Source organism: Brevibacterium casei CIP 102111, assembly GCF_900169275.1.
Taxonomy (GTDB): Bacteria; Actinomycetota; Actinomycetes; order Actinomycetales; family Brevibacteriaceae; genus Brevibacterium; species Brevibacterium casei.
The window spans coordinates 112,789-564,442 of record NZ_FXZC01000003.1 but is presented as its reverse complement, the minus strand read 5'-3'; the positions used below and the strand labels follow the sequence as shown (position 1 = coordinate 564,442).

Annotated in this window: 426 protein-coding genes, 9 tRNA genes, 1 other RNA gene, 3 pseudogenes and 1 riboswitch (2 of these 440 running past the window's edge); of the genes and pseudogenes, 285 read left to right on the top strand and 154 right to left on the bottom strand. The window is 68.1% G+C overall.

Annotation, left to right across the window (positions count from 1 at the left end; genetic code table 11):
- The 5 genes and pseudogenes from BC102111_RS09650 to BC102111_RS09625 form a co-directional block, all read left to right on the top strand.
- Positions 1 to 905, top strand: the 3' portion of a protein-coding gene (locus tag BC102111_RS09650) for an AraC-like ligand-binding domain-containing protein (protein WP_063250333.1). 43 nt of this gene lie to the left of the window's left edge; only the last 905 of its 948 coding nucleotides appear in the window; its start codon lies off the left edge, out of view; it ends in the stop codon at positions 903 to 905.
- A 125-nt stretch (positions 906 to 1,030) separates the two neighbouring features.
- A pseudogene (locus tag BC102111_RS18200) lies at positions 1,031 to 2,500 on the top strand (APC family permease).
- A 140-nt stretch (positions 2,501 to 2,640) separates the two neighbouring features.
- Positions 2,641 to 4,107 carry an aldehyde dehydrogenase family protein gene (locus BC102111_RS09640; RefSeq protein WP_232252560.1) on the top strand — a complete coding sequence of 489 codons (1,467 nt, stop codon included), beginning with the start codon at positions 2,641 to 2,643 and terminating at the stop codon, positions 4,105 to 4,107.
- A gap of 90 nt (positions 4,108 to 4,197) precedes the next feature.
- Entirely contained in the window at positions 4,198 to 6,141 is a 1,944-nt protein-coding gene (locus BC102111_RS18030) for an ABC transporter transmembrane domain-containing protein (RefSeq protein WP_009377672.1), read from the top strand.
- A complete protein-coding gene (locus BC102111_RS09625; RefSeq protein ID WP_009377673.1) occupies positions 6,138 to 7,997 on the top strand; it encodes an ABC transporter ATP-binding protein in 1,860 nt (619 codons plus the stop codon). Before BC102111_RS18030 ends, BC102111_RS09625 begins: the two co-directional genes overlap by 4 nt.
- An 81-nt stretch (positions 7,998 to 8,078) precedes the next feature.
- Here BC102111_RS09625 and BC102111_RS09620 read toward each other — a convergent pair whose 3' ends face one another.
- From BC102111_RS09620 to BC102111_RS09605, 4 genes are all read right to left on the bottom strand, one after another.
- Complete coding sequence (locus tag BC102111_RS09620) at positions 8,079 to 10,319, bottom strand: HNH endonuclease signature motif containing protein (protein WP_009377674.1); 2,241 nt, start codon at positions 10,317 to 10,319, stop codon at positions 8,079 to 8,081.
- 355 nt (positions 10,320 to 10,674) lie between these two features.
- Positions 10,675 to 11,187 (bottom strand): hypothetical protein, encoded by a 513-nt coding sequence (locus tag BC102111_RS09615; protein ID WP_009377676.1) that lies wholly within the window; start codon positions 11,185 to 11,187, stop codon positions 10,675 to 10,677.
- Positions 11,184 to 11,906, bottom strand: a complete 723-nt coding sequence (locus tag BC102111_RS09610) for a GNAT family N-acetyltransferase (protein WP_101624186.1) — start codon at positions 11,904 to 11,906, stop codon at positions 11,184 to 11,186. The genes BC102111_RS09615 and BC102111_RS09610 overlap by 4 nt, the downstream gene beginning before the upstream one ends.
- A gap of 241 nt (positions 11,907 to 12,147) precedes the next feature.
- Entirely contained in the window at positions 12,148 to 14,082 is a 1,935-nt protein-coding gene (locus BC102111_RS09605; RefSeq protein WP_101624185.1) for an FAD-dependent monooxygenase, read from the bottom strand.
- Between the two features lie 176 nt (positions 14,083 to 14,258).
- On the opposite strand from BC102111_RS09605, the gene BC102111_RS09600 reads away from it, so the two are divergent.
- Complete coding sequence (locus BC102111_RS09600) at positions 14,259 to 14,939, top strand: GntR family transcriptional regulator (protein ID WP_101624184.1); 681 nt, start codon at positions 14,259 to 14,261, stop codon at positions 14,937 to 14,939.
- A gap of 112 nt (positions 14,940 to 15,051) precedes the next feature.
- On the opposite strand, the gene BC102111_RS09595 is transcribed toward BC102111_RS09600, so the two are convergent.
- The 3 genes from BC102111_RS09595 to BC102111_RS09585 form a co-directional block, all read right to left on the bottom strand.
- Positions 15,052 to 15,127, bottom strand: a tRNA-Phe gene (locus BC102111_RS09595).
- A gap of 69 nt (positions 15,128 to 15,196) precedes the next feature.
- Positions 15,197 to 15,270 (bottom strand) — tRNA-Asp (locus tag BC102111_RS09590).
- A 37-nt stretch (positions 15,271 to 15,307) separates the two neighbouring features.
- Positions 15,308 to 15,380 (bottom strand) — tRNA-Glu (locus BC102111_RS09585).
- 326 nt (positions 15,381 to 15,706) lie between these two features.
- Here BC102111_RS09585 and BC102111_RS09580 point away from each other — a divergent pair.
- Together BC102111_RS09580 and ybaK are read left to right on the top strand one after the other, a co-directional pair.
- Complete coding sequence (locus BC102111_RS09580) at positions 15,707 to 16,054, top strand: metallopeptidase family protein (protein ID WP_101624183.1); 348 nt, start codon at positions 15,707 to 15,709, stop codon at positions 16,052 to 16,054.
- 231 nt (positions 16,055 to 16,285) lie between these two features.
- On the top strand, positions 16,286 to 16,786 hold the full coding sequence (ybaK, locus tag BC102111_RS09575; RefSeq protein WP_009377682.1) for a Cys-tRNA(Pro) deacylase: 501 nt from the start codon (positions 16,286 to 16,288) through the stop codon (positions 16,784 to 16,786).
- A 34-nt stretch (positions 16,787 to 16,820) separates the two neighbouring features.
- Here the strand turns inward: ybaK and BC102111_RS09570 are convergent, their stop codons facing one another.
- Positions 16,821 to 17,432: an IMPACT family protein gene (locus BC102111_RS09570; protein ID WP_063249978.1), complete on the bottom strand. Its 612-nt coding sequence runs from the start codon at positions 17,430 to 17,432 to the stop codon at positions 16,821 to 16,823.
- A gap of 121 nt (positions 17,433 to 17,553) precedes the next feature.
- On the opposite strand from BC102111_RS09570, the gene BC102111_RS09565 reads away from it, so the two are divergent.
- A complete protein-coding gene (locus BC102111_RS09565; RefSeq protein ID WP_101624182.1) occupies positions 17,554 to 18,915 on the top strand; it encodes an aspartate aminotransferase family protein in 1,362 nt (453 codons plus the stop codon).
- Positions 18,916 to 18,920: 5 nt separating this feature from the next.
- Here BC102111_RS09565 and BC102111_RS09560 read toward each other — a convergent pair whose 3' ends face one another.
- Together BC102111_RS09560 and BC102111_RS09555 are read right to left on the bottom strand one after the other, a co-directional pair.
- On the bottom strand, positions 18,921 to 20,552 hold the full coding sequence (locus BC102111_RS09560; protein WP_063249976.1) for an amidohydrolase: 1,632 nt from the start codon (positions 20,550 to 20,552) through the stop codon (positions 18,921 to 18,923).
- A gap of 22 nt (positions 20,553 to 20,574) precedes the next feature.
- The gene (locus BC102111_RS09555; RefSeq protein WP_101624181.1) at positions 20,575 to 22,374 is read right to left on the bottom strand and encodes a thiamine pyrophosphate-dependent enzyme; all 1,800 of its coding nucleotides are present in this window, start codon (positions 22,372 to 22,374) and stop codon (positions 20,575 to 20,577) included.
- A gap of 125 nt (positions 22,375 to 22,499) precedes the next feature.
- Here BC102111_RS09555 and BC102111_RS09550 point away from each other — a divergent pair, with 125 nt between their 5' ends.
- From BC102111_RS09550 to BC102111_RS09530, 5 genes are all read left to right on the top strand, one after another.
- Positions 22,500 to 25,352: an aminotransferase class I/II-fold pyridoxal phosphate-dependent enzyme gene (locus tag BC102111_RS09550; RefSeq protein WP_101624180.1), complete on the top strand. Its 2,853-nt coding sequence runs from the start codon at positions 22,500 to 22,502 to the stop codon at positions 25,350 to 25,352.
- A 35-nt stretch (positions 25,353 to 25,387) separates the two neighbouring features.
- Entirely contained in the window at positions 25,388 to 25,747 is a 360-nt protein-coding gene (locus tag BC102111_RS09545) for a UBP-type zinc finger domain-containing protein (RefSeq protein ID WP_095376141.1), read from the top strand.
- A gap of 27 nt (positions 25,748 to 25,774) precedes the next feature.
- A complete protein-coding gene (locus BC102111_RS09540) occupies positions 25,775 to 26,023 on the top strand; it encodes a DUF2630 family protein (RefSeq protein WP_101624179.1) in 249 nt (82 codons plus the stop codon).
- Positions 26,020 to 27,894: a GMC family oxidoreductase gene (locus BC102111_RS09535; RefSeq protein WP_101624178.1), complete on the top strand. Its 1,875-nt coding sequence runs from the start codon at positions 26,020 to 26,022 to the stop codon at positions 27,892 to 27,894. Before BC102111_RS09540 ends, BC102111_RS09535 begins: the two co-directional genes overlap by 4 nt.
- Positions 27,895 to 28,045: 151 nt before the next feature.
- Complete coding sequence (locus tag BC102111_RS09530; RefSeq protein WP_223290014.1) at positions 28,046 to 29,029, top strand: hypothetical protein; 984 nt, start codon at positions 28,046 to 28,048, stop codon at positions 29,027 to 29,029.
- Positions 29,030 to 29,065: 36 nt separating this feature from the next.
- Here BC102111_RS09530 and BC102111_RS18025 read toward each other — a convergent pair whose 3' ends face one another.
- The 6 genes from BC102111_RS18025 to BC102111_RS09500 form a co-directional block, all read right to left on the bottom strand.
- Entirely contained in the window at positions 29,066 to 29,569 is a 504-nt protein-coding gene (locus BC102111_RS18025) for a protein-tyrosine phosphatase family protein (RefSeq protein ID WP_101624177.1), read from the bottom strand.
- Positions 29,570 to 29,660: 91 nt separating this feature from the next.
- On the bottom strand, positions 29,661 to 30,443 hold the full coding sequence (locus tag BC102111_RS09520) for an amino acid ABC transporter ATP-binding protein (RefSeq protein WP_063249988.1): 783 nt from the start codon (positions 30,441 to 30,443) through the stop codon (positions 29,661 to 29,663).
- 6 nt (positions 30,444 to 30,449) lie between these two features.
- Positions 30,450 to 31,241, bottom strand: a complete 792-nt coding sequence (locus BC102111_RS09515) for an amino acid ABC transporter permease (RefSeq protein ID WP_095376139.1) — start codon at positions 31,239 to 31,241, stop codon at positions 30,450 to 30,452.
- Between the two features lie 145 nt (positions 31,242 to 31,386).
- Positions 31,387 to 32,223: an ABC transporter substrate-binding protein gene (locus BC102111_RS09510; protein ID WP_101624176.1), complete on the bottom strand. Its 837-nt coding sequence runs from the start codon at positions 32,221 to 32,223 to the stop codon at positions 31,387 to 31,389.
- A gap of 176 nt (positions 32,224 to 32,399) precedes the next feature.
- Complete coding sequence (locus tag BC102111_RS09505) at positions 32,400 to 33,827, bottom strand: MFS transporter (protein WP_009377701.1); 1,428 nt, start codon at positions 33,825 to 33,827, stop codon at positions 32,400 to 32,402.
- A gap of 209 nt (positions 33,828 to 34,036) precedes the next feature.
- Positions 34,037 to 35,245, bottom strand: a complete 1,209-nt coding sequence (locus tag BC102111_RS09500; protein ID WP_101624175.1) for an MFS transporter — start codon at positions 35,243 to 35,245, stop codon at positions 34,037 to 34,039.
- 224 nt (positions 35,246 to 35,469) lie between these two features.
- Here BC102111_RS09500 and BC102111_RS09495 point away from each other — a divergent pair, with 224 nt between their 5' ends.
- A complete protein-coding gene (locus BC102111_RS09495) occupies positions 35,470 to 36,888 on the top strand; it encodes an MFS transporter (RefSeq protein ID WP_101624174.1) in 1,419 nt (472 codons plus the stop codon).
- A 4-nt stretch (positions 36,889 to 36,892) separates the two neighbouring features.
- Here the strand turns inward: BC102111_RS09495 and pcaDC are convergent, their stop codons facing one another.
- Genes pcaDC through BC102111_RS09470 form a run of 5 tightly spaced genes read right to left on the bottom strand, consistent with a single transcriptional unit; the run spans position 36,893 to position 42,263 of the window.
- Complete coding sequence (pcaDC, locus tag BC102111_RS18195) at positions 36,893 to 38,188, bottom strand: bifunctional 3-oxoadipate enol-lactonase/4-carboxymuconolactone decarboxylase PcaDC (protein ID WP_101624173.1); 1,296 nt, start codon at positions 38,186 to 38,188, stop codon at positions 36,893 to 36,895.
- A 49-nt stretch (positions 38,189 to 38,237) separates the two neighbouring features.
- Positions 38,238 to 39,626 (bottom strand): lyase family protein, encoded by a 1,389-nt coding sequence (locus BC102111_RS09485; RefSeq protein ID WP_101624172.1) that lies wholly within the window; start codon positions 39,624 to 39,626, stop codon positions 38,238 to 38,240.
- Positions 39,627 to 39,657: 31 nt separating this feature from the next.
- The gene (gene pcaG / locus BC102111_RS09480; RefSeq protein WP_101624171.1) at positions 39,658 to 40,233 is read right to left on the bottom strand and encodes a protocatechuate 3,4-dioxygenase subunit alpha; all 576 of its coding nucleotides are present in this window, start codon (positions 40,231 to 40,233) and stop codon (positions 39,658 to 39,660) included.
- Entirely contained in the window at positions 40,226 to 41,026 is an 801-nt protein-coding gene (gene pcaH, locus BC102111_RS09475; protein WP_101624170.1) for a protocatechuate 3,4-dioxygenase subunit beta, read from the bottom strand. The genes pcaG and pcaH overlap by 8 nt, the downstream gene beginning before the upstream one ends.
- Before the next feature lie 52 nt (positions 41,027 to 41,078).
- The gene (locus BC102111_RS09470; protein ID WP_101624169.1) at positions 41,079 to 42,263 is read right to left on the bottom strand and encodes a 4-hydroxybenzoate 3-monooxygenase; all 1,185 of its coding nucleotides are present in this window, start codon (positions 42,261 to 42,263) and stop codon (positions 41,079 to 41,081) included.
- 245 nt (positions 42,264 to 42,508) lie between these two features.
- On the opposite strand from BC102111_RS09470, the gene BC102111_RS09465 reads away from it, so the two are divergent.
- From BC102111_RS09465 to BC102111_RS09445, 5 genes are read left to right on the top strand one after another with little or no spacing between them, the layout of a single operon-like run.
- Positions 42,509 to 43,564 (top strand): YeeE/YedE family protein, encoded by a 1,056-nt coding sequence (locus BC102111_RS09465; protein WP_009377717.1) that lies wholly within the window; start codon positions 42,509 to 42,511, stop codon positions 43,562 to 43,564.
- Positions 43,561 to 43,785, top strand: coding sequence for a sulfurtransferase TusA family protein (locus tag BC102111_RS09460; RefSeq protein WP_009377718.1), 225 nt, complete (start codon positions 43,561 to 43,563; stop codon positions 43,783 to 43,785). Before BC102111_RS09465 ends, BC102111_RS09460 begins: the two co-directional genes overlap by 4 nt.
- A gap of 20 nt (positions 43,786 to 43,805) precedes the next feature.
- On the top strand, positions 43,806 to 44,339 hold the full coding sequence (locus BC102111_RS09455; RefSeq protein WP_009377720.1) for an O-acetyl-ADP-ribose deacetylase: 534 nt from the start codon (positions 43,806 to 43,808) through the stop codon (positions 44,337 to 44,339).
- 9 nt (positions 44,340 to 44,348) lie between these two features.
- Positions 44,349 to 44,702 (top strand): VOC family protein, encoded by a 354-nt coding sequence (locus BC102111_RS09450; protein WP_009377722.1) that lies wholly within the window; start codon positions 44,349 to 44,351, stop codon positions 44,700 to 44,702.
- A 19-nt stretch (positions 44,703 to 44,721) separates the two neighbouring features.
- Positions 44,722 to 45,387 carry an SDR family oxidoreductase gene (locus tag BC102111_RS09445; RefSeq protein WP_101624168.1) on the top strand — a complete coding sequence of 222 codons (666 nt, stop codon included), beginning with the start codon at positions 44,722 to 44,724 and terminating at the stop codon, positions 45,385 to 45,387.
- 17 nt (positions 45,388 to 45,404) lie between these two features.
- Here the strand turns inward: BC102111_RS09445 and BC102111_RS09440 are convergent, their stop codons facing one another.
- A complete protein-coding gene (locus BC102111_RS09440) occupies positions 45,405 to 46,133 on the bottom strand; it encodes a GTP pyrophosphokinase (protein ID WP_101624167.1) in 729 nt (242 codons plus the stop codon).
- Positions 46,134 to 46,250: 117 nt separating this feature from the next.
- Between BC102111_RS09440 and BC102111_RS09435 the strand changes: the two genes are divergently transcribed.
- Entirely contained in the window at positions 46,251 to 46,826 is a 576-nt protein-coding gene (locus tag BC102111_RS09435) for a dihydrofolate reductase family protein (RefSeq protein ID WP_040341662.1), read from the top strand.
- A 3-nt stretch (positions 46,827 to 46,829) separates the two neighbouring features.
- On the top strand, positions 46,830 to 47,093 hold the full coding sequence (locus tag BC102111_RS09430) for a DUF2277 domain-containing protein (protein ID WP_063249955.1): 264 nt from the start codon (positions 46,830 to 46,832) through the stop codon (positions 47,091 to 47,093).
- 2 nt (positions 47,094 to 47,095) lie between these two features.
- Here the strand turns inward: BC102111_RS09430 and BC102111_RS09425 are convergent, their stop codons facing one another.
- The gene (locus BC102111_RS09425) at positions 47,096 to 47,869 is read right to left on the bottom strand and encodes an IclR family transcriptional regulator (protein ID WP_101624166.1); all 774 of its coding nucleotides are present in this window, start codon (positions 47,867 to 47,869) and stop codon (positions 47,096 to 47,098) included.
- A 162-nt stretch (positions 47,870 to 48,031) separates the two neighbouring features.
- On the opposite strand from BC102111_RS09425, the gene mdlC reads away from it, so the two are divergent.
- The 4 genes from mdlC to BC102111_RS09405 are packed head-to-tail and all read left to right on the top strand — an operon-like array spanning position 48,032 to position 53,599.
- Complete coding sequence (mdlC, locus tag BC102111_RS09420; RefSeq protein ID WP_101624165.1) at positions 48,032 to 49,615, top strand: benzoylformate decarboxylase; 1,584 nt, start codon at positions 48,032 to 48,034, stop codon at positions 49,613 to 49,615.
- A 12-nt stretch (positions 49,616 to 49,627) separates the two neighbouring features.
- Complete coding sequence (locus BC102111_RS09415; RefSeq protein ID WP_063249952.1) at positions 49,628 to 51,091, top strand: benzaldehyde dehydrogenase; 1,464 nt, start codon at positions 49,628 to 49,630, stop codon at positions 51,089 to 51,091.
- Positions 51,092 to 51,149: 58 nt separating this feature from the next.
- A complete protein-coding gene (locus BC102111_RS09410; protein ID WP_063249951.1) occupies positions 51,150 to 52,427 on the top strand; it encodes an MFS transporter in 1,278 nt (425 codons plus the stop codon).
- Positions 52,424 to 53,599 (top strand): PrpF domain-containing protein, encoded by a 1,176-nt coding sequence (locus BC102111_RS09405; protein WP_063249950.1) that lies wholly within the window; start codon positions 52,424 to 52,426, stop codon positions 53,597 to 53,599. Before BC102111_RS09410 ends, BC102111_RS09405 begins: the two co-directional genes overlap by 4 nt.
- 162 nt (positions 53,600 to 53,761) lie before the next feature.
- Here BC102111_RS09405 and BC102111_RS09400 read toward each other — a convergent pair whose 3' ends face one another.
- The 3 genes from BC102111_RS09400 to BC102111_RS09390 all read right to left on the bottom strand — a co-directional run bounded on the left by BC102111_RS09400 (position 53,762) and on the right by BC102111_RS09390 (position 61,026).
- Complete coding sequence (locus BC102111_RS09400) at positions 53,762 to 56,632, bottom strand: ExeM/NucH family extracellular endonuclease (RefSeq protein WP_101624164.1); 2,871 nt, start codon at positions 56,630 to 56,632, stop codon at positions 53,762 to 53,764.
- A gap of 186 nt (positions 56,633 to 56,818) precedes the next feature.
- Positions 56,819 to 57,499 carry an HAD family hydrolase gene (locus tag BC102111_RS09395; RefSeq protein WP_101624163.1) on the bottom strand — a complete coding sequence of 227 codons (681 nt, stop codon included), beginning with the start codon at positions 57,497 to 57,499 and terminating at the stop codon, positions 56,819 to 56,821.
- A gap of 95 nt (positions 57,500 to 57,594) precedes the next feature.
- Positions 57,595 to 61,026 (bottom strand): bifunctional proline dehydrogenase/L-glutamate gamma-semialdehyde dehydrogenase, encoded by a 3,432-nt coding sequence (locus BC102111_RS09390; RefSeq protein WP_101624162.1) that lies wholly within the window; start codon positions 61,024 to 61,026, stop codon positions 57,595 to 57,597.
- Positions 61,027 to 61,211: 185 nt separating this feature from the next.
- On the opposite strand from BC102111_RS09390, the gene BC102111_RS09385 reads away from it, so the two are divergent.
- Positions 61,212 to 62,792 carry an FCD domain-containing protein gene (locus tag BC102111_RS09385; RefSeq protein WP_101624161.1) on the top strand — a complete coding sequence of 527 codons (1,581 nt, stop codon included), beginning with the start codon at positions 61,212 to 61,214 and terminating at the stop codon, positions 62,790 to 62,792.
- A 9-nt stretch (positions 62,793 to 62,801) separates the two neighbouring features.
- Here the strand turns inward: BC102111_RS09385 and mgtE are convergent, their stop codons facing one another.
- Positions 62,802 to 64,133, bottom strand: coding sequence for a magnesium transporter (mgtE, locus tag BC102111_RS09380; RefSeq protein WP_101624160.1), 1,332 nt, complete (start codon positions 64,131 to 64,133; stop codon positions 62,802 to 62,804).
- Between the two features lie 305 nt (positions 64,134 to 64,438).
- Here mgtE and udk point away from each other — a divergent pair, with 305 nt between their 5' ends.
- The 3 genes from udk to BC102111_RS09365 all read left to right on the top strand — a co-directional run bounded on the left by udk (position 64,439) and on the right by BC102111_RS09365 (position 67,485).
- Entirely contained in the window at positions 64,439 to 65,047 is a 609-nt protein-coding gene (gene udk / locus BC102111_RS09375) for a uridine kinase (protein ID WP_101624159.1), read from the top strand.
- A gap of 66 nt (positions 65,048 to 65,113) precedes the next feature.
- Positions 65,114 to 66,850 carry an HNH endonuclease gene (locus BC102111_RS09370; RefSeq protein ID WP_101624158.1) on the top strand — a complete coding sequence of 579 codons (1,737 nt, stop codon included), beginning with the start codon at positions 65,114 to 65,116 and terminating at the stop codon, positions 66,848 to 66,850.
- An 80-nt stretch (positions 66,851 to 66,930) separates the two neighbouring features.
- Positions 66,931 to 67,485 carry a hypothetical protein gene (locus BC102111_RS09365; protein WP_101624157.1) on the top strand — a complete coding sequence of 185 codons (555 nt, stop codon included), beginning with the start codon at positions 66,931 to 66,933 and terminating at the stop codon, positions 67,483 to 67,485.
- A 52-nt stretch (positions 67,486 to 67,537) separates the two neighbouring features.
- On the opposite strand, the gene BC102111_RS09360 is transcribed toward BC102111_RS09365, so the two are convergent.
- A complete protein-coding gene (locus BC102111_RS09360) occupies positions 67,538 to 68,008 on the bottom strand; it encodes an SRPBCC family protein (RefSeq protein WP_063249942.1) in 471 nt (156 codons plus the stop codon).
- A gap of 120 nt (positions 68,009 to 68,128) precedes the next feature.
- Positions 68,129 to 70,069 (bottom strand): FAD-binding monooxygenase, encoded by a 1,941-nt coding sequence (locus BC102111_RS09355; protein WP_101624156.1) that lies wholly within the window; start codon positions 70,067 to 70,069, stop codon positions 68,129 to 68,131.
- 204 nt (positions 70,070 to 70,273) lie between these two features.
- Between BC102111_RS09355 and BC102111_RS09350 the strand changes: the two genes are divergently transcribed.
- The 6 genes from BC102111_RS09350 to BC102111_RS09325 are packed head-to-tail and all read left to right on the top strand — an operon-like array spanning position 70,274 to position 76,679.
- The gene (locus BC102111_RS09350; RefSeq protein WP_101624155.1) at positions 70,274 to 71,767 is read left to right on the top strand and encodes a fumarylacetoacetate hydrolase family protein; all 1,494 of its coding nucleotides are present in this window, start codon (positions 70,274 to 70,276) and stop codon (positions 71,765 to 71,767) included.
- Positions 71,764 to 72,453 carry a GntR family transcriptional regulator gene (locus tag BC102111_RS09345; protein ID WP_040341697.1) on the top strand — a complete coding sequence of 230 codons (690 nt, stop codon included), beginning with the start codon at positions 71,764 to 71,766 and terminating at the stop codon, positions 72,451 to 72,453. Before BC102111_RS09350 ends, BC102111_RS09345 begins: the two co-directional genes overlap by 4 nt.
- On the top strand, positions 72,450 to 73,955 hold the full coding sequence (gene hpaE, locus BC102111_RS09340) for a 5-carboxymethyl-2-hydroxymuconate semialdehyde dehydrogenase (RefSeq protein WP_101624154.1): 1,506 nt from the start codon (positions 72,450 to 72,452) through the stop codon (positions 73,953 to 73,955). Before BC102111_RS09345 ends, hpaE begins: the two co-directional genes overlap by 4 nt.
- A 13-nt stretch (positions 73,956 to 73,968) precedes the next feature.
- Positions 73,969 to 75,081: a 3,4-dihydroxyphenylacetate 2,3-dioxygenase gene (gene hpaD, locus BC102111_RS09335; protein ID WP_009377961.1), complete on the top strand. Its 1,113-nt coding sequence runs from the start codon at positions 73,969 to 73,971 to the stop codon at positions 75,079 to 75,081.
- A 36-nt stretch (positions 75,082 to 75,117) separates the two neighbouring features.
- Positions 75,118 to 75,903, top strand: a complete 786-nt coding sequence (locus tag BC102111_RS09330) for a fumarylacetoacetate hydrolase family protein (RefSeq protein ID WP_101624153.1) — start codon at positions 75,118 to 75,120, stop codon at positions 75,901 to 75,903.
- On the top strand, positions 75,888 to 76,679 hold the full coding sequence (locus tag BC102111_RS09325) for an HpcH/HpaI aldolase family protein (protein WP_101624152.1): 792 nt from the start codon (positions 75,888 to 75,890) through the stop codon (positions 76,677 to 76,679). The genes BC102111_RS09330 and BC102111_RS09325 overlap by 16 nt, the downstream gene beginning before the upstream one ends.
- Positions 76,680 to 76,686: 7 nt before the next feature.
- Here BC102111_RS09325 and BC102111_RS09320 read toward each other — a convergent pair whose 3' ends face one another.
- Complete coding sequence (locus BC102111_RS09320; RefSeq protein ID WP_101624151.1) at positions 76,687 to 77,148, bottom strand: DUF6194 family protein; 462 nt, start codon at positions 77,146 to 77,148, stop codon at positions 76,687 to 76,689.
- Positions 77,149 to 77,196: 48 nt separating this feature from the next.
- Here BC102111_RS09320 and BC102111_RS09315 point away from each other — a divergent pair, with 48 nt between their 5' ends.
- Positions 77,197 to 77,874, top strand: coding sequence for a MerR family transcriptional regulator (locus tag BC102111_RS09315; RefSeq protein ID WP_101624150.1), 678 nt, complete (start codon positions 77,197 to 77,199; stop codon positions 77,872 to 77,874).
- A 16-nt stretch (positions 77,875 to 77,890) separates the two neighbouring features.
- Here BC102111_RS09315 and BC102111_RS09310 read toward each other — a convergent pair whose 3' ends face one another.
- Positions 77,891 to 79,786, bottom strand: coding sequence for an LPXTG cell wall anchor domain-containing protein (locus tag BC102111_RS09310; protein WP_101624149.1), 1,896 nt, complete (start codon positions 79,784 to 79,786; stop codon positions 77,891 to 77,893).
- A 366-nt stretch (positions 79,787 to 80,152) separates the two neighbouring features.
- On the opposite strand from BC102111_RS09310, the gene BC102111_RS09305 reads away from it, so the two are divergent.
- The gene (locus BC102111_RS09305) at positions 80,153 to 81,673 is read left to right on the top strand and encodes a PrsW family intramembrane metalloprotease (protein WP_101624148.1); all 1,521 of its coding nucleotides are present in this window, start codon (positions 80,153 to 80,155) and stop codon (positions 81,671 to 81,673) included.
- Entirely contained in the window at positions 81,670 to 82,857 is a 1,188-nt protein-coding gene (locus tag BC102111_RS09300; protein ID WP_009377975.1) for a MarP family serine protease, read from the top strand. Before BC102111_RS09305 ends, BC102111_RS09300 begins: the two co-directional genes overlap by 4 nt.
- 9 nt (positions 82,858 to 82,866) lie before the next feature.
- Here BC102111_RS09300 and BC102111_RS09295 read toward each other — a convergent pair whose 3' ends face one another.
- The 3 genes from BC102111_RS09295 to upp form a co-directional block, all read right to left on the bottom strand.
- Positions 82,867 to 83,808 (bottom strand): endonuclease/exonuclease/phosphatase family protein, encoded by a 942-nt coding sequence (locus BC102111_RS09295; RefSeq protein ID WP_009377976.1) that lies wholly within the window; start codon positions 83,806 to 83,808, stop codon positions 82,867 to 82,869.
- A 59-nt stretch (positions 83,809 to 83,867) separates the two neighbouring features.
- The gene (locus tag BC102111_RS09290) at positions 83,868 to 84,671 is read right to left on the bottom strand and encodes a winged helix-turn-helix transcriptional regulator (RefSeq protein ID WP_101624147.1); all 804 of its coding nucleotides are present in this window, start codon (positions 84,669 to 84,671) and stop codon (positions 83,868 to 83,870) included.
- A gap of 237 nt (positions 84,672 to 84,908) precedes the next feature.
- Complete coding sequence (gene upp, locus BC102111_RS09285) at positions 84,909 to 85,547, bottom strand: uracil phosphoribosyltransferase (protein ID WP_009377978.1); 639 nt, start codon at positions 85,545 to 85,547, stop codon at positions 84,909 to 84,911.
- An 82-nt stretch (positions 85,548 to 85,629) separates the two neighbouring features.
- On the opposite strand from upp, the gene BC102111_RS09280 reads away from it, so the two are divergent.
- The 13 genes and pseudogenes from BC102111_RS09280 (at position 85,630) to allB (ending at position 99,979) form a co-directional block, all read left to right on the top strand.
- The gene (locus BC102111_RS09280; protein ID WP_101624146.1) at positions 85,630 to 86,190 is read left to right on the top strand and encodes a tRNA adenosine deaminase-associated protein; all 561 of its coding nucleotides are present in this window, start codon (positions 85,630 to 85,632) and stop codon (positions 86,188 to 86,190) included.
- 17 nt (positions 86,191 to 86,207) lie between these two features.
- Complete coding sequence (locus BC102111_RS09275; protein ID WP_101624145.1) at positions 86,208 to 86,642, top strand: nucleoside deaminase; 435 nt, start codon at positions 86,208 to 86,210, stop codon at positions 86,640 to 86,642.
- Between the two features lie 75 nt (positions 86,643 to 86,717).
- Positions 86,718 to 86,808, top strand: a tRNA-Ser gene (locus BC102111_RS09270).
- 299 nt (positions 86,809 to 87,107) lie between these two features.
- Positions 87,108 to 88,577: an NCS2 family permease gene (locus BC102111_RS09265; protein WP_063249933.1), complete on the top strand. Its 1,470-nt coding sequence runs from the start codon at positions 87,108 to 87,110 to the stop codon at positions 88,575 to 88,577.
- Between the two features lie 206 nt (positions 88,578 to 88,783).
- Positions 88,784 to 90,268: a xanthine dehydrogenase small subunit gene (locus BC102111_RS09260; protein WP_063249985.1), complete on the top strand. Its 1,485-nt coding sequence runs from the start codon at positions 88,784 to 88,786 to the stop codon at positions 90,266 to 90,268.
- Positions 90,265 to 92,622 (top strand): xanthine dehydrogenase molybdopterin binding subunit, encoded by a 2,358-nt coding sequence (xdhB, locus tag BC102111_RS09255; protein ID WP_101624144.1) that lies wholly within the window; start codon positions 90,265 to 90,267, stop codon positions 92,620 to 92,622. The genes BC102111_RS09260 and xdhB overlap by 4 nt, the downstream gene beginning before the upstream one ends.
- Positions 92,619 to 92,717: pseudogene (locus BC102111_RS18010) on the top strand (xanthine dehydrogenase accessory protein XdhC); the annotation flags it as partial. The gene xdhB and the pseudogene BC102111_RS18010, both read left to right, overlap by 4 nt.
- Positions 92,718 to 92,751: 34 nt before the next feature.
- A complete protein-coding gene (gene xdhC, locus BC102111_RS09250; protein ID WP_257957710.1) occupies positions 92,752 to 93,426 on the top strand; it encodes a xanthine dehydrogenase accessory protein XdhC in 675 nt (224 codons plus the stop codon).
- A 34-nt stretch (positions 93,427 to 93,460) separates the two neighbouring features.
- Positions 93,461 to 94,747, top strand: a complete 1,287-nt coding sequence (guaD, locus tag BC102111_RS09245; protein WP_101624143.1) for a guanine deaminase — start codon at positions 93,461 to 93,463, stop codon at positions 94,745 to 94,747.
- A 211-nt stretch (positions 94,748 to 94,958) separates the two neighbouring features.
- Positions 94,959 to 95,771 carry a hydroxypyruvate isomerase family protein gene (locus BC102111_RS09240; RefSeq protein WP_063249930.1) on the top strand — a complete coding sequence of 271 codons (813 nt, stop codon included), beginning with the start codon at positions 94,959 to 94,961 and terminating at the stop codon, positions 95,769 to 95,771.
- Between the two features lie 51 nt (positions 95,772 to 95,822).
- Positions 95,823 to 96,737, top strand: a complete 915-nt coding sequence (locus tag BC102111_RS09235; protein ID WP_101624142.1) for a 2-hydroxy-3-oxopropionate reductase — start codon at positions 95,823 to 95,825, stop codon at positions 96,735 to 96,737.
- A complete protein-coding gene (gene gcl / locus BC102111_RS09230; protein ID WP_095376101.1) occupies positions 96,737 to 98,533 on the top strand; it encodes a glyoxylate carboligase in 1,797 nt (598 codons plus the stop codon). The genes BC102111_RS09235 and gcl overlap by 1 nt, the downstream gene beginning before the upstream one ends.
- Positions 98,534 to 98,602: 69 nt before the next feature.
- Positions 98,603 to 99,979 carry an allantoinase AllB gene (allB, locus tag BC102111_RS09225; RefSeq protein WP_101624141.1) on the top strand — a complete coding sequence of 459 codons (1,377 nt, stop codon included), beginning with the start codon at positions 98,603 to 98,605 and terminating at the stop codon, positions 99,977 to 99,979.
- 81 nt (positions 99,980 to 100,060) lie between these two features.
- Here allB and BC102111_RS09220 read toward each other — a convergent pair whose 3' ends face one another.
- Positions 100,061 to 100,528 carry a peroxiredoxin gene (locus BC102111_RS09220; protein WP_101624140.1) on the bottom strand — a complete coding sequence of 156 codons (468 nt, stop codon included), beginning with the start codon at positions 100,526 to 100,528 and terminating at the stop codon, positions 100,061 to 100,063.
- A 2-nt stretch (positions 100,529 to 100,530) separates the two neighbouring features.
- A complete protein-coding gene (locus BC102111_RS09215; RefSeq protein ID WP_101624139.1) occupies positions 100,531 to 101,712 on the bottom strand; it encodes a glycerate kinase in 1,182 nt (393 codons plus the stop codon).
- Positions 101,713 to 101,918: 206 nt separating this feature from the next.
- On the opposite strand from BC102111_RS09215, the gene uraD reads away from it, so the two are divergent.
- From uraD to aceE, 4 genes are all read left to right on the top strand, one after another.
- The gene (gene uraD, locus BC102111_RS09210) at positions 101,919 to 102,413 is read left to right on the top strand and encodes a 2-oxo-4-hydroxy-4-carboxy-5-ureidoimidazoline decarboxylase (RefSeq protein ID WP_180960608.1); all 495 of its coding nucleotides are present in this window, start codon (positions 101,919 to 101,921) and stop codon (positions 102,411 to 102,413) included.
- On the top strand, positions 102,410 to 102,733 hold the full coding sequence (gene uraH / locus BC102111_RS09205) for a hydroxyisourate hydrolase (RefSeq protein ID WP_009378005.1): 324 nt from the start codon (positions 102,410 to 102,412) through the stop codon (positions 102,731 to 102,733). The genes uraD and uraH overlap by 4 nt, the downstream gene beginning before the upstream one ends.
- 149 nt (positions 102,734 to 102,882) lie before the next feature.
- Positions 102,883 to 103,767 (top strand): factor-independent urate hydroxylase, encoded by an 885-nt coding sequence (gene pucL, locus BC102111_RS09200; protein WP_009378007.1) that lies wholly within the window; start codon positions 102,883 to 102,885, stop codon positions 103,765 to 103,767.
- Positions 103,768 to 103,879: 112 nt separating this feature from the next.
- Entirely contained in the window at positions 103,880 to 106,636 is a 2,757-nt protein-coding gene (gene aceE, locus BC102111_RS09195; RefSeq protein ID WP_101624137.1) for a pyruvate dehydrogenase (acetyl-transferring), homodimeric type, read from the top strand.
- Between the two features lie 6 nt (positions 106,637 to 106,642).
- On the opposite strand, the gene BC102111_RS09190 is transcribed toward aceE, so the two are convergent.
- Positions 106,643 to 107,428, bottom strand: a complete 786-nt coding sequence (locus BC102111_RS09190; RefSeq protein ID WP_009378011.1) for an IclR family transcriptional regulator — start codon at positions 107,426 to 107,428, stop codon at positions 106,643 to 106,645.
- A 155-nt stretch (positions 107,429 to 107,583) separates the two neighbouring features.
- Between BC102111_RS09190 and BC102111_RS09185 the strand changes: the two genes are divergently transcribed.
- The 3 genes from BC102111_RS09185 to BC102111_RS09175 all read left to right on the top strand — a co-directional run bounded on the left by BC102111_RS09185 (position 107,584) and on the right by BC102111_RS09175 (position 111,186).
- Positions 107,584 to 108,963, top strand: coding sequence for an NAD-dependent malic enzyme (locus BC102111_RS09185; RefSeq protein WP_009378013.1), 1,380 nt, complete (start codon positions 107,584 to 107,586; stop codon positions 108,961 to 108,963).
- A 70-nt stretch (positions 108,964 to 109,033) separates the two neighbouring features.
- On the top strand, positions 109,034 to 110,362 hold the full coding sequence (locus BC102111_RS09180) for a DUF6986 family protein (RefSeq protein ID WP_095376095.1): 1,329 nt from the start codon (positions 109,034 to 109,036) through the stop codon (positions 110,360 to 110,362).
- On the top strand, positions 110,359 to 111,186 hold the full coding sequence (locus tag BC102111_RS09175) for a bifunctional allantoicase/(S)-ureidoglycine aminohydrolase (RefSeq protein WP_009378019.1): 828 nt from the start codon (positions 110,359 to 110,361) through the stop codon (positions 111,184 to 111,186). Before BC102111_RS09180 ends, BC102111_RS09175 begins: the two co-directional genes overlap by 4 nt.
- A gap of 58 nt (positions 111,187 to 111,244) precedes the next feature.
- Here the strand turns inward: BC102111_RS09175 and mqo are convergent, their stop codons facing one another.
- Complete coding sequence (mqo, locus tag BC102111_RS09170) at positions 111,245 to 112,720, bottom strand: malate dehydrogenase (quinone) (RefSeq protein ID WP_009378021.1); 1,476 nt, start codon at positions 112,718 to 112,720, stop codon at positions 111,245 to 111,247.
- A gap of 105 nt (positions 112,721 to 112,825) precedes the next feature.
- Positions 112,826 to 114,439, bottom strand: a complete 1,614-nt coding sequence (locus BC102111_RS09165; RefSeq protein WP_176472466.1) for an RNA polymerase sigma factor — start codon at positions 114,437 to 114,439, stop codon at positions 112,826 to 112,828.
- Positions 114,440 to 114,887: 448 nt separating this feature from the next.
- Here BC102111_RS09165 and BC102111_RS09160 point away from each other — a divergent pair, with 448 nt between their 5' ends.
- Positions 114,888 to 115,964: a histidinol-phosphate transaminase gene (locus tag BC102111_RS09160; RefSeq protein WP_095376093.1), complete on the top strand. Its 1,077-nt coding sequence runs from the start codon at positions 114,888 to 114,890 to the stop codon at positions 115,962 to 115,964.
- Complete coding sequence (locus tag BC102111_RS09155; protein WP_095376092.1) at positions 115,964 to 117,364, top strand: FAD-binding oxidoreductase; 1,401 nt, start codon at positions 115,964 to 115,966, stop codon at positions 117,362 to 117,364. The genes BC102111_RS09160 and BC102111_RS09155 overlap by 1 nt, the downstream gene beginning before the upstream one ends.
- Here BC102111_RS09155 and mmuM read toward each other — a convergent pair.
- Complete coding sequence (mmuM, locus tag BC102111_RS09150) at positions 117,342 to 118,313, bottom strand: homocysteine S-methyltransferase (RefSeq protein ID WP_095376091.1); 972 nt, start codon at positions 118,311 to 118,313, stop codon at positions 117,342 to 117,344. The genes BC102111_RS09155 and mmuM overlap by 23 nt on opposite strands.
- 21 nt (positions 118,314 to 118,334) lie before the next feature.
- Here mmuM and tgt point away from each other — a divergent pair, with 21 nt between their 5' ends.
- Positions 118,335 to 119,591, top strand: coding sequence for a tRNA guanosine(34) transglycosylase Tgt (gene tgt / locus BC102111_RS09145; RefSeq protein WP_197907833.1), 1,257 nt, complete (start codon positions 118,335 to 118,337; stop codon positions 119,589 to 119,591).
- Between the two features lie 17 nt (positions 119,592 to 119,608).
- Here tgt and BC102111_RS09140 read toward each other — a convergent pair whose 3' ends face one another.
- Entirely contained in the window at positions 119,609 to 120,349 is a 741-nt protein-coding gene (locus tag BC102111_RS09140) for a queuosine precursor transporter (RefSeq protein WP_197907834.1), read from the bottom strand.
- Positions 120,330 to 122,954: a M3 family metallopeptidase gene (locus BC102111_RS09135; protein ID WP_232252561.1), complete on the bottom strand. Its 2,625-nt coding sequence runs from the start codon at positions 122,952 to 122,954 to the stop codon at positions 120,330 to 120,332. Before BC102111_RS09135 ends, BC102111_RS09140 begins: the two co-directional genes overlap by 20 nt.
- A gap of 63 nt (positions 122,955 to 123,017) precedes the next feature.
- Between BC102111_RS09135 and BC102111_RS09130 the strand changes: the two genes are divergently transcribed.
- A complete protein-coding gene (locus tag BC102111_RS09130; protein ID WP_095376089.1) occupies positions 123,018 to 124,079 on the top strand; it encodes an AI-2E family transporter in 1,062 nt (353 codons plus the stop codon).
- A gap of 63 nt (positions 124,080 to 124,142) precedes the next feature.
- On the opposite strand, the gene BC102111_RS09125 is transcribed toward BC102111_RS09130, so the two are convergent.
- Positions 124,143 to 124,424 (bottom strand): hypothetical protein, encoded by a 282-nt coding sequence (locus BC102111_RS09125; RefSeq protein ID WP_095376088.1) that lies wholly within the window; start codon positions 124,422 to 124,424, stop codon positions 124,143 to 124,145.
- A gap of 264 nt (positions 124,425 to 124,688) precedes the next feature.
- Entirely contained in the window at positions 124,689 to 125,681 is a 993-nt protein-coding gene (locus tag BC102111_RS09120; protein ID WP_095376087.1) for an alpha/beta hydrolase, read from the bottom strand.
- Positions 125,682 to 125,801: 120 nt separating this feature from the next.
- On the opposite strand from BC102111_RS09120, the gene BC102111_RS09115 reads away from it, so the two are divergent.
- Complete coding sequence (locus BC102111_RS09115) at positions 125,802 to 126,908, top strand: GlxA family transcriptional regulator (protein ID WP_101624136.1); 1,107 nt, start codon at positions 125,802 to 125,804, stop codon at positions 126,906 to 126,908.
- Positions 126,909 to 126,977: 69 nt separating this feature from the next.
- Here the strand turns inward: BC102111_RS09115 and BC102111_RS09110 are convergent, their stop codons facing one another.
- Positions 126,978 to 129,251: an HNH endonuclease signature motif containing protein gene (locus BC102111_RS09110; protein ID WP_101624135.1), complete on the bottom strand. Its 2,274-nt coding sequence runs from the start codon at positions 129,249 to 129,251 to the stop codon at positions 126,978 to 126,980.
- A gap of 579 nt (positions 129,252 to 129,830) precedes the next feature.
- On the opposite strand from BC102111_RS09110, the gene BC102111_RS09105 reads away from it, so the two are divergent.
- Positions 129,831 to 130,190: a DUF779 domain-containing protein gene (locus BC102111_RS09105; RefSeq protein ID WP_227007106.1), complete on the top strand. Its 360-nt coding sequence runs from the start codon at positions 129,831 to 129,833 to the stop codon at positions 130,188 to 130,190.
- A gap of 83 nt (positions 130,191 to 130,273) precedes the next feature.
- On the opposite strand, the gene BC102111_RS09100 is transcribed toward BC102111_RS09105, so the two are convergent.
- Genes BC102111_RS09100 through BC102111_RS09075 form a run of 6 tightly spaced genes read right to left on the bottom strand, consistent with a single transcriptional unit; the run spans position 130,274 to position 138,460 of the window.
- Positions 130,274 to 131,656, bottom strand: a complete 1,383-nt coding sequence (locus BC102111_RS09100) for an alkylhydroperoxidase domain protein (protein WP_063249981.1) — start codon at positions 131,654 to 131,656, stop codon at positions 130,274 to 130,276.
- Between the two features lies 1 nt (position 131,657).
- Positions 131,658 to 132,797, bottom strand: a complete 1,140-nt coding sequence (locus BC102111_RS09095) for a putative FMN-dependent luciferase-like monooxygenase (protein ID WP_101624134.1) — start codon at positions 132,795 to 132,797, stop codon at positions 131,658 to 131,660.
- Positions 132,794 to 134,629 carry a dipeptide ABC transporter ATP-binding protein gene (locus tag BC102111_RS09090; protein WP_101624133.1) on the bottom strand — a complete coding sequence of 612 codons (1,836 nt, stop codon included), beginning with the start codon at positions 134,627 to 134,629 and terminating at the stop codon, positions 132,794 to 132,796. Before BC102111_RS09090 ends, BC102111_RS09095 begins: the two co-directional genes overlap by 4 nt.
- Positions 134,626 to 135,528 carry an ABC transporter permease gene (locus BC102111_RS09085; protein WP_095376081.1) on the bottom strand — a complete coding sequence of 301 codons (903 nt, stop codon included), beginning with the start codon at positions 135,526 to 135,528 and terminating at the stop codon, positions 134,626 to 134,628. The genes BC102111_RS09090 and BC102111_RS09085 overlap by 4 nt, the downstream gene beginning before the upstream one ends.
- Positions 135,525 to 136,754, bottom strand: coding sequence for an ABC transporter permease (locus BC102111_RS09080; RefSeq protein ID WP_095376080.1), 1,230 nt, complete (start codon positions 136,752 to 136,754; stop codon positions 135,525 to 135,527). The genes BC102111_RS09085 and BC102111_RS09080 overlap by 4 nt, the downstream gene beginning before the upstream one ends.
- Positions 136,754 to 138,460, bottom strand: coding sequence for a TIGR04028 family ABC transporter substrate-binding protein (locus BC102111_RS09075; protein WP_095376079.1), 1,707 nt, complete (start codon positions 138,458 to 138,460; stop codon positions 136,754 to 136,756). The genes BC102111_RS09080 and BC102111_RS09075 overlap by 1 nt, the downstream gene beginning before the upstream one ends.
- A 235-nt stretch (positions 138,461 to 138,695) precedes the next feature.
- On the opposite strand from BC102111_RS09075, the gene BC102111_RS09070 reads away from it, so the two are divergent.
- Genes BC102111_RS09070 through BC102111_RS09060 form a run of 3 tightly spaced genes read left to right on the top strand, consistent with a single transcriptional unit; the run spans position 138,696 to position 140,776 of the window.
- Positions 138,696 to 139,346, top strand: a complete 651-nt coding sequence (locus BC102111_RS09070) for a VOC family protein (RefSeq protein WP_095376078.1) — start codon at positions 138,696 to 138,698, stop codon at positions 139,344 to 139,346.
- Positions 139,343 to 139,996 (top strand): VOC family protein, encoded by a 654-nt coding sequence (locus tag BC102111_RS09065; protein WP_223290019.1) that lies wholly within the window; start codon positions 139,343 to 139,345, stop codon positions 139,994 to 139,996. Before BC102111_RS09070 ends, BC102111_RS09065 begins: the two co-directional genes overlap by 4 nt.
- A gap of 33 nt (positions 139,997 to 140,029) precedes the next feature.
- The gene (locus tag BC102111_RS09060; protein WP_095376076.1) at positions 140,030 to 140,776 is read left to right on the top strand and encodes a DUF3152 domain-containing protein; all 747 of its coding nucleotides are present in this window, start codon (positions 140,030 to 140,032) and stop codon (positions 140,774 to 140,776) included.
- A 39-nt stretch (positions 140,777 to 140,815) separates the two neighbouring features.
- Here BC102111_RS09060 and BC102111_RS09055 read toward each other — a convergent pair whose 3' ends face one another.
- Positions 140,816 to 141,442, bottom strand: a complete 627-nt coding sequence (locus BC102111_RS09055; RefSeq protein WP_101624132.1) for a MerR family transcriptional regulator — start codon at positions 141,440 to 141,442, stop codon at positions 140,816 to 140,818.
- Positions 141,443 to 141,552: 110 nt separating this feature from the next.
- Between BC102111_RS09055 and BC102111_RS09050 the strand changes: the two genes are divergently transcribed.
- Together BC102111_RS09050 and BC102111_RS09045 are read left to right on the top strand one after the other, a co-directional pair.
- The gene (locus BC102111_RS09050; protein ID WP_197907835.1) at positions 141,553 to 142,104 is read left to right on the top strand and encodes a DUF4188 domain-containing protein; all 552 of its coding nucleotides are present in this window, start codon (positions 141,553 to 141,555) and stop codon (positions 142,102 to 142,104) included.
- 138 nt (positions 142,105 to 142,242) lie between these two features.
- Entirely contained in the window at positions 142,243 to 144,789 is a 2,547-nt protein-coding gene (locus BC102111_RS09045; protein ID WP_101624131.1) for an ATP-dependent Clp protease ATP-binding subunit, read from the top strand.
- A 434-nt stretch (positions 144,790 to 145,223) separates the two neighbouring features.
- Here BC102111_RS09045 and BC102111_RS09040 read toward each other — a convergent pair whose 3' ends face one another.
- From BC102111_RS09040 to BC102111_RS09030, 3 genes are all read right to left on the bottom strand, one after another.
- Complete coding sequence (locus tag BC102111_RS09040) at positions 145,224 to 146,264, bottom strand: metallophosphoesterase family protein (RefSeq protein WP_101624130.1); 1,041 nt, start codon at positions 146,262 to 146,264, stop codon at positions 145,224 to 145,226.
- 104 nt (positions 146,265 to 146,368) lie between these two features.
- Entirely contained in the window at positions 146,369 to 147,184 is an 816-nt protein-coding gene (locus tag BC102111_RS09035; RefSeq protein ID WP_101624129.1) for a YidC/Oxa1 family membrane protein insertase, read from the bottom strand.
- Between the two features lie 384 nt (positions 147,185 to 147,568).
- On the bottom strand, positions 147,569 to 147,871 hold the full coding sequence (locus BC102111_RS09030) for a hypothetical protein (protein WP_009378058.1): 303 nt from the start codon (positions 147,869 to 147,871) through the stop codon (positions 147,569 to 147,571).
- A gap of 177 nt (positions 147,872 to 148,048) precedes the next feature.
- Here BC102111_RS09030 and BC102111_RS09025 point away from each other — a divergent pair, with 177 nt between their 5' ends.
- Positions 148,049 to 148,708 carry a ClpP family protease gene (locus BC102111_RS09025; protein WP_101624128.1) on the top strand — a complete coding sequence of 220 codons (660 nt, stop codon included), beginning with the start codon at positions 148,049 to 148,051 and terminating at the stop codon, positions 148,706 to 148,708.
- Complete coding sequence (locus BC102111_RS09020; RefSeq protein ID WP_101624127.1) at positions 148,705 to 149,286, top strand: ClpP family protease; 582 nt, start codon at positions 148,705 to 148,707, stop codon at positions 149,284 to 149,286. Before BC102111_RS09025 ends, BC102111_RS09020 begins: the two co-directional genes overlap by 4 nt.
- Positions 149,287 to 149,331: 45 nt before the next feature.
- On the opposite strand, the gene BC102111_RS09015 is transcribed toward BC102111_RS09020, so the two are convergent.
- A complete protein-coding gene (locus tag BC102111_RS09015) occupies positions 149,332 to 149,703 on the bottom strand; it encodes a helix-turn-helix domain-containing protein (protein WP_101624126.1) in 372 nt (123 codons plus the stop codon).
- A gap of 145 nt (positions 149,704 to 149,848) precedes the next feature.
- On the opposite strand from BC102111_RS09015, the gene BC102111_RS09010 reads away from it, so the two are divergent.
- Positions 149,849 to 150,877: an iron-siderophore ABC transporter substrate-binding protein gene (locus tag BC102111_RS09010; RefSeq protein WP_095376068.1), complete on the top strand. Its 1,029-nt coding sequence runs from the start codon at positions 149,849 to 149,851 to the stop codon at positions 150,875 to 150,877.
- 8 nt (positions 150,878 to 150,885) lie between these two features.
- Here BC102111_RS09010 and BC102111_RS09005 read toward each other — a convergent pair whose 3' ends face one another.
- The 5 genes from BC102111_RS09005 to BC102111_RS08985 form a co-directional block, all read right to left on the bottom strand.
- The gene (locus BC102111_RS09005; RefSeq protein WP_101624125.1) at positions 150,886 to 151,377 is read right to left on the bottom strand and encodes a GbsR/MarR family transcriptional regulator; all 492 of its coding nucleotides are present in this window, start codon (positions 151,375 to 151,377) and stop codon (positions 150,886 to 150,888) included.
- A complete protein-coding gene (locus BC102111_RS09000; protein WP_101624124.1) occupies positions 151,377 to 152,747 on the bottom strand; it encodes a L,D-transpeptidase in 1,371 nt (456 codons plus the stop codon). Before BC102111_RS09000 ends, BC102111_RS09005 begins: the two co-directional genes overlap by 1 nt.
- 167 nt (positions 152,748 to 152,914) lie before the next feature.
- An RNA gene (gene ffs, locus BC102111_RS08995) (signal recognition particle sRNA small type) lies at positions 152,915 to 153,010 on the bottom strand.
- An 80-nt stretch (positions 153,011 to 153,090) separates the two neighbouring features.
- On the bottom strand, positions 153,091 to 154,440 hold the full coding sequence (locus BC102111_RS08990) for an RNA polymerase sigma factor (protein ID WP_095376065.1): 1,350 nt from the start codon (positions 154,438 to 154,440) through the stop codon (positions 153,091 to 153,093).
- On the bottom strand, positions 154,404 to 154,832 hold the full coding sequence (locus BC102111_RS08985; protein ID WP_063249865.1) for a YciI family protein: 429 nt from the start codon (positions 154,830 to 154,832) through the stop codon (positions 154,404 to 154,406). The genes BC102111_RS08990 and BC102111_RS08985 overlap by 37 nt, the downstream gene beginning before the upstream one ends.
- A gap of 329 nt (positions 154,833 to 155,161) precedes the next feature.
- Between BC102111_RS08985 and BC102111_RS08980 the strand changes: the two genes are divergently transcribed.
- The 3 genes from BC102111_RS08980 to BC102111_RS08970 are packed head-to-tail and all read left to right on the top strand — an operon-like array spanning position 155,162 to position 158,171.
- Complete coding sequence (locus BC102111_RS08980; RefSeq protein ID WP_095376064.1) at positions 155,162 to 156,247, top strand: efflux RND transporter periplasmic adaptor subunit; 1,086 nt, start codon at positions 155,162 to 155,164, stop codon at positions 156,245 to 156,247.
- Positions 156,247 to 156,978 carry an ABC transporter ATP-binding protein gene (locus tag BC102111_RS08975; RefSeq protein ID WP_176472465.1) on the top strand — a complete coding sequence of 244 codons (732 nt, stop codon included), beginning with the start codon at positions 156,247 to 156,249 and terminating at the stop codon, positions 156,976 to 156,978. The genes BC102111_RS08980 and BC102111_RS08975 overlap by 1 nt, the downstream gene beginning before the upstream one ends.
- A complete protein-coding gene (locus BC102111_RS08970; protein ID WP_095376063.1) occupies positions 156,975 to 158,171 on the top strand; it encodes an ABC transporter permease in 1,197 nt (398 codons plus the stop codon). Before BC102111_RS08975 ends, BC102111_RS08970 begins: the two co-directional genes overlap by 4 nt.
- A 92-nt stretch (positions 158,172 to 158,263) precedes the next feature.
- On the opposite strand, the gene BC102111_RS08965 is transcribed toward BC102111_RS08970, so the two are convergent.
- Together BC102111_RS08965 and BC102111_RS18005 are read right to left on the bottom strand one after the other, a co-directional pair.
- Positions 158,264 to 159,037, bottom strand: a complete 774-nt coding sequence (locus BC102111_RS08965) for an MFS transporter (protein WP_232252562.1) — start codon at positions 159,035 to 159,037, stop codon at positions 158,264 to 158,266.
- An 80-nt stretch (positions 159,038 to 159,117) separates the two neighbouring features.
- Positions 159,118 to 159,714, bottom strand: a pseudogene (locus tag BC102111_RS18005) (MFS transporter); the annotation flags it as partial.
- Between the two features lie 102 nt (positions 159,715 to 159,816).
- Between BC102111_RS18005 and BC102111_RS08955 the strand changes: the two are divergent.
- Positions 159,817 to 160,803, top strand: coding sequence for a helix-turn-helix transcriptional regulator (locus BC102111_RS08955; RefSeq protein WP_176472464.1), 987 nt, complete (start codon positions 159,817 to 159,819; stop codon positions 160,801 to 160,803).
- 169 nt (positions 160,804 to 160,972) lie between these two features.
- A tRNA-Ser gene (locus tag BC102111_RS08950) sits at positions 160,973 to 161,060 on the top strand.
- 189 nt (positions 161,061 to 161,249) lie between these two features.
- Here the strand turns inward: BC102111_RS08950 and BC102111_RS08945 are convergent.
- From BC102111_RS08945 to BC102111_RS08935, 3 genes are all read right to left on the bottom strand, one after another.
- On the bottom strand, positions 161,250 to 162,827 hold the full coding sequence (locus tag BC102111_RS08945; protein ID WP_101624121.1) for a SpoIID/LytB domain-containing protein: 1,578 nt from the start codon (positions 162,825 to 162,827) through the stop codon (positions 161,250 to 161,252).
- A 118-nt stretch (positions 162,828 to 162,945) separates the two neighbouring features.
- Positions 162,946 to 163,479, bottom strand: coding sequence for a type 1 glutamine amidotransferase domain-containing protein (locus tag BC102111_RS08940; protein ID WP_101624120.1), 534 nt, complete (start codon positions 163,477 to 163,479; stop codon positions 162,946 to 162,948).
- 146 nt (positions 163,480 to 163,625) lie between these two features.
- On the bottom strand, positions 163,626 to 164,222 hold the full coding sequence (locus BC102111_RS08935; protein ID WP_101624119.1) for a TetR/AcrR family transcriptional regulator: 597 nt from the start codon (positions 164,220 to 164,222) through the stop codon (positions 163,626 to 163,628).
- Between the two features lie 61 nt (positions 164,223 to 164,283).
- On the opposite strand from BC102111_RS08935, the gene BC102111_RS08930 reads away from it, so the two are divergent.
- Positions 164,284 to 164,850: a hypothetical protein gene (locus BC102111_RS08930; protein ID WP_101624118.1), complete on the top strand. Its 567-nt coding sequence runs from the start codon at positions 164,284 to 164,286 to the stop codon at positions 164,848 to 164,850.
- Positions 164,851 to 164,860: 10 nt separating this feature from the next.
- Here the strand turns inward: BC102111_RS08930 and BC102111_RS08925 are convergent, their stop codons facing one another.
- Entirely contained in the window at positions 164,861 to 165,820 is a 960-nt protein-coding gene (locus BC102111_RS08925) for an NADP-dependent oxidoreductase (protein WP_101624117.1), read from the bottom strand.
- 301 nt (positions 165,821 to 166,121) lie between these two features.
- On the opposite strand from BC102111_RS08925, the gene BC102111_RS08920 reads away from it, so the two are divergent.
- Together BC102111_RS08920 and BC102111_RS08915 are read left to right on the top strand one after the other, a co-directional pair.
- Positions 166,122 to 166,547, top strand: a complete 426-nt coding sequence (locus tag BC102111_RS08920; RefSeq protein ID WP_101624116.1) for a YciI family protein — start codon at positions 166,122 to 166,124, stop codon at positions 166,545 to 166,547.
- 159 nt (positions 166,548 to 166,706) lie between these two features.
- Positions 166,707 to 167,378, top strand: coding sequence for a DNA alkylation repair protein (locus BC102111_RS08915; protein ID WP_101624115.1), 672 nt, complete (start codon positions 166,707 to 166,709; stop codon positions 167,376 to 167,378).
- A gap of 72 nt (positions 167,379 to 167,450) precedes the next feature.
- Here BC102111_RS08915 and BC102111_RS08910 read toward each other — a convergent pair whose 3' ends face one another.
- From BC102111_RS08910 to BC102111_RS08900, 3 genes are all read right to left on the bottom strand, one after another.
- Positions 167,451 to 167,798 carry a winged helix-turn-helix domain-containing protein gene (locus BC102111_RS08910; protein ID WP_095376187.1) on the bottom strand — a complete coding sequence of 116 codons (348 nt, stop codon included), beginning with the start codon at positions 167,796 to 167,798 and terminating at the stop codon, positions 167,451 to 167,453.
- Positions 167,799 to 167,824: 26 nt separating this feature from the next.
- Positions 167,825 to 168,244: a hypothetical protein gene (locus BC102111_RS08905; RefSeq protein ID WP_101624114.1), complete on the bottom strand. Its 420-nt coding sequence runs from the start codon at positions 168,242 to 168,244 to the stop codon at positions 167,825 to 167,827.
- A gap of 102 nt (positions 168,245 to 168,346) precedes the next feature.
- Complete coding sequence (locus tag BC102111_RS08900) at positions 168,347 to 168,796, bottom strand: flavodoxin family protein (protein ID WP_101624113.1); 450 nt, start codon at positions 168,794 to 168,796, stop codon at positions 168,347 to 168,349.
- Positions 168,797 to 168,844: 48 nt separating this feature from the next.
- Here BC102111_RS08900 and BC102111_RS08895 point away from each other — a divergent pair, with 48 nt between their 5' ends.
- From BC102111_RS08895 to BC102111_RS08885, 3 genes are all read left to right on the top strand, one after another.
- A complete protein-coding gene (locus BC102111_RS08895; RefSeq protein WP_101624112.1) occupies positions 168,845 to 169,783 on the top strand; it encodes a Sir2 family NAD-dependent protein deacetylase in 939 nt (312 codons plus the stop codon).
- Positions 169,780 to 170,358 (top strand): TIGR03085 family metal-binding protein, encoded by a 579-nt coding sequence (locus BC102111_RS08890; RefSeq protein ID WP_009380749.1) that lies wholly within the window; start codon positions 169,780 to 169,782, stop codon positions 170,356 to 170,358. The genes BC102111_RS08895 and BC102111_RS08890 overlap by 4 nt, the downstream gene beginning before the upstream one ends.
- A gap of 125 nt (positions 170,359 to 170,483) precedes the next feature.
- The gene (locus tag BC102111_RS08885) at positions 170,484 to 170,840 is read left to right on the top strand and encodes a DUF4190 domain-containing protein (RefSeq protein WP_101624111.1); all 357 of its coding nucleotides are present in this window, start codon (positions 170,484 to 170,486) and stop codon (positions 170,838 to 170,840) included.
- Between the two features lie 52 nt (positions 170,841 to 170,892).
- Here the strand turns inward: BC102111_RS08885 and BC102111_RS08880 are convergent, their stop codons facing one another.
- From BC102111_RS08880 to BC102111_RS08845, 8 genes are all read right to left on the bottom strand, one after another.
- Positions 170,893 to 172,500, bottom strand: a complete 1,608-nt coding sequence (locus tag BC102111_RS08880; RefSeq protein ID WP_101624110.1) for a polyamine aminopropyltransferase — start codon at positions 172,498 to 172,500, stop codon at positions 170,893 to 170,895.
- 40 nt (positions 172,501 to 172,540) lie between these two features.
- The gene (locus BC102111_RS08875; RefSeq protein WP_095376049.1) at positions 172,541 to 172,969 is read right to left on the bottom strand and encodes a DUF350 domain-containing protein; all 429 of its coding nucleotides are present in this window, start codon (positions 172,967 to 172,969) and stop codon (positions 172,541 to 172,543) included.
- A gap of 40 nt (positions 172,970 to 173,009) precedes the next feature.
- On the bottom strand, positions 173,010 to 173,546 hold the full coding sequence (locus tag BC102111_RS17870; RefSeq protein ID WP_197907836.1) for a hypothetical protein: 537 nt from the start codon (positions 173,544 to 173,546) through the stop codon (positions 173,010 to 173,012).
- On the bottom strand, positions 173,543 to 174,178 hold the full coding sequence (locus BC102111_RS08865; protein WP_101624109.1) for a DUF2617 family protein: 636 nt from the start codon (positions 174,176 to 174,178) through the stop codon (positions 173,543 to 173,545). The genes BC102111_RS17870 and BC102111_RS08865 overlap by 4 nt, the downstream gene beginning before the upstream one ends.
- The gene (locus BC102111_RS08860) at positions 174,178 to 174,798 is read right to left on the bottom strand and encodes a DUF4178 domain-containing protein (protein WP_101624108.1); all 621 of its coding nucleotides are present in this window, start codon (positions 174,796 to 174,798) and stop codon (positions 174,178 to 174,180) included. The genes BC102111_RS08865 and BC102111_RS08860 overlap by 1 nt, the downstream gene beginning before the upstream one ends.
- Positions 174,799 to 174,829: 31 nt before the next feature.
- Positions 174,830 to 175,915, bottom strand: coding sequence for a GNAT family N-acetyltransferase (locus BC102111_RS08855; protein WP_101624107.1), 1,086 nt, complete (start codon positions 175,913 to 175,915; stop codon positions 174,830 to 174,832).
- A gap of 77 nt (positions 175,916 to 175,992) precedes the next feature.
- Positions 175,993 to 176,271, bottom strand: a complete 279-nt coding sequence (locus tag BC102111_RS08850; RefSeq protein ID WP_101624106.1) for a hypothetical protein — start codon at positions 176,269 to 176,271, stop codon at positions 175,993 to 175,995.
- Complete coding sequence (locus tag BC102111_RS08845; protein ID WP_009380763.1) at positions 176,271 to 176,933, bottom strand: DUF1707 SHOCT-like domain-containing protein; 663 nt, start codon at positions 176,931 to 176,933, stop codon at positions 176,271 to 176,273. The genes BC102111_RS08850 and BC102111_RS08845 overlap by 1 nt, the downstream gene beginning before the upstream one ends.
- 90 nt (positions 176,934 to 177,023) lie before the next feature.
- Here BC102111_RS08845 and BC102111_RS08840 point away from each other — a divergent pair, with 90 nt between their 5' ends.
- The 15 genes from BC102111_RS08840 to BC102111_RS08775 all read left to right on the top strand — a co-directional run bounded on the left by BC102111_RS08840 (position 177,024) and on the right by BC102111_RS08775 (position 194,374).
- Complete coding sequence (locus BC102111_RS08840) at positions 177,024 to 180,803, top strand: DNA polymerase III subunit gamma and tau (protein WP_101624105.1); 3,780 nt, start codon at positions 177,024 to 177,026, stop codon at positions 180,801 to 180,803.
- Positions 180,804 to 180,808: 5 nt separating this feature from the next.
- Entirely contained in the window at positions 180,809 to 181,405 is a 597-nt protein-coding gene (gene recR / locus BC102111_RS08835) for a recombination mediator RecR (RefSeq protein WP_063250836.1), read from the top strand.
- Between the two features lie 354 nt (positions 181,406 to 181,759).
- Positions 181,760 to 182,389 (top strand): DUF2975 domain-containing protein, encoded by a 630-nt coding sequence (locus tag BC102111_RS08830; RefSeq protein WP_101624104.1) that lies wholly within the window; start codon positions 181,760 to 181,762, stop codon positions 182,387 to 182,389.
- On the top strand, positions 182,389 to 182,622 hold the full coding sequence (locus BC102111_RS08825; RefSeq protein WP_009380776.1) for a helix-turn-helix domain-containing protein: 234 nt from the start codon (positions 182,389 to 182,391) through the stop codon (positions 182,620 to 182,622). The genes BC102111_RS08830 and BC102111_RS08825 overlap by 1 nt, the downstream gene beginning before the upstream one ends.
- Positions 182,623 to 183,017: 395 nt before the next feature.
- A complete protein-coding gene (locus BC102111_RS08820; RefSeq protein WP_009380780.1) occupies positions 183,018 to 184,337 on the top strand; it encodes an aspartate kinase in 1,320 nt (439 codons plus the stop codon).
- On the top strand, positions 184,334 to 185,386 hold the full coding sequence (locus tag BC102111_RS08815; protein WP_101624103.1) for an aspartate-semialdehyde dehydrogenase: 1,053 nt from the start codon (positions 184,334 to 184,336) through the stop codon (positions 185,384 to 185,386). The genes BC102111_RS08820 and BC102111_RS08815 overlap by 4 nt, the downstream gene beginning before the upstream one ends.
- A 136-nt stretch (positions 185,387 to 185,522) precedes the next feature.
- Positions 185,523 to 186,563: a metal ABC transporter solute-binding protein, Zn/Mn family gene (locus tag BC102111_RS08810; RefSeq protein WP_101624102.1), complete on the top strand. Its 1,041-nt coding sequence runs from the start codon at positions 185,523 to 185,525 to the stop codon at positions 186,561 to 186,563.
- Entirely contained in the window at positions 186,563 to 187,498 is a 936-nt protein-coding gene (locus BC102111_RS08805) for a metal ABC transporter ATP-binding protein (protein WP_009380786.1), read from the top strand. Before BC102111_RS08810 ends, BC102111_RS08805 begins: the two co-directional genes overlap by 1 nt.
- Positions 187,498 to 188,403: a metal ABC transporter permease gene (locus BC102111_RS08800; RefSeq protein ID WP_101624101.1), complete on the top strand. Its 906-nt coding sequence runs from the start codon at positions 187,498 to 187,500 to the stop codon at positions 188,401 to 188,403. The genes BC102111_RS08805 and BC102111_RS08800 overlap by 1 nt, the downstream gene beginning before the upstream one ends.
- Before the next feature lie 50 nt (positions 188,404 to 188,453).
- Entirely contained in the window at positions 188,454 to 189,356 is a 903-nt protein-coding gene (locus BC102111_RS08795; RefSeq protein WP_095376036.1) for a metallophosphoesterase, read from the top strand.
- A gap of 55 nt (positions 189,357 to 189,411) precedes the next feature.
- Entirely contained in the window at positions 189,412 to 191,766 is a 2,355-nt protein-coding gene (locus BC102111_RS08790) for a transglycosylase domain-containing protein (protein WP_176472463.1), read from the top strand.
- 207 nt (positions 191,767 to 191,973) lie between these two features.
- Positions 191,974 to 192,129 carry a Sp36 family protein gene (sp36, locus tag BC102111_RS17775; protein ID WP_009380800.1) on the top strand — a complete coding sequence of 52 codons (156 nt, stop codon included), beginning with the start codon at positions 191,974 to 191,976 and terminating at the stop codon, positions 192,127 to 192,129.
- A gap of 43 nt (positions 192,130 to 192,172) precedes the next feature.
- Positions 192,173 to 192,646, top strand: a complete 474-nt coding sequence (locus BC102111_RS08785) for a RidA family protein (protein WP_063250822.1) — start codon at positions 192,173 to 192,175, stop codon at positions 192,644 to 192,646.
- Positions 192,636 to 193,613, top strand: a complete 978-nt coding sequence (locus tag BC102111_RS08780; protein ID WP_095376034.1) for an NUDIX hydrolase — start codon at positions 192,636 to 192,638, stop codon at positions 193,611 to 193,613. The genes BC102111_RS08785 and BC102111_RS08780 overlap by 11 nt, the downstream gene beginning before the upstream one ends.
- Positions 193,610 to 194,374, top strand: coding sequence for an MBL fold metallo-hydrolase (locus BC102111_RS08775; RefSeq protein WP_095376033.1), 765 nt, complete (start codon positions 193,610 to 193,612; stop codon positions 194,372 to 194,374). The genes BC102111_RS08780 and BC102111_RS08775 overlap by 4 nt, the downstream gene beginning before the upstream one ends.
- A 170-nt stretch (positions 194,375 to 194,544) precedes the next feature.
- Here the strand turns inward: BC102111_RS08775 and BC102111_RS08770 are convergent, their stop codons facing one another.
- The 4 genes from BC102111_RS08770 to BC102111_RS08755 form a co-directional block, all read right to left on the bottom strand.
- On the bottom strand, positions 194,545 to 195,864 hold the full coding sequence (locus BC102111_RS08770) for an MFS transporter (protein WP_095376786.1): 1,320 nt from the start codon (positions 195,862 to 195,864) through the stop codon (positions 194,545 to 194,547).
- Positions 195,864 to 196,211, bottom strand: a complete 348-nt coding sequence (locus tag BC102111_RS08765) for a VOC family protein (protein WP_095376787.1) — start codon at positions 196,209 to 196,211, stop codon at positions 195,864 to 195,866. Before BC102111_RS08765 ends, BC102111_RS08770 begins: the two co-directional genes overlap by 1 nt.
- A complete protein-coding gene (locus tag BC102111_RS08760; protein WP_095376788.1) occupies positions 196,208 to 196,375 on the bottom strand; it encodes a ribbon-helix-helix domain-containing protein in 168 nt (55 codons plus the stop codon). The genes BC102111_RS08765 and BC102111_RS08760 overlap by 4 nt, the downstream gene beginning before the upstream one ends.
- Positions 196,376 to 196,642: 267 nt before the next feature.
- On the bottom strand, positions 196,643 to 197,320 hold the full coding sequence (locus BC102111_RS08755) for a Crp/Fnr family transcriptional regulator (protein WP_040342444.1): 678 nt from the start codon (positions 197,318 to 197,320) through the stop codon (positions 196,643 to 196,645).
- Between the two features lie 199 nt (positions 197,321 to 197,519).
- Between BC102111_RS08755 and nth the strand changes: the two genes are divergently transcribed.
- Positions 197,520 to 198,260 carry an endonuclease III gene (gene nth / locus BC102111_RS08750; protein ID WP_180960607.1) on the top strand — a complete coding sequence of 247 codons (741 nt, stop codon included), beginning with the start codon at positions 197,520 to 197,522 and terminating at the stop codon, positions 198,258 to 198,260.
- Positions 198,257 to 199,078 (top strand): NUDIX hydrolase, encoded by an 822-nt coding sequence (locus BC102111_RS08745; protein ID WP_101624099.1) that lies wholly within the window; start codon positions 198,257 to 198,259, stop codon positions 199,076 to 199,078. Before nth ends, BC102111_RS08745 begins: the two co-directional genes overlap by 4 nt.
- A 151-nt stretch (positions 199,079 to 199,229) precedes the next feature.
- Here the strand turns inward: BC102111_RS08745 and BC102111_RS08740 are convergent, their stop codons facing one another.
- Entirely contained in the window at positions 199,230 to 199,637 is a 408-nt protein-coding gene (locus BC102111_RS08740; protein WP_009380816.1) for a phage holin family protein, read from the bottom strand.
- Positions 199,638 to 199,730: 93 nt separating this feature from the next.
- Entirely contained in the window at positions 199,731 to 201,665 is a 1,935-nt protein-coding gene (acs, locus tag BC102111_RS08735; RefSeq protein WP_101624098.1) for an acetate--CoA ligase, read from the bottom strand.
- A 277-nt stretch (positions 201,666 to 201,942) separates the two neighbouring features.
- On the opposite strand from acs, the gene BC102111_RS08730 reads away from it, so the two are divergent.
- The 5 genes from BC102111_RS08730 to BC102111_RS08710 all read left to right on the top strand — a co-directional run bounded on the left by BC102111_RS08730 (position 201,943) and on the right by BC102111_RS08710 (position 208,517).
- The gene (locus BC102111_RS08730; RefSeq protein WP_101624097.1) at positions 201,943 to 204,828 is read left to right on the top strand and encodes a hypothetical protein; all 2,886 of its coding nucleotides are present in this window, start codon (positions 201,943 to 201,945) and stop codon (positions 204,826 to 204,828) included.
- Positions 204,829 to 205,057: 229 nt separating this feature from the next.
- Positions 205,058 to 206,065 carry a septum site-determining protein Ssd gene (ssd, locus tag BC102111_RS08725; protein ID WP_009380819.1) on the top strand — a complete coding sequence of 336 codons (1,008 nt, stop codon included), beginning with the start codon at positions 205,058 to 205,060 and terminating at the stop codon, positions 206,063 to 206,065.
- Entirely contained in the window at positions 206,062 to 207,231 is a 1,170-nt protein-coding gene (locus tag BC102111_RS08720) for a TadA family conjugal transfer-associated ATPase (protein WP_009380820.1), read from the top strand. Before ssd ends, BC102111_RS08720 begins: the two co-directional genes overlap by 4 nt.
- Positions 207,228 to 207,911, top strand: a complete 684-nt coding sequence (locus BC102111_RS08715) for a type II secretion system F family protein (RefSeq protein ID WP_009380821.1) — start codon at positions 207,228 to 207,230, stop codon at positions 207,909 to 207,911. Before BC102111_RS08720 ends, BC102111_RS08715 begins: the two co-directional genes overlap by 4 nt.
- 6 nt (positions 207,912 to 207,917) lie before the next feature.
- Positions 207,918 to 208,517 (top strand): type II secretion system F family protein, encoded by a 600-nt coding sequence (locus BC102111_RS08710; RefSeq protein ID WP_101624096.1) that lies wholly within the window; start codon positions 207,918 to 207,920, stop codon positions 208,515 to 208,517.
- 37 nt (positions 208,518 to 208,554) lie between these two features.
- On the opposite strand, the gene BC102111_RS08705 is transcribed toward BC102111_RS08710, so the two are convergent.
- A complete protein-coding gene (locus BC102111_RS08705; protein ID WP_095376797.1) occupies positions 208,555 to 209,928 on the bottom strand; it encodes an MFS transporter in 1,374 nt (457 codons plus the stop codon).
- A gap of 130 nt (positions 209,929 to 210,058) precedes the next feature.
- Positions 210,059 to 211,111, bottom strand: a complete 1,053-nt coding sequence (locus BC102111_RS08700) for an MBL fold metallo-hydrolase (protein WP_095376798.1) — start codon at positions 211,109 to 211,111, stop codon at positions 210,059 to 210,061.
- 132 nt (positions 211,112 to 211,243) lie between these two features.
- Between BC102111_RS08700 and BC102111_RS08695 the strand changes: the two genes are divergently transcribed.
- A complete protein-coding gene (locus BC102111_RS08695) occupies positions 211,244 to 212,161 on the top strand; it encodes a LysR family transcriptional regulator (protein ID WP_009380827.1) in 918 nt (305 codons plus the stop codon).
- Here BC102111_RS08695 and dsdA read toward each other — a convergent pair whose 3' ends face one another.
- Positions 212,162 to 213,505, bottom strand: coding sequence for a D-serine ammonia-lyase (dsdA, locus tag BC102111_RS08690; RefSeq protein ID WP_101624095.1), 1,344 nt, complete (start codon positions 213,503 to 213,505; stop codon positions 212,162 to 212,164). It abuts the gene before it with no gap.
- Positions 213,506 to 213,655: 150 nt separating this feature from the next.
- On the opposite strand from dsdA, the gene BC102111_RS08685 reads away from it, so the two are divergent.
- From BC102111_RS08685 to BC102111_RS08670, 4 genes are all read left to right on the top strand, one after another.
- On the top strand, positions 213,656 to 214,267 hold the full coding sequence (locus tag BC102111_RS08685; protein ID WP_100227540.1) for a GNAT family N-acetyltransferase: 612 nt from the start codon (positions 213,656 to 213,658) through the stop codon (positions 214,265 to 214,267).
- Positions 214,268 to 214,534: 267 nt separating this feature from the next.
- Complete coding sequence (locus tag BC102111_RS08680) at positions 214,535 to 214,798, top strand: DUF4244 domain-containing protein (RefSeq protein WP_101624217.1); 264 nt, start codon at positions 214,535 to 214,537, stop codon at positions 214,796 to 214,798.
- Between the two features lies 1 nt (position 214,799).
- On the top strand, positions 214,800 to 215,186 hold the full coding sequence (locus BC102111_RS08675; RefSeq protein WP_101624094.1) for a TadE family type IV pilus minor pilin: 387 nt from the start codon (positions 214,800 to 214,802) through the stop codon (positions 215,184 to 215,186).
- The gene (locus tag BC102111_RS08670; protein ID WP_095376802.1) at positions 215,183 to 215,500 is read left to right on the top strand and encodes an Rv3654c family TadE-like protein; all 318 of its coding nucleotides are present in this window, start codon (positions 215,183 to 215,185) and stop codon (positions 215,498 to 215,500) included. Before BC102111_RS08675 ends, BC102111_RS08670 begins: the two co-directional genes overlap by 4 nt.
- Position 215,501: 1 nt before the next feature.
- Here BC102111_RS08670 and sftH read toward each other — a convergent pair whose 3' ends face one another.
- On the bottom strand, positions 215,502 to 217,775 hold the full coding sequence (sftH, locus tag BC102111_RS08665; RefSeq protein WP_101624093.1) for a DEAD/DEAH box helicase: 2,274 nt from the start codon (positions 217,773 to 217,775) through the stop codon (positions 215,502 to 215,504).
- Between the two features lie 41 nt (positions 217,776 to 217,816).
- Between sftH and BC102111_RS08660 the strand changes: the two genes are divergently transcribed.
- Together BC102111_RS08660 and topA are read left to right on the top strand one after the other, a co-directional pair.
- Entirely contained in the window at positions 217,817 to 219,598 is a 1,782-nt protein-coding gene (locus BC102111_RS08660; protein ID WP_095376804.1) for a methyltransferase, read from the top strand.
- Between the two features lie 160 nt (positions 219,599 to 219,758).
- Positions 219,759 to 222,575 carry a type I DNA topoisomerase gene (topA, locus tag BC102111_RS08655; RefSeq protein WP_101624092.1) on the top strand — a complete coding sequence of 939 codons (2,817 nt, stop codon included), beginning with the start codon at positions 219,759 to 219,761 and terminating at the stop codon, positions 222,573 to 222,575.
- Between the two features lie 73 nt (positions 222,576 to 222,648).
- Here the strand turns inward: topA and BC102111_RS08650 are convergent, their stop codons facing one another.
- Positions 222,649 to 223,383, bottom strand: a complete 735-nt coding sequence (locus tag BC102111_RS08650; protein ID WP_223290036.1) for a lipoate--protein ligase family protein — start codon at positions 223,381 to 223,383, stop codon at positions 222,649 to 222,651.
- A 185-nt stretch (positions 223,384 to 223,568) separates the two neighbouring features.
- On the opposite strand from BC102111_RS08650, the gene tmk reads away from it, so the two are divergent.
- Together tmk and BC102111_RS08640 are read left to right on the top strand one after the other, a co-directional pair.
- Positions 223,569 to 226,406 carry a dTMP kinase gene (gene tmk, locus BC102111_RS08645; RefSeq protein WP_223290020.1) on the top strand — a complete coding sequence of 946 codons (2,838 nt, stop codon included), beginning with the start codon at positions 223,569 to 223,571 and terminating at the stop codon, positions 226,404 to 226,406.
- On the top strand, positions 226,403 to 227,560 hold the full coding sequence (locus BC102111_RS08640) for a DNA polymerase III subunit delta' (protein WP_095376808.1): 1,158 nt from the start codon (positions 226,403 to 226,405) through the stop codon (positions 227,558 to 227,560). The genes tmk and BC102111_RS08640 overlap by 4 nt, the downstream gene beginning before the upstream one ends.
- A gap of 50 nt (positions 227,561 to 227,610) precedes the next feature.
- On the opposite strand, the gene BC102111_RS08635 is transcribed toward BC102111_RS08640, so the two are convergent.
- Positions 227,611 to 228,702 carry a M20/M25/M40 family metallo-hydrolase gene (locus BC102111_RS08635; RefSeq protein WP_227007125.1) on the bottom strand — a complete coding sequence of 364 codons (1,092 nt, stop codon included), beginning with the start codon at positions 228,700 to 228,702 and terminating at the stop codon, positions 227,611 to 227,613.
- 292 nt (positions 228,703 to 228,994) lie between these two features.
- On the opposite strand from BC102111_RS08635, the gene BC102111_RS08630 reads away from it, so the two are divergent.
- Positions 228,995 to 229,067: transfer RNA gene (locus BC102111_RS08630), tRNA-Thr, on the top strand.
- Positions 229,068 to 229,144: 77 nt separating this feature from the next.
- Here BC102111_RS08630 and BC102111_RS08625 read toward each other — a convergent pair.
- From BC102111_RS08625 to BC102111_RS08605, 5 genes are all read right to left on the bottom strand, one after another.
- Positions 229,145 to 230,323: a site-specific integrase gene (locus BC102111_RS08625; protein ID WP_101624091.1), complete on the bottom strand. Its 1,179-nt coding sequence runs from the start codon at positions 230,321 to 230,323 to the stop codon at positions 229,145 to 229,147.
- A 4-nt stretch (positions 230,324 to 230,327) separates the two neighbouring features.
- On the bottom strand, positions 230,328 to 230,486 hold the full coding sequence (locus BC102111_RS08620; protein ID WP_101624090.1) for a DUF3263 domain-containing protein: 159 nt from the start codon (positions 230,484 to 230,486) through the stop codon (positions 230,328 to 230,330).
- The gene (locus BC102111_RS08615; RefSeq protein ID WP_101624089.1) at positions 230,479 to 230,898 is read right to left on the bottom strand and encodes an ImmA/IrrE family metallo-endopeptidase; all 420 of its coding nucleotides are present in this window, start codon (positions 230,896 to 230,898) and stop codon (positions 230,479 to 230,481) included. Before BC102111_RS08615 ends, BC102111_RS08620 begins: the two co-directional genes overlap by 8 nt.
- Positions 230,899 to 230,971: 73 nt before the next feature.
- On the bottom strand, positions 230,972 to 231,565 hold the full coding sequence (locus BC102111_RS17540; RefSeq protein ID WP_146001415.1) for a DUF2335 domain-containing protein: 594 nt from the start codon (positions 231,563 to 231,565) through the stop codon (positions 230,972 to 230,974).
- A gap of 41 nt (positions 231,566 to 231,606) precedes the next feature.
- Positions 231,607 to 232,197, bottom strand: coding sequence for a helix-turn-helix domain-containing protein (locus tag BC102111_RS08605; protein ID WP_180960606.1), 591 nt, complete (start codon positions 232,195 to 232,197; stop codon positions 231,607 to 231,609).
- Between the two features lie 483 nt (positions 232,198 to 232,680).
- Here BC102111_RS08605 and BC102111_RS17535 point away from each other — a divergent pair, with 483 nt between their 5' ends.
- The 56 genes from BC102111_RS17535 (at position 232,681) to BC102111_RS17740 (ending at position 261,523) form a co-directional block, all read left to right on the top strand.
- Entirely contained in the window at positions 232,681 to 232,995 is a 315-nt protein-coding gene (locus BC102111_RS17535) for a hypothetical protein (protein WP_146001413.1), read from the top strand.
- 57 nt (positions 232,996 to 233,052) lie between these two features.
- On the top strand, positions 233,053 to 233,325 hold the full coding sequence (locus BC102111_RS08595) for a hypothetical protein (RefSeq protein ID WP_101624085.1): 273 nt from the start codon (positions 233,053 to 233,055) through the stop codon (positions 233,323 to 233,325).
- 11 nt (positions 233,326 to 233,336) lie between these two features.
- The gene (locus BC102111_RS08590; protein WP_101624084.1) at positions 233,337 to 233,594 is read left to right on the top strand and encodes a helix-turn-helix transcriptional regulator; all 258 of its coding nucleotides are present in this window, start codon (positions 233,337 to 233,339) and stop codon (positions 233,592 to 233,594) included.
- A 55-nt stretch (positions 233,595 to 233,649) separates the two neighbouring features.
- Positions 233,650 to 234,402 carry a phage regulatory protein/antirepressor Ant gene (locus tag BC102111_RS08585; protein ID WP_063250084.1) on the top strand — a complete coding sequence of 251 codons (753 nt, stop codon included), beginning with the start codon at positions 233,650 to 233,652 and terminating at the stop codon, positions 234,400 to 234,402.
- Positions 234,402 to 234,608 carry a hypothetical protein gene (locus BC102111_RS08580; protein WP_101624083.1) on the top strand — a complete coding sequence of 69 codons (207 nt, stop codon included), beginning with the start codon at positions 234,402 to 234,404 and terminating at the stop codon, positions 234,606 to 234,608. Before BC102111_RS08585 ends, BC102111_RS08580 begins: the two co-directional genes overlap by 1 nt.
- The gene (locus BC102111_RS08575) at positions 234,605 to 234,790 is read left to right on the top strand and encodes a helix-turn-helix domain-containing protein (protein WP_180960605.1); all 186 of its coding nucleotides are present in this window, start codon (positions 234,605 to 234,607) and stop codon (positions 234,788 to 234,790) included. Before BC102111_RS08580 ends, BC102111_RS08575 begins: the two co-directional genes overlap by 4 nt.
- Positions 234,787 to 235,002 carry a hypothetical protein gene (locus BC102111_RS08570; protein ID WP_101624081.1) on the top strand — a complete coding sequence of 72 codons (216 nt, stop codon included), beginning with the start codon at positions 234,787 to 234,789 and terminating at the stop codon, positions 235,000 to 235,002. The genes BC102111_RS08575 and BC102111_RS08570 overlap by 4 nt, the downstream gene beginning before the upstream one ends.
- Positions 234,999 to 235,187, top strand: coding sequence for a hypothetical protein (locus tag BC102111_RS08565; protein ID WP_101624080.1), 189 nt, complete (start codon positions 234,999 to 235,001; stop codon positions 235,185 to 235,187). The genes BC102111_RS08570 and BC102111_RS08565 overlap by 4 nt, the downstream gene beginning before the upstream one ends.
- The gene (locus BC102111_RS08560) at positions 235,184 to 236,209 is read left to right on the top strand and encodes a YqaJ viral recombinase family nuclease (protein WP_101624079.1); all 1,026 of its coding nucleotides are present in this window, start codon (positions 235,184 to 235,186) and stop codon (positions 236,207 to 236,209) included. Before BC102111_RS08565 ends, BC102111_RS08560 begins: the two co-directional genes overlap by 4 nt.
- A complete protein-coding gene (locus tag BC102111_RS08555; RefSeq protein ID WP_101624078.1) occupies positions 236,206 to 236,442 on the top strand; it encodes a helix-turn-helix domain-containing protein in 237 nt (78 codons plus the stop codon). The genes BC102111_RS08560 and BC102111_RS08555 overlap by 4 nt, the downstream gene beginning before the upstream one ends.
- Positions 236,439 to 237,275, top strand: a complete 837-nt coding sequence (locus BC102111_RS08550; RefSeq protein WP_101624077.1) for a recombinase RecT — start codon at positions 236,439 to 236,441, stop codon at positions 237,273 to 237,275. Before BC102111_RS08555 ends, BC102111_RS08550 begins: the two co-directional genes overlap by 4 nt.
- A 1-nt stretch (position 237,276) precedes the next feature.
- Positions 237,277 to 237,930 (top strand): HNH endonuclease, encoded by a 654-nt coding sequence (locus tag BC102111_RS18145; protein ID WP_101624076.1) that lies wholly within the window; start codon positions 237,277 to 237,279, stop codon positions 237,928 to 237,930.
- 2 nt (positions 237,931 to 237,932) lie between these two features.
- Complete coding sequence (locus tag BC102111_RS08540; RefSeq protein ID WP_101624075.1) at positions 237,933 to 238,445, top strand: single-stranded DNA-binding protein; 513 nt, start codon at positions 237,933 to 237,935, stop codon at positions 238,443 to 238,445.
- Positions 238,423 to 239,157 carry an HNH endonuclease signature motif containing protein gene (locus BC102111_RS08535; RefSeq protein ID WP_101624074.1) on the top strand — a complete coding sequence of 245 codons (735 nt, stop codon included), beginning with the start codon at positions 238,423 to 238,425 and terminating at the stop codon, positions 239,155 to 239,157. The genes BC102111_RS08540 and BC102111_RS08535 overlap by 23 nt, the downstream gene beginning before the upstream one ends.
- On the top strand, positions 239,154 to 239,534 hold the full coding sequence (locus BC102111_RS08530) for a WhiB family transcriptional regulator (RefSeq protein WP_101624073.1): 381 nt from the start codon (positions 239,154 to 239,156) through the stop codon (positions 239,532 to 239,534). The genes BC102111_RS08535 and BC102111_RS08530 overlap by 4 nt, the downstream gene beginning before the upstream one ends.
- On the top strand, positions 239,531 to 239,704 hold the full coding sequence (locus tag BC102111_RS17765) for a hypothetical protein (protein WP_180960603.1): 174 nt from the start codon (positions 239,531 to 239,533) through the stop codon (positions 239,702 to 239,704). The genes BC102111_RS08530 and BC102111_RS17765 overlap by 4 nt, the downstream gene beginning before the upstream one ends.
- A 31-nt stretch (positions 239,705 to 239,735) precedes the next feature.
- A complete protein-coding gene (locus tag BC102111_RS08525; RefSeq protein WP_101624072.1) occupies positions 239,736 to 240,044 on the top strand; it encodes a hypothetical protein in 309 nt (102 codons plus the stop codon).
- Positions 240,041 to 240,775: a DNA-methyltransferase gene (locus BC102111_RS08520; RefSeq protein WP_101624071.1), complete on the top strand. Its 735-nt coding sequence runs from the start codon at positions 240,041 to 240,043 to the stop codon at positions 240,773 to 240,775. The genes BC102111_RS08525 and BC102111_RS08520 overlap by 4 nt, the downstream gene beginning before the upstream one ends.
- Positions 240,772 to 241,143, top strand: coding sequence for a hypothetical protein (locus BC102111_RS08515; protein WP_101624070.1), 372 nt, complete (start codon positions 240,772 to 240,774; stop codon positions 241,141 to 241,143). The genes BC102111_RS08520 and BC102111_RS08515 overlap by 4 nt, the downstream gene beginning before the upstream one ends.
- Positions 241,140 to 241,325, top strand: coding sequence for a hypothetical protein (locus BC102111_RS08510; protein WP_101624069.1), 186 nt, complete (start codon positions 241,140 to 241,142; stop codon positions 241,323 to 241,325). Before BC102111_RS08515 ends, BC102111_RS08510 begins: the two co-directional genes overlap by 4 nt.
- 1 nt (position 241,326) lies before the next feature.
- Positions 241,327 to 241,494, top strand: a complete 168-nt coding sequence (locus tag BC102111_RS17760; RefSeq protein WP_180960602.1) for a hypothetical protein — start codon at positions 241,327 to 241,329, stop codon at positions 241,492 to 241,494.
- Positions 241,495 to 242,385, top strand: a complete 891-nt coding sequence (locus BC102111_RS08505) for a hypothetical protein (protein ID WP_101624068.1) — start codon at positions 241,495 to 241,497, stop codon at positions 242,383 to 242,385. It begins immediately after the preceding gene.
- Positions 242,385 to 243,665: a replicative DNA helicase gene (locus BC102111_RS08500; protein ID WP_101624067.1), complete on the top strand. Its 1,281-nt coding sequence runs from the start codon at positions 242,385 to 242,387 to the stop codon at positions 243,663 to 243,665. Before BC102111_RS08505 ends, BC102111_RS08500 begins: the two co-directional genes overlap by 1 nt.
- 168 nt (positions 243,666 to 243,833) lie before the next feature.
- Complete coding sequence (locus BC102111_RS08495) at positions 243,834 to 244,106, top strand: hypothetical protein (RefSeq protein ID WP_101624066.1); 273 nt, start codon at positions 243,834 to 243,836, stop codon at positions 244,104 to 244,106.
- Positions 244,099 to 244,758, top strand: coding sequence for a hypothetical protein (locus tag BC102111_RS08490; RefSeq protein WP_101624065.1), 660 nt, complete (start codon positions 244,099 to 244,101; stop codon positions 244,756 to 244,758). The genes BC102111_RS08495 and BC102111_RS08490 overlap by 8 nt, the downstream gene beginning before the upstream one ends.
- Positions 244,751 to 245,236 (top strand): hypothetical protein, encoded by a 486-nt coding sequence (locus BC102111_RS08485; protein WP_101624064.1) that lies wholly within the window; start codon positions 244,751 to 244,753, stop codon positions 245,234 to 245,236. Before BC102111_RS08490 ends, BC102111_RS08485 begins: the two co-directional genes overlap by 8 nt.
- Complete coding sequence (locus BC102111_RS08480; protein ID WP_101624063.1) at positions 245,229 to 245,507, top strand: hypothetical protein; 279 nt, start codon at positions 245,229 to 245,231, stop codon at positions 245,505 to 245,507. Before BC102111_RS08485 ends, BC102111_RS08480 begins: the two co-directional genes overlap by 8 nt.
- The gene (locus BC102111_RS17755) at positions 245,500 to 245,655 is read left to right on the top strand and encodes a hypothetical protein (protein ID WP_180960601.1); all 156 of its coding nucleotides are present in this window, start codon (positions 245,500 to 245,502) and stop codon (positions 245,653 to 245,655) included. The genes BC102111_RS08480 and BC102111_RS17755 overlap by 8 nt, the downstream gene beginning before the upstream one ends.
- Positions 245,648 to 245,899 (top strand): hypothetical protein, encoded by a 252-nt coding sequence (locus BC102111_RS08475; RefSeq protein ID WP_146001412.1) that lies wholly within the window; start codon positions 245,648 to 245,650, stop codon positions 245,897 to 245,899. The genes BC102111_RS17755 and BC102111_RS08475 overlap by 8 nt, the downstream gene beginning before the upstream one ends.
- A complete protein-coding gene (locus tag BC102111_RS08470) occupies positions 245,896 to 246,156 on the top strand; it encodes a hypothetical protein (RefSeq protein ID WP_101624061.1) in 261 nt (86 codons plus the stop codon). The genes BC102111_RS08475 and BC102111_RS08470 overlap by 4 nt, the downstream gene beginning before the upstream one ends.
- A complete protein-coding gene (locus BC102111_RS08465; protein WP_101624060.1) occupies positions 246,146 to 246,394 on the top strand; it encodes a hypothetical protein in 249 nt (82 codons plus the stop codon). The genes BC102111_RS08470 and BC102111_RS08465 overlap by 11 nt, the downstream gene beginning before the upstream one ends.
- A 180-nt stretch (positions 246,395 to 246,574) precedes the next feature.
- The gene (locus BC102111_RS08460) at positions 246,575 to 246,796 is read left to right on the top strand and encodes a hypothetical protein (RefSeq protein ID WP_101624059.1); all 222 of its coding nucleotides are present in this window, start codon (positions 246,575 to 246,577) and stop codon (positions 246,794 to 246,796) included.
- Between the two features lie 194 nt (positions 246,797 to 246,990).
- Positions 246,991 to 247,200 carry a hypothetical protein gene (locus BC102111_RS08455; RefSeq protein WP_063250107.1) on the top strand — a complete coding sequence of 70 codons (210 nt, stop codon included), beginning with the start codon at positions 246,991 to 246,993 and terminating at the stop codon, positions 247,198 to 247,200.
- Positions 247,200 to 247,844, top strand: a complete 645-nt coding sequence (locus tag BC102111_RS08450) for a hypothetical protein (protein ID WP_101624058.1) — start codon at positions 247,200 to 247,202, stop codon at positions 247,842 to 247,844. The genes BC102111_RS08455 and BC102111_RS08450 overlap by 1 nt, the downstream gene beginning before the upstream one ends.
- On the top strand, positions 247,841 to 248,107 hold the full coding sequence (locus BC102111_RS08445) for a hypothetical protein (protein ID WP_101624057.1): 267 nt from the start codon (positions 247,841 to 247,843) through the stop codon (positions 248,105 to 248,107). Before BC102111_RS08450 ends, BC102111_RS08445 begins: the two co-directional genes overlap by 4 nt.
- Entirely contained in the window at positions 248,104 to 248,328 is a 225-nt protein-coding gene (locus tag BC102111_RS08440; protein ID WP_101624056.1) for a hypothetical protein, read from the top strand. The genes BC102111_RS08445 and BC102111_RS08440 overlap by 4 nt, the downstream gene beginning before the upstream one ends.
- Positions 248,325 to 248,531 (top strand): hypothetical protein, encoded by a 207-nt coding sequence (locus BC102111_RS08435; RefSeq protein ID WP_101624055.1) that lies wholly within the window; start codon positions 248,325 to 248,327, stop codon positions 248,529 to 248,531. The genes BC102111_RS08440 and BC102111_RS08435 overlap by 4 nt, the downstream gene beginning before the upstream one ends.
- Before the next feature lie 237 nt (positions 248,532 to 248,768).
- Positions 248,769 to 249,026, top strand: a complete 258-nt coding sequence (locus BC102111_RS08425) for a hypothetical protein (RefSeq protein WP_101624053.1) — start codon at positions 248,769 to 248,771, stop codon at positions 249,024 to 249,026.
- The gene (locus BC102111_RS08420) at positions 249,023 to 249,721 is read left to right on the top strand and encodes a hypothetical protein (protein WP_146001410.1); all 699 of its coding nucleotides are present in this window, start codon (positions 249,023 to 249,025) and stop codon (positions 249,719 to 249,721) included. Before BC102111_RS08425 ends, BC102111_RS08420 begins: the two co-directional genes overlap by 4 nt.
- Before the next feature lie 214 nt (positions 249,722 to 249,935).
- Positions 249,936 to 250,529, top strand: coding sequence for an HNH endonuclease signature motif containing protein (locus BC102111_RS08415; protein ID WP_101624051.1), 594 nt, complete (start codon positions 249,936 to 249,938; stop codon positions 250,527 to 250,529).
- Between the two features lie 9 nt (positions 250,530 to 250,538).
- A complete protein-coding gene (locus tag BC102111_RS17745; protein WP_180960600.1) occupies positions 250,539 to 250,790 on the top strand; it encodes a hypothetical protein in 252 nt (83 codons plus the stop codon).
- On the top strand, positions 250,697 to 252,034 hold the full coding sequence (gene terL, locus BC102111_RS08410; protein ID WP_257957712.1) for a phage terminase large subunit: 1,338 nt from the start codon (positions 250,697 to 250,699) through the stop codon (positions 252,032 to 252,034). Before BC102111_RS17745 ends, terL begins: the two co-directional genes overlap by 94 nt.
- An 11-nt stretch (positions 252,035 to 252,045) precedes the next feature.
- Positions 252,046 to 253,602 (top strand): hypothetical protein, encoded by a 1,557-nt coding sequence (locus tag BC102111_RS08405; protein ID WP_101624049.1) that lies wholly within the window; start codon positions 252,046 to 252,048, stop codon positions 253,600 to 253,602.
- Positions 253,603 to 253,663: 61 nt separating this feature from the next.
- The gene (locus tag BC102111_RS08400; RefSeq protein WP_180960598.1) at positions 253,664 to 254,671 is read left to right on the top strand and encodes a phage minor head protein; all 1,008 of its coding nucleotides are present in this window, start codon (positions 253,664 to 253,666) and stop codon (positions 254,669 to 254,671) included.
- Positions 254,668 to 255,861 (top strand): FtsB/FtsL family cell division protein, encoded by a 1,194-nt coding sequence (locus tag BC102111_RS08395; RefSeq protein ID WP_101624047.1) that lies wholly within the window; start codon positions 254,668 to 254,670, stop codon positions 255,859 to 255,861. The genes BC102111_RS08400 and BC102111_RS08395 overlap by 4 nt, the downstream gene beginning before the upstream one ends.
- 1 nt (position 255,862) lies before the next feature.
- Positions 255,863 to 256,207 (top strand): DUF2190 family protein, encoded by a 345-nt coding sequence (locus BC102111_RS08390; protein ID WP_101624046.1) that lies wholly within the window; start codon positions 255,863 to 255,865, stop codon positions 256,205 to 256,207.
- Positions 256,208 to 256,241: 34 nt separating this feature from the next.
- On the top strand, positions 256,242 to 257,333 hold the full coding sequence (locus BC102111_RS08385; protein WP_101624045.1) for a phage major capsid protein: 1,092 nt from the start codon (positions 256,242 to 256,244) through the stop codon (positions 257,331 to 257,333).
- A gap of 78 nt (positions 257,334 to 257,411) precedes the next feature.
- Positions 257,412 to 257,777, top strand: coding sequence for a hypothetical protein (locus BC102111_RS08380; RefSeq protein ID WP_063250120.1), 366 nt, complete (start codon positions 257,412 to 257,414; stop codon positions 257,775 to 257,777).
- On the top strand, positions 257,774 to 258,220 hold the full coding sequence (locus BC102111_RS08375) for a DUF6093 family protein (protein ID WP_101624044.1): 447 nt from the start codon (positions 257,774 to 257,776) through the stop codon (positions 258,218 to 258,220). The genes BC102111_RS08380 and BC102111_RS08375 overlap by 4 nt, the downstream gene beginning before the upstream one ends.
- Positions 258,217 to 258,576, top strand: coding sequence for an HK97-gp10 family putative phage morphogenesis protein (locus BC102111_RS08370; protein ID WP_101624043.1), 360 nt, complete (start codon positions 258,217 to 258,219; stop codon positions 258,574 to 258,576). The genes BC102111_RS08375 and BC102111_RS08370 overlap by 4 nt, the downstream gene beginning before the upstream one ends.
- 60 nt (positions 258,577 to 258,636) lie before the next feature.
- Positions 258,637 to 258,984 carry a hypothetical protein gene (locus BC102111_RS08365; protein ID WP_063250122.1) on the top strand — a complete coding sequence of 116 codons (348 nt, stop codon included), beginning with the start codon at positions 258,637 to 258,639 and terminating at the stop codon, positions 258,982 to 258,984.
- 121 nt (positions 258,985 to 259,105) lie between these two features.
- Entirely contained in the window at positions 259,106 to 259,669 is a 564-nt protein-coding gene (locus BC102111_RS08360) for an HNH endonuclease signature motif containing protein (RefSeq protein WP_101624042.1), read from the top strand.
- 68 nt (positions 259,670 to 259,737) lie between these two features.
- Positions 259,738 to 259,941 (top strand): hypothetical protein, encoded by a 204-nt coding sequence (locus BC102111_RS08355; protein WP_101624041.1) that lies wholly within the window; start codon positions 259,738 to 259,740, stop codon positions 259,939 to 259,941.
- Positions 259,942 to 259,943: 2 nt separating this feature from the next.
- Positions 259,944 to 260,465, top strand: coding sequence for a phage tail tube protein (locus BC102111_RS08350; protein ID WP_101624040.1), 522 nt, complete (start codon positions 259,944 to 259,946; stop codon positions 260,463 to 260,465).
- 156 nt (positions 260,466 to 260,621) lie between these two features.
- Positions 260,622 to 261,218 carry a hypothetical protein gene (locus BC102111_RS08345; RefSeq protein WP_146001409.1) on the top strand — a complete coding sequence of 199 codons (597 nt, stop codon included), beginning with the start codon at positions 260,622 to 260,624 and terminating at the stop codon, positions 261,216 to 261,218.
- A 161-nt stretch (positions 261,219 to 261,379) separates the two neighbouring features.
- Entirely contained in the window at positions 261,380 to 261,523 is a 144-nt protein-coding gene (locus tag BC102111_RS17740; RefSeq protein WP_156491161.1) for a hypothetical protein, read from the top strand.
- Here the strand turns inward: BC102111_RS17740 and BC102111_RS08335 are convergent, their stop codons facing one another.
- Entirely contained in the window at positions 261,524 to 261,847 is a 324-nt protein-coding gene (locus BC102111_RS08335) for a hypothetical protein (RefSeq protein ID WP_101624038.1), read from the bottom strand. It lies immediately after the preceding gene.
- Positions 261,848 to 261,893: 46 nt separating this feature from the next.
- Between BC102111_RS08335 and BC102111_RS08330 the strand changes: the two genes are divergently transcribed.
- From BC102111_RS08330 to BC102111_RS08280, 11 genes are all read left to right on the top strand, one after another.
- Entirely contained in the window at positions 261,894 to 268,334 is a 6,441-nt protein-coding gene (locus BC102111_RS08330) for a phage tail tape measure protein (protein WP_101624037.1), read from the top strand.
- The gene (locus tag BC102111_RS08325; RefSeq protein WP_101624036.1) at positions 268,334 to 269,215 is read left to right on the top strand and encodes a hypothetical protein; all 882 of its coding nucleotides are present in this window, start codon (positions 268,334 to 268,336) and stop codon (positions 269,213 to 269,215) included. Before BC102111_RS08330 ends, BC102111_RS08325 begins: the two co-directional genes overlap by 1 nt.
- A 1-nt stretch (position 269,216) precedes the next feature.
- A complete protein-coding gene (locus BC102111_RS08320) occupies positions 269,217 to 270,242 on the top strand; it encodes a hypothetical protein (RefSeq protein WP_101624035.1) in 1,026 nt (341 codons plus the stop codon).
- Between the two features lie 33 nt (positions 270,243 to 270,275).
- Positions 270,276 to 271,337, top strand: a complete 1,062-nt coding sequence (locus BC102111_RS08315) for a hypothetical protein (RefSeq protein WP_180960597.1) — start codon at positions 270,276 to 270,278, stop codon at positions 271,335 to 271,337.
- Positions 271,334 to 274,801, top strand: coding sequence for an ATP synthase subunit B family protein (locus BC102111_RS08310; RefSeq protein WP_146001408.1), 3,468 nt, complete (start codon positions 271,334 to 271,336; stop codon positions 274,799 to 274,801). Before BC102111_RS08315 ends, BC102111_RS08310 begins: the two co-directional genes overlap by 4 nt.
- 183 nt (positions 274,802 to 274,984) lie before the next feature.
- The gene (locus tag BC102111_RS08305) at positions 274,985 to 275,437 is read left to right on the top strand and encodes a hypothetical protein (protein ID WP_101624032.1); all 453 of its coding nucleotides are present in this window, start codon (positions 274,985 to 274,987) and stop codon (positions 275,435 to 275,437) included.
- Positions 275,434 to 275,787, top strand: coding sequence for a hypothetical protein (locus BC102111_RS08300; protein ID WP_101624031.1), 354 nt, complete (start codon positions 275,434 to 275,436; stop codon positions 275,785 to 275,787). Before BC102111_RS08305 ends, BC102111_RS08300 begins: the two co-directional genes overlap by 4 nt.
- Before the next feature lie 72 nt (positions 275,788 to 275,859).
- Complete coding sequence (locus tag BC102111_RS08295) at positions 275,860 to 276,858, top strand: peptidoglycan recognition protein family protein (protein ID WP_101624030.1); 999 nt, start codon at positions 275,860 to 275,862, stop codon at positions 276,856 to 276,858.
- 12 nt (positions 276,859 to 276,870) lie between these two features.
- Positions 276,871 to 277,344, top strand: coding sequence for a hypothetical protein (locus BC102111_RS17735; RefSeq protein WP_180960596.1), 474 nt, complete (start codon positions 276,871 to 276,873; stop codon positions 277,342 to 277,344).
- A gap of 74 nt (positions 277,345 to 277,418) precedes the next feature.
- Positions 277,419 to 277,772 (top strand): hypothetical protein, encoded by a 354-nt coding sequence (locus BC102111_RS08285; protein WP_101624029.1) that lies wholly within the window; start codon positions 277,419 to 277,421, stop codon positions 277,770 to 277,772.
- A gap of 485 nt (positions 277,773 to 278,257) precedes the next feature.
- Positions 278,258 to 279,907 (top strand): PA0049 C-terminal domain-containing protein, encoded by a 1,650-nt coding sequence (locus BC102111_RS08280; RefSeq protein ID WP_141236370.1) that lies wholly within the window; start codon positions 278,258 to 278,260, stop codon positions 279,905 to 279,907.
- Positions 279,908 to 279,948: 41 nt separating this feature from the next.
- On the opposite strand, the gene BC102111_RS08275 is transcribed toward BC102111_RS08280, so the two are convergent.
- From BC102111_RS08275 to BC102111_RS08260, 4 genes are all read right to left on the bottom strand, one after another.
- Positions 279,949 to 281,496 (bottom strand): hypothetical protein, encoded by a 1,548-nt coding sequence (locus BC102111_RS08275; protein ID WP_101624028.1) that lies wholly within the window; start codon positions 281,494 to 281,496, stop codon positions 279,949 to 279,951.
- A 29-nt stretch (positions 281,497 to 281,525) separates the two neighbouring features.
- Complete coding sequence (locus tag BC102111_RS08270) at positions 281,526 to 282,392, bottom strand: M48 family metallopeptidase (protein WP_101624027.1); 867 nt, start codon at positions 282,390 to 282,392, stop codon at positions 281,526 to 281,528.
- Between the two features lie 61 nt (positions 282,393 to 282,453).
- Positions 282,454 to 282,921, bottom strand: a complete 468-nt coding sequence (locus tag BC102111_RS08265; protein ID WP_095376812.1) for an HD domain-containing protein — start codon at positions 282,919 to 282,921, stop codon at positions 282,454 to 282,456.
- Entirely contained in the window at positions 282,918 to 284,246 is a 1,329-nt protein-coding gene (locus BC102111_RS08260; RefSeq protein ID WP_101624026.1) for a C45 family autoproteolytic acyltransferase/hydrolase, read from the bottom strand. Before BC102111_RS08260 ends, BC102111_RS08265 begins: the two co-directional genes overlap by 4 nt.
- Positions 284,247 to 284,371: 125 nt before the next feature.
- On the opposite strand from BC102111_RS08260, the gene BC102111_RS08255 reads away from it, so the two are divergent.
- Positions 284,372 to 285,088: an SA1002 family membrane protein gene (locus BC102111_RS08255; protein ID WP_101624025.1), complete on the top strand. Its 717-nt coding sequence runs from the start codon at positions 284,372 to 284,374 to the stop codon at positions 285,086 to 285,088.
- Between the two features lie 33 nt (positions 285,089 to 285,121).
- On the opposite strand, the gene BC102111_RS08250 is transcribed toward BC102111_RS08255, so the two are convergent.
- The gene (locus BC102111_RS08250) at positions 285,122 to 285,514 is read right to left on the bottom strand and encodes a hypothetical protein (protein WP_101624024.1); all 393 of its coding nucleotides are present in this window, start codon (positions 285,512 to 285,514) and stop codon (positions 285,122 to 285,124) included.
- Between the two features lie 359 nt (positions 285,515 to 285,873).
- Between BC102111_RS08250 and BC102111_RS08245 the strand changes: the two genes are divergently transcribed.
- A complete protein-coding gene (locus tag BC102111_RS08245; RefSeq protein WP_101624023.1) occupies positions 285,874 to 287,082 on the top strand; it encodes an acetyl-CoA C-acetyltransferase in 1,209 nt (402 codons plus the stop codon).
- A gap of 1 nt (position 287,083) precedes the next feature.
- Positions 287,084 to 289,246, top strand: coding sequence for a 3-hydroxyacyl-CoA dehydrogenase NAD-binding domain-containing protein (locus BC102111_RS08240; RefSeq protein ID WP_101624022.1), 2,163 nt, complete (start codon positions 287,084 to 287,086; stop codon positions 289,244 to 289,246).
- Positions 289,247 to 289,354: 108 nt separating this feature from the next.
- Here BC102111_RS08240 and BC102111_RS08235 read toward each other — a convergent pair whose 3' ends face one another.
- Entirely contained in the window at positions 289,355 to 290,500 is a 1,146-nt protein-coding gene (locus BC102111_RS08235) for a putative glycolipid-binding domain-containing protein (RefSeq protein ID WP_101624021.1), read from the bottom strand.
- A 201-nt stretch (positions 290,501 to 290,701) separates the two neighbouring features.
- Here BC102111_RS08235 and BC102111_RS08230 point away from each other — a divergent pair, with 201 nt between their 5' ends.
- The gene (locus BC102111_RS08230; RefSeq protein WP_101624020.1) at positions 290,702 to 291,622 is read left to right on the top strand and encodes an NADP-dependent oxidoreductase; all 921 of its coding nucleotides are present in this window, start codon (positions 290,702 to 290,704) and stop codon (positions 291,620 to 291,622) included.
- On the opposite strand, the gene BC102111_RS08225 is transcribed toward BC102111_RS08230, so the two are convergent.
- Positions 291,609 to 292,265: a TetR/AcrR family transcriptional regulator gene (locus BC102111_RS08225; RefSeq protein WP_101624019.1), complete on the bottom strand. Its 657-nt coding sequence runs from the start codon at positions 292,263 to 292,265 to the stop codon at positions 291,609 to 291,611. The genes BC102111_RS08230 and BC102111_RS08225 overlap by 14 nt on opposite strands.
- Before the next feature lie 106 nt (positions 292,266 to 292,371).
- Between BC102111_RS08225 and BC102111_RS08220 the strand changes: the two genes are divergently transcribed.
- The 4 genes from BC102111_RS08220 (at position 292,372) to cls (ending at position 298,876) form a co-directional block, all read left to right on the top strand.
- Positions 292,372 to 293,985, top strand: a complete 1,614-nt coding sequence (locus BC102111_RS08220) for a carboxyl transferase domain-containing protein (protein ID WP_101624018.1) — start codon at positions 292,372 to 292,374, stop codon at positions 293,983 to 293,985.
- A 7-nt stretch (positions 293,986 to 293,992) separates the two neighbouring features.
- Positions 293,993 to 296,026, top strand: a complete 2,034-nt coding sequence (locus BC102111_RS08215; RefSeq protein WP_095376651.1) for an acetyl-CoA carboxylase biotin carboxylase subunit — start codon at positions 293,993 to 293,995, stop codon at positions 296,024 to 296,026.
- Positions 296,027 to 296,052: 26 nt separating this feature from the next.
- Positions 296,053 to 297,228 carry an acyl-CoA dehydrogenase family protein gene (locus BC102111_RS08210; RefSeq protein WP_095376652.1) on the top strand — a complete coding sequence of 392 codons (1,176 nt, stop codon included), beginning with the start codon at positions 296,053 to 296,055 and terminating at the stop codon, positions 297,226 to 297,228.
- A gap of 160 nt (positions 297,229 to 297,388) precedes the next feature.
- The gene (cls, locus tag BC102111_RS08205) at positions 297,389 to 298,876 is read left to right on the top strand and encodes a cardiolipin synthase (protein WP_095376653.1); all 1,488 of its coding nucleotides are present in this window, start codon (positions 297,389 to 297,391) and stop codon (positions 298,874 to 298,876) included.
- Between the two features lie 56 nt (positions 298,877 to 298,932).
- On the opposite strand, the gene BC102111_RS08200 is transcribed toward cls, so the two are convergent.
- Positions 298,933 to 300,315, bottom strand: a complete 1,383-nt coding sequence (locus BC102111_RS08200; protein ID WP_095376654.1) for a DUF2254 domain-containing protein — start codon at positions 300,313 to 300,315, stop codon at positions 298,933 to 298,935.
- A gap of 105 nt (positions 300,316 to 300,420) precedes the next feature.
- Complete coding sequence (locus BC102111_RS08195) at positions 300,421 to 301,182, bottom strand: DUF899 domain-containing protein (protein WP_101624017.1); 762 nt, start codon at positions 301,180 to 301,182, stop codon at positions 300,421 to 300,423.
- Positions 301,183 to 301,272: 90 nt separating this feature from the next.
- Here BC102111_RS08195 and BC102111_RS08190 point away from each other — a divergent pair, with 90 nt between their 5' ends.
- Positions 301,273 to 301,761 carry a winged helix-turn-helix transcriptional regulator gene (locus BC102111_RS08190; RefSeq protein ID WP_063249287.1) on the top strand — a complete coding sequence of 163 codons (489 nt, stop codon included), beginning with the start codon at positions 301,273 to 301,275 and terminating at the stop codon, positions 301,759 to 301,761.
- Positions 301,762 to 301,876: 115 nt separating this feature from the next.
- Here BC102111_RS08190 and BC102111_RS08185 read toward each other — a convergent pair whose 3' ends face one another.
- The 4 genes from BC102111_RS08185 to BC102111_RS08170 form a co-directional block, all read right to left on the bottom strand.
- Positions 301,877 to 302,698, bottom strand: coding sequence for an HAD-IIA family hydrolase (locus tag BC102111_RS08185; RefSeq protein WP_101624016.1), 822 nt, complete (start codon positions 302,696 to 302,698; stop codon positions 301,877 to 301,879).
- Positions 302,699 to 302,763: 65 nt separating this feature from the next.
- Complete coding sequence (locus BC102111_RS08180; RefSeq protein ID WP_101624015.1) at positions 302,764 to 304,206, bottom strand: purine-cytosine permease family protein; 1,443 nt, start codon at positions 304,204 to 304,206, stop codon at positions 302,764 to 302,766.
- A complete protein-coding gene (locus BC102111_RS17730) occupies positions 304,203 to 304,370 on the bottom strand; it encodes a hypothetical protein (protein ID WP_180960595.1) in 168 nt (55 codons plus the stop codon). Before BC102111_RS17730 ends, BC102111_RS08180 begins: the two co-directional genes overlap by 4 nt.
- A gap of 126 nt (positions 304,371 to 304,496) precedes the next feature.
- Positions 304,497 to 305,081: a TetR/AcrR family transcriptional regulator gene (locus tag BC102111_RS08170; RefSeq protein ID WP_101624014.1), complete on the bottom strand. Its 585-nt coding sequence runs from the start codon at positions 305,079 to 305,081 to the stop codon at positions 304,497 to 304,499.
- 187 nt (positions 305,082 to 305,268) lie between these two features.
- Here BC102111_RS08170 and BC102111_RS08165 point away from each other — a divergent pair, with 187 nt between their 5' ends.
- From BC102111_RS08165 to BC102111_RS08115, 11 genes are all read left to right on the top strand, one after another.
- A complete protein-coding gene (locus BC102111_RS08165; protein WP_101624013.1) occupies positions 305,269 to 306,456 on the top strand; it encodes an MFS transporter in 1,188 nt (395 codons plus the stop codon).
- Positions 306,457 to 306,540: 84 nt separating this feature from the next.
- Positions 306,541 to 307,125, top strand: coding sequence for a MaoC family dehydratase (locus tag BC102111_RS08160; RefSeq protein ID WP_101624012.1), 585 nt, complete (start codon positions 306,541 to 306,543; stop codon positions 307,123 to 307,125).
- 11 nt (positions 307,126 to 307,136) lie between these two features.
- Positions 307,137 to 307,940 carry an HpcH/HpaI aldolase/citrate lyase family protein gene (locus BC102111_RS08155; protein WP_101624011.1) on the top strand — a complete coding sequence of 268 codons (804 nt, stop codon included), beginning with the start codon at positions 307,137 to 307,139 and terminating at the stop codon, positions 307,938 to 307,940.
- A 25-nt stretch (positions 307,941 to 307,965) separates the two neighbouring features.
- A complete protein-coding gene (locus BC102111_RS08150; protein ID WP_101624010.1) occupies positions 307,966 to 308,631 on the top strand; it encodes a peptide deformylase in 666 nt (221 codons plus the stop codon).
- A 115-nt stretch (positions 308,632 to 308,746) separates the two neighbouring features.
- Positions 308,747 to 309,937 carry a hypothetical protein gene (locus tag BC102111_RS08145; RefSeq protein WP_101624009.1) on the top strand — a complete coding sequence of 397 codons (1,191 nt, stop codon included), beginning with the start codon at positions 308,747 to 308,749 and terminating at the stop codon, positions 309,935 to 309,937.
- 42 nt (positions 309,938 to 309,979) lie between these two features.
- The gene (gene msrA / locus BC102111_RS08140; protein ID WP_101624008.1) at positions 309,980 to 310,510 is read left to right on the top strand and encodes a peptide-methionine (S)-S-oxide reductase MsrA; all 531 of its coding nucleotides are present in this window, start codon (positions 309,980 to 309,982) and stop codon (positions 310,508 to 310,510) included.
- On the top strand, positions 310,511 to 311,452 hold the full coding sequence (locus tag BC102111_RS18000) for a nitroreductase family protein (RefSeq protein WP_223290023.1): 942 nt from the start codon (positions 310,511 to 310,513) through the stop codon (positions 311,450 to 311,452).
- Positions 311,449 to 312,702, top strand: coding sequence for an MFS transporter (locus BC102111_RS08130; RefSeq protein WP_101624007.1), 1,254 nt, complete (start codon positions 311,449 to 311,451; stop codon positions 312,700 to 312,702). Before BC102111_RS18000 ends, BC102111_RS08130 begins: the two co-directional genes overlap by 4 nt.
- Before the next feature lie 195 nt (positions 312,703 to 312,897).
- Positions 312,898 to 316,467 (top strand): efflux RND transporter permease subunit, encoded by a 3,570-nt coding sequence (locus BC102111_RS08125; RefSeq protein ID WP_101624006.1) that lies wholly within the window; start codon positions 312,898 to 312,900, stop codon positions 316,465 to 316,467.
- A 21-nt stretch (positions 316,468 to 316,488) separates the two neighbouring features.
- Positions 316,489 to 317,256: a CPBP family intramembrane glutamic endopeptidase gene (locus tag BC102111_RS08120; protein ID WP_095376664.1), complete on the top strand. Its 768-nt coding sequence runs from the start codon at positions 316,489 to 316,491 to the stop codon at positions 317,254 to 317,256.
- A gap of 235 nt (positions 317,257 to 317,491) precedes the next feature.
- Positions 317,492 to 319,999, top strand: coding sequence for a PhoX family protein (locus tag BC102111_RS08115; RefSeq protein WP_373270480.1), 2,508 nt, complete (start codon positions 317,492 to 317,494; stop codon positions 319,997 to 319,999).
- 114 nt (positions 320,000 to 320,113) lie between these two features.
- On the opposite strand, the gene BC102111_RS08110 is transcribed toward BC102111_RS08115, so the two are convergent.
- Complete coding sequence (locus tag BC102111_RS08110) at positions 320,114 to 320,758, bottom strand: VOC family protein (protein ID WP_009380913.1); 645 nt, start codon at positions 320,756 to 320,758, stop codon at positions 320,114 to 320,116.
- A 209-nt stretch (positions 320,759 to 320,967) separates the two neighbouring features.
- Here BC102111_RS08110 and lysX point away from each other — a divergent pair, with 209 nt between their 5' ends.
- The 3 genes from lysX to BC102111_RS08095 are packed head-to-tail and all read left to right on the top strand — an operon-like array spanning position 320,968 to position 325,761.
- Positions 320,968 to 324,177: a bifunctional lysylphosphatidylglycerol synthetase/lysine--tRNA ligase LysX gene (gene lysX / locus BC102111_RS08105; RefSeq protein ID WP_101624004.1), complete on the top strand. Its 3,210-nt coding sequence runs from the start codon at positions 320,968 to 320,970 to the stop codon at positions 324,175 to 324,177.
- 50 nt (positions 324,178 to 324,227) lie between these two features.
- Positions 324,228 to 324,926 carry a DUF998 domain-containing protein gene (locus BC102111_RS08100; protein ID WP_101624003.1) on the top strand — a complete coding sequence of 233 codons (699 nt, stop codon included), beginning with the start codon at positions 324,228 to 324,230 and terminating at the stop codon, positions 324,924 to 324,926.
- The gene (locus BC102111_RS08095) at positions 324,916 to 325,761 is read left to right on the top strand and encodes an alpha/beta fold hydrolase (protein ID WP_063249273.1); all 846 of its coding nucleotides are present in this window, start codon (positions 324,916 to 324,918) and stop codon (positions 325,759 to 325,761) included. Before BC102111_RS08100 ends, BC102111_RS08095 begins: the two co-directional genes overlap by 11 nt.
- A gap of 32 nt (positions 325,762 to 325,793) precedes the next feature.
- Here the strand turns inward: BC102111_RS08095 and BC102111_RS08090 are convergent, their stop codons facing one another.
- A complete protein-coding gene (locus BC102111_RS08090; RefSeq protein ID WP_009380916.1) occupies positions 325,794 to 326,282 on the bottom strand; it encodes an inorganic diphosphatase in 489 nt (162 codons plus the stop codon).
- Positions 326,283 to 326,405: 123 nt separating this feature from the next.
- Here BC102111_RS08090 and BC102111_RS08085 point away from each other — a divergent pair, with 123 nt between their 5' ends.
- The 3 genes from BC102111_RS08085 to tilS are packed head-to-tail and all read left to right on the top strand — an operon-like array spanning position 326,406 to position 329,985.
- Positions 326,406 to 327,926 (top strand): D-alanyl-D-alanine carboxypeptidase/D-alanyl-D-alanine-endopeptidase, encoded by a 1,521-nt coding sequence (locus BC102111_RS08085; RefSeq protein ID WP_223290024.1) that lies wholly within the window; start codon positions 326,406 to 326,408, stop codon positions 327,924 to 327,926.
- Positions 327,923 to 328,939 (top strand): Rv3626c family coenzyme F420 biosynthesis-associated protein, encoded by a 1,017-nt coding sequence (locus tag BC102111_RS08080; RefSeq protein WP_101624001.1) that lies wholly within the window; start codon positions 327,923 to 327,925, stop codon positions 328,937 to 328,939. The genes BC102111_RS08085 and BC102111_RS08080 overlap by 4 nt, the downstream gene beginning before the upstream one ends.
- Before the next feature lie 8 nt (positions 328,940 to 328,947).
- Positions 328,948 to 329,985, top strand: coding sequence for a tRNA lysidine(34) synthetase TilS (gene tilS / locus BC102111_RS08075; protein ID WP_101624000.1), 1,038 nt, complete (start codon positions 328,948 to 328,950; stop codon positions 329,983 to 329,985).
- Positions 329,986 to 330,270: 285 nt separating this feature from the next.
- Here tilS and BC102111_RS08070 read toward each other — a convergent pair whose 3' ends face one another.
- Positions 330,271 to 331,644 (bottom strand): amidohydrolase family protein, encoded by a 1,374-nt coding sequence (locus BC102111_RS08070; RefSeq protein WP_197907837.1) that lies wholly within the window; start codon positions 331,642 to 331,644, stop codon positions 330,271 to 330,273.
- 202 nt (positions 331,645 to 331,846) lie between these two features.
- On the opposite strand from BC102111_RS08070, the gene BC102111_RS08065 reads away from it, so the two are divergent.
- The 15 genes from BC102111_RS08065 to BC102111_RS07995 all read left to right on the top strand — a co-directional run bounded on the left by BC102111_RS08065 (position 331,847) and on the right by BC102111_RS07995 (position 348,036).
- The gene (locus tag BC102111_RS08065) at positions 331,847 to 333,091 is read left to right on the top strand and encodes an MFS transporter (RefSeq protein ID WP_009380921.1); all 1,245 of its coding nucleotides are present in this window, start codon (positions 331,847 to 331,849) and stop codon (positions 333,089 to 333,091) included.
- A 69-nt stretch (positions 333,092 to 333,160) separates the two neighbouring features.
- On the top strand, positions 333,161 to 333,712 hold the full coding sequence (gene hpt, locus BC102111_RS08060) for a hypoxanthine phosphoribosyltransferase (protein ID WP_009380922.1): 552 nt from the start codon (positions 333,161 to 333,163) through the stop codon (positions 333,710 to 333,712).
- Between the two features lie 189 nt (positions 333,713 to 333,901).
- Positions 333,902 to 336,061, top strand: coding sequence for an ATP-dependent zinc metalloprotease FtsH (ftsH, locus tag BC102111_RS08055; protein WP_009380924.1), 2,160 nt, complete (start codon positions 333,902 to 333,904; stop codon positions 336,059 to 336,061).
- Entirely contained in the window at positions 336,061 to 336,675 is a 615-nt protein-coding gene (gene folE / locus BC102111_RS08050) for a GTP cyclohydrolase I FolE (protein WP_009380926.1), read from the top strand. Before ftsH ends, folE begins: the two co-directional genes overlap by 1 nt.
- A 3-nt stretch (positions 336,676 to 336,678) precedes the next feature.
- Positions 336,679 to 337,512, top strand: a complete 834-nt coding sequence (gene folP / locus BC102111_RS08045) for a dihydropteroate synthase (protein WP_009380928.1) — start codon at positions 336,679 to 336,681, stop codon at positions 337,510 to 337,512.
- Entirely contained in the window at positions 337,509 to 338,408 is a 900-nt protein-coding gene (folK, locus tag BC102111_RS08040) for a 2-amino-4-hydroxy-6-hydroxymethyldihydropteridine diphosphokinase (protein WP_197464167.1), read from the top strand. The genes folP and folK overlap by 4 nt, the downstream gene beginning before the upstream one ends.
- Before the next feature lie 18 nt (positions 338,409 to 338,426).
- Positions 338,427 to 338,888, top strand: coding sequence for a DUF3180 domain-containing protein (locus tag BC102111_RS08035; RefSeq protein ID WP_009380683.1), 462 nt, complete (start codon positions 338,427 to 338,429; stop codon positions 338,886 to 338,888).
- Positions 338,885 to 339,367: a PH domain-containing protein gene (locus BC102111_RS08030; RefSeq protein ID WP_009380682.1), complete on the top strand. Its 483-nt coding sequence runs from the start codon at positions 338,885 to 338,887 to the stop codon at positions 339,365 to 339,367. The genes BC102111_RS08035 and BC102111_RS08030 overlap by 4 nt, the downstream gene beginning before the upstream one ends.
- 2 nt (positions 339,368 to 339,369) lie before the next feature.
- Positions 339,370 to 341,127, top strand: coding sequence for a PH domain-containing protein (locus tag BC102111_RS08025; protein ID WP_063249270.1), 1,758 nt, complete (start codon positions 339,370 to 339,372; stop codon positions 341,125 to 341,127).
- Entirely contained in the window at positions 341,124 to 342,014 is an 891-nt protein-coding gene (locus BC102111_RS08020; RefSeq protein ID WP_101623999.1) for a Rossmann-like and DUF2520 domain-containing protein, read from the top strand. The genes BC102111_RS08025 and BC102111_RS08020 overlap by 4 nt, the downstream gene beginning before the upstream one ends.
- A gap of 65 nt (positions 342,015 to 342,079) precedes the next feature.
- Positions 342,080 to 343,639 carry a lysine--tRNA ligase gene (lysS, locus tag BC102111_RS08015; RefSeq protein ID WP_101623998.1) on the top strand — a complete coding sequence of 520 codons (1,560 nt, stop codon included), beginning with the start codon at positions 342,080 to 342,082 and terminating at the stop codon, positions 343,637 to 343,639.
- A gap of 3 nt (positions 343,640 to 343,642) precedes the next feature.
- The gene (locus BC102111_RS08010; RefSeq protein WP_095376677.1) at positions 343,643 to 343,888 is read left to right on the top strand and encodes a hypothetical protein; all 246 of its coding nucleotides are present in this window, start codon (positions 343,643 to 343,645) and stop codon (positions 343,886 to 343,888) included.
- Positions 343,854 to 344,189, top strand: a complete 336-nt coding sequence (locus tag BC102111_RS08005; protein ID WP_009380677.1) for a histone-like nucleoid-structuring protein Lsr2 — start codon at positions 343,854 to 343,856, stop codon at positions 344,187 to 344,189. The genes BC102111_RS08010 and BC102111_RS08005 overlap by 35 nt, the downstream gene beginning before the upstream one ends.
- A 547-nt stretch (positions 344,190 to 344,736) precedes the next feature.
- Positions 344,737 to 347,274, top strand: coding sequence for an ATP-dependent Clp protease ATP-binding subunit (locus BC102111_RS08000; RefSeq protein ID WP_063249268.1), 2,538 nt, complete (start codon positions 344,737 to 344,739; stop codon positions 347,272 to 347,274).
- 183 nt (positions 347,275 to 347,457) lie between these two features.
- Positions 347,458 to 348,036, top strand: coding sequence for an amino-acid N-acetyltransferase (locus BC102111_RS07995; protein WP_009380675.1), 579 nt, complete (start codon positions 347,458 to 347,460; stop codon positions 348,034 to 348,036).
- 25 nt (positions 348,037 to 348,061) lie between these two features.
- On the opposite strand, the gene BC102111_RS07990 is transcribed toward BC102111_RS07995, so the two are convergent.
- Positions 348,062 to 348,937 (bottom strand): alpha/beta fold hydrolase, encoded by an 876-nt coding sequence (locus BC102111_RS07990; RefSeq protein WP_063249267.1) that lies wholly within the window; start codon positions 348,935 to 348,937, stop codon positions 348,062 to 348,064.
- A 125-nt stretch (positions 348,938 to 349,062) separates the two neighbouring features.
- A complete protein-coding gene (locus BC102111_RS07985; protein WP_063249266.1) occupies positions 349,063 to 350,109 on the bottom strand; it encodes an iron-sulfur binding domain-containing protein in 1,047 nt (348 codons plus the stop codon).
- 36 nt (positions 350,110 to 350,145) lie between these two features.
- Between BC102111_RS07985 and BC102111_RS07980 the strand changes: the two genes are divergently transcribed.
- Entirely contained in the window at positions 350,146 to 350,922 is a 777-nt protein-coding gene (locus tag BC102111_RS07980; protein WP_223290025.1) for a hypothetical protein, read from the top strand.
- Between the two features lie 56 nt (positions 350,923 to 350,978).
- On the opposite strand, the gene BC102111_RS07975 is transcribed toward BC102111_RS07980, so the two are convergent.
- The 3 genes from BC102111_RS07975 to map all read right to left on the bottom strand — a co-directional run bounded on the left by BC102111_RS07975 (position 350,979) and on the right by map (position 353,612).
- A complete protein-coding gene (locus BC102111_RS07975; RefSeq protein ID WP_223290026.1) occupies positions 350,979 to 351,371 on the bottom strand; it encodes a VOC family protein in 393 nt (130 codons plus the stop codon).
- A 61-nt stretch (positions 351,372 to 351,432) separates the two neighbouring features.
- Positions 351,433 to 352,809, bottom strand: a complete 1,377-nt coding sequence (gene radA, locus BC102111_RS07970; protein WP_101623997.1) for a DNA repair protein RadA — start codon at positions 352,807 to 352,809, stop codon at positions 351,433 to 351,435.
- 35 nt (positions 352,810 to 352,844) lie between these two features.
- Entirely contained in the window at positions 352,845 to 353,612 is a 768-nt protein-coding gene (map, locus tag BC102111_RS07965; protein WP_063249262.1) for a type I methionyl aminopeptidase, read from the bottom strand.
- A gap of 138 nt (positions 353,613 to 353,750) precedes the next feature.
- Here map and BC102111_RS07960 point away from each other — a divergent pair, with 138 nt between their 5' ends.
- Entirely contained in the window at positions 353,751 to 353,975 is a 225-nt protein-coding gene (locus BC102111_RS07960; RefSeq protein ID WP_131248340.1) for a hypothetical protein, read from the top strand.
- Between the two features lie 66 nt (positions 353,976 to 354,041).
- On the opposite strand, the gene BC102111_RS07955 is transcribed toward BC102111_RS07960, so the two are convergent.
- The 3 genes from BC102111_RS07955 to BC102111_RS07945 form a co-directional block, all read right to left on the bottom strand.
- On the bottom strand, positions 354,042 to 354,263 hold the full coding sequence (locus BC102111_RS07955; protein ID WP_063249302.1) for a PLD nuclease N-terminal domain-containing protein: 222 nt from the start codon (positions 354,261 to 354,263) through the stop codon (positions 354,042 to 354,044).
- A gap of 41 nt (positions 354,264 to 354,304) precedes the next feature.
- Positions 354,305 to 355,864, bottom strand: coding sequence for an L-piperidine-6-carboxylate dehydrogenase (gene amaB, locus BC102111_RS07950; RefSeq protein WP_063249261.1), 1,560 nt, complete (start codon positions 355,862 to 355,864; stop codon positions 354,305 to 354,307).
- A gap of 118 nt (positions 355,865 to 355,982) precedes the next feature.
- The gene (locus BC102111_RS07945; protein ID WP_223290027.1) at positions 355,983 to 357,134 is read right to left on the bottom strand and encodes an NAD(P)/FAD-dependent oxidoreductase; all 1,152 of its coding nucleotides are present in this window, start codon (positions 357,132 to 357,134) and stop codon (positions 355,983 to 355,985) included.
- A gap of 133 nt (positions 357,135 to 357,267) precedes the next feature.
- Here BC102111_RS07945 and BC102111_RS07940 point away from each other — a divergent pair, with 133 nt between their 5' ends.
- Together BC102111_RS07940 and BC102111_RS07935 are read left to right on the top strand one after the other, a co-directional pair.
- The gene (locus tag BC102111_RS07940; protein ID WP_009380650.1) at positions 357,268 to 358,143 is read left to right on the top strand and encodes a LysR family transcriptional regulator; all 876 of its coding nucleotides are present in this window, start codon (positions 357,268 to 357,270) and stop codon (positions 358,141 to 358,143) included.
- A gap of 46 nt (positions 358,144 to 358,189) precedes the next feature.
- Entirely contained in the window at positions 358,190 to 358,792 is a 603-nt protein-coding gene (locus BC102111_RS07935; protein ID WP_009380648.1) for a class I SAM-dependent methyltransferase, read from the top strand.
- A 110-nt stretch (positions 358,793 to 358,902) separates the two neighbouring features.
- On the opposite strand, the gene BC102111_RS07930 is transcribed toward BC102111_RS07935, so the two are convergent.
- Positions 358,903 to 360,315 carry an MFS transporter gene (locus tag BC102111_RS07930; RefSeq protein WP_101623995.1) on the bottom strand — a complete coding sequence of 471 codons (1,413 nt, stop codon included), beginning with the start codon at positions 360,313 to 360,315 and terminating at the stop codon, positions 358,903 to 358,905.
- 101 nt (positions 360,316 to 360,416) lie between these two features.
- Here BC102111_RS07930 and BC102111_RS07925 point away from each other — a divergent pair, with 101 nt between their 5' ends.
- Both BC102111_RS07925 and BC102111_RS07920 read left to right on the top strand, forming a co-directional pair.
- Positions 360,417 to 360,839 carry a MarR family winged helix-turn-helix transcriptional regulator gene (locus tag BC102111_RS07925; RefSeq protein ID WP_101623994.1) on the top strand — a complete coding sequence of 141 codons (423 nt, stop codon included), beginning with the start codon at positions 360,417 to 360,419 and terminating at the stop codon, positions 360,837 to 360,839.
- 222 nt (positions 360,840 to 361,061) lie between these two features.
- Positions 361,062 to 361,382 (top strand): putative quinol monooxygenase, encoded by a 321-nt coding sequence (locus tag BC102111_RS07920; protein ID WP_101623993.1) that lies wholly within the window; start codon positions 361,062 to 361,064, stop codon positions 361,380 to 361,382.
- 27 nt (positions 361,383 to 361,409) lie between these two features.
- On the opposite strand, the gene BC102111_RS07915 is transcribed toward BC102111_RS07920, so the two are convergent.
- Positions 361,410 to 361,715, bottom strand: a complete 306-nt coding sequence (locus BC102111_RS07915) for a biopolymer transporter Tol (RefSeq protein ID WP_101623992.1) — start codon at positions 361,713 to 361,715, stop codon at positions 361,410 to 361,412.
- A gap of 71 nt (positions 361,716 to 361,786) precedes the next feature.
- On the opposite strand from BC102111_RS07915, the gene BC102111_RS07910 reads away from it, so the two are divergent.
- Positions 361,787 to 362,329: a hypothetical protein gene (locus tag BC102111_RS07910; protein WP_101623991.1), complete on the top strand. Its 543-nt coding sequence runs from the start codon at positions 361,787 to 361,789 to the stop codon at positions 362,327 to 362,329.
- A gap of 7 nt (positions 362,330 to 362,336) precedes the next feature.
- Here the strand turns inward: BC102111_RS07910 and BC102111_RS07905 are convergent, their stop codons facing one another.
- The 5 genes from BC102111_RS07905 to BC102111_RS07885 form a co-directional block, all read right to left on the bottom strand.
- On the bottom strand, positions 362,337 to 363,182 hold the full coding sequence (locus BC102111_RS07905; RefSeq protein WP_231882182.1) for an energy-coupling factor transporter transmembrane component T family protein: 846 nt from the start codon (positions 363,180 to 363,182) through the stop codon (positions 362,337 to 362,339).
- On the bottom strand, positions 363,166 to 364,656 hold the full coding sequence (locus tag BC102111_RS07900; protein ID WP_101623990.1) for an ABC transporter ATP-binding protein: 1,491 nt from the start codon (positions 364,654 to 364,656) through the stop codon (positions 363,166 to 363,168). Before BC102111_RS07900 ends, BC102111_RS07905 begins: the two co-directional genes overlap by 17 nt.
- Entirely contained in the window at positions 364,656 to 365,285 is a 630-nt protein-coding gene (locus BC102111_RS07895) for an ECF transporter S component (RefSeq protein ID WP_101623989.1), read from the bottom strand. Before BC102111_RS07895 ends, BC102111_RS07900 begins: the two co-directional genes overlap by 1 nt.
- 25 nt (positions 365,286 to 365,310) lie before the next feature.
- Positions 365,311 to 365,419: riboswitch (TPP riboswitch) on the bottom strand.
- A 90-nt stretch (positions 365,420 to 365,509) separates the two neighbouring features.
- Positions 365,510 to 366,487: a universal stress protein gene (locus BC102111_RS07890; RefSeq protein ID WP_101623988.1), complete on the bottom strand. Its 978-nt coding sequence runs from the start codon at positions 366,485 to 366,487 to the stop codon at positions 365,510 to 365,512.
- A 338-nt stretch (positions 366,488 to 366,825) separates the two neighbouring features.
- Positions 366,826 to 367,365, bottom strand: a complete 540-nt coding sequence (locus tag BC102111_RS07885) for a DUF4916 domain-containing protein (protein WP_009380619.1) — start codon at positions 367,363 to 367,365, stop codon at positions 366,826 to 366,828.
- A gap of 216 nt (positions 367,366 to 367,581) precedes the next feature.
- Here BC102111_RS07885 and BC102111_RS07880 point away from each other — a divergent pair, with 216 nt between their 5' ends.
- The 8 genes from BC102111_RS07880 to glpK all read left to right on the top strand — a co-directional run bounded on the left by BC102111_RS07880 (position 367,582) and on the right by glpK (position 377,214).
- Positions 367,582 to 369,078: an MmgE/PrpD family protein gene (locus BC102111_RS07880; RefSeq protein ID WP_101623987.1), complete on the top strand. Its 1,497-nt coding sequence runs from the start codon at positions 367,582 to 367,584 to the stop codon at positions 369,076 to 369,078.
- Entirely contained in the window at positions 369,078 to 369,983 is a 906-nt protein-coding gene (gene prpB / locus BC102111_RS07875; RefSeq protein WP_009380615.1) for a methylisocitrate lyase, read from the top strand. Before BC102111_RS07880 ends, prpB begins: the two co-directional genes overlap by 1 nt.
- The gene (locus BC102111_RS07870) at positions 369,980 to 371,101 is read left to right on the top strand and encodes a bifunctional 2-methylcitrate synthase/citrate synthase (RefSeq protein ID WP_101623986.1); all 1,122 of its coding nucleotides are present in this window, start codon (positions 369,980 to 369,982) and stop codon (positions 371,099 to 371,101) included. The genes prpB and BC102111_RS07870 overlap by 4 nt, the downstream gene beginning before the upstream one ends.
- A gap of 2 nt (positions 371,102 to 371,103) precedes the next feature.
- Positions 371,104 to 371,907: an enoyl-CoA hydratase/isomerase family protein gene (locus tag BC102111_RS07865; protein WP_101623985.1), complete on the top strand. Its 804-nt coding sequence runs from the start codon at positions 371,104 to 371,106 to the stop codon at positions 371,905 to 371,907.
- Positions 371,908 to 371,937: 30 nt separating this feature from the next.
- A complete protein-coding gene (locus BC102111_RS07860; RefSeq protein WP_009380609.1) occupies positions 371,938 to 372,903 on the top strand; it encodes a Ppx/GppA phosphatase family protein in 966 nt (321 codons plus the stop codon).
- 122 nt (positions 372,904 to 373,025) lie between these two features.
- Complete coding sequence (locus BC102111_RS07855; protein WP_180960594.1) at positions 373,026 to 374,759, top strand: glycerol-3-phosphate dehydrogenase/oxidase; 1,734 nt, start codon at positions 373,026 to 373,028, stop codon at positions 374,757 to 374,759.
- A 130-nt stretch (positions 374,760 to 374,889) separates the two neighbouring features.
- Positions 374,890 to 375,612, top strand: coding sequence for an MIP/aquaporin family protein (locus BC102111_RS07850; protein ID WP_180960611.1), 723 nt, complete (start codon positions 374,890 to 374,892; stop codon positions 375,610 to 375,612).
- A 69-nt stretch (positions 375,613 to 375,681) separates the two neighbouring features.
- A complete protein-coding gene (gene glpK, locus BC102111_RS07845) occupies positions 375,682 to 377,214 on the top strand; it encodes a glycerol kinase GlpK (RefSeq protein WP_009380606.1) in 1,533 nt (510 codons plus the stop codon).
- A 178-nt stretch (positions 377,215 to 377,392) separates the two neighbouring features.
- Here the strand turns inward: glpK and BC102111_RS07840 are convergent, their stop codons facing one another.
- Positions 377,393 to 377,932: a GNAT family N-acetyltransferase gene (locus BC102111_RS07840; RefSeq protein WP_101623982.1), complete on the bottom strand. Its 540-nt coding sequence runs from the start codon at positions 377,930 to 377,932 to the stop codon at positions 377,393 to 377,395.
- Between the two features lie 138 nt (positions 377,933 to 378,070).
- Here BC102111_RS07840 and BC102111_RS07835 point away from each other — a divergent pair, with 138 nt between their 5' ends.
- Both BC102111_RS07835 and proC read left to right on the top strand, forming a co-directional pair.
- Positions 378,071 to 379,180, top strand: a complete 1,110-nt coding sequence (locus BC102111_RS07835; protein ID WP_180960593.1) for a sugar phosphate isomerase/epimerase family protein — start codon at positions 378,071 to 378,073, stop codon at positions 379,178 to 379,180.
- Positions 379,181 to 379,346: 166 nt separating this feature from the next.
- A complete protein-coding gene (gene proC, locus BC102111_RS07830) occupies positions 379,347 to 380,183 on the top strand; it encodes a pyrroline-5-carboxylate reductase (protein ID WP_101623980.1) in 837 nt (278 codons plus the stop codon).
- An 83-nt stretch (positions 380,184 to 380,266) separates the two neighbouring features.
- Here the strand turns inward: proC and BC102111_RS07825 are convergent, their stop codons facing one another.
- Positions 380,267 to 381,145: a LuxR C-terminal-related transcriptional regulator gene (locus tag BC102111_RS07825; protein WP_009380593.1), complete on the bottom strand. Its 879-nt coding sequence runs from the start codon at positions 381,143 to 381,145 to the stop codon at positions 380,267 to 380,269.
- Positions 381,146 to 381,255: 110 nt separating this feature from the next.
- On the opposite strand from BC102111_RS07825, the gene BC102111_RS07820 reads away from it, so the two are divergent.
- From BC102111_RS07820 to BC102111_RS07810, 3 genes are all read left to right on the top strand, one after another.
- Entirely contained in the window at positions 381,256 to 381,597 is a 342-nt protein-coding gene (locus BC102111_RS07820) for a DUF485 domain-containing protein (protein ID WP_009380586.1), read from the top strand.
- Complete coding sequence (locus tag BC102111_RS07815) at positions 381,594 to 383,210, top strand: monocarboxylic acid transporter (RefSeq protein ID WP_101623979.1); 1,617 nt, start codon at positions 381,594 to 381,596, stop codon at positions 383,208 to 383,210. Before BC102111_RS07820 ends, BC102111_RS07815 begins: the two co-directional genes overlap by 4 nt.
- Before the next feature lie 759 nt (positions 383,211 to 383,969).
- Positions 383,970 to 384,752 (top strand): hypothetical protein, encoded by a 783-nt coding sequence (locus BC102111_RS07810; protein ID WP_146001406.1) that lies wholly within the window; start codon positions 383,970 to 383,972, stop codon positions 384,750 to 384,752.
- A 74-nt stretch (positions 384,753 to 384,826) separates the two neighbouring features.
- Here the strand turns inward: BC102111_RS07810 and BC102111_RS07805 are convergent, their stop codons facing one another.
- Both BC102111_RS07805 and BC102111_RS07800 read right to left on the bottom strand, forming a co-directional pair.
- Complete coding sequence (locus tag BC102111_RS07805) at positions 384,827 to 385,489, bottom strand: potassium channel family protein (RefSeq protein ID WP_009380573.1); 663 nt, start codon at positions 385,487 to 385,489, stop codon at positions 384,827 to 384,829.
- A complete protein-coding gene (locus BC102111_RS07800) occupies positions 385,482 to 386,900 on the bottom strand; it encodes a TrkH family potassium uptake protein (RefSeq protein ID WP_051995634.1) in 1,419 nt (472 codons plus the stop codon). The genes BC102111_RS07805 and BC102111_RS07800 overlap by 8 nt, the downstream gene beginning before the upstream one ends.
- Positions 386,901 to 386,958: 58 nt before the next feature.
- Here BC102111_RS07800 and BC102111_RS07795 point away from each other — a divergent pair, with 58 nt between their 5' ends.
- The 14 genes from BC102111_RS07795 to ccsB all read left to right on the top strand — a co-directional run bounded on the left by BC102111_RS07795 (position 386,959) and on the right by ccsB (position 401,157).
- Positions 386,959 to 388,155 carry an acetoin utilization protein AcuC gene (locus tag BC102111_RS07795; RefSeq protein WP_101623977.1) on the top strand — a complete coding sequence of 399 codons (1,197 nt, stop codon included), beginning with the start codon at positions 386,959 to 386,961 and terminating at the stop codon, positions 388,153 to 388,155.
- A gap of 138 nt (positions 388,156 to 388,293) precedes the next feature.
- On the top strand, positions 388,294 to 388,392 hold the full coding sequence (locus BC102111_RS07790; protein ID WP_005504750.1) for a 30S ribosomal protein bS22: 99 nt from the start codon (positions 388,294 to 388,296) through the stop codon (positions 388,390 to 388,392).
- A 78-nt stretch (positions 388,393 to 388,470) separates the two neighbouring features.
- Complete coding sequence (locus tag BC102111_RS07785) at positions 388,471 to 388,716, top strand: glutaredoxin family protein (RefSeq protein WP_009380568.1); 246 nt, start codon at positions 388,471 to 388,473, stop codon at positions 388,714 to 388,716.
- Positions 388,717 to 388,774: 58 nt separating this feature from the next.
- Positions 388,775 to 389,467, top strand: coding sequence for a redox-sensing transcriptional repressor Rex (locus BC102111_RS07780; protein ID WP_101623976.1), 693 nt, complete (start codon positions 388,775 to 388,777; stop codon positions 389,465 to 389,467).
- Positions 389,464 to 391,956 (top strand): glutamyl-tRNA reductase, encoded by a 2,493-nt coding sequence (gene hemA, locus BC102111_RS07775; RefSeq protein ID WP_223290028.1) that lies wholly within the window; start codon positions 389,464 to 389,466, stop codon positions 391,954 to 391,956. The genes BC102111_RS07780 and hemA overlap by 4 nt, the downstream gene beginning before the upstream one ends.
- A complete protein-coding gene (locus tag BC102111_RS07770) occupies positions 391,953 to 393,572 on the top strand; it encodes a bifunctional uroporphyrinogen-III C-methyltransferase/uroporphyrinogen-III synthase (RefSeq protein WP_223290029.1) in 1,620 nt (539 codons plus the stop codon). Before hemA ends, BC102111_RS07770 begins: the two co-directional genes overlap by 4 nt.
- A 1-nt stretch (position 393,573) precedes the next feature.
- Positions 393,574 to 394,557 carry a porphobilinogen synthase gene (gene hemB, locus BC102111_RS07765; RefSeq protein ID WP_101623973.1) on the top strand — a complete coding sequence of 328 codons (984 nt, stop codon included), beginning with the start codon at positions 393,574 to 393,576 and terminating at the stop codon, positions 394,555 to 394,557.
- Positions 394,554 to 395,021 carry a MarR family winged helix-turn-helix transcriptional regulator gene (locus BC102111_RS07760; protein WP_101623972.1) on the top strand — a complete coding sequence of 156 codons (468 nt, stop codon included), beginning with the start codon at positions 394,554 to 394,556 and terminating at the stop codon, positions 395,019 to 395,021. The genes hemB and BC102111_RS07760 overlap by 4 nt, the downstream gene beginning before the upstream one ends.
- Complete coding sequence (hemL, locus tag BC102111_RS07755; protein ID WP_101623971.1) at positions 395,018 to 396,385, top strand: glutamate-1-semialdehyde 2,1-aminomutase; 1,368 nt, start codon at positions 395,018 to 395,020, stop codon at positions 396,383 to 396,385. The genes BC102111_RS07760 and hemL overlap by 4 nt, the downstream gene beginning before the upstream one ends.
- Positions 396,385 to 397,026, top strand: a complete 642-nt coding sequence (locus BC102111_RS07750) for a histidine phosphatase family protein (protein ID WP_101623970.1) — start codon at positions 396,385 to 396,387, stop codon at positions 397,024 to 397,026. Before hemL ends, BC102111_RS07750 begins: the two co-directional genes overlap by 1 nt.
- Entirely contained in the window at positions 397,023 to 397,619 is a 597-nt protein-coding gene (locus tag BC102111_RS07745; RefSeq protein WP_063249234.1) for a TlpA family protein disulfide reductase, read from the top strand. The genes BC102111_RS07750 and BC102111_RS07745 overlap by 4 nt, the downstream gene beginning before the upstream one ends.
- A gap of 5 nt (positions 397,620 to 397,624) precedes the next feature.
- Complete coding sequence (locus BC102111_RS07740; protein WP_040342424.1) at positions 397,625 to 398,380, top strand: cytochrome c biogenesis CcdA family protein; 756 nt, start codon at positions 397,625 to 397,627, stop codon at positions 398,378 to 398,380.
- Complete coding sequence (gene resB / locus BC102111_RS07735; protein ID WP_009380549.1) at positions 398,380 to 400,032, top strand: cytochrome c biogenesis protein ResB; 1,653 nt, start codon at positions 398,380 to 398,382, stop codon at positions 400,030 to 400,032. The genes BC102111_RS07740 and resB overlap by 1 nt, the downstream gene beginning before the upstream one ends.
- 105 nt (positions 400,033 to 400,137) lie before the next feature.
- Positions 400,138 to 401,157 carry a c-type cytochrome biogenesis protein CcsB gene (ccsB, locus tag BC102111_RS07730; RefSeq protein ID WP_009380547.1) on the top strand — a complete coding sequence of 340 codons (1,020 nt, stop codon included), beginning with the start codon at positions 400,138 to 400,140 and terminating at the stop codon, positions 401,155 to 401,157.
- Positions 401,158 to 401,513: 356 nt separating this feature from the next.
- Here the strand turns inward: ccsB and BC102111_RS07725 are convergent, their stop codons facing one another.
- Complete coding sequence (locus BC102111_RS07725; RefSeq protein WP_009380546.1) at positions 401,514 to 402,236, bottom strand: SDR family NAD(P)-dependent oxidoreductase; 723 nt, start codon at positions 402,234 to 402,236, stop codon at positions 401,514 to 401,516.
- 57 nt (positions 402,237 to 402,293) lie between these two features.
- Here BC102111_RS07725 and BC102111_RS07720 point away from each other — a divergent pair, with 57 nt between their 5' ends.
- The gene (locus BC102111_RS07720) at positions 402,294 to 402,845 is read left to right on the top strand and encodes a MarR family winged helix-turn-helix transcriptional regulator (RefSeq protein WP_040342412.1); all 552 of its coding nucleotides are present in this window, start codon (positions 402,294 to 402,296) and stop codon (positions 402,843 to 402,845) included.
- A gap of 8 nt (positions 402,846 to 402,853) precedes the next feature.
- Here BC102111_RS07720 and BC102111_RS07715 read toward each other — a convergent pair whose 3' ends face one another.
- Positions 402,854 to 403,285, bottom strand: a complete 432-nt coding sequence (locus tag BC102111_RS07715; protein WP_009380543.1) for a PLDc N-terminal domain-containing protein — start codon at positions 403,283 to 403,285, stop codon at positions 402,854 to 402,856.
- A gap of 157 nt (positions 403,286 to 403,442) precedes the next feature.
- On the opposite strand from BC102111_RS07715, the gene BC102111_RS07710 reads away from it, so the two are divergent.
- Positions 403,443 to 403,769: a DUF4229 domain-containing protein gene (locus tag BC102111_RS07710; RefSeq protein WP_009380541.1), complete on the top strand. Its 327-nt coding sequence runs from the start codon at positions 403,443 to 403,445 to the stop codon at positions 403,767 to 403,769.
- A gap of 82 nt (positions 403,770 to 403,851) precedes the next feature.
- Here the strand turns inward: BC102111_RS07710 and BC102111_RS07705 are convergent, their stop codons facing one another.
- The 3 genes from BC102111_RS07705 to BC102111_RS07695 form a co-directional block, all read right to left on the bottom strand.
- Positions 403,852 to 404,784 (bottom strand): 1,4-dihydroxy-2-naphthoate polyprenyltransferase, encoded by a 933-nt coding sequence (locus BC102111_RS07705; RefSeq protein WP_101623969.1) that lies wholly within the window; start codon positions 404,782 to 404,784, stop codon positions 403,852 to 403,854.
- Between the two features lie 91 nt (positions 404,785 to 404,875).
- The gene (locus tag BC102111_RS07700; RefSeq protein ID WP_101623968.1) at positions 404,876 to 406,090 is read right to left on the bottom strand and encodes an AMP-binding protein; all 1,215 of its coding nucleotides are present in this window, start codon (positions 406,088 to 406,090) and stop codon (positions 404,876 to 404,878) included.
- Between the two features lie 4 nt (positions 406,091 to 406,094).
- Positions 406,095 to 407,012 (bottom strand): 1,4-dihydroxy-2-naphthoyl-CoA synthase, encoded by a 918-nt coding sequence (locus tag BC102111_RS07695; protein ID WP_101623967.1) that lies wholly within the window; start codon positions 407,010 to 407,012, stop codon positions 406,095 to 406,097.
- A 103-nt stretch (positions 407,013 to 407,115) separates the two neighbouring features.
- Here BC102111_RS07695 and BC102111_RS07690 point away from each other — a divergent pair, with 103 nt between their 5' ends.
- A complete protein-coding gene (locus BC102111_RS07690) occupies positions 407,116 to 408,249 on the top strand; it encodes an o-succinylbenzoate synthase (protein ID WP_101623966.1) in 1,134 nt (377 codons plus the stop codon).
- A gap of 9 nt (positions 408,250 to 408,258) precedes the next feature.
- Here the strand turns inward: BC102111_RS07690 and BC102111_RS07685 are convergent, their stop codons facing one another.
- Both BC102111_RS07685 and BC102111_RS07680 read right to left on the bottom strand, forming a co-directional pair.
- On the bottom strand, positions 408,259 to 408,972 hold the full coding sequence (locus tag BC102111_RS07685; protein WP_101623965.1) for a sensor domain-containing protein: 714 nt from the start codon (positions 408,970 to 408,972) through the stop codon (positions 408,259 to 408,261).
- A gap of 117 nt (positions 408,973 to 409,089) precedes the next feature.
- Positions 409,090 to 410,625 carry an alpha/beta hydrolase gene (locus BC102111_RS07680; RefSeq protein WP_101623964.1) on the bottom strand — a complete coding sequence of 512 codons (1,536 nt, stop codon included), beginning with the start codon at positions 410,623 to 410,625 and terminating at the stop codon, positions 409,090 to 409,092.
- A 59-nt stretch (positions 410,626 to 410,684) separates the two neighbouring features.
- On the opposite strand from BC102111_RS07680, the gene menD reads away from it, so the two are divergent.
- Positions 410,685 to 412,331: a 2-succinyl-5-enolpyruvyl-6-hydroxy-3-cyclohexene-1-carboxylic-acid synthase gene (menD, locus tag BC102111_RS07675; protein ID WP_223290030.1), complete on the top strand. Its 1,647-nt coding sequence runs from the start codon at positions 410,685 to 410,687 to the stop codon at positions 412,329 to 412,331.
- On the opposite strand, the gene BC102111_RS07670 is transcribed toward menD, so the two are convergent.
- Positions 412,324 to 413,688 carry an isochorismate synthase gene (locus tag BC102111_RS07670; protein WP_101623963.1) on the bottom strand — a complete coding sequence of 455 codons (1,365 nt, stop codon included), beginning with the start codon at positions 413,686 to 413,688 and terminating at the stop codon, positions 412,324 to 412,326. The genes menD and BC102111_RS07670 overlap by 8 nt on opposite strands.
- 149 nt (positions 413,689 to 413,837) lie before the next feature.
- Between BC102111_RS07670 and BC102111_RS07665 the strand changes: the two genes are divergently transcribed.
- The 3 genes from BC102111_RS07665 to BC102111_RS07655 are packed head-to-tail and all read left to right on the top strand — an operon-like array spanning position 413,838 to position 416,864.
- On the top strand, positions 413,838 to 414,530 hold the full coding sequence (locus BC102111_RS07665) for a demethylmenaquinone methyltransferase (RefSeq protein ID WP_009379052.1): 693 nt from the start codon (positions 413,838 to 413,840) through the stop codon (positions 414,528 to 414,530).
- Positions 414,527 to 415,828, top strand: a complete 1,302-nt coding sequence (locus BC102111_RS07660; protein WP_009379053.1) for a geranylgeranyl reductase family protein — start codon at positions 414,527 to 414,529, stop codon at positions 415,826 to 415,828. Before BC102111_RS07665 ends, BC102111_RS07660 begins: the two co-directional genes overlap by 4 nt.
- Positions 415,829 to 415,853: 25 nt before the next feature.
- A complete protein-coding gene (locus BC102111_RS07655) occupies positions 415,854 to 416,864 on the top strand; it encodes a polyprenyl synthetase family protein (protein WP_101624212.1) in 1,011 nt (336 codons plus the stop codon).
- 8 nt (positions 416,865 to 416,872) lie between these two features.
- Here BC102111_RS07655 and BC102111_RS07650 read toward each other — a convergent pair whose 3' ends face one another.
- The 4 genes from BC102111_RS07650 to rarD all read right to left on the bottom strand — a co-directional run bounded on the left by BC102111_RS07650 (position 416,873) and on the right by rarD (position 419,940).
- The gene (locus BC102111_RS07650; protein ID WP_101623962.1) at positions 416,873 to 417,613 is read right to left on the bottom strand and encodes a hypothetical protein; all 741 of its coding nucleotides are present in this window, start codon (positions 417,611 to 417,613) and stop codon (positions 416,873 to 416,875) included.
- Entirely contained in the window at positions 417,610 to 418,527 is a 918-nt protein-coding gene (locus BC102111_RS07645) for an ABC transporter ATP-binding protein (RefSeq protein WP_101623961.1), read from the bottom strand. Before BC102111_RS07645 ends, BC102111_RS07650 begins: the two co-directional genes overlap by 4 nt.
- A gap of 39 nt (positions 418,528 to 418,566) precedes the next feature.
- Entirely contained in the window at positions 418,567 to 418,947 is a 381-nt protein-coding gene (locus BC102111_RS07640) for a GntR family transcriptional regulator (RefSeq protein WP_101623960.1), read from the bottom strand.
- A 69-nt stretch (positions 418,948 to 419,016) separates the two neighbouring features.
- Positions 419,017 to 419,940 carry an EamA family transporter RarD gene (rarD, locus tag BC102111_RS07635; protein WP_009379055.1) on the bottom strand — a complete coding sequence of 308 codons (924 nt, stop codon included), beginning with the start codon at positions 419,938 to 419,940 and terminating at the stop codon, positions 419,017 to 419,019.
- 164 nt (positions 419,941 to 420,104) lie between these two features.
- On the opposite strand from rarD, the gene BC102111_RS07630 reads away from it, so the two are divergent.
- Positions 420,105 to 421,517 (top strand): FAD-dependent oxidoreductase, encoded by a 1,413-nt coding sequence (locus BC102111_RS07630; protein ID WP_101623959.1) that lies wholly within the window; start codon positions 420,105 to 420,107, stop codon positions 421,515 to 421,517.
- Positions 421,518 to 421,528: 11 nt separating this feature from the next.
- Complete coding sequence (locus BC102111_RS07625) at positions 421,529 to 422,476, top strand: GTP pyrophosphokinase (RefSeq protein ID WP_101623958.1); 948 nt, start codon at positions 421,529 to 421,531, stop codon at positions 422,474 to 422,476.
- Between the two features lie 3 nt (positions 422,477 to 422,479).
- Here the strand turns inward: BC102111_RS07625 and BC102111_RS07620 are convergent, their stop codons facing one another.
- Entirely contained in the window at positions 422,480 to 423,274 is a 795-nt protein-coding gene (locus BC102111_RS07620) for an alpha/beta fold hydrolase (RefSeq protein WP_223290031.1), read from the bottom strand.
- Between the two features lie 45 nt (positions 423,275 to 423,319).
- On the opposite strand from BC102111_RS07620, the gene BC102111_RS07615 reads away from it, so the two are divergent.
- Positions 423,320 to 423,928, top strand: coding sequence for a TetR/AcrR family transcriptional regulator (locus tag BC102111_RS07615; protein ID WP_101623957.1), 609 nt, complete (start codon positions 423,320 to 423,322; stop codon positions 423,926 to 423,928).
- Here BC102111_RS07615 and metE read toward each other — a convergent pair.
- From metE to BC102111_RS07600, 3 genes are all read right to left on the bottom strand, one after another.
- Positions 423,910 to 426,234, bottom strand: coding sequence for a 5-methyltetrahydropteroyltriglutamate--homocysteine S-methyltransferase (metE, locus tag BC102111_RS07610; protein WP_101623956.1), 2,325 nt, complete (start codon positions 426,232 to 426,234; stop codon positions 423,910 to 423,912). The two genes, BC102111_RS07615 and metE, sit on opposite strands and share 19 nt — an antisense overlap.
- A 38-nt stretch (positions 426,235 to 426,272) precedes the next feature.
- Positions 426,273 to 427,355 carry a methylenetetrahydrofolate reductase gene (locus tag BC102111_RS07605; protein WP_180960592.1) on the bottom strand — a complete coding sequence of 361 codons (1,083 nt, stop codon included), beginning with the start codon at positions 427,353 to 427,355 and terminating at the stop codon, positions 426,273 to 426,275.
- A 203-nt stretch (positions 427,356 to 427,558) separates the two neighbouring features.
- Positions 427,559 to 428,050: a YajQ family cyclic di-GMP-binding protein gene (locus BC102111_RS07600; protein ID WP_101623955.1), complete on the bottom strand. Its 492-nt coding sequence runs from the start codon at positions 428,048 to 428,050 to the stop codon at positions 427,559 to 427,561.
- A 146-nt stretch (positions 428,051 to 428,196) separates the two neighbouring features.
- On the opposite strand from BC102111_RS07600, the gene BC102111_RS07595 reads away from it, so the two are divergent.
- Together BC102111_RS07595 and BC102111_RS07590 are read left to right on the top strand one after the other, a co-directional pair.
- Positions 428,197 to 428,278 (top strand) — tRNA-Tyr (locus BC102111_RS07595).
- Between the two features lie 117 nt (positions 428,279 to 428,395).
- Positions 428,396 to 428,920 carry a DnaJ family domain-containing protein gene (locus BC102111_RS07590; protein ID WP_063249204.1) on the top strand — a complete coding sequence of 175 codons (525 nt, stop codon included), beginning with the start codon at positions 428,396 to 428,398 and terminating at the stop codon, positions 428,918 to 428,920.
- Between the two features lie 28 nt (positions 428,921 to 428,948).
- On the opposite strand, the gene BC102111_RS07585 is transcribed toward BC102111_RS07590, so the two are convergent.
- A complete protein-coding gene (locus tag BC102111_RS07585) occupies positions 428,949 to 430,160 on the bottom strand; it encodes a M20 metallopeptidase family protein (protein WP_101623954.1) in 1,212 nt (403 codons plus the stop codon).
- Complete coding sequence (locus BC102111_RS07580; RefSeq protein WP_101623953.1) at positions 430,157 to 431,329, bottom strand: hypothetical protein; 1,173 nt, start codon at positions 431,327 to 431,329, stop codon at positions 430,157 to 430,159. Before BC102111_RS07580 ends, BC102111_RS07585 begins: the two co-directional genes overlap by 4 nt.
- A gap of 190 nt (positions 431,330 to 431,519) precedes the next feature.
- Between BC102111_RS07580 and BC102111_RS07575 the strand changes: the two genes are divergently transcribed.
- The 3 genes from BC102111_RS07575 (at position 431,520) to BC102111_RS07565 (ending at position 432,594) form a co-directional block, all read left to right on the top strand.
- On the top strand, positions 431,520 to 432,320 hold the full coding sequence (locus tag BC102111_RS07575; RefSeq protein ID WP_101623952.1) for a glycerophosphodiester phosphodiesterase: 801 nt from the start codon (positions 431,520 to 431,522) through the stop codon (positions 432,318 to 432,320).
- A gap of 92 nt (positions 432,321 to 432,412) precedes the next feature.
- Positions 432,413 to 432,485 (top strand) — tRNA-Thr (locus tag BC102111_RS07570).
- A gap of 35 nt (positions 432,486 to 432,520) precedes the next feature.
- A tRNA-Met gene (locus BC102111_RS07565) sits at positions 432,521 to 432,594 on the top strand.
- 56 nt (positions 432,595 to 432,650) lie between these two features.
- Here BC102111_RS07565 and BC102111_RS07560 read toward each other — a convergent pair.
- The 3 genes from BC102111_RS07560 to BC102111_RS07550 form a co-directional block, all read right to left on the bottom strand.
- Positions 432,651 to 433,079 (bottom strand): YkvA family protein, encoded by a 429-nt coding sequence (locus BC102111_RS07560; RefSeq protein ID WP_095376747.1) that lies wholly within the window; start codon positions 433,077 to 433,079, stop codon positions 432,651 to 432,653.
- A gap of 268 nt (positions 433,080 to 433,347) precedes the next feature.
- The gene (locus BC102111_RS07555) at positions 433,348 to 434,469 is read right to left on the bottom strand and encodes a DUF998 domain-containing protein (RefSeq protein ID WP_101623951.1); all 1,122 of its coding nucleotides are present in this window, start codon (positions 434,467 to 434,469) and stop codon (positions 433,348 to 433,350) included.
- Entirely contained in the window at positions 434,462 to 436,201 is a 1,740-nt protein-coding gene (locus BC102111_RS07550) for a condensation domain-containing protein (RefSeq protein WP_063249200.1), read from the bottom strand. The genes BC102111_RS07555 and BC102111_RS07550 overlap by 8 nt, the downstream gene beginning before the upstream one ends.
- 53 nt (positions 436,202 to 436,254) lie before the next feature.
- Between BC102111_RS07550 and BC102111_RS07545 the strand changes: the two genes are divergently transcribed.
- Positions 436,255 to 437,034, top strand: coding sequence for an alpha/beta fold hydrolase (locus BC102111_RS07545; RefSeq protein ID WP_101623950.1), 780 nt, complete (start codon positions 436,255 to 436,257; stop codon positions 437,032 to 437,034).
- Positions 437,035 to 437,074: 40 nt separating this feature from the next.
- On the opposite strand, the gene BC102111_RS07540 is transcribed toward BC102111_RS07545, so the two are convergent.
- A complete protein-coding gene (locus BC102111_RS07540) occupies positions 437,075 to 438,139 on the bottom strand; it encodes a LacI family DNA-binding transcriptional regulator (RefSeq protein ID WP_180960591.1) in 1,065 nt (354 codons plus the stop codon).
- Positions 438,140 to 438,346: 207 nt separating this feature from the next.
- Between BC102111_RS07540 and BC102111_RS07535 the strand changes: the two genes are divergently transcribed.
- From BC102111_RS07535 to BC102111_RS07485, 11 genes are all read left to right on the top strand, one after another.
- Positions 438,347 to 439,816 (top strand): aldehyde dehydrogenase family protein, encoded by a 1,470-nt coding sequence (locus tag BC102111_RS07535; RefSeq protein WP_257957709.1) that lies wholly within the window; start codon positions 438,347 to 438,349, stop codon positions 439,814 to 439,816.
- A gap of 97 nt (positions 439,817 to 439,913) precedes the next feature.
- Complete coding sequence (gene iolD, locus BC102111_RS07530) at positions 439,914 to 441,845, top strand: 3D-(3,5/4)-trihydroxycyclohexane-1,2-dione acylhydrolase (decyclizing) (RefSeq protein ID WP_101623948.1); 1,932 nt, start codon at positions 439,914 to 439,916, stop codon at positions 441,843 to 441,845.
- Entirely contained in the window at positions 441,833 to 442,621 is a 789-nt protein-coding gene (locus tag BC102111_RS07525) for an HpcH/HpaI aldolase family protein (protein WP_101623947.1), read from the top strand. Before iolD ends, BC102111_RS07525 begins: the two co-directional genes overlap by 13 nt.
- Before the next feature lie 43 nt (positions 442,622 to 442,664).
- Entirely contained in the window at positions 442,665 to 443,924 is a 1,260-nt protein-coding gene (locus BC102111_RS07520) for a Gfo/Idh/MocA family protein (RefSeq protein ID WP_101623946.1), read from the top strand.
- Complete coding sequence (locus BC102111_RS07515) at positions 443,917 to 444,885, top strand: NAD(P)-dependent oxidoreductase (protein WP_101623945.1); 969 nt, start codon at positions 443,917 to 443,919, stop codon at positions 444,883 to 444,885. The genes BC102111_RS07520 and BC102111_RS07515 overlap by 8 nt, the downstream gene beginning before the upstream one ends.
- Complete coding sequence (locus tag BC102111_RS07510) at positions 444,885 to 445,769, top strand: TIM barrel protein (protein ID WP_101623944.1); 885 nt, start codon at positions 444,885 to 444,887, stop codon at positions 445,767 to 445,769. Before BC102111_RS07515 ends, BC102111_RS07510 begins: the two co-directional genes overlap by 1 nt.
- A complete protein-coding gene (locus BC102111_RS07505) occupies positions 445,766 to 446,800 on the top strand; it encodes a Gfo/Idh/MocA family protein (protein WP_101623943.1) in 1,035 nt (344 codons plus the stop codon). Before BC102111_RS07510 ends, BC102111_RS07505 begins: the two co-directional genes overlap by 4 nt.
- A 64-nt stretch (positions 446,801 to 446,864) precedes the next feature.
- A complete protein-coding gene (iolG, locus tag BC102111_RS07500) occupies positions 446,865 to 447,878 on the top strand; it encodes an inositol 2-dehydrogenase (RefSeq protein WP_101623942.1) in 1,014 nt (337 codons plus the stop codon).
- A gap of 68 nt (positions 447,879 to 447,946) precedes the next feature.
- The gene (locus BC102111_RS07495; RefSeq protein ID WP_101623941.1) at positions 447,947 to 449,413 is read left to right on the top strand and encodes a sugar porter family MFS transporter; all 1,467 of its coding nucleotides are present in this window, start codon (positions 447,947 to 447,949) and stop codon (positions 449,411 to 449,413) included.
- Positions 449,410 to 450,255: a sugar phosphate isomerase/epimerase family protein gene (locus BC102111_RS07490; protein WP_101623940.1), complete on the top strand. Its 846-nt coding sequence runs from the start codon at positions 449,410 to 449,412 to the stop codon at positions 450,253 to 450,255. Before BC102111_RS07495 ends, BC102111_RS07490 begins: the two co-directional genes overlap by 4 nt.
- Before the next feature lie 79 nt (positions 450,256 to 450,334).
- On the top strand, positions 450,335 to 451,300 hold the full coding sequence (locus BC102111_RS07485) for a squalene cyclase (RefSeq protein WP_101623939.1): 966 nt from the start codon (positions 450,335 to 450,337) through the stop codon (positions 451,298 to 451,300).
- A 27-nt stretch (positions 451,301 to 451,327) separates the two neighbouring features.
- Here the strand turns inward: BC102111_RS07485 and BC102111_RS07480 are convergent, their stop codons facing one another.
- Positions 451,328 to 451,654: the 3' portion of a hypothetical protein gene (locus tag BC102111_RS07480; protein ID WP_232252563.1), read on the bottom strand. 192 nt of this gene lie beyond the right edge of the window; the window shows 327 of its 519 coding nt (coding positions 193-519); the start codon falls outside the window, past its right edge; its stop codon occupies positions 451,328 to 451,330.

The following is a 451,654-nucleotide window of genomic DNA, read 5'->3' as shown; positions in this document are numbered from 1 at the left end:
GCAGCCTCGTCTCGGACTCCTTCGTCCCGCTCGAGACCGAACCCCAGCGCCGGGGCGGCTTCACGGGCAGGATCAGCGCCCGCGACTACGATGCCGTCGTCATGTCCCACATCGCCGCCGACCCGCACGCGGTGCTCCGCACCCCGGAGCTCATCGGGCGCGGCGACCGTGACTACTACAAGGTGTCCCTCCAGCTCAGCGGGCACGGGCTCCTCATCCAGGACGGTCGCGAGGTCGCGCTCGCGCCGGGCACGCTCGCGATCTATGACACCTCCCGGCCGTACACGCTCAGCTTCGACGCGGACTTCTCCTCCTACGTCATGATGTTCCCGCAGGCCCGGGTCACCCTCCCCGCCGACACCGTCGCCCAGCTCACGGCGACCCCGATCGGAGCCGACCACGACCTCGGCGAGGTCGTCACCGGGGTCATCGCCCGGGCCGGGACGATGCTGCCGACGCTCACCCGGTCGGTCGGGGTGCGGTTGGCCGGCAACGTCGTCGACCTGCTCACGACAGTCATGGCCGATGAGCTCGACACCGGCGCCGAGGCAGCGGATGAGCGATCGCGACTGTGGGCTGAGGTCATCGCCCACATCGACGCGCACCTGGCCGATCCGCAGCTGAGTCCGGGGTCGATCGCGGCCGCGCACTTCATGTCGGTCCGCGCCCTCCACCAGCTCTTCGAGGGCGGTCAGAGCGTGGCCGGCGAGATCCGCCGACGCCGGATCGAACGGTGCCGCACCGACCTCGCCGACCCCCTGCTCGCGCATGTGCCGGTCGCCGCGATCGGGGCCAGGTGGGGCCTGAGCGATCCCGCGCACTTCTCCCGCCTCTTCCGCCGGGTCGTCGGCGAACCACCCGCGCTCTACCGGCGGACCGCGCTCGGCGGGGCTGCGGCGCACTGAGTCATCGGCTGAGCCCTGCGCTCACGGTCAAGGGATCTGCTCCCAAAGCCAAGACGCCGGGGACGGGCCTGGGGCATCCTGGCTGGGACATCGTCGTCTGTCAGGGGGATCACATGAGCGCAGATATGGGGCAGCGTACGGAAACGACCCCCACCTCGGCGAGCCTGGAAGGGCGACGGATCGGGACCGCCTCCCTCGTCTTCATGATCATCGCCGCCTCGGCGCCGCTGACCGTCGTCGCCGGGGGAGTGCCGAGCAACTTCGCGGTCACGGGGCTGCTCGGGATCCCGCTGTCGTTCCTCGTCCTCGGCGTCGTCCTCATCCTCTTCGCGATCGGGTATGCCGCGATGAGCAGGCACGTCCACAACGCGGGGGCGTTCTTCGCCTACATCGCGAAGGGGCTCGGGAAGCCGGCGGGCGTCGGGGCCGCGCTCACCGCGCTCGTGGCCTACAACGCGATGCAGATCGGGATCGTCGGGATGTTCGGCTTCGTCCTCTCCTCGATCCTCGATGCGCTCTTCGGGCTCACGGTGCCGTGGGCGGTGTGCGCGCTCATCGCGTGGGCGGTCGTCGGGCTCATGGGCATCGCCCGGGTCGACTTCTCCGCGAAGGTCCTCGGGGCCATCGTCACCGCAGAGTTCCTCGTCGTCATCGTCTTCGACCTCATCGGACTCGTCCAGAGCCCCGAGGGCGTCACCGCCGACGGACTGCTGCCCGATTAGCTCTTCGCTCCCGGGATCGGGGCGGCGCTCGCCTTCTCGATCGCGGCGTTCATGGGCTTCGAATCGGGGGCGATCTACAACGAGGAGGTCACGGATCCGACGCGGACGGCGGGGCGGGCGACGATCATCGCCGTCAGCCTCATCGCCGGGTTCTATGCGCTCTCGGCGTGGGCGATGGTCGTCGGCGTCGGGCCTTCTCAGGTCATCGGGCAGTCGCAGGAGCTCGGTCCCGACCTCATGTTCGCCTTCCTCGCCGACCATGCGCCGGTCTGGTTCGTCGACCTCGCGAACCTCCTCTTCCTCACCTCGCTGCTCGCGGCCCTCGTCGCCTTCCACAACATCGTCGCCCGGTACTTCTTCGCACTCGGCCGGGACCGGGTGCTCCCGACCTTCCTCGCCCGTACCTCGCGGCGCTCGGGTGCGCCGGTCGCCGGCTCGCTCACGCAGTCGGGACTCGCCCTCGTCGTCCTCCTCGTCTTCGCGATCGCCGGAATCGGGAGCACGGATCCGCTCTTCCCCGTCGTCACGCTCTTCACGTGGCTGACGAACATGGGGGCGTTCGGACTCGTCCTCCTCATGGGACTGACGGCGCTCGCGGTCATCGGCTTCCTCCGCACCCGCAGGGACGAGTACTCGACGTGGACGCGGATCATCGCGCCCGGCATCGCCGCGCTCGGACTCTTCGCCCTCTTCGTCGCCATCGTTGCCAACTTCGACGTCCTCATCGGGGCGCGCGAGCCGACCGTGCTCTCGTGGCTGCTGCCGGCGATCGTCCTCGTCCCCGGCCTCGCCGGCACCCTGTGGGCGCTCACCCTGCGCCGCCGAGACCCGCACCTCTATGCAGGAATCGGTTCCGGTGGAAGTCTGGGATGAGAAGGACATACCCCCTGACCCCAACTTGCCGCCCACAGCAATCCGCCGGCCGCCACAACCCGCCTCCCACCGCAACCTGCCTGCCACTGCAGCCCGCCACCTGTCACCCGCGGCAACCCGCCACCACATCAAGGAGAATCATGACCACCCACGAGACCACTGCTCCGGCCGACGCTTCCCAGTCCTCCGGCCCGGCCGCTGACCTCACGACCTTCGGCGGACTGCTCGCCGCGGTCACCGACCCGACCGGGCGGGAGATCCTCGATCCGGCGACCGGCGCGGTCGTCGGCCGCACCCGCGAAGGCAGCCCTGCCGACATCGACGCCGCTGTCCTCGCCGCTGCCGCCGCGCAGCCGGCGTGGGCCTCGCGTCCCGTCGAGGAGCGCAACGACCTCCTCAACAAGGCGGCCGATGCCATCGAGGCGTCTGCCGAGGCGCTGGCCGAGCTGCTCTCCCGTGAGCAGGGCAAACCGCTCAACGGACCGAACGCCCGCTTCGAGGTCGGTGCGTGCGCGGCGTGGCTGCGCGCGAACGCCGCCTTCGCCCTCGAGCCCGAGGTCCTCGTCGACGAGGACGGCACCCATGCGGAGCTCCACTACGCACCGGTCGGCGTCGTCGGGGCGGTGGGGCCGTGGAACTGGCCGATGATGATCTCCGTCTGGCAGTTCGCACCGTCGCTGAAGATGGGCAACACCGTCGTCCTCAAGCCCTCCGAGTACACGCCGCTGTCGGTCCAGGCCCTCGTCGCCGTCGTCAACGAGGTGCTCCCTGCCGATGTGCTCACCGTCGTCCCCGGTGACGGGAAGGTGGGTGCGGCGCTGACCGACCACGACGGCGTCGACAAGGTGATGTTCACCGGCTCGACGGCGACGGGCCAGTCGATCATGCGTGCGGCGGCCGACAATCTGGCCAGGCTCACCCTCGAGCTCGGCGGCAACGATGCGGGCATTGTCCTCGAGGACGCCGACCCCAAGGCGATCGCCGCCGACCTGTTCTGGGGTGCCTTCATCAACACCGGTCAGACGTGTGCGGCGATGAAGCGCCTCTATGTCCCCGATTCGCTCTACGACCAGGTCTGCGAGGCGCTCGTCGAGGTCGCCGGGCAGATGCCGATGGGTGTGGGGCTGGAGGAGGAGAACGTCCTCGGGCCTCTGCAGAACCGGCAGCAGTACGACATCGTCGCTGGCCTCGTCCAGGCGGCGAAGGACGGCGGGGCGACGATCCTCCTCGGCGGGGATCCGGATGAGGATCAGCCCGGGTACTTCTACCCGACGACGCTCGTGGCTGACATCGACAACGACAATGCGCTCGTCGCCGAGGAGCAGTTCGGTCCGGTGCTCCCGATCGTGAGGTACTCCGATCTCAACCAGGCGATCGTCTGGGCGAACGAGCTCGAAGTCGGCCTCGGCTCCTCGGTGTGGGGGACCGACCTTGAGGAGTGCAAGAAGGTCGCGTCACGCCTCGAAGCGGGCTCGACGTGGATCAACAAACACGGCGCGGTCGACCCCCGCGTCCCCTTCGGCGGCGTGAAGAAGTCCGGCTACGGCCTCGAGTTCGGCCTCGAGGGCCTCAAGCAGGTGAGCGTCCCCCACGTCATCAGCTGGTAGGAGCGCGCGATGGCTGCGGTCTGCAGATGAGCCTGCCGCCGGTGAGCCGCCCGCCGAGGCGGTGTAACAGAAGATGTTAGGGTAACCTATGTGCCGCTGACTCCCTCCTCCGGCGCGGCGCTCCTGCGACGCGCGGCCCGCCGCCGTCTCCGCCTCCTCGTTCCCGGGGTCATCGCGATGTCGCTGTGGCAGGTGTGCGAGGCGCTCGTACCGGTGGCCATCGGCATCGTCGTCGACGTCGCGATCATCCCGCGCTCGATCCCGATGCTCAGCGTCTCCATCGCCGGTCTCCTGCTCCTCTTCACCGTCCTCAGCTACGGCTACCGCTTCGGCGCGCGGTGGTGCAACGCCGCCCGCGAGCATGAGGCGCATGCGCTGCGGGTCGAGATCACCCACGCGGCGCTCACCTCGGCGAACCTGCCCGCCGACCGCGCCTCGGGGGAGGTCCTCTCGATCGCGTCGGCCGACGCCGACACCGCCGCGCAGTCGTTCTCGCAACTCGGTCGCGGCATCGCCGCGGTCCTCGGGATGATCACGGCAGCCGTCTTCCTCCTCGTCGCCGATCCCGTCACCGGCCTCGTCGTCCTCATCGCCGTCCCGATCGGCTTGGCCATCGTCTCGCTGCCCGGCCGGTCAGTCTCGGCGAAGGCGAGTGCCCAGCTCGAGGCCGTCGCGCAGGCCGGCCGCTCGGCCGCCGACCTCATGAGCGGGCTGCGCGTCATCAAGGCCCTCGGCGGCGAACGGTGGGCCGCCGAACGCTACCGCGCCACCTCGGATGCCGCCGCCGAGGCGGGTGTCGCCACCGGTGAGCGCACCGGACGCCTGGCCGGCCTCGGCGCGCTTGTCATGTCCGTCGTCCTCGCGATCGTCCTCGTCGTCGCCGGGCTGCGCCTCATCGACGGCCAGCTGAGCATAGGGGCGCTCATCGGCATCCTCGGCATGACGGCCTTCCTCACCGAGCCCATGCGCGCGCTCGCCGACATCGTCGGCCTTTTCGCCCAGTCTCACGGCGCCGCAGCCCGGATCTCCCGCTTCCTCACCGACATCGAACACGTCGACCAGAACGGCACCCCACCGAATCGCGCCGGTGCCGCCCACATCGACCACGCCGGTGCCGCCCAGGTCGACCGCGCCGGCGATGCTGCCGCCGACCGCGACCCCGCCCACGTCGACCCGGCCGACCGCGACCCCAACGCCGTTACCTCCACCAAGGCGACCGGCCCCACACCGACCGACGATCCGGCCCATCCCACAGGCCAACTGGGTCCCGCAGACGTACAGCGTCCTGCGGACCCCCAGCGTCCTGCAGGCCCACAGAGTCCCCGACACCCACAGCGCCCTGCAGGACTACAGCGTCCCGCGGAACCCGAGGTCCACCTCGGCGAGGCCGGTCTGACGGTGCGGAACTGGACGGTGGGAGAGAAGGGGACGTGTGCGTTCAACGCGCCGGTCGCTACGTTCACGTGCCTCGTCGTCGAGGACCACGCGCACGCGTCCGCGTTGGTGACCGCGCTGGTGACCCACGCGCGGGGGCGCACGACCGAGGACATCGTCGTCGCCCCGCACGCGGTCGACCTGTTCGAGGGGACGATCCGCTCGAACATCACCATGCTCCCCGGTGAGCGCGCCGCTGAGGTCGATGTCGAGGTGCTCACCGCCTCGGGCACCGACGAACTCCTCGACCTCGTCGAGGACGGGCTCGACCATCGGATCCTCGAGCTCGGCGGCAACCTCTCGGGCGGTCAGCGCCAGCGCATCGCTCTGGCCCGCGCGCTCCACGCGGGGCCGCAGCTGCTCGTCCTCGACGAACCGACGACCGCGGTCGATGCCGTCACCGAGGCGCGCATCTGTGCGGGACTGACCCGCCTGCGCCGCTCGTCCGAGACGACCGCGACACTCCTGTTCACGAGCTCCCCGGCCTTCCTCGCCGCCGCCGACACCGTCGTCTTCGTCCCGGCCTCCGGCCGTGTCCGCGTGGGCGCGCACGCGGATCTGCTCGACGTTGACGCCTACCGGACGGCGGTGACCCGATGAGCGCGACCGCGACCCCGACCACCCTGCCGATCGCGACGAGACGCGAGGCCTTTGCCCGCCTGGGTCCGCTGCTGCGTGCCCGCGGCTGGTTGATCGTCCTCCTCGTCGTCGCCGGGACCGCGAATGCGGCGGCCGGACTCGTCGGACCGTGGGCGATCGGTCGCCTCGTCGACGAGCTTCCCCGCGGTGCCGGCGCCGAGGTGGTGTGGCAGAGTGCGATCGCGGTGGCGATCGCCGGTGTGGTCATGGCGTTGGGGACGTGGATCGGGGCATGGGCGCTCGCCCGGATCGCGATGCCCGTCGTCGCCGAGCTGCGCACCGAGGTCGTCGATTCGGCGCTGTCCCTCGAGGCGCAGAAGGTCGAACGGACGGGCACCGGCGACCTCGTCTCCCGAGTCGCCGACGACTCCCGGATGATCAGCGAGGCCGCCGCGCTGGTGCTGCCGATCATCGTCGAATCGCTTCTCGTCGTCATCGTCTCGGCCGTCGGCATGGCCGCCATCGACTGGCGGCTGGGGATCGTCGGGCTCATCGCGCTGCCGATGTACTGGCTCACGCTGCGCTGGTATCTGCCCAGGTCGGAGCCCATCTACCGGGAGCAGAGGGCCGCGTTCGGCAGGCGAGCCGGGCGCCTCCTCGGCGGGTTGACCGGAGCGGGGACGCTGCGTGCCTTTCGCGCCGAGGCGGGGGAGCTGCGCCGCATCGATGCGGCCTCCGGTGAGGCGCGGGACCTGTCGATCGGCGTGTTCCGCTTCCTCACCCGGGCGTTCAGTCGGAACAACCGCGCCGAGGCGGTCGTGCTTTCCCTCATCCTCATCGCCGGTTTCGCGCTCGTGTGGTTCGGGGAGTCGACCGCGGGTGCGGTGACGACGGCGGCGCTCGTCTTCCACCGTCTGTTCAACCCGATCGGGGCGCTCGTCGGCCTCTTCGACCAGGTGCAGTCCGCCGGTGCGTCCCTGACCCGGATGGTCGGTGTCATCATCGAAGCCGAATCCTCGCCGAGGCGGGAGGCCGGGGTCGATCGTGCTGCCGGTGGCGCGGACGGCCTCAGTGTCTCCTCGGGCTCTTCGGTCCGACCCGGCCCGACACTCGTGCTCGAGGACCTCTGGTTCACCTATGACAAGGATCCCGCCTCGGCCCATCAGGTGGTCAGAGGAGTGAGCCTGCGCATCGAACCCGGTGAGGTCGTCGCCGTCGTCGGCACGACCGGAGCCGGGAAGTCGACGCTGGCGCGGACCGCCGCCGGCTTGTCGGTGCCGACGCGGGGCCGAGCCGAACTCGTCGTGTCGGGCGGCGATCCCGGCGCAGGTGAGACATCCGAATTCCGCGTCTCCTTCGACACGCTTCCCGAACCGGTGCTGCGCTCGCACATCGCGATGGTCGCGCAGGAAGTCCACACCTTCGCCGGAACCGTGCGTGACAATGTCGCCCTGCCGGTGCCCGGCGCCGGGGAGGACGAGATCGCCTCGGCTCTGCGGGCAGTCGGTGCGACGTGGGCGTTCGAGCTGCCCGACGGGCTCGAGACCGAGGTCGGCGACGGAGGGACACGGCTGAGCCCGGTCCAGGAGCAGTCGTTGGCGCTGGCGAGGCTGGTGCTCGCCGATCCTGATTTCGCGATCCTCGATGAAGCGACTGCCGAGGCCGGGTCCGCCGGAGCCCATGTCCTCGAACAGTCGGCCAGTGCTGCACTTGAAGGCCGCGGTGCCCTCGTCGTCGCTCATCGTCTCAGCCAGGCCGAAACGGCCGATCGGGTTCTCGTCATGGAACATGGCCACATCGTCGAAGAGGGCACGCATGCCGACCTGGTGGCGTCGGGTGGTCGGTACGCCCGTCTGTGGGAGGCGTGGTCGGGTTAGGTTGCTCGTGCGGATCACATGGACGTGTGCAGATCACGTGGACGTGTGCAGATCACTTCGCAGATCGCATGAGGAAGGGAATCAGAACGGCGGTGGTCCGCCGGGATCCCAGACCCAGCGCTTCTTCCGCGGCTTCTTGTAGATGATGTTGCCCTCCGCGGGGACCCATCCGGCCGCTCCGTCTCCGCCTGCGGGCTCCGGGCATTCATCGGCGAATCGTTCGTCGCCCGGTGACGGCGGCGGTTCCTGCCCATCATCCGAGTCGATCGGATCTGTGACGATGGCCTGCATGAGGCGGGCCTGCTCGACGTCGACAGGGTTGTCCCCTGGAGAGAAGATCGCTTCCACACCGTGGGCGAACCGGTATTCGAGCACACCGGGACAGTCCATGCGCACCGCGTATCTGCAGTCGGTCTTCGCCTGGTGGTGGAGTTTGCACAGCGGGTGGAGGTTGCCGAAGACGGTCAGTCCTCCCGAGGCCGGATTATCGTGGTCGAACGGGATGATGTGGTCGACTTCCGACGTCTCTGCTCGACGCCGGCATCCGGGCACACTGCACCATTGCCATTGGGCGACGAGCGTCTGCCTCACCTGAGCGGGAATGTAATAGGACATCGCCTTCGCATCGATCGGGGTGCCGGTCGCAGGATCGGTGAGGATCCGCGTCCACGTCGAACATTGGCCGGCGATCGCCCGAGCCATCTCCGGCGGGATGGGCGAACCGTCGGAAAACGTGCCGGGCAGATCAGCGAGGCCGGCGAGCGAGATGAAGGGCACCGTGGTGATCATCTTCGACTGGCCGCCGAGCCAGAACGGCGTCGTCGGCATCGTCAGACCCAGGTAGAACGCGTATCGGCCCTGTTCGTCTGGATCGGAATCCTCGATCCGGGTCATTTCCCCCTGCCTTGCGTCCGGAGAGCGAACGGAACCATCCGGTCCATCGTCATCCGTCGATCGAGCACCTCCGACCGTCCGGTTCTCCGTGTCGGGACCAGTGCAGTCGACTACGGGCGCACCGCCGACGGGTACTGCGTCGTCGACAGGAATGACATTGCCGAACGAATCGGTGGCTGCTGCCTGGGCAGGAGCAGCTGTCGGTGCGTCGTTGAGACTGCCGGCCGTCGGGGCGACGGGATCACCTTCGTCGACATGGACGCCGCCGAGGCTGCTGGGGTCGATTCCGACGGATCCGACGGCAGTGCCGATCGCCTCGGCGATGTCATGGACGGTGCGGGCATTCTCCAGGTCGAGAGGGATGTCGCGGCTCGAGTTCTGCCCGGTGTCGGTGTCGTGTGCGCGGATGTGGATGCGAGCCTGCGGGATGGTGCGGGTGATGATGTCGAACATCAGGGCGTCGATGCTGCGGTCGTCGTCGATGATCGCTCCTGCGGGCATCTGGTCGGTGAACGCCGCAGTGTTGCCGTTGCGGATGGCTCTCGCGAAGGCCTCGATGCGCAGGTAGCACGCTTGAAGTTCGGCTGACGGTCCGGTGAGCGTCAGGCACGCGGTGCCGTCGGGGAAGGTGGTGATGCCGACTCGACGACGCTCATGGGCCGCCTCGGTGCGCTCTTCCTCGGGCTGGACGATCGAGACCTTGAGAGACAGCGACTTCCTGAAGGTCTCGACTGTGATGTCGGCTCGCCGCTCCTCGAGGTAGCAGTCGATGACGGGGAGGCGCTGGAGCTGGAGGTCCTGGCACATGCGGGTCGCGGCGATCGCATGCTCGATGGTGAACTCGCCGGCGAGGCAGCGAGCGTAGAACTTGGGCAGCCCGTGAACGAGGGTCATCGCCGCAGTGACGTGAGCGTAGGTCGCGGGGATCGTCGAGCCGCGGATCGCCGAGAGCTCGGCGATGTCCTCGGCATGGGAGAGGGAATGGACCCACCCGTAGATGGTCTGGGTCTCCCGGAACTTCGGAAACCCAGGGAGGGGTGCCGGGACAGTGAAATCAGACGCCGAGGTGGGGGCGGCTTCGGGATCCCCGGCAGCGGGTGAAGGAGCCGGGTCGGGATCGACCTCGGAGACCCAGTCGGCCTCGGAGCCGTGTGCCCGGGCGTGACGGCGGGCGGTCTCGGTCAGCGATGCGTGCCGGTACGGGGATTCCGGAGAGGGGTTGAGGAGATCGAGGTGAGCGATGACATCGTGGAGGAAGAGGGATGCGGTCGTCTCCCACGCGGCCAGCTGCGCGCGATCGCAGGCGCTGTAGACGGAGAGCGCATCAGCATAAGGGGAGTCAGGATCTATGCGGAGGCGGCGAGGATCGGGAGGCTCGTCATCGGCGGCACCGCAACCGGCCCCTAGGGGGTCCGAAGGATCCTTCATCGCCGTTCACCTGCCTTTCCACGTCAGTGTGGATCGTTACCCTTAGTGTAGACCGCATCACAAATCGTGTCAATACATATTTCGAAACTGATCCGAACGAAAATTTGGTTGAACTCATTATGCTCATCGAAAATCGCAGGCTGACTCTCGTGAGATCGGGCTGCGTTTGGGACCGCGATCGAGGGCTGCGTTCGGGGCCTCGATCGGGGGCTGCGATCGGGCGCGCCGGACGTTCGGCCACGCCAGAACCGCTCGGCACGGGCGCACGAGTACGCTCGGCACGCGCGCACGAGAACGCCCTCCCACCTCGGCGAGCGAGGGGAGAGGGCGGTGGAACCGGCCGCAGGGGAGGCGGTCAGTCCTCCTGGTAGGCGTTGTCGATGGTCTCGGGCATGCCGTCGATGACGTCGACCTCTTCGACGCCGTCGTCAGCGAGGGCGTCGACGTCGAGGTCGTCGCCGCTGAGTTCGGCGACCTCGGAGTCGTCGTCGCCGTAGGAGACCATCTCGTCGCCGTCGCGATTGCCCTGCTCTGCGGCGGTGATCGGGTCGGTGTCGAGGTCGCCGTCGAGCGCGGGGGCGTCCTGTTCGTCGTCCCAACCCGCATCGTCGATGAGCGCATCGTCGGCACCTTCGATGCCGGTGCCCTCGGGACCTTCGGCGCCGGGTTCGATGTAGGGCTCGTCCTCTTCTTCGGAGTCGGCTTCGAAGTCGGGATCCTCGGCGTCGGCCTCGGCCGCGTCCGCGGTCTCTTCGAGTCCGTCGAGGTCGACGCCGGTGGGCTCGGCGTTGTCCTCTTCCGTCTCCTCCGCATCGAATTCGTCGTCCTGCGTGAGGAAGTCGGCGTCGTCGGTGGGATTCTCGCTCATGGTCGCTCCTTGGATCGGGTCGGTTTCACCTCATTGTCGCACTGTTCCCCGCACTTGCACATGGGTGCTCTCGCCGGTCGCAGCGGTCGGCGCGATGGCAGACCATCGGCAGTGTGGGTTGCCGTTCGCAGCGGCCCGGGCTGCCGTTCGCGGTCGCTCGGCTGACTTTCCCCCGTCCGCGATTGCCTGGGCCGTCGTCCGCGCTGGCTGGGCTGCCGTCCGCGATTGCCCGGGCCGTCGTCCGCGCGGCCTGGGCTGTCGTCCGTGTGAGCCCGGCTCGTCGAACAGCGCAGCCGCATGAGTCCCGCGTTCGTCGGTGCGAAGCCGCACGCGTCGAAATAGAACTCGCGGAGGTGATCGTCGAAGTCGACGTGGAGCCACTCGCAGCCGGCCGCGGTCGAGTGCTCGCGCGCGATCTCGATGAGTCGGCGTCCGATGCCTCGGCGACGGGCGCGCACGGCGACCGCTGTGTCCTCGATGAACGCGTGGACGCCGCCGTCCCAGATGATATTGACGAAGCCGACGAGCCCGACGGCGTCGCGGGCCGTCACCCAGCCGAGGCTGAGCGCCTCGAGGTGGGTGAGCCAGTCGTCGTCGAGGACCCGGTGCTCGAACGCCTCGGCGTGGAGGATGTTGATCTCGTCGTTGGTCACCTCGCCGCGCCACTCGAAGGCGAGAGACCGATCTGTGACAGGGGCAGAGCCGTCAGGAGTGGTCATTGCATGGGCCCTTCTCGATCGGTGCGTTCATGAGCGCATGCTAGCGCCACTGCGCGAAGTCCGGGACAGCGTTGAGCGAAGTCCGGGATTGTGCAGCGCAGATCGCGGCACTGCGCAGCACACGTCCGCGAACCCCGGCGAGTCAGCATCGGCATGATTCCCGCGGCATGCGGCGAGCCCCGCGAGGATCCGCGGGGCTCGCCGTCGGTGGCAGTGAGGCTGGTTCAGGCGCTCAGCCCACTCACACCACCGCCCGGTCTGATTCGATCGTCGCCCGCTCCGGCGCGTCGGTCGCCCGCTCCGATGCGGCGGCTGCCTGGTTCGGTGCAGCGGCAGCGCCGCTCCGCGCGGCCGACGTGTTCTGCGCGGCCGACCCGCTCTGCGCGGCCGACTGCGGTGAGGCGAGGATCGCATCGAAGACGCGGTTGAGCTCGTCGGCGGCGTCGGCCACGGAATCGATCGACCGGTAGGCGACGTAGCGGTCCGGGCGCACGATGACGACGCCCTCCGCGCTGATCCCGCGGTTCTTCATCCATGCCATCCGCACATCGACGTAGTCGCTGCCTTCGAGCCCGACGGTATGAGCCCTGATCCGCAGGCCGCGGTCAGCGGCGATCTGCTCGGCGGCGGCGACCCAGTCGTGACCGTCTTCGCCGGCAAGGACGAGGAAGTGTCCGCCGTCGACGAGACTGCTGAGGGCGAAGCGCTCGTTCGACTTCTCGACGAAGGCATGGGGGAGCGGATGACCCGGTTTCGTCGACGGTTCGTAGAGTCGGACCGCGTCGATGGGCACATAGTCGGGAGAGCCGTCCGATACGACTGCGGTGGAATCGTAGCGGTACCCGAACTCGACGTTGTGGTGGCGGAACTCCATGGTCTGCGTGCCGATCGCGCGGTTGAGCGCGTGGCGCTTCTCTGCGGCGTTGGGCTTCGAGTCGTCCCAGATGGGTTCGAGCTCCGCCCAGTTCTCAGCCGCGGAGGCCTCCGGAGAGAGGTTGAGGGCTCGGTCGATCGTGAAGTGATTCATCGCCGAGGCGACCGCAGCGTTGACGTTGTCCTGATCGACCGGCTTGCGTTCGGCTTCGTAGGAGTCGAGCAGTGCATCGCCGGCTCTGCCCTCGAGCACGAGAGCGAGCTTCCATGCGAGGTTATAGCCGTCGTGGATCGCAGAGTTGAGTCCGAGGCCTCCGGTCGGCGGGTGCCGGTGGGCTGCGTCCCCGATGATGAAGACGTCCCCGGCGCGGAACCTCTCCGCGACGACGCCTTCCATGATCCACGGTGACACCTTGTGGATCTCGAGCGCCGAGCGATCGACGCCGAGCACCGTGCAGAGGCGGGCGATGACCTGGTCGTCCGTGAGCGCCTCGGCATCATGGGTCGCATAGTCGAGGTGGACGACCCACTCCTCGGACTTCGTGCCCCAGTGCTCCGGGCCCATGGCCACGAGGACTCCTGAGGACCATGATCCCCCGAACTCAGGGTTGACGAGCCAGCGGATGAGCACATCGTCGTCGAGGGCCCATTCCGAGAGGTCGGCGGAGAAGTGGACCGAGACCATCATCATCAGGTCCGTCGGTCCGGTCATCCCGACTCCGAGGGCCGGACCCACCGTGCGGCCCCGGTCCGCGGCGATCGCATACCGGGCGCGCACCGTGTATTCGGAGCCGGAGTCCTTGTCGAGCACTGTCGCGAGGACTCCCTCGTCGAGGAGCTCGACAGCGGTGACCTCGTGATTGAACCGAACGCCGTCGGGACGTCGGTGCAGTCTGCGCGCGTGGTCGAGGAGCAGAGGCTCGAGTCGGATCTGCGGAAGGTTGCATGTGCGCTTCGCACTCGCCGCGATGTAGTCGGGGTCGGTGTAGCCGCCTCCCCAGACCTCGAGGTGGCCGAGGCGACGACCGGAGTATTCGTGATCGCCGACGAGACCGGCGTACCACCCAGTGCTCTTCATGTTCTCCGCTGGGGTGCTGCGCTCCTCGATCGCCGGCGCCACCCCGAGCTCCTCGAAGATCTCCATCGTGCGCTGATTGAGCACGTGGGCCTTCGGCAGCTTCGACGTGTAGGGGAGTGAACTCACCAGGAGGTGATCGACTCCGAGTTTCGACAGGTTCATCGACGCGGACAGTCCTGCGCCTCCGCCTCCGATGATGAGCACGGGTACTTCGATGTCAGCCATGGTGCCTCCTTGCATCCTGGCGCCGGTGCTTCTGTGGCACCGACGGTGGTCCGACGGGAGCGACGAAGTGGACCGCCGCGTGACCTCCACGGTATGAGCTGAATCACTATATTGCAATAGAAAAAAGATATTTTGGCAGGGTCTCGTCGAAATACGCATATGTCTATACTGGCGACATGGCTGCATCTCGGGTCGGAAGCACTCTGTCCGCCGAAGCGTATGACCGTCTGCGGGCGGAGCTTCTGCGGGGATGCTTCACGCCCGGCTCCAAGCTGCGCATCGGCGAGATCGCCGACCGGTTCTCCGTCAGCCCGTCCGTGCTTCGTGAGGCGATGACGAGACTGGCTCAGGACGGACTGCTCAGCGCCAGCCCCCAGCGAGGGTTCTCGGTTCCCGAGCTCACTGCGGGTCTGCTCGAAGATCTCACGCGTGCGCGCCGGATCATCGAAGCCGCCGCGCTGCGGGAGTCGATCGCCGACGGCGATCTGGCGTGGGAGTCCCTGGTGCTGGCGGCCCATCACACGCTTGAGAAGACGCGCTTCACCGACGAGGGCGGGCACATCACCGGGGAGTGGGATCGCGCTCACAGGGCGTTTCATGCCGCCATCCTCGCCGGTGGACGGAGTGAGACCCTGGCGAAGGTCGCGACGGATCTGCGTGCCCGCTCCGAACTCTTCGTCCATTGGTCCCGCGAGCTCGTCGCCGATGAGACCCGCGACGTGCCCGAGGAGCATCGGCGGATCGCCGAGCTCTCGGTCGCCCGTGATGTCGCCGGCGCTGTGGAGGCGCTCGAATGCCATATCCAGCGGTCCGCCGACGTGCTCATCGCGAGTGCGGGCTCTCAGATCAGCGCGTGACCGTTCCACTGGGGGCGTGATCGATCCACCGGGGGAGTGCCCTGATTATGCCCGTGAACGTTCTGCCGGCGAATGCGAAGAACCCCGCGGAATCCGCGGGGTTCTCGTTCTGTGGTGGCTCCGACCGGCGTCGATCCGGTGACCTTTCGATTTTCAGTCGAACGCTCTACCAACTGAGCTACAGAGCCTGGTCGCCGACATACGTGATGCATGCCGAGAGAAACAAAGGCTCTTCCGAAGAAGAGCCTTATGCTCCGCGACCCTGACGGGACTCGAACCCGCGACCTCCGCCGTGACAGGGCGGCGCGCTAACCAACTGCGCCACAGGGCCTTGCTGTTGTGGTGCGCGACCTTTCGATCTTACACCGTACCCCCAACGGGATTCGAACCCGTGTCGCCGCCGTGAAAGGGCGGTGTCCTAGGCCTCTAGACGATGGGGGCCTAGTTTGCTCTCGGATTCCCCGTGGGCAACGACGTTAAGCTTATCCCAACCATTTCCGAGAATGCAAAACAGATCCCGGTGTCCTCCGTCACAGATTTCCGGGCCCCGAAATCGGCTTCCGCAGGAGCCCTCGACCCCTCCTTCTCACCCCATCGCCGAGGCGCTCGCACCGCCCCGTCCGACCCCGCCGAGGCGGTCGTGCGGTGCCCACCCCGCCGAGGCGGCCGTGCGCATCCGTGACCGCCCCACCCCACCTCGGCGAGGGGATGACGACGAGGTGAACGGGGAAGGATCCCGTGTCACGGGTGCCCGATAGGATCGGGCCATGGAGTACCTGAGCGAGGAGGAATTCGAGGCGATCCTCGACAAGGCGATCGAGGACCTGCCTGCCGGGGTCACCGACGAGCTCGACAACGTCGCCCTCTTCGTCGAGGACGCGCCCGAGGACGGGAGCCCGACGCTGCTCGGCCTCTACGACGGCACTCCGATCGGCGAGCGCGGGCAGCGTGGCCTCGAGATGCCCGACACGATCTTCCTCTACCGCAACAACCTCATCGCCTACGCCGAGGACCGTGACCACCTCCGCGAGGAGATCGTCGTGACGATCGTCCACGAGATCGCCCACTTCTACGGCATCGACGACGACCGCCTCCACGAAATCGGTTGGGGGTGACAAGGCACCTGACCTCAATCTCCCCGCGTGAACAGGAGGGAAACAGGCTACCGGCGAGTTCGCGGACGCGCCATTGATTGGCATTGGACTTGACGCTTCGCCTATTGTGGGCGGGTACGGAAACAGCAATCGAGAACAACATTCCGTCCGTATCGACGCGGGACATCTCGGGGCCGCCGGGCCTTGGAGGGTGTCCCGTTCGGTCCACGGGCAGGAGGCACGATCCCCCCTATGACAGTTGCATCCAAACCGGCAAGCGCGGCGACCCCGGCCGTCCGAGTCCTCAATCTCGCAGGAATCGACTACAGCCTGCACAGCTTCGACCACGATCCCGCCACCCGACGCTACGGCTCGGAGGCCGCCGACAAGCTCGGCGTCGGATCCGACCAGGTGTTCAAGACCCTGATGATCCAGGTCGACGGCTCGCCCGTCACCGCCCTCGTCCCCGTCTCCGGACAGCTCGACCTCAAGGCGCTGGCCTCGGCGCGGGGAGCGAAGAAGGCCCAGCTCGCCGGCGTCGCCGAGACCGAGCGCCGCACCGGCTACCCCGTCGGCGGGGTCTCCCCGTTCGGGCAGCGCCACGCCGTGCCCGTCGTCATCGACCGCACCGCCCTCGAGCACGCCTCCGTCTTCGTCTCCGCCGGCCGCCGCGGACTCGAGATCGAGATCCGACCCGAGGACCTCGTCATGCTCACGAACGCGCAGGTCGCGAAGATCGCCGCTCTCGACTGAGCGATCCGCCGGCAGGCTCAGCGCACGCGCACCCTCAGGCCCATTCGACGTCACCGACGTTCGGATGGGCCTGACCTGCTGTGAGGTCGGCGAACATCGCCAGTGCCGGGTCCACCTCGGCGACGGGGACGAGGACGGTCAGCCCCACCTCGGCGCCGTAGCTGGCCCGCACCGACCATCCCCGCACCTCGGCGGCTCGTTCGAGGGCGTTCGCCCGGGCATAGTCGACGCTGGCACGCACCGGGACGAGTTCCCGTCTGACCACGACGGGGGCGCGATCGACCGCCGCCGAGGCGGCCTGACCGTACGCGCGCACGAGTCCCCCCGCACCGAGCAGGGTCCCGCCGAAGTACCTGGTGACGACCGCGACGACAAAGGTGAGCTCGTGGCCGAGGACGACGTCGAGGATCGGAGCGCCCGCGGTCCCGGCCGGTTCGCCGTCGTCGCTGAACCGCTGGGTGCGGGAGTCGGGATCGAGGACGAACGCGGTGCAGTGGTGACGGGCCTTGGGGTGGAGGGCGCGCTGCTCGGCGATGACCTCGCGGGCCTCGGCCTCATCGGCGACCGGGGCGACGAGGCCTAAGAACTTCGAGCGCTTGATCTCGATCTCGGCCTCGGCGCGGTCGGTGATCGTCCGGTAGGGCATGCGGCCCACTCTAGCGAAATGCCACCGGCACGCCCTGACCTGCCCTGCGCAGTCCCGACCTCCTCTACCATGGCCGTAGGCGGCGCCGCCGCACCGAACCCCACGGCGAAAGGCCATCGACATGGAGAAGTTCAGCGACGCGGAGCTCGAGGCGATCCGAGCCGAGTCGGCCCGTGCCTACGATCTCGACCGGGCCCACGTCTTCCACTCGTGGTCAGCGCAGAGGACGCTCGACCCGATGACCGTCTCCCGGACCCAGGGCTCCTACATCTATGACGGCGAGGGCCGGCCGCTGCTCGACTTCTCCTCCCAGCTCGTCAACACGAACATCGGTCACCAGCACCCGAAGGTCGTCGCCGCGATCAAGGAGCAGGCCGACCTCATCTGCACGATCAGCCCCGCCCACGTCAACGCCGCCCGCTCCGAGGCCGCCCGCCTCATCACCGAACGCACCCCGGCAGGCCTCGACCACGTCTTCTTCACCAACGGCGGCGCCGACGCGAACGAGCACGCGATCCGCATGGCCCGCCTCCACACCGGCAAGCACAAGGTCCTTTCCCGCTACCGGTCCTACCACGGCGGCACCCAGACGGCGATCAACGTCACCGGGGATCCGCGGCGGTGGAGGAACGACCTCGGCGACTCCGGCGTCGTCCACTTCTTCGGTCCCTTCCTCTACCGCAGCGAGTTCGACTCGACCACCGAGGCCGAGGAGACCGAGCGCGCCCTGCGCCACCTGCGGCGCACGATCGAACTCGAAGGCCCCTCGACGATCGCGGCGATCGTCCTCGAGTCCATCCCCGGCACCGCCGGCATCATGATCCCGACCCCCGAATACATGCAGGGTGTGCGCGCACTCGCCGACGAGCACGGCATCGTCCTCATCGCCGACGAGGTCATGGCCGGGTTCGGCCGCACCGGGAAGTGGTTCGCCTTCGAGCACTTCGACATCGTCCCCGACATCATCACCTTCGCCAAGGGCGTCAATTCCGGGTATGTGCCGCTGGGTGGGGTGATCATGAGCAACGACATCTACGACTCCTTCGCCGAGGTGGCCTACCCCGGAGGGCTGACGTACTCCGGTCATCCGCTCGCGTGCGCCGCCGCGGTCGCGACGATCGATGCGATGGAGAACGAGGGGATGGTCGAGCACGCGGCCCGCATCGGCGAGGAGATCATCGGACCCCGCCTGCGCCAGATCGCCGAGTCCTCGAAGCACGTCGGCGAGGTCCGCGGCACGGGTGCGTTCTGGGCGATCGAACTCGTCTGGGACAAGGAGACGAAGGAACCGCTCGCCCCCTACGGCGCAGGCTCGCCCGAGGTCGCCTCGGTGCTCGCGTCTCTCAAGGAGTACGGTCTCGTCGCGTTCACCAACTACCACCGCATCCACGTCGTCCCGCCGATCAACATCAGCGAGGACGACCTCGAGAAGGGCCTCGGGATCCTCGACAAGGTCCTCACCGACCTCGATTTCGCCCGCTGAGGCAGCTACCTCGCGTCGTGGGTGAATGCGCCGCCGAGGACGGTGGCGCGCACGGGGATGTCGGCGATGTCGGCCGGGGCCACCTCGGCGGGGTGGGCGTCGAGGGCGACGAAGTCGGCGAGCTTCCCACGGCTCAGCGTCCCCTTCTCCGCCCCCTGCCCCGAGGCGATCGCGGCGACCGAGGTGTAGGCGGCGACCGCCTCGGCGGGGGAGAGCCTCTCGGAGGCCGCCCCCATGACGTCGCCCTCCCGGGTGGCGCGGGTGACGAAGGCGCCGATCCCGCGCAGGGCGGTGCCGTCGGCACACGGTCGATCCGAGCTGCCCGGCAGCAGGACCCCGGCGTCGACGAAGGACTTCGCACGGTAGAGCAGCCTCCGACGCTCGGGCCCGAGCGAGCGGTTCATCCCATCCCCGATCGCCTCGGCGAACGCGGCCTGCGGGGTCACGGCGATGCCGTGGGAGGCCAGGGTCTCAAGGTGCTCGTCGTGGACGAGGCCCGCATGCTCGATCCGGTTGGGCACGGCCCGTCTGCCGAAGCGGGTCTGGGCTTCGACGATGTTCGCGATCGCCGCATCGACGGCGGCGTCGCCGATCGCGTGGACGGCGAGTGACCATCCGGAGGCGTAGGTGTCGAGGATGCGCTGCCGCAGCTCCTCGGCATCGGCCTGGAGGTAGCCGGGATGGTCGCGCCCCTCGTAGTTCTCCCGCAGCGCCGCGGTCTCCCCGGACATCGCCCCGTCCATGAAGAACTTCACAGGCCCGATGCTGATCATGTCGTCGCCGAGGCCGGTGCGGAGCCCCGCGTCGAGGCCGATGCCGAACCCGTCGGCGGAGTTCGCAGCGATCGGGTGGAGGCCGTCGGCCTGCGGCATGAGCTGGGCTCGGGCGCGCAGCTTGCCTTCTTCGCGGGCGCGCAGGTACGCGGAGATCTCGATGGGGGAGTGGCCGATCCACCCGTAGGCGATGCCGCACTCCCCGAACGAGGTGATGCCCTCCCTCGCGTACTGCGCGGTGGCGAGGTCGAGGGCGTCGACGATCGTGTCCAACGAGTACGGGCGGATGAGGTCCTGAACAAGTCCCTGCGCGGTCTCCTCGACAAGGCCCGTCGGGTGCCCGGCGGCGTCGCGGACGACCTTCCCGCCGATGGGGTCGGCGAAGTCGGCATCGAGGATGCCGGCGAGCTTCATCGCCGCGGTGTTGACGATCGCCGCGTGCCCGGAGGTCTGGCGCATGAACAGGGGGCGGTCTCCGGTGATCTCGTCGAGGCGGCTCAGTTCCGGGTACTGTCCGTCGTAGTCGCGGTGGGCGAAGCCGGTCGCCTCGATCCACTCCCCGGCAGGGGTGACTGCGGCCGCCTTCTCAAGGGCCGCGTAGACGTCGGGCAACCCGCCCGGCATCGCCGTGACGTCGACCGAGGCAAGCGTGAGGCCGTACCACGTCGTGTGACAGTGGACGTCGTTGAAGCCGGGCAGCACGGTCGCCCCGCCGAGCGACTCGACGCGGTCGGCGCTGATCCCGTCGAGCTCCTCGTCGAAGCCGATGATCCGCCCGGAGCTCACGCCGATCTTCGTCGCCCGGGCGCGGGCGGGGTCGAGGGTGTGCGCGTCGAGATCGGTGAAGATCGCGTCGATTCTCACGGAGTGCCTTTCGCGTGTGCGTTCAGAGTCTCGGCCCGCGGATCGCGGGATCGGTGATGCAGTGGACGATGGCCGGTCCCCGGTGGGCCAGTGCCGCGGCGAAGGCCTCCCGGAAGTGCTCGGTCCGCTCGACCCGGATCCCGAGTCCCCCGAACGCCGTGGCCATCGCCGCGAAGTCCGGGTTCTCAAGCGTCGTTCCGGTCGCCCGACCCGGGTAGTCGCGGTCCTGATGACCGCGGATCGTGCCGTAGACCGAGTTGTCGTTGATGACGATCGTGACATCGACCCCGTACTGGACGGCCGTCGCGAGCTCCTGCCCGGTCATGAGGAAGTCCCCGTCGCCGGCGATGCAGAACACCGTCCGGTCGGGGGCGACGAGTCCCGCGGCGACCGCGGCGGGCAGACCGAAGCCCATCGACCCGTTCCGCGGCCCCAGCGCCGAGGGGAATCCGTGCGTGGGCAGGAACCGTGTCGCCCACCCGGAGAAGTTCCCCGCCCCGAACGTGATGATCGCGTCCGCCGGCAGCAGCTCCCTGACGTGGACGAACGCCTCGTCCATGTCGACGAAGGTGTTCCCCGCCGAGGCGGCCGTGGCCACCTCGTCTGCCCCTCCCGGCTCCTTCGCCGAGGCGGCTCCTGCCGAGATCGCCCCCGCCGGGACCGGGACCGGCTTCGGCTGCCGCCAGTCCGACAGCTCAGCGCGGGCCTCCTGGATCCAGGAGGGCAGGGTCGTGTCGTCGGAGCCGGCGTCGTCGGCCGCCCCGCCTCTCGTCCCACCGTCTGCCACCTCGGCGATGCTGCCGTCGGCGGAGATCGTGTACGCGGGGGTCCCGTCCTCGGTGAAGAGCCGTTCGGCGAACCGGTTCACCGAGGTGACGATGTGCTCGTCGAGACGCCCGAAGTGCCCGTGCGCGTCCGGATCGGGACCGATGATGATCGTGCGCTGATCCGTGCCGATCGTGAACCCGTCGGTGGCGACATCGGTGCGCACGCAGCCGAGGAAGATGTGGAGGTCGGACTCGGCGAACACCCGCTTGGCCACGGGAGCGGCACCGTAGCCGAGGATCCCGAGGAAGTTCGGCGCATCGTGGTCGATGCCGTCGTAGGCGCGGAACGTGGCGATGACGCCGAGCTCGCGGTCGCGCGACCACCGGGCGATGCGCTCGGCGGTGGCCGGGTCCCAGTCCTCGCCGCCGATGACGAGCACGGGACGTTCGGCCTGGTCGATGCGGGCGCGCAGCTCGGTGAGGTCCCCGTCGGCCGGGGCCGGGACTCCGAGCGCCCGCGGGGCCAGCACCGGCGCGGATGTCCGCTCGGTGAGCACCTCCTCGGGCAGGCCGATGACGACGGGACCCGGCCGGCCGGACACGGCGGTGTGGAGGGCATCGACGACCACCTCGGCGGCCTTGTCGGGATCGTCGAGGACGAGGACCTTCTTCGCCGTCGTTCCGAACCACGCGGAAAGGTCGAACTCCTGGAACGCCTCACGCCCGCGCGCGGCGGTGGGGATGAGGCCGACGAAGACGACGAGCGGGGTCGCATCCTGGTAGGCGGTGTGGACGGCGGCCATGACGTTCGCCGCCCCCGGCCCGCGGGTGACCATGGCGATGCCGGGGATCCCGGTCATCCTCCCCTCGGCCACGGCCATGTAGCCGGCACCGCTCTCCTGCCGGCACACGATGGTCTCGATCGGGGAGTCGTGGAGGCCGTCGAGGACGTCGAGGTACGACTCCCCGGGCACGAGATACGCCCGCCTCACTCCGTGGGCCTCGAGCTCCTGGACGATGAGATGGCCGGCGGTCTGTGACTCGGTGACATCCATGATTCATGCTTATCACTCTTTCGTCTCAAGTGGGCACCGCGGTGTCCACGCGTTCGAGGGGAGGCCGTATGATCGTCAGCACAACGGATTCCGCACCAGCGCACCACCAGCCAGGAGGCTCCAGCATGACCGGCATCGATTCCGACGATTTCCCGGGAGGCGCCCCCTTCGCCTCCGGCCTGTCCTCGGACAGGGGCGGCAAGCCGGTGTCGACGCGCCAGGGCTTCCTCACTCGGCCGGAGAAGGCCAGGCTCGAACGTGACCCGGGGATGCCTGCGAGCACGTGGCGGCTGCGCTCGGACGCATGGGAGTACCTCAAGTACGCGATCAAGCGCCTCGTGATGAGCGGCGGAGACTTCTCGATGATCGCCGCCGACGGTGAGGTCTGGCGGTCCCTGCGGTCGCTGAAGACGATCGAGCTCTACTGGGGCGGGTTCGGTCAGCGCTACGTCGAGGAGATCGCCCAACTCCTCTCCGACGGCGAATTCGACAAGGCCCATGACCTCATCACCCGCGCGGTCAACCGGCTGCGGGGAACGACGGTGCCGGACACGATCGACGAGGAGCTCACCGAGGAGGAGCGTGCGGAGATCCGCGACCGGCAGGACCCGCGGCCCCGCTTCGAGGTCCTCATCGTCGACGAGACGACCGAGGGTGGGCGCGACGAACTCCACGCCGACCTGCTCAAGCTCCGCAGCGCCTCCGACCAGTTCATCTACGACTACGTCATCGTCCCCACCGCCGATGACGCCGTCGTCGCCGCGCTGACGAACCCCAACCTCCTCGCGTGCGTCATCCGCCCCGGTTTCACCGACCGCACCCGCGAGGTCCTCAGCCGCGACCTCCGCAACGCCGTGGCGCTCGCCCACGAGGGCACGACCTCGTCGCCGACGGGTCCGATGAGCCCGCTCAACTCGGTTCGCCGGGTGCTGCGGCTGGCCGACACGCTCGCGGGCCTGCGCCCCGAACTCGACCTCTACCTCATGGCCGGAGCTCACATCGAGAGCCTCGCCGGGGCGCTCACCCACCGCTTCCGCCGGGTGTTCCGGCGCGAGGACCAGTTCGAACTCCACCTCTCCCTGCTCCGCCGTGTCCAGCACCTCTACGACACCCCGTTCTTCGCCGCCATCCAGGAGCACGCGAGGCGGCCGGCCGGCGTCTTCCACGCTCTGCCCGTCTCCCGCGGCGGTTCGGTCGTCGGATCGAAGTGGATCTCCGACTTCGTCGACTTCTACGGCCTCAACCTCCTGCTCGCCGAGACGAGCGCGACCTCCGGTGAGCTCGACTCGCTCCTCGCCCCCGTGCGCACCCTGAAGAAGGCACAGTCGCTGGCGGCCCGCGCGTTCGGGGCGAAGCGGACGTACTTCGTCACCAACGGCACGTCGACGGCGAACAAGATCGTCCACCAGGCCGTCGTCGCCCCGGGCGAGATCGTCATGGTCGACCGCAACTGCCACAAGTCCCACCACCATGCGCTCATGCTCACCGGCGCCCGCCCCGCCTACCTCGAGGCGTACCCGCTCAACGACTTCGCGTTCTACGGCGCGGTGCCCCTGCACCGGATCAAGCAGCTCCTCCTCGACTATCGGGCCGCCGGCCGCCTCGACGAGGTGCGGATGATCACGCTGACGAACTGCACGTTCGACGGCATCGTCTACGACCCCGAGCGCGTTATGGCCGAGTGCCTCGCGATCAAGCCCGACCTCGTCTTCCTCTGGGACGAAGCGTGGTTCGCCTTCGCCCGCTTCCACCCCGTCACCCGCAAGCGCACCGCGATGGTCGCGGCCGAACGCCTCGATGAGACCCTGCGGACGAACTCGCACGACGCGGCCTACCGGGAGCAGCGGAAGCGCCTGTTCGATCCCGTCACCGGGGAGCCGGCCCCCGACGAGGTGTGGCTGAACGAGACCCTGCTCGCCCCGCCGGATGCGACGATCCGCGTCTACGCGACCCAGTCGACGCACAAGACGCTCACCGCGCTGCGGCAGGGCTCGATGATCCACGTCTACGACCAGGAGTTCGGCGCCGGCGCCGAGGAGGCCTTCCACGAGGCGTACATGACGCACACCTCGACGTCGCCGAACTACCAGATCCTCGCCTCCCTCGACCTCGGCCGCCGGCAAGTCGAGATGGAGGGCTTCGCGCTCGTGCAGAAGCAGCTCGACCTCGCCGTCAGCCTCGCCTCGGCGGTGGCCAGGCACCCGCTGCTGAAGAAGACGTTCCGCGTGCTCACCGCCAAGGACCTCATCCCGGCCGAGTACCGGGAGACGACCCGCTCGATGCCGCTGCGCGACGGACTCGCGACGTTCTGGGACGCGTGGACGACGGACGAGTTCGTCGTCGACCCCAGCCGGATCACCGTCGAGATCACCGGCACCGGCGTCGACGGGGACACGTTCAAGCACGAGTACCTCATGGACCGCTACGGCATCCAGGTGAACAAGACGAGCCGGAACACCGTGCTCTTCATGACGAACATCGGCACCTCCCGGTCCGCCGTCGCCTACCTCATCGAGGTCCTCGTCAAGCTCGCCGAGCGGTTCACCGACCCGTACAAGGTCGGCCCCTCCGACGCGTCGACCGAGCCGAGCGCGGTGATGCCGCCCCTGCCCGACTTCAGCGCCTTCGCCCCCGAGTACGCCGCCGAGGTGCCCGCCGACGACCCCGCGGCGCAGCTGCCCGACGGCGATCTCAGGTCGGCCTACTACGCGGGCCTGCGGCAGAAGTCCGTCGAGTACGTCCTCCCGCACGAACTGCGGCGGCGCGTCGAGAACGGGGTTGCCCCGGTCTCGGCCGGGTTCGTCACCCCGTACCCGCCAGGGTTCCCCGTGCTCGTGCCCGGTCAGGTCATCACCGCCGAGGTGCTCGACTTCATGTCCGCCCTCGACACCCGGGAGATCCACGGCTACGACGCCCGCCTGGGCTACCGCGTCATCCTCGCCGAGGTGGCCGGAGAGGCAGAGGTCACCGACGTCTAGGTTACGGACAGTGTGACCTGTGCCATACTCGGTGCATGGACATCCGACTCGAACCCGGAGACATCGATCCCTCAGTCCCGCCCTCAGGGCCCGGCTGCGTCGAGTGCGAGGAGACCGGCGGGTGGTGGGTCCACCTGCGCCGGTGCGCGGCATGTGGGCACATCGGCTGCTGTGACACCTCGCCCTCACAGCACGCGAGCAGGCACGTCAAGGAGACAGGACACCCGGTCACCCGCAGCTACGAGCCCGGGGAGGAGTGGTTCTTTGACTTCCGCACCGAGCAGGCCTTCGAGGGCCCGGAGCTCGCGCCGCCCCTGGCCCACCCCGAATCCCAGTCCGTGCCCGGGCCCGCCGACCGCGTGCCCGAGGACTGGATGGACAAGATCCACCGCTGAGGCCCACCCCCTGAGAGAGGAATCCCCATGACCACCGAGAAATCGATCCACAAGCAGATCAATGCCGCCGTCGAGGAGGAGCGCGAGCTGCGCCGCCGCCTCGGGCAGGGAGAGATCACCGAGGAGCACGAGCATCAGCGCATCGCACAGCTCGAGGGCGAGCTCGACCAGCTCTGGGACCTGCTGCGCCAGCGCCAGGGAGAGCGCGACGCCGGACGCGATCCCAACCTCGCCAAGGAGCGTCCCGTGAGCGAAGTCGAGGGCTACCTCCAGTGACCGAGGCCGTCCGAGGCTCAGGGGACTCCGTCGAGGACGCACCCGAGTACGACTTCGTCATCGTCGGCTCGGGGGCAGGCGGGGGTCCGCTCGCGGCCAACCTCGCCGAGGCGGGGTTCACCGTCGCCGTCCTCGAGGCCGGCGGGAACCACGAGTGCGGGTACTACGACATCCCCGTCATGCAGGCCTATGCGAGCGAAGACCCCGACATGGTGTGGAACTTCGCCGTCTCCCACTACGACGATCCCGCCCAGGGGCGGGAGGACTCGAAATGGGACGATGACCTCGGCGGGATCCTCTATCCCCGCGGATCGACGCTCGGTGGCAGCACCGCGGTGAGCGCGATGGTCCACATCGCCCCGCAGCCCCGGGACTGGGACGGACTCGCGGAGCTCACCGGCGATGAGAGCTGGGGGCACGGGCCGATGCGGGAGATCTTCGAGCGCATCGAGGACTGGCAGGGCGTCGACGCCCGGCCGCTGCCCGGTGACAGCGAGGCCGACCGGGACGAGAAGGCCCGCCACGGGCACGACGGGTGGCTGCAGACGACACGGGCGGACCCCGCGATCGCCGGCCGGGAACCCCGCTTCCTCGACATCATCAACGCCACCGAGACGACGAGTCGGCAGCTCTTCGGCATCCCCGAGGACATCTCCCTGCCGCGCGACATCAACGCCGCCGACACCCCGCCGAGCTATCAGGGGATGTCCTTCGTCCCCGTCGCCGCCGGCGGGGGTCGGCGCAACGGCAGCCGGGAGCGCCTGCTCGCCGCGCGCGCCGCACATCCGGATCGGCTGACGATCATCGAGGATGCGCTCGCCACCCGGGTGCTCTTCGACGGCACCCGTGCGATCGGCGTCGAATACCTGGCCGGGGCCGGACTCTACGCTGCGACCCCGCCGGAGCGACGCTCCGATGATCCCTCGCCGAGGCGGTCGACCGTCCGTGCCCGCAACGAAGTCATCGTCGCGGCAGGGGCCTTCAACACCCCGCAGCTGCTCAAGCTCTCGGGCATCGGACCGGCGGCGGAGCTTGAGGAGTTCGGGATCCCCGTCCTCGTCGACGCGCCTGGGGTGGGGGAGAATCTCCACGACCGCTACGAGGTCTCCGTCGTCAACGAGCTCGACGCCGACTTCCCGATCTTCGACGACTCGACGCTCGACCTGCCGGCGCCGGGTGAGCCCGATGATCATCTGCTGCGTGAGTGGAAGGACGATCGCGGCGGGCCGTACTCGACGAACGGGTCGCTCGCGGCGATGGTCGCGCACACGAGCGCCGGGGGCGGGGACAACGCCGACGTCATCATCTTCTCGCTGGCGGCGGACTTCCACGGGTACTACCCGAACTACGCCTACGATGCGAAGCCGCACCACGATCGGATGAGCATGCTCGTCCTCAAGGGGTGGACGCGGGACCGAGCGGGCTCTGTGCGACTGCGCTCGGCAGACCCGCGCGATGTGCCCGACATCCGCATGCGGTACTTCGACGAGGGGTCGGACGGGTGGGAGCGCGACCTCGACGGGGTCGTCGACGGCCTCGAGATGGCGCGGACGATCGTCGGCAGCATCGAGAACACGAAGGTTGTGCGCGAACTCGTGCCCGGTGCCGAAGTCGCCAGTCGCGAGGAGCTGCGCAAGTTCGTCAAGCGCGAGGCGTGGGGCCACCATGCCTGCGGAACGGCGAAGATCGGCACGGACGACGACCCGATGGCAGTGCTCGACGGGGACCTGCGCGTGCGCGGGGTCGAGGGTCTGCGCGTCGTCGATGCGAGCGTGTTCCCCGACATCCCGGGCTTCTTCATCGCCAGCGCCGTCTACATGGTCAGCGAGAAGGCCTCGGACCAGATCATCGCGGAGTATCGCGACCGCTGAGTGCCGCTGGTACCGAGGGGACCACTGCGCGGCGAGGGGACTGCCTAGAGCTCGTCCCCTCGCCGCGGAGCAGTCCGCTCGGCGTACAACAGCAATGAAGTGTCACCACTCTCTGGACCGTTTGATGTTGTTTGCTGTAGATTAATGACTTATGGTCACAGTCTTCAGTTCGAAGGAACTGCGGGATCTCGGGTTCGCCGACTCCCGTCTGCGCGAACTCCTGGACTGCTGTGCGAAACAGGTGAGACGAGGCCACTTCGTGCTGTGGGAGGAGTGCGCGAATGATGAGCACGCTGTGCTCCATGACCTCCACGTGGAGACCGGCCGGCCCTACCCCCAGCAGTTCGATGACATCCGCGACAACACTGAGCAGCTGAAGATCCTCGTGCGCTCATACGCAGGGGAGCTCCTTCCCGATGCCGTCTTCTCGCACATCTCCGCTGCCATCATCCACGGGCTCGATCCCGCCTTCCCGGCAGCGAGCGCAATGGAGATCATTCGACCCAACTTCCACCGGGTCACGACCAGGTGCATCTGCCACCAGCGGACACTGCGGGATGACGAGAAGGACCGTGTCGGGGATCTGCCGGTGACGGCTATGCGACGCACGCTGCTCGACCTCGCTCACGACTATCCGCTGGAGACTTCGGTGCCTCTGATCTCTCAGGCTCTGCGTGAAGGGAGAATCGACAGGAGCTCCCTGCAGAGCGGGATCCGGCCGCGCACGCGCGGCTGCGCGGTTGCACGGAGGGCAGTCGAGCTCGCGAGTCCCTTGTACGAGTCTGCAGGTGAGTCACTGTGCGCGGTGAAGTTCCACCGCTTAGGGATCACCGGCATGGTTCCGCAGGTCGACTCGTACGATGCCAACGGCTCCTGGATCGCCCGCAACGACTTCCGCCACGAGACTCTGCCGCTCGCCGTCGAGTTCCACGGGCTGGGCAAGTACTTCCTCAACGAGGGCGGGCCTGATCAGGCGAGTGCGAAGAACCATGAACGGCACATGAAGCTGCTCAACTCCGGGCTGCGGGTGTTCAACCTCGTGTGGGGAGACCTCTTCCGCGCCCAGCCGTTCCGGCAGATCAGAGAGGAACTTGATGCACTTGCAAGCCTCAGTGTCACTCAGCGGACCGGTTAGCGGCGAGCGGACCGCTTCCTGCTCGTCCCCTCGCCGCTAACAGGTACTCTCGGGGCTGAAGCGCTCGACGTAGCGGCGCTGCCACAGCGTCTCGACCGCGCGGGGGTCGTAGTGCTCGCGGACGAAGGCGACCGCCTCGGCGGGCGGGACCCCGTCGAGGATCGCGATGCACGCCAGCGCGGTGCCTGTCCGACCGCGGCCGCCGAGGCACGCGCCGCCGACGCGCTCGGACAGCGACCGGGTCCACGCCTCGGTGAAAGCGGCAGCGGCTTCTCCATGGTCGCGCGGCAGGCGGAAGTCAGGCCACCTCACCCAGCGGTACTCCGTCAACGCTCGACCTCCGTCCACCGCACCGCCGACCCCTCCGCTCGTCCGCGCCTCGAACTCCCGGCGCGTGCCGAGCAGGATGAGCTCGAAGTCCGCCGGCCCTGAGCCGCCTGAGCCTCCGACGCCACCAGAGCGTGCGAGCGAGCGCCCGCGAACCAGGCGACCCGACGGCAGCTCGAGGACGCCCGGCTGCGTGGCCTCCCAGGTGGTCACAGCGTCCCTTGAGCGGACTGCTTCGAGGCGAGGGGACCGCTCCGGGCCGGTCCCCTCGCCCGCAACAGGTCCGCTCGGCGACACCGACGCCTCACTCCAACTGCCCCGGGTGGAGGACTCGGGAGAGGAAGTGCTTCGTGCGCTCGTGCTGGGGGTTGCCGATGACCTCGCGCGCGGGACCCTCCTCGACGACGACGCCGCCGTCCATGAAGACGACGCGGTCGGCGACCTGCCGGGCGAACTCCATCTCGTGGGTGACGACGACCATCGTCATCCCCGCCTCGGCGAGGCTGCGCATGACGAGGAGGACATCGCCCACGGTCTCCGGATCAAGCGCCGAGGTGGGCTCGTCGAAGAGCATGAGGTTCGGGTCCATTGCGAGCGCCCGGGCGATCGCGACGCGCTGCTGCTGACCGCCGGAGAGCTGGTCGGGGTAGCGGTCGGCGAGTTCGGCGAGACCGACCTGCGTGAGCTTCTCACGCGCCACCTTCTCCGCCTCCGCCTTGCCGCGCCGCAGCACTCGGCGCTGCGAGATCGTGCAGTTGTCCACAACGGTGAGGTGGGGGAAGAGGTTGAACGCCTGGAAGACCATGCCGACGTGGCGGCGGAGGCTGTTGATCTCGACGTCGGGGTCCGTTGCGTCGTAGCCGGCGACGGTGATCGTGCCCGCATTGGGCTGTTCGAGGAGGTTGACGCAGCGCAGCAGCGTCGACTTGCCCGACCCTGAGGGGCCGATGAGGCAGACGACCTGTCCGGGCTCGACCTCGAGGTCGATGCCCTTGAGCACCTCGACGTCGCCGTAGGACTTGTGGAGGCCGGTGATCGTGCAGCCCTCGGCATGGATGTTCTCTGCCGGATTCGATGTGGTCGACATGTCCACCTACTTCTTGATCTTCGCGGTGCGGGATTCGAACCGTCTGGCCAGCAGCCCGAGCGGAACGGTGATGACGAGGTAGCAGACGCCGGCGACGACGAGCGGGGTGAGGCCCGCCTCGGGATTCGAGATCGCCTCCCGGCCGAACTTCGTCAGTTCGTACTGCGACGCGGTGAGCCCGAGGATGTAGATGAGCGAGGAGTCCTTCGTCATGAGGATGATTTCGTTCGTCAGCGGCGGCAGGATGATCCGGAACGCCTGCGGGATGACGATCGTGACCATCGCCCTCGTATGCGACATGCCCAGTGATCGGGCGGCCTCGTACTGACCTTTCGGCACCGCCTGGAGTCCGGCGCGGATCGTCTCGGCGATGTAGGCGGACTCGACGATGCCGAGCGCGAGCATGACCGTGACGTACGTGTCCATGCGGATGCCGAACGCGTAGGGCACCGCGTAGCCGAAGGCGAGGAAGACGAGGAGGGCGGGAACGCCGCGGAAGAGCTCGATGTAGGCTGTCGCGATCCACCGGTACGGGGCGACCGAGGAGATCTTCATGAGCGCGAGCAGGATGCCGAGCGAGAGCGCGAGGACGAACCCGAGCGCGGTGTAGATGAGGGTGTTGACCAGTGCCGTGGTGATGACCGCGGGGAATTGCGCGGCAATGACCTCGGGGTTGAAGAATTTGAGGTAGATCGTCTGCCAGTCGGCGAAGAACGCCGCGGCGAGGACCGCGATGATGAGGATGGCGTATTGGATGCCGCGCGATGTCCGTTCGCGCTGGCGCACGCTGAGAGCCAAGGTGTCTCCAAGGATCAGGGCTCGGCCTGAGATCGGTCAGGGCTCGAGCCGAAGGCGGGTCGGGTGCGTCGGGCGACGCCGGTGGTCCGCACACGGCTGGGGTCCGAGCGGCGAACGATCGCCGGTCGGACCCCAGGTGGGTGCATCAGCCCTGTGAGGCTCCGCGGTCGGCTTCCGGAATCCGGGCCGCGTCGGCGACATCGCCGAACCACTTGTCGACCGACTGATCGTAGGACCCGTCCTCGTACAGGCGCTGCATCGTGTTCTCGAACGCGTCGAGCATCGGCTTGTTGCCCTTCTTCACGGCGGCGCCGAGGACCTCTCCCGTGTCGAACTCCTCGACGAAGACGAGCTTGTCATCGGCGGCGACCGCCGTCGAGATGATCGAGATGTTGCCGATGACCGAATCGACCTGCCCGGTTTGGATCGCCTGGGTCATCAGTCCCGAGTCCTCGAACTGGACGGGGGTCGCGCCGTTGTCCTTCGCGTACGTCTCACCCGTCGTCGCCTGCTGGACGCCGACCTCCTTGCCCTTGACGTCGGCGATGCCCTTGATGCCGGACTCCTTCGTCGCCATGAGCCCGAGGTTGTCCTTGAGATAGGGGGCCGAGAAGTCCATCTTCGTCTTCCGGTCCTCCGTGATCGACATGCCGGAGATCGCGATGTCGCACTGCGAGGTGTCGAGTGCGGAGCCGGACTGGATGGCCTCGAAGGCCGTGGTGATGACGTTGAGCTCGACACCGAGGTCGTCGGCGAGGCCCTGCGCGAGGTCGATGTCGAAGCCGACGTTCTCCCCGTTCTCGACGAACTCGAACGGTTCGTAGGGGATGTCGGAGCAGACGGTGAGCTGTCCTTCGCTGACGACGGGGACTCCGCCCTCAGCCGTCGGCCCCGCATCCGACTCCGAGCCGCCCCCGCCGCAGGCGGAGAGCGCGAAGAGGGCACCGGCGGCCACGGCGGCCATGGTCAAGCGTCGTTTCATGGATCCTCCCAGATCATCCGTGACGTCGGCGTCACGCGGGTGTGCGCCGCCCAGACTCTCAAACCTGGGCGGCATCTGTGAAGAATCGTACCGTGTCCTGTGTCACACCCATGTTTCCCCGGCCCTCGCCGAGGTGGTCGTTGCCGAATCGTATCCTTGCCGGGCCCCAGCCCGGCTCAGCTCAGTTCGGCCTCGATGTCGAGGTCCGCGGTCTCCTTCGCAAAATAGAGCGCGACGAGGGTGAGGATCGCGGCGCCGACGATGTAGAGGCCGCACCAGAGGATCGTTCCGCCCTCGGCCTGCCAGAGGGCGACCATCGCGAACGGCGCGGGCCCGGCACCGATGACACCGGCCATGTTGTAGCTCACCGCCGAGCCCGTGTAGCGGACGTTGGCGGGGAAGAGTTCGGGCAGGTATGCGGCCATCGGTCCGAAGGTCAGGCCCATGAGGGTGAAGCCGATGATGAGGGCGGCGACGACGCCGACGGTGCCGGCGTTGAAGAGCGCATTGACGCTCAACCCGTAGGCGGCGATGAGGACGGTGACCCCCATGAGCATCTTCCGGCGTCCGAGCCGCTCGGCGAGCGGACCGGAGACGACGGTGAAGATGCCGAAGAACACGACGCCGATGATGAGATAGGTGAGGAACTCGTTCTTCGCATACCCCAGCCCCGCGACGAAGCCCGCGGGATCGAAGGGCTTCCCGGCCGCCTCGGCGGCTGCCTCTGCCTGACCCACGGTCGCGGGCGAGGTGCCGTACGTGAGCGTGAACGCGGTCATGAAGTAGAAGATGACGTAGGTCGCGAGCATGATGAACGTGCCGAGCAGCAGCGGCAGCCAGCTGCCGGTGAAGACGCGGCCGATCGGGGCGCGCGAGATCTGCTGGCGCGCCTCGACGAGCTGGAACGCCGGGGTCTCCATGAGGGTGAGGCGGACATAGAGGCCGACGGCGACGAGGAGGGCGGAGAGCAGGAACGGGATGCGCCAACCCCACGACAGGAACGCCTCGGGTGAGATCCACGTGCTCAGCCCGACGAAGAGGAGGTTCGCGAGGATGAAGCCGACGGGGGCACCGAGCTGCGGGAATGTCCCCCAGATCGCGCGCTTGCCCGGAGGCGCGTTCTCCGTGGCGAGGAGTGCTGCACCCGACCATTCGCCGCCGAGTCCGACACCCTGGCTGAAGCGCAGAAGGACGAGGAAGAGCGGGGCGAGGACGACCCAGCCCGGCGTCGAGGCCGTGGGCAGGAGGCCGATGAGGAACGTGCCGATGCCCATGATGAGCAGGGACGCGATGAGCGTCTTCTTCCGCCCCACCCGGTCGCCGAAGTGGCCGAAGATGATCGACCCGACGGGGCGGGCGACGAAGGCGACGCCGAAGATCGCGAACGAGCTGAGCATCTGCGTCGTCGACGTCTGATTGGGGAAGAAGAGGGCGGGGAAGACGAGCGATGAGGCGGTCGCGTACGCGTAGAAATCGAAGAACTCGATCGTCGTGCCGACCATCGAGGCCGAGAGGACCTTGCCTCGGGTGTTGTTCTTCCGGGTCGCAGCGATCCGGTCGGACTCCGCTGCCGACTCCGCGCCGGGCTGTGTTTCAGTGGACATGTTCTCGTGTGCTCCGCGGTGGTGATGAGAGGAAGGCACGGGCGGTGGTGCTCGTGTCGGACGGACCGACAGTACGCCCGTCTCAGGGAGTGCACAGTAATCGTCCCGGAAAATGAGATTGTTCTGATGTCCGAGTATTTCGGGTCAGAATCCTTCCCTCGCCGAGGTGGTCGTCCCCTCCCTCGCCGAGGCGGGGGTCCGGGTCCGCCTCAGACGTCGAGCTTCGTCCGGTGGGAGGTGTCGGTGCCGCCTCGGCGCAGGGCGATCGCGATGCCGAGGACGATGAGTCCGGCGAGGCAGAGGCCGACCCCCACCCAGGCCGGCGCCCGGTAGCCGAGGCCCGCGGTGATGACGATGCCGCCGAGCCACGCGCCGAGGGCGTTGGCGAGGTTGAACGCGGCATGGTTCATCGCCGCCGCCAGGCTCGGGGCATCGGTCGAGTCGCGGAGCAGTCGCATCTGCAGGGCCGTGGTGATCATCGAACCGGCGATGCCGATGAAGAAGAGGGCGACGATCGCGATCGCCGCGATCTGCGTGAACGCACCGAAGATCGAGAGCACGATCGCCGAGAGGACCATGCCGGCGACCCCGGAGCGCTCGATCGACTTGTCGACGAGTGGCCCGGCGATGAGGGAGCCCGCAGTCATCCCGAGGCCGTAGACGGCGAGCACCCAGGGGATCGCGGTGCTGGGGACGTGGGCGACCTCGGTCATCGTCGGGGTGATGTAGGTGTAGACGGCGAACATGCCGCCGAAGCCGACGGAGCCGGCGACGAGGGTGAGGATGATCTGCGGCCTCGCCAGGGCCTTCATCTCCCCGCGGGCAGACGGCGCCTGGCTCAGCCGCACCTTCGGCACGGCGATGGCGACCATGATGACGGTGAGGACGCCGAGGGCGGCGACGAGGGCGTAGGCGCTGCGCCAGCCGAAGGCGTTGCCGAGCGCCGCGGCGACGGGGACGCCGACGATGTTCGCGATCGTCAGGCCGAGCATGACGCGCGCCATCGCCCGTCCGCGCCGACCCGCGGGCACGAGAGAGGCGGCGACGATCGCACCGATGCCGAGGTAGGCGCCGTGGGGCAGGCCGCTGACGAAGCGGGCGATGTTGAACGTCGCCGCGTTCGGCGCGAGCATCGAGGCGACGTTGCCGAAAGCGAAGAGGCCCATGAGGCAGAGCAGGAGCGTCTTTCGGTCCATGTGGGCGGCGATCGTCGTGATGAGCGGTGCCCCGACGACGACGCCGAGGGCGTAGAGCGAGACAGCGTGCCCCGCCTCGGGGACGGTGATGTCGAGTTCCGCGGCGATGTGCGGCAGCAGACCCATCGTCGCGAACTCGGTGACGCCGATGCCGAAGGCGCCGATCGCGAGCGCGAAGACGGCGAACTTGTACGTGCTGCGGGGCACAGGGGCATCGCTCATGGCTGTCCTCTGGACTGGGGTGCGGGTGAGGTCGTGGGCGGCAGGGGCGCTCGCCGCAACCGGACCAGCCTAGTGGCCAGGGCTCGGCGCGGGAAGTCCCGGTCGTCACAATGTGAGCGGTCGAACAGGCGCCGCTGTGTCAGTGCACCGGGCTGCCGTGTCAGCGGTCGGGTCTACGCTGAGGGTGGTCGCAGCAGTCGAGGCAGTCTCGAGAGGAGTGTGCCATGGGCGAGAGCGTTGCCGCGGATCCGCACGCCGCGGACCCCGAACCGCCGCCGGGCGGGCAGCGGACGTTCCTCCATGTCCTCGTCAACACGGCGATCGCGAACGTGACGACGAGCTTCCTCTGGTTCGCGCTCACCTTCTGGGTCTATGTCGAGACCCGCTCGGTGCTCGCCACCGGCGTCATCGGAGGGGCGTACATGCTCCTCGTCGCCGTCTTCTCGATGTTCTTCGGCACCGTCGTCGACCGATTCCGCAAACGCCGGGTCATGGTCACCGCGACCGCGGGCACCCTCGTCCTCTTCGCGCTCACCGGGCTCATCTACCTCTCCGTGCCCGACGCCGTCCTCCTCGACGTGGCCGGGCCGTGGTTCTGGGTCTTCAGCCTCGTCATGCTCGCCGGCGCCGTCGTCGAACAGCTGCGCGGCATCGCCCTGTCGACGACCGTGTCCCTGCTCGTGCCCGGGCCGAGGCGGGCCAACGCGAACGGCCTCGTCGGCACCGTCCAGGGTCTCGGCTTCCTCGTCACCTCGGTGTTCAGCGGGCTGGCGATCGGGTACCTCGGGATGGGCTGGTCGATCCTCATCGCCGTCGTGTGCATCGGGCTCTCGCTTGCCCACCTGCTCACCCTCCGGATCCCCGAACCGGTCATCGTCCCCGCCGAGGGACAGCCCGGCTGGATCGACATCCGCGGCGGACTGACTGCGGTTCTCGCCGCTCCTGGGCTCTTCGCTCTCGTCCTCTTCACGACGCTGAACAACCTCGTCGGTGGCGTCTACATGGCGCTCATGGACCCCTACGGCATCGAGGTCTTCGGCACCGTCCAGACCTGGGGCATCGCGCTCGCGGTCGTCTCGACGGGCTTCATGGTCGGCGGCGCCCTGGTCGCGAAGTTCGGGCTCGGGCGCAACCCGATCCGCACCATGCTTCTGCTCTGCTGCCTCATCGGCGCCCTCGGAGCGGTCTTCGCGATCCGGGAGGCGTGGCTGCTCTACGGGCTGGGCATGCTCGGGTTCTTCATCGTCCTGCCCGCCGTCGAAGCCGCCGAACAGACCGTCATCCAGCGGGTCGTGCCCTACCGCCAGCAGGGGAGGGTGTTCGGCTTCGCAATGACCTTCGAGGCCGCGGCAGCCCCGATCACCGCATTCCTCATCGCCCCGCTCGCGGAGTTCTGGATCATCCCCTACATGGACTCACCCGCAGGTGAGGACCGCTGGGGCTGGCTGCTCGGAACCGGAGAGGTCCGCGGGATCGCGCTCGTCTTCGTGTGGTCGGGAGTGATCTCGATCCTCCTCGCTCTCGCGGCCTTCGGCACCCGCGCCTACCGGATGCTCTCGACCCAGTACCGGGAGGTCGCGGCGAACGATGAGAAGGACGTCGCCGAGGACAGCGACCCAGCCACCGGCGACCGGACCGCCTGAGTCCTCAGTCGAGTCCCTCGGCGTCGACTTCGGCCAGCGCCTCGGAGGCGACGGCGAAGGCGGTGTTGGCAGCGGGCACGGAGCAGTAGATTGCCGACTGGAGGAGGACCTCCTTGATCTCGTCACGGCTGAGCCCGTTGCGCAGGGCGGCTTTGACGTGCATCTTCAGCTCGGCCTCGTGGCCGCCGGCGACCATCGCGGTGAGCGTGATCGCCGAGCGCATCCGGCGGTCGAGTCCCGGCCGGGTCCAGATCTCTCCCCACGCGAAGCGGGTGATGAGGTCCTGGAAGTCGGCGGTGAAGTCGGTGACCGCCGCGTTCGCACGGTCGACGCGGGTGTCGGAGAGGACCTCGCGGCGCACCCGCATGCCCGCGGCCCACACCTCGTCTCGGTCGGCATCGCGGGGGCCCGACTCGGTCGGCAGTCCCGCCGCATCGTCCGCCTCGCCGCCGACCGACGCCGCATCGGAGAACCGGCCTGAGAGGAAGTCGGCGAGCAGCGTCGCGGTGAGCGCGGGCGCCTCGATGGGCACGAGGTGGGCTGCGCCTTCGATGACCTCGAGATGGGACTCGCGCACGCCCGAGGCGATCTCGGCGAGCTTCGGCGGCGGCGTCGGCTTGTCCTCGGATCCGGCGACGGCGAGGACGGGGAGAGCGATCTCCGCCAGCCAATCGCGGATGTCGAAGTCGGCGAGGGTGAAGCACAGGGCGGCGTAGGAGAACCGGTCGGCGTCCTGGAGGGAGTGGAGGAGTGCGGCCGAGGCCTCCGGCTCACGCTCCATGAACCCGGGAGCGAACCAGCGCTCGGCCGAGCCGATGACCTGGGTCGGGGTGCCCGAGATCGCGACGGTCTCCGCTCGCTCCTCCCAGCCCTCGCGTTCGCCGATCTTCGCCCCGGTGCAGAACGCCGCGACACGCTCGAAGCGCGTCGGGTGGTCGAGGGCGAGCTGGAGGGAGAGGGCCCCGCCGATCGAATCCCCGGCGAGCGAGACGCGAGCCTCGGGGGCGGCGACGTCGGGCAGGACGCGGTCGAGGGTTGCGAGCACCGCCTCGGCGAGGTCGGTCATCGTCACCGTCGGCACCTCCGCGCGGACGGTCCCCGCGGGGACGTCGGGAGCGGGGGAGCGGCCGTGGCCGGGCAGGTCGATGCCGACGACGGCGGTGTCCGGGGTGAGCCGTGCGAACTCCTCGGCCGCCGTCTGCCACAGCGCGCCCACGGAGGTGCCGAGGGAGGGGAGGACGACGAGCACCGAGGCGGCGGGGGTCGTCGGGGCGGTGAGGACAGAGGCGGTGAGTTCCACGGTGGTCGCTTTCGTCAGGTCAGTGCTGGTCGGGTGAGAGCTGGTCGGGTCAGTGCTGATCAGGTCGGGGGTCGCGCTCGGCGATCGCCGCGATGATCGTCCGCCGGATGTCCTCGGCCTCGCCGAGGCAGTTCTCCGGGGCGAAGAATCCCTCGACATCCGGTGGGGTCGGGTCGTCCGACGACCCGGACGACTGCGCGAGAGCGTCTCGCAGTCGCTGCTCCGGGTCACCACCCGGGGTGGTGATCTCCGCGACCTGGGCCTTCGACAGGCGGTCGCCGAAGACGGTCGTCACCTTCTCCGCGAAGATGCCGGGACTTGCGGCGTCGAGGTTGGTCCGCATCCGCGCCGCGTCCGCGCTCAGCCCGGCCACCGTCTCCTCGAGGAGGGTGAGCGAGGACAGGGCGAGCGTCATGAGCTCGGCCAGTGTCGGCCATTCGGCGTGCCAGGCTCCGTCGGAGCGCTCCTCGACCGCCTCGGCGGCCGTCGTCACCAGGGTCGCCATCGCGCCGGGCACGCGCATCCCGTTGCGGTGGAGGAGGACCGCCGAGGTGGGGTTGGTCTTCTGCGGCATCGCCGAGGATCCGCCGGTCGCCGCCAGGCGCAGCTCCCCGACCTCGGGGCGGGTGCCGATGAGGACGTCGCGGGCGATCGAGGCGCCGACGGTCACGCACTGCGTGAAGTGGGTCCCCCACGTCAGCACGCGGACCCGGTCGGTGTGCCACGGCACCGGCACCGCGGCCAGGGCAGCATCGGGTCCGCGCAGCTGGACCTGGAACTCCCGGAGGAGGACCTCGGTGCGCTCCCCGGCGAACTCCCGGATCGCCGCCCGGGTCCCCGCCGCGCCTCCAACCTGGACGTAGTCGATGACAGGCGTCAGCCGCCTGACTTCGTCGATCTCGGCCGCCCATGTCGCGACCCGCAGCCCGAAGGTCGTCGGCAGGGCCGGCTGGGTGAGCGTCCGGGCGAGGCAGAGGGTCTCGGCGTAGGTGTCGGAGAGCGCGACGAGGCGGGCGGTGATCCCCTCGAGCGCGGCCTGCGTCTGCCGGACGGCTCGGGAGACGAGGACACCGAGGGCGGAGTCGATGACGTCCTGGCTCGTCAGCCCCCGATGGACGATGCGACCGGTCGCGGGGACGAGGCGGGAGCGGACTGCGGTGAGGAACGGGATGACGGGGTTGCCGCCGGCCTCGGCGTCGGCGGCGAGGGTTTCCAGTGCGCCCGAATCGGCTGCCAGCGACCACGCGCTCGCCTCGATGGCCTCGACCACCTCGGTCCGCTGGTCGGCGGAGATGAGGCCGGCGGCCGACTGCGCGTTCACCCATGCCGCCTCGACGTCGCCGATGGCCGTGATGAGTGCCGCGTCGTCGATGCTCTCAGCCCCCCGGAGGTCGCCGGGGGCGAAGAGGAGGCGGGTGTGGGCCACCGGGTCGCTCATGCGGTCTCCCTCGTCGATGCTCGGTGCTGCCTCAGTCGTCGTGGCTGGGGAAGCGGAGGAACGGGGTCTCGTCCTCACCCTGCAACCGTATGTCGAAACGGAGGGATCCGTCAGCCTCCCGGACGGCGATGAGACGCTGCCGCTCCGCAGACTCCAGTGAGCTGAGGAGCGGATCGGTCGCGTGCGCCTCGGTGTCCTCGGGGAGGTAGACGCGGGTGAAGAGCCGGTTGAGCAGGCCCCGGGCGAAGACGACGACGCTGATGAACCGGGCCCGTCCCGCCTCGGTGGGGCCGGGTTCGACGGTCGAGAAGCTGAAGCGTCCTTCGGGCTCGGCCGCACACCGGCCGAAGCCGGTGAAGGTGAACTCGTCGCGGCGCAGGGACCCGGTCCTGAGCACGACGGTCCCGGTCTCGTCAGGCTGCCAGATCTCGAGGATCGCGTCGGGCACGGGGTCTCCGGCCCCGTCGTAGACGACGCCGTGGAGCTCCACGGCCCGGCTGGAACCCGGCGGGACGAGTTCTCGGTCGCCGGGGTAGGGCAGGGCGTAGCCGTAGAAGGGCCCGACGGTCTGGCCGGGGGTGGGGGTGAGGCGCGTCTGCTCAGTCATGGTCTTCCTCTTCCATCCAGGTGCGGTTCGACCCGGTGAGCACGATGTCCCACTGGTAGCCCATGAGGTACTCGTGTTCGGTGAGGTCGTGGTCGTAGGTCGCGATGAGGCGCTGCCGGGCCTTCTCGTCGGTGATCGACTGATAGATCGGATCGAGGGCGAAGAGCGGGTCACCCGGGAAGTACATCTGCGTGACCATCCGCTGCGTGAACTCCGAGCCGAAGAGCGAGAAGTGGATGTGGGCCGGCCGCCACGCATTGTGGTGGTTCTTCCACGGGTAGGGGCCCGGCTTGATCGTGAGGAACGAGTACGACCCGTCGGGGCCGGTGAGCGTGCGGCCGACACCGGTGAAGTTCGGGTCGATCGGTGCCGGATGCTGGTCGCGCTTGTGGATGTAGCGTCCCGCCGAGTTCGCCTGCCAGATCTCGACGAGCTGACCGGCCACGGGGCGGCCGTCGCCGTCGAGGACCCTGCCGGTTACGCGGATGCGCTCGCCGATCGGCTCCCCGCCGTGCTGGACGGTGAGGTCGGATTCGAGGATGCCGATGTCGCGGTGGCCGAAGGCAGGGGAGTGGAGTTCGATCGTCTCCGGGTCGGCGTGGCGCAGGTCCTTCGTCGGGTGGCGCAGGAGGGATGACCGGTAGGGCAGGTAGTCGAGTCGCGGCTGCGTTTCGGCCGGGGCTCCGCCGGCAACGGCGTCACGGTATTCGGTGCCGATCGCATCGATCTCGGCGCTCAGGGTCGCCTGCGACTCCGCGGCATCGTCGGGACCGGGGACTCTCGTCGCACTCATGATCGGGCCTCTCTTCTCTCGTGGTCAGGTCTCTCGTGGTTTAGGGAACTGGTCAGCCGTGCGGCCATCCGGTGTAGCACTCGGCGAGGTAGCGTCGGCCGTGCTCGGAGTCGAGCAGGGAGGTGAGCTCGCCGAGGCTGCGCTTCGTCTCGAAGGCATCCGCGGTCGGGTCGGTGTGGAGCATCCGCGTCATCTGGTAGGAGAAGTTCTGCGCCTTCCACACCCGCTTCGTCGCCGTCGTCGAGTACCGGGCGAGCGCCTCGGCGTCGGAGTCGCGCAGCGCCGCGACCAGCGCGGGGGCGAGGACGGCGACGTCGGCGAAGGCGAGGTTGAGTCCCTTCGCCCCGGTCGGGGGCACGGTGTGGGCGCTGTCGCCGGCGAGGAAGAGGGAGCCGTGCTGCATCGGTTCGGTGACGGCCGAGCGGAAGGGGAGGACGACCTTGTCCGTGATCGGTCCTGTCTTGAGTTCGAACCCGTCGGGGCCTTCGACTCGGGCCTGGAGTTCGGTCCAGATGCGGTCGTCGGACCAGTCGTCGGGATCCGTTCCCGGGTCGGCCTGGAAGTACATGCGCTGGACGTCGGCACTACGCTGGGAGATGAGCGCGAAGCCGCGGTCCGAGCGGGAGTAGATGAGGACCTCGTGGCTCGGCGGGGCCTGGCAGAGGATCCCGAACCAGGCGAACGGGTACTCGTGGAAGAAGCGTTGCCTCGAGGCCTCGGGGATCGACGCGCGCGACGGGCTGCGGGAGCCGTCGGCGCCGACGACATAGCGGGCGGAGATGCTCAGCTGCTCACCGTCCTCGGTGACCGCGCGGACGGACGGGGAGGTCGAGTCGATGTCGGCGAGGCGAGTGTCGGTGACCGAGTAGAAGGTCGGGCTGCCGGTCCGGGCACGGGCGGCGGCGAGGTCGACGAAGGCCTCGTTCTGCGGGTAGAGCCACACGGACTCCCCGACGAGGGAGGGGAAGTCGAGAGGGTGGCTGATCCCGTCGACGCGGACGTCGATGCCGTCGTGGCGATGGCCTGCGGAGTGGACACGGGAGTCGATGCCCGGAGTCTCGAGCATCCGGACCGAGGCGGCTTCGAGGATGCCGGCACGATGGGTGGCGGCGATGTCGTCACGGCTGCGGTTGTCGATGACGACCGAGTCGATGCCCGCGGCGTGGAGCAGGTGGGCGAGCATGAGCCCCGCGGGTCCTGCGCCGACGATCGCGACGTCGGTGTGGAGATCTGGCACCGTGGCCTCCTTGCCTGTGTGGGTGATCCCAGTGTGCTCTGGGCCACTCCGCTGCCGCGAGGGCGTTCCCATTGAACGGAAAAGAGATCCTTGACGTCGTCGTGCAGATTGCTCAACAATGGAGGGCGTTGTCCATCGAATCCGTATCTCGTTACCAGACTGTATGAACGATCGGTGCGGAGGCGATGCTCAACAGTCTCCGCCTCCCGGTGTGTGCCGGGAGGCCTCCCACAGAAGGACCACTCATGATCATCACCGGACTCGTCGTCGGTCTGCTCCTCGGTTTCGTCCTCCAGCGAGGGCGCTTCTGCGTCACCGGCGCGTTCCGCGACCTCACTTTGACGGGGAACACGCGATGGTTCTCCGCCCTCATCGTCATCATCGCCGTCCATGCGGTCGGACTCGCGCTGCTCACCTCTCTCGGCATCATCGCCCCGGAGGCGACGGCCTTCCCGTGGCTCGCATCGATCCTCGGCGGGCTGATCTTCGGGTTCTCGATGATCCTCGCCGGCGGCTGCGCGACGGGGACCTACTACCGGGTCGGTGAGGGCCTCGTCGGCAGCTGGATGGCGCTCATCTTCTTCGCCCTCACCGCCGCCGTGATGAAGACCGGTCCTGCGGCCGGGCTGACCGACGGGCTGCGGTCGATCACGGTCGCCGACGGGTCGCTGCCGGCGACGACCGGTCTGAGTCCGTGGGTGTTCGCCGTCGTCCTCTCCGGTATCGCGGTGTGGCTGACGATCCGCCACAATCGGAAGCTCGGAACGCCGGTGGCGACTCTGCCTCCGCGGAAGACGGGGCTGGCGCATCTGCTCACCGAGAAGCGCTGGAATCCGTTCGCGACAGCGGTCGTCATCGGCATCATCGCCACGGTCGCGTGGCCTCTGTCGGCGGCGACGGGACAGAACTCGGGGCTGGGCATCACGACTCCATCGGCGAATCTCGTCGCGTTCTTCGCGACGGGCGACCTCACCCTCGTCGACTGGGGAGTCATGCTCGTCATCGGCATCCTCGTCGGCTCCTTCATCGCGGCGAAGGCCTCCGGGGAGTTCCGGGTGCGCGTGCCCGATCGGGACACGCTCCTCAAGGCCATCGTCGGCGGAGTCGGCATGGGCATCGGCGCGGCGATCGCCGGGGGATGCACCGTCGGCAACGCGATGGTCTCGACCGCACAGTTCGAATACCAGGGATGGGTGGCGACGTTCTTCATGATCGTCGGCGCAGGAATCGCTGCGAAGGCCACCATCAGTCCACGAAGCACAGCGGGAGCTCCGGTGCCCGCGGAAAGCAGGACAGCATGAAGCAGATCCTCGAGACCAACGGGCTCGTCTGCCCCTTCCCTCTCGTCGAGGCCAAGGACGCGATCGGGCAGCTGAGCGCAGGCGACGAACTCGTCATCAACTTCGACTGCACCCAGGCCACCGAGGCGATCCCGCAGTGGGCAGCCGAGAACGGCTACCCGGTCACCCACTTCGACCGCACCGGCGACGCCTCGTGGACGATCACCGTCCAAAAGGCGTAGCCCCTGACTAGACTCGCCGTATGAGGATCACGGTACTCGAAGGCGACATCACCACGGTCCACGCCGACGCGATCGTCAACGCGGCGAACTCGAGCCTCCTCGGCGGAGGCGGCGTCGACGGGGCGATCCACCGCGCTGCGGGGCCGAGCCTGCTCGAGGAGGCCCGCGAGATCCGGCGGACGACGCATCCGCGGGGACTGCCTCCCGGTCAGGCCGTCGCGACCGGGGCCGGCGACCTCCCCGCGCGCTGGGTCATCCACACGGTCGGCCCCAACCGCAATGCCGGGGAGGCCGACCCCGAGGTGCTCGAGTCGTGCTTCGAGTCGAGCCTCAACCTCGCCGAGGAGCTCGGGGCGACCACGATTGCGTTCCCCGCGATCGGCGGCGGGGTCTACGGGTGGTCGCCCCGGGACGTCGCCGAGGCGGCGGCCTCCGTCATCGTCGACGGCCGGGCCCGCGGGCGCTGGGACTCGATCGCCGAAGTCCAGTTCGTCCTCTTCTCCGACACGATGACGAGCGTGTTCTGCCAGGTCTTCGACCACGACCAGTGGTGAGGGGGAGTCATGAAGGTCCACAGCATCATCGCCGATCTGCCGGTGCCCGACATCGACGGTGCCAAGGAGTTCTATGCCGACTACCTCGGACTGTCGACGGAGGAGTTCAACCTCGGCTGGGTCGCCCGGTTCACCTCCCCGGAGACCGGCGCGCACCTCCAGGTCGTGACCAAGGATGCGACGTCCCCGGTCGATGCCGTCGTCTCGGTCAAGGTCGACGATGTCGGCGCCGCCTTCGCCGAGGCGGTCGACCGCGGGTATGAGATCGTCCACCCGCTCACCGACGAGGAATGGGGAGTCCGCCGCTTCTTCGTCCGCGCCCCCGACGGCAACGTCCTCAACATCGTCGCCCACCGGGAGTAGGGGGCGCTAGGCTCAGGACATGCCCCTTGCCCTCATCACCGGTGCCGCCCGGGAGAACAGCATCGCCGCCGGCATCGTGCCCCGGCTGCGCGTCGACGGCTGGACCGTCGTCACGAGCGACCTCGAGAATGCCGACTATGCGTGCGACCTCGCGACTCCGACCGGACCCGAGGAGCTCATCGCGGCGGTGAGGGCCGAGCACGGCACGATCGACGCGCTCGTCCTCTCCCACGCCCACGACGTCGAATCCGGAATCCTCGACACGAGTGCCGAGAGCTTCGACGCCCACCTCGCCGTCAACGCGCGGGCGAGCCTCCTCCTCATCGCCGACTTCGCCCGTCAGGTCTCCGATGACGGCGGGGCGATCGTCGCCTTCACCAGTGACCACACCACGGGCAACCTCCCCTACGGGGCGTCGAAGGGCGCGCTCGACCGCATCGTCATCTCCGCGGCCCGCGAGCTCGGCCCCAAGGGGATCTCGGCGAACGTCGTCAATCCCGGTCCCATCGACACGGGGTGGATGGACGAGGAGCTGCGGTCGTCGCTGCGCCCGCACCAGCCGCTCGGGCGCCTCGGCACTCCAGGCGACATCGCCGGCGTCGTCGCCTTCCTCCTCTCACCCGAGGGGCGGTGGGTCTCCGGTCAGCTGTTCGGCGCCGACGGTGGGTTCTCGGCCCGGTACTGAGCGCCGCCTCGGCGGGCTTACCCCTCGTCGCGGGTGAGTCTGAGGAGGAGGCGGAGGAGTTCGCCGTCGGAGTCGTCGTCCTCCGCGGGACTGTCGACGTCGTGGACCTCGGCGTGGAGCTGCTCCATCTCCCGGTCGAGTTCCCCGGCGGCGTTCGCTGCCCTGGTGAGCTCCTCGACGAGGCGGTCGGGCACGTCACCTTGGTACTTGTAGTGGATCTTGTGCTCGAGGCTCGCCCAGAAGTCCATCGCGATCGTGCGCACCTGCACCTCGCAGACGATCGGCACCGGACCGGCCGAGAGGAAGACGGGGATCTCGAGGATCGCGTGCAGACTCTTGTACCCGTTCGGCTTGGGGTGGGCGATGTAGTCCTTGATCTCGATGATCCGCACGTCGTTCTGCGAGGTGAGCGTCTCGAGCACGCGGTACGTATCGGCGATGAAGCTGCACGTGATGCGGATGCCGGCGATGTCGGTGATGTTCGCCGTGATCGCGTCGATCTCGAGCGGCAGACCCCGCCGGGTGATCTTCTCGATGAGGCTGCGCGGGGACTTCACCCGCGAGCTGATGTGCTCGATGGGGTTGTAGCGGTGGAGGTGGAGGAACTCCTCGCGGAGGATCGAGACCTTCGTGAGCATCTCATCGATCGCGAACTGGTGGTGCATGAGCATGCGCGAGAAGTCGGTGCGCAGGCGCCGGACCCGCTCGGCTTGGCCTGGGGTGAACGGGTCTGCGGGGGTGGCCATCGACGCTCCTGGGGTTCTCATTCCTCACCGGGTGCGAGGACGCTGTCAGTCTACGACGGCCGGTGCGGGGGTTCCCGTGGGGACGCAGATGTGATTGAGTCAGCTCAAGGAGGAGTGATGGGAAAAGTGGCATGGGGCTTCTCGTGCTCGCTCGACGGGTTCATCGCCGGACCCGGCCACGACATGTCGTGGCTTTCGGCAGCCGAACCGCTCGTCGACGGCACCACCGAGGCGATGGCCGCGCAGGTCGCCGTCATCATCTCCGGCCGCCGCGGCTACGACGCGGCCAAGTCCCAGGCCGAGATCCGCGACGAGATGACCGCGGAGGCCTACGGCGGCGCGTGGTCGGGCACCGAGTTCGTCCTCACCCACCGGCCCGAGGAGCTCGCCGATGACCCGTCGGTCATCCCCCTCGACTGCTCCATCGCCGAGGCGGTCGAGCGTGCCCAGGTCATCGCGGGTGAGCGGGACATTCAGATCATCAGCGCCGACATCGCCCGGCAGGCGCTCGAGGCCGACCTCATCGACGAACTCCAGTACTTCTCCGTGCCCGTCTTCCTCGGCGACGGGGTCCGGATCTTCGATGTCCCCGGCGGTCGGCGCCTCGACTGGGAGCTCGTCGACATCGACGAGGCGAATCCGCGCAGCTTCGGCAGAACCTACCGCCCCAAGGGCCGTGCGGCGTACCGTTGAGGCATGTGCCGGAACATCCGAACCCTCCACAACTTCGAACCCGCCGCCACCTCGGACGAGGTCCACGCCGCGGCCCTGCAGTACGTGCGCAAGATCGCGGGGACGACGAAGCCCTCGCAGGCCAACGCCGAGGCCTTCGATGCGGCCGTCGAGGAGATCGCCTACGCCACCCAGCACCTCCTCGATGCGCTCGTGACGAATGCCCCGCCGAAGAACCGTGAGGTCGAGGCCGAGAAGCGCCGGGCGAGGTACGCCGCCCGCACGTGAGCTCACTCGCCCGCCCGGGTCCCCTGGGCGATGAGGTCCTGCGTGATCTCCGCCGAGGCGGTCCGCAGTGCCTGCATGATCGCAGGCATCCCGACATTGCGCTCGGAGTCGACGACGACGCCGAGGCCGGCGATCGTCAGCCCGCTGCCGTCGAAGACGGGCACCGCGATCCCCGTGGTGCCCTCGTCGATGTGTCCGACGAGCTCGGCCCGATGGTAGGTCCTGATCGTCTGGAGCATCCGGCGCAGGATCGTCGGATCCGTCGTCGTGTGCTCGGTGAAGGCCGAGAGCGGACCGCGCAGGTACGCCTCACGGACGTGACGGGGAGCGTGGGCGAGGAGGACGAGACCGCACGACGAGGCATGGGCGGGCAGACGTCCCGCGGTGCGCGAGCGGTGGACGACCGCGCTTGGCTTCGACATCCGTTCGACGAAGAGGACCTCGCGTTCGCGGAGGATCCCCAGCTGCGTGTTCTCCCCGACGAAATCGTGGAGGTTGGTCATGTGCGGGCGGGCCAGGGAGGCGAGCTCGACGGCGTCGGAGGCGCGGTTCGACAGCTCCCACATCCCCACCCCGATGCGGATCCTCCCCGACGGATCCCGCTGCAGGAGGTCGTGGCGCATCATGTCGTTGATGAGGCGATAGGCCGTCGACTTCGGCAGCTGCGCCCGCGCCGAGAGCTCGTCGGTGCTCAGCGACGGGTGGTCCGGATCGAAGGAGCTGAGGACGCGGACGAGCCGATCGATCATCGAATCGCCCGATGGTGAGTTCGCCATGTCAGCCATCGTAGCTGCGCAGCGGTCCGCTTCCCAATGAATGAAACACTTCTCGCTCTCGGTGGTGCGCGTCACTATCGTGGCAAGCAGTGCGGTGCGCACCGCGGATCCGCGGTGCGCACCGCAGCCATCCTGGTCCCGCCTCAAAGGAGAGCAGCGTCGATGACGACGGTCTCGGTCCGACACGCAGTCCACGAACTCATGGCCTTCCACGGCATGTCCACGATCTTCGGCAACCCCGGTTCGAACGAGCTGCCGTTCCTCAAGGACCTGCCGGCCCACTACGTCCTCGGACTCGGCGAGAGCTCCGTCGTCGCCATGGCCGACGGCTACTCGCAGATCACCGACCGACCCACCCTCGTCAACCTCCACGCTGCATCCGGGACCGGCAACGGACTCGGTGCGCTGACGAATGCGACCATCTCCCGGTCGAAGCTCGTCCTCACCGCCGGCCAGCAGGTCCGGGACATGGTCGGCCCCGAGGTCATGCTCGCCAATGTCCGGGCCACCGCCCTGGCCGCGCCGCTCGTCCACCAGTCCCTCGAACCGCTCTCGGCCGCCGATGTGCCCCGCGCGTTCTCCCAGTCCGTCTTCGCCGCTGAGGCCGGACCCGTCTACCTCTCCGTGCCCTACGACGACTGGGACGCCGAGGTGCCCGCTGCCGTCATCGACCAGCTCTCCCGAACCGTCACCGCAGGTGAGACCGTCGATGCGCAGACCGTTGCCGAGCTGCACTCCCGTCTGCTCGAGGCGAACGACCCCGTCCTCGTCCTCGGTCCCGACGTCGACGACCCCCGCGCCTGGGAGTCCTCCATCGCACTCGCCGAGGCGCTCGATACTCCTGTCTGGGCCGCGCCCTCCCTTCCCCGGCTGCCCTTCCCCAACCAGCATCCGCTCTTCCGCGGGGTCCTGCCAGCATCCATCGCCGGCATCGGGGAGATCCTCGGAGCCCACGACCTCGCGCTCGTCATCGGTGCCCCCGTCTTCCGCTATCACCAGTGGCAGCCCGGCGAGTACCTGCCCGAGTCGACGACGCTCATCCAGATCGGCGATGACCCGGCCGCGGCGGCCCGCGCCCCGTTCGGCGACGCCGTCCTCGCCGATCCCGTGGCCCTCGTCCGCGCCCTCGCCGAGGCGGTCGCCCCCGCACCCCAAACCGTGAGCGAGTGGACGGCCGAGATCGACCCGCCGGTCACCTCGGCGAGTGAGGGAACCCTCCACCCGGAGGAGGTCTTCGCGACCCTGCGGGAGGAGCTGCCGAAGGACACCCGGTTCGTCGTCGAATCGACATCGACGAACGCCGCCTTCTGGGCGCAGATGGACCTGCGCGAGCCCGGCTCCTACTTCTTCCCCGCCTCGGGAGGCCTCGGCTGGGGTCTGCCCGCCTCCATGGGCATCGCGCTCGCCGACCCCGATCGCCCGGTCGTCGCGATCATCGGCGACGGATCGGCCCACTACTCGATCGCCGCCCTGCGCACCGCCGTCGACGAGGGCATCGAGCTGACCATCGTGGTGCTGCGCAACCGTTCGTACGCGGCACTGGACTGGTTCGCAGGCATGCTCGGCGTCGACAAGGCACCGGGACTCGACCTCGGCGAGGTCGACTTCGTCTCGATCGCCCGCGGCTACGGAATGACCGCCCACCACGCCGACGACAGCTCTGACCTCGCCCGACTCCTGGGTGAGGCGTCCGGACCCACGCTCATCGAGGTGAGCACCGAGAAGACCCGACCCGAGAAGAAGTAAGAGGAGACCACGATGAGCACGGACACGTTCCTCGGCACCGACTGGCACGGATCGATCTTCACCGGGGCGTGGAGCCCAGGCGGAGGCGAGACCTACCCTGTCGTCGAACCCGCGACAGGTCAGACCCTGGCCGAGATCGGTGCGGCGAGCGCCGACGACGTCTACGCGGCGGCCGCCCGTGCCGCCTCCGCCCAGAAGCAGTGGGCGAGGACGACCCCGGCGGAGAAGGCGGCGGTGCTGCGCCGGGCCGGTGACCTCTGGGCCGAGCACGCCGCGGAGATCGGCGAGTGGATCGTCCGCGAATCCGGGGCGATCCAGCCCAAGGCCGACCTCGAGACGACGATGGCCGCGCAGATCTGCTACGAATCGGCGAGCCTGCCCAGCCACCCGAAGGGCGAGGTGCTGCCCTCGAACGAACCGCGCTGGTCGTTCTCCAGGCGCCTGCCCGCCGGAGTCGTCTCGGTCATCGCACCGTTCAACTTCCCGCTCATCCTCTCCATCCGCTCGGTCGCGCCTGCGCTCGCCCTCGGCAACGCCGTCCTCCTCAAACCCGATCCGCGCACCGCGGTCTCCGGTGGCGTGACCCTGGCCCGGATCTTCGCCGAGGCGGGACTCCCTGAGGGGCTCCTCCAGGTTCTGCCCGGAGGCCGGGACGTCGGCGAAGCCGTCGTCGACGCCCCCGAGGTCTCGGTCATCTCCTTCACCGGGTCGACCGCGGCGGGGCGGAAGGTCGGTGAGGCGGCCGGTCGCCTCCTCAAGCGCTGCCACCTCGAACTCGGCGGGAACAATGCGCTCATCGTCCTGCCCGGTGCCGATCTGGCGGCGGCCACCTCGGCGGGGGCCTTCGGATCCTGGATGCACCAGGGGCAGATCTGCATGACGACGGGCCGTCACCTCGTCCACGACAGCCTCTACGACGACTACGTCGGCGCCCTGTCCGAGCGCGCCCGGAACCTGCCGGTCGGCAACCCCGCCGCCGAGGAGGTGGCGCTCGGGCCGATCATCGACGAAGGGCAGCGGAGACGGGTTCGGGACATCATCGACAAAGCCCAGGCCGACGGCGCACGCCTGGCCGCGGGAGGGGCGGGGGAGGGCGCGTTCGTGCCGCCGACCGTGCTCGCCGACCTCACGCCGACGAACCCGGCGTGGACGCAGGAGATCTTCGGCCCGGTCGCCCCGGTCGGACGCTTCTCGACGCTCGAGGAGGCGGCCGAACTCGTCAACGCGAGCGAATACGGGCTCTCGCTCGGCATCCTCGGCGATGTCGGGATGGCCCTCGAACTCGCCGACCTCGTCGACACGGGCAAGGTCCACATCAACGAGCAGACCGTCTCCGATGAGGCCAACGTCCCCTTCGGCGGGATGAAGGACTCCGGCAACGGATCCCGCTTCGGCGGGGCGCAGGCGAACATCGAGGCCTTCACCGAGACCCAGTGGGTGACGATGCGCCCGGAGATCGCTGCGTACCCGTTCTGATCCCTGCCCCGCCTCACCCCTGCCACCGCCTGGCCCGACCACACGACCGGAGACACCGATGTCCGCACCCGCCGCTCCCTCCCTGCGCCCTGCCGGGGAGACCCGCTGGCCCGCCGTTCTGTGCTGGCTCGCCGTCGCCCTCGAGGGCTTCGACCTCGTCGTCCTCGGCGCCGTCATTCCCCAGCTGCTCGCCACCGGCGCGCTCGGATTCACCCCGGAGGGGGCGACCCTCGCGGCGACGATGAGCCTCGTCGGCGTCGGCCTCGGGGCCGCAGGCGTCGGACCGATCGTCGACCGGGTGGGCAGGCGCTGGACGATCATCGTCTGCGTGATCGTCTTCTCCGTGTTCACCCTCCTCGTCGCGTTCGCCCCGAACGTCGCCCTCTTCACGCTCTTCCGGTTCATCGCCGGGCTCGCTCTGGGCGCGGTCATGCCGAGCTGCCTCGCCTACATCAGCGAGCACAACCGCTCCGGCAGGACGGGGAAGGCGACGACCCTGACGATGACCGGGTACCACGCGGGTGCCGTCGCGATCTCCCTGCTCGCCGTCTTCTACTCCCACAACTGGCATCTGCTCTTCATCGCCGGCGGCCTCGCGGGGCTCCTCCTCGTGCCGCTGCTGTGGTGGAAGCTGCCGGAGTCGAGCGAGTTCCTCGCCGCGAAGGCGGCTGTCGGTGCCGGTGCGTCGACCCCCGCCGAGGCGGTCCCGAAGCCGGGCATGGCCTCGCTGTTCACCGGCCGGTTCGCCCTCGTGACGATCGGCGTGTGGCTCGGCAGCTTCATGGGCCTCCTCCTCGTCTACGGGCTCAACACGTGGCTGCCGAAGATCATGGCCGATGCCGGCTACGAGGTCTCCGATTCCCTCGTCATGCTCCTCGTCCTCAACCTCGGCGCCGTCGTCGGCCTCGTCATCGCCGGCTGGCTCGCCGATAGACACGGCACGAAGCGCATCGTCCTCCTGTGGTTCGTCCTCGCAGCGGTCTTCCTCGCGGTGCTGAGCATCCCGATGACGAGCCAGGTGCTGCTCAACCTCATCGTCTTCATCACCGGAGTCTTCGTCTTCTCCGCGCAGGTCCTCATCTACGCGTTCGTCTCCGGGATCTACCCGGCGACCGTGCGCGGCACGGCACTCGGCATGGCGTCAGCGATCGGTCGACTCGGCGCGATCACCGGGCCCTTCATCACCGGCACCCTGGTGGCAGCGGGCATCGCCTACCCGTGGGGGTTCTACCTCTTCGCCGTCGTCGCCGTCCTCGGCTTCGCCGCGATGGCGATCGTGCCGAAGTCAGTCGCTCCCGCGGCAGGGGAGGGGCGTTCGACTACCCTGGCCTCATGACGCGATGGATCGACGCCGCCTTCGTCCGCGGCGGGACGAGCAAGGGCGTGTTCTTCCGCGCCGACGACCTCCCGCCGCTCGCGGACGACACGGGTGGAGATGATCCCTCCGCGGGCCGAGACCGCTCCGCGTGGGATGCGATCTTCACGGCCGTGATGGGCTCGCCGGACGCCTTCGGCCGTCAGCTCGACGGCATGGGCGGCGGGATCTCGTCCCTGTCGAAGGTCATGGTCGTCTCCGCCTCCGAGCGTCCCGGCGTCGACCTCGACTACACGTTTGCGCAGGTCGAGATCACTGAGGCGACCGTCGACTACTCCGGCAACTGCGGCAACCTCTCCTCCGGAGTCGTCCCTTTCGGCCTGCTCGCCGGGCTCATCGACGCCGGCGACGGATGGCACGTCTTCCGCCTCTTCAACACGAACACGGGCAAGCTCGTCGACGTCGGACTCACCGTCGAGGGCGGTCAGGCCGCCGTCGACGGCGACTTCACCCTCCCGGGAGTACGCGGCACAGGCGCGCCGATCGAGCTCATCTACCCTGACCCTGCAGGCAGCAGGACCGGTGCGCTCCTGCCGACCGGGAAGGCGAGCGAATCGATCGATGCCGATGGGATCATGTTCGATGCCACCCTCATCGATGCGACGCTTCCGCTCGTCATCGTCCCCGCCGCGGCTGTCGGCCTGAACGGAGACGAGCTGCCCGAGAGGATCGACGCCGACGGACCTGCGATGCGCGTCATCGACGACCTCCGGCGGAACGCGGCCGTGCGCATGGGGCTGAGCGAGACCCGGGAGACCGCTCCGCAGGTCGTGCCCAAGGTCGCCGTCGTCACCCCTCCGACGCCGACGCGTCTCCTCGACGAGACGACGCTCGCCGCGGAGGACGCCGACATCGTCGTCCGGGTGATCTCGATGGGGCAGGCGCACAGGGCCGTTCCCGGCACCGCAGCGATGTGCCTGGCGGCCGCGGCCCTCGTGCCCGACACGATCGTCAATCTCATCCTCACCCGCTCCGAACGCCCTCCGGCAGGACCCGAACTGAGGATCGGCACGCCCTCCGGTGTCGTCACGGCCGCCGCTGTGCGCGATGAGAACACCGGGTCGGTCACCGCGGCGTCCCTCTTCCGCACCGCGCGCGTGCTCATGCGCGGACAGGTCGCTGTCCCGGACTGAGACTCGCCGTCCCGGACTGAGAATGCTGCTGTCGTGGGCTGTGGCTCGGAGATGACACGGGCCGAGACAGGCGTGAGCCCCGGACCGAGCGGTCCGGGGCTCACAGTCTGCTCGGGGCTGCGACTGGGTCAGTGCTGTGGCTGCATCAGCGCGTCGGCGAGATCAGTGCTCGGCACTCGCCTTGCGACGCCGAGCGATTGCCACGGCTGCGGCTCCGACGAGCAAGAGGCCCGCCGCGATCGACACCGGCGCGGTGAGCTCGGAACCGGTCCGCGGGAGGTTCCCGCCGCGGCCTGCATCGCTCGCGGAGGTCCCATTCGCCGAGGTCCCATTCGCGGTGCTGCCGGAGTTCGCGCCGGCTGAAGAGCCCTGCCTGCCGCCGTCCTCGTCAGCATCGTTCTGCGAACCGTCGGAGTCGGCACTGCCCTGATCGCCGTCGGAATCGTCCTGTCCGCCGTCGGCGTTCCCATTGTCCTGCGAGCCGTCGGCCTCGGCATCGTTCTCCGCGCCGTTGTCGTCCGCCGTGGCGTTCGCCTGGGCGCCGTCGGCGTCATCACCTCCGCCGCTGCTGTCCTCGTCGAAGAGACCGACGAGAACGGGATCGTGGTCAGAGGCGCGGAACTGATTCGGCTCGTAGAGGTCGCTGATGTTGTAGTTGAAGCGGCTGTACTCGAAGGCGAGCGGTTCGACGGAGTTGATGCTCCAGATGTCGGCTCCGGTGACCGCGTCGAACGCGCTCGTCGGCAGGTCCGCCTGGCTGCCGGTGCCTGCGGTCCCGGAGGTGTCGAGGGCGAGGATATGGTCGAGGCTGCCCGTCCGACCCTTGAAGACGTACGTCGACTTGTCCGTCATCTCCGAACCGACGTCCTTGTACCCGGACTCGTAGAGGACCTGCATCGGGTCCTCCTGCGTGTACGAGTTGAAGTCGCCGAGGAGGTAGACGTAGTCGGAGTCCGCTGCTTTCTGCTGTTCGCCGGCGAAGTCGACGAGCGATTTCGCCTGCTTGACGCGGTCGGCGTTCGAGAAGCCCTGCCCGTCACCGGTGTCCTCGTTGCCTGGGCCCTCGCCCGAGCCCTTCGACTTGAAGTGGTTCGACACGGTGACGAAGGTCTTCTCGGCCTCCGGGGTGCCGGAGGCATCCTTCGGGGCGTAGGCCTGGGCGAGCGGTTCGCGCGCATTGGAGAAGGCGTCTTGGTCGTCGAGGATGACGGACTCACCCTGCGGGGCCACCTCGGCGGGCTGATAGATCTGCGCAGTGCGGATGACGTCCTCGTCGGCGGGAACCTTCTCCGGGGAGGGGACGAAGGCCCACTTCTCCGACCCGGCCGCCTCGTTGAGGCGGTCGACGAGCGTCTTCAGCGCGGCGTCGCGGTCGTCGCCGAACCTCGCTGAGTTCTCGATCTCCATGAGCGAGACGACGGAGGCGTCGAGGGTGTTGATCGCGGTGACGATCTTCGTCTCCTGGCGCTCGAGGCTCTCAGCGGTCGCCGCACCGCGGGCATCGCAGCCCCCGCGGACCGTGATCGGGTTGCCCTCGCGGTCCTCGTAGAACGTGCAGCCGGGGACCTGGTCACCGGTCGTCGTGAAGTAGTTGAGGACGTTGAATGCCGCGAGACTGACCTGGCCGCCGACCGCCTCAGGCGTGTCCTGTCGGGTGTTCGTGAACGTCGCCGGCTGGACCGCCTCGGCGTTGGCCCCGGTCAGACGCGTCAACGGCTGGAACCGCCACTTGCTGTGGTCGAAGCCGAGGACGACGGGCGAGGTGAACGTCGCGCTCGCCCCGACGCGGACGGGAGCATCCTCGGTGAGGTAGGGCAGCGGGACGTCCTTGTCGCTCTTGAGGTAGTCGACCGTCGCACCGTCGTCGAGGACAACCTCGCGGGCGAGGTTCTCCTCCTCGATGGCCTTCGCCTCGGCGCTGCCGGGACGGGCGACATCGGTGGGCTGGCGCAGGACCCCGTCGCCGGTGGCGAGCGTGACCTCGCCGTAGGTGTTCGTGTTGTAGTTGTCGGTCACGGTGAGCTCACCGCTCGGCTGGAGGAGCATGCCCTCAAGCGCCTCGCGCTCGGCATCGCCGGTGGGGAACGCCTCCTCGACGGGCTTGACCGCCTCGGCGGGTTCGTCGAGGGTCGTCGCACCGGAGGCGGCGACGCTCATCTGGGTCTGGCCGTAGCGTTCGGACACGGTGCCGGTGAGTTCGAGGTGGTCGCCGATGCTGATGTCGCCCACGGTGTCGGGGGAGTAGACGAAGATGCCGTCGGAGGCCCCCGGGGTCGCGTCCTCGGCGCCCCCGGTGCCGGGCGTCTGCACGTAGTAGCCGCCGAGCCCACCGCTCGGGTAGGCGGCGGTGACGACGCCGCGGGTCCTCACCGTCTGGCCCTGCAGCGGACTCTCCGCGCCGGTGCCCTGGATGTCGGCGATCGGGGTGATCTCCCTGGGCTCGGGGTTCTCCCCGCCGTTACCGTCGGGCAGCACGTTCGGGGTCGGGGGAGCCGAGGTCCACGAGCCGTCGACGAATTGGATCGACTGCCCGCCTGCCGCGACGGCACCAGTCGGCTCGGCCTCCTGGTCGACGACGGGATCCGGGGTGTACGTCCCTGACTTCCCCGTCACACCCCTGCCGCCTGTGACTCCGCCGATCTGGTCGAAGTCGATGAGGCTGCCCGAGTCGTCGATCGCGAACGCCGAGGAGCCGTACTCGCCGTCAGCGGCGGAACCGGACTTCACGGAGTTCGTGATCGGCACCTCGATCGCCAGCGCCCCGGAGTCGCCGACGGTTGTGCCGTCGGGAACCGTGACGGCGTTCTCGGCGGCCTGGACGCTGCCGCCACGGGTGACCGAGCCGATCGTCCACCCGGAGAGATCGGTGCCCGGATCAGCGGCGATCTCGATGAAGTCGGCATCGAGGGTGTAGCCGATCTCGCTGATGTGCGGGCTGACGGCTGCTGCGGCCGGGCCGGTCGGCGCGACGAGACCGATACCGGCGACGAGGCCGAGGACAGCTGCGGAGGAGAGGGTGGTCGAGACTTTCATGGAGGCCTTTCGGGTCACGATGGCACACGGAGTCACAGAGGCAGGAACCCTTGCACACTATCGGGCCCCATGGAGGCGACGACGGCAACCATGTGAACGCGATGTGAACACTCGGGAAGTCCACTGAATGCTGGAAGTGTGACCGAGCCTACATGGAGGTCAGGACATGGGCGGGGAGCCGCGCTGTCAGCCCTGCGGATCGACGATCACGGCTTTCTCCGCTGCGTCGAATCGCACCTTCCCCATGTCGGAGAGCCGCACCTCGGCGGCTAGGGGGATCTGCGGGTCGGCGTTGATGCCGATGACCGTGCAGCCGGCGGCGGTGGCTGCCTGTGATCCGACGGGGGAGTCCTCGAAGGCGACCGCCGTCGCGGCGGCGAGCCCCAACTTCTCAGCCGCACGGAGATAGACGTCGGGTGCCGGCTTCCCCTGCTCGACGTCGTCGATCGTGACGATCGCATCGAAGAACCCGAGCAGTCCCGCTCGGTCGAGGAGTCCGCGGACATCGTCGCCGCGGCCGTTGCTCGCGACAGCGATGGGGACGGTGCCCGAGAGCGCCCGGTCGAGTTCCGGTGCCCCCGGCATGGGGGAGAACACCTCGGCGAGGGCGGCCGTGTAGTCACGGTCGACCTCGGCCGCCGTCGGCGCAGTCCCACTGCCGGCCTCGACTTCGGAGCTCACGCGCCGCAGCTGCTCCGCCGCCTCGGCGCCGGTCAACCCCCGGAACGACTCCGCGGGAACCCCACCGGCACCGAGGCGGTCGAGGTAGGCGGCCATGAGGTCGATCCACGGCTGCTCGGAGTCGACGAGGATGCCGTCGCAGTCGAAGATCGCACCGCCGAGAGGAATGGTCTGTCGAAGAGTCACAGCGTAACTCTAGCGGCAACCCGAAGGGCGCTCAGCCACCTCTCGCAAGGTGGCTGAGCGCCCTTTGGGTCGCTGGGGTGATCAGGCTCGGGTGATCACGCCTTGAGTTCGGCGGCGAGCTCGTGGAAGTCACGGCTCGGGTTGCCGAAGCGGTGCAGCGTCATCGACACGGCCTGCTCCTGCACGTAGTAGCGCAGCTCGACCCGACCCGAGGAGGTGACGGGCTCGTCGATGACGGCGACCTCGGGACGCTTCGCCGCAGCGGCGAGCAGCTCCGGCTCAAAGTCGCCGAGCACGCGGATGCGGGCACCGACGGTGTCGTCGTACCTGCCGTCGGCGACCATCGTCGCGAAGACCCCGGCCGATTCGGTGCGGGAGGGCACCCCCGCCTCGGTGACGGCGATCTTCACATCGGCCGAGACGTCCTCGGCGACGCTCAGCTGCACCGTCGACCCGACGGTCGCGGCTGCCGAGAGCGAGCGCTTGAAGTCGAAGACGGTCGCGGCCGAGGTTACGCGCAGGGTGACGGGACGCGGACGGTAGCGGAAGATGTTCGCCTCCGAGCGCAGACCCGTGTGGTCCTTGGCCGCACCGAACTCGGCCTCGAACCAGCGCTTGTCATCGGCCTGGGCCCGCTCGAGGCTCTGCCCGCCGCCGACCGAACCCGGCAGGGTCGCCGGATCGTCGGTGTAGTGGCCGAAGAGCATGAGGTAGTTCGGACCGCCGGCCTTCGAACCGAGCCCGACCGAGGACTGCTTCCAGCCGCCGAAGGACTGGCGCTGGACGATCGCTCCGGTGATGCCGCGGTTGATGTAGGCGTTGCCGACCTCGACGCGGTCGATCCACTCACGGACCTCCTCGGGGTCGAGGGAGTGGATGCCTCCGGTGAGACCGAAGTCGACGGCGTTCTGGAACTCGATCGCCTCGTCGAGGTCCTTCGCATGCATGAGGCCGAGCACGGGACCGAACACCTCGGTGAGGTGGAAGAACGATCCCGGCTTGACGCCCTCCTTGATGCCCGGGCTCCACAGGCGACCGGTGTCGTCGAGCTGCTTGGGCTCGAGCAGCCACGACTCGCCGGGCTCGAGCGTCGTCAGCGCACGGCGCAGCTTGTCCGAGGGATCCTCGGTCAGCGGGCCCATCGTCGCCGAGAGGTTGACCGGCCAGTCGACGACCATCGAGGACGCGGCGTCGACGAGCTGCTTGCGGTAGCGCTCCGAGTCGTACGTCGACCCGACCATGATGCCCAGAGAGGCGGCCGAGCACTTCTGTCCGGCATGGCCGAACGCCGAGTAGACGAGGTCGGCGACCGCGAGGTCGCGGTCGGCGGCCGGGGTGACGACGAGCGCGTTCTTGCCCGAGGTCTCCGCGTTGACGTGGAGTTCGGGACGGAACGACTTGAACAGCGACGCGGTCTCCGAGGCACCGGTGAGGATGACGCGGTCGACATCCGGGTGCGAGACGAGGTGCTGGCCGAGCTCCCGCTCGATCGGGGCGCACAGCTGGAGGACGTCCCGGGGGACACCGGCCTCCCACAGGCATTCGACGATGAGCGCCGAGCAGTACGGCGTCGGCTTCGAAGGCTTGTGGATGACGGCCGAACCCGCGGCGAGCGCTGCGACGGTGCCGCCGGTCGGGATCGCGATGGGGAAGTTCCACGGCGGGGTGACGACGACCATCTCGTCCGGGTGGAACGTCGCTCCCTCGAGCTTCTCGAGCTCGAGTGCGTGGAGTGCGTAGTAGCGGATGAAGTCGATGGCCTCGGAGATCTCCGGATCCGACTGTGACGGCATCTTGCCGACCTCAGCGGCCTCGACGGCGATGAACTCGCCGCGGCGGGCGGCGAAGACCTCGGCGGCGCGGTGGAGGATCTCCCCGCGGGCTGCAGCGCCCATCTCACGCCAGTCCTTGGCGGCGGCGCGGCCCTTGGCGATCATCGCATCGAGTTCGTCGGTGGTGTCGATGCGCGGCGCCTGCGGGCGGGTCTCGAGGTAGCCGGGAGCGGTCGCCTCGGCGATGATCTCCTTGACCCACTTCTGGTTCGCCGGCAGGGAGGGATCGGTGTCGGGTTCGTTGGCGAAGACGACCTGGGCGGGACCGGGAACGTGCGGGGCCGAACGGTCCTGCGTGCGATTGGGCGCGGGAGCGGCCTCACCGTCGGCGGCGAGCTCGGCCTCGAGCTGGGCGACCGAGGCGCGGAAGCGGTCGGCTTCGCGGTCGAAGATCTCGTTGCCGTTGGCGAGCTCGAAGATGCCGGACATGAAGTTCTCCGTCGCGGAGTTCTCCTCGAGGCGGCGCACGAGGTAGGAGATCGCGACATCGAACTCCTTCGGGTGCACGGCCGGGACGTAGAGGAGGAGGTCGCCGACGTCCTCGGTCACGGCTGCGGCCTGCTCGGTCGCCATGCCCTGGAGCATCTCGAACTCGACGCGGGAGGTGACGTCGCGCTCGACGGAGAGGTGGTGGGCGAAGGCGATGTCGAAGAGGTTGTGCCCGGCCACGCCGATGCGCAGGCCTTCCATCCGCTCGGGGGTGAAGAGCCAGTGGAGGACGCGCTTGTAGTTGGCGTCGGTCGACTGCTTCGAGTCGCACGTCGTCGTCGGCCAGCCGGCGACCTCGGCGTGGACGGTCTCCATCGCGAGGTTCGCGCCCTTGACGAGGCGGACCTTGATCCCCGCACCCCCGGCGGCCACCCGCTGGCTGGCGAACTCGCTCAGGCGCTGGATCGCTCCGAGCGCGTCGGGCTGGTAGGCCTGGATGACGATGCCGGCCTCGAGGTCCTTGAACTCCGGTTCGGAGAGCAGGCGGGTGAACACGGCGAGCGTGAGCTCGAGGTCGCGGTACTCCTCCATGTCGAGGTTGACGAACTTCGCGCCCGTCGGGGCCTTCGCGGCCTGCGCGTAGAGGGGGCGGAGGCGGTTGACGACGTACTCGACGGTGTCGTCGAAGGCCCACATCGACAGCTGCGAGGCGACCGAGGAGACCTTGACGGAGACGTAGTCGACGTCGTCGCGGGCGAGCAGACGGTGCGTCTCCTCGAGGTGGTGGTCGGCTTCCGCGTCACCGAGGACCGCCTCGCCGAGGAGGTTGATGTTGAGTCGGTGGCCCTCGCCGGTGAGCTTGGCGACGGTCGAGCCGAACTGCTTGTCGCGGGCGTCGACGACCATGTGCCCGACCATCTGGCGCAGGCGGGTGCGGGCGGCGGGCACGACGACCTGCGGCATCACCTTCGCCAGTGCTGCACCGGCCTTGATCTGCGCACGGTCGAGAGCCGACATCGTCGCCGGCGCGAGCTTGCCGACCTCGTTCAGCGCGTCGGCGGCGGCGTGGACGTCATCGGTGCGCACGACGCGGTCGACGAAGCCGACGGTGAAGTCGAGCCCGTTGGGATCGGAGAGGACCGCCGAGAGGCGCTCCGCGGCGGGGTTCTTCGCCGCCGTCTTGTTCGTCGCGACCCGCAGCCATTTGCGGACCGTGTCGACCGAGCGGGTCGTCAGCGCTTCGAGATCGGTGTCAGTGTGCAGCACCTGCTATCCGTCCTTACTTCTAGTGGTTGTCCCCGGTGTTCGGGAGTCCACGTGGTCGTCGTCGGCCGCCTGCCCCCGCCGTTGTCCCCTCAGTATGCGCCGGGCCCAACCGGGGGTGAATGGTCGGCGACCGCCCGCCGAAACCTTTGAGTCAGAAGGCGTGAGAGCGAGCGTAGAATGAGGGAATGTTCACCCCGGAGTTCCGTCGCAGTGTGGTCGTCCGTGCGGCTGCGACGTCGATCGCCGAGGCGGCCGCCGAGGCGGGGGTGTCCGAGTCGAGTCTGCGCCGCTGGGCCCGTCGCTCGGACCTGGCCGACCGTCCCCGCAGCGGTCGCCCGCAGATCCAGAGCACGGCGACCCAGGTCGTCGAAGCCCTCGTCGGGACCGCCGGGGCGCGGATCTCGGGCAAGGACTATTCGACCCGGGCGATCGCCGAGGCGACGGGTCTGAGTCAGAGCATCGTCTCGCGCGCGGTGCGGGAGATGACGGTGCCGCTGAGCGACCTCCACACGATCCGCGAGGACGGGGCCGGCGGCGACGAGGTCGTCGTCGCGGCGAGCGGCTTCCCGCTCATCGTCGTCGGATTCCGCCTCGGGGCCGGTGGCGCCGATCCCTCGCCGGTGCCGGCCCGGCGCATCCAGCGGCGCATCGCCGGGGTCGTCGCCGGCCTGCGCTCGGCCGGCGTCACCCGCTGGCCGCAGCGCTTCGGCAGCGAGCACCGGCAGACCGATGAGGCGGCGATGGGCATTCTCCTCGACGGGGTCGCGGGGATCGACCCGGTGCGGCTGCGCCTCGTCGTCTACGATCCCCTCGGCGAGGCCGCCGAACTCGTCGCCGACCCCGATGCGGGTCTTCCCGCCTTCGATGTCCTCTCCCTCCACCACGGGCCCGAGGACTTCATCGCCGCGCTCAAGGCCGGCCTTGCGCACTGCCAGGACATCCCCGGGTCGCTGCTCGACCTCGTCGCCGGTCGCGTCCGCCACGGTCTCGAGGGCGTGAGCTGGCAGGCGGGGCGGCAGGCGGACGTCCCGAAAACTTCCACGAATTCTGACTCAATGGAGATCTCGTCGTGGCTGCCGAGCTCGACCAGGTCGATCACCGAGCATCTCGCGATCGCCCTGCGCGAGGAGATCATCGACTCCGGCTACCAGCCCGGTGACCGGATCAATCCGCGCCTGCTCTCCCGCCGCATGGACGTCCCCCGATCGTCGGTCGATGCGGCGCTGCGCCGGATGGTCGACGACGGACTCCTCGACGGCACCCGGGGCGGGGCGAGGATCCCGCTCATCACGACCCTTGACGTCCTCGACCTCTACGCCGCGCGCATGGCCGTCGGCGAGGTGGTGCTGCGCTCGCTCGCTCTGCGTCCGCAGCGGTTCCTCGTCCCCGTCCAGCTCGCGCTGCGCCAGGTGGAGGCCTCGGCGGCGACCCGCAGCGGCATCGACGTCGAGGACGCCGACCTCCACTACCAGCAGGAGCTCGCCCGCGCCTCGGGTCTGCGGCAGAGCGCGCGGGCCTTCGAATCGCTCACCCTTCGCCTGCGCCTCTTCATCTCCGTCCTCCGCCTCGACTATTCACCGGCGGCCGACCGCATCCTCGGCGACGACCGAGGGATGTACCGGGCGCTGTCCCGCGGGGATGCGGAGACGGCGATCGACGTATGGCGCGGCAAGGTCGACAACGCCGTCCGCCACATGTCCGGTCTGCTCGCCCGCCGCCGCTTCGATCAGGAGCTGTGGGACCAGCTCACCCGCAGCCTGCGGTGAAGTCTGCCCTCACAGCCCCATGATCGAGATCGCGATCGTGAAGTAGACGAGCAGGCCGCTGGCATCGCAGAACGTCGAGATGAACGGCGTCGAGACGACCGCGGGATCGACCCGGCACGCCTTCGCGACGATGGGGATCGACCCGCCGACGAAGGCGGCGACGGGGCAGTTGACGATGAGGGTGAGTGCGATGATCGCACCGATCTCGAGACCGTAGAGCGGCGAGGCGATCGCGAACGCGGGAATCGCGAGGAGGAGACCGAGGAGGAGTCCGGTGGAGAACTCCTTGCCGGCGACCCGGAACCAGTCGCGCAGCCCCACCTCGTCCATCGCCAGCGCCCGGGTCACCGTCGTCGCCGCCTGCGATCCCGTGTTCCCGCCGATCCCGGTGAGCAGGGGGATGAAGAGGGCGAGGGCGACCACCTCGGCGAGGGTCGACTCGAAGATCTCGAGGACATGGACGGTGAGGACGGCGGAGACCGCGAGGACGAGCAGCCAGACGATGCGGCTGCGGGCGAGGTGGGTGATCGGCGTCGGCAGGTACCGGCGGTAGAGCGGCTGGGTGCCCCCGGAGAGCGCGAAGTCGGCCTCGTCGGCCTCGGCGATGATGCGGGCGGCGTCGTCGATGGGCACGATCCCGACGAGGCGGTCCTCGCTGTCGCACACGGGCAGGACCGTGATGCCGCCGGTCAGGGCCGCGCGGGCCGCGGTCTCCTGGTCGTCGCTCGTGTGGGTGATCTCCTCGATCGGGTCCATCACCTCGGCGACCGGAGCATCCGGCGGGCAGCGGAGCAGCTCGAGGGGATCGAGCGTGCCGAGCAGGGTCCGGTCGGGGGCGAGGACGGGGACGAGGCGGACGTCGGCGAGATCGACGTCGGTGTCGCGGATGCGGGCGGCCACCTCGGCGACGGTGTCGGCATCCCACGCGACGACGGCGGTCGGGGACATCCGGCGGGCGATCGAGTTCCGGTCGTAGCCGGCGATGGCCATGACGGCGTCGAGGTCGGACCGGGAGACCGCGGAGAGCAGCTTCGTCGCGACCCCGGCGGGGAGTTCGTCGACGAGGCGGGACTGGTCCTCGGGATCGAGGTCGGCGAAGATCGCGGTGAGCTCCTCGGTGCCGAGGGCCGCGATGAGATCGGAGCGGGTGCCGCGGTCGAGGCGGTCGAAGACGTCGACGGACTCGTGCTTGGGCAGGAGGCGGAAGACGACGGCCGCCTCGGTGGCGGGGAGCTCGGCGATGAGGTCGATCGTCGCGGACTCGCCGAGGTCGCGCACGGCGGCGGCCAGCCGCGTGAGGTCACGGTCGTCGGTCAGCGATCGGATGGTGGTGGCGTCCATGATGATTCTCCAGGCAGTCGTCGGGAGGACGCCTGGGCCGTTCGATGTCGGCAGGGCAGGGCGCGGCGGTGCCGGAGCGCAGGCGTCAGTGAATGGGGGAGGCGGTGCACAATCGAGAGTCGGAATCCATCGACGACCACCTCCTTCGACGAGCTGCGGGCATCACGCACTGAGGTGCGGATGCGGTTTCCTCCACCCTATCCGAGGGCGGGGCCGAGCGGGGAATCGGGTAGATTTGGGGAGATCATTGTCCGCAGCCGTCGGCGGCTGCGGCGGCACCCGTGGGCGAGTGGGAAAGTGCGAACGTGGAGATTCTGACAGTGGGCGTGGCCGGGGGGACCGGCAGCGGGAAGACGACGCTGACGCAGGCGCTGCTGGCCAAATGCGCAGGCGTGTCCTCGGTGCTCTACCACGACAACTACTACAAGCGGCAGGACGAGCTCACCTTCGCGGAGCGGGAGAAGGTCAACTACGACGACCTCGACGCCTTCGACAACGACCTCTTCGTCGACCACCTCGAAGCCCTGCGCTCAGGCGTCGCCGTCGAGAGCCCGATCTACGACTTCGCCGACCACAACCGCGCCGCAGAGACGACCGTCGTCGAACCCGCGCCGGTGATCATCGTCGAAGGCATCCTCATCTTCGCCGAACCGCGCATCTGCAGCCTCCTCGACATCAAGCTCTTCGTCGACACCGACGCCGACGTCCGCCTGCTGCGGCGGATCAAACGCGACGTCGTCGACCGGGGGCGCACCCTCGAATCCGTCGAGGAGCAGTACCTCGGCACGGTCAAGCCGATGCACGAGCTCTACGTCGAGCCCTCGAAGCGCAACGCCGACCTCATCATCCCCGAGGGTGGGCACAACATCGTCGCGATGGACATGATCATGCGGAGGATCCAGGCCGGGGCGTAGGGGGGTCGGCTCTCGTGTCAGGGTCGGCGCGATTCTCGTGTCAGTGGCGAGGTCTACGGTGGTCTCATGGACGTCGATCCCGTCCGGGAGCCGATGGAGGTTCCCGATCTCCTCGCCGAGGTGGCCCGGCTGCGCGCAGTCCTGCGCGGTGCCGCGCCGGCGAAGACCGAGGATGAGGCGCTCGCGCGGATCACCGCGCTCGAAGAGCTGACCGGGACGATCGTCGCCGCCCAATCCGCCGAGGCCGTCGCCTTCGCAGAGCTGCGCCGCGAGCGGGACAGGCTCAACGGCCTGCCCGTGCATGAGTGGGCGCTGCGTGCCGGCGACGAGGTGGGGCTGGCCAAACGCGTCTCACCCGGGTCGGGGCGGAAGTTCCTCTCCGGTGCCCGCGCGATCGTCACCGAGATGCCCGAGACCTTCAAGGCGCTGAGCTCGGGTGAGATCTCCGCCGAGAAGGCGAAGATCATGGTCGACGAGACGGCGACGCTCGCTTCGCCTGATCGCCGCCGTGTCGATACGCGGATGCGGGAGAGTCTGGGCCAGTCGGGTCCGCGGAGTCTGCGCGCCGAGGTGCGGGCGATGGCGATGCAGGTCGACGGTGAGGATGCCGATCGGAAGGCGCGGGAGGCCGCGAAGCATCGGAGGGTCACGCTGACGACGCTCGCCGACGGCATGGGGCGGGTGAGCGCGATTCTTCCGCTGACCGAAGCCGTCGCCGTCTGGACGGGGCTCAAGGAGACCGCCGATTCGCTCATCGCCGCCGGTGACGCGGGCGGGCGTCGGCAGCCGCAGGTCATGGCCGACACGTTCGTCGAAAGGCTCACGGGCCAGGAGTCCGCGGCCGCGGTGCCGACCGAGGTCCATGTCGTCATCGACGCCGAGTCGCTGTTCTCCGACGGCATGGTGCCCGCGTGGATGCCCGGCTTCGGGCCGCTGCCGGCGGCGACCGCGCGCAGCTTTCTCGCCGCGAACGAGGCCGAGGTCTTCATCCGGCGCATGTTCACGACCGTGTCCGAGGGTCAGCTCGTCGGCACCGAGGCGAGGGGTCGGGCCTTCACCGGACGGCTGCGGGAGATGGTGATCTTCCGTGACGACCGGTGCCGGACCCCGTGGTGCGATGCGCCGATCAAGCACGCCGACCATGCTCGGCCCTTCGCCGAGGGAGGGGCGACTTCGTGGGAGAACGGGTCGGGACTGTGTGCGTCGTGCAACTTCGCGAAAGAGCATCCCGGGTGGTCGCATGAGGCGAGTGCCGAGGGACTGACCGTGACGACTCCGGCGGGCCGCTCGTACACCTCGATGACACCACCGTTCGTCAGGCGGATGAAGTACCCGCGCCCGCCGGTTCGGGCCGGAGATGAGGCGGTGCAGGCCGGCGATGAGGCGGCACCGCCGCCGGGACCGGATTGGCGCCGGCAGCTCTCAGGCCTGCTCGAGGTGAGCACCCTGCCCCCGCGGGGGAGTCCGCCGTCGGGTGCCTCGTCGCCCCCTCGCGATCCGATGCTCGGCGATGATCCGATGCTCGGCGATGATCCGGAGTCCGGCGTTGAGCGACCGAGGGGGACCGTGGTGAACTCGCCAGGCGCGGAGGAGTCAGCACCGCCCCGCGCGGAGAACCGCCTGAGCACTGCAGTCGAGCGGAGCGACCCCGAGACCGTGCCCATCCCTCCGGGTCTCCGAGTGGTCATCGCCCCGACCGGTGGATTGATTCGTCCGGCACCCGCTCCCGCCTTGCTCAAGCGGACCGGCAGTGTTTCCGATGCCGAGGAGCTCCTGCGGACACGGATCCTCGCCGCCGGGTGAGGGCGCCTGACGCGAGCCGGTGACAGTTCTGCAACATCGCTGTCACCGGCCCGGTCGGGCAGCGCCGAAGAATGATGGTCATGAACACCGTGGACCGTCCCGACGCGATCGGCACGCAGCTGCTCCCCCAGGGCAGGCGCGCACGCTGGATCGCCCGGTGGTTGCCGCTGATCACGGTGGCCGCGTGGATCGCGATGATCTGGGTCCCGGTCCTCGACAGCGGCAACGACAGAGGTCCACGCCTGCTCATCACCTCACTCGGTGAGCACCCGATCAGCCCCGAGAACTTCGACGTCGCCTTCGTCCTGCCCTGGGCGGCGATCCTCGTCTGCGCGGTCACCGCGTGGCTCTCCCGATCGCTCACTCTCTGGTCCCCGGCCGCCGTCATCGTCGGCCTCGTCCTCCTCGTCGCCCTCGTGGCGATGATCATGGACCCGCCGTTCTTCATGTGGGACGGCCAGGACGAGCAGGGGCGCTGGATCGGCGGCATGGAGATCGGCTACCCGGCTCCCGGCGCCGCACTCTGGGCGCTCGGCAGTGCCGCCCTCATCGTCGGGGGCATTTTCGGGCTCGCTGGCAGCCGCCACTGCCGCCACCGCAGGCACGCGGAGCGCTTCTCCGGCTCGCGGTTCTGAGGCGGCGGCGGTCGAACGGCCGCGTCAGCCACCAACGGTGGCCGCCGCGACGTCAGCGATCGGAGACGGCGGCCGCGAGCTTGTTGAGCGACTCGTCGAGCTGCTCCTCGCTGACGACGGGGAAGAGCGGCAGCAGCTTCGGGTCGTCGACCTTCGACCAGTCGTAGGTGAGCGTCACCTCGGTGGAGTCGGGTCCGGCCGCGTTGAGCTCGTACAGCCATTCCCAGCCGCCCGGCTCCTTCGGGTCGTCGGCCTGCGCCGGCTGCCAGCCGACCATCTTGTTCTCGTCGTACGCGGTGACATGGTTGTGCATCTGGTAGTCGCCGCCCATCGCCTCGGCGTACATGTTCATGACGAACACGTCGCCGACACCCTGGATGCGCTGGGACTTCTCCGCCGACTGCACCATGCCCGAACCGTCGAACTGCGTGTGGTTGTCGGGCAGGGTGAGGACGTCGAAGATCTCCTTCGTCGGGTGGTCGATGGTCCGTGTGACTGTGATGCTCTTCTCATTCGTAGCCATACGTTCACCCTGCCACAGGCAAGCTGACTTTCCGATACCTCGGCGCAGGTCGTCAGTCAGCTCTCAGCTCGCCCGCACTCCACGGGAAGCGGGTGCAGCCGCTCCCAGGAAACCCGCGCCTCACTCCTCGGGGAGGAAGACCCCGGCGAAGAACTTCCCGATCTCCTCGCGCGCATCGAGCGGGAAGACACCGGAGACGTACTGGTCGGGGCGGACGATGACGACGGCGCCGTCCCGGCTGATGCCGCGGGTCTCGAAGATGTCGTCGTCGGGCAGGGCGGCGTAGATCTTCTCGAGGTACTCGAGACCGAACTTCCCGATGTAGGGGCGGAAGACCTGCGGCACGTCGGTGAAGTCGAACTCCGTGTGCGGCTGCTGGTAGATGACGTTGAGTTCGACGAGGGCGTCGATGTCCTCGCCCGTGCGGCGGTACGCGACGAGCGGAGACGCCGGATCGGATTCGAACCACTCCGCCAGTGCGGGCACACCCGTCACCGCCGCCTCGTCGACGCCGGCCGCGGCTTCCACGGCCGGTGCAGGTGCCGCCCTATCAGCGAAGACGTAGACCCGCCAGCGTCCGTCGGCCTTGGCCTCATGCCCGAGGTGAAGGGGGTAGGCGTCGCAGACGCGGTTGACCATGGCCGACTTGAACCGCTTGCCCACGGGGAATCCGGTCGCGAGCTCCTGGTTCTCCGTCGTCGCCGTGATCATCGACTCCGTGTACTCGGTCATGAAGCCGGCGGGGAATTCGGCGGTCTTGACGTAGAACTCCTCGAGGTACGCCTTGTCCGGGAGCTCGTCCTGCGGGGTGGCCATGAGCGTCGACCACTCCTTGTCGAAGTCGATGAGGTTCTTCGCCGTCACCTGCCGCTCGGCCGAGTACGTCCGCAGCAGCTCCTCCGAGGAGCGTCCCGAAGCGACCTGCCCGAGCTTCCACGCGATGTTGAACCCGTCCTGCATCGAGACGTTCATGCCCTGTCCGGCCTTCGCCGAGTGCGTGTGGCAGGCGTCGCCGGTGATGAAGACGCGCGGGCAGGGGGAGCCGGGGGTGGTGTCGTCGGTGTCGTCGAAGGCGTCGGTGAGCCGGTGCCCGACCTCGTAGACGCTGTGCCACGCGACGTTCTTCACGTCGAGCGAGTACGGGGTGAGGATCGCATTGGCCTTCGCGATGATCTCCTCGATGCTCGTCTGGCGCACCTTCCTGGCATCGTCGGCAGGCACCTCGCCGAGGTCGACGTACATGCGGAAGAGGTGACCGCCCTCGCGGGGGATGAGGAGGATGTTGCCGTGCTTCGACGAGATCGCGCACTTCGTCCGGATGTCGGGGAAGTCGGTGTTCGCGAGCACGTCCATGACGCCCCACGCATGGTTGGCCTGGTCGCCGGACATCTTCCGCCCGATCGCCGAGCGCACGCCCGAGCGGGCGCCGTCGCTGCCGATGACGAAGCCCGCGCGGATCGTCCGCTGCTGACCGGCGCGTTCGCCCGCGGTGTAGCGCACGATGACGGAGACCGGGTGCTTCGGGTCGGCCGCCGTCGCCGGGTCCTCGACGGTGAGGTCGACGAACTCGATGCCGTAGTCGGGTTCGATCCGCGCCGGGGACTGCCGGGCGAACTGGGCGAAGTAGTCGAGGACGCGGGCCTGGTTGACGATGAGGTGGGGGAATTCGCTCACCCCGGTCTCGTCGTCCTTGGGTCGGCCGGTGCGGATGATGTGCCCGGGATTGTCCGGGTCGGGGTTCCAGAACGCCATCTCGGTGATGTGGTAGCCCTCGCGCATGATCTCCTCGGCGAACCCGAAGGCCTGGAACGTCTCGACCGATCGGGCCTGGATGCCGTCGGCCTGACCGATGACGAGCCGGCCGTCGCGCTTCTCGATGATGCGGGTGTTGACGTCGGGATACTGCGCGAGCTGGGCGGCGGCGACCATGCCGGCGGGACCGCTGCCGACGATGAGCACGTCGACGACGTCGGGCAGGGACTCAGGTCGATCGATGCCGTAGCCCGCTGCGTCCTCGATCCGCGGGTCCGCGGACACGTACCCGTCCTGGTGGAAGTGCATTTCAGCCTCCGGTTCCTCACACGCCTTTGTGCGCCGTGGTGATCGTCTGTGATCCGGCGCGCACCTTGTGATCCAGATCGTATCAGTTCATATACGATCACGCCGAGGCGGGGGTGCGTTCCGACAAAATTCGGTCGTACCCTTGTCGACTGCTTCTGCATCGTATACGATCCAAGAAGTCAAGGACGAGAGAACGAGGTTTCGATGACGAACGCAGCAGTCCCCACCCGGCCCGGCAAGATCATCGCCGTCCACGTGGCCTACGAGTCCCGTGCCGCCCAGCGCGGCCGCCGTCCCGCCGCTCCCTCGTACTTCCTCAAGGCGACGAGCTCGCTCGCGGACAGCGGTGAGACGATCGCCCGTCCCGCCGGCACCGAACTGCTCGCCTTCGAAGGCGAGGTCGCCGTCGTCATCGGCACCCCCGCCCACCGCATCCCCGCCGAGGCCGCATGGGACCACGTCTCAGGCGTCACCGCGGCCAACGACTTCGGCCTCTATGACCTCAAGGCCCCCGACAAGGGCTCGAACGTGAGGTCGAAGAGCCGTGACGGCTACACCCCCCTCGGACCCGAACTCATCCCCGCCGCCGAGGTGGACCCCGAGGCCCTGCGCATCCGCACCTGGGTCAACGGCTCCCTCGTCCAAGACGACGGCACCGGTCCCGAGCAGCTGATCTTCCCGCTCACCCGGATCATCGCCGACCTCAGCCAGCACTTCACCCTCGAACCCGGTGACGTCATCCTCACCGGCACCCCGTCGGGCTCGAGCGTCGTCGTCCCCGGCGACGTCGTCGAGGTCGAGGTGAGCACCGCCTCGGCGAGGACGGGGCAGGAGCTGAGCTCCGGTCGCCTGCGCACCGAGGTCGTCGAGGGACCCGGCGACTTCGACGCCGACCTCGGCAGCACTCCTGCCGTCAACGACGACCTGCGCATCGACGCGTGGGGCTCGGCGGAGGCCGCCGGCCTGCCGGCCGAGGGCGGCACGGACAGCGCCGCTGCCGGCACAGCCCTCCCCGCAGAGCTGCGGGCGAAGCTCGCCGAGGCCCCGACGGCGGGACTCTCGGCCCAGCTGCGGGCCCGTGGGCTCAACAACGTCGTCATCGAGGGCGTCGCCCCGCTGACCCCGGGCAGCCGGATCGTCGGCGTCGCGAAGACCCTGCGCTTCGTGCCCAACCGTGAGGACCTCTTCACATCCCACGGCGGCGGCTACAACGCGCAGAAGCGCGCCTTCGACAGCCTGGGGGAGGGCGAGGTCATCGTCATCGAGGCCCGCGGTGAGTCCGGATCGGGCACCCTCGGCGACGTCCTCGCGCTGCGGGCCAAGGCTCTCGGCGCCGCCGGGGTCGTCACCGACGGAGGGGTTCGCGACTCCGCCGAGGTGGCCGGCATCCTCCCGGTGTTCGCGACCTCCCGCAACCCTGCGGTGCTCGGCCGCAAGCACGTCCCGTGGGAGTCCGATGTGGCCGTGGCCTGCGGGAACGCGACCGTCCTTCCCGGCGATGTCATCGTCGGCGACGACGACGGCGTCATCGTCATCCCCCGGAACCTCGCCGAGGAGGTCGTCGACGCCGCCCTGGCCAAAGAGGTCGAGGACGGCTGGGTCGCCGAGCAGGTCGCCGCCGGCAACCCGATCGAAGAGCTCTTCCCGCCCAAGGGCGAATGGAAGGCGAAGTTCGAGGAATGGAAGTCCGCGCGATGAGTGCGCAGCCGGTGTCGCCGAGCCAGCCTCTGAGCAAGGCCGAGCACGCGTACCAGTGGATCCGTGAGCGCATCGGCGATCACACCTTCGACGCCGGCGACAAACTTGTGCTCTCCCAGATCGCCGTCGAGCTCGACACCTCGGTCGTCCCCGTCAGGGAGGCGATCCGCCGGCTCGAGGCCGACGGGCTCGTCACCTTCGAACGCAACGTCGGGGCCCGGGTGGCGATGGTCGACCACGGATCCTACGTCCAGTCGATGGAGGCCGTCGCCGTGCTCGAAGGCGCGGCGACCGCACAGGCCCTGACCCACATCACCGCGGCCGACCTCGCCGCGGCGGAGGACCTCAACGAGCAGATGCGGGCACTGCTCACCGACTTCGACGCCGTCGAATTCACCCGCCTCAACCACGAGTTCCACGCCGCGCTCTTCGCCCGCTGCCCCAACGACCGGCTGCGCACGCTCGTCGGCCTCGAATGGGATCGGCTCGCGCACCTGCGGAACTCGACGTTCGCGTTCGTGCCCGGACGGGCACGCGACTCCGTCGACGAGCACTCCCGGATCATCGCACTCATCCGGGCGGCCGCCTCGGCGGACGAGGTCGAACGGGTCGTCCGCGCCCACCGCACCGCCACACTGCACAGCTACCAGGAAGCCACCACCGCACCAGAGAGGGACAAGTCATGACCGAGTCCACCACTGCACCTGCGAACCTGCCGGAGAAGATCCGCCACTACATCGGCGGGGAGTTCGTCGACTCCCTCGACGGCGACGAGTTCGACGTCATCAACCCGGTGACCAACGAGCCCTACATCAAGGCCGCCTCCGGCAAGAAGGCCGACATCGACCGGGCCGTGGCGGCAGCGAAGAAGGCCTTCGAGGAGGGGCCGTGGCCGACGATGCTCCCGCGTGAGCGCGCTCGGGTGCTCAACAGGATCGCCGACATCGTCGAGAGCCGCGAGCACGAGCTCGCCGAGATGGAGTCGTACGATTCCGGTCTGCCGATCACCCAGGCCAAGGGGCAGGCGCGTCGGGCGGCGGAGAACTTCCGCTTCTTCGCCGACCTCATCGTCGCCCAGGTCGACGACGCCTACAAGGTTCCCGGCCGTCAGGCCAACTACGTCAACCGCAAGCCGATCGGCGTCGCCGGCCTCATCACCCCGTGGAACACCCCGTTCATGCTCGAGTCGTGGAAGCTCGCCCCGGCGATCGCGACCGGCAACACCGTCGTGCTCAAGCCCGCCGAGTTCACCCCGCTCTCGGCGTCGCTGTGGCCGGGCATCTTCGAAGAGGCGGGCCTGCCCACCGGCGTGTTCAACATGGTCAACGGCTTCGGGGAGGAGGGCTTCGCCGGGGACTCGCTCGTCAAGCACCCCGACGTCCCGCTCATCTCCTTCACCGGTGAGTCGAAGACGGGACAGACGATCTTCGCCAACGCCGCCCCCTGGCTCAAGGGCCTCTCGATGGAGCTCGGCGGCAAGTCCCCGGCCGTCGTCTTCGCCGATGCCGACCTCGACGCAGCGATCAACGCGACGATCTTCGGTGTCTTCTCCCTCAACGGGGAGCGCTGCACCGCCGGTTCGCGCATCCTCGTCGAGGAGTCGATCTATGACGAGTTCGTCGAGCGCTACGCCGCGCAGGCCAAGCGCGTCAAGGTCGGCCTGCCCTCGGACCCCGCCACCGAGGTCGCAGCCCTCGTCCACCCCGAGCACTACGAGAAGGTCATGTCGTACGTCGAGATCGGCAAGGGCGAGGCGCGCCTCGTCGCCGGCGGCGGCCGACCCGAGGGATTCGAGACCGGCAACTTCGTCGAACCCACCGTCTTCGCCGACGTCATGCCCGACGCCCGGATCTTCCAGGAGGAGATCTTCGGACCCGTCGTCGCGATCACCCCCTTCTCCACCGACGAGGAGGCGCTCGCGCTGGCCAATGACACGAAGTACGGGCTCGCCGCCTACATCTGGACTTCAGATCTCAAGCGGGCGCACAACTTCTCGCAGGCCGTCGAGTCCGGAATGGTGTGGCTGAACTCGAACAACGTCCGAGACCTGCGCACCCCGTTCGGCGGCGTCAAGGCCTCGGGTCTCGGCCACGAGGGCGGATACCGCTCGATCGACTTCTACACGGACCAGCAGGCCGTGCACATCAACCTCGGCGAGGTCCACAACCCCGTCTTCGGGAAGCAGTGAGAGGAACACCATCATGACCGAATCGATCACCACCCCCACCGTCGCCGCGCCCGATGTCGTGCGCTGCGCGTACATGGAACTCGTCGTCACCGACCTGCAGAAGTCCCGGGACTTCTACGTCGACGTCCTCGACCTCCAGGTCACGTGGGAGGACGAGAACACCGTCTACCTCCGGTCGATGGAGGAGTTCATCCACCACAACCTCGTCCTCCGGAAGGGCCCGGAGGCCGCCGTGGCCGCGTTCTCGTTCCGGGTCCGCACCCCCGAGGACGTCGATGCCGCCGAGGCGTTCTACCGTGAGCTCGGATGTCCCGTTGAGCGGCGGTCCGAGGGCTTCGTCCGCGGCATCGGCGACTCCGTGCGCGTGCAGGATCCGCTCGGCTTCCCGTACGAGTTCTTCTACGACGTCGACCACGTCGAGCGCCTCGCCTGGCGCTACGACCTCTACTCCCCCGGTGCACTCGTCCGCCTCGACCACTTCAACCAGGTCACCCCGGACGTCCCGAAGGCCGTGGGCTACATGGAGGACCTCGGCTTCCGCGTCACCGAGGACATCCAGGACGACGAGGGCACCGTGTACGCAGCGTGGATGCGGCGCAAGCCCACCGTCCACGACACCGCGATGACCGGCGGCGACGGACCGCGCATGCACCACGTCGCATTCGCCACGCATGAGAAGCACAACATCTTGGCGATCTGCGACAAGCTCGGAGCGCTGCGCCTCTCCGACATGATCGAGCGCGGACCCGGCCGCCACGGTGTGTCCAACGCCTTCTACCTCTACCTGCGCGACCCCGATGGCCACCGCATCGAGATCTACACGCAGGACTACTACACCGGCGACCCGGACAATCCGCGGGTGACCTGGGACGTCCACGACAACCAGCGCCGTGACTGGTGGGGAAACCCGGTTGTGCCCTCGTGGTACACCGATGCCTCGACCGTCCTCGACCTCGAGGGCAACCCGGTGCCGCTGACGAAGCGCACCGACGACTCCGAGATGGAGGTGACCATCGGCGCCGACGGATTCTCCTACACCCGCCGCGAGGACGCCGAGAGCGACACCGCCGCCCACTCGGGTGCCGATGACGGCGAAGAGGAATTCAAGCTCGGCCACCAGCTCTGAGCCGACCGCGGGGAAGAGCCCAGAAGGAGGATCACCATGCTCGATGAGACGGTCATCGCCGGCATCGCCGACGATCTCGCCGCCGCCGAGAGGTCACGGGAGAAGATCGGGCTGCTCACCGCCGCCCACCCGGACATGACGGTCGAGGACTCGTACGCGGTGCAGGCGGAATGGCGGCGCCGCGGCGAGGCCGAGGGACGGCGCGTCGTCGGTCACAAGATCGGGCTGACGTCGAAGCCGATGCAGCAGGCGACCGGCATCACCGAACCCGATTACGGGACGATCTTCTCAGACCAGGTCTATGAGACCGGGGCGGTCATCGACCACTCGCAGTACTCCGGGGTGCGCGTCGAGGTCGAGCTCGCCTTCGTCCTCGGCGAGGACCTCACGGGTCCCGGCGTCGGTCTCGTCGACGTGCTCAGGGCCACCGAGTACGTCGTGCCCGCCCTCGAGATCCTCTCCTCCCGGATCGAGATGGAGGGACGGACGATCGTCGATACGATCTCCGACAATGCAGCCCTGGGCGCGATGGTGCTCGGCGGTCGTCCCGTGACCGTCGACTCAGTCGACCTCCGCTGGGTCGCAGCCCTGCTCTACCGCAACGAGACGATCGAGGACTCCGGCGTCGCCGCCGCCGTCCTCGACCATCCCGGGCGGGGCATCGCGTGGCTGGCGAACAAGCTCGCCGACCACGGGGAGACCCTGCGGGCGGGCGAGACCGTGCTCGCCGGCTCGTTCACCCGCCCGATGTGGGTGCATCCGGGCGACACCGTCCACGCCGACTACGGAGACCTGGGAGTCATCACATGTCGTTTCGCCTAGACCTGCCCCCGACCTTCGCCGACCGCCTCGCCGAGCTCGAGGACGGCGGTCATCTCGCGGGGATGTGGGTGAGCTCCGGCTCGCCGGTGTCCGCGGAGATCGCCGCCGGATCCGGTCTCGACTGGGTGCTCCTCGACGCCGAGCACTCGCCGTTGGGTCTGGAGACGACGACCCGTCTCCTCCAGGCGATGAACGGCTACCCGGCGACCCCCGTGGTCCGGGTGCCCGCGTGCGACCGCGTGCTCATCAAGCAGCACCTCGACCTCGGTGCGCAGAACATCATCGTGCCCATGGTCGACACCGCAGCCGACGCCGAGGAGGCGGCCCGGTCCGTGCGCTACCCGCCGCACGGGGTGCGCGGGGTCGGCTCCGCCCTCGCCCGTGCGTCGAGGTGGAACACCGTGCCCGATTACCTGGGGAGGGCCGACAAGCTTGTCTCCCTCACCATCCAGATCGAGTCGGTGACGGCGGTGGAGAACGCCGAGGCGATCGCCTCCGTCGAGGGCATCGACGCGGTCTTCGTCGGTCCCTCCGATCTCGCCGCCTCGATGGGACTGCTCGGACAGCAGACGCACGAGCGGGTGACCGCGGCGGTGCTCGAGACCTTCGACGCCGTCCGTGCCGCCGGCAAACCGGTCGGCGTCAACGCCTTCGACCCCGTCCAGGCGAGGAGGTACCTCGACGCGGGTGCCTCCTTCGTCCTCGTCGGCGCCGACGTCGGACTCCTTGCCAACGGCTCCCGGGCGTGGGCGAAGGAGTGGGCCTCGGGAGTCTGAGGTCGACTCAGCGCCGATGCCACCGGCGTGCGGCATCGGCGTGCGCAGCGGCGAGGAGGTCGAGCGCGAGCCCCATCGTGTTCGGTCCCGGTGCGACGATCGCGACCCACCCCTGCGTGCGGTAGAGAGGATGGGGGAGGAGCGTGTCCGCGGCGGCGAAGTCCCAGCCCGTCCCGGCGCCCGGCGCGGTGGGCTCCTCGCCGAGGAGGTCGGCGAAGCGATGCCGCCCGACATGGATGTTCACCCGCCACCGCCCTGTCTCGCTCAGTCGTGACAGGGTGTCGTCGGGGTAGTCCTTCGTGATGATCGTCGCGTAGGGCTGGACCCGCTGCGGGACCTCGCCGTCGGGGGCGAAGTAGAGGAAGTGATCGCCCCACGCGACCTCGGGATACTCACTGCCCGGAGTCGGAGCGAGCTCGAGGACCCCGTCGAAGCGGCGGACGGCGTCTAGGATGTCGTTCATGCTCATGCTTCGAGTGTGCACTTCAAGTGCTTATGTCGGATCGCGCCCGTGGGCATGACGACGGCCGAGGCGGCACTGGCGGCCGACTGCTCGGTGCAGCAGGTGCGCAGGCTCGAGACCCTCGGAGCGATACCGGCCGCCGAGCGCCTGCCGAACGGCCATCGCCGGTTCACCGAGACCCATGTCCGCGCACTCATCGCCTATCGGCGCCTCGCCTCGGCGATCGGTCCCGTGGCCGCCCTCGATACCTTCATCTCGCGGTCGAAGCGCTCGCCTGCCGACACGGCAGCGGTCCTCGGCGGATTCGCCGCCGGTCTCGACGCGGAGCGGACCCGGGCGCTCGCGGTGCGGGAGATGCTGGTCGGCCTCGATGCGGAGACCGACGACGGCGCCGAGTCGATGACGATCAGTCAGCTCACGCACGCCCTCGGCGTCCCGGCCTCGACCCTGCGGTTCTGGGAGGACGAAAGCCTGGTCTCGCCCGACCGGGTGGCCCGCGGCGCAACGCGCGCACGGATCTACCGGCCGGCCGCGATCCGGGAGGCGAGGATCACCGCGGAGCTGAGGGCAGCCGGGTATCGGATCCCGGCGGTCCGCGAGTTCCTCGATGCGCTGCGTGTCCACGGCGAGGTCGATCAGGCCCGCGCCGCCCTCGAATCCCGCATCGAGGCTCTCACCGGACGGCTCCTCGACCTCTTCCGCGCAGCGGCGACGATCGTCGAGAGCCCATGACCCGTGAGCGGGCCGATCACTCATCGCGGTTCCGGCGTCCGGTGACGAAGAGGATCGCGCCTCCGAGGCCGATGAGGACGATGCCGACCCCGATGAGCATCGTGTGCCCCTGGGCTCCCGTCCGCGGCAGTTCGTCCGGGGCGCGCGGAGCCTCCGGCTCCTCGGCGACCGGTTCGACCGGCGGGGGAGTGCTCGGTTGCTCGGGTGCCGGCGGCGGACTTGGCTGCTCCGGTGCGGGCGGGGTCGACGGCTGCTCGGGTGCGGGCGGGGTCGACGTCGGCGGCGCCGGAGGCGTGCTCGGCGTCTCGGCCGGCGGACGGCTGACGGTCTCCGACGGGATGCCCCAGTCGCTCGTCCACCCGCGGTGGACGTCGTCGGCGTGGATCGTCGTCACGAACGTCACCCACCCGACGGGCATGTCGATCGGCTCCGTGCTCACCGTGGCCGTGCCCTCCTGGTCGGCGACGACGGTGATGTCCTGGGAGGCGAGCTCCGTGCCCGACGCCTCCGTCGACTGCTGGGGTTCGGAGTCGGTGCGGTACGCGGTGACGGTGAGCTTCGCCTCGGCGCCGGGACGCAGGCCGGTGACGGCGACCTCGTCGGTGACCTGGGATCCCTCGATCTCGGCGCGGGTGTCAGCCGTCGGCGTCCATGGGACGAATCCCGTCTCCTTCGGCTGGCCGTGGATGCCCTTCCACTCCGACGTCTTCTCGTCGGCGGCGATCGTCTCCGTGAAGTAGACCCAGCCGCGCACATCCTCAGGGATCCGGATGCCCGCCGAGGTGTGTGTGCCGTTGCCGATGTCCTTCGAGGTCACGGTGCCGATGACTTCGGCATCGTCATTGCGGGTGCCGATCGCGGGCTTCGACGAGGTGGTCCACAGCTCGTGGACGACATCGACCCGGTGATCGCCGATGAGACCGGAGACCGTGAACGCATCGGTGACGGTGTCTCCCGGCTGCGGGCGCTCCTCGGAGATCTCTGTGGTCACGCGCGGCTGCGAGTCGACGTCGAGTGAGACCTCGTCGGTGACGGTCACGGGTTCGTCGGCGGTGATGACGCGTTGGACGCGGGTGCCGGAGGTCGGCTCGTAGAGGCGCACGGTCTCCGGGGCCACGGTCGCCGTGGCGGTGACGCTCACTGTCCCCGGCTCGGTGGCCCTGAGCATTTCGGTGATCTCTGCCGTCCCGCTCGTCACTCTCGTCGGACCTTCGGCTCCCTTGATGGTGAGTTCGATGGGGACGTCGGGGACGAACGCTCCGGAGGCGCTGGTCAGGGAGACGGTGAGGGTGACCGCGCCCGAGGTCGGAGGGACGTCGGCCGTCGACGGCGCGGCATCCTCCTCGGTGCTGCCGTAGGGTTCGAGGACGGGCATGTCGAGGGAGCGCTCAAGGGAGACGTCGAGCGTGTACGGGCCGGCGAGCCTCTTCGCCTCCTTCGTGATCGCCGCATACTGCTGTGCGGCCCCGGCGAAGTCCGCGCCGAGTTCGCCCGGCTCCTGCGGCGGCACCGCATGGTCGTGGTCGATCCGTTCGTCGAGTCGCGCCATCGTGCTCAGTGCCGCCTGGATGTCGGCGGAATCCGAGGTCCCGTACGTGTGCAGCGCCCACGCGGTCTGCGCCGAGGTGACCGTGCGCGGTTGCGCACCGTCGAAGTTCTCCGGCTGCGGGGACTGCCGTCCGGCGTCGATGCAGTAGGCGTACCTGTCCTCGAACGTGCGGTAGGCGCCGTACCAGGTCCTGCCCTCGGCGGCCTCATGCCAGAGGCCGGGACCGTAGAGTCCGGAGCCCGCTGAGAGCGGGACCTCACCGAGGTTCGACCTCCCCGCTGCCGGGGACGATCCCAAGGAGAGGAGGAGAGCGAGGACGACGAGGAGGACGGATGGACATGTGAGAGGTCTGTGAGTGCTCATGGCACGATTGCACGCCCGACAGGCCGCGGTGACCAGAGGCGATTCTGCGCCTGTGGACAGCGGATCGAGCCTCCACAGGCGAACGAGCACGAGTGGCAGCGGCTGGGGAGACGAGTGGGGGACGGCACACCACCGGGGTCGGCGCGGGACGGACCGACCGCCTCGGCGAGGACGAGGGGATTCGGCAGGGCGACGAGACGCGAACGCGGGAAGGGGATCCACACCCGCTGGGACACGAGTGGGTGGGAGACGGATGGCCAGGCGGGTTGTTGCCGAACAGACACGAACCGCACGGCCCGGTGTCAGCGATCAACCGTAGACTGGACGAGCAGTCAACGCCCTGCATCCGATCGAGAAGGACGGTGTATGTCGGAACATGCAGGCCCTCCGCACGGCCCGGGCCCGAACCACGGTGGTCAGCATCCTGGCCCCGTCGTCGATCCCCGCCGCAGCGATGACCGCTTCCGCCCGCGACCGCAGAACCCCCAGCGCACCGCGGCCCCGCCGCCGATGCGGCGGCAGGCCCCCGGACCGGGTCCCGACCTCGGCCTGCGCATCCCGCCGCCGGGGCAGATGACCCGTCCCGGCCACCAGTCCCATCCCGGCCAGCCGATGCAGTCCCGCGTCTACGAGCAGCCGCGGTTCGCGCCGACGGTGACGCAGGAGATGCGGGTGCGCGCACAGATGCAGCCCCCGCAGCACCGGGTCGCCGAGACTCCGTGGACAGGGGCCGTGCGGCGCACGCCGGAACCGGCCGAGCCGGGATCGCCGGGCAACGTCGTCCGCCTCGTCCTCGCGATCCTCGCCGTCTGCGCCCTCGTCTTCGGTCTCCTCGTCATGGCGATCTTCGGCGGCTTCAGCTTCGGTGCCCGCCTCTTCGGGCTCATCGGACTCTCGGCCATCCCCCTCATCGGAATCATCGCCTACGTGCTGTGGCTCGATCGGTGGAAGCCCCAGCCGAAGCTCCTCCTCGGCCTCTGCCTCCTCTGGGGAGCGGTCGCCTCCGTCGTCCTCACCCTCTTCGTCTCCCTCGTCGGGGAGGTCGCCCTCTACTTCGCCGGTGTCGGCGCGGTGCCCGACGTGTTCAAGACCGTCGTCGAAGCCCCCGTCGTCGAGGAGACGACGAAGACCGCCCTCCTCGTCGTCATCGTCCTCCTCGCCCGACGTCATTTCGAGGGGCCCCTCGACGGCCTCGTCTACGGCGCGCTCATCGGGGCCGGGTTCGCGTTCACGGAGAACGTCCTCTACCTCGGCGCCGCGTGGGAGGAGAGCGCGTCCGGCCTGTGGGTGACCTTCGTGCTCCGCTGCCTCTGCTCACCCCTGCTCCACACGGCTTTCTCGTCCTGGGCCGGGGTGACGATCGGATTCGCCGCCCGCAAATGGCCGTGGTGGGCGGTCATCCTCATGTGGCTTCCCGGGCTCTTCGTCGGCATGTGCCTCCACGCGATCTGGAACGGGTCGATGACCGGTCTCCAGCTCATCAGCCCCATCGCGCAGATCGTCGGCCTCATCGTCCTCAGCTTCATCCTCACCACCTGCTGGGTCGTCGCCGGCCTCATCCTCCGCCGCAGCGAGCGCCTGCACACCCGCAACATGCTCGGCGACTACGCGAACTCCGGGTGGCTCTCCCACGCCGAGGTCGACATGCTCGGAACGTGGAAGGGCCGCAAGCAGGGCAAACGCTGGGCGAAGACCTTCCCCGGGGGCAAGCAGGAGATGCGGACGATGATCCGCCTCGCCGGGCAGCTCGCGACGACGCGGATGCGTCTGCTCGCCGGTCTCGGCGGACCCAAGGAGCGCACCATCGAGAACTACGAACTGCGTGAGTTCGCCGGAGCCCGTGACCGTCTGCTCTCAGCCTCCCGGGGAGAGACGAGGTCGGCGTGATCGTCGACGTCATCATCGTCCTCCTCGGCATCGCTGCGCTCTTCCTCGGCTTCCGGCAGGGCTTCATCATCGGCCTGTGCACGGTCGTCGGCTTCGTCGTCGGCTGGATCGCCGGGCGGCTGACCTCCCCGCTGGTCGAGAACATCTCCGCGGGCACCCAGGCGATGGAGAACCCCGGGGTCATCGCCCTGCTCGCGGCGATGCCGCTCGTCCTCAGCGTGCTCTTCGCGTTCGCCGGCAACGGCATCGGCATCGCGATCCGGCGGGCCATGGACTCTGAGCTCGGGCAGGGCATCGACTCGATCGGCGGGACGGTGACCGCGGGCATCGTCTACGTCCTCGTCCTCTGGCTCGCCGCCGGATTCGTCCGTGCCTCCCCGCTCGTCGAACCCAACCGGTGGGTCGCCGACTCCGCGGTCATCGCCGCGATCGACCGGACGATCCCGTACTCCTCGCAGGTCGCCCTCGGCGACCTCGCCTCGACACTGCGCGCCACGGGCTTCCCACAGGTCTTCTCCGGCCAGACCGAGGAGATCCGCGGTGTCGGCGAACCCGACTCCGGCATGGTCGAGGTCGGCCGCAGCGTCGAGGAGTCCGTCGTCAAGGTGACGACGACGACCACCCGATGCGCCGCCGGATCCGAGGGCACCGGGTTCGTCTACAGCGACGGCCTCGTCGCCACCAACGCCCACGTCGTCGCCGGGTCGACGAGCCTCGCCGTCCAGGTCGGAGGGACGGGGCGCCCCTACTCCGCCGAGGTGGTCGAATTCGATCCCGAAGCCGATGTCGCCGTCCTCAGGGTCCCCGAACTCGATGCTCCCGCGCTCGAGTTCGGCTCACCGGCCGGTCCCGGTGACGACTCTGTCGTCGTCGGCTTTCCCGCCAACGGTCCGTACACGATCTCTCCGTCGCGAGTGCGCGAGAAGATCAACGCCCGCGGGCTCGACATCTACGACGAGTCGAGCGTCGTCCGCGAGGTCTACTCGGTGCGCGGAATCGTCCGGGAGGGCAATTCGGGCGGACCCCTCCTCGACTCCGACGGCAACGTCATCGGCATGGTCTTCGCCCGCTCCGCCACCGATGAGGAGACCGGCTATGCGCTCACCCGGGCCGAGATCCGCGACGAGCTGCAGGCGGGAGCGAGCAGCAGCACCCCGCAGCCGACGGGCCAGTGCACGAAGTGAGTGTGCTCCTCAGCTGAGGTCGAGTCCGGCGATGACGGCGCGGTGGTCGCTCGTGCCCCGTCCGAGCACGCGGTCCGAGGTCGCATCGAAACCGCGGTAGAGGATGTGGTCGAGACGGGTCACCGGGAACACCGACGGCCACGTGAAGCCGAAGCCGCCGTGGGCCTCGACCCGGGAGTCCTCGAGCGGGGGCACGAGTTCGGAGAAGTTGCGGTCCGTCGTCGCGGTGTTGAAGTCGCCGGCGACGATGACCCGCTCGGCCTCGTCGGCGGAGACGATTGTCGCGAGGCGACGCAGGGCGGCATTGCGCATCGCCTCATGCCCGGGCCGGACCGAGGGCATGTGCACGGCGTAGAAGCGGACATCGCCGTGGTCGGTCGACACCGTCGTTGCGAAGGCCCGCTCCCACGGCAGACCGAGGTCGACCGCCTCAGGGGCGGACATCGGCCACTTCGACCACACCCCGACAGTGCCGACGACCTGTGAGTTCTCGAACGCCGAGTCGAGCTCCTTGCGGATGATCTGGCCTGAGAGCGACTCGAGTTCCTGGATCGTGAGGATGTCGGGCTCTGCGTCGATGAGGTTCTTCGCCGTGGCGGTGGGCTGCGGCAGGCGGGCTCCGACGTTCTGGGTGGCGACCGTGAGGTCGGCCGTGCCCGCGTCCTTGCCCGGCAGGAGTGCTGTGCCGAACATCGTCAGCCACACGATGGAGGGCACGAGCACGCCGATGACCGAGAGCACGGAGAAGCGGAAGAGCGCCATGAGGGCGACGAGGCCGACGATCACTCCCGTCCACGGCAGGATGCTCTCGACGAGCAGGGCGATGCCTGCTCGGGAGGGGAGGAGGTGGTGGAGGAGAAGGAACGCGGCATAGAGGATGCCGAAGACGAGTGCGGTGACTCCCTTCGCGGACCTCCGCGCGGAACGGGTTCGGGGATATGCCTGATTCATCGATCAACGAGCATAACCGCGAAGTCTGTCCCCCTCCTGGGTGGGTGGTGCGACCCGGATCACCGGTGCGCGGTCGCCGACCACACGGTGACGTCGGGGTGCGTGTCGTACCGGTAGCCGGCACCCCTCATCGTGCGGATGACCGAGGAGTGCTCGCCGAGGCGGCGCCGGAGCCGGCGGATGTGGACGTCGACGGTGCGCTCGTCCGGTTCCTCCGAGCCCGACCACACGGCGGCGATGAGGGCGTCGCGCGGCAGGGTCTCGTCCGGGTGCGAGACGAGGGTGGCGAGCAGGTCGAACTCCTTCGTCGTGACGTCGACGAGGTCGCCGTCGATGCGCACCTCCCGACGGGGGATGTCGATGCGCAGACGCTCGGCCGCCTTCTCGCCGAAGACTTCGCCCGGGTGGGCGCCGTAGCCGCCTGCAGCGGCGTCGTCGCGCAGCGCAGGCGGGTGGATGCGGTTGGGAATGCGGGAGCGCACGGGTCCGTGGGTGCCTGCGGGGGTGCCGCTGGCGGCCGGCGAGCCGTTGGCGACGGCGCGGACGGCATCGATGTCGCTGCCGCGGCCCTCCGGGGCCAGGGCGATGACGGCCTGCGTCTCGGCCTGCGAGGCGAGCTCCTTCGCGTACGCCTGGAGTTCACCGGCGATCGCGGAGAGGTTCGTGCCGTCGGCGGCGGCCTTCGATTCGTCGAGGCCGATGTAGACGATGATCCCGCGGGCGGCCTTCGGGGAGGGGACGACACCGCTGGGTCCGTACGTGTGCGGAGGGTTCTGCGGATCGACGGCGCTCAACCTGGCTCCTGCCCTCCGGACGGCGACGGCACTGCGGGGGTGGACGTAGTTCGGCTCTGGATTCGGCATGGCTGTCCTCTGAGTGAGTCGTGGGGGTCCGCTGCGTGGCTGACGTGCACTCGTTCGCGGTCGGACAGCGGAAGGACGATCACCGACGACGAACGCAGGGCATACACATGGCTGCCGCGCACATTCGTGGCTGATACGTCACAGAGGTCATGACTTCATTATTCGTCACAGTCTGACGCGCCTGCAAAGGATTCGCCGTTTTTGAGACGAGTGTGACGAACTATGACGCCGAGGCTCTCAGTCGACGATGCCGTACATCCGGTCCCCGGCGTCGCCGAGCCCGGGGACGATGTACCCCTGCTCGTTGAGGCGTTCGTCGAGGGCCGCGGTGTAGATCTCGACGTGCGCCGACTCCCCGTACGACTGTTCGATGCGCTTGACGCCTTCGGGGGCGGAGACGAGGCAGACGGCGGTGACGTCGCGGGCACCGCGGGCCAGGAGGAAGTCGATGGCCATGGCCAGGGTGCCGCCGGTGGCGAGCATCGGATCGACGACGAAGATCTGACGACCGCTGAGGTCATCGGGCAGCCGGTCGGCGTAGGCGGTGGGTTCGAACGTCGTCTCGTCGCGGACCATGCCGAGGAATCCCACCTCGGCGGTGGGGAGGATGCGCAGCATTCCGTCGAGCATGCCGAGGCCCGCGCGGAGGATGGGGACGACGACGGGACGGGGTTCGGCCAGGCGGGTGCCGGTGAACGTCGAGACCGGGGTGGACACCTCGCGGTCCTCGACGGCGACCGAGCGCGTGGCCTCGTAGGCGAGAAGCATGACGAGCTCCTCGGTGAGCTGCCGGAACCGCGCGGAATCGGTGCTCTCGTCACGGAGGACGCTGAGCTTGTGGGCGATGAGCGGGTGATCGGCTACGTGTAGGCGCATACAGGAAATGGTACGTCGAAACACAGGCGGAGAAAGAGCGGATCCTGTGGTGAAAGGACTGAGAAGAGTCCACAATGGAGACATGTCCTACTTCAGTGAGATCCTTGCCGAGTCCAGCGACGGCTTCCGCGCCCTCGACGTCGACGTCCGTGACGCCGCGGACCTCGACGGCCTGGTCGACATGATGCGCACCGCAGGCTCCGACGACGGCGAGGCGATCGCCGTCATCGAGCACGAGGACGAGTGGTTCGGCCTCGTGCGGCTGTGCCGGGACAACGAGGTCAAGGTCTTCCTCTCCGATCTCCGGGCCGTCGAGCTCAGTCCCTTCGCTGCGATCTTCGCCGACTACCTCGACTCCCGCCCCGATGCGTACGAGGCCGAGCCGGAAGAGGAGTTCGGCCTCGACGAGGAGACGCAGACCTCCGAAGACGAGGACGAGGACGACAACGACGACGAGATCGAGATGCTCGACTTCGACGGCGACGCCGAATGGGGCGGGGACGCCGACATCTACGCCGACCGGGGGCTCCCGGCGGCCGACCTCATCGAGCAGGTCGAGCAGCACCGGTCCGACCCGGCCCGCGTCGTCGCCCACGTCGGCGAGACCGTCGGCTTCGCCGATCAGCTCGAGGCCGCACGCTGAACCGCTTCCCCGAGTGGATGGATCTCGCCCTCGCCGAGGCGGCCCGGGCGACCGCACATGACGACGTCCCCGTCGGCGCCGTCGTCGTCGATGAGGACGGCCGGGTCATCGGCAGCGGCCACAACCGGCGCGAGGTCGACGAGGATCCGCTCGGCCATGCCGAGCTCATCGCCCTGCGCGCCGCCGCCGAGGCGACCGGACGCTGGCGCCTCGACGGCTGCACCCTCGTCGTCACCCTCGAACCGTGCGTGATGTGCGCGGGCGCACTCGTCGGCTCCCGCATCGCCCGCCTCGTCTACGGCGCCTTCGACGAGAAGGCCGGAGCCGTCGGCTCGATCTGGGACATCCCGCGCGACCGTGCGGCTCTCCACCACCCTGAGGTCTACGCGGGCGTGCGCGCGGAGGAGAGTGCGGCGCTGTTGCGCGAGTTCTTCACCGCCCGCCGAGGGTGAGGTGCCGACAGAGGTGACCGCTCTCACGGTGCGATGATTTGGCCCTCCTGTGGCACCGACTGTATTGTTGTCGGCGGTGGCGTGTCCGAGCGGCCGAAGGTGCAACACTCGAAATGTTGTGTACGGTAACCCCGTACCGTGGGTTCAAATCCCACCGCCACCGCCACATGAACCCCCTGGTCAGCCAGGGGGTTCTCTGCTGTCCGGAGTCGTCACGGCGACCCGGAGACTACACTGGTGTCAGTTGTGTCTCGATTCCCCTCACGGCCCTGTGACGATTGACACACCCCTGGGTGTGACGCGAGACTGTCCAAATGAAATAGAAATAGTTTTCCGTATCGTGGAAGTCCTGGCGGGGCCTCCCGTGCGCTGACTGTCTCGTTTCAATGCGCACGTTCAAGGCGCAGGGCCGCGACGACGATGTCGCGGCCGACCAAATCGAACAGTTTGAGGTGGTCCATGAAAATGGCTGACAACGATTCAGGGCGGGACACGGCACCCGTCGAGCACGGCAGTCCCAGTGCACTGGACAGATTCTTCGAGATAACCCAGCGCGGATCCTCGGTGCGCCAGGAGATCCGCGGCGGCATCGTCGCCTTCGTGGCGATGGCCTACATCGTCGTGCTCAACCCGCTCATCCTCGGCGGCTCCGCCGACGTCACCGGCGGCACGCTCGACTTCGCGCAGCTCACGGCCGTCACCGGCCTCGTCGCGGGTCTCATCACGATCCTCTTCGGCGTCGTCGCCCGGCTCCCGTTCGCGCTCGCCGCCGGCCTGGGGATGAACAGCTTCCTCGCCGTCTCCGTCGTCCAGGAGGTCACATGGGCCGAGGCGATGGGGCTCGTCATCATCAACGGCGTCATCATCGTCGTCCTCGGCGCCACGGGCATCCGCACGGCGATCTTCAATGCCGTTCCCCACGCCCTCAAGGTCGCGATCACGGTGGGCATCGGCCTCTTCATCGCGTTCATCGGCTTCGTCAACTCCGGCTTCGTCACCCGCACGCCCGCCGGTCCGCCCGTCCAGCTCGGGCAGGACGGATCGATCGCCTCCCTGCCGACCGTGGTCTTCATCGGCGCGCTCATCCTCATCGGTGTGCTCGTGGCCCGGAAGATCCCCGGCGGCATCCTCATCGGGATGATCGTCGCGACGATCGCCGCGATCATCATCCAGGCGTTCGCGAAGCTCGGCACCGTCGGCGACCCGGTCAACCCGGACCCGCAGGGCTGGAACCTCAGCGCTCCGCAGCTGCCGAGCCAGATCGTCGCTCTGCCCGACTTCTCCCTCATCGGCGCCTTCGACCTCTTCGGCTCGTTCGAGCGCATCGGAGTCCTCGCCGCGACGATGCTCGTCTTCACCCTCGTGTTCACGAACTTCTTCGACGCGATGGGCACGATGACGGGTCTCGCCCGCAGCGCTGGCCTGCAGACGAAGGACGGCATGTTCCCCCGCATCCGCGGCGCCTTCATCATCGAGGGTCTCGGCGCGGTCGCCGGCGGCGGCGCCTCGGCGTCGTCGAACACGGTCTTCGTCGATTCCGCCGCAGGCATCGCCGAGGGTGCACGCACCGGTCTCGCCGCGTGCGTGACCGGCGTCCTCTTCCTCCTCTCGATGTTCTTCGCTCCGCTCATCGGGGTCATCCCGATGGAGGCCGGCGCGGCAGCCCTCGTCGTCGTCGGCGCGATGATGGTCTCCCAGATCCGGGAGATCGACTTGAGCGACTTCCGCACCTCGCTGCCGGTCTTCCTCACCATGGTGACGATGCCCCTGACCTACTCGATCGCCAACGGCATCGGCGTCGGATTCATCTCCTGGGCGCTCATCCACGCGTTCAGCCGTCGCGGACAGCACGTCCACTGGCTGCTCTGGGTCGTCTCCGTCGGATTCGTCCTCTACTTCGTTCGCGGTCCCATTTCGGCTATCTTGGGAGGGTGAGCATTGTGACGGAGCAGACAGCTTGGACGAAGGGGCAGATCGCCCACGGCGACTGACGCACGCCGGTCCGTCGGTGGCCTGTGCCCCGACGCCCTCACTGCTCTCCGCTGCTGTTCGCATGGATAACCAGAAGTCCGGGAGAGCGAAGGCATCTGTTCCAACCATGCACTGTGCGCCTCACCGACGAGGCGCAGGAGGTGAGTGCGATGTCCGCGTCGACCACGGAACGCTCGAGCTGTCGGATCTCGGTCAACGGCACCGATCACGACTTCGACGGCCCCACACATACCAACGCCCTTGACTTCCTCCGCGGTCAGGGGCTCACGGCAGCCAAGGAAGGCTGCGCGGAAGGCGAATGCGGAGCCTGTGCCATCCTCATCGCCCGACCCGATGGCGAGAACGGCACCCGCTGGACCTCGGTGAATGCGTGTCTGCTGCCGGCAGCGGCCCTCGACGGCCAGGAGGTCATCACCGCCGAAGGCCTCGGCTCGGTCGACGACGTCCACCCCGTCCAGGAGGAGATGGCCGTGCGCGGCGGCTCCCAGTGCGGCTACTGCACCCCGGGCTTCATCTGTTCGATGGCCGCGGAGTACTACCGCCCCGAGCGCCCCACCGACTCCGACCACGGTCCCAACGGATTCGACATCCACGCCCTCTCCGGCAATCTCTGCCGCTGCACCGGTTACCGCCCGATCAGGGACGCAGCCTACGCCCTCGGCGACCCCACCGACGATGATGCCCTGGCCGCGCGCCGCAGCGACCCGGCGCCGGCCTCGGCGGCCACGGACCTCCACCGACCCGACACCCCCACCGGTGAGCTGGGACGGTACCGTCGTCCCACCCGCCTCGCCGAGGCGGTCGAGATCCTCAGCCTCGAACCCGACGTCCTCGTCGTCGCCGGCGCCACCGACTGGGGTGTCGAGGTCAACATCAAGGGCGCCCGGGCGAAGTCGCTGCTCGCGATCGACCGGCTGCCCGAGCTCCGCGGCGTCCGCTGGACGGAGACCCATGTCGAGATCGGGGCGGCGAACACCCTGAGCGAGATCGAACGCGAACTCGCCGGATCCGTCCCGCTGCTCGGCAAGCTCTTCCCGCAGTTCGCCTCGCGCCTTATCCGCAACGGTGCGACGATCGGCGGCAACCTCGGCACCGGCTCGCCGATCGGCGACACCCCGCCGGCCCTCCTCGCCCTCGAGGCCGAGCTCGTGCTCACCTCGGCGGGCGGGGAGCGGGTCGTGCCGCTGGCCGACTACTTCACCGGCTACCGGCAGACCGTGCGCGAGCCCGGCGAGCTCATCACAGCGATCCGGATCCCGCTGCCGCTCTCCCCGCTCACCTCGTTCCAGAAGATCACCAAGCGCCGCTTCGACGACATCTCGTCGGTCGCCATCGGCTACGCCGTCGACGTCTCCGACGGCATCGTGGACAAAGCCCGCATCGGCCTCGGCGGCGTCGCGGCGACCCCGCTGCGCGCCCTCGCCACGGAAGCGGCGATCGAAGGCAGGCCGTGGACGCTCGAGACCGTCCACGACGCGGCCGAGACCCTCGCGGCCGAAGGCACCCCGATGGACGACCACCGGGCGAGCTCCCGGTACCGCACTGCGATGCTGCGCTCCTCACTCGAGCGCTTCTTCGCCGAACAGCTGGGCGCGAGCGGGCCCGGCATGATCCGAACGGAGGCAGGACGATGAGCCATCTCTCCCAGCGCCCCGCCGACCCTGTCGTCGGCGAATCCCACCACCACGAGAGCGCCTTCGGTCACGTCACCGGTGCCGCGCTCTACACCGACGACCTCGTCGGACGACTCACCGGCGTCCTCCACGCCTACCCCGTCCAGTCCGAGCACGCCCACGCGAGCCTCGACCGCGTCGACGCGGCGCCTGCGTACGAGGTGCCCGGAGTCGTGCGGGTCATCACCGCCGCCGACGTGCCCGGGGTCAACGACCAGGGCGTCAAGCACGACGAGCCGATGCTGCCCACCGACGAGGTGATGTTCTACGGCCAACCGGTCGCCTGGGTCCTCGGCGAGGACCTCGAGGCGGCGAAGGCCGGCGCCGCCGCGGTCGTCGTCGACGCCACCCCGCTGCCCTCGCTCATCACCGTGCGCGATGCGATCGCCGCCGGCAGCTACCACGGGGTCCAGCCGGTCATCGACAAGGGCGACGTCGACGGCGCCTTCGCCGACGCCGCGCACGTCTTCTCCGGCGAATTCGAATTCGCCGGGCAGGAACACTTCTACCTCGAGACCCAGGCCTCGCTCGCCCACGTCGACGAGTCCGGCCAGGTCTTCATCCAGTGCTCGACCCAGCACCCCACGGAGACCCAGGACATCGTCTCCCACGTCCTCGGGATCCCCGCCAACGAGGTCACCGTCCAGTGCCTGCGGATGGGCGGAGGCTTCGGCGGCAAGGAGATGCAGCCCCACGGGTACGCAGCGCTCGCCGCCCTCGGTGCGAAGCTCACCGGTCGGCCCGTCCGGCTGCGGCTGAGCCGCACTCAGGACATGACGATGACCGGAAAGCGCCACGGCTTCCATTCGACGTGGCGGATCGGCCTGACCGAGGACGGGCGGATCCTCGCCCTCGACGCCACGCTCACCGCCGACGGCGGGTGGAGCCTCGACCTCTCCGAACCCGTGCTCACCCGCGCGATGTGCCACATCGACAACGCGTACTGGGTGCCCAACATCCGCGTCCACGGCCGCGTCGCGAAGTGCCACAAGACCTCGCAGACGGCGTTCCGCGGCTTCGGCGGCCCGCAGGGGATGCTCGTCATGGAGGACATCCTCGGCCGCATCGCCCCGCAGCTGGGGCTGAGCGCCCGTGAGCTGCGCCGCCGCAACTTCTACCAGGCCGGACAGGACACCCCCTACTACCAGCCCGTGCGCCATCCCGACCGGATGGAGGCCTGCTGGGATGAGGTCGTCACCTCCGCCGAGGTGGCCAAGCGGGAAGCGGAGATCGCCCGGTTCAACGCCACCCACGACCACGTCAAACGGGGGATTGCGATCACCCCGGTGAAGTTCGGGATCTCGTTCAACCTCACCGCCTTCAACCAGGGCGGCGCGCTCGTCCTCGTCTACAAGGACGGCTCGGTCCTCGTCACCCACGGCGGCACCGAGATGGGTCAGGGCCTGCACATGAAGATGCTCCAGGTCGCGGCGACCACGCTCGGGGTTCCCCTCTCAACCGTGCGGCTCGCCCCCACGCGCACGGACAAGGTCCCCAACACCTCGGCGACGGCGGCGAGCTCCGGCTCCGACCTCAACGGCGGGGCCGTCAAAGATGCGTGCGAGCAGATCCTCGGCCGTCTCCGGCAGGTCGCGGCAGGACTCCTCGGGGCCCCGGCGCACGAGGTCGAGATCAGCCGCGGGATCGTCAGCGCACTGTCCTCGCCGAAGACGATCACGTGGGAAGAGCTCATCAACACCGCGTACTTCCAGCGGATCCAGCTCTCGGCCTCCGGCTTCTACCGCACGGAGGGACTCCACTGGGACCTCTCGACGATGCGGGGTGAGCCGTTCAAGTACTTCGCCTACGGGGCGGCCGCCTCCGAGGTCGAGGTCAATCGCTTCGACGGGTCGTATGTGCTCCGCCGGGTCGACATCGTCCACGACGTCGGCGACTCGCTCTCCCCGCTCATCGACATCGGCCAGATCGAGGGCGGCTTCGTCCAGGGCGCCGGATGGCTCACGCTCGAGGACCTGCGCTGGGACACGAGCGACAAGCCCAGTCGCGGTCGGCTCGCCACTCAGGCGGCGAGCACGTACAAGCTCCCGAGCTTCTCCGAGATGCCCGAGGTCTTCAACATCGCCCTCCTCGACAAGGCCCACGAGGAGGGGGCGGTCTACGGTTCGAAGGCCGTCGGCGAACCCCCGCTCATGCTCGCCTTCTCCGTCCGCGAGGCTCTGCGGGAGGCGATCGCCGGCTTCGGACCGGCAGGCACCTCGGTCGAACTCGCCTCCCCGGCGACCCCGGAGGCCGTGTTCTGGGCGCTCGAAGCCGTCCGTGATGCGACCCCCGATCGGCAGCCTGTGCCGTCATGACCTGGATGGACGCAGCAGCCGAGCTCCGCAGCGCTCGGGTGCCGGCGGTCCTCATCACCCTCGCCTCCGTCCGCGGGCACGCACCGCGGGAGGCGGGAGCGAAGATGATCGTCACCGCCGATGACCTCTATGGGACCATCGGCGGGGGGAAACTCCGGAGATGCCCCCATCCCCCCGCCCCGGGAGATCCTCCCGGGGCACCCGGGCGATGCGGGCGACCGCCTCTTCGAACCGGAGATGCTCACCCTGCGGCTCAACGACAAGGCACCGGCGAAGTACGGTCGGCAGTGCTGCGGGGGCGAGGTCGCCCTCCTCCTCGAGCCGCTGCCCGTGCCCGCCACGGTCGCGATCTTCGGGGCCGGCAACATCGGCCTCGAGCTCACGCGGATCCTCGCCCGCCACGAGATTGACCTCCACGTGACCGACTCGCGGCCCGAGCACTTGGGCGAGCTCGACCGGCTCGAGCCCCCGGTGGCCGAGCTCAGCCGCCACTTCGCCGTCGTCGGCGAAGAGGTGCTCACGTCCCTGCCGCCGGGCTCGCACGTGTTCATCATGACCCACGATCACGCTGAGGACCTCCACCTCTGCCAGGCCGCGCTGAGCCGCGGCGACCTCGGCACGATCGGGCTCATCGGCTCGAGCGCGAAATGGCAGCGCTTCCGCAAGGCCCTCATCGCCGACGGCCACGCCCCCGAGGTCGTCGACACGATCTCGTGCCCCATCGGTCTGCCCGCCCTGACCGGGAAGCATCCTGCGACGATCGCGCTCAGCGTCGCCGCGGACCTCCTCAGCCGGCTGCGCTGACCCCTTTTCCCACCCTTCTGAGAGGAGCACCACCATGCAGATCTTCCGTGCCCGCGTCTTCGACACCCCCGCCGATCCCTTCGCCGGGGGCACCCTGCGATCGGAGTCCGACACCGCGCTCGTCGTCGACTCCGGACGCATCGTCGCCCGCACCGACTTCTCCACCGCCAGGGAGCGCCATCCCTATGCCGAGGTCGTCGACCTCCGCACCGGCGTCCTCCTCCCCGGATTCGTCGACACCCACGTCCACTTCCCGCAGATCCGGGCGATCGGACACCTCGGCCGGCCGCTGCTCGACTGGCTCGACCAGTGCGCCCTGCCCGAGGAGGCGAAGCTCGGCGACGACGCCTACGCCCGGGCGCTGGCCGGGGAGTTCCTCACCGGACTGACGAGTGCCGGGACCACCTCGGCGATGGTCTTCGGATCCCATTTCGCCTCCGCGGTCGACATCCTCTTCGCCCAGGCCGCCGAGGTGGGGCTGCGGATCACGACGGGACTGGTCACCAGCGACCGGAACCTCCCCGACATCCTCCTCACCGACGTCGACCGCTCCGTACGCGAGAGCCAGGAGCTCATCGACCGCTGGCACGGGAAGGGGCGGCTGCGCTTCGCGGTGACCCCGCGGTTCTCGTTCTCCGCCGGACCCGAACTCCTCGCCGCGGGCGGGCAGCTCGTCGCGGACAACCCGGGGATCTGGGTGACCTCGCACCTCAACGAGAACCGCGACGAGGTCGCCGGGGTCGCAGAGATCCACCCGGAGGCGAGCGACTACCTCGACACGTACGACCGCGCGGGACTGCTCGGGAGGCAGACGATCCTCGCCCACAACGTCCACCCCACCGACCGGGAGCTGGGGCGCATGGGGGAGGCGGGGGCGGCGGCAGCGCACTGCCCGACGTCGAACTCGGCGCTTGCGAGCGGCTTCTTCCCGCTGCGGCGCCACCTCGACGCAGGCGTCCGGGTGGCGCTCGGCTCCGACGTCGGGGCCGGCACCGGGTTCTCCCTGCTCAAGGAGGGCGTGCAGGCGTACTTCATGCAGCAGCTCGACCCCGCAGGCGGAGTGCCGCTGACCTCGACCCACCTCCTCCACCTCGCGACCTCGGCCGGAGCCGGGGCGCTCGGCCTCGACGAGACGGTCGGCGACCTGTCCGTGGGCAAGCGCTTCGACGCCGTCTTCGTCGATCCCGCGGCCGGGCAGCCGCTCGACGTCGGCCTCGCCCACGCCGAATCCGATGAGGATGCGCTCGCGAAGATCTTCGCCCTCGGCACCCCCGCCGACCTCACGCGGGTGTGGGTCGACGGAGACCTCGTCAAAGGCTGAGGCTTCGTCAGAGCCTGAGGTCAGCCTGCCAGCAGCCCTCCGGGCGCTCGGCCACCCCCAGCAGGGTGGTCAGCTCCGGAGGGCTTTTCGCATCGAGGGCTGCTGGTCTTGACTCCCCACTCCGCCGATGCGTATGCTGTTTTCATCCAACGGAAATGAACTTCCACAATACGGAAACTTCCGCAAATCGCAGAGTCGCGAAGGAGACCCGATGTCGACGTTCGACTTCACTCAGGCAGACAGCTACATCCTCAACTGTTCCACCCTGCTCACCGAACTCCCCGTTCTCGAACGCGCGCAGGCCGCGAAGGACGCAGGCTTTGCCAAGGTCGAGTTCTGGTGGCCCTTCGACGGCGACCCGACGCCGAGCCCCGCCGAGGTCGACGCGTTCATCGCCTCCCTCGAATCCGCCGGCGTCGAGCTCAAGGGCCTGAACTTCTGGGCCGGGGACATGGCCGCAGGTGACCGCGGCATGGTCTCGATCCCCGGCTCGCAGGCCGACTTCACAAAGAACGCGGAGATCGTCGCCGGCATCGGCGAACGCACCGGGTGCCGCGCCTTCAACGCCCTCTACGGGCTGCGCGTCGACGACTCGACCCCGGAGGAGCAGGACGCCGTGGCGCTGGAGAACCTCGCCGTCGCCGCCCGTGCCGTGGCCGGCATCGGCGGCACCGTCCTCGTCGAACCCGTCTCCGGGGCGGACGCCTACCCGCTCAAGACCGCCGCCGATGCGGCCGCAGTCGTCGAGGCGGTCCGTGCCGGCGGGGCGGAGAACATCGCCGTCCTCGCCGACTTCTTCCACATGGCCGTCAACGGCGACGACGTCGCCGCCGCGATCGAATCCGGGGCCGCGGACTTCGGCCACATCCAGATCGCCGACGCCGAGGGCCGCGGAGCCCCGGGAACCGGGCAGCTGCCGCTGAGGGAGTGGATCGACCGCTCCTTCGCCCTCGGCTACTCCGGGCAGATCGCGCTCGAGTACAAGCAGGACCGCGAGACCGCCTTCGCGTGGCTCGCCCACTGACCGACCGCCTCGGCGGCTGACCACCCCGACCCATTGCAAAGGACAGAGAACATGACCACCATCGCCTTCATCGGACTCGGCATCATGGGACTTCCCATGGCGAAGAACCTCGTCGACGCCGGCTTCACCGTCCGCGGCTTCAACCGCACCCCCGCCAAGGCCGAGGACCTCGCCGCCGCCGGCGGGCAGGCCGCAGCCACGATCGCCGAGGCGGTCGACGGGGCCGACGTCATCGCCACCATGGTCCCCGACTCGCCCGACGTCGAAGCCGTGCTGGACGGGATCCTCGCCGCCGCGAAGCCGGGAGCGATGTGGATCGACTTCTCGACGATCCGGCCCGACGTCGCCAAGGAGCTCGCCGCGCAGGCGAAGGAGGCCGGACTCAAGCCCCTCGACGCCCCGGTCTCCGGCGGTGAGCCCGGCGCCGTCGACGGCGTCCTCTCGATCATGGTCGGCGGTGACGAGGCCGACTTCGCGGCCGCCTCCGAGGTCTTCGAGGCGGTCGGGAAGACGATCGTCCACGTCGGCCCCTCGGGCGCCGGCCAGACCGTCAAGGCCGCGAATCAGCTCATCGTCGCCGGCAACATCGGACTCCTCGCCGAGGCGGTCGTCTTCCTCGAGGCCTACGGCGTCGACACCGCCTCGGCGCTCGAAGTCCTCGGCGGCGGACTCGCCGGCTCCAAGGTGCTCGAGCAGAAGGGGCAGAAGATGCTCGACCGCGAATTCGCCCCCGGATTCCGGCTCGCGCTCCACCACAAGGACATGGGCATCGTCACCGCCGCCGCCCGCGAGGCCGGGGTGACGATCCCGCTCGGCGCCGCCGTCGCCCAGCTCGTCGCCGCCACCGTCGCCCAGGGCAACGGCGGACTCGACCACTCCGGCCTCCTCACCGTCGTCGAGCAGCTCTCGGGAACGACCGCCTCGGCGGAGGACGAGGACGCGGACGCACAGGAAGGAGCGGCGTGATGACGAGAATGCGCGCAGTCGACGCCATCGTCCTCATCCTCGAGAAGGAAGGCGCGACCGAGACCTTCGGCCTGCCGGGAGCCGCGATCAACCCGCTGTATGCGGCGATGCGGGCCCACGGCGGGATCCGCCACACGCTCGCCCGCCATGTCGAGGGCGCCTCGCACATGGCCGACGGATTCACGCGGGCGGCACCGGGGAACATCGGGGTCTGCCTCGGCACCTCGGGACCGGCGGGCACGGACATGATCACCGGTCTCTATGCGGCTGCCGCGGACTCGCAGCCGATCCTCTGCATCACCGGGCAGGCGCCGGTCGCCGTCCTCGACAAGGAGGACTTCCAGGCCGTCGACATCGCGGCGATCGCCGCCCCCGTGACGAAGATGGCGAAGACCGTCCTCGAAGCGGGGCAGGTGCCCGGTGTCTTCCAGAAGGCGTTCCAGCTCATGCGCTCGGCGCGTCCGGGGCCCGTCCTCATCGACCTGCCCATCGACGTCCAGCAGACGGAGATCGACTTCGACATCGACACCTACGAGCCGCTGCCCGTCGACCGGCCGCAGGCCACCCCGGCGCAGGCGGAGCGGATCCTCGACCTCATCGCCGAGGCGAAGCATCCGCTCATCATCGCCGGCGGCGGGATCTTGGGTGCCGATGCCAGTGAGCGGCTCGTCGAGTTCGCCGAACTCACCTCGATCCCCGTCTCGCCCACACTCATGGGGTGGGGCACGATCCCCGACAGCCACCCGCTGGCCGCCGGCATGGTCGGGATCCAGACGCACGTGCGCTACGGCAATGCGTCCTTCCTCGAATCCGACCTCGTCATCGGCATCGGCAACCGTTGGGCCAACCGTCACACCGGTGACCTCTCCGTCTACCGGAAGGGGCGGAGGTTCGTCCACATCGACATCGAGCCGACCCAGATCGGGCGCGTCTTCGCCCCCGACTACGGCGTCGTCTCCGACGCCGGGGCCGCCCTCGACGCGCTGCTCGACGCCGCCCGCGGCCGGGCCGCCGGTCGTGGCCTGCCCGACTTCACGGAGTGGGCGCACTCGTGCACGCAGCGGAAGTCGACCGAACATCGGAAGACGAACTACACGGAGAAGCCGATCAAGCCGCAGCGGGTCTACCAGGAGATGAACACCGCCTTCGGCGAAGACGTCACGTACGTCTCGACGATCGGGCTGAGCCAGATCGCCGGCGCGCAGATGCTCCACGTCTACCGGCCCCGGCACTGGATCAACGCCGGTCAGGCCGGTCCGCTCGGATGGACGGGGCCGGCGGCGCTGGGAGTCGCGAAGGGCAAGCCCGGGCAGACGGTCGTCGCGCTCTCGGGCGACTACGACTTCCAGTTCATGATCGAGGAGCTCGCGGTCGGTGCGCAGCACCGGATCCCCTACGTCCACGTCGTCGTCAACAACTCCTACCTCGGCCTCATCCGGCAGTCCCAGCGCGGCTTCGACATGGACTATCAGGTCTCGCTCGCCTTCGACAACATCAACTCCACGGGCGAGACCGCCGGCTACGGCGTCGACCACGTCGCCGTCGCCCAGGGGCTCGGCTGCAAGGCGCTGCGCGTCGAGGATCCCGAGCTCATCGGGGAAGGGCTGCGCGTGGCCAAGGAGCTCATGGACGAACACCAGGTGCCCGTCGTCGTCGAGATCATCCTCGAGAGGATCACGAACATCTCGATGGGGCTCGCCCTCGATGCCATCAACGAGTTCGACGTCCTCGCCCAGACCCCGGCCGACGCCCCCACCGCGCTCACCCCGCTGAGCGAACTCGCAGCAGCGAAGTGACCGATCGCCGGTATACCATGGCCCCGTGAGCGGGGCCGACCCTAGGCTCAGGAATTCGAGGAGGAACCCATGAGCGTCGATGGCGCACAGACCCAGACGCCGGCCGAGGCCGATGCCGGCGTCGATCTCATCATCCGCGCGAAGCGCGCGCTCCTGCCCGAGGGCATCGCCGCCGCCGAGGTGGCCGTGCGCGACGGACGGATCGTCGAGATCGCGACGGGGGAGGACCGGGTGAGCACCACCTCGGCGCAGGTCCTCGACGTCGACGACACGCAGGTGCTCCTGCCCGGCCTCGTCGACACCCACGTCCACGTCAACGATCCCGGACGCAGCGAATGGGAGGGATTCGCCTCGGCGACGAAGGCGGCGGCGGCCGGGGGCGTGACGACGATCCTCGACATGCCGCTCAACTCCCTGCCCCCGACGGTCGATGTCGACGCCCTGGAGACGAAGCGGGCCGTCGCCGCACCCAAGGCCTTCGTCGACGTCGGCTTCTGGGGCGGGGCGATCCCCGGCAACACCGGGGAGCTGCGCCCCCTCCACGAGGCCGGGGTCTTCGGCTTCAAGTGCTTCCTCGAGGACTCCGGCGTCGACGAGTTCCCGCCGCTCACCCCGGCGGAGATGGAGACCGACCTCGCGGAGATCGCGGGCTTCGACGGCCTCCTCATCGTCCACGCCGAGGACCACGCGGTCATGGCCGAGGCCCCGACCGCCTCGGGGCGGAGGTTCGCCGACTTCCTCGCCTCCCGCCCCCGCGAAGCCGAGAACGTCGCGATCGGACGCGTCATCGACGCCGCACGCGCCACCGGCGGGCGCGCGCACATCCTCCACCTCTCCTCCGCCGATGCGCTGCCCCAGATCGCCGAGGCGAAGGCCGAGGGGGTCCGGCTCACCGTCGAGACCTGCCCCCACTACCTCGTCTTCTCCGCCGAGGAGATCCCCGACGGGGCGACGACGCACAAGTGCTGCCCGCCGATCCGCGAGGAGGCCAACCGGGAGGCCCTGTGGCAGGGGCTCATCGACGGCACGATCGACTGCATCGTCTCCGACCACTCGCCCTCGACCGCGGAGCTCAAACTCCTCGAGTCCGGTGACTTCGGAGCGGCATGGGGCGGGATCTCCTCCCTCCAGCTCGGCCTCCCGCTCGTCTGGACGGAGGCGCAGCGGCGGGGCATCGGGCTCGCCGAGGTGGTCCGCTGGATGTCGGCCGCCCCCGCGGCGATCGCCCGCGTCGAGGGCAAAGGGTCGATCGCGGTGGGCAACTCCGCGGACTTCGCGCTCTTCGCCCCCGAGGAGGAGTGGACGGTGTCTGCGACCGAGCTCCACCACCGCAACCAGATCACCGCCTACGACCAGCGCACCGTGCGCGGGGCCGTGAGGCAGACCCTGCTCGCCGGCACTCCCGTCGACTTCGACGCCCCGCACGGCCGCCTGCTCACGGCCTGATCGCGCCCCGACGACGACGCGGCACCGCAGGACTTCTGCGGTGCCGCGTCGTCGTGTGCCCTCAGGCTGAGGCGTCGAGTCTCAGACGTCGAGGGTCTCTCGGAGGCGACGGACATGGCCGTCGGGGGAGACGTTGTACTCGGCGAGCTGCAGCGCGCCCGACTCGTCGACGACGAAGGTCGAACGCAGCGTGCCTTCGACGGTGCGGTCGCCGATCGTCTTCTCCCCGAAGCTGCCGTAGGCCTTCGCGACGGCGCTGTCTGAGTCGGAGAGCAGCGGGAAGGTCAGCGACTCGTCCGCGGCGAACGACTGGAGCTCCTCGGGGCTGTCGGGGGAGACCCCGAGCACGGCGAAGCCTCCGGCGGTCAGGGAGGCGAGGTTGTCGCGGAAGTCGCACGCCTCGGTCGTGCAGCCCGGAGTCGCGGCCTTCGGGTAGAAGTAGAGGATGAACCGCTGTCCTGCGAGACCCTCCTTCGAATAGGTCCGGCCGTCGGCGTCCTGGAGGGAGAAGTCCGGTGCCTGCTGGCCGACGGTGAGTGTGTTCGCCATGATCAGTGCCCTTTCGGTTGGTGTCCTGCCTGCTGGTGCCCGGCCGCCACGAGCGCGCATGCATGGGCGGCGGTCGATTCGATGAGGTCCTCAGCCTGCGCCGAGAGTTCGGAGAGGTCCGCCGGCCCCGGGGCGATCGAGAGCGCCGCGGTGATGCCGGCCTCCCGGCACTCGGCGGGAGTGAGTGCGACCCGTCCGGCGACGACGATGATGCTCGCCGAGGCGGGGGCATGATCGCGGACGGCCGCGACGACCTTGCCCCCGAGCGACTGCGAGTCGAACGACCCCTCCCCGGTGAGGACGAGATCGGCGTCGGCGAGGGACTGAGACAGCCCGACCGCCTCGGCGACCATCGTCGACCCGGGCACGACCTCGGCGCCGAGGAGGGCGGTGAGCGCGAGCGGGATCCCGCCGGCGGCTCCGAATCCGGGGGTCGCGGCCATCGACTCGGCCTCGGCTGCGGACCCGGCGAGCACCTCGGCGACGTGGGTGAGACCGGCATCGAGACGCTCGACGGCGGGGGCATCGGCGCCCTTCTGCGGACCGAACACGGCAGCGGCGCCGCGGGGACCGGTGAGCGGGTTGTCGACGTCGACGGCGATGCGCCAGCGCACGGCGCGGGCACGCGGGTCGAGGCCGGAGTCGTCGACGGCGGACAGCGACGCCAGACCACCGCCGCCGGGCGGGATGGGTTCGCCCGCCGCATCGGTGAACCTGGCCCCGAGCGCGGTGACGATTCCGGTGCCGCCGTCGGTGCTCGCCGAGCCGCCGATGCAGAGGAGGATCTCGTCGACCCCCTCCTCGAGGACGCGGGAGGCGATGAGGCCGACGCCGTAGGTTCCCGCCCGCTCGGGTTCGAGAGGCACGTCGGAGACTTGGGGCAGACCATTGGCCTGGGCCGCCTCGATGACCGCGGTCCTCCCGTCGGCGGAGAGCCCGTAGCGGGCGGTGGTCGGGCGCCCGAGCGCGTCGACGACGTCGACGGTCCGCGCCGGGGTGCCCCAGACGGCCAGCAGCGCTTCGAGCGTGCCCTCACCGCCGTCGGCGAAGGGCAGCTGCGTGATCCGCGCGCTGGGGAAGGCCCGGGCCGCTCCACGGGCGAGTGCCGCGGCCGCGGCGGGGGCACCGGCTGAGCCCTTGAAGGAATCGGGCGCGCAGACGATGACGGGGGCTTCTTCGCTCATGAGCACATTCAACCTCACGGTTCCACTCGACACCACTGGCGCACTTGCGTTCATCATACGGAAAAATATTTCCGAAAGCGATGACTTTCCCGGTGCTACCGCGGGTCTCATCGTCACGGTGGGTGGATTTGACATCGCTGTGAGACCCGGGCCACACTCGAGGCAACGAATGGAAGAGTGCTTCCGAGATGCGAAACGAGGTCGATGTGGACCTGATCGAATTCGATCGGCTGCCGGAGGGTGAGGCCCGCGAGGTCGTGCGCCCGTGCCTCGACGTCGAGCGCTGGATCTCCGGCGTCGTCGCCGGTCGCCCCTACGCCGATGTCGAGGCGGCGCTCGAGCGTGCCCGCACCGTCGCCTCGCCGCTGCGGCCCGAGGAGATCTCCGCCGCGCTCGCCCATCATCCCCGGATCGGGGAGAAGGCCGTAGGCGATTCCGCCGAGGCTGCCCATTCCTCCCGCGAACAGGCCGGACTCGGCGCCCTCGACGGATCCGTCGAGGAGCGTCTGCGCGCCGGCAACGCCGCCTACGAGGAGCGCTTCGACCGGGTCTTCCTCATCCGCGCCGCCGGCCGCACGCCGGAGGAGATCCTGGCCGAACTCGACCGCCGCATGACCAACACGCCCGAGGACGAACTCGCCGAGGTGGGCGACCAGCTCATCGAGATCGCCGTCCTCCGACTCTCAGGGATCCTCGCATGAGCTTCATCACCGCCCACGCCCTCGACTCGACCGCAGGCACTCCGGCCGCGGACCTCGCCGTCACCCTCTTCGACGGGGACACCGAGATCGTCAGCGCCCGCACCGACGCGGGCGGCCGGGTCAGCGACTTCGGACCCGAGCGCCTCGAGCCGGGAACCTACCGAATCGTCTTCGGCACCGGAGAGTACTTCGAGGCCCAGGGCATGGACCACTTCCACCCGCAGGTGACGATCGACTTCACCGTCAAGGAGGGCGAAGCCCACTACCACATCCCGCTGCTGCTCAGCCCGTTCGCGTACAGCACGTACCGGGGAAGCTGAGGCACCACAGCACTGCGCGACCACAGACACCAGGGGAAGCAGGCCCCCTGCAGGATCTCCATCCTCAACAAACCGCCGAAGCTCGCCGGAGACCCGGCAGCCTCGTTTTCGATATCCGGGCCGATCACGGCACAACGAGGAGTACGGCAATGAGCACAGTGAAACTCACGACGAACCAGTACGGCAAGGCGGAGAACCGCCTCATGCGGGTCTACCGCGACACCGACCGCCACGAGATCCGTGATCTCAACGTCACCTCCCAGCTGTGGGGCGACTTCGAGACCGCGCACACCGAGGGCGACAACGAGCACGTCGTCGCCACGGACACCCAGAAGAACACGATCTTCGCGAAGGCGAAAGAGCTCGGAGTGACCTCCCCGGAGCAGTTCCTCCTCGGGCTCGCCGACCACTTCACCTCAAGCTTCGACTGGGTGAGCGGCGGACGCTGGGAGGCCGAGGAGTTCGGCTGGGACCGGATCAACGACCACGACCACTCGTTCTACCGAGCCGCCCCCGAGGTGCGCACGGCGCTGCTCACCCGTGACGGCGACAAGGACACCCTCATCTCCGGCTTCCGCGACCTCACGGTGCTCAAGACCACCGGCTCCGGATTCGTCGGCTACCCGCGGGACAAGTACACGACGCTGCCGGAGACCGAGGACCGGATACTGGCGACCGACATCGCCACCCGCTGGGTCTACAACACGACCGACCTCGACTTCGAGGCGACGTACGAGAAGGTCAAGGCGATCATCCTCGACGCCTTCACCGACCACTACTCGAAGGCCCTGCAGCAGACCCTGTACAAGATGGGCGAGAAGGTCATCGACCAGGTCGACGAGATCGACGAGATCCGCTTCTCGTGCCCGAACAAGCACCATTTCCTCTACGACATCGAGCGCTTCGAGCTCGAGAACCCGAACGAGGTCTTCATCGTCGCCGACCGTCCCTACGGTCTCATCGAGGCGACCTTCACCCGCGACGGCGTCGAGGAGTCGAAGGACGCCTGGACGAACGTCCGGGGCTTCTGCTGACCCGCTAGAGCGGACTCGGACCCGCGGGAGACCCTCCCGCGGGTCCGTTCGTCGACCCCGCACCGCGTTGACCCCGACTTTTCGTCGACCCCTGACAGAGAGGCAAACCCCGATGACTGCACTGTCCTCCCGCCCCGACCACACCACCGCAACCAGCACCACCGCAACCACCGCCGACGAGGAGGTCGACGAGTGGCTCGAGTCCTGGGAGGGGCTCGTGAGCACCCAGGGCACCCTGCGCGCCGGTGAGATCATGGAGGCCCTGCGCCGGAGGGCGGCGACGAACTCCGTCGCCCAGCCCAAGGTGACGACGACGGACTACGTCAACACCATCCCGGCCGACCAGGAGCCCGCCTATCCGGGGGATGAGCGCCTCGAGCGCCGCTACCGGAAGTGGCTGCGCTGGAACGCCGCGATGCTCGTCCACCGGGCCCAGCGGCCGGAGATCTCCGTCGGCGGGCACATCTCGACCTATGCCGGGGCGGCGACACTCTACGAGATCGGGCTGAACAACTTCTTCCGCGGCCAGGACCATCCCGGCGGCGGCGACCAGGTGTTCTTCCAGGGCCATGCCTCCCCGGGCATGTACTCCCGCGCCTACCTCGAGGGCAGGCTCACCGAGGCGCAGCTCGACGGCTTCCGCCAGGAGGCCTCCCGGGCGCCGAACGGCCTGAGCTCCTACCCGCACCCGCGCCTCATGCCCGGCTTCTGGCAGTTCCCGACCGTGTCGATGGGGCTCGGGCCGATCAACGCGATCTACCAGGCGCAGATGAACCGCTACCTCCACCACCGCGGGATCGCCGACACCTCCGAGCAGCGGGTGTGGGCGTTCCTCGGCGACGGGGAGATGGACGAACCCGAATCGCGCGGCGCACTCCAGCTCGCGGCGAACGAGGGGCTCGACAACCTCACGTTCGTCGTCAACTGCAACCTCCAGCGCCTCGACGGGCCCGTGCGCGGCAACGGCAAGATCGTCCAGGAGCTCGAGGCGGTCTTCACCGGCGCCGGCTGGAATGTCATCAAGGTCCTCTGGGGCCGCGAATGGGACTCCCTGCTCGCCGCCGACCGCACCGGTGAGCTCGTGCGGATCATGAACGAGACCCTCGACGGGGACTACCAGACGTTCAAGGCCGAGTCCGGTGGGTTCATCCGCGACAACTTCTTCGGCCGCTCTCCGGTGACGAAGGGCCTCGTCGAGCACCTCAGCGACGACGACATCTGGAACCTCAAGCGCGGCGGCCACGACTACCAGAAGGTCTTCGCCGCCTACGACCGGGCGGTCCGGGAGCCCGATCGGCCCACCGTCGTCCTCGTCCAGACCGTCAAGGGCTACGGCTTGGGGACGAGCTTCGAGTCGCGCAATGCGACCCATCAGATGAAGAAGTTCTCCGCCGATGACATCAAGGCCTTCCGTGACCGGATGGACATCCCGATCTCCGATGCCGTCATCGATGCCGACCCGTACCAGGTGCCCTACTACCATCCGGGACCCGACGACGAGGCGATCGAGTACCTCATCGAGCGGCGCCGCCGCCTCGGCGGGTTCGTCCCCGAACGGAGGACCGAGCGCGGTGCGATCACCCTGCCCGCGGTGAGCGAGAAGGCCTTTGCCCAGACCAAGAAGGGATCAGGGCAGCAGAAGGCGGCGACGACGATGGCCTTCGTCCGCCTGCTCAAGGACCTCATGCGCGAGAAGGGCGTGGGGGAGCGGATCGTGCCGATCATCCCCGACGAGGCGAGGACCTTCGGCATCGACGCATTCTTCCCGACGGCGAAGATCTACAACCCCAACGGGCAGAACTACCTCGCCGTCGACCGGGAGCTCTTCCTCTCCTACAAGGAGGCGAGCTCCGGTCAGCTCCTCCACGTCGGGATCAACGAGGCGGGGGCGGCCGCCGGGTTCACCGCCGCCGGCACCGCGTACTCGACACATGGGCAGCCGATGATCCCCATCTACGTCTTCTACTCGATGTTCGGCTTCCAGCGCACCGGCGACGCGTTCTGGGCGGCCGCCGACCAGATGACCCGCGGGTTCATCATCGGTGCGACCGCGGGGCGGACGACCCTGACCGGGGAGGGGCTCCAGCACGCGGACGGGCACTCGCCCGTGCTCGCGGCGACGAACCCGGCCGTGCGGATCTACGATCCCGCCTTCGGCTACGAGATCGGCCACATCATGCGCGACGGCCTCCACCGGATGTACGGCGAGCACGACCTCGGCGAGGCGGTGCGCAACGTCATGTACTACCTCACCGTCTACAACGAGCCGATGGTCCAGCCGGCCGAACCCGAGGACGTCGACGTCGAGGGGATCCTCAGGGGCATCCACCGGATCGCCGAGGCGGGGGCAGGGTCGCGTCCGCGCGTGCAGCTCCTCGCCTCAGGGGTCGCGGTGCCGTGGGCGCTCGAGGCCCGCGGGCTGCTCGCCCAGGACTGGGACGTCGATGCCGCCGTGTGGTCGGTGACCTCGTGGGCGGAGCTGCGCCGGGACGGACTCGAGTGCGAGGCCGCGCGCCTCACCGACGTCGAGGCCGCCCCGCGGGTGCCCTACGTCCGCCACCGCCTCGGCGGGGAACCGGGTCCGATCGTCGCCACCAGCGACTTCGACTCGACGCAGCCGGATCTCATCCGGCCCTTCCTCTCCCAGGACTTCGCGACGCTCGGCGCCGACGGGTTCGGCTTCTCCGACACACGGGCAGCAGCCCGGCGTCACTTCCGCATCGACGCCCATTCGATGGTCGTCCGGGCCCTGCAGCTCCTCGCCGACCGGGGCGAGGTGCCGACTGCGGCCCCCGCCGAGGCGGCCCGGAGGTACCGACTCGACGACGTCAGCGCGGGCAGCTCGGGCACGGCGGGCGGGGATGCCTGAGGGGGCTCAGGAGCCGCGGCGCATGTCGCGGGAGATCTGCTCGGCCGCCGAGCGGAGCAGGGGGATCGCGCGGTCGGCGAAGTCCTCGTCGACGCGGCTGATCGGCCCGGAGACGGAGATCGCGAGCGGGGACGGGGCATCGGGGACGGACATCGCGAAGCAGCGCACCCCGAGCTCCTGCTCCTGTTCGTCGATCGAGTACCCGCGCTGACGGATCCGCTCGAGTTCGGCTTCGAGCTCCTCGATCGTGCCGATGCTGTGCTCGGTCGGGGTGGGCATGCCCGCGGTGGTGACGATGTGGCGGACCTGCTCGGGGTCGAGCTCGGCGAGGATCGCCTTGCCCACACCGGTGTCGTGCATATGGGTGCGGCGTCCCACCTCGGTGAACATCCGCATCTGCCGCTCGGAGGCGACCTGATCGACGTAGACGACCATGTCCCCGTCGAGGGTCGCGACGTTCGCGGACTCGCCGAGCTCCTCGACCAGCGTGCGCAGGTAGGGTCGGGCGATCGCCCCGAGCTGCGCACCGGCGAGATTGCCCAGGCGCACGAGTCCCGGCCCGAGTGCGTAGCCGCGGCCCGGCAGCTGACGGACGACGCCGAGGCCGAGCAGGGTCGAGAGCAGCCGGTGGATCGTCGGCAGGGGGAGGTTGACGTCGGCGGCGATGTGGCTGAGCGTGGCCGAGCCGGAGGAGTTCGCGATGCACTCGAGGAGGCCGAACGCGCGCTCGACGGACTGCACCCCGCCCTTGGTCTGGCGGATCGCGGGGGTGGCTGAGTCGTTCGTGGTCATCCGTAGTCCTCTTCCTCGAAGTGGGCGACACCTCCGCTCAGTCTACTGCGGAATGGAAGAAAGTTTCCGTTGACCGCCCGCTCCCGCTAGATTTTCCATGATGCAGAAGCTAACATCCGTAATACGGAAATGATTCCATCAGAGAGGATGACATCATGGCTGTTCCCAGCCCCGGATACTCCATCACCCTGCGTGTGGCCACGGCCGTCGGGCAGTCGTCGACCTCGGACCTCGTGGCCGCGGCCGCGGCGACCGGGGCCGGCATCACCGCGCTCGACGTCGTCGAGTCCACCCCGGACACCGTCGTCATCGACGTCAGTGCCGACACCCGCGACGTCGCCCACGCCGAGGAGGTCTCGACCGAGCTGAGCGCCCTGCCCGGCGTCGACGTCCGGAAGGTCTCCGATCGGACCTTCCTCCTCCACCTCGGCGGGAAGCTCGAATCGACGCCGAAGGTGCCGCTGCGCAACCGCGACGACCTCTCCCGTGCCTACACCCCCGGCGTGGCTCGGGTGTGCAAGGCGATCGCTGCGAACAAGGACGACGCGAGGCGCCTGACGATCAAACGCAACACCGTCGCCGTCGTCACGGACGGGACCGCGGTCCTCGGCCTCGGCGACATCGGGCCCGAAGCGGCGATGCCGGTGATGGAGGGCAAGGCCGTCCTCTTCAAGCAGTTCGCGGGGGTCGATGCGTGGCCGGTGGCCCTCGACACGAAGGACACCGAGGAGATCATCGCGATCTGCAAGGCCATCGCCCCGGCCTACGGGGGGATCAACCTCGAGGACATCTCGGCCCCACGCTGCTTCGAGATCGAACGCCGCCTGCGCGCCGAACTCGACATCCCCGTCTTCCACGACGACCAGCACGGCACGGGCATCGTCACGCTCGCGGCGCTGAAGAACGCCCTCAAGGTCGTCGGCAAGGACATCGCCGAGGTGCGCATCGTCGTCTCCGGGGTCGGTGCTGCCGGGCACGCGATCATCCGTCTCCTCCAGGTCGCCGGGGCGCAGACGATCATCGCATGCGGTCGGGACGGGGCGATCGGACCGAACTCGACCGTCGACACCGAGCACAAGGTGTGGCTGAAGGAGAACACGAACCCCGAGGGCTTCGAGGGCAGCCTCAAGGAGGCGGTCCGCGGTGCCGACGTCTTCATCGGCGTCTCGGCTCCGAACGTGCTGAACGGTGACGACATCGCCGCGATGAATGACGGGGCGCTCGTCTTCGCGATGGCCAACCCCGATCCCGAGGTCGACCCCGCCGAGGCGCTCAAGCACGCCGCCGTCGTCGCCACCGGGCGCAGCGACTACCCGAACCAGATCAACAACGTCCTCGCGTTCCCCGGGATCTTCCGCGGTCTCCTCGACGCCGAGGCCACCGACGTCGACGAGTCGATCATGGTCGCCGCCGCCGACGCGATCGCCTCGTGCATCCCGGAGGAGGACCTCCATCCCGGCTACGTCGTGCCCTCGGTCTTCGACCCCGAGGTCGCGAAGAAGGTCGCCGAGGCGGTCGCCGCGGTCTCGCGGTGAATGTGGGTGACAATGGTGGGGAGCCGGCATCGTGGCCGTGCTCGCTCACACGGCAACGGAAGAGGATGAAGTGAAGCAATCAACGCTCGATGACATCGATGCTCTGCTCGCGGACACGGACGAGCTGCTGAGCACGCGTTATCCGGGCGATCGGGACGTGCGCCAACCCATCCACACGGTCTACGTCCCAGGTCACCAGGCCGATCCGACCGTCCCCCGGCAGTGGGGTGAGCAGGCGCTCGCCGCCGTCGAGGACAACGGCGGCATGGTCCAGCTCGCCGAACGCGTCATCGTCGCCGCCCGCAGGGAGGCCGACGAGACCCTGGGGCTCACCCCGCCGAGCCTCCACCAGGTCGCCCGGGAGGCGGAGCTGCTCGCCGAGGCGGTGACGCGGAAGCTGACGACGGAGCCGATCGAGGATCTCCGCTACGACTTCGAGGACGGCTTCGGCGACCAGGGCGACGAGACCGAGGACGCCGCGGTGCGCGAGGCGGCCCGTGCGGTCGTGGCCGGGATGGCCGAGGACACCGCGCCGGCGTTCGTCGGGATCCGGTTCAAGTGCCTCGAGGCTGCGACCCGGGCACGGGGTCTGCGCACCCTCGACCTCTTCGTCTCAGGCGTCATCGCCGCCCACGGCTCCCTGCCCGAGGGGCTCGTCCTCACCCTGCCGAAGGTGAGCACCGCCGACCAGGTGACGGCCATGGTCGCGGCACTGCGCGACCTCGAGGAGGAGCACGGCCTCGACGACGGGGCACTGACCTTCGAAGTCCAGGTCGAGACCCCGCAGCTCATCCTCGGCGCCGACGGCACCGTGCCCGTGGGCCGGGTCCTCGACGCCGGAGCGGGACGCATCACCTCGCTCCACTACGGCACGTACGACTACTCGGCGTCGATGGGCGTGGCCGCCGCCTACCAGTCGATGGAGCATCCCGTCGCGGACTTCGCGAAGAATCAGATGATGGTCGCCGTCGCCGGCACCGGCGTCCACCTCTCCGACGGGTCGACGAACATCCTCCCGGTCGGGGATCCGGCGGCGATCGAGCAGGCGTGGAGCCTCCACGCCCGCCTCGTGCGCAGACATCTGCGCCGCGGCATCTACCAGGGCTGGGACATGCACCCGCACCAGCTGCCGACCCGGTTCCTCTCGACCTTCCGGTTCTACCGGGAGGGGCTCGAGCTCGCAACGCAGCGGCTGCGCAGCTACGTCGGGCAGGAGGACTCGGCCGTCCTCGACGAACCGGCGACGGCGAAGGCGCTCGCCCGCTACCTCAGCCGGGGCCTGTCCTGCGGGGCGCACACGCCCGAGGACATCGCCGAACGCACCGACATGTCCGCCGAGGTGCTCGAGCAGATCGCCCGCACCGGCGGCATCGCCACAGAGAAGGAGACCCGCGCATGAGCATCACCACCGACCCGTACACCTATTGGGCTCCGACCGGTGGGCACCCGCCGCAGTCGGATCTGCTCACCGACAGGGCGATCGTCACCGAGGCCTACACGGTCATCCCGCGTGGGGTGCTGCGCGACATCGTCACCTCGGCGCTGCCCGAATGGTCGGACACGCGCTCGTGGGTGCTGAGCAAGCCGGTGGCAGGGGGAGCGGTGACGTTCTCGCAGACGATCCTCGAGGTCCAGCCCGGCGGCGGCTCGCAGGCCCCCGAACCGCAGCCCGAGGTCGAGGGATTCCTCTTCGTCATGGCCGGTGAGCTCACCGTCACCCATGAGGGCACCGACCATGTGCTCACCCCGGGCGGGTTCGCGTACCTGCCGGCCGGATCGACGTGGTCTGCGCAGTCGACCGGCGCCGAGGCGGCCCGCTTCCACTGGGTGCGCAAGCGCTACCAGCCGGCGGCCGGGCTCATCCCCGAGGCGGCCTTCGGCAACGAGGCCGACGTCGAACCGTCCCCGATGCCGGGAACCGACAACCGGTGGCGGACGACGCGGCCGTTGGATCCTGGGAACCTCGCCTACGACATGCACGTCAACATCGTCACCTTCGAACCCGGCGCGGTCATCCCGTTCGCGGAGACGCACGAGATGGAGCACGGCCTCTACGTCCTCGAGGGCAAGGCCGTCTATCGTCTCAACGGCGACTGGGTCGAGGTGCAGGAGGGCGACTTCATCTCGATGCGCGCCTTCTGCCCGCAGGCCTGCTACGCGGGCGGACCCGGCCGCTTCCGCTACCTCCTCTACAAGGACGTCAACCGCCAGGTCGAGCTCTGAGAGCGGGACCTGACGGCTGAGGTGTGGAGCTGGAGCGCCTCAGGTGGGCTGCAGCGCCTCAGATGAGCTGAAGGGTCCTGGCGGTGTACTCGGAGAGCTCGGTGAGCAGAGTCTCGTCGTCGGCGAGGCTGCGCCCGAGCGAGGGGACCATGTCCTTGAGCGCGGGCTCCCATCCGTCGTACTGGCGGGGGAAGCAGGTCTTGAGCAGGCCGAGCATGATCGCCACCGCGGTCGACGCACCCGGTGAGGCGCCGAGGAGGGCGGCGATCGAACCGTCGGCCGAGGACACGAGTTCGGTGCCGAACCCGAGGACGCCGCCGCGCTTGGCATCGTGCTTCATCACCTGGACGCGCTGACCGGCCTGGATGAACTCCCAGTCGGCAGGGTCGACCTCGGGGATGAATTCGTTCATCGCCGCGAATCGGGCCTTCTTCGAGGCTGCGAGTTCGGAGAGCAGGTAGGTGACGAGGTCCGTGTTGTCCTTGGCGACGCCGAGCATCGTCGGCAGGTTGTTCCCGCGGACGGAGAACGGCAGGTCGGTGAAGCGACCGCGCTTGAGGAACTTCGGCGAGAACCCGGCGTAGGGGCCGAACATGAGGTAGTCGTTGCCGTCGACGACGCGGGTGTCGAGGTGGGGCACGGACATCGCGGGTGCGCCGAAGGAGGCCTGGCCGTAGACCTTCGCCTGGTGGCGGGAGACGAGCTCGGGGTTCGCGGTGCGCAGGAAGATGCCGGAGACGGGGAAGCCGCCGTAGCCGCGTCCTTCGGGGATCCCGGACTTCTGGAGCAGCGGCAGGGCGCCGCCGCCGGCGCCGATGAAGACGAACTTCGCACTCACCTTGTGCGTCTCGCGGGAGAGCAGGTCACGGACCGTGACGGTCCAGCCGTCGGAGGAGCGGTCGAGGTCGGTGACCTGGTGGCTCGTGCGGATCGTCGCACCCTTGTCGGCCATGTAGCGCAGGAGCTGGCGGGAGAGCGAACCGAAGTCGACGTCGGTGCCGATCTGGGTCCGGGAGATGCCGTTGACCTGGCCCGGTCCGCGGCCCTCGAACATCAGCGGCAGCCATTCGGCCTGCGTGGCCGGGTCGTCGGTGTACTCCATCTCGGCGAAGAGCGGGTTGCGGACCATCTGCTCACGACGGTTCCTGATGTAGTCCCGACCCTTCTCGCCGCGGCCGTAGCTGATGTGCGGGACCTGGTTGATGAAGTTCTTCGGCTCCGGAAGGACGCCGGTGTCGACGAGGTGCGACCAGTACTGGCGCGAGTGGTGGAACTGCTCGTTGATCTGCGAGGCCTTCTTCAGGTCGATGTGGCCGTTCGCATCCTCGGGGGTGTAGTTGAGCTCGCACAGAGCTGCGTGACCGGTGCCGGCGTTGTTCCACGGGTCGGAGCTCTCCTTGGCGACATAGTCGAGCTTCTCGTAGACCCGGATATCCCATTCGGGCTGGAGTTCGGTCAGCATCGCGCCGAGGGTGGCGCTCATGATGCCGCTGCCGATGAGGACAACGTCGACCTTTTCCTGCGTTGAGGGCATTTCCGCTCGCAATCTTCGTCAGAGGTGTGAAGTATCGACCTTCACATTACTCCCCGCCGGGGTCCGGGCCGAAGTCGGGGCCGTTGCCGCCCGCACGGACCCCGATCAATGGCAGTGCCAACCCCAGCCGACATCGTGGCAGTTGTCACCGGGCTCCGTCGGCGTCGGAGACGGAGTGGGAGGGCTCGTCGGAGGAGGTTCTGTCGGCGGTGGCTCTGTCGGCGGCGGGCTCGTCGGAGGCGGGCTCGTCGGCGGAGGCTCCGTCGGTGGAGGACTCGTCGGTGGAGGTTCTGTCGGCGGAGGGCTCGTCGGAGGTGGTTCCGATGGCGGAGGACCGGTCGGCGGCGGAGGCGCGGGCCGTCCCGGGCCGGGATCCCCCGGTCCGGGATCGTTGGGACCAGGATTGTTCGGGCCGGGATCGCGAGGTGCCGGCGGCGCCGCGTTCGGACCGCCGGGCTCGCCGGGAGCCGGAGGAGCAGGGGCCGGGTTCCGAGGTCCTTCATTCGCCGGGACCGCGGGCACATCGGCATCGGGAGAGCCGGCCGCCGGAGGGGCGACCGGAGAGCGCAGGTCCTCGCCGGGGTCGTCGTCGGCCAGGCCGGTCTCCGGCTGCACGGGCGAGGAGGTGGGACCCTCGACCTCCGGAGCGTTCGGGCTCGGGTCGAGTGCCCACACGGTCGCGGCGATCGCCGCCGTCGCGATGAGGGCGGCCGCGGCGATCTTGAGGCCGAGGGCAAGACCCGAAGGCGAGCCTGCCGCGCCGCTGCCGGACTGGGAACTGAAGAAGACGGTCTCGGAGTTCTGCGCGCCGGCCGACTCTGCTCCGGCCGACTCTGCCCCGGCCGGCTCTGCTCCGGCGTTCGCGGCGGCGACGAGCGGGACAGCCGGGAACTGCTCGGATTCGATGAGCGCGGCGGCGAGGACGGCGGGGGTCAGCCACGCCCCGAGCTTCGTGTTGATGCGCCCGAGCAGCTGCGTCTGCCGGCGGCAGTACTGGCAGTGCCGCAGATGCGTCTCGATCGATGCTCCCCGTCGGCGGCCGAGCTGCTTGCGGACGTAGCGGGCGAGTTCGGAGGAGTACGCCGCGCATGCGGGCCTGGCCGGTTCGACGAGCTCCTGGAGGTAGGCGGTGCGCAGTCCCTCCCGAGCCCGGCGGAGCAGGGAGTTGAAGGAGTTCGGCGAGAGGCCGAGGGCCCCTGCCGCCTCGGCGGTGGGGGTGCCGTCGATGTCGATGAGCGTGATCGCGGTCTGCCAGGTCTCCGGCAGTGAGGAGAACGCACGGGCGAGGTGCTCGCGTTCGGCGATCTCGTTCGCGTGATCCCGCGAGCTGCTGCCGGCGAGGACGTCGAGGACCTCGGGAAGGACGGCGGTCGTCGCGCTCGTCGTCGCGGTGCAGCGGTAGGACTCCGAGCGCACGGCGGTCATGAGGTAGGACTTGAATGCGTCTTCGGGGCCCGCGCCGTTGCCCCACGCGCGCCAGATCTTCGCGAACGCCTCGGCGACGGCGTCCTCGGCGCGCGGGCGGTCGCCGGTGAGGCGGATCGCGTAGTGGAGGGCGGGATCGTGGTGGCGGGCGTAGAGCTCTGCGAAGGCCTGCCGTCCGCTGGCCGAATCCGGGGTGTGCTCCCGGATGAGAGCGACGAGCTCGGCATCGGTCGCCGTCCCGCCGTCGTCCACGGGACTCTCGTCGTCAGGGGTGGGACTGGGGGATTCGGTCATGGACTCGTCATCGTCGGAAGCGGGGAATTCGACCGTCGAACCCGCGCGAGGGGAGGGTGCCGCGCTCGTTCGCCGGTGGGGTGCGCAGGGGAAGCACTGACCTCCCATTCTAGATACACCCGTCGTGCTCTCACAATGCGGAATCTCCTGATGTGGTCGGCAATCTGTGCCAACCCGCTGACCTGGGAGTTTGCCGAATCGAGAAAAATCTTCCCGGAGTCGCGAACGAACAGGCGCAGTTTCCGGTCTAGATGAGTGAAGGGGTCGCCACCCACGTCCCCTTCCGCGTTCGGCACGACACGCGTCCCCTCGAGTCCCGGACTCATCATCCCCGGTGGCCCTGATCGATCCCGCGATCTCAGGGCCACCTCCCATGTGCGGGCACGGGCACCCCTCTCGAATGCCGGCCGCTGTGCCGAGCATTCGTTGCCTGTGTCACGATATGTGCATGTCGAAACGATTCCTCCTTCGCGATGCCCTGACCCAGTTCCCGCCCTATAAGCCCGGCAAACCGCCGTCGGATGCCCCGGGGCTGGCCCCGTACAAACTGTCGTCGAACGAGAACCACTTCGCCCCGCTGCCGGGCATCACCGAAGCCGTGGCCGCCGCGACGCAGGTGCCCGCCGCCTATCCTGATCCGAAGTCGGCGAAGCTCGTCGCCGAGATCGCCGCCTACCTCGACGTCGACCCGAGCGAGGTCGTGCCCGGGGCGGGCGCCTCGGAGATCCTCTCGGCCCTGACGAACATCACCCTCGAGGCTGGGACCTCCGTCGTCTACCCGTGGCCGTCGTTCGAGATGTACCCGATCCTCGCGTCGGCCCGCGGTGCGGAGAAGCGCGCGGTGCCCCTGCTGCCCGACGGCCGGCACGACTTCGCGGGGATGCTCGCCGAGATCGACGACACGACCCGCCTCGTCCTCCTCTGCTCACCGAACAACCCTACGGGTCCGTCCGTGCGCACGTCCGAGCTCGACGGATTCATGGCCGAAGTGCCCGCCGGGGTCATCGTCGCCCTCGACGAGGCGTACTGGGAGTTCGCCACCGACGCCGAGGCGGTCGACGGTCTCGCCGCGTTCCGGAAGTACGACAACCTCGTCCTCGCCCGCACGTTCTCGAAGGCGCACGGACTCGCGGGACTGCGCGTCGGCTACGGCGTCGCCGATGCCGAGATCGCCACCGCTCTGCGTCAGGTCGTCGCCCCGTTCAGTGTCACCACCGGCGCTCAGGCCGCCGCCTCGGAGTCGCTCGCGCGGGTCGACGAGGTGCTCGTCCGGGCGAAGGAGGTCGCAGCGACCCGTGACCGCTTCGCCGCTGACCTGCGCGACCTCGGCTTCGACGTCCCTGATGCGCAGGGCAACTATGTGTGGATCGCCCTCGACGACGACGCCGCGGCCGCGTTCGAAGACGCGTGCGCAGCCCAGGCCGTGGCGATCCGCCGACTCTCCGGCGGCGTGAGGGTGAGCATCGGCGCCGATGAGGCCCTTGACCGCGTGCGCGCGGTGGCCCGAGAGTTCGCCGCCCGCTGATGAGCGTCGAGGAGGCGGCGGCCGGCCTCGGCGTGCTCGCCGAGCAGCTCAGCCCCGGTGCGCTCGTGACCGACCGCGACGTCGTCGACGGCTTCGCCTCCGACCGGGCGCTCTTCTGCCCGGCCGGGCGGGCGCTCGGTCTCGTCCGGGCCAGGAGCGTCGATGATGTCGTCGCCGTCATGCGCTTCGCCACCGGGCACCGCATCCCCGTCGTCACACAGGGGGCGCGGACGGGGCTCTCGGGCGGGGCGAACGCCGTCGACGGCGCCCTGCTGCTCAACCTCGCCGGAATGGACGCGATCGTCGAGATCGATCCCGTCGACCAGATCTGCCGGGTCGAGCCCGGCGTCATCAATGCCGACCTCAAGGCCGCCCTCGCCGCCGAAGGACTCGCCTACCCGCCCGATCCGGGGTCGGTGGCGATCTCGACGATCGGCGGGAACGTCGCGACGAACGCCGGCGGCATGTGCTGCGTCAAGTACGGGGTGACGAAGGACTACGTCCGTGGACTCACCGTCGTCCTCGCCGACGGCACGGTGACGAAGCTCGGCCGCGCGACGGCGAAGGGCGTGGCCGGCCTCGACCTCGCCGCTCTCCTCGTCGGGTCGGAGGGCACGCTCGGGGTCATCGTCGAGATCACCTTGGGACTCACCCCGCTCCTGCCGCCGCCGCTGACTGGGGTGGGGATCTTCCCGGACACCGAATCGGCGGGCCGCACGGTCGCGGAGTTCATGGCCTCCGGTGCCCAGCCGTCGATGCTCGAATTCATCGACGCTGCGACGATGGCGATGATCAATGACTACGGCGACTTCGGCCTGCCCGCCGACGCCGGTGCCCTCCTCCTCGTCCAGTCCGACAAGCCCGCCGCCGAGGCGGCCCGTGACCTCGCCGGGTTCGAGGCGATCGCCGAGGCCAATGGGGCGACCGAGATCGTCGTCTCCGACGACCCCGACGACAGCGACATGCTCGTCGCCGCCCGGAGGGCCGTGGCACCGGCGATGGAGACGTATGCGAACACCATCGGTGGCGGCGAGCTCATCGACGACGTCTGCGTGCCCCGCTCCCGCCTCGGCGAGTTCTTCGCCCGGTTGCGGGAGATCGACGAGAGGTACGACGTCGTCGTCGCCACCGCGGGACATGCGGGGGACGGGAACATGCATCCCTCCGTCGTCTTCGACGCCCGCGACGAGGCGATGGTCGCCCAAGCCCAGGAGGCGTTCGCGGAGATCATGCAGCTCGGCCTCGACCTCGGCGGGACGATCACCGGCGAGCACGGGGTCGGCTACCTCAAGCGAGAGTGGCTCGGCCGCGAGCTCGACTCCGGTGCCCAGCGCATGCAGGCCGCGATCAAGGACTCCCTCGACCCGCTGGGGATCCTCAACCCCGGGAAGATGCTCTGAGCACGAGCTCTGCGATGTCCGCGGGCGTCGTCCGGCAGCAGCCGCCGACGATCCGGGCCCCGCGGGCGATCCAGTCCGCGACCGGCCACGCGCCGAGGCGCTCGCCCGCCTCCGCCCCCGGATCCTGCCACGTCATCGACTCCGCATCGTAGGTCTCGCCCGAGTTCGGATAGGCGATGAGGGGCAGGTCGGAGACCGCGGCCAGCGCCTCGAGCGCAGGAGACACCTGGGCGGGGCGGACGCAGTTGACGCCGACCGCGCGGACCGTCGGATGGGCGGCGGCCACCTCGGCGAGGGCCGTGAGCGGGGTGCCGTCGGGAAGTCGCGGGGCGCCGGTGGGTCCTCCGTCGGCGAGGGTCACCGACAGCCACGCAGGGACGCGGGTCTCCTCGACGAGGTCGGCGATCACCCGGATCTCCGCCAGGTTCGGTTGGGTCTCGAGCGCGATGACGTCGGCGCCCGCCTCGGCGAGAGCTTCGATGCGGGGACGGTGGAAGGCGGCGAACTCGGCATCGGTGAGCGCATAGTCGCCGGTGTATTCGGACCCGTCGCCGAGGACGGCCCCGAACGGGCCCACCGAGCCGGCGATGAGGACGGGAGCGGCGGTGCCGCGTGAGGAAGCCTCGCGGGCGAGGGTGACGCTGTCGGCACTCAGTCGACGCACCGCAGTGTCCGTGGGCCCAGTGTCCGTGAGCCCAGTGTCTGTGAGCCCAGCGCGCGGGCCGATCTGGTAGCTCGCGGTCGTGACGATGTCGGCACCGGCTCTCGCGAAGGCGGCGTGCACCTCGGCGAGGGTATCGGGATCGTCACGGAGGAGACCGGCCGACCACAGGACGTGGTCGAGGACGATGCCGCGGGACTCGAGCGCGGTGCCCAGCCCTCCGTCGGTGACGAGGGGACGGCGGGAGCGCACGGCGGTCTCGAGCACGGCGGTGAGTCTCGGTCGCATCCACCCAGTTAAACTTGGCGGGTGACCGACATCGATTCGCGTGCAGCATCTGAGACAGCACCACCGCCCATCAACGACCGTTCGCAGTTCGGCTTCGAGGTCGGCACCAGGCTCGAGACGGGCGGGCGCACCGGGGTGATCTCCACCCCGCACGGGCAGATCCGCACGCCTGCGTTCATTCCGGTCGGCACGAAGGCCACGGTCAAGGCCGTCAAGCCCGAGGACGTCGCCGCCCTCGGCGGGCAGGCTGTCCTCGCCAACGCCTACCACCTCTACCTCCAGCCGGGTTCGGACATCGTCGACGAGGCCGGGGGATTGGGGCGGTTCATGAACTGGCCCGGCCCGACGTTCACGGATTCGGGCGGATTCCAGGTGATGAGCCTCGGCGCCGGGTTCAAGAAGGTCATCTCGATGGAGGTCACGGGCGAGCAGAGCGATGACGCCATCGCCGCGGGCAAGGAGCGGCTGTCGAACGTCGACGACGACGGGGTGACGTTCAAATCGCACCTCGACGGGACGATGCACCGGTTCACGCCCGAGGTCTCGATGCAGGTCCAGCATGAGCTCGGGGCCGACATCATGTTCGCGTTCGACGAGCTGACGACGCTCGTCAACACCCGCGGCTACCAGGAGACCTCGCTCGAACGGACCCGGCTGTGGGCGATCCGCTGCATCGAGGAGCACCAGCGGCTGACTCAGGCGCGTTCGCACCGGCCCTATCAGGCGCTCTTCGGGGTCCTCCAGGGTGCGCAGTACGAGGATCTGCGGCGCAAGGCCGCCCGCGACCTCGGCGCGATGGACTTCGATGGGTACGGCATCGGCGGGGCCCTGGAGAAGGAGAACCTCGGGACGATCATCCGCTGGGTGTGCGAGGAGCTGCCCGAGGACAAGCCGCGTCACCTCCTCGGCATCTCCGAACCCGATGATCTCTTCGAGGCGATCAAGACCGGCGCGGACACCTTCGACTGCGTCTCCCCGTCCCGTGTCGCCCGCAATGCCGCGGTCTACACCCGCGACGGCCGGTACAACCTCACCGGTGCGAAGTACCGCCGCGACTTCGGGCCCCTTGACCCCGAGTGCGACTGCTACACGTGCGAGAACTACTCGCGCGCCTACCTGCGCCACCTCTACAAGGCCAAGGAGATGCTCTTCTCGACGCTGTGCACGATCCACAACGAGCACTTCGTCGTCAGCCTCGTCGCCGAGATCCGGCAGGCGATGGAGGACGGTCGGTTCTCCGAACTCGAGACCGAGGTGCTCGGACGCTACTACGCGTGAGTCAGGCTCAGCGCGGCTCAGTCCTGCGCGTAGCTCGGTTCGTGGCGTTTGACGAGGGTGATCACCCGGTACGTGACGGGCAGGAGGATGACCTCGACGCCGACCTTGTAGACGAAGCCGACGACGACGTAGTTGACGAAGTCCCAGCCGGGGATGACGCCGGCGAAGGCGATCGTGCAGAAGAGGAGGGTGTCGACGAACTCGCCGACACCGGTCGAGGTAAGCAGGCGCACCCACAGCTTCGATTCGCCCATCCGTTTCTTCACAGCGACGAGGACGTAGGAGTTGAGGAGCTGGCCGACGAAGTAGCCGGCCAGTGAGGCCAGGACGATGCGCGGGTAGAAGCCGAGGACGGCGGCGAAGGCGTCCTGGTTCTCGTATCCGGGTCCCGGCGGTGAGATGAGGACGAGCCAGAAGACGAGGGTCGCGAGGACCTGCAGGGCGAAGCCGGTGATGACGGCCTTGCGGGCGGCCTTGAAGCCGTAGACCTCGCTGATGACGTCGCCGAGGATGTAGGCGATGGGGAAGAGGAACGCCCCGCCGTCGGTGACGATGGGGCCGAAGCCGATGACCTTCGTCGCCGAGATGTTCGAGATGATGAGCACCGCGCAGAAGACCGCGAGGAAGATCGCGTAGTACCGACCGCGCGAGGACGCGAAGGCGGCGAGTCGGTGCGTGGGTTCCGCCGGATCGGGGGTCCGACCCGGCTGCCCAGAGTCGCTGTCCGGGGAAGGCGTCTCAGGACTCGTCGGCGACAACGGCGATCTCCTTCCCCCCGGTGAGTGTGACGAGCTGGTCGTAGGTGAGCGGCATCATCGACTGCGGGGTTCCCGCCGCCGCCCAGAGGACGGGGAAGTCCCGGAGGGCTGTGTCGATGAACGTGGGGATCGGTGCGGGGTGGCCGATCGGGGCGACGCCGCCGATGACCTGGCCGGTCGCCGCCCGGACGAGGTCCTTGTCCGCGCGGTCGAGGGAGTCGACGCCGATGAGGGAGGCCACGTGGTCCGTGTCGACGCGGTGGGCGCCCGAGGTCATGATGAGCACCGGGTCCCCGCCGGCGGAGAAGACGAGACTGTTGGCGATCGCGCCGACGTCGACCCCGACCTTCTCCGCCGCCGAGGCGGCCGTCGGGGTGGCCTCGGAGAACACCGTGATCTGCGGCTCGATCCCGTTGTCGGTGAGGATCTCGGCGATGCGGGTGTTGTTCGCGTGGTGCTTCGGGGCGGTGTCATCGGCGGTCGCCCCGGTCCCAGCGTCCGCCTCGGCGGGGGACGGGTCACTGCCCTCAGGCACCGGCTCCGCGAGCCCGCGGCGGCGCAGCAGCGGTGCGACGTCGGGACGGACGCCGAAGAACTTCTCGATCGCCGTCATCGGATCGACGGAGTAGCCGGGGGCGAGGATCGCCTCGCGGAACGCCTCGCCGGCCTCACGGTTGAGCCCGCCCTGGGATTCGAACCATTCGCTCACCCACGCGGCGATGACCTCGGAGTAGAGGTACGAGTAGTAGCCGGCCGCATAGCCGGAGGCGAAGATGTGGCCGAAGTACGTCGTGCGGTAGCGCGGGGGCACGAGCGGGGAGAAGCCGGCGGCGTCGAGCACCTCGGATTCGAAGGAGAGGACGTCGGTGATGTGCTCTCCGGCCTCGAGCGAGTGCCATGAGAGGTCGAGCATGGCGGCGGCGAGGTACTCGATCGTCGAGAAGCCCTGCCCGAAGTCCTCCCCGGCGATGAGGGAGGCGACCATGGCCTCGGGCATCGGCTCACCGGTCTCGACGTGCTTCGCATAGTGGGGGAGGACCTGCGGGTGGAAGCGCCACATCTCGTTGAACTGGGAGGGGAACTCGACGTAGTCGCGGGGCACCGAGGTGCCCGCCGTCGAGGGGTAGGTCGAGTTCGCGAAGAGGCCGTGGAGGACGTGGCCGAACTCGTGGAAGAGCGTCGTCAGCTCGGTCGGGGAGAGCAGGGTGGGCCGGCCGGGACCGGGCTTGGCAAGGTTGAGGGAGAGGGTGACGACCGGGAGGTCGCCGGTCAGCCGGGAGGCGGGCACGAGCTGGTCCATCCACGCGCCTCCCCGCTTCGTGTCCCGCGCATAGGGGTCGATGAGGATGAGGCCGAGGGTGCGACCGCCGACGTCGGTGACCTCGTAGGCGCTGACGTCGTCGTGCCAGCCGACGACGCCCTCCGCGGGAGCGAAGGTGATCCCATAGAGCCCCGTGGCGGCGAAGAAGACGCCGTCCGTGAGCACAGTGTCGAACTCGAAGTACTGCGCGACCTCGTCGGGGTCGATGCCGAACTCGTCCTGCCGGTACTTCGCGAGGTAGTGCATGACGTCGGACGGGGCGATCTCGTCGAGGCCGTAGCGGTCGCGGACGGTGTCGAGTTCGGCCGCCAGCTGCGCATTGGCGGGCGCGATGAGGGAGGAGACGATGTCGGCTGCCGCGTCGGGGCCGCCCGCCGTCTGGTTGTCAATCGCGTAGGAGGAGTACGACGGGTAGCCGAGCAGCTTCGCCTGCAGGGCCCGCAGGGCAGTGATGTCCGAGACCTGCGCCCGGGTGTCGCCGTCCCCGCCGCGTGCACCGCGCGCCATCGAGTTCCGCAGCACGTGCTCCCTCGTCGCGGTGCTCTCGAGCGGTCCGAGGACGAGCTGCTGAGTGAAGTTGTTCAGTCCCAGCAGGTAGCCGGATTCGTCGCGTTCGCCCGCGCGGGTGGCTGCGGCCGCGATTTGGTCCTCACTCAGCCCCTTGAGCTCGTCCGCCTCGCCGAGGTGGACCGCGAGTTCCCTTGTGTCCGTTCCCAGTGCCCGGGAGAAGGAGGTCGAGAGCGCGGTGAGTTCGGCTTCGATCGTCGCCATGTGCGCACGGTCCTCCTCGCCGAGGCGGGCGCCGGCCCGGACGAAGTTCTCGACCGTGAGCTCCTGGTGGCGCTTGTCCTCGGGGTTGAGGTCGGTGACCGGGACCTGTTCGATGCGGTGGAAGAGATCGACGCCCAGCAGCATCTCGGTGCGGGTCGCGGACAGCCGGACCCACACCTCGGCGACGGCATCGGTGAGCTCAGGGGTGAGGTGGTTCGATTCGATGGTGCGGACGAGGGCGGCGAGCCGGGCCATCGGCACGGTCGCGGACTCGAAGCGGACGGTCGTGGTGACGAAGGTCGGGTCGGCGTCGTCGGTGACGATGTGCTCGACCTCGGCGAGGGCGAAGTCGGTGGCGGCCCGGGCCGCGGTGCTGAGGGTGTCAGGGGTGACCGCGGAGAAGTCCGGGAGGGAGAAGTCGCCTTGTGGGTCGAGGAGTGCCTCCCAGACATCGATGGCTGTTGGTTCGGAACTCATCGTCGTCGTACCACTTTCCTCACGATCTTCTCTCATGACGCCTCCGATCCTAACGTGTGGCGGCCGCCCGGTGCATGGTTGCTGGCTAGACTGGGGCGCATGAGCAGCGCATCCTTCCCTGTCACCAATGCCTTCCGCGTCGGGTTCGTCGGAACCCTCGGGGTCGGGCTCGCGATCGCGCTCATCACGGCGCTGCAGTCGGTGGGGACGGTGCTCATCTACATCGGCCTGGCGCTGTTCCTCGCGCTCGGCCTCGATCCGATCATCCAGTGGCTCGTCGCGCGCAAGGTCTCGCGGACCCTCGCGGTCATCCTCGTCGTCGTCGCGTTCATCGGCGTCGTCGTCGGTGTGGTGCTGCTCATCGCACCCGCCGTCATCTCGCAGATCCAGCAGTTCATCGCCGATCTGCCGCAGATCGTCTCCCGTCTGCAGACGACCGAGTGGGTCGCCGATCTCGAGCGGCGCTTCACCGGAGCAGTCGACCTCGACTCGATCTTCGCGAGTGTGAGCTCGTGGGTCTCCGATCCGAAGAACGTCCTCTCCCTCGGCGGCGGCGTCGTGTCGATCGGGGCGGGGATCCTCAGCTTCATCACCGGGGTGATCATCGTCGTCATCCTCACGATCTACTTCGCCGTCACGCTGCCGACGATCAAGTCGGCGATGCTCTCGCTCGTCGCTGCGAGCTCGCGGGACACCGTCGACTCGGTGTCCGAGGAGATCACGCGGTCGGTGGGGCGCTATGTGCTCGGGCAGGTGTCGCTCGGCATCATCAACGGCGTGTGCTCGGCGATCTTCCTCACGATCATCGGTGCGCCGCTGCCGGCACTGCTCGCGTTCGTCGCCTTCCTCGCCTCGCTCATCCCGCTCATCGGTCCGATCTCGGGCGCGATCGTCATCACCGCATCGTGCCTCATGGTCTCCCCGGGCCTCGGCATCGCGGCAGGCATCTACTACCTCATCTACATGCAGATCGAGGCGTACCTGCTCAGCCCGCGGATCATGAACGCGGCCGTCGCCGTGCCCGGGGCGCTCGTCATCATCGCCGCGATCGCCGGCGGCACGCTCGGTGGGGTCCTCGGCGCCGTCGTCGCCGTGCCGGTCGCCGCCTCGTTCCTCATCATCATCCGCAAGGTCATCATCCCCGCGCAGGACAAGAAGTAGCGGCCGGACTCCTGTGGAACCGGGTTCGCCGAGGTGGTGGCTCAGCCCTCGCCGAGGTGGTGCTCAGGCCTCGCCGTCGCCGTCCGTGCTGCTGTCGCGGGCGGAACCGCTGTCGTCCGTGCCGTGTCTGCGCGCGGAGCCGCTACCGTGGGCGGAGCTGCGGTCGGCGAGGCGGCCGATGACGAAGCGGCTGAGGAAGAACGTCGCAGCGTAGGTGAGGGCGCCGATGGCGATTCTCATCATGACGTCGACGTCGCGACCGAGGGGGAACCCGACGAAGACCATGGCCGTGATCCCCAGCAGATAGGGGAGGACACGGAGGGTCGGGTTCAGCTCGCTGCTCATGCGCTCAAGCCTAGCGCGCGTGCTTGAGCATCCGAGTCGGATGAACACGGGGCCCATACAGGGATGAACACGGTCCCATACAGGACAGTCGAGCGGCAGTTCGCGGCAGGTGATGCACGGAGACCCGCGCGGACCGTGAGTTGGTCACGATCCGTGCGGGTCGGCCGACGAGGGGACTTCCCGCTCAGCCAGCGGTGCGCTTCGCTCATCGAGGGGTGCGCTTCCCTCTGCGAAGGGTGCGCTTCAATCAGCGAACGGCGCGCTTCACTCCGTGAACGGTGTGCTGTCCTCGTGGAGGGCGTTGTGGAGGAAGTCGATGGCCACCGTGCGGGCGAGGTTCGCCGCCTTCGTGTCGCGGAGACTGTCGAGGAGGAGGAAGTCGTGGACCATGCCCGCCACGCGCAGCGACGTCACGGGGACACCGGCTTCGCGGAGCCTGTTGGCGTACTGCTCGCCCTCGTCGCGGAGGACGTCGGCCTCGTCAGTGATGACGAGGGCTTCGGGCAGTCCCTTGAGATCCTCGAGGCTGGCCTGCAGCGGTGAGGCGTACTTCTCCTTCCGCTGGGCCTCGTCGGTGGTGTAGGCGTCCCAGAACCACTTCATGCCGTCGCGGGTGAGGTAGTAGCCGTCCTCGAACTGGATGTACGAGGGGGTGTCGAAGCCGGCGTTGGTCACCGGGTAGAGCAGGGCCTGCGCCTTGAGGTCGAGCCCGCCGCGGTCCTTGTTCATCAGCGCGAACACCGCCGACATGTCCCCGCCGACGGATTCGCCGGTGACGGCGATGCGTGAGGTGTCCATGCCGTGATCGGCGCCGTTCGCTGCCACCCACTGGCCGACGGCGTAGTTCTGCTCGACCTGGGTCGGGTACTTCTTCTCAGGAGCGCGGTCGTAGACGGGGAAGACGCCGACGGCGTTCGCTCCGACCGTGAGTTCGCGGAAGAGCCGGTCGTGGGTCTTGTCGTCGCCGAAGACCCAGCCGGCGCCGTGGAGGTAGAAGAGGACGGGCAGGTCGCCGGTGGCACCCTTCGGGCGGATGATGCGGGTGCGCACGGTTCCCCATTCGCCGGCGTCGACGTCGACCCATTCCTCGTCGACGTCGGGACGGTCGACGCCTTCGCCGCTCTGGAGGTCGAGGAGGATCTTGCGACCCTCCTCCGGCGGGACTTCGTAGATGCGCGGATGCGGCGCGGTCGCCTCGGCGAGCTCTTTGGCTTCGGGCTCGAGGAACGGGGTGATGGGGGCTGGGATCTCGGACATGGGAACGTGCTCCTTTTCATCGGATGAGGTCTCGCCTCAACGAGTGCGGCTGGGCCGAGGTCGGAGGATTCTGACAACCGACCTGTTCCTCCAGGCTATGAGTGCGCCTAAGCTGACGCCATGGTCACAAACGACATGCACCCGGGCGATGACGACACGCAACACCCGGCAAAGGCCGACAAGCGGGGCCCGGCGGACGCCGACAAGCAGCACCCGAGGCACGCCGACAAGCGTGGACCGGCGGACGCCGACAAACGTCCCGAGATCGCCATCGTGCGGTACCGCGAGTGCCAGCTCGCCGCGGTCTACGGACTCACCGATGTCTTCCGCGTCGCGAACGAACAGTTGGCGCTGCTCGGCCGAGACGAGACTGTGCGAGTGAGCCACTGGGAGTGGTCGGAGGACGGGGTGCAGTGCGTGTTCGACTCGCACCCGGGGAGGCCGAATGCGCCGACTCACGTCGTGTTCCCGCCGAGCCTCGTGCCGCCGCAGGGGATGGATTCGGCCCATGCCCTCCGCGATTGGGCTCTTGCGCGCCGAGGTGACGGGGCAGTGCTCTGCGGACTCTGCGCGGGGGTGTTCGTGCTGGCTGAGACGGGGCTGCTCGATCATCGGTCGGCGACGACGCACTGGGCGTTCGCCGAGGAGTTCGCCGAGAGGTTTCCTGCGGTGCGCCTCGATGCTCGGAGGATGGTCGTCGACGAGGGAGAAGTCATCACGGCCGCCGGCATCATGGCGTGGCTCGACTTCGGGCTGTCGCTCGTCGAGTCGATGTTCGGTCCGAGCATGATGATCCGGACGTCGCGGTTCATGCTCGCCGATGCGCCGCGGACGGATCAGCTGCCGTACATGGGGACTCTTCCGTCGACGACTCATCAGGACGAGATCGTCCTGCTCGCCGAGGAGACGATCGATCGGGAGCTGGGGTCGGCGATGACGCTCGGTCGGTTGGCCGCCGTGACGGCCACGCACCCGAGGACTCTGCAGCGCCGGTTCAAAGCCGCAACGGGGAAGACGGTGACGCAGTACGTCCAACAGCTGCGGGTCGAGCGAGCGAATCATGCGCTGGCGACGACGGACGACACCTTCGAGTCGATCTCGCGCTCGGTGGGGTACGACGATCCCACGACGCTGCGCAGGCTCATCCTCCGCGAGACTGGTCTCACCCCGACCGGGTACCGGCAGAAGTTCGGCGCGAAGTCGTTGGTCAGGGGACGCCGAAACTGACAGCGTCAGTGAATTGGCGCGGTGTTCCGGCAGTAGGGCAGATCAGAAGGGGCTGATCAGAGCAGTGGCTCAGAAGGGCGGAGGATCGCCGTTGTCCCAGACCCATTCGGTTTCGGTCCGCTTCTTTCCGTTGTAGCTGCGAAAGAAGTCGGTCCGTTTCACCCACCCCGGTGTCCCGATGCTGCCTTCGGGTCCTGGGCACTCCTCACCGGTGCGGACGTCGCCGGGCTGGGGGTCGGGTTCCGGTGGCGGTGGTGGGAAGCGCGGATCGAAGTATTCGTCCGATGAGCCGCTCTCCGTGAGCTCGCCGCGCTCTGTGAGCTCGCCGCTCTCCATGAGTCTGGCGTGCTCGACGTTGACAGGGTTGTCCCCTGCGGCCACGGTCGCCCGGATTCCGTGTGGGAATCGGTATTCGATGAGTCCCTTGTCGTCCATGGCCACGGAGTAGTTGCCGTCGGTCTTGCTCTGATGGTCCTTCTTGCACAGGGGATGGAGATTGCCGAACACGGTCAGACCTCCCAGAGCGGGATTGTCGTGGTCGAAGGGGATGATGTGGTCGACTTCGGATGCTTCGGCGCGTCTTCGACAGCCGGGCATCGTGCATGCCTGCCATTTGGCGGTCAGGGTCTGCCGGATCCTCGCTGGAATGTAGTAGCTCGTGGCGTTGGCGTCGACAGGGGTTCCTGTTGCGGGATCGGTGAGGATCCGCGTCCACGTGGAGCATTCCCTGGCGATCCTGCGTGCCGTGTCGGCAGGGATCGGCGAACCGTCGGGAAAGGTGCCGGGCAGGTCGGAGTATCCGAGGAGAGTGAGGAACGGCACCGTGGTGATCATCTTGCCCTGCGCGGCCAGCCAGTAGGCGTCAGTGGGCATAGTCAGGAGGATGTCGACCATCCGGCCCTTCCCGCGGACGGTGCCGATGAGGTGGTCGTCTGTGCTGTCACCGCCGATGCCGTGGGCGGTGCGGGCAATGGGACCGAAGGCCGAATCGGTAATCTCGGATCCCGAAGCGTTCTCCGCGTCTGCCCCCGGGCCGGCAAGAGCGTCAGTGCTGGCTCCGGTAGTGATGTCGGCGCTGTCGCCGGCGATGCATGCCCCGGTTCCGGCGAGCGATCCTCGGTTGTCGGTCACCGAGGGGTCCGCGGAGATGCCGACCGCCTCGGCGGCTGCGGTGATCCGCTCGGCGACATCGGCGACGTTGCGGACGCCTTCGAGGTCGAGCGGCAGTTCGCTGGTGCCGATCACCCCGGTGTCGGTCTCCTCGGTGCGAACCTGGATGCGGACCTGTGGGCAGGTGCGAGTGAAGATGTCGAACATCAGTGCCGCGATTGCGCGGTCGTCCTCGATGACGGCACCGTCGGGGATCTGGTCGCCGAACGGAGCCGTGTTGCCGTTGCGGATCGCCTTCGCGAATGCTTCGATGCGGAGGAAGCACGCCTGCAGTTCTGCCGATGGCCCGGTGAGGGTGAGACACGATGAGCCGTCGGGGTAGGTGGTGATGTCGACGCGGCGACGCTCGAATGCCTGTTGGGTGCGCTCGTCGGCGGGTTCGAGGACGCTGACCCTCATCGCGAGCGACTTCTTGAACGTCTCGATGGTGATGTCGGCGCGCCGGGTCTCGAGGTAATCGTCGATGTGGCGGAGGTCGGAGAACCGGACGCTCTTGCACAACCGAGTCGCGGCGTGGACGTGGGCGATGGTGAACTCTCCTGCCAGGCACCGAGCATGGAACTTCGGCAGGCCGTGGACCAGAGTCATCGCGTCGTTGATGTGTGCGTAGGTGCCTGCGGTGGTGGTGCCGAGAATGACGGTGAACTCGCCGATCTCCTCGGTGTGGGAGTGCATGTGGACCCATCCGTCGATGGTCTGGGTCTCCCGGAACCTCGGGAAGCCGGGTACGGACGTCGCATCAGGGGTGGCTGAGGGGGCTTCCACGAGCGCGGCATCGCCGTCCGCGGTCGACTCAGCGGATGGATCCGACGTGCTTTCCGCATCCGCCTCGGCGGGAGGCGTGGCAACTCCGTCGCCGCTGATGGACTCGCCCTCCCTATTAGCGGCATCTGCGAAACGGGACGCGGTCTCGGTGAGGGTTGCGTGCCGGTAGGGGGATTCCGGATTGGGGTTGAGGAGGCCCAGGTGGTCGATGACTTCGGCGAGGAAGAGCGAGGCCGTGGTCTCGAGGGCGGCGAGCTGAGCACGATCGCTGCTCGTGTAGACGTCGAGGACGTCGGCGAAAGGGGAATCGGGGTCGACCTCGAGGCGAGGAGGCGTGCTCGGTTGATCGGGAGGCTCCTCGTCGGCAGCACTCGAGCCGGGTCCTGCGGGGTTCGCGAGGTCTGTCACTGCCGGTCACCTGCCTTCTCCACAACGGTGTGGATCGTTGCTCTCAGTCTAGACCTTAGAGGGAATCTTGTCAATAGAAAGTTCGAAACTCGTTCGAACTAAGGTTCATCTGAATTCACGCAGGTGAGCGAGTTTTGAAGCGCTTCGACCTCGCCGTGGACCACTCTTGTTCTCTGGTCTGCCGAGGCCTAGGCTGGAACGACGGAGTCGGTCGACGGGAGGCTTGTCGCCTGCAGACGAGTCGGCGGTCGTCCGCCGGAGGTGGACTGGGATCGGCGATGAGGAAGTTCGACATCGACCCCATCATTGCGGAGGTGGAGGACAACGGCGCGATCGCGCCGCCTCAGCGATCCGCGAGAACCGGCTCCTGCGACAACCGATGGAGGTCATGTCATGAGCGAACAGATCGACACCGCGAAGGTCGGTGACGACCGGATCCCCGCCGACCGGAGCCCAGCAGAGTCGACGCCCGCTGGCCGCAGCGCACCCGATGAGCACGCCGAGCCAGCCGACCAGACCGCTCCGACCGCACTCGAATCGTCACCGACGATCGAGGGGGAGACGAAGTCCCGGGTGGCGATGACGCAGGCCACGGTCGACCTCCTCGGCGACCTCGTCGCCAAGCACGGTCAGCTGATGTTCCATCAGTCGGGCGGCTGCTGCGACGGCTCCTCGCCGATGTGCTTCCCCGAAGGCGACTTCCTCACCTCCGATGCCGACGTCCTCCTCGGCCACTTCGACCTGCCCCTGCCCGAGGCCGACGCTGACGGCGCCACCACCTCGGGGATCGACTTCTGGATGTCGGCCGAGCAGTTCGCGTACTGGAAGCACACCCACCTCACCGTCGACGTCGTCCCCGGCCGCGGCGCGGGCTTCAGCGTCGAATCCCCGACGGGAAACCGCTTCATCATCCGCTCGACGCTCATGGACGTCGGATAACGGGCGATATCGGGTAGGCAAGCGTCGGACGGGAAGGCGTCGGACAGTGTGCCGGACCGCCGCATCCGGCAGTCCCGCCGCGCCTACCTCGTCTTCCCCGATGCGATGAGCTCGGGCTCTCCCAGGGAGAGCATGAGCCGGTTCGCCCAGTTGAAGAACGCCGCCCCACCGAGGACATCGATGATGTCCGCATCGGTCAGTCCCGCATCCCGCAGCGCCGCCACCCGGTCCGGTCCGAAGGCCGGCGGGGTGAGGCTGAGAGCGACCGAGGCGTCGACGACGGCATCCCACACCGGATCGCCGAGGTGGGACGGCTCATCCGTCCCCGTATCCAACATCTGCTGGACGAGGTCCCGTCGGCCGGACTCCTCGCTCGCCCGGTCCGAGTGGATCGACGCGCAGAACAGGCACCCGTTGAGTCGGGAGGCCGCCGTTGCCGCGAGCTCGCGCTCCGCCCGGCCGAGGCCGTCGCTGACGTTGAAGAAGATGTCGAAGTCGGTCAGGGTGCGCGCCCGCAGCGCCGCCGGATCCCGCGCGAGCAGGCGGAAGTACGGGTTCTTCGCCCGCCCGGCCTCGATGAGGGCATCGCGCTGCGCCTCGGTGAGGTCCGCCTCGGCGACGGGCGCGATCCACGGCACCCAGCCGAGCCCGGACTGCTGGAAGACCTCCGGCCGCGCGAGGTCGGGGTACGTCTTCACCCGGGCCCCCACCTCGGCGAGGGCTGACGACCGCGCTCCGGTTCCGGATCCATCGGCACCCGACCCGGATCCCGCCCCCGAGGACCCTGCCCCGGAGGACCCACCGGCACGCCCATCCGCCGAGGTGAGCGGGCGGGAGGGGATCTGCTCCTCGGCCGCGGCGGGGGCGTGGAGGAGGGCGGCGAGCCCGGCGCTCAACCGGATCTGGAAGTTGAGGAACGAGATCAGCTGGGCGAGAGTGACGATTCCGTCCTCGTCCCAGCCGGCGGCGAGCAGCCTGGCGAGGTCCTCGGGCCCGGCATCGCGGGGATGGAGGACGAGGAGGTGGGCGAATTCGATCCCCGCCGAGGTGACCGGCCCGAGCGTGTCCCGTGCCTTCGCACCGACGCTCAGCCAGGGACCGTTGACGTTCTCTGCGACCAACCTCGCGGATCCGTAGTTCCCGTACGGGCCGCGGACGGGGTTCGTCGCGTCGAGGTCGACGACAGTGTCGTCGAGGAGTTCGGCGATCGCCCACGCCGCAGCTTCGTCCTCGTCGCGCAGCAGGTCCCGGTAGAACTCCTCGCCGGCGGTCGAGCCGAGCAGCCCGGCGGTGAACGCGGCGATGACGTAGCGGTCGCGGTAGGAGAAGTCGCCCGGCTCCTCGGGTTCGAGGAGTGCCTCGAAGCTCAGCTGCGCGTTCTCCTTCGCCTGAGGGCGGTGGTCGCGGAGGCGGTCGAGGGGGTCGCCCTCGGTGAGGCCGGCGAGGAGGTTGATGATGTCGGGCATCTCAGCGCGCCGATCCGGCCGCCGCAGCCCCGAGACCGACAGAGCCGCCGCCGGCGCCGGCTCCAGAGCCAACCCTTGCACCCGCGACTGCACCACCCTCGACCTTCAGCCCGAGCGCCGGAGCGACCTCGGTGGCGAGCAGTTCGATCGAGCGCAGCGTGTGCTCGTTCGTCGCCGGCACCGAGTGGACCTGGAAGCTCACGTCGCTCACCCGCGGCAGCACCCGGTCGGCGGCGAGGCTCTCGATGACCTGCTCGGGCGTGCCGAGGTGGGTGTCGGTCGCGATGAGCAGCTCGTCGAGGCTGAGACCGGAGGTGTCGTAGCCGACAAGGCGGTTCGCCTCGGCGCGCAGGGCGGGTTCGGTAAGTTCGCGCAGCCGGGGGAGATCCTCGGCGTCGGCGACGACCGCGGTGCGCGAGGCGAGGATGCGCGGCTCGACACCGTCGGGCAGCGCGGACAGATAGGTGTCGATGACGGGCAGCTGCACCTCGTCGAGGGTCGCGGAGGTGTTCTCCGCCGGGCGCGGCTGGGTGCGCGAGAGCATGAGCCCGTCCCCGGCTGTTCCCGCGGCACCGGCGCCGACCGCGGAGAACGTCGCCTGCCACAGGCGATCGGCCAGCCCCGGCGCCTGCGGGTAGAGGCGGTAGCCCTCCGGCTGGACGTCCCCGGCAATGAGCGCCTTACCGCCGAGCAGGGTCCTCAGCGCCGCAAGATTGTCGGCGAAGACGGTGCGGCGGTCGTCGAAGGTCGTCCCGAAGGCGGGGAACGACTTGGGGTTGCCGCCCGAGCCGAGCCCGATCTCGAGGCGACCGCCGGAGAGTGCGTCGACGACGGCGGCGTCCTCGGCCACCCGCACCCCGTTCTCCATCGGCAGGGTGATGATCGCGGTGCCGAGCCGGATCCGTGAGGTCCGTGCCGCCGCGTGGGAGAGGAAGACGAGCGGCGAGGGCAGACCGCCCTCGGTCGCGGAGAAGTGGTGCTGGGCGACCCAGGCCGTGGCGAAGCCGAAACGCTCGGCCGTTTCGATCTGCTCGAGCGCGAACCGGTACCGCTGCTCGGCGGGCGCGTCCTCGAGGAGGCGGGTGAAGAACCCGAGCCGGGGGCCGGTCGTGGGCGTGGGGGTGGTGATCGTGTCGGTCATCGTGGATCCCAGCTCTCTGCCGCGGCGAGGGTGCCGGCGGCGGTGGGGTCGGAGGGGGTGGCGGAGTTAGGGGCGGAGGTGTCGAGGAGGCCGGAGGCACCGTGGGCACTCGGGGTGTCCGGGGTGCGGCTTCCCTGGAGCGCGAGCGGGCGGGGGATCGCGTCGAGGAGGGTGCGCGTGTACGCCGTCTGCGGCCGGGTGAAGAGGTCCTCGGTGCGCCCGGACTCGACGAGGTGGCCCCCGGACATCACCGACACCGTGTCCGCGATCTGCCGAACGACGGCGAGATCGTGGGAGATGAAGACATAGGTGAGTCCGAGGTCGTCCTGGAGCTCGCCGAGGAGGCGAAGGATCTGCGCCTGGACCGTGACGTCGAGCGCGGAGACCGCTTCGTCGAAGACGACGAGTTCGGGTCCGGCGATGAGCGCGCGGGCGATCGCCACCCGCTGCAGCTGCCCGCCCGAGAGCTCGCGCGGCCGCCGCTGCACATACGATCCCGGCAGGGCGACCTTCTCGAGGATCGACGCCACCCGCTGCCCGCGGTCGGCGCGGGTGCCGATGCGGAAGTTCCGCAGCGGCTCGGTGAGGATCGCCCCGATCGACTGCTTCGGATCGAGCGCGGAGTAGGGGTTCTGGTGGACGAGCTGGACCGTGCGCCGCAGTTCGCGCAGCCGCCGGCGCCGCTGTCCTCCCTCGCCGAGGCGGGCCGCATCGATCTCGCCGATCCGCACCGACCCGGCCTGCGGGGTGAGGAAGCCGGCGAGTGCCTTGCCCGTTGTCGTCTTCCCCGAGCCGGATTCGCCGACGATGCCGTGCGTCGTCCCGCGGGCGACGGTGAGGGAGACGTCCTCGACGCCGATGACCGGTGCGGGTTCGGCGGCAGTGGTTCCGGCGGCAGGGTCGTCGGTGCGCGCGTAGACCTGTGTGAGGCCCTCGACCGAGACGAACCCGGCAGCCGCCTCGGCGCCCGGACCTGCCGCCTCGGCGCTCGCATCTGTCCGCTCCTTCGGTTCCCTGACCTGCAGGGCCGGGGCGTCGGCGAGCAGGCGCGAGGTGTAGTCGGTGGCTGGACGGGAGAAGATCTCCCCGGCCGGTCCTGCTTCGACGACCCTGCCCGACTGCATGACGACGACGTCGTCGGCCCGTTCCCCGGCGACCGCGAGGTCGTGGGTGATGAGGAGGACACCCATGCCGGTCTCCGCACGCAGTTCGTCGAGGAGGTCGAGGATGCGCTTCTGCACGGTGACGTCGAGCGCCGAGGTCGGTTCGTCGGCGATGAGCAGCCGCGGCCGCAGCGCGATGCCTGCGGCGATGAGCACGCGCTGCCGCATTCCGCCGGAGAGTTCGTGCGGGTACTGGTCGGCTCGCAGCTCAGGACGGTCGATGCCGACGCGCTCGAGGAGGTCGAGGACCTCGGCGCGAGTGGTTCTGGGGTCTGCGCGCCGGTGGATGCGCAGCGCCTCGGCGACGGACTTGCCCACAGTGCGCAGCGGGTTGAGGGAGCTGCCGGGATCCTGGGGGACGTAGCCGATCTGGGCTCCCCGCACATCGCGCCAGGCACGGGGTGACAGGGAGTCGAGTGCCACCTCGCCGAGCTGGATGCTCCCGGCCGTGACCCGCGCGGATTCGGGGAGGAGACCGAGGACGGCGTTCGCCGTCGTCGACTTGCCCGACCCGGATTCGCCGACGACCGCGGTCACGTGTCCGGGGCGGACGGTAAGGTCGAGCCCATCGACCGCAGGGTCACCGGTCCCGCCGCGGTGGGAGTAGTCGACGGTGAGTCCGCGCACGGACAGCAGAGACGCGGTCGGGGGAGCGAGGAGGTCGGTCATGATGTCGCCTTTCGCAGGGTGTTGCCGATCTGGTGAGTGGCGAGCACGATCGCCATGACGACGAGGCCGGGCAGGACCGTCAGCCACCACGCGGTGGCGACGAAGTTGCGGCCCTCGGCGATGATGAGGCCCCATTCGGGAGTCGGTGGCGGCGTGCCGTAGCCGAGGAATCCGAGTGTGGAGATCTGGAGGATCGCCGAGCCGATCTGGAGGACGGCGAGGGTGAGCACCGGCGAGATCGAGTTCGGGAGGATGTGTCGGACGAGCACGGACCAGTAGGTGCCACCGGACCCGTACGCGGCGGCGACGAAGTCGCTCGTATCGATCCGCACGGCCTCGGACCGGGCGAGCCGGGCGAACTGCGCGATTGCGGTGACGCCGACCGCGATCGCCGCGTTGATCGTGCCGAAGCCGAGGACGATGACGATCGAGAGGCTGAGCAGGATCGCGGGGATCGAAAGGAGGACGTCGACGGCGCGCATGAGGACATCGTCGACCCAGCCCCGGCGGGTGCCCGCGATGAGTCCGATGCTTGTGCCGACGAGGAGGCCGACTCCGACCGCGACGAGCGCGGCAAGCAGGGACTGGGAGGCGCCGTAGACGACGCGGGTGAAGACGTCGCGTCCCGTCTGGTCGGTGCCGAACCAGTGCTCGAGGCTCGGGGCGAGCAGTGCCGGCGTCGTCCCGCCGTCGTTGGGGTCGTACTGCGTGAACAGGCCGGGCAGCAGAGCCCAGAGGACCGCGATGAGGAGGACGAGGCCGGAGATGACGGTGGCCGGACCGATGAGCGCACCGGCACTTGAGCGCAGTCGCCCGGAGCCAGGGCGGGGCCGTCGGGAGTTCGGGCGCACGCGTCCGGTGCCCTGCGCTGTGCGCGTGAGGCTGGAGATGAAGCTCATGGGGTCCTCTTTCCGTTCAGGGCTCGGCCCGGCTCGGCCGCGTCCTGGGCAGAGGTGCCGGGTCCGCCGGCGGCAGAACTGTCAGCGGGGCCGACACTGTCAGCGGGACCGACGGCTGAGGGCTCACCCCAGTCGAGGGCGACGCCGACGCTGGACGCGCTCGCCGCCAGCGCCTCCTTCGTCGTGGGATCGGTGGCGGTAACTGCGCTGTGTGCGGTGCTCGAACGAGCGCCGCCTCGACCGCTTCCGCGTCCTGCCCTCGCCGAGGCGGTTCCCGGCTTCCCGCGCAGACGGACGTCGATGACGGGGTAGAGGAGGTCGACGGCGAGGTTGATGACGACGTAGCCGAGCGTGGCGAGAACGACGACGGCGAGCAGGATCGGGTTGTCCCGGTTCGTCACGGCCTGCGCGGTGATCTGGCCGATGCCGTTGCGGCCGAACACGGTCTCGGTGACGACGGCACCGGCGACGAGCTCGCCGAAGACGAGTCCGACGATCGTCAGGCCCGGCAGCAGGGCGTTGCGGGCGACAGTGTGGATGAGGATCCACCGCTCGGACGCGCCCTTGGCGGCGGTGACCTTGACGAAGCCCGCGGCTTTGACCTCGGTGATCGAGCGGATGAGGACCTGCGCGATCGGGGCCGAGAGCGGGACGGCCACGGTGAGCGTGGGGAGGACGAGCGCCTCGGCGGGGGTGGGGGAGACGACGGAGACGATGCCGAGCTGGAAGGAGAAGACCTGGATGAGGAGGATCCCCAGCCAGAACACGGGGATGGAGATGAAGAGGCTCGGCACGGAGTCGACGACCCTGCGCACCCACGCCTGCGGGCCGGTCGCCGGACCGTAGGTTGCGAAGACGGCGATGAGGACGGCGAGGACGACCGCGGTGAGGAAGCCGGAGATGGCAAGGGCGATCGTCGACGGCAGGGCCGCGGCGACGATCGTCGAGACCGCGGCCCCCGTCTGGACGGAGAAGCCGAAGTCGCCGGTGAGGAATCCTCCGAGCGTGATGAGATACCGGGCGAGCAGCGGCTCGTCGGCCCCGGTCTCGGCACGGATCGCCGCGACCTGGTCGGCGGAGAGGCCGAGCGCGGGATCGGCGAAGCGTGCCGTGACGCCGTCGCCTGGGATGACCGAGAGGAGGATGAAGGCCGCGGTGAAGGCGAGGAGGAGGACGAGCACAGCTTGGCCGAGTCGGAGGAGGACATAGCGGAGGTCGATCATCATCAGCTCGCAATCCAGGTGCTGTAGAAGTCGGGACGGCCCACGGGTTCGGTGGTGAAGCCGTGGACGCGGCGACGGAACGCGAAGACCTGGGGCTCCTCGAAGAACGGGAGGACATAGGCCTGGTCGACGAGGTAGTCCTGAACCGCCTCGGCGGCGGCCTGGCGCTTCGTCGTCTCCGGTTCGGAGGCGAGCTCCTCGAGGAGGCGGTCGATCTCGGGATCGACGGTGTCGTCGGCGGCATCGTCACGGCCGGGGGCGTTGAGGAAGACGTCGCGGTTGACCGAGGAGTAGTTCGACCGGAGGTTGTCGTAGTCGGCGCGGGCGACCATCGAGTGGTAGATCTGGATGCGATCGACTTCGAGGGCGTCGAGCGTCTGCTTCGCCTGGTCGCCGGGGTTGATCGACAGGCGCACGCCGACGCGGCGCAGCTGCTGCTGGATGAGCGTCTGGACCTCGTTCGACCGCGGCTGGGGCAGGGCCGTGTTCACGGTCAGCGCGAGCACCTGCCCGTCCTTGACCCGGTACCCGTTCTCGCCGAGGACCCATCCGGCCTCATCAAGGAGGCGGGCCGCCTCGGCGGGGTCGTAGACCCACGACCCCGACTGGTCCTTGTAGCCCATTGCACCCTTCGCGAGGAGGCCGGTGGCCAGCGGGTAGTTCGGGGTGAAGAGCTTGTCGACGATCTCCTGCCGGTCGATCGCCGCGATGAGCGCCTGCCGCACGCGGATGTCGGAGAGCAGGTCCGTGCGGAAGCGGAAGTTGATGCTGTTGTTGATCCCGTTCGTCGCCTTCGCATAGAGGCGCAGCCCCTGCTCCTCGACGCGGGTCTCGTCCGGGGCCTGGACGTCGCGGACCCCGTCGGCCTGACCGGAGAGGACGGCGCCGATGCGCACCGAGTACTCGTTGTTGACCAGGTAGTCGATGCCGTCGAGGTAGGGCCTGCCCTGGTGCTTGAGGTGCGGCGGCGCCCAGTCGTAGTCCTCGCGGGCGCGGACGGAGAGCTTTGTGCCGATCGTCTCCGCGGTGATGCGGAAGGGACCGGCGGTGTGGATCTTCGTCGCCCCGCCGGGTCCGAAGCCCTCGGCGTCGAGGTCGAGGGTGGAGTCGGCGAGGAGCCCCGCGTTCATCGTCGACGTCGCCTGCGCGAAGCCCGGGGACGGGGCGCTGAAGTGGAAGCGGACGCGGCGGTCGTCGAGGACCTCGCTGCGCTCGTAGTTCGAGATCTGCTCGGACACGGGCAGGGTCCGGGCTTCGTCGCCGCGGCCGAAGAGGTCGAAGTTCTTCGCGACGTTCGCCGGTGTCAGCGGCGACCCGTCGGAGTAGGTGACGCCGTCGCGCAGGGTGAACGTGTACTGCGTGGCATCGGCGTTGACCTCGGGCAACTCGGTGGCCAGCCAGGGGTAGAGCTCGAGGGTCTCCGGGTCCTGCCAGAGCAGGCGGGCGGAGATGTTGTTCATGATTCCGCCGTTGGGGTAGAAGCCCACCGACGGCGGGTAGAGCAGCGTCCATGTCTGCGGCTCGAAGTACGTGAGTACGCCTCCGGTCACCGGCGCTCCGTCGGTGAGCGGGTCGGTGTCCGTGGGCGTGCACGCGCTCAGCGTGATGAAGGTGCCGAGTCCGAGGCCGACGCCGAGGATGCTGCGGCGGGTCCGAATCGCCCTCGCCGAGGCGGGGGAGCGGGTCTCCGTCGGGGTGGGGACGGTCATGGGGTGAAGTCCTTCGAGCGGGTGGGAACGCGGAGGATCCCGACAGCGGTGGAGTGACGGTGCAGAGTCGAGCCGATTCGGATCGGAGCTGTTTAGCTCAACAATCGGCGGGCGGCATCAATTCCGGGGAGGCGCACGTCGACGTCCGACATGTGGCGCGCTGTGGGGTCATCTGCATGGAATGAGTCAATCGCACTGGGATATGTGGCGTCAATTCGTGCCTTAATATTGAGACATGCTGCTGCCGCGCGCCTTCGATCACATCGTCATCGCTGTCCCCGATCTCGCTCGATCTGTTGAGCAATGTGAGTCAGTCCTGGGGGTTCGTCCAGTTGAGGGTGGGTCTCATCCCGGCGCCGGGACCGCCAACGCCCTCCTCGGCCTCGAGGTGGCGGGATCTCCGCTCACCCGCGGCTATCTCGAGATCCTCGGCCCCGACCCCGAGCAGGATCCGGCCCTGGCCGAGACCAGGCTCGCCGGGGTCACCGACCCCGTCGTCCAGCGGTGGGCGGTCCACCCGGACGATTTCGACGGCCTCGTCAGGGCCGCTGCGGTCTCGAACGATCCGTCCGTCGACCTCGGCGGGGTCTATGACATGAGCCGGCGGACCCCAGAAGGTGAGGTCCTCGACTGGCGGCTGACGCGGCGGACTCCGCTCGCGCTCGGGGGAGTCCAGCCCTTCCTCATCGATTGGAAGGGCTCACCGCACCCGGCCGAGCAGGACCTGCCGCGGGTCACGCTCGACCAGTTCTGGGCGACGAGCCCCGACCCCGGAGCCGTCCGCGCCGTCCTCGCGGCCCTCGATGCGCGGATCGAGGTCGAGGAGGGTGAGGTCGACGCTCTCCATGTGCGGCTCGAGGGGCCGGGTGGACAATGGATCCTGTGATCCCTGCTCATCTTGACCACCTCGTCGTCACCGTTCCCGACCTCGCTGCCGGGGTCGCCGACTTCGCGCGGGCGACCGGAGTGAGGCCGGTGCCCGGCGGGAGGCACCCGGGGTTCGGGACGGCGAACTTCCTCGTCGGACTCGCCCCGGCCGGGTGGCAGGCGGGAGCGTGCACGTACCTCGAGATCCTCGGCCCCGATCCCGAGCAGGGGCGTCCTGCCGGTGGAACCCTGCCGCTCGATGCGCATCTGGCGACCGCCCCGACCCTGCAGACATGGGCGATCCACCCGCCGGAGTTCGCGGACAGGGTTGCGGCGGCGAACTCCGCGGGCGTCGACATCGGCGAGGTGAGGGACATGTCGCGTGAGACCGCGGACGGCGAGCTGCTCGAGTGGCGGCTGACCTCCCGGGCGCCCCTGCCGGCGGAGGGGACGCAGCCGTTCCTCATCGACTGGGGAGAGTCGACGCACCCCGCCGAGGCGGGCCTGCCGACCGTGGAGCTCCTGTCCCTGCGGGTCGTGTCGCCCGATGTGGGGGCCACACGGCAGGCGCTCGAGGTGCTCGGAGCCGGTGACGCCGTGGTGGTCGCCGGTGAGGCGTATGGGCTGCACGCGGCGCTGCGCGGGCCGGGCGGTCGGCTCGAGTTCTGAGGGCTGTGTCCCGCTCCCCGTTAGACTCGCCCTGTGACTCATCCCCGTTCGCGCGCCGTCCGTGCCGCCTCGGCGCTCGCCGTCCTCACGCTCCTCGCCGGTATCGGCGCGTGTGCACCCGCAGAGGAGCCGACCGAGACGCGGCGGACTCCGCAAACCGTCGAGACGATCGCCGCCCCCTCGGTGACCGAGCCGGCCGAGCCGACCACGGGTCCGACCACCGGGTCGACGCAGGAGGCGGTGAGCGAGGACGACATCGAGATGGAGGGCAGCGGAGAGTGGAAGCGGCCCGCCGAGGAGGTCGGTCCCAACCGTGAGGGCGGCCGGACATTCCAGGTCGCGCTGCGGGTCGAGGACAACCTGCCGATCGACGTCGACGAGGCGGCCGGCTTCATCATCGATACGCTCCAGGACGAGCGCGGCTGGCAGGACATCGACGATGTCTCGATCGAGCTCGTCGAGACGGGCCAGGATGCGATGATCAGCATCGCGAGCCCGAACACCGTCGACGAGATGTGCCTGCCGCTGCGCACCCTCGGCAAGCTCTCGTGCCGCAACGGGCCCAATGTCATCCTCAATGCGAAGCGCTGGGTGAGTGCGACCGAGGAGTTCGACGATCTCACTCAGTACCGGCAGTACCTCATCAACCACGAGGTCGGCCACGCCCTCGGCCACGGACACGAATCGTGCCCGGGTACGGGCGAGACGGCCCCGCTCATGCAGCAGCAGACGAAGGGACTCCAAGGCTGCAAGCCCAACGGCTGGCCGTCTGAAGGTTAGGGGCACAGAGGGTTGAGGGGCACAGGCTCCCCTCAGCCCTCAGCCCTCAGCGCTCGAATCTGCGTCCCTGAACCTCCGGGTCGCGACATCCTGCTGGGCCAGCCGGCGCAGGGCGAGCAGCACGGGTTCGAGGAGCAGAGTGCCGAGCACGGCCTGACGGACGGCCCCGTCGATCTCGTCGGTGGGCACGGTCGCCACCTCCGCCTCGGCGAGGTCATGGATTGTGCGACCGTAGCGAGCGAGCCCGCCGTCGAGGACCTCGACGCCGCCGGCCTCGACGGCGCGCAGAGCGCTCGCAAGCTGGCGGACCTCGACGCTCTCCGGATCCACCGACCATCCGAGTTCGGCGATGAGCGCAAGGGCAGGGCCGTCGTCGGGGGCATCGGCGGGCTCCTGCGCGGTCGCCTCCTGTGCGGCGCCGAGGACGCCGATGAACGTCTCCGGCGGATCGTCGATGACTCCGAGCACGCGCTTCGCCTTCTCGATCGAGAGCCGTGCCGGGCCGAGAAGCGCGCGGATGAGCTCGAGGCGGGCGACGTGCGCCTGGGAGTAGACCGCCTGCGTCGCCGAGGTCCGCTCGCCGGCGGGCAGCAGACCTTCACGCAGGTAGTACTTGATCGTCGCCACCGGCACGTCGCTGCGGCGCGAGAGCTCGGAGATGCGCATGCGGACCTCGTTTCGTTCATCGGAGACGAATGTCGACCGACCCTTGACATTGGAGAGTCAAGGTATCCAATATTGGAGAGTGCAGATATCCATTATGGCAGGGGCGAGCGATGGCGACGACAGCGAACACACCAGAGGCGACTGATCCACCGACCGGCGCAGGCGCGCCGACGAGTTCGCGGCGAGCGGTCCCCGGGCCGGAGAAGCTCACCCACGACTACGACGGCGAGCTCGTCGTCTTCATCATCGGCATGCGGATCCGCCGATGGTGGCGCTTCGACCAGTGGATACCGGTCTTCGCGGCCATGCCGCGGATGCTCGCCGAGCTCTCCGCGGACCCGGACTCGGGAATGCGCGGCTACCGGCTCGTGTTCGATCCCCGTGGGCCCTGGCTCGTCCAGTACTGGGATTCGCTCGAGAAGATCTACAGCTACGCCGCCGCCCCCGAATCCGAGCACCGTCCGGCCTGGACGGCGTTCAACAAGCGGGCCCGCTCGGCGCCGAACGCCGTCGGCGTCTGGCATGAGACGTTCCCCGTCGCCGGGGCCGAGTCGATGTACGTCGGCACGCCGCCGTTGGGCCTCGCGAAGGCCGTCGGCACCCGTCCGGTCGGTCCGCGCAGCGCCCGCGCCCGTGACCGGCAGGCGCGTCGCGACCGGTGAGGGGCCCGCGCCGCAGCGACCGCGGAGACCTCGCTCACGCTCGGATTCGGGCGGGGAATAACCCCGAAGTGATTCTCGTTGATTGGGTCAAAGGACTTAACTGAGTCACCCTGACTCAACTTTCAAGAGGAGGTCACTTTGGCTAACTTCTTCGGACCTTCCAGCGGCGGCGAGGGCTCGTTCGACGAGTTCCTCGCCCGCTACCTGCAGGGTCAGAACACCCCACGTCAGGGCCGTTCCGTCGACATCAACCGGCTGCTGTCCAAGCGCACCCGGGAGGTCGTCGACGGTGCCGCCGCCCTGTCCCGCGGTCGCGGCCAGGAAGAGGTCGACGCGCTGCACCTGCTGCGCGTCATGGTCGAATCCGAGCACGGCTCGGCGTCGCTGCGTCAGATGGGCGCCGACCCCGAGGCGATCGTGACCGCGATCGACGAACGACTGCCCGAGGCAGCCGAATCACGCACCGGCGACGGTGCGCCCACGCTCACGGGCGCTGCCCAGAAGGCACTGCTCGACGCCTACCAGGTGGCACGTGCTTTCGGATCGACCTACGTTGACCCCGAGCACGTGTTCTTCGCCTTCGTCCTCAACCAGGAGATGCCCGCCGGGCGGATCCTCGCGCAGGCCGGGGTCACCCAGGCCACGCTGCAGGCCGGTGCTCAGGCCGCCGAGGCGAAGCAGAATGCGAACGCCTCCGGTGAGACCGGTGGTGAGGAGTCGATGCTCGAGAAGTTCGGCACCGACCTCACCGCGCTCGCCGCTGAGGGTCGGCTCGACCCGGTCATCGGCCGCGGCGACGAGATCGAGGAGACCATCGAGATCCTCGCTCGCCGGACGAAGAACAACCCCGTTCTCATCGGCGAAGCCGGCGTCGGCAAGACCGCGATCGCCGAAGGCCTCGCCCAGGCGATCGAGTCCGGTGAGATCCCCGCGCAGCTGCAGGGCAAGCGCGTCATCGCCCTCGACATGCCCGGCATGCTCGCCGGCACCCGCTACCGCGGTGACTTCGAGGAACGACTGACCAACACGCTCGACGAGATCGCCGCCGACGGCGACACGATCGTCTTCGTCGACGAGCTCCACACGCTCGTCGGCGCCGGCGGCAACGGCGAATCGAACTCGATGGACGCCGGCAACATCCTCAAGCCGAGGCTCGCCCGCGGAGATCTCCACCTCCTCGGCGCGACGACGCTGCGGGAGTTCCGGACCATCGAGAAGGACTCGGCACTCGCCCGCCGGTTCCAGCCGGTCATGGTCGGGGAGCCGAGCATCGAGGACGCCGTGACGATCCTCGACGGCCTCTCCGGTCGCTACGCCGACCACCACGGCGTCACCTACGACGCCGAGGCGATCCGGGCAGCGGTCGAACTCTCGCACCGCTACATCACCGACCGGTACCTGCCGGACAAGGCGATCGACCTCATCGATCAGGCCGGAGCGCGGCTCTCGCTCAAGCGCGGACCCGTCGTCGACACCTCGGCGCTGCGGACGCGTCTCGGCGAGCTCGAAGCGGAGAAGAACTCCGCGATAGCCGCCGAGCACTACGAGCGGGCCGGGGAGATCCGTGACGAGATCTCCGCCCTGACGGATCAGCTCGAAGCCGTCCTCGGCTCAGCGGCCGCCTCGGCGAAAGAGGGCGGCGACCGCGTCGTCGATGCCGAGCAGATCGCTGCCGTCGTGTCCCGGGCGACCGGGATCCCCGCGTCGTCCATGACGCAGGAGACGAAGATCCGCCTCGCCGGGCTCGAGGACATGCTCCACGAGCGCGTCGTTGGTCAGGACGACGCCGTGACCGCGGTGTCGAAGGCCATCCGCCGGTCGCAGACCGGCATGGGCGACCCGCAGCGGCCGATCGGCAGCTTCCTCTTCCTCGGCCCCACGGGCGTAGGCAAGACGGAGCTGGCGAAGGCCCTCGCTGCGACCCTGTTCGATGACGAGGCGGCGATGATCCGCTTCGACATGAGCGAGTTCGGGGAACGGCACACCGTGTCGCGTCTCGTCGGCGCCCCTCCCGGCTACGTCGGCTACGACGAGGCCGGACAGCTCACCGAGCAGGTGCGCAGGCGCCCGTATTCGGTCATCCTCCTCGACGAGGTCGAGAAGGCGCACCCGGATGCGTTCAACCTGCTCCTCCAGGTCCTCGACGACGGTCGGCTCACCGACGGTCAGGGTCGGACGGTCGACTTCCGCAACACCGTCATCATCATGACCTCGAACCTCGGGTCCGAGTTCATCGGCCAGAGCACCCCGCTGGGCTTCACCTCGGCGGATGCGACGGTCACGGACAAGGATCTGCGCGCCAAGGTCAAGGGCCGGCTCAAGGAGGTCATGCGTCCCGAGTTCCTCAACCGGATCGACGAGACCGTGATGTTCTCCCGGCTCGATCGCACGCAGCTGCGTGAGATCGTCCGCCTTCAGCTCGAGCTCTCGATCGAGCGGCTCTCCCGTCAGGGGATCGCGCTCGAGATCACCGAGGAGGCCGTGGACTTCCTCGCCGAGGCGGGCTACGAGCCCGAGTTCGGTGCCCGTCCGCTGCGTCGGGTGATCCAGCGCGAGCTCGACGACCGGATCGCCGACATCCTCGTGACCGAGGCCGTCGCCGAGGGCGGCACCGTCGAGGTCTCCGTCTCCGACGGTGAGCTCGTCGTCGCCCCGCGAGAGGAGCGCGCGCCGCTCGCCGCGTGAGGCAGGCGGCGTGAGGCTGGCCGCGTGCGGCTGGCTGCGCGAGGCTGGCCGCGTGCCGTCAGGCGTGTGAGGCTGAGCGCGCGAGGTCAGGCATTTGAGGTCGGCCGCGTGAGGTAGGCCATGCGAGCGCCTGACCAGCGGCGTTCCTCGAGCATCGTGTGTGACTGCACGGCCAGTGCCCGGGTGGGAAGCAGATTCCCACCCGGGCACTGTGCTGTCTGGGCACCGAGTGCTGTCTCGGCGGAGCGCACTCTGGGAGCGATCGCGGCGAGTACGTCACCGACGCGGTGAACCGACACGAACGCGGTGAACCGACACGACGCAGATTACCGACGCGGTGGTCCGACATATACGCGGTCTGCTAACCGCGTATATGTCGGACCACCGCGTCGGTGTCGTGAGGCCGCACCCCGCCGAGGCCGCACCCCGCCGACTCAGGCGAGCGGAACCGTGATCTCCTTCATCCACGCCTTGCGCTTGAAGTCACGTGCGCGGACCGTCACGGAGTCGTCCGAGACCTCGACCTGGAGTCCCTGGTTGAACCCGCCGGGCACACTCTTCTCGCCGCCGGTTCCGTTGTCGGTGTAGCCGGTCTCGATCGCGCCGGTGTTGAAGACATTGAAGCCGGAGAGGTTGCCCGAGGAGGGCACGACGCGTCGCGTGTACCAGTCGGAGAGCTCGAGGTCCCAGTGCGTGTGTCCGGAGAAGAGGAAGACGTTCTTGTACGGCCCGAGCAGGTCGAGGAGACGATCGGACTGCAGGTAGTTCGAGAGGTAGAGTTTGTTCCTCGTCCCGGAGACCGTGTTCGGCAGCGGGTGGTGGGTGATGATCATGATCGGCTTGTTCCGCCGGTTCCAGTAGTCGAGGCGATCCTCGAGCCACGAGAACTGCTTGTCGCTCATCCAGACCTCGTCCCAGAGCTTCTCGTCGTGGTACCGCATGTAGCGTTCGGTGCCGATCGCGAGCACAGGGATGCCGCCGAAGCTGAACTCCTCGTAGATCGAGTTGCGGCCGGCGAAGTTGTAGAACGACTTGAACAGCGAGTCCTCGACGACGTCGTTGGGCCACGTGTCCTGGGACAGCGTGTTCGGGTCCTTGTACTTGGGAACGTAGAACTCGTGGTTGCCGATCGCCCACGCCACCGTGCCGGGGGACGTGTGCTTGTCCATGCGCTTGCGCACGTTCGCGTACTCGAAGTCGTATCCGCGAGGGGTGATGTCGCCGGCGATCGCGAGGCCGGCGCTGCCCGGGTTGATCTTGGCCATATCGTCGAGTGCGACGCCGAAGTCCCCGAGGTCGCCCTGGATGTCGGAGATGACGTTGAAGGTCGTCACCTGGCCCTTGTCGCGGCCCCGGCCGCGGCCCCTTCCCTTGCCGTTGCCTCCCGGTTTCGCCGAGGCGGGTGCTGCCAAGCCGAGCGATGCGCCGAGGGCGCCGACGCCGGCGGTGGTGATGAGTGTGCGTCTGTTGACCATGGCGTCACGATAGGGGCGCCACACAGAGGCGAAGTGTCCGCTCGGTTGACCGGACCTGAACCGGGGAGTTCAAGTCGAGTTCATGTCGGTCACCTCAGGACCAACTACAGTTCACGTGGCGCGCCGGTGTGATCGACCCCGAGGGCGCGGTTGATGACCAACCGTTCGCCGAGCGTCCACGCCGTCGTCGTCAGGAGGTAGAGGGTCGCTGCGAGCGGCACGAAGGCGGCGATGACCGCGGTGATGAACGGCATGAAGCTGAGCATCCTCGTCATCTGCGTGAGATCGGGCATCGTTCCCTGACCGGGTCCTGAGCCCGCCGAGGCGGCCCTCCCTGAGGCTGTCGCCGCCGTCTCGGGGATGGGTGGGGTGAGCAGGTGCCGGGAGAGGCCGGCGATGACGGCGATGAGGATGATGAGGACCGCGAACAGCGTTCCCGAGACCCACGTCAGCGACCCCGAGCCGATGAGCCCGACGAGGCTCGAGCTCAGCGGGATCCCGAAGAGCGTGTGGCCGAGCAGCTCGTTGGCCTGTCCGCCGATCGTCGCCTGGACGAAGAGGCCGTAGACGGCCATGAGGACGGGCGTCTGTGCGAGCACCGGCAGGCACCCGGCGAACGGGGAGGCGTTCTCCTCCCGGTAGAGCGCCATGAGCTTCTCCTGGAGCACCTGCTGGTTGTTCCGGTGCTTGGTCTGGAGCTCGGCGATCTTCGGGGCCAGACGCCGGCGGGTGATGCCGGCCCTGACCTGGGAGAGCCCGACGGGGATGAGGAGGCAGCGGACGGCGAGCGTGAGCACGACGATCGCCAGTGCGGCACCGTTCGCGCCGGCGAGCGGTGCGAGCATGTCGCTCAGGGTGGTGACGAGCCAATAGGCACCGCCGAGGAGGAGGCGGATGGGCAGGAAGTCGTAGATGTTCATGGTGAGGTCCTTCGCGAGGTGGTGGGGTGGAGGAGTTCACCTGAATGACGGGGCAGTGACCTCGAGAGAGGCGAGCCCCGACCCGGCTGCGGTCGTGGACCGGAGATCCTCGAGTGAGTTCTGCAGGGCGGGACGGGTGCGTCCGCGGAGCCGGCCCAGGCAGAGAGGCGTTGCCGGAGGCAGAGACGCGGTCGGCCAGCAGTCGGTCAGCGACGGAGCGACATGTCCGCACGGGCCGAGCCGAGAGAGCCAGTCAGCCCGTTCGCCGGTCTCGCCGCTGCTGATCGCACACGAGCAAGCGGCTCCGATGCGAAGTCAGCGACCGGCGGCACGATCAGCGGCCGGCGGCATGTCTGCGTGAGTACTCTCCGGCAGGGTCGTCGTTCAGGCGTGAGCGCGAAGGACGAACGAGGGGGCTCTGGCCAAAGACGTGCCGGGAGTGCCCGGGGCCTCCGGGAGGAGGACGTCACGGACGAGGCCGGGTTCGCGGCGTCGCCACGGACCGTGCGGGGCCAGGGAGAGGACCCGGACGAGGGCGCTGCTCACCCAGGCTCCGGCGGGGGAGAGGAGAGCGGCGCCGAGGAGGACGAGGACGAGAAGATGCGCCGGGGACTGCGGAAGGACCGCGTCAAGATCGGCGCTGAGCACGACGACGATGAGCTGGATCGCCATCCACAGACTCAGCATCGCACCCGCCTCTCACTCATCGTTGGGCTTCGATGCTATCACCCGGACCTGACGGAACCGCGCAGCTCAGACTCCGTCATCGTCGCCTCACGGCAGCGCCGTCTGCTCACAGCAGTGCCGCGCCGCTCACGGCAGAAACGCATTCCGCCAGGGTCCGGCCGGTGCCAGGGTGGGCACATGTCCACACACACTGCTCCGCCGGCCTGGACCGATGACGAGAGCCCCACCGCGACCACCGTCCCCGAATCCCACCGGATGCTCTACGCGTACCGCTCCGTCGTATTCAACGGCGAACTCCGCGACGACAACGGCATGGAGATCGTCTCCCGCCTCACCCTGCTCTCCGCAGAGGATCCCGACGCCGACATCTTCCTCTGGATCAACTCCCCGGGCGGTTCGGTGCCGATGATGCATGCGATCGCCGACGTCATCGCGACCCTGCCCAACGATGTCGTCACGGTCGCGTTCGGGTGGGCCGCCTCGGCGGGGCAGTTCGTCCTCACCCTCGGCACCCCCGGGAAACGGCTCGCCCTGCCCCACGCCCGCATCCTCCTCCACCAGGGATCGTCGGGGATCGGGGGTGCGGCCGCCGACATCGAGCTCCAGGGCAGCGACCTCCGCGCGGTCCGCGACTCCGTCCTCACCCGGATCGCCGAGGCGACGGGCCAGGACTACGACCGGATCTTCGCCGATTCCCTCCGTGACCGGTGGTTCTCCGCCGAGGCGGCCCTGAGGTACGGTCTCATCGACCGGATCGTCGACTCCCCGTCCGATCTCTTCGCCCCGATGGGGACCGGGCGACCGTTCGGGCTGAGCAAGGTGGGGGTCCGGTCATGAGCCAGTACACGATTCCCCACGTCATCGACCGCTCGGGTGGGAGCGAGAGGATCGTCGACGTCTACTCGCACCTGCTCGGCAATCGGATCATCTACCTCGGCGTCCCGATCGACGACGGGGTCGCGAACACGGTCATCGCCCAGCTCCTCCACCTCGACTCCTCGAGCCACGAGCTGCCGATTCATATGTACATCAACTCCCCGGGCGGCTCGCTCACCGCAATGACCGCCGTCTACGATGCGATGCGCCACGTCGGATCGCCTGTGGCCACGACGTGCGTGGGGCAGGCCGTCGCGGATGCCGCGGTGCTGCTCGCCGGGGGAGAGCCCGGACAGCGGTCGATGCTCGCCCACGCGCGGGTCGTGCTGCGTCAACCCCACGCCGAGGGGGCGCGGGGGACGATTCCCGACCTCATCGTCGCCGCCGACGAGATCGTCAGGCAGCGCCGTGAGGTCGAGGGGATGCTCGCTGCTGACACCGGGCGCAGCCCTGAGCAGATCCACGCCGACCTCGACCGGGATCTCGTCCTCGACGCCGAGGCGGCGAAGGCGTTCGGCCTCGTCGATCAGATCGTCTGACGACGGCGCTCGCCCGGACCGCCCAACGGCGGGCGTGCGCGACGCTCAGGCGGCGAGGGCGAGCATCGCCTGGCCGGTCGGGCGGAAGTCCGCCGTCCGCGCGGGGCCGCGGAGGTGTGGGCCCGGCGCCGACGCGAGGGCGCCCAGGTTCGCGAGCTGCAGGGATCCCTGTTCGGTGTCGGCGGCGGCGAGGACGAGGACCTGGGGCAGGGCGAGACCGAGGACGTCGGCGATCGCCTCGATGACCTCCGACGACGGGTCCTTGAGGCCGCGTTCGATCTCCGAGAGGTATTGGGTCGAGACTCCGGAACGGCGGGACACCTCGGCGAGAGTGAGGCCGAGTTCGGTCCGACGCACACGGACGACGCGGCCCAGGGCCTGACGCCACAGCCGCGGCGGGGGCGGGGATGCTCTCATGCTGTGAGCCTAGAGCGGGCGGGCACGGGGAGCGAGCCTTTCCGCTGTGAGCAGAGGCGAGATTTCAAAACTTCTGAAAAGTTAAGTTAGGCTGTCCTTGTCAAAGTTCCGGCCGGGTTCCGGTCACCCCGACGAAAGGGCAGGGATGTCGCTCAACTTCGTGCGTCGCACCATCGCCGCAGGCACGATCATCGCGCTCGCACTCACCGCGAGCGCCTGCAGCCCGGATACGCCGACCGAGGAGTCCTCGGGCTCCGGCGACTTCACCCCGGTGACGATCGAGCACGCCCTCGGCAAGGCGGTCATCGAATCGGAGCCCGAACGCGTCGTCACCCTCGGCCAGGGGTCGACGGAGACGGCGATCGCCCTGGGCAAGACCCCCGTCGGGATGGAGGAGTACGCGTGGGGCAGCGACGACACGGGCTACATGCCGTGGATCTACGAGGCGGTCCAGGAACGCGGCGACGAGCTGCCCGAGCAGTTCCAGGGCGATACCGAACTCGACGTCGAGAAGATCGCCGAACTCGCTCCCGACGTCATCCTCGCGCCGTGGTCGGGCATCACCCCCGAGCAGTACAAACAGCTCGATCAGATCGCTCCGACCGTCGCCTACCCTGAGCAGCCGTGGACGATCAAGTGGGACGAGCAGATCACGACGATCGGCAAGGCGCTCGGTCAGGAGGACGAGTCGAAGAAGCTCGTCGATGACGTGAAGAAGCAGCTCGACGACGCCAAGCGCGAGGAGTACAAGGACCTCACCTTCTCCTTCATCTACAACTCCGGACCCGGTACGCTCGGCGTCTTCTACCCGCAGGAGCAGCGCGTCGCGATGGTCTCCGCGCTCGGCCTCACGCCCGACCCGGTCATCGAGGATCTGCGCAAGGAGTACGACGCCCCGGGCACTGACTCCGCGCTCATCGGCCTCGAGAACGCCGACAAGCTGAACGACTCCGACCTCATCTTCACCTTCTACTCCGACGAGAAGAACCGGAAGGAGATCGAGTCGCAGGGCGTCTACGCGAACATTCCGGCGATCAAGGCCGGCGCCGTCGTCGCACCCGAGGACCAGCCGTTCGTCACCGGGTCCTCGATCATCAATCCGCTCACAGTGCCCTGGGCGCTCGAGCGCTACGTGCCGATGATCGACGAGGCCGTGAAGAAGCTCGACAGGTAGGGCTGAGCTCACTCCCGGTTGCGGCGCAGGCGCTCCCTGTGGCGTGACCACGCGGCGGCAAGGTCCACGTCGTCGATGAGCCAGGACATGTAGTCGTGCATGTTCGTCACCCGGGCATGGGCATCCGTGCCCGGGTCGACGTGCATGAGCGCGGCCGTGGCGAGTTCGCGCTGAGCGCGGAGGTAGGCGTACTCGCGTTCGAGGAAGCCCGCCCACACGTCGGCGTCCATGACGAATCCGTCCGCCCGCGAACCCGGCCGTCGGACCCGGCGGACGAAGCCTGCGTCGATGAGGCGCCTCGTCGCCGTCGACACCGTGCCCGTGCTGATGCCGAGCGTGTCTGAGAGCTCGGCGGCGCTCACCCCGCCGGAGGAGTCGAGGAGCAGGTAGCCGGCGATGCGACCTTCGAGCGCCGAGGCCCCCGACATCGCCCACAGTGTGCCGAAGCGGACGGCGAACTCGACGCGGAAGTCCCCGTCGTCGTGCGGTCGCGTCGTCATCAGCTCAGCGCGCTCATCTTCTTCCAGTCCTCCCAGTCGTAGACCCAGTCCGAGATGTCGCTGTCCTCGGTCGAGAGGTCGACCGAGGAGTCCTTGACGATGACGGGGTCGCCGTAGATCGCGGAGTCGTAGTACTCCTTCGCGCGCTTCGTCGTGAGGTTGATGCAGCCGTGGGAGACGTTCTGCGAGCCCTGCACACCCGCCGACCACGGTGCCGCATGGACGAACTCGCCGTTGTTGTGGATGCGCACGGCCCACTTCACCGGGGTCGTGTACCCCCACCGGGCCGAGGTCATCGTGTAGTCCGAGTGCTTCGACATGACGACGTGGACGCCGTTGTACGACGGTGCCTTCGCCGATCCGAGCGAGGTCGGGAAGTCCATGACTTCCTTGCCGTCGCGGGTGACGACCATGCGGTGGGTCTTCGCGCTCGCCTCGGTGATCTGCTCCCGCCCGATCTCGAAGTCGAGAGTGAGGTCGTTCTCACCGACCCGCCCCTTCGCGGTGGGCACGTTCTTCAGCGGCGCGTCGACGGAGACCTTCGAATGCGCCGGCCAGTACTCCTTGGGGCGGAAGTGCAGGCGCGACTGCGGATCGTCGGGCAGCCACGCCCACGAGCCCTCGACCTCGCGCTTCTTCCCGTCCATGTCCGTGACATCGACGCTGAGACGGTGCTCGACGTCGTCGCGGTACTTCTTCTCCACGGTCGATCCGAAGCTGAGGATGATCGGGGCGGCGACCCCCACGGTCTGGTCGTCGGAGAGGACGGTGCGCACCGCCATCGGATCGCCGTCGGAGTCATCGACCGTCGCCGAGGCGGTGAAGTCGTGGTCCTTCCCGTCCGGGGTCGTCGCGGTGGCCGTGACCTCGTAGGTGCTCGAGGCGACGAGGTCGAACTCCGAGACCCACGACGCAGACCCGTCGGGCGCGGGGACCGTCGCGTCGTCGGCGGGATCCTCGGCCTCGATGACGGTGCCCGCCTCGTCGAAGAACGTTCCGGGATCGGCGCTGACGCGCGGGTGGTCGGTGTCGGTGATCGTCACGTCCTTGAGGGTGGCGCCCTCGACGCTCAGACTGATCCGCTTGCCCGCCTTGACGTCGACGGACGATCCCGACGCGACGGTCTCACCGGTCGGTGCCTGGCTGGGGTCTGCGGTCGCGCTGGGACTCTCGGTCGCCTCGGCGTCGGTCCCCTCAGACGTTTCGGTGTCGTCGACGGCACCGACGCGGAAGGTCGGGGCGGGGGAGGCCTCGGTGGTGGCGGAGTCCTTCCGGGTGGCATCGGGATCGGAATTCGTCGGAGTGCAGGCGGCCAGCAGCGCCAGTGCTGAGACAGCGGCGACTGCTCCGGTGGATTTCAGACGTGACAAATCGGGGACCTCGTTCGCAGGACGGGAGCGGGGAGCACGCACAATGCTAGGAAAGCCACATCTCGAAACTATGACGGATGTTGTCTCGCGCTCATGGATGCGGCCGGCGGATCGGCTCTGACCTGGGGAATCAGTCGGAGAGGGAGTTGCCGAATCGTGATCTGGGCAAAGAGGACTCCCCGTGCACCCGCCAGAGCTCGCTTACCCTTGCTGCCTTCCGGCCCTGGGGGAGTTCACAAGATGACGCCGCACGGGGAGCCATCGACCAGTCTAGGCGAGAGCGACGCCGGGGGACAAAATGAGCGGGTGCGAGGTCGCTCACGACTGCGCGGTGAGCCGGCGCTCACCCCTGCGCATCGACGACTGCGGCATCTGCCCCACCGAGCCGCCGGGCCTTCCCACGCAGCACCTCACGCTCGCGCTCATTCGTCGCCAGCTCCGCGGCCCGTGTGAACTCCGCAACCGCCTCGGCGTCCCGGCCGAGCCTCGCGAGAAGCTCGCCGCGGACGCTGGGGACGAGGTGGAAGCGGGCGAGCTCATCGGCGATCCCGCTGTCGTCAAGGAGGCGCAGGCCCGCGGCCGGACCGTCGGCCTCGGCGATCGCGATGATCCGGTTGAGCCTCGTCACCGGCGAGGGCGCGAGCGCCTCGAGGTCGGCGTAGAGAGCGGCGATGCGCACCCAGTCGGTGTCGGCGAAGCGGCGGGCCGAGGAGTGGACGCCGGCGATCTGAGCCTGCACCGTGTAGGAACCTCGCCGCTCGCGCAGCCCCAGCGCCGTTGTCAGCGAAGCCTCGCCGAGGCGGATGAGCGACCGGTCCCACCGGGACCGGTCCTGATCGGCGAGCAGCACCGGCTCACGCCCCGGCCCGAGCCTGGCGGGGAAGCGGGCCGCGGTGAACGCCATGAGGGCGACGAGTCCGTGGACCTCGGGTTCGCGGGGGAGGAGGCCCGCGGTGATGCGGGTCAGCCGCAGCGCGTCCATCGAGAGCTCCGGTCGCATCCAGTCCCGGCCCGCGGTCGCGACATGCCCTTCGGAGAAGAGGAGGTAGAGGACGGAGAGGACGGCGGAAAGTCGGGCCGGCCACTCGTCGGCGGGTGGGAGTGCGAAGGGGACATCGGCCGCGGCGAGCGCCTTCTTCGCCCGGACGATGCGCTGCTGGATCGTAGAGACCGGGACGAGGAAGGCGCGGGCGATCTCCTCGCTGGTCAGGCCCCCGACGACGCGCAGAGTGAGCGCGAGCTGAGCCTCCCGGCGCAGGACGGGATGACAGGAGATGAAGACGAGCCGGAGGACGTCGTCGTCGATGGCATCGGGATCCCAGGGCAGTGCGTCCGAACCCGAGACCTGCTCATCCTCGAGGCTGCGCCCGAGTGCTGCGATGCGCTCATCGAAGCGCTCACGCCGCCGCCACGCGTCGATCGCACGTCGCTTCGCCACGATCATCAGCCATCCGGCGGGATTCGCCGGCACCCCGGACTCCGGCCACGCTGCCAGGGCCTCGGACAGCGCCTCCTGCGCAAGATCCTCGGCGAACCCGAAATCGCCGACGTGGCGGGTGAGGGAGGCGACGATCTTCGCCCCCTCGATCCGCCACGTCGCCGCGATCACCCGGGCCACCGCCTCGGCGGGGTCCGGATGACCGGGGCCGGTCGGGGTCACGATGTCCCGCCGACCTTCCCCTCGGCGATCCATTCCTGCTCCTTCTGGATCCATTCGTTGTCCTGCGGGAAGTCCTCGGGACCGGTCACCCGACGGATCTCGATCTGGGATCCGACCCCGAGCGGAGCCCGCTTGGCCCATTCGATCGCCTCCTCCTGCGAGGGCACCTCGAGGATCCAGAAGCCGTTGAACAGCTCCCGCAACTCGCCGTAGGGGCCGTCGGTGACGACGGGATCGTCCTCGCCGAAGTCGACGACCGCGCCCTCGGAGGCGTCGGTGAGTCCGGCCCCATCGGCGAGGACTCCGGCGTTGACCATCTGCTCGTTGTAGGCGCCCATGGCGGCGATGATCTCGTTGAAGTCGGCCTTTTCGAACGCGTCCACGGCGGCCTGGTCGACGGTGCGCATGATGAGCATGTACTTCATGATGACTCCTGTGTCAGGGGTGTCGGAGGATCCCGGGCGGGACCCTCTCATGCACTGCGTCGAACAAGCGTATGCCGGATCGACACCTTCCCGGATCTTTTTTCGCCGGGGCGGTCGGCGGCTGCTCCGCCCGCGTGGACCGGGGGTCCGCCGAGGTGGTCGGGTTCTCCCCGCCGACGACGAGGGGATCTCCCTGCTGTGACGGTGGGGAAAGCCGCCCACCTGCGGATCGAGACCACAGTGTTATGGCCTCGTGACGCGAACGCGACCGAATCGTGCTGACCCCCTGCATAGGGTGGAGTGTCCGCTCCCCGAACCCCCAAGGAATCATGCAGATCTTCCGCCGTGTCATCCTGCCCAGTGCGTTTCTTCTCGTCCTCGTCGTCATCGCGGCGATGCTCGCGTGGATCGCGTTCAAGCCGGCGCCGGAGGACGGGTTCGATGCCGCCTCGGCGAGCGGTCAGCCGGTCGGTTCCTCGGTCGTCGCCGAACGCGGGTCGATCGCCAACACCCTCGAACTCAAGGGTGCGATCGCCGTCGACAGCCCGACCGCGGTCAAGGCGGGACGGGAGGGCACCGTCAACCACTTCTTCGTCGAACCCGGCGCCGAGGTGCTCGAAGGTGCAGAGCTGTTCCAGGTGAGAAGCGAGGGCGAACCGTCAGCACCGTCCGAGGACGGTGGAACTCAGGACGGTGGAACCGGGGACGGAGCTGCGGCGCCCGCGGCCCCGCCGAAGCCGAAGTACCACACGGTCGTCGCTCCCGCCGACGGCACGGTCGGCGACTTCGCCGTCGACAAGGGCGACACGGTCACCGCCGAGACCGAGGTGACGCAGCTGCTCAAGGACTCCTTCACCGCGCAGGCGTCGATTCCCGCGGTCGACCTCTACCGCGTGCCGAAGCTGCCGGAGACCGCGTCGATCACGATCACCGACGGACCCGAGCCCTTCGACTGCACGGCGCTGCGCCTCGACCAGGGGGCCGCGGTCAAGCCGGCGCCGAAGGCCGACGGCAGCGGCGGCGAGTCCGACCCGGCGGCCGAGGACCCGGGCACCGACACCTCGGCGACGGCCGGTGACGGACCCCAGCTCATCTGCGCGATCCCGGAGAAGCAGACCGTCTTCAACGGTCTCGATCTCACGATGACCGTCGAGGCGGGGGAGGCCTCCGACGTCATCGTCGTCCCCGTCACCGCGGTGCGCGGACTCACCGACACAGGCACCGTGTGGGTCATCGGCGACGACGGACAGCCCACGGAGCGGGCGATCGAGATCGGCCTCAACGACGGGGCGATGGTCGAGGTGAAGTCCGGGCTCGAGGAGGGGGAGGAGATCTCCGAGTTCGTCCCCGGCACCGAACCCCAGGACGAGGGCGACATGTCGGGTGACATGTCCGGCGAGGAGTTCGACTTCTGATGGCTGAGGTGCCACTGCTGGCCCTGCGCCACGTCGCGAGAACCGTGCCCATCGGCGAGGGGAGACTCCTGACGATCCTCGCCGACATCAACTTCACCGCGAGCTCCGGAGAGCACATCGGCATCGTCGGCCGCTCCGGCACCGGAAAGTCGACCCTGCTCAACATCCTCGGCCTCCTCGATGCCCCGACCGGCGGGGAGATGGAGTTCGAAGGGGTGCCCGTCCACTCGATTCCCCGCAACCGGGCGGCGAAGATCCGCGGACGCGACGTCGGCTTCGTCTTCCAGCAATTCAACCTCCTGCCCGGCCGCTCGGCGGTCGAGAACGTCGAAGCACCGCTCATGTACGGCACCGGCAGGGAGTTCCGGAACCGGCGGCGGATCGCTTCGGAGATGCTCGATCGCCTCGGCCTCGGCGACCGCCTCGACTCGAAGCCCAACCGCCTCTCCGGCGGCGAACAGCAGCGGGTCGCGATTGCCCGAGCACTCGTGCGTTCACCGAAGATCGTCCTCGCCGACGAACCCACCGGCGCTCTCGACGTCGATACCGGTCAGCACGTCATGGCCCTCCTCGACGGGATCACCCGGGAGTCGGGAGCCGCTCTCGTGACGATCACCCACGACCTCAGCATCGCGAACATGGCCACCAGGCGGTACTCGCTCCACCGCGGGGCGCTTCATCCGATCACCGCAGGTGCGACCGCAGAGTCGCTGGTGGGAGGTTCACGATGATCTCAGCATTCGCCGCCTCGATCGTCGAGGCGTGGCAGGAGCTGCGCGTCCACAAGGTCCGGGTCCTCATGTCCCTCATCGGCGTCGGCGTCGCCGTCTGCGGCCTCACCCTCGTCGTCGGCTTCGGCGACATGATGCAGAAGGGCCTCGCCGACGACTTCGAGAAGCAGAGCGGTCGGGAGGCGACGTACACGTACACGCTCACCTCATCGGGTCAGGCCACGCCGGCGGAGACCGAGCGGATCGCCACGGTGCTCGCCGAGACCCAGAAGCGCTTCGGCATCGACTACGTCTCGGCGAGGGGGTACGCGGAGACGCGCGTGCAGAGCCCCTCGGGTGCGGTCACCGCCTCGGCGAACATCGTCGATCCCGACTTCGCCGTGATGCACCGCGTCACCGTCGAGACCGGCCGCTGGTTCATCGCCGGCGACGCGGAGAACCTCTCCCCGCCCATCGTCGCCGACACGACGTTCCTCGAGCAGTACGGGATCGATCCCGAGGCGCTGCCGGCGACCGTCGAGCTGCCCGGTCATCAGACGGGTACGGCCACGGTCATCGGCTCGGTGCGCGGCTACCCCGACGCCGAGGCGGGCGAGATCTACGTCCTCAACGGCCAGGAGCAGAAGTTCGGCCCCGACGTCACCGCCCCCACCGACTACGAGATGTGGCTGCCGCCCGACGTCGCGAAGCAGCTGAGCAAGCAGGTCGAGACCGATCTCAAACGACAGCTGCCGGGAGTCGGCGTCGAGACGATGCGCTCGGATATGGCCTCCGACATCGGGGATGCCCTGGGACCGGTGAAGAACGTCCTCCTCTTCATCAGCGTCCTCATCCTCTTCATGGGCATGCTCGGCCTCGTCAACATCTCCATGGTGACGATCCAGCAGAGGATCAGGGAGATCGGCATCCGCCGCTCCTTCGGTGCGACGAGCAGGCGGATCTTCTTCTCCGTGATGATGGAGAGCGTCGTCGCGACGACGCTGGCCGGCGGCATCGGGGTGCTCATCGCGGTCCTCGTCCTCAAGGCCCCGATCGTCGGGGAGACCGTGTTCCAGGGCATGACCGCCCCGCAGGTCCCGTTCACCGCAGTCATCGTCGGCATGATCGTCTCGATCGGCATCGGCGCGCTCGCCGGACTCGTTCCCGCGCTCGTGGCGATGCGGGTGCGCATCATCGACGCGATCCGGGCGTAGGCGGCTGACCCTCGCCGAGGCGGGACCCGGATGGGCGCGGTGCCGCCGGGTCCCGCCTCGGCGAGGTCATCGGGCCGTCGTCGTGGCCCGGGTCAGGCCGGCGTCGCCGCCCGCTGCACGCGCAGGAGCACGAGGGCACCGGCGCCGAAGACGAGGCTGAGGACGATCTGGGTGAGGCTCGCGAGTGCGAAGGCGTCGTCGTAGCCGAACCAGGCGGTGAAGACGTGGAAGAGGGCGCCGAGGAGGGCGACGCCGACGGCGATGCCCGCCTGCTGCATCGTCGCGATGAGTCCGCCGCTCAGTCCCGCCACCCGGTCGGGTACGGCGCTGACGACGGTCCCGACGAGGGGCCCGAACTGGAGGGCTTGACCGGCGCCGAGGATGAGCGCCGGCAGCTGGAACCACAGGTTGAAATCCCGACCGGCGGCGTCGGCGACCTCGGCGACGCCGAGGAGGCCGAGGATCTGCAGGCCGGTGCCGAGCAGCATCGCGCCCGGTCCGCTCAGGCGCCTGACGATGCGGGGGACGAGGAGGGAGACGGCGAGGAACGCCGCGGCGAAGGGGCCGAGCGTCATCCCCGAGACGAACGCGGGATCGCCGTGCCCGGTCTGGCTGGTCAGGGCGAAGTTGAAGAGGAACGTGCCGAACCCGCCGAAGAAGACGAACGACATGAGCATCCCCACCCACGCCGCGGGGGCGCGGACGACCTGCGGCGGGATGAGCGGGTCGCGGCCGCGCGCCTCGGCGACGGACTGCCAGACGGCGAACGCCGCCAGCGCTGCGGCGGAGACGACGAGGAGGGTGGCCGGCAGCGGCACCCAGCCGGTGACGGGACCGAGGGCGAGTCCGATGACGAGGCCGACCATGCCGATGCCGAGCAGCACCGCCCCGCCGAGGTCGAGCGGCGCCGGTGACGGGGTGCGGGATTCGGTGAGCCGAGGAAGGCGGCCAGAGCGACGACCGCGCAGCTGAGGAACGCCGCACGCCAGCCCCATGTCGGGCCGAAGGCGGAGATGAGGCCGCCGCCGATGACCTGCCCGCTGACGGTGCCGACACCGGAGAAGGCACCGAAGAGGCTGATCGCCTTGAGCCGCTCGGCACCGAAGAGGGCGTGTTGGATGCTCGCGAGGATCTGCGGCATCATCACGGCCGCTGCGAACCCCTGGACGGTGCGGGCGATGAGGAGTTCGGCCGTCCCTGGGGCGAGGCCGACGGCGAGGGAGATGACGACGAGGGCGGCGGTGCCGAGCGTGAAGAGGCGGCGACGTCCGAACCGGTCGCCGATGCGTCCGCAGAGGATGAGACCGGAGGCGAAGGCCGCGGAGAAGAGTCCGACGACGAGCGCCGATGCGGAGTCCCCGGCACCGAGCGCCTCCTTGACCGCAGGGATCGCGATGTTCGACACGGAGAACATGTAGGTGGCGAGGAACGCTCCGACGTGGAGCGGCCAGAGGACCGCGCGGTCGGTCGCCTCGGCGGGGGTGGTGTGGTCGTCGACGGGAGCGCTCGATTCTGCCTCAGCGGTACCAGGGGTGATTCTCATGCTTCCATTCTTCGGTGCCCGTGACCAGAGTGGGAGGGCGTGGTCATGGTGGTGGTCGCGCCACCTGGATGCGGGCGGGGCAGTGGGCGGAGAATGGGGAGCATGGCACAGGAGAGGACGAGCGAACTGGGACGGTTCCTGCGGTCGCGCCGCGACCGCGTGCGGCCCTGCGACGTCGGGCTGGCGAAGGGACCGCGGCGGCGGGTGCCCGGGCTGCGGCGCGAAGAGGTCGCGGTGCTCGCGAACATCGGGACGAGCTGGTACACGTGGCTCGAGCAGGGGCGTGAGGTCCATCCCTCCGAGTCGGTGCTCGAGGCGATCGCCGAGGCGCTGCTGCTCGACCGGGAGGAGCGCGCGCACCTCTTCCTCCTCGGCGGGTACCCGGATCGGGTGACGAACCCCGGGGATTCGGAGGTGGGGGAGCAGCTGCGGACGATGCTCGAGGAGCTCCTGCCGCTGCCGGCGATGGTCACCGACCCGACGTACACGATCCGGGCGTTCAATCCCGTCGAGCGCTACCTCGTCACCGACCTCGCCGAGGTAGCCCCCGCCGACCGCAACTGTGCGATCCAGGCGTACGAGAACCCCGAATGGGCGGAGATATTCCAGCCCCTCGACGAGCACAAGCGCCTCCTCGTGGCGAAGATGCGCGCGGCCTACGCCGAGTCGCTCGAAGACCCCGAGTGGGGACCGCTGCTCGAACGCCTGGGCCGGTTCGAGGAGTTCCGCACGCTCTGGGACTCCGGCAACGTCGGCCGCAGACCGGGGCGGACGAAGGTCATCGAGAACCCGTACGTCGGCACCCTCAACCTCACGATGACGACGCTCATCGCGCAGGAGAACCAGCGGCTCACCCTCTCGGTCTACCTGCCCGTCGACTCGGTGACGCGGTCGCGGCTCGAGACCCTGCACGGGTGGATCAAGGACGGCAGCATCGAGAAGCGGCGCGCCGAGGTGGTGGCGGCGCGGGAGGCTGCCGCGCGCGAGGCGGTGGAACGGGCGGCGGCTGAACGGGCGGCGGTTCCGGGGCGTGCGAATGCAGAGCGGGGAACGGCGACAGGGCGGCATCTGCATGCGGTCGGCGACTGAGCGGGGAACGGCGACAGGGCGGCATCTGCACGCGGTCGGTGACTGAGCGGGCCGTTCACCTGGGAGCTGTCGGCGACTGAGCGGGCCGTTCACCTGGGGGTCGTGTGATGGTTCACACTTCGCCGCCGCGATTTCGCATTGCGGTGACGACTCCGATAAGCTGATCCGCGGAGGATTCGCCTAGTGGCCTATGGCGCTCGCCTGGAACGCGGGTTGGGTTAACGCCCTCAGGGGTTCGAATCCCCTATCCTCCGCCACACGAAGAAGCCCCTCACCGGTAGTGCATCGGTGAGGGGCTTCTTCGTGCCGCCACGATATCGCCGACGCGATGTCCGCGCGAGACGACAACCGCTCGGTTTCGATCCGCACGCTATGGATCGGACCAGCGCGTGCGGATCGAAACCGAGCGGTTGCTCCGGCTGCGGCTCGGAGCGACGCCGCGCGCGTCACCCCATCGTGAACGACGCCGACTTGAGCTTGAGCGCACTGCGCAGCTCCGCACCCGTGCGCGTTGCCGTCTTCCCTGTCGTCGACGTCGCCTTCGCCGAGGTGACGAGACCGGAGGAGGAGCGCTTGAGGTCGACGCGGGCGATGTCGGGGAGTCCGAAGGCCTTCGCCATCGCTGCCTGCGAGGGTCGCACCGTCCACGACGCATTGGGATTGCCCGCGGACTTCGATTTCGCTGCCGCGTCGTCGCGCGAACGGAGGTAGGGGACGTCGCTGCCCCACACCTCGGCGGCGGAGTTCGTCTTCCCACCCGAGGACGACGAGTACACGGCATCGATGAGCGCGCCCTTGTACATGACGACCTTCGCGTTCCTCACGGTCGACCCGGACCCGGACTGGGTGGCGCGGACGGCATTGCGCCACGGTCCGCTGTCCTTCGCGTTCTCATGCCCCCAGCCCTTGAAGTGCTGGGAGGTGACCTCGTCGTAGACGTTGCACGCGCACGCCGACTTGAGCGGTCCGAGATTCCGATAGGCGTACGTGCGCGCGGCGATCGCCTGCGCCTCGAGGGCGGGTGCCCTCCACGAGGCGGGCACCTCGGCGACGCCGGGCAGGTACTCGCTGTTCGTGCGCATGACGCCGAGGACGTTGAGCGCGTTCTTCAGCTGCCGGATCTCGATCTTCCCGTGCCGATACGTCCCCGTCGACCCGCTCTGCGCCTTCGACACGGCGACCGTCGTCTTCTGCGAGCCTGACCAGTAGCGGGTGCCCTGCCATTCAACGGTCAGCCATGAACCCTCGTACGACTTCTTCCCGACCTTGGCCCGCACTTTGCCCGCCGAGGTGCGCTCGACGGTGATCTTCCCACTCGACTCCGCGGTCGTCTTCCCGACCCGCACCCGCAGTCTGCCCGAGGCGGGGGTGAGCGTCACGGACCTCTCACCGGCGAGCAGCTGGACGGTGATGTCCGAGTTCGCGTTCGTCGTCGTCGAGGTGACCTTCGCCGGGTTGTAGTAGTGCTCGAGGATCTGGGTGGCGGTCTTGCCCTGGGCGGCCATGCCCTGGGCGCCGTACTGGCTCATGCCGACGCCGTGGCCGAACCCTGAGCCCTTGAGCGTGAACGTCGACGAGGCCGCCTCCTTGACGACGACTGTCGCCCCGCCTCTGCTCGTCCACGTGATCCGGCCGTTCTGAAAGTCCTGGCGGATCTGCGAGCCGGACCTGTACTCGTTGCTCGTCGGGTACCCGAGCGGACCGTTCTCCCAGCCCGATCGCTGCCAGGCCGCGCGGATGGCACCCCAGGTGGCATGCGCCCCGGTCGCCTTCGTCCAGTGGATCGTGCCCGACCGGAAGGTCTGATAGCAGCCGCGGTCCTTGAGCGTGCAGCGCTCCGGGCCCGTCGCCGGCCCCAGCCGTCCCTTGTCCCCTCCGAGCGAGCGGTGCATCGCGCCGATCCCGCCCTTCGTCGGGTAGGCCGCCTCTGCCGGTGAGGCGACACCGAAGAAGATGAGGAGCACGGCGATGAGCAGGCAGGACACGAGGCCGGACGCATTGCGCCCGGGGGAAGAAGCACGCATGGCATGATCCTATGCCGAGGTGTCAATTCCTCCGGGCAGACGCCGGATGACGAACAGACGAACTCCCCGGACCGGGGCTATCAGGCAGGGGCCGGGGAGTCCGCTCAGGTGTGTGGGGTCAGCTCAACTTCTCGCTGATCGCCTGGTTGAAGGCGTCGAGATCCCCGGGGTTGCGCGAGGTGATGAGGTTGCCGTCGACGACCACCTCGGCGTCGGTCCAGTCTGCACCCGCGTTCTCGAGGTCGACCTTCGTCGACTCGAACGATGTGAGCTTCCGGCCCTTCGCGACACCCGCCTCGGCGAGGATCCACGGGGCATGGCAGATCGCGGCGACGGGCTTGTCGGCGTCGAAGAACGCCTTGACGAGCGCCACGGCGTCGTCATCGGTGCGCAGGGTGTCGGCGTTGATCGTGCCGCCGGGCAGGACGAGGGCATCGTAGTCAGCGGCGTTCGCCTCGGCGAGCGGCACGTCGACGTCGAAGACCTCGGCGTGGTCCCAGTCGCCCTCCATCGCCTGGAGGGTGCCCTCGGACGGGGAGATGAGCACTGTCTTTGCGCCGGCCTCGTCGAGTGCGGCGCGGGGGCTGGTCAGTTCGACCTGCTCGACTCCGCGGGTGAGGAGGAATGCGATCGTCTTGTCAGAGACTGCCATGGTCGTTCTCCTTCGCTGGGTTTCGGCAATACCGGTTGTCATCATAGAACGCCATCGGGGTGCGCGGGTATTCCCTCCCAGGGGAAGAGTCCGGTGGGTGAGAGGAGTCTTCCCAGTCCTCCCGGGTGTCGTCGTCGACGCGGAGTTCAGCTGCCGTCCGGCCCGTCCCCGAGGGCGACGATCGCCCCTGCCGAGGCGGCGACCGCGTCATCGACCCAGGCGGGAACCTCAGTGCCGATGAAGGGGCGGACGATGCCGTACGGGGCGAGCCGCGTGCCCATCGACAGCAGCTCCCGCCGGTGCGGGGTCGGGTCCGGGAAGCGGCGGACGAGCAGCTCCTCCATCGCCGCATCGATGTCGTCGTTGATGTGGAGGGCGTCCTCGCGCACGCCGACCGGGCCGTCGGCGGCGAGTCGGGACGCCCGGTGAAGGAGCATCGAGCGGGCCTCCAACGGGTGGTCGCGGCAGAAGGCGGAGACGTGCCTCGCCGAGGCGGTCACCGCCTCGTGCGGATCGGGCAGGGCGTACGCGGCGAGCAGGCCCTCGTGGAAGTGGGCGATCGAGCGCAGCCAGAGTCTCGCGAAGACGTCGTCGCGTGAGGCGAAGCGGTGGTAGATCGAGCCGGTGGGCCCGCCGATGGCGCGGGCGACGTCGGCGATCGTCGCGCGAGGTCCGTGGTCGGCGAGCGCGCGAGCGGCGCCGTCGAGGATGTCGTCGTCGGAGAAGCGTGAGGGTCTTGCCATGACACCTCATCATAGCTAGTTTTAGAGCATGAGTTTTAGAACAAGCAATTTAAAACCGTCTGTGACCACCGCACCGGTCCAGCGCTGGGCGCTCATCGCCGGGTGGGGGAGTCTCCTGCTGCCGCTGCCGAGCGTGCTCTGGCGACTCCTCATGCTCGCCGGCGTCGACGTCGGGTTCGGGCTCAGCGGTGAGGTGCGGGAGTCGGCGGCGGGGATCGGCTATGTCCTCGGTCTCGAGGTGCTCACCGTCCTCGTCGCGGTCCTCGGCTTCGGACTCATCCGACGCTGGGGAGAGGTGGTCCCCGGATGGGTGCCCCGCCTCGGCGGGCGGACGATCCCACCCCTGGTCCCGATCATCGTCGGCGGCATCGGGAGCGCGGTCCTGCTCGGCCTCATCGGCTCGGTGCTCGCCAAGTTCGTCCTCGCGTGGACGGGGACGGTGCCCGGCTGGACCCCGGATGTCGGGATGACCGCCGGTGAGCGGGCCTTCCTCCTCACCTGCTACGTCCCGTTCTTCCTCTGGCCGGTGGCGATCGCCTCAGCTCTCATCGGGTATGCGGGCAGACGGCTCGGGACCCGCCCCGGCCGCACGAGGGTGCGGCAGGGACGGGCCCCGATCGTGTGCTGAGGCGCGCGACTCAGCCGACGAGGAACTCCCGCTGGGAGTGGGTGAACGGCTTCGGCTCCGTCTTGAGCAGGACCTTCCCGGCTGGGTGGCCCTCACGGAGGAAGCGGTAGGCGGCCTGGACCTCGGCGAGATCGAAGACGCCGCCGATGGGCACATAGACGTGACCGTAGGCGATGGCCTTGCCCAGCCACGCGAGATCCCCGCGCCCTGCTGCGGCCTCACCGGAGGTGTGGACGCCGAACCTCTCGGCGACCTCGGGTCCCGCGGCGATCGAGTTGATCCGATCGGCAGGCACGCCGAGGCGCAGCAGCAGCTCGATCTCGTCCTCACCTCGCGTCGAGTACGCGGCCTGGATGCCGTTCGGGGCGGCCTCTGCCAGGCGGTCCTCGAGTCCGTCGCGGTAGTCGATCGCGTCGATGCCGAGCGCCCGGAGGAGTTCGACGTTGTCCGGGCCCGCGGTGCCGATGACGTGGGCGCCGAGGCCGCGGGCGAGCTGGGCGGCGATGATGCCCACTCCGCCCGAGGCGCCGGAGACGAAGACCGTCTCCCCGGCGGTCGGGGCGATCGCACGGATGCCGGCGATCGCGGTGCGGCCGGCGATATAGAGTCCGCCGGCGACGTCGGCGCCCAGGCCCTGGGGGATCGGGTCGAGGCGGTTCTCGGGGTCGGTGATGACGATGGTCTCGGCCTGTGAATGGTTGGGATAGCCGCCGAAGACGAGCTGGCCGGGGGAGAAGTCCTCGACGCCGTCGCCGACCTCGGTGACGATGCCGGAGAAGTCCATTCCCACCCCGCGGGTACCCTTCGTGGGCCCGAAGCCGCCGGAGAGGATCGTGAGGTCGACGGGATTGAGTCCGGCGTAGAGCACCTGGACCCTCACCTGACCCGGGCCGGTCTCGGGGACCTCGACCTCGGCGGTGTGGAGTTCGTCGATGTCGCCGTTGCGATCGAATTGCACGCGTGTGGTCATGGGGCACTCCTCGCTTCTCCGTCATGGCCGGCGGCGGTCACCGGCCGGCACTGGTGACAACGACGCCGCACCCGAATCTGTTCCGCGCGCTCGCGGCAGAGGGTCGGCGGGGACGGCGCGGCCGGCGCGCACGCACCACAGCGTCACCCGCACCACAGCGTCACCCGCCCCGCAACCCCGCGGCGCGGACTATTCTGAAGAGGAATCTCGCCGCCGATGTCGAGAAGCCGATCTCAGCTCCGACCCAGTGATGTCAGCCCGCACACTTCAGTGCCCGACGACGCCGAACAAGGAGAGAACCATGGCCAAGTACCTCATGCTCAAGCACTACCGCGGTCACCCCGACTACATCGACTTCGTGCCGATGGACAAATGGACGCCCGAGGAGATCGACGCCCACGTCCAGTACATGAACGACTTCGCCGACCGGCTGCGGGAGACCGGTGAGTTCGTCGACTCCCAGGCGCTCTCGCCCGAGGGTGTCTTCGTCCGCGCCGACGGCCCGGGCAGACCCCCGGTCACCGACGGGCCGTTCCCCGAGACGAAGGACCTCATTGCCGGGTGGATGGCCATCGACGTCGGCAGCTACGACCGGGCGCTCGAGCTCGCCGCCGAACTCTCCGCCGCCCCCGGCTACCAGGGGAGGCCGATCAACGAGTGGCTCGAACTCCGGCCGTTCCTCGGGCCCGCGCCCGGCAGCGACGGGTGGGAGGGCAGTGCCGGCTGAGTCCGGCAGTGACTCCATGGGCGAGGGGGCTCGTGCCCGCCGTCATCGACATCGCGTGCCCGCGCCGTTCCCGTGGGGGAGGCTGACGGCGCACAGGCCGGGCTCGCGGCTGAACTATCATCATGAACACCAGCCGCACAGCCGACGAAGGAGCGCACCATGGTCGATGCGACGGTCGAGAGCGTGCGAGCTTCGCTCGACGCACTCGAGGACCCCAAGGCCCGGGAGATCAACGAGCGTCATGGCGACGATCACGGTGTCAACCTCACCAAGCTGCGGGGCATCGCCAAGGAGCTGAAGAAGAACGACGACCTCGCCGTCGAGCTGTGGGCGACCGCGGATTCGGCGGCCCGCCTCGTCGCGCTGCTCATCATGCGGCCGAAGTCCTACGATGCCGAGCAACTCGATGCGATGCTGCGCGAGTCCCGGACTCCCAAGGTCCAGGACTGGCTCGTCAACTACATCGTCAAGAAGTCCCCGCACGCCGAGACCCTGCGCCAGCGGTGGATGGACGATCCCGATCCCGCTGTCGCCTCGGCGGGGTGGGCGCTGACCTCCGAACGGGTCAACCGGAAGCCCGAAGGCCTCGACCTGCCCGGTCTCCTCGACACCATCGAGGCGGAGATGAAGGACGCCCCCGAACGCCTCCAGTGGGCGATGAACGCGACGCTCGCCTCCATCGGCATCGAGAACCCGGACCTCCGCGACCGTGCCCTTGAGATCGGCGAACGCCTCGGAGTCCTCAGGGACTACCCGACCCCGCCGAACTGCACCTCGCCCTTCGCCCCCATCTGGATCACGGAGATCGTCCGTCGCCGCGCCGAGGCGTGAATGCGCGAACGGCCCGGCCGTCGATGGCCGAGCCGTTCCGCGAAGTACGCCTGAAGCGCAGCGCCTGAGTCGTTATCCTCCTGCGAGCTCCCGCAGGGCTTCGACGTGTCCGTCGAGGCGGCGCGCCCCGTCCTCCGTGATCGAGACCCAGGTGCGGGGTCGTTTGCCGACGTAGCCCTTGGCGACGGAGACGAGTCCCGCCTTCTCGAGTGCGGTGATGTGCCGGGAGAGGACGGAGTCGGAGACTCCGAGGGAATCGCGCAGCAGCTTGAACTCCGCGCGCTCCCGGTTCTTCAGGCTCGCGACGAGTCCGAGCCGGGTCGGGTTGCCGAGGTCGGGGTCGATCCGAGCCAGGGACTCGCCGAGGTGGGGGATCGTCTCGTCGGCATCGTCGGTTTCGGGTTCGGTGTACGGGTTCATCGTGTGCTCCTTCATCTCCGGGCGCCTCAGCGGCGCAGCCCAAGGAGGGCGAAGACGGGGGCGGCGAGCCAGATGAGCCCGGCGGCGGCAAAGGTCACCCACGATCCCTGGGCGAGCGTGTCGGCGACGACGCCGACGATGAACGCGATTGCGACGATGGGCAGCCATGTGAAGAGGAGCATCGTCGAGCGCCTGCTCCAGCTCAGCGCCGAGGTGAGGTAGACGACGAAGGCCGGGATCATCCATGCCGCGCACGCAGCGAGGAGGGTCAGCTGCAGCGTCTCATCGGCGATGACGCCGATCGCGAAGAGCCCGATCGAGGCTGCGGCACTGAGGACGATGAGAAGGATGACGAGCGGCCAGGCGTCGCTGGTGCGCGCCTGTTTCTGCGTCGAATCGATCTGGGCGAGAAGGTCGGTGGCCTGCTGCGGGGTGGGCGTGGTCATGGCGACTCCTTCGGTGAGGTGATGACTCCTGCTTCCCGTGTGGAAGTGATTTCATCGTAGCAACTACTTTCCGTAATGGAAAGTAGTTTCGCGAAGAAATCTCTACAGTGCCGATGCGGCCACCGTCGCGGCCAGTTCCGTCGCCGTCTCGAGGTCGTCGTCGGTGACCTCGCCGGTGAGGACGAGCGGGTCGAAGACGAGTGACCAGCCGAGGCCGGTCGTGATCTGGCTCATCGCCCGCTCCGCCCCGGTCGTGTCGTAGCCGCCGTGGATCCAGTACGAGAACGGACGGCCCGCCGTCGGTTCTCGCACTGCGTAGTACGTCGTGTCGAAGAAGTGCTTGAGGGCCCCGGAGATGTAGCCGAAGTTCGCCGTCGTCCCGAGCACGTAGGCATCGGCGGCGAGCACGTCGTCGACGCTCGCCTCGAGCGCGGGACGGATGACGACGTCGATGTCTCCGAGCTCGGGCATTCGGAGTCGGGCCACGGCCGCCTCGGCGATCCTGGCCGTCGCCGGTGACGGGGAGTGATGAACGAGCAGTACGCTGACCATAGCGGTCAGCCTAGACCTGGGACCTGGGTGTTCGGAATGGGGGAGGACATGAGCGAGGAGTCTGAGGAGACCATGGCAGTCATCGTCGATCCGCTGCGCGGGCGCACGAAGCCGATCGCGAGCCACACCGATGAGCAGATCATCGACGTGCTCACCACCGGGCACTCGCCCTCGGACTGGGCGGTGCTCACCGGTGCGGGGATGAGCACGGATTCGGGGATCCCCGACTACCGCGGACCCGATGCCGATCCGCGGCGGCCGATGACGATCCAGAACTTCCTCTCCCACCCCGACCAGCGGGCCCGCTACTGGGCCAGGTCGTGGGTGGGGTGGCCTCGGATGCGCTGGGCCGAGCCGAACGCCGGACATCTCGCGCTCGCCCGCCTCGGCGTAGGCGGCATCATCACGCAGAACGTCGACGGCCTCCACCAGGCCGCCGCCGAGGAGGTCGGCAGTTCGAGCCCCGTCATCGACCTTCACGGCAGCCTCGACCGGGTGGTGTGCCTCAAAAGCGGCCATCTCTTCGACCGCGACTGGGTCCAGGAGCAGCTCACCGCGCTCAACCCCGACTTCGCCGCGCTCGCCGGCATCGACCCGATCGACGTCGAGACCGCCCCCGACGGCGACGTCGACCTCGAGGAGACCGCGCACTTCCGCGTCCTCGACTGTCCGATCTGCGGGGGACTGCTCAAACCCGACGTCGTCTACTTCGGCGACGCCGTGCCCGCCGCCCGGGTCGAGGCCGCAGCGGAGATCTGCGACACCGCATCGGGGCTCGTCGTCCTCGGAACCTCGCTCGCCGTCCTCTCGGGGCTGCGGTTCGTCCGAGCGGCGGCGAAGGAGGACAAGCCCGTCGTCATCGTCACCGACGGTCCCACCAGGGGCGATGAACTCGCCGACTATCGGTCGACGTCCCGGGTCACCGACTTCGTCACCGCGTGGGCGTCCAGAGGAATCCAAGCCGAGACTGAGAGACTGCCCCTATGACCAGTCTTGCTCGCACAGAACGACTGCGCCTCGTCGCCGCCGCCCGCGCCGCCGGCGAGGACGCCCCCACCCTCTGCGAAGGGTGGACGACCCGTGACCTCGCGACCCACCTCGTCATCCGCGAACGCGAACCCGTCGCAGCCCTCGGCATCGCGCTGCCCGCCTTCTCCGGACGACTCGAGGACACCGCACGCGACTACGCCCGGATGCCCTACGCCGAACTCCTCGGCCTCGTCGCCTCCCCGCCGAGGTGGACCCCGGGTGCGTGGCCGGGCGTGGGCTCGGTGCTCAACACCGTCGAATACCTCGTCCACCACGAGGACATCCGCCGCGCCGAGATCGAATGGTTCCCCAGACGGCTGTCGCAGAAGGACAACGAGACCGTGTGGGCGCAGGCCCGCATGGCCCTCCTCCCGTACGCGGCGAAGTCCAAAGGCCGCATCGAGATCGTCAGCCCGGGCTTCGGTCGGCGCGCCGCCGGCCGAGGGGAGACGACGACGGTGACAGGAGAGCCCGTCGAGATCCTGCTCTGGCTCATGGGCCGGAGCGACCATGCCCTCGTCGACGTCCGCTGAGTCCGACCCCGAGCGGCTGTGAGGTCGGGTTTTCCCCACCGAGGCGGGCGGTTATGTCCATTCCCCGCGGCTCTGCCGGTTCCTAGGCTGAAGTCATCAGCACGAACCCGCAGAGAGGCACCGTCATGGACCAGCAGCCCTACGCTCCGCAGTCCCACCGTCAGTCCTACCCGCCGTACGAGTCCGATCCGCAGCAGCCCTACCCGCTGCAGCGGGCGACGGAGGATCCGGGCAAGGTGCTCGGCATCATCTCCCTCATCGCCACCCTCTCGACGTTCATCGGCTTCAACTTCGTCGGTCCGGCCATAGGCATCGTCACCGGCTACATGGCCCGGAGGAACTCGAAGGAGGCCGGCTTCGCCGACAACGAGATGGGCAAGTGGGGCTTCATCCTCGGTCTCGTCTTCCTCGGCATCGCCGTCGTCGGCGGCTTCCTCGGTCTCTCGATCGGAGCGGTCGCGGCCGTGCTCGGCGCGCTCTGACCAGCGGTCTGACCAGCGGTCTGACCAGCGGTCCGCCCAGCCCTGAGTCGGCTCAATACCCCACCCACGCTCCGCGCTCCTGATCGAGCACGCGCGGGTGGAGGAGGGTCGAGGGTTCGACCCGACCGACGGAGGCGCGGTCGCGATCGGGTGGGAACGTCGTCGAGGCGGCGAGCACCTCGGCGGTGGCGAACCTCAGCCCCTCGGGCGCGTCCGGCGCCAGCGTGACGACCGGGCCCCCGGACTCGGTCCGGGTGATCGCAGGATCCCCGGGAACGGCGGCGAGGAAGTAGCCCCAGTCGCCGAAGCTCGGGACGTCGACGTGGTACGGCGTCGTCGTCAGCCCCGCCTCGGCGACGGCCTCACCGATGCCCCAGTACGCCTCGGGGGCGAAGTACGGGGAGCCGGCCTGGACGACGAGGCGGGCGCCGGGAGCCATGACCTGGCGGATGAGCCCGTAGAACTCGATGCTGTAGAGCTTCGAGGTGGCGACGTCGTCGGGGTCGGGCAGGTCGGCGATGATCGCATCGTAGGCCGGGTGCTCGGCCTCCCGCAGCCACGTGAAGGCATCAGCGGCGATCGTCGTCACCCGCGGATCGTCGAGTGAGTCCTCGTTGAACGCGGTGAACCGCTCGGAGTTCCGGGCGAGGTCGAGGATCCGGGGATCGAGGTCGACGAGGGTGACCGACTCGACGTCGGGGTACTTGAGGATCTCGCGCACCGCGAGCCCGTCCCCGCCGCCGAGGACGAGGACGTTCCTCCGGCTCCCGTTGAGCAGGGGATGGACGAGGGACTCGTGGTAGCGATACTCGTCGGCCGAGGCGAACTGGAGGTCCCCGTTGAGGTAGAGGCGCGTATCGCCCGTGCGGAGGGATTCGGTGAGGACGATCTCCTGATAGTCGGTGCGCTCGGAGAGGACGATGGGGTCGCGGTAGAGGCGCTGGCGGGTGGTCACCTCGATGTCGTCGGTGAAGACCCACACGACGGTCAGCCCTGCGACGATGAGGACGAGGAGGGCGGCGAGGAGCACCCGCATCCGGGCGGTGAGTTCGGCGCGGAAGAGCCAGAGGACGATGAGGATGCCGACGACGGTGTTCGTGATGCCCACGGCCAGGGCCCCGCGGGGGAGACCGAAGAGCGGGAGGAGGACGAACGGGAAGGCGAGTCCGCCGATGAGCCCGCCGACGTAGTCGGCCGCAAAGAGGTCGGCGACCGCGCTCGAGGCGCGCTGGGCGCGGATGCGCTGGACGAGCTCCATGAGCAACGGGATCTCCGCGCCGATGAGGGCGCCGATGACGAAGGCGAGGCCGACCATCGCGACCGTGTAGACGTCGGCGAAGGCGAACGCCAAGTAGAGGAGGATGACGGAGAGACCGCCGATGATGCCCAGCGCCGCCTCGATGAGGGCGAAGGCGAGTGCCGCGAAGCGGGTGAGCCGCTTCGTCGCGAGCGAGCCGACGCCCATCGCGAAGACCATGACGGCGAGGACGATCGAGGCCTGGACGATCGTGTCGCCGAGCAGGTAGGACCCGAGGGCGACGAGCGCGAGCTCGTAGACCATCCCGCAGCTCGCGCAGATGAAGACGGCGAGGAGGACGAAGAAGCGGGCGGGACCGGGCTGGAGCGGAAGCGTCAGGGGTGCCGGTGCGAGCGAGCTCACCGCGGTCGCGTCCCGCCGGGTGGTGCAGGCGGTGCTGTGGTCACAGGAGCGCGGCGGCCATGATGCCGGCGATGCCGATGTGCGCGGACGCGTTGACCCACACCTCGGGGTGGAGCGTGGAGGCATGGACGATGTCCCCGCGCTTGCCCGGGGTGAGCGCATCGATGAGGAGGAAGCTCACGGCCATGAGGATGATGCCGATGATGCCGAAGAGCAGCGTCGTCACGATCCCCGCACCGAGGTCGTCGGCACTCGCCCGGATCGCTGCGATGACGATGATCGCCACGCCGAGGAGGTCGGAGGCGACGAGGACTGCGGCATTCGGCGACTTCTGCTCCCAGAGGATGACGTGGAGCTTGCCCGGGGTGAGGAGATCGACGACGAAGTAGCCGACGAACATGAGGAGGATGCCGCTGCCCGCATACGCGAGGACGACCCCGGTCTCGTAGAGGAGCATGTCGAGGATCATGGCTGCCTTTCCTGGTGCTGTCGTCGCTGTCTCTGACTGGTCATTTGCCCGATCCCGGGCCGCCGCCGCGGAAGCCGGAGCCGTCGCCGTAGTTCGATCCGGTGCCTCCGCCCCCGCCGCCGAAGAAGAACGGGAAGAAGAAGAATCCTCCGCCACCGCTGGAGCGTGAGGGATCGCAGCCGACGTAGTCGTAGCTGTCGCCGTTCCTCACGTAGTCCCCTTGGTTCGGGTTCTCCACGTACTGGCCGTCGACGAGGTCGTAGTCCCCGCAGTTCGCACTGCCCGAGTTCGCCCCGCAGCTCTGGAAGAGCATCGCGACGAGGAGAAGGACGACGACGAGCCCGATGACCGCGCCGCAGCCGAAGCGGCGCGGCTTCCTCCCCGAGCCCCCGCCGGGTCCGCCGCTCGGCCCACTGCCGAAGGGGCCTCTCGGACCTCCCGGACCGCTCGGGCCGCCGCCGGGGCGGTCGCCGAACGGACCGCCGGGTCCGCTGCCGCCGGGGCCGCCGCCGCGGCGGTGTTCGGCGTCGAAGTCGAAGGAGCCGCCGCCGGTGGAGATGTTCGGGTTGTTCGTCATCGCACGTCCCTCGCCGAGGCGGACGGGAGGTCGGGTGCGTTCGTCAGCACGGTCGTCGTGTGGACGATCTCGGTCTGCTGCGGGTAGACGTGCCACGTCTGCCAGCTCAGGTGGCCCGCCTCGGCGCCTGAAAGGGCGAGCGCGGTGATGGCGTCCGGGTCGCCGGGGAACCCGACGACGAGGCGACGGTCGTGGTCGCGGACACGGTCGAGCGCCCCGGCGACGGCGGTGCGGAACTCAACCGCAGCGGTGGTGCGGGTGGCGCGGAACCCATGGCAGGTGAATCCCGCCCACGTTCCGCGGGTCACCTGCCGGGTGCCCCAGTGGGGCGCCCCGTTGTCCGCGTCCTGCGGTGCGGGGTTGTCTGCGGTCGGAGGGCAGGCGAAGGTCTCGATGAGATGGTCCTCTGACCCGGCGGGATGGTCCTCTGGCCCGGCGAGGACGACCTGGTGGGAGGAGCCGATGACGTGGAGTTCGAGGCGCAGACCGGGGCAGCCGAGCGGTTCGAGGTCGACGATCTCGGTGGCGAGTGCGGCGATGCGCGGGCGGGTGAGGGAGAAGCGAAGCTGCTCGGAGCTCGTGTCGGCGAAAGGGACGTCGACGGTGATGGGAAGTGGGGGTGCGAGGCTCATCAGCTGCTCGAGTAGATGGTGAAGGAGCCCACCGGGACGGACTCGCCTGTGCTCACTTCCCACCGGCCGTGGTCGAAGCGTTCGAAGGCGAGCATCTTCCCGTCGGGGGCTTCGTAGTCGACGTAGTCGAGGCCGCCCTTCTCGTTGAGCCCCGTCGTGCCCTCGGAACGGTAGGAGGCGGTGCCGTGTTCGACGATCTCGTAGTCGGTGCCGTCGATCGTGATCGTCTTCGACGTCGGTTCGATGTCGAGGTCGGGGCGGTCGCGCCACCGGGAGACCTGGAGGTCGGGGTCGTGTTCGACGGTCAGCCAGAGGCGGGTCGCCGAGTCGTCGGACTGGAAGAAGTGCTCGGCCCAGTCGTAGCCGCCCTCCGAGATCCGCAGGGTCCCGCGGACGAAGTACTTCTCGTTGCCGAACTCGAGGAGGTCGCCGGCCTTGATCGCCGCCGGGTCGCCGCCGGTGTTCTGGTCCGCGGCGAACGGGTCGCGTGGGGTGGAGGCGGCCGCGGCCTGGGTCTCGCGCTCCCGCTTCGCCTTCGCCGAACGCGCCCGGATGATGAGGATCGTCACGAGCACGACGATGACGAAGACGACGATCATGATGATGACGTTGGAGGACACGGTAGCCTGCTTCGCTTCGATGCGGGTGCGGTCACTGGTCAGTGTAGTCGAGAACGGGGCCTTCGAGGGCGGTCATCGTGTCGACGACTCGGAAGCCGAGGTCCTCGTTGAGGGCGAGCATCGCGGCATTGTCGGTCGAAGTGTACGTCTGGATCCAGCGGGCGCCGGCAGCCTCGGGGACGTCGTGGAGCTGGCGCATGTTCGCGACCTTGAGGGCTCGTCCGATGCCGAGGCCGCGATGGGACCGGTCAACGAGGGTGTCCTCCTGGATGATGATGTCGGGATCGTGCGCGGAGACCATGATCTCCGTGTAGCCGACGGCGAGCGTCGCGGGATCCACGTCGTCTGCGCCGGCATCGGTGCCCGGTTCGTCGACCTGCGCCATCGAGCTGACGAGGATCCACCCCTGTTCGGCCATCCTCTCCTCGTACGTCCGGATCGCCGCGACGTCGGCGTGGTGGTCCGAACGCGTGAGGTCGCCGAGCGGCACGTCCTCGTCCATCTGCCGGCGCAGCCTTGCCCATGACTCGACGAGCTCCTCGGGACACATCCCGATCCAGGACACGATCGTCCAGTCCGGTCGCGGATGGACCTCGGTCGGGTCGGCGGGGCCGACGGTCGGCTTCGGTCGCTGCCGCTGCTTGTACCGGTTCGCGTCGGCCTCGAGGTAGGCGGGCAGGTCGAGGAGCATCCGCTGCTCCTCATTGCCGATGTGCAGTCCCCGGGACTCGGCGAACGCGATCCCCTCGGGCGTATAGGTCTCGGTCTGGACGAGCGTGGCGGGGGAGTCGCGGAGGATCGCCTCGACCGCCTCGGCGAGGGCTGTGCCGTGACCGGACCGACGGTGCGCCGGGAGGACGGCGAGTTCGACGATGGCGGGGGAGTCGGTGATGAGGTTGATCTCGGCCCCGCCGATGGGTTCCCCGCCGAGGTGGGCGAGGAGGGCGATGTCGGTCTTGTCGTGGCGGGGGCGGGCGAACTGCGTGAGCATCGCCGGCTCGCTCGCCCACCATGCCCCGGTGCGACCGGCCGTGTAGCCCTCGCGCATGACGGCCAGCCACTGTCTCAGTCGTGAGGCATCGTCGGGGGCCAGACGGGTGATGCTGAGCTCAGCCATGAGATGAGTGCATCACGCTCTGACCCCGCAATCAAGGGGTGCGGGAAATATTCTCCCAGGTCAGTGCCCCTATAAGGTCAACGATCCCTGCCGTCGCCGAGGTGGTCGTCCGGTCCCTCGTCGCCCTTGTCCCAGCGAGGATCGGTGGGGTCCCAGCCGGGGGCGGAGGGGTCGGTCCGTCCTGGGGAGGGGCCGCCTCGGCGGGGGTCGTCGCGATTCGGGTCAGGCTTGGGCAGGCGTGAGCCGATGTGGGAACCGGGCTTTGTCATCACCCGATGGACGAGGAGAAAGCCGATCGCGAAGACGATGATGATGGCGATCGTGAGGAAGATGACCGCATCGAGGCCGGGAGGCATCAGCGGGCCATCCGGCGGCGGTCGAAGTAGTTGGCGAAGCGGGCACGGAAGCTGCCCATGCCCACCGAGCCGCTGACGACGACGGTCGGGGCGCCGGGGGCGGGGAGCGCGTTCGCCGCTGACTTCACCGAACCCCACGACTTCGCGAGGTCGTCGACGTTGACGGCCCACTCGTCGGGGACGACGATGACGAGCGTGCCGGCCCCGGCGACGACGTCGATGTCGATCGTCGTGAGGTCGGTGTCGACCTCGAGGAAGTTGAGTTCGATCGTCGACATCGACGGTTCGCAGCGGATGTAGGGCGGGACCTGCCAGCGGCCGCGGCGGTGCTCAGAGTCCCACGTCGCCTTGATGACGAGCGGGTCGACGGGGTCCCAGCCGTGTGCGGACCGTGCGGGCGGGAGCCGGCGGGCCACCTCGGCGCGGGGGCGGTAGCGGTCCGACGGCAGGTCGGGGGTGAGGTCGGAGAGGACGGCATCGAGGTCGACGGGGTACTTCGCGGCCTGGACGGCCTCCATCCGCTCGTCGAGCTCGTCGACGGTGATCCGGCCGTCGCCCACGGCCTCCCGGAGGAGTTCGATCGCTTCGTCGCGCTCCTTGTGTCCGATGCGGAAGGTGCGGGCCGGATCGGGTGGTTCGGGGGAGGAGGTGGAGTCCGTCATACCGACTATCGTGCCCGAAGTGAGTCCGCGGTCTCAACGGCCTGAGCAGTGTCTCTGTGTCGCGTCAGGCGGTGGCATTAGGCTAGGGCTGTGTCCACCGCACTGTACAGACGATACCGCCCAGAGACCTTCGACGAGGTCATCGGTCAGGAGCATGTGACCGAGCCGCTCAAGGCCGCGATCGACCGTGGTCGCATCAACCATGCCTACCTGTTCTCCGGGCCGCGCGGCTGCGGCAAGACGACCTCGGCGCGGATCCTCGCGCGGTGCCTCAACTGCGAGAAGGGGCCCACACCTGTGCCCTGCGGCGAGTGCCCGAGCTGCCGCGACCTCGCCAACGGCGGACCCGGCTCGCTCGACGTCGTCGAGATCGACGCGGCCAGCCACAACGGCGTCGACGATGCCCGTGACCTGCGCGAACGCGCGATCTACGCACCCGCTCGTGACCGGTACAAGGTGTTCATCCTCGATGAGGCGCACATGGTCACCTCGCAGGGCTTCAACGCCCTGCTCAAGATCGTCGAGGAGCCGCCGCCGCACATCAAGTTCATCTTCGCGACGACCGAACCCGAGAAGGTCATCGGGACGATCCGCTCACGCACCCACCACTATCCGTTCCGGCTCGTGCCGCCCGAGGCGCTCGGGAACTACCTCGAGGAGCTCTGCCGACGCGAGGACGTCCAGGTCGACAAGGGAGTGCTCCCGCTCGTCGTGCGTGCCGGCGGCGGGTCCGTGCGCGACACCCTCTCCGTGCTCGACCAGCTCATCGCCGGCTCCGGTCCGAACGGCGTCGACTATGCGACCGCCGTGGCGCTGCTCGGCTACACCCCGGATTCTCTGCTCAGCGACATCGTCGACGCGTACTCCGCCGGTGACGGCGCCGGTGTCTACCGAGCGATCGAGCGGGTCATCGAGTCGGGTCAGGATCCGCGCCGGTTCGTCGAGGACCTCCTTGAGCGGATGCGCGACCTCATCGTCATCCATGCCGCCCCCGAGGCAGCCCATGCCTTCCTTCCGGAAGTGCCGCCGGATCGGCTCGAGCGCCTCACCCTGCAGGCGCGCGGCTTCGGTCAGGCCGAACTCTCCCGTGCCGCCGACATCCTCAACCAGGGACTGACCGAGATGTCGGGGGCGACCTCGCCGAGGCTGCAGCTCGAACTCATCGCCGCCCGCATCCTCCTGCCCGCCTCGGGTCGCAGTCGCGACGCCGTGCTCAGCCGCGTCGAGCGGATGGAGCGGCGCATCGGTATGTCCGCGTCCGGTTCGGGCGGGAACGTTCCGCCCCAAGCCGGTGGTGAGGGGCCGGGTGGTGCTCAGGGCGTTCCGCAGATTGCGGCGGCGCAGGGCGGAGCGCCTCAGGAGGCTGCTGGGCCTCGGGGCAACGGACCTCAGGGTGTCGGACCTCAGAGCGGATCGACTTCGGCTGAGTCGGCTTCGGTCGGGGCGGGTGCCCAGACTGGTCGGGCCGGTGCGCCGGGGCAGAGCCCCGGTGCGCCGTCGTCCGCTCCTGCGCCCGACGACTTCGACGAACTCACCGCAGCCGCGGCGGCCGCCGAGTCGCTGCTCAACGACACTCCGGCGCCGGCCTCGACTTCGTCGGCACCAGCGTCGGCTTCACCGGCAAACGGTGCTGACCGGAAGCCTGCACCGATGCAGAATCGCCCCGCTCAGACCGAACGCGACCACACTGCTCAGACAGCACGCGCACCGCAGGACGGCCAGCGTCGCGGAGCGTCTGCCTTTGGACAGTCTTCTGGGCAGCCTGGTCAGGCGGCTCCCTCGCAGCAGAGGCCGCAAGCAGGTCAGGAACGATCTGGTGGTCAGCCGCCGCAGTCTCACGACCGCCGTTCGCAGTCGGGTCAAGCGGCTCACTCCGAGCAGAACGATCAGCCGAGCCAGTCCGGTCTGGGAGCGATGCACGACGGTCCGCCGCAATCTGGAAATCAGGCGTCCAGTAGCACCGAGCAGCAGGAGCAGAGGCCTGCTCATCAGCCGGGTTCGGCTCGCGAACAGTTCGTTCCGAATGACCGGTCGCCACGCGAGCCGGCGGCGCAGCCCGAGCGCTCGAACCGAGAGCAGGCCCCGACCGACCAGCCGACGCAGCCCGCTCGCGACTCCGCCGGTGAGTCAAGTGGTGCACAGTCGCCCGCAGGCAGCGGTTCGTCGTCGCCCTCGGGCGGATATCCGTCGTCGCCAGCCGGAGGCGCTGCGCCGAACGATGGTTCCGCGCACCGTGGTTCCGGCGGAGCGGACTCCGAGGCACCTGAGTCGCCTGCGGCGGCATCGCAGTCGGGGCCTGCCGGAGCCGGCGGCATCGGCGGAGAGATCGAAGCGATCCGTCGCGCCTGGCCGAGCATCCTCGCAGCCGTCGAGAAGCGCAGTCGCCTGACGCGTGCGATCATCGCGGCCAATGCCATCCCACAGTCGTTCTCCGACGGCGTCGTCTACCTCGGCTTCAACAACGCCGGTTCCGTGCAGGGCTTCCAACAGCGCGATCATGCCGCGAAGCTCGCCACGGCGATCAACGACGTCCTCGGCATCGACGCGCGCATCGACATCGGCGACGTCGGCCGCATCGGTGGGAACTGGGGCGGAGCGCCCGGGGGAGGAACAGGCTCGCCTGCGCCGCAGCAGAATCAGAACCGCGGACCCGGAACCGAGTTCCGTCGCCCCAGCCCCGAAGAGGTCGCCGCGGTCGTCGGTACCCGGGAGGTCGACAAGCCGCAGGTCGATCGCGAGAAGTTCTGGGAGACCGGCGACGCCCCGCAGGGCCCGTGGTCTGCCGACGACGAGGAGGGCGAAACAGGCCCCCGCCCCGAATCGACGGATGACTCTGCCCGTGATGAGCCCTCAGAAGTTCGCGCCGGACAGGGCGGTGCCGGAGCCGAATCGAGCAACGCCGCTGCCGCACCGGCAGAGACAGCATCCTCCGACCTTCGCGTCGATTCGTCAGGCGCCGGTGATGTGAACGCCGCGGAAGCAGAGACCGATCCCGTTTCGAGCGCGCAACCGGCCTCGCGTCCCGAGCAGGGCGCGTCGCCGTTCGGAGGCACTGACGCTCCGTCCCACAGCGAAGAGCCATCGGTATCGCAGCCCTCGTCCCCGGTCGACGACATCGTCGTTCCCGACCTCTCGGACGAGGACTTCTTCGGCCCCACTGGAGGCGGTGCGAACCCCGCCTCCTCCGTACCGTCGCCTGCTCAGGAACCGACTCCGGCATTCGATTCGACCGCCCGTGGTGGGGAATCGGAGTCCTATGGCGGACAGTCGTCACGTGACTTCTCCGACGACGAGCCGATGGAGTATGTCCAGCCGCGGTGGGAGGAACCCGTGTGGCACGACGCGCCGCAGCAGTCGGCTCCCGCCGGTGACGACGCCGATTCGACGAGTGCCGGCAGCGGTGCCGTCGATGTCGGTGCCGTCGTCGTCCCGCCGCCCGAGGACGACGAGGGGGACTACCTCGGCGCCTATGGGGATTCCGACATCGATTCCGGGGGAGCAGGGATCGCGAACGGTGCGCAGGGGAACGCTCATCCTCAGGGAAGTGGGAGTGGCTCACCCACCGCGCCCGCAGCCCGAGCGAACGGCGCGAAGCCATTCAAGTCCCGGTTCGCTGCGATCGCCGAACGTCACGGCATGGACACCGGCGGATACTCGGCTGGCAGCTCCGGCACTGGCAGCGGTGGGTTCGATGCGCCTGCACCCACCTCGGCGGCGGCACCGGTCGATGCTCAGCCCACCGGTTCCGGTCGGGACGAGGACGAGTATGATCCGGAGACGGACCTCGACATCACCGACGCCCCGCAGGTCGGCGTGGCCGTCATCGCCAAGGTCCTCGGCGGAGAGATCATCGATGAAAGAGACGTATGAGCGCAGTGTATGAGGGTGCCCTCCAGGACCTCGTCGAAGAGTTCGGCAAGCTCCCGGGCATCGGGCCGAAGTCGGCCCAGCGGCTCGCGTTCCACATCCTCCAAGCCGATTCCGGTGATGTGAACGCGTTGGCTCAGGCTCTGAGCAACGTCAAGAAGCGTGTGCGCTTCTGCGAGATCTGCGGCAACGTCTCGGAAGAGGCCGAGTGCACCGTGTGTCAGGACCCGCGCCGTGATCGGACGATGATCTGCGTCGTCGAGGAGCCCAAGGACGTCGTCGCCATCGAGCGCACTCGCGAATACCGCGGTCTCTACCACGTGCTCGGGGGAGCGATCGATCCGATGGCCGGCGTCGGCCCGGACAACCTGCGGATCAAGGAGCTCATGCCTCGCCTGCAGAACGGCGAGGTCACCGAGATCGTCATCGCCACCGACCCCAACCTCGAAGGCGAGGCCACCGCCACCTACCTCGTGCGGCTGCTGAGCACTCTCGGGGTGACGGTGACACGGCTGGCTTCGGGTCTGCCCGTCGGCGGAGACCTCGAGTACGCCGACGAGGTCACGCTGGGCCGGGCGTTCTCCGGTCGCCGCGAAGTCGACTGAGCAGATCCCGCCGCGGCCGAGCAGGCCTCTCAGCGGCCGTTGGTCGTGACGGCTCCCTGAGGCGTCTCCACTCACCCGGCCACCACACTCTGAGGCGACGCCACCCCGCCTGCCAACCTGTTTGCGGTCGAAGAACCGAGGCGAATCCGCGATTTTCGCGATTTCGCCTCGGTTCTTCGACCGCAACTCGTCCGCAGCGGCGGCTCACCTCGCAATATTCTGGTTCGACGCCCTTGACACCTTATCGATTATCGTGAAGCATGTTGTTTATCGATATATCGAGTATCGATAAGAGCAGCCCGAATGCGACCAGACGGAGTGTCCCGGTCGTCGAGATGGAAGGTGTGACCAGTGATGGGTGAAACGAACGGAATGCCGGTGGAGATGACGAAGTCGAGCGAAGGCAGGTCGCGGTCGGGAATGGAATCCGTCATCAGCGGAGTGCTCGGAGTCTACGGCGTGTACTTGGCTTACATTCTCGTCAAGGGACTGATCGCCAACGAGATCGGTATTCGGTTCGAGTTCGCCGATGATGCGTCGGCAGCCATCGACGTCGGAGGCAGCGCGGTTGCTCTCTCCGGTCCCGCTGACGTGACCGTTTCGACGGTGCTGCTCGCTCCCGAGACGATGGTGCTCCTCATCATCTCGAAGCTCACGGTGATCATCGGCCTCATCGGTGCGGCGATCATCTGCTTCCCCATCCTCAGGGACATCGCTCATGGAACGCCCTTCACGTCGCGCGCACTCAAGGCGCTGTCCGTTCTCGCGCTGTCGGTCGCAATTCTCGTCATCATCTACGCGATCGCTGCGACGCTCGGCTCCAACCTCGCCTCGCGCGACCTCGGCATCTCCGACTCTGTCAGCGGCGGTCTCGGAGTCACCCAGGTGTTCCTCTTCCTCGGCATCGCCGGCGGCATCGCGCTCCTGCAGCGCAGCTTCGCATCCGGGCGCAAGGCGCAGGAAGAACTTGAGGGGCTCGTCTGATGCCGGCCGACCTCGGCGAAGGGCGAGTGGTCTGCCACCTCGACGCGCTGCTCACCCAGCGGGAGATGACGCTCACCGAACTGTCGAACGCCGTCGGCGTGTCCCTGGCCAACCTCTCCGTGCTCAAGAACAACAGGGCCAAGGCCATCCGGTACTCGACGCTCGTCGCCCTCTGCGCCGCGCTCGACTGCCAGCCCGGTGACCTCTTCACCGTCACCACGGCGGAGGACTGATCGCGGCCACCGGCGGCTCGGTCAAGCCGGCCAGCACTTTTCGAAGCGAGGAACGTTCGAAAAGTGCTGGCCGGCTTGAGCGAGCGTCGCGAACGGCTGGGGGGCGTCGAAAAGTGCTGGCCGGCTTGAGTGAGCGTCGCAATCGGCCGGAAGCATCGCAATCGGCCTGGAGCGTCGAAAAGTGCGCTCGTTTGTGAACCGACGCAGCAGAGTGCCGGCCCCTGACCAAGGTGAGACAGGTGTCTGTATGACGGGCACCCCCTCGGTCCGAAGTGTCCACCTCCTACAATGGTGGGGACGCCGGTCCGCCGACGCCGTCTGCCTCACCGCAGCGCTCGGCACTGCGAGAGCAGTCGATCGGCGCAGTCCGCATCAGCGAACAGGAAGAGACTTCAGTGAGCTTAGTCGTCCAGAAGTTTGGCGGGTCCTCGGTTGCCGACGCAGAGTCGGTCAAACGGGTGGCCCAGCGCATCGTCGAATACCGACAAGCCGGCCACGAGGTGGTCGTGGTGGTCTCGGCGATGGGGGACAGCACGGACGACCTCATCGACCTCGCCCAGCAGGTCTCTCCGCTGCCGCCTGCGCGTGAGCTCGACATGCTCCTCACCGCCGGAGAGCGGATCTCGATGGCCGTGCTCGCTATGGCGATCGCCAACCTCGGCTTCGAAGCCCAGTCGTTCACCGGTTCCCAGGCCGGAGTCATCACCGATGAGCAGTTCGGCAAGGCGCGGATCATCGACGTCACTCCGGGGCGGATCCGCTCCGCCCTCGACGACGGCAACATCGCCATCGTCGCCGGATTCCAGGGCGTGAGCCAGACGGCGAAGAACATCACGACGCTCGGCCGCGGCGGCTCCGACACCACGGCCGTCGCCCTCGCCGCCGCCCTCGACGCCGACGTCTGCGAGATCTACACCGACGTCGACGGCGTCTTCACCGCCGACCCTCGCATCGTCTCGACCGCGCGCAAGATCGACGAGATCGGCTTCGAGGAGATGATGGAGATGGCGGCCTCGGGCGCCAAGGTCCTCATGCTCCGGTGCGTCGAGTACGCTCGGCGCTACGACGTCCCGGTTCACGTGCGTTCGTCCTTCTCGCGCAAACAGGGCACCTGGGTGACCGATTCGGCCATCCCCGAAGCATTTCTGCCGGCACGGAGTGCGAAGGCAGCGGAAACAGAAACGGAGTCCACCATGGAACAGGCAATCATCTCCGGAGTCGCGCACGACCGTTCGGAAGCCAAGGTCACGATCGTCGGCGTCCCCGACGTCCCGGGCAAGGCGGCGGAGATCTTCAAGACGATCGCCGCGCAGGAGATCGACATCGACATGATCGTCCAGAACATCTCCACCCGCGAACCGGGGAAGACGGACATCTCGTTCACGTTGCCGAAGACCGACGGAGCGAAGGCCATCGAAGCCCTCGACGGTGCGAAGGCGAAGATCGGCTTCGACCAGGTCCGCTACGACGACCAGATCGGCAAACTCTCCGTCGTCGGCGCCGGCATGCGCTCCCACCCCGGGGTCACCGCGACGCTCTTCGAAGCGCTCAGCGACGCCCAGGTCAACATCGACATGATCTCCACCTCGGAGATCCGCATCAGCGTCGTCACCCGAGCGGACCTGCTCGACGACGCCGTCCGTGCCGCCCATGCGGCCTACGGACTCGACACAGAGGACAACGAAGCAGTGGTCTACGGAGGTACAGGACGATGAGCGTTTCAATCGGAGTGGTCGGAGCCACCGGCCAGGTCGGCGGCGTCATGCTCGACCTCCTCGCCGACGATCCCGGGTTCGAGATCGAGAACCTGCGGCTCTTCGCCTCGGCCCGCTCGGCCGGCAAGGTCGTCGAATTCCAGGGCCGGGAGATCGTCGTCGAGGATGCCGCCGAGGCGGACCCGACCGGACTCGACATCGCCCTCTTCTCCGCCGGCGGGGCGACCTCCCGTGCCCAGGCTGAGCGGTTCGCCGCCGCCGGGGTCATCGTCGTCGACAACTCCTCGGCCTGGCGCTCGGACCCCGAGGTGCCCCTCGTCGTCAGCGAGGTCAACCCCGACGCCCTCGACACTGTGCCCAAGGGCATCATCGCCAACCCCAACTGCACGACGATGGCCGCGATGCCCGTGCTCAAGGCGCTCGACACGGAGGCGGGGCTGACCCGCCTCGTCGTCTCGACCTACCAGGCCGTCTCCGGATCAGGGCTGAGCGGCGTCGAGGAGCTCGCCGGTCAGCTCGAAGCCGGCATCGCCGACGCCCGGGCGCTCACCCGCGACGGCAGCGCCGTCGACCTTCCGGCGCCGAACAACTACGTCGAACCGATCGCCTTCAACGTCCTGCCGATGGCCGGCAGCATCGTCGACGACGGCGAACTCGAGACCGACGAAGAGAAGAAGCTGCGCAACGAGAGCCGGAAGATCCTCGGACTCCCGGACCTCCTCGTCGCCGGCACCTGTGTGCGCGTTCCCGTGTTCACCGGGCACAGCCTGAGCATCCACGCGGAGTTCGCCTCCGACATCACACCCGAGCGGGCCACGGAGATCCTCGCCGAGGCGCCCGGAGTCGTCCTCGACGACGTCCCCACCCCGCTCAAGGCGGCCGGCACCGACCCGAGCTACGTCGGCCGCATCCGCGCCGACCAGTCGGCTCCCGCCGGCAAGGGCCTCGTCCTCTTCGTCTCCAACGACAACCTGCGCAAGGGTGCGGCGCTCAACACCGTCCAGATCGCCGCGCTGCTCGCGGCGAAGCTCGAGGCGCAGGCGGCCTGAGCGGTCGTGCGGTCCCAAGCGGACCGTACCGGGAACCATAAACAGGTTGCTATATATAAATATTTATATTAGTGGCGGGCCCTTCGGCTGAGTACTGTGATCGGAGAGATCACCGACTCGACACGAAAGGCCCGCCATGCGCTTGTCCCGACACCTCCTCCCCGCCGGGTCGATCGGCCTCGTCACCGGCCTGGTCCTCAGCGGGTGCGGCGGCGGGCAGAGCGGGGATTCGGCCGAGCTCTCGGTCGTCACCTCGACGAACGTCTACGCCGACATCATCTCCGCCGTCGCCGGGAGCACCGCGGACGTCACGGCGATCATCGACGATCCCAATCAGGACCCGCACTCCTACGAGGCGACGACCCGGGACCGGCTCCGCCTCTCCAAGGCCGACCTCGTCGTCATCAACGGCGGCGGATACGACAGCTTCATGACGACGATGCTCGAGGCCTCCGACGTCAAACCCGAGGTCATCGACGTCGTCGCACTCTCGGGCCTGCCGGGCTCCGAGGACGCCGCCGGTGAACCGCACTCCCACGACAACGCCGACCACGACAGCGCAGACAACGCCGCCCACGACCACGCCGGGCACGGAGAGGACGAGTCCGCAGAGGCCGACGGCCACGCCGACCACGACCACGGGCAGTTCAACGAACACCTCTGGTACTCGGTGCCGACGATGACGAAGCTCGTCGACGATGTCGCGCTCCACCTCGGCGAGGCACTGCCCGACCAGGCGGAGACCATCACGGCGAACGCGGAGGAGTACACGGACCGCCTCGGCGAGCTGGAGTCGACGATCGCTGCGGTCAAGGACGAGCACGGCGGAGAGAAGGTCGCGGCGACCGAACCGGTGCCGCTGCGGCTCTTCGACGACATGGGGCTCGAGACCATCACGAGTCCCGAATTCCTCGCCGCTGTCGAGGAGGGCAATGACGTCCCGCCCCTTGTCCTTAAGGACGCCGAGGAGCAGATCTCCTCCGGGGAGGCGGTGCTGCTCGGATACAATACGCAGGCGGCCGGACCCCAGGCAGAGCAGCTCAAGGCCACGGCCGAGGGGGCAGGCGTTCCCGTCGTCGACCTCGCCGAGACGATGCCTCAGGGCGCCGAGTACACGGACTGGATGGGCGGGCACATCGACGCGATCGCCACGGCACTCGAAGGGCATGGGCACTGATGATGACAGGGGATTCCGACACGGTGACGAGGACTCGGCCCACCGCCGACGCAGGGCAGGCGAGCCGGTCGCTCCACGGTGGGGGCCCGACCCCCGCGATCAGCCTCCACGATGCCGAGCTGCGTTTCGGCGACCGGGTGCTCTGGCACGATCTCAACCTCGCGGTCGCACCGGGGGAGTTCCTCGCCGTGCTCGGCCCCAACGGCACCGGCAAGACCTCGCTGCTCAAGGTCCTCCTCGGCGAGCATGGGCTCTACCGGGGCACCGCCGAGATCGACGGTCACCGGGTCCATTCGGGCAACCCGGCCATCGGCTACATCCCGCAGCAGCGCGGCATCGACCCGCACACGCCGATGCGCGGACGCGACATCGTCCGCATGGGCATCGACGGGTACCGCTGGGGCCCGGGCTGGCCGTCGCGGAAGCGACGGAGGCACGTCGACGAACTCCTCGCCTCGGTGGGGGCCGAGAGCTATGCCGACGCGCCGGCGGGCACCCTGTCCGGGGGAGAGCTGCAGCGGCTGCGGGTCGCCCAGGCGCTCGCGAGCAACCCCTCGGTGCTCCTCTGCGACGAACCTCTGCTCTCCCTCGACATGCACCATCAACAGGTCGTCGCAGGACTCATCGACGAGCAGCGGCGGGCTCGCGACGCCGCGGTCCTCTTCGTCACCCACGAGATCAACCCGATCCTGCCCTACGTCGATCGGATCCTCTACATCGTCGGCGGGCACTTCCTCATCGGCACCCCCGCCGAGGTGATGACCTCGGAATCGCTCACCCGCCTCTACGGCTCTCCCGTCGAGGTCGTCCGCGTCGGCGGTCGCCTCATCGTCGTCGGCGGTGAGGACGAATGCACCGACCATCATGTCCACCACCGGGGTGACGTCCACGCCGATGCACCGGCGGTCACCGAGACGGAACGGGGGTCGATCTGATGTCGATCGCCGAGATCGTCTCCAGCCTGTTCTCCTTCGAGGACTACGGGGAACTCGTCGCCCTGCTCACCAATTCCCTCATCGCCGCCGCCCTCCTCGGCGTCGTCGGCGGCCTCATCAGCGTCTTCGTCATGGCCCGGGACATCCCGTTCGCCGTTCACGGGGTCTCCGAACTCTCCTTCGCCGGCGCCGCCTTCGCCCTGCTCGTCGGCTTCGACGTCGTCGGCGGATCGATCGCAGGCTCCATCCTCGCGGCCCTCATCATCGGCATCGGCGGGGCCCGGGCCTCGGAGAAGAACGCGATCATCGGCGTCCTCATGCCCTTCGGGCTCGGGCTCGCGATCCTCTTTCTCGCCCTCTACGACGGGCGCTCGGCGAGCAAGTTCGGGCTGCTGACCGGACAGATCGTCGCGATCACCCCCGGCCAGATCCTCACCCTCATCGTCTGCGCCCTCATCGTCCTCGTGGTCCTCGCAGTCGTGTGGCGGCCGCTCCTCTTCGCCAGCCTCGACCCCGAGGTGGCGCGGGCCAAAGGGGTGCCCGTGTCCGGTCTGACGATCGTCTTCATGCTCGTCCTCGGTCTCGCGGTGGCGCTGAGCGTCCAGGTCGTCGGCGTCCTCCTCGTCCTCGCCCTCCTCATCACGCCCGCTGCCGCCGCCACCCAGGTCTCCGCCTCACCGGTGTGGGTGCCCGTGCTCAGCGTCGTCTTCGCCGTCACCGCCTCGGTCGGCGGGATCCTCCTCGCCCTCGGCTCACCGGTCGTTCCGATCAGCCCGTTCGTCACGACGATCTCCTTCCTCATCTACCTCGTCTGCCGAGTCATCGGGCACCGCCGGCTCAGCTCCCTCCACCGGCGTCGGGCTGCCCGGGGCGAGCGGGGCACCGAGCATACGCAGTCGGTGTGACAAGGTCGGTTGGTGCTTGAGGGTGTCCGACACCGACTAAACTGTGTCGAATGAAGACACGCGCACTCGCCGTAGGCAGCCTCGCCCTCCCTGCGGCCGCCGGCCTCTGGGCCGCAGGCATCGAGCCCCATCTCTTCGCCGTCCGCCGCCACACCCTGCCGCTGCTGCCGGCCGGGCACGAGCCCCTGCGCATCCTCCACGTCTCCGACCTCCACCTCACCTCGTGGCAGAAGCACCGCGCGGCGTGGGTGAGTGCGCTCACCCGCCTCGAGCCCGACCTCGTCGTCAACACCGGCGACAACCTCTCCGCCGACATCGTGCCGCAGGTCCTCGAGGTCTTCGACGGGCTCCTGAACGTCCCCGGCGTCTTCGTCCTCGGCTCGAACGACTTCTTCTCCCCGCAGGCGAAGAACCCCGCGAAGTACCTGCGCTCGCCCTCCGAGGTCAAGCACCGCACGAGCCCCGACCTCGACGTCGACGCTCTCATCAAGGGCTTCGAGGACCGCGGGTGGATCTTCCTCGACAACGCCGAGGCGACCATGGAGATCCGCGGCACCCTGATCGACCTCTCCGGCCTCGGCGATGCCCACATCGACCGCGATCGGATCCGCTGGACCGAGGACGGCGAGCTCGTCCACCCGCGCTTCGATCGGGCGGCCGACCTCAAGATCGGCGTCACTCACGCCCCATACTCGCGGACTCTGGAGGCGTTCGCCTCGGCGGGGGCGGACCTCATCATGGCCGGGCACACCCACGGAGGGCAGATCCGGGTGCCGTTCTGGGGCGCACCGGTGACGAACTGCGACCTCGATCGGACACGCGCACGCGGCGTGTTCCCCTATCGGGGTTCGACCGTCGAGATCTCTGCAGGGCTCGGCTTCTCACCGTTCTCACCAGTGCGTTTCGCAGCCCGACCCGAAGTCAGCCTGCTTACGCTCGTGCCCAGGACGTAGCACTTTCACCGTTCTCTGAGACGGCGCTCAACTCCGGTTGGTTAAACTTGGTTTCATGGTGTCTCCTGAGTCAAATCCCGAACCGACCAAGATGGCGGCCTTCCTCCAGTTCGTCGCGGTGAGCGCGGTGGCCGGAATCGTGGCCGCCGGACTTGCCATCCCCGGCGTCGGTGTCGCCACTGCCAGCGCGAACAGCGCCGTCGAGATCTTCAATGCGCTGCCGGCCACGCTCGAGGAGCGCGACCTCGGCGAGAAGTCGACGATGCTCGCCGCCGACGGCTCGAAGATCGCTGACTTCTACTGGCAGAACCGCGTCGAGGTTCCCCTCGACCAGATCTCCCAGGAGATGCAGGACGCGACGATCTCGGTCGAGGACTACCGGTTCTTCGAACACGGAGGCATCGACCTCGAGGGCATCGCCCGCGCGGCGGTGCACAATATGGTCTCCTCGACGACGCAGGGCGGTTCGACGCTGACTCAGCAGTACGTGAAGAACGTGCTGGCCGAGAACGCCCACGCGGAATCGAACCGGGAAGGCGTGGAGGCCGCCAGGGAGTCCGAGGGCACGGCAGGCTACGCGCGCAAGCTGCGTGAGGCGAAGCTCGCCGTTGCGGTGGAGAAGAAGTACGACAAGAAAGAGATCCTCAACCGCTACCTCAACATCAACAACTACTCGGGATCGCCGAACGTCTACGGCGTGCAGGCAGCGGCCTACCGCTACTGGGGCATCGACGCGAAGGACCTCAACATCCAGCAGTCGGCGATGCTCGCCGGCATCGTGCAGAACCCGTCGGCGTTCAATCCCGAGCGCTTCCCCGACGCCGTGCTCGAGCGCCGCAACGTCGTGCTCGGCCAGATGCTCAAGTACGGGCACATCACCCAGAAGCAGTACGACGAGGCGGTCAAGACCGGCCTCGACCTCAAGATCAGGGAGACCCCGAACGGCTGTTCGGCGGCGGAGAACAGCGCCGCGTTCTTCTGCAACTACGTCGTCAACGTCATCAAGAACGATGAGAGCTTCGGCAAGACCGTCGAGGACCGTATCGCCACCCTCCAGCGCGGCGGCCTGACGATCAAGACCAGCCTCAATCCCGACATCCAGAAGATCGCGGACAAAGAGGTCAAGAAGCGCGTTCCCGTCGGCGATCCCTCGGGAGCCGGCCATGCCCTCGTGACGATCGAACCGGGTACCGGTGAGGTCATCGCCATGGCTCAGAACCGTGAGTACACGGAGGGCGAGGTCGAGAAGAAGGACAAGAACAAGAAGACGAACATCAACTACACCGTCGACAAGAAGCACAACGGCGGTGCCGGCTTCCAGGTCGGTTCGACATGGAAGCCGTTCGTGCTGGCCACGTGGCTGAAGTCGGGCAAGAGCCTCAACGCCTCGGTGAATGCGACGAAGCGCAACTTCCCGGCGAGTTCGTGGAAGTACAGCGGCTGTCCCAACATGGCCGGTGACTGGGATCCGAACAACGCCGGCGACGGTTCGGGCAAGGGCTCGATGACGGTGCTCAACGCCACGAAGAACTCGGTGAACACCGGGTATGCGGCCATGGGCAACCAGCTCAACATGTGCAAGATCATGGACACCGCGATGGATCTCGGCATCCGCTACGGCAGCGGAGAAAAGCTCGACTACGCCGACAAGTCCGGCTTCATCCAGGCGCTCTCGCCGTCGTCGATCCTCGGCACCACGGAGACGACCCCGATCGCGATGGCCGCGGCGTTCGCGACCTTCGCCAACGACGGAAAGTTCTGCGGACCGAAGCCGATCCTCGAGATCACGGACCGCAACGGCAAGAACATCGACGTCCCGGGCGAGGAGTGCAAGCAGGTCCTCGACAAACAGGTCGCGCGCGGCGTTGCCTACGCGCTGACGCAGACATTCAAGGGCGGTACGACCAGCAGTCTGGGAATCGGCGTGCCCGCCGGCGCGAAGACCGGTACGACGAACTTCGAGGTCGGCCACACCTGGCTGCTCGGATTCACCAAGACCCTGTCGACGGCCGTGTGGACCGGTGACCCGCGAGGCACCCGCGACTGGCGCAAGAACGGCAAGGGCAAGGTGCGCGGTCAGATCTACGGTGCGACGATCTCCGGTAAGACCTGGCAGGCGTTCATGAGCAAGGCCGTCAAGGAGACCAAGGGCAACACCGGCTTCCCGAAGCCGAGCTCGAAGTACTTCCAGGGCGGGGGCTCCGGTGGCGGAGGCGGTTCGTCATCGACCGGCACCAACCGCGGCGGCGGAGGCGGAAACGGCGGCGGTGGTTCCTCCAACGGCGGCGGAGGCGGCGGAGACCGTGGCAACGGCGGTGGCGGCGGCAACGGCGGCGGTGGAAACGGCGGCGACGGTGGCGGCGACAACGGCGGCGGGGGAGACGAAGCCCCCGGCCTCGGCGGCAACTGAGTCGACGGCGGCTGACATCGGTGGGGCGGAACGATCTTCTCGATCGTTCCGCCCCACTCGCGTCTGCGACGTCCCCGTCGCCATTGTTCCGCCTTCTCCGCTAGTGTGGGGTGGGGCAATGAGCGACGCGTGAACACGCGCCGAGACTGCCAGCCCGCCCGGGCCGAGACACGTGCACCGGGTGCCGACGAACCGAGTAGGAGAGCCATGACCAAGTGGGAATACGTCACCGTTCCGCTCATCGTCCATGCGACGAAGCAGATCCTCGATCAGTGGGGTGAGGACGGCTACGAACTCGTGCAGGTCGTGCCGGGGCCGGACAACAACGGTCTCGTCGCCTACCTCAAGCGCCCCAAGCCCTGACCCCCGCTCAGCAGTCTGCACTCTTCGTCGAAGGAGACCACCCATGTCGACCGTCCTTGACCGCATCAGCGAACTCGGCCTCGAGCTGCCGAAGGTCGCAGCCCCCGCAGGTGTCTACGTCCCGGCACTGCGCACCGGCAACTACGTCTACACCTCCGGTCAGCTGCCGGTCGTTGACGGTGCGCTGCCGACGACGGGCCACCTCGGCGCCGAGGTCGACGTCGACACCGGCTACCAGCTGGCGCGGATCGCCGGGCTCAACGCCCTGGCAGCGATCGCATCGGTGATCGGCGACCTCGACAAGGTCGTGCGCGTCGTCAAGGTCACCGGCTTCGTCAACTCCACCGACGACTTCACCCAGCAGCCGTCGGTCATCAACGGCGTCTCCGAGCTCTACGGGGAGATCTTCGGGGACAAGGGCCAGCACGCCCGCAGCGCCGTCGGAGTCAACACGCTGCCGCTCGGCACTCCCGTCGAGGTCGAGGTCGTCGTCGAGGTCGAGGACGATGCCGCTTAGCGGACGCTCCCTTCCGGTCTCCACGGAACTGACCTGGCTGCTCGACCTCTGGCGCTCAGAGGGACGACGGCCGGTTCCCGAGCCCCCACGGCCCGCCTCGGCGATCATCCTCGTCCGCGACACCCGTGATGGGCTCGAGACGTTCGTGACGCGTCAGCTCGACGCGCGCGGCGTCGAGGACCGCAACCGCTGGGCCTACCCCGTCGGGGACCTGCGCCCGAGCGATCTGCGCAAGCTGCCGGTCACCGGGTGGAAGTCGTCCCGGTGCGCGATGACGCTGAGCATCGAGAACAAGTCACGGGCCCTGCAGCAGTTCTCCGCTGCCGCGCGCGTCGCCTTCGCCTCGACCGGGGTGCTGCTGGCAGAGAACGTCGACCACGACCTCGTCGCGAGTCCGCAGACGGAATGGCAGGCGACACGGTATCGGCTGCTTTCGAACGAGGTGTCGTGGTCGCAGGTGCTGCGCGAGCGGGACCTGCGGCTGCGCCCCGACCTCCTCAAGCCGTGGCTGCGCTGGATCAACACGGCGACCCAACTCCACCGCTTCGACACCACGTACTTCCTCGCCGCCGTGCCCTTCGGCCAGGAGGTCGACTTCCTCGCCTCGAACGAGAGCTCGGGCGGGTGGAAGCGACCCGAGGAGATCCTCGCCGACGCCGCCGACGATCCCGACCGGATCAGCGCGAGCACGCGGCTGATCGTCGAGAGCCTGCAGACCGTTCCGACCGTGGGAGCGGCCATGGCCCAGGTCCGCGACGTCCACCCCCTGCGTCCGGAGATCGCCGACGAGGACGGCGAATGGCGGCTCGTCATCCACCCCCGCCGGGACTTCCACCAGAAGGGCACCCTGCGCGACCGCGATGTGGCCGTCGGCGACGAGGAGGAAGAGGACCGCACCGGGCTGATGAGCCTGGGCGCCGACGACGATGACCCGACCAGCGCAGACGAGGACACCGACGACTCATGAGGATCCGTGCGAACAACCCGTCCCCGATGACCCTGACCGGGACGAACACCTATGTGCTCACCTCCCGCGACGACACCGCGGCCGTGATCGTCGACCCCGGACCAGAACTCGCTGAGCACCGTGAGCGCTTCCTCGCCGAGGTGGGGGACCGGAGGCTGGCGGGCATCGTCCTCACCCACCAGCATGCCGATCATTCCGAGATGCTCGGCAGCGTCGCCGACTGGGCGCCCGAGGTGCCCGTCTACGCCGTCCTCGACCGGTTCGCCCGCCACACCCCACCGGTGGCCGACGGTGATCGCATCGACTTCGGGGATGATCCTCTCGACGTGATCGAGGTCGTCGCGACGCCGGGGCACACCGGTGACAGCATCAGCCTCCTCCATGACGGCGTCCTCTACAGCGGCGACACCATCCTCGGTGAGGGGACGACGATCGTCACCCACCCCGAGGGGTCGCTCGGAGACTACCTGGTGAGTCTCGATCGGCTCCGCGAGCTCTATGACTCAGGGGCGTATGCGCGCATCGAACCGGCCCACGGCCCGACGATCGACTCACCCGCCGAGGTGATCGACCACTACCGCGACCACCGCCGTGAGCGCATCGCCCAAATCAGGGCCGCGCTCGAGCAGGGCGCGACGACCGCGGCCGAGGTCTGCGACATCGTCTATCACGACGTCGACCCGCGGGTCCGCGGAGCCGCGGAGCAGATTGTGCGCGCCCAGCTGAGCTACCTCGGCGCCCTGTCCCCGGACGACGCATAGGACAGGGGCACCAGGCGAGGCACCGCCTGGCCCGTTTGTGGTGCCCGGCCCGTTAGTGGTCGAAGAACCGAGGAGAATCGGCCATTTTGGCTCATTTCCCTCGGTTTATCGACCACAAACGGGGGGGGGGGGGGGGAACAGACGTCGCCAAACGCTTGGCGGCCGCCGAATCAGGAAGGCCGGGGAAGTCCGTCACCGGGTCGCTGAGCACGAACGGCCGAGACTGCCGCTGCAGCAAGGCAGCAACCGAAGAGCACGTACGCAATGGGAACACCCCCATCGTACGAACTGATCACACCTCCGACGGATTGACCGATCAGGCCCCCGAACGCTTCGGCGGTGATGACGGCCACCGCGAGTTCGCTCGGGCCGAGACTGCTGCCGCGTGGTGTGCTGGCTGTGACGTAGAGCGCGGGATAGGCAAGACCCACACCGGTGCCGACAGCTGCCCACGCCGCCAGAGCCGCCACCATGCCCGGCTCGGTGAGAGCGGTGACGACGAGCGCGAGCATCGCGCACGCGGCCAACGCCAAACCGGTGACCGGGAACGCCCGTCCGGCAGTGGGCCGTGCGAACTGCGAGGAGATGAGACTCGTCAGGCCCCATGCGATCGGAGCAGCGCTGAGGACGATCGCCGCTTGTCCCAGGCTCATCCGGTAGGTATCGGTCAGGAGGATGGTGATCAGGCTGTCCGCACCGAAGTACCCGGCTCCGAAGAGCATCATGGCTGTGAGTGCGGCCTGAGACCCACGGTGCAGGCTCAACGTCCCTGGGGGCATCACAGCGTTGACGCCGATCAGTGCCACGAGAAGGCCAGCAGCGACGAGGAACCACAGATCGCTCCCGAAGATGATTGCTGCCGCTCCAAGGGGGATCAGGAGCGTGCGACCGAGGGGCCGATCTGTGGTGGCGGAACGAGGCTGGTCACCGATCGCCCGAACGAGGAGGATTCTGCCGACGAGGACGGCAGGCACCGGCACCAGCAGAGTCCAGCGCCATCCGATGAGGTGTTCGAGGCCCAACGTGGCGACGGGTCCGACCAGCGCCGGCAGTATCCACATCGAAGCGGACACTGCGACGACCTTGGCTCGCACCGAGTCGTCAAGATGCTCGATGGCCGCACTGATTCCGAAGATCGCCAGCACTCCGCCAGCGATGCCGCTGGTGAACTGTCCGAGCGCAAAGACCCAGGCATCCCCGGCCGTAGCGGCAATAATCAGACCGCCGAGGTATCCGGTGAGTCCGACTCCGAGAGTCCTCCGGGGACCCAAGAGATCGAGAGTCCGGCTCGCCAGAGGCAGAGCGACGAAGAGTCCCAGTGATGTGCTTGCGACCAGGAATGCGAGCTGATCGCGAGCATGGAGGTCGGGGGCGATGGCAGGCAGAAGAGTCGAAGCGACGAAACGCGTGACGGCAGTCGCGAACTCCAGCGCAACGATGCCGGTCCCGAGCAGAAGCGACCGCGGTCCGGAGCGCTCCGCCCGTGACATCAGGTATACAGGTCGCGGTCGTATTGATTGATCTGAACCCAGACGCCGTCCGGGTCGAGAACGCGCACAGATCTGCCGTAGTTCTCGTCGATCACCGGACCTGATTCGTATCCCGCACCGCGCATGCGCTCAGCAACGTCTTCGAGTGGTTCGTCGGTCTCGAAGGCGAGTTCGCAGGCACCGTGCTCCTCATCGCCGGCTGCGTGGATGGCGAGCATCCCGGCATGCGCGGGCATCTCGACCCAGCCTCCTGCGCGGGAAGCCGGACCGGAGTCGAGACCCAACGACCGGTAGAAGCGTGCCGAGGCTTCGACGTCCTTGGTGTAGCGCAACGGCATGATCTTCATGACTCTTCGCCTTCTCCCTCGGATTCCAGCTGTTCGAGATGCTGATCCAGCGCCCTTTCCACGAACACCGACAGAGACACGTTCGCGTCGACCGACGCATGTTTGACTCTCTTGACGAGTTCACCTGGAAGCCAGACGTTGAATTGCTGTTTCCCTGCGACCATAACGCTAGTGTACTAGTGTTCTAGCCTTAATCGGTTGGGCACTCGACAATGCCACGGGAGTGAACGCCTCGGCGGGGAGAAGTGCCCGGCCCGTTAGTGGTCGAAGAACCGAGGAGAATCGGCCATTTTGGCTCATTTCCCTCGGTTTATCGACCACAAACGATTGGGCGAAGGGGGAGACGTCGCCGAAGGCCCCGGCAGACGACGAACGCCCCGACGGTGACTGTCGGGGCGTTCGTCTGCGACCGGTCGAACCGGCCGGCATGATCAGCGGGCGCGGTTGCGCATGCGCTCCATGTCGAGGATGACGACCGAGCGGGCCTCGAGGCGGATGAAGCCGCGGGCGGCGAAGTCGGCCAGCGCCTTGTTCACGGTCTCCCGGGAGGCGCCGACAAGCTGCGCGAGCTCCTCCTGCGTGAGGTCGTGGGCGACGAGGACGCCGTCGGGAGCCGGCTTCGAGAAGCGGGCGGCGAGGTCGAGCAGCGCCTTGGCGACACGACCGGGGACGTCGGAGAACACGAGGTCGCCGACGGTCTCGTTCGTCCGGCGCAGGCGCTGGGCGAGTGCCTTGAGGAGGTTGAGTCCGGCCTGCGGACGGTCCTTGAGCCACGTCGTGAGGTCTTCGTGCTTGAGGCTGAGAAGTTCGGACTGGGAGACCGCGGTGACGGAGGAGGACCGCGGGCCCGGATCGAAGAGGCTGAGTTCGCCGATGATCTCACCCGGTCCGACGACGGAGAGGAGGTTCTCGCGGCCGTCGGAGGACTCGCGGCCGATCTTGAGCTTTCCGGTGGAGACGATGTAGAGCTCGTCTCCCGCGTCGCCTTCGTGGAAGAGCACGGTGCCTCGGCGGAGGCTCCGCGGCTTCATGAACTTCATCAATGCGCTCGTCGATTCGTCATCGAGTCCGGCGAAAAGCGTTGCGCCCCTCACCACTTCAATATCCACAGTGTCCTCCTTGTGATGGTCTCCACACATAAATCTACCTGGTCAAGGGTACCTGGACCACCAAATACGCGCGGGTCGTGGGAATTGAGGGTCCCTTGTGTCGTTTCCTCGGCCCTCGCCGAGGTGGGTCACGGTTGCGTGCGCACGCTGTGAGCCGGACAACTGCGGTATCGGCTCCTGCGGATTAGAATCGACACTTGTGTTGACCGTGGCAGAGAAGAGCGCGCGCAGGTTCGCCAAGGAGACCCCTCTGGGGAAGACGCGCCGCGCGCGGAAGATCAATCGGATCCTCGCCGAGGTCTACCCCAACGCGAAGTGCGAACTCGACTTCGAGACCCCATTCCAACTTCTCATCGCCACCGTGCTCTCGGCGCAGACGACGGACATCCGCGTCAACGCCGTCACCCCGGGACTCTTCGCCGCCTTCCCCGACGCGCACGCACTTGCGGTCGCCAACCTCGGCGAGGTCGAGGAGCTCATCCGCTCGACCGGGTTCTACCGGGCCAAGGCCCGCAACATCGTCAAGCTCGCGAACGACCTCGTCGACGACTACGACGGCGAGGTGCCCCGGACGATGGAGGAGCTCGTCAAGCTCGCCGGTGTCGGGCGGAAGACGGCGAACGTCGTCCTCGGCAACGCCTTCGACACCCCCGGCATCACCGTCGACACGCATATGGGTCGCCTGGCGCGGCGTTTCGGGTGGACGACGGAGACCGACCCGGTCAAGGCCGAGGAGGACATCGCCGCGCTCTTCCCCACGAAAGAGCTCACGCTGCTCTCCCACCGGGTGATCTTCCACGGCCGTCGCATCTGCCACTCCCGCAAGCCGGCGTGCGGGGCCTGCCCGCTGATGGCACTGTGCCCGTCGTTCGGCATCGGCGAACTCGATCCGGCCAAGGCCGAGGCGATGCTCAAGTACGAGATGGCTCCCCTGGCATGAGCGACTTCCTCGACGGCCTCTCGGGTTCCGGAAGGCATGCTGCTGACGGTGGAGTCCCCGTTGCCGACGGGGCGGTCCCGACTGCCGACGCCGAGGCGGTCGCACCGAGGTCGGAGGATCCCGAGCGCGCTGACGATCCGGATCTGCGTGATCAGCTGGCGCGTCTCGCCGAGTCGAAGGGTTCGCCGCTGTGGCTGCGCCGTGCGAAGGCCCGCGGTGACGCCGTCGTCCGCGACGCCGCCGTCCTCATGCTCTTCGGCCGCGGCGGCGCCCCGCGCACGGATGCCGGTCGAGCCGCCCTGCCGCACCTCGAGGAGAAGGGCGTCGCTGACGTCGACATCGTCCTCCTCCAGCGGGCGAGCACTCTGCGCCTCCACCCCGGACAGGTCGCCTTCCCCGGAGGGGGACGCGACCCCGAGGACGACTCGATGGTCGCTGCCGCCCTGCGCGAAGCCGAGGAGGAGGCCGGCATCGTCCCGGCCAGCGTCGATGTCCTCGGTCAGCTCGAACCTCTCTACATCCCGGTAAGCAGGTTCCAGGTCACCCCCGTCGTCGGCTACTGGGCGGTGCCTGGGGTCGTGTCCGTCATGGACGAGGCAGAGTCGTACTCCGTCTACCGGGTCGCGATCGCCGATCTCGTCGCCCCCGCCAACCGCGGCAGCTTCTCGAGGCCTGATCTCGCGATCACCACCCCGGCCTTCGACGTCGGAGTGCTCAAAGTGTGGGGCTTCACCGCCGGCATCCTCGACTTCGCCCTCGACGAACTCGGTTGGGCGCTCGACTGGGATCGCAAAGCCGCAATCGACATCGACTACTGAACCGATCGGCCACTGAGCCGATCGACTCCTGAGCTGAGGAGCCCGCTGAGCTGAGAAATCCGCAGGACGTCCCCGCGGGGACGTTCGGAGACGCGAATGGCGCCGAGTCCCACGTGGGAACTCGGCGCCATGCCTGTCGATGGTGGTCGGGTCAGTACCGCGGACCCGAGGGGTTCTTCAGCGCCCGCTTGACCGCGGCGACGATCGACTTCGCCGAGGCGATCGCTCCGCCCGGAACCGGGTTGCCCTTCTTCAGCAGCGGCACCGCGATGAGCACGAGGATGACGGCGATGACGGCGAGGATGCCGAAGATGATGAGGAAGCTCGCCCACCACGGCCAGTCGAGTCCTTCACGGAACGCGGCGGCTCCGGCGAAGATCACCATGAACGAGCCGAGGAACAGGAAGAACAGGGCCGCGAGCGCCAGGGCCGATCCGATCCCCAGGTTCTTCGCCCCAGCGGTGGCCTCGGCCTTCGCCAGCGCGAGCTCCTCCTCGGCGATCGCCTTGGAATCGTCGCCGATGTCCTTGATCAGTTCGCTGATCGACCTCTCGGCCATGAGTGCTCCTATCGCCAGAAACGTTGTGACAATCTTTCTCAAGAGTAGTCTGAACGTTCCTCCTCACCAAAGACGTGCAGGATCAGTGTCGAGTCACGATTTCGCCACCGATTCCTCGATGAGCTTCATCACCGAGGAATCGGCAAGAGTCGTGGCATCCCCGACCTCGCGATTCTCAGCGACATCCTTGAGCAGACGCCGCATGATCTTGCCCGACCGGGTCTTCGGCAGCTCCGAGACGATGTGCACCTGCTTCGGCTTGGCGATCGGACCGATCTCCTTGCCGACGAACTGGCGCAGCTCCTCGGCGGTCTCCGGGCTGTCCTCGACGCCGCCGACGGTGATGACGAACGCGATGACGGCCTGGCCGGTCGTGTCGTCCGCGGCACCGACGACCGCCGCTTCGGCGACCGAGGGGTGGGCGACGAGCGCGGACTCGATCTCCGCGGTCGAGAGGCGGTGCCCGGAGACGTTCATGACGTCGTCGACGCGGCCGAGGAACCAGATGTCCCCGTCCTCATCACGACGTGCCCCGTCACCGGCGAAGTAGGTGTCCTCGAACCGCGACCAGTACGTCTCCTTGAAGCGCTCGGGGTCCTTCCAGATCCCACGCAGCATCGACGGCCACGGCTGCCGGATGACGAGGAGACCGCCCTCGGGTCCTGCAGGGTTCTCCCCGGTCTCGTCGACGATGTCGACGGAGATGCCGGGGATCGGGCGCTGCGCCGACCCCGGCTTCGTCGCGAGCACACCGGGCAGGGGAGCGATCATGTGGGCACCGGTCTCCGTCTGCCACCACGTGTCGACGATCGGGCACCGCTCTCCGCCGATGACGCGGTGGTACCAGCGCCAGGCTTCGGGGTTGATCGGCTCGCCGACGCTGCCGAGGAGGCGCAGGCTGGACAGGTCGTACTTCGCGGGGATCTCCTCGCCCCACTTCATGAACGTCCGGATCGCCGTGGGCGCGGCGTAGAGCGTCGTCACCTTGTTCTTCTCGACGATCTCCCACCAGCGGCCCTGGTCAGGCGTGTCCGGGGTGCCTTCGTAGATGACCTGCGTCATCCCCGCAGCGAGCGGACCGTAGGCGACGTATGAGTGCCCGGTGACCCAGCCGACGTCCGCGGTGCACCAGAAGACGTCGGTCTCCGGCTTCGCGTCGAAGACGGCCTTCATCGTGTAGAGGACCTGGGTGAGGTACCCGCCCGAGGTGTGGAGGATGCCCTTGGGCTTTCCGGTGGTTCCGGAGGTGTAGAGGATGAAGAGCGGGTTCTCGGCTTCGAAGAACTCGGCCTCGTGTTCGGGGCTGGCCTGGTCGACGGTGTCCTGCCACCACTGATCCCGACCCTCGGTCATCTCGACGTCCTGGCCGGTGCGGCGGACGACGATGACGTGCTCGACCGGGGTGTCGCCGTGGGAGAGAGCCTCATCGACGGCCGGCTTGAGGCTCGTCTCCTTGCCGCGGCGATAGCTGCCGTCGGCGGTGATGACCACGCGCGCCTCGGCGTCGATGATCCGCGAGCGCAGGGCATCGGCGGAGAAGCCGCCGAAGACGACGGAGTGGGCCGCGCCGAGGCGGGCGCACGCGAGCATCGCGATGATCGCTTCGGGGATCATCGGCAGGTAGATCGCGACCCGGTCTCCGGCCCTGACACCGAGTTCGGTGAGGGTGTTCGCCGCCTTCGACACCTCGGCGAGGAGTTCGGCATAGGTCAGTGTCCGGGAGTCCCCGGGTTCGCCTTCGAAGTTGATGGCCACACGGTCGCCGTTGCCGGCGAGCACGTGCCGGTCGAGGCAGTTGTACGCGACGTTGAGCTTTCCGTCGGCGAACCACTTCGCGAACGGCGGGTTCGACCAGTCGAGCACCTCGGTGAAGTCGTCCTTCCAGTCGACGAGTTCACGGGACTGCTCGGCCCAGAAGCGCTCGAAGTCCTCGGCACCGCGCTCATAGGCGTCTTCCCTGACATTGGCGGCGGCTGCGAACTCCTGTGGCGGGGCGAAGGTCTCGGTCGCCTCGGCGCTGTCGGTCATGATTCCCTCCGGCTTCTTTGATGGAACGAAGATTCCCTCCGACTGTATACCCGCGGGGGTGACCCCGGTCAGCCTGACGTCGGTGATGAGCGGGGGTGAGCGGGGGTAGTCATGACGGGTCGCATGTGCTAATGCGGTGCGCTGTGGCGCTTCGGCAAGGGGACTGGCGGCGAAGAATGCGTGCGCACGGGTGCCGAGGTCTGCAAGGATGGCCCTAGGTCTGCCAGGATGGACCCCGCAGACAGGACAGTGTCCCTACGATCGACTGGAGCCAGCGATGAGTTCGCCGCACCATCCCACAGGACCAGGAGCGCCGCAGTGGCGCGACCAGCCGGGCCCCCATCCCGGACCGAACGGCCAGCCGTCGGCCGGAAGCCAGTACGGACAGGGCCCGGGCAATCCGGGTCCCGGCGGCCAGTACGGACAGGGTCCGGGCCCGTACGGTCCGGACGCCCAGGGCGGGCAGCCGACTCCCTACGGATCCGGTCCGGGACCGTATGGCTCGGGACCTGCGCAGCACGGGTCGGGTCCGGGACCCTACGGTTCGGGGCCGGGACAGTACGGTCAGGCACCGGGACAGTACGGGTCGGGACCGGGCCAGTATGGGTCGGGCCCAGGACCCTACGGCTCCGGTCCGGGACAGTTCGGCCCGGGACCTGCCCCGCAGCGTCCTCGCCGCACGGGACCCGGCCTGCTCGGCCCGCTCACCCTGCGCGACCTCTTCCTCCTCTTCGCGGGACTGCTCGCACTCATCGTGCTCTTCGTGCCCTACAAGAACTACGACATCATCACGATGTCGCTGTGGTCGTGGAACATCGATGCGATGGGCACCTTCGTCTTCGTCGTGCTCGCCATCCTCCTCATCGTCGGGGCCGTGCTCATGAACAAGTTGGGCAACGGTCGGATGCGTGTGGGGTCACTCGGTCTCGACCAGTTCATCTCCGTCCTCTCGTCTGTCGCGTTCGCCTTTGCGTTCGTCCAGCTCATCACCTCGGCGCCGTACTGGAGCGTCGGCGCCTATCTCGCGTTCTTCGCCGCGCTCATCGCGTTCTTCGCCGGTGTCTTCACGATGCTGCCGTTCTTCGCCGCTGAGTTCGCCGGACGCGAGGACGTCCCCGCCCACGCCAAGGCGCGTCCGGTGACCAAAGCCGCTCAGCATCCCGCGCCGCAGGCCCACGTGCCCGGCGGGTTCGACGGCGGTTACGGCAGCGGCCCCCACCCCGGTGCGCAGGGACCCCAGGGTCAGGGTGGCCCCGGCGGGGTCGGCCCGGGCCAGTACGGGCAGGCAGTGCCCGGTCAGGACGGCCCGAGCCAGTACGGCGCCCCGCAGGGCGGCTACGGCCAGCCCGGCTACGATTCGGCACAGCCGACCTGGGGATCCGATCAGTCCGCATATGACGCAGGACAGCAGGGTCGACCAGGCGATCAGGCCGCGTCCGGCCGGCACGCCTACTCCGATGATGCGGGCAGCCCGTTCACCGGTGGGACCCCGCGCCCGCAGGCGTCCTTCGCCCCGCCGGCCGAGGACCGCTCCTCCGGCACCGATGATGCCTCGGGACAGCCGGTGCAGAGCACCGGATCCGGGCAGACGTACCTCGGCGACCAGCATCCGCGGGATCCGCGGCATTCGCAGAGCGAGCCGACGCAGACCTTCGGGCTCGGCACCGAACCCGAGGAATCCGCGTGGACGTCGACCGCGTCGGCCGCCTCGACCGCCTCGACCGCGTCGGCTGCCGAGCCGACTCCGGCGGAATCGCAGGCCGACGCCGACGACGCGTCTGTGGGACGTCGCGACGGGACCGCTGGTGACGACAGTGCCGACGCCGCGGCCCCGCAGACCAACGCCGATGACACCGTGGCGATCAGCCGGACCGTCGTCGAGAGCGGCCCGACCTCGACCGAGGAGGAGACCATCATCTCGGTCTCCGAACGCCGCCGCGGACGCCATTCCGCCGAGTCCACCGTGGAGGCCGAGTCCTCGGCCAACGCTGCGTCACCGGATTCCGACGCACGGTCGGGATCGAGCACGGTCTCGCAGCCCGGCACAGTGACCTCGTCGACCGTGACCTCGGCCGACGAGCCGGGACCCGGCCCGCTCGGGGTCTTCGACGGCGGCACGAAGGCGGCCGCGTCCCAGGGGACGGAGTCCCGGTCGGCGAATGCCTCACCCGCTTCGAGGGAGGGTGCGGCCGAGGATGCGACATCCGCCGAGACGACGTCCGCGAGCACGTCGTCCGCCAACGCGACATCGGCAGACGCGACGTCCGTGGACTCAGCGACGACGACCTCCGCATCCGCTGAGTCCGAGGAGAGCAACATCCGCTCGACCGAGGCGACCGTGGTCAACGCCGAGGGTGTCGTCGAGACCGATCCCGGTGCGGACCCCACCGGCAAGGAAGGTGCCGAATCGAGGGCGGATGACTCCCGCGCCTCGACGGAGCGCCGAGGCGTCGTCGCCGCATCGAGCGGAGTCACCGTCGCGTCGGGAGACGACGTGACGACCACCGAGGCTGAGTCCTCGACCGAGCGGACAGCGATGACGGGCGACCGCGCTTCGAGCTCGCCTGACGGCGACTCGGCCGACCGCGCTATGGGCTCGGGCGACGGAGGCTCGGCCGACCGCTGGTCAGTCGGCGACCGCCGTCCTCAGGACCAGGGTTCGACCGAGACCGTCGGCGACGAGCCTGTCAGCCGCGAGACCGCCGGCGAGGAGACCGTCCAGGTCGACGCCGTGACCACCGAGGACAGCCGGTCCTCGGCGGAGCCGACGACCGAGCGGACCACACCACCGGACTCCGACGAACCGACGCAGTACGTGCCGATGACGAACTATCGGGACTCCTCCCAGGAGCGGACCGCGTCGACGGATCGGGATACTTCGGATGGGGAGTCGTCGGACCGCAGCGCATCGGGCTCGGGTGCGGACCGGCCGGCGTCGAGCACCGCGGAGACCACTGAGGAGAAGACGGTCATCCAGGCGTTCTGGTTCGCCGTTCCCGAGCCGCGCGAGGCCGTCGACGCGACGACCGGGATGCCGGTGTTCACGATCTACCCGGGTGACTGGTTCCTCGCGCTCGAGGATCACGGGTCGTCGTTCACGGTCCGCGATTCCGACGGCAAGGAGGGCGTGCTGCGCAACCTCGAAGGCATCCAGCGCGGCTGACTCGTGCGCTGAGTCTGTGGACGGTGCGGACGGTCTGCGCCGCACCTGACCCGGCATCAGGCACGTACCCGACGCCGCACGCCCGGCCTGACCGGGTGCGATGCGCAGGCGAAACGCTGAGGGGCGGCTCCTGTGACTTGTGCCCACAGGGGCCGCCTTTCGTCGTCTCCGTCCACAGCTGCGGACCGGGCCCTGGTCGCGGCCGCCGTCCCGGGGTCATCCTGGGCCCATGCAGATCGCACTCATCACCGACCTCGGCGCGATCACGGAGGAATGCGCCCGTGTCGCCGAGAGCATCGGTGTCGACCTCAAGGTCCTCCCACCCGATTCGGGCGGGTGGCAGAAGGCGGCGCTCATCCTCCTCGGCGAGGACGTCACCGACATTCCCGCCACCGACGGTGCGGACCGCATCCTCGTCGTCCTCGACGGCGACGAGACCGCCTCGGCGTGGCGGCGGGCGGCACACCTCGGCGTCGAACAGCTCGCGATGCTGCCCTCTGCCGCGGAATGGCTGAGCCAGCGCATCATCGCCGCGGTCGAACCCCCGGTGACACCAGGGGTCACGGTCGGCGTCGTCGCCGGCTGCGGCGGGGCCGGCGCCTCGGTGCTCGCATGCGCCCTGGCGAGGCGGGCGGGGGCCGAGGTCCCCACGGTGCTCGTCGACGCCGACCCGCTCGGGGGAGGGCTCGACCTCGTCCTCGGAGCCGAACAGGTGCCGGGACCGCGGTGGTCGGACCTCAGCGCCTCCCGCGGACAGGTGCGGCCCTCGGTGCTCCGCCAGGCCCTGCCCGTCCATGACGGTCTGGCGATCCTCTCATGGGGACGCGACGACACCCTCGACCTCGACCCGGAGATCTTCGACGACGTCCTCTCCGCCGCCTCCCAGGCCTTCGACCTCGTCATCGTCGATCTGCCCCGCCACGCCCCACCCCAGTGGACCAGGCGCTGCCACCACGTCCTTCTCGTCGCTCCCGCGCGCGTGCGCTCAGCCGTCGCCGCCTCCCAGGTCGCCAAACGCCTCTCGCACTCCCATCCCGACGTCCGCCTCGTCGTCCGGGAGACCGGCAGCGGCGGGCTCGACGCTGGACTGCTGGCCGAGTCGATCGGACTCGGGCTCGCCGGCAGCATCCGCGACGACCGCGGGCTGTCGGCCGCCGTCGACCGCGGTGAGGGCATCCCGGGAGGGGCGAGGCTCGGCCGCCTCGTCGACCGTCTGCTCGGGGAGTGGGTGGGATGAGCGAATGGCTCGACGCCTCCCTCGTCGCCGAGGTGCGCAAGACCCTGCTCGACAATCCCGGGCCGGTGACCACGGCCGCCGTCGCCGAGGCGGTCCAGCGCACCGGCCGTGTGCTCGGTTCCGCGGCCCTCCTCGACCTCGTCACCCGGCTCTCGGCCCAACTCTCGGGAGCCGGCCCCCTCCAAGCCGTGCTCGACGTCCCCGGCACGACCGACGTCTTCGTCAACGGTCCCCGAGAGGTCTTCGCCGACACCGGCGCGGGACCCGTCCGGCTCGAGCTCTCCCTCGGCTCCGAGGAGGACGTGCGCTCGCTCGCCGTGCGTCTGGCCGCCCTCGGCGGTCGCCGCCTCGACGATTCGAGTCCCTTCGTCGATGTCCGCCTCCCCGACGGGGTGCGGATGAACGCGATCGTCCCTCCCATCGCGGGGGAGCACACGTCGATCTCGTTCCGCGTGCCCAGGCGTTCAGGCTTCACCGTCGACGATCTCCGGGCCGACGGCTTCATCCCCGCCGAGGTCGCAGCGCTCCTCACCGAGGCTGTGGGCTCGCGGGCGAACATCCTCATCTCCGGGGGCACCGGCACCGGCAAGACCGTCCTCCTCGGCGCCCTCCTCGGTCTCGTCGATCCGCTCCACCGCATCGTCGTCGTCGAGGACTCCCGCGAGCTCATCGTCGGCCACCCCCACGTCATCCAACTCGCCGCCCGGCAGGCCAACGTCGAAGGCGGCGGCGAGGTCACGCTCACCGACCTCGTCCGCAACGCCCTGCGGATGCGCCCCGACCGCCTCGTCGTCGGGGAATGCCGGGGACCCGAGATCCGGGACATGCTCACCGCGCTCAACACCGGGCATGAGGGCGGGTGCGCGACGATCCATGCGAACACCGCCGAAGCGGTGCCGAGTCGCCTCGCCGCCCTCGGGGCGCTCGCCGGGATGAGTCCGCAGGCCGTGCACTCCCAGTTCGCCACCGCCATCGACCTCGTCATCCACCTCCGGCGGGTCGGGGTCGACCGCGGGCTCACGGAGCTTGCCATCCCGACCCATGACACCGGTGAGTCCCTGACGATGGAACCCGTGTGGGGGAGAGCCTCCCCGCGAGCGCCGGGGGAGTTCAACCGGCGGGCGCTCGCCCGCTTCGAGGCCGTGCTCGAGCAGAGGTCGTCATGATCGTCCTCCTCGCCGTTCTCGTCGCCGCAGGCATCGTGCTCGCCGCTCCCTCCGACCCCGGTGTGCGCCTGCGCGAGCTCCTCGCCTCCCGCCGAGGCGGGTCCGAGGGCCCGGGGTCCCCTCGCCGAGGCGGTCGCGCAGGAGACGAGGACGCGGAGCGACTGTGGGCGATCGGCGCGGTCGAGAACTGCGCGCATCTGCTCAGGGTCGGCATGACACCGCAGGCGGTGATGGCAACCCTGAGCAGGCAGGATGATCGGCTGCGTCCGATCTCGCGGGCGATCGCCCTGGGCGAGGAGCCGGGACGGGCGATCGCGACCCGCGGGCAGGCGCTGCCGACCTCCGCCGCCGAGGTGTTCGCCGGCATGGCAGCGGTGTGGACGGTCTCGGAGCGTTCGGGGGCACCTGCCGCCGACATGATCCTCCGCTATGCGACGGCCAGGCGCGACGCCCTCGACGCCGACCGGGAGCGACGGATCGCGATGGCCGGGCCGCGAGCCACCGTGCGGGTGCTCAGCTGGCTGCCGCTCATCGGGGTGGGTCTCGGAATGCTCATCGGCGTCCGCCCCCTCGACCTCCTCACCGGTCTGCCCGGACAGCTGAGCATCGGGGGCGGGCTCGTCCTCTACGTGCTCGGCCGCGTCTGGATGATGCGGATGATGCGGCGGGCGGAGCGCTGATCCCCCATGGTCGCGGTCCTCGTCGGTCTCCTCGTCGGTCTCGGCGTCCTCCTGTGGTCGGGCAGGTCGGCAGGTCGGCTGCGCACCCTGCTCGGGGGAGGGGCCGGTCTTCGGGGCGACGACATCGGCGGGCGCCCCAAGGGGGCGGTCACGGCGGGGACAGCCGCCTCGGCGAGGGGAGGGGTGAGCGATGAGGAACTCGCGTTCGATCTCGACCTCGTGGCGATCTGTCTGACGGCGGGCCTGCCGATCCCCGTCGCCCTCACCCTCACCGCCGAGGCGACAGCGGACCGCTCGGGCCTGCTGCGGATCGCACGGGGCAAGACGATCGGCGGGGAGGACCTCGCCGACGATGACCGGCTGCGTCCCGTCCTCGAGGTGTTCGCCTTCTCCGAGCACACGGGTGTCGGTCCCGCACCGCTCATCGAGTCCGTCGCGGGGGAGCTGCGGGCGGCCTCCCGGCGGCGCCGGCAGGAGGCGGCCGCAGCTCTCGGGGTCCGTCTCGTCGTCCCTCTCGGGGTGTGCATCCTCCCGGCGTTCCTCCTCCTCTCGGTCGTCCCCGTCGTCATCTCCCTGCTCACCGATCTCACGACGGTGTTCTTCTGAGGTGACGACGGGGACGCCGAGAGCCGACGCGGGAGACTCAGCGCTTGGCCACGAGGGCGTCCGCTCCGGTCTGCACCGGGTTCACGGGCTTGGGGGCCAGGAGGATCGCGGCGGCGGCGATGAGCATGCACACGGTCCAGACGATCCCCATGGGCAGGTACTCTCCGGCGAAGACGACGGCCAGCGACGCCGCGACCGTCGGGGCGAGACCGCCGAGGATCGACCCGATGTTGTAGGTGAGCGCGGTGCCGGTGAAGCGGACGGCCGGCGGCAGGTGCGCGGCGACGAAGGCGGCGAACGGACCGTAGAGGGCGCCCTGGACGATGACGTTGCCGAGGAGGATCGCCAGCACGAAGCCCCAGACGGTGCCGTTGCTCAGCAGCGTGAGCACCGGGATCGCGAACACCGCTCCGGCGAGTGCGCCGCCGAGGAGGACCTTCGCCTTGCCGACGCGGTCGCTGAGGCGGGCGAAGAAGATCGTCGTGAACATCAGTGCCAGGGCCCCGCCGGCCTTGACGTAGAGGGAGTCGGACTGGTCGACGCCGTTCTGGTTGGCCAGGGCGAGACCGTAGACGGTGACGAGCTGCTGGGTGATGTACATCGCGCCGCACACGGCGATGCCGATGAGGATGATGCGCGTGTGCGAGCGGAAGACCTCGAGCAGCGGCAGCTTCCGGGCCTTCCGCTTCGCCTCGAGCTGTTCGATGAGCGGGGACTCGGTGACCCGGAGGCGGATGATGAAGGCCGCGATGACGAGGACGCCGCTGATGAGGAACGGCACCCGCCAGCCCCAGTCGAGGAAGTGGTCGCCGGAGATCTGGGCCATCGCCGCGACCGCGAGGGTGGCGAGCACGGCTCCGGCAGGACCCCCGGCCACCGCGACGGCGCCGGCGAAGGCGCGGCTCCTGGCGGGAGCGTGCTCGACGGCCATGAGCGCGGCTCCCGTGATCTCACCGCCGACGGCGAAGCCTTGGACGAGGCGGAGGGCGACGAGGAGGATCGCCCCCGTGTAGTTGCCATCCTGGGTCGTCGGCAGCAGTCCGATGCCGACGGTGGCGACGCCGATGAGGATGAGGCTGACGACGAGGATCGGCTTGCGTCCGATCTTGTCACCGAAGTGCCCGAGGACGATGCCGCCGATGGGTCGGACGAAGTAGCCGACGGCGAGGGTGGAGAACGAGGCGAGGAGAGCACCCTGCGGGCCCAGGGAAGAGAAGAAGAGGGGTCCGAAGACGAGGCTGGCCGCCGTCGCGTAGAGCATGAAGTCGTAGTACTCGAGCATCGTGCCGAGGAACCCGGAGGCGAGTACGGTGCGCACTTCCCTGGGATCCGGAGTGGAGCCTGCCTCGGTGCCGGAGCCGGGACCGGTTCCGGGGTCGGGACGGGATGTGGGATCGACGGGCTGGGTCACAATTCCTCCTTGAATCGTGCAGCGGGGACGGCTCTCTGCCGCCTGGTCGCTGTCGGTTTCCGGGCGCGGTCGAGCACGGAACGGCGGTGCGGTTCGGATCGTCGGTGCGGGTAAGGCGTAGGGCAGGCGGTCAGACGGCGGTGCGGGCCGGAGCGCGGAGGAGGAACTCCTCCCGGTCGCGGGCGATGACCGTGCGGCTGGCACCGGCCGCCTGCAGCTGTGCTTCGATGTTCGGGCGTGCCGTGCCGGGCACGATGTGGTGGAGTGCGAGCCGTGCGACCGACGCTTCGTCGGCGAGCCGGAGCACGTCGGTCACGGTCGTGTGCGAACGCAGGTGGTGGGACTTCATCGCCCCTGTCGCCGGGTCGGTCGCGGCACCGTAGGTCGCTTCGATCCAGTCGGAGTCGATGACCTCGTGGAGCAGCAGGTCGGCGTCCTGGGCCAGAGCGACCATGTTCGGCGTGTACGTGGTGTCCCCGGAGACGACGATCGTTCCCTCGTCGGTCTCGAAGCGGAACCCGAACGCCGGTGCCACCGGCGGGTGGGCGACCAGGGTGGCGCTCACCCGCACCCGATCGTCCTCGTAGACGGGGAAGGGGCTCATCACCGGCGTCGGGTTGTCATCCGGGTGGTAGCCGAGTCCCTCTGGCAGCGCGATGTCGGAGGCCGTGAACAGCTGCTTGGCGGTCAGACGCAGCCCGTCGAGGTAGCGGTCGTTGAGATCGGTTGCGAAGGCTCGCTGGATGAGGTCGACCATGTCCGCGGTGCCGGGGGTCGGCTGCCGCGGATAGAGCGGGGTGCGGGAGGCGGTCCCATCCGCCGAGGCGGCGAACGGTGACAGCGGCGGCGCCGTCCCGCGGTCCCCGGGTCCGAGGATCTGCACCGGGGTGCTGCGGGTGCCGCTCGTGCCGTAGCTGCTGAAGAGGAGCAGGCCTGCGAGGTCGGCGACATGGTCCGAATGCAGATGGGTGAGGAAGATCGCCCGCATATCGTCGAAGGCCAGGCCGACCCGAGTGAGATTGCGGCCGGTCCCGGCACCGCAGTCGACGAGGTAGTGGGCGTCGCCGACGACGATCGCGGTGGCGATGCCCGAGGGCTCCTCGGTGGCAGTGGCCGGCCACCAGCGTGGGCCGCCGGCCACGCCCAGAGTGATGACGCGGGGGGAAGCGGTGGTGGGGGACATGTCGTGCCTCTCCGTCGAAGCTGGGGTGTCAGGATGCTCGGGAACCAACCGGGTCCGAGACTTCTCTCAGTGTGTCGTGGATCATAGAATCAATCCAATCAATTGTTCTTTGGATGCACATAGGAATTCTCAATGGGAGAGGTCACCCTCCGTCAGCTCGAGTACTTCCTCGCAGCCCTCGACGACGGCTCGATCACTGCTGCGGCGCGGACCTGCAACGTCACTCAGGCGACCGTGTCGACCGCGCTCAACGAGCTCGAGCGCAGCCTCGGCGTGACCCTGCTGGTGCGCAGTCGCACCGCTGGAGTCCACCCCACGGCAGCCGGCTCGGCCCTCGTCTCGCGCGCTCGCAGCGTCCTCGACCTCGCACGGGAGATCCCGGATCTCGCGGCGGGGGAGCAGTCGGCTCTCACCGGGACCGTGCGGGTGGGGTGTGTCTTCACTCTCGGGCCCTACCTGCTGCCGCGACTCATCGGCGATTTCGCGCACGCGCATCCGCAGCTCCACGTCGATTTCGTCGAAGGCGCCACCGGTGACCTGCGACGAGAGCTCGATGTCGGTCGCCTCGACCTCGCCATCACGTATGCGGCGCAGCTGCCGAAGGGCGAATGGTCGCAGGAGATCGTGCGCTTCCGGCAGACGATCATGCTCGCCCGCTCGCACCCGCTCGCGCAGGCAGAGCAGCTGAGCTTCCACGATGTCGCCGACCTTCCGCTCGTCATCTACAGCCAACCGCCCTCACGCGATCGGGTCGAGGGCTTCATCCGGGCCGCCGGTGTCGAACCCGATGTCCGCTGGCAGAGCTCGAGCCCGGAGACCGTCCGGGGACTCGTGCGCCGCGGGCTGGGGTATTCGGTGGGCAATCATCGGCCCGGGGCCGAGGATCCGATGTCCGATGACGGCATCGCCTACATCCCGATCGCCGACCCGCACCCCCTCAACGCCGTCGTCGCCCTCTATCCGAAGGGACAGACCCTGCCGCGGCGGACACGGGCCGTCCTCGACTACTGCCTGGAGGAGGCGTCAGGGTGGGACTGGCTGGCGAGGTGATCATCTCCAGGGTCCGGCGATGTCCTCGGGTACGGCGCGGGCGGCGGCGAGGTAGTGGTCGCGTTCGGACCGGGGGACCATCGCGCCCCCGGTCAGCCACACGAGGTGCGTGGTGGTCTCGCCCATCGGCCAGGGGGCGTCGACGGTCGTCGCCCGCCAGGGCACGCTGAGACCGGCGGTCGCCGACGGCTCGACGGCGATCCCTTCGGCGTCGGCGAGGACACCGACGCCGGCAGTGATGACCTCGTCGTCGACCGAGGCGAATCCCGAGATGAGCGGCCCGATCCGGGGACCGATGAAACGTGAGGGACGGGCGACGGCGAGCCCGTCGGCGATCGTCGCTCCGCTCAGCCCGATGTCCTGGACGGCGATCCCGCTGTGGAGTCCCGTGCGCACGCCGAGGAACATCGCCGGGGCGTGGGCGGGTTCGACGAAGACGCAGTGGACGGAGTCGCCGAAGATCCGTTTGAGTCCGAAGGTCACCCCGCCAGGCCCTCCGCCGATCCCGCACGGAAGGTAGACGACGAGGGGGTGGTCGGCGTCGACCGTCACCGCGGCGGCCGCCAACTGGTCGCGCAGCCGCAGTGCTGCCACGGAGTAGCCGGCGAAGAGGCTCACGGAGTCCTCGTCGTCGACGAAATGTGCGCTCGGGTCTGAGGCGGCCGCCGTGCGACCGGCGGCAACGGCGGCCACGAAGTCGCCTTCGTGCTCGATGACCTCGACGCCGTGGGTGCGCAGCTTCTCCTTCTTCCACTCCCTCGCATCGGCCGACATGTGGACCGTACAGGCGAAGCCGAGGGCGGCGGCGAGGATGCCGATCGAGAGTCCGAGGTTCCCCGTCGACCCGACGATGACGGTCCGGTCCCGGGCGATCGCACGGAAGGCACCGCTGCTGTACACGGCGGCGTCCGCGGTGTCGAAACCCGCGGCTGCGGCGACGGCCTCGGCGAACTCGAGGACCTCGTGGAACCCGCCGCGGGCTTTGATCGAGCCGCTCACCGGCAGCGCGTCGTCGCGTTTGAGCCAGAGCCGCCCGGGAAGGGCGGCCCCGAGGCGGGCCCCGAGGTGATCGCGTGCGCTGGCGGCCTCGACGAGGGGTGACTCGATGATGCCGTCCGGGACCTCGGGAAACGTCTCTGCGAACCAGGGAGCGAAGCGCGCGAAGCGTTCGGCCGCGGCGTCCATTACCCGGGAGTCGACGTCGATGACGGCAAGGACGTCGGCGCTCGGCGGCAGATCGTGGCGGAACCACGTCGTCTGCTGCCCCGAGGCCAGCGCGGCCACGACCTCGTCGCTGCCGTCTGCCGCGAGATCTCCCCGATCGGGATGTGCTCCTGTGCTCATGATGGCAGTCCTTTCCCGGGGCGCCTCGGCGGTGTCCTCTCACCCAGCTTCCCACGGATCGGGGTGAGCGCTGCCCGTCGCAGGGGGGAATGCCGGTGGGCTCGACGCGGGTCCGCGCGGGTGCGGCGAGGCGATTGATAGGGTCGATGCATGTCTTCTGTGACACCGACCTCCGTGACACCGTTCCAACGGCTGGCCGACGTCGAACAGGCCGAGCAGTACGCCGAGAACCTCTTCGTCGGCTCCTCTGTGCGGCTGCGTCCACTGCAGTCCGATGACCTTCCCTATCTCGAGCAGTGGTGGTTCGACCCCTCGATCGTCGTCCTCCAGAACACCACCGTGCTGCCGCGGCCCGAAGGCGGTGTGTCCGAGCAGTTCACGCAGTGGAGCGCGAACACCGACTCGAGTTCGGTGGGTCTGAGCATCGAACTGCTCGAGACCGAGGAGTTCGTCGGGCACGTCACCCTCTTCGGCCGCGACACGATCAATCAGTCGGCGACGCTGGCGATCATCCTCGGTCCCGAGTTCCACGGGCATGGCTTCGGAGCCGACGCCGTGCGCCTGGCCCTGCGCTACGGGTTCCTCCAGCTCGGACTCAACCGCATCGAACTGCGCACATGGGCGTTCAACACCCGCGGCATCGCCGCGTACACGAAGGCCGGATTCGTCGAGGAGGGCAGGCGACGCGAAGCCGTGTTCTTCAACGGCCGCCGCCACGACGAGGTGATCATGGCGGTGCTCAGGGACGACTGGGCCGACTGAGGGCCCTCCAGCCGGACGGCGGTAGAGCCGACCGGCGGCCAGAGTCGGCCGGCGACCAGAGCCGGGCGGCGACCGGAGCCGACCGGCGACCGCGTGACTTGTGTCCGTTCTCCTGTGGAGTACCGCGGGACTCGTGTGCCACGGGTCTGTGGACGCCCAAACGGTTTCCACAGCCTCGGATCCGCCCCTCGACCCGGCCCGTATGCCTCCTCCACAGTGGAGGACCGTTCGCAGAGCGCGCACGGTCATTTCTTCGAGGAGGAGAACATGAGCACAGACACTTCGACGACCCCGACCCCCGACGAGCCACCGCCGCAGACCCGGCCGCCCGAGGGTCCTCCGACCGCCGAGTCGCCGCTGGGGCCCGATGCCGAGTGGGGTCCGGACACCGGGGCGACGACGGCGGAGTACGCGATCACCACTCTCGCAGCGTGCGGCTTCGCCGCGCTCCTCGTCGTCATCCTCAAGTCCGAGCCGATCAAGGAGCTCGTCACCGGCGTCATCCAGACCGCACTCGGCCTCGGAGGCTGAGATGACGGTCTGCGAGCACGCCGACGCGGAGCGCCGGGACCGGGGGACGGCGACCGCGGAGTTCGCCGTCGTCCTCCCCGCACTCGTCCTCCTCGTCGTCGTGCTCGCCGGGGCCGCAGCGATCGGCTTCACCCAGCTGCGTGCGTTCGACGCCGCACGGTCCGCGGCCCGCGAGATCGCCCGGGGCGAACCTCACGCTGTGGTCGTCGATGAGGCGAAGAAGCATGCGGGACGCGCCTCGACCGTGCGTGTGGGCTCCGACGGCGGCTACGCGACGGTGACGGTGACCGTGCGCCTGCCCGACGCGATCTTCTTCCTCGACGAGGTCGAAGCGGCGGCGACGGCCCGGACTGAGGGTGGACGGCCGGGAGGGAGTGATCCGGGGTGACGAACATCGTCATCGGACTCTGCGGGGTCATCCTCGGACTCGTCACTGCGATCGGGGCACTCAGCCAGGCGTTCGTCGCCCACAGCACCGCGCAGTCCGCGGCCGACCTTGCGGCGCTTGCCGCCGCCGACGCCGTCCGCGGCCTGGCGCCCGGGGACCCCTGTGAGGCGGCGAAGGAGGTGAGTGAGCGCAACGGGGCGGTCATGCGCGACTGCCGTGCCTCGTCAGCGGAGCAGAGCGCCTACGTCGAGGTCGCGGTCGACATCCCCGGGCCGCTTCCCGAGGTCAGGGAGAAGGCCGTGGCCGGGAAGTGACCTAGAGCACGGCCCGGAGCAGGCGCAGAGCGGCGTCCTTGTCGAGCGGTTCGTTGCCGTTGCCGCACTTCGGTGATTGGACGCACGAGGGACAGCCGTCGACGCACTCGCAGGCGGCGATCGCATCCCGGGTGGCACCGAGCCATTCCTCGATGACCTCGCTGCCGCGCTCGGCGAAGCCGGCACCCCCGGCCAGACCGTCGTAGACGAAGACGGTGGCCATGCCCGTGTCCGCGTGCACAGCTGTCGAGACCCCGCCGATGTCCCATCGGTCGCAGCCGGCGAAGAGGGGCAGCAGACCGATCGAGGCATGCTCGGCGGCATGGACGGCTCCGGGCAGATCGGCCGCCAGCACCTCCGCGGATTCGAGGAGCGCCTTCGGGATCGTCCACCACACAGCTGAGGTCCGCAGGGTGCGCTCGGGCAGGTCGAGTTCGTGTTCGGCGAGGATCGTTCCGCCGCGCTTCGCCCGCATCCGATAGGCGACGACCTGGTCGGTGACGTCGACGGTGCCGCTGGCCACGCCGACACCCGAGGGCAGAGTGCGCTGAGTCGCGGTGTCGACGATGGAGATCTCTGTGAGCGAACGCGCCTGCGTCGTGTAGTCGACCTCCGCGCGGTCGACGAGGGCGATGCGCTCGTCGAGGTCGAGGTCCTCGACGAGGAAGTCCGTGCCCTGGTGGGTGTACACGGCTCCGGGGTGCGCCCCACGGTGCGCACCGGTCTCGTCGACCGTGCCGAGCAGCGTGCCGGTGCTCGCCTCGACGAGGCGGAACTGGGCGCCGCCGGAGCCGCGGATGTCCGACTGATCGGTCGCCGGTTCGTCCTTCGCCCAGAACCATCCCAAGGGTCGGGCCCGCAGGAGCTTGCGTTCGACAAGGTCGTCGACCACCTCGGCGGCATTGTCGGGGAAGTGGGCGAAGTCCGAGCGGGTGAGCGGCACCTCGGCCGCGGCCGCACAGAGGTGGCCGGCGAGGACGTACGGATTGCCGGGGTTGATGACACCCGCGTCGACGGGGGCGTCGAAGATCACCTCGGGATGGTGGACGACGTAGGTGTCGAGCGGGTCGTCGCGAGCGATGAAGACCGCCATCCACCGCTGCCCGGCGCGGCCTGCACGACCGGCCTGCTGCCACAGCGACGCGAGGGTGCCCGGCCACCCGGAGACGATGACGAGGTCGAGCCCGGAGATGTCGATGCCGAGCTCGAGCGCGTTCGTCGACGCTACCGCGAGGAGCCTCCCCGAACGCAGCGCGGATTCGAGGGCCCGACGCTCCTCGGCGAGGTACCCGCCTCGGTAGGCGGCGACCTTTCCGGTGAGTGATTCGTCGACGAGTCCCACCTGCTCGCGCACGGTCGCCGCGAGTGTCTCGGTGCCGCGGCGGGAGGCGATGAAGGCGAGAGAGCGGAAACCTGCGCACATCGCATCGGTGAGGACGTCGGCGGCCTCGGCCATGCCCCCGCGCCGGTCCCCGGCGGCCGAGAGCGGCGGTTCCCACAGGGCGAAGCTGCCTGCGGCCCGTGGGGAGGCGTCCTCGGTCACCGGGTGGGCGGGGCGGCCGGTGAGCCGGGCGAAGGCGGCATCGGGCTGGGCCATCGTCGCCGAGGCGCCGATGACGACGGGGTGGGCGCCGTAGTGCGCGGCGATGCGCAGCAGTCGGCGGAGGATGAGGGCGACGTGGGATCCGAAGACGCCGCGGTAGCGGTGCGCTTCGTCGACGACGATGAAGCGCAGGGACTTGAACAGGCGCGCGAAGCGCTCGTGCTGGGGCAGGATCGCCCGGTGGAGCATGTCGGGGTTGGTGAAGACGAAGTTCGCGTGTCGTCTCGCCCAGTCCTTCGCCGCCTGCGAGGTGTCCCCGTCGTAGGCGGCCGGACGCACCCCGCGGACGATGAGCTGCTCGAGCTTCGTCAGCTGGTCGGCGGCGAGCGCCTTCGTCGGGGCGATGTAGATCGCCGAGGCGGTGCGCAGACTGTCCCGGGTCGTCTGGATCGATTCGAGGACCGGCAGCCAGAAGCCCAGTGACTTCCCGGAGGCGGTCGGGGTGGCGATGACGACGTCCTCACCGTCGCGGGCGGCCTGGGCCGCCTCGACCTGGTGGCGCCACGGGCGGACGACTCCGATCGCTTCGGCCGCACGCCGCAGCTCCTCATCGACCCAGTCGGGCCAGTCCGACTCGAGTTCGACACGCTGTGGAATCTCGCGGAGGTGGACGATCCGATCGTCCCTGACACCGAACCCGGTCACGATGTCGTGGAGAGCGGAAGAGGACATGTCTCAATTATGTCCCAGAGCCTGCTGGCTAGGATTCACCTGTGACCGAAGAGACGCACCCCCTCACCGCCGACCAGCTGCCCCGAGCCGAACACCTCGGCGCCACCCTCTATGCGGCCGGGTACACCGAACCGTACCTGCGGCAGTTCTGGGGCGGTGCCGTCTCCGACGCGCTGACCCGCACCAACGCCGCCCCGGCCCTCCACCACTGCCGCAGCGTCCTCGACGAGAGACTCGTCGAGGCGATCGGCAGCGGTGCCGCCCGCCTCGCACCAGCCGAATCAGCCGACGTACCAGCTGGCGAATCTGCCGGCGAATCACCCGCCGAATCGGGTGGCGACGCCGAGGCCGATGCACTCCCGCCGCTGTCCGGCGACGAACGGCTGGCCGCGATCACCCTCGTCTTCTGGCTGCGCGAACAGGTGCCCGCGATCGTCCTCGCCGCAGCCCTCGGCACCGAGGCGTACCGGGCGGCGCGCGACCTCGGCCTCGTCGAGGAGGTCCGGCCCGACGGCGTCACCCTCTGCGCCCGGGCCCCGTTCGCACTCACTCCGTACGAGATCCCCGTCGGCGTGCCCCGGGGCCTGCGCCGCGGCGATGAGAACCTCTACCTCGTCGCCGACCACGGCACGCTCACCTCACCCGAGGTCCTTCCCGGGGACTTCGTCCTCGGCCTCGGCGGGGCCGGGCGCACGCTCGTCTCCATCACCCCGCGCGACCGAGTGACGACGGCAGCGGACATCGGCACCGGCTGCGGCGTCCAGGCCCTCCTGCTCGCCCGCCACGTCGAGCGGGTCATCGCCACCGACATCTCCGCCCGGGCCCTCCACCTCACCGCACTGAGCGCCGGACTGGCCGGGGTGACGAACATCGACCTGCGCCAGGGCTCCCTGCTCGAGCCGCTGAACGAGGACGTCGACCTGCTCGTGTCGAATCCGCCGTTCGTCATCACCCCGCGCACCCCGGACGCCGAGGCGGTCGTCCCCGACTTCGAGTACCGGGACGGAGGCATGAGCGGAGACCGCCTCGTGCGGGAGCTCTTCACCGCAGTCCCCTCCGTGCTCACCCCCGGCGGCCGCGCCGTGTGTCTGGGCAACTGGGAGATCACCGCAGAGTCGTCGGCCGGACCCGAATCCTGGGTGGCCGACCCCGGCACCTCGGTGCTCGTCATCGAACGCGAAGTCCTCGATCCCGTCGCCTACGCCGAGACGTGGATCCGCGACGGCGGCATCGCCCGGGCCGGCGACGACTGGAACGCAGCGACCGCTGCGTGGCTGGACGACTTCGCCTCCCGGCAGGTCACCGGGATCGCCTTCGGCTACGTCCTCATGCACCGAGCAGATAACGATTCCCCAACGCTTTCGCCAGGCGACCTTTCCGACACCGGTCCGGCAGCGGTGCCCGCGCCCCGCGAGAAGGTCCGGATCACCTCGGCGATGGCGACGAACCCCCACGGGATCGGTGCGTTCCTCACCACGGTCGCGGAGCTGCGCTCCTGGCTGGCCGGGGCGAGCGATAAGGAGATCGCGGCGACCGCGTTCACCCGCTCACCCGACCTCGTCGAGCACCGCCACCACGTGCCGGGGGAGGAGGATCCGACGTCGATCACGCTTGAGCAGGGGATCGGCTTCGGCCAGGTCTTCGACCTCGACACCGCGCTCGCCGGCGTCGTCTCCGTCGCCGACGGCTCCCTCACGCTTGGGCAGACGGCCGCTGCCCTCGCGCAGCTCCTCGACGTCGACGCGGCAGCACTCGAGGCTCAGCTCATCGCGCAGGTCAGGGGCCTCGTCGCGGCGGGTGCACTGCTTCCGGGCACCCCCTGAACCGGGTTCTCCGCACCCTGGTCGCCGAGGCGGCATAGGCGATCCGTCCGTGACCGGGTGCGTGCGCCCCGATGGAGATGGCAGGGTGACATCAGTGTTACATTGGGCCGGATCGTCCATACTGTCGATCATCGCAATGCCCTGAGAGGAATGAGTGAACGTGGCCACAACCGAGAAGCAGCCTCGTCGTCTCGTCATCGTCGAGTCCCCGACGAAGGCGCGCACGATCGTGGGGTACCTCGGCGACGGTTATGACGTCGAGGCATCGGTCGGGCACATCCGCGACCTGCCGACGCCGTCGGAGCTCCCGGCCGATATGAAGAAGGGGCCCTACGGGAAGTTCGCGGTCGACGTCGACAACGGCTTCGATCCCTACTACCGCGTCGACCCGGGCAAGAAGAAGAAGGTCACCGAACTCAAGCGCCTCCTCAAGGACGCCGACGAACTCTATCTCGCCACCGATGAGGACCGCGAAGGCGAGGCCATCGCGTGGCACCTGCTCGAGGTGCTCAAGCCGAAGATCCCCGTCAAGCGCATGGTCTTCCACGAGATCACCCCCGAGGCGATCGCCCGGGCGCTGGAGAACACCCGCGAGATCGACGACGCCCTCGTCGACGCGCAGGAGACCCGGCGCATCCTCGACCGCCTCTACGGCTACGAGGTCTCCCCAGTGCTGTGGCGCAAGGTCCGTGCCGGCCTCTCCGCCGGTCGTGTGCAGTCGGTGGCCACCCGCCTCGTCGTCGAACGCGAACGCGAGCGCATGGCCTTCGTGCCCGCGGACTACTGGGACCTCGACATCGACCTCGGCCTGCCCGACGGGTCGAACCCGTTCGCCGCGAACCTCACCACCCTCGATGGATCGCGGGTCGCCAGCGGCCGCGACTTCGACGACAAGGGTCAGCTGAAGACGAAGTCCGCTGTCGTCGTCGACCAGGCGAAGGCCGAAGAACTCGCCAGTCTGCTCTCGGGCAGTGCGAAGGACGCGCTCACCGTCACCGCCGTCGAGTCGAAGCCGTACTCGAGGCGCCCGGCGGCGCCCTTCACGACCTCGACGATGCAGCAGGAGGCCGGCCGCAAGCTGCGGATGAGCGCGCGTCAGGCGATGCGCACCGCCCAGTCGCTCTATGAGCACGGCTACATCACCTATATGCGCACCGACTCCTCGGCGCTGTCCGGTCAGGCCATCTCCGCCGCCCGCCGGCAGGTCACCGAACTCTACGGTCCCGAGTTCGTTCCCGAGGCGCCCCGGCAGTACTCGAGCAAGCAGAAGTCCGCGCAGGAGGCGCACGAGGCGATCCGGCCTGCCGGTGACTCGTTCCGCACCCCCGCCCAGGTCGCGAAGTCGCTCAGCGGTGACGAGTTCCGTCTCTACGACCTCATCTGGAAGCGCACGGTCGCCAGCCAGATGGCCGACGCGAAGGGCAAGACCGCGACGATCCGCGTCGCCGCCGACCTCGGCGACGGCCATGAGGCGGGCTTCAGCGCCTCCGGCACCGTCATCACCTTCCGCGGCTTCCTCGCCGCCTACGAGGAGGGCACGGACGCGAGCCGGTACGACACGAAGTCCGGCGAGTCCCGTCTCCCGCAGGTCGAGGAGGGCCAGAAGCTCTCCGTCGTCTCCGTCGAGGCCGACGGCCACACCACGGCACCGCCTCCGCGCTTCACTGAGGCGAGCCTCGTCAAGCAGCTCGAGGAGCTCGGCATCGGTCGTCCCTCGACGTACGCCTCGATCATCTCCGTCATCCAGGACCGCGGCTACGTCACCTCGCGCGGCAACGCGCTCGTGCCGAGCTGGCTCGCGTTCTCCGTCGTCCGCCTGCTCGAGGAGCACTTCACCGAGCTCGTCGACTACGAGTTCACCGCCGACCTCGAATCCGAGCTCGACCGCATCGCGATGGGCGAAGAGGATCGCAAGGCATGGCTGGCGCGGTTCTACTTCGGAGCCGAGGGCTACGACCGGGAAGGGCTCAAGGAGATCGTCGACGACCTCGGCGACATCGATGCCCGTGAGGTCAACACGGTCCCCATCACCGATGGGGTGGCACTGCGGGTGGGTCGGTACGGTCCCTACCTCGAGGTCGCCTCGGCGGTCGAGGGGGAGGACCCCAAGCGCGTCTCCCTGCCCGACGATCTCGCCCCCGACGAGCTCACCGCCGCGAAGGCTGCGGAGCTCATCGAGAGCCAGGGTGACGGCGACCGCGAACTCGGCGTCGACCCGGAGACCGGGCACACGATCGTGGCGAAGAACGGCCGATTCGGCCCCTACGTCACCGAGGTGCTGCCCGAACCCGAGGAGAAGCCGAAGCGGGGTGCGAAGAAGCCCAAGCCGCGCACCGGGTCCCTGTTCAAGTCGATGGACGTCGGTACGATCGACCTCGAGACCGCGCTCAAGCTCCTCAGCCTGCCCCGCATCGTCGGCCAGGACGAGGAGGGCACGGACATCACGGTGCAGAACGGCCGGTACGGTCCGTACCTGAAGAAGGGCACCGATTCGCGGTCGCTGACCGATGAGGAGCAGATCTTCACGATCACCCTCGAGGAGGCGCTGAAGATCTACTCCGAGCCCAAGCAGCGCGGCGGCCGCACGGCCAAGCCGCCGCTCAAGGAGCTCGGGGAGGATCCGGAGACGAAGAAGCCGATGGTCGTCAAGGACGGTCGCTTCGGTCCCTACGTCACCGACGGGGAGACGAACGCGACCCTGCGCAAGGACGACGACGTCGAGTCGATCACGCCTGCCCGCGGTGCCGAACTCCTCGCCGAGAAGCGCGCGAAGGGCCCGGCGAAGAAGAAGGCACCGGCGAAGAAGGCTCCTGCGAAGAAGGCTCCTGCGAAGAAGACGACCGCGAAGAAGACGACCGCTGCGAAGACGACGGCTGCCAAGAAGACGACGGCGGCGAAGTCGACGACCGCGGCGAAGAAGTCCACTGCCGCCAAGACCACGGCGGCGAAGCGGACGACGAAGCCGAAGACCCCCTGAGGCCCGGCGCGGCTCGGGACTCGATCACCGTCAGCGCTGCGCAGGTGCCCACGGGACTCTGCGCAGCGTGGGCTCAGAGCGCGTGCTTGGCGGCCTGCTCGGGCAGGGCGGCGAGCTCCTCGGGGGTCGGTGAGCTCGGCGTGAGCACACGGTCGCGTCCGTAGTAGGAGGCGAACGCGTCGGCGACGGCATCGACCGTGATCCCCGGGCTCACTTCACTGATCGACCCGCCCGTGGTCGGATCCCACGCGACGCCGAGGGCCGCCTCGACATCGGTGAGCACGGCCCGGATCGGGTCGGGATCGGTGACGACGACCGAGGACGAGAACAGCCACGCCCCGGCCACGACGCGCTGCGCGGTGCCGATCGCCTTGATCCGACCGGCGACGTTGACGCTGTACTCTCCCGGGCAGTACTCGCCGGGGATCTCTCCGACCCGGGCGTCGACGCCGAGGGAGCGGAGCACCTCGGCGTAGTCGGCGCCGAAGGTCGAGAAGCGCGTCGTCGTATCCGTGATGAAGGAGTCGCTCGGTTCGATGTGATCGATGACGATCGACCCCGGATGGTAGGCCGCCGCCCGCCCGCCGAGGCTGCGCAGGGCGGGGGTGAACCCGTGGGCGCGGGCGGCCTCGATCGCCGCGGGGAACCCCGGGAGGAAGCGGTCGCGGGCGCCGAACGCGAGCGTCGGGGCCGGCCGGTAAATCCGCAGGGTCGCACCTCGGCGCCCGGACTTGACCGAGTCGAGGAGGACGCGGGCGAAGGCGAGCTCATCGACGGGGCTCAGACCGCTCGTCTCGACGACGTCCATCGTCTCTCGTCGGTCCAGGTCCTCGGATGCGCGCTCGTTCGTCACGGAACCAGAGTAGAGGACGCACATGCCCGCTGCCGCGTCCGACCCCGTGCGCTGCGCCGGTCGGGACGCGGCAGGGCCCCGACCGGCACTGACCTTCCAAGAGAGATGTCAGACGCTGCCGATAGGGTAGAGGCGTGAGCATGTTGACGACTACAGGACATCGGCTTCCCGGCGCACCCGGCCGGTTGGTCACCGAAACCGCGGTCTGGGGCGCTCTCATCGTCCTCGCCGCGATCAGCTACGTCGTAGCCGGCACCAACGGCTATCTCACGACGGTCGGCGGTCGCGCGTTCACGATGATCGGGGAGACGCTCGTGGCCGGGGAGTTCGACAACCTCGCCGGCAGCCTCTCCCTCCTCATCGTCTTCGTCCTCGCCGGGGCGGGCCTCTTCATCCCCGCCACCGTGTTCGCCCGCCGCGGTCCCGGGGTGCGCAAGCTCGCGCTGAGCATCGCCACCATCGCCGAGGCGGGCCTGCTCATCGTCCTCAGCCTCGCCCCCAGCGCGTGGCTGACCTGGGTCTGCGCCCTCATCCTCGGTGCCGTCATCGGGCTGCTCATGAGCCTGACCCCCTTCACCAATGAGAAGCCGTGGCGTCGTGTGGGCGTGCCCGCGACGGTTCTCCTCTTCCTCGCGTGCTCCTTCCAGATCATGGGCGGGCCCGCCGCCGGCACCCAGGCTCTGGGCTGGATGAGCCTCGCCGTCGGCGTCGCCATGGCCATCGGCGCCGTGATGATCTACCTCACCCCCGAACGCGCCCTCCACGCGGAATCGGCGACGACCGGGGCCTTCCCGATCGCGAAGGCGAAGGTCGCCCGGCCGCCGGCGACCATCGAGCGGCCGTGGGTGCCGACCGCGCTCTTCGCGGTGCTCGGAGCGGCATTCATCCTCGCGCAGCCGACCGCCGTCGAGCACGGCTTCGGCCAGGCAGGATATGCGCTCATCCTCGTCGTCGCCCTCCTCGGCTGGGCCATCGGGTTCGAGATGGGCCCGACCTTCGCCCCGGGCATGTCCCGGCCCCGCGTCTCGGCCTTCGCGCTCGCCGTCTCCGGAATCCTCCTCATCGCGACCGGCGCGATCGACGAGCTCTCGGGCAAGGTGGTGCTCACCGGAGCCGTCGCGTTCCTCGTCGGCATCGGCGTGCGCTCACAGGTCTACGACTTCTCCCGCCGCATCGGCGCTGTTGCCGGCGGTCTCATCGCGCTGCTCATCAACGCCGTCAACGTCACCGTCGATCCGATCGGCGCCGCCCCCATGTGGTCGCTGCCTCCTGCCGACGTCGCCTTCGTCCTCATCGGCCTCGCAGCGGTCGTCGCCGGCATCGTCGGCCTCTTCGTCTTCGACCCGCACGGCCTGCAGGGCCTCTCGGTCGACATCGTCCACGGCTTCCGCCCGCACGCCCACACCGACGACGCGAGCAGAGACGGCGTCGGGGCTCTGGCCGACCGGTTCGGCCCCGGCTTCTTCATCGCCATCGAAGGCGGCGACGGATCGGGCAAGAGCACGCAGATCGCACGGATCTCCCGGGCGCTGGCCGATGAGGGCTACAGCGTCGAATCGACCCGGGAGCCCGGAGGGACCGAGCTGGGCCGACAGATCCGGTCGGTGCTCTTCGACTCCGATCCGCCGAGCCCGCGCACCGAGGCGCTCCTCTTCGCAGCCGACCGCGCCCATCACGTCGCCTCTCTCGTCGATCCCGGCCTCGAGGCGGGCAGCATCGTCATCACCGACCGCTACATCGACTCGACCGTCGCCTACCAGGCCGCGGGCCGGGAGTTCGATCCGACGACGATCCTCGCACTCAGCCGCTGGGCGACCGAAGGGCTCATCCCACACCTGACGATCGTCCTCGACATCGACCCCGAGGTCGCCGCCGAACGGATGAGCTCACGCGGAGGCGCCAACTACCTCGACGAGGAGAGCCAGCAGTTCCACCAGCGTGTGCGCCAGACCTACCTCTCGCGCGCGCAGAAGGACCCTGAGCGCTACGTCGTCCTCGACGCGTCCGTGACCGCCGACGAACTCACCGGGCAGATCCTCGAGGCCGTCCATGCGCGCCTGCCCCATACCCTGACCACGGGGTCGGGTGGCGCGGCCGGTGCCGCCGAGGCTGTCGATGAGTCCTCGCAGAAGCCGGTCACCGACGTCGCCGAGGAATCGGAGACCATCGTCTTCGGCACCCCCGGTGCACCCGGAACCGTCGGTGCTCCCGAGGCCTCCGCCGCGCCGGCCGCGGACGATCCAGATGCGCCGTCCACCGGCGCACCCGATGCGCCGAGCCCAGGGGAGGATCACCGTTCGAACGAGAGCGAGTCAGCGGGAGACGACGAGGCCGACGAGCGGTCGCGATTCATCCCCGTCTCCGACGAGCGCATCGTGCCGACGGCGCGTCCCGATGCCGAGGCGGACGGCGTCGCGACCGATCGCGTCGACCTCGGCGCCGACCTCAGGGACGACCGTCCCGACGAGGCGGATGTCGACTCCGCCGCTGGCAGGGACGGCGAGGTCGACATTGACGGCGATGACGACGAGATCGTCGTCATCGAACGCGAGACGCCTGCTGCTGGTCAGAACGTGACCTCGACGACCGATGCCCGGGCGACCGAGCGCGAAGCCGCCGAGCGCGGGGACAGCGATGAGCCGAAGCGGTCCGCTGACAAGCCGGGCGATCCCGGGGAAGCGGCGACGACCGTGCTGCCGGCGCAGCGATTCACCCCGAGGGCACCGCTCACCGACGAGGATGACCCCGATGAGGCGCCGACGAACGTCATCGACACCTCGGCGGCACGGGGACAGGACCGGTCGGCCGACGCCGCCGACGAGGCGGAGACGACCGTCCTGCCTGCGCGCAGCGCCCGGCAGACGAGCCGCGAGCGCCTGCAGGCGCAGGCCGAGATCGAACGCCAGGCGCGTGAGCGGGTGCGTCGACAGCGTGAGCGCAACCGCTCCCGCGGCAACGGGCCGGAGGGAAGCCGGTGAGCGTCTTCGACGAACTCGTCGGTCAGGACGATGTCGTCCGCCAGCTCGAGTACGCCCTCCACTCTCCTGGGGCGATGACGCATGCGTGGCTGTTCACCGGCCCTCCCGGGTCGGGGCGCTCGAACGCCGCGCGCGCCTTCGCCGCCGCGCTCATCTCCGGGGGAGAAGCGCCCAACGAGGTGACCGAGCGTGTGCTCAAGGGCCATCACGAATCGCTGACGATCATGTCGACGCAGAAGTCGGTCATCGCCATCGATGAGGTGCGCGATCTCGTCGGGACCGCACAGTCGGCGCCGGTGAACGCGCCGTGGCGCGTCGTCATCATCGAGGACGCCGACCGGATGACCGAACGCACCGCCAACGTCCTGCTCAAGGCCATCGAGGAGCCGCCGCCGGCGACCGTGTGGCTGCTCTGCGCCCCGAGCCCCATCGACGTGCTCACGACGATCCGGTCCCGGTGCCGTCCCGTGCGGCTGCGCATTCCGTCCCGTGAAGCAGTCTCGACACTGCTCATCGAACGCGATCACGTCGACCCCGAGCGGGCGCGGTGGGCGGCTGCGGTCGCCCAGAACCACATCGGGCGGGCCAAGCACATGGCGCTCAGCGAGACCGCCGCGGACGAACGGCGGAAGATCCTCGACATCCCCGGCAAGCTCACCTCAGTGGGGGCGACGATCCGGCTCGCGGGACGCATCGTCGACGAGGCGGCGGAGACCGCGAAGGCCCGGGTCGAGGAGCGCAACGCGAAGGAGCGCAGCGATCTCATGGAGACCCTCGGCATCGCGGGCGAGAAGACCGTGCCGCCCTCGGCGAGGGCGCAGATCCGCAGACTCGAGGAGGAGCAGAAGCGACGGTCGGTGCGGGCGCGCAACGATGAGCTCGACCGGATCTTCCTCGAACTCATGAGCCTCTACCGTGACATCCTCATGTACCAGCTGGGGATCCGCGACGGGTGGATCAACGCCGGCGAGGATGAGCTCATCGCCGAGCAGGGCAACAGGGACACCGCCGATACGACGCTGCTGCGCATCGACGCCATCGCCGAGGCGAGGCGTCGTCTGCAGACGACGATGTCACCGGTGCTCATCGTCGAGTCCGCGTTCGTCCTGCTCTCGAATCCGTGGCTGGCCGCCGACCGGAACGGCGCAGCCTGACCGACTCGGTCCGGTCCGTCGCGGTCCGGTCCGTCACGGCGCGGGCCCGCTCAGGCGTCGTCGAGGAGTTCGCCGACGAGTGCGGCGGTGAGTTCGACCCGGCGGGGGATCCACACCTGCAGGGCGTGTTCGGTGCGGGCATGCGAACCGCCGCCGACGGTCCCGAGCCCGTCGAGCGTGGGCGTGCCGACTCCGGCGGTGAAGTTCCCGTCCGAGCCGCCGCCGACGGCGACCGAGCGAAGCGGCGGGTGGCCGAGGGTCGACGCGAGGCGCTGCGCTCGGGCGTAGAGGCCCATCGCCATCTCCTCCTCGAGCGGGGCGCGGTTGATGCCGCCGCGCAGAGTGAGCTTCGCTCCGGCGACGGACGGGGTGAGGGACCGGAGTTCGGCGTCGATGCGCTCCTGTTCGGACACGGTCGCGGCACGGGAATCGATGCCGACGACCGCCTCGGCGGGGACGGTGTTCGTCGTCGATCCGCTGTGCATGACCGTGGGGACGACCGAGGTGCCTACGGTCGGGGCGTGGAGGGCCGCGATCCGCACGACCTGGTTGGCGATCTCGACGGTGGCGTTGATGCCCTTCTCGGGTTCGACGCCGGCGTGGGCGGCCAGGCCCTCGACTTCGAGGGAGTAGATGGCCACGCCCTTGCGGGCGATCTTCACCGAGCCGTCGGGAGCTCCGCTTTCGAAGACGAGGGCCGCCTTCGCTCCGCGTGCTTCGTTCTCGATGATCTCGCGGGAACCGGGGGAGCCGAGCTCCTCGTCGGCGGTGATGAGGACGCTCACCCCGTCGAGGCTGCCGCGTTCGGCCCGCAGCCGTGCCATCGCGTAGAGGGCGATGAGGACCCCGCCCTTCATATCGTCGGCACCGGGGCCGCGGACGACGCCGTCGGCGGCGGAGTAGGGAAAGGACTTGAGGGTGCCGGTGGGCCAGACGGTGTCGTGGTGGCCGATGAGGACGACCTCGCGAGGGCCGTCACCGAAGCGCCAGAGCAGGTGCGGGCGTGAGTCCGTCTCGATGACGTGCGGTGCCGCACCGAGGAGTCCAGTGCCGATGCGGGAGATGAGGCGGGCGCTGCGGGCCAGCGCCTCGGGGTCGTGGGAGAACGATTCGCATTCGATGAGCGCTTGGAAGTCGCTCATGAACTCTGTGGAATCGAACTCTCTCACGGACCGGGCCTCTCGTCGTCTCTGGTGTCGTCCTCCCAAGGTTAGCCGGTCAGGGGCCTGTGATCCGTGTCGCACGGGGGTTGGGCGGTGGCAGGCTCGCCTCTGGGGCTCTCGGTGCACTCCCGGGATCCGGTGGGCGAATCCCCTGATCAGCCGGTTTCCCGCCGAGGAGGTGGGACCCATCCGACGTCCCCGCGGGGACGTCTCGGCCGGTGACTCGCCGTTTTGACCGTGGGTGCGGACATTGGCTAGAGTTGGTGCGGTTGCCGCCTTAGCTCAGTCGGCAGAGCGATTCACTCGTAATGAATAGGTCGCGGGTTCGATTCCCGCAGGCGGCTCGGCAACGCCCCTCCCACCAGGTCACGCACCTGGTCGGGAGGGGCTTTTTTCATGCCCGTGCGCGCCGAATATGCGGTTACGATGCGCTTTGCAACCACTCGTCCAGCACTCCCACCACACCAGCAGGCCCGATGTTGAGCCGCTGAACGTAGTGCTTCGCCGTCACCCCAACCTCCGAATGACCCAGCTGCTGAGACGCATTGTCGAGGCCGTCCGCGGTGTAGATCGTCGTCGCCACGGTCTTCCGAATCGTCTTCGGGGTCACCCAGTCGAGTCCGGCGAGATCCCGCACCTGCCGGAAGTGTGCACGATAGTTCGACGGGTCACGCCACGAGCCCACCTCGGAAGCGAACACCGCCTGAGACTCCGCACGAAACTCCCGCACCTCGAACTGCCGGCACAGAGCCTCCGCCGCGATCGCAGGCAGATAGAGGATGCGCTTCGACGTCTCCGACTTCGGCGCCGGCTGATAAGTCATCCCCTGCCCGTCAGCACCGAGCGTGACCGTGCCCATCACCGAGATCGTCGGAGGGCTGGTCTCGAGGTCGACATCATCCCAGCGGATGCCCAGCAGTTCCCCGATGCGCACACCCGTGCCGAGCATGACGTCGATGCTGTCAGCGATCTCCCGCCGTACCGGCTTGTTCGCCGTCACCGGTGTCGCCTCCCACGTGCGTGCGGCCGCGCGCAGACGCGCCACCTCCTCCGCGGTCATGGCGCGCACCTCCTGCGGTTTCTCTCGCACGGTTGAGATCCCGAGCGCGGGGTTCGTTGTCAGCGCGTCGAGGCGCACAGCATCGGCGAAGAGCTTGCGCAACACTGAGCGGGCCTGTTTCGCCGTCGCCTGACCGTGAGCCTCACTGATGCGCTGCAACCCCTTCTCGAGGCGTCCTGTGGTGCATTCGGTGAGTCTGAGCCTTCCGAGTTCCTCGCGAATCCATTTCACCGCGGCACGGTAGGTGCGCACAGTGGATGCCGGAGGGTCCGCGCTCTCCCTCCATCGTGTGAACCAGTCCTCAGCGAATCCCCCGACGGTCATCGCGCCCGAGACTTCTCCGCCGGTGATCTGCTCCCGCATCTCCGTCAGGTGCTCAAGGAGCGCGTTGCGTGCCGCTTCCTTCGTCGTACCCTGCCGGAACCGCGGGACGGTTTTGCCATTGGCGAGGCGGATGCGGGCTGTCGCCCGGTAGTTGCCTCGCGTTCCGGAGACGCTGATGTTGCCCCATGCGCCCACGGGGATGGGTATGCGTGCCATTGGTCTACCTGTTCTGGTTCCTGACTCGGCGGAGTCGGTTGAGGATCTGGAAGTACGACGTGGCGGACATGTTCAGGCGCCGGCGGATCGCATCGTCCTTGACTCCGTTGTACCTGGGGTGCTCGCGTTCGAGGTCGAGCACCGCGCGCTCGAGGTCATCCACGGCTTGCCCCGACCATGCGCAGGAGCGCCAACTCGTGCGGGTGGAGGTACTTGAGCCGGTCCTCGAGAACCTCCACCGTCACCCACAACTCATCCGCCCACTCGGACATGCACGACGCCCACCGGTACGCATCCACCAGGTCATCCCAGTCGACCAACTTCCGGGCCGCGAGACGCCGAGCCGCAGACTCCTCACGCGGGTCGTCACAGTCCCGGTGGCCGAGGTCGATGTGCGCCTGCTCGTGGGCGATCGCGCAACGCCGTTCCGTCTGCTGCAGGGACTTGTCGATCCAGATCGCGTTCGCCCCGTCAGTGGCCGCGACGCGGCCGTCATCGAACCGCGTGTAGTGCACCACGACATGCTCGCCGCGGTCCCGGAGCTCACGCCACGGATGGTGTTTGTGCTGTCTCATGGACCCGACAATAAGCGGCCCCACCGACACAACAGTGGTTGTCGAAAAGGCGTCTTGCCGAACTACACCAGTGTCACTCGCTCGCCTTGCCGCGGGACGCGCTCATGACTTTTGCTACTCCGACTATTCCGACTGTGACGAGCGACCCAATCACGCCCGCGTCAATCCCAAGGAAACCGAAGACGACCGCCGATCCGAGCCCTCCTACTCCCATGATGGTTGTGGTCCACGCAATGAGCTTGAGGGCGATCGCCTGTGCGTCCGCGAGTGTGGTGTCGTTGTTGTGCTTCTGCTCGAGATCGAACTCGGCCATCCGCATGATGCGCTCAGGAAAAGACGGGTCAACTTGGCCGTAGAGAGCCATCTCTCCGGGATCTGGCAACGGTCCGCTGCGCGCGGTTGTGACGTGGACTAAGCCTTGCCCGGTTTCGGGGTCGACCTGCGCTGGTCCGTCGTATACATCGCCTCGGAAATCGCGGTCCCCACGTCGGTCCACGTCTCCCCGATGTAGTCTCGATTCCTGATCCGGTCCCGCATCTTCTGAGTGCTCGAAATGTCGCCGGACTGCATCGCCAGTCCGCGACGAATTCCGCGGCGTATCGCTCGGTTCATCGCTGACGTGCTCATCGTCGTTGTCTCCCGTGGTGTTGTGGTGGTCTGAACTCATACTAGCCGTCCTGGGTGGGGATTGAATGGGAGTGTGAGGGATCAGTCATCGTCATCGCGCTCCTGCGTCTCCTCGCCCCGCTGCCGGGACCGTTCCTCTTCCTCCTTGTCCCGGCTTCGCGTCCGGTAGGCGGCCGTCTTCTCTGCCGGCGGAGGGGGCACCAAGTGGTGCACGTTACCCCCGGCCCCGCCCTCCCGCTGCCGGCGTTTGCTCTCAACGAAGTCGCTGGCGAGCTGTGCCTCTTCGGTCGCCGGCTTCCCTCCGGCATCGTTCATGGGGGAACCATTCGACTCACCTGCTCCCGTGTTCCCGTCCGCCAGGAGGCGGATGATCTCATTCACAGCGGCACGCTGTGGAGCGGTGAGCCGATCCGACGACGGATCTGGGGTGAATGGTTCGCGGCCTGTGTAGGCAGCGGCCGCCTCCAAGTCCGAGACCGGGACGCCGAAGACCTTCGCGAACGCCGCGAGAGTCTTAGTCGGAGGGCGTTCGGGATGATTCCCGTTCAGGTAGTTCGATACGTTGCCTGCTGAGAGCTTCAGTCCTTGGCGCTTCGCCGATTCCACGATCTGTGGATTCGTCAGCTCGCGCTCAGTCTTCAGATCTTTCAGGAGCTCCGATAGTCGGCTCACGGTGTCCACTTTCAGGCAGGGGCAAGGCTAGAGCAAGTCTAGTGTGTCGCGCTCAGACACAAAGAACATCGTCGTAATTCCCTTCGTGCCGCGGAGTGTCAGAAAAATCAATGAATTAGTTGACTCAATCTGGTCACATGCTCTAGTCTCATAAATGTCAGTGAAACACTTGAAGCTCACGAAGGGGCATGGAGATGAGGACTGTTGCTCACATGGTGCTCTGCTTCATTTGCGGAGTCTGGATAGTAGCGAACCGACTCGCCGCCGGAGAGCCGACTGAGGCTCTATGGCTCGGGCTTTTTGCGCTCGCGGCGATGCTTCTTCCGCTGCTACTCGAAGCCGCAGAAGTGCTACTCGATCTAGTTTCAGGCTTCCTGGTCTGGCGTTAGTCGTCGAGAGTGCCCGATCGAGATGAACGTAAACCCAGCGGTACCAGAACGGACGCCCGGGGGAGCGGGAGTACCCAATCCTGACTCCCGCCTCATGGAACTGATCGCCCGCCCAAGCCACGTACACGTCGACAGATTCACCCGGCTGAAGAAGCACCACCCGATGAGTCCAAGACTGCCACCTGGTGCCGGTGGGAACGGGAGCCGCGATATCTGCCAAATGCCCGTACATGGCGATATCGAACGCAGGAGCATCACCCACGTTCGTGAGCTGATGCCGATGGCGAAGGATCCCCTCTTCTCCTTCTTCATCCCGGCTGGGTTCGTTGTATCGCTGCAGAACGAGAAGCGGCTTCTTCCGATCAATCCACCAGAGAAACCCCGTGACGACAGCGGACACGAGCGCTGACACGGGAATCACAGCAAGCCAATCCATGACCACATCCAACCACGAAAGGACACTCCCATGACCGTCAAATTCGGAACCCCGCCTCCGAAGCTCACCCAGGCGAGCAAGTACCGGGACGACGCCGACACCCTCCGGGCGCACCCAGGCGAATGGGCGCAACTCAACCTCGACCACTTGAAGCCCGCATCCAGAGTCAAGTACTCGAACTCGATCAACTCCGGCAAGCTCCAAGACTTCCCCAGGGGCGACTTCGAGGCCATGACTCGCAGGGGAGAGGTCTGGGTGCGCTACGTCGGCAAAGCCAGCCTTCGGCCCGTGGCAGTCGCGTGAGGGGAGGTGACATGGCAACAACCTACAACCAGACCCGCAGGGGTCTCACCGCCCGGCCGCGCAAGGCGCAGATTCGCTTGGCGATGAAGTTCAAGCAGTGGACCAACTCAGACCTCGCGTTCAAGGCGAAGGTCTCGACCGGAACGGTCGGCAACATCCTCGGAGCACGCGAGACGTGCAACCCCGAGACCGCCGGAAAGATCGCGAAAGCCCTCGGATTCGAGACCGAGGAGCTCTTCGACCTCGAGCGAATCAACTACGCCGCATAAGAAATGCCCCCACCTGGTCCAACAGGTGAGGGCAACGATCCAGAAAGGACCAGAGATGAACCATTCTCAGGATACCAGCCTCGTTCGCCTCGTCGACGGAGAGCCGGTCACTGACACGCTCATCGTTGCGGACCGAACCGGCAACCAGCACGCCTCGGTCATCAGGCTCGTGCGTGACAACCTCCGCGACTTCGAGCAGTTCGGAAGGGTCGGATTTGAAATCGCACCCTTCGCCACTGCCGGCGGAACTCAGTCTCGCGAGATCGCCCGACTGAACGAGCAGCAGTCAACCCTCCTCATCACCTACCTCCGGAACACCAGCGTGGTCCGGGAACTCAAGGTGGCGCTCGTCCGCGACTTCTACGCGATGCGCCAGGCGCTTGCCGCGCCGGTGCCAACACCTTCCGGACCCGAGCTTGTTGCGCTCGCCCTCGTCGAGGCGAACAAGATGCTCGAGGCAAAAGACGCCACCATCGCCGAACTGTCCCCGAAGGCGGATGCCTATGAGGCGTTCATGAACGCGGACGGCACCTACTCGGTGGGGCGCGTGGCGAAGATGCTCGGCAGGTCGCAGAACAAGCTGTTCGCGGAACTGCGCAACGCCGGGGTGTTCATCGCCAAGGGGCACATGCACAACACCCCTTACCAGAAGTACATGCACCACTTCAAGGTCACCCCGTACTCGTATGAGCGCAAGGACGACACGATCGGGTGCTCGTACACGACGACGGTGCAGCCCTCCGGTGTGGAGTTCATCCGCCGCAAGCTCGGCATCCCGCACGTCCAACACGAACTCGAGGTGGCGTGATGACCACCTACATCGAGTTCGAGTGCGGCGGTGGCGTCATCCTTACCGGCGGATCCGCCCAGGACGCGATCGACGACCACGTGACCTGGTGTCCGGACTGCCCGGATGAGCGCACCGACCACGAGAAGCGCGCCGACGAGCGGGCGCAGAAAGCATGGGAGGCCCGCGTGGATGCGGCCCTCGCCGAAGTGAAGGAGGCGTCGTGATCCAGCTGGACAAACTCCTCAAGGGCACGGAGGTCGCGGAATGGCTCGACTGTTCCGTTCAGCACGTCAACCGGCTCCGTAGGCGTGGCGCGTTCCCCGGCATCGCTGTCGGCGGCATGTGGCGCTACGACCCAGCGGACATCAGGAAGTACCTCAACGCACAGAAGGGCGCCGCGGCATGATGCACTTCCACGCCAAGACCGCGACCGTGAACTGCATCAACGGGGAACTGCACGTCGAGTTCACCACCACCAAGGGCAAGCAGGTCACCGGTGTTCTCGCCGACGACGCAGGGGAGCAGTTCCTCAACGACGTCGAGGACGCGGTCCTCGAACAGCAACACCACCGGGACAAGGGCGCAGCAGGCCCGTGGGATCCGGGGGCCGCGGCATGAGTCGTCACCCGATCCACCGGAAGCGCCGCGCCTGGCTCCTGTGGGTGCCGGCCGCCGCGTTGGGTGCCGCGACCTACGTGTGGTCGCTGAGCTTCACCCTCACCGCCAACGGGCTCTCACTCCTGGGCCTGACCATCCTCGCGGCAGGAACCGTCGCCGCCTTCAACGAAATGAGACAGCAATGACCACGAAACCCGACTACCGCGTCCCCAACGCGAAACTCATCCTCCCCGCCGACGCACCCCGAACTGACTGGCTCGCGGTCCGCAGGCAGGGGCTCGGCGGATCCGACATCGCCGAGATCACCGGAGCCTCGTCGTTCCGTACCCCGTTCGAGATCTGGCAGGACAAGACCAGCGACACCGACCCCGTCGAGGAGGTCAAGGACATCTTCTGGTTCGGTCAGGAAGTCGAACCGCTGCTCGCCACACGCTTCACCGAGGACACGGGCATCGCGACCCGCAACGTCGGCACCTACGCGGAAAAGAAGACTCCCTGGGCGATCGCGAACCCCGACCGGCTCACCGCGGACGGCGGGATCCTCGAGATCAAAACCACCGGCATCTACACGGACAAGGCCCGCGACTGGCAGGCGGGCGAGATCCCGGACAACGCCTACGTGCAGTTGCAGTGGTACCTCAGCGTCACGGGCCGCTCGCACGGATGGTTCATCGCCCTCGTCGACCGCACCCCGCACATCGTCGGCCCCGTCGACCGGGACGAGAACCTCATCGCCGAGATCCGGTCCACCGCCGCCCTGTTCTGGGCGCATGTGCTCTCGAACGAACCCCCACCGGTCGACCTCGCCACCGTCACTCCCGGCGAACTCGCGGTCCGGCACCCGCGTGTGCTCGACCCCGAATCCTGCACCGAGGCACCCCTGCCGGAGCTGGTGGAGGACGACCTGACGAAACTCGCGGAGATCAAGGACACCGAGGCGACGCTCAAGACCGAACGCACCGCGATCGAGACGCGCCTCAAGGCCGTGATCGGTGACCACGAATACCTGACCATCGACGGCCGCCCTGTGGCCCGGTGGCAGGAGATCGCCGGACGCAAGACGTTCGACCAGGACGCTGTGCTCACGAAGCTCGCCGCCGACCGCGGGATCGAGGCCACGAAGAAGAACCTCGCCGACATCAAAGCCGAATACACGAAGGTCGGGGCACCCACGCGCCGCCTGTCGATCATCGAGGCTGCGGCATGAAGTCCTCGGAAGTGCTGGCCGCGAACGTTCGCCGTCTCAGGGTGGCGTCGGGCTGGTCAAAGCTCGACCTCAGCCGGAAGACCCGACCCACGGTCACGAACCATTCGATCTGGCGGCTCGAAGCTAACGACCTCAAGACCGTCAGCCTCGACCAGGTGGATGCTCTCGCCCGCGCACTTAATGTCCCGCCGAAGTACCTACTCACCAACATCGAACAAGGAGAAGAACTGTGAACACCGACATCGTCACCCACACCTCAGCCTCGGCACTCGAGATGAGCGTCGCCGAGAAGCAGAACTATGCGTCCATCCTCGCCGACGCGAACATGATCCCCAAGGCGTTCCAGCGCAACCCCGCGAACGTCTTCGTCGCGATCGAGTACGGCAACGCCCTGGGCATCCAGCCGATCGTCGCTCTCAACGAGATCAACGTCATCAACGGTTCCCCGTCCCTGTCGGCATCCATGATGTCGTCCCTTGCCCGGTCGGCGGGTCACATCGTGCGCACCCGCAACGACGATGACGGGTCTGCGGTGTGCGAGATCATCCGCAAGGATGACCCGGACTTCACTCACCGGTCCGTGTGGGACCAGAAGAAGGCTCAGGCGGCTGGCCTGTGGGGGAAGGGCCACTGGGCGAAGGATCCGGCGACAATGCTCCGCTGGCGTGCGACCAGCGAGTGCGTGCGCATGGCCTGCCCCGAAGTCCTCGGCGGACTCAAATACACCCCCGAGGAAGTCGCCGAGTTCACCTCGGAAACCCCGCCCCCGGCGCCGTCCCCGCGGCCGCGCACGCAGAAACAGCGCGAGCAGGCCAACCAGACCCAGCAGGCACCGGCGCAGGGGAGTGGCCGGGACTGGTACGCCGAGGCCGGTGACTGCGAGACCGCAGACCAGCTCGCGGCACTGTTCAACGAGTGCAAGGCCGCCGGTGAACTCGACGACGATCTCAAGTCGTTCCTCATGACCACGGGCACCGCTCTGCGGCAGATGGAAGAGCAGAACACCGAGATCATCGACGGTCAGCTCGTCGACGAGAACGGCGAGATCACCGGAGAGGCGGCCTGACATGCCTGACGCACGAAATCGCAGCAGAAGCCATAGAGCCAAGGATGGCCCACCATGCTCTATTGCTAGCTGCGGGCGCCCTGCCGAATCTCGGGGCTGGTGTGTAGCTCACTGGGAGAGGTGGAAGAAGTACGGGGATCCTCGTCCGGACATCCCTGTTCGCAACCGGTTCAAGTCGCCCGACGAGGCGCTTGAGAAGTACGTCACCCGGAGGGGCGAATGCGTCCTGTGGGCCGGGACAGTCAACTCACGAGGACACGGACTCGTAAGGGCGTCCGGGCGGATGACCCTGGTCCACCGCTACGCCTGGGAACAAGAGCACGGCCCAATTCCTGAGGGGATGCAGATCGACCACATCTGCCACGAGCCAGCCTGTGTCAATCTCGACCATCTACGGCTAGCCACGCCCGCGGAGAACTCCCAGCACAGGCGAGGCGCTACCGCCGCGAATCTCTCTGGATACAGGGGTGTTTCGAAGAACGGCAGGGGATGGTCCGCGACCGTGGGCAAGGGCGGCAAGAAGTACCACCTCGGAACGTTCAACTCCCCGCAAGAGGCCGCAGAGGTAGCGGCAAAGAAGAGGCTCGAGCTGTTCGGAGAGTTTGCGGGCGGCTCGCTCAAGAAGAGTTTTCACACCAAGAACAAGGAGCAGTAACCATGGCAGGCGAAACAGTCATTACCGTCATCGGCAACCTCACCTCGGATCCGGAGCTTCGGTTCACACCCAACGGTGCTGCAGTCGCGAACTTCACCGTCGCCTCGACGCCACGCATCTTCGATCGGCAGGCCGGCGAGTTTAAGGACGGGGAGACGCTGTTCCTGCGGTGCTCAGCATGGAAGCAACTGGGCGAGAATGTCGCGGAGTCTCTCCGCCGGGGGACTAACGTCGTCGTCCAAGGTCGCCTCAAGTCCCGCTCGTTCGAGACCAAGGAGGGTGAGAAGCGCACGGTCATGGATCTTGACGTCGATGACGTCGGACCGAACTTGCGGCGTGCAACCGCGGTGGTGACGAAGAACCAGTCCGGCGGCGGGTTCGGCGGCCAGCAGCAGGGCGGCTTCCAGCAGTCCCAGCAGGCCGGCGGATGGGCTCAGCAGTCCCAGCAGGGGCAGGGCGGTGGTTGGGACCAGAACCAGAGTGGAGGTCAAGATGACAGCCGTCCACCATTCTGACGCGACCATCGCCCAGGGCCCAGTTTGCAAGGCGTGCGGAAAGGTCATCGAGAAGAGGCCCAAGGACGCATACCGAGTCTGGCGCAAGCGCGTCTACTGCTCCAAGGACTGTGCGGACGCAAGTCGTCCCAGCATCCTGTCCGACTACATCGTGGTCGAGTCGGGGTGCTGGGAATGGCAGGGCCACATTGACAAGAACGGGTATGGCAAAGCCTACGACATCGAGCAGCCGCCGGGTCGCCGAGTCGACTGGGCGCACCGTGTCTCCTACCGAAGGCACAAGGGTCCAATCCCCGAGGGATACCACCTCGATCATGAGTGCGAGAACCCTCCGTGCGTCAACCCCGATCACCTGTGCCCGGTCACGCCGGCAGAGCATGTTCGACGAACTTTAGGTCGACTCGGAGTGTTTGAGGACCAGATGGAAGCGGTCCAGTTGCGAATTGAGGGTCTGACCTATCAGCAGATCGCGGATGCAACTGGGCTGGCCGGATTCAAATCAGCTCACGATCGAGTCAAGTCAGCAATCGCCAATGGGCTGGTTGACCCAGACGATCTCCCGAAAGTCGAGAGGCTGACCCTCGACGACCGCCGGTCAATCCGCGCCCTGTACGCGCTCGGAGTTCCGCAGACAGAGATCGCCGCATTCTATGGCATCGACTCGTCGCAGGCATCAAGGATCGTCAACGGAAAGACGAGTGGTCACTCATGAGAATCCCCCGGTACTCGGATGAATGGGATGACGCCATTTGCGCACAGATTGGCGGGAACGCTGCCGACTCGATCTTTTTCCCGGCTGGTCCAGACCAGGCCAAGCAGGCCATAGAGATGTGTTTCAGGTGTCCGGCGAAGGAATTCTGTCTCCGGGCTGCCCTCGAGGAGGAGGCCACCCTCCCGTTCGATCAGCGGTTCGGGATACGCGGGGGACTGACCGCCAGGGAACGCCTCACCCTCACCCCCGAACGACTCTGTCCCGACTGTGGTGTCCCCGTCGTCAACAACGCCCGCCGTTGCGACGACGACCGCACCGGGCACACACGCCGCTACGACGCGGCCAGGAAGCAACGCGAAAGGAGAGACGCCGCATGAGACCCCCACATTTCCGCATCGTCAAGGCCGCACCACGTACTTGGCAGGTGTGGTTGGTCGTCGCTGACGGCCGGTGGATCATCGCGACGGAAACCACCGCGGCACGTGCGTGGGCTGTTGCGATCACGAGACTCGCTGAGCGTGCACCCGTCATGGAGGTGACGGCATGAATAAGCAAACCAGTGTTACTAGGAGAGAAGCATGACCCGCCTCAGAATCACCCACTCGAATGCGAGTGTCCGCGCCCGGGCCGAAGCACTCGTCGACCACCACGGGAGCATCCGCGCGACCGCCGAGAAGGTTGGTGTCTCCTACGACACCCTCGCCCGCGTCCTGAGGTTCCCGCGCACGTCAGTCCAGGAACCCACCTACCAGGCGATCCTCCGCGCCCACGCCTCCATGCTCCGTGCACGGAAGCGCCGCGACACCGTGGCGGGGGAGGTCGTCGCGGACTTCGCGACCACACCGGAGGGGCGAGCGTTCATCGCAGAATGCCGAGGTGCGGCATGAAGCCGTACTACCAAGACGAGCACGTCACGTTGTACCACGGCGACTGCCGTGGCATTCTTCCTGGACTGTCCGCTGACAATATCGTCACCGACCCGCCATACGCGGTGGATCGGGCTGGCAACATGCTCGGCTTCGTATCCCCGAACTGGTCGGAGAAAGCGACACATTCCAGAGGGTACGCGGATCACGACCAGAGGGTGTTCGCTGAGTTGATGCGCGACGCATTCGGGCTGATGTTCGACACAGTGCCTGACGGTTCGGCCCATATAGCGTTTTGTGGCAACCGAACGTTTCACCAGATGGTGACAGAAGCCGAAGCAGTGGGCTTCGTCCCTCTCGACGTGCTGGTGTTCGCGAGTCAAGGCGTGGCGAAGTCCACCACGACCCTTGCGCCAGCTCATGAAATTGCGTCGCTCCTGCGTAAACCTGGGCAGCCGGCCGTCATCAACCCCGATTGGCGGACCTCTAACAGGTGGGACATCCCGAAGCCACGGACCAAAGAGGCGGACCACCTGACAACTAAGCCGGAAGCGTGGATGCGGGAAGCCGTAGCGCTTGTCTCAGACGTGGGAGGCACGGTCTTGGACCCGTTCATGGGGAGTGGCTCCACTCTTTTTGCTGCCCACGCGCTGGGCAGACGAGGTATCGGCATCGAGATGGACGAGCGGTACTGCGAGATCGCTGCCAGGCGATTCGACCAGGGTGTCCTCGACCTCGGGGGTGCCGCATGACCGAACTCGTCATCGACGTACCCGACAACGAATATCTCAGTGCGAACGATCGCCACCACTGGCGACCGGAACGTCAACGGAAGATCGCGCTGCGCAACCGGGGCATGTTCCTCGCCCGCAAGCACCGTCTGACCATCCCCACGCCGTGCACGCTCACCGTCACTGTGGGACTCCGTACTCACGGGCGTGCGGACGCGGACAATTCGGCTCCTACGGTCAAGTGCTTGATCGACGGGATCGTCGCCGCCGGTGCGCTTGTCGATGACAGCACCGACCACATCACCGCCACCACCTACCGACGTGGCCCTCGGGTCACGGAGAAGGGCTGGCGGACCATCACACTCACATTCCATCAGGAGAAGCCATGAGCAACCGTGCAGGATTCGCACTCCCCGCCGGCATCGACGTCGACCTGGGCCACACGATCATCCGCGACCCCCACACCGACCACGAGGCGATGCTCACCGTCGCATCCTGGCTGCCCACCGCCGAGGCCAGGGACGTGCTCGAGGTGCTGGGGCTCGTGGGGCCACGGGCGAAGGAGGACTGACATGGACGAACTCACCCACTCCGAAGCATGCGCACGCATCACACTCGCGCAATCCATCCTCAACCACCGGTCACCGACCGCACACAACATCGACCTCGCGATCGCCGCACTCGAAGGCGCACACATCGGCGACCTCATCGCCCTCGACCATCCAGGGGAGGCGGCGTAAGTGGCCAGGGATCACGCACGAGTCAACGTCACCATCTGGCAGGACGCCGACTTCCGCAACCTCAGCCCGGCCGCCCAGCACCTGTACTTCGTGCTCTGGACCCACCCCGACCTCACCTACTGCGGTGTCGTCGACTGGCGCCCAGGCCGCCTTGCCTCACTGGCTGGCGGATGGGACAAGGAAGCAGTGATTGAAGCAGCCGCGGAACTGTCGAACAACCTGTTCGTCATCATCGACGAGGACACTGAGGAGGCGCTCCTGCGGTCCTGGATCAAATGGGACGGACTGCTCAAACAGCCGCGCCTGCCCGTGTCCATGGCGAAAGCGTACTCGGCAACCTACTCGAACACCCTGCGCGGAGTCCTCACGCACGAGCTGACGAAACTGCGTAACCGGCATCCCGACTTGTCGGCATTCGAGGATGAGCGGATTTCCTCACTGCTCGAGCAACCGGCGATTGACCCGAAGGGTTTGCCCCTGTTTCGAGAGGAGTTTCCACAGGGGTTTCGACATGACTTTCGACAAGGGTTTCGCCGAAACGCGACCGAAGGTTTCGACCCCCTCTACTCCAGCTCCTACTCCAGCTCCACTACTCCAGCTCCTATAGAGGCGGCTTCGCCGCGCGAGAGCACCGGTCGCAAGCGACCATCCACAGCCCTCCCAGACGACTGGACCTACGGGGACACCCACATCGAGAAAGCACAGAACCTCAACCTCGACGTCGACCTCGAAGCAGAGAAATTCCGAGACAACGTCGAAGCCAAAGGCCTCCGCTACGTCGACTGGGGCAAGGCATTCCACACCTGGCTCAACCGAGCCAACGACTTCAAACCACGCAGCGCAACACCACCACCACCAACCGACCTCTGGGAGCGGAAAGGACCATTCTGATGACCGAAACCACCAACGCAGACGAAGCCGAACAGTCCCTCCTCGGAGCAATCCTCCTCAGCAACGGCCGAGCACTCGAAGACATCACCCTCACCCCCGACGACTTCGCCAGCCCCCGCAACGCCGCCGCCTACACGCTCATGCGCGAACTCTGGTCCACCGGCCAAGCCGTCGACCTCGTCACAACCGGCAACGCCCTCACCACAGCCCCCGCAGAAACCCGGCGTCTCGTCGAACCCGTCTACCTCGCCCGGGCACTCCACGACACCCCCACAGCCGCCCTCGCAGGCCAATACGAGCAGATCATCCGCGAGCACGGAATCCGGCGCAGACTCATCACCGCAGCAGGCACCATCACCCAAGCTGTCACCGACACCCCCGACATCAACCAGCTCATCGAAATCGCCCGCAAAGCGATCGACGATGCCGGCAACGTCAACACCAGCGAAATCCAATCCATGGCCGACACCGTCGCCGACACGATCCGTGAACTCGATGAGGAACCCCGATACACGCCCACCCCCTGGCAGGACCTCAACCACCTCATCGCCGGCTGGCGACCAGGAGCCCTCTACGTCATCGGCGCCCGACCAGGCAGCGGCAAAACCCTCATCGGCCTCCAATCCGCGGTCAACATGCTCGGACGCGGAGCCGTCCTCATGTGCACCCTCGAAATGAGCCGCGGCGAAATCCACAAACGCGTCATCTCCCAACTCCTGCACATCCCCCTGACGAACATCCTCAACTCGAACATGACCCCCAACGAATGGGAACGCCTGTCCAACCGAGACGCCAGCGGGTGGGAGAGGTTCTTCATCGACGACAACCCCGCACAGACCGTCGAAGGCATCCGCCGCATGGCACGAACCATCCAACGCCGCACACCCCTGTCGATGATCGTCGTCGACTACCTGCAGCTCATGGAATCCACGGGCAAATCCGAACGCAAACGCCACGAGGAGATCGCCCGCTGGACGCGGGCACTCAAGGTCATGGCGAAGACCTTCGACGTGCCCGTCCTGGTGCTCTCCCAGCTCAACCGGGAGTCCGCTCGCGGCGGGAAACCATCGCTCGCGGACCTGCGTGAGTCCGGGGCGATCGAGCAGGACGCCGACGTGGTGCTGCTCCTGCACCGGGAGGATCCGGACGTGCCGGAGCTCGACATGCTCGTCGCGAAGAACCGTCACGGAACCACGTACCCGCTCAAACTCCAATGGGAGGGGCACTTCGCATCCGTGTCGGACTTGCCGGTCAGACCAGCATTGGAAGCCGCCTCATGACCCGCCTGCTCGCCCTCATCGAAACCACCCTGACTCGCCGGCGACTGACCCGCGCACACCAGGTTCACCGGTCTGTGAACCTCACCGAATTCGACCCGAAAAACCGAACCTCACCGGACCCGCGTGCCGGATCCGGGAAACCAGGACACCAAGCGAAAGGCTCAGACCATGAATGACACACCCACCTCACTCCCCGGGAACCCCGAAGCCGAAGCCGTAGCGAGACTCACCGCCGCAACCACGGTTGCTGCTGAGGGTGACCCGTCCGCGAACGTCCTCGCACTGCTGACATACACCCAGGCGACCCTCGCCCTCGCGTTCGAGACCAGGACGGCGACGCTCGTGGCCCTCCTCGACTCGGGTGTCCTCGCCGCCGACTACGTGCAGGTCGCCGGGCAGGTCCGCACCCGCCTCGGCCTCGGGGGTGATGACGGTGAGTGACCAGCCCATTTTCTACAAAGCCACCCGCCCGGACGGGACGGACTTCTACTCGGGGACAGTGGACTACGCCGGTGCTGTCGGCGGTGACCCGATCGTACTCCCGGTCGTGGACGCCCCGGAGTGCTGTAGCTCTACAGTCCTCCATGCCGCCACTGTGCCGACCGAAACGCTGATTGGCGGGTCGTGGCCGTGCAGGCTGTTCGAGGTGACAGGGGAGCCTGTCGCCAACGAGGAGCACAAACGGGGGTTTTTCTCGCTGACCGTGGTGCGTGAGATCGACGCTCACCTGGCACTGGGGCCGCAGGGGCGTGAGATCGCCGCGCTGATCGAGCGATCTGGGGCGTTGACGCAGGCTGATGGTGAAAGCCTGCGCGCGGCTTGGGGCGCGGCTCGGCGCGCGGCTTGGGGCGCGGCTTGGGACGCGGCTTGGGGCGCGGCTCGGCGCGCGGCTCGGCGCGCGGCTCGGGACGCGGCTCGGCGCGCGGCTTGGGACGCGGCTCGGGACGGGGCTTGGGCCATCGTGGTCCGTGACCTCATCGGCCAGCACGGCCTCACCCAGGACCATTACGACACACTCACCCGCCCGTGGCGAACCGTCATCGGGCGAATCCACCCCGACGATGCTGACCTGATGGGAGACGACGATGCCTGACACCGAACTCGAAGCATGGCTGACGGAGCGCAAGGCTGTGCACTCGAAGGCGACGGAGGGGCCGTGGGAAGCATACGAAGGCCCGGGCCGTGAGCCTGCGAACATTCTGACGCCCCAGCACACGCCGATCCCCATGATCAACGGCTGCTGTGACGGCGACGGCTATCTCGACAATCCGGCTGACGTCGTCTCCATCGTCGACGCCCACAACCACCTCCCGACGCTCGTCGCCGTGGTGGGGATGGTGCTCGACCGGCACCGACCGGACGCCCTCTACCAGACGGCGGACCAGTGCGAGAACGACGACGAGGAGCACCAGGACTCCCGCCACTGGGAGGCTGAGGACGGGACGCTCCTGTGCGAGGACTTACCCGCTGGCATCACACAGTGCCGGACTTGCCGGTATGACGATGGGGAGCCCGAGGACTGGCCTTGCGCCGAACTCCGCGCCCTTGAGGCGGTGATCGGGGATGAGTGACCGGGGATCGAGCGAGGCCGTGCAGATTCGCCTCGGCCTCGAAGAGAACGATGAGTCGCCGTGGGAGTACGGCACGTACATCGAACGCAACGACGGGCGAGACGGCAAGGACGACTGGGTGCCGCTCGTGTACGGCGGAAATAAGTCCTGGGAGGACACCTGGGTGGATCACCGAGCTAACCGCAAAGCATCGGCGGCGCACCCCAGGACGTTCCGCAATCCTCGCATCGTCCGGCGCGCGGTGTCGCCGTGGGAGGTGCGCGATGGATGAGGACGAGGACCAGTGCCCAGTGCACTACGGAGTCGCGGTCGGGATCGACCTGGTGGTGAGGAAGCTCGCCGCCCTTGGGGATGACCCGGAACTGTTCGCTCGCATCCCCGATCCCGTGACCGCACCGGGAGGTGAAGACCGTGAGTGACATGAAGACGATCAGCGACGTGATCGCAGAGCTCGAGGGAGTCCAGCAGGAGTGTGGTGATCTCCCCGTCCTAGTGGACGGATACGAGGGCGGTTACGAGCAGCCGATGAGCATCAAGGTCGTGGAGGTCGCTGACCGTGGCGCCGCGGCTGCCGAAGAGCAATGGTGGAACGGGCGCTACGAAGATACCGAGTGGTCGCCGCCTCATCGGCCGAGATTCGACGCGGTGGTGATCCCACGATGAGCAGTGAACCCTACGTGCCGAGCGAGGAGGAGATGCGTGAGTACGTCGTGGTCGGAGGTGAGTACCGACCGTGGGCACCGCCGGGAGACGGGACGGAGACTGCGCGTGGCGCGGCGTTCGACCGGTTCATCGCGAAGGTCCGGGCGGACACGCTGCGGGAGTTCGCCGCGAAGGACATTCCAGCGGCAGTGGAGGCGCGCAGAACGCTCCTGGCCGAAGCCGACCGGATCGAACAGGAGGCGCGTGATGGACGCTGACAGTCTTCGGGACAGGATCGCGAAGGTACATATTGCCGCGACCGCTCGCATGGCCGCTGAGCAGATGGGTCTTGAGAGTCCGGTGACGTGGGACGACATCTCCGAAGCGGACAGGGAGGTCTGCCGAGCTGGTGCTCAGGCAGTCATCGACGACCTGGGGCTGAAGGCCAGGGTTGACGAGTGCTGCGGGACCATGCAGATCGAAGGCTGGGTGTCAGGGATGGAGGTGGAGACGTGAACTGCATCGACCGCGGAGAGCACTGCGCGGCCGCGTTCACACCCCTCTGTGAGCCGTGCGCACGCATCGCAGTGACCCTACTCGGCAGTGAGGACGCACGACTCAAACTACTTGGGGAGGGCCGATGACCCTACAACTTTCCACCCGTCCGATGGGACGAAACTTGTGAACGGAGGAGACGTGAAGCCCTTCAACCACCTCGCCGAGCACACTCGAGGCGAATGGCACCGCCACTGGCTGCTCAGCTCAGGCCAGTACGTGCACAGTCGACCCGTGTACCGGAGTTGGGGGCGCTACGTTGACGAAGAAGGCGTCAACCACTACTTCTACCCGGACGACCTCTCACTGATCACCTGCCATTGTGGGCGCATCGCCTGCCGACACCACGAGGACCGGGAGTGAGGCCCTGGGAGGCCCGATGGTTCCGGCTTTGGGCCGCACGCACACCGCGACCCCGCAACACCCGCACCCCCAGCACCCTGTTCATCTCCGCCCCAGCACGTGGTCTCGCCTGGATCCTCAACCACCGCCAAAACCCCCACTAACACGGCGTGCCGTCCCGGGCATTCCAGGACACCCCCCTGAATGCTGGGCACATGATAGCCCGCAACATCGGCCCCGAACACCTGGGCAAACACGTCACCCTCCCCACCCTGGAAGCCCTCGGCAGATGCCGGCAAGGCATCCTCACCTTCTACGCCCACACCACCACCAGCACCACGTTGATCATCGCCGACCACCAGCACACGGTGCCCGCGAACGCAACAATCACGGTCACTGACCTCCAACCCGTCACGGGGCTGTGATGAGCGGGAAGAACATCGACAAGTCTGGCTGGGACCCGCGGAAATGCCAGGCGGCCTCGAAGAAACGGCCTGGGGAGCAGTGTGGCGCCTACCCCGTGCGCGGTCTCACAGTGTGCCGAGCCCACGGCGGAGCATCCAAGAAGTCCCGTGCCGCCGCAGCCCGGAACCTCGAGCAGGAGAAACTCGCCCGCGTCGCACGCCGCCTCGGCACCCCGCACGACAACCTCGACCCCGCACAAGCGTTGCTTGACCTCGTCGCGGCGAAAGCAGGGGAGGTCGAGTGGTTGCGCCACCAGGTGGAGACGCTCGAGCACGAGGGTGACCTGTGGTGGGGTGAGACGAAGGTCGTCGCCAAGGACAACCCTGAACTTGGTGCCCAGTTCGACCGCACCGAGGAAGCCCGCCAGCACATCGTGTACGCCATGCTCCACAAGGCCCAAGACCAGCTCGCCCGGTACGCCGCCGAAACACTCAAGGCCGGTGTGGACGAGAGGCAAGTGCGCGTGGCCGAACGGACAGGGGAGCAGTTCGAAGCCGTCCTCACCTCCCTCCTCACCGCGATCAACGCCACCCCGGAGCAGATGCGCACCGCCGCCACCGAAATCCCCCGCATCCTCCGCGACGCCGCAGGAGGACGCACATGACGATGTTCGACGACCGCTACACCGAAGGCGAGAAACAACGCAAGCGGATCCGTGACGCATCCGTCGAACTGGGTCTCGCACACCAGTCGAACGGGTCCACCCCGGACGGCATGACCCTCGCCGAACACATCGACTCCATTGAGGCCAACGCCCTCTACCAAACCGACAATGCCGCCGTCACCGGGATGCTGTGGGTCCACGCCGCAGCCCTCACCGCCCAAGCACTCGAACAAGTCGCCCAACGATACCGAGGAGAGATATGAGCAAGGTCATCACTCAACAGCAACTCATCGAAGCAATCAGAACACTCGGTTTCGACCCGAACACGATTCTCGAGCTTCACCTCTTCCCGACCTACGCGATCGGCGAAGAAGTCGCACCCAACCCCAGCCCATACGACATTCAGAGCGGCACAGTGACCCTGGAGGCCGGCCGTGTCCCGCACCGCATGTTCCACGTCCCAGTCGTCAAGGAGGACGCATGACACCCATATTCCTCAGCCCAGATTGCCGAGATAGCAACCACCGCAAGTGCGACGGCAACGCCTGGGACGACATCAACGACGAACCAACCGACTGCGGATGCGACTGCCACCGGGCGGGCCTGCATGTCATCGGTGAGGACGGGCCCGAACTGCTCACGATGCGTGACGGCGAACGAATCTACCGGCCAGGAGAGAGCAAGTGACTGATAACCCGTGGCTGCCGATCGACACCATGCCGTTGTCGACCCTCGGCACCCGCGTCGACATTCGAGACGACGGCAACGAACACCGAGGCATCACCGTCACGCGCCTGCGAACGAATCGCTGCTGGGCCGGGAGACAAGCCGAGGTCGCCCCTCCCTGGGATGAATTCGAGGTCACGATCTTCGACGACCGGCGCCTGGAACTCGCCCTCGACCGCACCGCTCAATGGAGGCCACATGTCTGAGCTGAGACTCGATGACATCGATGAGAATTTCGTTCGCGAGCACCCCGACGAGGCGGAGGCACTCCTCGCCGCCATGCCCGAACGAACCCACATCGTATGCCCTGGGCACATGTACGCCTGCGGGAACTGGCACAGGGTCGAAACTCACAGCATCACAGGCAACGGCCCATCCATCTACTACTGGACCATCCCCGACCATATGCGCGAACACCAAGGACCGCACGACCTGGACGGAAGGAGGGGCCAGTGACTGACCCATCCCCAGCCCAGCGGGTGCGCAACCTCTGCGACAACATCCACGACGCCCTCAACCTCGCCGAACACCCGCCAGCACCGCGCGGTGGCCAATCCGGGGCCACCAGCGGGTCACGCCCACCCATGCCAGTGGCTATCCTCGACGCGAAGCTGGACTTGAAGCAGAAGCTCACCTCCTGGGCGCTCATGATCGGCGAAGAAGGCGGATTCGTCATCGATTGCGACGACGACACCCTCTCCATCGCCGCCTGGGTCTACACCAAAGCCGACTGGCTCGCCCAGCATCCCGCACTCGAGGACTTCACCATCGAGATCGACGACTGCGTGAAAGCCCTCCGCCGCCCCTACGCCAGCAAAGACGAACGCCGGCTCGTCACCCTGTTCGACGGGGCCCCCATATACGCGTGGCCGTGGGAGCAGACAGTGCGCCTCCCAGACGGCACCGTGGAGCGCACCCACACGCTGCGGGAGCAACTCAAGGGCCAAACCCTGGACAAGGTGCTCGCCGCCCCCAACGTGTCCGCGGTGCTGCGGGAGATCTACGACATGGACGTGCCCCCCGACACGATCCGCAAAGCCGGGAAGCGCGGCAACCTCGCGAAGCACGCTGACGGCTTCCGGGTGGGGGATGTGGTGGAAAGATTCGCGACACGCACCCCCAGGCTTGCATGCGCCCAGTTGTCCGCATAGTCTGTGAAAAGATGGATTCGCTTACACCCTGAAACGGGTCACCAGCGGTCCATCTTTCGCATTCACGTGTTCCTTTCCCCGTGGATGCCGGCCCCTCGTCGCAGCCGCGGCCGTCTCATCCGCCGGCTCCGAGGGGCACAGTCTTACCCAAAGAAGAACCCCGGCGCTGCGCTAACAGCCCGGGGTATGGAAATCATCTTGAAGGGATGACTTCATGGAAAACGCTACCAGGTGCTCAATCGACGGATGCGACGGGTCGCACCTTGCGCGAGGGTGGTGCAACAAGCACTACCAGCGCTGGCGCAAGTATGGAAGCCCCACCATTGACCTGAGCCCCGATGCCAAGGCGGCACGGACGCTTGAGGCTAGGAGCAAGATCACCGCCGATAGCTGCATCCTCTGGATGGGATACATTGCCCGCAACGGCTACGGGTACATGAGCTTTCGAGGCATCCGCACTGAGGTGCACCGAGTCGCCTGGACGCTGGCGAATGGCCCGATCCCGACTGGGATGGAGATTGATCATCGGTGCTGGAATCGCGCATGCATGAACGTTGACCACCTGCGACTGGTCACGACTTCCCAAAACCACCAGCACCGACAAGGCGCGAACCGCAACAACAAGGCATCAGGCGTCCAAGGTGTCTACTGGAACGCAATTACCAACGCTTGGATGGCTAAGGTGCAACACGAAGGCCGACAGCATTACGCTGGCACCCGGTTCGCTACGATCGAAGAAGCCGCCGAAGCGGCACGGCAGCTCCGGAACGTCTTGTTCACCCACAACGACCGGGACCGAGCGGCATAGGAGGTCAACGTGAGCATCGACTGGATGACCGCCTTGGCCGACAAGCTTGAACGCGCGGCTGACACTCGACCTCGATGGTCGTCCCCGCTCAAGCTTGCCAAGGCGATCGACCCAAAGATCGTCGTCACACCCGCGCTGAAGCTCATCGACGAGGCGCTGACCAGGGCATACCAGACACCGGATTCCCGGCTCATGATCAATGTTTCGCCGCAAACGGGAAAAGCCAGACAGCCTCACGCCGGTTTCCTCTGTGGGTATTAACTCAGGATCCGGATACCAGAATCACGCTCGCGTCATATGAGACGGGAGTTGCACGCAGGTGGGGCCGTGCAGTCCGTGATGACATTCGATCCAACCAGGAACTCCTTGGCATCAACGTTCGAGACGACATCAGCGCCCAACAAGAGTGGGAACTCGAGGGGCATATCGGTGGCATGTTCACTGCCGGCATCGGCTCCGCCCTGACTGGCCGCCCATCGAACCTCATGATCATCGATGACCCCGTGAAGAACCACGAGGACGCGATCTCCAAGGTTAAGCAGGAGACCGCCTGGAATTGGTGGACCGAGACGGCACAGTCTCGACTTCACCCAGGAACCTCGGTTGTCCTGATCATGACCCGCTGGTCTACCGGCGACCTCGGTGGCCGAATTCTCTCCGAGCCAGGCGGCGAGGACTGGGAAGTCCTCAGTATCCCAGCGCAAGCCGACCACGACCCCACGCTGGGCGAAACTGACCCGCTTGGCCGCGAGCCTGGCGAGTTCATGCAGACCGTCCATGGCATGAGCGATGAGCAGTGGGAGCAGCGCAAGCTCGCGACCCCTCCGAAGGCATGGTCCTCGCTGTATCAGCAGAGGCCCACACAGGACGAGGGCGGCGTGTTCCCCGCCGAATGGTCGCGCTACAACCAGCCCATGTGGATTGAGCGAGACAATGGCACAAGGATCATACCCGGACTCATCGAGAACGGGTACGAGCTCGCGATCAGCGCCGACCTGACGTTCCGGGACAGCGAGACCTCCGACTACGCGGTCATCCAAACCTGGCTGCGGGTCGGACCCAACATCTACCTGATCGACATGATCCGTCGGCGCATGAACTTCAACGACACCCTCGATGCCCTGCGCTCCATGGCCGCGAAATACCCGCAAGCGGCCGCCAAGTACATCGAGGCCCGTGCGAACGGTGACGCGGCCACCACGGCGCTCTCCCGGGAACTCACAGGCATCATCCCCGTCGAGCCCGAGGGCACGAAGTACACGCGCATGCTCGCGATCAGCCCATTCGCACACGCCGGGAACATCATCCTGCCCACTTCGTCACTGCTGCCCAACGTCGAAGACCTCATCGAGGAGGCCCGCGGATTCCCCGGCGCCACCCACGATGACACATGCGACGGCATGGCGATCGCCGCACAGAACCTCCTCCTCCACCCCCTTGTCTCGCAGGAACAGCTCGTCGCCGACGAGTGGGCGGATGACGCACCCCTGATCACTCAGTTCTGAAAGGAGGCCACATGGGTGTACTCGACTGGCTTGGCCTCCGTGAAGCCGCTGACGACCCGGAGATGAAACGCCTCAAGGGTGAAGTCGAAACCCTGTCGTTTCGTCTCGAGGAATCCTACGAACAGCTGTCCCGCATGTTCTCCGAGGATGCATCTTGGCAGAAGCTCGGCGAGCAGACGGAACGCGACCTCACCCCGGAGGGCCGTAAGCAGGCGACGCAGATATGCCGGGTCATGGCGATCGCGAACCCCCTCATCGCCAGGGCGATCGCTGTGCGCACCGGCTACATTCACGGCAACGGCGGCATCGGTGTGCAAGCCGCAGACGGCAAGGAGTCCGGCACGCAGGACGTCAACAGTGTCCTGCAGGCGTTCCTCGACGACCCGGGCAACCGTGCCGCGTTCACCGGGCATCAGGCGCACGAGGAGTGGGAGAAGCGGCTCGCGACGGACGGGAACGTGTACGCGATCCTGTTCACCAACCCGCAGACGGGTTTCGTGCGGGTCCGCACCCTCGACTCTCTCGAAGTCACGGACATCATCACCAACCCGCAGGATGCTTCGGAGCCGTGGTTCTACCGCCGCGACTACGAAGAAACCACCATCGGGGAACGCACCTCGCGAGTCACTACCCGGCAGAAGACTGTGTGGTATCCGGCTCTCGGGTACACCCCGACGAGGCGCATGCCCGTCATCGACGGCAACCCCGTCGACTGGTCCGCGGCCGTGCATCACACGGCGGTGAACAAGGTCGGGAAGTACGGGCTCGGGGACGCGTTCCCCGCCATTCCCTGGGCGCGCGCATACACGGGGTTCCTCGACGACTGGGCGAAACTCACGAAGGCTCTCGCCCGCATCGCGTGGAAACTGTCGGGTAAGCGTTCCACAGCGCAGCAGGCGCGTGCGGCACTCAACGGTCTCCCCGAGGCTGGTGGTGTCGTCGGCATGGACCCGAACACGCAACTCGAGGCGGTTCCGAAGACCGGTGCCACGATCGACGCCGAATCGGGTCGACCACTCGCAACGATGGTCGCCAGTGCGTTCGGTGTCCCGGTCACCACGCTCCTCTCCGACCCGGGCCAGACAGGTGCACGTGCGGTCGCGGAGACCCTCAACCAGCCGACCCGGTTGACCATGCAGGGGCGCCGTGACGTCGCACAGGAAACGTATCGGGCGATCCTCAACCACGTCATCGACCAGGCAGTCCTCGCCCCACAGGGGCCACTCAAGGGCGGCATCAAGGTCGACCCGTACACGCAACGCCAAGAGGTGGTGCTCGGCAACGACGACGACCGGACGATCACGTTCACCTGGCCCGACCTCGACGACGTCGATGTTGCGGTCATCACGAAGGCGATCGTTGACGCTGACGCGACCGGGAAACTCCCACCCCTGACGACCATGCGGCTTCTGTTGCGTGCCCTGGGGGAGCGGGACGTGGACGAAACCCTCGAACAGTGGACGGACGACGACGGCAACTTCATCGACCCCACCACGAGCGCGGGGGATGCGGCTGTGGCGGCGTTTGAACGCGGTGAGGATCCGGCGGAGGCGATCAAGAAGCAGTAGAGGAGGCCCCGGTGTGGCAATCACTGAGTTGACGTTGCGTCGGGCCGCTGAGCTGCGGGACATGGTCGACGACTATGTGGACGCCTCCACGAGGGCACTCACCGCACGGTGGGCGCAAGCCTGGCAGGAGATCGCCGCGGAATGGCAGGACACGATCACGGTGATCCTCGCCCGCAAAGCCGCCGGCGACCAACTCACCCCGGCCCAGATCACCCAACTGGCGCGCACCCAGCGTGCCCTGGCGATGACCTCGGCGCGACTGCGGGAACTCGCGGCGGAGATCGGGCCGTTGCTGGAACCGGCGGTGCGGGAGGTTGTGGAACGAACCGCGGACCTCACCACTGGTGTCGCCATGTCGCAGATGCCGCCCGTAGACCAGCGTCTGCTGCCCAGCTTCACGCGTGTGGATCAGTCGGCGCTTGAGCAGATCATCGAACGGTCGTTGGGCCAGATCCACGCCTCGTCCTTGCCGCTTTCGGATGAGGCTGTGGATGCGATGACGTCGGCGCTCATCCGTGCCGTACCCAGTGGTTGGCATCCGGACCGGGCGGCGAGGGAGATGCTGCGCCGCACCCGCGGCGGGTTCAACGGTGGTCTCACCCGGGCGATGAGAATCGCCAGGACTGAGACCCTCGACGCGCACCGGGCCGCGAACCGGGCACAGAACAACGCGAACCCGACCGTCACGGCCGTCGTGTGGACGGCTCAACTGTCATCCCGCACCTGCCCGTCCTGCCTCGCCAAGCACGGCACCGAATACCCGCCAGACACCCCCGGCCCCTGGGACCACCAGAACGGGCGGTGCACGTTCATCCCCAAGACCAAGACCTGGGCGGAACTGGGCTTCCCCGGCATCGAGGAACCCCCGGACGTTCTGCCCTCCGCTGAGGACTGGATCGAGACCAACCCACACGACGCCCTCGCCGCACTCGGCCCCGACCGGTATCGGATGCTCACCAACGGCGACATCACCCTCGCCGACATGGCCCAGCGCGTCGACAACCCCGACTGGCGACCCTCCTACCAGGCAACAAGCCTCACAGACCTCCGAAAGGTGGCGAAGCAATGACTCTCCTCAGCGAGGCGGGAACACTCACCCCGCAGTCCGGTGGCCGGTTCAAGATCGGCGTCATCACCCCCGGCACCGGATCCTCCGGCACCTACCCGCGCGAGACCATCGAAGCCGCCGGCCGCGACAAGGTATTCCCCGCAGGCACCCACATGTACCTCGACCACGCCACCGAAGCCCAGGATTGGGAACGCCCCGAAGGGTCCATCCGGGATCTCGTCGGCGTACTCACCGAGGACGCCCACTGGGACGACGAATCGGGTGGACTCGTCGCCGAGGCGCGCATCTACACCCACTGGAAACCGATCCTCGCCGAAATGGCCGACGACATCGGCGTGAGCATCCGCGCCTCCGGAGAAGTCAAGGAGGCGGACGGGGAACGCATCGTGACCCGCCTCGTCGAGGCACGCAGCGTCGACTTCGTCACCAAGGCCGGTCGGGGAGGACGGGTGCTCGAGGTGCTCGAGTCCGCGCGCATGCGTGAAGCCACCACGCAGGAAACCCGCGAACTCCTGCAGTCCGCTCTCCGCTCTTCCCACGGCATCGACCGCGGCTACATCTGGGTCCGCGACTTCGACGCCGACCGTCACGTTGTGTGGTTCGACCTCGAATCCGAAGACAAGCAGGCCACCTACGAGCAGGCGTACTCGATCGACGGCGTGAACGTCACCCTCGACGGCGACCCCACTGAGGTGGTCGCCACAACCCAGTACGTCCCCAAGACCACCCCGGCCCCGGCTGGGACTGGAAACCAGGAATCCAACCCCAAGGAGGCAGCCGCTATGGCTGACAACCAGAACACCGGCCGGGTCGAAGAAGCCGACTCGGAACTCGAGAAGCTCCGCAAGGAGAACGCCGCACTCAAGGCCGAGATCGCCGAACTCAAGAAGGCCAAGGCCAAGGAGGCCCGCCGCACGGAGGTCGCGGGCATCGTCGAGGAAGCGTTCGAGCACATCAACGCCCCCGGCATGAAGACGCGTCTCATCGACCAGCTCACCGAATCCGACAAGGACAAGGACACCATCGCCACCGAGGCGAAGGAAGCCGCCGACGAACTGCGCACCCTCGGTGGCGGTGACGGGCAGGTCCACGGCCTCGGCGAATCCCGACCGGCCGACACCACCCAGACGAACGTCACCGAATCCGAACTGCCGTCGTGGGAAGAGCTCGCGACCATGAAGGGAGCCTGACATGGCGAAGAACCAGAAGTACCTCGAGAACAAGCACATCGCACTCACCGCCGACAAGGACTACACGTCCGGGCAGCCCGTCGCGATCGGCGCCTACCGTGGCGTCGCCCTCGTCGACGCGAAGAAGGACGAACGCCTCACCGTGTGGCTCGACGGTTCCTGGACCATTGACGTCGCCGGAGCCCTCACCGAAGGGCAGGTCGTCTACCTCAACGGCAACGGCGCACTCACCGCGACCGCCGGCACCACCGCATGGGGTGTGTCCAACCAGGCCAAGGCCGCCGGCACCGGCCCCGCCGAGGTCGCCCCGTTCGGCATGATCCCGCCCGCCCCCACCGCAGGCTGACAGCCCCGCGCATCCCCACTCCAAGGAGAGAACAATGGAACTTGACCTGCTGGCTGAGGCGGAATTCCGCACAGCCCCCAACCTCAAGTCGAAGGTGCTCGGCGCAGCCAAGCTCTTCAACGAAGCCCAGAAGGGCGGGCACATCGCCCTCGCCCAGTTCCGTGAGGCCATGTCGACCTCCGACTTCCCGCTGCTCCTGTCCAAGGGGTTCGAGGTCGAAGCGATCCAGGCCCAGAAGGACGCCGTCAAGGAGTACGAGGCGTTCGCACTCGAACGCAAGGTGCCGGACTTCCGGCCCAAGAAGCTGCGTGACCTGTTCGGTTCCACCGAGTTCGAAGAGGTCGCTGAGGGCGAAGAGTACAAGGCCGACACCCTCGACGAACTCGAGATCGAATACCAGGTGAAGAAGTTCGGACGCCGGTTCGGGTACACCTGGGAGCTCAACATCTCCGGTGACTTCACCGACATGGCGGCCTTCCCGAAGCGCCTCGGCAACGGTGCGGTCGAAACCTCGAACCGCAACGTCTTCTCCCAGTTCGTCTCCGAAACCGGTCCCCGTACCGACTTCTTCGCGAGCGTCGACAACAAGCCGCTGTCCCCGGAGAACCTGCAGGCCGCGGTCGAGTCGTTCGCGCTCAAGGAGGACTGGCGTGGCGACCTCGTCGACACCACGGGGCTCGTGCTCCTGGTGCCGCCGTCCCTGCAGATCGAGGCGAACCGGATCATCAACGCCGAGGAACTCGACCTCAAGGTCACCGAGGGCAACAAGGAGACCAAGACCCGCATCCAGAACCCCTTCCGGGGTCTCGTGACCGTGCAGGTCGCGAAGTGGCTGGTCAAGATCGACAAGTCCGCGAACCGGGCGAAGACCTGGTACCTGCTGGCGAACAAGGGCAGCGACCACCCGGCGGTCATCCACGCCCTGCTCCTCGGTCACGAGAACGTGGACATTCGCACGAAGCGCGACCAGGGCAACCGGGTCGGCGGCGGTGAGATCCCGTTCGAGGAAGGCTCCTACCTGGACGACACGATCGACTTCCGTGGCCGGTCGGTCGACGGTGCCGCGAAGGGCTTCCGTGACGGTGACGGCAAGGCTCTCGTCGCCTACGCCTCCACCGGAGCCTGACCAGCACCCAGTGCACGGTCCCCGTCCCGCACTGACGACCCTCGTGTGGGGCGGGGAACGGCATGACAGGAGGTTCGCATGGTCGACTACACGGTCCCTGAGAATCAGGTTCGGCTCATCATCGGTGACACTAACGCCGCTGACCCGGACTTCGATGACGACCAGATTCGCGGCTTCCTCACCATCGCTCGCGGATCCGTTCTGCGGGCTGCCGCCGATGCCTTGGACGCGATCGCCACAGACGAGGCGTTGCTGTCCAAGAAGATCCAGACTCAAGATCGAGCATCGGATGGGCCAGCAGTCGCGGACGCTCTGCGCAAGCACGCCACAGCACTGCGCAAGCGAGCCGACGAGGAGGAGGCCGCGGAGGACGATGATCCGTTCTTCACGGCGTTCGCGATCGGTGGCGAGGGCCGTGCTGAGGGTGAGGAGCACCGGCTATGACAAGGGCACCGAGGGGCCGCCTCAAGGTGGTCCCCGATGACTGGTCCGAGCATCACCAGCCGGCCGCGTACGGGTTCCTCACAGGGGACTGTGCGGCGTTCCGTGCTGGCACACCCGGCGACTGGACTCCCGGCGGAACCACGGACACGCCTGGGGTCGAGTGGCGGTGGCGGCACATGCCGTGCTCGGCACAGTTCCTCACCCAATCCAACCGCCCCATCACTGTCGCGGACGGTGTGGAAGTGCTCGCCACACACCGAGTCAGCGTGCCCATGGCGTCGACGTTCCTCCACTACGGGGACACGATCACGATCCTCGACAACCCGGACGACCCGGCGTTGAACGGCCGTGACCTGCAGGTGCTCGTCGCTGAGACCGGCACCACGAACTGGACCAGGGACTACCTGTGCCAGGACGTCAACAACCGAGCGGAGGCAGCGTGAACGCGAACTCCAACGAACTCCGCCGCCTCGGCGAAGACCTCACCGCCATGGGTGCTCAAGCCCAGGCAGGGGCACGCGACGTGGTCGCCAAGACCGCCGCCGACATCACCGCTGACGCGAAAGTGTTCGCCCCGGTTGATACTGGCAACCTCCGCAACTCCATCGGCTACGACCTGTCCAACCAGGGCGGCGAATCGTCGGCGGAGATCGGTCCCACAGCCAACTACGGGCTGTTCGTCGAAACCGGGACGAGCCGCATGGCCCCGCAGCCGTTCCTTGGTCCCGCATTCGACCGGCGCGCCGCAGGGTTCGAGGAAGCCATGGGGCGGCTCATCGACGGCACATGGAGGGGGTGACCTGTCACGGACACCATCACCCTCACCACGTGGACGCTGGCACGGTTGAGAACGATCGGCGTGGACGTCTACGACGGTGCCGTCCCCGGGTCAGCGCCCACCACGACGGGCGGGTGGATCAAGCCCTACCTGGCCGTGTGGACGGGACCACTGCGCGAACACCCCGAGCAACCCCTCGACTACTCGGCGCAGGAGACCGCCGGCACGCTCCACGTCACCACTGCCGGGGCGACTGCGGGCACCGTGCGCAACCTCTCCCAAGAGGTCATCCGGAAACTCAACCGCACACCCACGCCGGGTGGCGGGGAGTACCGGCACACGGAACCTCACGTGCCCGTCCGGTTCGACGACCAAGTAGCACCCGCCCGGTTCTACCAGCCGCTCGCATTCGACTACCAGCAACCCTGAATCAGCGCGCCGGATCGGTGCTTCCTGGACGGGCACGAGCAAGCTACGAGCGACCTAACTGAAAGGCTCCCGCGCTGCGTCAACAGCCGGGAGCACGGAAACCACTCGAGGAAGTGATTCCATGACCAAGCGTACATGTACCGGTGAGGGATGCGATCGCTCAGCAATCATGCGGGGAATGTGTGACATGCATTACCGGCGAGCCAAGAAGGCTGGCTCGCTACCGCCCCGCAAGACGACTGCTGATCGCTTCTGGGAGAAGGTCGAGAAGACTGGCTCATGCTGGAACTGGACCGGAGCCAAGCGTGCCGGATATGGGAAGTTCAGTCCATCTGCGGGCAAACAAGTGACCGCGCACCGTTACGCGCTCAAGCTCCACGGCAGTCCCGCACCGGAGGGCATGGACGTGGATCATATATGCGGGAACCGAGCGTGCGTTAACCCCGACCATCTTCGCATCACCACTCGGAAGCAGAACCTCGAGCACGTGAACCGACTCCGCAAGGACAACACGAGCGGATATATCGGCGTCACGCGCAAGCGGAACAAGTGGCACGCGCGGGTCGTGCACAACGGAACGGTCTACCTCCTGGGCAGCCACCCAACACCCGAGGTCGCAGGTGAAGTGGCCCGGTTGAAACGTCTTGAACTCTTCACCCACAACGACCGCGATCGCGTCGCATAACCGAATAGCCCCTACCAATCAAGGCCCGGATGACCTCCGGGCCTTTCTCATGCCCGAAAGGTGCCGACATGGCCGACAACTCCGGCAACTTCAAGCACGCCTACGACAAGCGCACCGGGGAAAAGCTCCCGTACAAGGTGCCCGAATCCCACTTCGATCTCTTCCCCGACACCCTCTCACGCACCCCGCAGCAGGAACGCAGGGATCGCAACACCACCACCCCACAGGTCGCCTCTGTCGTTGAGGCGGTCGCTAAGCAGGAAGGCAAGTAACCATGCGTTCACTCGCAGACGGCAAGACCAAAGTCACCATCCTCCCCAAGGCTCCGGCCGATCCGAAGGCGATCACCATGGCCGAGCTCACCGCTGGCATCGAAGCCTCGTGCGCGATCCTCGCCAGCGACTACAACGTCGGTGCCGCGACCTCCGAGTCCGTCGATGAGAAGGCGCTCTGCCAGCCCGGAAACGCGGCCACCTGGGGCGCAGAGAACGGCACCATCGAGTTCACCCTGTTCCTCGAGTTCGGGGACGACAAGCACCTCGACCTCACCTCCGATGCCGGCAAGGCGTTCGAGGCCGTGAAGCACAAGGGCACGCAGGTGTACATCGTGCAGCGCGACAACGACAAGCTCTCCACGGACCCGTGGGCGGCCGGCGATGAGTACGAGTACTTCCACGGCATCGCCGACCACCCGCAGCACGTCGACCGGACGGGATACACGAAGCGGAAGATCACTGCGGCGTTCCAGTCGATGGAACTCCACGGCATCGTCGCCGAAGCACCGGTCGGCGGCTGACCGCACCCTAAGACCCCCGTGGGCAGGTTCCTCCATGGCCTGCCCACGGGCACACCCCTACATGGAGATCCCACACGCTTTCACATGGAGGAATGAGACATGACTGATTTCAACCCGGACGAGTTCATTGCCGGCATCCGCACCGCGCAGACGAAGGTGACGATCTTCCAGCGCGCTGACCTGGCGGGTGAACTCATCGCTGTCGAGGAGGATCTCGCGGCGTTCGGTGAGGACGAGAACGGCGGCGAGCAGGATCTCACTGCTGGTGCCGAGAAGGCTGAACTCCTCGAGAAGCAGGAGCGCCTACTCGCCGAACTCGAGGACTCTGCTGTGGTGTTCACGGTGCAGGCGCTCGACTCGGATGCCATTGACGCGATCGCTAAGGAAGCACGGAAGGAGTGCCGCGAGAGGGCTGACCAGGCCGCGAAGGATGCGGCCGCATACGCCCGTGAGGAGTGCCGCCGAGCAGAGGTGACTGACGGAAAGGAAGTCAAGGAGGCTGTCCGCCGCGCGGCATCGCAGGCCTCTAACTCGATCATCCAATTCGAGGCCGGACTTCACACGATGGTCCACGCAATCGTGACAGACACAGGTCAGCCCGTGTTCACCATTGACCAGATGCGCCAGGTGGTCGACAAGATCGGGGCACCGCAGGTGGATAAGCTGCAGGCCGCGTTCTACGACCTGACGTCCACGGATCCGGGGTCGTTCATCCCAAAATCGTCGAAGCCTGGCAAAACGGACGGGGACTGAGTTCCCTCACTGAGACACGCACGGCACGGGCATGGGGGTCACCCGTGTCCGTGCTGCGTGGGGAACGGAAGCCGGGGAAGAAGTGGACCGCGCGCGATCGCGCGTTCGCTCTGGCGCTCACCCTGTATGAGGCGGACCTGTGCCAGGGATGCGGCCAACCCATGTCCATGTCGTCGGGGGAGCACCCGCACGATTACGACATTCGCACCACACGGTGCATGGGGTGCTCGGAGATCGAGGAGCACCGGGACAACTCGAAGAAACCCCTGCCCGGTGAGAAGACCTACGTCGTCCGCGACGAGTGATCACAGCTTGAGGGCCGCAACAAGTCTGACAATCGGTGCGGCAACGAGACTAACTACCCCCGCGAACAAGCAAATCGCGGTCAGGGCAGTTGCGATCCAGTAGACGACTGGCGAAGCCGTTTGCGGGAGGAGCAGGTTGGACGCCAAGGCAATGACGGCATACGCGACAATCCCGCAGATACCGATGAGCAACAGAAGTATCGAAGCCTTCTTGAGCCTCGCATAGCTGCGTTCTCGCGCCTCAGGCGAAATGCCTTTCGGGCGCACCCCCGAGTAATCCGTCACCGGCTTGTATTGGTCGCCATGCCTACTCGTTCTGGCCATTCGTCACCCCTTCAGTAGTACCCGAATCATATAGGAGGTCACCGACATGGCCGTATCCCGCAGCGTCAGCGTCGTCCTCTCGGCGAAGGTCAACCAGTTCAAGGCCGACATGGCCGCTGCGGGAAAGTCCGCCGTTGATGCCGCCCGGGAGACCGAGACCGCGTGGGACAAGTCTGCGACAGGTGCGGGCAAGGCGATGGCTTCAATCGGGCGGTACGAGCAGGAGATGACCACCGCGGGCACCGCCACGGCAACGTTCGGCGGTGTTGTCGTCGGGTCGTTGGGGCTCGCAACGAGGGCCACTATGTCGTGGGAGTCCGCCTGGACTGGTGTGCTCAAGACCGTCGACGGAACACCCCGCCAGTTGGCGGCCGTGGAGAAGGGACTCCGCGGCCTTGCGAAGACCCTCCCCGCCTCCCATGAGGAGATCGCCGCAGTCGCGGAAGCGGCCGGCCAGCTCGGCATTAAGACCAGCAATGTCGTCGCGTTCACGAAGACCATGATCGACATGGGAGAGTCGACAAACCTCTCCGCCGAAGAAGCCGCCACCTCCCTGGCGCGCCTGGCGAACATCATGGGCACCTCGCAGAAGAAGTTCGGCAACATGGGCGCCGCGATCGTCGGCCTCGGCAACAACTTCGCGACCACAGAGCGCGAGATCGTCGACATGTCGATGCGCGTCGCCGCGGTCGGCAAGCAGTCGGGCCTCACCGAGGGCCAGGTGTTCGGTCTCGCGACCGCCCTATCCTCGGTGGGTATCGAAGCAGAGGCCGGCGGCACCGCGATCTCCATGGTGATGAAGAAGATCACCAACGAAGTCGGAACCGGTGGGGACAAGCTCGACGAGTTCGCCCGCATCGCCGGCATGTCCTCGGAGCAATTCGCCACTGCCTGGCAGAACGACGCAGCGGGCGCACTGAATGCGTTCATCGCCGGTCTCGGTCGTGCTGACGCTTCGGGCGAGAACGTCAACCAGACCCTGAGCGCCCTGGGTATCACGGGCATCCGCGAATCCGACTCCCTGCTGCGTCTCGCTGGGGCATCTGACGTGCTGAGCAACGCGCTCAAGCAGGGAAACGTCGAGTTCGACAAGGGCACCGCCCTCGCCGAGGAAGCTGCGAAACGGTATGAGACCGCTGAGTCTCGGATGCGCATGTCGGCCAACACCATCAAGGACACTGCGATCACTATCGGCGGGACGTTCGCACCCGTCGTAGCCGGGGCCATGGAGACGCTCGGCGGTTTCGTGGATCTCGTTGGGTCCATCCCTGAGCCTGTGCTCAAGATGGGCGCTGCAGTTGCTGGCATCGCGGGAGCTGCTGCACTCGGTGTCGGCGGGATCATGCTCATCATCCCGAAGCTCGCTGAGACTGTGACTGCTTTCGGGACGCTCAAGACGGCCGCTAAGTCCTCCGATGGGGCCCTGAGTGGCGTCGCCGCCGTGGCGGGCAAGACGTCTGGCGCGATCCGCGGTCTCGTGCAGGCCGCAGGCACGGCGATGGCTGTCGTCGCGGTATTCACGGCAATCGACGCCGCCGCGAACAAGATGACGTCCAAGACCATGCCAGGACTCGCTCAGATCAACTCCGATCTCATCGCCCTTGCCCAGAACGGCGAAACCCTCAACGGGGCGTTCGGAGGTGGCAATGCGTTCACCGACTGGCTCGGAGGCTCGCAGGCCGTGAACAACATGGCCGACGCTCTCGAGGTTGTTGGCCGTCACGCCGACGACGGGACGGCCGGGATTGCGCGATTCCGCGAGGCAATCAAACCCGGCCGCCAGGAACTCGAGAAGGCAAGCGAGGGAATCACCGCATACGACGAGGGTCTTGCCTCGCTCGCGACCGGCGGGAATGCGGAAATGGCTCAGGCCGCATTCGCGAAGATCGCTGCCGATGCCGAAGCTCAGGGGCGCAGTGTCACCTTCGCCGCCGAGCAGTTCCCCGCCTACAAAGCGGCCTTGCAGGAGACGGCCAATCAGCTCGGAGTCACTGGCCTCAAGGACGAAGAGTACGCGAACTGGATGCGAGGCGAACTCCCTGCGGCGGTTGCCACTGCCGTGGCCGCAAACGAGGAGAACGCTGCAGGCCTCGTCGGGGTTGGTGACGCCGCTCAGGACGCGTCAGGCGGCTTGAAGTCGATGCTTGACAGTCTCCTGGCCCTCGGAATCATCCAGCAGTCCGAGATGGAGGCCATGGCCTCTTATGAGGCGGCTATCGACGAGGTCAGTAAGGCGGTTTCAGAGAACGGCCGCACTCTCGACATCACCACCGAAGCGGGTCGGGCGAATCAGGATGTTCTCTTCGGTATCGCTGATGCTGGTCGTGACGCGGCGAACTCCATGGCCGAGAACGGCGCGTCACAGGAGCAGGTGCAGGGCCAACTGCAACGCACCTACGACGACCTGGTGAGCACAGCGGGGAAGTTCGGGCTCAACGCCAAGGAAGCCGAGAACATGGCACGCAAGGTGCTCGGCATCCCGGACAACGTGACTGTCGAGACCTGGATGTCCGATGCCGCGGAAGAGAAGGCCAAGGACACTAAGGTCGCGGCCGACGACATCCCTAAGAACGTCAAGGTCAATGTCGACGCAGACACGAAGGATGCGGACGACGATCTGGCGGCCGTGAAGGAGAAGGTCGAGAAGCTTCCGAATAAGACAATCTGGGTCACCATCAAGGAAGCCTGGGAGAGCATCTGGAAACCGCCGAAGGACGAGAAGGTTCGGAAGACCGGCGGCGGCCGCAAGGGCGTGGAAGATCGCGCGAGGATGCTCAAGGATCCTTTCGCGCAGCACGACGGCAACATCCTCACCCCCATGGCCGCCGGCGGGTTCACGGGTGCCGAGATGGTGCCCCCGAATACGTGGAGGGTCGTCGGCGACCGCATGGACGTCGACGAAGCGTATGTGCCCCTCGACGGGTCACGTCGGTCATGGGAGATCCTCCTCGAGGCTCTCAATCGGATGCCCGGGGCGATCCCCATGGCGAAGGGCGGTATTGCGTCCGCTCAGAAGCAGGTGGACTCCGCGAACGATCGGCTGCGTGACGCGCGCCGGATGAAGTCTGATGCGAAGTCGGCGCGGGCGAAGGCCATTGCGGAGCGTCGAGTGCGTTCCGCGGAGGACGAGCTCGCGACTGCGAAACGGTCGCTCAAGTCGGCGAAGGATCGGGAGAAGTCTGAGGAGAAGGCCGCGAAACTCGCGGCGGATCGGGCGAAGGAGGAGCAGGCGCGCCGCGAACGCGTGTCTGGTCTCCAATCCGATCTCCGCACGGATCTCCGCCGTGGCAGTATCCGCGATCAGGTCACGGGTGGTCTCAGTGGCGGTTACTCCGCCGTGGATCGTCTCTACGGCCTGGGTGGCAACCAGGATCTCTCCCGCGGTTCCCGGTCGCGCGCGAACTCGTCGGCCCGGAAGTTCGAGGCGAACCTCCGCAACCTGTACTCGCAGGCGGAGCGGATCGACGCGAAACTCAAGGCCGCACAGGACAAGGCACAGGAACTCAAGGGGATCAAGTCCTCCGTCGTCAACTCCCTGCTCAACGGTCGGGATCTCGACGTGGGAACGTTCTCCACGAACGTGGGCGGCAAATGGGTGACCGGGTCCAACCTGGGCCAGGCAGCCAAGTCGTTGCGCGTCGACGTCGGTGCGATGAAGGCGTTCGCGGGCAAGCTCAAGAAGCTCGTCCAGTTGGGTGTCCCGGGTGCGATCGTCCAGGAAATCGCTCAGGCCGGTGTCGTCGAGGGCTCCAACATGGCGGACTCGTTCATCGACGCCACCGCGGCGGACCGGAAGTCGTATCTGGGGGCGTGGGCGGAGTACGAGCAGTACGCCAACCAGGCCGGTCAGTATGTCACGGAAGGCTTCTACAAGGGAGGCTCCGCCGCCGCTGACGGTGTGGTCCGGGGGCTCGAAGGCAAGAAGAAGAACGTCGAAACCGCGATCGCGAACCTCGCGAAAGTCATGGAGTCGACGTTCAAGTCCGTTCTCGGCATCCGGTCGCCTTCGACGGTCATGGCCGAACTCGGCGGGTTCACCGCGGAGGGTCTCGTGCAGGGCATGCTCGGCGGAGTCTCGGATGTGCAGTCAGCGGCCGCGATGCTCGGCGCCGCGGCAGTGCCCGCGATGGGTCCGGTATCGATGGATGTGGGCGTGTCCCCAGTCGTCGCTGACGATGAGGGGCTGGCCGGTCTGGCGATGCAGGACATGTCCGCCACCACTCTCGATGCGATGTCGACCATGCAGTCGGCAGTCGCCGAGGGGTGGGCGGGAATGCTCTCGCAGACCCAGGCCGCGCAGGCCGGGATGCTCACGGACACCCAGGCGAAACAGACCGGGATGCTGTCCGCGACCCAGTCCAGTCAGCAGTCGATGCTCGCACAGACTCAGGCTCAGCAGTCGGGGATGCTCGCGACGACTCAGCAGAGCCAACTGGGGATGCTGACGAACGTGCAGGCCCAGCAGGAGCAGATGCGGGCAACGATCGCCGCGAAGCAGCTGGGGTCTCGCACTGCTCTGACCTCGGAGCAGGAAGCGATGCGCGCGGTCATGGCCGACAAGCAGGGCCAGATGCGGGCGCAGAACCTCACCGATTTCGAGTCGATGCGCCTGACCACGAGCCAGAAACTGCGCGATATGCGCACGAACGCTGATGGCACAATGATCGGCTTCCGAGCCGATTACGGTGCACACCTGGGGAGCATGAAAGCTTCCAACAGGGAAGCTTTCGGCGCGATGTCGTCTGCGTCGAATGCGGCGTTTGATGCGATCCGGGCTGGGATGAACGCGGAGATGCGCGGGGCACGCCCCGAACTCGGCACCAATCTCAACCGGCTGATCGCCGTCTTCGCCTCCTTCACCGCCGAGGTGAACAAAGCGTTCGGTGACGTGGGCGTGAAGCTCAAAGCACCGAACGCGCTCAAGTTCGAGTCCGGTGGTGTCATGCCCGGGTACACGCCCGGTCGTGACGTGCACGAGTTCTACTCACCGACCGCAGGGAACCTCTACCTCTCCGGGGGTGAGGCGATCATGCGGCCCGAGTGGACGCGCGCCATGGGCGGCGAAGCCGGAGTGAAGGCTCAGAACGACGCGGCCAGGCAGGGTCGTCTCGACGATCTCCTGCACATGCAGACCGGTGGTGGCGCGTTCGTCTCAGGCGGTGTCTACGGACCCGTCCCGGGTGTGAACGCATTCGCCGACTCGGGTGTGTGGCGTGGCCTGTACGGGATCGTGAAGAAACAGTTCCCGTCCGCTCGGCTGAACTCGGGGTATCGGGGTGGGTCGACCACGGTGTCAGGGAACCGATCCTTGCACTCTGGTGGCTACGCCGTTGACCTCGGTGGACCGTTGCAGCAGATCTTCGACTTCCTGTACAACAACTACAGGAACAGTTCGGAGATCATCTACTCCCCGGCCAACGGCAGGCAGATCAAGAACGGCCGACCGTACACCTACTCGGGTGCTGTCCGTGCCATCCACTGGAATCACGTGCACTGGGCAAACCGCTCGGTGCCGGCCGGTGGTGCTGCGGACATGACGCCGGGTGCGTTCGGTGACGAGTTCATGCCCATGTCGCATCCCTTCCTCGACAGGGCAGGGGTCTCGGCGGGGTCGGATCTGTCGGCATCGTACGGGCTGGCGGCACAGAAGCTGACGCAACAGATCTACGCCAAGCACGCCAAGTTGCTCCCGTCGGGGGTGGCTGGGCAGCTCGGCAAGGGCATCATGTCCCAGGTTTCCGAGGGACTCGTGGGCAAGGCTAAGGAGTTCGGGAAGACCGCAGGTGCCAGTGGCGCTGACTTCTCGAACGTTGCCAACGGTCCAGTGAAGCAGATGGCGAAGCAGATGCTCGAGGCCATGGGCTGGGGCGACCAGTGGGGTGACCTCAACTGGCTTGTCAACAAGGAATCCTCCTGGAATCCCAACGCCCAGAACCCAACGAGCACGGCTTACGGGCTGTTCCAGTTCCTCAACGGTACCTGGGGCACGGTCGGGGGTCAGAAGACCTCGGATCCGCGTAAGCAGATCGAGTACGGGCTGAAGTACATCAAGCAGCGGTACGGCGATGTGCGGGGTGCCCGCCGATTCTGGGAGCGCAACAACTGGTACGAGGGTGGCACGCGTGCAGCCAGGCGCGGTCTTGCTGTCGTCGGAGAGAACGGGCCAGAACTCGTGAACTTCGCCGGTGGCGAGCAGGTCATGTCGAACCCGGACTCCATGAGGTTCATGGCCGAGAACCGCATGTACGTCCCCACCCAAAGGGGAATGCAGTTCGACCAGGCCGCATTCACCCGGGCCGTCGCGGACGCTGTCACCGCCAACGGTGTCTCCCCGGAGTCGATCGCCGCGGCAATGAACGGCGTGCGGTTCACCCTCAAGGCCGGACAGCACGAGTTCGATGCCGCCGTCGTCACTGCTGTGGGCACTGGTTACGACCAGTCGGTGTCCCGCAGGTCGAAATCCTCCCAGAAGATCGGAGCCATCTGATGCAGCTTGCGAATGGTGAGTTCGCGATCAACGGGTACCGGTTCGGCTGCGGGCACCCAGTGTCCGTGTCCTCAGTGCAGGCGACGAACATCAAATGGCGAGTCCAGGACCAGCCCAACCCGGTCGGGAACACCATCCTCCTCGGGCGTGACTTCAAAGACCCCCAGCCGATCAAGCTGGGGATCTTCACGAAGAGCTCCACGCCCGAGGAGGAGTTCCGGGCGCTCGCGGAGTTCGCAGAAGCCTGGTCGTCGGCGGCGAACCGTGCACCCGGTGAGGAGTCGGTGCTCGAGATCGGTGCCCACGGGCGCACGTTCCGCACCTACGGGAGACCCCGCGACCTTGATGTGGAGGACACTGAGCTGTTCGCCCGCACCCACGCGGAGGGGACAGCGATCTTCGACCGCTCAGATGCACTGTTCTACGGCGACCCCGACCACGGCGGGGGAGGGCAAGTCACTTTGTCCATCACCCCGCCGCAGGCCGCAGGGCTGGTGTTCCCGATCGTGTTCCCCTGGGCCACCCTCACCGGCGGGCAACGTCAGGGCATCGTCACGAACACCGGGACCAGACCGACTGGGGACGTGACGATCACGATCACCGGCCCCATCGACCACCCCATCGTCACAGGCAAGGGCTGGACCCTCGACCTGGACGCGACCCTGCTCTACGACCAGACGGTCACGATCAACGCCCGCGCCAGGACCGTGCGCCGCAACGACGGCACCTCCCTGGCAGGGAAACTCTCCCGGAACTCCCGACTCGACCGGGTCGTCGTCCCACCCGGGTCGTCCGAGTTCACCTTCCGCGGCACCGACCAAACCGGATCAGCCACGGCCACCATCCGTTGGGGTTCAGCCCACACAACACTAGGAGCCTGATATGCCTCTACGTCCTGTCCCATGGGCCACCTCAGGTGGTGTCGACGGTAAGGGTGGTGCGGATAACTCCGTCGAACTCGCCCGCGTCGGCCTGTACGTCTCCACCAAGGGCGGTACAGGGATCATCGAAGCCAACGACTTCCGGGTCACCCAGCTCCCCGTGCCCGGTGCGGCCGTCCGAATCCTCAAAGGATCCGGGGCAATCAAATCCACGTACCCGGGTGTGTTCGGCCAGTCCTATGGGGTGCAGGAGCAGTCGTTCACTGACGCGCCAGTGGCCGCAACCGGATCGGCGGGGGCGGCGGTGAAGTACGTGTACGTGCTCATCCAGGACTCCCAGTATGCCGGCCAGCAGCCCGCGAACATCAAGACGGGACCGTACAACTCCTATCAGGTGTCAACGTCGCTCCCAGCGAACGCGCCGTACATGTTGCTGGCGCGCATCGACCAACCGGCGAACACGGCGACGATCACGAACCAGATGATCACGGACCTGCGTCAGATCGCGGACCCGAAGCAGTGGACGGTGGACCGGTCCCGTGCCTCGGTGGCTTCCGATCAGGGCATGGCGCTGAACTCGAAGACCGCGGCCGGTGAATGGTTCCCCGGCGACGGCACACCCACCGGCGCCAGGCAGCGCATCGACGTCCCCGACTGGGCGACCCGAATGATCATCAAGCCCTCCTGGTACAAGGTGCGGTACGAACGCAACGCCAACGTGTGGGGACGGTACTGGATCAACTACGGCCCCTCCTCAGCTGAGGGCAACTACAACGGGCAACCGTTCCCGTACAACACGCAGGAGTTCGCGTTCGATGCCTCCGAGGGGCCAGTGTCACGCGACGACTGGTTGAGTTCCGATGACCGGTACATTCCAGCAGCCATGCGGGGGAAAGAGGCAACGTTCGCGTTCAGGGCACGTCGGCACGATTCATCCACGATCGCCGGCGCGGTGAGGATGGACGGGGTTTCCGGTCTGGATCTGACAGTGCAGTTCCTGCAGGTGCCCGACATGTCCACGGAGTGACCCATGTCTGAGTGGCGGTACATTGCTACCCGCATGAACGGTGACGGAACCGAGACGGTGCTCGACTGGGACGTTCCTCTCGACGACGTGTCAGTGCAGGAGGCGCTCTCGGGTCATGGGGGTGTGGATGGGAAGATCTCTCCCGAGGTCGCGCGCCTCAAAGACCCCCAGGGGAAGCCGATTTTCAAGCCCTGGTCCACGGCGATCTACGCCGAAGCGTCCGGGCAGATTCGGGGCGGGGGAATCCTCACCGACCTGCCCATGGATGGGCCGACCCTGTCGATCGACACGATTGGGCACACCGGGTATTGGGCGAAGCAGCCGTGGATCTGGGAGCACAAGTTCGACACCGCGGACCCCCTCGAGGTGGACCGGCTCATCATCACGGAGTTCCAGAAACAGCGCGGCTTCAACCTGGGTCTGACACCGACCGGGGACAAGAAATCCCGGATGGTGCGCATGTCCGAGTCCGTGTCGGGGTCGAAGGAGCTGTACTACCTGGGATGGTGGCAGACCCTCGACCTTGATCGGGAGCGTCAGCAGCTCGCGGAGTTCGGCGGGTACGAGTGGACCGTCGGACACCGGTGGTCGGGGGAGCGGATCGTTCACGAGATCGAGTACGGGTACCCGAGGATTGGGGCCAGACGCTCGGACCTGCGATTCGTGGTCGGGGAGAACGTTCCCGACAACATCGGCGCCACGGACGACGGTGACGAGTACGCCTCGCATGTCCTCGTCCTCGGGGCCGGGCAGGGCCGGAAAATGGTCCGCGCCCAAGACTCACAGACCACTGATCGATTGGGGCGGTGGGCTGTGGTGTCGGATAAGTCGATCGGAAAAGACCAGATCGCCCAAACCCGAGCCACGTCCACGTTGAAAGCCCTGTCGGGGGAACTCGACATCACAGAAATCGAGGTACTCGACCACCCGAACGCCCCCGTGGGGTCGTACCGGGCGGGTGACGAAATCCTCATCCAATCCGGGCCCGGGTGGGCTGACTTCGGTGACCTGTGGGTGCGGGTCATGGGGGTGATCCACCACCCGGAGAAGAACACGAGCAGCCTGCAGATTCGGCGGGGGGAGAAGATCACATGAGCCTGTATCAGCGTCTTGACGGTATCGCGAAGCGCATGGACGAACTCGAGACTCAGGTGCGTGCCGTGGGCAATCAGCCGCAGGCACAGCGCACTTCCGTTGAGGGCGGGTCGATTGATTTCAACGACGCTGACGGGAACCTCCGTGCGATTGTGGGGGAGCAGTTCGATGGTGGGACGACGATCAACGTTGTCGCCGGTCCGACTCCTCCCACCCCAACAGCCCCGGTCGCCGAGGTCACTTACGGCGGCATCAAAGTCCGCTGGGATGGGATGTTTGAGGACGACGCTATTGCTCCCACGGATTTCTCTCGCGTGCAGGTGTACGCGAAGGCGGGCGGATTCGTCACGCCGACCCCGGAGAACGCGAAGGGCTCGATTGTGTCCGCCGCTGGGGATGAGGTGTCCCTCGGCGTCGAGAAGGGCACGCACACAGTGTGTCTAGCCGCATGGTCGCAGGCCGGGAAGCCGTCTGCCATGTCTGCCCCGGTCACGGTCGAGGTTCCCGGGTATGGGGATCTCGTGCAGGCCGCGATCGATGAGGCGCAGAGACTCATCGACCAGGCGAAGCAGGCGTTGGAGACGGCGCAGCAGGAACTTGATGGGAAGCTCACCGCCGTTGCGGGTGAACTCGAGTCCGTGCCCGCTGACATTGCGAAGGCCCGGCAGGAGGCGATCGACGCCGCCCTGGCCGAGATCGACGCCGTGGAGGGCAACCTCACCACGGCGTTGGGGTTGAAGAACAAGACCACCTGGTCCACCAGTAATCCGCCCACCACGTATGCGGGTGTCGTGGAGGACACGTGGATCAAGCTCACCTCGCTGGGTTCGGGTGGTCGGGAGATCGGTCGGTGGCGGTGGAACGGCAACGTGTGGGTCACGCATGTCATCGACGGTGCGGTCCTGTCGAACATCGAGGCGTCGACGATCACGACCGGGTTCCTCGACGTCGTCAACCGCATCCGGGCCTATGCGATCGCGGCAGACAAGATCCTCGTCGGTGCCGGCGGGAACCTGATCCCGTGGGACCAGGTGAAGGCCGGCGAGACCACTGCCCCGCACGCTCCATATGGGTCGGGTGCTGCAATTTCGCTCGAACCCGCCAATGCATCTCTCAGCCTCGGCCCACATATGCGCCTCAAAGCCGCGGGGACAAGTGGGGTGAATATCTCCGCGAGCTTCCGCCCCTCAACTCAGCTCAATCACAAGATCGCTCGCGGTGACAAGCTCGTCCTGAGGTTCCGCGTGTATCCCATCTCGACTACACCCGTGCAGGTGCAACCGCGCATCTACTGGTACAACCAGCCGTCGGCGATCCTCGGATATGTCTCGTCGGGTGGCGGAAACACCGTGACCCTGCCGCCAGGCGTGGTCACAGAGGTATCGGTTGCGATGACCGCGCCGGTAACGGCCCCCTACGCGATGCCATTCATCAGCGTGACTGCAGGTGCGGAGGTCGGCATTGTAGATGCGGACTTCCGGTCCCAGGTGGGTGGCACCCTCATCGAACCGGGTGGCATCCAGACCCCGCACCTCGCCGCCGACGTCCTCGAGGTCGGCAACCTCAAAGCCGGGTCGGCTGCGCTCGCTGAGGCGGTCATCCAGAAACTGTGGGCCGAGGTCGTCGTCGCGAGAATGGTCACCGCGCAGGAGTTCATTGGTGAGAACGCGATCCTCACCGGCGCGATCACCGCCCCGAAGATCACCGCGAGCGAGGAGCTCACGGCGAAGATCGCGGAGTTCCTGCGGGTCCGGGCGGAGATGATCGAGGCCGACGCGATCAACGGCATGTTCATCCGGGGCGCGACGTTCGAAACCCTGGACGGGCGCGGCCGCTGGGCCGATGACGGCCTGACCATGTTCGATGAGAACCAGGACTGGCGAGTCAGACTCACCCCCTACGGGTCCACGTTCAAGGGAGACCTTGAAGCGGAATCGTTGGTGGCGACTGGTCCGGCGGAGTTCCGGCACACGGAGAACCGGCTCGGGCAGGGCGCGAAGCTCGTCCTCGACGCTGGTGTCGCGGACCCAACGGCACCCCCTGTGGTGCAACCGTATTGGGCGTCGAGGTCGTTCACTCCTCCTGAGGGTGGTGTCCTCTACGGTCTGGCCTGGGCGGACGGGAAGTACTGGACGTTCGTCGACGCCCCCAACGCCTCCGAGGGTGACCGCCTCATCTCGATCGACCCGGCGTCCGGAGCCATCGGCGACAACATTCCGATGACGGACCAATTCTGGGCTGCCGGGGGTGTCACCGCGATCGGCTCCGAACTGTTCCTCCTGGGCCAGAAGTCCGGCACCCCGTACAAGTACTTCGTGCGCGTGTACTCCACCGCCGGCGCGTTCCTCCGCGAGTGGGAGTACACCGATGTCGGCTGGTCGAAGACGAACCCTCTGACCTACAAGCCGGGCATCGGCACGGACGGCACGAACGTCGTCATCGCCCAGTGCGCTGACGGGGGCAACCTCCTATGGCGCACCTACAACACGACGACCGGTGCGACGATTGCGACCGTCGACTGCAAGGACGGCACGAAGTCCGACATTGGTGGCATCTACATCGGCCCCGGCGACTGGGGTGGCGGCACGTTCGTCACCGTCCGCAAGACCTCCGGCAACGTCGGGGACGCGATCGTGACGTTCTCCACCTCCGGGGTGTGGGACCCGGCGAAGTCGTGGAAGACAGCGGAGAACGGCCGCGACACGGGCCTGGCCTTCGCTGATGGGAAGTTCCGCACGCTCAACGGCGGCGGTGGCCGCATCAACGAGTACGCGCCGCCGACGACAGGAGATGACTCCCCGGACTGGTGGGTGGCGTACCGGTGGGAGACCGATTTCAACAGCGACAACGCCCTCGACTACACGTCGCGGATCAGTCCCCCGACACGGTTCACGTGGCCTCGTCGTGCCCGCTTGAAAGCGTTGGGTTCTCCGCTGCCGGTCGGAGTTGAAACGATCGGTGGTTTCACCGCGAAGAAGGCCACGACACCCGAGCGTACTGACTTCCGGCGTTCGTTCACGAACACCCAGCAGGGCAAATCGGTGGCGCTGTGGTACTACCTCGACAGTGAGACCACAGTCCCTGCCGAAGTGAACACGTACCCGACCGCAACCCCGTCATCGATCGTCTCGGCGTCGAACACCTACGAGGTCAAAGGCGACGGCACCGGCAGGTGGGGGCCGTTGACGTTCAACCCGAACGGCACCGTCACGGGTGTCCCGAAGGTCGCCTCCGGGGTGGTGCAGCTCAACGTGCCCTCGAACAATGGTCGCGTCTCAGCGACAGTCACCCTCCCGGCGGGACGGTTCACCACGAAACCCGCTATTCAGGTCACCGCCCGCACCGCATGGCCTGTGGTGCACGCGGCGACTTTCATTGACGAGACGACCACGAGCTTCGTCGTCTGGGCGCGCAGGGACACTGCCGGCCCGCTCGACGTGGCATGGACTGCGATAGGGGAATGAGATGTCAGACCTGTGGGCAACGTGTCTCACACCGGATTGTGTGAACGAGGGTGAACCCGTGCAGCTGACCGACCCTGAGATGCTCGTCATCTGCGGGCCGTGCGGGGCACCGATCACGGAGAAGTCCACCACCCCACCCGAACCGGTCGAGGAGGTGGACTCGTGAGGGGTCGGCACTCGTACATGCTGCTGTCCATCCTGCGGGTCAAATTCCGGCTCGAACCAGCCCCAGAATGGCTCCTCACCGCGCTGCTCATCATCCTCGCCGGACGGGGACTGGGCAGCGGACTCGACCTCGCCCTCGATCCGGAAACCAGCAGCGACATCTACGCCTACGCCGACATCATCGGCGCTAACATGTGGGGGTGGCTACAGGCTACCGCCTCCATGCTGCTCATCGCCGCGTTGGCTTCTCGGTGGATATCGGCGATCCTCGCCACCCAGGTGGTGATCACCACGATCTGGTTCGTCTACGGTATCGCGATCTTCCAGGGCACTCTCCCGATCATCACCGAGGCCGGTGGGCTGCGGAACGCGTTCAACCCGTGGGCAACCGCAGGCTGCCTGTTCGTCGCGTTCCTCGCCACGGTTGACCAGATGCGCCGGAGGATCGCTCGGGACGGGAGGCCCGCATGATCCCCACACTGCCACCGTCGATGCTCGATGCCCTCGTCCAGGCTGGTGGTGGTGCCGGGTTCATTGCGTTCGCGATTGCTCTCATCGTCCAGGGGCGCCGCAAAGGGCTCAAGGAACGGGCCGAGGAGGCGGAGAAGGAACACAAGGACGCGACCGCGCAGATCGCCGAGCTCAAGAACCAGCTCGAGGAGATGGAGGCGAACTTCAACACGAAAATCGCTGATCTCAAGGAACAGTTCACCGGGCAGATCGAGAAACTCCAACGTCAGAACGTGGGCCTCCTTGATGCGAACTACCGCCTGCGCCAACGCCTCGCCGAGAACGGTCTCGCTCACGACGACATCACCTGACCACCAACCACCCCACCATCACGCCCCAGACACACGGTCTCGGGGCGTTTCTCATACCCGAAGGGAACCACCATGGCATACAGTCTCGCCTCTCGCATTGAGAGGGCGGTGAAGAAGTCCGGACTCAAGACCGTGTGGGTGCCGGGCTGGAAGTCTCGTGGCCGCGGCACCATGGGCTCGATCCAGACCGTGACCCTCCACCATACGGCCACCCCGCGGAGTCTGCGGAAAACCGCGGAGTATCCGACGTACAACGTCGTCAAGGACGGTCGCCCCGGACTCCCCGGCCCCCTCGCGCAACTCGGTCTCGGCCGCACCGGAGTCGTCTATGTCTTCGCCGCCGGGGTCTCGAACCATGCTGGGAAGTCCCGGTCGACGTCGATGACCAACAGCCGCGCGATCGGCATCGAGGCGGAGGGAGCGATGGAGGCGTGGCCGAAGGAACAGTACGACGCGTACCTGCGTCTCGTGCGCGCCCTCATCGACGAATTCAACCTCCCCGAGTCCCGGGCACTGCGTCACGCCGAAACCGCCTCCCCGCCCGGGAGGAAGAACGACGCCTCGTTCTCCGGGCCGACGTTCCGCAAGCGCCTCAAATCCACCCGCCTCGGCGGCACAACCCCTACCGCACCCGCACCGAAACCCACCCTGGAAGGAATTTTCGGCATGACCAAGCGCATCGCCTCCACCCACACGGCCAAGCAAGTCGCCGCGAAGGGCACGACCAAGCACCTGCAGATCGGTAAGGACCAGTACACGATCGCGACCGGCCCCGCCTGGGTGTCCGCCTCAGTGAAGGTTGACATTCAGAACCTCCCCGTCGGGGAAACCTGCTACCTCATCATCGGTGAAGCGTTCTACGCCAAGGGCAAGCCGACCACCCTCGGGCGCGAGCTCGCGACGATGGAAGTCATTGGTACCCCCGGCACCACTACGGCCACGGTCACCGCCCCGATCTGGAACCTCCCCAAGGAATACCAGGGGAAGTCCGTGCGCCTGCGCGCATTCATCAAGGGCGCGCCCCGCGACCTCACCATCACCAATGTCTCCGTGCAGGGCGCACGGGACTGAAAGGACCTGATCATGGAATTCACTCTCGACATCTGGCAGGTCGTGCAGCTGTGCGTGTCCACCGTGTTCCCGCTCCTCGTCGGACTCGTCACGAAGCTCTCCACCTCGGGTGGGGTCCGAGCGATCCTGCTCGCGGCGATCGCGTTCGCCACCTCCCTGGGAACCGAGGCGCTCGCGGCCAATCAGGCCGGGCAGACCTACGACCTCGGGCAGGGGCTCATGACGGGCCTCACGTCGTTCCTCATCGCTGTCGGCATGTACTACGGCCTGTGGAAGCCCACCGGCGCCGCCGTGGCCGCGCAGGCGGTCGGCTCCACCGGCGCGGCCCCCGCCGATCAGATCCCCGGCAACTGGTCGGGCGCCGACTCTGACGAAGTCGAACCTCTCGAGGATGACGGCAATGAGGATCTCGACGAATCCGACGACCCTGGTGTGACTGAGGTCGACGCCACCCCGCCCCCTGAGGGTTACGAACCCCGCCACTGACACAGCCCGGCCCCCATCGCATCACGCGGTGGGGGCCGTTTCGTCATGTCCACCCTCGGGCGCACACTGGACCCATGACCGCACCCGATTGGATGACCGAATACCAGGCATTCAAGACCCTGACCTCCCACGCGAACGGGGAGTACATTCGCTTCTACCTCACCACAGGCCGCGACGGCATCATCTACACGCACTCCCAACTCCCAGACGGAGCCGGCCTCCCGCGCTACTCCTGCCGCCTCACAGCCGCAGACGGCACCGAACTCACCCTCACCCTCAACGACTGGACCGACCGCCTCGACGACGTCGCCACGGAGGTCCGCGCCTGGATCCGCGCCCACGTCAACCTCCGAGGATGCACGATCAACAACAGCCGCTACCAGGGTGACCCGTACTGGCGGACCGAACTGCTGCGGGACAACGAGTGAGGGCCGAATATGCGTTTACGATGCGCTTTGCGTCCAAGTCGACGTTCCCAGTCAGGACGCGGAAGTCGGCACACGGTCGGGCATCGCACCTGGTCAGGTGATATTCGTTGGTTCTCACCGGTTCCCCCGAGTCACCTGCGATTCGAACCGCATTCGAATGAATAGGTCGCGGGTTCGATTCCCGCAGGCGGCTCGGCAACGCCCCTCTCCCCAGGTCACGCACCTGGTCGGGAGGGGCGCTTTCTTTGTCCACTGACCCAGAGATGCGGCTGCGATGGGTGAAGTGTCGACAGATGCCTTGTCGGCGGCGAAAGATTGATCGCCTACCACATCTCAAGTGTTGAACAATCACATGTGTCGTGATGAACGATTCTGCTACAGTGCGATGCGTACTTGTGTTGTGAACCACATTGGCGTGGTGCCCTCTCAGGCATCGCAATCGTTGAAAGCTGACAATGAAACCACTCTCGAAACGACTCCTTGCCATGCCCGCGATTGCGGCGGTCGTCGCGTCATCGCTGTCGCTGAGCAGCCCCGCGGCAGCCGACGACACGGCATTCGCTCCGCCCTGTGTCGACGACCCGGTCGCCCTGGGCCCCGAGGAGGAGCTCGTCACCCGACCCGCACCGCGTGAGCTCCTCAAGACCAGCGGCCTCGAGGGCTTCGTGACGACGTTCGCGGATGATCTGTGTGCCGCATCCGGTGCGGGGGAGATCGACGCGCTGATCGACGACCGGGCGCGTGAGCTCTGGACGCGCGGCATCGACGCCGGTCGGGCGATGGCCGAGGGCGGCCTCGACGCCGACGACCGACCTCTGTACTGGGCCCGCCTGGCCATGATCGGTGCGCTCACACAGTGGTCCGAGGCCAACGACGTCCCGAAGGAGAAGCTCACCGACCGCATCGCCGTCATCGACCGCCTCTCCCGCGGTCAGGACACCCTCGACCCCGACGCCAGCGACCACGACGTCGTCGTGCTCACCGGGTTCGACCCCTTCTTCCTCTTCACCGACACGCGGATCTCGAATCCCTCCGGTGCCATCGCGTTGGCGCTCGACGGGGAGGTCGTCGACGGTCCGAACGGCCCGGTCGAGATCCAGACGGCACTCTTCCCCGTGCGGTGGCGAGACTTCGGCGACGGCATGGTGGAGAAGGCCCTCACGCCTGCGCTGACGGCAGAGAAGACCCCTGAGCTCTTCTTCACCGTCAGCCAGGGCAGTCCGCAGGAGTTCGACCTCGAGGCCTTCAACGGCGCGTGGCGGGGCGGCACGATCGACAACGAACGCTCCTGCTATCAGGGCACCATTCCCATCCCGGAGGACGTGCGCACCGTCAGCCCCCAACCGCAGTGGACCGAATCGACGCTGCCGCGAGCGGCTATGGTCGACGACACCGACGGACGGCCGTTCGCCGTCAAGGACCGACGATCGGTCACGGAGGCGCCGGGTGACACTGCGCCGACCGAGCCCACGGTCTCGTGCCCACCGGACCGGGCGCTCAACAAGGGAGTCAAGCGCGACGACGGACCGACTGAGGGATCCGTGGCCAGAGCCGGCGGCGGGGGAGACTACCTGTCCAACGAGATCGCGTACCGGGCCACTCTCCTCAGGGACGCCCTCGGTCTGTCGGACCTGCCCGGTGGTCATGTGCACACTCCGGTGCTCGAGGGAGTCCAGAAGACCGAGTCGGATGTGAGCAATCCCGAGTTCGTCGCCAACCGTCGGGACATCATCGCCCAGACGAAGCTCCTCGTCGAGAGCGCTCTCGCCCAGCAGCCCGTCGACACCCCGGAGCCGACGGAGCAGCCCACGGACGAACCGACCAGCACGACGACACCTCCCGCGCCCACGGAGACGCCCAACGAGCCGACAGAGCCGACCGCGCGCACGAGCAGCCCGTCGACGCCGTCGCCGGTGGCCGACACCGGGGCGACCGCGGATTCCGGCGCGAGCGCCGACGGATCGGACGTCGAGGCGACCGACGCCGCCTCGGCGCGCGGTGCCGACGGCGGTGACCAGGATGAGGCCCTGCCGCGCACGGGTGGACTGCCGATGTCCACCGCGGTCATCGGCGCCCTCCTGACCGTCGTCGGAGCAGCGCTCGTCTTCAGCGTCCGGCGCCGCAGACAGCAGTGATGAAGCAGGCTGAGGAGTCCACGGCACGAACCGCGGACCCCTCAGCCGATGTCGATCTTCGTGCTCCGGGAACGATCGTAGACGGCTGTGGCAGTGAGTCCGACGACCAGTGAGGCGACGAACACGAAGAGGAGGCCGACGCAGGTCGGCAGGGCGTAGGAGAGGAACATCCACCTGTTCCCCTGTCCGATGAGCAGATCGGTGACCATGCCGAGATCGAAATCGGTGCCGCTGACGCTGACGGCGCGCACCGCACCGGATTCGGCGATCGCCCAGATGACCGCCGCAATGGCCGCCAGAGAGCCGAACAGCGTGCCGGCCGTGTCGCCGACGGCGAGCACGAGAGTGACGAGCGCGGCGGTGAGCAGGGTGAGGAAGCAGAGCACCGCGAGGATCCGCAGCAGCGGGTAGGCGCCGACCCCGTACACTGCCGCCGTGCCGAAACCGGTGACCGCCGCCGAGGCGAGGAGGCCGAGGACCACGGTGCCGACCGCCCCGATGACGAGCTTGACTCTGAGAAGGGCCTGACGCGGGAAGGGGCGTTGGGTGCGCAGGGTCCGCCACGGACCGACGAGGACGAGGCTGAGTCCCGCGGCCCGATTGACCGTGAAGGACGCAGCGAGTGCCAGGGTCACAGCGGCCACGGCGAGTGCGATGAGCACGGTCGGCACCCAGGACTGCGCCGTCCAGAAAGGAGCACTGGCAGCGGCCGCCTGTTCGTTCGTCACAGGCTCGGTGCCGGACTCGTCCGCACCTTCGCCGGCACCCGCCGGCTCGGGTGCAGGCGACGAAGCGGCGTCACCGGGCGTCGCATCGTCATCGGTGGTGAAGGAGTCGACTGGAGCAGGGCCGGAGACCTCTTCGACCTCGGTGGTGAAGGGGCGTTCGAAGGCCGTCGCCGTCTCATCCTGTGACCGAGCGCAATCAGCGGCCAGGCCCGTCGGGTCGCAGGTGATCTTTCCGGCGATGTTGCGGATCTGATCGGAGACGAATTCGGTGGCCTGACGCATCACCGCGGTTTCGTACTTCTCGACGATGAAGCGGTCCTCGTTGAGGGCCTGCGGGCCGGCGACGATCGTGATCGCATACGTCGGCGCCGTGTCGATCTCTCCGGCCGAATACGCGCGGATGTCATCGATCACGGTCGGGGTGAGCTGCTTCGGCAGGATCACGGCGAGGACCGAGGTGCCGTCCTCGACCTGCGAACGGGCGCCGGCGGGGGAGAGCTCCCGCTCCTCGGTGCCGAATTCCTCGACCTTCGCGCCTTCCTTCAGACGTGAGAAGTACTCTGCGGAGAACGAGAGGAAGTCGACCTTCGCGCTCTGGAGGGCAGGCATCTCGGATACGGTGTCGTCGATGCCGACTGCGACGGAATAGCTGGGCACGGCGTCGACGGCCGGCGGCGGATCGGCGCTCGTGCTCTCGGGAGCAGGACCGGCCGCAGCCGATCGCTCGGCTCGTGCCAGCGCAGGTGCGAGGATCGCGAGCACGAGGATGAAGACGGCGAGCGATGCTGCCAGCGGCCAGAGCATGAGCCGCCAGGGCCGTCCGTCGGACAGCGTGGAGGTGATGAGGAGAAGGGGGCGCACCAGCTCATTGTCCCATCACCGGCCGCTGCCTAGAGCATCTTTCCCTGGACGTTCCAGCCCTGCGTTCTGACCAGGCTCAGCGCCTTCATCCTCCGGAACCCGACGGCATGACCGGCGAGGAAGTTCGACAGTCGCAGCCAGAAGCCGTTCTTGTGCCGGTCGACGGACCGGATGTAGGCGTCGACATCCACCCGTGAGGCGAGGTTCTTGCCGGAGAAGAGCGCGATCATCCTCATAGCGTCCTCGGGCGCATAGTACGACGCCGTTCTGTCGGCGGTGTACTCCTGGGCGCGTGATAGCGTCGGGGAGAGCCTGAGGAGGACGAGGATCGGCTGGATCCCGCTGCGCCACAGGTTGACGTGCCCGCATTTGATGTGCCCCAGCTCGTGGCCCATGATGAACCGCAGTGCGCCGAAGTCGCCGTGGACGTAGGCGAGGTCGACGAGGTCGCTGTAGACGACGACGTATCCGCGCTGCAGCTGGCATTTGGCCGCGTAGGCGTTCATCGTGCCATTGCCGTTGATGACGTAGATCTGCGGGATCCCCGACATCCTGCCGGTGCCGGCGCCGAAGCCCATCTCGAGCGCGAGTTCCCGGTAGACGGCGTAGAGCTCCGGGAACTGCTCGTCGGTGACTTCGACTCCGTTGGCGATCTTCGACCAGTAGAGGTAGCGGATGTAGATGAAGCTCATCACCGGAGCGAAGAGGCCGATGAGCACGCCGAAGGCCCACTCATCGAGGGGTAGTCCGACGAGGATGAAGACGAGCGCACCGGTGACGACGATCGCGGTGAGCACGATGCCGAGGACGAGCATCGGCAGCTCGGCCCGATGCCGCAGTTCGCTGACCGTGGGGCCGGTGGGTCTGATCGCAGTGGAGGGGGTGGGGAGTGTCATGGCGCAGGTTCCTCGTGAGATCCGATGGGTGAGAACTGAGGGGGTGGGGATCGACGAACGCTCAGGCCTCGAGGCCGAGCAGCTCGTAGGCCCGGCAGTACTTCTCCGTCAGCCGCGCCCGGGTCGCCTCGTCGAGGCGGGCCTGCCTGGCCGGATCAGTGTTGTCGGCGAGATCGGCGGTCTTGACGTGCACCGCCAGCGGGTTCGCGCGGACCCGAGCGAAGTAGTCCTCGACGTCCTCACCGGAGCGCTTCGTCACCGCGATGACCGCGTCGACCACCTCGGCGGGGAAATCCCTGCGCAGATCGTCCTCCGTCACCGAGGTGTCCTCGACGACATCGTGGAGCCAGGCGGCCGCGATGACCGCGGTCGCCGAGTCGTCGTCGAGCTCCTCGGCGACCGCTGCGGCCCGGGCGTTCGCAGCGACCCGGCGCGGATGGTCGATGTAGTCGAACCCGGCCTTGTCGACCTGCCCGCGGTGCGCCTGACGGGCGACCGCCTCGGCGCGGGAGAGGAGATCGTCGTTCATCGCCAACGCTGCCACGCCGCCTGTCGGCTGACATCGGCGAGTTCGGCGACGCGCGCCCACGAGTTGTGCTCGGCGAGGAGGCGGGCACTGGTGCCCAGCGCCTCCCCGACCTCCGAGGACAGGGAGATGAGCGCGGAGAACGCCGCGGGATCGGGGGAGTGGGCGAGGCCGTTGATCGCCTCGTGTGCCTGTGCCACGAGTTCGGCGACCTCGGCCACTGCGGCATCCTGAGACTGCGTGCCGCCGGTGGCACCGCCAGCGGAGGGAGTTGCGCGCGTGCCGCCCGTGCCGGAAGAAGTGTCGCTCGCGCCGGAGGGCGTGCCGTTCGAACCGGTGAGATCCACGGGTTCGGTGCTGTCGTCGAGGGTCACCACGATCATCTCCTCTTCAGAGCTGAGGCTGCGGGTCCACCTGCGGGAGTGCCAGCGGTATTCGACCTCGCCGCGCAGGGGTCGATAGACCGCAGTGTACAGCGTGCCGAACGCGTTGTCGTAGTCACCGCTGAAGACCCCAGGGCCGAGCATCGTCTCCGCCATCTCATCGACTCCGCGGCCGCCTTCAAGCGCCTCGGTGAGCAGGTCCTGACGCTCGACGCTGCGGAAGCGGCGGGCGTGATCGGGATACTCCGGGGACCTGCCGCGGTGGTTCGTCGCCACCGGATCCTCGACGACCTCCGGTGCCATCCCCGGCCCGACGTAGGCGGTGGCGCGGCGGCCAGTGGCATCGACCATCGTGAGGTTGTAGTACATCGACACGGGCACGGTCTCCAGCCTGCGCAGTGCCTCGGGAACATCCCCGGCGACCTCGAGGAGGAAGCGGACGACGAGTGGGGCTGCGAAGCCGTCGCCGTCGCCGGGCCGTCCGCCGAAGGCGAGCGAGACCGCCAGTCCGTCTTCGTTGAGTCCGTCGAGGAGCCCCCACAGGCAGTCGGAGGTGCCGATCACCCGGCGGGACCCGTAGCGCGTCGAGGCGTGGACCTGCTCGAAGAGTTCGAGGCCGTAGTCGTAGTTGCGCAGCAGTGCCGGTTCGGGGGAGCGCATGGCGACCTGCGAGCACCCGGGAAGGAAGCGCGGGGGATTCCACAGCGTGAGCATCCTCGCCGCGGTCTCGTCACCGCCGGTGAGGTCGACGAGTCGCTGCCACGTGGGCACGAGTTCGGGCATGTGCTCACGCAGCTTCGCCTCGGCGGTGGCCAGATCGGGGCGGGCAGAGTCTCCGTCGCGCAGATACCAGGCGCGGTAGCCCGGCCACACGGCGTCGAAGAGGGCCTTCCAGCGGGTCGAGGGACGGTCTTCGGTGATTCCGTAGAAAGTGAAAGAAGTCATGTGTCAAGATTAGGTTGACACTCCTCTGAGTGTCAAGAAAAAGTTGACACTTCGTCGCGGCGCCGCGCCGTGTCCGTCTGTGTACCCTGAGAGCACGCGCATCGTCGAGGCGAACGGAGGATCGCATGTCGCTGCTCATCCACCTCGTCGTCCTGTGCGGGCTCTTCCTCGTCATGGGAGTCCTCACCACCCCGCCGGGACACCGCGAATGGAAGCGGATCGGCGGCTTCCTCGGCGCGATCGGGCTCGGGCTGGCGATGACTCTGGTCGGGATGGTCATCGTCATCATCATGCTCGGCCTCTACATCGCAGGAATCGCGCTGCTCGACATCGGCCTCGGCCTCTTCCTCGGCGTCATCTCGGTGGCTCTGGCCTCGGGCATCGTCATGTTCCTCATCGTCCAGCCGGTCATCCAGCGGACCGGCATCAGCATGGAGCTGCTGACGATCACCGAGTACTACATCCAGTGGTTCCTCATCTACGTCACCGTCTATCAGGTGATCTTCGAACAGCTCAACGGACTCGGCCGGATCATCAACGAACGCGACCTCACCAAGGAGCTCAACTCCTACCTGTCCTCGATCCTCGACCCCTCCGTCCTCATCGCCATCCTCCTGCCGGTCCTCTTGTCGATCTGGGTCGCCGTCGCCATCGCGAAGATCCGGCTCGACGCCGATCCCGGCACCGAAGCCGCCGAAGCTCCATCAGGTGCGACGGGCGCGGCGAATCCCGGGAGGACGATCCCCGCCGAGGCGGCGCCCGGTTCCGCGGGGGAATCGCGTTCCGTCGGGGTCGAGTCCACGGACGTGAATGCAGAGAGGGCGCACAGGCCCAAGCACTGAGTTCTGCGCGCCCTCACCGAGGCGACGGTTCGTTCACTTCTTCTTCGGCGTGAACGACGTCGAGCACGACCACGTCGTCTTGCCCTTCTTCGCGGTCGCCGTGACCTTGACCTTCTTGCCCGGGGTTGCGCCCGAGATCCGGTAGGTGAGGTTCGCCGTCCCCTTCGCCGAGGCGGTTGCGGACTTCTTCGTCTTCGTTGTCTTGTAGTGCGCAGTCGTCGTCACCTTCGCCTTCGACCCGACCTTCGAGACCTTGACCGTCGTGTTCGAGTACTGCTTCGGCTTCGAGTTCGACATCGAGACCTTGCATGACTTCGACGCCGCCTCGGCGGGGGAGGCGTCGAGGGCGATGGGGCCGGCGAGCAGGCCGGCGGCGAGGACGAGGGCGAGGCCCGGGCGCAGGCGGGCAGGGGTGATCACGGACATGATTCTCCTGAATCTCGAAGGGGAGGGCTGACTGCTCGGAAGGAGGAGTCGCCTCATCATAATCACTGCGGGTGTTGTCGTCAGTGCCCCGTGATCGAATCGAGATGAGAGCTTCGTCACGGAACCGTCGGCGTCGCCGGTCGACGCCCGGCACCCCCTCTGTTCCGCATGGGCGGGCGGCGGGATCGGCGTGTGTTGACCATCACAGCGATGCGGTGTTCAATGGGACCGACACCATTAGTGAACGATCGATCAGCTTCGATCGGCGGGCTCACCGGCGATGGTCCACCGTCGCCGCGAGTGCGAGTCACCACCAATGCGGGGAGAGGTGCGATCTCCCTGACGACTGTGAGGATCACATGAGCGAAGCGTTTATCTACGATGCCGTGCGCACTCCGCGCGGCAGGAACCGCGGCGGCGCCCTCCACGGCACGAAGCCCATCGACCTCGTCGTCGGCCTCATCGACGCCGTACGCGAACGCAACCCCGACCTCGACGACGCGAAGATCGACGACATCGTCCTCGGCGTCGTCTCCCCGGTCGGCGAGCAGGGCTCGGACATCGCGCGCACCGCGGCGCTGGTCGCCGGACTCGACGAATCCGTCGCCGGGGTCCAGGTCAACCGCTTCTGTGCCTCGGGCCTCGAGGCCGTCAACCTCGCCGCGCAGAAGGTCGGCAGCGGCTTCGAATCCCTCGTCCTCGCCGGCGGCGTCGAGTCGATGTCGCGCATCCCGCTCGGTTCCGACGGCGGCGCGTGGTCGCACGATCCGACAACGAACTTCGACACCTATTTCGTCCCCCAAGGCATCGGGGCCGACCTCATCGCCACGACCGAGGGCTTCACCCGCACCGATGTCGACACCTATGCCGCCGAATCGCAGCGCCGCGCCGCCGAGGCGTGGGAGGCCGGACGCTTCGCGAACTCCGTCATCCCCGTCAAGGACCTCAACGGTGTGACGATCCTCGATCGGGACGAGCACATGCGTCCCGGGTCGACCGTCGAATCGCTCTCCCAGCTGCCGCCTGCCTTCGCCAAGCTCGCCGCGCAGACCGGCTTCGACGACGTCGCCCTGCAGAAGTACCACTGGGTCGAGGAGATCGACCACGTTCACACGGCGGCGAACTCCTCGGGCATCGTCGACGGGGCTGCCCTCGTCATCCTCGGCGATGAGAAGGTCGGGCAGGACATGGGCATGACCCCGCGCGCCCGCATCGTCGCCACCGCCGTCGTCGGCTCCGAACCGACGATCATGCTCACCGGACCGACCCCGGCGACGCAGAAGGTCCTCGACAAGGCCGGCATGACGGTCGACGACATCGACCTCTTCGAACTCAACGAAGCCTTCGCCGCCGTCGTCCTCAAGTGGATGAAGGACCTGGGGATCCCGCACGAGAAGGTCAACGTCAACGGCGGAGCGATCGCCATGGGCCACCCGCTCGGTGCGACGGGGGCGATGATCCTCGGCACCGTCCTCGACGAACTCGAACGCCGCGACCTCAAGCGCGGACTGGTCACCCTGTGCATCGGCGCAGGCATGGGCATCGCGACGATCATCGAAAGGGTCTGACATGACGAACGCTGAATACTCCCGCACCACCGACGCCGACGGCATCGTCACCATCGTCCTCGACGACCCCGATTCCTCGGTCAACACGATGAACGACCACTTCGGCGCGGCCCTCGAAGAGACCGTCGACTGGCTCGAGGCCAACGTCGACGACATCGCAGGGGTCGTCCTCACCTCGGCGAAGAAGTCGTTCTTCGCCGGGGGCGACCTCGAGAGGCTGCGCCGCGCGGACCCGGACAACTCCGCCGCCGAGACCGCCCAGGTCGAGCACATCAAGGCCCTCCTGCGCCGCCTCGAGAAACTCGGCAAGCCCGTCGTCGCCGCGCTCAACGGAGCGGCCCTCGGCGGCGGCCTCGAGATCGCGCTCGCCACCCACCACCGGATCGCCGCCGACGACGTCAAGTCCGCCCGCTTCGGTCTGCCCGAGGTCACGCTCGGACTCCTGCCCGGAGGCGGCGGCGTCTCCCGCGTCGTGCGGATGCTTGGTCTCCAGGACGCCCTGCAGAAGGTCATCCTTCCGGGTACGAAGTTCACGGCAGCCGACGCTCAGGCGCTCGGTCTCGTCGACGACCTCGCTCCCGCGGCCGAGCTCGAAGACCGGGCGAAGGCGTGGATCAAGGCCAACCCCGAGGCGGTCCAGCCTTGGGACGTCAAGGGCTTCACAATCCCCGGCGGGGCGCCGAGCTCGCCGAAGATCGCGATGCTGCTGCCCGCGCTGCCGGCGACTCTGCGCCGGCAGACGAAGGGCGCGCCGATGCCGGCCCCGCGCGCGGCCATGGCCGCCGCCGTCGAGGGTGCGCTCGTCGACATCGACACCGCGCTCACCGTCGAGACCCGCTACTTCGTCAGCCTCACCCACACGCAGGTGGCGAAGAACATGATCAAGGCGTTCTTCTTCGACCTCGGCCACATCAACGCCGGGGGCTCGCGTCCCGATGGCTTCGAGCCGCGGCCCGTGACGAAGCTCGGCGTCCTCGGTGCCGGCATGATGGGGGCCGCGATCGCCTACACGGCGGCCCGCGCCGGGATCGACGTCGTCCTCAAGGACGTCGAACTCGCCAACGCTGAGAAGGGCAAGGACTACGCCCGCAAGCGCGAGGAGTCCGCCCTGGCCAAGGGCAAGACCACCCCGGAGAAGTCCGAGGCGGTGCTCGACCGGATCCACCCGAGTGCGTCCGTCGACGACTTCGCCGGCGTCGACTTCGTCATCGAGGCCGTCTTCGAATCGGTACCCGTCAAACAGCAGGTCTTCGGTGAGATCGAGGACGTCGTCGCCCCCGACGCCGTGCTCGGATCGAACACCTCGACCCTGCCGATCACGGAACTCGCGACCGGAGTCGAGCGGGAGAAGGACTTCATCGGCGTCCACTTCTTCTCCCCGGCGGACAAGATGCCCCTCGTCGAGATCATCACGGGAGAGAAGACCTCCGATGAGACGCTGGCGCGGACCTTCGACTTCGTCCAGCAGATCAGGAAGACCCCGATCGTCGTCACCGACTCCCGCGGGTTCTTCACCTCCCGTGTCATCGGGACCTTCATCGCCGAGGCGGTCGCCGCCGTCGGTGAGGGAGTCGAACCCTCCAGCGTCGAGCAGGCGGCCCTCCAGGCCGGGTATCCGACCGGGGCGCTCCAGCTCCTCGACGAACTCACGCTCACCCTGTCCCAGAAGATCCGCCAGGAGACCCGGGCCGCCGTCGAGGCGGCCGGGGGCACGTGGGATGAGCATCCCTCGGAGGCCGTCATCGACTGGATGGTCGAGCAGGGGCGGACCGGACGCAAGGACGGCGCCGGGTTCTACGAGTACGACGAGACCGGCAAGCGTACCCACCTGTGGCCGGGCCTGCGCGAGCACTTCGAGTCCGGGTCGACGACCGAGCCGTTCACCGACCTCCAGGAGCGGATGCTCTTCGCCGAGGCGATCGAGACGATCAAATGCCTCGACGAGGGCGTGCTCACCTCAGTGCCCGACGCCAACATCGGTTCGATCTACGGCATCGGATTCCCCGCGTGGACCGGCGGCGTCCTCCAGTACGTCAACCAGTACGAGGGCGGTCTGGCAGGGTTCGTCGAACGGGCGAACGAGCTCTCCGCCACCTACGGTGAGCGCTTCACCCCGCCCGCCTCACTCATCGAGCGCGCGAAGACCGGCGAGACGTACGAGTGAGATGACCTCGGCGGCCTGTTGAGCTCACGGGCGTGCCGATCCACCGGAGGCCCGGACGACACGATGCGTCCGGGCCTTCGCCGTGTTCGACGCAGGATCGGCGTCTGATCAGCTCGAACGATCGGCCGCTGTGCGCTCGGCCAGCTGCGGGTAGTCGATGACAACACCGTCTTCGTCGAGCGTGAGCTCGGCGGTGAAATCCCTCGTCCCGCTCGTGTATCGGACGTGCTCGGCGTCGATGCCCGCGTAGATCTGTGGGCCGGCGATGACCTTGAGGGAGGGCATGTCGATCCACGCCATCGTCAGCGGGTGCTCGTCGGCGGTGTCCGTCTGGACGTCCAGGCGCCGGATCGGCATCGTGTTCGTCAGCGGGCACAGACCGAGGTCGCAGTCGAGGGCCCCGGAGAGCGCTTCGGCATCGACGATACCCGGCTCGGCCAACGGGGTCGTCGGCTGTCCGGACGCATGTGTCTCACTGGCCCACCAGCCGGTGTCGGGATCGCGGGACAGGGTGAGCGTTCGCCGCCACCCCGTACCCTGCACGGCGATATCGACGGTGCGGGTGACCCATCCTGCTGAGGCGTCGACCGTCCACGCTGCGGCATAGTCCTCGGTGACCTGTCGGCCGAACGCCCGCAGTCCGTCGTCGAGGAGGATGTCCGCCGAGTCACGGCGGGCCGGGTCGTCGACCCCCACCCAAGACACCTGGCGCGACCGAGCGTTGCCGACACCGGCCTCGAAGACGAGCAGCGACTGATCGTAGTACCTCGTCGTCTCCCCAAGCGCGGTCATGCCGATGCGCCGGCACACCGCGTGCGACGCGAGGTTGTCGGCGTCGACGACGGCGATGACCCGAGCGAGACCGCTCGCCAGACACGCGGACAGGAGGAGCTCTCCCGCCTCGGTGGCGAAGCCCCGGCCCCCGAAGTCCGGATGGAATCGCCAGCCGATCTCGACCTCGTCGCCTGACTCCCCGCTGCTGTAGGGGATCGGCTTGGCGATCACCGCACCCACAGGCGTGCCGTCATGGAGGGCCACGCACCAGCGTCCGCGAGCGTGGCCGCTCATCGTCTCCGCCTCGGCAATCCAGGCCAGGGCGTCATCTGCGCCCGACATCACCGCCGAGGGGATGAAGCGGGCGATGCCGGGATGCGCATGGAGCCCGAGGACGAAGTCGGCATCATCGTCATCGAAGCGACGGAGGATGAGACGGTCGCTGACGTACTCGGGCGGGGGAGAGTCATGGAAGGCCATGGCACGAGGCTACGCCAGCGCACCGACACGACCTTGGCGTGACGGAGTCGACCGGCGGTCAGTCGAGGCCGGCGATCGGGACGTTCGGAATAGTGGGCCGACGATCGGAATAGCGGATGGGCCGGGGATGTTGTGCGTCGCATGGGCGCACAACACGGTGCGGCCAGACATCTCACTCCGCACCCTGCCTGAGGAGACACCATGCGCGCTGCCGTCTACGACCGGTTCACCGACGACTTCGACGACATCGAAGTCCGAGAGATCGACGACCCCAAGGTCCCACCGGCCTCCGTCCTCATCGAGGTCAAGGCCGCCGGAGTCAACCCTGTCGACTGGAAGCTCGTCGGCGGCGGTCTCGACAGATTCCTCCCCACCCAGTTCCCCGTCATCCCCGGCTGGGACGTCGCCGGCACCGTCATCGGCCTCGGCTTCGACACCCCCGAGTTCTCGATCGGCGACGAGGTCGTCGCCTACGCCCGCAAGGACGTCCTCGGCGGCGGCACCTTCGCCGAGAAGGTCGCCGTCCCCGTCCACGCCGTGACGAAGAAACCCGCGGGGCTCACCTGGGAGCAGGCCGGCGGTCTGCCGCTGGCCGGCAACACCGCCCTGCGCACCCTCGACGCCCTCGGCGACCTCGACGGGAAGACCGTCCTCATCCACGGCGCCGCCGGAGGGGTCGGCAGCATGGCCGTGCAGATTGCGAAGGCTGCCGGCGCCCGCGTCATCGGCACCGCCTCCGAACGCAACCACCACTACCTCCGCGAACTCGGCGCCGAACCGATCACCTACGGTGAGGGACTCGCCGACCGCGTCCGCGAGCTCGCGGGCGGTCCGGTCGACGCCGTCGCCGATTTCGTCGGCGGTCAGCTCGAGACCACTCTCGCCGTCCTCGCCGACGACGGTGCGCATGCCTCGATCGCCGACCCCTCGGTGACCGAGCACGGCGGGCGCTACATCTGGGTCCGCCCCGACGGGGCGACGACAGCCCGGCTGACCGAGCTCGTCGACGCGGGAAAGCTCAGCGTCGAGGTCGACCAGATCTTCCCCCTCGCCGAGGTGGCCGACGCGTTCCGTTCGAGCGCTGAGGGGCACACCCGGGGCAAGCTCGTCATCGTTCCGTGACGTCCTCATCGGCTGCCGGGAGCCCGAGCGCCGCGGACACGGCGGACCGCAGCTCTCGGCGGACCACCTCGGCGCCCGAATCCCTGGCCTGATACGGCGTCGAATTCATCATTCCGAACGCCGCGTGGACGCGCACGGTCGCGGCCTCGAGACTCCACTCCGGGTGGACTCGGGTCGCGACCTGCGCCCACTGGCTGACATATCGGCGCTGCAGGCGGCGGACGGTGCGGCGGGAGGACTCGGGCAGGGCCGCGAAGTCGCGGTCCTGGATGCGGATGAGGTCGGGCTCGCTCATCGCGAAGGCGATGTGGAAGTCGACGAGCGTGCGCAGCGTCGAGGCCGCCTCGGCGGGGGAGGCCTGCGCCTCGGCGTCGGAGGCGTCCTCGGCGGAATGCGCGCCGACGATCCCCACACCGCCGTCGTGCAGGTACTCCGAGATCCCGACGAGGAGCTCCTCGAGCACCGCTTCCTTCGACTCGAAGTGCCGGTAGACCGCGGGCGCGGAGATCCCTGCCCCCTTCGCGAGGTCGTCGAGGCGCACACCATGGAAGCCGTGCCGGGCGAAGAGCGTCTTCGCGACCGTGAGCAGCTGTTCGCGCCGGGCGGCCTTCGCCTCCGCCCGCGTCGACGTCGTCGCCGCCATTCCCGCTCCTCCCAGTGGCCTTGTCGTCGTGGGCGTTGTCACACCCGCCCTGTGGGCAGTATCATAGCAGTCAGTTAACAACCATTAACTGAAATGGGGAGTGGGAATGAGAGCAGTGGGAACTGCCGTCAATCCGGCGACAGGGGAGGCGAACGCCGGGGCGCACGCCGAACTCATCGCCGAACTCCGGGACCGCATCAGCGCCACCGCCCTGGGCGGTCCGGAGAAGTCCCGGCAGAAGCACGTCGACCGCGGCAAGCTTCTGCCCCGCGACCGCGTCGAAGCGCTCCTCGACCCGGGCACCCCGTTCCTCGAGCTCTCACCGCTCGCCGCCAACGGCATGTACGACGATGCGAGCCCGGGAGCGGGCATCATCACCGGCATCGGCCGGGTGGCGGGTCGCGAATGCGTCATCGTCGCCAACGACGCCACCGTCAAGGGCGGCACGTACTACCCGGTGACGGTGAAGAAGCACCTGCGCGCGCAGGAGATCGCCAAGGACAACCGGCTGCCGTGCATCTACCTCGTCGACTCCGGCGGGGCGAACCTGCCCAACCAGGACGACGTCTTCCCCGACCGAGAGCACTTCGGGCGGATCTTCTACAACCAGGCCACTCTGTCCGCCGCCGGCATCCCGCAGCTCGCCGCCGTGATGGGGTCCTCGACCGCCGGCGGCGCCTACGTCCCGGCGATGGCCGACGAGACGATCATCGTCTCCGAGCAGGGCACGATCTTCCTCGGCGGACCACCCCTGGTCAAGGCCGCGACCGGTGAGGTCGTCAGCGCCGAGGACCTCGGCGGCGGAGCCCTCCACTCCCGCGTCTCCGGCGTCACCGACCACCTCGCGGCCAACGACTCCCACGCGCTCGAGATCATGCGCGACATCGTCACCACACTCGGGCCGAAGCCGGCACCGAATTGGGAGGTCATCGCCCCCGAGGAGCCGCTGCACTCCCCGGAGGAGCTGACCTCAGTCGTCCCCGTCGACTCGAAGGTCCCCTACGACGTCCACGAAGTCATCGCCCGCCTCGTCGACGGCTCGAAGTTCCACGAGTTCAAAGCCGAGTACGGCACGAGCCTCGTCACCGGCTTCGCCCACATCGACGGCCATCCGGTCGGGATCATCGCGAACAACGGCATCCTCTTCGGCGAATCCGCGGTCAAGGGCGCACACTTCATCGAACTCTGCGACCAGCGCACGATCCCGCTCGTCTTCCTCCAGAACATCTCCGGCTTCATGGTCGGCCGCGACTACGAAGCCGGCGGCATCGCCAAGCACGGCGCGAAGATGGTCAACGCCGTCGCCACCGCCCGCGTCCCGAAGTTCACCGTCGTCATCGGCGGGTCCTTCGGCGCCGGCAACTACTCGATGTGCGGCCGCGCCTACTCGCCGCGGTTCCTCTGGATGTGGCCGAACGCCCGGATCTCCGTGATGGGCGGCGAACAGGCGGCGAGCGTGCTCTCGACCGTCAAGCGCGACCAGATCGAAGCCCGCGGGGAGACCTGGTCGGCGGAGGACGAAGACGCGTTCAAGCAGCCCATCCGCGACCAGTACGAAGCCCAGGGCAACCCGTACTACTCGACCGCGCGACTCTGGGACGACGGGATCATCGAACCTCAAGACACCCGCGGGATCCTCGCGCTCGCCCTCGACCTCGCCCGCTTCTCGCCCCTTGGTCGGCCGCTCGATGCCGACGGCTACGGCGTCTTCAGAATGTGAGCTGACTATGTTCGACACCATCCTCATCGCCAACCGCGGCGAGATCGCCCTGCGCGTCATCCGCACCGCCAAGCGGCTGGGCATCCGCACCGTCGCCGTCTACTCCGACGCCGACGCCCACGCCGCCCACGTGAGAGCCGCCGACACCGCCGTGCGCCTCGGCCCCGCCCAGGCGAGCGAGTCCTACCTCGACATCGACAAGGTCATCGCCGCCGCGAAGGCGACGGGAGCAGAGGCCATCCACCCCGGCTACGGGTTCCTCTCCGAGAACGCCGACTTCTCCGCCGCGTGCGATGCCGCGGGCATCGTCTTCCTCGGCCCCGGCCCCGAGGCGATCCGGACGATGGGCGACAAGATCACCGCGAAGCAGGCGGTCTCCGCTCGCGGCGTCCCCCTCGTGCCGGGCACGAAGGACGCCGGGTCCTCCGACGAGGCGCTCATCTCCGCCGCCAGCGACATCGGCTTCCCCGTCCTCATCAAGCCCTCCGCCGGAGGCGGCGGCAAGGGCATGCACGCCGTCTTCGAGCCCTCCGAACTCCCGGCCGCACTCAAGACCGCCCGCCGTGAGGCCCAGAACTCCTTCGGCGACGACACGCTCTTCCTCGAACGCCTCGTCGCCACCCCGCGCCACATCGAGGTCCAGGTCATGGCCGATGCGCACGGGAACGTCATCCACCTCGGCGAACGCGAATGCTCGCTCCAGCGCCGCCACCAGAAGGTCATCGAGGAAGCGCCGTCGGCGCTCCTCGACGACGAGACGCGGGCCCGGATCGGTGAGGCCGCGATCGAGACGGCCCGCTCGGTCGGCTACCGGGGTGCCGGCACCGTCGAGTTCATCGTCGGCGCCGACCGTCCCGACGAGTTCTTCTTCATGGAGATGAACACCCGCCTCCAGGTCGAGCACCCCGTCACCGAGGAGGTCACCGGGGTCGACCTCGTCGAACTCCAGCTGCGCGTCGGCGCCGGCGAGGAGCTGCCGCTGAGCCAGGACGACATCACGCTCACCGGCCACTCCGTCGAGGCCCGCATCTACGCCGAGGATCCCGCCCGCGGCTTCCTGCCGACCGGCGGCCGCGCGATCGACGTCGTCTTCCCGAACGGCGAGGGCATCCGCGTCGACAACGGCCTCGAAGCCGGCCAGGCAGTCGCCTCCGACTACGACCCGATGATCGCCAAGCTCATCGCCACCGGACCCGACCGGGCGACCGCTCTCGACCGACTCGAGTCGGCACTGGCCGCCTCGGCTGTGCCGGGTGTCGTGACGAACATCGACTTCCTCCGCACCCTCATCACCCTGCCCGAGGTCGCCGCCGGTGACCTCGACACCTCGCTCATCGACCGCCTCGGCGAGGAGCAGCTCGCCCACACGGCCACGGACATCGACCGGCAGTTCGCCGTCGCCGCCGTGCTCGCGACCCAGGGTCGGGCGGGCGCGGAGATCACCGGGGAGTTGACCGCGGACACGCTCGCGATGGCGGGCGCCGCCTCGGCGTGGGCAGGGCCGCGGACCTTCCGCACCTCCCGTCCGGACTTCCGGCCCACGGTCGACCTCACCGTCGACGGGGAGTCCGTGCACGTGGAGAGCCGCGTCGACGACGTCGTCGTCGATGACGACGGGATCTGGCACGTCCTCGTCGACGGCGTCCAGCACACCGGGAGGGTCTTCTCCGACGCCCGCGACCGGACGATCTGGGTGGCGGGGGACCGGGGCATCCACGTCTTCACCCGCACCCAGGCCGACACCTCGCTCACCCCGGGCGAGGGCGGCGCCGAGGTGCTCGCCCCCATGCCCGGATCCGTCGTCGAGGTCCGCGTCGACTCCGGCGACCACGTCGAGGCGGGCGATGCGATCGTCGTCGTCGAGGCGATGAAGATGGAGCACGTGCTCACCGCCCCCGCGGCCGGCACCGTCACCGTCACCGCAGTGCCGGGAGCCCAGGTCGCCCTCGACGAGGTGCTCGCCACCGTCGTCGACGACACCGCAGACTCAGCCGTCGTCGACGACACCGCCGACACCGCCCCCGCGAACACCGACCGATGACCACCGCACCCACCAAGGAGACCACCATGACCACCGCATTCGCACCGGGCATGCTGCCCGAGGAGTACGAAGACCTGCGCCAGGGCGTGGCGAAGTTCGCCGACGAGGAGGTCGCCCCCGTCAGCGCCGAACTCGACGCCAAGCACGAGTTCCCCTACGCCCTCGTTGCCAAGATGGGGCAGATGGGCCTCTTCGGCCTGCCCTTCGACGAGGAGTACGGCGGCATGGGCGGGGACTACTTCGCCCTGTGCCTGGCGATCGAGGAGATCGCCCGTGTCAACCAGTCACTCGCGATCACCCTCGAGGCCGGGGTCTCCCTCGGCGCGATGCCGATCTACCGGTTCGGCACCGAGGAGCAGAAGCAGGAGTGGCTGCCGAAGCTCACCGACGGCTCGGGGCTGGCCGCCTTCGGTCTCACCGAACCCGAGGCCGGCTCCGATGCCGGCGGCACCCGGACGAAGGCGACGCTGGAGAACGGCACGTGGACGATCAACGGCTCGAAGTCCTTCATCACGAACTCGGGCACCGACATCACCCGCCTCGTCACCGCCACCGCCGTGACCGGGACGAAGACCTCGAAGTCGGGTCGTGAGGTCCCGGAGATCTCGACGATCATGATCCCCGCCGGCACCCCCGGCTTCACCGCCGAACCCGCGTATGACAAGGTCGGCTGGAACTCCTCGGACACCCACCCGCTCACCTTCGACAACGTCGAGGTCCCCGAGGCGAACCTGCTCGGCGAACGCGGCCGCGGCTACGCGAACTTCCTCCGCATCCTCGACGAGGGCCGCATCGCCGTCGCCGCGCTCTCCGTCGGCGCCGCCCAGGGCTGCGTCGACGAATCTGTGAAGTACGCGAAGGACCGGCAGGCGTTCGGGCATGCGATCGCCGACTTCCAGGGCATCCAGTTCAAGATCGCCCGCATGGAGGCCCGCGTCGTCGCAGCCCGCACCGCCTACTACCTCGCGGCCTCCCGGATGCTCGCAGGCCTGCCGTTCAAGAAGGAGGCGGCGATCGCGAAGATGATCGCCGGCGACGCGGCGATGGACAACGCCCGCGACGCCACGCAGATCCACGGCGGCTACGGCTTCATGAACGAATACCTCGTCGCCCGCCACTACCGCGACTCGAAGATCCTCGAGGTCGGCGAGGGCACGACCGAGGTCCAGCTCATGCTCATCGCCCGCGAACTCGGACTCTGAGATCTCGTGACCTTGAGGTGACCCTCCCGGTCTCTGCGCCGGAGTCGCACCACCCACCCCTCGCCGAGGCGGTCCCGTCGTTCCGTACGGAGCGGCGGACCGCCTCGGCGAGGGGTTCGTCCGGTTAGGGTGGACCTCAACCGAGGAACGGAGGTCGCGGATGGAGCCCATCGACTGGTCGTCGATCAACTGGACGACGGTGCTGTCGGTGACCTGGATCGTCATCGAGTACATCGTCAAGATCATCGCCATCGGCGTCGTCCCGGAGAACCGGCGGCCGTCGTCGTCATCGGCGTGGCTGCTCCTCATCCTCTTCCTGCCCATCGTCGGCATCCCCCTCTTCCTCCTCATCGGCAGCCCCTACATCAACCGCAGGCGGGCGCGCATCCAGGCGATGGCGAACGAACTCATGCACAAGGGCGCCGACGACCTGCCCGATGTCCCGCCGTCGCTCAAGGCGCCGCGCGACTTCGACCTCATCGCCGAACTCGCCCGCAACCTCACCGAACTGCCCATGGTCACCGGGACCAACCACGGCATCAGCATGGACTACGACCGGACGATCGAGCGGATGGCCGAACTCGTCGACGGAGCCGAGAACTACGTCCACGTCGAGATCTACATCATGGCCTGGGATAGGACGACAGACGTCTTCTTCGAAGCGCTCAAGCGGGCAGCCGCCCGCGGAGTGCACGTGCGCGTCCTCTACGACCACATCGGATCGCGGAAGTACCCGGGATTCCATTCGCTCGGCAAGCGTCTGACCGCGGCCGGGATCGAATGGCACCTCATGCTCCCGTTCATCCCGTGGCAGGGCAAGGCGCGGCGCATCGACCTGCGCAACCACCGCAAACTCCTCGTCGTCGACGGCAAGCGGGCGATGATGGGCTCGCAGAACATGATCGACTCGAGCTACGACATGAAGGCGAACATCAAGGTCGGGCGGCACTGGCACGACATCATGGTCGAGGTCAGCGGGGAGATCGTCGCGACGATCGAAGCCGTCTTCGCCACGGACTGGTACACCGAGAGCGGGGAGGAGCTCGGCATCCGCGACTACGTGTGGGGCGTCGAGGTCCCCGACGTCGGGGGAGACGTCTGCGGGATGCAGCTCGTGCCCTCGGGGCCGGGGTTCACCACCGAGCCCAACCTCAAGGTCTTCAACTCCCTCTTCTACCTCGCGCAGGAGAAGCTCTCGATCGTCAGTCCCTACTTCATCCCCGACGAGTCGCTGCTCGCGGCCATCAACACCGCCTCCTACCGGGGCGTCGACGTCGAGCTCTACGTCAGCGAGGAGGCCGACCAGTACGTCGTCGGCCGCGCCCAGGCCTCGTACTATCAGGCGCTGCTCGAGGCGGGTGTGCGCATCTTCCTCTACCCCAAGCCCGCGGTCCTCCACACGAAGTGCTTCGTCGTCGACGGGAAGTACGGGGTCATGGGCTCATCGAACATGGACATGCGCTCCTTCGGGCTCAACTACGAGATCAGCCTGCTCACCACCGGCGGCAACCTGGTGGGCGACATCTCCGCGGTCATCGACGACTACCGGGAGAAGAGCCACGAGCTCACCCTCGAGGAGTGGATGCAGCGGCCGTGGACGCGGAAGTACATGGAGTCGGCGATGCGGCTGATGTCGGCGCTCGCGTGAGGCGCGGATGACCGCGGTCCCAACAGGATCGGTACCCCTCTCGCCGAGGCGGCGGCTCAGTTCCGTTCGGCCCCGCCGATGCCCTCGGGGTCGGCGACGGTTGAGAGCCGGCGATCGAGCGGGTCGTCCCACCACCGGTCGGTGCCCCGGTCGAGGACGGCCACACGTTCGCTGAGCGCCTGATGTTGGGATGCCGGACAGATCGAGGCGAGATCGGCGAAGAGCGCGCGCAGGCGGCGCTGGATCTGGATCGAGGTCGTTCCGAACTGGCGGATCTCGTCGGTGGCGGCGGCGACGTACTCCGCCCAGCTGCGCATCCAGTCGCGCAGCACCGACGCGTCGGGACGGGAGGCGAGCTCCTTCTCCTGAGCGTCGATCATCGGTGAGAGCCGGATGAGGATCGCCTCGATCTGGTCGAGCGCCTGGACTGCTCGGGACGGGTCGTTGACCGCCGGCGAGAGCGCCTTGAGCGCGATGTCGGAGATCGTGCGGATCGCCCCGAAGGGACCGTTCTCCGGGGATTCGATGTCGCCGAAGGCCACCGCTTTCTCGAGTTCGGCCTCCTGTCTGCTCGTCAGCGCCTCACTCGTCCGGAAGAGCAGGGTGTGGACGGGCACCGGGGTTCCCACCGTGGGCACGAGTTCGATCGTGCATCCCCACGCGTCCTCGAAGTCGAGCAGACGAGGAGTGTTGACGGCGAGCAGAGCGTCGCCGCCGGAGCCGTAGTGTCGACGTCGGACGAGGTGGCCGTCGGGCACCGAGCGTTCGGAGACGGCGACGGCGTGGGTGTGGAATCGGTCCGGGGAGAAGCGCAGGGCCTTCCACCCGTCACGGGCGAGTCGGCGCAGCAGCGCCCCGGAGTTGAGCAGTGTGCACACGCGCACGACGAAGGCGAGGAACATCACCGCGCAGGCGAGGGTGACGAGGACGGCTCCGACGGTGCCCGTCCACGGTTTGTAGCTGTCCTCGCCGAGGGCGATGCTCAGGGCGATGAGCAGCGAATAGACGAAGGTGGCGACGAAGGAACCCAGGGCCCATTGAACGACGCGGTCGCTCTGGAGGAGGGGCGCCAGGCGCACGGACATCGTCGTGATCCCCAGGCTCATCGCCGTCGTCAGGGCGGCGAATGCAAGACCGGCCAGCGTGACCATGGCACCGGAGATGATCCCGAGCAGCGAGGCGACGCTGCCGGAGTCGAGATCCGGATACGGGGAGAAGACCTGGGCGAGTCCGCGGTCGACGAGCGGGGTGAGCAGACCGAGGACCACCGAGGCGATGAGAAGGCGCAGCGGGACGTCCCACATCGTCGTCGGCCGGATGTGCCGGCGCATCTTCCGCCATTCCCGGCGGTCGGCAGCGCTCTCCCGGGGCGGACCGGTCTTCTCTGACGGGGAGCTCGACTCGCCGGTCGCGGAAGGATGGGGGTGGGCCTGCGCCATCGGCTGCCTCCTTGGAAATCCGGTGTCGGTCGCCGTCGACGCGGTGCTGCGGCCTCCGGCGGAGCAGGGGCAGTTGCGAGTCTAGCGCGGGCTGGCACGGTGCGCTCAGGCGTCGACGACCTCCGGGTTGAGGACTCCGGCATCGTGGCGGTAGAAGGCGGGTGCCCGACCGGCGGGTTCCTCCCAGCTCTCCTGCCGGCCGAGCGCGGTGAGATCGAGCATGCGGTATGCGGGCATCATCACCTCGAGGCCCCGGGCGTAGACGGAGTAGGTGTGGAAGACGTCGTCGCCGTCCCTGAGGAAGGTGCTGATCCCCGGCTGCTCGCCCCGATACGTCGTCAGCCACCCCTGGTCAGCGGCGATGAGCTCGTCCCCGTCCCGGAAGTTGTATGAGTTCGGGGCGAGGTCGGGATCGAGGGTGACGTGGAAGTCGAGGTTGAAGTCGCTGCCCGCCGAGGAGACCCAGGGGAACGACCAGCCCTTTGCTTCCCGGTAGGCGATGAGCTTGGACAGCGGTGCGCGGGAGACCGCGGCGAACGCGGTGCCGCGGCCGGCGAGCTGGTCGAGCAGCGCCGGATGTGCGGCGGAGCTCGCCATCGCGGTGCAGCTCGAACAGCCCGCGTCCCAGGCGGGATCGAACATGAAGTGCTGGACGATGAGCTGTCGGTGGTCGCCGAAGAGGTCGCGGAGCCCGACATCGCCGTCGGGGCTCTCGAACCGGTAGTCCTTCGTCACCGGCACCATCGGCAGGCGTCGGCGTTCGGCGTTGAGGCGATCGATCTGCGCGGTGAGGTCCTTCTCCTTCTCAAGCAGGCGCCTGCGCGCTTCGTACCATGTGGCTTCGTCGACGATCTCTGGAATGGACATGTGACTCCGATCACAGCGTGAGCATGGTGGGAATGAGTCTACGGCGTGTGACTTTCATCATGCAAGTGGATAACGGTAGGATTTCTGAACATGTTGGGAAGCAAGTACGCACGTGAGAACTGCTCGGCGGCCCGAGCGCTCGACGTCGTCGGAGAGAGGTGGAGTCTGCTCATCATCCGCAATGCGGCGTTCGCCGGGATGACGCGCTTCTCCGAGTTCGAACGCAGCCTCGGTATCGCGCCGAACATCCTCACCAAGCGCCTCGCCGACTTCGTCGCCAACGGCCTCATGGCCATCGACGAGTCGGCCACTGGAGGCGGGAGGGAGTACCGGCTGACAGAGAAGGGCGCCGAACTCGGGCAGGTCGTCATCGCGCTCACCGCGTGGGGCGACCGCTGGGCTGCACCCGACGGCCCTCCCGTCGTCTACCGGCACTCCGGCTGCGGGGGAGAGTGCGGGGCGCGGACCGCATGCGATCGCTGCGGTGCCGAGGTCGCCGTCCCCGGCATCGAGGCCCACCCCGGCCCCGGTGCCACCGAGGCGCAGAGACAGCGTCTCGAGTCCCGCCTCGGCGGGTGACCGGGGAGAGCGGGGTGCGCTGAGACCGAGACGCCTCCCCGAGGAGGATCCGATGCGAAATCGGGCCGGATATCGGACCGGATCCGCCTCGGGGGCGCCGCGATACGACCGGCGCCTACGCGGAACCGGTGACGTCGGCGCCGAGGCTGCCCTGCTCCTCGAGCGGGACGTCAAGGAGGTCGAAGACGCCGTCGAGGATCTCGTCGGGGCGGAACGGATACTTCCGGACATCCTCGGCGGTGGAGATCCCCGAGAGGACGAGGACGGTGTGCATGCCGGCCTCCATGCCCGCGATGATGTCGGTGTCCATGCGGTCGCCGATCATCGCCGTGCTGATCGAGTGCGCTCCGATCTTGTTGAGCGCCGAGCGGAACATCATCGGATTGGGCTTGCCGACGACGTAGGGCACCCGGTTCGTCGCCTTCGTGATGAGGGCCGCGATCGCGCCGGTCGCCGGGAGCACGCCCTCGGGGCTCGGGCCGGTCGCGTCGGGGTTGGTGACGATGAAGCGCGAGCCCGCATCGATGAGCCGGATCGCCTTCGTGATCGCCTCGAAGGAGTAGTTGTGGGTCTCGCCGACGACGACGAAGTCGGGGTCGTGCTCGGTCATGATGAACCCGGCTTCGTGGATGGCCGTCGTCAGTCCCGCCTCGCCGACGACGTAGGCCGTGCCGTGCTCGACCTGATGGGAGAGGAAATCGGCCGTGGCCATCGCCGAGGTCCAGATGTTCGCCTCGGGGACCTCGAGCCCGTTCGAGCGCAGGCGCGCAGAGAGGTCCCGGGCCGTGTAGATCGAATTGTTCGTGAGCACGAGGAACGGGATGTCGGCCCGCCGCCATTGGGCGAGCAGCTCGGCGGCACCGGGCAGGGCGCTGTTCTCCCTGACCAGGACGCCGTCCATGTCGGTCAGCCAGCATTCGATCGATTCGCGATCCATGACTCTCCTCGTGCTAGTCCGGGGGCCGAAGCGCCTGCCTCCTAGCCTAGTCGGCTTTCGACGCTTCAGTCGGATGACGAGGTGAATCCTCCCTGTCCGAGGCGCATCGAGACGGTTCTCGACAGCACCCAGTAGAGGCCGCCGGCGACCGCCATCGACGGCAGGGATGCCGTGAGCCAGCGGAACGGCTCGGACGGGACGTAGTCGACCGGGTTGAGGAGGAGCGCGTAGACGAGCGGACCGGCGGCCATCGAGGCGAAGGCGACGAGGTTGAACCCGCCGGTGTAGTGGTACGGAGAGCCGGATCGGTTGTCGTACATCGAGCGGATGTCGAGGCGCTGCCTGCGCAGGACGAAGAAGTCGACGAGCTGGATTGCGCACAGCGGTCCGAGCACGATCGCACCCCACGAGACGAACCGACCGTAGTTGTTGTAGGTGGCGTCGGGGAAGAAGACGAGGACGACGGCGGGGATGAGGATGACCGCGCCGAGTACCGGCCAGGGCATCCTCCGGCCGATGTTGCCGGTGCCTCCGCGCACGGCGACGAGTGCGGCATACCCCTGGGCGACGATCGAGGTGATGTTCGCGAAGCCGACGAAGACGAGCGCCAGTCCGCCGAGGACGAAGCCGCCGAGCGGGATCATCCACTGCGTCGGGTCGTCCGAGCCGAGGGCAAGCGCAGAGAACGCCCCGACGACGGCGGCGATGACCGAGGCGAGGAAGAGGCCGATCATGTTCGGCCAGTACGCCGCCCGCGCACTCCGCGTCAGCCGGGCGAGGTTGCCGACGTTCGGCCACCATGCGAGGCCCCCGGCGATGTTGAGCTCGATCGCGAGCATGAACGCCATGTGCTTGTCGGTGTCAGAGGCCAGCGGCGGCAGGTCGACGAGCTCGGACCATCCGACCTGGGTGAAGATGAGGGCGAGCATGACGAGGGTGACGACGACGAGGCCCGGCGCGACGATCTTGTTGACCGTCTCGATCGAGGTGGGACCGCGCATGAGGATGATCCATGAGACGACGACCGCGGTGAGGCCCATGAGCTTGACGGTGAGGCTGTCGGTGGCGAAGTCGGTGCCGAAGAGCGCATTCCGCACGTTCGCGAACGCGTGACCGCACATGATCGCGAGCACCGCGGCCCACGCGGCGGCGAGCAGGGCGGAGAGGGCGAGCATGATCGCCCGGGCACCGCCGGTGCCGAAGGCCGAGCGCAGGGAGACGAACTGCTCGATCCCGTAGCGGACGGCGGGGATGCACGGGGCGAGGGCGACGAGGACGATCGAGATCCCGTAGCCGATGACGATACTCGCCACGGCCTCCTTCGCTCCGACGTAGTAGGCGACGGCCCCGCCCTGGAGGAAGGCCCAGGTCGCGATCGCCAGACCGATGTTCGCCGCCGAGAAGTCCCAGAAGCTCCAGATCCGGTCCCTGCGCAGCAGCGGCAGGTCGCTCGTCGATCCGGCATCGGCGAGGTCGGTGCGCTGGAAGCGGCGCTGCGCCCGGCTCACAGCAGGCACCACGCGAGGAGGGCTGCGGAGAGGACGGCGAGGACGGCGACGGAGACGCCGAGGTCGCGCCACGGCAGGGGATCGAGGATGCCCTCGTCGCTCTCGGGGTCCTCGTAGAGGTCGAAGCGGCGGTCGAGTTCTGTGCGGAAGTCCCTGTCCATCATCGGCTGTGGTCTCCTTTGACCGTTCGTCCTGCATTGCGCGGCGTCTGAGAGCCATGCGCAGGTGCGACTCTATACCGTCCGGACGGTTCTGTCGTGGAGATCGTCACAGAGCGGACAGGGCGCCGACTACGCCGCGACGAGGTCCTCGACGATCCGCCGGGCATGGGTGAGACGATGATCGTCGCCGTCGATGCCGCGGTGGACGATGCCGCCTTCGAGGAGGAGGAAGATGTGCTCGGCGAGCGACCGCGGATCGGGGCTGTCGCCGAGGATGTCCGCGAGCAGTCCTTCGACCGCACGCTTGTGGGCGCGGATGACGCCGCGCGCAGGATGATCGGACGGAAGCTCGGCGGCGGCGTTGACGAAGGCGCAGCCGCGCGCGGTCGTCTCGGAGTCGAGGGTGTAGGAGTCGAACACCGCGAGCGCGCGGCTGCCCGGTGTCGACTCCGCCGAGAGCGCGGCCAGGCGTTTCTCCAGGCGAGCCCACCAGGCCTCATGTCTGACCTGGAGGTAGGCGGCGATGAGGGCGTCCTTCGACCCGAAGCGGTCGTAGAGGGTCCGCTTGGTCAGCCCCGACTCCTCGGCGATGGTGTCGACGCCGACGGCGTGGATGCCGCGGGAGTAGAAGAGCGCGGCGGCGGTGTCGAGGATCCGTCGCGCGCCAGGCGTCAGTTGCGGGGGAGTGAGGTCGTCGTGCGGGTCTGGCCTCATCGCTGCTCCCTCCCTCGGGTTCCGTGTCGACCGCCGTTCGGCGTCCGGTCTTCACCGGCGTCGATGTCGATTCGGACTTTACAGATCAGTGTACCTGCCTGCAGGATGGTTCACAGACCTGTGAAGTTCGAGGGCGGCGACGCGCTCTGAGACTCGCTCCGACGAAGCCCTCCGGAGAGGACCGACGATGACCACGACGAGCACCGGCGGACAGACTCTGGGGCGCTGGGCTACCCTGCGCCTGACCGCGGCGGGGCTCTGCCTCATCGCCGTCTGCTACGGCCTCGCTCGATTCGCCTACGGCATGTTCCTCCCCGCCTTCCGCGCCGAGTTCGGACTCGACGCACAGACCGCCGGCGCCATCGCCTCCGGCTCCTACATCGCCTACTGCGTCGCGATCGTCGTCTCGACGATCCTCACACCCCGCCTCGGTGCTCGCGTCGTCGCCGTCAGCGCAGGAGCCGTCGCCGCGGTCGGCACCGCGGTCGTCGCCGTGGCCCCGAACGCCCTCGCGCTCGCGGCAGGCGTCCTCCTCGCCGGATCGAGCACCGGCATCGCCTCGCCGCCGCTCGCCCATGCCGTCGCCCTCTTCGTGCGCAGCGGCGTCCGAGATCGGACGCAGACGGTCATCAACGCAGGCACCGGCGCCGGTGTCGCCCTCGCGGGACCGGTCGCCCTGCTCACCGTCGGACAGTGGCGGCTGGCGTGGTGGGCCTTCGCCGTCATCGCCGCGGTCGTCACCGTCTGGGTCGCTCGCGCGGTTCCGCGCCGCGGCGACGAGCCCACGGTCGCCGGCCCAGGCGCCGCGAGGCGACGACCGCGCATGCCCGGACCGCTGCTGCGAGCGGGCGGGGTCCGACTCATCGCCGCCGCCGCACTCATGGGAATCGCGAGCTCAGCGGTGTGGACCTTTGGCCGCGACCTCCTCGGCGGGGCCGAGGGGATCGGTCCGACCGCCTCGGCGATCGCCTGGATCCTGCTCGGGGTGTGCGGACTCGTCGGGGCGATCACCGGCGATGCTGTGCGGCGGCTGGGCCTGCGCCCGGCGTGGACGCTGTCGATGCTCGTCCTCGCCGCCGTCACCATCGCCTTCGCCCTCGTCCCCGGCAGCCTCGCCACAGCATGGACGTCGGCAGCGGTCTTCGGTGCCGTCTACATCGTCCTCACCGGTCTGCTGCTCATCTGGGGGACGGAGATCTGCGCCGACGCACCCGCGGCCGGGGTCGGACTCGGGTTCCTCGTCCTCGCTCTCGGCCAGGCCATCGGCTCCCCGCTGGTGGGAGCTCTCCTCGCCGAGGCCGGACCGATCCCGGCGTTCTCCGTCGCCGCCGCATGCGCAGCTCTCGGCGCGCTCATCCGCCCGCGCTCGCACTGAGCCGACCTCACGCGGACCTCCCACCCGTCGGGTGTGTCACGGGCGGACGGTATGGTGAAGAGCATCACGACGAAGGAGCGGAGAATGAGCGAGAGCAAGGTCGTCGAGCAGCGCGGACTGTGGCTCGACGAGATGGAGGTCGGCACCGTGTACAGGCATGCGCCGGGCCGGACCATCACCGAGGCGGACAACACGTGGTTCACCGCGGTGACGATGAACACGCAGGCCCTCCACCTCGACGCCGCCTTCGCCGAGACCGAACCCTTCGGCCAGCGCCTCGTCAACTCGATGTTCACGCTGGCGACCCTCATCGGGCTCTCCGTCTCCCAGCTCACGCAGGGCACGATCGTCGGCAACCTCGGCTTCTCCGAGGTGAGCTTCCCCGCCCCGCTCTTCCACGGCGACACCCTCTACGCGGAGACGACGATCCTCGACAAGCGCGCCTCGAAGTCCCGCCCCGGGCAGGGCATCGTCACCCTCGAGCACCGCGGATACAACCAGAACGGGCAGCTGGTGGCCAAGGCCGTGCGCCAGACGATGATGTTCGACTCCTCGCATGCCAAGCCCTCCGGTTCTGCGGCACCTTCCGCGGATGCGGCGGCGCAGTCGCAGAACTCGGATTCGCCAGCCCCGTCAGCGCAGTCCCCGCAGACCTCGACCGGAGAGTGAGGAGACCACCCATGGCACTCGATTTCGCCCCCGCCTGGCTCTTCGTCCCCGGAGACCGGCCCGATCGGTTCCAGAAGGCCGCCGAACGCTCCGACATCGTCATCCTCGACCTCGAGGACGCCGTCAACGACGCCGACAAGGCCGAGGCCCGCGAAGCGATCGTCGACTACCCGCTCGACCCGTCCCGCACCGTCGTGCGCGTCAATCCCCGCGACTCCGACCACCTCGGCGAGGATCTGCGGATGCTCGAGCGCACCGACTACACGACCGTGATGCTGCCGAAGGCGGAATCCGCCTCGGACCTCACCGTCTTCGGAGGCCTCGAGGTCATCGCCCTCATCGAGACGGCATTGGGGGCGATCAACGCGGCCGAGATCGCCGCCGCCCCCAACGTCCACGGCCTCATGTGGGGCTCCGAGGACCTCATCGCCGATCTCGGCGGGGGATCCTCGCGTCGCGCCGACGGCACGTGGCGCGACGTCGTCTCCCACGTCCGCAGCTCGACGCTGCTCGCCGCGCGCGCCCACGGCAAACACGCCCTCGACTCGATCTGGGCCGACATCCCCGACCTCGACGGTCTCCGCGAGGAAGCCGAGGACGCCTGCGAATCGGGGTTCAGCGGAAAGGTCTCCATCCACCCCAACCACGTCCCGGTCGTCCGCGAGGCCTTCCGCCCCAGCGAAGAACAGTTCGAGTGGGCGCGCGCGGTCCTCGACCTGGCACGAACGGAGAAGGGGGCGTTCGCCTATGAGGGGAAGATGATCGACGCCCCGCTGCTCAAGCACGCCGAACTCATCGTCGCCCGCGCCCGCTGACCGGCCCGACCACCAGGAGTTCCCCGTGAACCTCACCGATGCGATCGTCGCTCAGCAGATCGACGAGGTCCTCGCCGCGGCGGACGCCCACGACGGCATCGCCCCGATCGTCGGGGCCGGCGATCCGATCCTCCGCACCCCGGTGCTGCCGTACTCCGGTCAGGTCGACGACGCGACCCTGGCCCGCCTCGCCGAGGTGATGGCGAAGACGATGCGCGAGGCCCCCGGTGTCGGACTCGCCGGCCCCCAGGTGGGCGTCGGACTCTCGATCTTCGTCGCCGAGGATCCCGCAGCCGTGTCCGCCGAGGTCGCCGCCGTCCGCGAACGCGAGCCGCTGCCGCTGCGCACCGTGCTCAACGCGCAGTGCGAACCGGTCACCGGTGAGCTCGCCGCCTTCTACGAAGGGTGCCTGTCCATCCCCGGCTACCAGGCCGTCGTCGCTCGGCCCCGCACGATCGGGCTGCGCGGAGTCGACCTCACCGGTGCGCCCATCGACGAGGAGATCACCGGCTGGTCGGCGCGCATCGTCGCCCACGAGACCGACCACCTCGACGGCATCCTCTTCCTCGACAAGGCCGAGATGCGGTCCCTGTCGACGAACGCGGCGGTCGCGAGACTGTGGAACGAGCCCTCGACCCAGCGGGCTGCGACGGAACTCGGGTTCACCCTGCCGAGCGGCCTGCTGCTCTGACGACGGTGCCGGTGCTCTGACGACGCTGCCGGAATCTCGGCGCACGGAGGGGCGGTTCGGGTCGTGGCCGGGAGACTCACACGCGCACCTCAGGTGCGCATGATTCGATGAGGGCATGCGCCTTCCCGACATCCCAGCACGCCACCGTCTCCTCGTCCGCACCGTCTCGACCATCGGCTCCGGTGCACTGAGCATCGTCCGCCGCCGCGACTTCGCCGCCGAGCACCAGAACACGGCACGGGCCGCCTACGCCGTCGCGACCGCAGCGATGACGTGGCTCGGCGGGACGAGGGCCTTCGCGGACACCGATGTCGACCTCGTCGCCCCCGGCGGCGCTGAGGCGGGAGAGCCTGCCCGCTACGCCGAGGACGAACCGTTCGGATACGTCGACGGCGGCGATCCGGAGGCCTGGTGGATCGAGGATGCGACGTGGAGGTCGCGGGCGTTCCTCAACCTCGCAGCCGCCGCCGCGGCCGGTGCTGCGAGCTGGATGCTCTGGGGACCGATCCAGAACCTCAAGGACTCCTGGGACGAGAAGCTGCCCGACGGGCTCGGTCGCGGACTGGGTGCCGTCATCAACTCCTCAGTCGTCGCGGGCACCGCCTTCGCCGTCGACAGAGCCGAAGAGTTCGTCGCCCGCGAAGCCCTCGACGGGCACATCGACGTCGCTCCCGTCGAGATCGAACTCCCCGCGCACGTGCGGGCCTCCCTCGACGCCCTCCTCGACGAACCCCACCCGCAGTCCCAGGACGTCGCCGAGGTCATCCGCGCCCAGCTCGACCACGGCCGCTTCTTCATCACGGTGCCCTACTCGAGGAAGCAGTTCCCCGGGGATGACCCGATCGAGCTCTCCGATGCCGACCTCTCCGCTCTGCTCGCCGAAGAGGACGTCTCGAGCATCGACGTGTACCTCGACGCAGAGGCTCCGAGGGCGATCCCCGCGAACCACACCTACCCGGTCAGTGCGCTCTTCGAGCGGGACGCGGACAGGTCCGGATCCAGCGCTGACCCCGCACTCTACGAACTCAGCCTCGACATCCGGGACGGACTCCTCGACCGCATCGACCTCTACGGAGTCGATGCCGAGCTCGATGCCGAGGTCGCGGCGATGACGGCCGACAACCTCGGCGCCTCAGCACCGGGAACCCTTCACCCCGAGGGGATCGAAGGGTGGGTCGAGCCTGACCTCAGCGACGGCGAGGACGTCGACGACGCTGACCTCGCGGCGGTGAGCATCGAAGCGCCCCTCACGCTCGCGGACTGGCCGGCACCCGAGGACCTCACCTTCCGCACCGACGGTGCTTGAGCGGTGCGGGAATAAGCGGGCACGGACGTCGTTGTACCTGTTATGAGCGAACTCCGCACTCTCACCCTCGGCGCAGGCTGCTTCTGGTGCCTCGACGCCGTCTACCAGCGCACCACGGGCGTGACCTCGGTGATCTCCGGATACACCGGCGGTCACACCACCGACCCGCACTACCGTGAGGTGTGCTCGGGCACGACCGGTCACGCCGAAGCCCTTCAGGTCACCTTCGATCCCGAGATCGTGCCCGAGAGCATCATCCTCGGACTCTTCTTCACCGGGCACGACCCGACGAGCCTCAACCGGCAGGGCTACGACGTCGGCACACAGTACCGTTCGGCGATGTTCTACCGCGACGGGGAGGAGAAGGCCCGGTTCGCCGAGGCGATCGAGGCGGCCCAGGAGTACTTCGACAAGCCCATCGTCACGACCCTCGAACCGCTCGGTGTCTTCTACCCCGCTGAGACGGTCCACCAGGACTTCTACTCGAACAATCCCGACAACGGCTACTGCCGGGTGATCATCGACCCCAAACTCTCGCAGGCACGGAAGGCCTATGCGAACTGGGTGAGCTGAATGGGGAGCAGGAAGAAGTCCGGGTGCGCGAAGAAGGACAAGCGCCGGAGGAAACGCGAGCGGCCCGACCACGAACGGGAGCTGACACGGGCGTACTTCCTCGACGGTGAGACCGGTCCGTGGGCGATGAAGCTCGCGGCCAGGGAATCCCTCACTCGCCTCGGCGCGGGGGCCGTCGAGGACGACACGGTCGTCGGCGGTGCTGCGCTCGGCGATGGGACGAGTGTCGGCGACGAGACGAACGTCGGTGACGCCGCGGGCGGCGGCTTCGGCACCACCGGCGAATCACCCGCTGCCGCCGACGGTGCCCGTCTCGCTCCCGCGAAGGCGGACAGAGGGCGCACCGGACCGGACTACTCCGCCCCGAGTTCGATCGACTCACTCACCGATCCGGTGCTCCACGCGATCGCCACCCGGCGTTCGATCTCCAAGGTGGGCCCGGAGACGCCGAGCGACTCCGACCTCCGGGAGATCATCCGCATCATCTCGACCGTCGCCGACCACAAGGCTCTCAAACCGTGGCGCTTCCTCATCCTCCGGGGAGACGACCGGATCCGCCTCGGTGAGGCCCTCGACGAAGCCGACGGTGTCACGCGCAAGGACGGTGAGGTCAATATGAAGCCGCTGCGGGCCGAACTGCTCCTCGCGCTCGTCTCGTCGCCGACCCCGCACCCGAAGGTCCCCGAATGGGAGCAGCACGCGACCGCGGCGGGAGCCGGTCACCTCCTCGAACTCGCCCTCTGGCAGGCCGGGTGGGGAGTGATGTGGCGCAGCGGGCACCTGACGAACGCCCCGGCCGTGCGCAGGCTCCACCGCCTCAGGGACGGCGAGCTGCTCATGGGCTGGTTCTACATCGGCTCGGTCCCCGAACGGTACCGCGCGCGGCTCGCCGCGGGCACCCGACCCCGGCCGGACCCCGACCAGTTCCTCGACACCCTGTGAAGGGCGAGGACCAGGCAGCCAAGGACCCGTCGACGCCGAGGCGGCTGCCTACCGAGATCTACGTCCTCGTCGCTGCGGCCTTCATCGTCGCGCTCGGCTACGGCATCATCGCCCCCGTCCTCCCGCAGTTCGCCGCGAGCTTCGACTTCGGGGTGACCGCGGCGTCGATCGTCGTCTCCTCCTTCGCCCTCTTCCGGTTCGTCTTCTCACCCACATCGGGTCGCCTCGTCGACGCCTTCGGCGAACGTCGGATCTACATCACGGGTCTCCTCATCGTCGCCGCCTCCACCGCGGCCGTGGCCTTCGCCCAGAACTACTGGCAGCTCCTCGTCTTCCGGGGACTCGGCGGCATCGGATCGACGATGTTCACCGTCTCCGCGATGGCGCTCATCATCCGACTGGCCCCCGTCGACGCCCGCGCGAAGGCGTCGAGCACGTACGCCACGGCGTTCCTCGTCGGCAACATCGCCGGACCGGTCCTCGGCGGACTCATGGCCGGGTGGGGGATGCGCGTGCCGTTCATCATCTACGCCGCAGGCCTCGTCGTCGCCGCCGCCGTCGTGCGGATCTTCCTCGCCTCGACCGCCTCGGCGGGATCGGCGACAAAGCTCGGCCGGGCGCGGATCGCCGCAACCGCGGATCTGCCTGCGCAGGAGGTGATGACGTTCCGGCAGGCCTGGCGGGACTCCGCGTACCGTGCCGCACTCGTCTCCGCGTTCGTCCAGGGCTGGTCGGCGATGGGCATCCGGGTGGCGATCTACCCCCTGTTCGCGATCCAGGCGCTGCGCGCCGACACCGCGGCGGCCGGACTCGCGCTGACGATGTTCGCCCTCGGCAACGCGGCAGCCGTCGCACTCGTCGGCCGCTTCGCCGACACCTACGGACGCAGGCCTTTCATCATCTGGGGTCTGCTCACGCTCGGGCTCTCGACGGCCGCGCTCGCCTTCACCGATGCACTCTGGGTCTTCTTCGCGCTCTCGATACTCGCCGGCATCGGCTCCGGGCTGGCCAATCCCGCCCAGCAGGCCACGGTCGCCGACGTCGTCGGCCGTGAGCGCAAAGGCGGGCGGGTGCTCGCGAAGTACCAGATGGCGCTCGACGGGGGTGCGATCCTCGGCCCCGTCCTCGCCGGAGTCATCGTCGACCACGCCGGCTATTCGTGGGCGTTCGCGCTCACCGGGGCACTCGCCGTCCTCGCCGCCGCGTACTGGCTCACCGGACGCGAGACCCGCCCGCGAGAGCTGCGTTGACTCCGACGCGGTGAACCGACAAAAACGCGGTCTGCTAACCGCGTATTTGTCGGATGACCGCGTCGGTGCGGCTGAGGGTTCGCAGAACCTGCACAGGGTGCACTGAGGAGAAAGCGCGGCGCCGGGTCACTAAGATGAGCGTGGTGTCGCCGAGCGCCGGTGACCCAGCCGGCCACCCGAGCAGAAAGAGCCCACGTGAGCTTTCTCACCCGCCTGAGTCTGAAGAACCGAGCGCTCATCGCCCTCATCTCCGTCGTCGCCGTGATCTTCGGCGTCATCGGAGCAGGAGCACTCAAGCAGGAGCTCTTCCCCTCCCTCGACAATCCCCAGGCCACGGTCACCGCGACCTATGAAGGGGCCACGCCGCAGGCCGTGGAGAGTGAGGTCACCGACCCGCTCGAAGCAGCGCTCTCACCCCTGCCGGAGGTCGAGGACATGACCTCGGTGTCCTCGGCCGGCAGCGCCACGATCACCGTGAGCACGAAGTACGGCGAGAACTCCGACGACATCGTCCGGTCCCTCCAACGCGCCGTCTCCCAGGTCCAGCCCCAGCTGCCCGACGGAGTCGAACCCAATGTGCTCACCCTGAGCACCGACGACATCCCCGTCCTCGCCCTCTCCGTGACCTCCGACGCCGACGAGGACAAGCTCGCCGCAGAGCTCAACGACATCGTCGAACCCGAGCTCTCCAAGGTCGACGGCGTCTCCCAGGTCCAGATCGCCGGCGCGAAGACCAAGCAGGTCGAGATCCGCATCCGCGAGGACGACCTCGAGGACGAAGGGGCGAGCATCGACGAGATCGCCGGCGTGCTCCAGGCCAACGGCGTCCCCACCTCGGCGGGGGACCTCGAAGGAGGCGACGGGACGGCCCCGGTCGAGGTCGGGTCCCGCATCCGATCGGTCGACGCGATCAAGGACCTCGTCGTCTCCGGCACCGACGGTCCGGTCAAGCTCTCCGACGTCGCCGACGTCGCCATCGCCGACGCCCCGATCGAATCGATCTCCCGCACCAACGGCAAACCCTCCCTGTCCCTGTCGGTGATGAAGGAGTCCGATGCGAACACCGTCGACGTCTCCCACGCGGTCTCGGCGAAGCTGCCGGAGCTCGCGAAGACGCTCGGCGACAACACGGAGTTCGTCTCCGCGTTCGACCAGGCCCCGTTCATCGAGCAGTCGATCGACGACCTCCTCAAGGAGGGCATGCTCGGCCTCGTCTTCGCCGTCCTCGTCATCCTCGTCTTCCTCCTGTCCGTGCGCGCGACGATCATCACCGCGATCTCGATCCCGCTCTCCCTCCTCATCGCCCTCATCGGCCTGTGGATGGGCGGGGAGACGCTCAACATGCTCACCCTCGGGGCGCTGACAATCTCCGTCGGCCGCGTCGTCGACGACTCGATCGTCGTCATCGAGGCCATCCGCAGGCGGCATGCGGCCGGCGGCGACAAGTTCGCCAACATCCTCGCAGCCGTCGCCGAGGTGGCCGGAGCCATCACCGCCTCGACCCTGACCACGGTGGCCGTCTTCCTCCCACTCGCCTTCGTCACCGGGCAGACCGGGGAGATGTTCCGCCCGTTCGCGCTCACCGCGACGATCGCGCTGCTCTCGAGCCTCTTCGTCGCGCTCACCATCGTCCCCGTCCTCGCGTACTGGTTCCTCCGCCAGCGGGAGGCCAAGGTCAGGCTCACGCGGGAGGAGAAGGCGGAGATCAGGCAGAGCCGCAGGCAGATGCTCACGCAGTGGCGGGCGGAGAAGAGGGCCGCGCGCAAGGCTGCGAAGAAGCAGAGCATCACCGCCGCCGGCCGCCACGACGCCGGCGGCGACGTCGAGACCGACGAAGGCGTCGTCCCCGCAGGCCGAGCCGCCGGACTCGGTGCCGCAGCGGGAGCGTCGGAGGCCGCCGAGGTCGATGAGCTCGCCGCCCTGCGCTCACCGGTCACGCGCCTGCAGAGGACCTACCTCCCGGTGATCTCGTTCTCGACGAAGCACCCGGTGCTCATGATCGTCGCCGCGCTCATCATCCTCGCCGGCACCGGCGCGATGGTCCCGCAGCTGAAGACCGAACTCTTCGGCGACACCGGGCAGGAGCAGTTGCAGGTCACACAGACCTTCGACCCGGGCACCGACCTCGACGAGGCCTCCGAGCAGTCGCAGCAGGTCGAGGACATCCTCGTCGCCGATGACAGCATCGAGTCCTACCAGGTCTCGATCGGCGGCTCGACGTTCGGGTTCGCCGACGACTCCGGGCTGAGCGGCACGTTCATCGTCAACGCGAAGCCGGGCACCTCCGCGCAGTCGATCAGCGCGGAGCTGCAGAGGAAGTTCGATGCCCTTGAGGGTGTCGGACAGGTCGAACTCCAGGACCAGAGCTCGGCACCGGGCGCGCAGACCATCGACGTGACCCTGACCTCGAGTGACACCGCCGTCCTCGAGGACACCACGGAGAAGGTCGCCCAACGCCTCGAGGATGTGCCCGGAGCGCAGTCGGTGACGAGCGACGTCGAAGCCGTCCAACCCGTCATCGAGGTCAAGGTCGACCAGGAGAAGGCCGCCGAGGAGAACCTCACCGAGGCGGCGATCGGTCAGTACGTCCAGCGCGCGATGCGAGGCCAGAGCATCGGAGAGGTGATCATCGACGACGTCACCCACTCCGTCCTCCTCTTCGACCGGGAGGCGAACACCGTCGAGGAGCTGCGCGACCTGCAGATCCCCGGAAAGCCGGAGACCCCCGACGCACCGACCGGAGCAGGCTCCGGCGCGGGAGCCGGTGCCGGTGCAGGCGCGGGAGCCGGGGCAGGTGCGGGTGCAGGCACCGGTGCGGGTGCTGGCACGGGCGCCGGGGCGGGCGCGGGTGCTGCGCCGGCCGCTGAGCCGCGTCTCATCGATCTCGACGACGTCGCCGACGTCGAGGAGGTCACGACCGCGCCGAACATCCGGCACACGAACAGCCAGCGGTCGACGACGGTGTCCGTGACCCCTGAGGGCGACGACCTCGGGGCAGTGTCGGCCGCGGTGCAGTCGGCACTGGGCGAGGTCGATGTGCCCGACGAGGTCTCCGTCGACACCGGCGGCGCCACCGAGGAGCAGCAGGACGCGTTCTCGCAGCTCGGCCTCGCCATGCTCGCTGCGATCCTCATCGTCTTCGTCATCATGGTCGCGACCTTCAAGTCGCTGCTCCAGCCGCTCATCCTCCTCGTCTCGATCCCCTTCGCAGCGACCGGATCGATCGCCCTGCTCCTCCTCACGGACACGGCGATGGGGCTGACGGCGATGATCGGCCTGCTCATGCTCATCGGCATCGTCGTGACGAACGCGATCGTCCTCATCGACCTCATCAACCACTTCCGCGCCCGCGGCGTCGAGCTGCGACCGGCGATCGTCGGGGGTGCCCGGCTGCGCTACCGGCCGATCCTCATGACCGCGGCCGCGACGATCTTCGCGCTCGTACCGATGGCGCTCGGGCTCACCGGCGGGGGAGTGTTCATCTCCAAGCCGCTGGCGATCGTCGTCATCGGCGGCCTCGTCAGCTCGACGATCCTCACCCTCATCCTCGTCCCCGTCCTCTATCTCCTCCTCGAGGGGGCGAAGGAGCGCCGAGCCGAGAAGAGGCGGGTGAAGAACATGGCCCGCGGAGAAGTCCTCGACGCCGCCGAGGCGCGTGCCGAGAGGGAGACGGCGACCGCGACGAACGGTGCCGCGGCAGGCGGCGGACCCGCAGCGCACACCGATGACGGCGGCGACGCGCGAGGCGATGAAGCGAAGCACTGAGCCCAGAGGCGAGGAGGAGCGGTGAGCACAGCGAGCGAACTCGCACCGAAGGAGCGGCGACGCCTGTGGTTCGAACTCGGGCTCGTCGCCGCACTCTCGCTCGGGCAGTCGGCGGTCTACGCCGTCGTGCGCCTCCTCGACATCGTCACCCGCGGACCGATCAGCGACGCCGAGGCCAAACTCAACACCTCCCTCAACCCCCGACCGATCTTCGACCTCGTCTACCAGCTCCTCGACATCGGCTTCAGCCTCGTCCCCGTCGCCCTCGCGCTCTACCTGCTCACCCGCGACCCCGACCCGAAGCCGCTCGCCCAGCGTCTCGGAGTGCAGGGGAAGGCGGTGCGCGACTTCGGACAGGGCGTCCTCCTCTTCCTCGTCATCGGTCTCGGCACCCTCGCCGTCTACGCCGGCGGCCGAGCACTCGGGATCACGGCCGAGGTCCAGCCGGCCAACCTCGGCGATCATTGGTGGACGATCCCCGTCCTCCTGCTCGCGGCGGCGAAGAACGGCGTCCTCGAAGAGGTGCTCATCTTCGGCTTCGGCGCCGAGCGGCTGCGACAGCTCGGATACGGCCCGTGGACGATCATCATCGCCCTCGCGCTCTTCCGCGGCAGCTACCACCTCTACCAGGGGATCGGGCCGTTCATCGGCAATGTCGCCATGGGGATCATCTTCGGCTGGTTCTATATGCGCACCCGCCGGCTCATGCCCATCGTGTGGGCGCACACGCTCATCGATGTCGTCGGGTTCCTCGCCCCCGGGGTGCTCAGCCTCGTCGACCCTGGTTGAGTCCGCACGGAACTGGGCCACCTGACGTCCCGGCGGAGGGTGGGGGAACGGGCCCTGCCGGGAAGCGGCCCCGGGCATTTAGGTCAGTTCTCCATGACGAAATGCACTGGTCAGCGCCGGTTCATCCCCGGTTCACCATATGGTCGGGCCAGGGAAAACCTCCCCTGGAAGCCTCGACCGGGTGAGCGCCGGATGCCGGTGCGGACCCTGACACCGACCCCCGAGGAGACGAATGATGGCACCACTGCGCGAACTGCTGCCCATGGCCGGACACGTGCGTGGCAAGCGGAGTCCTGTGACCTGCGCGCTCAAATGCGACAACGCGTGCAGCAAGGCGATCTGCAACACCTCGTCCAACGGCTACTTCCGTGACATCGTCGGCGAGCAGCTCTCCCGCCGGGCCGTGCTCGGCGCCTCGGCCGCCGGGGCGCTGGCCATCGCAGTGACCACGGCACCGAGTCCCACCGCGCGTCGGGCGGCAGCGGCCCCCGCCGGGACCCTCGACTTCTCCGCGATCGACCCGGTGCCCGCCGAGGTCGACGACCTCATCGTTCCCGACGGCTACTCGTGGCATCCGATTATCCGGTGGGGAGATCCGATCTTCCCCGACTCACCGAAGTTCGATCCCGAGAACCAGAGCGTCGAGGCGCAGCGACGTCAGTTCGGCTACAACAACGACTTCCTCCAGATCCAGATCGACGAGTCCGGTGGCGGCAGCCGGGCCGTGCTCTTCGCCAACCAGGAATACACCAACGACGCCATCATGTACCCCGACAGCATGGACGGTGCGACGAAGCGGGCGATCAGCCGAGACGCCCACGGACTCACCGTCGTCGAACTCACCCGGGCGAATGAGAGGACCCCGTGGAAGGTCGACGTCAACGGGGAGCGCAACCGCCGCTTCCTCATCGACACCGAATACGCCTTCACCGGACCCGCCGCCGGCACCGACCTGCTGCGGACCAAGGACTACCCGCAGGGCGACAAGGTCCAGGGCACGCTCGGCAACTGCTCGGGCGGGCTCACTCCGTGGGGAACCCTCGTCTCCGGCGAGGAGAACTTCAACTCCTACTTCAGGGCGCAGGGCACCTCGGAGGCGGACAAGCGCTACGGGCTGACGAACGAGGACTCTGCCTACGGCTGGGAGGCCGACCTCGACCGCTTCGACACGAACTCGAACGGCTTCGCCAACGAGGCGAACCGGTTCGGCTGGATCGTCGAGGTCGACCCGTGGGATCCCACATCGACGCCGCTCAAGCACACGAGCATGGGCCGCTTCAAGCACGAGGGCGCGAACATCACGATCGCCGACTCCGGGCACGCTGTGGCCTACATGGGCGACGACGAGAAGTTCGACTACCTCTACAAGTTCGTCTCGAAGAACCGCTACGTCGAGGGCGACCGGGCTGCGAACATGCGCCTGCTCGCCGAGGGCGACCTCTACGTCGCGAAGTTCACCGGCAACTCGCCCAAGAGCGAGATCGACGGCAGCGGAACGGTCCCCTCCGACGGCGAGTTCGACGGTGCCGGACAATGGCTGCCGCTGGTCAAGGGCGGGAAGTCCCAGGTTTCGGGCATGACCGTCGCCGAGGTGCTCGTCAACACCCGTCTCGCCGCCGACAAGGTGGGGCCGACGAAGATGGACCGCTGCGAGGACGTCGAGCCGAACCCGGTCAACGGACGGATCTACGTCGCGTGCACGAACAACTCCGACCGCGGCGTCGACGGCAAGGCCGGCGCCGACGAGGCGAACCCGCGCACCGAGAACCGCGACGGCCACATCGTCGAGATCACCGAGCGCGGCGGCGACCACACCGGCACCGAGTTCGACTGGACGCTGCTCCTCGTGTGCGGCGACCCGAAGCAGGGGGACGCGACCTACTTCTCCGGGTTCCCCGCCGACCAGGTCTCGCCGATCTCGTGTCCGGACAACGTCACCTTCGACACCGCAGGCAACCTGTGGATCTCCACCGACGGGGCCCCGTCGGGAATCGGGTACTGCGACGGTCTGTTCAAGGTGACCATCGACGGCGATCAGCGCGGCCGTGTCGAGCAGTTCCTCTCCGTTCCCCGCGAAAGCGAGGTGTGCGGACCGCTCGTCCACGACGCGTACGATTCGGCGTTCGTCGCCGTCCAGCACCCCGGCGAGGACGGTGAGTGGTCGAACCAGCACTCGCGCTTCCCCGACTACGTCGATGAGACCGATGTCGACGCGGGTCTCGCCGCCCTGCCGAGGCCGACCGTCGTCCAGGTGATCAAGGGCGCTGGCGAGGAGCCGACCGAGACGCCGACCGAGGACCCGGGGGACGCCGACGAGGACGCGAACTCCGCGGCCGAAGGCGACCAGGACGGGGCGAACGAGGACGAGGACAACGCGCAGGCCGATTCGTCGGGCTCGAAGAGCGGCGCGCAGGACGCGGCGAAGGACGCCGCCGCGGCGGGAGCCGGTGCGGCCGGTGACGCCGGCGGCTCCGGCTCGGGCGGCAGCGGATCCGGCGGTGCAGGCGCGAACGGCGGTTCGGGTGCAGGCGCGAACGGCGGAGGCTCCGAATCCAGCGGTGCGGGAGGTGACCTCCCGCGGACGGGCACGGACGCGACGCTGCCCCTCCTCGGCGGGGGAGCGGGGCTGCTCGCGGCCGGCGGTGCACTCGCCACCGCTGCGCACCTGCGGCGGCGGAGGGCCGCCGACGGTGATGACGTCGCTGAGGCGGGTGACGGATCCCAGGGCCCGACCCCGGCCTGACCGGGCCGGGCTGGAGGAGTCCGGCCGCAGACGACAGTGGTCACAGAACCGAGGCGGAATCGCTCACAGGGCGGTTCCGCCTCGGTTCTGTGACCACAGCTGAGGCGCAGGGCCTCAGATCGTCACGAGACCGTTGCGCTCGGTCGCGAACGTCACCGACATGATGCCCGGGGCACCGTGCGGCGCGGACCAGTCGATGTGGATCTCCGGGATCGGCTTGGCGTCGTCGGTGCCGAGCCAGTCGCGGAGGCGATCGCGGTCGCCGGCGATCTGCAGGGTGTCGATGGAGACATCCTCATTGGTCTTGTACGACGAGGGGTGCTGGGACGAATCGGCGGACCACTTGATGAAGAACGGCAGCTGGGGGTCGGCGATGAGCCCCTTGACTCCGATCTGCAGCCACTTGAGTTCCTCGCCGGACTCCGGAGTGCGGTTGCCGTCGACGGCTTTGCGCTCGAGGCGCGTCTCGACCTCCGAGAGGTCGTCGACGGACACGCACCAGCCCATCCAGCCGCCGCCGAGCTCGGACCGGGTCCGCACGGCTTGACCGAAGGGGGTGGAGAGAGCGGCCGGGTGCTCCAAGGCTTCGACGACTTCGAGGTAATGGCCGCCCGCGAGGGGGAAGATGAGATTCCTGGTACCGAAACGCGGATGCACTCCACCGTCGTAGGGAACCACTCCGAGCTGCTCCGAGATGCGCTCGGCGGTTGCTCTGTAACCGTCGGGTTCGCTGGCGAAGGACACATGGTCGAGTTTCATGTCACGAGAATCGCATAACCTGGCTCACACTTCTCATTAGGCTCACCTAAGCTCCGGTTTCGCTCCCGGAGGCGGACTCGGGGCGGGATCAGCCGAGGGCAGGATCACTTGACAGGGTAAGGGAACGCAGCGGCAGAAGGCCGCTCTCGCGGCTCCGTGAGCCCTTCACCTGGAGCCTCGGTTCAGATGGGTATGACAGGATTCTCCCTATGCCTCCCACACCCGTCCCCACCCAGTCCGAGGCCCCGCTCTTCGTGCGGTGGCTGCCGCGAGTGCTGACGATCGTCGCCGTCTTCATGCTCGTCCAGCTCATCACCCCGGCCGGAAGCTGGCTCGACCGGTTCTTCGAGTTCATGTGGCGATGGTTCGTGCCATTCACTCCGGTCGACTTCGTCACCTCGGTCGTCTTCATCGTCCTCGCCGCAGCCTTGGCCATCCGCAAGCGGGCGGCGTGGTGGATCACGCTGGTCTTCCTCTCCATCATCTTCGCTCTCTACGCCGTCATCCTCTACGGCTTCATCGTCTTCGCCCCCGACGAGATGACCGGTGACCTCTTCACCGGGATGATCCTGCCGGTCATCGTCTTCATCGGCCTGATCGTCCACCGCAGGTGGTACAACGCGAAGACCCAGCCGCGGGGATTCCTCAAGGCCATCGGTGTCCTCGCGCTGGGCATCGTCATCACCGCCGCGATCATCCTCGTCGTCCAGTACTTCATCGGCGGGCTCACCGGAGTCCAGGCGCGCCAGATCATCGCCGAACTCGCCGGACTCAAGGAGAGCACGGAGGCGAGCTGGATGCTCTCGGTCTTCGGCTTCGGCACCGGCGCAAGCATCATCCTCGCGTTCTGGACTGGCCTGCGCTCGGCCAGGGACGCAGAGCGCATCGACATCGATCAGGAGCGCAGGATCCGCGAAGGTCTGGCTGCACACTCCTCGGACTCACTCGGCTACTTCGGCACCCGCCGCGACCGTTCGGCGTTCTTCGCCGACGACTGCGTCATCACCTACCAGGTCCACGCCGGCGTCTGCCTCGTCGCCAGCGACCCGGTCGGACCGCCGCAGCAGTGGGCGGCGGCCGCGCGGTCCTTCGTCGCGCACGCCGAGTCCTTCGGCTGGGTGCCGGCCGTCCTCGCCGCCTCGAAGCAGGGCGCTCAGGCCTATCACGATGCCGGCCTCAAAGTCCTCCACGTCGGCGACGAGGCCGTCCTCCACACGAAGGACTTCACGCTCTCCGCGCTGCCGGAGGTCCAACGGGCCGTGACCAAGCTGACCAGTCTCGGCTACACGATCCGCATCCGTCACCAGTCCGAGATCCCCGCCGCTGAGCTCGAGGAGCTCGCGATCTTCGCCGACGAATGGCGCGACGGAGAGAACGAACGCGGCTTCTCGATGGCCCTCGGTCGCTTCGGCGACCCGGCTGACGGCGGAAACCTCTTCGTCGAGGCGCTCTTCCCCGCCGACGCGGGAACCCTGGCAGGGACCACCGCCGGACTGCTCGGCTTCGTGCCGTGGGGCGCCTCGGGAGTCTCGCTCGACGTCATGCGCCGACACCCCTTCGCGGAGAACGGCGTCACCGAATTCATGGTCGCCGGTCTCATGCGCGAGGCAGGAGACCTCGGGATCGCAGCCGTCTCCCTCAACTTCGCGGTCTTCCGCTCCGCGTTCGAGCAGGGCAAGGAGCTCGGGGCGGGACCGCTCAAGCGGCTGTGGCGCAACATCCTCCTCTACCTCTCCCGGTTCTGGCAGCTCGAATCCCTCTATCGGTCGAACGAGAAGTACGATCCGGAGTGGGTGCCGCGCATGCTCTGCTACCCGGAGGGATCCGACCTCGCCCGCATCGGTCTGGCCGTGAGCATCGCCGAAGGCTTCCTCTCCCCGCCGAAGATGTTCACCAAGGGCAATGAGAGCCAGCCGATCTACACCCGTGAGCAGGCGGCGCCGCTCCTCGACATCGCCCCGCCCGAACCCGCGCCCACGGGCAGAGTCCGGGTCTCCGACCAGGTCAGGCACCGCCTCGGCGTGCGCGATGCGATGCTCGAGGCCGGGGTCGAACCCTACCCCGCCGAGGCGGCAGCGGCGGCGGCGAAAGGCACCGTCCTCACCGGGCGGGTGCTCGGCATCCGCGATCACGGCGGCGTGGTCTTCCTCGACCTGCGCAGCGAGGGACATGACCACCAGCTCGTGTGCGAACGCGAGGTGCTCGGTGAGGAGTCGCTGAGGCGACTGTCCGCGTGGGTCTCCCGCGGCGACCGGATCTCCGTGAGCGGGCGCGAGGGCACCTCCCGCAACGGGACCCCGTCGTTCCTCGTCACCTCATGGACGATGTCGGCGAAGTCCCTGCAGCCCTGGCCGAGCCTGTGGCAGGGACTGAGCGATCCCGAGGCGAAGGTCCGCCAGCGCTACCTCGACTTCACGATGAACACCGGCCAGCGCGACCTCATGGTCATCCGCTCGAACACGTTCCGCACGATCCGCGAGACCCTCCAGTCCCGCGGCTTCCTCGAGGTCGAGACCCCGATTCTCCAGACGGTGCACGGGGGCGCGAACGCGCGGCCGTTCCTCACCCACATCAACGCCTACAACCTCGACCTCTACCTGCGCATCGCCCCCGAGCTCTACCTCAAGCGCCTCCTCGTCGGCGGGTTCGACCGGGTCTTCGAGATGGGCCGGAACTTCCGCAACGAAGGCGTCGACGCCACCCACAACCCCGAGTTCTCGATGCTCGAGGCCTATCAGGCCGGCGGCGACTACAACACGATGCGCGAGCTCACCCGCACGATGGTCATCAACGCCGCCGAGGCGGCCCTGGGCACCACGGTCGTGCGCGGCACCGTCGACGGCGTCGAACACGAGATCGACCTCGCCGAGGAATGGCGGACCGTCTCGCTCACCGACGCGATCTCGGAGAAGATCGGCGAGGAGGTCTCGACGGCCACCTCGATCGAGACCCTGCGGAGGATCGCAGCGCGAACCGGGCTCACCGTCAATCCGAAGTGGGGTTGGGGCATGCTGCTCCAGGAGATCTACGAGGAGGTCGCCGAGGGATCGACGGTGGCGCCGACGTTCTACACGGACTTCCCGGCCGAGACCTCCCCGCTGACCAGGCAGCACCGCACCGACCCGATGCTCGCCGAGAAGTGGGACCTCATCATCTTCGGCTCCGAGCTCGGCACCGCCTATTCGGAGCTCGTCGACCCCGTCCTCCAGCGTGAGCGGCTCACCGCGCAGTCCCTGGCGGCAGCCGGCGGCGACCCCGAGGCGATGCAGCTCGACGAGGACTTCCTCACGGCCCTCGAATACGGGATGCCGCCCGCCGGCGGCATGGGCATGGGCCTCGACCGGCTCGTCATGCTGCTCACCGAGCAGACTATCCGCTCGACGATCACCTTCCCGCTGGCCAAGCCCAAGGGCCACTGAGCCGCGCCCGACGACGGTTGCCCGGACCGCAGAGAGACGAACGGAGACAGATGCGCCGGATCTTCGCAATCCTGCTCGCGGCAGGGGTGCTCATCACCTACGACTCGTGGGTGCTGCTCTTCCTCAGCCCTCACCCGCAGCCGCTGTCGGGCTACCTCTCCGAGCTCGCCGCGATGGATCAGCCCGCCTCCTGGGTCTTCCGCAGCGGGGACGCGATCGCCGGGACCCTCATGGTCCTCATCGCCGTCCTCGGTGTGCGCGGGTGGCGCTCCCGCTTCGGTCGGGCGACGGTGCCGCTCGCCATCGCAATCGGCCTCACGGGGCTTGCCACGATCGGAGACGCGATCGCCGCCCTGCCGTGCACGCAGACCTTCGATCCGGTCTGCTACGCCGAGTACACGGCGAACCCGCTGCGCGCCGACTTCCTCCTCCACACGATCGCCTCGACGATCGTCGCGCTCGCCGCCCTGGCGAGCATGGTCATCGCGGTCATCGCCCTGCGTCGTCGCGGCAGACTGGGCACACCCTACGGTCGCGGCGTCGTCGCCGTGCTCGTCGTCCTCCTCGTCACCAACCTCGCCTCGGTGATCATCGAGGCCGTGTGGCGCTCCGGTCAGGGCTATGTGCAGGCGATCGCCGTGCTCACCATCGCCGCGTGGAGCGCGCACCTGGGCTACCTCGCCGTCGTCGGCCGAGGCGAGGCCGACAGGTCCCCGGAGAAGCGGAGAGAGACGAGCGATGTCGGCTGAGCCGGAGTTCGCCCGGTGGTCGCGCGCCGTCGTCGACGGCTTCACCGTCTACCAGCGCCCGGCGACCGCCTCGGCGGGGGAGGGGAAGGACCCCGTCCTCTTCCTCAACGGCTGTGCTCTCGCCGCCGCCGGCTGGCTGCCCGTCATCGCGGAGATGCCCGACCGGGACGTCATCGCGCTCGACCGTCCGGGCTTCGCCGGCACCCGGTGGCCGGGCACGCTGCCCGACCTCGCCGGCGAGCTCGCCGCGATGGAGCGGGCGATCGCGGGTCATTCCCGGGTCGTCATCGTCGCCCATTCCATGGCGGCGTTCCGGGCCGAGGCCTTCGCCCGGCTGCGCCCCGAGCGCGTGGCGGGCATCGTCCTCGTCGACCCCTCGATCGAGGACTACCGGTTCCGGGGCCCGGCCGGCCGTTTCTCGCTCGCCACATGGATGCCGGTCCTCGGGGCGCTCGTCACCCGTGAGCAGATCGGTGAGGCCGCCTCCTGGCTCTCTCATCAGGGATTCCTCCGGCAGAGCGGTTCGGGTCGCGCCCTCGATCCCGAGGCGTTCAAGGATCCGTACACGGATCCGGACACGCTCAGGGCCGCGATCGCCGAATGGCTGAGCTACCGCAGCCAGGCCGCCGACCTCGAATCGCTGCGGGGCCGGACCGAGCCGGTCCGGGCCAGGACCTCGGCGCTGCTCGCACCTCCTCTGCCGAGCCGGAGCCGCTCCCGCATCCTCGAGGCGGCCTTCGCCGATCTCGTCCGTCATGAGATCCGCGATTCCCGGCACCTGATGATGATCGACCGCCCCGACATGATCGTCGAGGCGGTCGATGAGGTGAGCTGAGGTGAGCTCGGCTCCAGAGGCTCAGAGGCCGATCAGTGCGCGTCCTTCTTGAAGCGCTCGATCGAGGCGGTCACCTCGGCCTCGGCGGCCTCCCGGCCGACCCAGTTCGACCCCTTGACGAACTTGCCCGGCTCGAGATCCTTGTAGCGGGTGAAGAAGTGCTCGATCGCGTCGAGGGTGAACTTGTCGACGTCGCCGATGTCCTGGTAGGAGTCCCAGCGGGGGTCGCCGGCGGGAACCGCGAGGACCTTGTCGTCGCCGCCGGCCTCGTCCTCCATCTGGAACATGCCGATGGGGCGGACGTCGACGAGCACACCCGGGAACAGGGGTTCGGTGAGGAGGACGAGCACGTCGAGGGGGTCACCGTCGTTGCCGAGAGTGTCCTCGATGAAACCGTAGTCCGCGGGGTACTGCATCGACGTGAAGAGGTAGCGGTCGAGCTTGACCCGGCCGGTCTCGTGATCGACTTCGTACTTGTTGCGCGAACCTCGAGGGATCTCGATGGTGGCCAAGAGTTCCATAGTGCTCCTTACGCGTTAGGGTGGCATCACTAGGATAGAGCCTACAAGTCCCCGCCGAGACATCCTCAGCCCTCCTCCTCGGCCCAGAGAGGGCCCGCCGCCGAGACGAATGGGAGCCCGCATTTGAACCCCACCTCCGATCACCGTCCGCAGGACTCCGCGGACGGTCCCCGCCGCACGCGCAGGCGGGGTCGGATCGCAGCAGGGGTGAGTGCCGGCATCCTCCTCGCCGGAGCGCTCGGCTACGGCGTCGCCGACGCCGCCGACGTCGTCCCCGGATTCCTCACCACCGAGCCCGCGATCGAAGTCGACCCCGTTCCCACACCCGAAGCGCAGGGACGCGACGTCCCGGCCCCCGCCTCGGCGCTCGACGACACCGCACCGATCCCGACGAAGGTGGGACCGGAGGTCGAGCGCATCCTCGGCGAATCGAAGGTCAAGGGCTTCGGCGTCGAGGTCCGCGACGGCCTCACCGACAAGGTCCTCTTCGCCGCCGACGAGAACCGAGCCCGGACCCCGGCGTCGGTGACGAAGGTCCTCACCGCCTCGGCGGCGCTGCTGGCCATCGGCGGAGACGAGCGGCTGACCACGACGACGACGTTCGACCCGGCCACGGGGACGGTCTCGCTCGTCGGCGGCGGGGACGTCCTCCTCGGCGGCGGCGAGTCCCAGCCGGGATCCGTCAACGGCCATGCCGGACTGACGACCCTGGCCCAGGAGACGGCGGCGGCGCTCAAGGAGCGGAAGACCCACGAGGTGGCACTGCGCCTGGACACGAGTCGATACCCCGGCACCGACTTCAGCCCCGGCTGGGAGCGCGCGGACATCGGCAAGGGCGTCATCACCCCGATCCAGCCGCTCATGGTCGACAGCGGATACCTCGGCGACCCGAACAACGCGTGGCGGGCGCGCAGCGACAAGCCGGCCCAGGTCGCCTTCGACGCCTTCCGCACCGAGCTCGAAACCGCAGGGATCACCGTCACCGAGGCTGCCCCCGCCGAGGCGAACGCTGAGTCGGAGCAATCCGCTGGGTCAGGGGAGACCGCCGGGTCCGGGGAGACCGCTGGGTCCGGGGAATCCGCGGAGACGCTCGCGTCCGTCGAGTCCGCGACAATCTCCGAGATCGTCGAGTACGCCCTCGTCCACAGCGACAACGTCGTCGCCGAGGTGCTCGGCAACGAGGTCGCGATCGCGCAGGGGATGCCCGGCAGCCTCGAGAACGGACCCAAGGGCGTCATCGCCGCCCTCGAGGACACCGTCGACCTCGGGCAGACCCAGCTCAACGACACCTCCGGGCTCGACTACGGCAACCGGATCAGCCCGCACGACCTCACCACGGTCCTCCAGTCCTCGGTGACGGCGAAGGACTCGCTCTCGAGCCTCATCAGCTCTTTCCCGGTCGGGGGCCTGACCGGCACGCTCACCGACCGCTTCGGCGACGACGTCAACGCCGCAGGGACGGTGCATGCGAAGACCGGGACGCTCTCGACGGTGACCTCGCTGGCCGGGGGAGTCCTCGACGCCGACGGTCGGTACCTCGTCTTCAGCGTCCAGATCGACGGCGTCGACAAGGACAAGATCCTCGAGGCCCGGAAGACCGTCGACGATCTCGTCTCCGCCCTCGCCGACTGCGGGTGCCGATGATCGTCGACGAGAGGTTCGCCGTCCGGACGGCCAAGGAGGTCGTCTCCGCCGCGAAACTGCCTGCACCCGGAGAGGTCGAGGCGCTCGTGGCGGAGATGAAGGAGAACGCGCTCACCGCCCAGGACCTCGTCGTCGACGCCTTCCTCCTCGACCCCGCCCATGCCGACGACGTGCGGGGCAGGCTCGGGGCGGGTGCGGTGCTCGTCCTCGACCAGGTCGGCTGGATCAAGGCCAACGCCGAGTCCCTCAACGGCATGGTCGACGTCTCCGCGTTGCCGGTCGCCCCCGGTCCGGCGGCGCGCAGGGCGGCCGGAGCCGAGGTCGCCGGGGTCCTCTCCCTGCTCTCGACGCGGGTGCTCGGCCAGTACGATCCGTTCGCCACGGACGCCGGTCGCCTGATGTTCGTCGCGCCCTCGATCCTCATCGCCGAGGAGGCGATGAAGGTCAGACCCCGCGACTTCCGGATGTGGGTCGCCCTCCACGAAGCCACACACCAGGTCCAGTTCGCCACCGCACCGTGGCTGCGCGAGCACATGCGGGGTCTGCTCTCCCAGCTGGTGGCCACCCCGCTCTCGGCCCCGGGACTCTCGACGCTCGCCGAGGTGTTCGCCGTCCTCGGGCGGATCGTCCGCGGACAGGCGAGCATGGTCGATCTCATCCGGGACGAGAGTATGCGCACGGCACTCACCGACGCCTCGGCGATCCTCAGCCTCCTCGAGGGACATGCCGACGTCGTCATGGACGAAGTCGGCCTCAGCGTCATCCCCAGCGTGCGGAAGCTGCGCCGCCGCTTCGAGGCGCGCCGCGACGCCGGACAGGGCGGGTTCCTCTCCAACCTGCTCGGGATGGACCTCAAACTCGCACAGTACCGCGACGGGGCGAAGTTCGTCCGCGAGGTCCGCAACGAGGTCGGGCAGACCGGCTTCGGCGCCGTCTACTCGAGCCCGGCGAACCTGCCCACGAGCGCGGAGATCCACACGCCTCGGCTGTGGCTCGACCGCGTCCACGGGTGAGGCCCGCGATGGCTGAGCACGCACGCCGTCCGACCCTCGATCCGGCGAGCGGGGCGATCCGCAACGCCGTGCGCGCCGGGCTGGGTGCCGGCTCCGTGCCCCGGATCGTCGTCGCCGTCTCCGGGGGAGCGGATTCGATGGCGCTCCTCCACGCGTGCGCATTCCTCCACCGGCGCGGCGAGGTCGAGGCCCGTGCCGTGACCGTCGATCACGGACTCCAGCCCGGATCCGCCGAGGTGGCCGCCGAGGTGGTGGCGGCCGCGGAGTCGTGGGGCGTGCCGGCCGAGGCGGTGCGGGTCGACGTCACCGCCGGACCCGAAGGCCTCGAAGCCGCCGCCCGCGACGCCAGGTATGCGGCATTGGAGGAGGTGCGGGCGCGGGTCGGCGCCGAGTGGATCGTCACCGCGCACACGCGCAGCGATCAGGCCGAGACGGTGCTGCTCGGGCTGCTGCGCGGTTCGGGGACGCGGTCTCTGGCGGGAATGGCGGTGCGCGCCGGGTCCGTGCTGCGACCGCTGCTCGACATCGACCGGGCGACGACCGAGGCGTCGTGCACAGCACAGCGCATCACCGTCTGGGACGACCCGATGAACGCCGACCGTGCCTATGCGCGCGTCCGCGTCCGGTCCCTGCTCACCTCCCTCGAGGCCGATCTCGGTCAGCCGGTGACCGACAACCTCGCCCGGACCGCGCAGCTGTGCCGGACAGACGCCGACTTCCTCGACGCATCCGCCGCCGAGGCGGTCGCAGCCGTCCGTGGTCGCCGCGAACTCCGGCTGGCCGAGCTCGCCGACCTCGACGATGCTCTGCTCACCCGCGTCCTGCGCGAATGGCTGATCTCCCTCGGGGTGCCCGCGCAGAGCTTCGGCGCGGCACGCGTCGCCGAGCTCGCGGTGCTCATCAGGCAGGGCGCCGCTGCGCGACACGGCGGGGGAGCGGGGAGGCACCTTTCGCTGCCCGGCGACACCGAGGTCGTCGTTTCAGGCGGCAGTGACGGAGCGGGCACCGTGTGCTTCGGACCGGCCGCGAAGGCCGCCCGCGGCTGACGCCAGGAATCCGCGCCTGCAGCGTCACACACAATCCGCGAACGCAATCACAACCCGCAACGTCACAGACAACCCGCAGCCACGCACCTCGTACCCTGAGCGTCACAGACAACCCTGGGCCTCGCGTTGCTCCGGCAGACGCACACGCAACCCGCAGCCTCACACACCGCTGAGCGCCGCACGTCCTCCACGGAGCGTCACGTCCTACATGTGCAGACGGTGGTTTTGTCGCTGCGGGTGGGGATACGCGAGGGAGGCGATTCCGATTGTGCCGCGCGGGGGCGGTCAGCGAAGGCCGCCGAGGAGCTCCCCGCCAGAGGCGACGAGACGCCCGCCCTTGTAGACGTCCCGATCGGTCGGGCAGTCCATGATCGCCGAGGTGACCGTGTCCGCATCGACGAGCAGGAAGTCCGCAGGCGCCCCGACGCCGAGGCCGTAGGCCGCATCGTCGACGAGTGCGGTGCCATCGGGGCGGGCACCGGCCATCACCTGCGCTCCGCCGCGGGAGGCGATGTCGAGGCAGTGCTCGATGTCCTCATCGCGGCGGAAGCCGTTGGTGAAGGCGAGCTGCCATGTCCGCCGCAGCAGGTCACCGTCGCCGTAGGGACTCCAGTAGTCGCGCTGACCGTCCTCGCCGAGGCCGACGGCGACCCGATGCGCGGAGAGCAGGCTCTGCGGCAGGCTCCCCTTGGCCGGGGCGACCGTCGTCAGGGACACTCCCGCCTCGGCGAGGAGTTCGACGAGGTCACGGACGACCGGTTCGGGGTTCGTGTTGAGCGCGAACGCATGGGAGATCGTCACCTTCCCCTGCAGGCCGAGCGCCGTCGTCCGGTGGGCGATCTCCTCGAACGAGTACACGCCTGCGGTCCCGCCCTCGTGGAGGTGGATGTCGAGGCCCTTGCCGTGCTTCTCCGCGAGACCGAAGACGATGTCGAGGTGCCTGACCGGGTCGCGGTCGTACTGGACGGGGTCGAGGCCGCCGACGAGATCGGCGCCTTCCCGCAGTGCCGCGTCGAGCAGATCGGCCACGCCCTTCTCCCGGACGATTCCGGCCTGCGGGAACGCGACGATCTGCGAGTCGAGGACGTCAGCATGCGCGGACAGGGCGTCGCGGACTCCGGCGAAGCGCTCGAGTCCGGTGTCGGAGTCGACCTGGGCGTGCGAGCGGATCCGCGACCCGCCCGAGGCGATGATCGCAGCGATCGCATAGCTCGCCTGGTCGCGCACCGTCCGTTCGCCGTCGCGCCAGTTCCGCCGGTCGTTCATGATGTAGCCGTGCAGGGTTCCGTCGGCTGTGTGCGGGCGGAACGTCTGCCCCATCCGGTTCGAGTCGAGGTGCGCGTGGACGTCGCCGAGCCCGGGCAGCAGCACCCGGCCCCTCCCGTCGACGATCTCGTGCGCGGATGCGGCATCGGCGTCGCCCGTATCCGATGCGGCACCGGGGTCGCCCGAACCGGCCGCCCCGTCGCTCGGGACGACCGCGGCGATCCGGCCGTCGTCGACGACGACGTCGACGGCCGCCTCGTCGGGGCGATGGGGGGCGATCCTGACATTCCTCACGGTGATGGTCATCGGGTACTCCGTTTCGTTCGTCGGGGCGGCAACCGGCGTCGAGCTCGGGCCCGTCGCCGCTGCGGCGACTGCGTTCGACGCATCCACCCAAACGGTATACCATTATTCGGTTCGGTGGGAACCGGCGGTGGGCACCGCCTGCGCCCGGCACCGGCTCCCGCCGAACGTCCCGGCACCGGCTCCCGCCGAACGTCCCGGCAGTCACCCCGGATCCGGCACCGCCGGAGACCCCCGTGCCGGAGCGCGGACGCCGCGGACCCGAGACGAGACCGAGTGAGAGGATGGGCGCATGATGAGCACCCCCGGGACCGAGCATCCGCGCACAGGTCCCGGGCTCGACATCCTCGCTCTCGTCTGCCTCGTCCTCATCGCCTCGTCGCTGCGCCCTGCCGCGTCCTCACTCGGCCCCGTCCTCGCCGAGGTGCAGACCGCCTACGGCCTCGCCGAATGGCAGACCGGCCTGCTCACCGCCCTGCCCGGCCTCATCTTCGCCCTGTGCGGGTTCCTCGCCGTGCCGCTGCTGCGCCGCGTCGGCCTCTTCGCCTCGCTCGCGGTCTCGTGTGCGCTCATCGCCGCAGGGATCGGTGCCCGCGTCCTCGTCGACTCATCCCTGCCCTTCGCTCTCCTCACCGTCACCGCACTGGCCGGGATGTCGTTCGGAAACGTCATCCTCCCCGTCTTCGTCAAGACCCGCTTCCCGCACCGCGTCCACCTCGGGGCGACGACCTTCACCGTCTCCCTCGGCCTGGGCGCGATGGTCCCCGCCTTCCTCACCGCGCCGCTCGCCGAGCACTTCGGCGACTGGCGGATCGGACTCGGCGCATGGATGCTCGTCCCGCTCGCCGCCCTGGCGACGTGGGCGGTCCTGCGCGCGACGGGCTCGGTGCCCGTCCTCCCTCGTCCGCGGCGTGAGCGGGGGGAGACGCCCGCGCCGAGGCGGCACATCCATTCGACGGCGAAGGCGAAGTACATGGCGATGTTCTTCGGCCTCCAGTCGGTCAACGCCTACGTCCAGTTCGGGTGGCTGCCGCAGATCTACCGTGACGCCGGCCTCGACGCCGTGACCGCCGGAATCATGCTCACGATCGTCACCCTCGGCGGTCTGCCCGGCGGCTTCCTCGCCCCGCAGATCATCATGCGCGGCCTCGCCCCGCGGGCGTTCCTCGTCTCCTTCTCAGCCAGCGCCGTCGCGGGCTACACGGGCCTCCTCCTCGCCCCCGCCTCGGCGCCGGTCCTCTGGGCGGTCCTGCTCTCCTACGGCGGATTCGCGTTCCCGGCCGCGCTGGCCCTCATCACCAGCCGCACCCGAGACGTCTCGATCACGGCGCGCACCTCGGCGTTCGTCCAATCCACCGGGTACGTCCTCGCCGCCCTCGGGCCGCTCGCCGTCGGCGCCCTGCTGGGAGCGAGCGGATCGTGGACGCCTCCGCTCGTCCTCCTCATCGTCGTCTCCGCCCTCATGGGGGTCACCGGGTACCTCTCGGCCGCGCCCGGCACCGTCGACGACGAACTCGCTGAGGCGGGGCCCGGGTGAGGTGGCTGTGGGGTCATCCGTCACCCATAATGGAGGCACACCCACCCCACACGAGGAGAATCGACCGCAGTGGACATCAACGATCTCGGCAATGACATCGAAGAAGTGCTCGTCTCGGAAGAACAGATAGCCGCCCGACTCGTTGAACTGGCAGCCGCCATCGATGAGGACTACAAGGACAAGGACATCCTCCTCGTCGGCGTCCTCAAGGGAGCGGTCATGGTCATGGCCGACCTCGCCCGGGCCCTGCACTCTCCGGTGACGATGGACTGGATGGCGGTGTCCTCGTACGGGTCGGGCACGAAGTCCTCGGGCGTCGTGCGCATCCTCAAGGACCTCGACACGGACCTCACCGGACGCCACGTCCTCATCGTCGAGGACATCATCGACTCCGGCCTCACTCTCTCGTGGCTCGTGCAGAACCTGCGCTCGCGCGGAGCCGCCGACGTCGAGATCTGCACGATGCTGCGCAAGCCCGAAGCCGTCAAGGTCGACATCGACGTCAAGTACGTCGGCTTCGACGTGCCCAACGAGTTCGTCATCGGCTACGGGCTCGACTACGCGGAGAAGTACCGCAACGTCCCGTTCGTCGCGACCCTCGCCCAGCACGTCTACAGCTGAGCGAACCCGCCGCCGGTCGACGCACGCAGCTGAACGCGAACCCCGCGTTCGCTGACAGCTGACCTGGCCTGGGAACAAAACCTCACGGATTCCCGCTATCCCAGAGGTACGTACTAGGCTGTGGGGGATGCTCCCAGGCAGCCGCGGCGGCCTGGCCGGGCTGTCGAGACTGAATTCCTGAGAGGATCTATGGCCGAGTCCAACAAGCGACGTCCCCTGCTCACCAAGGCGACGAAGGGTCCGTTGATCTGGATCGTCATGGCACTCCTCGTCGTCTCCATCGGTGCGCTCCTCTTCAGTCGGGTCGGGTTCAGCCAGATCGACACCGAACAGGGACTCAAGCTCCTCGCCGACGACAAGGTCGAACAGGTCAAGATCGTCGATCGCGACCAGCGCGTCGACCTCACCCTCAAGGACGACCTCAAGATCGACGGTCAGGACTTCGGGAACAAGGTCCAGTTCTACTATGTCGAGCAGCGCGGCGATGAGGTCGTCGAGGCCGTCACCGAGTCGAACCCGACACAAGGCTACACCGACGAGGTGCCGCAGCAGAGCTGGCTGATGTCGCTGCTGGGCACACTCATCCCCTTCGTCATCATCTTCATCGTCTTCTGGTTCCTCATCTCCCAGATGAGCGGCGGGAAGATGATGAACTTCGGCAAGTCGAAGGCCAAGCTCGTCAACAAGGAGAACCCCGACGTCACGTTCAAGGACGTGGCGGGAGTCGACGAGGCTCTCGAAGAGCTCGAGGAGATCAAGGAGTTCCTCGCCGAACCCGAGAAGTTCAAGGCCGTGGGCGCGAAGATCCCCAAGGGCGTGCTCCTCTATGGCCAGCCCGGAACCGGCAAGACCCTGCTCGCGAAGGCCGTCGCCGGCGAGGCAGGAGTGCCCTTCTACTCGATCTCCGGCTCCGACTTCGTCGAGATGTACGTCGGCGTCGGCGCCTCCCGCGTCCGCGACCTCTTCGAACAGGCGAAGGCGAACGCCCCCTGCATCATCTTCATCGACGAGATCGACGCCGTCGGCCGCCAGCGCGGCGCCGGCATGGGCGGCGGCCACGACGAGCGCGAGCAGACGCTCAATCAGCTCCTCGTCGAGATGGACGGCTTCGACGTCAAGACCAACGTCATCCTCATCGCCGCGACCAACCGTCCCGACGTCCTCGACCCCGCGCTCCTGCGCCCGGGCCGCTTCGACCGGCAGATCCCCGTCGAGGCCCCGGACATGAAGGGCCGCAAGCGGATCCTCGAGGTCCACGCGAAGGACAAGCCGCTGGCCCCCGACGTCGACCTCGGACAGATCGCCAAGCGCACGCCCGGCTTCTCCGGCGCCGATCTCGCCAACGTCCTCAACGAAGCCGCCCTGCTCACCGCGCGGGAGAACGCGAAGGTCATCGACAACCGCATCCTCGACGAGGCGATCGACCGCGTCATCGCCGGACCGCAGAAGCGCACACGCCTGATGAACGACAAGGAGCGCCTCGTCACCGCCTACCACGAGGGCGGGCACGCGCTCGTGGCGGCGGCGATGAACGACACCGACCCGGTGACGAAGGTGACGATCCTCCCGCGCGGTCGCGCGCTCGGCTACACGATGGTGCTGCCGACCGAGGACAAGTACTCGACGACCCGCAACGAACTCCTCGACCAGCTCGCCTATGCGATGGGCGGACGCGTCGCCGAGGAGGTCGTCTTCCACGACCCGACGACCGGGGCGAGCAACGACATCGAGAAGGCGACGAACATCGCCCGGAAGATGGTCACCCAGTACGGGATGAGCGAGAAGCTCGGCATGGTCAAGATCGGCGACGACCAGTCCGAGCCCTTCGCCGGGCGCGGCTACGGCGGCGGCGACGAGTACGGCGATTCGACGCTCTCGGCCATCGACAAAGAGGTGCGGCTGCTCATCGACACCGCCCACGCCGACGCCTACTGGGTGCTCACCCACAACCGCGACGTCCTCGACAGCCTCGCCTACCAGCTCCTCGAACGCGAAACCCTCGACCAGGCGGCACTCGAGGCGATCTTCGCCACCGTCGTCAAGCGCCCCCGCCGCGACGTGTGGCTGGCCAACGACGAGCGTCCCGTCTCCGACCGGGGACCCATCGTCCCGCCGGCGCCCGCCAGCGGCCGCGGCAACGGCGAGACGGGCCACAGCGGCGGACCCGGTCCCGACACCACCGACCTGCCGGGGGCCGGACCCACCGGCACCAACGGCCCCGACGTTCCCCACAACCCGCCGGGACCCGTCGACCCGAACGGTCCGACCGGCCCCTCGGGACCGACCGGGCCCACCGGCCCGATCGGTCCGTCCACGGGTGGAGGCTACGACCCAGGAAGCGACCGCTGATGACCGACTACGTGTTCAGCGACCTCGGCGAGACCGCTGAGGAACGACCGACGATCGACCATGACCGCATCGCCGCGGCCGTGCGCGAGATCCTCTTCGCCGTCGGCGAAAACCCCGACCGTGAGGGTCTGCAGGAGACCCCGGCCCGCGTGGCCCGGGCGTACGAGGAGATCTTCGCCGGCCTCCACCGGGACCCCGCCGAGATCCTCTCGGTGACCTTCGACATCAGCCACGAGGAGATGGTCCTCGTCCGCGACATCGACCTCTACTCGATGTGCGAACACCATCTCGTCCCCTTCCACGGGGTCGCCCATGTCGGCTACATCCCGGCGAAGAACGGCAAGGTCACGGGTCTGTCGAAGCTCGCCCGCCTCGTCGAGGTCTATGCTCGCCGCCCGCAGGTGCAGGAGCGGCTGACGAGTCAGATCGCCGACGCCCTGATGAAGCACCTCGAACCGCAGGGCGCGATCGTCGTCGTCGAAGCCGAGCACCTGTGCATGACGATGCGCGGCGTGCGCAAACCCGGTGCCTCGACGATCACCTCGGCGGTGCGCGGCCAGCTGCGCGAACCGGCCTCCCGGGCGGAGGCGATGAGCCTCATCCTCCGAGGCTGAGCGATGGCGACGCAGATCATGGGCGTCCTCAACGTCACGCCCGACTCCTTCTCCGACGGCGGCCGCTGGTTCGACCAGTCCTCGGCCGTCGCCCACGGGCTCGACCTCCTCTCCTCCGGAGCCGACATCCTCGACATCGGCGGAGAGTCGACGAGGCCGGGAGCCACCCGCGTCGATGAGGCCGAGGAGCTGCGTCGCGTCATCCCCGTCGTCCGCGAGCTCGCCGGCGCAGGGGCCCGCATCAGCGTCGACACGATGCGCGCACGCGTGGCCGCGGCCGCCATCGACGCCGGGGCGCAGATCATCAACGACGTCTCGGCAGGCCTGTCCGATCCCGCGATGCTCTCCGTCGCAGCCGACACCGGCGTTCCCATCGTCCTCATGCACTGGCGCGGTTACCTCGACCGGGCGGATGCGAGCTTCCACTACGACGACGTCGTGGCCGAGGTCATCGCCGAGCTGCGCACCCGCATCGACGCCGCCGTCGCCGCCGGCGTCGACCCCGCCGACATCATCGTCGACCCGGGTCTGGGGTTCTCGAAGAACGCCGAGCACAACTGGCAGATTCTGGCCGGGCTGAGCGAGTTCGCCGTCTTCGATCAGCGCCTGCTCGTGGCCGCGAGCCGCAAGCGCTTCATCGCCTCTCTCGTCTCACCTGAGGATCCGGCCCAGGCCGGAGAGGCTGAGAAGGACGAGGCGACCGCCGTGATCTCCGCCTTCGCCGCCCAGGCCGGAGCGTGGGCCGTGCGCGTCCACGACCCGGCCTCCTCGGCGCTGGCGTGCCGGGTCGCAGGCGCCATCGCCGACCACGCCCCGTCCCCGGGGACGCAGCGGTGAGCGGGCTGCCGGACCGGATCGCGCTGCGCGGACTCACCGTGCGCGGCAACCACGGCGTCTTCGACTTCGAGAAGCGCGACGGCCAGGACTTCGTCATCGACGTCACCCTCCACGCGTCGACGGCGGCGGCTGCGGCCACCGACGACATCGCCGACACCATCCACTACGGCGAACTCGCCGAGGATGTCGCCCGCATCGTCGAGGACAACACGTTCGACCTCATCGAGACCCTCGCCGAGGCGATCGCCGCCCACTGCCTGACCCTGACCGAGCGTGTCGAGGTCGTCGTCCACAAACCCAGTGCCCCGATCGACCACACCTTCGCCGACGTGACCGTCACCGTCGACCGGTCCCGGGAGACGGCGCCCCAGGCCGACGGATCGGACCCCGCGTCGGCCAGCGCCTACCTCAGCCTCGGTGCCAACCTCGGTGAGGCCGCGACCACCCTCGATGAGGCCGTCGCCGCCCTCGACCGGCACCCGCGCATCAGCGTCGCTTCCCGCTCCTCGCTCTACCGCACCGCACCGTGGGGAGGGGTCGAGCAGAACGACTTCCTCAACCTCGGCGTCATCGTCGAGACGACCCTGCCCCCGCGCGAACTGCTCGCCGTCTGCCAGGGCATCGAGGTCGCCTGCGGACGGACCCGTGAGCTGCGATGGGGGCCGAGGACGCTCGACATCGACGTCATCGCCTACACCGCCGAGGGAGTCGACGTCGTCCTCGACTCCGCCGCCCTCACCCTGCCGCACCCGCGCGCCCACGAGCGGGCCTTCGTCCTCGTGCCCTGGGCGGAGATCGCCCCGGACACGGTCGTCGACTCACCGACGGGGCCGCGACCGATCGCCGAGGCCATCGCCTCCCTCGACGACCAGGGGATCGAGCGCGCAGACGCCTGATCTGCAAGACTGGGACACATGCAGCGAACGACACCGGGCACCCTCGTCCTCTGGGCGACCGCCGGCACCCTGCTCGGCGTCGTCGTCGACGTCCTGCTCGAATCCCAGGGCCTCGCCCTGCCCGGTCAGCCGTGGTTCGCGATCATCGGCATGCTCATCCTCTCGGCCGTCCTCCTCGTCCTCGGGTACCCCATCAAGCGATGGAACGACGGTGACCGGACCCGCGAGATCGACCCCCTCCAGGCTGCGCGCGTGGCGGTGATGGCCAAGGCCAGCGCCCTGACCGGAGCCGGACTGGCCGGATGGTACGTGGGCAACGCCGCGTACTACTTCCTCTCCGCGCCCGGCATCCGCAACGACCTGGCTGCCGGTATGCTGTTGGCGATGGCGGCCGCGGCCGCGCTGATGATCGTCGGCATCATCGTCGAGATCTTCTGTACTCTCCCGCCCCAAGACCCTCCAGGAGCCGAAGCCGCATGACAGCCACTCCGGATGACGTCGTCTTCACCCGAGTCAGCCCCAAGTACTGGCTCAAAGAGACCATCGCCTCCCTGTGCTTCTTCGTCCCGTTGCTGGCCGCCGCGATCGCCCTGCCCGTGATCGTCAGCGACCAGCCCTGGCTCCACCTGCCGTGGGTCGCCGTCCTCATCTGGACGATCGTCTACCTCATCGTCCTCTACCGTCAGGCCAAGGTCATCGGCTACGCCGAACGCGACGACGACCTCCTCATCCGCCGCGGGATCCTCTTCCGACGCACCACCGTCGTGCCCTACGGCCGCCTCCAGTTCGTCGACGTCGACTCCGGCCCGATCGACCGCATGTTCGGCCTCGCCACCGTCAAGCTCCACACCGCCTCAGCCGCCACCGATGCGACGATCCCCGGCCTGCCCCGCGCCGACGCCGACCGCCTGCGCGACAGTCTCGCGGGCCTCGGGCAGGCGAACCTGGCAGGCCTGTGAGCATGGCAGCGCAGAACGGGACCGACACCCTCGCCGAGGTGGCCGCCCCCGACGTCTGGCACCGTGTCCACCCGCTCACGCCGCTGCTCGAGAGCCTCGGCATCATCGTCGTCTTCCTCGTCGCCGGCGGCTACGTGGGTCAGAACTTCATCCAGCAGGCCATCAGCGACCTCGCCAGCGGCGACGCGATCGACCTCTCCTTCGCCGCCTGGCTCGGCTCCCACCAGCTCGTGCTCCTCGCCGTCATCGGCGGAATCGTCCTCATCGTCCTCATCGGCGCCCTCTACAGCTGGCTCGCGTGGCGGGTCATGGGCTACCGCGTCGACGACGAGGCGATCTACGCGCGCTCCGGACTGATCGCGAAGAAGGTGCGCAAAGCCCGCCTCGACCGCGTCCAGTCGATCGACCTCCAGCAGAAGCTCCTGCCGCGCCTCCTCGGACTCGCCGAACTCGTCTTCGACGTCGCCGGCGGCAAGGGCTCGAACGTGTCGCTGAAGTACCTCAGCAGGAAGCGCGCCGACCTGCTGCGCGACGAACTCCTCGCCGCCGTCCGCGACGTCAAGCAGGCCGCCGCGCCCGCCGATGCCCCGGGCCCGGGGGAGGGCCAGGGCGCGACGGAGACGGGGGACCGCCTCGGCGAGGGAATTCCCGGTGACGGGAGAGACGGAACCCGCGCACCGACGATCGACCTCTCAGCCCCCGAACGCGCCGGAGACAGCGTCGGCGTGCGGCTGACCAAACGGCTCTCGACGATGGCCGGCGACGCGCTCGGGGAGGCCGAAGGCAGCCTCAACGACATGCTCGCTCCCTATGGGGTGTCGGCCCAGGTCAAGGACGAGGGCGAGATCATCCGCGTCCCCGTCCACCGGGTGGTCATCGCCTCCCTGCTCAAGACGGACTTCCTCATCGGCGTCCTCATCTTCGTCGCCGTCATCGTCGCAGCGATCATCCTCTTCATCAGCGGCGTCCGCGAAGCCGCCGTGCCGATGCTCTTCGGCGTCCTGCCCGCCGGCATCGCCGCCTTCGCCTCGGTGAAGAAGGACCTCAACAATGCGAACTTCGTCGTCCGCCTCACCGACTCCGGGCTCGCCGTCAGCCACGGTCTCGCCTCGACCTCGCGCAAGGTCATCCCGCTCGACCGGGTGCAGGCCGTGGCGCTCCACCAGCCGCTCCTGTGGCGGAAGGCCGGATGGTGGAAGGCCGAGTACAACATCGCCAGCTCCGGTGAGTCCGGTGAGTCGAACCTGCTCCTGCCCGTCGGCGACCTCGACCAGGCGCTGACGATGATCGGCCTCGCCCTGCCCGAACCCCGGGTCTCAGGTGGGGTGAGCGTGCGCAGCCTCATCCTCGCCGCGATGCACGGTCCGGTCGCGGACGGTGCTGAGGCAGCCGCCGCCGAGGCGGAGTTCCATCGGCAGCCGCGGTCCTCACGGTGGATCGATCCGCTCGTGTGGAGGCGTCGCGCCTTCGCGCTCACCGATGCGCTGCTGATCATCCGCCTCGGCCGTTTCGAACGCCGAGTCGACTTCGTCCCGCATGAGCGCGTGCAGTCGATGCAGTTCCAGCAGGGGCCCCTCCAGCGGGCCCTCGGGCTCGCCACGGTCGCCGTCCATTCGACGGCAGGGCCCATCAAACCCCATGTCACCCATCAGGCCACCGAGGATGCTCTGGCGTTCTTCGCCGAGCACGCCGACCGCACCCGCATCGCCCGGCAGCGCTACGACGAGCAGGTCCGCAGCGGGACGGGGATCGGCCGATGAGCGTCCCCGACGCACCGCGGCTGGGCATCGGCATCATCGGCGCAGGGCGGGTCGGTGCCGTGATCGGGGCCGCCTGGCGGGCGGCCGGGCACGCGATCATCGGGGTGAGCGCCACCTCGGCGACGAGCCTGGAGAGGGCCGAGGAGATGCTGCCCGGGGTTCCGGTCCTCCCACCCGACCGGATCGCCGAACGCGCCGAGCTCCTCCTCGTCGCCGTCCCCGACGATGAGATCTCCTCCCTCGTCTCCGGTCTCGTCGCCCTCGGGCGCATCCATGCCGGACAGATCATCGTCCACTGCGCCGGACGCTTCGGCACCGACGTCCTCGAACCCGCGACCGGCGTCGGAGCCCTGCCCATCGCCCTCCACCCCTCGCTCACCTTCACCGGCACCGCCCTCGACCTGCCGCGGCTGCGGCAGTCGACGGTCGCCGTCACCGCCCCGGCACCCATTCGCCCGGTCGGGGAGGCCCTCGTCGTCGAGATGGGAGCGGAGCCGATCGAGATCGCCGAGGCCGACCGTCCGCTCTACCATGCCGCGATCACCCACGCCTCGAACCACACGATCACGATCATCTCCGAAGCCCTCGACATGCTCACCGAGGCGGGGGTCGACGATCCCTCCCGGGTCCTCACCGCCCTCGTCGACGCCAGCGTCGCCAACACCCTGCAGAACGGTGCGAAGGCCCTCACCGGCCCGGTCAGCCGGGGCGACGCGGGAACCCTGGCCGCGCACCTGGCCGCCCTGAGCGAATACAGTCTCAGCGTCTCCAGTCCGGCGACCCGCAACAGCTACATCGCACTGGCCCGGTCGACGACGGCGAAGGCGCTTGCACTCGGTCGGATCACCGAGGCGCAGGCCCAGGAGATCCTCGCTCTCCTCGACTGAGACCGGGGTCTCGTCGGGCTCACGCGAATTCCCCCGCAGGGCGGGCGCACGGTAGCCTTGATCCCATGGCAGAAACTGAGTCGATCGCCCCCGAAGCCGCAGAATCCCAGCAGGAGCACCTCGATCCGGAGCAGATCCGGATCCGCAAGGACAAGCGGCAGCGGATGTTGGACTCCGACACCGAGGCCTACCCCGTCTCGGTGCCCCGCACCCACACCCTCGCCGAGGTGCACGCCGCCCACCCCGATCTCGAGGCCGGAGACGAGACCGACGACGTCGTCGGCGTCGTCGGCCGTGTCGTCTTCGTCCGCACCACCGGCAAGCTCGCCTTCGTCACCCTCCAGTCCGGTGACGGAACCCGCCTGCAGGGCATGCTCTCGCTGCGCGAGGTCGGCGAGGACCGTCTCGCGGACTTCAAGGCCGACGTCGACCTCGGCGACTTCCTCTTCCTCCACGGTAAGGTCATCAAGTCCAAGCGCGGTGAGCTCTCGGTGCTCGCCGACTCGTGGGCGATGGCCTCGAAGGCGCTGCGCCCCCTGCCGGGACTGCACACCGAGCTCGCCGAGGACACCCGCGTGCGCCAGCGCTACCTCGACCTCATCACCCGCGACGCCGCCCGGGAGACGATGCGCACCCGCGCCAAGGTGATGGCCTCCCTGCGCCGGACCTTCGCCGAGCAGGACTTCATCGAGATCGAGACCCCGATGCTCCAGGTCATGCACGGCGGAGCGACGGCCAGGCCGTTCAAGACCCACATGAACGCCTACGACATCGACATGTACCTGCGCATCGCCCCCGAGCTCTTCCTCAAGCGGGCGATCGTCGGCGGCATCGAGAATGTCTTCGAGATCAACCGCAACTTCCGCAACGAGGGAGCGGATTCGACGCATTCGCCCGAGTTCGCGATGCTCGAGGCCTACCAGTCCTACGGTGACTACCATTCGATCGCCGAGCTGACGAAGACGCTCGTCCAGAATGCGGCCCAGGACGCCACCGGCTCCCTCCAGGTCACCCTCGAGGACGGAACCGAATACGACTTCGGCGGCGAGTGGGCGGTCGTGAGCATGTACGAGACCCTCTCCGCTGAGTCCGGGGTCGAGGTCACCCCGCTCACGGGCATCGAGGAGCTCGAGAAGATCGCAGCGGACAACGACGTCGACCTCGGCGGGGTCTTCCGGTCCCACGGCAAATACGTCGAGGAGCTGTGGGAGCACTTCTACAAGGACAGGCTCTGGGCGCCGACCTTCGTCACCGACTTCCCCGTCGACACCTCACCCCTGGTGCGCGAACACCGTGCGAAGCCCGGCGTGGTCGAGAAATGGGACCTCTACGTGCGTGGGTTCGAACTCGCCACCGGCTACTCCGAGCTCGTCGACCCCGTCATCCAGCGCGAGCGCTTCGAAGCCCAGGCCGCCGACGCCGCCCGCGGCGACGACGAGGCGATGGGCCTCGACGAGGAGTTCCTCATGGCCATGGAGCATGGAATGCCCCCGACGGGCGGAATGGGAATGGGTCTCGACCGACTTCTCATGGCGCTCACCGGGCTCGGTATTCGAGAAACAATTCTCTTCCCCTTCACCAAACCGATCGCGACCGCGAATTCGGAATCCCGAGAGGAAGGCTGAGTCGTGCTCGACCTCATCAAAGCCCTGCTTCCCTCGATATGCGTCGGATTGCTCTTCTGGTACGTGATGCGCAACATTGTTCGCGCGGATCGGCGCGAACGCGAGCAGATCGAGAAATTCTATTCCGAACATGAGGTTAGCGAATTGGACGCTAATGCGGAAACAGATGTTATGCTTACACCCGTAAAGTCTTCTGAACACGAAAAGGGTGAACATGGCACGGGAGATGCGACTCGTCCTCACGGATGATTTCGATGGCTCGGAAGCAGCGGAGACCGTTCGCTTCAGCCTCGACCAGGGCACGTACGAACTCGAGCTCTCGACGAAGAACGCCGAAGAGCTGAGGGAGACGTTCGCCCCGTACATCGCCAAAGCGCGCCGCGTGGCCAATCCCGGCTCACGTGGACGCCGCGGAGGATCGTCGAGTTCCGGACCCAAGCGCGATACCGCCAAGATTCGCGAATGGGCGCAGGAGAACGGCTACCAGCTCGGTGACCGCGGACGCATTCCGCAGGAGATCGTGCAGGCCTACGAAGCCGCCGAGAACTGAATACCCGGTCGGACTCCGCCGATAAGGCGGTCGGTCCGATGCGGACAATAGAAGGGCACCGCGGGAGCGACGAGAGGATCGTCGTTCCCGCGGTTCTCTGTTTACACCGTTATTCGCGGTGCCCGATCGTCTCGCAATTCGGGAATCCGGGGAATGGGAATGTTTTGAGAAGTTCCAACGATTCTTGTGAATGAGCTGAGCGCGAACGGTCAAATAGAACCTGTCGCCAGACATTACCGCCGAGTTAAGTCCAGTCCGCAAGATCGGTTGTCACCCCGGTGCCGGATGCGGAACAGCGGTGAAATCATCCAGCGGGCATCCGTTCGGATCCCCGCTCCGAACGGTCGGTGAGGGATCGGATATCGGTCGACCGCCTCGGCGGTGTCCGGCAGACGGCAGGACGCATGGGTGCGGCCGGGAGCACGGGTATGGTCGGCAACCGATTTCGCCCTCAGCCGAACGGTTTCGGCTGAGGGCGAAACGTGCAATAGATCCAGGGGGCGGGTCGTTACGCTCTACAGAATACGAAGACTCCAGGAGGGTGAATATGTTCGAGCGGTTCACTGACCGAGCCCGCCGAGTGGTGGTGCTCGCCCAGGAAGAGGCCAAACTCCTCAAGCATAACTACATCGGCACCGAGCACATCCTGCTCGGCCTCATCCACGAAGGTGAGGGCCTGGCAGCCAAGGCACTCGAAGGGATGGACATCTCCCTCGAGCAGGTGCGCGATCAGGTGCAGGAGATCATCGGGCAGGGCCAGCAGGCGCCGAGCGGGCACATCCCGTTCACCCCGCGCGCGAAGAAGGTCCTCGAGCTCAGCCTCCGCGAGGCGCTGCAGCTGGGCCACAGCTACATCGGCACCGAGCACATCCTGCTCGGCCTCATCCGCGAGGGAGAGGGCGTGGCCGCTCAGGTCCTCGTCAAGCTCGGCGCGGATCTCGGGCGTGTGCGTCAGGAAGTCATCAAGCTCCTCTCCGGCTACCAGGGCAAGGAGCCCGTGGCCGCCGGCGGACGCGAGGAGGGCACCCCGTCGGGTTCGCTCGTCCTCGACCAGTTCGGCCGCAACCTCACTGCCGCCGCCCGCGAGGGCAAGCTCGACCCGGTCATCGGCCGCCACGAGCAGATGCAGCGCGTGATGCAGATCCTCTCCCGCCGGACGAAGAACAACCCCGTTCTCATCGGTGAGCCCGGCGTCGGCAAGACCGCCGTCGTCGAGGGTCTGGCCCAGGCCATCGTCAACGGCGAGGTCCCCGAGATCCTCACCGACAAGCAGCTCTACACGCTCGACCTCGGGTCGCTCGTCGCCGGGTCCCGCTACCGCGGTGATTTCGAGGAACGCCTGAAGAAGGTGCTCAAGGAGATCCGCACCCGCGGAGACATCATCCTCTTCATCGACGAGATCCACACCCTCGTGGGTGCGGGTGCCGCCGAAGGTGCGATCGACGCCGCCTCGATCCTCAAGCCGATGCTCGCCCGCGGTGAGCTGCAGACGATCGGTGCGACGACGCTCGACGAGTACCGCAAGCACATCGAGAAGGATGCCGCTCTCGAGCGCCGCTTCCAGCCGATCCAGGTGCCCGAGCCCTCGCTCGCGCACTCGATCGAGATCCTCAAGGGTCTGCGCGACAAGTACGAAGCCCACCACAAGGTGACGATCACCGAGGGTGCGCTGGCCGCGGCGGTGAACATGTCCGATCGCTACATCAACGACCGGTACCTACCGGACAAGGCGATCGACCTCATCGACGAGGCGGGTGCGAAGCTGCGCATCTCGCGTCTGTCGGTGCCGCAGGAGATCCGCGACCTCGAGGAGAAGATCCTCGAGGCTCGTCACCGCAAGGAAGCAGCGATCGATGCGCAGGACTTCGAACTCGCCGCCTCAGAGCGCGACTCGGAGATGAAGCTCCAGCACGAGAAGGAGGAGCAGACCGAGGCGTGGCGCAAGAGCGGCAAAGACACCTCTGCCACGGTCGATGCCGATCTCATCGCCGAGGTGCTTGCCTCGGCCACGGGCATTCCGATCTTCAAGCTCACCGAGGAGGAGTCCTCGCGTCTGCTGCGGATGGAAGACGAGCTGCACAAGCGCATCATCGGCCAGAACGACGCGGTCAAGTCGATCTCGCGGGCGATCCGTCGCACGCGCGCCGGCCTCAAGGATCCGAAGCGTCCCTCCGGTTCGTTCATCTTCGCCGGCCCGACCGGTGTCGGAAAGACCGAGCTCGCGAAGGCGCTCGCCGAGTTCCTCTTCGGGGATGAGGATTCGCTCATCAGCCTCGACATGTCGGAGTACTCGGAGAAGCACACCGTCTCGCGTCTCTTCGGTTCGCCTCCCGGCTATGTCGGCTACGAAGAGGGCGGTCAGCTCACGGAGAAGGTGCGCCGGAAGCCGTTCTCGGTCGTCCTCTTCGACGAGGTGGAGAAGGCCCACTCGGACATCTTCAACTCGCTGCTGCAGATCCTCGAAGACGGCCGACTCACCGACTCGCAGGGTCGTGAGGTCGACTTCAAGAACACGATCATCATCATGACGACCAACCTGGGTACGCGCGACGTCTCCAGCGGCCTGCAGATGGGATTCCAGGTCGAGGGTGACACCAAGACCAACTACGACCGGATGAAGCAGCGGGTCAACGAAGAGCTCAAGCAGCACTTCCGTCCCGAGTTCCTCAACCGCGTCGACGACACGATCGTGTTCCCGCAGCTGAACAAGGAGGAGATCATCGAGATCGTCGACCTCTTCCTCGAGCGTCTCGACACGCGTCTGGCCGATCAGGGCATGAAGGTCGAGCTCACCGATGCGGCGAAGAACCTCCTCGCCGATCGCGGCTACGATCCGGTGCTCGGTGCCCGTCCGCTGCGTCGGACGATCCAGCTCGAGATCGAGGACCAGCTCTCGGAGAAGATCCTGTTCAAGGAGATCGGCCGCGGTCAGACGATCAAGGTCGACATCGAGGGCGAAGGCAAGGATGCGAAGTTCACCTTCGACGGCGTCGAGACGGAGACGTTCCCGACGTCGGGAGGCGATGATTCGACCTCCGGTGAGGAGCTCGCCGGTGCCGGTTCGTCCGGATCCTCAGCGTCCTGAGCGAAGCGGTCGGCTGATCTGATCGGCTGACCGAACCGACGCCCACCGCAAGCGGCCTCGGGGCGAAGAACCACGGTTCTTCGCCCCGAGGCCGCTTCGCTGTCTGCGGAGGAGCTCAGCCCGCCCCCGCCTCGGGTGCGGACAACGATGAGTCCTGCGCCGACGATGGTGTTGAATGAGGGCATGAGCTCAGCCGCCTTCGACCACGGACTCGTCGCCGCAGACCACCACCAGCCGCATGGGCTGCCGAGCGGGCTGCGCCTGCGCCGGGCGAGGACATCAGACGTCAAGGGCATCGAAGCGCTCGTCGAGCCTCTGGCCGAACAGCGGATTCTGCTGGCGAAGGACACCGTGACCTACTTCGAGTCCCTCCAGGAGTTCTGGCTCGTCGTCGACGAGCAGCCTGACGGTTCGGAGATCCTCGCCGGCTGCGCGGCACTGCACATCATCTGGGCCGACCTCGCCGAGGCGCGCACCGTAGCGACCTCCCCGGACTACCGGGGGAGGGGAGTCGGCAAGGCGCTCATCCGCCAGCTGCTCGCCGACGCCGTCGAGATCGGCGTCAACCGAGTCTTCTGTCTCACCTTCGAGACCGGGTTCTTCGGGTCCCTCGGGTTCGAGCCGATCAAGGGCATCCCCGTCTCGCCCGAGGTCTACGTCGAACTCCTCCATTCCGCCGACGAGGGCGTCGCCGAGTTCCTCGACCTCGCCAGGGTCAAGCCGAACACACTGGGCAACACCCGGATGATCAAGTACCTCTAGGCAGCTGCCGATCCCGGGTCGCGGCTCAGCGGGACTGCGACCAGAACTCCCGGAGTTCGGAGACCAGGGTCTCCGGCGCCTCCTCGGGGATGAAGTGGCCGCAGTCGGGGATGGCGCGTCCGTCGACGTTCTCCGTGTAGGACTCCCACACGGTGGCGATGTCCGTGTTCGCGGCCAGACCGCCGGCACCCCACAGCGCGAGCACCGGCATCGTCAGCTTCCGCTGCGCGCGGAAGTCCTCTTCGTCGACGGCGACATCCTCGTGGGTGGCGCGGTAGTCATCGAAGGCCGCCCGCATGGCCCCGGGCTGCTCGAAGGCGCGGACGTAGTCGTCGATGTGCGGATCGAGCCGGTCTCGGCGGACCGTCCAGCGTTCGAAGAAGTAGCGCAGGTACTCAGCGGTCCTGCCTGCGGTGAGCGCTTCCGGCAGGTCCTTCTGCATGTGGAGGAGCCAGTGGAAGTAGCCTTCGGCCGTCCGCATCCGCCCGTTGGTGAACATCGCATGGGTGGGGGCGATGTCGAGGACGGTGAGCGTGGCGACCCGCTCGGGCGAGTCGAGGGCGAGTCGATGGGCGACTCGACCGCCGCGGTCATGGCCGACGAAATGGGCGCGGTCGATGCCGAGGGAGTCCATGATGCCGAGGATGTCCCAGGCCATGCTCCGCTTGTCGTAACCGTCCGCCGGTTTGTCGCTGAGCCCATAGCCGCGCAGGTCGGGTGCGACGACACGGTACCGGGCATCCGCGTCCGGTCCGTGCAGTCTGGAAACGACATCGCGCCAGCAGCCTGCCGTCTGCGGCCAGCCGTGGAGCAGAATCACTGCTTCAGCGCTGTCGTCAGCAGGCTCGCTGACCAGGCAGTGGAACGAAATGTCGTCGACGGTGATGAAGCGCGCGTCCATGGTCTCATCTAACAACAGGATCCGCGCACGAGGCAAGGTGCGTTGAGGGAATTGTGAGGGTCCGAAGGAGTCGAGGACTCCGATGTCCGTGTCCCGTGTCCGCACCGTGGCCGGCGGCCGATCCGTCACCGCGGCAGGCTGAGACGATCCCCGTGTCGTGTGGCCAGACCGTCCGAGACGAGATCGGCTGCCAGCCGCGCGATCCGCTCTGCGTCGGCGCTGAGGTCGCGCATCCTCCTCAGCTTCGCCGAGGTGGCCGTTCCGAGGGATTCGACCATGTCCTCATCGAGGGCCGCCGTGGGGGCGGTGAGGAGGTCGAAGGGAACGCCGTCGTGTCGATCGTCCGCCGCCTCGTCGAGGGTGTCTTCGTGCCGGGCCTTGAGGACGTCCATGATCGCCCCGCGCAGCTGTCGGTCCGTCCCGGCCCACTTTTGGGTCTTCGGCTTCGTCGCCGAGGTGGGACGTCCCGAGCGATTCCAGGCGCACACCTCGGCGAGGGGGCAGTCATCGCACTTCGGACTGCGGGCGGTGCACACGAGGGCCCCGAACTCCATCACCCCGGCGTTCCACCGCACATGATCGACGGCAGGCACGAACTGTTCGGCCCATTGAGTCTCCCGCCTGCTCGGTGAGGTGCTGGGCCGGTCCCGGCCGGCGAAGACCCGGATGAGGACCCTGCGCACATTGGTATCAAGGACGGTCGTGCGCTGGCCGTGGGCGAAGGAGGCGACCGCGGCCGCGGTGTAGGACCCGATGCCGGGCAGGGCCTCGAGCTCGGCGGCGGTCTCAGGGACTCGGTTGTCCCGCTCCTCGGCGATGACTCGGGCGGCCTCCTGCAGCCTCAGCGCCCTGCGAGGGTAGCCGAGACGATCCCAACTGTGGAGCACCTCGGCGGTGGGGGCGGCAGCGAGATCAGCCGGGGTCGGCCACTTCGCCATCCACGCCCGCCACCGGGGTTCGACGCGGGCGACAGGAGTCTGCTGGGACATGATCTCGCTGACGAGGACCGCCCAGGCGGTAGTCTCAGGATCCCGCCAGGGAAGGGGTCTTTCGGCGGTGGCGAACCAGTCGATGATCGTCGCCTGAACCTCGGCGATATCGGCCTCGGGAACGTCCGGGAAGGCCGCATCTGTGGGGGTGATCCCAGTTTGGGACGTGGTGCGGTGTGTCATTTGGATGCTCATTCGCAATTGCCTAGGCTCATTGCGATGACTCCTTCCGATCGTGGTTCGCAGCCGCAGCAGCCCCGCCAGTCTAGCGGGAAGCTGCCTGCGCACGTCTACCGTCGACGTCGGATCACGCTCGGTGTGCTCAGCCTCGTCGTCATCGGTCTCCTCGTCCTGGGCATCGTCGGGATCACGAAGGTTCTGACCGGCGGCGGGGGAGAGCAGACGGCCGAGCCGGCCCCGACCACCGTTTCACCCACCCCACAGGCTCCCGTGCCGGACGAGAAGGCGGCCAGCGGTGCGTGCCCGGAGAAGGCCGTCGCTGTGAGCGCGAAGGTCGACAAGAAGAGCTACGACGAGAACGCGAAGCCGAAGTTCGAGATGACGGTGGCGAACAACCACACGGCCACCTGCCTCATCGAGGTGGGGACGAAGCAGCAGGAATTCGTCGTCATGCAGGATTCCGACGTCGTCTGGTCGTCGAAGTACTGCGCCGCCGACGATGACGAGAACGCCGAGGCGCCGACGGAGTTCGCGCCGCAGTCGCAGAAGACTGCGCAGTTCGAATGGAATCGGGTCCGCGTCGACAAGAACTGCAACAAGACGGACAAGGGCTTCGCCCCGGGGAAGTACGCCCTCGTCGTCAAGCTCGGCGACAAGGAGAGCGCTCCTGCGCAGTTCGAGCTCGAGAAGGATGAGGCGACCAAGGCCAAGGAGAAGAAGGAAGCCGAGGAGAAGAAGGCGAAGGACGAGGAGAAGAAGAAGTCCGAGGACGCCTCTCCGAAGGAGACTGCGGGCTCGGAGGATTCTTCGCCCTGACGGGCCTGAGGGTTCTGCTTCCGGACGGGTCTGAGGATTCTAGTCCAGGACGGGCCTCAAGCCCCGCGGTAGGACCCCACGCCCCACGAATTGCCGTCGTGGTCACGGAAGTCGAACTCCCTGCCGCCGTGCGGTTGTGTGGCCACCGGTCTGACGATCGCATGGCCGAGTTCCATGATCTCCCGGTAGAGCCTGTCGACCTCCCTCTCGGTCGCGACCACGACGTAGATGGAGGCTCCGCCGACGCTGTCGAGGGCCGAACCGTCGTGGCGCACCGAACCGACCATGATGCCTCCGGTGTCGCCGAGTGCGTATTCGGCGTGGAGGATGAGACTCGGGTCCTCGTCGTCGCGAACCGTGAGTCGCTCGGTGAAGCCGAGGGTGACGAGCAGGGTGGTCGTGGCCTCCATGTCGGTGGTCCTCAGCGTGGGAAACACTGTGGTCGTCATCTTCCAAGCATGCCCTGTTTTCACTCCGTTGTCCCGGACTTTCTCCGGGCCGACGGCAAGCTCACTTGCTGTCTGCGGGGTCCTCGGATTTGTTCTTGACGACGGTAGCGACCGCCTCGGCGATATGCTCGCACTCCTTGACGACCATGCCGTCGGGGACGGTGACCCCGCGCAGGGCGCCGCGGGCGACGATTGCGCGGTTCATGCCCAGTCTCGCCGCCTCGCTGAGCCGCTGGCCGATGTTGGGCACGTTGCGGATCTCACCGGAGAGGCTGATCTCGCCGATCGCGACGAACTTCGCATACAGGGCGCTGTCCTTCGCCGCCGATGCCAGGGACAGGCAGATCGCCAGGTCACTGGCGGGTTCGGTGAGTCTGGCGCCGCCGACCGTGGCGGTGAAGACGTCGGACTTCGCGAAGCTCGTCGTCGAGATGTTCTGGCTGAGCACGGCGAGCATCATCGCCACCCGGGAGGAGTCGACACCGGAGACGGATCGACGCGCCTGCCCGGCGGCTGATTCGGTGACGAGGGATTGGACCTCGACGAGGAGTGGACGCTTGCCCTCCTGGGTGACGGTCAGGCACGTTCCGGCGGGATTCGAGCCGGTGCTGCGGGAGAGGAAGAGGCCGGAGGGGTCCTCGAGGCTCCTGATCCCGTTCTCCTCCATGTCGAAGCACCCGACTTCGTCGGTGGGCCCGAAGCGGTTCTTCACCGCCCGTAGCATGCGCAGTCGGGAGTGCTTCTCGCCTTCGAACGTGCAGACGACATCGACCAAGTGCTCGAGCAGACGGGGTCCGGCGATCGTGCCGTCCTTCGTGATGTGTCCGACGAGCACCGTGGAGAGCGACCTGGCCTTGGCTTCGCGGATGAGGACGGCGGCGACTTCGCGCACCTGCGTGACACCGCCGGGAACGCCGTCGACCTCGGAGGAGGCCAGGGTCTGGATCGAGTCGACGATGAGCAGGTCGGGGTCTTCGGCTTCGATCATGCCGAGCACGGTTCCCAGGTCCGTCTCCGCGGCGAGCAGGAGGTTCTCCTCGAGGGCGTTGATCCGGTTCGCCCGCAGGCGCACCTGTCCGGCCGACTCCTCGCCGGTGACGTAGAGGACGGTCGATTCGAACTTCGCGGCCCGGGCTGCGACGTCGAGCAGCAGCGTCGACTTGCCGACCCCCGGCTCACCGGAGAGCAGGATGACCCCGCCGGGGACGATCCCGCCGCCGAGCACGCGGTCGAACTCATCGACGTAGGTCCTGCGTGCCACCGCGAGCGTCGAGTCGACCTTCGTGATCGACTTCGCGCCGCTCGACTTCTTCACCTTCGTCTTCACCGTCGAGGCGGTCTGGCCCTTCTCCTCGAGCGTTCCCCAGGCTTGGCATTCGGGGCAGCGGCCGAGCCATTTGACGGTCGAGTAGCCGCATTCGGTGCAGGTGTAGGACATGGGATCAGTCTGGCATGCGGCACAGACACGGACGCTCAGTCGAGCGTCGTGAGCACTCTCGGGCCGTCCTCGGTGATGGCGATGGTGTTCTCCGAATGCGCGCCGTTCGAGCCGTCGGCCAGTCGCAGCGTCCAGCCGTCCTCGTCGACCTTGAGCTTCTTCGAGGTGAACGACCACCACGGTTCGATCGCCAGCGTCAGGCCCGGCTTGAGCACCATGCCGCGACCGCCCTTGCCGCGGTTGGCGACGTGGGGGTCCTCGTGCATCGTGTGCCCGAGCCCGTGCCCGCCGAAGTCGAGGTTGACCGGGATCCGCTGTTCGTCGGCGACGTCCCCGATCGCCTGCGAGATGTCGCCGAGGCGGCCCCCCGGCTGGGCGGCGCCGATGCCGGCTTCCAGCCCGGCCCAAGTCGAGTCGATGAGGCGCTGGTCCTCGTCACTGCCCTCGCCGACGACGACCGAGCGGGCGGCGTCGGCGACCCAGCCGTCGATGGAGACGGCGAAGTCGAGGGTGAGGAGGTCACCGTTCTGCATGACGTAGTCGTGCGGCTTGCCGTGGAGGACGCCGTCGTTGACGGAGAGGCAGATGACGTTGCGGAACGGGCCCGAGCCGAAGGACGGGGCATAGTCCCAATAGCACGACTTCGCGCCGGCCTCCTCGATGAGTCTGCGCGCCCGCTTCTCCAGGTGCATGAGATTCATGCCCGGTTCGGCTGTCTCAGACAGTTCGGTCAGCGTCTTCGCCACGAAGCGACCGGTCACCGCCATCTTGTCGATCTCGGCGGGTGTCTTCAGCTCAATCACGGGTGTGCTCCTTGTCGTCTGTGCTCACCGGCAATTCTAGTTCTCCGAGGCAGATGCGGGCGCGGCGGGTTGCCGGTGGCATCATCGCGTCAACGAAGGTGGTTGAGTCGAGACGTGGACACCGATAAGTTCGCGACCATGAGGAATCTCATCGTCGCCTTCTCCCTCGGAACGTCGTTGGCGCTCTCGCTGCTCAACGGAGAGGAAGCGCTGCGCAACGGAGAGCAGTGGTGGCCGCTCTGGCTCATCGTCTTCCCGCTCATTTCCCTGGGCGGCCTGGCCGCAACTCTCTATGACCATTGGAAGCGCTTCCACTCCCGCCGAGGTGACATTGGGGAGAGCCCGCATCCGCCGAACCGCTGACATGGTGGGCGGGCCGACTGAGTCCAGGAGAACCAGTCCCGAGCGCCTGCGCCTACCCGAGATCAATCACGCGGCGCAGCGGGGAAGCGTGCGGTAGTAGAACCAGAGGGCTGCCCCGACGACGGGCAGCAGCAGAACGATGATCGCCCAGACCAGACGGGCGCGAGGGTCGAACCCCGGGCGCAGGATGCTTACCATCGCCCAGATGGTCAGGATGAGTCCGGCGACGACGATTCCGGACCAGACGATGTCGTAGGTCGCTGGGAGGATGGGATTCTCGGCTGGCATGGTCACAGTCTACTGCAGACGCAGTCAACCGCCCGCGCTCCTCAGAGGAACTCGACGCCCTGCGCCAGAGGCAGCTCACCGGAGTAGTTGATCGTGTTCGTGGCCTGGCGCATGTAGGCCTTCCACGAATCCGACCCGGACTCCCGTCCTCCGCCGGTCTCCTTCTCCCCGCCGAAGGCGCCGCCGATCTCAGCACCCGAGGTGCCGATGTTGACGTTGGCGATACCGCAGTCGGACCGGGAGAGGAAGGTCTCCGCCTCGGCGAGGTCTGAGGTGAAGATCGCCGAGGACAGACCCTGCGGCACACCGTTGTGGAGCGTGATCGCCTCGTCGAGGTCGGTGTACGTGACGACGTAGAGGATCGGGGCGAACGTCTCTGACTCCATCACCGGGGTCTGTGCGGGCATCTGCACGACGGCGGGTTCGACGTAGTGGGCGTCGGGTCGCTCGTCGGCGAGCACCCGGCCGCCGCCGACGAGGATCTCCCCGCCTTCGTCCTCCGCCTGGCGCAGCGCCTTCTGCATCGCCTCGTACGCTGCTTCGTTGATGAGCGGGCCGACGAGGACACCGTCCTCGGTGGGGGAGCCGATGCTCAACGTTCGGTAGGCGGCGACGATCTTCTCGACAAAGGCCTCGGCGATCGATTCATGGACGATGAGCCTTCGCAGAGTCGTGCACCGCTGACCAGCCGTCCCGGCGGCGGCGAAGACGACACCACGGAGGGCGAGGTCGATGTCGGCGCTCGGGGCGACGATCGCGGCATTGTTGCCGCCGAGTTCGAGCAGCACCCGCCCGAAGCGCTCGGCGACGACTGGCCCGACCTCGCGTCCCATCCGCACCGACCCCGTCGCCGAGACGAGGGCGACGCGGTCGTCGCGGACCATCGCATCACCGATGTCCCGGCCCCCGATGAGCACGGGCACGAGCCCTTCCGGTGCCCCCACCTCGGCGGCGGCTCGGGCGAGCAGGGATTGGGCACCGAGGGCGGCGAGGACGGCGTTCTCCGAGGGCTTCCACACGACGGCATCCCCGGCCACGAGCGCGAGTGCGGTGTTCCACGAATACACGGCGACGGGGAAGTTGAAGGCGGAGATGACCCCGACGACGCCGAGAGGATGCCACGTCTCCATGAGCCTGTGGCCGGGGCGCTCGCTCGGCATCGTCTTGCCCCACAGCTGGCGGGACTGACCGAGGGCGAACTCGCAGATGTCGATCATCTCCTGCACTTCGCCGGCGGCCTCGGATGGGGTCTTGCCGGCCTCGACGGTGACGATCTTGGCAAGCTCCTCCTTGTGCTCGGCAAGCAGCTCACCCCACCGGGCCACCAGCTGACCGCGCACCGGTGCCGGGACGTCGCGCCAGGTCTCGAAGGCCGTGAGAGCCTGTCCGATCTTCGCCGAGGCGGTCTCCGGGGTATCCGCGACGAGTGTCCCGAGGACCTGCCCGGTGATGGGGGAGCGGGCCGTGAGCGTCGTCCCGGTGCCGGCATCTGGTGACAGGACCGCGGCGTCGACACCGCAGGCCCTTAAGCCCTCATCGAGGAGACCGGTGATCGTGTCATCGGAGGGCAGGGCGGTCGTGGCCGTGGGTGCGGTGGTCATCGTGGTCCTTTCGTCAGCGGAGATCTGCTCCGGTGGGCTGTGTCAGTGGTGTCAGGTACGGTGCGGGCATCGATCGGGTCGGTGCGGGCCGACCAGGAGGGAGGGGCATGGTCAGCAGTCATACGATGTTGAGCTCCTTGCGCAGGCCGGTGGCGGCGAAACGGTCCTTGCTCAGGGGTGAGACGTCGACGAACGGGGTGCGTCCGGTCATCATGTCGGCGACGACCTCACCGACCGCGGGACCCATGAGGAACCCGTGTCCGGAGAACCCGCACGCGTAGGTGAATCCGTCGAGCTCGGGCGCCTGGCCGATGAGTGCGTTGTGGTCGGGGGTCATCTCGTAGAGACCCGCCCACCCGCGTTTGACTTCGACGTCGGCGAGGTCCGGGGTCCGCTGCTCGATGAGTTCGGAGAGTCGGAACAGCCACTCGGGGTCGCGGCGTTCGTCGAAGCCCCACCGGTCCTCCACGTCGGGGCAGCCGAAGAGGAGGCCGGGACCTTCGGGGTGGACGTAGTAGCTCGTGGCGAAGTCGATGGTGAACGGCATCGTCGATGTGTCGAAGTCGACCGGTTCGGACACCATGATCTCGCGGCGCAGCGGGGTCACGGGAAGGTCGACGCCGGCCATCTCCCCGATGAGGCCCGACCATGCCCCGGCCGCGCACACGACCTGCGAACAGGTGATGGGACCCAGCGAGGTCTCCACCGCGGTGATCGTCCGCTTCCCCGCGGCACCCCTCGTGGCGAATCCCGTGACCTCGCACGACTTGCGCACCGTGACTCCGCGCGCCCGGGCGGCCGAGATGTAGCCGGCGACGACGGCCTCCGGCGTGCAGTGCCCATCGCCGCGGTTGAATGCCCCAGCGAGGAGACCCGTGGTGTCGACGAAGGGAGCGAGCTCGGCGACCTCGGCGACGGTGAGCATCCGGGAGTCGAGGCCCATGCGCTGCTGGAGGGCGACGTTGGCCTCGAACGCCGCGACCGACTCAGGAGAGTCGAGGAGGAAGAGGTAGCCGTTGGACACGAGGTCGATGTCGACGCCGTAGTCCGCCTCGAAGGTGCGGAGGATCTCCAGGCTGCGCACGGACAGGGCGATGTTGACCTCGTCGGAGAACTGGCAGCGTACTCCGCCTGCCGCTTTCGACGTCGACCCGCATCCCGGGACGTCGCGTTCGACGAGGACGATGGTCCCGGCGCCGCGTTCGGCCAGGTTCGCAGCGATCGAGGCGCCCATCACCCCGCCGCCGATGACGACAACATCAGCCTGCACGTTCCACCTCGCTCTGTGTACGGCCGACGCCTTCGTCGGCTTGCACACCATTGTGCTGTCCCTCACAGTTAAGGACAAGGCAGAGTTCGTGAACACGCTTTTCACGATTCCTTAAAACACATAGGGTGAGCCCATGGCATGGACGCTCGGGCAGCTGCAGACCTTCGTCACCGTCGCTGAGCTCGGGTCGATGACGCGAGCCGCCGACCAGCTCGGCTACAGTGTCGGCGCGGTCTCCCAGCACATGAGCGCACTGCGGCGCACCGTCGGTGCCGACCTCGTCCTCCGTCGCGGTCGGGGTCTCACCCTCACCGAGGCCGGTCGCACCCTGCTGCCGCGCGCCCGCCACATCCTCGCCGCCCACCAGCAGGCGGAGACGGCGATGCTCGGCCGTGACTTCGGCTCGGAGGCGATCGTCACCCTCGGCGTCTTCGGGTCGACGTCGGTCGTCGCGCTGCCGGCGATCGTCGCCATCCTCGCTCGCCGGCATCCGAACATCGAAGTCCGCGCCCGCGAGGTCAACGTCGAGACGATGTCGGCGGCCGTCATCGAAGGCGCGATCGACCTCGGCATCGGCATCGACTACCCGGCCGTGCCGCTGCCGCCGATGCGCGGACTGAGGTGGACGACGGTGGCGACCGAACCCTTCGGGGTCGTCACCCCGCGAGGTGTGCCGCTGCCCGGCCCCGATGACCTCGCCGAGGCGGATTGGATCCTGCCTCCGGCCACGGACCTCTTCGGGCGGGCGATGCGGTTGGCCACCTCGGCGATGGGGATCAACGCGAAGGAGACGCACATCGTCACCGACACCGCAGTCGCGCTCGCCCTCGCCGGCACCGGGCTCGGACTCACCCTGGCGACGCCGATCATGATGGCCCTCGGCGGGCACGACATCGACCTCCATCCCGTGGACGGCGCCGGAGGACGGAACATCATCGTCCTCACCTCGCCCGAACCTCCCGCCCCCGTCGCCTCCGTCGCCGAGGTGGTCGCCGAAGTCCTCGCATGAGCGGTTCCGGCACTGCTGGGAGGCGCCCGGGGAATACACTGAGGCCATGAGCTTCGACCACCAGTGGAACCGGATCCGCGCGAACAACCCCGACCATTCCGCGAACTACGCCCAGCGCTGGCGCAAGCTCGTCGACGCCGGGCACGACATCGGGGGAGAGGCGCGATTCGTCGACGCCATGGCACCGCGCGGGGGACGGATCCTCGATGCCGGGTGCGGCACCGGCCGAGTCGGCGGACTGCTCATCGGTGCCGGTCACACGGTCTACGGGGTCGACCTCGACGAATTCCTCATCTCCGTAGCCGAGGAGGACTTCCCCTCCGGCGAATGGCACACCGGCGACATCGCCGATTTCGACTTCGCGGCGGCGGGCATCACTGACATCGACGTCACCGTCTGCGCCGGCAACGTGCTCGCCTTCCTCGATCCGGCCTCCCGGCGACAGACGCTTGCCAACATCCGGTCGACCCTCAAGCACGGCGGCCGCTTCGTCGCCGGTTTCGGGGCCGGACGCGGGTATGACTTCGACGACTTCATCGACGATGTCGAGGCGAGCGGAATGATCGTCAGCCTCAAGCTCTCGACGTGGGAGATCCACCCCTTCGAGCCCGACAGCGGCTTCCTCGTCCTCATCGCCGAACGGGTCTGATCGGCCGGCGGAAGGCCGCGGGCCTCAGCGAGGAGCATCCGATTCGAAATCGGGCCCGGATTCGCACTGGATCCACCTCGCAGAGGCGTCGCTCGACCGCGGGGAAGCGCCTACGAGTTCGCGGGCGAGCGGTCGTGCCGCCGACCTGACTGCCCTGTGGGCTGCTTCGCGGGGACGAGGAGTGCGACGAGCAGACCGAGACCGATGATCGCGGCGATCCCGGTCATTCCGATACTCAGGCTCGGACCCGACATCGCCGTGGTCAACGTGATGAGCACGGCGAGGCCGATCGCCCCGCCGATCTGCTGACCGGCGGTTGCGAGACCGCCCACGTAGCCCTGCGCTGACTCGTCGACGCCGGTGGTCGCGGTCGCGAACATCGTCGTGAAGACGATGCCCTGCCCGAGGCTGAAGAGGAGCACGAGGGCGAACACGACGATCCAGACGGTGTGGGCACCGACGACGACAGCGATCGCCCCGACGCCGAGGAGACCGATCACCTGTCCTGTGGCCATCGTCGTGCGCAGCCCCGCCCTCGTCGCCAGGCGACCCCCGAGCATAGTTCCCGCCAGCACCCCGAGGCAGGGGATGACGAAGGCGAGCCCGGTGGCGAGGGGGCTGAGGCCCCGCGTCTCCTGGAAGTAGAGCGTGAGGAAATATGCCGAAGCGCCGAAGCCGGCCATGAACAGGAACGTCGATGCGACGCCCGTGGCCAGGTGTCGGCTGCGGAACCCGGCCAAGTCGAGCAGCGGGTGTCTCGTGCGTCGTTCGATGATGACGAGGGTGAGGGCGCTGAGCAGACCCACACCGAGGCTGAGCAGAGTCGGTGCCGCCGTCCATCCCTTCTCCGCGGCGAAGGTCAGCCCCATGACGATGAGAATCGCCGAGGCGGTGGTGAGCGCGGCACCGGGAACGTCGAGTCGGCGCAGGGATGGACGAAGTCTGTCCGCCGGGACCGCGATCACGGCGAGTACTGCGATTGCGGCGACGATCGGGATATTCACGGCGAAGACGGCGCGCCACCCCCAGGCGTCTGTGAGGACTCCGCCGAGGATGGATCCGAGGACCATTCCCGCGGATCCTGCGGCTCCCCAGATGCCCAGGGCGCGGTTGCGCTCAGCTCCTTCCGGGAACCCGACGCTGAGGAGCGCGAGAGTCGCGGGTGCCAGTGCGGCACCGCCGAGACCCTGGAATCCGCGCCCGAGGATGAGCATCCATTCGGCGACCGCGAAAGTGCCGAGCAGCGAGCCGAACATGAAGAGTCCCAGGCCTGCGAGGAACATCCGGCGACGCCCGAGGGTGTCGGTCAGTCTGCCGCAGAGGAGAAGGAAGCCGCCGAAGGCGATGGCGTAGGCGCTGACGACCCATTGCAGAGTCTGCGGGGAGAAGCCGAGTGAGGCGATTTCGGGGAGGGCGACGAAGACGATGTTGTAGTCGAGGCCGATGAGCAGTTGCGCGAGACCGAGTGCGGCAAGGAGTGCGGCGGGGCTGCGCAGGCGATCGGGAGCGTGTGTCGTGGGCATCGTAGACCTCCATATGGTCCGAGTTCGGATAATACGAAGTCTAAACATATATTCCGAACTTTGACTATATGAGTTCGGATAAATTCTGGTATTCTCGGCACATGGCTGAATCCCTGTCCGGACTCGGGAGCGACGTCGAACTCTGCGGCCTCGTCGCCCGCCTCAACCAGCGTCTGGACTCTCATATCCGTCGCGTCGCCGACCGTCTCGGCATCACAGCCTCACAGGCCATCGCGCTGCGCGAGCTGGGCGAGCCGATGCGCCTGACCGAGCTCGCCGAGCACATGAGCTGCGAGACGTCGAACGCCGGTTACGTCGTCGACCGGATGGAGGATCAGGGGCTCGTCGAACGTCGTCCGCATCCGCAGGACCGACGCGCCAAACTCGTCTCGCTCACCGAGGCTGGACTCCACTGTCGTACGAACGTGCTTGACGCGCTGGCCGTTGAGGCACCGGTCGATGCGCTCAGCGGTGAGGAGCGGGATGCGCTCGTCGCTCTTCTGCGTCGGGCGACTGCCGACTGATCGCCCCCACGAGGAGGATCCGATCCGAAAATCGGGCCCGGATCGCACTGGATCCTCCTCGCGGACGGGTGCCTGGGGGTTCCGGGGGTGAGCGTTCGCAGTCAGGCGCGGCCCGCCCTGAGGCAGCACGGGCGCGGACTCGTCAAAGCGGGCTGTTCATGATTGGGTGGTGGCAGGGCCCGTTGCCCGCAGAGTCCAACTGCCGAGAGACAAGGAAGCACAATGATCTTCATCGTCGCGAAATTCGACGTCAAGCCTGAGAACGCGGAATCCTTCCCCGCCGTCGTCAAGGACTTCACCGAGGGGACCCGCTCCGAACCGGGCAACCTCTGGTTCGAATGGTCGCGCAGCCTGGACAAGCCCAACGAGTACGTGCTCATCGAAGCATTCACCGACGAAGGCGCCGAACCCCACGTCAACAGCGACCACTTCGCCGCCGGCCTCGAATCCATGCGCCCGCTGCTCGCCTCAACACCGAAGATCATCTCCCGCAAGATCGACGGCGAGGGCTGGGACGAGATGGGCGAACTCGTCATCGACTGAGCTCGTCGTCATCGACTGAGCTCGTCGTCATCGACTGAGCTCGTTCAGAGCCTCCTCGGCTCGGGTCAGCCGTTCATCGACGGGGAGCTCCCACCATTTCTCCCCGCGCTCGCCCAGCCCTCTCTTCGCGAGGTCGACGCGATCCCGGGCTCGCCGCAGTGCCGCTGAATCCTCGGCCTTCCTCGCCGACTTCACCGCGTTGCGCGCCCGACCGAGGTGGCTCTTGAGGTCCTCGACGACACGATCGGGCAGGGCGGGATCGGTCCGCCGCCATCGCCGACCGCGCACGACCAGCCACTTCTCGTCTTCGGTGTACTCAGCCTCGCCCGCCATGGCGGCAGTCTACGTCGAGCAGGCAGAGCCGCAGCGATGCCGCGACCGCGCACGCGTCATAGACTCAGACCATGGCGACGAAAGCGCAGAACATCGAGTCCATCGAACGGGCCCTCGGCGAGCCCTGGTCCACGACCCGGCAGCGCCTCGAGAAGGCCGGCGGGAAGGACGCGAGCCACAAGGAACTCGCCGACGCCCTCTACCCGCAGTTCGACGGGGTCGTCGACAACCACGGATGGTGGGTGCAAGGCGCCGTCGTCGCCTATGAGCAGGAGATCGGGCGCCGCGTGCCCGGCCAGCGCGCCGACGGCACCTTCGACGTCGCCGTCTCCCGGACTGTGACCGGCGAGCGCGGCGACGTCATCGACCGCGTCGCCTCCCTCGTCGACGGCGAACTCGGCGGAGTCGCGCTCGACGGTGATCCGCGGGTCTCGACCACACCCAAGCGCTCCTACTGGCGAGCGAACCTCGTTGACGGCACAAAGATCGAAGCCGCCGCCGAACCCAAGGACGACGACCGCACCCTCCTCGCCCTCACCGCCTCGAAGCTGCCCAGCGCCGAGGCGCTCGAAGACTGGCGCTCCCACCTCAAGGACCTCATCGGTCAGGTGTGAGCCCGCCTCAGCCGGGGATGATCGGGTTCCATGTCCCCAGCAGGTGCGCCGAGGCGATCGCCGCCACGGTGACGGCCAGCGCGGTGAGCACGACGACCGCGTCGGCGATCCCGAATCGTGAGCGTCGCCGCCAGGTGCGTCCCCGTCGCCCGAAGGCGCGACCCTCCATCGCCATCGCCAGCCTCGTCCCCCGCCTGATCGACTGGACGAGGAGGACGAAGATCCCGGCGAAGAGGCTGCCGGTGCGCCGCAGCACGGACCCGCCGGCGAGCCCCCTGGCGCGACGCGCCATCGCCAGGGTCTGCCATTCGGTGACGAGGAGGCCGAGCAGACGCGAGGCCGCGAGCACTGAGACGACGACGGTCTCCGGCAGTCGCAGATGTTGGACGAGCGCATCCGAGAGATCCCTCGGATCGATCGTCGAGGCGAGGACGACAAGCGGGACGGCAAGCGCGAGGGCACGGACGAAGATCGCCGCCGCGGATTCGAGGGACCCGGTCGTCATGAGGATCGGACCGAGATCGACGACGACCGCCCCGGTCTTCTCCGCGAGGATCGCCGTGCCCCATGCCGCGAGCAGCGCCCCGAGCGGCAGGAACCACAGGCGCTTGAATGCCGCCCACAGGTCGAGCCCGCTCAGCGGCAGAGCGAGCAGCGAGAAGCCGAGGACGACCCCGGCCGAGACGATGTCGATGCTCAGCAGCGCCCCGACCATGAGGATGAGGGCGACGGCGATCTTCGTCAGCGGATTGCACCGGACCAGCGCAGTCGACCGGACGACGGGGATGAGCTGACCGGGATCCTCGATCGCGACCCTCTCTCGGGCGGGCGCAGCCTCACTCAACGCGCTCACCTCGCAGCGGCTGCGCGCTCGTTCCAAGGCTCACACGCCTGGCCCCGATCGCGTCGAGGAAGTCGTGGTCGTGGCTGACTGCGACGACCGCACTGCCGTGGTCGAGGACGTCGAGGAAGAGCGTGACAAGTCCCGCCCAGGTCAGCGCATCCTGACCGAATGTCGGCTCGTCGACGATGAGGACCCGCGGCCTGGGCGCGATCATCGCCGCCACTGACAGCCGTCGCATCTCGCCCCCGGAGAGTCCCTGCGGGTGGGCGTCGGCGATCTCGGTGAGCCCGAGTGTCTCGAGCAGGCTGGTCACCCGCGATTCGACCTCGCGCTCACTCCATCCGGCCAACCTGGGGCCGAGGGCGAGCTCGCCTGCCACGCTGGCCTTGAGGAACTGGTGTTCGGGCTCCTGGAAGACCATTCCGATCCTCGGTGCGAGGAAGGCCGACGGCCAGCGGAAGGGCCGGTCGTGCTTTGCGCCTTCGGCCAGTGTCCCGTGGGCGCGCACTTCGCCTGCGAACTCGGGAATGAGTCCGGCCAGGGTGAGCGCCGTCGTCGACTTGCCGGCGCCGTTGGGTCCGACGATGCCGACCGCCTCGCCGGCTCGGATCTCGAGCGAGAGGTCGGTGGTCGCAGGCACCCCCGCCCGTGGCCGGGCCGCACTCAGCCTCTCAGCGGTGAGCACCGTCCCTCCCGGCTCGCCGGATCGCAACGCTCCCGGCTGACGCGGGGGAGTGCGGGAGCCGGACTCGGGCACCCAGATCCCGGTGGCCCGGAGCACCTCGGCGAGGGCGGGATCACCGAAGACCGCGGACGGCGACCCGTGCGCGACGACGCCGTCCTGACCGAGGACGATGACGGTGTCGACGTCGTCCGACCACAGCCCCACCCGGTGCTCGACGACGATCATCGTCGCCGAGGTGGCCGCCTGGACCGTGAGCACCGCGTCCCGGACCGAGGCCGCCGAGGCGGGGTCGATGTTCGCCGTCGGTTCGTCGAGGACGATGACCTCGGGTGCCATCGCGTGGATGCCGGCGAGCGCGAGGCGCTGCTTCTGGCCCCCGGAGAGTGCGGCCGTGGGGTGGTCGAGGGGCAGGTCGAGGCCGAGCGCTGCCAGGGAGGCGGGGATGCGCTCGTCGATGACTTCGGCGCTCATCCCGAGGTTCTCCATTCCGAAGGCGACGTCGTCGCCGACGCGGGAGAAGATCACCTGCGAATCGGGGTCCTGGAGGACGAGCCCGGTCACACCTCGGCGAGGGTCCGGTGGGGCGTCGCCGATCACGAGGTCTCCTTCGGCCTCACCCGATTCGACGGGGAGGACACCCGCGATCGCGTGGAGCAGCGTCGACTTCCCCGCCCCTGACGGGCCGAGGAGGAGAACCTTCTCACCTGCGGCGATGTCGAGGTCGAGGGGGCCGACGGCGAGCGTGTCCCGATCGGCGTGCCGCCACGAATAGCCGCGAGCGCGGATCGGCAGACCCATCAGCGGATGCGGCCGGAGGCGAACGAGGACAGCGCCCCGGTCTTCGCGATCGCACGGTAGGCGTACCACGCACCGATGCCGGAGATGACGATGCCGGAGACGATCGCGCACACGGCGTAGGCGAGCTGGTAGGTCAGCTGCCATTCGGCGTTGTAGAGGATGTTCTCGCTCACGGCCATGAAGGCGGCTGCGACGAGACCGGACAGCGTCGTCACCCACAGCGTGAACCTCCGGTAGCCGAAGGCGGCGAAGACGAGTTCGGCACCGAGGCCCTGGATGAAGCCCGACAGGAGCACGGTCGAGCCGAAGTGGGAGCCGAGGACGCCCTCGACGATCGCGGCGAGCACCTCGCAGAGCAGCGCGGCACCGGGCTTGCGGATGATGGCGCCGGCCAGAGGTCCGGCGAGCACCCAGAGTCCGGCGATGAGTCCGATCGAGGGCGGGAAGGCCTGGAAGCCGAGTTCGATGACCTTCCAGCTGGCGGCGAGCACCCAGAAGATCAGGCCGACCGTGATGCCGAGCACCGCGGTGACGACGTAGTCGACGACGCGCCACTTCTTCGTCGGCGGGGCCTGCGTGTAGGCGGGTGCGGACTTCGCGGCGGTTCCGGGCGCGGTGGTTCTCGGCATTGTGCCTCCTCGTGTCTCAAGGAGGGGTAGAAGAGTCTCGACTTCCTTCGGCGGTGCTAGCCGCATCAGGTTCGAGGGTCTGCAGCATGATCTGCACTCTCAGCGCCCCTGCTGGCGCTCCCCTGTCGTGAGACTTACTGTACAGCACCCGCCGCGCCGCCTGCCGGGACCGCGTCACGCGATCAGGCAGGCGGCGATTGCCGTCATGGGTCGTGCGGCTGTGGTCAGCTCGGGACGATCATCACCGGACCCTCGGCATGGTGGAGGACCCCGCGGGAGACCGAGCCGAGCAGCGCGCTCTTGACCGCTCCGCGACCACGCGTGCCCATCACCGTCAGCTGCGCCCGCTTCGTCGCCTCCGAGAGCACCGCGGTCGCATCTCCGACGACCACCGAGGTGGAGATCGGCAGTCCCGGGAACTGCTCGCCGAGCGCGTCGGCCTCCGCCGAGAGCGCTGTCTCGAGCTGTTTCTGCCGACGGTCAGCGACGTCGGCGCCGAGCTCGAGCTCGGGATACCAGTAGAGCCACTCCTCGCCGGCGGGCAGGACGGAGACGACCTCGAGTCCGGCCTCGCGTGAGGCGGCCACCTCGGCGGCGGTGACCATCGCGATCCTCGCGGCCTCCGAACCGTCGACGGCGACGACGACCGGTCCGCGGGCCTCGCCGCGCTGTGCTGAGTGCTGGGGGACGACGATCGTCGGGCAGTGCGCGTGCGGGGGCAGGGCCGTGGAGACCGATCCGAGCATGCGACCGAGGAACCCGCCGCGCCCTCGGGCGCCGACGATGACCACCTCGGCGTTGGAGCTGAGGTTGACGAGCACACCGGCGGCGTCGCCGGACTCGGCCGCGTACGTCACGGGTTCGGGATGATCGGCGAGGAGTTCGGACGCCTCGGCGAGGAGCTTCTCGGCTCCCCTCAGTGCGGCCTCGTCCTCGGGTTCGGAGGGAATGGAGGCCATGTTCGGGTAGATCATCAGCGGCATCGTGAACGCCGTGACGACGGTCAGGGGGACGCCGCGGTGGAGGGCTTCGATCGCGGCGTAGCGCAGGGCCAGGGCCGCGAGTTCGGATCCGTCGAAGCCGACGAGGACGCCGAGGTCGCGGCTGAGTCCGGACTCGGCGGGCCGCGGGTCGGCGGCGCGGTCATCGGTCGGGTTCGCAGCGGCCTGGCGAGCGGGGTTCCGGTGGGCGTCAGCGTTCATGGCAGTCCTCTCGACGGGGCCTGACCAACCCTGACGATGACGGCGGCCCCGAAAACCACATCCGTCGTCGTCGGCTCCAGTCTACCAGTGCACTTCTACAGCGTGTAGAAAAGTCGCCGAGGCGGCCGTGGGGTTGCTGTGGCGCCGCGGGGTGGCTGAGCGGCCGGCGGACGCATCCGGTTGCCGAGTCGAGGACGCCAAGTGTCGATTTCTGGCTCGCGAATCGACACTGAGCGTCCTCGAGTCGCAGCGCACCGCGGGAAAGCCGCAGCGCACCGCGGAAAACCGGACGGCACCCCGCGTGGGCACCGGGCGCAGGCCCGATGGACAGCCCGGCCTCAGATGGGAAAGCCGAGGTAACTCAGGGCTGCGCGGATGATGTGCTCCTGACCGTGGGAGAGTTCGCTCGCGATGTCCTCGCGCAGCGCCTCCGACGGCGTGAGCCAGTCGAGGCTGAGCGCGTCCGCGCGCGGGGTGCACTCGCCGCGGACCTCCATGACGAAGCACATCGAGATCGCGTGCTGACGCGGGTCGTGGAGGAGTGCCGCTCCCTCGGTGGGGAAGTACTCGGCGATGTGGAACGGCGCGATGGCCGGGGGGACGACCGGCAGCGCGAGCGGACCCAGGTCGTTTTCGGCATGGCGCAGCAGCGCCGCACGGATCGACTCGTGGTAGCGGATGCGGCCGCCGACGACCTCGCGCCCCAGGGTGCCGTCGTCGAGGCGGCGCAGCAGGAGGCCGATCTCCTCGACATCGCCGGCCTCTCCGACGCGGACGGGGATGGCATTGACATAGGGGATGGGAAGACGGCGACGAAGCTGGGCGAACTCGTTGTCGTCGAACCAGTTCTCGTCGAAGTCGAGGGCAGTGCGGGTCATATCCCGATTGTGTCACAGTTCACCTCGACGGACGGGTGGGAGGAGGGGGGTCGAGGCGGCTCATGCCGGTCGGGTAAAGTATCTTGATGTCAAGATAAAACTCCGGCCGGGCCGCAGCGTCGCAGTGACGTGGCCTACAGTTGAGTCAACCACTCTCCGGCCAGCGGCGGTCGTGACATGGCCCGCAGCGGTCAACGACGATTGAAGGGATTGTCCATGATTGATCATGAGGTCCGTACCCACAAGAGCTCAGAGAACCTGGCTCGTGAGGATCAGCTAGCCTGGAAGATCGCCGAGGTCGCCTCCGACTCGACGCCCGTCGATCCCGAGGTCACCGAGATGGTGATCAACCGCGTCATCGACAACGCCGCCGTCGCGGCCGCCTCGGTGAACCGTTCGGCCCCCACCCACGCCCGCGAGCAGGCACAGGCGCACCCCTTCACCCCGGGTGCGACGATCTTCGGACTTCCCCTCGCCGAGCGCTTCTCCCCGGAGTGGGCGGCCTGGGCCAACGGTGTGGCCGTGCGCGAACTCGACTTCCACGACACCTTCCTCGCCGCCGAGTACTCCCATCCCGGTGACAACATCCCGCCGATCCTCGCCGTCGCCCAGCACATGGGCATCGGGGGAGCGGACCTCATCAACGGCATCGCCACCGGGTACGAGATCCAGGTCGACCTCGTCAAGGGCATGAGCCTGCACCAGCACAAGATCGACCATGTCGCCCACCTCGGCCCCTCGGCCGCGGCCGGCATCGGTGCGATGCTCCACCTGCCCACCGAGGTGACCTTCCAGGCGATCCAGCAGGCCCTGCACGTGACGACGGCGACCCGCCAGTCCCGCAAGGGTGAGATCTCCTCGTGGAAGGCCCACGCACCGGCCTTCGCTGGGAAGATGGCCGTCGAGGCCGTCGACCGGGCGATGCGCGGTGAGGGCGCCCCGAACCCGATCTACGAAGGCGAGGACGGCTTCATCGCGTGGATCCTCTCAGGCCCCGAGGCCCGCTACACGATCCCGCTGCCGGGCAAGGGCGAGGCCAAGCGCGCCATCCTCGACACCTACACCAAGGAGCACTCCGCCGAATACCAGGCGCAGGCGCTCATCGACCTGGCCCGCAAGCTCGGCGGTGAGATCGAGGACCTGACGAAGATCAAGCGCATCGTCATCCACACCTCGCACCACACGCACAACGTCATCGGCACCGGCGCGAACGATCCGCAGAAGATGGATCCGAAGGCCAGCCGCGAGACGCTCGACCACTCGATCATGTACATCTTCGCCGTCGCCCTCGAGGACCGCGGCTGGCACCATGAGGACTCGTACACCCCCGAGCGGGCCGGCCGTCCCGAGACCGTCGAGCTCTGGCACAAGATCGAGACGACCGAGGATCCCGAGTGGACCCGCCGCTACCACTCGACCGACCCGAACGAGAAGGCCTTCGGCGGCCGCGTGGAGATCGAGTTCGAGGACGGGTCGACTCTGACCGACGAGATCGCCGTCGCCGACGCCCACCCGCTCGGTGCCCGCCCGTTCGTCCGCGAGAACTACGTCGAGAAGTTCCGGACGCTGTCCGCTGGCATCCTCACCGAGGCCGAGGCGAACCGCTTCCTCGACCTCGCCGAGAACCTCGAGAGCCTCGACGCAGCGGGCGTGGGCCAGCTGAGCTTCGCCGTCGAAGGGCTGAAGCACAGCGGTTCGAAGGGCATCTTCTGATGCTCGGGGCAACGACCACACCGGCCGAGCGCCGGAAGCGGTTCCGCGAGCTCCTCGCCGGCGACGGGATCGTCCAGTTCCCCGGCGCGATCAACCCGATCAACGCCCAGATCATCGAGCAGATCGGCTTCGAGGGCGTCTACATCTCCGGGGGCGCGTTCTCCGCAGCCATGGGCGTGCCCGACATCGGTCTGACCACCCTCACCGAGGTGGCCGACCACGGTCGTGCGATCGCCCGGGTGACGAACCTGCCGACGTTCATCGACGCCGACACCGGCTGGGGCGAGGCGATGAACGTCGCCCGCACCGTCCAGGAGTTCGAGGACGCAGGCATCTCCGGCATGCACCTCGAGGACCAGGTCAACCCGAAGCGGTGCGGCCACCTCGACGGCAAGGAGGTCGTGACCACGGTCGAGATGACCAAGCGCATCGCGGCCGCCGTCAAGGGCCGCCGGGATGAGAACTTCGTCATCTGCGCCCGCACGGACTCCCGTGCGGGAGAGGGACTCGATGCCGCGATCGACCGGGCGAAGGCCTACGTCGACGCCGGTGCCGACATGATCTTCCCCGAGGCGATGCGCGACTTGGATGAGTTCGAGCGCTTCGCCGCCAGCGTCGACGTGCCGATCCTGGCGAACATGACGGAATTCGGAAAGAGCGAACTGTTCACCACAGAGCAGTTGGCGAACGTCGGGGTCAAACTCGTGATCTACCCGGTCACGACCCTGCGTCTCGCCATGGGTGCGATCAAGTCGGGCCTGCAGACGATCCGGGACAAGGGCACCCAGGTGGACCTGCTCGAGGGGATGCAGACCCGCGCGGACCTCTACGACACCATCGACTACGCCGCGTACAACGACTTCGACGCGGCCGTATTCAACTTCTCACAGGAGGGTCACCAGTGACCGAAGAAATCAAGAAGGGCCTCGCCGGAGTCGTCGTCGACACCACGGCCGTCTCGAAGGTAGTCCAGGAAACCAACTCGCTGACCTACCGCGGATACCCCGTGCAGGAGCTCGCGGCCAAGCGGAACTTCGAGGACGTCGCCTACCTCATCTGGAACGGCGAACTGCCCACCGAGGAGCAGCTGGCCGAGTTCAAGGCCCGTGAGCACGCCCAGCGGGAGATCTCGCCCGAGCTCGTCGACATCATCCTCGGCCTGCCCAAGGACGCTCACCCGATGCACGTCGTGCAGACCGCGGTCGCCTACCTCGGCGCCGTCGACCCCGAGGCCGACGTCGAGGGACCCGAGGCCAACCTCGCGAAGGCCGAGCGCCTCTACGCGCAGCTGCCGACGATCGTCGCGATCGACCACCGTCGCCGCCACGGGCTCGACCCGGTGGCGCCGACGAAGGACCTCGACTATGCGGCGAACTTCTTCAAGATGGTCTTCGACGAGGTTCCCGCCGACGAGGTCGTGCGCAGCTTCGACATCTCGATGATCCTCTACGCCGAGCACTCGTTCAACGCCTCGACCTTCACCGCCCGCGTCATCACCTCGACGACCTCCGACCTCTACTCGGCCGTCGCCGGTGCCGTCGGTGCCCTCAAGGGACCCCTGCACGGCGGCGCGAACGAAGCCGTCATGGCGATGCTCGAAGAGGTCGGGACGGCCGACAAGGCCTCGGCATGGATCGACGACGCCCTGGCCCGCAAGGCGAAGATCATGGGCTTCGGACACCGCGTGTACAAGAACGGCGACTCGCGCGTGCCGACCATGCGCAAGGCCTTCGAGGAGATGGCCGAGGTCAAGGGCGCGACCGACCTCCTCGACCTCTACAACACCTTCGAAGAGGACTTCGTCTCCCGCAAGGGCATCTATCCGAACCTCGACTACCCGTCGGGTCCGGCCTACCACCTCATGGGATTCGACACCGAGCAGTTCACGCCGATCTTCGTCATGGCCCGCATCACCGGCTGGACCGCGCACATCTTCGAGCAGCAGGCCTCGAACGCGCTCATCCGCCCGCTCAGCGCCTACGACGGTCAGCCGCAGCGCGAAGTCCCCGACAGCCGGGGCTGAGCATGAGCACCGACGGTCGGTCCACCCCGGGCCGCTACCGTCCGGTCGACCTCGAGGGTTTCGACTTCACCGTCACCGGTGGGGTCGGGACCCTCGTTCTCGATCGGACGGACAAGCGCAACGCCCTGTCCCGGGCGATGTGGCGGGCTCTGCCGGAGATCATCGCCGGCGTCGACGCCGATGACACGATCGCAGCGCTGATCATCACCGGTGCCGGCGGGCACTTCTCCGCCGGTTCGGACATCGCCGACCTCGACGTCCCCATCGCCGACTTCTGGGAGCTCAACTCCTCCGCCGAGGCGGCCCTGGCCTCTGCGCGGACCGTGACCATCGCCGCGATCGAGGGCAACTGCGTCGGCGGCGGCACCGAGATCGCCGCCGCCTGCGACATCCGCATCGCCGCCCCCGGGTCGACGTACGGGGTCACGGCTGCGAAGCTCGGACTCGTCTACCCGCCGGGACCGACGAGGAGCCTCGCCCGCGTGCTCGGCGACGCGTGGGCACGGTACCTGCTGCTCACGGCCTCGATCGTCGACTTCGACCAGATGCAGCGCCTCGGCTTCATCCACGAGACCGCGGACGACCCGCTCGCCCGCGCCCAGGAGCTGGGGGAGCGCATCGCGTCCCTGTCCCAGCTCAGTCAGATCGGGGCCAAGGCCGTCCTCGACGGCGAGTTCGACGGAGGCGGGCAGCCGCCTCGGTGGCTCGATGAGGCGTACCGGGCGGAGATCGCCCGCGGCCAGGAGGCGTTCTTCGCCAAGAAGATCCCCGAGTTCGGCTTCAGCGCAGGCGACTGGCGGGGCTGAGGAGCCCCTGCTGCGGGATACACTGAGCCAATGCGCCTCGCCGTCCTCGATATCGGATCCAACAGCGTCCACCTCCTCGTCGTCGATGCCCACGTCGGGGCACCGCCGCTGCCGGCGACCTCGCACAAGGAGATCCTCCGCCTCGCCGAGTACCTCGGCCCGGACGGCTCGATCGGTGAGGAGGGCCAGCAGCGGCTGCGCGACTTCGTCGCCGAGGCAGTCGAGATCGCCGAGGACCAGGGCGCGGAGCAGATCCTCGCCTTCGCCACCTCGGCGGTCAGGGACGCCCCCAACGGGGAGGAGCTCATCGCCTCGATCAGCAAGCAGATGGGCGTCACCCTCACCGTCATGTCCGGCAGGGACGAGGCGCGGGTGACGTTCCTCGCCGCCCGTCGCTGGTTCGGGTGGTCGGCCGGGAAGATCCTCCTGCTCGACATCGGCGGGGGCTCGCTCGAGATCGCCGCGGGCCAGGACGAGTACCCGCAGGCGGCGGTCTCCGTCCCGCTCGGGGCCGGACGCACGTACGCCGACTTCCTGCCCGGGGAGATCCCCGACGCCGAGGACATCCACCGGCTGCGCAAGTACGCCCGCGCCCAGATCGGGCGCATCGCCGGGGAGATCAACCGCGTCGGCACCCCCGACCACGTCGTCGGCTCCTCGAAGACCTTCCGGTCGCTGGCCCGCATCGCCGGGGCCGCCCCGAGCGGGGACGGCATCTACGTCCCGCGCAAGCTCTTCCGCCGCGACCTGCCCGGCATCATCGACACCCTGTCCGCGCGCACTCCCGCCGAGCGCGCCACACTGCCCGGGGTCTCCGAGGCCCGCGCCGGTCAGGTGCTCGCCGGCGCCATCGTCGCCGAGGCGGCCTTCACGATCTTCGACATCACGGTGATGAACATCTCCCCATGGGCGCTGCGCGAAGGCATCATCATGCGGAAACTCGACCTGTTGGATTCGGCGGAGACCACCTCGGCGATGGGCAGAACCGCCGACTGAATCGATGGCCGGTCTCACAGTCGGATCTGTTCCCATTTGCTCTCCGCACCTGTTAGCTTGTGATTACCGGCCAGTCACCTTCGGCCGGCCGCCACGGGGCAGATTCCCCGATCTCTGGAGGCATGAGCGCAATGCGAAACGGCGAGCTATCCCCCTCGTTCCGTGAAGAATCCCTGCACACCATGGAAGCGACGAGTCCGGACGACCCGCTCGACGTCTTCGTCGTCGGGGGAGGGGTGACGGGAGCGGGCTCCGCCTTCGACGCCGCCACCCGCGGACTCAAGGTCGGCGTCGTCGACGCCCACGACTGGGCCTCGGGCACCTCCTCGCGGTCCTCGAAGCTCATGCACGGGGGACTGCGCTACCTCGAGATGCTCGACTTCAAACTCGTCGCCGAGGCGCTCAAGGAACGTGACCTGCTGCTCACGCACACCGCACCCCACCTCGTCGAACCCGTCGCGTTCGTCTTCCCCTTCGAGCACCGCCTCATCGACCGGGCCTTCATCGGCTCCGGCGTCCTCCTCTACGACACGATGGCCACGCGGCCCGGGCGCAAACGCGCCGTGCCGATGCACCGCCACCTCGGCAAGAAGGCGCTGAGCGCGCACTTCCCGGGCCTCGCCGACGACGCAGCGGTCGGTGCGCTCGAATACTACGACGCGAAGGTCGACGACGCCCGCTTCGTCATGACGCTCGTGCGTTCGGCCGTGAGCTTCGGCGCCGCCGCAGCCAACCACGTCTCCGTCATCGACTACCTCCACGACGGGGACCGGGTGTCCGGGGTCCGCGTGCGCGACGAGGTCTCGGGCCGTGAGTTCGACGTCTACGCCCGCCGGACCATCCTCGCCGGCGGCGTCTGGACCGAACAGCAGCAGGACCTCGCGAAGGCCGACGCCGGACTCAAGGTGCTCGCCTCGAAGGGCATCCACATCACCGTCGACCAGGACAAGATCAAGGCCGACCCGGACACCGGCATCATCTCGAAGACCGAGAAGTCCGTGCTCTTCGTCATCCCGTGGGACGGCTACTGGGTCATCGGCACCACGGACACCCCGTGGAAGGAGGACGTCGCCGCCCCGGTCGCGACCTCCGACGACATCGACTACCTCCTCGAGCACGCCAATGCGATCCTCGAGAACAAGCTCAGCCGCGACGACGTCATCGGCGTCTACTCGGGTCTGCGACCGCTCCTCCAGCCGGTGGAGAAGGACGGCGAGGCTTCGACGAAGGTCTCCCGCGAGCACACCGTCATGGAGGTCGAGCCCGGCCTCTCGGCGATCGCGGGCGGCAAGTTCACGACCTACCGGGTGATGGCCGAGGACGCCGTCGACTTCGCACTCGGCGACGAAGCCGCCGACCGGACCTCGCTCACCGAGTCCGTGCCGCTGCTCGGCGCCCAGGGCGTGGGCGCGGTCCGCCGCGGCCAGGCCGGCATCGCCGAGCGCTACGGCTGGGACGAGGCCCGGGTCAAGCGCCTCATCCGCCGCTACGGGACGATGCTCGAGGACCTCCTCGACCTCATCGACGACAACCCCGAACTCGGTCAGCCCCTGCCGGGAGCCGAGCGCTACCTCGGCGTCGAAGCCCACTACGCTGCCACCTCGGAGGGCGTCGTCCGTCTCGAGGACGTCCTCGAGCGCCGGATGCGGCTCAACTACGAGGTCAGGGACCGGGGCAAGGCCGCCGCCGAGGCGGTCGCCGAGATCATCGCCCCCGTCCTCGGCTGGGACGCGGAGAAGGTCGCCGCCGAGGTCGCGGCCTTCCGCACCCACGTCGACGCCCAGGTCGCCGCGGAGTCCACGCACGACGACGCCGCTGCGGCAGCGCTCGTCACCGACAGCTGGAGCGCACGCTAGGAGGACACGGCACACCGCCTCGGCGGGGGAGGGACGATGACGTCGCCCCCGCCGCTCCGACCCTCACCGGGTCAACCACGATCCCCATCTCATCCCATCTCAACAAAGGAGTTCACCCACTATGGGAACGATTGGCACGATCCTCCTCCATGAGACGGCGGGCACGGCGATGCTGCTGCTGCTCGGCGTCGGCGTCGTCGCGAACGCGGTGCTCGCCAAGACCAAGGGCAATGCCGGCGGCTGGCTGATGATCTCGCTCGGCTGGGGACTTGCGGTCTTCGCCGGCGTCTACGTCGCCTACAAGTCCGGCGCCCACCTCAACCCCGCGGTGACGCTGGGCATCCTCGCCAGCGGTAAGAACGAGTACTTCGCTGGCATTCCGATCACGGTGGGCACGACCTTCGCCTACCTCTTCGCGCAGCTCCTCGGTGCCACCCTCGGTGCGATCCTCGCGTGGCTGGTCTACAAGAAGCACTATGATGCGGAAGGCGAACCGGGCAACATCCTCGGCACCTTCTCCACCGGGCCCGAGGTGCGCAGCTACGGCTGGAACGTCCTCACCGAGGCGATCGGCACCTTCGTCCTCGTCTTCATCATCCTCCTCTTCGGCGGGACCCCCAGCGGGCTGGGACCGCTCGCCGTGGCACTTGTCGTCGTCGTCATCGGCGCCTCCCTCGGCGGGCCGACCGGCTACGCGATCAACCCTGCTCGCGACCTCGGTCCCCGCATCGCGCACACGATCCTGCCGATCCCGAACAAGGGCAGCTCCGACTGGAGCTATGCGTGGGTGCCGATCGTCGGCCCCATCCTCGGCGGCGTCGTCGCCGGCCTCGTCTCGAACGCCTTCATCTGAGAACAGTGACATCCTAGATACCACCACGAAGCTCGGCGCCCCGGGCGCCGAACGGACACAGGAGTCTTCATGAGCCAGGACAAGTACATCCTCGCAATCGACCAGGGCACCACCTCGTCGCGGGCGATCGTCTTCGACCACAACGGGCAGATCGTCTCGAGCGGGCAGCTCGAGCACGAGCAGATCTTCCCCCGCGCGGGCTGGGTCGAACACGACCCGAAGGAGATCATCCGCAACACCAACGAAGCGATCGGCCAGGCGCTGTCGCGGGCGAACATCAACCGCCACCAGCTCGAGGGCGTGGGCATCACCAACCAGCGCGAGACGACGGTGGTGTGGGACAAGAACACCGGCGAACCCGTCTACAACGCGATCGTCTGGCAGGACACGCGCACGCAGAAGATCGCCGACGAACTCGGAGGCGACGAGGGCGCTGACAAGTACAAGGACCGTGTCGGCCTGCCGTTGGCGACCTACTTCGCCGGACCCAAGGCCAAGTGGATCCTCGACAACGTCGACGGTGCCAGGGAGGCCGCGGAGAACGGTGACCTGCTCTTCGGCACGATGGACTCGTGGGTGCTGTGGAACCTCACCGGTGGTGTCAACGGCGGCGTCCACATCACCGACGTCACCAACGCCTCGCGGACGATGCTCATGAACATCGACACCCTCGACTGGAACGAGGAGATCGCCGCCGACATGGGCATTCCGATGTCGATGCTGCCGGAGATCAAGTCGTGCTCGGAGATCTACGGCTACGGGGCGAAGAACACCTTGCTCATCGACACCCCGATCTGCGGCATCCTCGGCGACCAGCAGGCGGCGACCTTCGGGCAGGCGTGCTTCGAGAAGGGGCAGGCGAAGAACACCTACGGCACCGGCAACTTCATGCTCATCAACACCGGCACCGAACCGGTGGCGAGCAAGAACGGCCTGCTCACGACCGTGGCGTACAAGATCGGCGAGGACGACGCGGTCTACGCCCTCGAGGGATCGGTGGCCGTGACCGGTTCGCTCGTCCAGTGGATCCGCGACAACCTCGGACTCATCAAGGACGCCCCCGAGGTCGAGGTGCTCGCGAAGCAGGTCGAGGACAACGGCGGCTGCTACATCGTGCCCGCGTTCTCCGGTCTCTTCGCCCCGCACTGGGAGTCCGACGCCCGCGGCGTCATCGTCGGCCTCACCCGGTACGTCAATAAAAACCACATCGCCCGGGCCGCCCTCGAATCGGTCGCCTTCCAGTCACGTGAGGTCCTCGATGCGATGAACCTCGACTCCGGCGTCGAGCTCACCGAGCTCAAGGTCGACGGCGGCATGGTCGCCAACGAGACGCTCATGCAGTTCCAGGCCGACCTCCTCGGCGTGCCCGTCATCCGCCCCGAGGTCATCGAGACCACGGCGCTGGGTGCCGCGTACGCAGCGGGCATCGCCGTGAAGTTCTGGAGCGGCGAGGAGGACGTGAAGAACAACTGGCACGAGGACAAGCGCTGGGAGCCGGAGATGGACGACGAGACCGTGGCCCGTGTCTACCGCCTGTGGAACAAGGCCGTCGACAAGTCCAAGGGCTGGGTCGACGAGGACGTCGAGGAGCTCTACGGCTGAGTCGCACGAACTCGGTCGCGCGGTCTGAGCCGCACCTCAACCGCGCCATCTGAGCCGCCGTCCGGGCGCTCAGCCACCCTTCGCCGGGTGGCTGGGCGCCCTTCGGGCTGCTGGGGCGGGTGTGCGCAGGTGCCGATCCTCGGGTCAGCGGACCAGACCCCCGCCGAGGCGGCCGGACTCAGAGCTCGACCGTGTACATCCGCTCGGGCACCGCGGGTTCGACGCCGTCGTAGACGTGCGTGATCTCCGTGCGCGCCCACCCCCGCTTCTCGTAGAAGCGCATCGCCCGGTCGTTGCCCTCGGCGACCATGAGGTAGGCGCGTGCATAGCCGTCGCGGCGCAGCTCATCCTCGAGCGCCGTGAAGAGGACGGCGGCGACCCCGGTGCCGAAGGCCTCGGGGGCGAGGTTGATATGGGCGAGCTGACCGAGGTCCGCGGTGACGGGGAGACGGTCGAGCACCTCGGCGGGGTCACGGGGTGCGCTCACCCCGCCGAAGCCGAGGATCCGGTCGCCCGCGACGACGACGAAGTTGCGGACCCGGTTGTCGGGGTCGCTGAGCGCCTGAGTCCAGTTCGCGGCGAAACGGTCCTCGTCCAATCCGTCGAGGAACTCGTCGGCCATGATGCCGCGGTAGGCGGCCCGCCATGCGGCGACGTGGATCTCGGCGAGGCGGGGGACGTCGGAGACGCGGGCGGGACGGACGCTGGCAGGGATCATGGGCACAGACTATCCGGTCACCTCGGCGAGGGGGACCTCCCGGGCCACGGCGAGGCGGCGATTAAGTGGAGACGCCAGGGGACGATTCCGAGGAAAACCGGAGCGGCAGGGCGGGCTCGGAGGACTAGACTGGTGGAGATGAGCAAGGCGAAGAAGTCGAAGTCGGGACGCAAGGTTCTGACCACGAAGAACTCGGCGCGGTCGAACTCCCGGCGCCACCGTGAGTTCTTCGCGGCGAACCAGGTCTACGACCACGACACCCATCACGTCTCCGACCACCCGATCAGGATCGGCCTCTCCTCCTCGTCGGTCTCGCCGATGACCGTCGAGGAGACGTTCGCGCAGGCCTCGTCGATCGGCTACGACGGCGTCGAGATCATGGTCACCCACAACGCCGAGACGAGGGACGTCGACCTCATCACCGGCCTCGCCGCGGACACCGGCCTCGACGTCATGTCGCTGCACGCACCGACCCTGCTCTTCCTGCCCCGCGTGCTCCACAAGGACCACTGGGAGAAGCTGCGGATCACCGCGAACCTCGCCCGCGAGGTCGGGGCGACCACCGTCGTCCTCCACCCGCCCTTCCGGTGGCAGGGAGCGTACGCGCGCGGCTTCGTCGACGGAGTTCGGAAGGTCTCCGAGGAGACCGGGGTCGTCCTCGCGGTGGAGAACATGTACCCGTGGCGGGCAGGCGTGCGTGAGATCCTCGTCTACTACCCCGACTGGAATCCCCTCGACGAGGACTACGACGCCCTCACCTTCGACTTCTCCCACGCCTCGACGGCGGGGATGAACGCGCTCGACACCGTCGCCGAGATCTTCCCCCGCCTGCGCCACGTCCATCTCACCGACGGTGCGGGTTCGCTCAAGGACGAGCACCTCGTCCCCGGGGCCGGCACCATGCCGGTGGCCGAGACGCTCCAGTACCTCGCGAAGCACAATTGGTCCGGCGACGTCGTCGTCGAGGTCAACACCCGCTTCGTCGCCAAGAAGTCCACCCGTGAGCAGATGCTCGCCGACTCCCTCGCCTTCGCCCGCAAGCACCTCGGACTCAACGGTGTGCCGGGGGAGGGGTCGGGGTCCGCGGGCTCCGGAACCGGGGCTGCGGGCGCTGGTGCACCGGACGGTGGGACCTCCCACTCAGAGCCGACGACTCCTGGGGAGGCGACGCCTGCGGAGACCTCGCCGGAACCGGGGACTTCTCACCGGTCAGCGTCGTCGAAGCGCGCCTCCGCCGACGCGAGCTGACCATCTGACCTCGTCACCTGCCTGCGCCGTGCCTGCGGCGTGCCCGCACGGAGGGCACCCCTTCGGAGGTCCGCCCACTCTTGTCGCGCGGTCGCGGCACCGATTTCGCGGTCACCGGCTCCTCTGACACCATCGGGGAGGGACGACTTCAGAAAGGCAGACCTCCATGACCACGATCGCTTCCATCGGCACCGGCAATATGGGCACGGCGCTCATCAAGGGCATCCTCGACGCGGATCCGAGCATCGAGGTGCGGGCGACGACGCACTCCGCCGCCTCGGCGCAGCGCCTCGCCGCCGCCCTGCCCGCAGCGACCGTCACCTCGGTGGAGGATGATCCCGACGCCAACCGGGCGGCGGCCGAATCCGCGGACTTCGTCTTCCTCGGCGTCAAGCCGTGGATGATGGCCGAGACCGTGCGCGACCTCGCCCCCGCCCTGACCGGGCAGTCCGTGCTCGTGTCGATGGCCGCCGGTGTCTCCGCCGCCGACCTCGCCCGACTCGCCCCCAGCAGTCCGATCGTGCGGATCATGCCGAACACCCCGAGCGCGATCGGCCACGGCGTCATCGCCCTGTCCCCGGCTCCCGGAGTCGACCCGACCGCCGCTGCGACTCTGCGCAGGCTGCTCTCGGGCGCAGGCCTCGTCGTCCCCCTCGACGAAGCCGAGATCCCCGCCATGACCGGGATCTCCGGGTCCGGTGTGGCCTACTTCTTCCTCCTCGCCGAGGCGATGATCACAGCCGGGGTCAAACTCGGACTCACCGAGGAGACCGCAGCGAAGATGGTCGTCGCCACCGCCGACGGCGCCGGACGCCTGCTGGCCGACAACCCCGACCCCGCGGCCCTCCGGAAGGCTGTGAGCAGCAAGGGCGGGACCACCCTGGCCGCGCTCGACACCTTCATCGACGGCGGCCTCTTCGACCTCGCCGAGGCGGCTGTCACCGCGGCCGCTGACCGCTCGCTCGAGATGGAGAAGGAGAACTCCGCCGCGATCGACGACTGATCCGATCGGGCGGATGCGTTCCGAGGCGGCCGAGCGGCGCTGCTGCTGTGCCCGGCGGCTAGAGTGCCGTGCCGGGCGTCGCGTCAGGGCAGGATGCCCGCGGCACGGGCGATCGACACGGCCTCGTGCCGGGTGCGCGCGGTGAGCTTGACCATCGCGGTGTTGAGGTAGGACTTCACGGTCGACTCCCGCAGACCGAGCGCCTCGGCGATGCGGGCATTCGACCACCCCAGAGCGACATGCGAGAGGATGTCGGTCTCCCGCGGTGAGAGGCTCACCGACGTCGTCGGCTCGGGAGCGGACTCCGGGTTGTGCCCGGAGAGGATGTCGGCGAGTCGGGTCTCGATCGAGGTCAGCCGTTCGCGGGTGGCGTCGTCGGCGACGTCGGAGCGGATCGCCCGCAGCTCGGCGAACGTGCGGCGCAGCGCTTCGCGACTCGAGGAGTCGAGGTCGGCGAGAGGCTCGACGACCGGGGTGACCGGCTGCGGTCGGCGCAGTCCGAGGCGCCCGAGGTCGACGGAGAGCTGTCGCACCCGGCGGACGAGGTCGCCGGTCTGCGGGGCCGCCTCGGCGTAGGCCTTGCGATGTCCGCAGTAGACCATCCCGGTGACCTCGCCGCCGAGGAGGGTGGGGACGGCGATGAGCACCTGGATGCCCTCGCCGAGGACCTCCTCGTCGTAATGGTGCGTGATGAACGGGTCGATCTCGTAGTCACGGGTGAGCTGCGGGGTGCCCTCGGTCAGGGCGCGCCCGCCGAGGCCGCGGCCGGTGCTGACGATGAGGGAGGCCAGGCCGTCCCGGCTCGCTCCGGCGACCGCCTCGACGGCGACCGCCCCCTCTTCGACCATGCCGCCGAAGACGACGTCGCCGGTGCCGTTCGCGTGCAGGGAGTCGACCGCCTCGGCGAAGAGACGGCGGGATTCGGATTTCAGCGCCCGAGCTTCCTTGGCCATGACGTTCATGTGAATACGCTACCAACTTTCGGTGGTATTCCCCATGACCGAGCGGACGATAGGTTGACGATGTGTGATTCAGACCACTGACGCTCGAACCACATTCGAATGGAGAAACCATGTCCGATCCGTCGCCGAGAGGGGTGGACTTCCTCGCCGAGGAGGAGAACCCCGAATTCAAGGCACTCAAGCGCAAGCGCTTCTCAGTGGTGATCCCACTGTCGATCGCGTTCCTTGCGTGGTACTTCCTCTACGTCATCCTCAGCACGTACGCGCACGACTTCATGTCGACGAAGGTCGTCGGGGAGATCAACGTCGGCCTCGTGCTCGGCCTGCTGCAGTTCGTCACGACGTTCGCGATCACGATGTTCTACGTCTCGTTCGCCAACAAGAAGCTCGACCCACCGGCCACCGCGATCCGTGAGCGCCTCGAACAGGAATCGGAAGGAGTCACCCGATGACCGAGATCTTCGCTCAGGCGACCACAGAGGTCGAGAACAACCCGATCCTCAACATCACGATCTTCGCGGCATTCGTCGCGGTCACCCTCTTCATCGTCCTGCGGGCGAGCCGGAACAACAAGACCGCGTCGGACTACTACGCGGGCGGGCGGTCGTTCAGCGGGCCGCAGAACGGGTTCGCGATCTCCGGCGACTACCTCTCGGCGGCGTCGTTCCTCGGCATCTGCGGGGCGATCGCCGTCAACGGCTACGACGGGTTCCTCTACTCCATCGGCTTCCTCGTCGCCTGGCTCGTCGCGCTCCTGCTCGTCGCCGAGCTCATGCGCAACACGGGCAAGTTCACGATGGCCGATGTGCTCTCCTTCCGCCTCCGGCAGCGCCCGGTGCGCATGGCCGCGGCGATCTCGACGCTGGCCGTGTGCTTCTTCTACCTGCTCGCGCAGATGGCCGGTGCCGGCGGTCTCGTCTCGCTGCTCATGGGCATCGACGGCAAACTCGGACAGTCCGTCGTCATCGCCGTCGTCGGCGCCCTGATGATCCTCTACGTCCTCGTCGGCGGCATGAAGGGCACGACCTGGGTGCAGATCGTCAAGGCGGTCCTCCTCATCGCCGGAGCCGGGGCGATGACGATCTGGGTGCTCGCGCTCAACGGCTTCAACCTCTCGACCCTGCTCTCCAACGCGGTGGCCAATGCCGCTGAGGGCGTGGGGGAGGGCGTGCTCAATCCCGGACTCCAGTACGGGTCGAATCCGCTCGACTTCATCTCGCTCGCGCTCGCGCTCGTTCTCGGCACCGCGGGTCTGCCGCACGTGCTCATGCGCTTCTACACGGTGCCCACGGCGAGGGAGGCGCGGCGGTCGGTGGTCTGGGCGATCTGGCTCATCGGCGCGTTCTACCTCTTCACCCTCGTCCTCGGCTACGGTGCGGCCGCGCTCGTCGGCGCCGATGCGATCAAGAACGCTCCCGGCGGGGTGAACTCCGCGGCTCCGCTGCTCGCCCTCCAGCTCGGGGGTCCGCTGCTCATGGGCTTCATCTCCGCGGTCGCGTTCGCCACGATCCTCGCCGTCGTCGCGGGGCTCGCGATCACCGCGGCAGCCTCGTTCGCCCATGACATCTACGCGAGCGTGATCAAGAAGGGCAAGGTCGAGGACCCCGACGCTGAGGTGAAGATCGCCCGGCGCACCGTCGTCGTCATTGGCGCGGTCGCCATCCTCGGCGGGATCGGCGTGCAGGGACAGAACATCGCGTTCCTCGTCGCGCTCGCCTTCGCGGTCGCCGCGAGCGCGAACCTGCCGACGATCATCTACTCGCTGTTCTGGCGCCGCTTCACCACCCGCGGTGCCGTGTGGTCGATCTACGGCGGCCTCGGCTCGGCGATCCTGCTCATCGCGTTCTCCCCGGTCGTCTCCGGTTCCGAGACCGCGATGATCCCCGGCGCCGACTTCGCGATCTTCCCGCTGTCGAACCCCGGCATCATCTCCATCCCGCTCGGGTTCATCCTCGGGTGGCTCGGGTCAATCACGGACAAGACGGTCGAGAGTCCCGAGCTGGCAGCCGAGATGGACGTCCGTGCCCACACCGGCTTCGGCGCCGAGGCGGCCGTCGAGCACTAGGCGAGGTGAGGCGCGCCGGTCGGCGCGGCGCGGCGGCGGGCGGCCGTTGCGGCGCTGCCTCCGACGCCCCGCTGCCGACGCCCCGCTGACCCGCTGCAGCGGCAACCGCTCGGTTCTGATCCCCAGGTAGGACTCTGATCCATACCATAGGGATCGGAACCGAGCGGATGCCTTGTCTGCGACTTGCGCGCGCCGCGCTGTGGATGACACTGCGACCAGCCGCCGGCGTCTGGGCCTCGCCCGCGGCCAGCCGGACGAGCAATCGGTTGGGTCTGAGATCAGAGCGACGGGCATCGTCCGGGCTCGGGTGCCCTGTTCTCCCGCTGCCCGCTGTCCGCAGCGACCGGCGCCACTTCTGTGCGATCGCCTGTGGGAATGTCTGCGACCGATGCTCAGATCGCCTGAGGACGCCGACGAACACTCCACAGGCCGACTGCGTCCCCATTGACGTTGTCGCAGTCCCGCAGCGAACGTGAGCAGATGTACAACGTCATCCGCTCACAAGAGCTTCGAGCACACGGAGTGCACAGCCGAGTCGTCAAGTCCGCGGTGGACTGCTGTCTGCTCAGACTCACCCGCGGGATGTACAGCATCGTTCGCCGGTGTGCGAATCCGCAGCATGCGCGGATCGCCGGATTGATCACTGATGAGGACTGGCTTCGCCTGGTCAGGGAGCACGCTCAGAGCACACAGAAGCACGACTACGAATACGCCGACCTGCTCGAGAAACTCAAGATCGCGTCCTACCCCCACTACCGGGTGGATGACGTCATCTGCGGCGTCTCGGCCGCTCGCATCCACGACCTGCCGTTGTATCGTGTGGGAACCCAGCGCATCCACATCGCCTCGCCATCGCACAGACTGAGGACCGGCATCGTCAGCCGGACGACGCGAGAGGTGCCTGCAGCCGACACCGTCATGGTCGGCAAGATGCGACTCACCTCACCTGCGCTGACAAGCCTGAACCTGATTCCGCAGATCGGGGAGCCGGGGGCGTTCGCCGCGATGGAATCGGTCGTGAGGCGCTCAGTCTTCGGGGCCGAGGAGGCAAGTGCAGGGCGATTCGGATATCCGCCCGACGTGGGGCAATTGGAGCGGAAGGCGGTGGAGGAGCGCTTCGCCCCCGTGCTCGCGCGTCTGCCCAAGGGGCGGGCGCGTGCCGCGCGGCTCATCGGTCGGATCGGCGCTCGCTCGGAGAGTTACGCGGAGAGCCGGTGCTCCTACAATCTCAGCGTACTCGGGCTCTGCGGGTTCGAACAGCAGGTGCAGGTCCTCGAGAAAGGCCGACTCGTCGCGCGCGTCGACTTCATGGACCGAGTGGCGAAGACCGTGCTCTTCGTTGACGGGGCCGCCAAATACGTGGAGAACGGGGGAGCGCGGCTGCAGAAGGAGGCGACTCAATTCAACCGCCTGGTCGCCTTGGGCTACCGCATCGTGAGGTTCACCTTCGCCGAGGTGATGGACCTCGAAGCATTCGCGACGAAGCTCTACGGGCAAGCTCCGTGGCTGCGAGGGCACGTGACTCGCAATCGCTCGGTGTGAATCCGTATGGCATGGATCGATCCATGCCATACGGATTCACACCGAGCGGTTGCCCCAGGAGAGCGCGACGCCCCCTACGGGCGTCCGGCGAAGCGGCTGAGGAGTTCGACGTTGCCCGCGACGATGAGGAGGTCCTGCTTGCCGACGCGGGTGGTCGGTTCGGCGTACGTGAAGTCGCGGCCCGGGCTCTTGATGCCGACGATCGTCACGCCGTACTTGTCGCGGACCTTCGCCTCGCCGAGGGTGAACCCCTGGATCTCGCGCGGTGGGCGCATCTTCACGACGGCGAAGTGGCCTTCGTCGAACTCGATGTACTCCATCATCCGGGAGCTCACGAGGTGGGCGACGCGGATTCCGGCATCGGACTCCGGGTAGAGGACGTGGTGGGCGCCGATGCGGTGGAGGATCTTGCCGTGGGCCGGGGAGATCGCCTTCGCCCACACCTGCGAGACCCCGAGGTCGACGAGGTTCGCCGTCGTGAGCACGCTCGCCTCGATCGAGGTGCCGATGCCGACGACCGCGGTCTGGAAGTCCGCGGCACCGACCTGGCGCAGGGCGTCGATGTTCGTCGAATCGGCCTCGACGACGTGGGTGAGTTTGCCGCTCCAGTCCTTGACGAGCTCGGCGTTGTGCTCGATGGCCATGACCTCGCGTCCCAGTCGCGTGAGCGTGACCGCAGTCGCCGAGCCGAAGCGTCCGAGCCCGATGACGAGGATGGAGGAGTTCTCGTTAGCCAACGACCGGCCTTTCTTCGGGGTAGCGGTAGAGACGGGCAGAGTCCTGCATGGACAGGGCTGCCGCCAGTGTAATCGTACCGAGACGCCCGATGAGCATGAGGACGGACAGCGTGTAGAGCCCCGGTTCCGAGACCGAGGCGGACACGCCGGCGCTCAGCCCGACGGTGCCGAACGCCGAGATCACCTCGAAGAGCACCCGGTCGAGGGATTCGTCGCTGATCTGGAGCATCACCAGGGTGCCGACGAAGACGATCGTCGCGCCGGTGAGCAGGATGGAGATCGAGAGTTTGATCGTCGAGGCGGTGAGCCTGCGACCGAACACATTGACATCGGTGAGGCCCCGCGCTTCGGCGTAGGCGGCGAGGACGAGCACGGCCACTGTGGTCACCTTGATGCCGCCCGCCGTCGATGACGACCCGCCGCCGATGAACATCATCACGTCCATGAGCAGGTGCGTCGACTGGCTCATATCGGCGACATCCATCGTTGAGAACCCGCCCGAGCGCGGCATCACGGCCATGAAGAGGACCTCCATGAGCGTGTGGCCGGCGTTCTTGTCCCCGAGGGTCTTCGGGTTGCCGGATTCGAAGAGGAGGAGGAAGACGAACCCGAGCGCGAGCACGATCGTCGTCGTCGTCAGGGTCAGGCGGGTGTGCAGGTCCCAGTTCTTCGGCCGGTTCCAGTTCATCGCGATCATGAGGACGACGGGGAACCCGAGGGAGCCGACGAAGACGCCGATCATGATGAGCGAGAGGATCCACGGATCCTCGGAGAAGTACTCGGCCCCACCCGGGTGGATCGTGAAGCCGGCGTTGTTGAACGCGGAGATCGCGTAGAACACCGAGTACCAGATCGAATCGCCGACGCTGTCGCCGCGCATGAGGAAGCGCGGGAAGAGGAGGATCGCCAGGATCGCCTCGGCGGTGAGGATCGTGACGAAGACCGTCTTGAGCAGGGTGCCGACCTGACCGAGGTTGAGCGCCGAGGTGGCCTGCTGGGCGATGAGGCGCTGCCGGACTCCCAGCCGCCTCGAGACCGCCATCCCGAGCAGCGAGGCGAGGGTGAGGATGCCGAGACCGCCGACCTGGATGCCGGCGGTGATGACGGAGATGCCGAAGTCCGACCAGTAGTCCTCGGTGACCACCGGGGTCAGGCCGGTGACGCAGACCGCGGAGACGGCGACGAAGACGGCGTTGGCGATGTGCTCGGAGAGAGGGACCGATGCGGGGTCGCGCATGCTCGCCGGCAGCATGAGGATGACGGCGAAGACCGCGACGACGGCGACGAACGAGACGATCGCCAGCCGCGCGGGGGAGGCGACGGCGAGGTCGTCGACGAAGTCGCGGACCCAGCGCCCCGGGCGCAGGAAGCGGTCGAGGCTCCAGGGGGAATTGGTGGACACAGACTCCATGGTAGGACGGACGAGGGGCGAATCCCCGTAGGTGAGCCGCGCCATATAGCATTGCCCCATGGCAGATAGCGATGTCTACGTCGTCTGGGACGAGGCGGTGACCGGGTACGACTTCGGTCCCAGCCATCCGATGCACCCCCTGAGACTCGACCTCACCGCGAAGCTTGCGATCGACTTCGAGCTCTTCGACCGCGACGGCGTCGACGTCCGCTCCATCTCCGACCTCGACGAGGCGGCGCTGGCCCGCGTCCACGTCGACGACTACATCACCGCCGTCAAGGAGGCGGGCAGTCCCGCCGGTCTCGACCATGGGGAGGCGGAGCGGTTCGGGCTCGGCACCGACGACGTGCCCGTGTTCGAGAACATGCACTCCGCCTCGGCGATGCTCTTCCAGGGGTCGGTCGATGCGGCCCGGGCGATCACCAGCGGCGACTACCGCCGCGCGGTGAACTTCTCCGGCGGCATGCACCATGCGATGGCGGATCGGGCGAGCGGATTCTGCGTCTACAACGATGTCGCCGGGGCGATCACCGAGTTCCTCGACGCCGGCTTCGAGCGCATCGTCTACATCGACCTCGACGCCCACCACGGTGACGGCGTCGAAGCCCTCTTCTGGGATGACCCGAGGGTGCTGACGATCTCCATCCACGAGTCCGGCAAATACCTCTTCCCCGGCACCGGGTACCCGGCAGACATCGGCGGACTCCGGGCGGCCGCCTCGGCGGCGAACATCGCCCTGCCCCCGCGCACCGGCGACGAGGACTGGCTGCGCGCCTTCGACGCCACCGTGCCCGCCCTCGTCGAGGCCTTCTCCCCGCAGGTCATCGTCTCCCAGCACGGGTGCGACGGACACCGGATGGACCCGCTCACCCACATGCGTCTGAGCATCGACGCGATGCGCGTCGCCACCGAACGCGTCCGCCGGCTCGCCGAGGACCATGCCGAGGGCAGGTGGCTCTCGACCGGGGGAGGAGGGTACGCGATCATCGATGTCGTGCCGCGCGCCTGGACGAACCTCATCGCCATCGCCGCCGACGCCGACATCGACCCGGGGACACGGATCCCCGGGCGCTGGGCGCACTACGCGCAGACGAAGACCGGCCGCGAAGCGCCGCTGACGATGACCGACGGCTTCGACGGCTCCTTCACCCCGTGGTCGCACGGATTCGACCCGGAAACCGAGCTCGACCGCGCGGTCATGGGCACCCGGAAGAACCTCTTCCCCTTCTTCGGCCTCGACCCGTACTTCGACTGACCCGAACAGCCTCCGCGCCCGCTGTGGATCTCGACACAGTTTTGGGAAAGAACGGGCCGGGGCGATAGAATTGCACGGTTAGTTCAAAGGGTGGGCACCTGAAGTTCACCTCCACCGACAAGCACAAGGGGTACCCGCGTGGGCTCAGTCATCAAGAAGCGCCGCAAGCGTATGTCGAAGAAGAAGCACCGCAAGCTGCTTCGCAAGACACGTCACCAGCGTCGCAACAAGAAGTAAGACCGGGTACGGTCCTACGCCCCCGCTCGAATCCCATTTCGGCGGGGTTTGTTGTCACCTTCACAACAGGAGTGTGTCGTGGTCGAGCTGACCTTCCTCACCCGCGCCGGTTGCCACCTGTGCGAGACCGCGAAGGCCACCGTCGCCGAGGTGGTGTCCGGCAGGGACGTCACCGTGACCGAGATCGACATCGACACCGACGAGGAGCTGACCGGCCGGTACGGCTGGGACGTCCCCGTGGTGCTCCTCGAAGGACGACAGCACAGCTTCCACCGGGTCGACCGGGACAGGCTGTCCCGGGCGCTCGAGGCGCTGGGCGCATGAGGCGCCCAGCGGCCGCAGCCCGGAACGCATGAGCAGAGTGAAGGAGTGACACGGTCCAGTGGGCGAGATTCTCTCCGCGGGCAGCATCGAGGGTGTCGTTCGCAAGGACGTCCCCGAGCGCGTCATCTCCCGACTCCCGATCTACCTCCAGACGGTCGAGACGATCGCGGCCACCGGCCAGACCACCGTGTCCTCGGAGGCGCTGGCCAGCCGCAGCGGCGTCTCCCCGTCGATCCTGCGCAAGGACCTCTCCCAGCTCGGCCGCCCCGGACGCCGCGGCGTCGGCTACGCGTGTGCGGAGCTGGCGGCGACGCTGCGGTCCTTCCTCGGCCTCGACCGCGCTCAGAGCGTGGCGATCATCGGCGCCGGACGGCTCGGCTCCGCGCTCGCCGACTATGCCGGCTTCCGCGGCCGGGGCCTGCGGCTGACAGCGATCTTCGACGTCGACGAGGCGAAGATCGGCACCACCATCGGAGCGCTCACCGTCTCCGACCTCAGCGAACTCGCCACCTGGCCCGATGACATCGACCTCGTGGTCATGGCGGTTCCCGCCTCCGCGGCACCGGCGGCGGCGCGCCTCGCCGCCGACGCCGGCGTGCGCGGCATTCTCAACTTCGCACCCACAGTGCTCGAGACCCCGGACTCCGTGCGGGTCCGACAGGTGGATCTGGCCAGTGAGCTGCAAGTACTCGCGTATTACTCGGCGCTCGATGACAACGCCGGCACTCCAGTTGAGGAGCACAGCAATTGACTCTCTTGGTTCTCGGCATCTCCCACCAGTCGGCGCCGATCGACATGCTCGACGCCCTGGCCTTCGGCACCGATGACGTCGACCGTCTGCGGACCGACGCCCTCGGCGGTGCGAGCGTCGACGGTCTCGCCGTCCTCTCGACGTGCAACCGCCTCGAACTCATCGCCGACGTCTCCGCCTTCCACGGCGGGCTCGCCGACCTCGGCAACGCACTCGTGTCCTCAATCGACAAGGAATGGCAGGACATCGCCGGGCACTTCTACGCCCACTACGACTCCCAGGCCCTCCAGCACCTCCTCAAGGTCGCCTGCGGACTCGACTCGATGGCGATCGGCGAGGCCCAGATCCTCGGTCAGCTGCGCTCGACGTTCACCGATTCGATGGCGGCCGGAGCCCTGACCTCCGACCTCTCCCATGCCCTCCAGCAGAGCCTGCGGGTGGGCAAGCGAGCCCATTCCGAGACCGGCCTCGACGAGGTGGCCCGCTCCCTCTTCGGTGCCGCCCTGGAGGCCTCCCAGGCCCACATCGGTTCGCTGCGCGCGGCGAACGCGCTGGTCATCGGGGCCGGTGCGATGTCGGGCCTCGTCGTCGCAGGCCTCCACAAGGAGGGCGTCAACCACCTCACCGTGCTCAACCGCACGATCGAGAAGGCCGAACGCCTCATCGCCGAGGTGGGCGGCCGTGCCCGTGAGCTCACCCCGCGGACACTCGCCGAGGAGATCGCCGACGCCGACCTCATCATCTCCTGCACCGGCGCCCGCGGCGTCGTCGTCACCCGCGACGACATCGTCGCCGGTCTCTCGCAGAGTTCGAAGTCCGCGGCGAACAAGGCCTTCATCGACCTCGCCCTGCCGCATGACATCGACCCGAGCGTGCGCGAGTTCGAACACGTCGCCCTCTTCGGCCTCGGTGAGATCCGCAATCTGCTCACGAGCTCCGCGAATGAACGCGACGCCGCCGTCGTCGAGACCGTCGAAGCCGTGCGCGCGATCATCGCCGAGGAGGCCGACAAGCTCGAGTCCGGGGCGAAGGAGCGCGCCGTGGCCCCCACCGTCACCGCCCTGCGCACGCATGCCAAGGACGTCATCGCCGCCGAGACCGAGCGCCTGGAGAAGAAGATCGGCGAATCCGTCGACGAGAAGGTCTTCGCCGAGATCCGCAAGTCGCTGCACCGTGTGGCCGAGAAGCTCATCCACACCCCGACCGTCAAGGTCAAGGAGCTCGCGGTCTCCGACTCCGACGTCGACTACGCCCAGGCCCTCATCCAGCTCTTCGACCTGCCGACGATCAAGGTCGCCCACGCGAAGGCGACCCCGGAGACGAAGGTCGCGAAGGCCTCGAGCCCCGAGCACATCGAAGCCGACGGACTTCGTCCCGTCGCCGACCACACCCTCGACGTCGTCGAACCCGAGCATCCGACGGGCCGGACGATCCGACTCGGCACCCGCCGCTCCCAGCTCGCCCGCTCGCAGTCGACGGCGATCGCCCACCAGATCGCGGCCCTGACCGGCTGGCGGGTCGAGATCGTCGAGGTCGTCACCGAAGGCGACGTCAACATGTCCCCGCTCGCCGGATTCGGCGGCACGGGCGTGTTCGTCTCCGCCGTGCGCCAGGCCCTCCACCAGGGCCAGATCGACGTCGCCGTCCATTCGCTCAAGGACCTGCCGACGACGCCGGAGCCGGGGATCCAGCTCGCAGCGATCCCGCCCCGCGTCGATCCCGCCGACGTCCTCATCGGCCGCGACGGCCTCAGCCTGAGCGAGCTGCCCGCCGGCAGCGTCGTCGGCACAGGATCCCCGCGCCGCGCCGTCCAGCTGCGCGCCGCCCGCCCCGACATCGAGGTCCGCGGGGTCCGCGGCAACGTCGACACCCGCATCGCCCATGTCCGCGACGGCCGCCTCGATGCCGTCGTCCTCGCCGCAGCCGGTGTCCGTCGCATCGGGCGCCTCGCCGAGGCGACCGACCTCCTCGACTTCGACACGATGCTTCCCGCTCCCGGACAGGGGGCGCTGGCGATCGAGACTCGCGGTGCCGACAGCCCGTTCACCCAGGACGAGGAGCTCATGGCAGGCGACGTCGCCATCCGCACGGCCCTGCGCCGCCTCCACGACGAGGCCACCGACCTCGCCGTGACCTGCGAACGGGCCATCCTCTCCCGCGCCGAAGCCGGCTGCTCGGCCCCGATCGGAGCCCTTGCGACGATCGAGGGCGATGAGGTCGTCGTCACCGCGATGATGGCCGACGACGACGGCACCATCGCCCGCACCCGGATGTCCGCGCCGCTGCCCGTCGTCGACGGCGACCTCTCCTCCCGCGACGACGAAGCGCTCAAGGTCGCGGGCAAGGAGATCGCCCGTGTCGCCGACGAACTCGGCACCGCCGCCGCCGAGGACCTGCTGCGCCGACTCGACATCGACCCTGCGCAGTCGTCGGACCACCTCACCCCCGTCAAGGCCGCCGCCCAATCGTCGTCCCAGGGGCGCGCATGAGCAGCGCGGAGATGCCGGAGAAAGCGCCGACGGGACAGGTCCAGCCCCGTCGGCTGCTGCCGGTGGCCCCACGCGTCGTCTTCATCGGCTCCGGACCCGGGGAGGCGGGACTGATGACCGCCCGGGGTGCCGACATCCTCGCCGACGCCTCCCTCGTCGTCTACGACGCCCAGGTCCACGCAGAGATCGTCACCGCCTACGTCCCGCAGGCCGCCGAGGTCATCGACGCCGCCGAACTCGGCCAGGCCGCCTCGACTCGCGGGCGCCGCCTCGCCGACCTCGCCCGCCCCGACAAGACCGTCGTGCGCCTGAGCTCGGACGACGGACTCCTCTTCACGACGACGACCACCGAGGCGGCCGTGTGCCGCAAGGCCGGCATCGACGTCGAGATCGTCCCTGGAGTCGGCCTGTCCGCGGCGACCGCCGCCTACACGGGCACTCCGCTGACGACGAACCGTGTCCGCTCGGTGCGCTACATCGAGTCCGGCCCGCAGACCCACGTCGACGTGTCCAAGCACCGCAACACCACGCACGTGCTCACCGGCACCGCCGCCGAGCACGAAGAGGCCTTCCGGGCCCTGCTCGCCGACGGCTGGGACGAGGCGACGAAGGTCCTCGTCGGCTGGGGGATCTCGACGACCGAGCAGACGACCGTCGAGACGACCCTCGGCCAGGCCGCTGCCCTGTGCCGTTCGGCCGGAGACCGGATGGTCGTCATCATGGGCCAGGGCGTCGAGGACCGCGGCGAGCTCAGCTGGTTCGAGACGAAGCCGCTCTTCGGCTGGCAGGTCCTCATCCCGCGGACGAAGGAGCAGGGGACCTCGACCGCCGAGGCGCTCGCCGAGCTCGGGGCCGTCGGCACCGTCGTGCCCACCATCGCCGTCCAACCCCCGCGCACGCCCACCCAGATGGAGAAGGCGATCCGCGGCCTCGTCGACGGTTCCTACGAATGGGTGGGCTTCACCTCGGTCAACGCCGTGCGCGCCGTGCGCATGTGGTTCGAGGACTTCGGCCTCGACGCCCGCTCACTTGCCGGCGTCAAGGTCGCCGCCGTCGGCGGACGCACCGCCTCGGCGCTGCTCGACTGGGGGATCACCCCTGACCTCGTCCCCGACGGAGAGCACTCCGCGCGCGGCCTGGCCGCCTCCTGGCCGGACTACGTCGACGACATCGACCCGATGAACACCGTCCTCCTGCCGCGTGCCGACATCGCCACCGAGGTGCTCGTGGCCGGCCTGCTCGAGAAGGGCTGGGACGTCGACGACGTCACCGCGTACCGCACGGTGCGCGCCTCCCCGCCGCCGGCTCCGATCCGGGAGGCGATCAAGGCCGGTGATTTCGACGCGTTCCTCTTCACCTCCTCCTCGACGGTGCGCAACCTCGTCGGCATCGCCGGCAAACCCGCCGCCACCTCGGTGATCTGCTGCATCGGACCGGCCACGGCGAACACCGCGGAGGAGCACGGCCTGCGCGTCGACGTCCTCGCCGAGGAGGCCAACCTCACCTCCCTCATCGACGGACTCGTCGCGTTTGCGACGAGGATGCGCGATGAGGACCTCGCCGCCGGGCAGACCCCGATGCGCCCCAGCCAGAAACGCCGGAGAAAGAAGGCCTGACATGGCACCGATCATCCGTCCGCGCCGCCTGCGCTCGACCCCGGCGATGCGCCGCCTCGTGAGCGAGGTCCGGCTCCATCCCGCCGACCTCGTCCTGCCCATGTTCGTCAAGGAGTCCCTCAGCCAGCCCGCGCCGCTCTCGGGCATGCCCGGGGTCGTCCAGCACACCCTCGACTCGCTCCTCGACGCCGCACGCGAGGCCGTCGCGGCCGGCGTCGGCGGGCTCATGCTCTTCGGCATCCCCGAGGTCCGCGACGAGACCGGGTCGCAGGCCGACGACCCCGAGGGCATCCTCAACCGGGCGCTGCGACTGCTGCGCGAGGAGTTCGGCGACGAGACGGTCATCATGGCCGACCTCTGCCTCGACGAGTTCACCTCCCACGGCCACTGCGGGGTGCTCGACGAGGCCGGCCGCGTCGACAACGACGCCACCCTCGTCCGCTACGCGTCGATGGCCGTCGCCCAGGCCCGAGCCGGCGCCCACGTCGTCGGTCTCTCAGGGATGATGGACGGCCAGGTCGCCGTGTGCCGGGAGGCCCTCGACGACCATGGCTTCACCGATGTCGTCGTCCTCGGCTACACCGCGAAGTACGCCTCGGCGTTCTACGGGCCCTTCCGCGAGGCCGTCGACTCCGAGCTCAAGGGCGACCGCAAGACCTATCAGCAGGATCCCGCAAACGGTCGCGAGGCCATGCACGAACTCGACCTCGACCTCGCCGAGGGCGCGGACATCGTCATGGTCAAGCCCGGCCAGCCCTACCTCGACGTCCTCGCCGAGGTGGCCGCCGAGTCCCCGGTGCCCGTGTGGACCTACCAGGTGTCCGGCGAATACGCGATGATCGAGTTCGCCGCGGCGGCCGGGGCGATCGACCGGGACCGGGCGATCGAGGAGTCGCTCATCGGCTTCAAGCGCGCCGGAGCCGACGCGATCCTCACCTACTGGGCCACCGAGGTCGCCCGGCAGCTGACGGGAGGCCGACGATGAGCGAACCGCGTTGGCTCTCCACCGCCGAACAGAAGTCGTGGCGCAAGTACCTCACCGGCAGCCAGCTGCTCCACACCCAGGTCGAAGCCGACCTGCGCGAGCACTTCGGCATCGGCCTGCCCGAGTACGAGATCCTCGTGCGTCTGAGCGAGAGCGAGAACCGCTCGCTGCGCATGGCACAGCTCGCCGCCGACACGACGATGTCGCGTTCGCGTCTGACCCACAGTGTTGCGAGAATGGAGAAGAAGGGGCTGCTCGCGAGGTGCCCGATCCCCGAGGACGGTCGCGGCGTGAGCTGCGCGATGACCGACGCGGGATGGAACCTCCTCGTCTCGGCCGCCCCGACGCACGTCGAGAGCGTGCGCGACAACCTCGTCGACCTGCTCGAACCCGAGGAGATGGCGACGCTGGGAACCATCTTCACCAAGGTCACCCGGCACCTCAGGGCGAAGGAGAACTCATGACCGAGACCCGGACCACCGCGAACCAGCCGACCACCGAATCGGCGGCGCTCTTCACCCGAGCCGAACGCGTCATCCCCGGCGGGGTGAACTCGCCGGTGCGGGCGTTCCGGGCGGTCGGAGGCACCCCGCGCTTCATCACCTCGGCGACGGGGGCCTGGCTGCGCGACGCCGACGGCAACGACTACATCGACCTCATCGGCTCGTGGGGGCCGATGATCATGGGCCATTCGCGTCCCGAGGTCCTGGCCGCCGTCCAGGAGGCCGCCGTCAAGGGCTTCTCCTTCGGCACACCGTCGGTCGGCGAGGTCGAACTCGCCGAGGAGATCGTCTCCCGTGTCGACCCCGTCGAGGAGGTGCGGCTGGTGTCCTCGGGCACCGAGGCGACGATGAGCGCGATCCGACTCGCCCGTGGGTTCACCGGGCGGCCCAAGGTCGTCAAGTTCGCCGGCTGCTACCACGGTCACGTCGACTCCCTGCTCGCCCAGGCCGGATCCGGACTGGCCACGTTCTCCCTGCCCGACACCCCGGGGGTGACCGGGGCACAGGCCGAGGACACCATCGTCGTGGACTACAACGACGCCGAGGGCCTGCGCGCCGTCTTCGCCGAGCACGGCGACTCCATCGCCTGCGTCATCACCGAGGCGAGCCCCGGCAACATGGGCGTCGTCCCGCCCCGTGACGGATTCACGAACACGATCCGCGAACTCACCAAGGCCCACGGTGCGCTGATGATCAGCGACGAGGTGATGACCGGGTTCCGCGTCTCCGCCGCCGGATGGTACGGCTATGAGTCCGAGACGCTGGGCTACCCCGAGGGACCGGCCGACCTCTTCACCTTCGGCAAGGTCATGGGCGGAGGTTTCCCGGCGGCGGCCTTCGGCGGACGCGCCGACGTCATGGCCCACCTCGCCCCGGCCGGACCCGTCTACCAGGCGGGCACGCTCTCAGGCAATCCGGTCGCCACGGCCGCAGGACTCGCGACGCTGCGGCTGACCACCGACCTCGACGTCTACTCGCACATCGGGCGGGCCGCCGACATCCTCCGTCCGGCGGTCGCCGAGGCACTCGACGCCGAGGGGGTGGCCCACACGATCCAGTCGGCGAACTCGATGTTCTCCGTCTTCTTCACCGACCGCGAGGTCGTCGACTACGACGACGCCCGCGCGCAGAACGTCGAGCGCTATTCCGCGTTCTTCAACTCGATGCTCGCCTCCGGCATCCACATGCCGCCGAGCGCCTTCGAAGCGTGGTTCCTCTCCTACGCCCACACCGACGAGATCCTCGAGCGGATCATTGCGGCCCTCCCGGCCGCCGCGAAGGCCGCCGCTGCGGTGCCCGATAAGCCCGCCGGCCAGGAGGCGTGATGACGACGATCCACCTCGTCCGCCACGGCGAAGTCGACAACCCCGAGGGCATCCTCTACGGCAGGATCCCCGGCTTCGGGCTGACCGAGCGCGGTCACGAGATGGCGCGCCGGGTCAGTGAGCACTTCGCGGAGGCCGACTCGCAGCCCGTCGCGCTCGTCGCCTCCCCGCTGCTGCGCGCGCAGCAGACGATGGCCCCGCTGTCCGAGCGCCTCGGTCTGCCGGTGACCACCGACGACCGCGTCATCGAGGCGGCGAACTCGTTCGAGGGGCAGAAGCTCTCGGCGCGCAAGCTCAGCGAACCGAAGAACCTCGTGCGCCTCTACAACCCGCTCATCCCCTCGTGGGGCGAGCCCTACCGGCAGATCGTGCTGCGGATGCAGGCGGCCATGGCCAGCCTCCGAGCCCGCCTCGCACCTCACGGCGAGGACGCCGAGGCCGTCGTCGTCTCCCATCAGCTTCCGATCTGGATGGCCAGGCTCGCCGGCGAAGGACGCTCCCTCGTCCACGACCCGCGCAAACGCGAATGCGCTCTGGCCTCTGTCACGAGTTTCACATTCGACTCGTCCACACTGGTATCCGTGAGCTACGAGAACATCTGCGCGGATCTCCAGCCCGGCCACGCGGTGGCAGGAGCATGATCGGCGGCAACCGGCCCCTCGGCCGACGAGCGGTCCTCTCCGGCATCGTCGCAGGCACAGCGCTCGTCCTCAGCGCGTGCAGCGAGAACGACGACCTCGCCGCCCAGGCGGGATCCGATCAGGGGTACGTCTCCGGATCCGGCGTCGTCTCCCAGGTGCCGGTCAAAGACCGCGGCGAACCGCTCGACCTGAGCTTCACGACGATCGACGGCACGCAGATGTCGCTGGCCGACATCCGCCCGAAGCCCGCCGTCATCAACCTCTGGTACGCCGCGTGCCCGCCCTGCCGAGTGGAGGCCCCCGACCTCAAAGCCGTCTCCGAGGAGTTCGCCGACCGGGCACAGTTCATCGGCGTCAACGTCCGGGACCAGGAGCCCGAGGCGAGCGCGTTCATCGCGAACTACCAGATCCCGTACCCGAACATGATCGACTCGAACGGTGACATGGTCGCCCTCCTCTCCGGTGTCTTGCCGCCGCAGGCGACGCCGTCGACCGTCATCCTCGACGCGCAGGGCCGTGCCGCGGCCCGTGTCGTCGGCGCCGTCGACGAGTCGACTCTCAGGGGACTCATCGAGGACGTGCTGGCGGAGTGAGTGGGATCGGGGCGGACTTCGCCCAGGCGGTGCTCACCGGTCCTCTGCTGCTCGCGGCCGGTGCCGCAGCGCTTGCCGGACTCGTCTCCTTCGTCTCTCCGTGTGTGCTCCCGCTCGTGCCCGGCTACGTCGGATATGTCACCGGACTGAGCGGGTCTTCGCTCAAGGACAAGGAGACGTGGCGCGTGGTCCTCGGGATCACGCTCTTCGTGCTCGGGTTCACCATCGTCTTCGTCATCCTCGGCACCGGCTTCTCCGCCCTCGGCGCCCTGTTCTCCCAATGGCAGGACATCGTCATCCGGATCCTCGGCGTCGGAGTGATGATCGCCGGGCTCGTCTTCATGGGAGCCTTCGGGTTCCTCCAGAGGGAACGGCGGATCCAGAAGAAGCCGAAGGCGGGACTCTGGGGTGCGCCGGTGCTCGGAGCGACGTTCGCGATCGGGTGGGCACCCTGTGTGGGGCCCACGCTCTCAGCCGTGCTGACGATGTCGCTGAGTTTCGGCTCCGACGGAACGCTGTGGCGCGGCGCCTTCCTCGCGTTCGTCTACTGCCTCGGCCTCGGCATCCCCTTCATCTTCCTGGCGATCGCCATCCACAAGGGTGCCGGCCGCCTCTCCTGGGTGCGCGAGCACCAGACGACGATCGTGCGCATCGGCGGCGCCCTGCTCATCGCGCTCGGCTTCGTCATGGCCATCGGACTGTGGAACCAGTGGATGAATTCCCTGCAGGGACTCATCTACGGATTTGAAGTGGTGATCTAGTGGCAGACAAGACTGCTGACAACACGACGACCGCGGGCGGCCGCGACGCAGGCCCGACGGCGCCCGCGTCGGGGAAGGGCCCGGATCGCACCGCTGTGACCCAGCCGCAGCTCGGCTTCATCGGCATGTGCCGGTGGGCGTGGCGGCAGCTGACGACGATGCGCGTGGCGCTCATCCTCCTCCTCGTCCTCGCGCTCGCGTCGATCCCCGGCTCACTGCTGCCGCAGCGGATCCAGGATCCGGGGCGGGTGAACACCTTCCTCGACGAGAACGGGGCGTGGGGAGGCTTCCTCGACGCCATCGGAATGTTCGACGTCTACTCCTCGATCTGGTTCTCCGCGGTCTACCTGCTGCTGATGATCTCGCTGGTCGGATGCATCGTCCCACGCGCCGGCCAGCACTGGAAGGCGATGCGCTCCGCGCCTCCCAAGGGACCGCGGCGGCTGGGAAGGATGCCCGGATACGTGGCGTTCACCTCGGCGGAGGTCGAGGACGGGGAACTCACCGACGAGGAGTTCCTCGACGCCGCGCAGGCCCGGCTGAAGAAGCTCGGCTACCGCACCTCCCGCTACGGTGACCATGTCGCGGCCGAACGCGGCTACCTGCGCGAGACCGGCAACCTCGTCTTCCACATCGCGGTCCTCATGACGACCCTGACCATGGCGATCGGATCGCTCTTCGGGTACGAGGGACAGCGCGTCCTCGTCGAGGGGGACACGTTCACGAACTCCCTCGTCGCCTATGATTCCTTCGACCCGGGCACCTACTACGATCCCGACAATCTTCCCCAGTTCCGCCTCACCCTCGACGACTTCGAAGCGACCTTCGACGACCAGGCCCTCGGCAACCAGTTCGGTCAGCCCCGCACCTTCGAAGCGCAGGTGACCTCGACGGTGGACGGGAAGTCGAAGACGGAGACGCTCAAGGTCAACGAACCCATCCGCGTCGCCGACACCGGCATCTACCTCACCGGCAACGGGTACGCTCCCGAGGTGACGGTGCGGGACGCGACGGGCAAGGTCGTGCGCTCCGGCCCACAGGTCTTCATCCCCGCCAACGGCGACCCCGGCTACACCTCGGAGGGGGCCATCAAGGTTCCCGATGCCGCGGGTGAGCAGATGGGATTCGTCGGCGTCCTGCTGCCGACGGCGACGCAGAACGAGCAGGGCGACCTCGTCTCGAACTTCGCAGAGCTGCGCAATCCCTACCTGGTCATGAGCGGGTACACCGGTGATCTCGGCCTCGATTCGGGGGTGCCGCAGTCGGTGTACACCCTCGACGCCTCGAGGATGACGCAGATGACCGACGCCTCAGGCGATCCGCTCGTCATCCAGCTCGTTCCGGGAGAGACGCAGCAGCTGCCCAACGGGGGTTCGGTGACGTTCGACGGGGTCAAGCGCTTCATCGCCGTCGACATCTCCCAGGACCCGACCCAGGCGCTCATGTTCATCAGCTCCGCCCTCGTCCTCATCGGCCTCGGACTCTCCCTGTTCATCCCGCGCCGGCGCATGTGGGTGCGGATCAAGGGCGCCGATGTCGAAGTGGCGGCGCTCGCCCGCGGCGAAGATCCGATGGTCGAACGCGCCGCGCGCGAACTCGCCAAGGACCTCGGCAGCGAGAGCCGCGACGACGATGACGACAGGGAAAGATGAGCCGGGCCTACTACAGGGAGTAGAATCGTGTCCGTGTGCTGCCCTGCAGCGAGCACGGCAGTCCGACAACGCTAGGAATTGAGCACCTCACGGTGCGGAGGAATCATGGACGTCAACCTTGATCTGGCGATGTGGTCGAATCAGCTCATCGTCTCCGCGATGGTCGTCTACGCCGTTGCGATGATCTTCTACGCCTTCGACCTCTTCGGCGGACGTGAGCTCAAACGCTCCGAAGGTGCGACGGTCGCCGCGAAGCCGAGCACCGTCAGACGCACTAACAGGCGGACCGCGACAGCTCTGCTCGATCGGCCGGGTGCCGGTGACGACTCCGGCTCCGGGTCGGCGTCCGGCGGTGCCGAGGACCTCAAGGGCCGTGCCCGTCGCGGCGCCCGCATCGGCACCTCGCTGCTCGTCCTCGCCATCATCCTCCACGTCGCCTCGGTGCTCACCCGCACGTTCTCGGTGATGCGCGTGCCGTGGGGCAACATGATGGAGTACGTGCTCACGGCGACGGCCATCACCGTCATCGTCTACCTCATCGTGCTCACCCGCAAGGACATCCGCTACCTCGGGACCTTCCTCTCCGGTGCGGTGCTGCTCTCGCTCGGCCTGGCGATCACGGTGTTCTACACGCCCGCCGCGCAGCTCATCCCGGCGCTCGACTCCTACTGGATCGCCATCCATGTGCCGATCGCGATCCTCTCGACCGCTCTGCTCTCGATCTCCGCGATCCTCGCCGTCTTCCAGATCCTCAAGACCGTCAGCGAGGACAAGGATCCCAAACTGCTGCGCTTCATGCGCCGCCTGCCGTCGAGCACCGACCTCGAGCGCACTTCTTACATGCTCGCCGCGGTCGGCTTCATCACGTGGACCTTCACCCTCATCGCCGGTGCCATCTGGGCCGAGGTCGCCTGGAGCCGCTACTGGGGCTGGGACACGAAGGAGATCTGGACCTTCGTCGTCTGGGTCATCTACGCCGCCTACCTCCACGCCCGTGCGACCCGCGGCTGGGGTCCGACGAAGGTCGCCGTCCTCAACCTCATCGGCATCGCCTCGGTGATCTTCAACTTCACCGTCGTCAACGTCTACTTCAACGGACTCCATTCCTACTCCGGGCTCGGGTGAGGCGAGGCTCTCTCCTCCCTACCGAGACCGTTTGTGGTCGATAAACCGAGGCCGAAACGCCGTTTGAGCGTTTCGGCCTCGGTTTATCGACCACTACTGCGTTGGTTCGCGCCGAGGCGGGAGCGGTGGCCGTTGCCGCTGGCCACCACCCCGTTTGCGGTCGGAAGACCGAGCCAGATCGGCCATTTTCGCGTTTTGGCCTCGGTTCTTCGACCACAACTGGGGTCATGACTCAGGTGATACAGGGGTGGGTAGCGCCGTCACGGCCAGCACCATGGCCCAATGGTCTCAGCTCCGTGCCCCCGGCCTTGTGCGCGGCGCCTGAAGGACACAGAAGGCACTCGATCGGGCTGAAGTCAGCGCGTCGGCTGCTCTCCGCCGTTGACGGCGAACGTTTGGCCGGTGATCTGACCGGCGCCGGCCGATGCGAGAAACCATATGGTCTCTGCGATGTCCTCCGGAGCCCCGGCGCGCTTCGTCATCGCAGCGTCGATGAGCGATGCCCGGCGCTCGTCGGTGAGGTTGTCACCGAAGAACTCCGTGTCTGCGATGTATCCCGGAGAGACGACGTTGGCGGTGATTGCGCGGGCGCCGACCTCGCGCGCCAGGCCGATGTTCCATGACGCGATTCCGGCCTTGGCGGCACCGTAGGACTCCGCGCCCTTGTCGGCGGCGATGGATCCGATCGACAGGATGCGACCGTTCTCGCGCATGCTCGGCAGAAGAGCGCTTGTCATGAGCACGGCGCTGAGAAGATTGGCGTCGAGGTTCGCATGCCATGCCGCCGCGATGTCGGCGAGGCTGGCGGGTCGCGGGCGTTCGAAATCGGTGTTGCCCCCGGCATTGTTGATGAGGACGTCAACGGCTTCCAGCTGTTCTGCGAATCGTTCGACCTGGCCGGAATCGGTGCCGTCGACGGGTCTCGCAACGACGTCACCCTCGACTTCCCGGGCAGCTGCCTCGAGGACGCTCCGGCGCCGCCCGGTGATGATGACGTGCTCGCCCTCCCGTGCGAAGCGTTCTGCGCAGGCGCGGCCTATACCGGTTCCGCCCCCAGTGATGACGATTGTGCGTGGCATGGTCAGTCACTCCGTTCAGATCTAAACGTTTAGGTCTAAACACGGTAGGCTGAAGACATGAGCTCTGACAACCCCGGCGACGCTGCTGATTCGATCACCGGTGCTTGGGCACGCGAACGCCCCGACCTGCCAGGCGACTCGATCGGCATCGTGACGCGGATCTGGCATGCGTCGAAACTGCTCGGAGATGACCGGAATCGACTGCTGAGGCGACACGATGCCGATCCGGCCACGCTTGATCTGCTGTCGACACTGCGACGCGGAGGACAGCCGTATCGGATGTCGACGGGTGAGCTGGCGAGAGCATCGCTCATCACCAAGGGGGCGATCACGCAGCGGGTCGATCGTGCAGAGGCGCAAGGGTACGTGCGCCGTGTGACCGCGCCTGGAAGGAAAGTCGCGGAAGTCGAGCTGACCGACCGCGGGCGGCGGGTCAGTGACGAATTGGTCGAGGCCGTCCTGCGCCACGAGGAAGGGCTGCTTGCGGGTCTCCCACAGCATGAGCGTGATGATCTGGCAGCGTCACTCCGACGTCTGCTCGCACATCTCCATAGGGTGCTCGGCGCTCAAGGTGATGGCAACCCAGGACAGGTCGGCACCCGCGACTGACGCCGGCCTCAGCCCGTGTGGCCGCGTCCCTCTCCCTTGGAGCCTTCTGAGCCGTGCTCGTCCTCGGAGTCCGGGTCGTCGGGACGGTCCTCGGGATCGAGGGTGTCACCGGGAGGGGTCTCGGAGTCGGTCGGTTCGTCGTCACGGGGGCGATGCTTGCCGAGCTTGACCTCGCGGTCGACCTGGCGGAGGTAGTCCTCGTCGTCGTCGGGGGCGGTGGGTCCGCTGCGCCTCGGCGAGGGGTCGGGCCTGGCCTCGGAACCGCGCCCGAACACGTACCAGAGGACGAAGCCGATGATCGGGATGATGAGGATGATGAGCGCCCAGACGGGCTTGGGCAGGACTCGGACGAGACTCCGATCGCGCAGCAGACAGTCGAAGAGTCCGTACAGTGTGATCGCTGCCGCTAGGACTATCCCGGCAATGAGTACTCGAGCCATGGATCAAGGATAGTCGACCAACCTGAAGACCCGCTCAGTCAGGGGGCGATGAGTTTCGACAGGACGCATTGCCCCATCACCGGTGCACGGCTGCATCCCGGACGGCCGCGCGCGGTTCTGAGAGTCCACGCAGGCTGACCCGACTAGAATGGGTGCAATGCGCAGCTTCTGGATCTACACCCTCGCCCGGCTCGGCATCATCGTCGCCGTCGGGCTGCTTCTCCAACCCTTCCTCGGGTTCACTCTCGTCATGGCCGTCGCGGCGATCCTCATCGGCGCACTCATCAGCTACCTCGCGCTCGGCGGGATGCGGGCGAAGGTCGCCGGCGACATCGAGCACCGGCTCGCCAACCGCAGGAAGTCCAAGAAGCGCAAGGGCGCTGACGAGTCGTTCGAGGACAGCCTCGTCGATGAGAACGCCGCCGACGAGGCCGCAGCGACTGAGACGAAGTCAGAAGCCAAGAAGCCCGAATCGGGAGCCTGAGACTCCCACAGCCCCGCTGCCGAGCTCGGCACTCAGTCGCTGAGCACGAGTGCCGTCCGCGGCCTCCCGCCGCAGAGATCGACTAGAGCGCCAGGCCGAGCGCCATGAGCGCCGCGAAGCACAGTGCCGTGAGTCCCGTCGACTTGATCGTCGGAATGAGCCCTTCGCCGGTCGTCCCGCTGAGCACGGTCTTCAGCGGTGAGAGCGCGGGCACGAGAGCGAGCACCGCAAGCGCCACAGCAGGGTGCCCGTCGAGGATGGCGAGAGCCAAGAGCGCGAAGGGTGTGAGGACGAGCATCGCGTAGGCGATGCGCGCGCGATGGTCGCCGAGGCGGACGGCGAGAGTGATCTTCCCCGCCTCGGTGTCGGTGGGGATGTCACGGAGATTGTTGACCATGAGCACCGCCGAGGCGAGCAGCCCGATCGAGACGGCCCCCGTCCACCCGCTCAGGGTCAGGGCTCCCACCTGCATCCACATCGTGCCGAGGGTGGCGACGAGACCGAAGAAGATGAAGACGAACACCTCGCCCAGTCCGAGGTACCCGTAGGGCCGCTTCCCGCCGGTGTAGAACCACGCGGCGGCCACGGCCGCGGCCCCGACGAGGAGGAACCACCACGCCTGCGATATGAGGACGAGCGCGATTCCGACGAGACCGGCGATGCCGAAGCAGATGAACGCCGCGCGCTTGACCGCTGACGGCTCGGCGAGACCGGTCGCCGTCAGCCGCACAGGTCCCACACGCACATCGTCGGTTCCCCGGACGCCGTCGGAGTAGTCGTTGGCGTAGTTCGAGCCGATCTGGAGGAACAGGGAGACGAGGAGGGCGAGGAAGCCCTTGAAGACGATCCCCGAGAACGAGTGCTCGTGCCCGTCGTTCGTGTAGTCGCCGATGATGAACGACGTGAAGCCCCCGACCGCTCCGATCGCCGCTCCGGTGCCGATGAGCACGGGGGCGAGTGCGAGCGGCAGCGTCCGCAGTCGCGCGCCGGAGATCCACTGCGCGGCAGTTGCCATAGGGGTCGGACACCTTCCTCCGGGTTGGTTGAACCGTCTCATATTACCGAGAGTTCACTTGATCGGGAATTTCCCTCCGGTCATCGATCGGTCACGGTTCGGTGAGCATCTGCAGCAGTGCCCGGGCCACCTCGGCGGCCTGTCTGCGGTCGGGTTTGCCGATCGAACGGACGGGGATCTCATCGACGACGAGGACCTCCCGCGGAAGCATTCCCGCCGTGTCCGGGGGGACGAGGCCGCGCAGCAGTTCCCCGAGCCCGGTCGGGGAGTCCGTGCGGTCCCGGACCGCATCCGTGGCGCCCTCACCGAGGCGGACGAGGGCGACGATCCGCTGTCCCCACTCCGCGTCGGGCACGGAGGTGACGAGCACCTCGGCGATGCCGTGGTCCTGCCAGGCCGGCAGGAGAACGGATTCGAGGGCGTGCGGGGAGACGTTCTCCCCGCCGGAGACGATGACGTCGTCGACTCGGCCGAGGACGCTGAGCACCCCGTTATCGATCCGCCCGAGGTCGGAGGTGCGGATCGTCCGACCCGCACCCGTGCCCACGAGGGCCGGGGAGTCGATCGGGGTGATGGAACCGTCGTCGGCGATGGAGACGTAGGCGTCGGCGACGACCGGTCCGCTGAGGTCGATCGTGCCGGCCTCGGTGATGCTCACCTCCACGCCGTCGAAGGGTAGGCCGTCGTAGACGCACCCGCCCGCGGTCTCCGACATTCCGTAGGTCCGCACGATCTTCAGCCCCGCCGCTTCCGCTCCTTCGAGCAGGGCGGGGGAGATCGCGGATCCGCCGAGGAGGATCGCCGTGAAGTCCGCCGCCGCCGAGGTGGCCGCGGGGTCGGCGAGGATCCGGTGCAGCTGCGTGGGGACGAGGGAGGTGTACCGCGGGCGCTCGTCTCCGCGGGCGACGAGCGCCCGGACGTCCTCGGCGAAGTTCGCTGCGGTGAACGAGGCGGCGGTCGAGCGGACCGGGTCCTCCCCGGCCAGGCGCGCGCGCATTTCGACCTGGAAGCCCGCGATGTGGTTGACCGGCAGGGTGAGGTACCAGCGGCCGGGACCGGAGAGGAAGCGCTCCGTCGCCCGCGCCGAGGTGGTCAGGGCCTCGGCGGAGAGGGCGACGGCCCTCGCCGTCCCCGTCGACCCCGAGGTGTGGAGGATGAGGGCGGGGGAGGGTCCGTCTCCGCGCCAGAGGGCGGGGTCCGCCTCGGCGATGGCCCCGGTCCGGGAGGTCGGCAGGAGGAGGATCGACTCCCCGGCAAGGGCCCGGTCGATCGCCTCCGGCAGCTGTGCTGGGGTCAGCTCTGCCACGGGCTCAGTAGTACCAGGGGTACGGCGACCAGTCGGGGTCGCGCTTCTCGAGGAATGCGTCACGGCCTTCGACGGCCTCGTCGGTCATGTAGCCGAGTCGGGTCGCCTCCCCGGCGAAGACCTGCTGTCCCATGAGCCCGTCGTCGACGAGGTTGAAGGCGAACTTGAGCATGCGCTGGGCGTTCGGGGACTTGCCGAGGATCTCGTGCGCCATCGTCAGGGCCGCGTCTTCGAGGTCGGCGTGGTCGACGACCTCGTTGACGGCGCCCATGTCGGCCATCTCCTGCGCGGAGTACGTGCGGCCGAGGAAGAAGATCTCGCGCGCCTTCTTCTGGCCGACCATCTTCGCCAGGTACGCCGAGCCGTAGCCGGCGTCGTAGGAGCCGACATCGGCGTCGGTCTGCTTGAACTTCGCATGCTGCCGCGAGGCGATCGTCATATCGCAGACGACGTGGAGGCTGTGTCCGCCGCCGGCCGCCCATCCGGGGACGACGGCGATGACGACCTTGGGCATCGTGCGGATGAGGCGCTGGACCTCGAGGATGTGGAGGCGACCGGCCCGTGCCGGGTCGACGCTCTCGCGGGTCTCCCCGGAGGCGTACTGGTAGCCGGAGCGGCCGCGGATGCGCTGGTCGCCGCCGGAGCAGAACGCCCAGCCGCCGTCCTTCTCACTCGGTCCGTTGCCGGTGAGCAGCACCGCCCCGACGTCGGAAGTCTGGCGGGCGTGGTCGAGAGCGCGGTAGAGCTCGTCGACGGTGTGCGGGCGGAAGGCGTTGCGGACCTCGGGGCGGTCGAAGGCGATGCGCACGGCGCCGATGTCATTGCCGTCGGCGTCGATCGCCCGGTGGTAGGTGATGTCGGTGAAGTCGAAGCCTGCGACCTCGCGCCAGCGGGTCGGATCGAAGATCTCGGAGACGGTCATGGTCCCCAGCCTAACGCGCGCCGAGGTGGCGCCGAGGTCAGGGTGTGCATGCCGGTCACGGGTCCTATGGGGCGGTCCCGCACCCTATGGGTAGGGTGGCCCCATGACCGCCACCGCCCGGGATCTCCCCGCCTCCATCGCCGACCTCCTGCCCCGCGTCCACGTCCTCCGGCTGCCCATGGTCACGCGGTTCCGGGGCATCACCGAGCGTGAGGTCATGCTCTTCGAAGGCCCCGCAGGCTGGGCGGAGTTCTCCCCGTTCCTCGAGTACGGGCCCCTCGAGTCCTCCCGGTGGCTGCAGGCGGCCCTCGAGTTCGCGGGCCTCCTCCCGCCGGAGTCAGGGCAGGACCGCCGCCTCCCGGGGCAGGCGCGCCCGGGTTCCACCTCGGCGGCCCCGACTCCGGCCTCGACCGAACCCGGCAGTCCCACCGCCCGCACGTCCGTTCCGGTCAACGCGACCCTTCCCGCCCGTCCCGTCGCCGAGGTCGAGTCCATCCTCGCCCGCTTCGGTGCGGTGGGCACGGTCAAGGCGAAGGTCGCGGAGAACGGGATCGCCTCCCTGCCCGAGGACCTCGCCCGTCTGCGCGAGCTGCGCCGACTCCGCCCCGACGTCGATCTCCGCCTCGACGCGAATGCGAAGTACACCCTCACCGAGGCGCTCGAAGCCTCTGAGGCCTTCGCCGGGTTCGGTCTCCAGTACTTCGAACAGCCCGTGCCCGGCGTCGAGGACCTCGCGCGGCTGCGGGAGGAGCTGGCCGCCCGCGGCCTGCCGGTGCGCCTGGCCGCCGACGAGTCGATCCGCAAGGCCGAGGACCCGCTGCGGGTGGCCGAGCTCGGCGCCGCCGAGGTCGTCATCGTCAAGGTCCAACCGCTGGGCGGGGTGGCTGCGGCCCGGAGGATCGTCGCGGAGAGCGGTCTGCCGGCCGTCGTGTCCTCGGCGCTCGAGTCCTCCGTGGGTCTGGCCGCCGGTGCGCAGCTGGCCGCGAGCCTGCCGGTCACCGCGGCGAGCAGGGAGGTCCTTGGTGAGATGCCCGCGTGCGGTCTCGGCACGGCTCGCCTCTTCGCCGAGGATGTCGTCGCCGATGGCCTCGTGCCCACGGACGGTCGGATCCCCGTGACGCGGATCGCCCCGGACCCGCAGCGCCTGAGGGCACTGGATGCGGGTCCGGGGCGATCGGAGTGGTGGCTGCGGCGGGCTCAGGCGTGTTGGGACGTCCTGCGCTCGCCCACCGAGTGAGGGCTGAACTCAGCCGGCGTTCTTGACGGCCTCGACGGCGGCCTCGGCGACCTTGACCGCGTCCTGCTCGTCGCCCTGCGGGGAGAGGTTGGCGGCGGTGACGACCGTGTTGCCGACACGGGCGACGACGCTCTGCGTCGACATCGCCGGGGCTCCGCCGGTCTCCATCGAGGTGCGGGTGCCCACGGCCTCATCGGCTCCGGCGACCTTCGCGTCAAAGGTCTCCGAGGTCATCTGCATCTCCATGCCCTGCATCGTCATCGTCACATCCCCGCAGGTCTCGGCCATCTTGCTCGAGGTCGAGAACTGGTCGGACGTGGCCTTCTCGTCGGGGAAGCTCGAGAGGCCGACGCTCATCGTGTTGTCGGAGGCGACGCCGACGACGGTGGTCCCCGCACTCGCCTGCGCGGCGTTGAGGCCGGCCATGGCGAGGTCCTTGCACTCGGCGGGCTCGAATTCGGCCTGTTCGAGGGCCTTCGCGGCCTCGCCGCTGGAGACGGCGGAGGCGTCCATCGGCTTGAAGGTCTTGCCGTCGAAATCGGTGGTCTCGATGATGTTCGTCAGGGCTGCCTCGTCGAGCTGCTTCGCGGCTTGGGTCTCCTCGGCCGCAGGCTGCGAGCCGGAGTCCTGGCCGGAGTCGGCGGAGTCCGAGGAGCCGCCGCTGGTGCAGCCGGCCAGGGCGAGGACGGCGGTGAGGGTGATGGCGGGCAGAAGGCGTTTCATTGGTCGACCTCTCGAGTCTGGGTACAGCCGTCAGGTGCGGCTGGAGCGGGGGAGCGGCGGGGCGTCACGCCCGGCTTTCAGGCGGGTGCCTGGTAGTCCGCTGGGTGGCGGCTGGGATCAACTGTAATCGAGTGCTGATGGGTCCGTTCCGCGCGGGTGTGCCGATTCGGGCACATCGTCGTGCACATCCGACACACCCTCTGCAGGGTGCCCTGTCGTGTGGTCGTGCTCCTCTCGGATCGGCGTCTCCGGTTCCTCCGCGGAGGCGATGCGCACGGTCGTCACCTCCCCCTGACCGAGCGTCGTGAAGTGCTGTGTGCGCCGACCAGGGATGATGGGGTCGTGCATGGCTGCGGCGAGCCGCCCGGTGAACGTCAGCCGCCCCTTCTTGTCGGCCCGCTGGGGGTACTCGTTGACCCCGGTGGGACCGGTCACGGTGATGTCGTACTTCCCGCCCGGCTGGAACAGGCCGGGGGTGCGCACGCGGAAGCTTCCGGTCCCGGTGAGGGAGAAGCCGGCGGCGCTCACGGACCCGAAGCGGATGATCTGCGCTCGCCGCCGGGAGATCTCGACCCGCCAGCCGTGGATGTCGAAGAGCGCGTGACCGGTGAGGTAGGAGAATTCGCCGCCGTCGGCGATGCGGGAGTCCTCCCGGCGCCGGGACGGTCGCGAGCTCTCGTAGTTGCGGTGCCTCTCGAGCGTCGTCAGCCACGCCCCGAGCTCCCGCTGCCAGCTCGTCCAGTTGTGCAGGCCCGTCGTCCGCGGGAACCACGAGTGGCGGATCCCGAGCGCGTTGAGCCGGGCGGAGAACCGTTCGCCCTGCTGGTTGACCATGGTCTCGAGGAGGTCGCGGTCCTTCGACTCCTCGAGGCTGCCGGAGCCTGCGGAGAACCACAGGTCGATGTCGCGGAGGTTCTCGGCGAGACCGTACGGCGAGTTCGCGATCCATTCGCTGCGGTCGGCCTCCCGGTCGCCGAAGAGCGTCATCGACCGGGCGCCCTCGCGCATCGCGATGATGTCGAAGGCGGGAACCGCGGAGAGTGGGTCGAGCGGGGAGGAGAAGGCCGCTGCCGCGCCGTAGCGGTCGGGATGCCAGGCCGCGTACTTCATCGCCCCGTACCCGCCCATCGACAGCCCCGCGAGCAGCTGGGAGTGTCGGTCGGTCTCGACCGAATAGGTCTTGGCGAGGAACTCGGGGATCTCCTTGGTGTGGAAGGTCGGCCAGTCGTGGACCTCGCTGCCGACCGCGACCCGCGAATACGTCCCGGCGCCCCCGTCGGGCATGACGACGAGGTAGGGGGAGTCGGCGGTGAGCTCTTCGGCGCCCCCGAAGTCCGTCCACGACCGGAAGTCGTCCCCGCCGCCGTGGAAGAGGTGGATGACGGGGCTGACCTCGGCGGGGATCCCGGGCAGGAGGACGCGGACCCCGACGGTGCGGCCGAGGGCGGGGGAGTAGAGGAAGAACTCCCTCAGCCTCGGCGAGAGCTTGCGTTTGTCGCGGATATGCCACTTGCGTGCGTCCTTGCCCCGCGGTTCGGGGCCGAGGAATGCGCTGTTCTGGTCACGGGCGGGGAAGCGGCCGCGGTACGAGCGGGCTGCCGTGAGGGATCGGACGGCGCGTGCTCCAACCGCGATGAGGATCGATCGGCGCATAGGTCGAGCGTAGCGGGCCAATGTGAACCTCAGGTGGGCTAGTGGTTGAATATCGGGTGATGTCGAATTCTTCCGCAGTGGCGCAGCAGATCGCCCGCAGTCTGGTCGCCTCCGGAGTCAGGGAGGTCGTCCTCGCGCCCGGATCACGGTCGGCGCCCCTCGTCTACGCGCTCGCCCCCCTCGCCGAGGCGGGGGTGATCCGCACGCACATCCGCCTCGATGAGCGTGATGCCGGGTTCCTCGCCCTCGGGCTGGCCCGGGGCCTGCGGGTGCGCGGTGCCGGGTCCCCGGTCGCGCTGGTGACGACCTCGGGGTCGGCAGTCGCGAACCTCCACCCGGCGGTGCTCGAGGCCTCGTACGGTCACCTTCCGCTCATCGCCCTCACCGCCGACCGTCCCGCCCGTCTGCGGGGGACCGGGGCGAATCAGACGATCGACGATCAGGCCCACGTCCTCAGCGACGTCCGCGCCCGGTTCGACGTCCCCGCCGGTGACGCGGTCACCACCGCTGATGTGGTGGATGCCGTCGCCGAGGCGGTCGCCCGATCGATGGGCACCGCAGAGGGTGGGTCCACACCGTCCCTGCCGGGTGCCGTCCAGCTCAACGTCCAGTTCGACACCCCGCTCGTGCCCACCGCCGACGAACTCGAGGCGTGGACCTCCGAGATCGCAGGGGAGTCCTCACCCGGCACACGCTCAGACGTCGTCTCGCCGGGGAAGCCGTCGGCGGGCTCGCCGGTCCGGCGCCCGAGAGCGCACGTCACCCTCACCGAGGGCACAGTCATCGTCGCCGGTGACGCCGGCGGTCACCCGGCCGATACGCTGCGGGCGCTCGCCGAGGAGCGATCGCTGCCGGTGCTCGCCGAACCCTCGAGTCCGCTCGCGTTCGGAGGCCACGACGCGACCACCTTCGTCCCCGCCCATGCTCGGGTGCTCAGCGAACGGACGGACCTGGCGGGCGCGATCCGCACGGTCATCGTCCACGGCAAACCGACCCTGACGCGGCCCGTGGCAGCGCTGCTCGCCGACACCTCGGTGACGGTGCAGCGCGTCCCCGACGACATCGATGACCATGACCTCACCGTCACCGGCGAGGGTTCGGACGACGGCGCAACGTGGGCGCGCGACTGGGTCGAGGCGGGCAACGCCGCCGTCGCGGCCTCCCGGGAGGACCGCTCAGCTCAGCCGGCACGAGCGATCACCGAACACCTCGCCGCCCAGGACATCACCCTCTTCGCCGCGAGCTCGAACACCATCCGCTATCTCAGCGAGGCCGTCGATGTCCGCGCCCGCATCCACGCCTCCAGGGGTCTCGCCGGCATCGACGGTCTCGTCTCGACCACGACCGGGCTCTCCCTCGGACTCGGGGAGCCCGTCGTCCTCCTCATCGGGGACGTCGCGATGCTCCACGATGTCGGCGGTCTCCTCACGCCGACTGCCGAGGACACCGGTGCGGTGACGATCGTCGTCCTCAACGACGACGGCGGCGCGATCTTCTCCGGACTCGAGCATTCCCAGCCGCATGTCGCCCCCTACCTGGAACGGTATTTCACTGTGCCCCACGGCCGGGTCTTCGGCGAGCTCGCGAACGCCTACGGGTGGGAGCACAGTCAGGTGAGCGACCTCAGCGCTTTCGAGGAGGCCTTCTCCGGTGCGCGCAGCGCCGGCGCGAAGGCCAGGCGCATCATCGAAGTCCGCCTCAGATGAGACCGAGCGCCCGGCGCATCGGGGCGAACTTCGCCTCGGTCTCGGCCACCTCGGCGGCTGGATCGGAATCGGGCATGATCCCTGCACCGGCGTAGAGGCGGATCCGGTTGCGGTCCTCGAGCTGACCGCAGCGCAACGCGATGCCGAACTGACCGTTGCCGCGGTCGTCCATCCAGCCCACGGGACCCGAGTAGCGGCCCCGATCGAGGGGTTCGAGCTCGTCGACGAGGGCCACGGCGCTCGCCTGCGGGTACCCGCCGACCGCGGCCGTCGGGTGGACGGCGGCGGCGACGTCGAGGGCGTTGAGGCCGGAGTCCTCGGGCAGGTGGCCGGTCGCGTCGGAGGCGGAGTGGATGACGTTGGCCAAGGGCAGGAGGTGGGGGCGGTCGTCGACGGAGACGTCGGCGGCCACAGACCCGAGGCTGCGCTGGAGGGAGGCGATCGCGAACGCGTGCTCGGTGCTGTCTTTGTGCGCGCTGAGCAGCTTGCGGGCCTCAGCCATCTCCGCGGTCGGATCCTCCTCGACCCGGTACGTGCCCGCGAGCACGCGTGAGGTCACCCGCCCGTGCTCGACGCCGATGAGCAGTTCGGGGGTCGCACCGATGAGGCCCGCGATGTCGAAGGTCCAACAGCTCGGGTAGCTGCGGTTGAGCGCGCCGAGGACCGACCGGACGTCGATCTCCTCATCGGTGGTGACGACCTCGTCGCGGGCGAGGACGACCTTGCGCAGCGTCGCATCATCGGAGGCGGGATCCACCTCGGTGGGGGAGCCGACGGGGGTGAGCATCGCCGAGACGGTGGCCACAAGGTCCGCCCACGTCTCCTCGTCGAGGTCGCCGGGGGACTCGCTCGCCGAGGTGACCGGGCGCAGCGCCTCCTCCCTGAGCACCGGGGGAACCGGGGTCGCGCCCTCTGCGGCGATCGTCGTCATCCACACGCGACCGCCTCGGCGGCCGAGGACGAATTCGGGGATGTGGAGGAGGGAGTCGACCTCGGAGTCCTGGGAGTAGGTCACGGTCGCGAAGCACATCAGCCCCGACCCGAGGTGGTCGACCTCGTCTTCGATGACGGCGACCGCGGTGATCGCCTTCCATGCCTCGGAGAGCTCGGTGAACCGGTTCCGACCGCGGGCGCGGATGCGCAGGGTCCGACCGAATCCGATGAGACCCGAGGTGTCGCGGACCCAGCAGGAGAACGCCGAGGTGGGCAGCAGCGCCAGGGTCTGCTCGACGGTCGTGGGCAGGCCGGATTCGAAGGGGAACCCGGGACCGGGGTCGACGTCGTCGACGAAGCGGGAGCGGACGGTGAGCCGAGGGGTGTCCGCGGTGATGTCGGAGGAGGAGAGCGTCGTAGTCATGGCACGCTCACTCTAACCGAGGAATCGTCAGGGAAACCTGGGGGTCCCCGCCCTGTCCGCCGGCCCCGTCGTCGGCTGTGTCGAGTCGCACACGGCCGAGTGTGACCGCGGATTCGCCCGCAGCCGCATCGTGTTGAGACAATGAGGCCATGAACCGTGCCCAGCTGGACAAGCAGCCTGCTGACGTCGCCTCGATGTTCGACGATGTCGCTTCCCGATACGACCTCACCAACGACATCCTCTCCCTCGGGCAGGCACGGTCCTGGCGTCGCACCGTCGCCTATGCCGTGGCCGCCGGCCCCGGGGAGAAGGTCCTCGACCTCGCCGCGGGCACCGGCACGTCGTCGATGGCGTTCACCCATCACGGCGCCGAGGTGGTCGCCGGTGACATCTCCGAGGGCATGCTCGCCGAGGGCCGCCGCCGGCACCCGAAGATCGACTTCGTCTATGCCGACGCCCTCGATCTGCCCTTCGACGACGAGACCTTCGACGTCGTGACGATCTCCTTCGGCATCCGCAACGTCCACGACGTCGACCGTGCCCTTGACGAGATGCGCCGGGTCCTCAAGCCCGGGGGCCGCCTCGTCGTCTGCGAGTTCTCGACGCCGACGTTTGCGCCCTTCAGCGTTGTGTACAAGGAGTACCTCATGCGGGCCCTGCCCGCCGTCGCGACCGCCGTGTCCTCGAACCCCGAGGCCTACGTCTACCTCGCCGAGTCGATCCGCGCATGGCCCGACCAGGACGCGTTCGCCGTCCAGATCCGGGACGCCGGATTCGACCAGGTGAAGTACCGGAACCTCTCCGGCGGCATCGTCGCGGTCCACCACGCGCTCAAGCCGTGAACGAGTTCGACGCCGACGTCGTCATCGTCGGGGCCGGTCCCGCCGGATCGGCGCTCGGAGCGTACCTCGCCCAGGCCGGCCATGACGTCGTCATCCTCGAGAAGTCCGGTTTCCCGCGCGACAAGATCTGCGGCGACGCCCTCACCCCGCGCGCGGTCAAGGAGGTCGGGTACCTCGGTCTCGAGACTCCCGAATCCGAGGGCTGGCATCGCAATCGGGGACTGCGCCTCATCGGCGGCGGCCACCGCCTCGAGATCGACTGGCCCGACATCGACGGCACCCCGAACTACGGTCTGACCCGACCCCGGATGGGCATGGACGAAGCCTTCGCGCGGCATGCGCAGCGCAGCGGGGCCAGACTCTTCGAACAGGTCAAAGCGCTGAGTCCCGACATCGGCGAGGACGGCTGGGTCCGCGGAGTCCACGCCACCGGCACCGACCACCGGGGCCGCCGGGTCGGCCCCGACGCGCACTTCCGCGCCCCAATCGTCGTCGCCGCCGATGGCGTCTCCTCCCGTCTCGCCGTGGCCATGGGTCTGGAGAAGCGCGACGACCGCCCGATGGGGGTGGCCGTGCGCGCCTACCATTCCTCGCCGAGGCATGCCGACGAGTACATCGAGAGTTGGGTCGAGATGCGCTCGACGAACCCGGCAGGCGAGTCCGAGGTCCTGCCCGGCTACGGCTGGCTCTTCCCCATGGGCGACGGGACGATCAACATCGGCGCCGGCCTCCTCGACTCCTCACCCCAGTTCGGCTCCGTCGACCTGCGGGCCGTGATGCGGGAGTGGATCGCCGACATGGGCGAGGAGTGGGGGATCGACGCGTCGACGGAGATCGGCCCGATCAAGTCCGCGGCACTGCCGATGGCGTTCAACCGCACCCCGCACTTCCATCGTGGCCTCCTCCTCATCGGCGACTCCGGGGGCATGGTCAACCCGTTCAACGGTGAGGGCATCGACTACGCCCTCGAGTCCGCTCGCCTGGCCGCCGAGGTGATCTCCACCTACGCCCGGTATCCGGAGTCGATCATGCGGGAGAGGCTCGCCGAATACCCTGCGCTCGTCGGGGATTCGCTCGGGCGTTACTTCACCCTGGGCCGAGTATTCTCTGCGATCATCGGCCACCCGTCACTGATGCACTTCGGAATCAAGTACGGTATGGGTGTTGATGTTGTGATGGAGTTCGTCGTCCGACTGCTGGCGAACCTCTACCGCGACCCCACGATGTCCGAGGCCGATCTCATCGATCGGGTGATCGCAGGACTCACCCGGATCGTCCCGGCCACGAGCAATGCCTGACCCAGTGACTATGAATGACGAGGACATGAGCCACCTAGCCTCCCCGGTGACGTTCATCGGCGCCGACGCCCAGCTCGCGGCCGACATCTCGACTCAGCTCGAAACCGTCGAACGCCGCCTCTACGAGGTCACGGATCAGACCAGGAAGCTTCCCGACACCGCGTCGAAGCACCTGCTCGCCGCCGGCGGGAAACGGGCCCGTCCGAACCTCGTGCTGCTCACCGCCCGCCTCGGCGAACCTCACTGCGACGAGGTCATCGAGGCAGCGGTCGCCGTCGAGCTCATCCACCTCGCCTCCCTCTACCACGACGACGTCATGGACGACGCTCCCGTGCGCCGGGGCGCACCCGCCGCTCACGAGGTGTGGGGCAACTCCGTGGCCATCCTCACTGGGGACCTCCTCTTCTCGAAGGCCTCGCTCGTCACCGCGGGCCTCGGTCCGGAGGCTGTGAAGATCGAGTCGGAGACGTTCGAGCGCCTCGTCCTCGGCCAGCTCGCCGAGTTCGCCGGGCCCACCCCCGATGAGGATCCGATCGGGCACTACATCGACGTCCTCGCCGACAAGACGGGGTCGCTCATCGCCGCCTCTGCGCAGTTCGGGGCGATGTTCTCCGGCGCCGATCCGGCGCTCGTCGATCCCGTGCGGATCTTCGGTGAGCGCGTCGGTGTGGCCTTCCAGCTCGCCGATGACATCATCGACCTCACGACGACGGGCAGCCAGTCCGGGAAGACCCCGGGCACCGACCTGCGCGAACGCGTGCCCACTCTGCCCGTGCTCTACGTCCGTGCCGCAGCTGCCGATGGGGACGCCGAGGCGGCTCGGGTCGCCGAACTCCTCGACGCCGACCTCAGCTCGGATGCCGCCCTCGAGAAGGCACGGGCCGCGCTGGCCGCGCATCCGGTCACCGAGGCCGCCCGCGCCGAGGCGGTGCGCTGGGCGGAATCGGCGAAGGAGGCTCTCGCGCCGCTGCCGGAGGGCATCGTCAAGGAGTCCCTGTTCGAGTTCGCCGATTCCGTGGTCTCGCGCTCGCGCTGATCTGCGCCCTAGATCGTCATCCGGCGAAGGGTGAGGTAGGAGCCGAGAGCGAAGACAGCTCCGCATAGGGCGACCCACATGGTGAGTTCCACGCTGCCGGTCTCGGCGAACCACGCCCACACCTGCAGCCACGCCCGATTGACGGTGATGATGGCGATGATGCCGAGGATGGCGAAGCCGAGGGCGAAGAGGATGAGGGTGAGCGCCATCGTCCCGAAGCGTTTGAAGACGATCGCGAACCAGAATCCCAGGATGAACGCGAGCATCGTGAGGACGAAGAACGACAGCCCCGCAGCCATGGGTCCTTCTTCCCACAGCCACGGCAGGTAAGCGAAGTGGCCGCCCAGTCCGTAGCCGTTCGTCGCCTGCTCGACGAGCCCGAGCAGGACGAAGACGATCGCGATGCCCAGGGCGCTCATCGCGGCGGCGATGAGCGCACCGAGGTAGAACTCACGGCGGGTCAGCGTCATCGCCTGCGAGAAGTAGAAGGTCAGAGTCATCGCCTGGACGCCGACGACGGCGAAGTACCACAGCGGTGCCTGCGAGCCCCCACTGTACATCGTGGCCTCACCTCCGCCGCCGGCGATGATGAGGTGGATGACCAAGGTCAGTGCCCACGCGCCGGCGAGGACGACGAGGGGCACCCAGACGAATGTCTGGGGGTTGACGAACTGCAGGCGGACGGCGTTGATGAGTCTGCTGCCCCGTGAGGACGCGGTGCTCGGTGCGCTGTCGAGGGTGGCGGTCATGGCAATCGGCTCCTGATCTCTTGGTCGAGGGGTGGCTGGACGGCATCCTCGCTGGCGGTACGGCGGACGATGAGCTGCTGCAGCGAGACCGGGGTGAGATCGAGGCCCTCGCGGGCGATGAACTCCCGATCCTCGGGGCTGAGAGTGCCGAGGACGGTCACCGAGGCGACCCGCCCCAGAGTTTCGCGGTGGATGACCTCACGGCCGACGGTGAGGAAGTCGGCTGCCTCGGCGGGTCCCACGATGGTGAACGCTCGCGCCCGCGCGGTCTCCGTCGGCTCGTCCATGATGATCCGTCCCTGGTCGAGGACGATGACGTTCTCGAGGAGGTCGGCGACTTCGTCGATGAGGTGGCTGGAGAGCACGATGGTGCGGGGAACCTCCGCGTAGTCGGCGATGAGCCGGTCGTAGAAGAGCTGGCGGGCGACGGCGTCGAAGCCGAGGTAGGGCTCGTCGAAGAACGTCACCTCCGCCCTCGAAGCGAGACCGATGATGACTCCGATCGCTGACTGCTGTCCTCGCGAGAGCTTCTTGATCGCGGTCTTCAGCGGCAGCCGGAACTCGTCGACGAGGTCGGCTGCCAGCTCCTCATCCCAGCGGGGGAAGAAGAGGCGTGCAGTCGAGATCGCGTGCCGGGCCGTGGCATCGTCGGGGTAGCGCTGGTTCTCGCGGATGAAGCACATCCGTGAGAGCACACGGGAGTTCTCGCAGGGATCTGCCCCGAAGACGCGTACGGTGCCGCGGGTAGGGAAGTTCTGGGCGGTGAGGATCGACATCAAGGTGGTCTTGCCGGCCCCGTTGCGGCCGAGCAGCCCGGTGATCGTTCCCTCCTCGATCGTCAGGCTCACGTCGTCGAGCGCGGTCGTCGTCCTGTAGGCCTTGGTGAGGTCGGAGACCTCGATGACGGTGCTCATGGTCCTTCCCTTCGGTCGGGGTGGCGAGGTGGGGGCGGTTCAGCCGGTGTGGGGACTGGTCAGCTCACCGGCGCGTTCGACGATGAGCTGGGTGAGGTCGTCGGGACTGAGCCCGAGCGTGGCGGCTTCTGCGATGAGCGGGGCGATGAACCGGTCGGAGAACGCCGCTCGACGTTCGGCGATGAGGATGTCGCGAGCCCCCTCGGTGACGAACATTCCGATCCCTCGTCTCTTCTCGATGACGTTCTTCGCCACGAGGAGGTTGACACCCTTCGCCGCTGTCGCAGGGTTGATGGAGTAGAACGAGGCGAGTTCGTTCGTCGACGGCGCTCGTGAGAGCTCGGGAAGGCTGCCGTTGATGATCGAATCCTCGACCCGTTCGGCGATCTGCGTGAACAGCGGCTTGCCTTCATCCATCACCTGACGCTCCCTGTGGACTGGTTAGTTACTTAACTAACTAACCACGGAAGTGAGATGTAGGTCAAGGGCTCACTCCGACGTCAGCGGCCTTCGGCTGTGGCGGACCATGTCCGTGCACAGGAGGATGACGGCGATCCAGATGATGAGGAATCCGATCCACCGGGTCGTCGACATCGCCTCGCCGAGGACGGTGACGCCGATGATGAACTGGAGCGTCGGGGCGATGTATTGGAGCATCCCGATCCACGACAGGGGAATCCGCCTGGCGGCAGCGCCGAAGAGGATGAGCGGAATGGCCGTCACCGGTCCAGTCGCGAGGACGATGATGACGTGGAGCGGACCGAACCCGGTGAACGTCTGCGCCCCCTGCGAGCCCAGCCAAGCCAGCCAGGCGAGGCTGGGCACCGCGAGGATCGCGGTCTCGACCGTCATCCCCTCGAGCGCCCCGACCTTCGCGCCGACCTTGTTCTTCACCAGCCCGTAGAACCCGAACGAGAGCGCCACGGAGAACGCGAGGTAGGGGAAGCGGCCGAGTCCGAGGCCGACGACGATGACGGCGACGAGACCGAAGCCCACGGCAGCCCACTGCAGGGGCCGCAGCCGCTCACCCAGGAAGACGACGCCGAGGCCGATCGAGATGAGCGGGTTGAGGTAGTAGCCGAGGGAGATCTCGACGAGGTGGCCGGTGTCGATGCCGTAGATGAACGTCGTCCAGTTGATTGCGATGAGCACGGCCGCCAGGGCGAGCAGCCAGAACGTCCGACCTGACCGCACGACCTGCCAGGTGCGCGCGAAGCCGCGGGCGAATACGAGGAGGATCGTGCAGAACACGAGCGCCCAGATCACGCGGTGCGCGACGAGTTCGAGAGCGCCGGTTGGTGCCGCCGCGGCGAAGAGCAGGGGGAGGAGACCCCAGAGCAGGTAGGCGGACGTTCCGTAGATGAGGCCGAGGCGACGGAACGCGCTCTCGTCAGGGGCGGCAACAGTGTTCACAAGGAGAGTCTAGGGTTCTCCCAGCAAACTGTGGGAGTGGTCTGCCACGCGGGACGCAGAGCGCTCATTGGGACTGACGGGCCGGTGCGAGTTTCGTCACGTCTGTGTTAGGGATACCTACATCGGCGATAGAATTGACCTCGATTGTCTAGAGAGGTGTGAGAATGACCCGTCCTTTCCGTGTGGCTATTGTCGGTGCCGGTCCCGCTGGGATCTATGCGGCTGATCTGTTGACGAAGGCTGAGCGTGATTTCGAGGTCAGCATCGATCTCTTCGAGCGACTCCCCACCCCGTTCGGTCTGGTCCGCTACGGTGTGGCTCCGGATCATCCGCGGATCAAGGGCATCATCAACGCCCTGATCAAGGTCCTCGACCGGGGAGACATCCGGATGTTCTCCAACGTCGACTACGGAGTCGACATCACCCTGGACGAGCTCACCGATCGCTACGATGCCGTGATCTTCTCCACCGGCTGCTTCGTCGATGCCTCGCTGGACATCCCTGGCGTCGACCTCCCCGGTTCCTACGGTGCCGCGGACTTCGTCAACTGGTACGACGCGCACCCCGATGTGAGCCAGTCCTGGCCGCTCGAGGCTGAGCAGGTCGCGGTGATCGGCAACGGCAACGTCGCACTCGACGTCGCTCGCGTGCTTGCCAAGCAGGCCGATGACATGCATGTCACGGAGATCCCGGATCATGTGTATGAGGGTCTGAAGTCCTCGAAGGTCACCGACGTCCATGTCTTCGGGCGCAGGGGCCCCGCGCAGGCGAAGTTCACCCCGCTCGAGCTGCGGGAGCTGGGCCATGTCGCCGACGTCGATGTCATCGTCTATCCGGAGGACTTCGAGTTCGATGAGGGGTCGATGGAGGCGATCGAGTCATCGAATCAGGTCAAGCAGGTGGCGAAGACGCTGACCGATTTCACGATGCGCGAACCCACCGGTGCGAGCAGGCGTCTGCATCTGCATTTCCTCCATGCCCCCGCGGAGATCCTCGGCGATGGGAAGGTCGAAGGTCTGCGCACGGAGCGTCAGGAGCTCGACGGGACGGGCAACGTCCGGGGTACGGGCGAGTTCGTGGACTGGCCGGTTCAGGCGGTCTACCGCGCCGTCGGCTATGCCGGCTCAGCACTGCCGCAGCTGCCCTTCGATCCCCGCCGCGGGGTGATCCCGAACCATGAGGGGCGCGTCGTCGACGCCGTGGATCAGAGTGAGGCGGCCGAGTCCGATGTCGTTGCCGGCGTCTACAGCACCGGGTGGATCAAGCGGGGCCCGGTCGGCCTGATCGGTCACACGAAGGGTGATGCCCTCGAGACGATCACTCACATCCTCGCCGACCGCGCCGCCGGTGTACTGGCCGAGCCGGTCGCTCCCGCCGAGGACTCGATCGTCGAACTGCTGGAGTCCAAGGGCGTCGAGTTCGTCGACTGGCAGGGCTACCACCGCCTCGATGCCGCCGAACGGGCCGCCGGAGCGCTCGAGGGCCGTGAACGGGTGAAGATCGCCACCCGTGAGGGGATGCTCGCCGCCGCCCGCGACCACGCCGCAACCGCCTCGGCGCCGGTCTCCGGTCACTGAACCGTGCCCGCATGACCGCCGATTCCGACCTCCGTCGACACGTCGATGCCGCCTACGCCCAGCGGTACGACGTGTGGGAGGCGACGGCGACGCGGATCAAGGCCTGGCTCAAGGAGCAGCAGCGGGGCCTGCTCAAGGACAAGGACATCTCCCGCCTCGACGTCGACGGTCACCGGATCAAGGATCCGGCACGGACCCTGGCCAAGCTCGCTGAGAAGGTCGCCGCCGAACCGGACATCACGGTCATCTCGGCGGAAGACGTCGAGGACCAGATCAGGGACATCGTCGGCGTCAAGGTCCTCTGCAAATCCCCGCGTGATCAGAAGATGATGTTCGACTCCCTGCGGGACCCCGAACAGCTGGGGTCGTTCGTCCTCATCGAGGAGAAGAACTACGTCGACCGGCCCAAGCCCAGCGGCTACCGGGCCTGCCATGTCACGCTGCGCATCCCCGGCGATCACGGCGAGCCGGTGTTCGCCGAGATCCAGGTGAAGACCCGACTCCAGGACGCGTGGGGCGAGCTCACGCATGAGGACATGTACAAGCCCGGCGCGGCGATGAAGCCCAGTGAGCTCCACGGCGAGTTTGCCCGCGCGATGGCGAATATGCTCGCCACCGTCGACGAGATGGCCGATACCCTGGCAGTCGAACTCTCCGCCCTGACGAATCCCGAACCGGAGCCGGACCTCATCGCCGCAGTCGTCGAGCGTGCGGCCATCGATGTCCGCGTCCGCGCGACCGGACCGAAGTACGCCCTCGCCGTCGACAGTGCTGGCCGACAGGGACTCATCCCCGCGTTCGCCGTCCGGGAGCTCAGCGGTGAGAAGGGCACGATCAAGGTCAGCGACTTCGTCGCCGTCGACGACCGCCTCCGCGCCACCGTCGAAGAGGACTCCAAGGGCCTCTACTACATCCCCATCGCCCTCGCCGGGGACACGGGAGAATCCCAGGCCGGCTGAGGCTCAGGCGAGCCGGTCGACGAGGGCTGCGAGCCCGTCCGGGTCCTCGAGATGGGCCATGTGCCCCTGACTGGGCAGGGTATGGACTCGAGAACGCGGCGTGCGGGCGAGCACATCGTCCACCGTCGTCCCGTAGGGTGCCTCGCCGAGGTTGTCCCCGCCGACGATGACATCGATCCTCTCGGCCCGCTGGGCGAATTCCTCCGGCGCTGGGGCGGTGCCGATTGCGAGGACTTCGGGGTAGAGGGGGCGAGCAAGGGTGCGGAGTCTCTCCCATACGCGAGGATCAGCGCGCAGTCGGGCGATGTGCTCATCGTCGAATCCCGAGATGTCGCGGTTGACGATCTCGACGGATGCATCCCAGTCTGCGGCAGCGTGGGCGCGCTCGAGTGACGGCAGGGCAGGGGCACCGAACGGTGCCATCACGGGCTCGTAGGCGATGAGGTGGTCGAGGCTGCGCTCGTTCGCGCTGTGGAGGGCGACGAGTCCGCCGAAGCTCCACGCGAAGACCTGCCGGGCCCCGAACTCATCGAGGACCGCGTGGAGGTCGGCCACCTCGGCGGCGATCGAATGCGGCGAGGGCAGCGGCGTCGACGGCGGTCGCCCGCGACGATTGATCACCGCGACGACCGGCCACGACCGCAGCGCCGCGGCGAACCTCCGCCACGCATGGGAATCGCTCATCACCCCGGGGAGGACGACGAGCGTCCTCGCCGACGCCCGTGTGTGGGGCCGATCGGCGTAGACGTCGACGACGACGCGTCCGCCGTCAGGCAGCCGCATCTCTTTCTGAATCATCTGCTCCATAAATTGATTATGAAGCATCTGCTCTAGAATTCAAGGATGATCCGCGGACGGCCACCTGAATTCGATCGAGAGCACGCACTGCTCGAGGCTGCCCGCCTGTTCTGGCGGCGCGGCTACAGCGGAACGTCGACGCGGGCCCTGACCGCGGCGATCGGGATCTCAAGCTCGAGCCTCTACTCGGCGTTCGGCAGCAAGGCGGGTCTCTTCGCCGAGGCGGTGGAGGTCTACGCGGACCGGTACGCCGAGATCTACCGCAGCGCCGTCGCTGCCGATTCCATCGGCGAGGCCGTCGACGAGCTGCTGCACGAGTCGGTCATCGAATTCACCCAGGACCCCGCGGCGCATCCGGGGTGCATGGTCACCAGTGCGATCATGACGGATTCGGCCGAGACCATCGAGGCTGCCGGACACATCGCCGCCATGCAGGAAGAGGGCGCGCGTCTGCTCGAAGAGCGATTCGCCCGGGGGCTGGCTGCCGGAGAGCTCGTCGCCGGCTCCTCCCCGACAGCGCTGGCCGACGCCGTCCAAGCCGTCTGGCACGGTCTCTCAGCCCAGTCGAACCAGGGAGTGGGCCGCGACCGGCTCCTGGCAGCTGCCCGAATCGCGACCCACGCCCTGAAACAGACCTACACGGCAGTCGGCTGAGCCGCACCGATCCTCGCCAGCGCCGCATCCCGGGCGGTGACGAGGTTCGCCAGGGCCGCCTCGACCTCGGCGTAGCCACGGGTCTTCAGCCCGCAGTCGGGATTGATCCACAGGCGGCTCGCATCGACGCTCTGCAGGGCCGAGTCGACGAGTTCGGTGAGCTCCGCGACGCCCGGCACCCGCGGCGAGTGGATGTCATAGACGCCCGGACCGATGCCGCGGTCGAAGTCCGCCTCGGAGATGTCGGCGAGCACCTCCATCCGGGACCGTGCCGCCTCGATGCTCGTGACATCGGCGTCGAGGGCGTCGATCGCCTCGATGATCTCTCCGAACTCCGAATAGCACAGGTGCGTGTGGATCTGCGTCGCCAGTGCCGCGTTCGCCGCGACGAGGCGGAACGCCCGCACGGACCAGTCGAGGTAGGCGGGCCGGTCGACGCGGCGCAGCGGGAGGAGCTCGCGCAGCGCGGGTTCGTCGATCTGGATGATCCCGATTCCCGCCTCCTCGAGGTCGGCGACCTCGTCGGCGAGTGCCAGGGCGATCTGATCGGCGGACTCGGCGAGGCTGATGTCCTCCCGGGCGAACGACCACGCGAGGATCGTCACCGGGCCGGTGAGCATGCCCTTGACCGGGAGTTCGGTGCGCGAGGCGGCATACGTCGACCAGCCGACGGTGATCGGGGTGGGACGCGAGACGTCGCCGTAGAGGATCGGCGGCCGGACGCACCGGGATCCGTACGACTGGACCCAGCCGTTCTCCGTCGTCGCGAAGCCGTCGAGGTGCTCGGCGAAGTACTGGACCATGTCGTTGCGCTCGGGTTCGCCGTGGACGACGACATCGAGGCCGATGCCCTCCTGGAGGGCGACGACGCGGTCGATCTCGGCGCGCATGATCGCCTCGTACCCGGCGTCGTCGATCCGTCCGGCACGATGGTCGGCGCGGGCACGCCGGACCTCACGCGTCTGCGGGAACGACCCGATCGTCGTCGTCGGCAGCACCGGCAGGTCGAGGCTCGCCTGCGCGGCGAGCCGGTCGGCGTACGCGCCGCGCCTGCCATCATGGTCGCGCAGCGCCGCGGTGCGGTCTGCCACCGCAGGGTTGTGCACCGTCGTCGATTCGGCCCTCGTGCGCTGCGCCCGGTCGGCGCGGGCGAACGCACTCTCACGGCTCTGCCTTCCCTCGGACAGCGCCGCGGCCAGGGCCTCGACCTCGGTGACCTTCTCCTCGGCGAAGGAGAGCCAGGTCGCGACATCGACGGGCAGGGCAGGTTCGTCGGCGACGGTGTGGGGGACATGGAGCAGCGACGTCGACGTCGACACGCTCACCTCGGACTGCGGCAGCGACCGCAGGGTCTCCAGGCTCGCCGTGAGGTCGTTCGCCCACACATTGCGGCCGTCGACGATGCCGGCGACGAGGCGCACGGACGATGGGACCGCCTCGCCGAGGCGATCGACGTACCCGGGATCGAGCGTGCGGGCGGCCGGGGAGAGGTCGACCCCGAGCGCCCCGATCCCGGAGTCCGCCAGCGCGGGCAGGCCCGCCCGCAGTGAACCGTACGGGGCGGTGACGAGGAGCCGGGAGTGGGGGAGGGCCGAGTTCAGCGTCGCATAGGTCCGGGCGGCCGCCTCGGCGAGCTCTTCATCGGAGTACTCCCCGGAGTCGGTGACGAGGGCGGGTTCGTCGAGCTGGATCCACTCGACGCCGGCGGCGGAGAGGATGCTGAGGACGTCGAGGTAGACCGCGGTGAGCTCGTCGAGGCGCTCGAGCGGCGAGGTCGCCGTCCCGGGCGCCGTCTTCGCCAGGGTGAGGAGGGTGACGGGACCGACGAGGACGGGCCGGACACGGTGCCCGGCGGTCCGCGCCTCGGAGACGAGGGTGAGCAGGTGCTGGGGGTGGGCCTTGAACGTCGTCGCATCCTCGAGCTCGGGCACGAGGTAGTGGTAGTTCGTGTCGAACCACTTCGTCATCTCCAGCGGGGAGCGGTCGGCCGTGCCGCGGGCCAGGGCGAAGTACTCACCGAGGTCGAAGTCCGTCCCCAGCGTCGCCGAGGGGATGAGCCCGACGGTGAGCGCGGTGTCGAGGACGTGGTCGTAGTGGCTGTGGGTCGCGGGGATCGCGTAGTCCTCGGTGAGGCCGAGTTCGCGCAGCCGGTGGTAGGTCTGCACCCGCAGGGAGCGGGTCGTCTGTGCGAACTCGCCGGTGTCGATGCGCCCGGCCCAGAGGGATTCGAGGGCGGTCTTGAGTTCGCGGCGGCGTCCGATGCGCGGGTAGCCGGTGATCGTGGCGGCAGGGAACGGGGTGGTCATGTCTCTCCTTCGGTGGTGGTGACGTGGTTGTGCGGCGGTCAGGACGGTTGCGGGGCGGACGCGGGCACCGGGGCGGGTGCCGAGTCGAGGCGGATGCCCAGGCGGTCGAGCATCTCGAGGAGGTCGAGCGTGGTCGCCCGGTCGTTGAACGTGTAGATGTGGAGTCCGTCGGCGCCGCCGGCGAGGATCGCGGCGATGTGCTCGGCGGTCATCTCGAGGCCGATGCGGCGAGCGGTCGCGGGATCCGCCGCGCCGTCGAAGCGGCGGAGCAGGTCATCGGGCACGGGCAGACCGGAGAGGCGGCTCATCGTGTGCAGTCGTCGCGAATCGGTGACGGGGAGGACGCCGGGGATGAGGGGGATCGTGATCCCCGCGAGTTCCGACCGGCGCCGCAGGTCCGCGTACGCGCGCGGGTCGAAGAAGAGCTGGGTGATGGCGAAATCTGCGCCGAGGCGCTGCTTGGCCGCGAGCACGTCGAGGTCCTCGTCGGGACCGGAGGATTCGGGATGCCCGGACGGGTACGCGGCGACCCCGATCCCGAGCCGTCCCGCAGCGAGCCGGGCGGTGTTCGCGGATTCGATCTCGCGCAGCAGGTGGACGAGGGCGTCGGCGTGGGGGAGATGGCCGTCGGGCACCGCGGTCGCACCGTCGGGGAAGTCCCCGCGGATCGCGAGGAATCCGCGCACCCCGACGCCGAGGAGGTGGTGGATCCACGTGGTCAGCTCGGCGCGGGTGCCCGCGGTGCAGGCGAGATGGGCGAGCGGGCGCAGGTGCGTGGTGGCGGTGACGAGGCGGATGAAGTCGGCGGTGCCGTGCAGCCAGCCGCTCTTCGCCGAGCTCGTCACCGCGAGATAGTCGGGGTCGAGTGCGTCAAGTTCGGCGAGCAGCGCGGGCAGGGTCGCCGCCTGGGCCTGTGAGCGGGGTGGGATGACTTCGAAGGAGAGCGCAAGCCGACGTTGCGGGTCGTTGTCGAGGTCGGTCTCGAGGGCGTTCTCCGGCGCCGAGGCGGATGTGCGCAGCCGTGGCCTGCCGGTGAGGGAGAGACCGATCGGGGGCCGCTGGGCGACGTCCCGGAAGGTCGAATCGAGTGTGGGGTCGGCGTGGGTGAGTGTCGTTGACATGCCGTCATCGTGCCAAGCCCCTCGCCGAGGCGGTGGGGAAGCCGATGATCGGTGTCACGGTCCGACACACACCGGTCGCAGACGGTCGCGGAAGGTCACGGGACGACGGATTCCGTCATCTGCCGCGTCGACCGATGTGGGCCGAATATACGGCAGCGCCCGGCTCGACGAGGGCGAGCCGGGCGCTGTGGGGTGTCGGTGGTTCAGCGGTAGTTGGTGAACTGGAGGTCGACATCGAGGTCCTTGCCCTTGAGGAGGGCGATGACCTCCTGGAGGTCGTCGCGCTTCTTCGAGCTCACGCGCAGTTCGTCCCCCTGGATCTGGGCCTTGACGCCCTTGGGGCCCTCGTCGCGAATGATCTTCGAGATCTTCTTCGCCTCGTCCTTGTCGATGCCCTCCTTGAGAGAGGCGTCGATGCGGTACTCCTTGCCCGAAGGGTAGGGGTCGCCGTCGTCGAGGGACTTGAGCGAGATGCCGCGCTTGACGAGCTTGGACTGGAAGACGTCGAGGATCGCCTTGACGCGGTCCTCGCTGTTGGCCTTCATGAGCACGGCTTCACCGCTCCACGCGATCGACGCGTCGGTGCCGCGGAAGTCGTAGCGGGAGCCGACCTCCTTCGCGGCCTGGTTGAGGGCGTTGTCGGCCTCCTGTCGATCGACCTTGCTGACGATATCGAATGACGATTCGCTGGCCATGGGCGCTCCTTTGTCATAGATTGCGATGCCGGTCTGTTCTGCGCAGAAGTCTAGTCGAGTGATCCCGCTGTGACCTGCGTCAACCGAGTTGGCAATCGCGTCACGGGCCTAGTATTCTTCTTGAGTGCTCTTCGAGCGCGCACTGCGGCAGATTGCCCGAGCGGCCAAAGGGAGCTGACTGTAAATCAGCCGGCATTGCCTTCGCAGGTTCGAATCCTGCATCTGCCACGCAGAACCACAGGGCCCGATGCTCAGCGGAAACGCTGAGCATCGGGCCCTGTGACGTTGTCACACCGCTGTGCAGCCCCTACCGTGGAAGGACGACCGTCTGCGGGGGGAGGGACCATGGAGAAGAAGGAACCGCCTCGGCGGATCAACTCACTCTCCGATCGCACCGAGATCGTCGAATCCGCCCTCGACCGCGCGATCAAGCGCGGCGACTTCGACGACCTGCCCGGCATGGGCAAGCCGCTGCGCGGCCTCCACAACTCCGAGGATCCCGACTGGTGGATCAAGCAGAAGCTCGATTCCGAGGACATCAGCGGTGTCGCTCCGGCAGCCTTCCAACTGCGCAAAGAGAACGCCGTCCTCGAGGACACGCTCGATGAGTTCGCTCGCGAATCCGATGTCCGCGCCTACCTCGCCGGGTTCAACGCCCGCGTCCGGGAGGCGATCATGGACCTGCGCGGCGGCCCTCCCGTGTTCACCCCGCCCCGTGACATCGACGCCGAGGTGATCGCCTGGCGTGCGCGCCGCGTCGCCGCCCGTGAGGCAGCGGAAGGAGCCGGTGAGCAACCCGGTGATGCGACGCCGGCACCCGACTCTGCCGCCAAGCCGCGGTGGTGGCACCGCTGGCGCCGACGGCGCTGACGCCGGTCTCGGGGAGGTGCGCCCGAGGTCAGGAGCGAGCAGCGGCGACGAGTCGCCGGGCCGCGAGATGGGCGAGCACGACGGCCTGCTCGGCGAGGACGGAGTCGTCGAAGACGACGAACGGCGAATGGTTGTCGCCCTGCCGCTCCTCGGGCACGTCGCTGCGCTTCGCCCCGATCATCATGTACGTGCCCGGCACCTGGTCGAGGACGAAGGAGAAGTCCTCGCTCGGCATGATCGGATGCGCGAGCACCTCGACCCGTTCGGGCCCGAGCAGGTCCCGCAGCTCGTCGAGCACCCACGCGGTCTCAGCGGCATCGTTGACGGTCACGGGGTACTGGACCTCGAACTCCACCTCGGCGGTGCATCCATGGGCTGCGGCGATGCCTTCGGCAAGCTGCCGCGACCGATCCCGCACGGTGGCCAGGGACTCCTCGGACAGGGTGCGCACGGTCGCCCCGAGCGACGCCTCGGCGGGGATGACGTTGACGGCCTCGCCGGCACTCAGCTGGGTCACGCTCAACGCGATCGGGTCGAAGACGTCGATCCGGCGACTGACCATGGTCTGCAGGGCGGTGACGATCTCAGCGAGGGCGGGCACCGGATCGACCGCGCTCGTCGGCTGTGACCCATGTCCGCCGCGCCCGCGGACGGTGATGCGCAGGACGTTCGACCCGGCCTGCAGGGTGCCCGGCCTCGTCGAGACGATCCCGCGCTCGCCGACGTGGACGTGGACTCCGAACGCGGCGACGGCCCGGGATCCGGCGGCGTCGAGGACGCCCTCGTCGATCATCACCGAGGCCCCGTCGTACCCCTCCTCGCCGGGCTGGAACATGAAGACGACGTCGCCGGCCAGCTCTGCCCGTCGGGCCGCGAGCAGGCGCATCGCCCCGACGAGGCCGGCGGTGTGGAGGTCGTGCCCGCACGCGTGCATGTTCCCGTTCGTCGCCGCGAACGGCTCGTCGGTGGCCTCGGCGACGGGCAGGGCATCCATGTCACCGCGGAGCAGGACCGCGGGCGCCTGCGCCGGACGCTCGGGGTGGGTGCCGCGCAGCACCGCGACCACCGAGGTGGTGCCCTCACCCGTCGTCACCTCGACGTCGAGACCGGCGATCGCGTCGAGCACAGCCGCCTGGGTGCGGGGCAGGTCGAGGCCGACCTCGGGGTGGGCATGGAGGTCGCGACGCAGGGTCTGGAGGTCGGGGAGGAGGTCGGCCGCCTCGGCGAGGAGATCGCTCACAGCAGGGAGACGAGGATGCTGGCGATGACGACGGAGCCGGCGCTCACCGAGGTGAATCCGCCGACGAGCATCGGCGGGAGCATGACGTTGAGGAGGGCTTCCTTCTCGTCGTCGTCACGGGCGATCGACCGGGCGACCTCGTTGGTGAGCAGGTAGTCGGCGGGGAAGCCGTACATCGCGGTCAGGGCCACCGACATGCCCAGCGGGGCCTTCCATCGGAGCAGCTTCGTGGCGATGAACCCGCCGATGACGATGCCCGCGCCGCCGACGATGAGGATCGCGATCGTCGGGAGGAACGCGCGGATGACGTCGTCGACGGAGGCGGCGACGAGTGGGGCCATGACGATCGCGATGACACCGGCCATGGCGATGCCGAAGGAATTCGAGCGCTCCATCGCCTTGTCGGGGGAGAGCCCGATCGCGGTGGCGAGGATGCCGAGGATGAGCGCGAGGATCGAGGACGGGATGTGGGTGGGGATCGCGAACAGGGTCGCGACCGTACCGCCGACGAGGACGAGGAAGAGCATGAAGAGCTGATTGTCGACGAGGTAGCCCGGCAGGGTGACGAGCTTCTTCTTCGTCGCCGCCTGAGCCTCCTCCTCGTGGTGGGCGAGGGCGAGTTCGTGGAGTTCGCCGCTGTCGCGCAGCTTCGTCGCGTACCGGCGCAGGAGGAAGTTCGTCAGCGGCATCGACGGCAGCGACTGGAGCATGAGGACGAGGGCGGGGAGGACGATGATCGACGAGGCGGCGCCCGCCGCGGTCAGTCCCTCGGTGGTGAGGCTGGTGGCGACGATGCCGCCGGCGAGCGGTCCCGAACCTGCGACGAAGGTCTCGAACCCGAAGAGCGGAGCGACAACGGCGAGGATGAGGAGGACGGCGACGAGCATGCCGGAGACCGCGATGATCACCGAGCGCCACTGCTTGAGCATGATCCGCAGCGGGATGAGCGTGCCCATGTGGAAGAGCAGCGGGGCGACGAGGATCGTGTAGATCTGGACGAGCATCGAGTCGTCGACGACGGACTCCGGGACGATGCCGAGCTTCGCGAAGATGAAGACGCCGAGCATCGCGACGAGGAGGCTCGGGATGCGCGCCTTCGACCAGATGGAGACCAACTCGCCGAGAGCGATGAAGGCGAGAAGGATGGTGGCGGCGAAGATAGCCTCCATGACGGACCTTTCGACAGGCTGCGATGGAACGAGTCGCCGGCGACAGCAGGGCGTGTGAAGCAACTCACTGCACCGTAGGCTACTCCGCCGTTTCGCCCCATCAGACGTAGTCGTCCACGATGCGAGACCTGCGAAGGGTGCGCCTGAGGGGCTGGGCGGATTCGTCCGGACAGGGAATTAGGGTGGAGGCATGAGCTTTCTCCAGTTCCTGCGCGAGCGGGGCATCGCCGAGCGTCCCGGGTCGGGAACCCGGCCGCTCGTCATCGCCCACCGCGGCTATTCGGCAGTGGCCCCTGAGAACAGCCTCGCGGCCGTCGATGCCGCGCGAGCGCTCGGCGTCGACTTCATCGAGGTCGACGCGTCGACGAGTGCCGACGGGGTGCCGGTGATCATCCATGACCCCGACCTCGACCGGACGACGAACCGCAAGGGCCCCGTCGTCAGCCTCACCGCCGAGGAGCTCTCCTTCGTCGATGCGGGTTCGTGGATGGGGCCTGGGTTCACCGGTGTGCGGGTGCCGACCCTGGCCGCGGTCATGCGCGACATCCAGCATCGCGGGGGCGAGCTCCTCCTCGAGCTCAAGGGGGAGTGGTCGCCGGGCGCCGTCGCGCGGATCTCCGAACTCGTCGTCGAGACCGGAACCGCCGATCGCATGGTCGTCCAGGCCTTCAACACCGACACGCTCGCCACCTGCCGGGACCTGCTGCCCATGGTCGCCCGTTTCCTGTTGCGGATGGTGCCCCGGCCGGAGGACATCGCCACGGCGCGCAACCTCGGCGCGGTGGCGATCAACCCGTCGTACCGGGGATTCTCGCTGCGGAAGTCCGTCGTTGCCGAGATCAGGGACAACGGCCTCGGCGTGTTCGTATGGACGGTCGATGAGATGAACGAATGGCGTGAACTCCTCGACGCCCAGGTCGACGGCATCATCACAAACCATCCGGGACGGCTCCAGGGCTTCCTCGCCGGGCGCTTCGACCCGGTGAAGTAGACCGGTGGGGACGGCGGACGACGGTCTGTGAGTGAGGTCACCGGGAGCGGATTTGCCCCGGTCGCGCTCAGCCGTGTAAATTCTTACCTGTTGCCCCGATAGCTCAGTCGGCAGAGCATCTCCATGGTAAGGAGAAGGTCAAGGGTTCGATTCCCTTTCGGGGCTCTCGTGCCGCGTGAAAACGCGACGCATGCGATCGAGGCGCGGTAGCTCAGCTGGTTAGAGCGCACGACTCATAATCGTGAGGTCGGGAGATCGAGCCTCCCCCGCGCTACTCGATAGGCCCCTCACCTGGTGTTCCATCAGGGAGGGGCCTTTTTCGCGCGCGTGTCACCTTCGGTTGCGCCGCGCCGCACCGGTCAGTGTCAGCAGGCTCTGCAGTCCCGCCTCGGTGCCGGGCCAGTGCCGCTCGACGCTTTCGAGACCGGCATGGCCGATCGCCCACCGGAGGACGAGGGCGATCGCGACGGCATCGTCGGCGTAGCCGAGGACGGGGATGAAGTCCGGGACGAGATCGATCGGCAGCGCGAGGTAGACGAGCAGGCCGCCGAGCATCCAGCGTGTTCCCCGAGGTGTCCGCGGGTCCGTCGCCAAGCGTTTGACCAGGCGCAGCACGTCGGGGACGAGGCGGACGATCTCCTTCCAGTCGACCGACCGACCCATGCGGCGCGACTGGACCCAGAGGACGGCGATGAGGGCGACCCAGAGGAGGAGCAGACCGGCGACGATCGAGAGGACGATGACGAGCCAGTCGGGCATGGAGCACTCCAGTTCTCAAGGACAGGATCCGAAGGAGATTGTAGACCGGAGAGCGCATCCGGGTGAGATGAGTCCGTTTCGAGGGGAGTCGTCGGTTCGCGATCCGAGCGATCGGGACCAGACGAGTCGGTTTGCGCCGGATCGGTCGGGTCGCGACCCGATGCATCCGGCGGACAGTGAATCGAGGCCGTGGGTGGCGCGCGTCGGGGGTCGGGTGTGGCCGTGGGTGGGGTGTGCCGGTGGGCGCGGTGGGGCGTGCCGACGGCGGTCAGCCGGTGGTCGGCTCCTCCGCATACGCCTGGGTCGTGCGGGCGAGGAGGAAGAGCCACGCGAACAGCACACCGGCTGCCATGGTCTCCATCCCGGTGAGGTTGTAGTAGCCCAGGGGCACCCAGAGGAGGATGGCTGCGGCGACGGCGGCGACGACCACGAACGATGTGGCGGTGAAGTCCTTCGGCAGACCCGGCGCGAGTCGGAGCAGCGTGAGGAAGAAGGCGAGGAAGGAGACGACCATGCCCGCCCCGGCGCTGACGTGGACGGGGAAGTTCACCGCGTCGGGGACCGAGCCGACGACGATCATGCAGATGCCGATGGCAGCGAATTCCCAGGTGAGGATCGTGATGCGGCGAGGGTCGCGGATGCCGCGGTGGCGCAGCCCCAGGGCGATGTCGTGCCCGATGTGGTTGGCGAGCGTGGTGAGCAGGAGGCCGGCGATCTGCAGCGAGATGTTGAACTGGTACCCGTTGATTCCCGTGTCGTTGCCCAGACGGGAGAAGTGGAACTGCCACCACGTGGCCTCCGGGGACTGGATCATACTCGCCAGTGTGCCGAGGAACAGATCGGCGACGACGAGGCTGACGACGACGACACTCGTCACCTCGTCGGCGATGATCACCGCGAAATAGGCGCACGCCGCCGCGGCCGCCCCGGCGAGTGCGGCGCCGCCGAGCGGATCGACCGTGAGCCCGCGGAAACCGAGCTGGAAGACCTGGAAGACGGCGTGGACGATGATGCTCGCCACCATTGCCACCGCTGAGATCAGGGCGATGAGGTCGATGATGCGCTTGACCCATGGCAGCCTCCGCCGCCATGCGAGATCGGGCCGTCTGCTGCTGCGCAGATAGGAGAGGGCGAACCCGAGCCCGGACGCGACGGAGGCGGGCCACGCCGCGAGGGCTCCGAGCGAGTCGGCCCCGCCGAGCGGCAGCCGTTGTCCGGCCATGACGAGGACGACGACGATCGCGGTGAGGACGAAGGCGACGACTGCGAAGCGAGTGGCCAGCGATTCGAGGCGGGTCTGCGGTGACCTCAGCGTCAGCGGTGCCTCACCCCGGCCGCGACCCGTGGTGAGAAGCCGGGGACCGCCTCGGCGGGGTGCGGACTCAGCCATCGGAGTCGTCACTCAGACGAAGGACGAAGCGACCCTGTTCCGGGGTGTAGCCGAGGTCGGTGACGAGTTCGCGGTCGACCTCGGTTGTCATCTGGGTGAGGTCCGCGCCGCGGTTGATCCCCTGCTCGTGGACCCACCGGAGCATCGCCGCTCCGATGTCGGAGGTGATCGCGCGGAAGCCGGCGACCTCGAGGCGCAGCGTCCCGCCCTGGGAGAACCCGGGAACGAAGGTGAGCTCCATCGTCCCGACCACCGCACCGGATGCGTCCCGGACGACGGCGAGGTAGTGCGAGCGGTCACGGGTGATCGCCGCGTGGAGGCGGTCGCGCACCTCCGTGCTCGGCATCTCCTCGCCGAGGAGGTCGAGGATCGCGGGGACATCGGCGCGCTTCGCTCGGGAGACCCGGAACTGCTCACCGTCGACGTCGAGGACATCGCCGACCGAGTGGGCGGCGATGTCCTGCATCCGTGCGACGAGGGCGTCGAGCCACCCGCCGACGTTCGCCCGTGCCTCCTCGGTGTCGGGATACCGGCAGCGCAGGTGAAGACCGTTCTCGTCGAGGATGAACCACAGCATCACCCCGTCGGTGCGGATCGTCGCCCCGACGTACTGGGCATCGAGCCCCGTCGAGTCGATCCGCACCGGAAGCCTGCGCAGGTCGAGCCACGAGATCGCGAACATCCCCGGGGCCTCGGGCATGCCGCCCCACGGGGCGAGCACCTCGGCGAGGGGATGCGAACCGAGTTCGATGGCCTCGCGCACCGACCGGGAAGTCGCCTGCGGGGCGGGATCGGTGACTTCGAGGACGGAGTTCGTGATGAACCAGCCGACGGCGTCGTTCCACTTCTCCTCGAAGCGGCTGTGGACGGGGAAGACCGCGCGCAGCGGGGCGCCGCTGACCGTGCGGGTGACCTCCGCCATCGCCGAGAGCGCCAGGGTGAGCGTCGAAACGCCGTCGGCTCGCGCCTGCGCGGAGAACGCGGCCGAGGAGTGGACGTCGAAGACATCGCGGACCTCGACGCGTTCGAGGTGGGCGGCGGCCTCACCGAGGGGGAGGGGGAAGCGCGGCATGAACCCGTCACCGGCCTCGAGGATCTCGCGCCACCGCCTGCTCACCTCGGGCGGCGGGGGACCGGGCTCGGACAGGGCAGCCGTGTGCTCGGCGAACTCGGGGGCGGCGTCGAGGGCCGGGGCGACACCGGAGGAGATCGCGGCCAGCGCCGAGAGGAGGTCGCGGGCGATGACGAGCATCGACCACATGTCGACGTGGGCGTGGTCGGCGCCGATGATGACCGTCGATCCGGCAGCGGTCTCGAGGACGCAGAGACGATGGGACGGGCGGGCGAAGGGGGTGCACGCCTCATCGAGCACCTCGCGCAGGGCGTCGTTGACGGCCTGGCCCTGGGCGATGGGGTGTTCTCGCCAGCGACCGGAGAGGAGCGCGATCTCGCCGAGGGCGAGCTCACCGGATTCGTCGGTGGAGAAGGCCGACCGCAGCGTGCCGTGGCGTTCCATCACCGCCCACCACGCGGACGCGAGGTCGTCGCGGTCGACGTCGCCGGGCAGCTGCAGGGACAGCGCCATCCACGAGCCGGGTCTCGACCCCGCTGAGACGTGGCGGCGCTGGTCGAACGAGATCGGCAGCCGGCGTTCGGGGGGACCCGCCTCGACGTCGTAGCCGTAGAGACGACCGAAGGGCAGCCGCAGGTGAGACACGTTGGTCAGACGCATGCCGCTACTCTAACGTGAGAGGCACCGCAGTGGGCCGACAGCCGGGAGGGCACGTGATTCATCGTCTCGATGGTGCTGACATCGCCGCGGAGCTCTCCGATGAAGGCGGCGCCCCCGTCGTCCAGCTCCACGGACTCACCTCATCCCGGGCGCGCGACAGGGTGCTTCAGCTCGATCTCGGGGTGGGGCTGAGCGGAACCCGGCTGCTGCGCTACGACGCCCGCGGACACGGACTCTCGACGGGCCGGCCGGTCGCCGAGGACTATCGGTGGCCGAGCCTGGCCGAAGACCTTCTCGCCCTCCTCGACATCCACTTCCCCGGGGAGCGGGTCCACGGCGTCGGACCCTCGATGGGCGCTGCCACCCTCCTCCACGCTCTCCTCCTCGACCCCGACCGCTTCTCGGGACTCACCCTCGTCGTGCCCCCGACTGCATGGGAGACGCGTCCGGCCAAGGCCGAGGTCTATCGACAGGCGGCGGATCTCATCGAGGGCGGCGGCTTCGATGAGTACCTCGCAGCCAGTGCCCTCACTCCGCAGCCGCCGACGCTCGCCGACGCGCCGAGCACCCGACCTGAGGTGCCGCTGCCGCTCCTTCCCGCGGTCCTGCGCGGTGCCGCCGGCAGCGACCTGCCCGATCCCGCACGACTCGAGGGGCACGCGATTCCGACGCGGATCCTCGCCTGGGTCGACGACCCCTCCCATCCGCTGGCGACCGCACAGGGCCTGCATGCGCTGCTGCCCGAGTCCCGGCTCACCGTCGCCACCACCCCGACCGACCTCGTCTCCTGGCCGCAGATCCTCGCCGAGGAGGTCGCGCGGCACGAGGTCTAGCCCGCTGATTCCGCGCCTGCCTCGTGGACGTCGCACGGAGTCAGGGCCTGTCTGCCGCCGGTCCTTTTACCGTCGAGCCGCGGATCACCAGGCCGGGCGCGATGAGCGATTCGGAAGCGCAGTTGTCCGGGGTGCGGAGTATATCGAGGACGGCCTGAGCAGAGAGCCGCCCGATCTCACGGTTCTGCGGGTCCACGGACGTCAGAGATATCCGATTGAGGGCGGCAAGCGGGATGTTGTCGAACCCGACCACAGCGAGGTCATCGGGCACAGTCAGTCCGGCGTCGTCGGCGGCCGCGAGAGCCCCGATCGCCGAGATGTCGTTGACGCAGACGATCGCGGTCGGAGGATGGTTGCGTGCGAGAAGGCTGTTCGCGGCTCGGTAGCCCTCAACTTCAGAGAACCCTGCCGGTTCGATCAGTGGGTCGAGTCCGCGGGACTCCATCTGGTCAGCAAAGGCCACAGCACGACCGCTGGAGACATCACCACCTCGGCCGCCGATGAATCCGATACTCGTGTGGCCGAGCGAGACCAGATGGTCAACGGCGAGCTCCATGCCCTTCGCGTCGTCCATGCGCACCGAGGAGTACTCTGTGGTCGGCCGGGGAGCCGCACTGGCGTACACCGTGGGGATTCCTCGGAACATATCCTCATGCTCCGGCACGGTTCCGACGACGATGAGCGCCTTCGGCCGCAGATCCTGCAGCATGCGGATCACCCGCGGGTCGATGCGACCGTAGCTGTCGGGGGGATCGTCCGAGCCGGTGATCGCGGCGCTCGTGATCAGTCCGTACTCGCCGTTGAGGTCGAGCTCCTGTCGCACCGCTTCGGCGATTTCGGCGAAGATCGGATTACGGAGATTGACGACGAGTATGCCCACGAACGGGGCGGAGTCCCTGGCCAAGGACCTTGCCAAGAAGTTCGGCTCGTAGCCGAGCGCCTGAGCCGCTTCGAGAATGAGCTCTCGGCGTTGCGGACCGACCTTCTGCGGATCTGTGAAAGCCAGGGAGACAAGCGACTTCGAGACTCCGGCGCGCGCGGCGACGTCGCGGATAGTGGGCCGAGATCGCTGACCCGACGCAGAGTTCGCCCCCATGTTCGCCATGACAACATCTTCACACACGCGGGAACTCCCTCTGTGGAATGGTGCGATCCACGGCGACTGCCGGGGGCGATCGACACCAGGGGTTGACAGCATGAGGTGCGTCACACTAAATTCGCATTATCCCTATTGGACCGGTCCAAAATACTTCCGCAGCGAACTGCACGATCAAGTTGGACCGGTTCAAAATGAGGTGTCGAGTGAAGTTAAGTGAGAAGTTTGGAGTACGCGATGGAGCGTCATGAGTTGCTGATCGGCGGACAGTGGCAGGCTGCCAGTGGGCAGGCGGCGGTGCGCGACATCGTCTCGCCCTACGACAACAGAGTCGTCGGACAGTGTGCGATCGCCGACGCCGATGACGTCGATGCGGCCATCGCAGCCGCCGTCAACGGGGCAGAGACGTGGCGCGCCACCCCCGCACACGAACGCTTCTCGATTCTCATGCGCGCCGCGGAACTGGCAGATGAGCGAGCCGAGGAGATCGCACAGACGCTCTCGGCAGAGAACGGCAAAACTCTCAAAGAGGCACGAGGGGAAGCCGGTCGTTCGGGATCGATCATCCGCTTGGCCGCGTTCGAAGGGACTCAGCTCTATGGCGAGAGCCTGCCGCTCGATGCCAACCCGGGAACCGGACCAGACAAGATCGGTTTCACCCTGAGACAGCCCGTCGGAATCGTCGCTGCGATCACCCCATTCAACTACCCGGCCCTCCTCGTCAATCACAAGATCGCCCCGGCGCTGGCCGCCGGCAATGCAGTCATCCTCAAACCCGCCAGCACGACACCGCTGACGGCGCTGGCTCTGGCCGAGTGCTTCATCGACGCGGGGCTTCCGGAAGGAGTGCTCTCGGTGCTCACCGGACCAGGTGGAGCGATCGGCGACAGGCTCACCTCTGACAAGAGGATCAGGAAGATCTCCTTCACCGGGTCGACTGCAATCGGTCGACATCTCACGGAACTGGCAGGGGTGAAGAAGCTCTCGCTCGAACTGGGTTCGTCGGCTCCCGTCGTGGTTCTGCCGGATGCGGATATCCAACTCGCTGCCGCAGCGGTCGCAGTCGGCGGTTACACGAACGCCGGACAGGTCTGCATCTCCGTTCAACGCGTCATCGTCCACGAAGCGGTGCGCGGCGACTTCCTCGATGCCCTTCGCACCGAGGTCGCCCAGCACCGCACCGGTGACCCGAGCGCAGCAGAGACAACCGTCGGAACCCTGATCTCCGAACGCGAAGCAGTGCGCGTCCATGAATCCATCCTGCGCGCCGTGGAGGACGGTGCATCCTTGGATCTCGGCGGTGATCGATCCGGAGCCATCGTCGAGCCCGCGATCGTCAGCGGCGTCGATCCCCACTCGCCGTTCGCGCAGGAGGAGATCTTCGGACCTGCGGTCGCAGTGACCGATGCACCGGACACGAAGACCGCGATCGCTCTGGCGAACACGACCGATTACGGCCTCGCGGCAGGCATCTTCACCAATGACATCGATGCAGCCATTCGTTACATGCGCGACGTCGACGCCGGAAGCATCCACATCAACTGGACGCCTTTGTGGCGAGCCGATCTCATGCCCTACGGAGGCCTCAAAGCCAGCGGCATCGGCAAAGAGGGACCACGGGCTGCGGTCGAGGAGATGACCGACGCGAAGACGGTCGTCCTTCACGGGAGGCCATGGCAATCGTGAGCACCACCTCAACGACGACGTGAGTGACCTGACCCAACCGGCTGACAGCGCATCACCCCCGATCGCACAGCACCATCCGAATCCACAGGGAGCACCTATGAAGAACGAACCGACAGTGCGACTGACCGTCGCCCAGGCCGTCGTGCGCTACCTCATCAATCAGCATTCCGTGCTCGATGGGCACCGACAGCGTTTCATTCCCGCCGCAGCGGGGATCTTCGGACACGGCAATGTCGCCGGATTCAGCCAGGCCTTCGCCCAGTACGCCGACGAGATGCCGTTCATCCAAGGGCGCAACGAGCAGGCTCTCGCCCACGCGGGAACTGCCCTCGCGAAAGCCAGTATTCGCCGACAGACCTTGGCCGTGACCGCTTCCATCGGCCCAGGAGCGATGAACCTTGTCACGGCCGCCGCGACGGCAACAGTGAATCGGCTCCCGCTGCTCCTTCTTCCCGGCGACACCTATGCGACCAGGCGACAGGGGCCCGTGCTTCAGGAGCTTGAGAACCCGCAGGATCCCAGCATGAGCGTCAATGACGCGTTCCGCCCGGTGTCGACGTTCTTCGACCGCATCACGCGCCCCGAACAGCTCATCACGTCGCTCCCCAAGGCCCTGCGCGTGCTGGCCAACCCGGTCGAGACTGGCGCCGTTGTGCTGTCCCTGCCCCAAGACATCCAGTCCCACGCCTTCGACTACCCGCTGGAGATGTTCTCTCCGCGCGATTGGGAGATCCGGCGCACCATTCCCCGGCCGACGGACATCGCGGCAGTCGCCGAACTGGTCGCCGGTTCAACCAAGCCGCTCATCATCGCCGGTGGAGGCGTCCTCTACTCGCGGGCGCAGAAGGCGTTGGCGCGTTTCGCCGACGCCACGGGCATCCCGGTCGCGGAGACCTTCGGCGGAAAAGGGGCTGTGGAGGATGCGGCCGCGTGGGGGCTCGGAGGGATCGGCCTGGAAGGCAACCCGGCAACCAATCGCCTCGTCGCGGAGTCCGACCTCATCATCAGCGTCGGCACCCGTCTGACTGACTTCGCGACCGGATCGCAGACGATGTTCACGAATCCGGACGTGCAATTCGCCTCGATCAACATCACCGAACTCGATGCGATCAAGCAGGGCGCCACAGCAGTCGTCGCGGACGCGCGTCTGGGCATCGACGCGCTCGCGGAAGAACTTGCCGGCTATCGAGTCAGCGAATCCTGGGCTGAAGAGATCTCCGCGCAGAAGGCACAGTGGAGGCCGGTCCGCGAAGCTTCCCTCGACCCCGACAAGCAGTTCGACAAGACAGCGCCGGAGAACGCCCATCTGAACATCCCCGACACCGATGCCGTGATCACCCAGGGTCAGCTCATCGGTCTGCTCCAGGAACACGCCCGTCCCGGTGACACCATCATCGCCGCAGCCGGTGGACCGCCAGGTGACCTCCTCAAGGTCTGGGATGCCACCGATGGCCGCCGGTGTCACCTGGAGTTCGGATTCTCCTGCATGGGCTACGAGATTCCAGCCGGAATCGGTGTGCGCCTCGCTGATCCGCAGAGCTCGAATCGAGTCACGGTCTTCATCGGCGACGGCACGTTCCTCATGAATCCCACGGAGATCCTCACCGCTGCCCAGGAGCAGCTCGACATCACCTACGTGATCTCGGAGAACCACGGATTCCAGGTGATCAGACGCCTGCAGATGATGAAGTTCGGCGAGCAGTTCGGCAACGACTTCCGATACCGGGATGACGAGGACCGCAGACTGTCCGGGGACTACCTTCGAGTCGATTTGGGGCGGATCGCAGAGGGACTCGGCGCCGCGACCCACAGAGCCACGACTGCCGACGAGGTGCGAGAAGTCCTCTCACAGACCCGAAACGAGCGTGGCCCCGTCGCCGTCGTCGTCCCGACGATCCCTCTGGTCGATCTGCCCGGCTCGGGGGTGTTCTGGGACGTCGCTCCCGCCGAGGTTGCCGAGCACCCAGGAGTACGTGAACTCCGCAGCGACTACGAATTGGGGCTGGAGGAACAGCGATGGCACGTCTGAGCACAACCCGGACACCCCTCGACCACGGCTCTCTGGTCGAACGCGTCCGCAACAGTGAGAGGACGATGGGAACCTTCGCTGGACTGGGGTCTGTCACTGCCGTTGAAGTGCTGGCGGCTGCGGGACTCGACTGGGTGCTCATCGATCTCGAACACGGGGGCGGAGACGAACGGTCCGTCGGTGATGCTGTGAGTGCGGCTGGCGGCTACGGCGCTGCCGTGCTCGTTCGCGTGGAGACGCCTGACCGAATCAGGATCGGTCGGGTCCTCGACGCTGGCGCCGCGGGTGTCATGCTTCCCCGCGTCGAATCTGTCGAGGAGGTCGAGGCGATCATCCCGCATCTGCACTACCCGCCTCACGGCGATCGTGGAGTGGCGACATACAACAGGTCGGTCCGCTGGGGAATGGATCGAGGCGCGTTGGCCACAGGAAGCGCCAACGTCCTCACGATCGTCCAGATCGAAACCGCCGGCGCCCTCGCCGATGTCGATGCGATCGCTGGACATCCGGACGTCGACGTAGTCTTCGTCGGTCCGCTCGACCTCTCGTACGCACTGGGTGTGCCCCTGGACTTTGACGCAGCCGAGTTCCAAGATGCGCTGAAGGCAGTCGTCGTCGCTGCCCAGCGCCACGGCACCGCCGCCGGAATCCTCTGCGCGAATCCCGAGATCGCAGCCGTGCGAGCAGGCCAGGGATTCAGCTTCCTGCCGGTCGGCTCGGATGCCACCCTCCTCGCCTCGGCGGCTCAGGACATCATCTCAGCGCTGAGACCTTGAGACGCTCTTCCGTCCGCACCACATCCAAACCGAAGGACCTGTCATGACCACCACAGACACCACACCGCACGAGATCGGCGTCGGGCTCATCAGCGTCGGCTGGATGGGGCAGCTGCACAGCCGCGCGTACTCCAGCATTCCGGTCATCTACCCCGAACTCGGCATCAGGCCAAAACTCGTCATCGCCGCCGACACCAACCCTGACCGAGCCGACTACGCCGTCGATGTGCTCGGCTATGGATCCGGCACAACCGACTATCGCGACGTCCTCGACCATCCCGGCGTCGACGTGGTCTCCGTCTGCGCACCCAACTTCCTCCATGAGGAGATCGGCACCGCCGTCGCCAGAGCGGGGAAGTCCCTCTGGATCGAGAAGCCGGTGGGTCGGTCTGCCGAGGAGACGCAAGCGGTCGCCGATGCCGCTGATGCCGCGGGCATCGTCACCGCGGTCGGATTCAACTATCGCAATGCCCCTGCGATCGAGTACGCCCGACGGATCATCGCCGAAGGTCAGCTGGGGCGGATCATCAACGTCCGCGGTGCGTTCTTCGCAGACTACTCCGCGGAACCCAACGGTGCCCTGTCCTGGCGGTTCGTGCGCAACCTCGCAGGCTCAGGCGTCCTAGGAGACCTGCTCGGTCACCTCACCGATCTCGCCCACTATGTCGTCGGCCCCATCGACCGAGTCACAGGAGTGTCGAACACCGCGTACACAGAACGTCCCAAACTCGAAATGGGCAGCGGCACCCACTTCTCCGTAGTCGAAGGCGGAGAGATGGCTCCCGTCGAGAACGAGGACTATGCGGGACTCCTCGTCCATTTCGGTGCGGGAGCCCAGGGAGCGGGGGCCGTAGGCACACTCGAGGCGTCGCGAGTGAGCGTCGGGCCCCGTGCCGAATACTCATTCGAGGTGTACGGGACCGAGGGATCGCTGCGATGGAATTTCGAGCGGATGAACGAACTCGAGCTGGCGCTCGGTTATCGCGGGCCCCATGTCGGATTCACACGGATCATGTCGGGTCCGGAGTTCGGTGACTTCTCGAAGTTCCAGCCCGGGGCAGGAACGTCGATGGGCTACGACGACCTCAAAGTCATAGAGGCGAAGAAGTTCCTGCGGGCCCACATAGGTGAGGATTCTGCTCACGCCGACGTCCACGACGCGCTGGCAGCCAACCGAGTCGTCTATGCAGGCGAGCAGGCCATCGCCAACCAGGACTGGCGGGCCGTAGAACCGGTCGAGGGGACCTCGGCCTCGAAGCGACACGAACCGGTGAGAGCCGAAAAGGCGGTGCCCCATGGGTGAAGTGCTTACAGTCGTCGGATTGGGGCCGGTTCCGAGTGACGTCGTCGCACCCGTGCTCGGGCCGGATGTGCGCTTCGTCCAGACCCCTGACGACGTCGATCTCCGCCGTGCAAAAGGTGCCATCGTCCGTGCCGCAGTCAAGATCGGCTCTTCAGAACTCGATGCCATGCCCGACATCAGGGTCATCGCCCGTACCGGTGTCGGCGTCGACGACATCGACGTCGACACCGCCAGTTCCAGAGGGATCCCAGTTGCTGTGACACCCGGAGTGAACTCCACCGCTGTCGCCGAGGGAGCCCTCGCCCACATCCTCCATCTGGTGAAGTCGCTGGGGCCATTGACCGAACTGGTGCGCTCAGAGCGGTGGTCGGCCCGCAGCGAGGTGCCCGTCGGGGACCTTGAAGGAGCGACTCTGGGGCTCGTCGGATACGGGAACATCGGGAAGCGGGTGAAGGCGCTCGCCGAGGCGTTCGGAATGAACGTGAAAGTCTACGATCCCATCGCTGAGGTTCCTTCCGCCAATCGTGCGGGCACCCTCGACGAGGTGCTCAGCATCGCTGACATCATCTCGCTGCATGTGCCCCTGAACGAGAGCACCCGGAGGATGATCGATGCCCGAGCGATCGACCAGATGAAGCCCGGCACCGTTCTCGTCAACACCAGCCGCGGCGGACTCATCGACGAGGATGCAGCGCTGTCCGGACTCGAATCGGGGAAGCTCGCCGGTGTCGGATTGGACTCGTTCGATCCGGAGCCTCCCCGGCCGCATCCTCTCCACCAGCACCCTCGCACGGTGCTCACACCCCACGTCATGGGGCTGACGACGAATTCGAGTCGCGCGACATTCATCGCGGCCGCACAGGCAGTCAGGGACGTCCTCGACGGTGGAGGTCCCGCAGCCGCGGTGAACGCTGCCGACCTCGGCCTCGGCGAAACTCTCACACGAAACGGAGCCAAATGATGACCGATGTCAAGATCGCAGCTGCCCCGATCTCCTGGGGCGTCTGCGAAGTTCCCGGATGGGGCTACCAACTCGAACCCGAGAGGGTACTCACCGAGATGCAGGAGCTCGGGTTCGATGCCACGGAGTTCGGCCCGGAGGGCTTCCTTCCGGACGATCCCGAAGCACGAGCGGAAGTCCTCAGAGAGCATGCGATGCGTTCTGTCGGAGGCTTCGTCCCGGCAGTCATCCATGACCCGCAGGTCGACCCTCTCCCGCAGATCGAAGCCGAGCTCCGTTCGTTCGTCACAGCCGGAGCCGATACCCTCGTCCTCGCGGCTGCCACCGGCGTCGACGGGTACGACCACATTCGGCCGACCCTGGACGAAGCCGGATGGGAGACTCTGTGCGGGAACATCGACAGAATCGTCTCCCGAGCCGCTGCAGACGGCATCAGGGTCGCCCTTCATCCTCACGTGGGAACGATGGTCGAGACGCAGGACGACGTCGATCACGTGCTCAACGGCAGCAGCGTCGACATCTGCTTCGACACCGGACACATGTTCATCGGAGGCATCGATCCCTTGGCGTTCGTCAGCGACCATCCCGAACGGATCTCGCACGTTCACCTCAAAGACGTCGCGCTCTCCCACGCCCGTCGGGTCCGTGCCGGAGAGGTGACCTACTACGAGGCTGTGGTCGATGGAATGTACCGGCCGCTCGGCCAGGGAGACATCGACATCCGCGCGATCGTCACCACACTGATCGGCGCAGGCTTCGACGGTTGGTTCACTCTCGAGCAGGACACTGTGGTCGCCGTCGCGCCGAAGGTCGGAGACGGTCCGATGAGGCAGGCGAGGGAGAGCCTCGACTACCTGAACTCGATCGTGAGGGAGGACCGATGAGCTCGCGCATCGGAGTGGTCGGGCTCGGGAGGATCGGGCGTCTTCACGCACGCAATGTCCTGCTGGAGGATCCGAGCACCGAATTGGTGCTCATCGGGCGCAGTGCAGACAGGCTCGAGGCAGCGCGGAAGTCGCTCAAGGGTTCACTGTCTGCGAAGAGTCGGCTCGATGAGGTACCGGAGATCTCTGTGCGGACGATGTCCGATGCGTGGGCCGATGGTCTCGATGGCGCGATCATCGCAACATCGACCGGCTCGCACCCGGAACTGACCCGGCATGCCGTTGCGCGCGGAGTGCCCACGCTCGTCGAGAAGCCGCTGAGCCTCGACCTCGCCGAGATACCCCAACTGTCCGAAGAGCTCGAAGCACATGGGGTGCCGATCATGGTTGCGTTCCATCGGAGATACGACGAGGGCTATCAGAGGCTGCGGGCGCAGATCCGCAGCGGCGACATGGGCCCGATCCGCGTGGTTCACGCTGTCGACCATGACCACCGACACGTCGATCCCGACTACATCCCGCGCTCAGGCGGCATCTGGCGCGACCTGCTCATCCATGACTTCGACACCATTCCCTGGCTCCTCGGCGATCGGCCTGAGTCGATCTACGCGACCGGGGGAGTCCTCGATGCCGACATCTACTCCGAAAGCTGCGACCTCGACACCGCGACAGCAGTGATCACGTTCGCATCGGGAGTCCAAGCTGTCGTCAGCGGCGGGCGCAACGTGGCAGCAGGACAGGATGTCGCCACCGTGGTCTACGGCAGCGACGCCGCGTTCTCTGCTGGAGTGGATGCACAGTCTCCGGTCGTTCCGCTCGAGCCCGGGACAACTGCCTCGACGAACACCTACGAGGACTTCACAGAGCGCTTCGATGCGACCTTCCGGAGAGAGATGGGGCACTTCCTCGCCATGGTGCGTGGTGAGGCGGACTCGCTCACGCCGCCCTCAGCGGGAGTCGTCGCCGCGCGACTGGCCGTGGCAGCAGAGGAGTCCGCGCGCTCGGGGAGACCGATCCGCATCGAATGGTGACGACTGCCTGCCGCGAATGGCTCCATTTCTCCCAATCCACTCCAACCACAAGGAGAACCCACCAATGTCCAGCGAGCAGCTGCGCTTCGGCCTCATCGGGACCGGACGCATAGGCAAGGTTCACGCCGCGAACATTGCAGCACTTCCTGAAACCACTTTGTCCCGAGTGGCCGATCCCTATCTCGCGGGGGCTCAGGCCATGGCCGATGAACATGGCGCAATCGCCTCGGCGGATCCTCTTGAGGCGATCGGCGCAGGGGACCTCGACGCTGTGATCATCGCCTCGCCCACCTCCACACACGCCGATCTCATCGCTGCCGCCATCGAGGCGAGGATTCCCATCCTGTGTGAGAAGCCCATCGATCTCGACATCGCTCGGGTCGATGAGTTGGCCCCGACAGTCGAGGAATCAGAGGTCCCGTTCGCCGTAGGCTTCAACCGACGGTTCGACCGCAGCTTCGCCGCCGCTCGGGAGCGTCTGCTTGACGGCGACATCGGCGAGCTCGAGCAGCTCTCGATCATCAGCCGTGACCCGGCCCCGCCGACGATCGAGAACCTCCGCACGACTGGAGGAATTTTCCGCGACCAGACCATCCACGACTTCGACATGGCACGGTTCTTCGCGCCCGACATCGTCGAAGTCTTCGCGACAGGGTCCCAGCTGTTCGACGAGGGCGCGGCCGACCTCAACGACTTCGACACCGCGATGGTGGTCATGCGGACCGCCGGCGGCGCCCAGATCTCGATCACCAATTCGCGGCACAGCGCAATCGGCTACGACCAGCGCATCGAGGTCTTCGGCGGTCGAGGCATGCTCGAAGTCGGCAACGCCGGGACCAGCCTTGTGAGGTACTCGAACTCGTCGTCCGTGCAGGCGGGATCACCGTTCCAGCACTTCTTCCTCGAACGCTACGCCGACGCCTACATCGACGAGCTTCGTGAGTTCTGCAAGCTGGTTCGCGGAGAACGCTCGCGTTGCTCCACCTTCGAAGATGGGCGAGAGGCGCTGGTTCTCGCCAACGCCGCAGAACTCTCGGCGCGAGAGGGACGCGCGGTGAAGATCGACTTCGGCGTCTGACCGCCGATCCGGGTCAGCGCACCAGCGCGACCAGCAGTGCAAAGAAGCACCGAACATAGGAGACCATCATGGTTGCCAACACAGTAGTTTCGAACGACTCGGCGTTGCCGACAATGCCCAAGACAGGGCCGCACCGAAAGCGGATCGGCCTGATCTCGATCATCGCCTGCTTCGGAGGACTTCTCTTCGGCTACGACACAGGCGTCATCAACGGCGCGCTTCGGCCGATGTCCCAGGAGCTGGGTCTGACCGCGGTGAGTGAGGGAGTGGTGACGAGTTCGCTCGTCTTCGCTGCCGCCGTCGGTGCCGTCTCGTGCGGGAAGATCTGCGACATGATCGGGCGTCGACGCACGATCCTCCTCCTCTCCGGGCTCTTCTTCTTCGGCACGCTCGTCGTCGTCTTTGCCCCCAACGTCGAGGTGCTCGTAGCCGGACGCATCATGCTCGGCTTGGCTGTCGGAGGAGCCTCGATCGTCGTCCCCGTTTACCTCTCCGAACTCGCCCCTTACGAGATCCGAGGCTCGATCAGTGGTCGCAACGAAGTCGCAATCGTCTCCGGACAGCTCGCCGCCTTCGTCGTCAACGCGATCATCGGAAACGTGTGGGGGCACATTGACGGAATCTGGCGCGTGATGTTCGCCGTCTGCGCGATTCCTGCCGTCTGTCTGTTCATCGGAATGCTCCGAATGCCGGAATCGCCGAGATGGCTCGTCGAACACAATCGGCATGAAGAGGCGCTGCAAGTTCTGCGAACGGTGCGCACTGAAGAGCGCGCGGCCGCTGAGCTGGGGGCCGTCGAGCTGGTCGCCGAAGCGACAACCGGAGACCAGCGAGTCGGCTATCGCAAGTTCGTCTTCAACAAATGGCTGATCAGGATCGTTCTCGTCGGCATCGGCGTCGCCGTATGTCAGCAGCTGACGGGCATCAACTCGATCATGTACTACGGGCAGATCGTGCTCATCGAGTCGGGATTCGCGGCCAACGCGGCGCTCATCGCCAACATCGCTCCCGGAGTCGTCGCAGTGCTCGGCGGATTCGTCGCACTCTACATGATGGACCGTGTCGACCGTCGCACGACGTTCATCACCGGGCTGGCACTCACCACTACATTCCACCTGCTCATCGGCCTGAGCTCGATGTATATGTCCGAGGACAATCCCCTGCGAGCATGGGTGATTCTCGCACTCATCGTCGGCTTCGTCGCGTCGATGCAGACCTTCCTCAACGTCGCAGTGTGGGTGTGGCTGGCTGAGGTGTTCCCGCTTCCGATGAGAGGAGTCGGGATCGGAATCTCGCAGCTCTTCGGGTGGGGAATGAACGGAGTCATCGCTCTGGTGTTCCCCTCACTCGTCGCCGCCATCGGCATCTCAGGAGTCTTCTTCGTCTTCGCTGGAGTCGGGGTCGTCGCACTGATCTTCGTCGCCACCCAGGTGCCCGAAACACGGGGAATCTCGCTGGAGAAGATGGAGGAGGGCATCGAATCCGGACTCGCCTACGACTTCCTTGCCTGGCGGAAGCTGAGGGACGAGCGATGAACGATCCTCAACTGGTGGCGACATGTTGGACGAGCGCCGGAGACGCGGCACCGATGCGCGCATCGGAGGCGAGTCCACACGCTGCCGTGACGCGCGTGCGGGTGGCCGCCGAAACTGGATGGGCGGGGGTGGGGTTCGTCCTCGACGATCTCCGCCAGGTCCGCGACACCATAGGATACGAACTGCTGGCCGAGGAGATCAGGGCATCGGGGCTCAGCCATGTCGAAGTCGAACTGTGCTCCCGATGGTGGACAGAGGACTCTGGTGATTGGCGGCAGGACTGGGCTGACCTGCTCGCGGCCGCTGGGGCGCTCGATGCATCGTTCATCAAAGTGGGGACGGAGATGGCGCCCCAGGTCAACGATGTGACTCCCTTCGCCGAGCCCCTGCGCCGTCTGGCGGTCGAAGCGGAAGCGCACGGTTCGCGGGTGGCTCTCGAGCCATTGCCGTTCGGAATGATTGCGACAGTGCCCCAGGGCGCCGAGTTGATCGGAGAGGTGTCCCATCCTGCGGCCGGGCTCGTCGTCGACTACTGGCATGTGTTCAGAGCTGAGACCTCTTTCGCCGAGCTGCTCGACTGTTTGAACGCCGACACCGTCTTCGGTGTCGAACTGTGCGACGCCGATGCCACAGCCGTCGGCACGCTCTTCGAGGACACACGGGACAACAGGCGACTCGTCGGAGAAGGCGTTCAGGATGTGGCCGGCTTCGTCACCACGATGTCCGACATCGGCTTCTCCGGTCCGTGGGGTGTGGAGATCCTCTCTGCGGAGCATCGGAGACGGTCCTTGCGAGACGCCCTTGAAGCGGCGAAGGTGACAGCTCTCACGGCCTTCAGATGACGCCCGCCCCTGCCTATACTCGGAAGCGGGGCCCGAGGTCCGGGTTCCGGCGCGCAGGCGCCTCGGCGGAGGATCGACGATGATCGCTGCGAACGTGACCGACTGGCTCCTCGACTCCGATCCGGCACTGCGATGGCAGGTCGAGCGCGACCTCCCCGGCGCCGATGAGCAGACATGGCAGGCGACGAGGGCGCGGGTGCCCAGCGAGGGGTTCGGTGCCGAACTCCTCTCCCATCAGGACGCCGACGGCCAATGGGCAGGCGGCCCCTTCTTCCCCGCTGGTTTCCGCGGTGAGGGCCCGCAGCCGTGGACGGCGACGACATGGGTGCTCAAGGACCTCCGCGAATGGGGTGTCGATGCCGCGGTGCTCGCCGGGACCGCGGAGAAGCTCGAGCCTGTGCGCTGGGAGTACGAGGAGATGCCGTACTGGGGCGGTGAGGTCGACGTCTGCATCAACTCGTGGACGCTGTCGAACGGCCTCTGGCTCGGTGCCGACGTCGACGGCATCGTCGACTGGTTCCTCGATCACCAGCTGACCGACGGCGGGTGGAACTGCGAATGGGTCAACGGTTCGATCCGGTCGTCCTTCCACTCGACGCTCAACGCCCTCGTCGGCCTCCTCGACTACCAGCAGCGCACGGGGGATTCCGCCCGAGTCGCCGACGCACGCGCGGCGGGGGAGGAGTACCTATTGGTCAGGAGCCTCTTCAAGCGAGCGTCGAACGGCGAGCCGTACTCGATGAACGCGTTCAGTCTGGCATATCCGCGACGGGCCTACTACAGCATCCTCGCCGCGGGCGACTACTTCCGCGATGCCGGCCTCACCGACGGCACCGCTCCCGACCCGCGCCTGGCCGAGGCGATCGAGCGCATCCGCGCGCAGCGACAGGACGATGGAACGTGGCTGCAGGGGCACCGCCTTGCCGGAGACGTGTGGGTCCACGTCGATGCCCCGACGGGAGAGCCGTCGAAATGGGTGACGGCGCAGGCGCTGCGAGTCCTCGACTGGTGGGATGCGGAGCGGACGCCGACCGGGTCCGCGTAGGGATCGGCCGGGCCCACAGGGTCCGCCTCAGAAATCGACGTCGTCCTTGTCGATGCCGGGGAACATCACCTCGTACTCGACCATGTTGTCCTTGTGGTCGATGAGTTCGATGGTTCCGAAATAGGTCATCTCCTCATCGACGACATTGCACGATTCGAACCCGGACCAGTTCGTCACCGTCATGTCCTGCTCGCACTTCGCTTCCTTGACCGACATATCGAACTTGTTCGCGAAGAGGTCGACGAGATCGGCTTCGAGGGAGGCGGCGGGAATCGTCCCGTTGCCGTCCTTGTCGATCTTCATCGCCTCATCGCTTGCCCACGAGGTGGTGCGGGCGGCATCGGCGAACGGGTC

What these genes read in the sequence shown, in the direction of transcription:
- BC102111_RS08355 (WP_101624041.1), top strand. Translation starts at nt 259,738, where the DNA reads ATGGCCGACAACTCCGGCAACTTCAAGCACGCCTACGACAAGCGCACC.
- BC102111_RS08525 (WP_101624072.1), top strand. Translation starts at nt 239,736, where the DNA reads ATGACCCGCCTCAGAATCACCCACTCGAATGCGAGTGTCCGCGCCCGG.
- BC102111_RS08195 (WP_101624017.1), bottom strand. Translation starts at nt 301,182, where the DNA reads ATGTCCATTCCAGAGATCGTCGACGAAGCCACATGGTACGAAGCGCGC.
- BC102111_RS08450 (WP_101624058.1), top strand. Translation starts at nt 247,200, where the DNA reads ATGAGCGGGAAGAACATCGACAAGTCTGGCTGGGACCCGCGGAAATGC.
- BC102111_RS08790 (WP_176472463.1), top strand. Translation starts at nt 189,412, where the DNA reads ATGGTGTCTCCTGAGTCAAATCCCGAACCGACCAAGATGGCGGCCTTC.
- BC102111_RS09050 (WP_197907835.1), top strand. Translation starts at nt 141,553, where the DNA reads ATGGCGACGACAGCGAACACACCAGAGGCGACTGATCCACCGACCGGC.
- BC102111_RS09370 (WP_101624158.1), top strand. Translation starts at nt 65,114, where the DNA reads ATGGACGTCGATCCCGTCCGGGAGCCGATGGAGGTTCCCGATCTCCTC.
- BC102111_RS08385 (WP_101624045.1), top strand. Translation starts at nt 256,242, where the DNA reads ATGGAACTTGACCTGCTGGCTGAGGCGGAATTCCGCACAGCCCCCAAC.
- BC102111_RS07820 (WP_009380586.1), top strand. Translation starts at nt 381,256, where the DNA reads ATGTCCGATCCGTCGCCGAGAGGGGTGGACTTCCTCGCCGAGGAGGAG.
- folP (WP_009380928.1), top strand. Translation starts at nt 336,679, where the DNA reads ATGGCGACGCAGATCATGGGCGTCCTCAACGTCACGCCCGACTCCTTC.
- BC102111_RS08160 (WP_101624012.1), top strand. Translation starts at nt 306,541, where the DNA reads ATGAGCGAGAGCAAGGTCGTCGAGCAGCGCGGACTGTGGCTCGACGAG.
- iolD (WP_101623948.1), top strand. Translation starts at nt 439,914, where the DNA reads ATGAAGAACGAACCGACAGTGCGACTGACCGTCGCCCAGGCCGTCGTG.
- BC102111_RS07540 (WP_180960591.1), bottom strand. Translation starts at nt 438,139, where the DNA reads ATGGCGAACATGGGGGCGAACTCTGCGTCGGGTCAGCGATCTCGGCCC.
- BC102111_RS09015 (WP_101624126.1), bottom strand. Translation starts at nt 149,703, where the DNA reads ATGAGAGCATCCCCGCCCCCGCCGCGGCTGTGGCGTCAGGCCCTGGGC.
- BC102111_RS07995 (WP_009380675.1), top strand. Translation starts at nt 347,458, where the DNA reads ATGAGCTCAGCCGCCTTCGACCACGGACTCGTCGCCGCAGACCACCAC.
- BC102111_RS18000 (WP_223290023.1), top strand. Translation starts at nt 310,511, where the DNA reads ATGGGGAGCAGGAAGAAGTCCGGGTGCGCGAAGAAGGACAAGCGCCGG.
- BC102111_RS08555 (WP_101624078.1), top strand. Translation starts at nt 236,206, where the DNA reads ATGAAGTCCTCGGAAGTGCTGGCCGCGAACGTTCGCCGTCTCAGGGTG.
- BC102111_RS09190 (WP_009378011.1), bottom strand. Translation starts at nt 107,428, where the DNA reads ATGACCACGAACGACTCAGCCACCCCCGCGATCCGCCAGACCAAGGGC.
- BC102111_RS08025 (WP_063249270.1), top strand. Translation starts at nt 339,370, where the DNA reads ATGGCAGCGCAGAACGGGACCGACACCCTCGCCGAGGTGGCCGCCCCC.
- BC102111_RS08920 (WP_101624116.1), top strand. Translation starts at nt 166,122, where the DNA reads ATGGCCAAGTACCTCATGCTCAAGCACTACCGCGGTCACCCCGACTAC.
- BC102111_RS08685 (WP_100227540.1), top strand. Translation starts at nt 213,656, where the DNA reads ATGTCTTCTGTGACACCGACCTCCGTGACACCGTTCCAACGGCTGGCC.
- BC102111_RS07650 (WP_101623962.1), bottom strand. Translation starts at nt 417,613, where the DNA reads ATGACCGCCACCCTCGACAGCGCACCGAGCACCGCGTCCTCACGGGGC.
- BC102111_RS08700 (WP_095376798.1), bottom strand. Translation starts at nt 211,111, where the DNA reads ATGTCCCCCACCACCGCTTCCCCCCGCGTCATCACTCTGGGCGTGGCC.
- BC102111_RS17765 (WP_180960603.1), top strand. Translation starts at nt 239,531, where the DNA reads ATGAGACCCCCACATTTCCGCATCGTCAAGGCCGCACCACGTACTTGG.
- BC102111_RS08090 (WP_009380916.1), bottom strand. Translation starts at nt 326,282, where the DNA reads ATGGAACTCTTGGCCACCATCGAGATCCCTCGAGGTTCGCGCAACAAG.
- BC102111_RS09505 (WP_009377701.1), bottom strand. Translation starts at nt 33,827, where the DNA reads ATGTCCACTGAAACACAGCCCGGCGCGGAGTCGGCAGCGGAGTCCGAC.
- allB (WP_101624141.1), top strand. Translation starts at nt 98,603, where the DNA reads ATGAGCGTCGATGGCGCACAGACCCAGACGCCGGCCGAGGCCGATGCC.
- BC102111_RS08270 (WP_101624027.1), bottom strand. Translation starts at nt 282,392, where the DNA reads ATGACACTCCCCACCCCCTCCACTGCGATCAGACCCACCGGCCCCACG.
- BC102111_RS08530 (WP_101624073.1), top strand. Translation starts at nt 239,154, where the DNA reads ATGAGAATCCCCCGGTACTCGGATGAATGGGATGACGCCATTTGCGCA.
- BC102111_RS09325 (WP_101624152.1), top strand. Translation starts at nt 75,888, where the DNA reads ATGTCGTTTCGCCTAGACCTGCCCCCGACCTTCGCCGACCGCCTCGCC.
- BC102111_RS08260 (WP_101624026.1), bottom strand. Translation starts at nt 284,246, where the DNA reads ATGACTTCTTTCACTTTCTACGGAATCACCGAAGACCGTCCCTCGACC.
- BC102111_RS09090 (WP_101624133.1), bottom strand. Translation starts at nt 134,629, where the DNA reads ATGACCGACCTCCTCGCTCCCCCGACCGCGTCTCTGCTGTCCGTGCGC.
- BC102111_RS09445 (WP_101624168.1), top strand. Translation starts at nt 44,722, where the DNA reads ATGCCCCTTGCCCTCATCACCGGTGCCGCCCGGGAGAACAGCATCGCC.
- BC102111_RS09005 (WP_101624125.1), bottom strand. Translation starts at nt 151,377, where the DNA reads ATGACGACGCGACCGCACGACGACGGGGACTTCCGCGTCGAGTTCGCC.
- BC102111_RS08570 (WP_101624081.1), top strand. Translation starts at nt 234,787, where the DNA reads ATGATGCACTTCCACGCCAAGACCGCGACCGTGAACTGCATCAACGGG.
- BC102111_RS08360 (WP_101624042.1), top strand. Translation starts at nt 259,106, where the DNA reads ATGACCAAGCGTACATGTACCGGTGAGGGATGCGATCGCTCAGCAATC.
- BC102111_RS08785 (WP_063250822.1), top strand. Translation starts at nt 192,173, where the DNA reads ATGTCGACCGTCCTTGACCGCATCAGCGAACTCGGCCTCGAGCTGCCG.
- BC102111_RS08495 (WP_101624066.1), top strand. Translation starts at nt 243,834, where the DNA reads ATGAATGACACACCCACCTCACTCCCCGGGAACCCCGAAGCCGAAGCC.
- proC (WP_101623980.1), top strand. Translation starts at nt 379,347, where the DNA reads ATGACCACGATCGCTTCCATCGGCACCGGCAATATGGGCACGGCGCTC.
- BC102111_RS08395 (WP_101624047.1), top strand. Translation starts at nt 254,668, where the DNA reads ATGACTCTCCTCAGCGAGGCGGGAACACTCACCCCGCAGTCCGGTGGC.
- BC102111_RS07580 (WP_101623953.1), bottom strand. Translation starts at nt 431,329, where the DNA reads ATGGAGGCTATCTTCGCCGCCACCATCCTTCTCGCCTTCATCGCTCTC.
- BC102111_RS09530 (WP_223290014.1), top strand. Translation starts at nt 28,046, where the DNA reads ATGGTCACAGTCTTCAGTTCGAAGGAACTGCGGGATCTCGGGTTCGCC.
- BC102111_RS08080 (WP_101624001.1), top strand. Translation starts at nt 327,923, where the DNA reads ATGATCGTCGACGAGAGGTTCGCCGTCCGGACGGCCAAGGAGGTCGTC.
- BC102111_RS09215 (WP_101624139.1), bottom strand. Translation starts at nt 101,712, where the DNA reads ATGAGCGAAGAAGCCCCCGTCATCGTCTGCGCGCCCGATTCCTTCAAG.
- BC102111_RS17735 (WP_180960596.1), top strand. Translation starts at nt 276,871, where the DNA reads ATGGAATTCACTCTCGACATCTGGCAGGTCGTGCAGCTGTGCGTGTCC.
- BC102111_RS08875 (WP_095376049.1), bottom strand. Translation starts at nt 172,969, where the DNA reads ATGATCCTCGACATGCTCCTCTACGAGACCGGGGTCGTCCTCGCGTAT.
- BC102111_RS08810 (WP_101624102.1), top strand. Translation starts at nt 185,523, where the DNA reads ATGCGCTTGTCCCGACACCTCCTCCCCGCCGGGTCGATCGGCCTCGTC.
- BC102111_RS08615 (WP_101624089.1), bottom strand. Translation starts at nt 230,898, where the DNA reads ATGAGACAGCACAAACACCATCCGTGGCGTGAGCTCCGGGACCGCGGC.
- BC102111_RS09185 (WP_009378013.1), top strand. Translation starts at nt 107,584, where the DNA reads ATGGCTGTTCCCAGCCCCGGATACTCCATCACCCTGCGTGTGGCCACG.
- BC102111_RS09160 (WP_095376093.1), top strand. Translation starts at nt 114,888, where the DNA reads ATGTCGAAACGATTCCTCCTTCGCGATGCCCTGACCCAGTTCCCGCCC.
- BC102111_RS08885 (WP_101624111.1), top strand. Translation starts at nt 170,484, where the DNA reads ATGGACCAGCAGCCCTACGCTCCGCAGTCCCACCGTCAGTCCTACCCG.
- BC102111_RS09165 (WP_176472466.1), bottom strand. Translation starts at nt 114,439, where the DNA reads ATGACCGAATCCCCCAGTCCCACCCCTGACGACGAGAGTCCCGTGGAC.
- BC102111_RS08295 (WP_101624030.1), top strand. Translation starts at nt 275,860, where the DNA reads ATGGCATACAGTCTCGCCTCTCGCATTGAGAGGGCGGTGAAGAAGTCC.
- BC102111_RS08520 (WP_101624071.1), top strand. Translation starts at nt 240,041, where the DNA reads ATGAAGCCGTACTACCAAGACGAGCACGTCACGTTGTACCACGGCGAC.
- BC102111_RS07835 (WP_180960593.1), top strand. Translation starts at nt 378,071, where the DNA reads ATGAGCAAGGCGAAGAAGTCGAAGTCGGGACGCAAGGTTCTGACCACG.
- BC102111_RS07605 (WP_180960592.1), bottom strand. Translation starts at nt 427,355, where the DNA reads ATGTCAACGACACTCACCCACGCCGACCCCACACTCGATTCGACCTTC.
- BC102111_RS08585 (WP_063250084.1), top strand. Translation starts at nt 233,650, where the DNA reads ATGAACCATTCTCAGGATACCAGCCTCGTTCGCCTCGTCGACGGAGAG.
- BC102111_RS07990 (WP_063249267.1), bottom strand. Translation starts at nt 348,937, where the DNA reads ATGGACGCGCGCTTCATCACCGTCGACGACATTTCGTTCCACTGCCTG.
- BC102111_RS09400 (WP_101624164.1), bottom strand. Translation starts at nt 56,632, where the DNA reads ATGAAAGTCTCGACCACCCTCTCCTCCGCAGCTGTCCTCGGCCTCGTC.
- BC102111_RS09055 (WP_101624132.1), bottom strand. Translation starts at nt 141,442, where the DNA reads ATGCGCATCTCCGAGCTCTCGCGCCGCAGCGACGTGCCGGTGGCGACG.
- BC102111_RS09290 (WP_101624147.1), bottom strand. Translation starts at nt 84,671, where the DNA reads ATGCCGAATCCAGAGCCGAACTACGTCCACCCCCGCAGTGCCGTCGCC.
- BC102111_RS07575 (WP_101623952.1), top strand. Translation starts at nt 431,520, where the DNA reads ATGAGCTTTCTCCAGTTCCTGCGCGAGCGGGGCATCGCCGAGCGTCCC.
- BC102111_RS17870 (WP_197907836.1), bottom strand. Translation starts at nt 173,546, where the DNA reads ATGACGAACAACCCGAACATCTCCACCGGCGGCGGCTCCTTCGACTTC.
- BC102111_RS09330 (WP_101624153.1), top strand. Translation starts at nt 75,118, where the DNA reads ATGCTCGATGAGACGGTCATCGCCGGCATCGCCGACGATCTCGCCGCC.
- BC102111_RS08415 (WP_101624051.1), top strand. Translation starts at nt 249,936, where the DNA reads ATGGAAAACGCTACCAGGTGCTCAATCGACGGATGCGACGGGTCGCAC.
- BC102111_RS09610 (WP_101624186.1), bottom strand. Translation starts at nt 11,906, where the DNA reads ATGACCACTCCTGACGGCTCTGCCCCTGTCACAGATCGGTCTCTCGCC.
- BC102111_RS07505 (WP_101623943.1), top strand. Translation starts at nt 445,766, where the DNA reads ATGAGCTCGCGCATCGGAGTGGTCGGGCTCGGGAGGATCGGGCGTCTT.
- BC102111_RS08190 (WP_063249287.1), top strand. Translation starts at nt 301,273, where the DNA reads ATGTTGGGAAGCAAGTACGCACGTGAGAACTGCTCGGCGGCCCGAGCG.
- BC102111_RS08480 (WP_101624063.1), top strand. Translation starts at nt 245,229, where the DNA reads ATGAGTGACCGGGGATCGAGCGAGGCCGTGCAGATTCGCCTCGGCCTC.
- BC102111_RS08850 (WP_101624106.1), bottom strand. Translation starts at nt 176,271, where the DNA reads ATGCCTCCCGGCCTCGATGCGGTCATCTTCCTCACGATCGCCATCATC.
- uraH (WP_009378005.1), top strand. Translation starts at nt 102,410, where the DNA reads ATGAGCTTCATCACCGCCCACGCCCTCGACTCGACCGCAGGCACTCCG.
- BC102111_RS08210 (WP_095376652.1), top strand. Translation starts at nt 296,053, where the DNA reads ATGACCACCGCATTCGCACCGGGCATGCTGCCCGAGGAGTACGAAGAC.
- BC102111_RS08500 (WP_101624067.1), top strand. Translation starts at nt 242,385, where the DNA reads ATGACCGAAACCACCAACGCAGACGAAGCCGAACAGTCCCTCCTCGGA.
- BC102111_RS07750 (WP_101623970.1), top strand. Translation starts at nt 396,385, where the DNA reads ATGACGACGATCCACCTCGTCCGCCACGGCGAAGTCGACAACCCCGAG.
- BC102111_RS08485 (WP_101624064.1), top strand. Translation starts at nt 244,751, where the DNA reads ATGCCTGACACCGAACTCGAAGCATGGCTGACGGAGCGCAAGGCTGTG.
- BC102111_RS08730 (WP_101624097.1), top strand. Translation starts at nt 201,943, where the DNA reads ATGAGTTCGCCGCACCATCCCACAGGACCAGGAGCGCCGCAGTGGCGC.
- BC102111_RS07930 (WP_101623995.1), bottom strand. Translation starts at nt 360,315, where the DNA reads ATGCCCACGACACACGCTCCCGATCGCCTGCGCAGCCCCGCCGCACTC.
- xdhC (WP_257957710.1), top strand. Translation starts at nt 92,752, where the DNA reads ATGGGACCATCGGCGGGGGGAAACTCCGGAGATGCCCCCATCCCCCCG.
- BC102111_RS07920 (WP_101623993.1), top strand. Translation starts at nt 361,062, where the DNA reads ATGATCTTCATCGTCGCGAAATTCGACGTCAAGCCTGAGAACGCGGAA.
- BC102111_RS09240 (WP_063249930.1), top strand. Translation starts at nt 94,959, where the DNA reads ATGTCGACGTTCGACTTCACTCAGGCAGACAGCTACATCCTCAACTGT.
- BC102111_RS08020 (WP_101623999.1), top strand. Translation starts at nt 341,124, where the DNA reads ATGAGCGTCCCCGACGCACCGCGGCTGGGCATCGGCATCATCGGCGCA.
- BC102111_RS08445 (WP_101624057.1), top strand. Translation starts at nt 247,841, where the DNA reads ATGACGATGTTCGACGACCGCTACACCGAAGGCGAGAAACAACGCAAG.
- BC102111_RS09295 (WP_009377976.1), bottom strand. Translation starts at nt 83,808, where the DNA reads ATGAATCAGGCATATCCCCGAACCCGTTCCGCGCGGAGGTCCGCGAAG.
- ftsH (WP_009380924.1), top strand. Translation starts at nt 333,902, where the DNA reads ATGGCCGAGTCCAACAAGCGACGTCCCCTGCTCACCAAGGCGACGAAG.
- BC102111_RS09025 (WP_101624128.1), top strand. Translation starts at nt 148,049, where the DNA reads ATGTCCACACACACTGCTCCGCCGGCCTGGACCGATGACGAGAGCCCC.
- dsdA (WP_101624095.1), bottom strand. Translation starts at nt 213,505, where the DNA reads ATGAGCACAGGAGCACATCCCGATCGGGGAGATCTCGCGGCAGACGGC.
- BC102111_RS07560 (WP_095376747.1), bottom strand. Translation starts at nt 433,079, where the DNA reads ATGCCCGACTGGCTCGTCATCGTCCTCTCGATCGTCGCCGGTCTGCTC.
- BC102111_RS08515 (WP_101624070.1), top strand. Translation starts at nt 240,772, where the DNA reads ATGACCGAACTCGTCATCGACGTACCCGACAACGAATATCTCAGTGCG.
- BC102111_RS09385 (WP_101624161.1), top strand. Translation starts at nt 61,212, where the DNA reads ATGTTCACCCCGGAGTTCCGTCGCAGTGTGGTCGTCCGTGCGGCTGCG.
- BC102111_RS07715 (WP_009380543.1), bottom strand. Translation starts at nt 403,285, where the DNA reads ATGGCTCGAGTACTCATTGCCGGGATAGTCCTAGCGGCAGCGATCACA.
- BC102111_RS07885 (WP_009380619.1), bottom strand. Translation starts at nt 367,365, where the DNA reads ATGACCCGCACTGCCCTCGACTTCGACGAGAACTGGTTCGACGACAAC.
- BC102111_RS08800 (WP_101624101.1), top strand. Translation starts at nt 187,498, where the DNA reads ATGTCGATCGCCGAGATCGTCTCCAGCCTGTTCTCCTTCGAGGACTAC.
- BC102111_RS09085 (WP_095376081.1), bottom strand. Translation starts at nt 135,528, where the DNA reads ATGAGCTTCATCTCCAGCCTCACGCGCACAGCGCAGGGCACCGGACGC.
- BC102111_RS08910 (WP_095376187.1), bottom strand. Translation starts at nt 167,798, where the DNA reads ATGAACCCGTACACCGAACCCGAAACCGACGATGCCGACGAGACGATC.
- BC102111_RS09100 (WP_063249981.1), bottom strand. Translation starts at nt 131,656, where the DNA reads ATGCCCGACATCATCAACCTCCTCGCCGGCCTCACCGAGGGCGACCCC.
- BC102111_RS09315 (WP_101624150.1), top strand. Translation starts at nt 77,197, where the DNA reads ATGACGACGGCCGAGGCGGCACTGGCGGCCGACTGCTCGGTGCAGCAG.
- BC102111_RS09080 (WP_095376080.1), bottom strand. Translation starts at nt 136,754, where the DNA reads ATGATGATCGACCTCCGCTATGTCCTCCTCCGACTCGGCCAAGCTGTG.
- BC102111_RS09360 (WP_063249942.1), bottom strand. Translation starts at nt 68,008, where the DNA reads ATGGCTACGAATGAGAAGAGCATCACAGTCACACGGACCATCGACCAC.
- BC102111_RS09010 (WP_095376068.1), top strand. Translation starts at nt 149,849, where the DNA reads ATGTCGCTCAACTTCGTGCGTCGCACCATCGCCGCAGGCACGATCATC.
- BC102111_RS07855 (WP_180960594.1), top strand. Translation starts at nt 373,026, where the DNA reads ATGAGCGCAATGCGAAACGGCGAGCTATCCCCCTCGTTCCGTGAAGAA.
- BC102111_RS08635 (WP_227007125.1), bottom strand. Translation starts at nt 228,702, where the DNA reads ATGAGCGACTTCCAAGCGCTCATCGAATGCGAATCGTTCTCCCACGAC.
- BC102111_RS07925 (WP_101623994.1), top strand. Translation starts at nt 360,417, where the DNA reads ATGGCTGAATCCCTGTCCGGACTCGGGAGCGACGTCGAACTCTGCGGC.
- acs (WP_101624098.1), bottom strand. Translation starts at nt 201,665, where the DNA reads ATGACCGACAGCGCCGAGGCGACCGAGACCTTCGCCCCGCCACAGGAG.
- BC102111_RS07525 (WP_101623947.1), top strand. Translation starts at nt 441,833, where the DNA reads ATGGCACGTCTGAGCACAACCCGGACACCCCTCGACCACGGCTCTCTG.
- hpaE (WP_101624154.1), top strand. Translation starts at nt 72,450, where the DNA reads ATGACCGAGTCCACCACTGCACCTGCGAACCTGCCGGAGAAGATCCGC.
- msrA (WP_101624008.1), top strand. Translation starts at nt 309,980, where the DNA reads ATGAGCGAACTCCGCACTCTCACCCTCGGCGCAGGCTGCTTCTGGTGC.
- BC102111_RS08770 (WP_095376786.1), bottom strand. Translation starts at nt 195,864, where the DNA reads ATGTCACGGGCGGAGCGCTCCGGACCGCGGTCGCTTCTGCTCGGGACC.
- BC102111_RS08895 (WP_101624112.1), top strand. Translation starts at nt 168,845, where the DNA reads ATGAGCGAGGAGTCTGAGGAGACCATGGCAGTCATCGTCGATCCGCTG.
- BC102111_RS08805 (WP_009380786.1), top strand. Translation starts at nt 186,563, where the DNA reads ATGATGACAGGGGATTCCGACACGGTGACGAGGACTCGGCCCACCGCC.
- BC102111_RS07665 (WP_009379052.1), top strand. Translation starts at nt 413,838, where the DNA reads ATGAACCGTGCCCAGCTGGACAAGCAGCCTGCTGACGTCGCCTCGATG.
- glpK (WP_009380606.1), top strand. Translation starts at nt 375,682, where the DNA reads ATGAGCCAGGACAAGTACATCCTCGCAATCGACCAGGGCACCACCTCG.
- BC102111_RS08595 (WP_101624085.1), top strand. Translation starts at nt 233,053, where the DNA reads ATGACCGTCAAATTCGGAACCCCGCCTCCGAAGCTCACCCAGGCGAGC.
- BC102111_RS08240 (WP_101624022.1), top strand. Translation starts at nt 287,084, where the DNA reads ATGACGAACGCTGAATACTCCCGCACCACCGACGCCGACGGCATCGTC.
- BC102111_RS17760 (WP_180960602.1), top strand. Translation starts at nt 241,327, where the DNA reads ATGGACGAACTCACCCACTCCGAAGCATGCGCACGCATCACACTCGCG.
- BC102111_RS08185 (WP_101624016.1), bottom strand. Translation starts at nt 302,698, where the DNA reads ATGGATCGCGAATCGATCGAATGCTGGCTGACCGACATGGACGGCGTC.
- BC102111_RS08170 (WP_101624014.1), bottom strand. Translation starts at nt 305,081, where the DNA reads ATGAGGCCAGACCCGCACGACGACCTCACTCCCCCGCAACTGACGCCT.
- BC102111_RS08675 (WP_101624094.1), top strand. Translation starts at nt 214,800, where the DNA reads ATGACGGTCTGCGAGCACGCCGACGCGGAGCGCCGGGACCGGGGGACG.
- BC102111_RS07645 (WP_101623961.1), bottom strand. Translation starts at nt 418,527, where the DNA reads ATGAGCACCGTCATCGAGGTCTCCGACCTCACCAAGGCCTACAGGACG.
- xdhB (WP_101624144.1), top strand. Translation starts at nt 90,265, where the DNA reads ATGAGCCATCTCTCCCAGCGCCCCGCCGACCCTGTCGTCGGCGAATCC.
- BC102111_RS07880 (WP_101623987.1), top strand. Translation starts at nt 367,582, where the DNA reads ATGATTGATCATGAGGTCCGTACCCACAAGAGCTCAGAGAACCTGGCT.
- BC102111_RS07695 (WP_101623967.1), bottom strand. Translation starts at nt 407,012, where the DNA reads ATGACCGTCTCCGAGATCTTCGATCCGACCCGCTGGCGCGAGGTCGCA.
- ccsB (WP_009380547.1), top strand. Translation starts at nt 400,138, where the DNA reads ATGGACGTCAACCTTGATCTGGCGATGTGGTCGAATCAGCTCATCGTC.
- BC102111_RS08320 (WP_101624035.1), top strand. Translation starts at nt 269,217, where the DNA reads ATGCCTCTACGTCCTGTCCCATGGGCCACCTCAGGTGGTGTCGACGGT.
- iolG (WP_101623942.1), top strand. Translation starts at nt 446,865, where the DNA reads ATGTCCAGCGAGCAGCTGCGCTTCGGCCTCATCGGGACCGGACGCATA.
- BC102111_RS08780 (WP_095376034.1), top strand. Translation starts at nt 192,636, where the DNA reads ATGCCGCTTAGCGGACGCTCCCTTCCGGTCTCCACGGAACTGACCTGG.
- radA (WP_101623997.1), bottom strand. Translation starts at nt 352,809, where the DNA reads ATGTCCTACACCTGCACCGAATGCGGCTACTCGACCGTCAAATGGCTC.
- BC102111_RS08220 (WP_101624018.1), top strand. Translation starts at nt 292,372, where the DNA reads ATGAGAGCAGTGGGAACTGCCGTCAATCCGGCGACAGGGGAGGCGAAC.
- BC102111_RS09075 (WP_095376079.1), bottom strand. Translation starts at nt 138,460, where the DNA reads ATGACCGTCCCCACCCCGACGGAGACCCGCTCCCCCGCCTCGGCGAGG.
- lysS (WP_101623998.1), top strand. Translation starts at nt 342,080, where the DNA reads ATGGCAGAAACTGAGTCGATCGCCCCCGAAGCCGCAGAATCCCAGCAG.
- BC102111_RS08230 (WP_101624020.1), top strand. Translation starts at nt 290,702, where the DNA reads ATGCGCGCTGCCGTCTACGACCGGTTCACCGACGACTTCGACGACATC.
- BC102111_RS08375 (WP_101624044.1), top strand. Translation starts at nt 257,774, where the DNA reads ATGACAAGGGCACCGAGGGGCCGCCTCAAGGTGGTCCCCGATGACTGG.
- BC102111_RS09495 (WP_101624174.1), top strand. Translation starts at nt 35,470, where the DNA reads ATGGGCGAGAGCGTTGCCGCGGATCCGCACGCCGCGGACCCCGAACCG.
- BC102111_RS08565 (WP_101624080.1), top strand. Translation starts at nt 234,999, where the DNA reads ATGAGTCGTCACCCGATCCACCGGAAGCGCCGCGCCTGGCTCCTGTGG.
- BC102111_RS08455 (WP_063250107.1), top strand. Translation starts at nt 246,991, where the DNA reads ATGATAGCCCGCAACATCGGCCCCGAACACCTGGGCAAACACGTCACC.
- mdlC (WP_101624165.1), top strand. Translation starts at nt 48,032, where the DNA reads ATGACGACGGTCTCGGTCCGACACGCAGTCCACGAACTCATGGCCTTC.
- BC102111_RS08845 (WP_009380763.1), bottom strand. Translation starts at nt 176,933, where the DNA reads ATGACGGACTCCACCTCCTCCCCCGAACCACCCGATCCGGCCCGCACC.
- BC102111_RS08940 (WP_101624120.1), bottom strand. Translation starts at nt 163,479, where the DNA reads ATGGCAGTCTCTGACAAGACGATCGCATTCCTCCTCACCCGCGGAGTC.
- ssd (WP_009380819.1), top strand. Translation starts at nt 205,058, where the DNA reads ATGCAGATCGCACTCATCACCGACCTCGGCGCGATCACGGAGGAATGC.
- BC102111_RS07935 (WP_009380648.1), top strand. Translation starts at nt 358,190, where the DNA reads ATGAGCTTCGACCACCAGTGGAACCGGATCCGCGCGAACAACCCCGAC.
- BC102111_RS07760 (WP_101623972.1), top strand. Translation starts at nt 394,554, where the DNA reads ATGAGCGAACCGCGTTGGCTCTCCACCGCCGAACAGAAGTCGTGGCGC.
- BC102111_RS09155 (WP_095376092.1), top strand. Translation starts at nt 115,964, where the DNA reads ATGAGCGTCGAGGAGGCGGCGGCCGGCCTCGGCGTGCTCGCCGAGCAG.
- BC102111_RS08215 (WP_095376651.1), top strand. Translation starts at nt 293,993, where the DNA reads ATGTTCGACACCATCCTCATCGCCAACCGCGGCGAGATCGCCCTGCGC.
- BC102111_RS08110 (WP_009380913.1), bottom strand. Translation starts at nt 320,758, where the DNA reads ATGAAACTCGACCATGTGTCCTTCGCCAGCGAACCCGACGGTTACAGA.
- BC102111_RS09520 (WP_063249988.1), bottom strand. Translation starts at nt 30,443, where the DNA reads ATGTCGACCACATCGAATCCGGCAGAGAACATCCATGCCGAGGGCTGC.
- BC102111_RS09605 (WP_101624185.1), bottom strand. Translation starts at nt 14,082, where the DNA reads ATGGCTGACATCGAAGTACCCGTGCTCATCATCGGAGGCGGAGGCGCA.
- BC102111_RS18145 (WP_101624076.1), top strand. Translation starts at nt 237,277, where the DNA reads ATGCCTGACGCACGAAATCGCAGCAGAAGCCATAGAGCCAAGGATGGC.
- BC102111_RS09095 (WP_101624134.1), bottom strand. Translation starts at nt 132,797, where the DNA reads ATGACCGACACGATCACCACCCCCACGCCCACGACCGGCCCCCGGCTC.
- BC102111_RS08915 (WP_101624115.1), top strand. Translation starts at nt 166,707, where the DNA reads ATGGTCGATGCGACGGTCGAGAGCGTGCGAGCTTCGCTCGACGCACTC.
- BC102111_RS08580 (WP_101624083.1), top strand. Translation starts at nt 234,402, where the DNA reads ATGACCACCTACATCGAGTTCGAGTGCGGCGGTGGCGTCATCCTTACC.
- BC102111_RS07895 (WP_101623989.1), bottom strand. Translation starts at nt 365,285, where the DNA reads ATGCCGAGAACCACCGCGCCCGGAACCGCCGCGAAGTCCGCACCCGCC.
- BC102111_RS08235 (WP_101624021.1), bottom strand. Translation starts at nt 290,500, where the DNA reads ATGGCCTTCCATGACTCTCCCCCGCCCGAGTACGTCAGCGACCGTCTC.
- BC102111_RS08590 (WP_101624084.1), top strand. Translation starts at nt 233,337, where the DNA reads ATGGCAACAACCTACAACCAGACCCGCAGGGGTCTCACCGCCCGGCCG.
- BC102111_RS09435 (WP_040341662.1), top strand. Translation starts at nt 46,251, where the DNA reads ATGGGAAAAGTGGCATGGGGCTTCTCGTGCTCGCTCGACGGGTTCATC.
- BC102111_RS09485 (WP_101624172.1), bottom strand. Translation starts at nt 39,626, where the DNA reads ATGAGCGACCCGGTGGCCCACACCCGCCTCCTCTTCGCCCCCGGCGAC.
- BC102111_RS08650 (WP_223290036.1), bottom strand. Translation starts at nt 223,383, where the DNA reads ATGGACGTCGTCGAGACGAGCGGTCTGAGCCCCGTCGATGAGCTCGCC.
- BC102111_RS08000 (WP_063249268.1), top strand. Translation starts at nt 344,737, where the DNA reads ATGTTCGAGCGGTTCACTGACCGAGCCCGCCGAGTGGTGGTGCTCGCC.
- BC102111_RS08465 (WP_101624060.1), top strand. Translation starts at nt 246,146, where the DNA reads ATGGACGCTGACAGTCTTCGGGACAGGATCGCGAAGGTACATATTGCC.
- BC102111_RS07710 (WP_009380541.1), top strand. Translation starts at nt 403,443, where the DNA reads ATGCGCAGCTTCTGGATCTACACCCTCGCCCGGCTCGGCATCATCGTC.
- BC102111_RS07725 (WP_009380546.1), bottom strand. Translation starts at nt 402,236, where the DNA reads ATGCCACGCACAATCGTCATCACTGGGGGCGGAACCGGTATAGGCCGC.
- mqo (WP_009378021.1), bottom strand. Translation starts at nt 112,720, where the DNA reads ATGCCCTCAACGCAGGAAAAGGTCGACGTTGTCCTCATCGGCAGCGGC.
- BC102111_RS09320 (WP_101624151.1), bottom strand. Translation starts at nt 77,148, where the DNA reads ATGAGCATGAACGACATCCTAGACGCCGTCCGCCGCTTCGACGGGGTC.
- BC102111_RS09430 (WP_063249955.1), top strand. Translation starts at nt 46,830, where the DNA reads ATGTGCCGGAACATCCGAACCCTCCACAACTTCGAACCCGCCGCCACC.
- BC102111_RS08280 (WP_141236370.1), top strand. Translation starts at nt 278,258, where the DNA reads ATGCCCGCGATTGCGGCGGTCGTCGCGTCATCGCTGTCGCTGAGCAGC.
- BC102111_RS07865 (WP_101623985.1), top strand. Translation starts at nt 371,104, where the DNA reads ATGAGCACCGACGGTCGGTCCACCCCGGGCCGCTACCGTCCGGTCGAC.
- BC102111_RS07940 (WP_009380650.1), top strand. Translation starts at nt 357,268, where the DNA reads ATGGCATGGACGCTCGGGCAGCTGCAGACCTTCGTCACCGTCGCTGAG.
- folE (WP_009380926.1), top strand. Translation starts at nt 336,061, where the DNA reads ATGACCGACTACGTGTTCAGCGACCTCGGCGAGACCGCTGAGGAACGA.
- BC102111_RS09440 (WP_101624167.1), bottom strand. Translation starts at nt 46,133, where the DNA reads ATGGCCACCCCCGCAGACCCGTTCACCCCAGGCCAAGCCGAGCGGGTC.
- BC102111_RS09260 (WP_063249985.1), top strand. Translation starts at nt 88,784, where the DNA reads ATGTCCGCGTCGACCACGGAACGCTCGAGCTGTCGGATCTCGGTCAAC.
- BC102111_RS07815 (WP_101623979.1), top strand. Translation starts at nt 381,594, where the DNA reads ATGACCGAGATCTTCGCTCAGGCGACCACAGAGGTCGAGAACAACCCG.
- BC102111_RS07890 (WP_101623988.1), bottom strand. Translation starts at nt 366,487, where the DNA reads ATGAACGCTGACGCCCACCGGAACCCCGCTCGCCAGGCCGCTGCGAAC.
- BC102111_RS07655 (WP_101624212.1), top strand. Translation starts at nt 415,854, where the DNA reads ATGAGCCACCTAGCCTCCCCGGTGACGTTCATCGGCGCCGACGCCCAG.
- BC102111_RS08985 (WP_063249865.1), bottom strand. Translation starts at nt 154,832, where the DNA reads ATGAAGTACATGCTCATCATGCGCACCGTCGACCAGGCCGCCGTGGAC.
- BC102111_RS07770 (WP_223290029.1), top strand. Translation starts at nt 391,953, where the DNA reads ATGAGCAGCGCGGAGATGCCGGAGAAAGCGCCGACGGGACAGGTCCAG.
- BC102111_RS07685 (WP_101623965.1), bottom strand. Translation starts at nt 408,972, where the DNA reads ATGAAACGCCTTCTGCCCGCCATCACCCTCACCGCCGTCCTCGCCCTG.
- BC102111_RS07510 (WP_101623944.1), top strand. Translation starts at nt 444,885, where the DNA reads ATGACCGATGTCAAGATCGCAGCTGCCCCGATCTCCTGGGGCGTCTGC.
- BC102111_RS08100 (WP_101624003.1), top strand. Translation starts at nt 324,228, where the DNA reads ATGCGCCGGATCTTCGCAATCCTGCTCGCGGCAGGGGTGCTCATCACC.
- lysX (WP_101624004.1), top strand. Translation starts at nt 320,968, where the DNA reads ATGCCTCCCACACCCGTCCCCACCCAGTCCGAGGCCCCGCTCTTCGTG.
- BC102111_RS07915 (WP_101623992.1), bottom strand. Translation starts at nt 361,715, where the DNA reads ATGGCGGGCGAGGCTGAGTACACCGAAGACGAGAAGTGGCTGGTCGTG.
- BC102111_RS17730 (WP_180960595.1), bottom strand. Translation starts at nt 304,370, where the DNA reads ATGATGGACAGGGACTTCCGCACAGAACTCGACCGCCGCTTCGACCTC.
- BC102111_RS09405 (WP_063249950.1), top strand. Translation starts at nt 52,424, where the DNA reads ATGACGCGATGGATCGACGCCGCCTTCGTCCGCGGCGGGACGAGCAAG.
- BC102111_RS07550 (WP_063249200.1), bottom strand. Translation starts at nt 436,201, where the DNA reads ATGCGTCTGACCAACGTGTCTCACCTGCGGCTGCCCTTCGGTCGTCTC.
- BC102111_RS07555 (WP_101623951.1), bottom strand. Translation starts at nt 434,469, where the DNA reads ATGGCTGAGTCCGCACCCCGCCGAGGCGGTCCCCGGCTTCTCACCACG.
- BC102111_RS09105 (WP_227007106.1), top strand. Translation starts at nt 129,831, where the DNA reads ATGACGCAGGCCACGGTCGACCTCCTCGGCGACCTCGTCGCCAAGCAC.
- BC102111_RS09125 (WP_095376088.1), bottom strand. Translation starts at nt 124,424, where the DNA reads ATGAGCAGCGAGCTGAACCCGACCCTCCGTGTCCTCCCCTATCTGCTG.
- BC102111_RS17755 (WP_180960601.1), top strand. Translation starts at nt 245,500, where the DNA reads ATGGATGAGGACGAGGACCAGTGCCCAGTGCACTACGGAGTCGCGGTC.
- BC102111_RS08400 (WP_180960598.1), top strand. Translation starts at nt 253,664, where the DNA reads ATGGTCGACGACTATGTGGACGCCTCCACGAGGGCACTCACCGCACGG.
- BC102111_RS08200 (WP_095376654.1), bottom strand. Translation starts at nt 300,315, where the DNA reads ATGGCGCAGGCCCACCCCCATCCTTCCGCGACCGGCGAGTCGAGCTCC.
- BC102111_RS08795 (WP_095376036.1), top strand. Translation starts at nt 188,454, where the DNA reads ATGAAGACACGCGCACTCGCCGTAGGCAGCCTCGCCCTCCCTGCGGCC.
- tmk (WP_223290020.1), top strand. Translation starts at nt 223,569, where the DNA reads ATGTTGACGACTACAGGACATCGGCTTCCCGGCGCACCCGGCCGGTTG.
- BC102111_RS08310 (WP_146001408.1), top strand. Translation starts at nt 271,334, where the DNA reads ATGAGCCTGTATCAGCGTCTTGACGGTATCGCGAAGCGCATGGACGAA.
- BC102111_RS09280 (WP_101624146.1), top strand. Translation starts at nt 85,630, where the DNA reads ATGTCCTACTTCAGTGAGATCCTTGCCGAGTCCAGCGACGGCTTCCGC.
- BC102111_RS09460 (WP_009377718.1), top strand. Translation starts at nt 43,561, where the DNA reads ATGAAGCAGATCCTCGAGACCAACGGGCTCGTCTGCCCCTTCCCTCTC.
- BC102111_RS07630 (WP_101623959.1), top strand. Translation starts at nt 420,105, where the DNA reads ATGACCCGTCCTTTCCGTGTGGCTATTGTCGGTGCCGGTCCCGCTGGG.
- BC102111_RS08440 (WP_101624056.1), top strand. Translation starts at nt 248,104, where the DNA reads ATGAGCAAGGTCATCACTCAACAGCAACTCATCGAAGCAATCAGAACA.
- BC102111_RS09275 (WP_101624145.1), top strand. Translation starts at nt 86,208, where the DNA reads ATGGATCTCGCCCTCGCCGAGGCGGCCCGGGCGACCGCACATGACGAC.
- BC102111_RS08300 (WP_101624031.1), top strand. Translation starts at nt 275,434, where the DNA reads ATGATCCCCACACTGCCACCGTCGATGCTCGATGCCCTCGTCCAGGCT.
- BC102111_RS09220 (WP_101624140.1), bottom strand. Translation starts at nt 100,528, where the DNA reads ATGGCGAACACACTCACCGTCGGCCAGCAGGCACCGGACTTCTCCCTC.
- BC102111_RS07795 (WP_101623977.1), top strand. Translation starts at nt 386,959, where the DNA reads ATGGCAGATAGCGATGTCTACGTCGTCTGGGACGAGGCGGTGACCGGG.
- BC102111_RS17540 (WP_146001415.1), bottom strand. Translation starts at nt 231,565, where the DNA reads ATGAGTTCAGACCACCACAACACCACGGGAGACAACGACGATGAGCAC.
- BC102111_RS08740 (WP_009380816.1), bottom strand. Translation starts at nt 199,637, where the DNA reads ATGGCCGAGAGGTCGATCAGCGAACTGATCAAGGACATCGGCGACGAT.
- BC102111_RS09570 (WP_063249978.1), bottom strand. Translation starts at nt 17,432, where the DNA reads ATGCCCTACCGGACGATCACCGACCGCGCCGAGGCCGAGATCGAGATC.
- BC102111_RS09640 (WP_232252560.1), top strand. Translation starts at nt 2,641, where the DNA reads ATGACCACCCACGAGACCACTGCTCCGGCCGACGCTTCCCAGTCCTCC.
- BC102111_RS08115 (WP_373270480.1), top strand. Translation starts at nt 317,492, where the DNA reads ATGGCACCACTGCGCGAACTGCTGCCCATGGCCGGACACGTGCGTGGC.
- hemB (WP_101623973.1), top strand. Translation starts at nt 393,574, where the DNA reads ATGGCACCGATCATCCGTCCGCGCCGCCTGCGCTCGACCCCGGCGATG.
- BC102111_RS07615 (WP_101623957.1), top strand. Translation starts at nt 423,320, where the DNA reads ATGATCCGCGGACGGCCACCTGAATTCGATCGAGAGCACGCACTGCTC.
- BC102111_RS08855 (WP_101624107.1), bottom strand. Translation starts at nt 175,915, where the DNA reads ATGGCTGAGCTCAGCATCACCCGTCTGGCCCCCGACGATGCCTCACGA.
- BC102111_RS08470 (WP_101624061.1), top strand. Translation starts at nt 245,896, where the DNA reads ATGAGCAGTGAACCCTACGTGCCGAGCGAGGAGGAGATGCGTGAGTAC.
- BC102111_RS09465 (WP_009377717.1), top strand. Translation starts at nt 42,509, where the DNA reads ATGATCATCACCGGACTCGTCGTCGGTCTGCTCCTCGGTTTCGTCCTC.
- BC102111_RS08715 (WP_009380821.1), top strand. Translation starts at nt 207,228, where the DNA reads ATGATCGTCCTCCTCGCCGTTCTCGTCGCCGCAGGCATCGTGCTCGCC.
- BC102111_RS09115 (WP_101624136.1), top strand. Translation starts at nt 125,802, where the DNA reads ATGGTCACAAACGACATGCACCCGGGCGATGACGACACGCAACACCCG.
- BC102111_RS07620 (WP_223290031.1), bottom strand. Translation starts at nt 423,274, where the DNA reads ATGATTCAGAAAGAGATGCGGCTGCCTGACGGCGGACGCGTCGTCGTC.
- BC102111_RS08390 (WP_101624046.1), top strand. Translation starts at nt 255,863, where the DNA reads ATGGCGAAGAACCAGAAGTACCTCGAGAACAAGCACATCGCACTCACC.
- BC102111_RS08980 (WP_095376064.1), top strand. Translation starts at nt 155,162, where the DNA reads ATGCAGATCTTCCGCCGTGTCATCCTGCCCAGTGCGTTTCTTCTCGTC.
- BC102111_RS08720 (WP_009380820.1), top strand. Translation starts at nt 206,062, where the DNA reads ATGAGCGAATGGCTCGACGCCTCCCTCGTCGCCGAGGTGCGCAAGACC.
- BC102111_RS08305 (WP_101624032.1), top strand. Translation starts at nt 274,985, where the DNA reads ATGCTGCTGTCCATCCTGCGGGTCAAATTCCGGCTCGAACCAGCCCCA.
- BC102111_RS08710 (WP_101624096.1), top strand. Translation starts at nt 207,918, where the DNA reads ATGGTCGCGGTCCTCGTCGGTCTCCTCGTCGGTCTCGGCGTCCTCCTG.
- BC102111_RS08935 (WP_101624119.1), bottom strand. Translation starts at nt 164,222, where the DNA reads ATGGCAAGACCCTCACGCTTCTCCGACGACGACATCCTCGACGGCGCC.
- ybaK (WP_009377682.1), top strand. Translation starts at nt 16,286, where the DNA reads ATGACAGTTGCATCCAAACCGGCAAGCGCGGCGACCCCGGCCGTCCGA.
- menD (WP_223290030.1), top strand. Translation starts at nt 410,685, where the DNA reads ATGTCGAATTCTTCCGCAGTGGCGCAGCAGATCGCCCGCAGTCTGGTC.
- BC102111_RS08145 (WP_101624009.1), top strand. Translation starts at nt 308,747, where the DNA reads ATGCGCCTTCCCGACATCCCAGCACGCCACCGTCTCCTCGTCCGCACC.
- BC102111_RS09175 (WP_009378019.1), top strand. Translation starts at nt 110,359, where the DNA reads ATGAGCATCACCACCGACCCGTACACCTATTGGGCTCCGACCGGTGGG.
- BC102111_RS09555 (WP_101624181.1), bottom strand. Translation starts at nt 22,374, where the DNA reads ATGGATGTCACCGAGTCACAGACCGCCGGCCATCTCATCGTCCAGGAG.
- BC102111_RS09450 (WP_009377722.1), top strand. Translation starts at nt 44,349, where the DNA reads ATGAAGGTCCACAGCATCATCGCCGATCTGCCGGTGCCCGACATCGAC.
- BC102111_RS09235 (WP_101624142.1), top strand. Translation starts at nt 95,823, where the DNA reads ATGACCACCATCGCCTTCATCGGACTCGGCATCATGGGACTTCCCATG.
- BC102111_RS08255 (WP_101624025.1), top strand. Translation starts at nt 284,372, where the DNA reads ATGTCGCTGCTCATCCACCTCGTCGTCCTGTGCGGGCTCTTCCTCGTC.
- BC102111_RS09565 (WP_101624182.1), top strand. Translation starts at nt 17,554, where the DNA reads ATGGAGAAGTTCAGCGACGCGGAGCTCGAGGCGATCCGAGCCGAGTCG.
- BC102111_RS07625 (WP_101623958.1), top strand. Translation starts at nt 421,529, where the DNA reads ATGACCGCCGATTCCGACCTCCGTCGACACGTCGATGCCGCCTACGCC.
- BC102111_RS08990 (WP_095376065.1), bottom strand. Translation starts at nt 154,440, where the DNA reads ATGGATCGCCGAGGGGAAGGTCGGCGGGACATCGTGACCCCGACCGGC.
- mgtE (WP_101624160.1), bottom strand. Translation starts at nt 64,133, where the DNA reads ATGGACGCCACCACCATCCGATCGCTGACCGACGACCGTGACCTCACG.
- BC102111_RS08330 (WP_101624037.1), top strand. Translation starts at nt 261,894, where the DNA reads ATGGCCGTATCCCGCAGCGTCAGCGTCGTCCTCTCGGCGAAGGTCAAC.
- BC102111_RS08765 (WP_095376787.1), bottom strand. Translation starts at nt 196,211, where the DNA reads ATGAAGATCATGCCGTTGCGCTACACCAAGGACGTCGAAGCCTCGGCA.
- BC102111_RS09455 (WP_009377720.1), top strand. Translation starts at nt 43,806, where the DNA reads ATGAGGATCACGGTACTCGAAGGCGACATCACCACGGTCCACGCCGAC.
- cls (WP_095376653.1), top strand. Translation starts at nt 297,389, where the DNA reads ATGGAGCCCATCGACTGGTCGTCGATCAACTGGACGACGGTGCTGTCG.
- sftH (WP_101624093.1), bottom strand. Translation starts at nt 217,775, where the DNA reads ATGTCCTCTTCCGCTCTCCACGACATCGTGACCGGGTTCGGTGTCAGG.
- BC102111_RS07960 (WP_131248340.1), top strand. Translation starts at nt 353,751, where the DNA reads ATGAGGAATCTCATCGTCGCCTTCTCCCTCGGAACGTCGTTGGCGCTC.
- BC102111_RS08830 (WP_101624104.1), top strand. Translation starts at nt 181,760, where the DNA reads ATGGGTGAAACGAACGGAATGCCGGTGGAGATGACGAAGTCGAGCGAA.
- BC102111_RS09345 (WP_040341697.1), top strand. Translation starts at nt 71,764, where the DNA reads ATGAGTGCGCAGCCGGTGTCGCCGAGCCAGCCTCTGAGCAAGGCCGAG.
- BC102111_RS09550 (WP_101624180.1), top strand. Translation starts at nt 22,500, where the DNA reads ATGACCGGCATCGATTCCGACGATTTCCCGGGAGGCGCCCCCTTCGCC.
- BC102111_RS08435 (WP_101624055.1), top strand. Translation starts at nt 248,325, where the DNA reads ATGACACCCATATTCCTCAGCCCAGATTGCCGAGATAGCAACCACCGC.
- BC102111_RS08405 (WP_101624049.1), top strand. Translation starts at nt 252,046, where the DNA reads ATGGGTGTACTCGACTGGCTTGGCCTCCGTGAAGCCGCTGACGACCCG.
- metE (WP_101623956.1), bottom strand. Translation starts at nt 426,234, where the DNA reads ATGACCACCCCGTTCCCTGCCGCCACGATCACCGGCTACCCGCGCATC.
- BC102111_RS07690 (WP_101623966.1), top strand. Translation starts at nt 407,116, where the DNA reads ATGACCGCCACCGCCCGGGATCTCCCCGCCTCCATCGCCGACCTCCTG.
- BC102111_RS08680 (WP_101624217.1), top strand. Translation starts at nt 214,535, where the DNA reads ATGAGCACAGACACTTCGACGACCCCGACCCCCGACGAGCCACCGCCG.
- BC102111_RS09310 (WP_101624149.1), bottom strand. Translation starts at nt 79,786, where the DNA reads ATGAGCACTCACAGACCTCTCACATGTCCATCCGTCCTCCTCGTCGTC.
- BC102111_RS07840 (WP_101623982.1), bottom strand. Translation starts at nt 377,932, where the DNA reads ATGATCCCTGCCAGCGTCCGTCCCGCCCGCGTCTCCGACGTCCCCCGC.
- BC102111_RS08905 (WP_101624114.1), bottom strand. Translation starts at nt 168,244, where the DNA reads ATGACCACGCCCACCCCGCAGCAGGCCACCGACCTTCTCGCCCAGATC.
- BC102111_RS08155 (WP_101624011.1), top strand. Translation starts at nt 307,137, where the DNA reads ATGGCACTCGATTTCGCCCCCGCCTGGCTCTTCGTCCCCGGAGACCGG.
- BC102111_RS09120 (WP_095376087.1), bottom strand. Translation starts at nt 125,681, where the DNA reads ATGTCCGAGATCCCAGCCCCCATCACCCCGTTCCTCGAGCCCGAAGCC.
- BC102111_RS08095 (WP_063249273.1), top strand. Translation starts at nt 324,916, where the DNA reads ATGTCGGCTGAGCCGGAGTTCGCCCGGTGGTCGCGCGCCGTCGTCGAC.
- hpaD (WP_009377961.1), top strand. Translation starts at nt 73,969, where the DNA reads ATGACCGAATCGATCACCACCCCCACCGTCGCCGCGCCCGATGTCGTG.
- BC102111_RS07860 (WP_009380609.1), top strand. Translation starts at nt 371,938, where the DNA reads ATGCGCCTCGCCGTCCTCGATATCGGATCCAACAGCGTCCACCTCCTC.
- BC102111_RS08250 (WP_101624024.1), bottom strand. Translation starts at nt 285,514, where the DNA reads ATGTCCGTGATCACCCCTGCCCGCCTGCGCCCGGGCCTCGCCCTCGTC.
- BC102111_RS08825 (WP_009380776.1), top strand. Translation starts at nt 182,389, where the DNA reads ATGCCGGCCGACCTCGGCGAAGGGCGAGTGGTCTGCCACCTCGACGCG.
- BC102111_RS07975 (WP_223290026.1), bottom strand. Translation starts at nt 351,371, where the DNA reads ATGACGACCACAGTGTTTCCCACGCTGAGGACCACCGACATGGAGGCC.
- pcaG (WP_101624171.1), bottom strand. Translation starts at nt 40,233, where the DNA reads ATGACTGAGCAGACGCGCCTCACCCCCACCCCCGGCCAGACCGTCGGG.
- BC102111_RS08030 (WP_009380682.1), top strand. Translation starts at nt 338,885, where the DNA reads ATGACAGCCACTCCGGATGACGTCGTCTTCACCCGAGTCAGCCCCAAG.
- BC102111_RS09130 (WP_095376089.1), top strand. Translation starts at nt 123,018, where the DNA reads ATGAGCAGCGCATCCTTCCCTGTCACCAATGCCTTCCGCGTCGGGTTC.
- BC102111_RS08625 (WP_101624091.1), bottom strand. Translation starts at nt 230,323, where the DNA reads ATGGCACGCATACCCATCCCCGTGGGCGCATGGGGCAACATCAGCGTC.
- BC102111_RS08315 (WP_180960597.1), top strand. Translation starts at nt 270,276, where the DNA reads ATGAACGGTGACGGAACCGAGACGGTGCTCGACTGGGACGTTCCTCTC.
- BC102111_RS08560 (WP_101624079.1), top strand. Translation starts at nt 235,184, where the DNA reads ATGACCACGAAACCCGACTACCGCGTCCCCAACGCGAAACTCATCCTC.
- BC102111_RS08900 (WP_101624113.1), bottom strand. Translation starts at nt 168,796, where the DNA reads ATGGTCAGCGTACTGCTCGTTCATCACTCCCCGTCACCGGCGACGGCC.
- BC102111_RS08535 (WP_101624074.1), top strand. Translation starts at nt 238,423, where the DNA reads ATGACAGCCGTCCACCATTCTGACGCGACCATCGCCCAGGGCCCAGTT.
- BC102111_RS09365 (WP_101624157.1), top strand. Translation starts at nt 66,931, where the DNA reads ATGAACACCGTGGACCGTCCCGACGCGATCGGCACGCAGCTGCTCCCC.
- BC102111_RS08335 (WP_101624038.1), bottom strand. Translation starts at nt 261,847, where the DNA reads ATGGCCAGAACGAGTAGGCATGGCGACCAATACAAGCCGGTGACGGAT.
- BC102111_RS09580 (WP_101624183.1), top strand. Translation starts at nt 15,707, where the DNA reads ATGGAGTACCTGAGCGAGGAGGAATTCGAGGCGATCCTCGACAAGGCG.
- BC102111_RS09305 (WP_101624148.1), top strand. Translation starts at nt 80,153, where the DNA reads ATGTCGGAACATGCAGGCCCTCCGCACGGCCCGGGCCCGAACCACGGT.
- guaD (WP_101624143.1), top strand. Translation starts at nt 93,461, where the DNA reads ATGCAGATCTTCCGTGCCCGCGTCTTCGACACCCCCGCCGATCCCTTC.
- tilS (WP_101624000.1), top strand. Translation starts at nt 328,948, where the DNA reads ATGGCTGAGCACGCACGCCGTCCGACCCTCGATCCGGCGAGCGGGGCG.
- BC102111_RS08510 (WP_101624069.1), top strand. Translation starts at nt 241,140, where the DNA reads ATGAGCAACCGTGCAGGATTCGCACTCCCCGCCGGCATCGACGTCGAC.
- BC102111_RS07515 (WP_101623945.1), top strand. Translation starts at nt 443,917, where the DNA reads ATGGGTGAAGTGCTTACAGTCGTCGGATTGGGGCCGGTTCCGAGTGAC.
- BC102111_RS09410 (WP_063249951.1), top strand. Translation starts at nt 51,150, where the DNA reads ATGTCCGCACCCGCCGCTCCCTCCCTGCGCCCTGCCGGGGAGACCCGC.
- BC102111_RS09415 (WP_063249952.1), top strand. Translation starts at nt 49,628, where the DNA reads ATGAGCACGGACACGTTCCTCGGCACCGACTGGCACGGATCGATCTTC.
- BC102111_RS08945 (WP_101624121.1), bottom strand. Translation starts at nt 162,827, where the DNA reads ATGCGTGCTTCTTCCCCCGGGCGCAATGCGTCCGGCCTCGTGTCCTGC.
- BC102111_RS08065 (WP_009380921.1), top strand. Translation starts at nt 331,847, where the DNA reads ATGATGAGCACCCCCGGGACCGAGCATCCGCGCACAGGTCCCGGGCTC.
- BC102111_RS07720 (WP_040342412.1), top strand. Translation starts at nt 402,294, where the DNA reads ATGAGCTCTGACAACCCCGGCGACGCTGCTGATTCGATCACCGGTGCT.
- BC102111_RS17535 (WP_146001413.1), top strand. Translation starts at nt 232,681, where the DNA reads ATGGAACTGATCGCCCGCCCAAGCCACGTACACGTCGACAGATTCACC.
- BC102111_RS08975 (WP_176472465.1), top strand. Translation starts at nt 156,247, where the DNA reads ATGGCTGAGGTGCCACTGCTGGCCCTGCGCCACGTCGCGAGAACCGTG.
- BC102111_RS08325 (WP_101624036.1), top strand. Translation starts at nt 268,334, where the DNA reads ATGCAGCTTGCGAATGGTGAGTTCGCGATCAACGGGTACCGGTTCGGC.
- BC102111_RS07825 (WP_009380593.1), bottom strand. Translation starts at nt 381,145, where the DNA reads ATGAACGTCATGGCCAAGGAAGCTCGGGCGCTGAAATCCGAATCCCGC.
- amaB (WP_063249261.1), bottom strand. Translation starts at nt 355,864, where the DNA reads ATGACCACCGCACCCACGGCCACGACCGCCCTGCCCTCCGATGACACG.
- BC102111_RS09265 (WP_063249933.1), top strand. Translation starts at nt 87,108, where the DNA reads ATGGCTGACAACGATTCAGGGCGGGACACGGCACCCGTCGAGCACGGC.
- BC102111_RS09620 (WP_009377674.1), bottom strand. Translation starts at nt 10,319, where the DNA reads ATGAAGGATCCTTCGGACCCCCTAGGGGCCGGTTGCGGTGCCGCCGAT.
- BC102111_RS07495 (WP_101623941.1), top strand. Translation starts at nt 447,947, where the DNA reads ATGGTTGCCAACACAGTAGTTTCGAACGACTCGGCGTTGCCGACAATG.
- BC102111_RS08245 (WP_101624023.1), top strand. Translation starts at nt 285,874, where the DNA reads ATGAGCGAAGCGTTTATCTACGATGCCGTGCGCACTCCGCGCGGCAGG.
- pucL (WP_009378007.1), top strand. Translation starts at nt 102,883, where the DNA reads ATGAGCACAGTGAAACTCACGACGAACCAGTACGGCAAGGCGGAGAAC.
- BC102111_RS09040 (WP_101624130.1), bottom strand. Translation starts at nt 146,264, where the DNA reads ATGGTCAACAGACGCACACTCATCACCACCGCCGGCGTCGGCGCCCTC.
- BC102111_RS08815 (WP_101624103.1), top strand. Translation starts at nt 184,334, where the DNA reads ATGAGCGTTTCAATCGGAGTGGTCGGAGCCACCGGCCAGGTCGGCGGC.
- BC102111_RS07600 (WP_101623955.1), bottom strand. Translation starts at nt 428,050, where the DNA reads ATGGCCAGCGAATCGTCATTCGATATCGTCAGCAAGGTCGATCGACAG.
- mmuM (WP_095376091.1), bottom strand. Translation starts at nt 118,313, where the DNA reads ATGCGACCGAGACTCACCGCCGTGCTCGAGACCGCCGTGCGCTCCCGC.
- BC102111_RS07670 (WP_101623963.1), bottom strand. Translation starts at nt 413,688, where the DNA reads ATGACTACGACGCTCTCCTCCTCCGACATCACCGCGGACACCCCTCGG.
- BC102111_RS07910 (WP_101623991.1), top strand. Translation starts at nt 361,787, where the DNA reads ATGGCGACGAAAGCGCAGAACATCGAGTCCATCGAACGGGCCCTCGGC.
- BC102111_RS09600 (WP_101624184.1), top strand. Translation starts at nt 14,259, where the DNA reads ATGGCTGCATCTCGGGTCGGAAGCACTCTGTCCGCCGAAGCGTATGAC.
- BC102111_RS07705 (WP_101623969.1), bottom strand. Translation starts at nt 404,784, where the DNA reads ATGGCAACTGCCGCGCAGTGGATCTCCGGCGCGCGACTGCGGACGCTG.
- BC102111_RS07985 (WP_063249266.1), bottom strand. Translation starts at nt 350,109, where the DNA reads ATGACACACCGCACCACGTCCCAAACTGGGATCACCCCCACAGATGCG.
- BC102111_RS07900 (WP_101623990.1), bottom strand. Translation starts at nt 364,656, where the DNA reads ATGGGTCTGCCGATCCGCGCTCGCGGCTATTCGTGGCGGCACGCCGAT.
- BC102111_RS09355 (WP_101624156.1), bottom strand. Translation starts at nt 70,069, where the DNA reads ATGCACTTCCACCAGGACGGGTACGTGTCCGCGGACCCGCGGATCGAG.
- BC102111_RS07490 (WP_101623940.1), top strand. Translation starts at nt 449,410, where the DNA reads ATGAACGATCCTCAACTGGTGGCGACATGTTGGACGAGCGCCGGAGAC.
- BC102111_RS08760 (WP_095376788.1), bottom strand. Translation starts at nt 196,375, where the DNA reads ATGGTCGCAGGGAAACAGCAATTCAACGTCTGGCTTCCAGGTGAACTC.
- gcl (WP_095376101.1), top strand. Translation starts at nt 96,737, where the DNA reads ATGACGAGAATGCGCGCAGTCGACGCCATCGTCCTCATCCTCGAGAAG.
- BC102111_RS08285 (WP_101624029.1), top strand. Translation starts at nt 277,419, where the DNA reads ATGACCGCACCCGATTGGATGACCGAATACCAGGCATTCAAGACCCTG.
- BC102111_RS08005 (WP_009380677.1), top strand. Translation starts at nt 343,854, where the DNA reads ATGGCACGGGAGATGCGACTCGTCCTCACGGATGATTTCGATGGCTCG.
- BC102111_RS08165 (WP_101624013.1), top strand. Translation starts at nt 305,269, where the DNA reads ATGACCACGACGAGCACCGGCGGACAGACTCTGGGGCGCTGGGCTACC.
- BC102111_RS08865 (WP_101624109.1), bottom strand. Translation starts at nt 174,178, where the DNA reads ATGAGCCTCGCACCCCCACTTCCCATCACCGTCGACGTCCCTTTCGCC.
- BC102111_RS07745 (WP_063249234.1), top strand. Translation starts at nt 397,023, where the DNA reads ATGATCGGCGGCAACCGGCCCCTCGGCCGACGAGCGGTCCTCTCCGGC.
- BC102111_RS09135 (WP_232252561.1), bottom strand. Translation starts at nt 122,954, where the DNA reads ATGAGAGAAGATCGTGAGGAAAGTGGTACGACGACGATGAGTTCCGAA.
- BC102111_RS08350 (WP_101624040.1), top strand. Translation starts at nt 259,944, where the DNA reads ATGCGTTCACTCGCAGACGGCAAGACCAAAGTCACCATCCTCCCCAAG.
- BC102111_RS08380 (WP_063250120.1), top strand. Translation starts at nt 257,412, where the DNA reads ATGGTCGACTACACGGTCCCTGAGAATCAGGTTCGGCTCATCATCGGT.
- BC102111_RS08035 (WP_009380683.1), top strand. Translation starts at nt 338,427, where the DNA reads ATGCAGCGAACGACACCGGGCACCCTCGTCCTCTGGGCGACCGCCGGC.
- BC102111_RS09545 (WP_095376141.1), top strand. Translation starts at nt 25,388, where the DNA reads ATGGACATCCGACTCGAACCCGGAGACATCGATCCCTCAGTCCCGCCC.
- BC102111_RS08925 (WP_101624117.1), bottom strand. Translation starts at nt 165,820, where the DNA reads ATGACCACACGCGTGCAATTCGATCGCAACGGCGACATCGACGAACTC.
- BC102111_RS09500 (WP_101624175.1), bottom strand. Translation starts at nt 35,245, where the DNA reads ATGAGCGATGCCCCTGTGCCCCGCAGCACGTACAAGTTCGCCGTCTTC.
- BC102111_RS08695 (WP_009380827.1), top strand. Translation starts at nt 211,244, where the DNA reads ATGGGAGAGGTCACCCTCCGTCAGCTCGAGTACTTCCTCGCAGCCCTC.
- BC102111_RS08890 (WP_009380749.1), top strand. Translation starts at nt 169,780, where the DNA reads ATGACCAGTCTTGCTCGCACAGAACGACTGCGCCTCGTCGCCGCCGCC.
- BC102111_RS08225 (WP_101624019.1), bottom strand. Translation starts at nt 292,265, where the DNA reads ATGGCGGCGACGACGTCGACGCGGGCGGAGGCGAAGGCCGCCCGGCGC.
- BC102111_RS07955 (WP_063249302.1), bottom strand. Translation starts at nt 354,263, where the DNA reads ATGCCAGCCGAGAATCCCATCCTCCCAGCGACCTACGACATCGTCTGG.
- BC102111_RS08745 (WP_101624099.1), top strand. Translation starts at nt 198,257, where the DNA reads ATGAGCGACTTCCTCGACGGCCTCTCGGGTTCCGGAAGGCATGCTGCT.
- BC102111_RS09070 (WP_095376078.1), top strand. Translation starts at nt 138,696, where the DNA reads ATGCTGCTGCCGCGCGCCTTCGATCACATCGTCATCGCTGTCCCCGAT.
- BC102111_RS08970 (WP_095376063.1), top strand. Translation starts at nt 156,975, where the DNA reads ATGATCTCAGCATTCGCCGCCTCGATCGTCGAGGCGTGGCAGGAGCTG.
- BC102111_RS09425 (WP_101624166.1), bottom strand. Translation starts at nt 47,869, where the DNA reads ATGGCGAACTCACCATCGGGCGATTCGATGATCGATCGGCTCGTCCGC.
- BC102111_RS08965 (WP_232252562.1), bottom strand. Translation starts at nt 159,037, where the DNA reads ATGGTCGGCCTCGTCATCGGACTCGCCCTCGGTCCCGTCACCGGCTGG.
- BC102111_RS09625 (WP_009377673.1), top strand. Translation starts at nt 6,138, where the DNA reads ATGAGCGCGACCGCGACCCCGACCACCCTGCCGATCGCGACGAGACGC.
- BC102111_RS07485 (WP_101623939.1), top strand. Translation starts at nt 450,335, where the DNA reads ATGATCGCTGCGAACGTGACCGACTGGCTCCTCGACTCCGATCCGGCA.
- BC102111_RS09350 (WP_101624155.1), top strand. Translation starts at nt 70,274, where the DNA reads ATGACGAACGCAGCAGTCCCCACCCGGCCCGGCAAGATCATCGCCGTC.
- BC102111_RS09030 (WP_009378058.1), bottom strand. Translation starts at nt 147,871, where the DNA reads ATGCTGAGTCTGTGGATGGCGATCCAGCTCATCGTCGTCGTGCTCAGC.
- prpB (WP_009380615.1), top strand. Translation starts at nt 369,078, where the DNA reads ATGCTCGGGGCAACGACCACACCGGCCGAGCGCCGGAAGCGGTTCCGC.
- BC102111_RS17740 (WP_156491161.1), top strand. Translation starts at nt 261,380, where the DNA reads ATGTCCATGTCGTCGGGGGAGCACCCGCACGATTACGACATTCGCACC.
- BC102111_RS09540 (WP_101624179.1), top strand. Translation starts at nt 25,775, where the DNA reads ATGACCACCGAGAAATCGATCCACAAGCAGATCAATGCCGCCGTCGAG.
- BC102111_RS09035 (WP_101624129.1), bottom strand. Translation starts at nt 147,184, where the DNA reads ATGAACATCTACGACTTCCTGCCCATCCGCCTCCTCCTCGGCGGTGCC.
- BC102111_RS09615 (WP_009377676.1), bottom strand. Translation starts at nt 11,187, where the DNA reads ATGAGCGAGAATCCCACCGACGACGCCGACTTCCTCACGCAGGACGAC.
- BC102111_RS07590 (WP_063249204.1), top strand. Translation starts at nt 428,396, where the DNA reads ATGGAGAAGAAGGAACCGCCTCGGCGGATCAACTCACTCTCCGATCGC.
- aceE (WP_101624137.1), top strand. Translation starts at nt 103,880, where the DNA reads ATGACTGCACTGTCCTCCCGCCCCGACCACACCACCGCAACCAGCACC.
- BC102111_RS07800 (WP_051995634.1), bottom strand. Translation starts at nt 386,900, where the DNA reads ATGGAGTCTGTGTCCACCAATTCCCCCTGGAGCCTCGACCGCTTCCTG.
- BC102111_RS09510 (WP_101624176.1), bottom strand. Translation starts at nt 32,223, where the DNA reads ATGAAACGACGCTTGACCATGGCCGCCGTGGCCGCCGGTGCCCTCTTC.
- BC102111_RS07980 (WP_223290025.1), top strand. Translation starts at nt 350,146, where the DNA reads ATGACTCCTTCCGATCGTGGTTCGCAGCCGCAGCAGCCCCGCCAGTCT.
- upp (WP_009377978.1), bottom strand. Translation starts at nt 85,547, where the DNA reads ATGCGCCTACACGTAGCCGATCACCCGCTCATCGCCCACAAGCTCAGC.
- sp36 (WP_009380800.1), top strand. Translation starts at nt 191,974, where the DNA reads ATGACCAAGTGGGAATACGTCACCGTTCCGCTCATCGTCCATGCGACG.
- BC102111_RS08425 (WP_101624053.1), top strand. Translation starts at nt 248,769, where the DNA reads ATGTCTGAGCTGAGACTCGATGACATCGATGAGAATTTCGTTCGCGAG.
- BC102111_RS08540 (WP_101624075.1), top strand. Translation starts at nt 237,933, where the DNA reads ATGGCAGGCGAAACAGTCATTACCGTCATCGGCAACCTCACCTCGGAT.
- BC102111_RS08955 (WP_176472464.1), top strand. Translation starts at nt 159,817, where the DNA reads ATGGCACAGGAGAGGACGAGCGAACTGGGACGGTTCCTGCGGTCGCGC.
- BC102111_RS09020 (WP_101624127.1), top strand. Translation starts at nt 148,705, where the DNA reads ATGAGCCAGTACACGATTCCCCACGTCATCGACCGCTCGGGTGGGAGC.
- BC102111_RS08775 (WP_095376033.1), top strand. Translation starts at nt 193,610, where the DNA reads ATGAGGATCCGTGCGAACAACCCGTCCCCGATGACCCTGACCGGGACG.
- BC102111_RS07680 (WP_101623964.1), bottom strand. Translation starts at nt 410,625, where the DNA reads ATGCGCCGATCGATCCTCATCGCGGTTGGAGCACGCGCCGTCCGATCC.
- BC102111_RS08265 (WP_095376812.1), bottom strand. Translation starts at nt 282,921, where the DNA reads ATGAACGACGATCTCCTCTCCCGCGCCGAGGCGGTCGCCCGTCAGGCG.
- pcaH (WP_101624170.1), bottom strand. Translation starts at nt 41,026, where the DNA reads ATGAGTGCGACGAGAGTCCCCGGTCCCGACGATGCCGCGGAGTCGCAG.
- hemL (WP_101623971.1), top strand. Translation starts at nt 395,018, where the DNA reads ATGACCGAGACCCGGACCACCGCGAACCAGCCGACCACCGAATCGGCG.
- BC102111_RS07520 (WP_101623946.1), top strand. Translation starts at nt 442,665, where the DNA reads ATGACCACCACAGACACCACACCGCACGAGATCGGCGTCGGGCTCATC.